This is a genomic window from Phenylobacterium glaciei (assembly GCF_016772415.1).
GTDB classification, from domain to species: Bacteria; Pseudomonadota; Alphaproteobacteria; order Caulobacterales; family Caulobacteraceae; genus Phenylobacterium; species Phenylobacterium glaciei.
This window is the reverse complement of the sequence record NZ_JAGSGD010000001.1, coordinates 2076933-2523266: the sequence shown is the minus strand read 5'-3', so window position 1 is coordinate 2523266 and position 446334 is coordinate 2076933. Positions and strand designations below refer to the sequence as shown.

Below are 446334 nucleotides of genomic sequence, written 5' to 3'. Positions count from 1 at the left end.
GGCCTGCTTGGCTGCGAGATCGAGGCCAAACACGGCAGCCCTGATTTCATGCCGGCCCGCCTGACGGTGGACATGTACCGCTTGCCCGGCTTCGACCCCATCGAGGTCAAGACCACGGTGATCCGCGACGGCAATCGCATCCGGGTCGTCGACGCCGAGTTCATCTCCGGCGGGGTCAGCATGGCGCGCGCCTCGGTGCAGTTCCTGAAGCGCACCGAGAATTCGCCCGGCGAATCTTGGCATCGCCCGAACTGGGAGGTCCCCAAGCCCGCCGATATCGAACTGCCGACCGACGGGCGGCAGGGTATGGGCGGCATGTGGGCCATGCGGCCGATCACCGGCGGCTTTGGCCAGCCGGGCCCGCGCAAGACCTGGATGAGCGAGGTCCGCGAGATGGTGGAGGGCGTTCCGCTCACACCCTTCCAGCGGGTCTCCCTGGCCGCCGACTTCTCCAGCCCCTTCGCCAATTCCAGCACCGAGGGGCTCGGCTACATCAACTCGGACGTGACGGTCTATCTGCACCGCCTGCCGGCCACAGAGTGGATCGGGTTCGAGGTCGCCGACCACCACGCCACCGACGGCGTGGCGATCGGCGAATGCTGGCTCTATGACGAGCAGGGTCCGATCGGTCAGGCCTCCTGCGCAGCCCTGGCCCAGCGCCGCCTTACCCCTGGGGCGCCACCGGCGGCGGCGAAGGCGTAGGTGCGATGGGCGCCGGCGTCACAGCCGGCGCTACGGGCGTGGCCGGAGACGGCGCGGCTTCGGCCGGCGGCGTCTCGACCTTCGGGGCGGGCGCTGTCGTCCGCCGCGCGCTGAGGATCTTGACCGGGGGCTTCAGCATCTCGCCCTTCATGACGCCGACCCCTGCGTTGGGGTCGCGCGGCTTGACGAGGATCTTGCGCACCACGTCCATCCCCTCGACCACGTAGCCGAAGGCCGCGAAGCCCAGGTTGTCGCCCTTGGCCTTGGGATTGGCGTCCAGATAGGTGTTGTCGCCGACGCAGATGAAGAAGTCCGAGGTGGCGCTGCCGGGCGCGAAACGGCCCATGGAGATGGCGCCGTCGGTGTGGGAGAGGCCGGTCTTCGTCGTCGGCTCGTGGCCGATGGGCTTCATGACCTTGGCGGGGTCGTTCTGCAGGCCGCCCTGGATCGAGCCATAATCGTCGCCCGTGTAGCCCTTGGGCCGCGAGGCCCGGTAGAAGGTGGCCCCGTCATAGCGCTTGGTGTCGGTGTAGCGCAGGAAGTTGGCCACGGTGACCGGGGCATTGGCCTGTTCCAGCGCCAGCACAATCGCGCCCACGGGCGTGGTCAGCTTCACATAGACGACGCCGGGCGCCGCGAGGGCCGGGGAGGCGACAAGCGCCGCGCCTGTGGCCAGGAAGGTTCTGCGCTGCATGATCATCCGATCCGGCTCCCCATGCCGCCGTCGACGGGCAGGATCGCCCCGGTGATGAAGCCCGCCTCGTCGGAGGCGAGGAAGAGGGCGGCATAGGCGGTGTCCCAGGCATTGCCCATTTTCCCGCCTAGCGGAACTCTTGCATTACGGGCGGCGCGGACCGCTTCCTGCTCCTGGCCGCTGGCCTGGGCGATGCCGGCCACGGCCATGGGGGTGTCCATCAATCCCGGCATGATGGCGTTGCAGCGGACGCCCTTGGCCGCGTTGGACTGGGCGACGCTGGTGGTCAGGCGGTTCACGGCCGCCTTGGAGACCTCGTAGGCCACCTGGTTTCCCCCCGCGATCCCGGCCAGGGACGAGATGTTGACGATGGCCCCGCCGCCCTGCTCGCGCATCGTTGGGATGGCGGCCTTGATGGTCAGCCACATGCCCTTGAGGTTGACGCTGAGGATGCGGTCGAAGGCGGCTTCCTCCACCCGATGGGCCGGACCGTCGCCGCCGCCGACGCCGACATTGTTGACCAGGATGTCGATGCGGCCCAGGCGGGCCTTGGCTTCCTCGATCATCACCGCGACATCATCGGCCTTGGTGACGTTGGCGGTGAAGGCGGTGGCCTGGCCGCCCTCGGCGACGATCATGGCGGCGGTCTCCTCGGCGCGCTCAGCAACGCGGTCGACGCACAGCACCTGCGCGCCTTCGCGGGCGAACAGGATCGACATGGCCCGGCCGTTGCCGATGGTCTCGCCCGGCGTCTGGCCGGCCCCGACGATGAGGGCGGTCTTGCCCTTCAGGCGGTCGGCCATGCTCAGAACCCCTTCAGGTCGGGGTCGAGGGTCTGGCCCTCGTCGAGCTGCACCCCGAAGGAGTTCAGGATCATGGAGACCTGAGTGTACTGGCCGGCGGTGAACACCACGTCCATGCACTGCTTGTCGCTGAAGTGGGCCTTCAGGTTGGCCCAGGTGGCGTTGGTGATGAATTGGTCGTGGTGCAGTTCGTCGGAGGCCTCCAGCAGGGCCTGGTCGGCGGCGCTCCAGCCGGGGGCCTCTGCGCCGCCCTTGATCGCCTCGCATTCCTCGGCGGTCAGGCCCTCGCGCTTTCCGATCGGGACGTGCTGGGTCCACTCGTAGCCCGCCTTGCAGAGGTAGCCGATGCGCAGGACGACGATCTCACGTTCGCGGCCCGGCAGGTCATTGCGGCGCGACAGCACGTAGTTGCCCCAGGCCAGGAAGCCCTTGGCCGCCTTGGGTGCATTGACCATGGTCCGGAAGATGTTGAGGACGCGACCCTGGGCCAACATGGGGGCCAGGACTTCGGTCTGGGCTTCATCGAGCTTGCCGAGGTCGACCGGAGCGATCCGGGGTTGGGTCAGGCGCATGCAGGTTCCTCCGCAACGCCTTACGCGGCGTCATTGCGGGCATCTTACCGGAGCGGCCGCGCGGCCTGTCAAACGAATGTTCGGTTGTTATCCGAAGTCGCCTGACCGGATGACGAAGGGGATCATCTGGGCCAGGAGCAGCAGGCCAAAGCCGATCAGCAGGATGCGGCCGAACCATTTGCGGCGGTTGGCGGCCTTCGGATCCTCGGGCGTGGGCTCGGGTTGGTCGGTCATGGGGTGCGGCCTATCACGCCCATGTCATCGGCCGCAACGAAGCTCTCAGCGGATTGTCTGGTCTATGTCTGGGGAAAGGCGCATGATGTGTGCGTCGATCTCTGCCGCGCAACGCTCTTAAGCCCTCTCGCTCAGCGCGCGGAACTTTCGAAGCCGACCCTCTCAGACCTCGATGGCCCGCCGGGCTCTTCCGGCGCGCCTACGCATCTCTCGGAGGCTGTCATGGCGACCGGTACTGTCAAATGGTTCAATTCCACCAAGGGCTTCGGCTTCATCCAGCCGGCTGATGGCGGCAAGGACGTCTTCGTCCACATCTCCGCCGTCGAGCGCTCGGACCTCAACGGTCTGAACGAAGGCGACACGGTGTCCTACGACATGGAGCGCGACCAGCGCTCCGGTAAGGAAAGCGCCGTCAATCTGAAGTCGGCCTAAGACGATAAGGGGCCGGCGCGATCCTCGCGCCGGCCCCGGTCTTTTTACGCGGCGTTCGCGCTGACGGGAGCTGCCCATGGCCATGGCCGATCTGATCCCCACGCTCGACGACGAAGGCCTCGCCAATCTGCGGGCCAACGCCCAGCGCCTTGAAAACTCCGACGTCGCCCGGCAGGCCGAGCAGGCCGCGGCCCTGTTGCCGCTGATCGACGCCGAGCTGGCCGAGCGCCTGTCGCGCGCGCCGCCGAAAGCCCCGCCAAAGGCTCGCGCCAAGAAGGTCGCCGCCGTCGCCGAAGAGGCCGACGAGGACGACGACTCCGCCGACGACTAGTCGCACGCCAGGGTAGGGCGCATCTGTCTGGCGCAACCTGACCGTTGAATTTGTTTCGAATTTCAGCGCCTAACCCGACATTGTAGCGCCCAACGCGACATAGTTAAGCGTTCATCAATCCGGATATCCCTAATTCGGGTGTATGAACGCCGACTCGTCCTCTGACCGCGTCCCGCGATCCAGCTTGGTCTTCGCGGGTCTGATCGCCACGGTCGGGGTCGCCGCGGCCACCCTGCTGGGTGCGCGCCCGCTGGACCTGCATGAGGCGGCTGGCGTGTTCCCACCTTGGTGGGGCCGCGAGGCCGTCCTGGCGGCGGCCTCTGGCGCCGGCGCCGTCCTTGCGGTCGGCACATTGCCCTTCATCGTCATCGTCCGCTCAGATCAGGGCGACGCGCCCTCGCGCCTGCGCAAGGCCGGGGCGCTCTTTTCCATCGACCCCGGGCGCGTCGCGCCCTGCAGCCCGTAGGAGAGCTCGATGTTTCAATCGATCGAGGAGCAGCGGCGGTTCGCCGACCGCATCATCATCGGCGCTCTGTGGGTGCTGGCCCCCGTCACCCTCATCGCGGCCCTGCTGATCAAGGCGCCATGGCTCGGCTTCGGCCTGGCCTCGGCGGGCTTGGCCGGCGCGGTCACGGTCTTCTGGAAGCTCAACCCCGAAGGCGTGCGCATCGCCGCCTCTGCCGCCCTGATGGGATCTGTGTCGCTGCTGGTGGCCGCCTTCGCCGGGCGCGCCTGGCAGATCGACATGCACATGGCCTATTTCGCCGCCCTGGCCGCCCTGATCGTCTATTGCGACTGGCGGGCCATCGCGGCCGGCGCCGTCGTGGTGGCGGTCCACCACCTGCTGCTGAGCTTTGTCCTGCCCGCCGCGGTCTTCCCCGGTGGCGGCGACCTGGGCCGGGTGGTGGTGCACGCCGTCATCCTGATCGCTGAGGCGGTGGTCCTGATGTGGGCCGCCTCCAACATCTCCTCGATGTTCGCCCGTTCGGGCGCTTCGCTGGCCGCGGCCGCCGAGGCGAAGGCCGAGGCTGAGGACGCCATGCGCACCGCCGAGGGCGCGCGCGCGTCGGAGAACGCGGCCGCCCACGACCGCGAAACCCTGCAGCGCACCGTGGAAAACGAGAGCGCCCAGGTGGTGGACGGTCTGGCCCGGGGGCTGAAGCAGCTGTCGGACGGTGATCTGACGGCCCGCCTGCAACAGGCCTTCCCCGCCAAGTACGAGACCCTGCGCACCGACTTCAACAGCGCTGCCGAGCAGTTGGAACAGACCCTGGCCGGGATCGTCACCTCGGCCGGCACGATCCGCAGCGGAGCGTCGGAGATCGCGTCGGCCGCCGACGACCTCTCGCGCCGCACAGAGCAGCAGGCCGCCGGCCTGGAAGAGACCGCCGCCGCCCTGGACGAGATCACCGCCACGGTGCGCAAGACCGCCACCGGGGCCAAGGCCGCCGCCGATGTCGTGCTGGCCGCCCGCGGCGACGCCCAGACCAGCGGCGATGTCGTCCAGCAGGCGGTCGCGGCCATGAGTCAGATCGAGAATTCCGCCCAGGAAATCAGCCAGATCATTGGGGTGATCGACGAGATCGCCTTCCAGACCAACCTGTTGGCCCTGAACGCCGGGGTCGAGGCGGCCCGCGCAGGTGAGGCCGGCCGCGGCTTCGCGGTGGTGGCGTCCGAGGTCCGGGCCCTCGCCCAACGCTCGGCTGAGGCCGCCCGTGAGATCAAGGCCCTGATCAGCGCGTCGAGCCAGCAGGTCGGCTCAGGCGTTCACCTGGTGGGCCAGACAGGCGAGGCCCTGCAGCGGATTGTCGGGCGGGTCTCGGAGATCGACACCCTGGTGCGCGAGATCGCCGCCAGCGCCCAGGAACAGGCCATCGGCCTGGCCCAGGTCAACACCGCCGTCAACGAGATGGATCAGGTCACCCAGCAGAACGCGGCCATGGTGGAACAGTCCACCGCCGCCAGCCACGGCCTGGCCGCCGAGGCAAAGACCCTGGCGGAGTCCGCCGCCAAGTTCCGCATCAACGCGTCACCGGTCGGAAGGCCCGCACGCCGCGCCGCGTAGAGCATGATCGTTTTGGACGGAACCGCGTCGCGGTCCCGGCTGAAGCGTGAATCATGCTCTCGCTTAAATCTGGAGCCTGATTCACCGCATCGGCGGAATCGCGAAGCGATTCCACCTCAACGGATCAGGCTCTAGGCGCGTCAGCCTGCGAAGATCCAGCCGCCGCTGAGGCTGCTGGTCTGCACGCCCACCAGGACCATCTGGGCGCCGCCGGTCATGGAGATGACCGTGTCGGCGCCGACCTGGGCGACGGTGTAGACCGTGCCGACGTCGACCTGCACGCGGTCACCCTCGGCCAGGCTGAAGTCGGTGACGCGGTCCAGGCCCGCCGCGCCCCAGGTGTGGAAAATGTCGGCGCCCGCGCCGCCGCTGATGGTGTCGGAACCGAGGTCGCCGGACATGTAGTCGTCGCCGGCCCCGCCCGCGATGCTGTCGTCACCCTGGCCGCCACGCACCCAGTCGCGGCCGTCGCCGCCGTCCAGGGTGTCATTGCCGAGGTTGCCGTAGACGATGTCGTCGCCGACGTCGCCGTAGAGCATGTCGTTGGCCTGACCGCCGACGACCCAATCGGGGCCGTCTCCACCTCGAAGGGTGTCGTCGCCCTGGTTGCCGTTGATGTCATCGAAGCCCGCCCCGCCGATGATGCTGTCGTCGCCGGCGTCGCCGCGCAGGTAGTCGTCGGCCCCGCCGCCGTCGACCGTGTCGTTGCCGAGGCCGGCGAAGATACGGTTGGCGGCGCCGTTGCCGTTGATCTGGTCGGAGCCTGCGCCGCCGATGGCGTTCTCGATCACCGCACCGACGGCGACGGCGACGTTGCCGGTCAGGCCGCCGATGTTGGAGAAATAACCCTCCCGCAGGTCAATGATCTGGTTCTGGGCGAACCCGGAAAAGTCGAAGGTGTCGTTGCCACCGGCGTCCCAGGCGGCGAAGACAAGCCGGCTGCCGCTCGAGGTGGCCTCGAACCAGGGTCGGCCGGCGTTGGAATTGAACCCGTAGGTGGTGTCGCCGGTGCGGGTGGAGGTGTTGACCCCGTACTCCAGCTGTACGGCGGCGATGTCGTCCAGCATGGGGGCGGCTGAGTAAACCCCGCCGAAATAGCCGCCGGTGTTGCTTTGGTTGAAGTAGCTCATCACCGTGTACTGCCGGCTGTCCTCGGCGTAGTCGGCGCTGGCGGCGTAGGTGGGGGCGGTCTTGTCACTGGCGTCATAGTTGCTCGGGTGGGAGAGGCCAATGGCGTGGCCCAGCTCATGCACCAGAACCTGGCCGCCGTAGTTTCCGATGGTCGGATTGAGGTTGTAACCCAGGGTGCTGTTCACCCAGACGTCGCCTGAGCGGTCACCAAAGCCTGTCCGTCCGGGGTAGAAGCTGAAGGCCGAGGCGCCCGCGACGCCGCTGGCGTAGTTGCTGAACAGGATGGTGGCGGAATTGCTGTAGGCGGCGTCGCCGCTGGCGCCCGACCCGACCCGGACAAAGACGATATTGGCGGCGTCCGACCATCCCTTAAGCACCAGTTCGGCGGTGGTGATCTGGGCGGTTTCGAACCGGCTGAAACCCGTCGCATCATCCGGCATCGTCAGCGGCGCGTCGGCGCGGAAGCCGTAGGTGACCGTGAAGCCGACCCCAAGAGCACTCGACCATCCGGGCTCCCCGCCCACCAGGCGGTTGGCGGCCTCCGCCACCGTGAAGCTCTGCTTGCCGTCCACCATGCCGCCGCGGAGGTCGGCGTTCAGGAAGGCCAGGGGCAAGGCGTCGGTGTCGAGCGCGAACGTCATGGGATCGCCGGACGAGGTCAGGGCCATGGAAGAGTCACCACACTACAAGCTCCCCAGCTTGAAACTTCCGTACGGGGCGGGCGGAGTCGTCGCAACGAAGAACGTCAAGATGCGACGTTTCCCCGCAGGTTTCAATGACTTAGCCGTGCAATGGTTTATCTGGCGTTCATCTTGGCGGCGCGGCTGGATCGAGTGTCGCTTCCATTCGTTTCGGGACTCTAACCGGGATCGGAGGCGGCCATGGCCACGGCGAAACTCGACCGCTACCAGCAGATGCGGGACTTCCAGCAGACGGCGGAACCTTCGGGACGCGACGCCAAGGTGGTGACGTCGGAGCGCCTTCGGTTCGTCATTCAGAAACATGCCGCCACCCGCCTGCATTTCGACCTGCGCCTGGAGCATGACGGGGTGTTCAAGTCCTGGGCTGTGACGCGCGGGCCGTCCCTGGACCCGGGCGACAAGCGCCTGGCCGTACAGGTGGAGGACCACCCGCTGGACTATGGCGACTTCGAGGGGACCATCCCCAAGGGCCAGTACGGTGGCGGCACGGTGCAGCTGTGGGATCGCGGCTACTGGGCGCCGGAACCCGGGATGGAGGATATCGACAAGGCCCTGAAGAAGGGCGAGCTGAAGTTCGTCATGGAGGGTGGGCGGATGCACGGCTCCTGGGTGCTGGTGCGCCTGCGCGACGAGGGCAAGCGCCACAACTGGCTGCTGATCAAGCACCGCGACGACGCCGCCGTGGAAGGCGAGGGCGGGGCCTTGGCCGCCGAGGATCGCTCCATCGCCTCGGAGCGCACGATGGCGCAGATCGCGGCGGGGGAGGGGAGGGCCGCACCGCCCTTCATGACCGCGTCCAAGACCGCCGCCGATGCGGTGTGGCGAACCCACCAGAACGCCAATTCCACCGCTGCGGCCTCGCCTAGGATGGGCAAGGCCAAAGACCTCAAGGCCAGGACCGTCGCCACCTTGCCGGCCTTCGTGGAGCCGCAGCTCTGCAAGTCCCTGGAAAAACCGCCGCAGGGGCCGGGCTGGGCGCACGAGATCAAGTTCGACGGTTACCGGATGCAGCTGCGCACGGTGGGCGGCAAGGCGACGCTGAAAACCCGCAAGGGTCTGGATTGGTCGGCCAAGTTCCAGGCCATCGTCCAGGCGGGCGCCGGCTTGGCCGACAGCATCATCGACGGAGAGGTGGTGGCCCTGGACCACACCGGCGCGCCGGACTTCGCGGCTCTGCAGGCGGCCATCTCCGAGGGTAAGACCGACGATCTAATCTTCTTCGTCTTCGACCTGCTGTTCGTGGACGGCGAAGACCTGCGCGGCCTGACGCTGTCGGCGCGCAAGGACCAGCTGAAGGCGATGCTGGCCAAGGCGCCCGCCAATGTCCGCTACGTCGATCACTTCATCACCGCCGGCGACGCGGTGCTGCAGTCGGCCTGCCGCATGGACCTGGAAGGCATCATCTCCAAGCGGATCGACGCGCCCTACCGCTCGGGCCGCAGCGACAGCTGGGCCAAGTCCAAGTGCCGTCAGGGCCACGAGGTGGTGATCGGCGGCTGGACCACCACCGGGGACGCCTTCCGCTCGCTGATCGCCGGGGTCTATCGCGACGGCCACCTGGCGCATGTGGGCCGGATCGGCACCGGCTTCGCCCGCGACAAGGTCGATAGACTACTTCCCAAGCTGAAGGCGCTGGAGACCGACAAGAGCCCGTTCGGCGGCAAGGGGGCGCCGAAGAAGGCGCTCGGCGTCCACTGGGTGAAGCCCGAACTGGTGGCCGAGATCGAATATGCCGGCTTCACCGGCGACGGCTCGATCCGCCAGGCCGCCTTCAAGGGCCTGCGCGCCGACAAGCCTGCCCAGGAGGTGGAGGCCGAAGTCCCCGCGCCCGCCGAAAGCGCCGATCTCGCCACCCCGACGCCCAGGCCGGCCAAAACCGTCACGCCGAAGGGCTCCGAGGTCGTCATGGGGGTCACCATCTCCAGCGCCGCCAAGGCGTTGTGGCCGGACGCCCACGACGGCAGTCCGGTCACCAAGCTGGACCTGGCCCGCTACTACGAGGCCGTGGCCGAGGCGATCCTGCCCCACATCAAAGGGCGGCCCTGTTCGATCATCCGGATGCCTGATGGTATCACCGGCGGCGAGACCTTCTTCCAGCGACACGCCTCGCGGGGCTCATCGTCCCTGTTCACCGAGGTCGAGGTGAGCGGCGACCACAAGCCCTACCTGCAGATCGACCGGCCGCAGGCCCTGATCGCCGCGGCGCAGATCGGGGCGCTGGAGCTGCACCCCTGGAACTGCGAGCCCTTCAAGCCCGAGGTCCCGGGGCGACTGGTGTTCGACCTCGACCCCGCACCGGACGTGGACTTTGACGCGGTGATCGAGGCGGCGCGCGAGGTGCGCGACCGGCTGGAGGATCTCGGGCTGGTGAGCTTCTGCAAGACCACCGGCGGCAAGGGGCTGCACGTGGTCACGCCCCTGAAGGCCGGCAAGATCGACTGGCCCACGGCCAAGGCCTTCGCCCGCGATGTCTGCAAGGCAATGGCCACCGACGCGCCTGACAGGTTCCTGATCACCATGGCCAAGAAGGATCGCGGCGGCCGGATTTTCCTGGACTATCTGCGCAACGACCGCATGTCGACGGCGGTGGCCCCCTTCTCGCCGCGGGGTCGTCCGGGGGCGCCGGTCTCCATGCCTCTGACCTGGAGCCAGGTTAAGAAGGGGCTCGATCCCGCGAAGTACACGATCCGCACCGTGCCGGGCCTGCTGAACAAGCTGACCGCCTGGGAGGACTACTGCGACAGCGAACGCCCGTTGGCGGTGGCGATCAAGCGGCTTGGGAAGGTGTAAAAACTATCCGTCATCCCGGCCGCAGCGAAGCGGAGAGCCGGGACCCAGGGGTGGCGCGCTGGGTTTCTGGGTCCCGGCGCGGCCTATCGGCCGTCCGGGATGACGTGGAGGTGTTAGGCCCGTTTCTTTGCCGGAGGCGCCTTGGCTCCAGCCTTCTTCCCGGGCGCCTTGGCCGCTTTCGCCGGCGCCTTCTTGTCGCCCGCCAGGCTGCGGCGCAGGGCGTCCATCAGGTCGATGACCTCCGCGCCCTTGGGTTCGTCGACGGTGACCTTGCGGCCGGCGCCCTTCTCCTTTTCCTTGATCAGGGCGCGCAGGGCTTCCTCGTAGTGATCCTTGAACTCGGAGGGATCAAAGTCGCCCTCCTGCTGCTCGATGATCTTGGCGGCGATCTCGATCATGTTCTTGTCGGCCCGCACCTCGGGGATGTCGTCGAAGAAGCTCTCGGGCGTCTTGACCTCGTCGAAGGTGCGCAGGGTGTAGGCCACCAGGCCCTTCCCGCGGGGTTCCATGGCCAGCATCCGCTCGCGCTGGTGCATGACCAGGCGGCCCAGGGCGATCTTGCCGGCCTTCTCCATGGCCTCGCGGATGACGGTGAAGGCCTCAACCGCCACCTTGCCGTCGGGCACCAGGAAATAGGGGTCGTTCCAGTAGAGGCGGTCGATCTCCTCGGCGTCGACGAACTTGTCGATGTCGATGGTCCGCGTGCTCTCCAGCCGGACGCTGTCGATCTCCTCAGGCGTGACCACGACATAGTGGTCCTTCTCGATCTCGTAGCCCTTGACGATGTCGGCGCGGTCCACCGGCCCGGTCTCCGGATCGGTGGGGATCATCCGGATGCGGTTGTGGGTGGTCTTGTGCAGCATGTTGAAGGACACGTCCCCTGTGCGGCTGGTGGCCGTATAGAGGGCTACCGGGCAGGAGACGAGCGAGAGGCGCAGGTGCCCCTGCCAGGTTGGACGCGCCGCCATGATACCCTCCACGAAGTTCAGACCCGTGAACGCGTCAGGCCCAGCTTGCGTTGCCTAGAGCGCGGCGCTGAAGAACTCCACGACCTCGGTGCGCGCCGCTTCCGCCGCGGCCTTGTTGAATTCCATCAGCACCGGCCCGCCGGCGCCGTTGTGGGCGAAGGGGTCGTTGATGGTCTGGGCCGGCAGGTCGCGGTCGAAGCCGTGGCCGGCGCCGGCATAGGTGATGTTGCGCACTTTCGCCGTGCCTTGGGCCGCAAGAGCGGCGGCCAGCTTCTCGCCCGCGTCGGGATGGTCGTAGGTGTCGAGATCGCCGGTCTGGATCAGGATCGGCGCGCCGGTGAGGTCGGTCAGCGCCATGCGCGGGTCGGCGGCATAGGCGTAGCAGACGGGGTAGTGGGCGGCGTGGGCCTTGAACCCGGCCAGATCGTCCAGCAGGGGGGCGGCCCGGCCTTTCGTGGCGCTGAGCAGGCTGACCACCCCGCCCCAGGAGAAACCCAGGATGCCGATGCGGGCCGGATCGACCTCCGGTTGCTCACCAAGGAATTTCAAGGCCGAGAAGGCGTCGGGCAGGGTCTCCATCGGCGAGCGCGGACGCCCGGCCGCGCCGCGCGCCGTCCCACGCGCCGCCCACATGTCGATCTCCAGGGTGGCGAGGCCCGCGGCGTTGAGCGCCCCGGCATAGTACTCGCCGCGCCCGTCGACCCCATCGGAGCCGTGACAGATCAGCACCGCGCCCACCGGGGCGGTCGCCTCCCGCGGCGTGCGCAACAGACCCGCGACCTGCACGCCGGCGGAGGTGAGATAGCTGACAAAAGAGGTACGCATGGACTGTTCCTAGAAGCGCCGCGCCAGGCCGGCATAAACTTCGATATCTGGGGTGTCGTGGTTCAGCCCGGCGTTCAGGCCTACGTCCAGCTGAACATTGTCGCTGGGCGTCCAGGCGGCGGTGAGGTCGAAGCTGGCTTGCGTCGTGGCGCCGGCCGGATCGTCATCGCGGCTGGCCCAGAGTTCGACGCCGAGTTGCACGGGGCCGAAGCCGTGGCTCACCCCCGCTGCGCTGGTCCAGGCAAGGTGGGTTCCGCGTCCCGCGCTATCGCGCACCACGTCCACCTCCGGCGAGAACGCCAGGGCCAGGTCCGCCGTAATGGGCAGGGACATCGGCGCGATCAGCCCGCCCTCCCAGCCGCCGGCTCCAAAGCCGTGGGTGGCGGTCGGAGCGCTGACAAAGGGCTGCAGGGCGATGGAGAGGCCTTGGCCATCGGGGTTCTTCAGCGAGGCGCGGAAAGCCAGGGTCAGGTCGCCCACGCCGTTATCGCGTGTGGTGACGCCCGATACCTTCTCGTGGCTCGTCAGGAAGGGCGACCAGGCGGCCTGGACCTCCAGCCGGTCGGTCAGGCCCGCGCGCAGCTCCAGGTCGCCATAGGCCGCGCTATCTGTGGTGACGCCGGACGACCGGTCACGCTGCACGTCGGCGAAGGCGACCTCGGCCTGGACATGGCCGGCGTTGAGGATGCAGGGCGGGCTGCCCTTGCCGGGCCGGTCGGGACAGAGGTCGCGCAGGGCGGTCTGCGCCGCCGCCGGGGTGGTGATTAGCAGAAGACCGACAACGGCCAGGCCCGCGAGACGCCTCAACGGCCGGGCTCCACCAGGATCTTCACGTGGGATTCGGGGTCGCCGAGGGTGACGAAGGCCTGGGCCACTTCGGACAGACCCACCTTGCCTGTGACCACCCGGCTGACGTCGATCACGCCCTCGGAGATCTGGTGCAGGGTGCGGGCGAACTCCTCCGGGGAATAGCCGAACACGAAGGTCAGCTCGATCTCCTTGGTGATGGCGATGGCCGGCTCGATCTTGTCGGTCTCCATGCAGACGCCGGCGACGACGATCTGGCTGCCGGCGGGGCTGGCCTCGATCAGGTGCTGCAGGATGCCCGGCGAGCCGACGCACTCGAAGACCACGGGTTGGCCGAAGGTCTTGCCCATCATGCGCGCCATGTTCTGGGCGGCGCGAGCCGTGGGGACGCCGAAGGCCTCCCACCGGGCGTGCGGGCTCTCGGCGGCCGGGTCGATCACCAGGTCGGCGCCCAGCATCTCGGCGGCGGCGCGGCGGCGCGGCGAGTAGTCGGCGGCGATGACTGGGCCGTGGCCCTTGGCCTTCAGCCCGGCGATCACCGCCAGGCCCACCGGGCCGCAGCCGATCACCAGGCTGACGCTGTCCTTGTCCAGGCGCGCCTTGGCCACGGCGTGGGCGCCGACCGCGAAGGGTTCGGTGAGCGCCGCCTGGTCGGTGGGCAGGCCGTTCTTGACCTCCAGCAGCATCATTTCCGACAGGATCATCCGCTCGGCGAAGCCGCCGGGCAGGTTGTTCGAATAGCCCAGAAGTTCGACCCCGGTCCCGGTGATGGTGGCAGGCACGCTGACCACCCGGGTCCCGGGCTTCAGCAGGCCGGTGGTGCCAGGGCCGTGCTCAAGGATCTCGGCGCAGAACTCGTGGCCGAACACGGTGTCGGCGGTCGGGTCGAAGCCGCCGCCCATGGGCCCGCCGTCCCCGCCGCCGCTGGCCCGGCGCGAGGTCTCGATCATGTGTTCCATGTGGTGCAGGGCGTGCAGGTCCGAGCCGCAGATGCCGCAGGCCAGGGTCTTGACCAGCACCTGGCCGGCGCCGGGGGTCAGTTCCGCGATCTCATCGCAGACCAATTGCTTGTTACGGCGGACGACGGCGCGCATGGCGTTCCCTCCCAGGCTTTGGGACAGCTTGCGGGCCCCGCGCGTTGATTTCCAGCCTGTCGTGGCGGAATGCGGGCCGCCTTGCCCGCCGGGGCGCAATCCCCTAACCCTCCGCCGTTGAATCAAGTGGCGCCAACGCGCGCCGAAGGGAGCCCCAGATGAGCCTCGCCTTTCTTTTCCCCGGCCAGGGCAGCCAGGCCGTGGGCATGGGCGCCGACCTCGCCGAAGCCTTCGCCAGCGCGCGCGAAGTGTTCCAGGAAGTCGACGACGCCCTTGGCCAGAAGCTGTTCAAGCTGATGAAGGAGGGGCCGGAGGACCAACTCACCCTCACCGAGAACGCCCAGCCGGCCCTGATGGCCGTCAGCCTGGCGGTCAGCCGGACTCTGGAGAAGGAGTTCAAGATCGGCATCGACCGGGCCGCCTTCGTGGCCGGTCACTCCCTGGGTGAGTATTCGGCGCTAGCCGCCGCCGGCGCCATCAGCCTGGCCGACACCGCCCGGCTGCTGAAGCTGCGCGGCCAGGCCATGCAGCGGGCCGTGCCGGTGGGCGAGGGGGCCATGGCCTCCCTGATCGGCCCCAAGAGCGACGTGGCGCTGGCGGAGGAAGCCGCCAAGGCGGGCTCGGCGTTCGGGGTCTGTGTCGTCGCCAACGACAACAACAACGGCAATGTGGTGATCTCCGGGGCCAAGGCCGCCGTGGACGCCGCCATCGAGAAGGCCAAGGAGCTGGGCGCCCGCGCCATTCCCCTGAACGTCTCGGCGCCCTTCCATTGCCCGCTGATGCAGCCCGCCGCCGACGAGATGGCGCGAGCCCTCACCGCCGCCACCATCCTGGCGCCCCGCGCGCCGCTGGTGGCCAATATCACCGCCCGGCCGACCCTCGACCCGGAAGAGATCCGCCGTCTGCTGGTGGAACAGGTGACCGGCCGTGTCCGTTGGCGCGAGAGCATGATCTGGCTGGTGGAGCAGGGCGGGGTGACCCGCTTCGCCGAGGCCGGCTCGGGCAAGGTCCTTTCGGGCATGGCCAAGCGCATCGCGCCCGACGCCGAGGCCACGCCGCTCAATACCCCTGCCGACCTCGAAGCCTTCGCGAGCAGCCTCTGATGTTCGACCTCACTGGAAAGACCGCCCTCGTCACCGGCGCCACCGGCGGCATCGGCGCCCACATCGCCCGCGCCCTCCACGCCCAGGGCGCCCACGTGGTGCTGTCGGGGACCCGCGAGCCGGTCCTGGCCGAACTGGCCAAGGAGCTCGGGGATCGCACCTCCATCGCCCCGGCCAACCTCTCCGACGCCGAATCAGTGGACGGCCTGATCGCCAAGGCTGAGGCGGCTGCAGGCAGTCCGCTGGACATCCTGGTGGCCAATGCCGGCATCACCAAGGACGGCCTGTTGATGCGCATGAAGGACGAGGACTGGGAGTCGGTCCTGAAGGTGAACCTGGAGAGCTACTTCCGACTCAGCCGCGCGGCCATGCGCGGGATGATGAAGCGCCGGGCCGGGCGGATCATCGGCATCACCTCGGTGGTGGGCGTGATGGGCAACCCCGGCCAGGCCAATTACGCGGCCTCAAAGGCCGGCATGATCGGCTTCTCCAAGGCCCTGGCGCAGGAGGTCGCGACCCGCGGGATCACGGTCAATTGCGTGGCGCCGGGCTTCATCGAGAGCCCCATGACCGACGCCCTGAACGAGGCCCAGAAGGCCCAGATCCTGGCGACAATTCCCGCCGGCCGCCTGGGTTTGGGGAGCGATGTGGCGGCGGCGTGCGTTTACCTGGCCAGCGATGAGGCGGCTTACATGACGGGGCAGACCCTGCATGTGAACGGCGGCATGGCGATGATCTAACCTGTTGGCCTCCGCCAACCGAACATGCTACGGCCACGCCCGAAGCGGTTGGGCCAAGGCCGAAATCGAAGCTCCGTAACGGTTGACAACATGTCGGCGGTCACGGATGGATCAAGTGACTAATTGAGGAACTAAACCTGATGTCCGACATCCTCGAGCGCGTGCGTAAGATCGTCATCGAACACCTCGACGCCGATCCGGAGAAGGTCACCGAGAAGGCGAGCTTCATCGACGATCTGGGCGCCGACAGCCTCGACAACGTCGAACTGGTGATGGCCTTCGAAGAAGAATTCGATATCGAGATCCCCGACGACGCGGCGGAGCACATCCAGACCGTTGGCGACGCGGTGAAGTTCATCGGAGAACGTCTGGGCGCCTAAGGCCCGGATATCGTTCAAGATTTGACCGCCGCGACGCTCACCCGAGCCGCGGCGGTCTGCGTTTTGGAGCTCCCCTATGCGTCGAGTCGTGGTCACCGGCATCGGTCTGCTGACCCCCTTGGGGCAGGGAACCGAACTTTCCTGGCAAGCGCTCCTGGCGGGCAAGTCGGGAGCCGGTCGGGTCACCACCTTCGATCCGACCGACTATGGCTGTCAGGTGGCCTTCGAGGTCCCGCGCGTTGACGGTCGTGGCGGCGGCGGCCCCGACGTGGCCGGCTCCTTTGACCCCGACCAGACCATGAGCCCCCGCGACCAGCGCCGGGTCGACGACTTCATCCTCTACGCCATGGCCGCGGCCGACGAGGCGGTGAAGGATTCGGGCTGGGTTCCGCAGACCGAGGAAGACAAGCAGCGCACCGGGGTGATCATCGGCTCGGGGATCGGCGGTCTCGCCACCATCGAGAAGAACGCCATCGAGCTGCACGAGAAGGGCCCGCGCCGCATCGGCCCGTTCTTCATCCCCTCGGCCCTGATCAACCTGGCCTCGGGCCAGGTCTCCATCCGCTACGGCTTCAAGGGTCCCAACCACTCGGTGGTGACGGCCTGCGCCACCGGCGCGCACGCCATCGGCGACGGCGCCCGGCTGATCAAGTACGGCGACGCCGACATCATGATCGCCGGCGGGGCGGAGGCGGCCATCTGCCCGGTGGGCATGGCCGGCTTCATCGCCGCGCGCGCCATGTCGACCAACTTCAACGACAACCCAACCAAGGCCAGCCGTCCCTACGACAAGGACCGCGACGGCTTCGTGATGGGCGAGGGCGCCGGCATCGTGGTGCTGGAGGAATACGAACACGCCAAGGCGCGCGGCGCGAAGATCTATGCCGAGGTCGTGGGCTACGGCCTGGCCGGCGACGCCTACCACATCACCTCGCCGGCCGAGGACGGCGACGGCGGCTTCCGCGCCATGACCATGGCCCTCAAGGACGCCGGCATCCCGCCGTCCAAGATCGACTATGTGAACGCCCATGGCACCTCGACCCCGATGGGCGACGAGATCGAACTGGGCGCCGTCACCCGGCTGATGGGCGACCACGCCAAGGACATCTCGATGTCGTCGACCAAGTCGGCCACCGGCCACCTGCTGGGGGCGGCGGGCGCCATCGAGGCGGCCTTCGCCTGCCTGGCGATCCGCGACCAGATCGCGCCGCCCACCCTGAATCTCGACAATCCCTCGGTGGAGACGGTCATCGACCTGATCCCGCACAAGGCGAAACCGATGGCGATTGAATACGCCCTGTCCAACAGCTTCGGCTTTGGCGGCACCAACGCCTCGGTCGTGTTCAAGAAGGTCACGTGAGCAAGAGGCCACGAGCGTCAAAGAAGGCCGGCGGCCTGTCCCCCATGCGCCGATTGATGATCATGCTGCTGAGCGCCGCGGCGACCCTGGCGGTCGCCGCCATGCTGGTGGCCGTCTGGGTGGCCTGGTCGTTCCAGGGCCCCGGTCCCGCCGCCAAGAGCGGCGAGATGACCACGGTGATGCTGCGCCACGGCTCCAGCCTGCCGGAGATCGCCGCGACCCTGTCGCATGAAGGCGTGATCCGCTCGGCCCCGATCTTCGTGGCCGCCGCCCAGGTCACCGGCGCGGCGCGCCGCCTGAAGGCCGGCGAGTACGAATTCGCCAGCCGCACCTCGATGGCCAGCGTCCTGGCCGATGTGCGCGACGGCAAGATCGTGCGCCACCAGATCACCATTCCCGAGGGCCGGACCAGCGACATGGTGGTCGAGGCCCTGGCCGCCAAGAGCGACCTGACCGGGGTGGCCGCCGCCCCGCCCGAGGGCTCGATCCTGCCCGAGACCTATCAGTACGAGCGCGGCGAGGACCGGTCGGCGGTGCTGCGCCGGATGATGGACGCCCGCGACGAACTGGTGGCGACCCTGTGGTCCAAGCGCCAGCCGGGCCTGCCCTTCTCGACCCCGGATGAGGCCGTGACCCTGGCCTCCATCGTGGAGAAGGAGACCGGCAAAGCCAGTGAGCGTCCCCGCGTGGCGGCGGTGTTCATCAACCGCCTTCGCCAGGGCATCCGCCTGCAGAGCGACCCCACCATCATCTACGGCATCACCCAGGGCCGGCCGCTGGGGCGCGGCATCCGCGCCTCGGAGTTGGCGGCGGAGACGCCCTACAACACCTACGCCATCAACGGCCTGCCGCCGACGCCGATCGCCAATCCGGGCCGGGCGGCCATCGCCGCCGTGCTGGATCCGCCCAAGACGACGGAGCTCTATTTCGTGGCCGACGGCACGGGGGGACACGTCTTTGCCTCGACCCTGGCCGAGCACAACGCCAACGTCGCCAAGTGGCGCGCCATCGAGCGCTCCAAGGGGGCGGCGACACCGAATGAGACCTCCGACCTGGCCGGAGCGCCCGTGGACGCGCCCGGCGTGACGGTGGAGCAGTGAGCCAGCTTCCTTCTCCCCTTGCGGGAGAAGGTGGCCCTGCGGAGCAGGGTCGGATGAGGGGTCGCGCTCCCTATCAGGAAAATCCACACCGTCATCCCGGCCGCAGCGAAGCGGAGAGCCGGGACCCAGGGGCCAGCGCACTGCAGTGGCCCCTGGGTCCCGGCTCTGCGGCCCTGGCGGGCCTTGGCCGGGATGACGTGATTGTCTTGTTTGAGAGGGCGGCGCGACCCCTCATCCGGCCGGTCGTCGACCGGCCACCGTCGAGAGCGAGCCGGGCTACTCAAGCCCGGCTATGCGTTTCGCCAACGATTTGGCGAAACGCCGCTCTCGACCCCGCAAGGGGAGAAGAACCCGCGTTGGGAATTTCTTGATGCCCCTCTCCGGCATGACGGGGTTCGGCCGCGCCGAGGGCGCGTACGGCGACTGGAGCTGGTCGGTGGAGGCGCGCTCGGTGAACGGGCGCAATCTGGAGATCCGCTATCGCGGGGTTCCCGGGTTCGACGCCCTGGACCGGGTGGCGCGGGACGCCGCCCAGGCGCGGTTCCAGCGGGGCAATGTGACCCTCGGGGTGACCGGTAAGCGCAGCGATAGCGGCGGCAAGGTCACCATCAATCTTGAGCAGATCGAACGCTACCTGGCGGCGGGCGCGCCGCTGGTGGCGGACGGGCGGGTGACGACGCCGAGCCTGGACGGGCTGCTGGGTTTGCGCGGCGTGATCGAGGCCGGCGAGGCCACCGATGAGCCCGAGACGCTCGCGGCGGTGGAAGCCGCCATGGCGGCGAGCCTGAATGCCGCCCTGGACGCCCTGCTGGCCAACCGGCGGGAGGAGGGCGCGGCCCTCGCCGTCGTCCTGGCCGGCCAGATCGACAAGGTCGCGGCCCTGGTGGTCCAGGCCGAGACCGAGGCGGCCGGACAGGCGCCCGCCATCAAGGAGCGCTTCGAGCGCCGGATGAACGAGCTGGCGCCCGACACCCCGGGCCTCGCTGAGCGCATCGTGGTGGAGGCCGCGGCGCTCGCCGTTAAGGCCGACGTCCGCGAGGAACTGGACCGGCTGGCCGGCCATGTGGATGCGGCCCGCGCGCTGATGGCCGGCGAGGGCCCGGCGGGGCGCCGCCTGGACTTCCTGACCCAGGAATTCATGCGCGAGGCCAACACCCTGTGCTCCAAGTCGGCCCTGCCGGGCTTGACGACCGTGGGCCTGGACCTGAAAGCCACCATCGAGCAGTTCCGCGAGCAGGTGCAGAATGTGGAATAGCCCGCGATGACCGACGACCACGCCAAACCCTGGGAAACCACCCGCCGCGGCCTGCTGCTGCTGGTGTCGAGCCCGGCCGGGGCGGGCAAGACCTCGCTGTCGCGCCGGCTGGTGGCCGACCATGGCGACATGACGCTGTCGATCTCGGCGACCACCCGCGATCCGCGGCCGGGCGAGGAGGAGGCGCGGGAGTACTTCTTCGTCAACCGCTCGCGGTTCGAGGCGATGATCGCCGAGGGCCACTTCCTGGAATGGGCCGAGGTGAACGGCAACCTCTACGGCACCCCCAAGGCGCCGGTGATGGCCGCCCTGGAAAAGGGCCAGGACGTGCTGTTCGACATCGACTGGCAGGGCGCCAAACAGATCGCCGAGGCCGCCCCCGACGACAGTGTGCGGGTGTTCATCCTGCCGCCGTCCTGGGAGGACCTGTCGCGCCGCCTGCACGCACGCGCCCAGGACTCCGAGGCGGTGATCCACCAGCGCCTGGACCTGGGCCGCGACGAGATCGCCCACTGGGGCGCCTACGACTACGTCATCGTGAACAAGAACTTCGACCGGGCCTATGCCGACCTGATCCACATCTACAGGGCGGAGCGGCTGAAGCCGGGGCGGAATATCTGGCTGCCGGGGTTTGTGGAGGGGTTGTTGAGCGAGGGGTAGGGGCGAGGTGCGTTGGGGACTGGGAACGGACCCGTTGGACGTCTGCTGAGGGTGGTGAGCAGCCACCTCGTGGGTCGCGAACTACATGTCGTCTGACCGCCGCCCGCCAACGAACTGGAGAACCACCAGCAGCAAGGCCAGAGGGATCGCGATCAGCAAGTCACGGCTAATCCGAGCATGAGCCAGGTGGCCCAGTGGAACGGATGTGCCAAGAGTCCCAGCGCCGTCCCCAAGCAGGATTATGGCAGCTGCGGCGAGGTAGCACCGGATGATCTCGAAGAGCAGTCTGTGCAGCAACCGTCTGTCCATCTTGCCAACCTGCACTGGGAACATTCGCCGCCACTTCCCCGCGCCCGGAAGCGGACCCCGCCGACCTCATAGATGGGTGGTTAGCTGCCCTTGTCGCGCAGCTTCAATCCGGCCTCCGGCGCGTCGACGGACGAACCATCCTCAAACTCGATAGTGTAAACATACCCTGCCGGATGCTCTGCCAAGTAAGACCCGGATCGCTCGCTCGGGGAGGAGATTCCAACGATCCAAGCCCGACTGCCCGGTCGGAGATGCGAAGGGGCATCTTCCACGGCTTCAACGATGTCGTTCCAAGTGAACGCGGGCGAAAGTTGGCTCATCCACAGAGGATGCCGGACAGGGGCAACTGCGGCAACTTCCGCAACGGGTCGTAAGCCGTCATCGCCTTCGCTCCTCAAAGCGGACATCGCAAGTCTGGCCCGGCGTCCCCCGGACCACGGCGAATCGCAATTGGGCGAACGCTTTTGACCATCCCCGCTCATCCCGGCGAAGGCCGGGACCCAGGTGAAACCCACTCCGATGTCAGGGCTGCCCCTATGGTGTCTGGGACTAGACCATGGCGCCGGGGATGAATCTGGGTCCCGGCCTTCGCCGGGATGAGCGGGGTTTAGATGCCCAGCAGATTGTTGAGGTCGTCGCCCAGGTCTCGCCAATCGGGGTTCATTTCCTCGATCAGCCTTAGCTTCCAGGCCCTTCGCCATTCCTTGATCCGGCGCTCTCGGCGGAAGGCGTTTTCGCGGAGTTCGAAGGCTTCGAACCAGACGAGTTTGTCGACGCCGTACTTGGCGGTGAAGCCACGGCGGATTTTCTCGCGATGCTCGAAAAGGCGTTTGGCGAGGTTGTCTGTGGAGCCGGTGTAGAGCGTGCCGTTCCGCTGGCTGGCGAGGATGTAGGTATAGAACATGCCTCTCCCTCCGCTCATCCCGGCGAAGGCCGGGACCCAGGTGAAACCCACTCCGCCTGCGCGCCTGCCCAGGGTGTTTTGGGAATCAGTCCCTAGCGCCGGGGGTGAATCTGGGTCCCGGCCTTCGCCGGGATGAGCGGATTTTGTTCTGCAAATGTTCTTGCATTTTCGCGCATTTCTGGCAAGATGTGGCCATTGGTCAGGACCGCGCGCGGCGCGTCCCTGGGCCGGTGATCCCTAAAATTTCAGGACATTCCCATGAGCCGGAAGCGTGTCTGGGGCGAGGTCGCCCTGGTGGTGGAAGAGGTGTGTCTGCGGCTGGAGGCCGGAGAGCCGCTAGCGGTGGTGTGCCGGGAGGCGGAGATGCCGCATGAGAGCACGCTGCGGGCGTGGCTGAAGCGGTTTCCGGATCTGAAGGTGCGAGTCGACGCGGCCCGCGCCGCGGGGCTGGCGGTGCAGGCGGCGCGGCCCTTGGTGATCCGGGTGCGGCCCGTCGTGTTCGACGAGGCGCTGGCCGAGGCGGTGTGCGCGCGGCTGGCGGCGGGGTCGCAGGGGCTGGAGGCGGTGTGTGCGGCGAGCGACCTGCCGTCGTCGGCCACGGTCTATCGGTGGCTTGCCGACTATCCGGACTTCGCGGCGCAGTATGGGGAGGCGCGGCGCATCCAGGCGCACCGGATGTTCGACGAGGCCCGCGCCATCGCCAGGGCGGCCACGACCAAGTCGGTGGCGGTGGCGAAGCTGCGGATCGACACCCTGAAATGGCAGGCGGCCAAGCTGGCGCCTCGGGTCTATGGCGTGCGGGTCGAGCGGGAACCGGAGGCGCCGGTGATCAATGTGCAGATCCGCGACTTCAGCCTGGAGGACGAGGTGGAGAAGCTGCGGGCAATGGTGACGGGGGCGGGGATGTGTCTGCCGGAGGTCTCGGCCCTGAACCCGATCCCCGCGCGGCGGCCGGGGATGGACCGGCACGAGGCGGCGAAGGCGGGGCGGGGGTAGGGGGGGGCGGGACAGCGCGCGCTCCGCTCTCAGAACACAACTCCCGTCATCCCGGGCGACCGTAGGGAGCCCCGGGACCCAGGGGGTGCGGCCCCTGGGTCCCGGCTCTCCGCTGTGCTACGGCCGGGATGACGGGGTGGGGCTGCCGACCGCCCCTCACCCGGTCCCATGCCCGTGCCGGTGGTGCAGGTCGGGGTAGTGGGCGTGGGTGTGGGTCAGGGGTGTGTGGCGGTGCGGGTGGCTGTGGGGCTCGCCGGGCGGGTCGCCCGCGGCGTGTTCGTGCTGATGGTGGGCGTCGTGGACGTGGCGGTGTTCGTGGGCCAGCGCCTCGTGGCTGTGGGGGTGCTCGTGGGCCTCCATCAGGTGCAGGGCGACGCCGACGATCATCAGGGCGCAGGCGGCGACGAGCTGCATGGTGACCGGCTCGCCGAACATGGCGATGGCCAGGCCCGCCCCGATGAAGGGGGCGGTGGAGAAATAGGCGCCGGTGCGGGCCGCGCCGAGGTGACGCAGGGCGAGCACGAACATGACCAGGCTGACGCCATAGCCCAGCAGGCCGATCAGGCCGGCGGCCAGGGTGGTGGTCAGGGGCGGCATATGGGCGCCGAGCGCCAGGGCCAGGCCAAGGTTCACGGCGCCGGCGGCCAGGCCCTTGATCAGGGCGATCTGGACAGGGTCGGCGGCGCTGAGCTTGCGGGTCAGGTTGTTGTCGATCCCCCAGGCCAGGCAGGCGCCGGCGATGGCCAGCGCCCCCAGGCCAAGGCCGGTGGGGCCGCCCTGCCAGGAGAGGATGACGGCGCCGGCCAGGATGGCGGCGGCGCCCAGCAGCAGGCGGCGGTCGACGTTCTCGCGGAACACCATCCAGGCGATGGCCATGGTGGCCAGGCCCTCCAGGTTCAGCAGCAGGGCGGAGGTCGACGCCGCCGTGGTGGTCAGGCCGACCATCAGCAGCAGCGGGCCGATGACGCCGCCGCTCAGGACGACAAGGGCCAGCCACGGCAGGTCGGCCCGGCGCAGGGGCGCCTCGGCGGCGGGGACGGCCAGCGCGCCTCGGGCCAGGTGGACCAGGGTCAGGCCCAGGCCCGAGCCCAGATAGAGCAGGCCGGCCAGCAGCCAGGGGCTGACCCCGCCCCCCAGCAGCAGCTTGGCGAAGGGGGTGCTGGCGCCGAACAGGGCGGCCGAGGCGATGGCGAGCAGGACGCCGGGACGGGGGGAGGTCATGGGGGGAGGATAGGGGCGGGGCAGGGTGTTGGCGAGAAACTCCTCTCCCCACGTCTTTTCGGGGGGAGAGGGTAGGGTGAGGGGGGCGGTTCGGCCGGGTGGTGAGTATCGGGTCGGTCCCCTCACCCTACCCTCTCCCCTTTAAAGGGGAGAGGAGGTGACTCGGAGATCCCTTGCCCAATCTGGGACTCGGTGACACTTCAGAGTTCAACAGGACAAGGAGCCCCGACATGGCCGAACCCAAGGGCAAGCGCGATTTCCGGGATTCGCCCAGGCTCGATCCCAAGGAGCGGCACCAGGTGGAATACTGGGCCAAGCGGTGGGGCGTGACCCATGACCAGATCATCAGCGCCTATCGCAAGGTGGGCATGATGGTGAAGGATATCGCCCTCGAGCTGGGCAAGAAGCGCTGAGCCCGTGCGCTACCTGTTGACGCCACAGGACCTGGCGGTGGGGCGGAAGATGGCGGCGCGCGATCCGTCTCGGCGGCTGTGGTTCTGGCCCGGGCTGACGAGCGCGGCGGTGATCGGGGTCGCCGGACTCGGGATGATCGGGCCGGGACCGGCGCTGGGGATCGCGGGCGCGGTCGCGGGCGGGACGGCGTTCTGGCTGGCCTGTCTGGCGGTCCAGGCCTGGTGGCTGGGGCGGCCCGGTCCGGCGGGGCGCGAGGTGACGCTGGAGGTGGGGCCGCTGGGCTTGCGGCTGGGCGACGACGATTTGCTGAGTTGGACCCGGGTGGCGATGATCCGTGAGGCGCCAGGCCAGGTGGTGCTGATCCTCGACCGTGGCGCGCCGGTGGTGGTTCCTAAGGCTGCGATCGGCGGCGCGCAGGCGGTGACGCGGTTCCTGGAGGCCTGTAATGGCTGGGGCCGCGAGGCGCACGGGCTGGGGAGGGCTTAGATGCATCGGATCAGGACCCAGGCGGTGATCGCGGCCTCGCCGGAGGCGGTGTGGGCGGTGCTGGCCGACTTCGCGCGGTATCGGCAGTGGAACCCGCTGAACCTGGAGGCCCACGGTGACGCCGTGCTGGGGGCCAAGATCCCCATGGTGTTCCGCAACCTGGCCTCGGCCAAGCCCGGGGCGACGATTTCGCAGACCGTGACCCTGGTGGCGTGTGAACCGGGCCGGGCGCTGGCCTGGGCGGGGTCTGTGCCGCTGCTGTTCCGGGGGCGGCATCACTTCACCCTCGACGCCGTGCCCGGCGGGACGCGGCTGCTGCACGGCGAGGACCTGGCGGGGCTGGTCCCGCTGACCTTCACCAAGGTTCAGATCGCCCGGGATTTCGTCCCGGCCTATGAGGCGGTGAACGTGGCGCTGGCCGCGCGGGTGGCGGCGCTGGGATGATGGGGATCAAGGACCTGGTGGACCTGGCCATCGACGAGGATCCGCGCAGCCCCTGCCTGTGGGTTCCCGGCGAGCATTGGGACGATTTCTGCGCGGCGCTTGGCCGGACGCCCAACCTGATCGGGGCGGTGATCTATCGCGACAAGACCATCCGCGACGGTGGGCCGGGGACCGACGTGGTGACCGGGTCCGACCAGGGGGGCCATCGGCGGCGATGATCCGGCTGGGGCTGGCCTGGGATGGCGCGGTTTGGCTCATCGGCTAGACTGCAACACCCGCGCCCTCAGCGCGCCGCAATCGCGGTTGAGCTTGGAGGAGAAGGAGCCGCATCATGACCCGCGCTAGATTCTGGATGGTTGGCGCGGCGGTCGCGGTGCTGGCGGGCGCGAACGGCGCCTGGGCCGACGAGGCGGTGGCGACGGCGTCGGCCACGCCCGCGCCGGCGGCCGACACCTCGACGGCGGCCCAGATCGACCAGTTCATCAAGTCGGCGCCGACGCCCACTCTTGAGCAGGACGGCGTGGACGGGATCACCCCGGGCGAGCGCAAGATGCACGGCGAGGTCAGTGTCAGCGTCGGTACGGGCGGCTATCGCAGCTTTTCGGCGCTGAGCGTCATTCCCATCGGCGAAACCGGGACCCTGGCCATCGCGGTCAGCCAGAGCCGCAACAGCCCCTATGCCAACTATGGCGAGTACGGCGGATACGGCGGCTATGGGCGCGGCTATGGCGAGGGCGAGCGGCAGTCCATCGGGCTGGCGTTCTCGTCACAGGGGGACGCGCCGCGCTGTTCGAAGCGGATGGATCGCGGGCCCGCCTGGCGCCGGCTGGACGACGGGCCGGGCGAGCGGGCCTGCAGCAACGACGCCATGGACCTGGCGCGTTAGCGCGCGCGGGCCAGGTTCAAGAACTCTTCCACATCGAGGGTCTCGGCCCGGCGTGACGGGTCGATGCCGGCCTTCTCGCAGATCGTGTCGCCCCCCAGCTGCTTGAGGCTGGAGCGGAGCATCTTGCGGCGCTGGCCGAAGGCGGCCGCGGTGAGGGTCTGCAGGCTGTCGAGCAGGGCCTGGTCCAGGCGCGTCGCGTGCGGGACCAGGTGGACGACGGCGGAGGTCACCTTGGGCGGCGGGGTGAAGGCGCGGGGCGAGACCTCCATCACCAGCCTGGCCTGCGCGGTGGCCTGGGCGATGACGGCCAGGCGGCCGTAGGCGTCGGAGCCCGGCGCGGCGACGATCCGCTCGGCGACTTCCTTTTGAAACATCAGGGTCAGCGACCGAGGCGTGAACGGCCCGGTGAGCCACTTGATCAGCAGGGGGGTGCCGACATTGTAGGGCAGGTTGGAGACGATGGCCGTGGGCCGGCCGGCGGCGAGCGCGGTTTCGTCGGCGGTCAGGGCGTCGTCGAGATGGACGGTCAGGGCGCCGCCGGCGGCTTGGCTAAGCTCCTCCAGCAGGCGCAGGAAGCGGGGGTCCTTCTCGACCGCGGTCACCTGGGCGCCGGTTTCCAGCAGGGCCCGCGTCAGGCCGCCGGGACCGGGGCCGACCTCGATGACGTGGTCACCCGCATGGACGTCGGCCAGGCGGGCGATCTTGCGCGTGATGTTGAGGTCAAACAGGAAGTGCTGGCCGAAGCTCTTCTTGGCCGCCAGGTCGTGGGCGTCGAGGACGTCGCGCAGGGGCGGAAGGTGGTCGAGGTCCATCTAGGCGGCGCGGCGGGTGGCGATCTCGTCGGCCATGCGGAGGGCGGCGATCAGGCTGTCGGCGCGGGCCAGGCCCCGTCCGGCGATGTCGAAGGCGGTGCCGTGGTCGGGCGAGGTGCGTACGATGGGCAGGCCCAATGTCACATTAACGCCGCCCCAGAAATCCAGCATCTTCACGGGGATAAGCGCCTGATCGTGATACATGCAGAGCGCGGCGTCGTAGCGGCTGCGCATCTCTTCCGGGAACAGGCTGTCGGCCGGGGCTGGCCCGGTGGCGTCGACGCCGAGGTCGCGCAGGGCGCGGACGGCGGGCGCGATGATGTCGTGTTCCTCTCGCCCGATGGTCCCGCTCTCGCCGGCATGGGGGTTGAGACCGGCCACGGCCAGACGCGGCGCCTCGATGCCGAAGTCGCGGCGCAGGGCCTGGGCGGTCACCAGGCCGGCATTGACCACCTTCTCGATGCTGAGCACCGAGGGCAGCTTGGCGATGGGCTCGTGGACGGTGACCAGGGTGGTGCGCAGGCCGGGCACCGCCAGCATCATGATCGGGCCGCGCGCGCCGTCAAAGCTGGTGGCCTGAGTCAGTTCGCCCAGGAACTCGGTATGGCCGGGGAAGGCGAAGCCGGCCTCGTAGAGTGGGGCCTTGGCGATGGGGGCGGTGACGACGCCGCAGACCTGGCCGGAAAGGGCGAGGCCGACGGCGGTCTCGATCCACTGGATCACGGACTTGGCGGCAGCCGAGGTAGGCTGGCCCGAGATCACGGGCGCACGCAGGGGGATGTCCAGCACCGGAATGGCGTCGGGGAACACCTTGGCGGCCTCGTCGGGCGAGATCACCCGGCGCACGATGGACGCTCCGGACCCGGAGGCCGAGGCCAGGGACTGGCTGTCGCCCACCACCAGGAAGGCGGGTCCGGTCTGACGGAGTTGGGCCCATGCCTTGACGATGATCTCCGGACCGATGCCGGCGGGGTCACCAAGCGTTAGCGCGAGTGGTCCGGTTTTCACTTGGTCTCGATTGTCGCCGAGTTCCTAAGGTCACGCATATAACGCCGGGCGATCATGGACAGTTGCTGTCCGAACAGGCGGTTCTCGATCTGCTCCTTGGACTGGCCGTCCTGGCCGCTGGCGCGCTTGCCGCAGACGGCCAGCAGGTGCAGGCCCGCTGAGGTGCGGATCGGCTGGGAGATCTCGCCGGCGTTCAGGGCCTCGGCGGCGTCGCGGAACGCGGGCGCCAGGTCCTTGATCTCGGCTTCGCCCAGGTCGCCGGCGATGACGCCGGGCACGGCGGCGGCCTTGGCCTCCAGGTCAGCGCAGCCGGTGATCGTGCCGCGCAGGGCGACGAGCTTGACGCTGGCGGCGTCCACGGCGGCCTGGTCGGCGGTCTGGGGCAGGCCGATGGCGGCCTGTTTGAGGTTGACCATCATGCCGCCGGCGCCGGCGCGCTTGTCGCGCAGATAGATGATGTAGACGCCGTCCTTGACCTGGATCGGCGCCGAGAGCTGGCCCGGGCGCATCTGGTCGAGGACCGCGTCGATCTCGGGGGCCATTTCACCGGCGGTGATCCAGCCGGCGTCGCCCCCGGCCGCGGCTGTGGCGGCGGCGGAGAACTGACGGGCGACGGCCGGGAAGGGCGCGCCTTGCTGCATCTGCGTGACCAGCTGGCCGGCGCCGGTCATGGCGGTGTCCATGCCGCCGACGCGGTTGGCGTCGATGAAGACTTCACTGATCTGGTATTGGGGCTTGGAGGCGGCGGCGGCGAGGCGCTGCTGCACGGCCTTAACCTGGTCGTCGCCGATGCGCAGGCGCGAGCCGTAGCGGCCGCGGATCCAGTGCTGCCAGCTGGTGTTGGCGCGGACTTCCTGGCGCAGGGTCTCCTCGCCGATGCCCTGGGCCTTCAGATTGCCCAGGAACTGCTCAAGGGACATGTTGTTGCCCTTGGCCATGTCGCGCAGTTCGTCGGTGACCTCCTCGTCCGAGGAGATGATCTCCATCTTCTGGTCCTTCTCGACCCGGCGGAGCTCCTGGAGCTGCAGGCGTTCGTCCACAAGGCCGACAAGGGCTTCGCGCTGGAACTGGGCCAGGTTCTGCTGGGTCGGCTGTACGCCCGAGGTGGCGATGAGCAGCCGCATGCGCTGGGCCAGATCGTAGGTCGAGATGATGTCGTCATTGACGACGGCGGCGACGGACTCGTTGATCCCGGCCGGTGCGACGGGCGCGGCAGGCGCAGGGGCGGCCACGGGGGCCGTGGCCCCCGGCGTGGCGTCCTGGGCCCAGAGAACCTGAGGCAAGGCGGTGGTGGCCAGGGCGATCGCCAGGGCGGCGCCGCGCGCCGAGAGGCCCGTGACATTACGCGCACGCATCATGTGGGGGGAGTTTCCTTGGAGGCGATGGCCATGGGCAGGTCTATGCGAAGGGCCAATTCGGTGGCGATTTTCAGTTCGCATACAACGGTCCGCCCAATGTGGCGAGGGTGAGGCGTATGGCGAGGGACTCGGTCGGGCCAAGTCGTCCAACGACCGTGTCTTCACGCCGATAGATGATGTCCACGCGGGTGCAGTCGTCGCGATAGGTGATGCCCATGTCGCGGATCACCCAGGCGTCCTGGACCAGGTCGCGGTTGCCGTAGGCGGTGACCCCCCAGTGCTCGGTCAGATAGAGGTCGCCGCCGAGGTCCAGGTTCTCGACCTTGGTCCCGTTGGCGTTGGCGCGGTCACGCAGGTAGCGGAAATAGCCGTTGGCGCGCTTCATCGACAGGTTGGCGCCGGCTTCCGCACGCTGGACCGTAAAGTCGTCTGAATCCAATCGCGTACGGGCGAAGAATGAGAGCCCCTTGATCGGCTGGGCGTCGGCGGCGACGATCCAGTCGGAGCTCTTTTGGCGCAGGCCGCTCTGGGTCGAGAAGACGTCGTTGCTCTCGTTGCGGAAGCTGCGGCCGATCAGCAGACTGGCGCGGCGGCCGTCGTCCCAGAACACCGAAGCCCGTCCGCCCGCGTTCACGCGCAGGCCGTCCTCATAGAGGTCGTAGCCCGGGAATTTGTTGGCCCGGAACAGGTTGGTCTCGTCGAACTCGAAGGCGACGGAGTCTTCGTTGAGATAGATCGGCGCGCCCGTCGTGGCGTTGGTTCCGACGACAACCTGCTTGGCGCTGGGCGAGGCGGCGACCTGGACGATGGGTTCCAGGATGGCCGTGGACTCCGAGAACCGGCGCACGAAGGGCCAGGTGATGTCAGCGCCGGCCACCAGCAGGCCGCGCGACAGGGTCTTGGAGGTTCCCTTGACCCCGTTCAAGTCGTCGATGCTGTAGGCGTCCCCTCGCACGTTCAGGAACGGCGAGACCCGGATGCCGACGGGGGCGGTGAAGGTGGCGCGCCAGTCGGCCTCGCCGGTGACGCGGCGGCTGTCGAGACCGGGCAGGTGCAGCGGCGGGGCGCCGGTGGGCGACTGGTCGCGGGTCAGGGCCACGGCCGATCCCAGCAGGCGCAGGCGGCCCCCCATGATGTTGGATTCCGGCTCCCAGCGGGCCTCGATCAGCGGGCCGACGATGGGGAAGGTGCGATCATTGTCGTCGGGGCGCAGACCCTGGATGGAGAAGGCCGCGGCGGAGAAATAGGACCGCTGGTCCTGGCGGGTCGCGTAGAGCTGGGAGATCAGGCGGCGGTCGTCGGCCAGGTAGGGTCCGCGGGCGGAGTAGACGTCGCCGACCTCGTACTTGTCGAACAACAGCTTGTCGGAGGTGCGTTCGGCGGTGAAGCCCCAGTCCCACTTGTCGTCGATGGCGAACTGGCCCGAGGCCAGGACATAGCTACGGCTGGTGGCGTCGCCGAAGCCGTTCCCCTTGCCGTCGAAGTCGTTGTCGTAGGTGTAGCCGAACCGCGCGTCGACCGCGCCGGAGTAGAACCGCTTGCGATAGCGTCCGTTGAAGAACGGATTAACTTTCGTGTTAATCTGGGGGCTTAGCGTGATATCCGAAGACGGTGACAGAACCTGAAGATAGGGCTGTTCATAGCTCAGGCCACGTCGGTTGGAGATGCCGATATTGGGTGTGAGGAAGCCGGACTTGCGGACGGCCTGCGGGTCGGGGTGCCAGAACAGCGGCAGGTAGAGCACCGGGGCGCCGAACACGCGGATCACGGCGTTGCGATAGTAGACCAGCTGACGGTCGCGATCCTGCACCACCTTGTCGGCCTTGATCGACCAGGTGGGGGTCTTGGGCGAGCCGTCCTTCGCGCAGATCTCGCAGGGGGTGTAGATGGCGCGGTTCAGTTCGTTGATGCGGTCGCTGCGTTTGACGGCGGTGGCCGCGGCCAGCTTGATGCTGGGCGCCATGCGCGCGGCGAAGCCGGTGGCGACCCCAGCCTTCATCTGATCGTCCAGGGTCAGCTCGTCGGCATATTCGACGCTGCCGTCCTCGTTGATGATCTGAACATTGCCCTTGGCGGTCACGACGCCCTTGGTTTCGTCATAGACCAGTTCATCGGCGCGAAGGGTGCGGCCCTCATAGCGGACCTCGGCCTCGCCACGGGCCGTGGTGATCTTGTTCTTGTCGTCACGGATGACGAGGTCGGCTTCCATGTAGAGCTGACCGGGCGCGAGCCCATCGGGGCCCGGCTTTGCCGGCGCCTGGGCATGGGCCTGCGCCGCCATCGCAACAACGATGACCGCCACGCTGGCCAACAGGCCGCGCTTAACGGAGACGGGACGGCGACCACGACTCATGAAGCTAGGAAACCCCCTCCGGGTGACGGTTGGCGGATGGATAGCGGGGATCGCCAACGATTCAACCGTCTTCGGTGTAGCAGAGCAAGGTCAGCCCGGACAGCAGGGCGACCAAGGGCGGCGCCCAGGCCGCCGCATAGAGCGGAATGATCTCCGCGTCGGCGAGCGCGCCGGAGAATTCATTGAAGAAAAAGAAGATGAAACCGATGGCCACACCGGCCCCGGCCAGGCCCGCGAGCCCGCCCAGACGGGCCAACCTGAGCGAAAAGGCCGCGGCCAGCACCGACATGGCGGCAAACAGCAGGGGCGTGGCCAGCAGCTGTTGGAAGCGCAGGCGGTAGCCGTCGGCGGAGAACCCGGCCTGTTCGGTCTGGTGGATGGCGGCGGGCAGGCGCCAGAAGGCGATGGCGTCCGGCGAGGCGAACCGCTCCATGGCCGATTCGGAATCCAGGGTGGAACGGATCGACAGCGAGTCGGAACGCACCGAACTTTCGCCCGCTGTGGCCTCACGCACGTCGGTGAGTTTCCAGAAGCCGGGCAGCAGCTCGGCCTGGGCGGCCTCCAGCCGGCGCTTGAACTCCGGCAGGCCATCCTTGTTCTTCTGGTAGACGAAGAGCGAGACGCCTTTCAGGCGCACCCGACCGGCGACGGTGTCGCGGGACCTGGCGTGGATAACGATCTGGTTGCGGTCGTCCCCCTGGCGCAGCCAGACCTCCTTGGGGGCGTCGGTGAGATAGTTCTCCATCAGGCCGGCGCGGTCGGCCTCGAAGCGGGCGCTGAGCATCGAGGCCAGCGGGTTGAAGGCGGTGACCGCCAGGACGCCGACCAGGAAGGCCGCAGCGCCGGAGGGCAGGATGAAGCGCCAGGCCGAGATGCCGGCCGCCCGCATCGCCACCAACTCACTGGAGCGGTTCAAGCCGACATAGGCGCTGATGCCGCCGGCCAGGAAGACGAAGGGCAGCAGCAGCAGGATCAGGGCCGGGGCCTTCAGCAGGGTCAGGCCGAAGAGCTGGGCCACGCCCACATCGGCGCGGACCCCCACCGAGCGCGACAGGTCGACGAACTGCACCAGCAGGATCACCGCCGAGATGACGGCGAGCGCCGCGCCGACGCCGGTGAAGGTGCGCAGCAGGACGTAGCGTTCGAGGCGGCCGGTCCCGATCATGCCGGCTGCACCCGGGCGATGCGGGCGGGCCGCTTGCGCACGTCGATGAAGCGGCTGACCCGCTGCTTGAAGATGCCGCGCAGGGCCAGCGCCATGGCGCCCAGGGGCACGACATACTGCAGGATGTTGAGCCAGGGCTCGGACTCGCTGCCGGCCTGGATGACGAAGCCCAGGATACGGACGGTCACGGCCAGGGCGCCGATGGAGGCGATGCGTCGGCCATAGCCCAGGCGCGAGAAGCCGCCGCCGATAATGGCCAGCAGGGCGAAGCTCATGAAGGTGAGGTTGTAGAGCGGCGTGGTCAGGCGCGCATGGCCCTCGGCCAGCATCTTGTCCCGGTTCTGTTTCTCCCAGATCTGTTGCAGGTCGGGGAAGAACAGCTCGTGGAGGTAACGGTCCGACGGCTTGTAGTGGACCATCTCCTCGCTCTCCAGGAACCGGGAGAGGTCGAAGACGTACTCGTCGAAGGACAGGAAGTTCAGCACCCCGGTGCGGCTGAACTCCTGGTTGGAGCCCTTGCGCATCAGCAGGACCGGCTTGTCGCCGCGCTTGACCACCCGGCCCTCGTCGGCGGTGTAGGTGGTGGCCCCGCCGTCGTCCTTGGTCTGGTGGATGAACAGGTTGTGAATCAGGCCGCCGTTGTCCACCGACTGGGCGTAGACGGTGAGGCCGGGGGCGGGCTCGGTGAACTCACCCTCGCGGACCAGGGTGGAGGCGAGATCCGTGCGCACCTGGAACAGGGTCTCGCGCATCTGCCGCGAGGCGGCCGGCTGGACCCAGAGGTTCATGAACAGGGCGATCAGGGTGACGACGCCGGCCAGCCGCAGGGCCGGCGCGATGACCCGCCAGCGGCTCATGCCGCCGGCGAAGCAGACCACGATCTCCTGCTCCACATGCAGGCGGTTCAGCGCCACCAGGGCGGCCACCAGCAGGGCGATGGGCATCACCATGTTGATCAGCTGCGGCATGGCCAGCAGGGTCACTTCAAGGAAGACCAGCGCGCTCTGCCGCTGGCTGACGATGATGTCGAGCTGCGACAGGCTGGTGGACAGCAAGGCGACCGCCGTCAACGCCGCCGTCGCAAGGACGGTCGGCCCCAAGAGCTGACGGAGCAGGTATCGATCGATCAGAAGCATCGGCAAGAAATATAGGGCGGGCCAAGATATTTGCCGCGCCCGGGACAGGAAGCTGCTCTAAACCATGCGTCGCCCCGCCACACAACCGCCGCACGAACGGTCAGGCTGGGATGGGTTCAGGGCGCGCGCCGCGCCAAGTCGATAAGTTGAGGCAATTCCATGGATATCCAGTTCGTCGCGGCCGACGCCGCGCTTGGTGAAAAGAGCGCCCTGGCGATCGTCGTGTTCGAAGGCGAGGCCGCCGCGGCCCACGGCGGATCGTTCGCCAAGGCCATCGCCGGCAGCCGGTTCACGGGCGCCAAGGGCCAGAGCCTGGACCTGCTGGCGCCCGCCGGTTCGGACGCCGCCCGTGTGGTGCTGATCGGGGCCGGCAAGGCCGAGGCCTTCGACGGCCTGGGCGCCGAGACCGCCGCGGCCAGCGCCTATCACGCCCTCAAGACGTCGGGCCTGACGACCTTGCGGGTGCAGATTTCAGGCGATGCGAGCCAGGCGGCCAAGGCCGCCTTCGGCGTGCGCCTGGCCGCCTACCGGTTCGACAAGTACCGCACCAAGGAAGCCGCCGAGAAGAAGCCCTCGATCACCAAGACCGAAATCGTCACCGCCGACGCGGACGGGGCCATCGGCGCCTTCGCCGACTTGGCGGCCCTGGCCGACGCCATCGCCTTTGCCCGCGACCTGGTCTCCGAGCCGCCGAACGTCCTGTATCCCGCCGAGTTCGCCAAGCGGGTGAAGCAGCTGGAGGAGCTGGGCCTGGAGGTCGAGATCCTCGGCGAGGCCGAGATGATGAAGCTGGGCATGGGCTCGCTGATCGGCGTGGGGCAGGGCAGCGTCCGCGAGAGCCAGCTGGCGATCCTCAAGTGGAACGGCGCGGCCGACAAGAAGGCCCAGCCCATCGCCTTCGTGGGCAAGGGCGTGACCTTCGACACCGGCGGCATCAGCATCAAGGGCGCCGACGGCATGGAGCACATGAAGACCGACATGGGCGGCGCCGCGGCCGTGTCGGGCCTGATGCACATCCTGGCCGCCCGCAAGGCCAAGGTGAACGCGGTCGGCATTCTGGGCCTCGTCGAAAACATGCCCGACGGCAATGCTCAGCGGCCGGGGGACGTGGTCACCTCCATGTCGGGCCAGACCATCGAGATCATCAATACCGACGCCGAGGGCCGCTTGGTCCTGGCCGACGCCATCTGGTACTGCCAGCAGCGGTTCAAGCCCAAGTTCATGGTCGACCTGGCCACCCTGACCGGCGCCATCATCGTGGCGCTCGGCGATGATGTCGGCGGGTTGTTCAGCAATAACGATGACCTTTCGAACAACTTGCTGGCGGCCTCCAAGGCCGAGGATGAGCCCCTGTGGCGGCTGCCGCTGCCCGCCCACTACGACAAGAAGATCGACTCGGTGATCGCCGACGTGAAGAATACCGGCGGCCGCGCTGGGGGATCGATCACCGCGGCCCTGTTCATCCAGCGCTTCGTCAACGACGTCCCCTGGGCCCACCTGGACATCGCCGGCGCCGCCTGGAAGGCGCCGTCGACGGTCCCCACCATCCCCGAGGGCGCCACCGGCTTCGGCGTGCGGCTGCTGAACCGCATGGTGGCGGACAAGTACGAAGGCTGAGCCTTGCGCTTCGCCCTGCTGCATAGCCCCCTGGTGGGCGCGAGCTGCTGGCGCGCGGTGATGGCTGACTTCGCCGAGCGGGGGATCTGGGCCGCGGCGCCGAGCCTGCCGGCCTGGGACGCCGTCGGGCCGCCCTACTATCGGGCCATGGCGGCCGGCGTGGCGGCGCAGATCGCCCTGATGCACCCCGTCGTGCTGGTGGCGCACTCGGGCGGGGGGGCGCTGGCGGCCTCCATCGTGGCGGCGGCGGGCGGGGGGGTGAGCCAGGTGATCTTCGTCGACGCCATCCTGCCCCATCCCGGCCGCACCTGGTTCGAGACCGCGTCGCCGGGCTTGGGCGAGTCTCTGCGGGCCAAGGCGGCGGACGGTCAGGTCCCGGCCTGGGACCAGTGGTTTCCGCCCGGCGCCCTGGCGGCCAGCCTGCCGGAGGGCGAGGCGCGCGAGACCTTTGTATCCGAACTGACCCCGACGCCGCTGGCCTATCTGGAGGAGCGCGCGCCGGAGATCGACCTGTCCGTCGGCTGGGCCTATCTGCGGCTGTCCAAGGCCTATGAGGACGAGACTGCGGTGGCCCGCGCGCAGGGCATTCCCACCCTGCGCCTGGACCGGCATCATCTGGCCATGATGACCCACGCCGACGAGGTGGCGAGCGCCCTGGTGAACCTGGTGCGGGGCGATCATGGCTGAGGCCTGCGAGGTCTGGTTCTATCACCTGGAGCGGACGGGCCTGGACCAGGCCCTGCCCGAATTGCTGGAAAAGACCCTGGCGCGAGGCTGGAGGGCCATCGTGCGGGCCACTGGTCCTGCGCGGGTGGAGCACCTGGACGGCTGGCTGTGGGCCTATCGCGACGAGAGCTTCCTGCCCCATGCGCCCGCCGACGAGCCGGGCGCGGCGCGCCAGCCGATCCTGCTCACCACCGGCGACGAGAACCCCAATGGGGCCGACGCCCTGTTCCTGGTGGATGGGGCCGAGCCCGGCGAGCTTGGCGACTACACCCGGTGCGTGGTCTTGTTCGACGGCGGCGACGAAGAGGCCCTGGCCACGGCGCGCCGCCAATGGAAGTCAGTGAAAGCCAAGGGCCTGCCGGCCTCCTATTGGAAGCAGCAGGGTCGCGGGTGGGAGAAGCAGGCATGAAGATCAAGACCCTGGCAGGCGCGGGCCTGCTCCTGCTGATGGCCTCGTGCGCCAGCGAGTCGCCGGCGCCTTCACCGCCCCCGCCGCCGGTCTATCGTCCGCCGCCGGCGCCCACGCCGTCGGCCGACCAGTGCGGGGCGGCCGAGGCGCAGAAATTTGTCGGGCGTTCGCGGACGGAGATTCCGATTCCCGTGCTGCCGGCCCTGCAGCGGGTGGCCTGCACGACATGTCCGGTGACCATGGACTACAGCCCGCGGCGGCTGAACTTCTTCTACGACGCCCAGACCGGGATCGTGAAAGAGGTGAAGTGCGGTTGACCTGACCGAGGGTCAATCTGGCCTGCTGCCCGAAACGGGGAGACGGGCATGAAGCGTGTCATCGGACTATTGGCGATCGTCGGCGCGGCGTTGACGCTGGCCGGCTGTGGGATCACCGCCAAGGACATTCCCTACACGACGCTCGAGGCCAAGTATGGCGGGCCGGCGTCGCATTACATGGACCTGCCGGGCGGACTGCACGTCCACTACCGCGACCAGGGCAAGGCCGATGGGCCGACCGTGGTGCTGGTGCATGGGTTCGCCGCGTCCTTGCACACCTGGGAGCCGTGGGTGGCGCGGCTCGCCCCCGACTACCGGGTCATCAGTCTCGATTTGCCCGGACACGGCCTGACCCGCGCGCCCGACGGCTATACGGCGGCCCAGGCCACCAATGTGGTGGTGGTCGACGAACTGACCCGCAACCTCAAGGCCGAGACGTTCGTCATCGCCGGCAACTCCATGGGCGGCGGCGTGGCCTGGGCCTATGCCCTGGCCCATCCCGAGCGGTTGCGCGGCCTGGTGCTGGTGGACGCCGCCGGCTGGCCCCGCGAGACCAAGGGCAATGAGAAGCCGCCGATTGTCTTCAAGCTGCTGGGCAACCCGGTGGGCCGCGCCTTCCTGCGCAACATCAATCCACGCCCCCTGGCGGCCAGGGGGCTGAAGTCGGCCTATGTGGATGAGACGATCGTCACGCCGGCCCTGGTGGACCGCTATGTGGAGCTGGCGCTCGCGCCTGGCCACCGCGCCATCCTGACCTCCGGCCGCGACGGGCCGCAGCGGCGGATCGACAAGTCTGTGTTCGGGACGATCAAGACCCCGACGCTGGTCATGCACGGCGAGGCCGACACGGTGATCGACGTCTCGGCCGGGCGCGGACTGGCCTCCGCCATCCCCGGCGCCAAGCTGATCACCTATCCTGGCGTCGGCCACGTGCCGATGGAGCAGATCCCCGACCGGTCCGTGGCCGATTTGAAGGCCTTCCTGGCTTCGCTCCCCGCTACTTGATGGCGAAGCAGTAGAAGAGGCCGGCGCCGCCGGTGGCCACCAGGTCGGGCTGGGAACAGCTACGGCTCTGGTGGGCGGCGTTCCAGGAGGTGGGGTTCTGGCCACCGCCGGTGCGATCGAAGTGGCCCAGCATGGTCCGGCTCTCGCTGGACGACGTCCAGTTGTTGCAGGTCAGGTTCGGCGGCGCGACGGGGGCGGGGGTTCCGGCCGGCGCATTGGCGGGCAGGGGCATGGCCACTGGAGGCGCCAGGCGGCCGTCGCTGAGCGAGCCGGTCATCATGTCGTGCTGGTTGGGGCTGTCGCCGCGGCCTTTGACGGGATTGCCCTTCTCGTCGAGGGAATTGGCCTTGCCCGTGAGCGCGGCCTCGCTGTGCAGGTCATCGAGGCTCGAGGCGATCTGCACGCCCTTGGCGTTGAACCAGGGGCCCTTGCCGATGCGGTCGCGGGCGTTGATGGCCTTGCCCTTGGCGTCGGTGGCCGAGAGGTAGGCGCGCCAGGTATGGTCGCCGGCGCCGGCTTGCGTCGCCAGCTTCTGGCACCAGGCGTCGGCGCCCTTCAAGCCCCCCAGGTCGCCGCCCCTGCCGGGCCCTATGCTGGTGATGAAGAAGGTGGTCTTGGACTTTTCCTTGGCCACGACCGCCGTGGTGGTCAGTGCGCCCATGGCGATGAGCGCCGCGGCGCCGCCGATGATCAGCGTCTTCATGCTTGCCTCCCTGAATTTGAGGCCGATGCTAGCAGCAATAGGGGAGAACACGATGACGCAGTTCGCAGCCGAGATCGCCGCCGCCCAGGGCGTGCTGGACGAGTTCATGGCGGGGTTCAATGGGCGGGACGTGGCGCGCTGGGACGCCACCTTCAACTTCCCCAGCGTGCGGCTGGCCTCGGGGACCCTGGTGATCCTGCAGGCCGGTGACCACAAGCCGGGCATGTTCGACAAGGGCGCGCTGGCGGAGTGGGACCATTCGGCCTGGGAACGGCGCGAGGTGATCCACGCCGGCGCCGACAAGGTGCACATCGACACCCGCTTCACACGCTACCGCAAGGACGGCGGCGTGATCGGCGGGTTCGATTCAATCTACGTGATTACGAAGGAAGACGGTCACTGGGGCGTGAAAGCCAGGTCCAGCTACGCTCCGTAGAGTCTGGTCGCCCTAGTAGCGGCGATAGACGTAATGGCAGTTCTTCTTGGCGTTCTTCTTGGCCAGCTGGTGGCCGGTGAGGCCGCCGAGGCCCGCGCCGATGACGGCGCCTTCGGTCTTGGCCCCGTGGCCGGCGACAGCGCTGCCGAGTACGGCGCCGCCGATGGCGCCGACCACCGTGCCGGTGTTGGCGGCGTGGCGGACATCACGTTCGCAAGTCCAGACCTTGTGGGTGCGGGTGCGCGCGTCGGCGGCGACGGGCATGGACGCCATGGCGATGGCGGTGGCGATCAGAGCGGTGGGCGCGAAGAGCTTACGCATGGGGTTACATCCTAACAGTGGTGTCGTTCAGGCGACATAACCCCCCGGGACGCTGAAGGTTGCCGCGCCTATTTGGTGACGCTGAAGGAGCCCGCTGCCCCTGGGAAGACCACGGGGCTCTCGTAGCCATCGGCGGAGATCGCCGAAACCCCGAAGAACCAGTCGTCGATGACGATGTTCTTCAGCACTTCGCTGGTGGCCGTCGTGGCCTTGGAATGCTGCCAGCGGGGCGCCGTGGTCTCGCGCCAGTGGACGCGGTAACCGGCCGCGCCGGGGACAGCGGTCCAGGAGACCTTGGTGTCGGCCGAGACCGCGCCCTCGATCTTGACGTCCTCGGGCGGGGCCGGGGCGCGGGCCAGCGCGGCCATCATCACGACGTTCAGCTGGGTGACTTTGGCCAGATACGGGAAGTCGACGCCCTCGATCGTGTCGCCATAGAGGCGGCCGTTCTCGGTGCGAAGGTCCTGGTGCTGGCGGTCGTAGTGCTCGACGGCCTCGGTGACGCGGATGGCGGGGTAGCCGGCGTTCAGCATCTCCACCTGGTCGCCGCCGCGGCCATAGCGGTCGGTGCGGTAGACCATCACCACGTCGAGGCCCTTCAGGTAGGTTTCCGCCAAACCGTCGGCGAAGCGTGCGAGGTTGCGCGAGGGGCTGTCGACCTCGCCGCCGTTGTAGCGGCGGCCATTGGCCTGGTCCGGCGTCTCGACGGCCTTGGTGCCCTCGGAGAAGACGCGGACCTGGGTGTCGTTGTGGACGCCGTTGGCCCCATGGGTGTTGCCGACGATGTCGTTGTTGAGGTCGGCCTCGACCTTCCAGCCATGCTCCTTGGCGTAGGCGGCCAGGACCTTGCCGCCGTAGAGGCCCTGTTCCTCCCCCTCCAGCACGGCGAAGACCAGGGTGGCCGGGAACCTGTGCTTGGACAGCACGCGGGCCGCCTCGATCACGGCGGCCGTGCCCGACCCATCGTCATTGGCGCCGGGGGCGTCAGCGGTGGCGTTCATGACGTCGGTGACGCGGCTGTCGATATGGCCGGAGATGACGATCACCCGGTCCGGATCGGTGGTCCCCTTCTGGATGGCGAGGATCGCGCCGATCTCGGTGGGATTGGGGACGCGGCGCCCGGTGAAGGTCTGCTTGGGCACGGCCACCGTCAGGCAGCCGCCGCAATCCTTGGAGATCGCCTCGAACTGCGCGGCCGTCCACCGCTCGGCGGCGCCGATGCCGCGGGTCGCCGAGGTGCGGTCCGACAGGGTGTGGCGGGTGCCAAAGCCTACGAGCCGGGTGATGGTCGCCTTCAACCGGTCCTGCTGCACCGCCTTGGCGATCTGCACCAGTTCGGCCTGCGGCTTGGCGGCGGCGGTGAGCAGGGGAAAGGCGAGGAGGGCGGTCAGCAGGATGGGGCGCATGGGGGACCTTACGAAAGCTGTGACGACTGTTACGCCAGCGTCGTTCGCTCTGCTAGGACACGGCCATGAAACTCCCCATAGATATCGACAGCGTCAAAGGCTTCATGGACCCCGCCGAGGGCGCCGCGCTCCATGACGCGGCCCTGGCCTGCGCGCCCCTCGGCCCTTGCCTGGAGATCGGCGCCTATTGCGGCAAGTCGGCTGTCTATCTGGGGACGGCGTGCCAGGCGGCGGGCGGGGTGCTGTTCTCGGTCGACCACCATCGCGGCTCGGAGGAGAACCAGCCGGGCTGGGAATATCACGACGCGCAGCTGTGGGACGAGGCGGCGAACGCCATGGACACCCTGCCGTTCCTGCGCACGACCCTGCGCCGGGCGGGGCTGGAGGACGTGGTGTTCCCGGTGGTGGGCCGCTCGGCCCTGATCGCCAAGGCCTGGGCGACGCCGCTGAGCTTCCTGTTCATCGACGGCGGCCACACCATGGAGCATGCCCTGGGCGACTGGCGACACTGGACGCCGCACCTGATGGCCGGCGGGACGCTCGCCATCCACGACGTGTTCCCCGATCCCGCGGACGGCGGCCGGCCGCCGTTCGAGATCTATCAGCGGGCGCTGGCGTCGGACCTCTATGAGGAGGTGGCGGCGGTGAAGAGTTTGCGGGTGCTGCGGCGGGTTTGAACTCGGCTCGCTGAGGCGGGCCTCTGTTCGCGCCGAAACCGGACATTCCCAACGACCGAGAAGGGTGGGGAGCGGACGTTAGTCATTACAGAAGCCTTCCGGACAGCAGCTCGTGAAGAATAAAGCCGGTAGCCCAAACGGCGAACGCCAGTCCGCTGACATTGGTCCATGCGCCAATCCGAAAGCGCCGCGGATCGTCAATTTCATAAACTCGGGAGCCTGAGCTGCCGCGCGAGTAACTCCACATCACGTAGCGGTATTTGAACGTCAGGTAGATAGCTCGTCCAAAGTGCCAGAGGCCGAACGCCGCGCAGCAGAGGACGAATAGGCTAGCGATCATGCAGCGGAGCCTACCAGCGTGATAGCTGTCCGCAAGCCGACCCTCCCGGTGTCCGAGAAGGGGAGCTTTCGAATGGCTGCTAGGGGTGGAAAACCGACACTAACGAGGTCATGCTCCGAGATCGCAGGCCGTCAATCGAGGACGTTGGTAGCGAACGCATGAGCCATTATGCCAATCAGGTGCTCAGCTTCCGTAGCTATGACGTTGAGTTTCACCCGCATACGCACGGCCATTTGCAAATCGTGCTTCCGGTCGCCGGCGCGATGGAAATCGACATCGAAAGACGCGGGAAGATACTGGATGCCTCCGTCGGGGCGGTTATCATGCCGAACTTTCGCCATGGCCAGGTTGCTCAAGGGGCAAACCGCTTCCTGGTTGTGGATCTTGCGGCGTCCGACACAACCACCAACGGTCTTGCGGATCGCTTCACCCTTGATCCCTACTTCAGAATCAGCACGGCGCTCCGGCGCTTAGTCGATTACATCGAACTGTCCGCCCAGCGCAGCAGCTGGATGGCGTCGAATGCTGCGATGTGCATGCCCTTGTTGCTCGACGCAATCGCCAACAGCGGTGGCCACCATTCACGGCTGGACGGGCTGGCCAAGCAGCTCGAAGATTCAATCCACCGGCGATGGACTGTCACTGACATGGCGATAGCCGCCGGAGTCAGCAGCAGCCGATTGCACAGCCTTTTCAAAACAGCGTTCGGACAATCGCCCAACCGTTACCTCGCCGCCTTGCGGCTTAGCCATGCGCTGCGCATGCTGTCGTCTACCAATGTCCCCGTCAGTCAAGTGGCGCAGGACACGGGCTATTCCGACCAAAGTGCGCTCACACGAGCCATGCGTACCGCGCTGGGAACCACACCGGCCAAATTCCGCCGCCATCTTCAGTAGGCCCAGTCAAAAACAGGAGTTCGGTTCAAGAAATAAGCTGAAATCCCGCTAATTGACGAGCATCGGCGGGAAAGGAAGCGGGATGTTTGTATCGAGGCGATCGACGCTCACGATAGGGATTGGCGCGTTCAGCGCACTCCAGATCAACACGAGGGCGCTGGCGCGAGGTTTGCGCAACCGCGGTCTCAACCTGTCCGAGGTCATTGCGCGGCACACTTTGGCGCGCGGCGGAATGCAGAGGCTTGATCAGGTCCGTTCGCTGCTCGTGATGCCAACAATCACCGAGAAGGGCTCGACCCTCGAAGCCCGATATCTGTGTAGCGATAGTCCGGCCTGGCGGATCGACATTTATGCCGGGACCAACCACGTATTTTGCGAAGGGCTCGACACTCGGGGGCCATGGCTGTGGCCGGGCGGTGACGCCACCGCTCATGACGCAGTTCCCGACGCTCGGAAAACCGGCATCCAGGGCATCGAATTCAATCTCTACGGGCTGCACCGCTTCTCCTCGCGGGGGCACAAGCTGCAACTTGATGGCCGAGAAGTCGTCGACGGGACCAATTATTACGTCGTCCGAGCGACGATGCGAGACAGCTATGAAACCTACCTCTACGTCAGCCCGGTCACCTGGATGATCGAGCGACGCCGGGACTATCGCGCATTCCACCCCGATGTCGACCAGACCAAGGTTTTCGCGGAGAAACAGTATTCCGATTTTCGCTGGGTCGCAGGGATCAAGACTCCATTCAAAGAGCAGCAGGTCAACTGGAAGACCGGTGCATTGGTCAATTCCACGATTGTGAACTCGCTATTCTATAATCCAACGACCGAGCCGGGCGAGTTGACCCGAACCTATATCCCTCCCGCCAAATGGGAGAAACTGAGTTAGGAGACGGCGTGCTACATCGGCTCCTCCTGACAAAAGCATTGCCAATGTAATTACTAATGTCTGCGATGGGTCGAAAAAGGAAACTGGGTCGGGTTTGGAGACCGGACTTCGATCCGCGACTTGTCAGGCACGGTGAACGTCCGTCCAGCATGACGAACCTGCTGGCTAGGCCCGCGAGATCAGCACATCCGACGCCACTGACGCCCCTAGCCGGGCGTCGAAGGCCAGGATGGCGGCGGCCTGGGTCCAGGTGGGCGTTCGCGGGGCCAGACGATCGCCCCCTCGAACTGCCAGCCCATCCAGAAGGCGCTGTCGCTGTCGCGGTGATTGGGCCGTGCGTCCAGCGGGGTGCCGGCGGCGGCAAGGAACGGGTGTCGGACAAGATCGCGGAAGGGTTAGGATGATGGGCCGGCTCGGAAGATCCGGACCGACGCCGGTGCGGTCTGAGAGACTCTAGGACCCCTCGCGCGCCTTCAGCATCAGGCCGGCGGCGAGGACGAAGTCGAAGATTTCCGCGTCGATCGGCACGTTGGGCGCCAGGGCCGGATCGGAGATCGCCTGGCGCCACACGGCCCGCAGACCGGCGGTGAGGGCTGGGTCGCCGCCGGTGAATCGGCCCTGGGCGCTTCGCCAGCGTCGGGCAAGGTCGAGGGCCGCGGGCGCGGAAGGGTCGCTGCCGATCAGGGCCCGGGCGTCGGCCACCAGGCCTTCCCACAGATGACCATTGGCCTCGTCGGCCGCGAAGGCGTTGCGGGCGGCCAGGTCTTCGATCTGCTCGGGGCGCAGATGCCGGCGCATCAAGGGCCCGAACGCCTCGCCCCAGTGAGCCGGGGTCGGCTGCGCGACCTGACGGGTGAGTTCGATGAGGACATCGACTGCCAGGGCCTCACCGTCGGCCAGTCGGTTGCGGGCTACGCGGATCGAGGCCAGGGCCGCGTCAAGCTGTCCCTGCTGGGCCTGGAGGACGCTCTCCTGGACCTCAAGGGCGGCGGCCAGATCCACGCCTCCGCGGGCCAGCAGTTCACCGATCTGGGACAGGGTCAGGCCCAACCGCTTCAAGGAGAGCACCTGATGCAGGCGGGCGATGGCCTCGGCGTCGTAGACGCGCCAGCCGTTGGCGTCCCGGCGCGGCTTGAGGAGGCCGTGTTGCTCGTAGAGGCGCAGGGCGCGGATCGAGACGCCGGTGCGCCGGGCGATCTCGATCGGCTTGAAGTCTCCTGGCGGGGTCACCGGCGGTCCTCACCGATGGCGGGCAAGCCGGTCGAGTAGCGACTTGGTCGCCGCCCAGCCGGCGTCGCGCGCGCGTTCGGTTCCCAGGGCGTTTCCACCGAAGTCGAAGCTGAATCCACCGCCGGGTATCTCCATCCTTGTGATTCCAGGGCCGGGGCCCATCAACAGGTGGCTGGCCGCGTCGAACTGCAGATTGACCACTGGATAGCGGAATTTGCGTGACTTGAGGCGGGCCTCGATCTCGTCGGCATAGACGGTGGCCGGCCAGATGGTGTCGGCCCTGGAGGAGACCAGCAGCACCGGGCCGCGGGTGCGCTCCACCGGGATCACTGCGACCTCCAGCGGGGTCGCCCGTTCAAACCACTGGCGCATCGAAGTTCCGGCCGCCGCGGCGGCGACCTGGAAGGCGACCGGTTTGCCCTTGAGAGTCCAGGCCGGTCTCGGCGCTGAGGGCGGGGCGCCCATCGGCGGCAGTCCGTTCCAGACGCGGCTGCTGGGGGAAAAGGCGATCACCGCAGATACATCGGGGCGCAGAGCGCCCAGGAGCAGGGCCAGCTCCCCGCCGCGCGACTGGCCCATCACCGCGACGGGCCCGACCTCGCGTCGCGCTCGCAGCCAGTCCAGCCCCCGGAGGAGGTATTCCAGCGGGATCTCGTTCAGGCTGCTGGGGAGGCCGGCGGGCCGGCCGCTCCAATCCTGGAAATAGGCCAGGGCCAGGGTCGGATAGCCGCTGGCGGCCAGGTCGCGGGCGTCCTTCTCGGCGGGGAGGCCGCCGTCGGATCCATTCAGCATCAGCACGCCGGGACGGCTTCGGGTCCCCGGCAGGGTGTAGAAGCGGCCCACGAGGCCACGATCACGAACCTCGATGGAGATGACCTCCTGCGCCGACGCGCGCGAGGCGCTGAGGCCCAGGCCCAGGCCGGCGGCGAGCCGAAGCAGGGTTCTGCGAACTGAATTCATGGGAGTCTCCGTCGTCCGATCCTTCGGTCGACGGTCAAGCTGCACCCGGACCTTAGGTTCGGGTCAATGGTCTATCGGCTGGTCAGCACATCCGACGCCGCAGACGCCCCCAGCCTCGCGTCGAACGCAAGGATGGCGGCGGCCTGGGTCCAGGTGGGGCGTTCGCGGGGCCAGACGATCGCCTCCTCGAACTGCCAGCCCATCCAGAAGGCGCCGTCGCCGTCGCGGTGGTTGAGTTGGGAATCCAGCAGCGCGCCGGCGGCGGCCCGGGCGCCGAGGCCGAGCAGGGCCATGGCCAGCTCGCAGGACTCCGCCACGGTCACCCAGGGCTGGCTGGCCACGCAGCGGCAGCCACGACCCAGGACGGCGAAGCGTGGGGCGCGGGCTTCCAGCCTGGCGAAGGAGGCGCCCGGCGACAGCACGCCGGCCAGGGCTGGATAGTACCAGTCCATGGCGAAGTCGGAGCGGTCCTGCAGGCGGTCAAAGCGGGCGGGCGCGCTGCGGATGGCGCAGCTCAGCCGGTCCTTGGCCAGGCGCCAGGCGGGCTGCGGTTCGCCCAGCAGGTCGGCCAGTTTCAGGGCGCAGTCGAGGCTCTTGAAGATCGAGGCGTTGCCGGCCAGGACCGCGTCGTCGGCGCCGGTGCCGAAGGCTTCCTGGCTCCAGGAGATGTCGCCCTCCGGATGCTGCAGGGTCAGCACGAAGTCGATGGCCGACCTCACCATCGGCCAGTAGCGGCGGGCGAAGGCCAGGTCGTTGTCGAGCCGGTAGCGGTGCCACAGGGCCACGGCGGGATAGGCGGCGAAGTTGGAGTCGCGGAAGGCCGCGGCCGGGGTGCGGGCCATGTGCAGGCGGTCGGCCATGGGCAGGGTGTTGCCGTATTCACCGAGCCAGGCGCCGGACGGTTCCTGCGACCAGGCCAGGTATTCGAAGCCCCGGTCGGCGGCCTCGAACTCGCCCATGGCGCCGAGCGCCATCAGGCATTCGGCGTGGTTCCAGGGGTCCCACGGGCCCTTGTCGAACCAGGGGATGGCGCCGTTGGCCTGTTGCTGGGCCAGGATGACGTCCAGGGCCCCGGTGAAGGGCGCGAGCGGGCCGCCGACGCGGTCGAAGGCCAGGCTCATGCGAGGCCTTTACGGAAATAGAGCGCCACGCTCTTGCCGGCGAAGGGGTTGGCCATGGCCTCCAGCACGCGGGTGAGGGCGGGCCGGTCCATCAGGTCCCAGACCAGGAAGCGGTGGTAGAGCTTCACCAGCGGGTGGTCGTCGCGCCGGTCCCAGAAGGCGCACTTCAGCCACCAGTAGGGGGCGTGCAGGGCGTGGGCGTAGTGCTTGCCGTTGTAGGAAAAGCCGAGGTCGCTGATGGACTTGCGCAGGTCGGGTTCGTGGAAGATGCGGACGTGGCCGCCGGGCTGGTCGGCATAGCCGTCCTTGCCAGGCGCCAGCGCCCAGCAGATGCGCTCGGGCCAGGCGCGGGGGACGGTGGGGACGAAGCGGCCGCCGGGCTTCAGCACGCGGCGGATCTCAGCCAGGGCGCGGTCATATTCGTGCAGATGCTCCAGCACCTCGGAGCAGATCACCACGTCGAAGGCGGCGTCGGCGAAGGGCAGACGATAGGCGTCGCCTGAGAGGAAGCTGGTGGCCGCTTCGCCGGTCGTCGGCGGCAGGTAGCCCAGGCCATCGCGGGCCTTCACCAGGCTGGGGATGTCGAGGTCCAGGCCCACGACATTGACGCCGGGTAGCATGTGGATGCCGTGAACATGGCGGCCCTCGCCGCAGCCCAGGTCCAGCACCCAGTCGCCGGCCGTGAGGCCCAGGGTCTCCAGGCGGACGGTCAGCATTTGCGGGCGATGGCGCGGCGCAGGACCGCCTCATAGGTCTCGGCGGCCCGGTCCCAGGAGAAGGCCTTCCGCGCCCGCTGGCGGGCGGCGGCGCCCAGGTCGGCGCGGCGGGCGGGATCGTCCAGCAGGGCGCCGATGGCGCGGGCCAGGGCGGCGCTATCGCCCTTTGGCACGACGACGCCGGCGTCGCCGACGACTTCGGGCAGGGAGCCGCCGTCGGTGACCACCACGGGGGCGCCGCAGCTCATGGCCTCTGCGGCGGGCAGGCCAAAGCCTTCATAGAGGGAGGGGGTCACACAGATGGTGGCCCGCGCATATTGCTCGGCCATCTCATCATTGCTGAGGTCGTGGATGAAGCTGACCCGGTCAAGCAGGTTGAGGTCGTCCAGCAGCTCGGCGGTGGGGCCCTCGCGCAGCTTGCCGATGACCACCAGCTCCAGGCGCGGATAACGCTCCAGCAGGGCGCAATAGGCCTCGATCAGGTGCTTCAAGCCTTTGAGTGGCACGTCGGCGCTGGCGGTGGTGAGGATGCGGTTATCGCGGCGGCGGATGTCGGGCTGGGGTTTGAAGGTGTCCTGGTCGATGCCCAGGTGGATGACGTTCATGGCGGCGGGGTCGACGTCCAGGCAGGCGGCCACGTCGTTGGCGGCGGCCTGGGAGGGCAGGATGATCTCGTGCAGGCGGGGCGCGACGCGCTCCTGCATCTTCAGGAACGAGTACCACTGGCGGGTCAGGGCGCGCATGCCCCACTCCGGCTGGGCGGCGAGCGCCAGTTCCAGGTCGCGGCGGATGGGGTGGTGGATGACGCCGACCACGGGCAGGCCCGCGCGCTCGATATCCAGCAGGCCCGAGCTCAGCGACTGGTTGTCCAGCACGACGTCATAGTCGCGGCGGTGAGCGCGCAGGTACTTGGCCGCGCGGCGGCCGAAGGTCCAGGGCTCCATGAACTTGCCCAGCCAGTGGCCGAAGTACTCCGCGGTGTCGGTCCAGCTCAGCAGATGGCGCCAGCGCAGGGCGCGGTGGCCGTTGTGCGGCTGGTTGTAGAGGTCCAGCGACGGCAGCTTGATGAGGGTCACGCCCTCGGGGACGTCGGGATAGGGCGGGCCCGACAGGATGTCGACGCTGTGGCCCCGGCGAGCCAGGGCCGCGGCGGCCTGGCTGAGGTAGACGCCCTGACCGCCCACGCGGGGATCTGACCGGTACGACAGGAAGGCGATGCGCAGCGGCGGAGCGCCCGCCAACCCGGACGGGGCGCGCGTCTCCGAGACGCCGACAGCTGGAGAGGGTGTTTTCAGCATCGCCGATGTCCTTAACGCGCCAGCGGCGGAAAGGACTAGGACCAAACCTTGAGAACGGCGGAGTTTGTTGTTTCAGGTTGGTTATGTGGCTGGGCCGGATACCCCCCATCGTCATCCCGGACGCCGATAGGCGAGCCGGGACCCAGGGGCCCAGGGCGCGGCCCCTGGGTCCCGGCTCTCCGCTTCGCTACGGCCGGGATGACGTTTGGAGGTGGCGCTACACCCGCTCCACGACCAAGGGCATGCCGCCCTTAGGCCGGATGGCGATGTCGCCGGTGGGCTCCACCGTGTGGCCGGCGACGGGGCGGAAGCGGAAGCGGGCCAGCCAGTGGGAGAGCACCAGCAGGCCCTCGGCCTGGGCGAAGGCCGCCCCGATGCAGACCCGCGGGCCGGCGCCGAAGGGGATGTATTGGAAGCGGTGGTGGGCGGCCTTGGCCTCCGGATCGAAGTTCTCCGGATTGAAGACGTCGGGCTCGTCCCACAGCAGCCGGTGGCGGTGGACGATCCAGGGCCAGATGGAGATCTGGTCGCCCTTGCGGATCGCGTGGCCGCAAAGGTCGTCGTCGGCCATGGCCTCGCGGTCGATACGCAGGGCCGGTGGATAGAGGCGCAGGGTCTCCTCCCAGACCATCTTCAGATAGGGCAGGCGGGCCAGAATTTCCTCAGGGGTCCCGCCGGCGTCCCAGGCGGCGCGGGCCTCCTCGCCCGCCCATTCCTGGGCCTGGCGGTCGCGGCTGAGCAGATACAACGCCCAGGTCAGGGCGTTGGCCGTGGTCTCGTGGCCGGCCCCCAGGAAGGTGACGGCGTTGTCGAGCGCCAGCTTGGCGGCTTCCTTCGGCGGATGGGTGGCGCTGAAGGCGTCGATGACCCGGGTCATGAAGTCCTGGGGCGGGGCAGGATCGGCCTGCCGCCGGGCGATGAAGTCAGCCAGCTTGCCGATGATGAAGCGGCGGCCCACGGCGCCTCGCCACTGGACCGGGTTCTGGTCCAGCCAGGGCATGCCGAAGATCGGGCCCAGGCGGTACTGGCTCATGGCCTTCATCACCGCGGCCATGTGGCCCGACGCCTCCTCCACCGTGAAACCGGCGGCCGAGGAGAACAGGGTGGCGTTGATGATATCGAAGGTGGTGCGTAGGCTCTCGGCGGCCACGTCGATGACGTCGCTGTCGCCGGTGGCCCAGCGGTCGGCGGTCTGCTCGGCGACGCGGGCGAAGGTCGGGGTGAACTCCGTCACCATGCCCGGCGTGAAGACCGGGGCCATCATCCGCCGCTGCTCGCGCCAGGCCTCGCCGTTGGTGGTGAGCAGGCCTTCGCCCAGGGCGACGCTGAGCATCTTATTGACCAGGGCGGGCTTCTGATACGTCCCGAGTTTGTCCATCAGCACATGCTGGATGGCGACCGGGTCGCTGATGAAGTGGTAGTTCAGGGTGAAGACCCTGCGGGTCTTGTGGTGGGTCTCGAAGGCCAGGGTCGGCCAGCCGTTCAGCGGGTTCTGCGCGGCCTTGTCGACGAAGATGCGCCAGACCGGCAGCCAATCGTCGGGGCGTTCCGGCGCGGCCGGTGTGAAGTGATGGGCGAAGGCGGTGGCGTCGGTCATGACCTATCCCCGGGTCGTGAAGCACGCCGCAGGATGGGGGAATTTGATGCAGCGCAACAAACGATATAACAGTGTTGTTCTTGTGAGCTGACATCACATGGAATGGCGATGACGCGACGTTCGCTTCCACCCCTGACCGCCCTGCGCGCCTTCGAGGCCTTCGCCCGGCTGGGCAAGATGACCACGGCGGCCGAGGAACTGTTCGTGACCCACGGGGCCGTCAGCCGGCAGATTCGCAGCCTGGAGGAGGCGGTGGGCCTGGCGCTGACCGAGGGGCCGCGTCATCGGCTGAAGCTGACCGATGCCGGCGAGCGTCTCGCGGCCTCGCTGTCGAGCGCCTTCGACCGGGTGGAGCGGACTCTGACCGATCTGAAGTCGGCGGCCGACACCGAGCTGCATCTCTCCTGCCTGGGCACCTTCGCCATGCGCTGGCTGATCCCAAGGCTGGGGTCCTTCCATGACCAGCATCCGGGCTTAAGGGTGCGGGTGACCGAGAGCTTCGCCCCGGCCGACTTCGCCCGCGAACACTATGACGCCGCCATCCGCCTGACCGAGCATGTGCCGTCCCATGGCGGGGAAGCCATCGCCTTCCTGGACAATTTCCACGGACCGGTGGCCGCGCCGCAGCTGACCGGGGCGACCCGCGGGGTGAAGTCGTTTGAGACCCTGCCGCGGCTGCACACCCGCCCGCACCTGCAGGCCTGGGCGGAATGGGAGAGCCACACCGGCCTCTCCCTGGCCGACGCCGCCCAGAACCGCGAGTTCGAGCACCTGTTCTACATGCTGGAGGCGGCGGTGGCGGGCCTGGGGGTGGGCTTAAGCCCCTTCGTCTATGTGGCGGCCGACATCGAGGCGGGGCGGCTGGCGGCGCCGGTGGGGTTCGTGCGCACGCCCGCCCAGTTCTACCTGATCCTGCCGCCGGGACCCGCGCGGCCCGCGGCCTCGGCGTTCCGCAACTGGCTGCTGGACGAGGCGGGCAAGGTGCCGACCCCGAGCTAGTGGAAGACCTGCATCAGGCGGAAGATCGCCGGCAGCATCAGGACCCCCAGCAGGCAGGGGAAGATGAACAGGATCAAGGGCACGGTGAGCTTCACCGGCAGGGCCAGCGCCTTTTCCTCGGCCCGCAGCATCCGCTTCTGGCGCATGTCCTGGGAGAAGACCGTGAGGGTCTCCCCCAGGCTGGTGCCCATGTCCTCGGCCTGGCGCAGCATGGTGGCGAAGGCGCGCGCGTCATCGATGCCCAGGCGGTCGGCGAAGGCGGTCCAGGCGTCCTTGCGCGACTTCCCGGCCCGCAGCTCCAGGGTCAGCATGCGCAGGTGGATGGTCAGGCGCGGATAACGGCGGACCAGTTCGTCGGTGACCCGGCCGACGGCGGCGTCCAGGGACAGTCCCGCCTCCACGGAGGCCACCAGCAGGTCCAGCAGGTCGGGGAAGCCGTCGGCATACTCCCGCTCGCGGTCCTTCTGGCGCATGGCGAGCACCCGGTCTGGTCCCATCAGGGCGACCAGGGCCAGGATCGCGGCCAGGGCTACCGGCGCCATGCCGTGGCCGGGCTTCAGGGCGAAGGGCAGCATGACAATGGTGCCGAGCGTGGCGAGGGCCAGGGCCGCGGCCCGGGCTCCGAGATAGTAGATCGCCGCCTCGCGATTGAAGAAGCCGGCGCGGATCAGCCGCATGCGGACGTCGGAGACCTTGGAGGGGTCGCTGATGGCGGCCTGCTGGCCCAGACGGCGCACGCTGGCGGTGACCTGGCCCAGGATGCGGACCTCGCCGCGCGGGGGTTCGATCCGGGGCGTGGCGGGGTCCTGGAAACGCGCCTTGCGCAGCGACCGCACGCGCAGCTCGCCGAAGGCCAGCACGCCGCCGCCGGTCACGCCGAGGCCCACCAGGGCCAGGCCGAGCCAGAGGAGGAGGGGTTGCAGGTCCATAGCCTAGATCCGCATGTCCACCATGCGGCGCATGATGAGGTTGCCGATGGCGACCCAGACGCCCATGGCGGCCAGGCCGGTCTGGATGAAGGGTTCGTGGATCACCTCGCCGTAGAAGTCCGGCGAGAGCAGGGCGATGGCGCCGCCGGCGGCGAAGGGGGCGGCGGTCAGGATGATGGCCGACATCCGGCCCTCGGCCGTGGCGGCCTTGATCTTCAGGCGCATACGGTGGCGGTCGCGCACGGTGGCGGCGTTGAGCTTCAAGAGGCCCGTCAGGTTGCCGCCGGCCCGCTCCTGCAGGCGCACCGTGGCCGCGAACAGGTCGACATCGGGGTGCTGGCAGCGCTGGGACATGCGGCCGATGGCCTGTTCCAGGGTGGCGCCATAGGCGATCTCGTCGGCGGCCATGCCGAACTCCGAGCCGATCGGGTCGACCATCTCGCGGCCCACCAGCTGGATGGCGGTGGGCACCGGGTGGCCGGCTTCCAGGCTGCGGACGATGATCTCCAGGCCCTGGGGCAGCTGGTGGCCAAGCGCCTTGGCGCGCCGGGCGGCCATGAACTTGAGGAAGAAGATTGGCCCCGCGCCGCCGAACAGGATCGCGCCGACTGGCGCCAGCAGCAGGCTGTGGCTGACGACGACGATCAGGATCGCGCCCCCGACCGCAGCGGCGATCACCGCCATCAGCCACTTCTTGGGATCATAGGGGACGCCGGAACGGACGATCAGTTCGGCCAGCCACTTCACGCCGGCCCGCAGGTCCCCGGCGGCGGTGAGGCCGCGCTGCTTGCGCAGTTCCACCACCAGCTCCTGGATGCCGCCGATGCGCTCGGAAACCTTGAGGCGCTGATTGACGCGGCGCTTGACCTTGGCGGTCCCCATCAGGCCGAAACAGGCCTGGCCGGCGGCGAAGACGGCCGCGAAGACCAGGACCAGATAGGCGCTCTTGGCGTCGAAGCCCATCAGCCCAGCACCCGCGAGGGGTCAAAGTTGGCGGTGTCGTAGGCGATGCCGCGGCGGGTCATCTCGTCCAGGCAGCGGGCGCGCAGGCCGCTGGCGCGGAACTCGCCGTGCACCACGCCATCGGCGGTGGTGTGCAGGCGGTTGAAGAAGAAGATCTCCTGCATCTGCACCACCTGGCCTTCCATGCCGGTGATCTCGGTGACGCTCATCAGCTTCCGCTTGCCGTCCGACAGCCGCATGATCTGGATGATCAGCCCCACCGCCGAGGCGATCTGCCCGCGCACCGCCTCAGGGCTCAACTTCATGCCCGACATCGCCACCATCTGCTCCAGGCGGGTGATGGCGTCGCGCGGCGTGTTGGCGTGGATGGTGGCCATGGAGCCTTCGTGGCCGGTGTTCATTGCCTGGAGCATGTCGAAGGCTTCCTCGCCCCGGACCTCGCCCAGGATCACCCGGTCGGGGCGCATGCGCAGGGCGTTCTTCACCAGCTCGCGCTGACGGATCTCGCCCTTGCCCTCGATGTTGGGGGGGCGGGTTTCGAGGCGGACGATATGGGGCTGCTGCATCTGTAGCTCGGCGGCGTCCTCGATGGTGATCAGCCGTTCCTTGTGGCTGATGGCGGCCGAGAGCGCGTTGAGCAGGGTGGTCTTGCCCGACCCCGTGCCGCCGGAGATCACAGTGGAGACGCGCGCCTTGATGGCCCCGTGCAGGAAGTCGGCGACGCATTGGGGCATGGCGCCCACGTCCACCAGCTTTTCCAGGGTGTAGGGCTTCTTGGAGAACTTGCGGATCGAGACGCAGGCCCCGTCGATGGCGATGGGGGCGATGGCGGCGTTGACCCGGCTGCCGTCGGGCAGGCGGGCGTCGACCATGGGCTGGCTTTCGTCAATCCGGCGGCCGACCCCGGCGACGATGCGGTTGACGATGCGCAGCAGGTGATCGTTGTCGCGGAAGCGGACGGCGGTGGGCTCCAGCTCGCCGCGTCGCTCGACATAGACCTGGAAGGGCCCGTTGATCAGGATGTCGTTGATGCTGTCGTCCTTGAGCAGGGGCTCAAGGGGGCCGAGGCCCATCATCTCGTCATAGACCGACGACCCGAGGTCCTCGAGTTCGGCGGTGTTGAGCACCAGGCGCTCGGCGCGCGCGAAGTCGCCCACCAACGCCATGACCTGGCGGCGCAGTTCCTTTTCGCCGACGCTCTCCAGCTTGGAGAGGTCAAGTTCTTCAATCAGTTGGGCGTGCAGCTTCAACTTAACGTCGAGCATCTGACGCTCGGCGAGATCGCTCGTGGCGGGCGAGGGCGCGCGTTCGGCAGGCGGAGTCGGAGCCTCGGTCTCGACGACTTCGAGGGCGACGGGCTTGGTGGGGCTGAAGCGTCCCATCAGGCGGCTCGCGACGAGGCGGCGACCGGGAAGGGCGCGGGACGCCGGCCGTGGTCGGCCAGCAGGCGGTCCACCAGAGCCCCCACATCTCGGACGATTTTCGACTTGGGCCGGTGCTGGCTGATGGCGCCGCCCAGATTGACCGAGGCGGCGGCCGCCTCCCAGTCCGAGGCGATGCCGCCGTCGGCCTTGCGCTGCAGGGCCTTCTCGGCTTCGGCGGTGGAGGGGGCGGGGCCGAACATGCGGTTGGCCAAGCGGTTCAACACGATGCGAGGCCGCAGGGCCGCGGCGGCCTCGATCTCTTCGGACAGGGCGCGGGCGGCCAGGAGGGCCGGCACGGTGAGTTCGGAGACCACCACCACCTCGTCGGAGCCGGTCAGCGCGTCCAGGCTCCACGAATGCCGGTGGCGCGGCATGTCGAGGACCACGTGGTCATAGGCCTCGCAGGCGATCTCCAGGATGCGCAGGACGGCCTCGCGGGAGATGGCGGTGAAAGCGGTGGGGTCGCGGGGACAGGCCAGCAAATCGAGGCCCTTGGCCACCGGGGTGGCGAAGGCGGCCAACAGGGCGGCGTCCATCCGCTCGGCGGCGGGGCCGAACTCGGCCAGGCCCATGGAGGGAGTCGCGCCGAGGTAGGGCGCGCAGGCGCCGTCGGCCAGGTGCAGGTCGATGAGGCAGACGCTGTTGGCGCGGCTGGAGCGGGCGGCCAGAGCGCTGGCGATCTCGATGGCCACCATGGTGGCGCCGGCGCCGCCGACGGCGCCCAGGACCGACCAGCAGCGGGAGGGGTGGCCCTGGACGCTTGGCGCCTGGGCGGCGGCCTGGTCCAGCAGGGCGTAGATGGCGTTCTGCAGCTGCTCGTGGGTGAAGGGCGCCTCAACCACGTCGGCATGGGGCAGGCGCATCAGGGCGCGCACCAGGCCGACCGGCAGGTGACCGCCCAGGAACAGGGTCGGCGGCAGATCGGCGACGCCGGCAAGGGTCGCCACGGCGGCGGCGAGCGCCGCGGGCTCGGCATGGTCGGCGTCAATCAGGATGAGGTCGGTCATCCCGGGCCGCAGGTCGGTCAGGCGGTCCAGGCCCGCGACCTCCATGGCTGCGCCGAACAGGGGGCCGCGCGCCAGGGGCGCCAGGCTGTCGCCGATGGCCAGGACCCGGCGGCCCAGCAGGCTCCAGTTGCTCATGAGGGCGCCCCGGTCTTGGCCGAGCCCTCGACCTTGGCCATGGGCTTGTCGAGGGCCAGGCCGTTGAGGATCAGGTCGATGGCGGTGGCCTCATTGCCGGCCAGGATGGTGGAGGTGGCGTGATAGTCGTCGCCGCCGGCCATGCGCGGGGTGACGATGATCACCAGCTCGGTCTCGGCCTTCTGCCAGCGCGAGGAGCGGAACAGCGAGCCCAGGACGGGAACCTGTCCGACGCCGGGCAGCTGGCGCACGGCGTTGGAATAGTTCTGCTGGAAGAGACCGGCGATGGCGAAGCTCTCGCCCGAGCGCAGCTCGACGGTGGTGTTGGCGCGGCGGACCACCAGGCTGGGGATCTCGATGCCGTTCAGCTTCAAGGGCGTGCGGGTGTCGAGCTGGCTGACCTCGGGGGCCACCTGCAGCCGGATCAGGCCGTTGTCCTGCACGGTGGGCTGGAAGTTCAGCGTCACGCCGAAGGGGCGGAACTCGATGGTGACGGTGTCGCGGCCGTTGGGCACCGGGAAAGGGAACTCGCCGCCGGCCAGGAAGCTGGCCTTCTCGCCGGACAGGGCCACCAGGTTGGGCCGGGCCAGGGTGCGGATGACGCCCTTTTCCTCAAGCGCCCGCAGGACCACGTCGATGGTGGCCGTCCCCAACGTCCCGCGCAGTTGCAGGCCGCCCTGAGGGGCGGTGTTGCCGATCAGGCCGGTCCCGGTCTGCAGGGCGAAGGTGGAGCCGTTGCTGGCGTTGATGTTGAAGCCGATGTCCTTGAGCGACGAGCGGCTGGCCTCCAGCACCCGCACCTCGAGGATCACCTGTTGGGAGGCCCGCACGGTGAGCGCCGAGGTGACGGAGCCGGGGGCGAACTTTTCGGCGAGCGCCTTTGCCTTGGCGGCGACGGCGGTGGTGGAGACGTCACCGGCCAGGAGCAGGCCTTCCCCCAGGTTGCGGACCTCGATCTGTTCGCCGGGCACCGCGGCGGCGAGGTCTTCCTGCAGGGCGTCGGCGTCGTAGCCGACCCGGACGTCCACCACTTCCTGCAGGGCCCCGCCGGCCCCGTAGATCAGCAGGTTGGTGGAGCCGAGCTGCTTGCCGCGCACATAGAAGCTGCGGTCGGTGGTGGCGACGATCTGCGCGGTCTCGGGCTGGGCCACCACGATCTTGCTGGCGGGGCTGTCGAGCCGGAAGGAGGCGGACTTGTTGCGCGGCACGGTGATGACCCGCGAGCGGGCGGCCTCGCTGGAAAACTGTTCGGCGGCGGCCGGCAGGCTCGAGCCGAGGACCAGGGCGGCGGCGATCGCGCCGAGGAGGGGGGTGCGGTGCATGGGGGTGTCCTTAGGCCGCGGGCTTGGCGCTGGCGGCCGGGGCGGAGTTCTCGCCTTCGACGATGGTGATGCGGCCGCCCGAGGGCGCGCCGGAGGACCGTGCGCGGCGGGCATGGCCGGCGGCGCGGGGCGCGGCCGACGCGACCTCGGCGACCGGCTCGACATCCGAGGCGCCGAGGGGGCGCAGGGCGAGCGAGAGGGAGCCCATCTCGGCGGCGATGGCCAGTTTCTGGGCGTCCTTGACGCTGACCTCCAGGGTGGTGGTCGACGGTTTCTCGGCCTTGGTGGAGGTGGGGTCGGCGTTGAGGTCCACGCCGAGGACGCGGACGTTCTGGACGACCAGCTGCGAGGTCAGCACCTTGCCCGGCCCATTGGGGGTCAGGTTGCGCATCATCACCACGTCCACCCGGTCGCCGGGCAGGGCGTGGCCGCCAACGCCGGAGATGTCGTTCACCCCGATGGCGTAGGCGCGCATGCCGGGTTCCAGCTCCGCGGCCACCGACGGGCGAGCGCCGGGGCCGGAAAGCTTGGCGGGCAGCAGGGGCTCGCGGGCGGCGATCAGGGTCAGGGCCACCGGCGCCCCGCCGTGATCCTGGGCCAGAACCTGGGCGACCGAGGTGAAGGCGTTAACCGGCGAGGCGTCGCGGGGTACGCGGATCAGCTTCAGGTGGCCGGCGTCGAGGCGTTCGCCATAGGCGATGTCGCGGGCGGCCACGACCACGGAGACCGCATTGGCCATGGGCGAGACCACGGCGGGCGCGGCGTGGACCTTTCCGGTCTCGGGCAAGGCGACCCGGGCCACCAGAATGGCGCCCAGGCCCAGCGCCACGGAGGCGCCGAGACTGCCGATTGTTAAGAGCCGCATGCCCCACCTCTGGTACTAATAGCGTTTAACTATCAGCCAGTTATGGGAGGGGGCCCTTGCGATAGGGCGAAGAAAGACGGTGTGCGGATATAAACCCTAACCGGGCAGCTTCCGTTGACCGTCAGGCGTCGGTCTTAAGGGCTTCATAGGCTTCCACGGCCGCCATCCACTCCTGCTCGGCGGCGTCGAGGGCGGCCTGGGCCTTGGCGCGGTCGGCGCCCAGGCGGGCGGCCTTGCCGGGATCCTTGGTGAAGATGTTGGGGTCGGTGAGCGCCTTGTCGAGCTCGGCGACGGCGGTGGTGGCGCGGGCCAGAGCGGCCTCGGCCTGTTCGGCGCGGCGGCGGGCGGTGCCGGTGGGGACCTTGGCCTTGGGGGCGGCCTTGGGTGGCGGGGCCGCGGCGGCTTGCGGAACCTGAGACGGACCCTTGGCGGCCTGGCGGGCGCGGTCGATCACCAGCTTGGCGTAGTCGTCCATGTCGCCGTTGAAGGGCGCGATGGTGCCGTCGGCGGCCAGCCACAGACGGTCGGCCACCAGCTCCATCAGGGAGCGGTCGTGGGTGATCAGGATGACGGCGCCGGCATATTCGTTCAGGGCGTCCAGCAGGGCGCGGCGGCTGTCGATATCCAGGTGGTTCGTCGGTTCGTCGAGGATCAGGAGGTGAGGAGCCTCCATGGCCACCATGTTCAGCAGCAGGCGGGCGCGCTCGCCGCCGGACAGGTTGGCGACCGTGGTCTCCACCTTCTGCACGCCCATGCCGAACTGGGCCAGGCGCGAGCGGCGGGCCGCGTCGCTGGCCTCGGGCATGGCCCGGCGGATGATCTCCAGCGGGGTGTCGGAAGGGTCCAGCGCCTCGATCTGGTGCTGGTGGAACCAGCCCACCTTCAGGCGGCGGTCGCGGCGCAGGTCGCCGTGCATGACCTGCAGGGCGCCGGCGATCAGCTTGGCGAAGGTGGACTTGCCGGCGCCGTTGACCCCCAGCAGGCCGATACGGTCGTCCAGGTCCAGGCGCAGGTCCATGTTGCGCAGGATCGGCGAGCCGTCATAGCCGGCCGAGGCGCCCTCCAGGCGGATCAGCGGCGGGGCCACGGGACGCTCGGGCGAGGGCAGGATGAAAGGGGCGGTGCGCTCGGCCGCGACGATGGAGACCGGCGGCAGCTTGGCCAGCTGCTTCAGGCGTGACTGGGCCTGGGTGGCCTTGGACGCCGTGGCCCGGAAGCGGTCAACAAAGGCCTGCAGGTGGGCGCGCTGGGCGTCGATCTTCGACTTGTTGGATTCCAACAGCCGGGCCCGTTCGGCGCGCTGGGTTTCGAAGTTGTCGTAGTTGCCGGGATAGAGGTCGAGCTTGCCCGAATGCAGGTGGAGGATGTGGTCCACCGAGTTGTTCAGGATCTCGCGATCGTGGCTGATGATGATGGCGCTGTTCGGGTACTTCTTCAGCCGGGCTTCCAGCCAGAGCGCGCCCTCCAGGTCGAGATAGTTGGTCGGTTCGTCCAGCAGCAGCAGGTCGGGCTCTGCGAACAGGGCCGCCGCCAGCGCCACGCGCATCCGCCAGCCGCCGGAGAACTCCGCCATCGGCCGCGCCAGGTCGGCGTGGGAGAAGCCCAGGCCGGAAAGGATTTCCGCAGCCCGGCTGGGGGCGCGGTCGGCGCCGATGTCGCTGAGCCGAGCGTAGATCTCCCCCAGATGCTCGGGCTCGGCGGTGTCCAGCGAGGCCATCAGGGTCTCGCGCTCGACGTCGGCGGCCAGCACGGTGTCCAGCAGGGTGACCGGGGTGGCCGGGTGCTCCTGGTCTACCGAGGCGATGCGGGCGGCCTTGGGATAGCCGATCTCGCCCGAGCCCTGGTGCAGTTGGCCCAGGATCAGCTTGAACAGGGTGGACTTGCCCACCCCGTTGCGGCCCACCAGGCCGACTTTGGAGCCCACGGGCAGGCTGATGGTGGCCTCGTCGAAGAAACGACGGCCCCAGGAGTCGAAGACGAGTTCGTGAATCTGCAGCATGGGATTGCGACTTACAAAACAGGTTGAGAGAACGGTCCGCCGTTCGGCGTCCGCTGGAGCCTTTTCGTTTCAGACGAGTCTGAAACGATCAAAAAAGGCTCCAATCCTTGGTGTTGGAGCGTGACGGGCGCCTGAACCGGTATCCACTTCAGGCTGTCACGCTCCGACGCGTCTTCGCTTGCGGCGTTGACTATGGTCTCATCAACCGTCTCTCCGATGACGGCCGCTGCATAACAGAGGTCGGCGCCTGCGTCGCGCGTAACCTGCCTTGGCGCTGTCACCCGGTGCGGCTATAAGCCCGCACCCTTCGGCGCGGACGGCCGCGCCACGATTGCAAAGAACAAGCCAAAGACCATGACTGAACGCACCTTCTCGATCATCAAGCCGGACGCCACCAAGCGGAACCTGACCGGCAAGATCAACGCGGTGATCGAAGACGCGGGCCTGCGCATAGTCGCCCAGCGCCGGATCAAGATGACCGAAGCCCAAGCCAAGAAGTTCTACGAAGTCCACGCCGAGCGTCCCTTCTACGGTGAACTGGTCGAGACCATGACCTCGGCCCCCGTGGTCGTGCAGGTTCTGGAAGGCGACAACGCCATGGCCCGCTATCGCGAAGTCATGGGCGCCACCAACCCCGAGCAGGCCGCCGAGGGCACCATCCGCAAGCTGTTCGCCCTGAACGTCGGCGAGAATTCGGTGCACGGTTCGGACTCCACCGACAACGCCAAGCTCGAGATCGCCCAGTTCTTCAAGGACGAAGACATCGTTGGCTAAGCGACGGCGGGTCTCTTAGCGGACCCTGCGTCACCGTTTCCAAGGAGCCCTCCATGCGCTAGCGAAGGCTGGTCGCAGGGAGGGCTTTTTCGTGGGCGTAGCAGCGGGTGAGAGCTTCCCCGAGATCCGCGAGGCGGTGCGCCGGCTCTGCGCGCAGTTTCCGGGGGCCTATTGGCGGGCGCTCGACCGCGACCGCATCTATCCCACCGAGTTCGTCACGGCTCTGACCGAGGCCGGCTTCCTGTCGGTGCTGATCCCCGAAGAGTATGACGGATCGGGCCTGGGCCTGGCGGCGGCCACGGCTGTGCTGGAGGAGATCCACCGGTCGGGCTGCAACGGCGGCGCCTGCCACGCCCAGATGTACACCATGGGCGCCCTGCTGCGGCACGGCAGCGAGGTGCAGAAGCAGGCCTATCTGCCCAAGGTCGCCAGTGGCGAACTGCGCCTGCAGGCCTTCGGGGTCACCGAGCCCACCGCCGGCACCGACACCACCCGCATCTCCACCTTCGCCCGGCGCGAGGGGGACACGTACATCGTCAACGGCCAGAAGCTGTGGATCAGCCGGGCCGAGCACTCCGACCTGATGATCCTGCTGTGCCGTACCACGGCCCGCGAAGACGCCGCCAAGCCGACCGCCGGGATGAGCGTGCTGCTGGTGGACATGCGCGAGGCGGTGGGAAATGGCCTGACCATCAAGCCGGTGCGCACCATGCTGAACCACGCCACCACCGAGCTGTTCTTCGACAACATGGAGGTCCCCGTCGCCAACCTGATCGGCGAGGAGGGCAAGGGCTTCGGCTATATCCTGGACGGCATGAACGCCGAGCGGATTCTGATCGCGGCCGAGTGCATTGGCGACGCCAAGTTCTTCATCGACCGGGCCAGCGCCTACGCCACGCAGCGCGAGGTGTTCGGCCGGCCGATCGGCCAGAACCAGGGGGTTCAGTTCCCCATCGCCCGGGCTCACGTCCAGATGACCGCCGCCTCGCTGATGGTGGACAAGGCCGCGGCGATGTTCGACGCCGACGAACCCTGCGGGACGGAGGCCAACATGGCCAAGATGGTCGCTTCAGAAGCGTCGTGGTTCGCCGCCGACACCTGCCTGCAGACCCACGGCGGTTTCGGCTTCGCCGAGGAATACGACATCGAGCGCAAGTTCCGCGAGACCCGCCTCTACCAGGTGGCGCCGATCTCCACGAACCTGATCCTCAGCCACGTGGGCACCCACGTGCTCGGCATGCCGAAGTCATTTTGATGCGAAACAAAAATCCGCTCATCCCGGCGAAGGCCGGGACCCAGATTCATCAGCCGAATTTAGGTTTCTTGGTCGCGACCGTGACCTATGACCTGGATCCCGGCCTTCGCCGGGACGAGCGGTAGAGCATGTACGATCTGCTGAAGGGCCTGCGGGTGGTGGAGGGCTCGGCCTTCGTGGCGGGGCCGACCTGCGGGCTGTACCTGGCCCAGATGGGCGCGCAGGTGATCCGCTTCGACAATATCGGCGGCGGGCCCGATTTCCGCCGTTGGCCGCTCTCCGAGGGGGGCGACAGCCTCTACTGGGAGGGGCTGAACAAGGGCAAGCTGTCGGTCGCCTTGGACCTGGCCCGACCCGAGGGCCGCGAACTGGCCCAGCGGCTGGCGGCCGCGCCGGGCGACGATGGCGGGCTGTTCGTCACCAACTTCCCGGTGGACGGTTTCCTGTCTTACGAAAAGCTGAGTGCGCTCCGCTCGGACCTGATCTGCGTGCGGGTGATGGGCTGGGCCGACGGGTCTCAGGGCATGGACTACACCATCAACTCGGCGCTGGGCCTGCCGCTGATGACCGGGCCGGTGGGGGACGAGCGGCCCGTGAACCACGTGCTGGCGGCCTGGGACCTGCTGACCGGGGCCTATTGCGCCTTCTCCCTGGTCTCAGCCCTGCTGGCCCGGATGCGCGGGCAGGGCGGCCGCGAGATTCGCGCGCCGTTGTCGGACATCGGGGCCGCCACCATGGCCAATCTTGGCTTCACCGCCGAGACAATGCTGGCCGGCCATCAGCGGCCGCGGATGGGCAACGACATCTATGGCGCGTTCGGCCGCGACTTCACGACGAAGGACGGCCAGAAGCTGATGCTGCTGGCCATCACGCCCAAGCAGTGGAGCAAGGCGCTGGAGACCCTGGGCATCGTGGCCGAGGCCGCCGCCGTCGAGGCCGAGCTGGGGGTGTCCTTCGCGACCGACGAGGGGCTGAGGTTCACCCACAGGGCCAAACTCTATCCGCTGTTCGAGCGGGCCTTCGCCGCGAAGACGGCCGCCGAGCTGACGCCCGCCTTCGATGCCGGCGGGGTGACCTGGGGCGCCTACCAGACCCTGGAGGCGGCGCTGGAGGACCCGCGCCTCTTTAAGGCCAATCCGGTGTTCCAGGATGTGGCTCACCCCAGCGGGCTGAGCTATCCGGCGCCAGGGGCCATGGCCACGATTCCACAGGACGCGCGCGGCGACGTGAAGCCGGCGCCGAAGCTCGGTCAGCATACCGACGAGGTGCTGGCCGAGGTTTTGCGCATGTCGAGCGGCGAGATCGCCCGGCTGCATGACGCGAAGATCGTCGCCGGACCGGAGGGCAAATGAACCAGACCATCGCCGTTGAGGAGACAGCCCCAGGCCTGCTGGTGGTCACCCTGTCGCGGCCCGAGGCGGCCAATTCGCTGAACACCGCCATGGGCCGCGAACTGCTGGCCCTGTGGATGCGGATCATAGGTGACGAGCAGGTGCGCGCCGTGGTGCTGACCGGGGCGGGACGGTTCTTCTGCGCCGGCGCGGACCTCAAGGAGCGCGACGGCATGACCGATGCGGCCTGGGGCGCGCAGCACAGGCTGTTTGAGGACATGATCCGCGCACAGCTGGCCTGTCCCTTCCCGGTGATCGCGGCGGTCAATGGCGCAGCCATGGGCGGCGGGGCGGAGATGGCGCTGGCCTGCGACTTCGCCTGGGCCTCGGAGACGGCGCGGATGGGGCTCCCGGAGGCCGGGCTGGGGATCATCCCGGGCCTGGGCGGCACCCAGCTGCTGACCCGGGCGGTGGGCGAACGGCGGGCGGCGGAATTGCTGATGAGCGGTGCGCCCGTCGATGCGGCCGAGGCTCTGGCGGTGGGGATCGTCAACCGGGTGTGCGCACCCGAGGAGCTTCTGCCCAAGGTGCTGGAGCGCGCGGCCCTGATCGCGTCGAAGGCGCCGTTGTCGGTGCGGGCCTTGAAACGGGTGGTGCGGGGCGGAGCCGTGCTGCCGCTGGACGAGGCCATGGCGCTGGAGTTGGAGGCCTACAACCATCTCTTCACCACCGAAGATCGGCGGGAGGGTGTGGCGTCTTTCAACCAGAAGCGGACGCCGAGCTTCCGGGGGGTCTAGCGGGCGCCCGGGCGATGGATCTGGCTGTCGCGCAAGAAGGGCGAGTGCAGGCGTTCGTAGCTGGCGAGGTCAGCCCCGCTGATCAGGGCGTCAATCAAAGCCGACCCGCGCAGACCGGCGGGCGGCAAGCCGCCCTTCAGGGCCTGCCAGAGGTCACGCGCCTCCTGGTCGATCTGTTGTTCGCGGGTCATCACATCCTCAATTCCTGGTAGGGGTAAGACCCAGGGACGAGGATGGGTTCCGAAAAAGATCCTTTATTTCCCGTAACTTGTCGTTAACCCGACAGTTGTGTGGCCAGATGGAGGCGCCTAGGCCGCGGCCAGCTCGCCACAGACGAAGGCGTCCTCGCCGGCCGCCAGCAGGCCCTCCAGCACGGCGGGCGCATCGCCGGGGCTCACGATCAGGATCAGGCCGACGCCGCAGTTGAAGGTGCGGCGCAGTTCGTGGTCCGACACCCCGCCGACCTGCTGCATCCAGGCGAAGACCGGGGGCAGGGGCCAGGCATTCCAGTCGAACTTTGCTTCCAGCCCCGGCGCCACGGCGCGGGGTGGGTTCTCGATCAGGCCGCCGCCGGTGATGTGGGCGCAGCCCTTGATGAGGCCGGCCTTGATCTGCGGCAGGACGCTCTTGATGTAGATGCGGGTGGGGGCCATCAGCGCCTCCGCCAAGGTCTGGCCCTGCGCGAAGGGGGCCGGGGCGTCCCAGGCCAGGCCGGACCGCTCGACGATGCGGCGGACCATTGAATAGCCGTTGGAGTGCGGGCCGCTGGAGGAGAGGCCGATCACCAGGTCGCCGGCCTGCTGGTCGTCCAGCCGCGGCAGCACCGCGCCACGCTCGACGGCGCCGACGGAGAAGCCGGCCAGGTCATAGTCGCCCTCGCCGTACATGCCGGGCATTTCGGCGGTCTCGCCGCCTACCAGAGCCGCGCCGGCCTGGCGGCAGCCCTCGGCGATGCCGCTTACCACGCGGGTGGCTTCGGCGACGTTCAGCTTGCCGGTAGCGAAATAGTCCAGGAACAGCAGGGGCTCGGCCCCCTGGGCCAGCAGGTCGTTGACGCACATGGCCACCAGGTCGATGCCGACGGTGTCGTGCATGCCGGTGTCGATGGCCACCTTGAGCTTGGTGCCCACGCCATCGGTGGTGGAGACCAGCAGGGGATCGGCATAACCGGCGGCCTTCAGGTCGAACAGGGCCCCGAATCCGCCCAGGGCGGCGTCCGCGCCGGGGCGGCGGGTGGCCTTGGCCAGGGGCTTGATGGCCTCGATCAGGGCGTTACCCGCGTCGATGTCAACGCCAGCTTGGGCATAGGTGAGGCCGTTCGGAAGATCGGTCATGAAGAAATAGGCCTCAAGAAATTCGCCACCGGGGTTGCAGACTCGGGCGTGCGCGGGGCTATAGCTAATTGATGACGCCGATTACAACCACCGCCGAACTGGCGGCGTACTGTGACAAAATCAAAGGCCAGCCTTTCGTCGCCGTGGACACCGAGTTCATGCGCGAGACGACCTACTGGCCCAAGCTCTGTCTGATCCAGGCCGCCGCCCCCAACGCCGAGTGCGTTATCGATCCCCTGGCCGAGGGCCTGGACCTGGAACCGTTCCTGGAGATCCTTCGCGATGAGAGCATCGAGAAGGTGTTCCACGCGGCCCGTCAGGATGTTGAAATTTTCAATAATCTCAAGGCGATGCCCAAGCCTCTTTTCGACACGCAAGTGGCTGGGATGGCGGCGGGCTATGGCGAGCAGATCGCATATGACGCCCTAGTCCGGCAGATGCTGAAGATCGAGTTGGACAAGTCCAGCCGCTTCACTGACTGGGCCCGGAGGCCGCTTTCCGAGGCCCAGCTGACCTATGCCCTGGCCGACGTGACCCACCTTGCGGCGCTGTATCCGATGCTCAAGGCGCGGCTGGAAAAAGAAGGCCGGCTGGCCTGGGTGCACGACGAGATGCAGAACCTCTGCGATCCCGCCATCTACGACGTGGAGCCGGAGAACGCCTGGAAGCGGCTGAAGCCGCGCCGGCATACCTCGAAATACCTCGCCGTCTACAAGGCCGTCGCCGCCTGGCGCGAGCGCACCGCCCAGCAGCGCGACCAGCCGCGTGGTCGCATCCTGAAGGACGAGGCCATCGACGAACTGGCGACCCAGGCGCCGACGGACGCCGGCGCCATCGACCGGATGAGGTCGGTGCCCAAGGGATTTTCCGGCTCACGCTTCGGCCCGGACCTGCTGGACGCCATCAAGGAAGCCTTGAAGGACCCGGACGCCTACGCCCCGGTGATCGAGCGCAGCAAGGTTTCCGCCTCGCCGGCCGCCGGCGCCGTGGTGGAGTTGCTGAAGGTGTTGCTGAAGGCGCGGGCCGAAGACTCCGGCGTGGCGTCGAAGCTGATCGCCACGGTCTCGGATCTGGAACAGATCGCCAATGACGACAACGCCAAGACCCCGGCCCTCGTCGGCTGGCGCCGCGAGGCGTTCGGCGAGGACGCCCTGAAGCTGAAGCGCGGCGAACTGGCCCTGGTGCTGGACGGAACCCGGGTGCGGGTGGTCGAGGTGCGACGCGCGCCCAAGGCCAACGCGGCGGAATAATGCTGCGCCTGATCCTCAACATCCTCTGGTTCGTGCTGGGCGGGTTCGTCTCGGCCCTGCTGTGGATGCTGTCGGGCGTGCTGCTGGCGATCACCATCGTGGGCCTGCCCTGGGCCTTCGCCGCCTTTCGGATCGCCGGGTTCAGCGCCTGGCCCTTCGGGCGGCAGGTGGTGGCGCGCGACCTGCACAGCGGACGCGAGGATCTGGGCACTGGGCCGCTTGGCTTTGTAATGAACGTGGTTTGGTTTGTTCTGGGCGGCTGGTACCTGGCCCTGCATCACCTGGTGCTGGCCTTCGGCCTTGCGATCACCATCATCGGCATCCCCTTCGCCCTGCAGCACGTCAAGCTGGCGGTGATCTCGCTGGCCCCGGTCGGCAAGCAGGTCGTCGAGGCCTGATCTTCAAGAAACGGTGGATTGTTCGTACGCCTTGCGGCGTCGCGGCTTGCTGATCGCGTTCCACAAATCCCCCACCGCTTATGCACCGACTGCCCACCGAGCCTGCGGAAACGACGCTTGCCGGATCTGCGGGATGGGCACACCGTCATGAGGCCGAGAGGGACTGCGGCGCGGGGGACCCGGGAAACCGGATCGCCAGGCGGGCAGGAGGTTCCAGGCAAGGGGCTGACGGGGCGACCCGACAGCGACCAGTCCGGACCGGTCGAAGGGAAGCGGCGCAGGGCGACCTGCAAAGCGACGCGACGACCGACCTTGGAGGCGCAGCTCCCGCAAGGGATCTGGATGAGAGGGCGGCATGTCGGGCAACCGACGTGTCGCCCTCTTGCTATGGGCGCTCCCCTAGAGTCCCACCTCGGCGGGGGAGGCCTCGTTGATCAGCGGCTCGCCGGACAAGAAGCGCTTCAGGTTGTCGACGAACAACTGATCGCCGCGCGCCGGGGTGCCCTGGCCCGAGTTGGAGGTGTGGGCGCTGATCCGCACCTTGGGGTGCTCCCACATCCAGTTGTCGGCGGGCAGGGGCTCCACCTGGAAGACGTCCAGCACGGCGTAGCCGGGCTTGCCGGCGTCCAGGCCGCGCTTGAGGGCCTCCTCGTCCACAAGACCGCCGCGGCCTATATTGATCAGGATCGAGCCGGGCTTCATGGCGGCGAAGAAGGCGTCATTGGCCATGTCGCGGGTGTCGTCATTGAGGGCGCAGGCCAGGACCACGACATCGCTCTCCGGCAGGACCTGGGGCAGGCCGGCCATGGTGATCGTGGCGTCGGCCATCTCGGCCGGCTTGTCGCTATGGCGCACGACAGTCAGGTGCACGCCGAAGGCCTTGGCGCGTCGCGCGATCTCCGTGCCGATGGCGCCGGCGCCCACCAGGGTCCAGCGGGTCTGGCTGACCTCGCGATATGGCGTCGACTTCCATTCCTTCTTCGCCTGCAGATCCCGCTGGGCGGCGATGGGGGCGATGAGGGCGAGCGCGTGGGACAGGACGTATTCGGCGATGGCCACGGCCTGGGCGTTGCTCTTGGACAGCCGCACGCCCTTGGCCATCACCGACTTGAAGATCGGCGCGTCGATGCCGGCGTTGAAGGTCTGCATCCACTGGGTCTTCGAGCCCTTGAGGATTCGCCCCATCAGGGTCGGCAGCAGGCCGCCGCCATAGGCGTCCAGCGTGGTCCAGACGATCTCGGGATCGACCTCGTCGGGACTGATGTCCTGACCGCCCCGCTGGAAGCTCTCGGGCCCCGCCAGGGTGATGATGTCCAGGTCGCCGACGAAGGGGGCGATGCGGGTCTTCACGCGCTCATAGGCGGCGGCGGAGAGCAGGAGCTGCATGGTCAGGCCATTTCGAGTTTGAGTTTCAGCGCCTGGGCGAGCGTGGCGGCGCGTTTGGCGGTCTGTTCGCCCAGCAGCATGTCGCGCCAGGCAGGCTCAGCGATGAGGCTCAGGCGACCTCCGTCGATCACCAGGCGGGCGTGGGACAGCAGGGTGGCGTTGCGGCCAGAGAGGTCGCAGCCCAGGCGCACCGCTGCGCCCAGGGCGCGGGCCCGCTGGCGGCGTTCGGGGGACAGCACCTTGGCGATGGTGTCGGGCTCCGGTGTCGTGGGGGCGCTGGAATGGCGGGCGAAGGCGACGCAGGCCAGGAAGGCCCGCTCGGCATGGGTCATGCCGGCGATGGGCGCGCGCAGCACCTGGTCGAAGGCGAGGTCCGCGCGGTGATCGGGGTGCAGGCGTGCGCCGAGGTCGGCCAGGCGGCAGGCCGCGGCGGCGAGGATGGGATCCCGCTCGCCGAACACCGGCGGCAGCTGGGCGAAAGCCCGGGTCAGCCAGGTCTCCAGGGCCAGGCCCAGGTCGTGGGACAGGCCACGGACGGCGGTCAGGGCCTCGCAGCCCTCGATCAAGGGGTCGCGAGCGCGTTCCTCGGGCGACATGGCCTCCAGTAGCAAGCCCTCGCGCAGGCCATAGGCCGAGATCACCACCTTCTCGACCCCCATGCGCTCGATCAGGGCGTCCAGCACCAGGGCCGAATAGGGCAGGGTGTCGAACCGCTTCTTCGACAGGCCCTGAATGCGTTCCAGGGAGCCGCGGGACTGGCGGCTGACAAAGCGGGCGACATCCTGGGCGTCGGCGCGGGTCATCTCATACTGGTGGGCCACCCGCAGGGGATAGTCGGCCATGATCATGTGCAGCAGGGCGAGGTTGCGCCAGGCGCCGCCTACCGCCTGAAACTGAGGGGTGGCGAAGCGCTGGCCCAGCAGGGCCAGGGCGGCGTCGACGCGCTTGCGGGTCTTGTCCACGTCCAAGGGCCGTGGCGCGCCCAGGGAAAAGGGCCCGAGCGGCAGGGTGATCCCGTCGCCGGACTGGCCATTCTCCAGGCGGATGAGCTCCAGGCTGGAGCCGCCGAGGTCGCCCACCACGCCGTGGGCGTCGGGCTGGCCGGCGATCACGCCAAGGGCGGCGTAGCGGGCCTCTTCCTCGCCGGAGAGGATGCGGACCCGCAGGCCCGTCTCCTCCTGGACGCGGTCCAGGAAGTGCCGGCCATCGACGGCGTCGCGGGCCGCGGCGGTGGCCACCACCATGATTTCCGACGCGTTCAGGCCATCCAGCACGGCGCGGAACCGGCGCATGGCCGCCATCGCGGTCTCTATGCCGTCGGGAGACAGGCGGCCCGTGGTGGGCAGGTCACGGCCAAGGCCGGCCAGGGCCTTTTCGTTGAAGACCGTCCAGATCGCCCGGCCTTCCAGCCGGTAGATCACCAGACGGACGGAGTTCGAACCCAGGTCGATGACGGCGGCCTGGCGACCGGGTGAACTATCCGTGCGTGGCCACATGATCGATCGCGCGCGGCATGTCCTTCACCTTCTGCCCTCGGCCTGACAGGCTGGGATTGGTCATGAAGTACTCGTGCGCGGAGAAGGCGCCCGGGTGGTCCCACGACGGATCGCGGGTATAGCGGCCCTCGGCGTCCAGCGTCCAGCTTTGCGCTTCGTCCTTCAGGTTGGCGACCATGATCTGCTGCAGCACCTGCTGGTGCACCGTGGGGTTTTCCACCGGCGTCAGGCATTCCACCCGGCGGTCCAGGTTGCGCGGCATCCAGTCAGCCGAGGAAATGAAGACCCGGGTCTCGGCCGAGGGCATGGCCGCCCCGTTGGCGAAGGCCACGATGCGGGAGTGTTCCAGGAAGCGGCCGACGATGGACTTGACCCGGATGTTCTCCGACAGGCCCGCCACGCCCGGCCGCAGGCAGCAGATGCCGCGCACCACCAGGTCGATGGAGACCCCGGCCTGGCTGGCCTCATAAAGAGCGTCGATCAGCACCGGATCGACGATGGAGTTGAGCTTGCACCATATGGCGGCGGGTTTGCCGGCCCGGGCGTTCGCGACCTCGCGGCCGATCAGGGTCAGCAGGTCGTGCTTCATGGTGATGGGCGAGAAGGAGAGCTTCTCCAGCCGGTCGGGGGTGGCGTAGCCGGTGATGTAGTTGAACAGCCGGGCGCTGTCGCGGCCGAGCGCCGGGTCGGTGGTGAACAGCGACAGGTCGGTATAGATGCGCGCCGTGACCGGGTGGTAGTTGCCGGTGCCGAAGTGGCAGTAGGTGCGCAGGTTGTCGCCTTCCTTGCGGACCACCATCGAGAGCTTGGCGTGGGTCTTGTATTCCACGAAGCCGAAGACGACGTGGACCCCGGCGCGCTCCAGGTCGCGCGCCCATTTCAGGTTGGCCTCTTCGTCGAAGCGGGCCTTGATCTCCACCAGGGCGGTGACGTTCTTGCCGTTCTCGGCGGCCTCGATGAGGGCGGCCACGATGGGGCTGTCCGACGAGGTCCGGTAGAGGGTCTGCTTGATGGCCAGGACGTTGGGGTCGCGGGCCGCCTGACGCAGGAACTGCACCACCACGTCGAAGCTCTCGAAGGGATGGTGGACCAGGATGTCCTTCTCGCGGATGGCGGCGAAGCAGTCGCCGGCGTGGTCGCGGATACGCTCGGGGAAACGCGGCTCAAAGGCCTTGAACTTCAGGTCGGGGCGGTCAGGCTGGATCAACTGGTTCAGTTCGTCGAGGCCGAGCAGGCCGTCGATCATCAGGATATCGTCCTGCTGGGCGTGCAGGTTGGTGACGATGAAGGCTCGCAGATCCTGGGGCATGGCCTGTTCGATCTCGACGCGCACGACTGAGCCCAGGCGGCGCTGCTTCAGGCGCGCCTCGAACTCGCGCATCAGGTCCTCGGCCTCTTCCTCGATCTCGATGTCGCTGTCGCGGATCAGGCGGAAGACGCCCTGGGCCTCGGTCTCGCAGTCTGGGAACAGGTGGTCGAGGAACAGGGAGACCATGTTCTCCAGCGAGATGAACCGCCGTTCGGGCTTGCGCCGACGCGACGGGACGGCGGGCAGTTGCCAGAACCGGGCGACTTGGGCGGGGATCGGGACCAGGGCGTAGAGCAGACGGCCATCCGACTGCCGGCGCAGCTTCAGCGCCAGGCAAAAGGCCAGGTTCGGGATGAACGGGAAGGGGTGGGCCGGGTCGATGGCCAGCGGGGTCAGCACCGGGAACAGGCGGCTGACGAAGGTCTCTTCCAGGGCGGCCTTCTCGGCGGCGGTGACCTGTTGCGGTCCGATGACGTGCAGGCCCTCGCCGGTGAGTTCCTCACAGAGCTCGCGCCAGCGGGTCTGCTGGCCCGCCATCAGGTCGGCGGCTTCGGAGTTGACCCGCTCCAGCTGCTCGGCCGGGGTCAATCCGTCCTGGCTGACGACGCGGACGCCTTCGCGGACCTGGGCCTTCAGGCCGGCCACGCGGACCATGTAGAATTCGTCGAGGTTGTTGGCCGAGATGGACAGGAAGCGCAGGCGTTCCAGCAATGGGTGGCGGGCGTTCTGGCTCTCCCCCAGCACCCGCTCGTTGAAGGCCAGCCAGGAGAGCTCGCGGTTGAAGAACCGGGCCGGGGAATTCAGCAGATCGGCGTCCAGGCTGAGGGGGTCGCGCCCGATTTCGACACCGTCGGATCGCAGGGGCGCGGCATAGGTCATGGATCGACACTCTTCAGGCTGGAGATCGGACCTGTTCTGATCCAACCGACTTGAGGCTTCAAGTCATCCATCAAAAAGGTCAAGATTGTCCGTATCATCTTCAATAATCTGTCGCGCGAGCGCGCGGGAAATGGGCCGCTGTTCCTCGTCGGCGGCCTCATCCAGCTTCCTCACGATTTCACGCGCCGCCGGGATCGACCTTTCCATTCGCCGCAGCAGATAGGGGAAAACCTCCTTCGGCGGGCGAATGCTCCGCTCACGGAAGAATTTTCTCAGCACGCCTTCCAGAACCTGGTCGTCGGGCTCTTCGATGACGGCGACGGGCAGGGCGTTGAGGCGCGAGCGCAGGTCCGGCAGTTCGGCAGGCCAGGCGGTGGGCGCCAGCCGGGCGGTGAGCAGCAGGCTGCCGCCGTCATGGCCGGCCATGTTGATCAGATGGAACAGGGTCTCGGCGTCGATCCCCTGGTCGACATCCTCCACCAGAACCGGACGGCCGTTGGCCGCGGCGATGTCATTGGCGCCACGATCCAGCACGAGGGCGCGGGCCTGGGCCGCCCAACCCTGGGCCAAGTGAGTCTTTCCTGATCCCTCGTCGCCCACCAGCACCAGGCAGCCGCCATGCCAGGCGGGCCAGGCGTCCAGGGCCGCTATGGCCTGAGCGTTCGAGGGGCCATGGCTGAACTCGCGGCGCGCATAGGAGACGGGTCGCCTGAGGCTCAGGCGTAGTTGTCGCACTATGCGGCTCTTCGGGAGGGCGCGGTCACGGGTCGGGGTTTACCAACCCCAGGCGCTGCGGTCGATGAAGGGCCGGGCCTCATCTGGGGATCAAAAGTCTGCGCCTGTTGACAGCGGGGCGCCGCGAGGCGGGCAAACCGGTGCTGGTCTGTGCGCCGATCCAGCTATTGCCCAGTGAAATACCCAGCTTGACCATTTGTCGCTATTTCGTCCGTGGACCCTGGGCCAGCCTCTCCCCACACCAAGAACGGTGAGCTGGGGATAGCTCGATGAACATTCTGAATTTGCGCCGCTCGGCGCTGTTGTCTGGCGCGGCCGTTGCGGCGGTCTTGAGCGCGCCGACCTGGGCCCTGGCCCAGGCCTCTGGAACGGTGGAGGAGCTGGTTGTGACCGGCAGCCGGGTGTCGGAGGCCTCTGTGGCCATCGGCACGGACCAGGCCACGGCCACGGTCTCCATCACCCGCGAGGCGCTGTTGTCGGCCCCCGCCGGGGTGACCGGCCTGAAGATGCTGGAGTCCCTGCCGGGCTTCAACGTCCAGGCCAATGACGCGCTGGGCATGTACGAGTTCGGCAACTCGGTCTCGGTGCGGGCCTTCAACTTCCAGCAGATCGGCTTCCTGTTGGACAACATTCCCATGGGCCGCAGCGACCAGTTCGGCGGCAGCCCGATCTATCGCTATGTCGACAACGAGAACCTGCTGCGCGTCACCGCCTCGGCCGGGTCGGGGGACGTCGGCCTGCCCAGCTACGCCTCGCTTGGCCCCATCGTCAGCTACCTGACCCAGGTTCCGGACAAGGAATTCGGCGGCTTGCTGAGCCAGAGCCTGGGCAGCGACAACCTGCGCCGAACCTTCGCCCGCATCGACCTGGGCGAGCATGCCGGCCTATCGGGCTATGTCAGCGGCTCCTGGATCCACGGCGACCTGTGGCGTGGCCCCGGCGACATCGACCGCAAGCACTACGAGGCCAAACTGCGCTACGAGATCGGCGACGGCGCGATCACCTTCCAGACCGTCCACAACGACTATTTTGACTATGACTCCCCGTCGATCACCAAGGCGCAGTACGCCGGGAAGGCGGGGGACCTGTTCGGCCGTTCGGGGCGCAGCTTCGCCTATCTGGGCTATGTGCCGGTTCTGCCGGTGACCACGCCGGGCATCACCTACTCCAACAGCGCCTACAACCAGTACTACAAGCAGGCCATCAACAGCCGGCAGGACCACCTCTATGGCCTGACCTACGACACCCCCATCGGCGAAGCCCTGAAGCTGACGGTCGGCGCCTATTACGAGTCCAAGGAGGGCTACGGCGTCTCGCCGGAGGCCTATGCCACCTCGCTCACCAACTACAACAATGAGCGGCTGATCATTCCGGGCCTGTTCGCACCGCTAGGCCTGCAATACGGGCTCTCGACCGTGGACGGCACCCGCAAGGGGGCGACGGGCAAGCTGACCTGGAGCCTCGCCAATCACGACATCTCAGGCGGGGTCTGGGTGGAGAACGACGAGTATCACCGCACCCAGCAGCGCTATAATCAGGTGGGCGGCAGCCCCGACGGCGCGGCCCTGCTGAACCAGCCGGTCCACCTGCAGCGCAACTACGTCTCCACCCGTGACACCGTGGAGTTCTTCCTGAAGGACACCATCGGCCTCTTCGACGACCACCTGAAGATCGACCTGGGCTTCAAGAGCCTGAGCGTCGACTACAATATCGCCGGCTACCGCAATATCGGCGACTTCATCGGCAGCCGCCGCCCCTCCATCTCCAAGACCTGGGAGGACAGCTTCCTGCCGCAGGTCGGCGCGGTGTACGACGTTAACGGCCGCGATCAGGTCTTCGCGTCCTACTCTGAGAACATGGCCCTGCCGCGCGGGGCCGACGACATCTTCTCGGCCGCCAGCCCGCTGGCGCCCGGACCGGAGGCGGAGACCTCGACCAACTGGGAGATCGGTTACCGTGCCAACCGGCCCAGCTTCAACGCCTCGATCGTGGCCTATGAGACCAGCTTCGAGAACCGCCTGCAGCCCTTCGCCGCCGTGGTGCCGGGCTCGACGACGACGGAGACCTTCTACCAGAACGTCGGGGCGGTGAAGGCGCACGGGGCCGAGTTCAGCGGCCAGTGGAAGCCGGAGTTCCTAGGCGGGAAGGTCTATTTCAACTCCAACCTCAGCTACAATATCGCCGAGTTCCAGGACAACTTCGCCACCTTCGCCATCGCCGGAAAGCGGGTGCCCGACTTCCCCGAATGGCTGTGGACCGGCGGCGTCACCTTCGAGCCGGTCGAGGGGGCGGTGTTCAACCTCTCGGCCCGCCATATCAGCTCGCGTTTCACCAACTTCGTGAACAGCGAGGAGACCGATGGCTACACCATCTACAACGCCTATCTGGACCTGGGCGACGGGTTTGGGGCCGGGCCGTTCGAGCAGATCAAGGCGCGGGTGAACGTCGACAACATCCTGGACGAGGATTACCTGGGCACGGTCACCACCACGACCAACACCCCAGCCAGCTTCCGACCCGGGCCGCGCCGGACCATCCAGTTCACGATCTCGGCGGAGTTCTAGCCGCGGGCCAGATTGTCCCGGGCTGTGGCTGCCGACGGCCCGGGATAATGCTTCGTGACCGTGGAACGCGACGGGGTCGGCGTTGCGCGGCGGCTAGGCCTTGTCGACGGTCCGATCTCGCGCCGACATCAGGGACCAGCCCTCGGGGCGCAGCAGTTCGATGGGGGAAAAGCGGACCTTGTAGTCCATCTTTTCCGAGCCGCGGACCCAGTAGCCCAGATAGACATACGGCATGTCGGTGAGGCCGGCCTGGACCACGTGGTCCAGGATCACGAAGGAGCCCAGGCTGCGGCGGGCCAGGGTCGGGTCGTAGAAGCTGTAGACTAGGGACAGGCCGTCGCTCATCAGGTCGACGAGGGCGCAGGCGATCAGGTCGCCGGGGCCGCCGTCCTTGGAGCGCATCCGGTATTCGATGATGTGGGTGCGGACCGCGGTGTCCTCGACCATGGCGACGTAGTCGGGCCAGGTCATCTCCGCCATGCCGCCGTCGGCGTGGCGGGTCAGCAGGTAGCGGCGAAGCAGGTCGAACTGCTCCATGGTGGCCTCGGCCTCCACCAGGTGACGTTCGATGTCGTCGTTGCGGGCCAGGGTCTTTCGCTCCGAGCGCGAGAAGACGTAATCGGCCGTCGGGATCCGGGCCGACACGCAGGCCGAGCAGGCCTCGCAGGCGGGGCGGTAGGCGATGTTCTGGGAGCGGCGGAAGCCGACCTGGGTCAGCGAGTCGTTGACCGTGGCGCCGTCCGATAGGGGCAGGTGGGCGAAGACCTTCCGCTCATGACGTTCCGGCAGATAGGGACAGGGGCTCGGCGCCGTCAGGAAGAACCTGAGTTGTCGGGTCGGAAAATGTTGCGTCACGGACTTGCGATCGCTCTCGAACCACTGCGCCTGACCCGATTAGGCGTCATGCCGGTGGGTTGCGCAAGTGTTCCGAGAGTCACAGCCTAGAGCCCGTGATCCGGCGGCAGCACCGGGGCTTCCCGCAGCAGCACGATGGCGATGCGCCGATTGCCGGGCAGGGTCGGATCGTCCGGATACAGCGGTTCGGAATTGGCCTTGCCCGAGACCTGGTAGATGCGGTCCGCATCGACGCCGGAGCTTTGCAGGATACGGCGCGAGGCGTCGGCGCGGTTGGAGGACAGCGACCAGTCGGTGTCGGCCTTGCGGCCGTTCATGCTGGCCGAGGTGTGGCCCGAGATGCTGATGCGGTTGGGCAGCTGGTTGACGATCTTGGCCACGGCCCGCAGCAGCAGCTTGGCGCGGTCGTTGGGTTGGACCTGACCCTCGTTGAACAGCGAGCGGCCCTCCTGGTCCACCAACTGGATGCGCATGCCCTCGGGCGTCTGGTCGATGATGATGTTCTTCGAAAGCTCGGCCAGTTCCGGCATGTCCTGCAGCGACTGGCGCAGGGACTGGGCGGCTGACTGGAAGGCGGCCTCCTCGCGCTTCTCCAGCGCCTCCTTCATAGCCTCGCTGGACGCCTCGGCGTCGATGGCCTTGGCCGCGTCGGTGGCCTTGCCGTCGTTTGGGTTCTTCGATTCCGGCGACATCTCCTCAATGATCGCCATGGAGCCCGCGCCCTTGGCGCCGTCCTCACCCAGCGCCGTGCCGGCCAGGATGCCGCCGGAGCCGGAGGTGGTCTCCGACACGCTGGCCGGGGCGAAGTAGTCGGCGATGCCGCGCTTCTGTTCCGGGCTTGTGGTGTTGATCAGCCACATCAGCAGGAAGAAGGCCATCATCGCGGTCACGAAGTCCGCGTAGGCCACCTTCCACGCGCCACCATGGTGCGCGTGACCGCCGCCCTTCTTGATTTTCTTGATCAGGATAGGGGCTTCGCCGACAGCCATGATTCCAATCCGGTTAACGCTGATTCCAGCGCAAGGTGCGGCGGGGCTCGTTAAGATGGTGTTGAGTTTGTTCAGAAGGATTTGGGCATGAAGGTCGCATTCGTGGGCTTGGGCGTCATGGGCTTCCCGATGGCGGGGCACCTGGCCAAGGCTGGCCACGAGGTGGCGGTGTTCAACCGTAGTCCGGAGAAGGCGCAGGCCTGGGTTCAGACCCATGGCGGCCGCGCGGAGGCGACCGTCGCCGCGGCCGCTCAGGACGCCGAGATCGTCTTCCTCTGTGTCGGCAATGATGACGACGTCCGCGGCGTCGTGTCCCAGGCCCTGCCGGCCATGACGGCGGGCGGGATCATCGTCGACCACACCACCACCTCCGCCAAGGTCGCCCGCGAGATGGCCGATCTGGCGGCGGGGGGCGGCCGCGCCTTCGTCGACGCCCCGGTGTCCGGTGGCCAAGCGGGCGCCGAGAACGGTCAGCTCACCGTCATGTGCGGCGGGGTTCCCGCAGCCTATGGGCGGGCCGAGCCGGTGATCATGGCCTTCGCCAAGGCGGTGCGGCTGATGGGTGGCCCCGGCGCGGGCCAGCTCACCAAGATGGTCAACCAGATCGCCATCGCCGGCCTGGTCCAGGGCCTGGCCGAGGGCATGCACTTCGCCAAGCGCGCGGGCCTCGATCCCCTGGAGGTCTATGAGGCCATCTCCAAGGGCGCGGCCCAGTCCTGGCAGATGGACAATCGCTGGAAGACGATGGCGGAGGGCAAGTTCGACTTCGGCTTCGCCGTCGACTGGATGCGCAAGGATCTGGGCCTGGTGCTGGATGAGGCCGGCTCCAACGGCGCGAAGCTGGACGCCACGGCGCTGATCGACGGCTTCTATGGCGAGGTTCAGGAGATGGGCGGACGGCGCTGGGACACCTCCAGCCTGGTGGCCCGGCTCGAAAAGCCGTGATCCAGATCCGCCCTGCGCTGCTGCCGGATGACGCGGCCGGGATCGCGGCGCTCGACACCTCGGTGCAGACCACCAACGTCTTGGCGGCCAGCGCCGGGCCGCATGGAATCGTTCTGCGTAGCATCCCTCAGACGGTGACCAAGCGCTTTCCCCTCGACGACGTGGACGATCCCGAGCGCCCCTGGACCACCGCCTGGGTGGCGGTGGATGACGCGCAGATCGTCGGGTTCGCCGCCGTGGGCTTCCAGGCCTGGAACCGGCGGCTGGTGCTCTGGCACTTCTATGTGGACGCGAGCCGGCGGGGGCAGGGCCTTGGCCGAGCCTTGATGGAGGCGGTGCTGGCGGCGGCGATGGCGCGGGACGCCCGCCATATCTGGCTGGAGACCAGCAACCGGAACCCGCCCGGCGTGGCGGCCTATCAGGCCCTGGGGTTCTCGCTGAGCGGGCTCGATCTCACCCTCTATGACGGCACGCCGGCGGAGGGCGAGTTCGCGCTGTTCTTCAGCCGCGCGGTCTAGATCAGATCGTAGGCGAAGGTCAGGGCGATACCGGCCAGGATCACCAGTCCGATGACGAACAACAGGTCGGCGACGGTGGCGAACAGACGGCGGGACCTGGACAGGCGCGGCGTGCGGATGGCCAGGTAGGCGAAGAGCGCGCTGAAGGCGAACAGCACCGCGTTGCAGCCGGCGTACTGGTCCACATGGCTCAGCGCCCGGGTGGTCTCCACCACCTTCACCAGGCCGATCAGGGTGGCGCAGACCCCCACCATGCCGCCGGAGGTCGATAGGATGCGTTCCTGGAACTGATCGTCGCTGGCGGGCTGGATGGCATCGTTGTCGTCGGTCATGCTGGTGAGGTCTTCAGGAGGCCGGTGAGATTCGGCGTGGGCCGACATTCGGGCATCCGTGAGGCGCAAACGCCAGGGTTCTGACATGAGGAGGCCGCGGTGTCGGTGATGGTGCTGGAGACCGAGCGGCTGTTCCTGCGGCATCTGACGCCCGACGACGACGCCTTCATCCTCGAACTTCTCAACGAGCCCGGCTTCCTGGAAAACATCGGCGACCGCAAGGTGCGGACCCTGGAGGACGCCCGGCGCTATGTCGCCGACGGCCCGGCCGCCAGTTACGTCCAGAACGGCTTCGGACTCTGGTGGGTGGGACTGAAGGCGACGGCCGAGCCGGTGGGGATCTGCGGCCTGATCAAGCGCGACGTGCTGGACCATCCCGACATCGGCTACGCCTTCCTGGCCCGGTTCTCAGGTCGGGGATTCGCCTCGGAGGCGGCGGCCGCCGTCCTGGCCTACGGCCGCAAGGCGCTCGGCCTAAGCCGCATCGTGGCCATCACCAAGCCGGACAATGACGGCTCGATCCGGGTGCTGGAGAAGATTGGGCTGCGCTACGAGGGCATGGTGACCTTGTCCGATCACGGCGGCGACAGCCGCTACTTCATCTCCGACGTCTAGCGGTTCACCCAGCCGCTGGGTTCGCCGCCGGCGACCTCGACCGCCTTGGTCTTCTTGTCCATGGCGCAGGCGTACTTCACCGCAACGCCGCCCTTGGTCTTGCCGGAGAGGATGGCCATGCCGAAGCTCTGGCTGCCGAAGGCCGAGACCGAAACCGTCCAGGTCTTCACGCCGGAATCCTTGGTCGCCGCAGCCTTGCACCGGGTCGCCACCTCCTTCTGCATCTCCGCCCAGGCGTCGTCGGAACTGGCGGAGGCCGAGGCGGCCATCGAGAGGGCGAGCACGCCGCCCACCAGGGCTGAGCGGAGGAGGGCGTTCGTCATGGTCGTCTCCATCTAGAGTCGAGGCAGAACCTGGGTTTCCAGCAGGGGCGCGAGGCGCACCGTAGCCTGGGCCCGCGGGTCGATCCACAGCAGTTCGGCGATCTCGGCCTGGGCCGCGACCTCGCCGCGGATCGTGGCGTGGTAGATCGCGCCCTCGACCTGGATGTCGGGCTCATTGGCGGCCGGTGCGGTGAAGACGCCGAGCGCACGGCTTTCCACCAGAACGCAGCCCAGCTCCTCGGCCAGTTCGCGGGCCAGGGCTGTGACGTCGTCCTCGCCCGGATCGCGCTTGCCGCCGGGCAGCATGAAAGCCGTCGTGCCGGCCTTGCGGACGGTGAGCAGCCGACCTTCGACGTCGCGGATGACTCCCGCGACGATGCTGATCAGCGGCCTGGTCACGCGCCCATCAGCCGCGCGGCGACGGGGGCGAAGTAGCTGATGACGCCCGCGGCGCCCGCGCGCTTGAAGGCGCCGAGGCTCTCCAGGATGGCGCGCTCCTCGTCCAGCCAACCGTTCTGGGTGGCGGCCTTGATCATCGCGTACTCACCGGAGACCTGGAAGGCGAAGGTGGGCATGGCGAAGGTCTCCACCACGCGCTGGACGATATCCAGATAGGGCATGCCCGGCTTGACCATGACCATGTCGGCGCCCTCGGCGATGTCGAGGGCCACTTCGCGCAGGGCCTCGTCGGAGTTGGCGAAGTCCATCTGGTAGGTCTTCTTGTCGCCGGGGTTGTCCACCGACCCGGTCCCGAGCTTGCCCGAGCCGATCGCCTCGCGGTATGGGCCATAGAAGGCCGAGGCGTACTTGGCGGCGTAGGACATGATCATAACATCCTGAAGTCCGGCGCTTTCCAAGGCTGTTCTTAAGGCGCCGCAGCGGCCGTCCATCATGTCCGAGGGCGCCAGGATGTCGGCGCCGGCTTGCGCCTGCATGATCCCCTGGCGCACCAGGGTCTCGATGGTGGGGTCGTTGAGGATGCGGCCGTTCTCGATCAGGCCGTCGTGGCCGTGGTCGGTGAAGGGATCGAGCGCCACATCGCACATGATCCCGACCTCGGGGGCGGCGTCCTTCATGGCCTTGACCGCCGTGGCCACCAGGCCGTTGGGGTCGTGGGCCAGGGTGCCGGTGGCGTCCTTCTTGGCGCCGTCGATGTGGGGGAAGACCGCGATGGCCGGGATGCCAAGCTTGCGGGCCTCGACCGCGGCCTGGGCGCAGCCCTTCACCGACAGGCGCGAAACGCCGGGCATGGAGCCCACCGGGATCTCGCCCTCGCCCTCGTGCACCACCATCGACCAGATCAGGTCGGCCGGGGTCAGGACGCTTTCACGGACCAGGCGGCGGACCCAGTCGGCTTGACGCAGGCGGCGCAGGCGCAGGGCGGGATAGGCGGCGAGATGGGCGTTTTTCATGAGCGGCTATCTAGGCCGGGTGGGAGGTCAGGCCAATCCCTCGCGCTGAAACCAGGCGGATAAAGCCGATGGCGGGCGCGGCGATCAGCCAGAGGCCGGCCAGCAGCGACAGCACGACGGCGGCCACCAGCAGGCTGACGATCCGCCCGTCTATGACCATGCGGGAGAGATCGATGTTGATGTTGGAAAACCCGTCCCAGCCGTTGACCCGGGTGAACTCCATCAGCTCGCCGACCCCGCTGATCAGCGCCCCCAGGCCGCAGGCTCCGGCGGCCATGGTCAGTGCGAAGGCCACCCAGAAAATCTTGATCTGGAAATCGTGGTGCGAGCGGAGGGCGGGCGGGGCTTCGTCGCGCTGCGAATAGGCGATGATCACCGCGATCAATGCCGGGACGCCGGCGAAGAAGATGGCCGCAAACAGCAGGCCGTAGTTCACCAGGGCGAGGTTTCGCGCCGCCTCGGGGCCGCGTCCCATCAACTGATCGGTCATGCCGCGACTCCCCCGGCGCACAGCGCGCGTCGTTGACAGGTTGCGCCAGCGGAGCGAACTCCTCAAGCCAACTGCTTCGAGGCCTGCCTGATCATGGATTTCAACCTCAACGAAGACCAGCGCGCCATCGAGGACGCCGCCCGCGTCTTCGCGGCCGAAGAACTGGCGCCGCACTCGGCCCGATGGGACGAAGACAAGCACTTCCCGGTGGATGTGATGCGCAAGGCCGCGGGCCTGGGCTTCGCCGGCCTCTATGTTCAGGAGGACGTCGGCGGCTCGGCCCTGACCCGGCTGGACGCCTCTATCGTCTTCGAACAGCTCAGCTATGGCGACGTGTCGACAGCGGCCTTCCTGTCGATCCACAACATGGTTTCGTGGATGATCGACCGGTTCGGCTCCGACGACCTGCGTCATCGCTACCTGCCGAAGCTCACCAGCATGGAGCTGATCGCGTCCTACTGTCTGACCGAGCCGGGCTCGGGGTCGGATGCCGCGGCCCTGGCCACCACGGCGAAGAAGGACGGCGACCACTACGTCCTGACCGGCTCCAAGGCCTTCATCTCCGGGGCGGGGACCTCCGACGTCTACCTGGTGATGGCGCGCACTGGGGTGGCCGGCGCAAAGGGGATCTCGGCCTTCGTGGTGGAGAAGGACCAGCCCGGCGTCTCCTTCGGCGCCCAGGAGCGCAAGATGGGCTGGAACGCCCAGCCGACGGCCCAGGTGAACCTGGACGGGGTGCGCGTGCCGGAGGCCAACCGGCTGGGCGGGGAGGGGGAGGGCTTCCGCTTCGCCATGGCCGGGCTCGACGGCGGGCGGATAAACATCGCCTCCTGCTCCCTGGGCGGGGCGCAGCTGGCCCTGGATACGGCGCGGGACCACCTGCTGACACGCAAGCAGTTCGGCCAGGCCCTGGCCGAGTTCCAGGCCCTGCAGTTCCGGCTGGCGGACATGGCCACCGAGCTGGACGCCGCCCGTCTGATGGTGCGCCGGGCCGCCGCGGCCCTGGATGCGCGTGATCCCAAGGCCACCCAGTACTGCGCCATGGCCAAGCGGTTCGCCACTGACGTGGGTTTCGAGGTCGCCAACCAGGCCCTGCAACTGCATGGTGGCTACGGCTACCTGAAAGACTATCCGCTGGAACGGATCGTGCGCGACCTGCGGGTCCACCAGATCCTGGAAGGCGCCAACGAAATCATGCGGGTGATCATCGCCCGGGAGCTGTTGCGGCAATGACTGACGACGAAGTCCTGGTCCGCATCGAAGGCCGTGTGGGGCGCCTGACGCTCAATCGGCCCCAGGCGCTCCACGCCCTGACCACTAGGATGTGTGAAATCCTCACGCAGGCGCTGCTCGCCTGGAAGGACGATCCGGCCGTGGACCTGGTGCTGCTGGACCATTCCGGCGAGCGCGGTTTCTGCGCCGGCGGCGACATCCGCATGCTGGCCGAGAGCGGGGCTGCGGACGGCAAGGCGGCGCGCGAGTTCTTCTTCAAGGAATACCGGCTGAACCACCTGCTGTTTGACTACGCCAAGCCGGTGGTCACCATCATGGACGGCGTGACCATGGGCGGCGGCGTGGGGCTCGCCGCGCCTTCGCAATATCGGGTGGCCACCGAGCGAACCACCTTCGCCATGCCCGAGACCGGCATCGGCCTGTTCCCGGATGTCGGCGGCGGCTGGTTCCTGTCCCGAATGCCTGGCCATATCGGCCTGTGGCTGGCGCTCACCGGGGCCCGGCTGAAGGCGGCCGACTGCGAGCTGGTAGGGATCGCCACCGACTTCATCCCGAGCGATCAGGTCGAGGCCTTCAAGGCGGCCGTGGTCGCCGGCCCCGCCGCGATCGAGACCTTGCTGACCCAGTTCGAGGGCGACGCCGGTCGGCCCCGCCTGGCCGAGCATCAGGATGAGATCGACCGCATCTTCGGCCTGGGCAGCGTCGAAGCCATCGTCGAGGCCCTGCAGCACTCCGACAGCGACTGGTCGGATGATCAGCTCAAGGCCCTGGCCGGCAAGTCGCCCCAGACCATGAAGGTCGCCTTCCGGCAACTGGCCCTGGGCGGCAAAGCGGCCAGCTTCGCCGACAACATGGAGATGGAGTACCGGATCGGCGCGCGCGTGGTTCAGCGCCACGATTTCATCGAGGGGGTTCGGGCTGTCATCATCGAGAAGGACAATGCGCCGAAGTGGGATCCCCCCACCCTGGAGGGTGTCACTGAGGCCATGCTCGACGATATCTTCGCGCCCCTGCCTTCCGATGACGCCTGGTCGCCCCTAACTCCACCGTAACGACACGCGTCGGGCCGCCGAATGGTATCCCGAGAAACAACGACATTTGGGAGAGAACCGATGACACGCAATCTGTTGCTGGCCGCCGTTGCGGTCCTGGCGCTTTCCACCGGCGCCGCCCAGGCCGCGCCCTCCAAGGAGGTCGTCGCGGCGGTCGCCGACGCCGGACGTCCCGAGGCCGACACCAAGCGCGACGCCGACCGCAAGCCCGCCGAGATGCTGGAATTCGCCGGTATCAAGCCCGGCCAGACCGTGGCCGACTTCCTGCCCGGCGGCGGCTACTTCACCCGCATCTTCTCCAAGGCCGTCGGTCCCAAGGGCGTGGTCTACGCGGTGATCAATGCGCCGCCGGCGACGCCGGCCCCCGACGCCAAGCCCAACCCGATCCTCGCCGTGGCCGCCGACGCCAACTATCCCAACATCAAGGTGGTGCAGGGCAGCTTCCAGACCCTGGCCCTGCCGACCCAGGCTGACGTGATCTGGACCTCGCAAAACTATCACGACCTGCACCTCGCCCGCTTCAACCTGGACGTGGCCGCGGTGAACAAGGCGGTCTACGCGGCCCTGAAGCCGGGCGGCGTCTATATCGTGCTGGACCACGCCGCCCTGCCGGGCGCGCCGCTGGACACCGCCGACAAGCTGCACCGCATCGACCCGGCCATCGTGAAGAGCGAGCTGGCCGCCGCCGGCTTCAAGTACGAGGGTGAGAGCACCCTGCTGCGCAACACCACCGACGACCACACCAAGGTGGTGTTCGACCCGACCCTGCGCGGCCACACCGACCAGTTCATCTACAAGTTCCGTAAGCCCAAATAAGGGAGCGTCGCCCATGACGCGGATCGCGTTCATCGGTCTGGGAAACATGGGCGGCGGCATGGCCGCCAACCAGGCGAAGGCGGGCCATGCGGTTTCCGCCTTCGACCTGTCGGCCCAGGCGCTGGAGAAGGCCGTGGCGGCGGGTTGCCGCGCGGCCGACTCGGCGGCCGAGGCCGTCTCCGACGCCGAGGTGGTGATCACCATGCTGCCCGCCGGACCCCACGTCCGGGCGGTCTATGCGAATGAGGTGCTGGCCAAGGCGCCGGGGAGCGCCCTGCTGATCGACTGCTCCACCATCGATGTGGAGAGCGCCCGGGCCGTGGCCGCCGACGCCAAGGCGCTGGGCTTCCGTTTCGCCGACGCACCCGTCTCGGGTGGCACGACGGCGGCGGAGGGCGGGACCCTGGCCTTCATGGTCGGCTGCGACGAGGCTGATTTCGCCGCGGTCGAGGCCACCCTCGATCCCATGGCCCGGGCCGTCATCCGGGCCGGCGACCACGGGGCGGGGCAGGCGGCCAAGATCTGCAACAACATGGTGCTGGGCATCTCGATGATCGGGGTGTGCGAGGCCTTCGCCCTTGCCGAGAAACTGGGCCTGGATCCCGACCGATTCTTCGAGATCGCCACCAAGTCCTCGGGCCAATGTTGGTCGCTCAGCAACTATAGCCCCTGGCCCGGCCAGGTGCCCGCCGCGCCATCGAATCGCGACTATGAGGGCGGGTTCGCCACGGCCATGATGCTGAAGGATCTGAAGCTCGCCCAGGAGGCCGCCGCCAAGTCCGGCGCGGCCACGCCAATGGGCGCACAGGCCGAGGGCATGTATGCGCTGTTCGACCGGCTGGGTGGCGGCGGCAAGGATTTCAGCGCCATACTGCAGCTGTTCCGGGGCAACCTGCCTTGAGAATGGTTATCACCGTTCACGAACTCTGACTGCGCGCTCACGAAATGTGCGGTCTTGCGACATGACGGATTGTAGACAACAGGGGCCCGGGGCGCGATAAGCCCCGGCGAAGCAAGGGGACCGGTCGCGGCGCGAGATCGTCGAACGCGTGACCGGAATTCAAGTCGATGGATTACAAGGCCGCGTTCAGCACCGCTCTCGAGCAGATCCATGCCGAGGGACGTTATCGGGTCTTCGCCGACCTGAAGCGTCACCGTGGACAGTTCCCGCGAGCGACCTGGACGCGTGAGGACGGTGTCTCTTCAGACGTCATCGTCTGGTGCTCCAACGACTATCTCGGCCAGGGCCAGAACCCGGTCGTGCTCGACGCCATGCATCAGGCCATCGATGAGGCCGGCGCAGGCTCGGGCGGCACGCGCAACATTTCCGGCACCACCCACTACCATGTCGAGCTGGAGGCCGAGCTGGCTGACCTGCACGGCAAGGAAGCCGCCCTGCTGTTCACCTCCGGCTATGTGTCCAACGAGGCGTCGCTCTCGACCCTCTACAAGATCCTGCCGGGTCTGATCATGTTCTCCGACGAGCTCAACCATAACTCGATGATCAGCGGCATCCGGGCCGGCAAGCGCGAGCAGCGCCGGGTGTTCCGCCACAACGACCTGGCCCATCTCGAAGAGCTGCTGATGCAGGTCCCGCTGGACGCGCCCAAGGTGATCGCTTTCGAGAGCGTCTACTCCATGGACGGCGACATCACCGACATGCGGGCGATGGTGGCCCTGGCCAAGACGTACAACGCCATGACCTACCTGGACGAAGTCCACGCGGTGGGCATGTACGGCCCCCGCGGCGCGGGCGTGGCCGAGCGTGACGGCGTCATGGACCAGATCGATATCATCGAAGGCACGCTCGCCAAGGGCTTCGGCGTCATGGGCGGCTATATCGCCGCCGACGCGGTGATCGTCGATGCGATCCGCTCCTATGCCGACGGCTTCATCTTCACCACCTCGATCCCGCCGGCCCTGGCGGCCGGCGCCGTGGCCTCGATCCGCTATCTCAAGGACCACAACGAGATCCGCATCGCCCATCAGGAGCGCGCCGCCGCCCTGAAGGCCAGGCTGACCAAGGCCGGCCTGCCGGTCATGCCCTCGGAGAGCCACATCGTTCCGGTGCTGGTGGGTGATCCTGTCCACTGCAAGATGATCAGCGACATCCTGCTGGAAGAGCATGGCGTCTACGTCCAGCCGATCAACTATCCCACCGTGCCCCGCGGGACCGAGCGCCTGCGCTTCACCCCCTCGCCCGCCCACACCGACGCCATGATGGACGACCTGGCCCAGACGCTGGAAATGCTGTGGGCCCACTGCAACATCAAGCGCGTCGGCGGCTACGCCGCCTAGATCACGCGTATTGCGAAACAGGAAAAAGCGTCGCCCACGGGTGACGCCTTTTCATTCCTGGCGCCAGCTGCCTCGCCGCCGGTTCGAGCAGGTGGTCACCGCCACCCGGATATGCTCCCCACCGGCCGTGCATATTGCCCAATCGGGCGTGGAGGCGCATAAGGCGCGTGTAACCACCGCTTCGGAGACGCCTCAACTTCGCTTTCCATCTCAACGATCTGGCGGCTCGTCCGCCCAAATCACGTCCGTCGCCGCACGCCCTTGCCCAGGCCGATCTGCTTGGCGAAGTCCGAGCGCCGCGCCGCATAGGCCGGCGCCACCATCGGATAATCCGGCGGCAATCCCCACCGACGACGATAGTCATCCGGGCTCATGTCGAAGCGCGAGCGCAGATAGCGCTTGAGCATCTTCAACCTCTTGCCGTCTTCAAGGCAGACGATGAAGTCGTGCTGGATCGACTTGTTGATCGGCACCGCGGGCTTGGGTCGCTCTTCCAGAGCAACCGGGGCGGCATGGCCAAGTCCCCGCAGAGCCTGGTGCACGGACCGGATCAGATCTGGCAGGTCGTTCTGCGACACCGAGTTACGGCTGACGAAGGCCGAGACGATCCCGGTGGTCAGCGACAGAACCTCTTCGCCGTCGGTCTCGTCGGCTTCCCTGTCGATACTCATCAAGCGCCCCCTGGGTACATGGCATTACCAACGCCAGAGGACCCCTTCGCCCAGGGTCGTCAGACTTGGCGTGAACGCTCCCCGCACAACTTGGTTCCCAACGTTTGGCCCCGGGCCCGCAAGGCGGTAAAGAGCCGCTCAGGCCCGTCCTCCCCAGATTCCCGAAAGGCCCTCTCATGACCGCCCAAGCCGCCAATTTCATCGACGCCTTCTTTACCGCGCCCGCTTCCGAGAGCGATCCGGCTGTCTCCAGCGTGCTGACCCGCGAACTCAAGCGCCAGCAGGACCAGATCGAACTGATCGCGTCGGAGAACATCGTCAGCCGCGCGGTGCTGGACGCCCAGGGCTCGGTCCTGACCAACAAGTATGCCGAGGGTTACCCGGGCAAACGCTACTATGGCGGCTGCGAAGTGGTGGACGAGGTGGAGGTGATCGCCATCGAGCGCGCCAAGCAGTTGTTCGGCTGCGAGTACGTCAATGTGCAGCCCAACTCGGGCAGCCAGGCGAACCAGGCGGTGTTCATGGCCACCATGAGCCCCGGCGACACCTTCATGGGCATGGACCTGGCGGCCGGCGGCCACCTGACCCATGGCAAGAGCGTCAACCAGTCGGGCAAGTGGTTCCGCCCCGTGGCCTATGGCGTGCGCCAGCAGGATCACATGATCGACTATGACCAGGCCGCCGAGGTGGCCCTGGCCGAGAAGCCCAAGGTGATCATCGCCGGCGGCTCGGCCTATTCGCGCGCCATCGACTTCGCGAAGTTCCGGGAGATCGCCGACAGCGTCGAGGCCCTGCTGATGGTGGACATCGCCCACTATGCGGGCCTGGTGGCCGGCGGCGCCTATCCCAACCCGTTCCCGCACGCCCACATCGTCACCACGACCACGCACAAGACCCTGCGCGGTCCGCGCGGCGGCATGATCATGACCAACTCCAAGAAGTGGGCCAAGAAGATCGACAGCGCGGTCTTCCCCGGCCTGCAGGGCGGTCCGCTGATGCATGTCATCGCCGGCAAGGCCGTGGCCTTTGGCGAGGCGCTGCGTCCCGAGTTTAAGCAGTACGCCCGTCAAGTCGTTGAAAATGCGCGCGCCCTGGCCGACAGCCTGCAGGTCGCCGGGTTCAAGATCGTCTCGGGCGGCACCGACAGCCATCTGATGCTGGTGGATTTGACGCCGAAGAGCGTCTCAGGCGCCGACGCCGAGATCGCCCTGGAACGAGCCGGGATCACCACCAACAAGAACGGCATCCCCTTCGATCCGCTGCCGCCCATGCAGACGTCCGGGCTGCGGGTTGGCACGCCCGCCGGCACGACGCGGGGCTTCGGTCCGGCGGAATTCCGCCAGGTCGGGACCTGGATCGGCGAAGTGCTCGATGGCGTGGCCGCCGGCGGCGACAACTCCGCGATCGAGGCCAGGGTGAAGGCCGAGGTCCTGACCTTGACGAAACGCTTCCCGATCTACAGCTAATCCCTCTAATAGGGGTTGGATTGGCCAGGAGGGGCTAGATCATGCGCTGCCCGTTCTGCGGCCATCTCGAAAGCCAGGTGAAGGACAGCCGCCCGTCGGAAGACGGCGCGGCCATCCGACGCCGTCGCCTGTGTCCCGAGTGCGGTGGCCGCTTCACCACCTTCGAGCGTGTGCAGCTTCGCGAGCTGACCATCCTGAAGCGCTCTGGGCGCCGTACGCCGTTTGAACGCGATAAACTCGCGCGCTCGATTTCGATCGCCACCCGCAAGCGCCCCATCGAGCCCGATCGCATCGAGAAGATGATCTCCACCATCGTCCGCCAGCTGGAAAGCATGGGCGAGACCGAGCTGCCGTCGTCGGCCGTCGGCGAGATGGTGATGAAGCAGCTCAAGGCCCTCGATGACGTCGCGTATGTCCGCTACGCCTCGGTCTATCGCGACTTCCGCGAGGCCGGCGAGTTCGCGACCTTCCTCGGCGAAGAGGGCCTCAGCGAAGGCTCCGAGGATGAGCGTTAGCCTCAAGCTCGCCACCTCCCTCGACGGCCGCATCGCCACGGCCACGGGAGAGAGCCGCTGGATCACCGGGGATCAGAGCCGCCAACAGGTGCACCGGCTGCGCGCAGAGCATGACGCCGTCGTCGTGGGTGTCGAGACGGCCTTGGCCGACGATCCCGAACTCACCGTCCGGATGCCCGACTTCAACGGCCCGCAGCCCGCCCGCGTGGTGCTGGACAGCCGCCAGCGGCTGGCCGACGGCTGCAAGCTGATCGCCACGGCCCGCGACATACCGACCTACCTGATCTCCACCACGACGCCGCAAGCGCGCCTCGTCGACGCAGGGGTCCGCGTCCTGCAGGTTCACGCCGTGGGCGACGAGCGGCCCGAACTGCACGACGTGGTCCGGGCGCTGGCGGCGGAGGGGCTGACGCGGTTGTTCATCGAGGGCGGCGGGCAGGTTGCGGCCAGCTTCCTGCGTTGTGGTCTGGTGGACCAGCTGGAGTGGTTTCGCGCGCCCATCATCATCGGCGGGGAGGGGCGGCCGGGCATCGGCGCCCTGGCCATCCAGGCGCTTTCCGACGCGCCGAAGCTTAAGCGGGTTGATCTTCAGCTGCTGGGTCCCGATGTGTGGGAACGCTACGAGAGGATCTGAATGTTCACCGGCATCGTCACCGATGTGGGCCGCGTCCGCGCCGTCCGCGACACCAACCGCGACCGCAGGTTCGAGATCGAGACCAGGTTCGATCTCGCCACCGTCGATATCGGCGCCTCCATCAGCCACGCGGGCTGCTGCCTGACCGTGGTGGAGAAGGCCGACGGCTGGTTCGCCGTGGAGGTCTCCGGCGAGACCCTGTCCCTGACCACCCTGTCGGACTGGGAGGAGGGCCGCCCGGTTAACCTGGAGCGCGCCGCGCGGGTGGGCGACGAGCTGGGCGGTCATATCGTCTCGGGCCACGTCGACGGCGTCGGCGAGGTGATCTCCATCGAGAGCGAGGGCGGATCGCACCGAGTCCAGGTGCGCGTGCCCCGGCCCCTGCACCGCTTCATCGCGCCGAAGGGCTCCATCACCATCGAAGGCGTGTCCCTGACGGTGAACGAGGTCGAGGACGACGTTTTCGGCGTCAACCTGATCCCCCACACCTGGGACGTGACCACGCTGGGAACGTTGAAAGTGGGCAGCCGCGTCAATCTGGAGATCGACATGCTGGCTCGGTATCTCGCCCGCTGGCGAGAAACAGCCTAAAGGACGCGCTCAAGTCAGGTCGCGTCCGGAAAGAATCCATGCTCGAAGACAAAATCCGCCTCCTCATCGTCGAGGCGCGCTTCTATTCCGACCTGGCCGACGCCCTGCTGCAGGGGGCGGCAGACGCCATCACCTCGCAGGGCGCGGAGTATGACGTCGTGACCGTGCCCGGCGCGCTGGAAATCCCTGGCGCCATCGCGCTCGCCGAAGAAGGCGGCGCCACCGGCGTGCGCTATGACGGCTATGTGGCGCTCGGCACGGTGATCCGCGGCGAGACCTATCACTTCGAGATCGTCTCCAACGAGTCGGCCCGCGGGATCATGGACCTGACGGTCGGCAAGCGCCTGGCCATCGGCAACGGCATCCTGACCGTCGAGGACGAAGAACAGGCCTGGGCGCGGGCCAAGGCCAGCGAAGGCGACAAGGGCGGCGGCGCGGCTCGCGCGGCCCTGACCATGATCTCTCTTAAGAGCCAGCTGATGGGCGCGCGATGAGCAAGCCCAAACAGGCCCGCTCGGTCGCGCGCCTGGCCGCCGTCCAGGCGCTGTATCAGATGGAAGTCTCCGGGGTCGGCGTCGAGGCCGTGATCCGCGAGTTCACCGACCACCGCTTCGACCGCGGCATTGAGGGGGACGGGGAGGGCGATCCCCTGGCTGCCGCCGACGAGGCCTTCTTCGCCGAGCTGGTCCGCGGCGTGGTGGGCAGCCAGCGCGAGATCGACGCCGCCGTGGTCAAACGCCTGGCTGTCGGCTGGAAGCTGGATCGTCTGGACGCCACCGTGCGCGCCATCCTGCGCGCCGGCGCCTACGAGCTGTCCCATCGCGAGGATGTGCCGGTCGAGGTGGTGATCGACGAGTATGTCGAACTGGCCAAGTCGTTCTTCGAAGGTCCGGAGCCGGGCTTCGTCAACGGCGCCCTCGACAAGGTGGCGCAGGATGTCCGCGCCGGATGAATTCGAACAGATCGCCCGGCTGTTCCGCCCGCTGACCCGCGGCGCGGCCGAGGCCTTCGATCTGCTCGACGACGCCGCGGCCATCCCTTCGCGACCTGGCTTCGACCTGGTGGTCACCAAGGACGCCCTGGTGGCCGGGGTTCATTTCCAGCCGGACGATCCGCCCGACATCGTGGCGCGCAAGCTGCTGCGCTCCAATCTCTCCGATCTCGCGGCCAAGGGCGCCGAGCCCTACGGCTACTTCCTGATGACCGCCTGGCCCGCGGGCTTCGGCTGGAAGCAGCGGCAGGAGTTCGCGCGCGGCCTGGATGAGGACGGCTTGGCCTTCGACGTCATCCTGCTGGGGGGCGACACGGTCTCCACGCCGGGTCCGCTGATGGTCTCCATGACCCTGCTGGGCTGGGTTCCGAGCGGGACGATGATCCGCCGGGGCGGAGCCAAGGCCGGCGATCTGTTGCTGGTCAGCGGGCCTATCGGCGACGGTTGGCTGGACTGGGGGCCGGGCTGGGGGCAACTGGACCGCCGCTGGCTGCCCGACGCCCACCGCCTGCCCAATCCCCGCCTGGACCTCCGCGAGGCTCTGCGCGCCCATGCCAGCGCCGCCGCCGACGTCTCCGACGGCCTGGTGGCCGACGCCGGCCATATCGCCCTTGCGAGCGGCCTGGGCCTGCGGCTCGATCTCGAGAGGATGCCACTCTCCAAGCCCGCCCGCGCCTGGCTGGCCACTCAGGACGACCAGGTCGCCGCCCTGCTGAGCCTGGCCACCGGGGGTGACGACTACGAGATCGTCTGCACGGCCCCGGCCGATCACCCCGAGCTCATCGGCCTGACCGTCATCGGCGAGATGGTGGAGGGCGAAGGTATCGAGGTTCGGGTGGGCGACCAGGTCATTGACCCGGGCCAAGGCGGCTGGACCCACAAATAGGCGACGCAAGCTTCCGGAAACCATATCCTGCCAGGGTAGCTCCATGGATCGCCGCGCTCTCCTCGCCCTCGCCCCCCTGGCGCTCCTCGCCGGGCCTGCCCTGGCGTCTGAAGAGAAGTCGGCCGGCAAGCCTGAAGTCGGCCAATATGTCGACCTCGCGCCGGTAGCCCTGCCCATCGTCGTGCGCGGCCTGCTGATCAACTATGTCTTCGTTTCGGTGCGCATCCAGCTTTCGGCGCTCGCCAACACCGCCAAGCTGCGCACTCGCGAGCCCTATTTCCGCGACGCCCTGGTGCGGGCCGGACATCGCGCGCCTTACTTCACCCTGGCCACCGACTACACCAAGGTCGACGAGGTCAAGCTGCGGTCCGTCATGCAGCGCGAGGCCATCGCCATCGCCGGCGCCAAGGATATCAAGACCGTGACGGTGATCTCCCAGTCGCCCAAAAAGCGCACGGGCCTGCCGGACCCCAAGGCCAACGCGGCGCGCGAAATCCGGCCCTGAGCCGCCTTTGGGCAATACCGTTGCTTCCGGGCGCCAGTTTTGGCACCCTCAAGCTCTCAAATAAAAGGCGCGTCGCCAAAGACGGGCCAACTGGGGAAACACCATGGGGCCGGGAACACACCGACGCGCGCGCCAAAGGCCGTCGTCGTCCCCCCTCCGCGCAATCGCAAAAGGGGCTTTCAGATTATGAGTTTAACGCTTGAGCTGGTGATCGCCGCCGGCTTCCTGGCGGTGCTTTACGGCATCTTCCAGGCAGTCGCGCTGCTCCGGGAATCTCCCGGGAACGCGAAGATGCAAGAGATCGCCGCCGCCATTCAGGAAGGCGCGCAGGCCTATCTGAAGCGCCAGTACACCGCCATCGCGATCGTCGGCTTCGTCGTCCTCGTCGCGCTCTACTTCCTGATCGGTTCGTATTCTGCCGCCGGGTTCCTGATCGGCGCGGTGCTCTCGGGCGCCGCCGGCTTCGCCGGCATGCTGATCTCGGTCCGCGCCAACGTGCGCACGGCGCAGGCCGCTTCGGAGAGCCTCGCCAAGGGTCTCAAGCTCGCTTTCACCTCGGGCGCCATCACCGGCCTCCTGGTCGCGGGCTTCGCCCTGATCGGCGTCGCGGGCTATTACGGCTTCCTGACCGGCGTGCAGGGCCTGGTCCCGACCGACCGCCACGTCATCGACGGCCTGGTCTCGCTGGGCTTCGGCGCCTCGCTGATCTCCATCTTCGCCCGTCTGGGCGGCGGTATCTTCACCAAGGGCGCCGACGTCGGCGGCGACATGGTGGGCAAGGTCGAGGCCGGCATCCCGGAAGATGACCCGCGTAACGCCGCGACCATCGCCGACAACGTGGGCGACAACGTCGGCGACTGCGCCGGCATGGCCGCCGACCTGTTCGAGACCTATGCGGTGACCACCGTCGCCACCATGGTCCTGGCCGCCATCTTCTTCGGCGGCTCGGCCCTGCTGCCCAACATCATGCTGCTGCCGCTGGCCATCTGCGGCGTCTGCATCATCACCTCGATCATCGGCACCTTCGCCGTTCGCCTGGGCAAGTCCGGCTCGATCATGGGCGCCCTCTATCAGGGCCTGATCGTCACCGGTGTGCTCTCGGCCATCGCGCTCTGGTTCCTGATCCCCGCGCTGGTGACCGAACCCCTGACCGTGAACGCCGGCACCCCGCTGGAGAAGACCTTCGACTCCCTGTCGCTGTTCTACTGCTCCATGGCGGGTCTGGTGATCACCGCGCTGATCGTGATGATCACCGAGTACTATACGGGCACCAACTTCCGTCCCGTGAAGTCGGTCGCCCAGGCTTCGGTCTCCGGCCACGGCACCAACGTGATCCAGGGCCTGGCCATGAGCCTGGAGGCCACCGCGGCGCCTGCCCTGGTGATCATCGTCGGCATCATCGTCACCTATAACCTGGCGGGCCTGTTCGGCATCGCCATCGCCACCACCGCCATGCTGTCCCTGGCGGGCTTTGTCGTCGCGCTGGACGCCTTTGGTCCGGTCACAGACAACGCCGGCGGCATCGCCGAAATGGCCGGTCTGCCCCCGGAAGTGCGTGTCACCACCGACGCCCTCGACGCGGTCGGCAACACCACCAAGGCGGTCACCAAGGGCTATGCGATCGGCTCCGCCGGCCTGGGCGCCCTGGTGCTGTTCGCGGCCTATACCGAGGACCTGAAGTACTTCGCGGCCAACGCTGAACCCGGGTCGTTCTTCGACGGCCTGGGCGCGGTGGCCTTCGATCTGTCCAATCCGTACGTCGTGGTCGGTCTGCTGTTCGGCGGCCTGCTGCCCTTCCTGTTCGGCGGCATGTCGATGACCGCAGTCGGGCGCGCCGCGCAATCGGTGGTGGTCGAGGTGCGTCGTCAGTTCCGCGAAAACCCGGGGATCATGACGGGTGAGGTGAAGCCGGAATACGGCCGCGCCGTGGACATCCTGACCAAGGCGGCGATTCGCGAGATGATCGTGCCGTCGCTGCTGCCGGTGGCCTCGCCGATCGTGCTGTTCTTCGTCATCAACGCCATCGCCGGCAAGGTCGACGCCTTCGCCTGCGTCGGCGCGATGCTGATGGGGGTCATCGTCACCGGCCTGTTCGTCGCCATCTCGATGACCTCGGGCGGCGGCGCGTGGGACAACGCCAAGAAGGTGATCGAAGAAGGCTTCACCGACTCCGACGGCGTCCTGCACGGCAAGGGTTCGGAGGCTCACAAGGCCGCCGTGACCGGCGACACCGTCGGCGACCCCTACAAGGACACCTCGGGCCCCGCGGTGAACCCGATGATCAAGATCACCAACATCGTAGCTCTGCTGCTGCTCGCGATTCTCGCGGCGCACTAACGGCCTCGCCGATCAGACATGAAGACGCCCCGGAGAGCGATCTCCGGGGCGTTTTTCTTTGGGTCGATGCTGTGGTGCAGGGCTTAGCGGCGGTCGCCCGGGCGGCTGCCGGGGACGCCCTCGTCCTCGTTGGGCAGCACGGTGCCGCGTCCGACCGTGCCGATCAGCTGTTCGAAGATGGTCAGCTCGCGGCCGCGGGTCGGGGTCTCACGGCCGTTGAAGGCGATGACCTTGCCGTCCTTCAGGCTGTACTGGCTGACGCTCTCCACCACCTCGGTGTCCTTGTTGAAGGCGATGGCGGTGACGTCGCGCCGCGTGGTCTTCGGCATGCGGAAGGCCACCGTCTCCTTGATCTGGTCGATATAGAACCAGACATTGGGGTCGAAGGTGGAGGTGGCCGACGGCGAACCCAGCCGGCCGCGGACGATCGACTTGGTGTCGGTCCCCACCTTCACGTCCTTGGGATTGGCGTCGATGGCCTGGAACCCCGAATAGGTGGTGATCGGCGCGCAGGCGGCCGTGGCCATGAGACCGGCGGCGATTGCGGCGAAGGCGACACTGCGAAACATGTGCGGATCAGACCCGTTCAATTTTCCTGGGCTTTGACCTATCGCTCGCGGCCCCTTACTGCAATGCCGCCCTTAAAGACCCCTCAGGGCGAAATCGAGGCCGATATGCTTCTGGACCGTTTGTTCCGCACAAAGCCCGCCCTGACCGCCGGCCGCGCGCTCTATGCCGCCGTGGTCGATCAGTCGCGCACGCCGGCCCTCTATGAGGTCTACGGCGCGCCCGACACCGTCGAGGGCCGCTTCGAGATCTATACCCTGCACGTCTTCCTGCTGCTGGATCGCCTCAAGCGCCAGGGACCGCAGGCCAGCGACACCGCCCAGGCCCTGTTCGACACCTATGTCTCGTCCCTGGATGACGCGCTGCGGGAGATGGGGGTCGGCGATCTTTCGGTGGGCAAGAAGATGCGCAAGCTGGGCGAGGCCTTCTACGGCCGGGTGAAATCCTACGAGACAGCCTTTGAGTCGCTGCCCGACACCGCCGCCCTGAACGCCCTGCTGCTGCGGACGGTCTATGCCGAGACCGAGTCGGCGGCCCTGCCGAAGCTGGCGGACTATGTGGTCGCCCAGCGCGTGGCTCTGGCTGAAGAGCCGCTAGAGCGTCTGTTGTCCGGTGACGCCGCCTGGAGCCCCGCATGAAGCGCGCCTGGAGCCAGACGATTCGGCTGCAGGAGCTCTCCAAGGGCCCGGTGAAGGTGCGCCTGGCGCCGGACGCCGAGACCCGCGCCCTGATCGCCAAGGAGATCGGTCTGGCGAGCCTGCCGGCCCTCACCGCCGACATAACCGTTCACGCCTGGCTGGATGGGGCGGAGATCCTGGGCCAGCTCGACGCCGTGGTGGAGCAGATCTGCGGCGTCAGCCTGGACGCCTTCGAACAGCCGCTCACCGCCGACATCGAGTTCCGGGTGGTGCCCGCCGGCAGTCCGAATGCGCCGGCTGAGTCGGACGCCGCCACGGTCGAGCTGGAATTCGATCCCGACGAACTCGATCCGCCCGACGTCCTGGCCGATGAGGAAATCGACCTCTCGGCCTACCTCATCGAGCAGCTGGCGCTGGAGGTCGATCCCTTTCCCCGCAAGCCTGGGGCGGTGTTCGACTATCAACCCGACACCGCCGATCTGTCGCCCTTCGCCGCGCTGAAGAAGCTGAAGGGGGAGGGCGAATGATCGCGCCGCCCTTGCGCGGTTTGCATCGCCTTGCCTGGGCTGTATCGTCCCGGCTCCGTCGCAACAGGGGGCTGGACGCAGCGTTTTGAACCGAACCCTCGTCATTTCCATCGATGCCATGGGCGGCGACCACGGACCTTCCGTGACCGTTCCCGCCCTGGCGCTCGCCGCCAAGGCCATGCCGGCCAGCACGCGCTTCCTGGTGCACGGCGACGCGGCGGCGCTCGACCCTGAGTTCGCCCGGCACCCGGCGTTGAAGGCCCAGGTCGAGGTCCGGCACACCGACAAGGTCATCGCCTCGGACGAAAAGCCTGCCGTCGCCCTGCGCCGCGGCAAGGGCAGCTCGATGTGGAACGCTGTCGAGGCGGTGAAGGCGGGCGAAGCCGTCGCCGCGGTCTCCTCCGGCAACACGGGCGGCCTGATGGCCATCTCCAAGCTGATCCTGCGGATGAGCGTCGATGTCGACCGCCCCTGCCTGGTGGCGAGCTGGCCCGGCGCCAAGGGCCTGACCACGGTGCTGGACGTGGGCGCCAATATCGACTGCGACGCCGAGCGCCTGGTGGAGTTCGCCATCATGGGCGAGGCCTTCCACCGCGCCTTCCACGGCGTGGCCAAGCCCACCGTCGGCCTGGTCAATGTCGGCTCCGAGGACGTGAAAGGCCACGAGGAGGTGCGCCTGGCGCACGCCATCCTGCGCTCGGGCAAGTTCGACCTGGACTATCGCGGCTTCATCGAGGGCGACGACCTGTCGAAGAACACCGTCGATGTCGCCGTCACCGACGGCTTCACGGGCAACATCATGCTGAAGGCCGCCGAAGGCACCGGACGCTACGTGGAGGCCGAGCTCCGCGCGGCGCTCACCAGCTCCCTGATCACCACCGCCGGGGCTCTGCTGGCGCGCTCAGGCCTGCGTAAATTCGGGCAGAAGCTGAACCCGCCCCGCGCCGCGCCGCTTCTTGGCCTCAATGGCGTGGTGGTGAAGTCCCATGGGGGCGCCAAGGCCCAGGACTTCGCCGACGCCATCCTCATGGCCGCCAGCCTTTCGCAAAGCGACTTCGCCACCGAGGTCGAAAAGAATATGACGCGGCTCACGGCCGCCGTGGCCGAGTCGAGTGCGCCGGCCGCCGATGGAGCTGCAACCGTTGACTAAAGTCCTGCGTAGCGTCGTGACCGGGGTCGGCGGTTATCTCCCCGACGAGATCGTCACCAATGCCGACCTCTCCAAACTCGTCGATACAACTGACGAGTGGATCATCGAACGCACCGGCATCCGCCAGCGCCACCGCGCCGCGCCGGACCAGCCGGTGTCCGATCTGGCGGTGGAAGCCGCCAGGAAGGCCCTGGCCGCCGCCGGCAGGACCCCGGCCGACGTCGACCTGATCATTGTCGGCACCACCACGCCCGACCTGACCTTCCCGGCCGTGGCCACCATCGTGCAGCGCAAGCTGGGCTGCCCGGTGGGCATCGCCTTCGATGTCCAGGCGGTCTGTTCGGGCTTCGTCTACGCGCTATCGACCGCCGACGGCTTCGTGGCCCGCAACCGCTCCAAGTGCGCCCTGGTGATCGGGGCCGAGACCATGACCCGGCTGATGGACTGGACCGACCGCGGCACCTGCGTGCTGTTCGGAGACGGGGCCGGCGCCGTGGTGCTGGAGCCGGGCGAGGGCGAGGGGACCACGCAGGACCGTGGCCTGCTGGGATTCGCCCTGCGCGCCGACGGGACCAAGCAGGACCTGCTCTATGTCGATGGCGGGGTCTCCACCAACGGCCAGATCGGCCACCTGCGCATGCAGGGCAATCAGGTCTTCCGCCACGCCGTGGTGAACATCTCCGAGGCCGTGGTGGCCGCCGCCGCCGACGCGGGCGTCAATGTCGCCGACGTCGACTGGTTCATTCCCCACCAGGCCAACCAGCGCATCCTGGAGGGCGTGGCCCGCCGGCTGGGCATCGACGAGAAGAAGGTCATCTCCACTGTGGCCAAGCACGCCAACACCTCGGCGGCCTCGATTCCCCTGGCGCTGTACGAGGGCATCACCGACGGCCGCATCAAGCCCGGCCAGCTGCTGCTGCTGGAAGCCATGGGCGGGGGCCTGACCTGGGGCGCCTGCGTCGTGCGCTTGTAGGCGAAAGCTTCAAGTCCGTCCCCGGTTACGCCTTGAAGTCTTTGACCTGATGCGACAATCAGGTCATGACGGTTATTCGACGTTCCCGCGTTTGCGGCCCGTCGACAGTGTTCAGTAGGGGCAGGGGCGAGGATGAAGGGCGCGACGGTAACGCGAGCCGACCTGTGTGAGTCGGTTCACGAGGAGGTGGGTCTGACCCGCCAGGATTGTTCCGAACTGGTCGAGCGCACGCTCGAACTGGCCGCCCAGGCCCTGGAGCGCGGTGAGCAGGTCAAGCTTTCGGGCTTCGGCGTGTTCCAGGTGCGCGCCAAGCGGGCCCGCATGGGCCGCAACCCCAAGACCGGCGAACCCGCCGCGATCGAACCTCGGCGCGTGATTGGTTTCCGCGCTTCGCAGGTCATGAAGGCGCGAGTAGACCGCGCCCTCGGAAAGTAGCGAGAGGCCCCCCGTGGCCAAGGGCCCGGACGCCTTTCGCACGATTTCGGAAGCGGCCGACGAGCTGGGCGTGCCCCAGCACGTGCTGAGGTTCTGGGAGACCAAGTTCTCCTTCATTCGCCCCATGAAGCGGGCGGGCGGGCGCCGGTTCTACCGCCCGCAGGACATCTCGATGCTGCGCGGGGTCAAGACCCTGCTCCACGAGGACGGCTACACCATCAAGGGCGTCCAGCGCCTGCACAAGGAACAGGGCCTCAAGCGCCTGCTCTCGGCCGCCAGCGGGGAGGGCGCGCCGCCCCCCGCGCCGGTGAGCGATGAGGTCCCCGTCCTGGGCCTCTCCAATCTCCGCCTGGGCGCCGACGACCGCGAACGTCTGGTCTTCGCCCTCGACGACCTTCAGGCCGCCAAGCGCCGCCTGGACGCGCTTCTCAAGCGCGGCTGATCAAGCTGGGCCCTGGGTCTGGCGCAGATATCGCTCATGCCGGAAATTCGCGCTTGCCCGTGCGCCGCAAGAGGTTAGAAGGGCCGCCTTGCCGATGTCGGAGCGTGGCGCAGCCTGGTAGCGCACTTGACTGGGGGTCAAGGGGTCGCAGGTTCGAATCCTGTCGCTCCGACCATCGACAAGCTTAAAGGGCGCTCTCGCAAGGGGGCGCCCTTTTGCTATTTGCCCCGGTTCATCCAGGACAGCAGCGGCAGGATGGGCACGCCCCAGCCGATGCCGGCCACGGCGTAGAACAGCGTCTTGATGAAGATCTGATCGGGGACGTACTCGGCGATCGCCGTCACCGCCCAGATATAGGCGGCGAGGAAAACCAGGATACCAATCCCGCCGACGAACTTCCGGACACGTGCGCTCATGGCGCCCGTATAGAGCCGAGTTAGCGTCGGCGGAAGATGGCGAAGGGCGCGAGGAACAGGATCGAGCCGACGGTGGCGGCGATCAGGCTGCCCCAGACCCCCACCAGTTGGATATCGAGGCCCGTCGCGATGGCGTGTCCCAACAGGGCGCCGACGAAGCCCACGGCCATGTAGACGAACAGGCTGTGGCGGCGGCCGAGCGCCAGGGCCGCGAACCAGCCGGCCAACATCACGATCAGGATCTCACCATAGAGGCCCACGCCGTCCATAAATCCGCCTCAACGCCCCCGTCTGGCTGTGTCCCGGACCATCCCTGGTTCACATGTCGCGTGCAAGTGGCGTGCAAGCGTGGACGCCGCTTGGCTTCTCAGGTAGCGGGTCGCCCAGGAACGCCCCCGAAAGGTTCTGAAGTCCACTCCCATGACGTCCTTCCTCCGCTCGGATCGGTCGAGACCGGTCGCTATCTGGCTCTTCGCCGTCGCCCTCCTGGTCCTGGCCATGGTGGTGGTGGGCGGGGCAACGCGCCTCACCGATTCCGGTCTCTCCATCACCCAGTGGAAACCGGTGTCGGGCGCTCTGCCGCCGATGTCGGCCGGCGACTGGAACGAGGAGTTCGCGCGCTACCGCGAGATCCCGCAGTACATCCAGCTGAACAAGGGCATGAGCCTGGGGGCCTTCAAGGCCATCTACTGGTGGGAGTGGGGCCACCGACTGCTGGGCCGGCTGGTGGGCGCGGCTTTCGCCGTGCCCTTCGCCTATTTCCTGATCCGGCGGCAGATCCCCAAGCGGCTGATCTGGCGCTGCGCGGTGCTGTTCGGCCTGGGTGGGCTACAGGGACTGGTGGGCTGGTGGATGGTGGCCAGCGGGCTCTCTGACCGCGTCTCCGTCGCGCCCGAGCGGCTGACGATGCACCTGGGCCTGGCCTTCGCCCTGCTGGCGGGCCTGGTCTGGACCGGCCTGGACGCCTGGACCGGCGCCCCGCGCCAGACCGTGCCCAGCGCCTGGAACTGGCGGGCGCTTGGCCTGGCGGCCCTGATCTATGTGCAGATCCTGCTGGGAGCGCTTGTGGCCGGCAACGACGCCGGGCTGGTCTACAACGACTGGCCGCTGATGAACGGCGCCCTGTTCCCCGCCGACTACGCCGGGGCGAGCCTCTGGGCGACCCTGGCCCACAGCCAGGCCGCCGTGCAGTTCCATCACCGCATCATGGCCTACCTGCTGCTGATCCTGACCCTGATCGTCGCCGTGGGCGCCCAGCGCTCGCGCTACCTGCCGGCCGGGGCCAAGGTCCTGGCCCTGGTGCTGGGGGGCACGGTCCTGGTCCAGGCGGGCCTGGGGATCGCCACCCTGATGGCGGGCGTGCCCCTTTGGCTGGGTCTGCTGCACCAGATCACCGCGGCCCTGCTGCTGGCCTTCGCCACCGCCTTCGCCTGGCGGGTGCGCCGTCCGTAGCGTCTTTAGCTTGGTCGCGTGACGGTCGCCGGAACCGGTATCCACTTCACGCTGTCACGCTCTAGGCTTTAAAGCTCGCCCACGGCCCGGTGATGGCGAGCGTCTTGCCCGGCCAGTAGATGTTGACGAACATCGTCGCGCCGTCCGGTGAGAAGCAGATGCCGGCCAGCTCCGAATTGGCGCCCACGTCGCCGCCGTCGATCGCGGCGTTGCGGCCCATCGTGTAGATCTTGCCCTGCGGTGTGATGGCGCGGAGGAAGTTGATCCCGCCGATCTTGTCCTCGCAGACCACCAGCTGGCCCCAGGGCGAGACGGCGATGTTGTCGCACATCTCCATGACCTTGATGTCGAGGGGCTGCGCGAACAGCTGCAGACGGCCCGGCTGATCGACCTCTCCAGCCTGGCCCTCGTGGGGGCTGGGGACGTAGCGCATGACCTGGCCGCCGCGGCCCGGGCCGCCGCTGGTGCAGGCGAAGTAGATTTCGCCCTGGCCGTAATAGATGCCCTCGCCGCGGGCGAACCAGGCCGCGCCCTTGGTGTGGCCGCGATAGCGGAGGTCCTCGTAGGGATTGTCGACGCCGTCCATGTCGACCCAGTGAACGGGGCGGCTGTCGCCCGGCTTCCAGTAGGCGGCTTCCCAGTTGCGCGGATCGCCGTCCGCGCCCTCGGGCAGGCACAGCGCCTGCAGCTTGCCGCCCGCCAGCAGCTTGGTGCGGTCATTGGGCAGGTAGCGGTAGAAGAGGCCAAAGCCGTCCCCCATGTCCTCGGTCATGTAGACCACGCTGGTGCGCGGATCGACGGCGGCGGCCTCGTGCCGGAAGCGGCCCATGGCCTTGATGGGGTTCGGGTCGGCCACGCCTTTGCCGCGTGACGGCACCTCGAAGACCCAGCCGTGATCCTTGCCGGCGTCCTGGCCGGCGTTCTGGGTGGTTTCCTCGCAGGACAGCCACGAGCCCCAGGGCGTGATTCCACCCGCGCAGTTGGTGGAGGTCCCGGTCAGGCTGAGGTGTGAGCGTTCCAGCGTGCGCTTGCGCAGGTCGTAGACCATCGTCGTGGTCCCGCCGCCGAAGGGCAGGCCGTCGTCGCCCCGGTCATAGATGCGGTCGGCGGCCATCTTGCCGGATAGCGCCCGGCCGGGGCCGTAGGCGGTGATCTCGGTGTCGGTCGGCTTGATCTCGTGGTTGCGCACCAGGGCGACGCGGTCGTTGTCGAGGGCGAAGCAGCCCATGCCGTCCATCTTCGAGGGCGTGATCAGCCCGTCGCTCATCGGGTCGCCGGCCTTGGAGACCACGGTATAGGAGAAGCCTTCCGGCAGGTCGAAGATCCCGGCCGGATCGCGCTTGAGCGGCCCATAGCCCGGCGCCTCGTTGCGATAGCTATCGGTCTCCACCAGCCCGTCCTGGGCGCTGGCGAAGCGGGAGAAGCCGGAGAAGGCGAGGGTGGCCGCGGTGGCGCGTATAAGCTGGCGTCGCGAAGTGAACATGGGGCATCCAGGGATCGGCGCCGGCGCGGCGCGCGCTGGGGAGCTTCGACCATAGTCGCGTGACGTTCTCTTAACGCGGTATTATGGTACCCTGCTCCGGAAACCCTTATTCCGTAAGGATTTCCGCCCAGTCTCTCTTTGAAGTTGTTGACAGGTCAGCCCAGCCGACGTATCAGCTCGCCTCTTTCGTCGGGATCGCCTGGTCCCAACCCAATTACGGACCCGTTCCCATGATGAAGACGACGGCTTCTCTGAAGCCCGCCGACGTCACGAAGAAGTGGATCGTGATCGATGCCGAGAACGCCGTCGTCGGCCGTCTCGCCTCGTTCATCGCCATGCGTCTTCGCGGCAAGCACCGCCCCGACTACACCCCGCACGTCGATTGCGGCGACTATGTCGTCGTGATCAACGCCCACAAGGTGAAGTTCACCGGCAAGAAGCTGACCGACAAAATCTATTACCGCCACACCGGCCACCCCGGCGGCATCAAGCAGCGCAGCGCCGGCCAGGTGCTGGACGGCAAGTTCCCGGAACGCGTCCTGGAAAAGGCTGTCGAGCGCATGCTGCCCAAGGAAAGTCCCCTGGCGCGCGCCCAGATGACCCATCTGCGCCTCTACAATTCCCCCGAGCATCCGCATGAAGCGCAGACGCCGGAAACCATCGCGTTCGCCCAAATGAACACCAAGAACGTGCGGAGCGCGTAAGCAGATGTCCGAACCCCAAGGCTTCGAGGCCCTGCAAAGCCTCTCCTCGCAACCGGCCGCCGAGCCGGCCGTGCAAAAGATCGACAAGTTCGGCCGCGCCTATGCCACCGGCAAGCGCAAGAACGCGATCGCCAAGGTCTGGATCAAGCCGGGCAAGGGCAAGATCACGATCAACGGCCGCGACCAGGAAATCTACTTCGCCCGCCCCGTGCTGCGCATGATGCTGGCCCAGCCCTTCCAGGTCACCGACCGTGAAGGCCAGTTCGACGTCGTCGTCTCGGTCGTCGGTTCGGGCCTGTCGGGTCAAGCCGGCGCCATCCGTCACGGCCTGTCCAAGGCCCTGACCTACTATGAGCCGGGCCTGCGCCCGGTGCTGAAGCCGCACGGCTTCCTGACCCGCGACAGCCGCGTGGTCGAGCGGAAGAAGTACGGCAAGGCGAAGGCGCGACGCAGCTTCCAGTTCTCGAAGCGCTAAACCCGCGCGCGTTCACCACGCGTTTTGCAAAGGGGCGCTTCGGGAAACCGGGGCGCCCCTTCTGCTATCTGGAATTCGGCTTTGTTTGGATCAGCGACATGACCCACACGGTATTCATCGACGGCGAGGCCGGCACCACGGGCCTGCAGATCCGCGAGCGGCTGGAAGGCCGCACGGACCTGCAACTGCTCTCCATCGATCCGGCCAAGCGCAAGGACGTCGGCGCCCGCGCCGAGCTGTTGAACGGCGCCGACGTGGTGATCCTGTGCCTGCCCGACGACGCGGCCCTTGAGGCCGTCAGTCTGATCACCAATCCGGCGGTGAAGATCGTCGATCCGTCCACCGCCCACCGGGTGGCCCCCGACTGGGCCTATGGCTTCCAGGAGGCCATCCTCGGCCAGCGCGAGGCTATCGCGGCCTCCAAGCGGGTGTCGAACCCCGGCTGCTATTCGACCGGGTCCATCGCCCTGATCCGGCCCCTGGTGGACGCGGGCCTCCTGCCGGCCGAGCAGCCGGTGAGCATCAACGCGGTCTCCGGCTATTCCGGCGGCGGACGGCAGATGATCGCCGAGTTCGAGGATGAGAGCGCGCCCGACTACACCACGGTCGCCTACCGCATCTACGCCACCGGCCTGTCCCATAAGCACGTGCCGGAGATCGCCGTTCATGGCGGCCTGACCCACAAGCCGATCTTCACCCCAGCCGTCGGCCGCTATCACCAGGGCATGATCGTCGAGATTCCGCTGCACCTGTGGGCGCTGCCGAAAAAGCCGACCTTGGCGGCGCTCCAGGCGGCATTGGCCGAGCGCTATGAGGGCGAGCAGTTCGTCGAGGTGGCCAGTCTCGCGGAAGCGCAAGGGACCAAGACCCTCGACCCCGAGGGCCTGAACGGAACCAACCGCATGAAGCTGTTCGTGTTCGGCAACGAAGCGCAGGGCCAGGCGCGGCTCGTGGCCCTGCTGGACAACCTCGGCAAGGGCGCCTCGGGCGCCTGCGTGCAGAACATGAACCTGATCCTGGGGCTGGACGAAGCCGCGGGACTCTAGGGATGGGCGAGGGCAGGGTGAAACCTTCGGGCTTCCTCTCACGTATGACCTGACATGACCCAGATGCTTGACCGCCGCCGCTTCCTCGCCACCTCCGCCGTTGCGATGGCGCTGGCGCCCATGGGCTCCGCGCTCGCCGCGACGCCGGCCGTGCCCGATCCGAAGTGGAAGAAGCTCACCGACGCCCAGTGGAAGGCGCGCCTGCCGGGCGACAGCTATCGCGTGCTGCGCCGCGAGGACACCGAGCGCCCGGGGACCAGCCCCCTGCTGGCCGAGCACCGCAAGGGGACCTTCGTCTGCGCCGGCTGCAACTGGCCGCTGTTCAAGAGCACGGCGAAATACGAGAGCGGCACCGGCTGGCCGTCGTTCTTCACCTCCATCGGCGGCGGCCTGATCAAGAAGCCCGACTTCGCCATCGGCATCCTGCGCACCGAATACCACTGCGCCCAATGCCTGGGTCACCAGGGCCACGTCTTCAATGACGGCCCGCAGCCCACCGGCCTGCGCTACTGCAACAACGGCGTGGCGCTGAAGTTCGTCCCAGCCTAGGAGATCGCGACCCTGGCGGGGATTTGCCCAGGCAGGGCCGAATAACCCTGGTATTTCACCGTCCGATCCGTAACTGATGACCCTGGGCTTTGAGGGGGGCACAGTCATGCTGGAGCGCGCGCCGGTTCGGGAATTCCGCAGTTGGTACTGCGACAGCCGACGTTGGGACGGCTATGCGCCGCGGCCTGGCGACGTGGTGATCGCCACCCCGCCCAAGGTCGGCACCACCTGGACCCAGCAGATCGTCAACCTGCTGATCTTTCAGTCGGCCGAGCCCCGTCCGGTGTCGATGCTGTCGCCTTGGATCGACAACCGGTTCAAGGGGCCGGTCGGGCCGGTGCTGGAAACCATCGAGGCCCAGACCCATCGACGGTTCCTGAAATCACACCTGCCGCTGGACGGTCTGCCGATCTATGACGAGGTCCGCTACATCCATGTGGCGCGCGGCGGGCGCGACGCCTGCATGTCCTATCTCAACCACATCAATGGCTACACGGCCTTGGCCTGGGCGGGTCTCGACGCCGCCGGTATGGACGAGCCACAGATTGGTCGCCCCCTGCCTCGGCCCCCGAAAACCGCGCGGGAGTTCTTTCATCACTGGATGGCGCGCGGGGAGGACAGCGACCTGTCCTTGATGTCGCAGTCGTTCTTTGACATCGAGCGGACCTATTGGGCCGGTCGCGGGCGGTCAAACCTGCTTCTGGTCCACTATAACGACCTGAAGGCCGACCTCCGGGGCGAGATGGGCAGGATCGCCGATTTTCTGGATATCGAGGTGGCCTACGACCTATGGCCAGAGTTGGTGGACGCCGCGACCTTCGAGACCATGAAGCGGGACGGGCCGGCCCTGCTGCCGGGCATGGAGTTCGGCTTCGAAGGCGGAACCGAGACCTTCCTCAACAAGGGGACCAACGATCGCTGGCAGTCGGTGCTGACTGACGACGACAACGCGCTCTATCTGCAGCGCCTTGAGGAGGAGTTGTCGCCAGGCTTGCGCGCGTGGCTGGAGAACGGCCGTCGGGTTGCGGGCGATCCACGAGACGCGGTTGACTGACAGGCGAGAGCCTGCCAGCGAGCAGGCCATGCCGCGAATTTACTTTCTGACCCATCCAGAGGTTGTCCTAGACCCCGCCGTGCCCGTAACCCGGTGGCCGCTCTCGGAGACTGGCCGTCGTCGAGCGGGCCTGTTCGCCGACAGCCTGGTGGGCGGGCAGGTGACCGCCGTCTGGTCCAGCGATGAGCGCAAGGCCCTGGACGGCGGCGCCATCGTCGCAGAGCGCCTGGGCGTGCCGCACCGCATCGACCCCGAACTCGGCGAGAACGACCGCTCGGCCACCGGCTACATTGCCCCGCCGGAGTTCTGGGAGGTGGTGGCGCAGTTCTTCGGCAAGCCCGACGAGAGCGTGCGCGGCTGGGAGACCGCTCGCCATGCGCAGGTCCGCATTGTCACCGCCATGCAGCGTCTGGCCCGCGACGAACCCACCCGCGGGGACATCGTCGTGGTGGCCCACGGCGGGGTCGGGGAACTGCTGATGGCCCACCTGCAGGGCGTCGCCATCGGCCGGCAGGACAAGCCCCAGCACTCGGGCGGCGGGTGCTGGATCGAGATCGACAAGGCGAGCCTCGGGCTTCTGGCGGGCTGGACGAACGTCCCGGACTGACTCAAATCCGCTCCTCCCGGCGAAGGCCGGGACTCAGATACATCCGCCGCTTTCAGCATTCCTGGCGCGGGTCGTGACCTACGACCTGGATCCCGGCCTTCGCCGGGAAGAGCGGCGGTGGGGCTAGCGCTTCCCACCGCGCGGCTTGTGGTTGCGGGTCATCAGGTCGGGCTTCGGGGGTGGCTTCCAGCCCTTCGGCGGCCGCACGGCTTGCGTGTCCGTGCCGACCCCCATCTGACCCGGCTGTTGGACGCGGATCATCGAGCCGGGCGTCAGAGCCGCGATCTGGTCGCGCAGCTTCGCGGCCAGTTCGTATTCCTCATGGTCCATCGCCTGGGCCATCTCACGCTGCAGCTCGGCGATGGTCTTGGTCATCCTAGGACTTCACCTTCACGTACGACCCCGGCGCGTCCTCCAGCGGCTTGAAGGGCCCCTTGGCGGGGTCGCGGGCCGGGACCTGGCCGCCGGATTTGGCCTTCAGCCATTCGGCCCAGTGGGGCCACCAGGAGCCGGGGGTTTCCTTGGCGGCTTCCATCCATTGCTCGACGGAGCCGGGCAGGTCGCTGTTGGTCCAGTGCTGGTACTTGTTGGCCACCGGCGCATTGATCACGCCGGCGATGTGGCCTGAGCCGGCAAGCGTGAAAGTCACCGGCCCGCCGAACAGCTTGGCGCCGCGATAGACCGAGCGGGCGGGCGCAATGTGGTCTTCCTTAGACGACTGGACGTAGACCGGGGTCTTCACCTTGGAGAGGTCGAGCTTGATGTTGTCCATCACCAGCTCACCCTTGGCCAAGGCGTTCTCGCCGTAGAACTTGCGCAGGTAGAACAGGTGCAGGGCCTTGGGCATGCGGGTCTGGTCGGAGTTCCAGAACAGCAGGTCGAAGGGCTTGGGCTCCTTGCCCATCAGGTAGTTGTTCACGAAGAACGACCAGATCAGGTCGTTGGCGCGCAGGGAGTTGAAGGTCTCGGCCATGGCCTGGCCCGACAGCACGCCGCCGGCGGCGTCCATCTGCTTCTCCAGGTCGCCTAGCCAGTCCTCGTTGGTGAACAGCAGCAGGTCGCCGGCCTCGGCGAAGTCCTGCTGGGCGGCGAAGAAGGTGGCCGAGGCGATCCGCTTGTCCCCCTTGGCCGCCATGTGGGCCAGGGTGGAGGAGAGCAGGGTGCCGCCGATGCAGTAGCCGACGGTGTTCACTTGGGTCACGCCGGCCTGCTTCATGGCCGCCGCGGTGCCCTCGTAGATGCCCTGCTGCATGTAGTCTTCGAAGGTCTTGGCGGCCATCTCCACATCGGGATTGACCCAGGAGGCGACGAAGACCGTGATCCCCTGGTCGGTGAGCCAGCGGATCATCGAGTTCTCGGGGCGCAGGTCCAGGATGTAGAACTTGTTGATCCAGGGCGGGAAGATCACCAGCGGGATATCGAACACCGTCTCCGTGGTGGGGTTGAACTGCAGCAGCTGCAGGACCTGATTCTGGAAGACCACCTTGCCCGGGGCGGTGGCGACGTTCTCGCCGATCTTGAACATGTCGTAGTCGGTCTGGCTGATGGCCAGGGTGCCGCCGCCGCGGGTCAGGTCGGCGGCGAAGTTCTCCATGCCCTGCAGCAGGCTTTGGCCTTGGGTCGACATCGCCTCGCGCAGGGCGGCCGGATTGGAGACCAGGAAGTTCGACGGCGAGAAGGCGTCGGTGAGCATTTTCATGAAGAACTCGACCCGGCGCTTGGCCATGGGATCGACGCCCTCGACCTCGGAGACGAGCGCATTCAGCCAATTGGAGGTGACCAGGTACGACTGCTTGATCACATCGAAGACCGGGTTGTCGCTCCATTCCGGGTCCAGGAATCGCTTGTCGCCCTTGGCCGGCGCCACGGTGGGCTCGACGGTCTCGCCGCTGGCGCGGCGGGCGGCCGATTGCCAGAGCTCCAGATAGCGCTGGAACAGGTCGGCCTGGGCGCGGACCAGGCGGTCGGGCTGGGAGGCGAGGCGACCCATCACGTCGGTCAGCGCCGGGGCCACATGGAAGGGGTCGGGTTGCAGGGCGGCGGGCCGCTCGGCCTGGCGCAGGGCGGCCTCGGCGATGGCGCCCTGGGCGGTCAAGGCGGCGCGGGCCAGGTTGGCCGACAGCTTCTCCATCATCTCCCGCTGCTCGGCGTTGAGCTGGGCGGGGGCGAAGTCGACGCTGCCGCCGAAGGCCGCGGCGGCGGCGGGATTCATCGTCATCCGGGGCGCTTCGGGACGCGGCGCCTCGGTGCGGGGGGATTTGGCCTTGGGCGCCTCGGCGCGGGGCGCTTGCGGCGCGGCCCTGGGCGCCTTCACCTTGGGTTCGGCGCTCTTGGCGGCCTTGGTCTTGGTCTTGCCGGAGCCGGTCTTGACCGTGTCCGACGCCTTGGCCTTGGCGGCCTTGGTCTTGGTCGGCTGCTTGCTCATGACCGTCTTCTCCCAGGTTTGTCTCGCGGGCTCGGCGCTCGCGCTCTTTCGCCCAACGCAATCATGGCATAAGACCAGCGCCAAGATGAACGCGTCGCCTAGACTTTTCGTGATGAGTCGCTTGAAACCCTTGCGGACGAGCCTGCTGGTCTGTGTCTGTGGCGCCGCGATGCTGAGCGGCTGCGCGATTTCCAACCCCTTCGTCACCGCTGCGGTGAACCCGGCTTCGCCGATCGCCGCCGAGGTCGCCGCCAAGGCCCGCGCGAGCCACGACTACCCGACCTTCGCCGACATTCCCCCCGTGCCTGCCGACGTCCGCCCCCTGCCGGCCTTCGGCCGCGCGGCGAGCGACCTCCAGGTGGCCGGCGCCGAGCTGGTGCGCGACACCGCGCCCAGCACCTGGACCCTGACCGGCACCGACGCCTTCGCCGGCCGGGCGCGTGATATTGCAGGTCCCGAGGCGACCGGTCCGGACTCCACCACCGCGGCCACCGAAGCCTTCGCCAAGGCGCAGCGGGCGCGAGCTACACCGCCTCCGTCGCCGAGATAGGCCCGCGGAGGCGAACGATCTTGAACCTGCTTGGCGAAGCCCCGCACCGGGACTCGCCATGTGCGACTTCAGCTCCCTACCGCCGCGAGGCATGCGGCCAGAGCTCCAAATGACCCCCGAATTCCACCGTATCCGACGCCTTCCTCCCTACGTCTTCGAGGAAGTGAACCGCATCAAGGCGCGCCTGCGCGCCCAGGGCGTGGACATCATCGACTTCGGCATGGGCAATCCCGACATGCCGACGCCCAAACACATCGTCGACAAACTGATCGAGACCGCCCGCGACCCCAAGGCCGGGCGCTATTCCGCCTCCAAGGGCATCGTCGGTCTGCGCCGCGCCATGGCCGGTTACTACAAGAAGCGCTTCGGCGTGACCCTGAACCCTGACACCGAGGTGATCGCCACCCTGGGGTCGAAGGAAGGCTTCGCCAACCTGGCCCAGGCGCTCACCGCGCCGGGCGACGTGATCCTGTGCCCCAACCCGGCCTATCCGATCCACGCCTACGGCTTCATCATGGCTGGCGGCGTCATCCGCCACGTGCCGGCCCCGTCTCCGGAAGAGTACCTGTCGGGCGTCAGCGCCGCCATGCGCCACTCCAGCCCCGCCCCCAGCGTGCTGATCCTGTCCTACCCGTCCAACCCGACGGCTCAGTGGGTGGATCTGGACTTCTACAAAGAGGCGGTGGCTCTGGCGAAGAAGCACGACCTGCTGGTGCTCTCCGACATCGCCTATTCCGAGATCTATTTCGACGACAACCCGCCGCCCTCGATCCTGCAGGTGGACGGCGCCAAGGACCTGGCGGTCGAGGTCAACTCGCTGTCCAAGACCTACGCCATGGCCGGCTGGCGGGTCGGCATGGTGGTGGGCAATGAGCGGATGTGCGCGGCGCTCGCCCGCGTGAAGTCCTATCTGGACTACGGCGCCTACACCCCGATCCAGGTTGCGGCGGCGACGGCGCTCAATGGCCCGCAGGACTGCGTCGACGAGATCCGCGCCATGTACAAGAGCCGCCGCGACACGCTGGTGACCTCGATGAAGCGCGCTGGCTGGGACATCCCGTCGCCACCGGCCTCGATGTTCGCCTGGGCCCCGCTGCCCGAGCAGTACAAGGAGGCCGGCTCCATGCTGTTCGCCAAGCTACTGATCGAGGAGGCCGGCATCGCCGTCGCCCCCGGCGTGGCCTTCGGCGAGTATGGCGAGGGCTATGTCCGCATCGGCCTGGTGGAGAACGAACACCGCATCCGCCAAGCCGCCCGCAACGTGAAGAAGTTCCTGGCCAATTCCGAAGAGATCCTCGGTCGGGCCCACAACACCCTGGCGGCCCAATGATCCTCCTTCGCCGAGGCTACGGAGGACATGGCCGTGTGGATGGAGGATCAATCCTCCGAAGCTCTGAAGGAGCGTAGGACGGATGAGTGGTAAAAACTGGCGTATCGGCGTCGCGGGCCTGGGAACGGTCGGCGGCGGGCTGCTGAACTTCCTGTCCGACCGGCCGGGCTTCGCGCCCGCCGGCGGCCAGGCCGTGGTGACCGGAGTCTCAGCGCGCTCACGCTCGCGGCCCCGGCCCTTCGACATCTCCAATCTGGCCTGGTTCGACGACCCGGTGGAACTGGCCAAGTCCCCCGACAACGACATCTTCGTCGAGCTGATCGGCGGCTCGGACGGTCCGGCCAAGGCCGCGGTGGAGGCGGCGCTCCACGCCGGCAAGCCCGTGGTCACCGCCAACAAGGCGCTGATCGCCGAGCACGGCGCGGAACTGGCGCTGCTGGCCGAGACCAAGGGCGTGCCCCTGCTGTACGAGGCCGCCGTCATGGGCGGCACCCCGGCGGTCAAGGTCGTGCGCGAGGCCATGGTCGGCGACGACATCCGGTCGATCTCCGGCATCCTCAACGGCACCTGCAACTACATCCTCACCGAGATGGAGGGCATGCTGGGCCAACAGGGGCCGGCCGACGCCTTCCGCGCGGTCCTGGCCGAGGCCCAGCGCCTGGGCTACGCCGAGGCCGACCCGACCATGGACGTCGGCGGCTTCGACGCGGCCCACAAGATCTCGATCCTGGCGGCCTTGGCCTTCGGCTGCGCGCCCAACTACGCCGCGGCCGAAATCGAGGGGATCGAGCAGGTCGCCCTGCTGGACATCCAGCTGGCCAAGGATCTTGGCTACCGCATCAAGCTCATCGCCTCGGCCAGCCGGTCGGACGAGGGCGTGCTGGTGCGCGTGCATCCGACCTTGGTGGCGCTGAACCATCCCCTGGCCCAGGCCGGCGGCGCGTTGAACGCCCTCTTCATCGAGGGGACCCGGATCGGCACCATCTATCTTCAGGGGCCTGGCGCGGGGGCTGGCCCCACCGCCGCCGCTGTGGCCGCCGACATCGCCGACCTGATGACCGGCGCGGTGCGTCCGGTCTTCCAGAAGCCGGCCGGACAGCTGAATCCCTTCACCCCCGTCGATCCCGCCAAGAGCATGGGGCGCGCCTTCCTGCGCTTCCTGGTCAAGGACGAGCCCGGTGTTATCGCCGCGGTGTCAGAGACCCTGGCCGAGGCCGGTGTCTCCATCGAAAGCTTCCTGCAGAAGCCCGTGGAGAATGCAGATGGCGTCCCGATCGTGCTGACGACGCACGCCGTGGCGGAATCGGTGCTCACGGCGGCTATAGACCGCATCGCGAATCTGCCCTCAGTGCTCGAAAGACCGCGGCTCTTGCGCATCGCGCGCATATGAGAATCTCACGATAGTCGCCGGCTATGCCGGATTCCGGCAGGAGACGAGTTCATGAGTTCCGAAATTCTGGATCGCGGTCTGGTCATGGACGCTGTCCGGGTGACCGAGATCGCCGCCATCGCCGCCTGGAAACTTGTGGGACGGGGCGACGAGATGGCGGCGGACCAGGCGGCGGTGGACGCCATGCGCACGGCTCTGAACGACCTGAACATCGACGGCGAGATCGTCATCGGCGAGGGCGAGCGCGACGAAGCGCCCATGCTCTACATCGGCGAGAAGGTCGGTAAGGGCAAAGGCCCGAAGATCGACATCGCCCTCGATCCCCTGGAGGGCACGACGCTGACCGCCAAGGCGATGGCCAACGCGCTGTCGGTCATGGCCTGGGCGCCCAAGGGCACCCTTCTGAACGCGCCCGACACCTACATGGACAAGATCGCCTGCGGGCCGGGCTATCCCCGGGGGATCATCGACCTGGACAAGACCCCCGCCCAGAACGTCGAGGCTCTGGCCGGGGCCAAGGGCGTCGACGCCAGCGAGATTACGGTCTGCATCCTGGACCGCCCCCGCCATGCCGAGATCATCGCTAGCGTCCGCTCGGTGGGCGCGCGAATCTATCTGATCACCGACGGCGATGTGGCGGGCGTGATGAACACCGCCGACCCCTCGACGGGCGTCGACCTCTATGTCGGTCAGGGTGGCGCGCCGGAGGGGGTGCTGGCCTGCGCGGCGCTGAAGTGCGTTGGCGGCCAGTTCCAGGGCCGCTTGGTGTTCCGCAACGCCGACGAGAAGGCCCGCGCCAAGCGCATCGGCATCACCGACTTCGACCGCAAGTACGATCTACACGAGATGGTCCGCGCCGACGCGATCTTCGCGGCCACCGGTGTCACCAACGGAGCCTTGCTGGACGGCGTCCACTATGAGGACGGCTTTGTGCACACCCACACCATCGTCATGAACTCCGCCACCCAGACGGTGCGTGAAGTGCGGATGAAGCGGCCGGTGTGATGGCCGAGGGCTCCACCCCGGCGGGCTATCTGGGCGTCACCAAGTCGCTCAGCGGCCGGCTGTGGCGCGAGCGGGCCGCCGATCCCGAGACCGTGCGCCGCCACGAAATGGCGCTGGGCCTACCCGAGCCCCTGGCCCGGGCGCTCGCGTCGCGCGGAGTCGAGGACGGCCAGGGCGAGCACTATCTGAACCCGACCCTCAGGGCGCTGTTCCCCGACCCGTCCAGCTTCATGGACATGGACAAGGCCGCCGAAATCCTGGTGGACGCCGTGGCCAAGGGCCGGCCCATGGCGGTGTTCGCAGACTATGACGTCGATGGGGCCTCCAGCGCCGCCCAGCTGGTCCGCTGGACCCGCGCCTTGGGCAGCAGTCTTCGCATCTACGTCCCCGACCGCATCACCGAGGGCTACGGCCCCTCGCCCGCCGCCTTCCGTCGCCTGAAGGACGAGGGCGTCGAGCTGGTGATCACCGTCGACTGCGGCGCAGCCGCGATGGAGGCGGTGACCTATGCCGTCGAGATCGGCCTGGAGGTGGTGGTGATCGACCACCACCTGATGCGCGGCGACGAGGTTCCGCCCGCCACCGCGCTCGTAAACCCCAATCGGCCCGGCTGCGAGTCGGGGCAGGGGGTGCTGGCCGCCGCCGGGGTCACCTTCGTCCTGCTGGCCGCCCTGAACCGCGAGGCGCGCAAGCAGGGCCTGTTCACGGCTGAACGTCCCGAGCCCGATATCCGCCAGTGGCTGGACCTGGCCTGCATGGGAGCCATCTGCGACGTGACCCAGCTGGTGGGCTTCAACCGGGCCCTGGCCTCCCAGGGGCTGAAGGTGATGTCCGGCTGGCGCAATCCCGGCCTGAAAGCCCTGCTGGACGTCGCCAAGAGCCAGGGGCCGGCGACGGCCTTCCACGTCGGCTTCGTCCTTGGCCCGCGCATCAACGCCGGGGGCCGCATCGGCCGCGCCGACCTGGGCGCGCGCCTGCTCTCCACCGACGATCCCCGCGAGGCCGCTGATCTCGCCGCCGAACTCGACGCGCTGAACGCGTCGCGCAAGGAGGTGGAGCGCGAGGTGCTGGAGCAGGCCGTTCAGATCATCGAGCGCGAGAGCAACCAGGCCGATCTTCCGGTACTGCTGGTCTCCGCCGATGATTGGCATCCCGGCGTCATCGGCATCGTCGCCGGCCGCCTGCGCGAACGCTACCGCAAGCCGGTGATGGTGATCGGCGTCGACCGGGCGGCCGATGTGGGCAAGGGCTCGGGCCGCTCCCAGCCGGGGGTGAACCTCGGGCGGGCCGTCCAGGCCGCCTATGAGGAGGGCCTGCTGATCGCCGGCGGCGGTCACGCCATGGCCGCGGGCCTCAGCGTCAAGCCCGACACCATTCCCGAACTGCGCGCCTTCCTTTGCGAGCGCCTGGCCGACGAGAGCGAGGTGGCCGCCGCCGAGGACGGCCTGGACATCGACGCCCTGATCACCACCCGCGGCGCCGATCGAGCGCTCTACGAGAGTTTCCAGCGGATGGCCCCCTTCGGGCCTGGCAATCCCGAGCCGGTCTTCGCCCTCTCCGACGTGCGCGTGGAGCGGGCCATGGCGCTCAAGGGCGGCCATGTGCGGGTCACCCTGACCGACCGCACCGGCGGCAAGCTGAAGGCCGTGGCGTGGCGCTCTGAGGGCACGGAGATCGGCGCCCGGCTGCTGGCCGAGGGCGGCGGATTGCATATAGTCGGTCGTCTGAAGCCGGACGATTGGCAGGGCCGCTCCAGCGTCGAGCTGGAGATCGAGGACGTCGCCGACCTCCGCCGGGTGGGGTGACGACCAAGCTTTGTGCGGAACCGGGAGAACTCGTGGTGAGTGCGCTTGCACACCCCCGGCAACGCAGCTATAGAGCCGCCCTTCGCGTCCTGCGGTCCCTTCGTCTATCGGTTAGGACGCCAGGTTTTCAACCTGGAGAGAGGGGTTCGACTCCCCTAGGGACTGCCACGCGAAACCGCCCTTGGGCGGGCAGCCGACATTAGGCTCGGCGCCAATCCATCGCGCAAAGCGCGAGAAACACACCAAATGCGTGCATTTGGGTGAAAAACCCCCATTGACGGCTCTCCTGTTACGAGAACAGTGTTATGACTGGCCAGTATCCGTAGGGATTTGGAGATCGGGCCAGAGGGGCAAATGTCTGGTTACGAATTTGAGGGTGTAGATTCGCACGAGGACGCCGTGCGGATTAGTGGTCGGATCAAGTGGTTCGACGCGGGTAAGGGCTATGGCTTCATCGTCCCCGACGATCCAGGCCAGACCGACCTGAAAGATGTTCTTCTGCATGTGACGTCGCTTCGCAACTCCGGGCGGGAAAACGCTCTGGAGGGGGCCATCATCGTCTGTGACGTCATCCGCCGGCCCAAGGGCTGGCAGGTGTCGGAGGTCGTGGATCTGGACGAGAGTTCGGCGCCGCCGCCGGCCGAGCGGCGCACCCGTGACGACGGCGGTTTCCGTCGCGACCGCGACAGCTTTGATCGCCCCGCCGGGGGCGGCTTCGACCGGCAGGCCGGCGGCTTCCCCGCCCGCAGCTCCCGCCCGGCGCCCCAGGCGCGCGGACCGCTGGAGCGGGCCAAGGTGAAATGGTTCAACCGCGCCAAGGGCTACGGCTTCGTGGTGCGCGACGGCGAACCCGGCGACATCTTCGTCCACATCGAGACCCTGCGCCGGTCCGGCATCGAGGACCTGCAGCCCGGCGACGACGTCATGGTCCGCTTCGCCGAGGGTCCCAAGGGCCTGGTGGTGGCGGAACTGGAGTCCATCGGGATGGCGTGACGGCCGAGCCGTACCGCCTTGCCTCCGCCGCAAGCCTCCCGCAAAGGATGGACGTCCGTCCTAGAGCGTGACAGCCTGAAGTGGATACCGGTTCAGGCGCCTGTCACGCTCTAAACTTTGAAGGGCGAGCCTGTTCATCCATTTCAGATGAAACATCTGAAATGGACAGGCTCTAGCCAGGGAGTCCGGCTTGTCGTCTCTGTCCCTCAAGCCCCTCTGGCTCGCTGTGATGGCCTTCGCCGCCGTCATGGTGGCAAGTCCCGCCGCGGCCCTCCTGCCCGTCCAGGGCTATGAGGTCCGCGCGACCTATCCCCATGACAGCCAGGCCTTCACCGAGGGCCTGTTCTTCCTGGACGGCGTCATGTTCGAGAGCACGGGCCTGGAGGGCGCCTCCTCGATCCGCAAGGTGCGGCTGAAGGACGGCGCGGTCCTGCAGTCGGTGGCCACTGACGATGACAAGTTCGGCGAGGGCATCGTCAACTGGGGATCGGAGATTCTCAGCCTGACCTGGCGAGACCAGATCGGCTATCGCTGGGACCTCAAGACCCTGACCCGCAAGGGCAGCTTCCGCTATCCCGGGGAGGGCTGGGCGCTCACCCAGGACGGCAAGAGCCTGATCATGAGCGACGGCACGCCCTTCCTGCGCTTCCTGGACCCGAAGACCTTGAAGGAGACCCGGCGGGTCAAGGTGACCGCCGAGGGCCGCCCGGTGCAGAACCTCAACGAGATCGAGTGGGTGAAGGGCGAAATCCTGGCCAATATCTGGATGACCAACCGTATCGCCCGCATCGACCCCAAGACCGGGGCGGTGAAGGGCTGGATCGACCTGAGCGGCCTGCCCGAGACCCTGTCCCAGCGCGACCCCGACGCGGTGCTCAACGGCATCGCCTATGACCGCCAGGGCGACCGCCTGTTCGTCACCGGCAAGCGATGGCCGCGCCTCTATGAAATCGGGCTGAAGCCCCTGAAGGACGCCCGATGACGCAGCCCGCGCAGATCATCCCGCCCGACGGCTTCATCCAGTCCAGCGGCCGCGGGGACTTCTCCACCATCAACGGCCCCTATTATCACCGGGCTCAGCAGCAGGACGGCCTGACCGAGCAGGCCTTCTTCGCCGAGCAGCGGCATGCCAATGGCCTGGGCCTGGTTCACGGCGGCATGCTGACCGCCTTCCTGGACGGCCTGCTGGCCGCCGCCGTGTGGCGCGAGACCCAAACGCGCTCGGTCACCATCCACCTGTCGGTGGACTTCCTGCACATGGCCCGGATCGGGGAATGGGTGATGGGGGATGCGCGGGTGACCCGCGCCACCCGCGATGTCGCCTTCGTGGAAGGTCGCGCCTATGTCGGCGGCCACGACGTGGTCCGCGCCTCAGGGGTGTTCAAGCTGATGCACCGGCGCGCGCCGGCGGGCTAGCTCAGCCCAAGGCCATCTTCGCCACGAGGCTGGCGCCGGTGATGGCGGCGGCCGCGATCAGGCTCACCCGGATGGGGTCGCCGTACTTGTCCCAGAACTTGGCCCGCTTGCGCATCTCCATGCGCCGGACCCGTTTGGACTTTTTCTTCACGCTGAGCATTGGACCCCTGTCTCGCTGAGGGAGACCTAGCGACTTGGCGTGCAAACGTCGAGCCAGCTGGGTGCGGCAGATTGTAAATCATCTATCTGCCGATCACGAGGTCGCCTGCGGCCTCCTATCGTTTGCGGGAAAGGCCAAAGCCTTATATCCCACGCCCGCCGGTGCTTTTCGGGGTGTAGCGCAGCCTGGTAGCGCATCTGGTTTGGGACCAGAGGGTCGGAGGTTCGAATCCTCTCGCCCCGACCAGCACCGGCCAAACGACTTATCGCCAGGGATCCTTCATGCTCGCGCGCATCTATCGTCCGGCCAAGAACGCCATGCAGTCCGGCAAGGCCAAGACCAAGGACTGGCTGCTCGAATTCGCGCCGCAGGACGCCAGAGCGTCGGACCCGCTGATGGGCTGGACCCAGACCCGCGACACCGACGGCCAGATCCGCCTGTCCTTCGACACCTCGGAAGACGCCGTGGCCTACGCCCAGGCCCACGCCATCCCGTTCCAGCTGTTCGACCCCAAGCCTGCCAAGCGCATCGTGAAAGCCTATGCCGACAACTTCGCTTTCAACCGCAAGCAGCCCTGGACCCACTAGAGCGGGATGCGAAAAAGTGGATACCGGCTTTTCGCACCAATCCCGCTCTAAACATAAGTAGGCGATCACGTCTTATGATTTTGGATCGCCTCGATCCAAAATCATCGTGATCTACGTCTCTGCAAGAGCGCCCTTAGCTCAATTGGATAGAGCACCTGCCTTCTAAGCAGGCGGTTGCAGGTTCGAGTCCTGCAGGGCGCGCCAGGGCTAGCCGCCCGTGGCGCTGAAGGCGTCCAAACCCTTCCGCAAGTCGGCGATCAGGTCGCCGGCGTTCTCCAGGCCGACATGCAGCCGCATCAGCGGGCCGCCGTAGTCGGGGCGGAACTTGCGGGTTCCGAGCTGGGGGTCGCAGGAGATGGCCAGGCTCTCGAACCCGCCCCACGAAAAGCCCAACCCGAACAGCTCCAGCGCGTCGAGGAAAGCGTTCACGGCTGTTTCGGAGGCGGGCCGGAACACGAAGCCGAACAGGCCGCAGGCGCCGGCATAGTCCCGCTTCCACAGCTCGTGGTCGGGGGCGCCGGGCAGGGCAGGGTGCAGGACGCCGGCGACCTCCGGCTGGTCGCGCAGCCAGGCGGCGATGGCCAGGCTGCTTTCGCCTTGCCGCGCCAGCCGAGTGGGCAGGGTGCGCAGGCCGCGCAGCATCTGGTAGGCGTCCTCGGGCGCCACGGCCCAGCCCAGGTGGATGACGCCGTTCTCCAGCTGGCCCACCAGGGCCGGGTCATTGGCCGCCGCCGAGCCCATGAAGACGTCGGAGTGGCCGCCGACATATTTGGTCAAGGCCTGGACGCTGATGTCCACGCCCTGGGCCAGCGGCTTGATGAGGTAGCCGGCGCCCCAGGTGTTGTCGGCGAGCGTCAGGATGCCGCGCGCGCGGGCCAGCCGGGCGATCGCCGCAAGGTCCTGCATCTCGAAGGACAGGGACCCCGGGCTTTCCATCACGATCATCCGGACGGCCTCGCTCGCGCCGCCCACCAGGTCTTCCGGCCTCTGGCGCGGATCGAAATAGCGCACCGCCACCCCGAACCGGCGCAGGACGTGGTCGCAGAACCGGCGGGTGGGCTTGTAGATATTGTCCACCACCAGCACCTCGTCGCCGGCCTTCAGCACCGCCAGCATGGCGCCGGTTAGGGCCGCGAGGCCCGAGGGATAGAGACAGACGCCCTTGGCGCCCTCCATCTCGGCCAGGGCGTCGCGCAGGGCGTCGTGGGCCGACAGGCCCTGACGGCCATAGGTGATGAAGTTGTCGTCGTCGTAGAGCGCCTGCGCGTTGGGCAGCAGGACGGTGGAGCCCTTCTGGATTGGCGGCCCCACGGTCTTGGCCAGCGACTTGGGCGTGGCGCCGGCGCGGATCAATCGGGTTTCTTCGGCCATGCGGCTTGACGGCTCGGAACGAACAGGGGCGACAATGCCCGCGACCCCTTAGAGCCCCCGTGAGGTTTGTGATCAAGGCGCTAGGCCGCACCGCCGCCATCGGATTTCTGCTCTGGCTGACCGCCTGCGGCGGCGGCGATCCCACGCCTGCGCCGCCGGCCAGCGCCACGACGGCGGCCGACCCGGCGACCCAGGTGCTGCGGGCCAAGGCCAGCCCCACCCTGGCCGCCGTCCGCGCGCGCGGCTACCTGGCCTGCGGCGTGCACCCGGGCCTGGCGGGTTTCGCCTTCCCCGATGACAAGGGCGCCTGGCATGGCTTCGACGTGGATATCTGCCGGGCGGTGGCCGCCGCCGTGCTGGGAGACGCCAAGGCGGTGCGGTTCACCCCGATCCAGGCCCAGGACCGTTTCGCCCAGCTGACGGCGGGCAAGATCGACATCCTGTCGCGCAACACCTCCTGGACTCTCGCCCGCGACGCCGGCGGCCTCGACTTCCCGGCGGTGACCTATTTCGACGGCCAGGGCTTTCTCGCCACCAAGGCCCTGGCGCTGGCCAGCGCCGACGAACTGAACGGCGCGCGGATCTGCGTCCAGGCGGGCACCGCCAGCGAAGAGAACCTGGCCGACTACTTCAAGACCCGCGGCCTGAAGTACCGCGCCGTCGTGGCGGCCTCCGAGGCCGAGGCCCGCGAGACCTATCAGGCCGAGGGCTGCGACGCCTTCACCGCCGACGTCTCGGCCCTGGCCTCGGCCCGCTCGCTGATGAACAATCCCAACGCCCACGTCATCCTGCCCACGGTGATCTCCAAGGAGCCCCTTGGCCCCGTTGTACGCCAGGACGATCCGGCCTGGACCGATATCGTCCGCTGGAGCGTCTACGCCCTCATGCTGGGGGAGGAGCTGAAGCTGACCTCGGCCAATGTCGCCAAGGCCCGCGACGCCTCCACCGACCCCCGCGTGCGCCGCCTGCTGGGGACGGAGGGAAACCTCGGCCCCTTGCTGGGCCTGAAGGCCGACTGGGGGTTCCAGGCGATCCGCCAGGTGGGCGCCTATGACGAGGTGTTCCGCCGCAATGTGGGGCAGGGCTCGCCGCTCAAGCTGGAACGCGGCCTCAACGCCCTGTGGAATGCGCCGCAGCCGGGCCTCCACTATCCGCCGCCGGTGCGATAGGCGCGCAGACCGTCGGCAGATGGTTCTTGCAATACAGCGTTCGGTTCGGCGTCATTGACCCAACGACAGGTAAGCGAGCCCCCAAGAGGCCCGCGTGTCAGGGAGAGACGACCATGAGCGACGGTTCCGTCGATATCCGCCAGGAGGCCCGTCAGCAGGCCGCCGCCCTCCCGCTGGACCAACTGAATCCGGCCCAACCTGAACTGTTCACCAGCGACACCATGTGGGCCCAGTTCGAGCGCCTGCGCCGGGAGAGCCCGGTGCATTACACCGAGAACAGCGACTACGGCCCCTACTGGTCGGTGACCCGGTACAACGACATCATGGCCATCGACACCAATCACCAGGTGTTTTCGTCGGCCGACGGCATCGTCCTCCAGAGCCTGGAATCAAAGGCCGAATCAGCCGGCCGTCCGACCCGGCCCAGCTTCATCGGCATGGACCCACCCAAGCACGACGTGCAGCGCAAGGCGGTCAGCCCGGCGGTGGCGCCCCACAACCTGGCGCAAATGGCGCCGGTGATCCGCGAGCGGGCGGGAAAAATCCTCGACGACCTGCCGATCGGCGAGACCTTCGACTGGGTGGACCTGGTCTCCAAGGAGCTGACGGCCATGACCCTGGCCACCCTCTTCGACTTCCCCTTCGAGCGGCGGCGCGACCTGACCTACTGGTCGGACATGATGACCAACCCGCCCGGCCACGGGGTCTGCGACAGCTGGGAGCAGAAGCGCGAGGTGCTCGGCCAGTGCTTCGAGGCCTTTGACGACATGTGGACCGCGCGGAAAGACGCCGTGGAGCCGCAGTTCGACATGATCTCCATGCTGGCCCACAACCCGGCCACCCGCGACATGGACGCCCACGAGTACCATGGGAACGTCACCCTGCTGATCATCGGCGGCAACGACACCACCCGGAACACCATCTCCGGCTCGATCTACGCCCTGAACCAGAACCCGGCCCAGTACCGCAAGCTGCGGGAGAACCCGTCGCTGATCCCGTCGATGGTGTCGGAGACCATCCGCTGGCAGACCCCGCTTGCCCACATGGCCCGCACGGCCACGCAGGACTACGAGATCGGCGGCAAAACCATCAAGAAGGGCGACCGGGTGGCCATGTGGTACGTCTCGGGTAACCGCGACGACGAGGTCATCGCCAACCCCGACAGCTACATCATCGACCGCGAGCGCCCCCGCCAGCACCTGTCCTTCGGCTTCGGCGTCCACCGCTGCGTCGGCAACCGCCTGGCCGAACTGCAGCTGCAGATCATCTGGGAAGAAATCCTGGCCCGCTTCCCCACCATCGAGGTGGTGGGCGAACCCCAGCGCACCCACTCGGTGTTCGTGAAGGGCTACGAGACCTTGCCGGTGATCATCCCGACCCGGAACTAGAGGATCAGCCACATCGCGCAGCGTTCCTCGAGATTGCGGGCTCGCTCGGCCTTGAGGGTGTCGGCGAGATGCCGGGGCATGTCGGCGTCCGGTATCTCAACGAACCCCATCTTGCCGTAGAAGGGGCCGTTCCAGGCGATGCTGCGGAACGTCGTCAAGGTGACCTCAGATAGGCCTTCGGCGCGGGCCCAGGCGATGACGTGGTTCAGGAGCAGGCGACCCAGGCCCTTGCCCTGATGACCCACCTCGACGTCGAATTCGAGGATATGCAATTCGCCCCGGTCCCGGTGCGCGCCCAGAAACCCGACCGGCGTCCCCTGTTGGCCGTCGATGACCCAGAGCGTGCCGTGCTCCAGGGCGTCGCGCCATCCCTCGGCGGGTGTCACGGTCGACAAGGGCCCGGGTGGGATCGAGGTGGTCAGAAAGGCGTCCACGGCCGAGAGTTCGATTTCCGGCAGCCGCGGCAAGTCCGCCTCGGTCGCCAGGCGGACGATCAAGGACCGGTCACCACGGCGGTGTCGCTGCGACCGCCCCACTCGGTCCAGGAGCCGTCATAGACCGCGACGTCCTGACGCCCCAGGCGGGCCAGGGCCAGGGCCACGACCGAGGCGGTGACGCCCGAGCCGCAGGTGGTGACGATGGGGGCGCCAAGATCGACCTTGGCGGCGGCGAACAGAGGCTTCAGCTCACCGGCCGACTTCATCGTGCCGTCGGCGTTCAGCAGGCCGTCGAAGGGCGTGTTGCGGGCGCCGGGCATGTGACCTGAGCGCAGACCGGCGCGGGGCTCGGGGACCTCGCCGCGGAAGCGGGCCGCGCCGCGGGCGTCCACCAGCTGGGCGGCCTTGGACTCCAGCAGGTTCCGCACCGCCCCGATGTCGCGCACCAGCTTGGCGTCCAGGCTCGGGGAGAGCGTGGTGGCGGGCAGGGCGGCTTGGCCGCTCTCGGTCGGGCGGCCCTCGGCGAGCCAGGCCTTGAAGCCCCCATCCAGGACGAAGACCTTGTCGAATCCCATAACCCGCAGAGTCCACCAGACCCGGGCCGCCGAGCGGATGCCGAAGCTGTCATAGGCCACGACGGTGGCGTCCCGCGACAGGCCAATCGCGCCCGCGGCCTCAGCGAAGGCGTCAGCGGTAGGAAGCATGTGCGGCAGGTCGACGGTCTTGTCGGCGATGGCGTCGATGTCGAAGAAGATGGCGCCGGGGATATGGCTCGCCAGGTAGTCGGCGTGGCCCTCGCGGCCCTCGTTCGGCATGAACCAGGTGGCGTCCACCACCTGCACCTCGCCCAGATGCGCGGCCAGCCAGTCGGTGGAAACCAGGGGATCGGTCATAGCCAGCCGGGGACGGGGAGGCCCCGCTCCTTGAGGAATTCCGGATTATAGATCTTGCTCTGATACCGCGAACCCTGGTCGCAGAGGATCGTGACGATCGTGTGCCCCGGACCCAGGTCCTTGGCCATGCGGATTGCGCCGGCGACGTTGATGCCGGTGGAACCGCCCATCACCAGGCCCTCATGCTCGACCATGTCGTAGATGGCCAGCAGCATCTCCTCGTCGCCGATGCGGTAGGCGTGATCGATCGCGAGACCTTCGAGATTGGCGGTGATCCGCCCCTGGCCGATGCCCTCGCTGATGGAGGTTCCCTCCGACTTCAGCTCGCCGGCAGTGAACCAGCTGTAGAGCGAGGCGCCGTGCGGATCGGCCAGGCCGATGGCCACCTTCGGGTTCTTCGCCCGGAGCGCCTCGGCGATGCCCGCCAGGGTGCCGCCCGAGCCCACGGCGCAGATGAAGCCGTCCACCTTGCCGTCGGTCTGAGCCCAGATTTCCGGGCCCGTGGTCTCGACGTGGGCCTGGCGGTTGGCGACATTGTCGAACTGGTTGGCCCAGACCGCGCCGTTGGGTTCTTTCGCCGCAAGTTCCTCGGCTAAGCGCCCGGAATAGCGGACATAGTTGTTGGGGTTGGAGTAGGGGACGGCGTCCACCTCGACCAGCTCGGCGCCCAGCAGGCGGATGGCGTCCTTCTTCTCCTGGCTCTGGGTGCGCGGGATGACGATGGTCGTCTTGTAGCCGCTGGCCCCGGCGACCATGGCCAGGCCGATGCCGGTATTGCCCGCCGTGCCCTCCACGATCCGCCCGCCCGGCTTCAGCAGGCCGCGTCGCTCGGCGTCGCGGATGATGTAGAGCGCCGCCCGGTCCTTCACGGACTGGCCGGGGTTCATGAACTCGGCCTTGCCGAGGATTTCGCAGCCCGTGGCCTCGCTGGCGCGGGCCAGGCGGATGAGCGGCGTGTTTCCGATGGCGTCCAGGACGCTGTGTGCGACGGTCATGTCCGCTACTTAAGGGGCGTCGGGGCGTCCGAACAGGGGGCGATCAGGCCTTTGAGAGCCCAAGCTGCACAACATCGGTGCGACCGGTGCGGAAGCCGGCGTCGCAGTAGCTGAGGTAGAACCGCCATATCTTGCGGAACTTCTCGTCGAAGCCGAAGCCCTTGATCTCGTCCCAGCGCGCGTCGAACCGTTCGGCCCATTGGGCCAGCGTGTCGGCATAGTCCTGGCCGAAGCGGGAAATCCCGGTCCAGGCCAGGCCCGCCCTGTCGGTCTCGGCCTTCAGCCTGCTCTCCGAGGGCAGCATACCACCCGGGAAGATGTACTTCTGGATGAAGTCGGCGTGGCGGCGGTAATCCTCGAACAGCTCCTCCTGGATGGTGATGATCTGCAGGCCGGCCCGGCCGCCGGGCGCCAGCACCTCGCTGATCTTGTTGAAATAGGTCGGCCAGTAGCGCTCACCCACCGCCTCGAACATCTCGATGGAGGCCACCCGGTCGAAGCGTCCCTCGACATCGCGATAGTCGATCAGCTTGATCTCCGCGCGATCGGACAGGCCCTGGTCGAATATCCGCTTGGCGGCGAAGTCGTACTGTTCCTTGGAGATGGTGATGCCGGTGACCTTGGCGCCGACCTCGCGGGCCGCGTACTCGGCGAAACCGCCCCAGCCGCAGCCGATCTCCAGCACGTTCATGCCGGCCTTCAGGTCCATCTGCTGGGCCAGCGCCCGGTACTTGTTGGCCTGGGCGGCCTCCAGGCTCTGGCCGGGATGGGCGAACCTGGCCGAGGAGTAGGTCATGCTGGGGTCCAGCCAGCGGGAATAGAAGTCGTTTCCCAGGTCGTAGTGCGCGTGGATGTTGCGCTTGGATCCCTGGCGGGAGTTGCTGTTCAGCGCGTGGCTGATGAAGTTGAACACCCCCACGACCGGGTTGCCCTGCGTGATGCGGCGCAGGTTGTCATAGTTGAGGGAAAACACGCTGAGCACCGCCGTCAGGTCCGGCGTGTCCCATTCTCCGGCCGCGTAGCCCTCGGCGAACCCGATGTCGCCGGCCGCCAGGGCGCGGCGGATGAACCGGAAGTCGCGGACGATGATGCGGGCCTTGGGGCCGGGCTCGCCCTCCAGCCGCAGCTCGTGGCCCTTGGGTGTGACGAAGGTCAGCTCCCCGGCCATCCAGTTGTGGGCCATCATCCGCAAGGCGTTGCGGAATATGATCGGCACGTCGGCCAATGCGGGCAGGCGCCGGAAGGCGCGAGGTGAAGCCGCGAGCGCGGTCAGGGACGATTCGTGCGCCAGGGTCATGGCCGCAACTCCCGATCTCTAACTGGATACTAACATTGGTTTGGCGTCGGGAAAATTCGAGAACCCTTGCTGAACCTACGGCCCTGTTCCGGCCCCGGATGCAGCCGAAGAATTCCCGCTTGTGAAGACAACGCACGCGCGCCACTTAAGCCGCAACCCCACAGCCTGACCGATCCGGAGCCCGTCCATGGCCGTTCTGACCCTGAACAAGTGGAACATGTCGATTGGCGACGGCCAGCCGCTGTTCGTCATCGCCGGTTTGAACGTGCTGGAGGACCTGGAGCTGGCGCGGGTCACCGCCCGGCGCTTGAAGGGCATCTGCCGTGACCTGGGCCTACCCTATGTTTTCAAGGCCAGCTTCGACAAGGCCAACCGCTCCTCGATCCATAGCTACCGCGGACCGGGCCTGGAGAAGGGCCTGGAGATCCTGAAGGAAATCAAGGCCGAGTTCGACGTCCCGATCTGCACCGACCTGCATGAGGCCAGCCAGGCCGAGCCCGTGGCCGAGATCGCCGACATCGTGCAGATTCCGGCCTTCCTGGGGCGGCAGACCGATCTGGTGGTCGCCACGGCGCGGGCGACCCACAGCCGAGGCGGGTTGCTGCACCAGAAGAAGTCCCAGAACATGGCGCCCTGGGACACCAAGCAGATGGTGGACAAGGTCCGCGAGGCCCTCGGCGGCGCACAGATCAGCATCCTTTGCGAGCGCGGCACCACCTTCGGCTACAATAACCTGGTGGTGGACATGCTGGGCATCGGCGAGATGCAGAAGCTGGGTGTCCCGGTGACCATCGATGCGACCCACGCGGTCCAGCTCCCCGGGGCTGACCCCCGCACCCAGGGCGCTTCGACGGGCGGCCGGCGCGAGGGCGTGCCCACCATCGCCATGGCCGCGGTCGCCGCGGGCGCCGACGGCGTGTTCCTGGAGTTCCACCCCAACCCAGACGAAGCCTTGTGCGACGGGCCGAGCACCTTGCCCCTCGACAGGGCCGAAGGCCTGCTGCGCAGCCTGAAAGCCATTCATACGGCCCGGTCCTAGTGTCATAACCGCGCCATGGACCTCTCGACTCTACAGCAACTGCTGACCCGACTCTCCGGCGCCCGCATCGTCTGCGTGGGCGACCTGATGGTGGACCGGTTCGTCTATGGCGACGTGACCCGCGTCTCGCCCGAGGCGCCCATCCCGGTCCTGGCCCGTGAGCGTGAGCTGGTGATGCTGGGCGGGGCCGGCAACGTGGCGCGCAATGTGGCGGCCCTGGGCGGCGATGTGGCCCTGGTGGGCCTGGTGGGCGGCGACGCCGAGGGTCACGAGGCCCTGCGGCTGATCGGAGATCAAACGGGCATCGAAGGGTTTCTGGTCACCGATCCCGGCCGCCCCACCACGCTGAAGACCCGCTTCGTGTCCGGCGGCCAACAACTGCTGCGCGTCGATCTCGAAGCCAGCACCCCGGCGGTCGGCGATGTCGAGCAGCGCCTGGTCCGCACCGTGCGCGACGTGGCCAAGGGCGCGGGCGCGGTGCTGATCTCCGACTACGGCAAGGGCGTGGTCACCGACGCGGTGATCGCCGCCTGCCGCGAGGCCGGCTGCATGGTGATCGTCGATTCCAAGGCCCGCAGCTTCCTGCGCTATGGCGAGGTCGATGTGATCAAGCCGAACGCCGCCGAGCTCGCCTACGCCACCGGCCTGCCCACCTCCACCAATGCCGAGATCGAGGCGGCGCTTATCCATGCCCTCTCGCTGTGCGAGGCCAAGGCCATATTGGTGACCCGGGCCTCCAAGGGCATCACGCTCGCCGTCCGCGGCCAGCCGGTGGTCCACTTCACCACGGCGGCGCGGGAGGTGTTCGACGCCTCCGGGGCCGGGGACACCGCCTTGGCGGCCCTGGGGCTGGCGCTGGCCGCCGGGACGCCCGTGGAACAGGCCATCGCCTTCGCCATGCTGGCCTCCGGGGTCGCGGTCGGCAAGGCCGGCACCGCCACCGTCCTGCCCGAGGAGCTGATCGAGGCCTCGCTCACCGCCCACATGGCGCCGGCCGAGGGCAAGATCGTCACGCCGCATCGGATGGCCGACGAGATCGCCCGCTGGCGGGCCAAGGGCCTCAGGGTCGGCTTCACCAACGGCTGCTTCGACATCCTGCACCGCGGCCATGTGACCTACCTCAACCAGGCGCGATCCTGGTGCGACCGGCTGGTGGTGGGGCTTAACTCCGACCGTTCGGTCAAGGCGCTTAAGGGCGAGGGCCGTCCGGTCAACGACCTGGAGGGCCGGGCCATGGTGCTGGCCGGTCTGGGCGCCGTCGACCTTGTGGTGCCCTTCGATGAGGACACCCCGATCAAGCTGATCGAGGCCGCGCGGCCCGAGGTGCTGATCAAGGGCGCCGACTACTCCGAAGACCAGGTGGTGGGCGGCGACCTGGTGAAATCCTGGGGCGGCGAGGTCCGTCTGGCCCAGATCGTCGACGGCTATTCCACCACCGCGGCCATCGCCCGCATGACCGCCAAGGAACCGACATGACCCGTCGTATCGCCTTCGTCACCGGCGGGGCCGGCTTCATCGGCTCCAACATCGTCGCCAAGCTTGCCGAAGACCCCTCCCTCGACGTGGTGGTCTGCGACTGGCTGGGGGAGGCCGAGCTCGGCAAGTGGCGCAATATCGCCAAGCATCCCATCGGCGACTTCGTGGCGCCCGAGGAGATGTTCGAGTGGCTGGAGAAGCGCTGGCGCGACATTGAGATCGTCGTCCACATGGGCGCCATCTCGTCCACCACCGAGCCCGACGCCGACAAGATCATCCACGCCAACTTCACGCTCAGCCGCGACCTGTTCCGCTGGTGCGCGGACCGCCAGCGCAGGTTCGTCTACGCCTCCTCGGCGGCCACCTATGGCGACACGACCGACTTCGATGACAAGGACGACCTGGCCTCGCTGGCCGCCCTGCGGCCGTTGAACACCTATGGCTGGTCCAAGGCGCTCTTCGACCTCTTCGCCGCAAGGCAAGCCGCCCGGGACTACGCCCCGCCGCAGTGGGTGGGGCTGAAGTTCTTCAACGTCTACGGCCCCAACGAGGAGCACAAACATTCCATGAAGTCGGTGGCCTCGCAGATCTGGCCCAAGGTCTCGGGCGGCCACGCCGTGCAACTGTTCAAGTCCTACCGCGAGGGTGTCGCCGACGGCGGTCAGACCCGGGACTTCGTCTATGTCCGCGACGTCGCCGACGTGGTGGCCTGGCTGGCCAGCTCCGAACAGGTCAACGGGGTCTATAACCTCGGCTCAGGCAAGGCGCGGACCTTCGAGGACATGGCCAAGGCCGTCTTCACCGCCGCCGGCAAAGCCCCGAAGATCGAATACACCCCCATGCCGCCCGCCATCCGCGACAAGTACCAGTACTTCACGCAGGCGAAGATGGACCGGCTGAAGGCCGCCGGCTTCAACCAGCCGATGACCGCCCTGGAGGACGGCATCAACGACTACGTCCAGTCCTACCTGTCCCAGCCAGATCCCTACAGGTAGGCGATGGCGCAGCGTCCCAAGGGCTTCAAGCGATTGGTGAGCGCCGCGGTCGTGCTCTTCCTTGGCCTGGTGGTCATGGCCGCCTTCGTCTGGCGCGACGACATCGCCAGCAACGCCCTGGACCCCAAGGAGCCGTTCCAGACCTATCGGCCGCCAGTCGCGCCCGACTACAGCCAGCGCGCCGCCTGGGCCCTGCTGCCGGCCAAGCCCGACATCTGGACCACGGGCGATCCGCCCGCCGACGTCTTCTTCGTGGGTCCAACCAGCTATGACGGCGGCCGCGACTGGAACAGCCCCATCGACGACGTCCAGTCCGACAAGTTCTTCCGCCGCGTGGTGGCGCCCAACTATGCCGGGCCCTTCCTGCGGGTCGGGCGACTGTTTGCGCCGCGCTATCGCCAGGCCAGCCTCTACACCCTGCTGACCCTGCGCGAGGACGCCCGCGACGCCCGGCGCTTCGCCTATGCCGACGTGGCCGCCGCCTTCCGCCAGTACATGGCCGCCGACAACAAGGGCCGGCCCTTCATTATCGTCGGTGTTGAGCAGGGCGGGACGCTCGCGTCACGCCTGATCGCCGACGAGATCGCTCGCGACCCGGCCATTCGCGCCCGGCTGGCGGCCGCCTATCTGATCGAGACCGTGGTCCCCGCCGCCGCGCCGCCGCTCGCGCCCTGCACGCGGCCGGCCCAAGCCGGCTGTCTCGCCGCCTGGGCCTCGGCCTTCGACCACGACATCGAGCGGGTCCAGGCTCTCAAGGACCGCTCCCTGGTCTGGGACGCCAACGGCGAGCTGGAGAACATCTCCGGCCGCACCTCGCTGTGCTTCAACCCGCTACTGGGCGCCGTCACCAACGCCGCGGCGCCCGCCAAGCTGAACCAGGGCGCGGCCAACGCCACGGGCCTGGAGTGGGGGGCGCGGCCGGCCTTCCTGACCCGCCAGGTCTCGGCCAAGTGCCAGGACGGGATCCTCAGGGTCTCGCGGCCCAAGCCCAAGATGCTGAAGAGCGCCGGCTCCTGGGCCGACAAGCGCAAGGTGCCCGGCTACAACCTCTTCTATGGCGACCTGGAGGCCGACGCGAAGGCCAGGGTGGTGACGCTGACGTCGAGCCCGGGCTTCCTGCGGCCCGCCCCGCCGATCACCGAGGTGAGGGCGGTGAAGGGGTCGACCGTCCACCGGATCGATCGGTAACAACCCCGCTCATCCCGGCGAAGGCCGGGACCCAGATTCAGCAAATGCAGTCAGGATTTCGGGCTCAGATCGTGACTTATGATCTGGATCCCGGCCTTCGCCGGGACGAGCGGAAAATCAGCCAGCATCCTTCAACGGCGAGCTGGCGCGCCAGTCGAACAGTTCCTGCAGCACCCGCAGGGCCTTGCCGCGTTCGCTGGTCAGCTCCGGGTCGCGGCCGATGATCAGGCGGGCGTCGTCGCCGGCCGCGGCGATCAAATCCCTATGGGCGAAGGGGTCGGCGAAGACGTAGTCCGGGAACCCACTCTGACGCAGGCCCAGCGCGTCACCGCCGCCGCGCAGCTCGAGGTCGGTCTCGGCGATCTGGAAGCCGTCATCGGTGCGCCGCAGGATATCCAGCCGCTTCTGGGCGGTCTCCGACAGCGGCGGGTCATAGAGCAGCACACACGAGCTTTCCCGCCGGCCCCGGCCGACCCGACCCCGCAGCTGGTGCAGTTGGGCCAGGCCGAAGCGCTCGGCCTGCTCGATCACCATGATGGTGGCGTTGGGCACGTTGACCCCCACCTCCACCACCGTTGTGGCCACCAGGACCTTGATCCTGTTGTCGGCGAAGTCGGCCATCACGGCGTCTTTCTCCGGACCGGTCATCTTGCCATGCACAAGGCCGACGCCATCGCCGATCGTCGCGCGCAGTTCGATGGCCCGCTGCTCGGCGGCCTTCAGGTCCACCAGTTCGGATTCCGACACCAGCGGGCAGATCCAGAAGGCCTGGGCCCCGCCGGCCACGGCCTCTCGCAGGCGGGCCTCCACCTCGTCGACCCGGGTCATGGGCGCGGCGCGGGTGGCGACGGGCGTTCGGCCGGGCGGCTTCTCGTCGATGCGGCTGACGTCGAGGTCGCCGTAGACGGTGAGCTCCAGGGTGCGGGGGATCGGCGTCGCCGACATGGCCAGCAGGTGGACTGAGCGCCCCTTGGCCTGCAGCAGCTGGCGCTGGGCCACGCCGAACCGGTGCTGCTCGTCGACCACGGCCAGTTGCAGGCTCTGGAAATGGACCTCGTTCTGGAAGAGCGCGTGGGTGCCGATGGCCACCTGCGCCGCGCCGCTGGCGAGGGCCCGCAGCTTTTCGGCCCGCGCCGCGCCCTTGTCGCGGCCGGTCAGCAGCACCGTCGTGATCCCGTGGGCGGCGAGGGGGGCGGCCAGGGTCTCGTAGTGTTGGCGGGCCAGGATCTCGGTGGGCGCCATCAGAGCGCTCTGGGCCCCGGCGGCGGCGACATCGGCGATGGCCAGCATGGCGACGACGGTCTTGCCTGAGCCCACATCCCCCTGCAGCAACCGGCTCATCCGCTCGCCCTGCGCGAAGTCGTGGCGCACATCGGCCAGGGCGCGGTCCTGGGCGCCGGTCAGCTTGAAGGGCAGGTCAGCGACAATGGCGGCGGCCTTGGGGCCCGGCGCGATCTTGTCGGCCGGTTCGGCGCGGCGGTCAGCCTTGCGCTGGGCCATGGCCAGCTGGTGGGCCAGCAGTTCGTCGTAGGCCAGGCGGCGGATGTGGGGCGCGATCGGCAGCAGGTCAGCCTCGTTGACCGGGGCGTGCAGCCGTTCGAGCGCTTCCTTCCACGTCGGAAAGCCCCCCTTGGCCAGCCAGGCGGGATCCTGCCATTCCGGCAGGTCGGCGGCCTGGGTCAGGGCCTGTAGGGCGAGTTTGCGCACGGTGCGGGCGGGCAGGCCGGCGGTGGCCGGATAGACGGTCTCCACCTCGGGAATCTCGTCGGCCTTGTCGGGCGCCACCAGATAGTCGGGGTGGCTGATCTGCCATTCCGAGCCGAACCGCTCGACCTTGCCCGAGACGATCCGCTTGGCGCCCACCGGGTTCTTCTCGGCGACGGCGTGGCCGAAGCTGCCGAAATAGACCAGGGTCAGGAAGCCCGAGCCGTCGAAGGTGCGGATCTTCCACGGCTGTTGCGGGCTGCGGGGCTTCTGATGCTCATCGATCTCGACGGTGAAGGTCTGCACCTCGCCCTCGATGGCGGTGTTCACCGTGGCGGGACGGCGCCGCACCAGGGAATGCGGCGCCAGGAACAGCACGTCGCGCACGATGGGACCGGCCAGCTTCTCCAGCAGGGGCGCCACCCGCGCGCCCACGCCCTTCAGGGTGGTCACCGGGGCATAGAGGGGAAACAGAATCTCGGGCCGCATGCCGCGATCATAGCGTGAAGCTGGACGCTCGCCGCCGCCCATGATGATCTCCCACCGACCTTTTGGGGGAGTTTCGATGCGTAACCTTTGGACCGCCGTCGCCCTGGCCGCCTTGCTGGCCGGCTGCAACCAGCCATCGGGGAAGGATGGCCAGACCGTCACCCCTGGGCCGGGAGGCTTCGTCCCGCCGGTCGAGCCCGCGGCCAAGGCCCCGGCGCCCGCCGCGGCCCCGGTCGTCATCGGTTTCAGCCATGTGAAGGGTGAGGATTTGTTCGGCTATTACATCCCGAACACGGAGGTGAAGATCGGCAACTATCGTCTGGAGAATGTCACCTTCGGCCAAGAGGACGACTTCAACAAGTGGGAGGCTGGCGAACAGAGCGGTCCCTGGGGACCTATCACCTTCGACTTCGTCGACGTCACCAGCCAGAAGGGCGAGACCGAACTCGGCGCGCCCAACTACACCCGGACGATCCGGGTCCTGCCCACCAGCTACAAGATCGGCGGCGGGAACGTCCAGTTCACCGGAACCGACGTCACGCTGGGCCAGGTCCAGTTTGATGGAACCATCGACACGGCCGCCCTCAAGCGCGCCCGCGCCGGCGGACCTGGCGGCGAAACCGAGACCGTGCTGCGCACCGGTCTCTCCATCGGCGGCAAACCCTTCAAGAACCTGTCCTTCAACTGGTTCGGCGGCGACTGACGGGTAGAGGCTGGCGTCGGCGGACGGGCCGCCCTATATCGGCCCATTCAAATGTCGATTGATGATACCCGCCTGCGAAAACTGAAGTTCCGTGCGTGGCACAGGGGCTTTCGGGAAGCGGACCTCATTCTGGGGCCGTTCGCGGACAGCCATGCCCAGGATCTGACGCCGCAGGAGCTCGACCTGTTCGAGGTGCTGCTGGAGCAACCCGACCACGATCTCTACGAATGGATCATGGAGCGGGCGGACGTTCCGCCGGAATTCGACGGGACCTTGCTGAACCAGATCAAGGCGTTCCGGTTCAAGGTCTATGATATCCGGGGCGACAAACATGGCGGCTGACGGTTCGCGCGCGCCCAGCGCGGCGGATCACCGTCGCATCGCTACCGACCCCGGCCGCCTCGACCTGATCGGCGCCCCCGAGGGCTTCGACGCCCTGGTGATGGCCGATATCGTGCGCGCCCGTGGCGGCCTGTCGGTGTTCGTGGCCCGCGACGGCTCGCGGCTCTCGGCCTTCATCGACGCCTTCAAGTTCTTCGCCCAGGGCATCGAGGTCCTGCAGTTCCCGTCCTGGGACTGCCTGCCCTATGACCGCACCGGCCCGTCGCCCGGCGTCGCCGCCCAGCGGATGACCACGCTCGCGCGCCTGGCCGAGGGGCTGGACGCCAAGAAGCCCTCCCTGCTGGTCACGACGACCCCGGCCCTGATGCAGCGGGTGCCGCCCAAGGCCGTGGTCCAGGCCGCCGCCTATTCGGCCCGCACCGGCAATGTGGTCGAGATCGCCGACCTGGAGCGCTACTTCGCCGTCAACGGCTATGCGCGGGCCTCCACCGTCTCGGAGCGCGGTGAGTTCGCCATCCGGGGCGGCGTCATCGACGTTTTCCCGCCCAACGCCGACGAGCCGGTGCGCCTGGACCTGTTCGGCGACACCCTTGAATCCATCCGCGGCTTCGACCCCGACACCCAGCGCTCCACCCGCCAGCTCAAGGAGATCAGTCTCCATCCGGTGAGCGAGGCCCTGCTGGACAAGGACTCCATCTCCCGCTTCCGCCGCGGCTACGTCGAGGCCTTCGGCGCCCCGGGCGGAGACCCGCTCTATGAGACGGTCAGCGGCGGCGGCCGACGGGCGGGCATGGAGCACTGGCTGCCGCTGTTCTACCCGGACATGGCGACCCTGTTCGACTACCTGCCGGACTCGGCCCTGATCGGCGTCGATCACCTGGCCGGCCAGGCCCGCGACGAGCGCCTGGCCATGATCGCCGACGCCTACGATGCGCGGGCCCAGGCCGACCGCAAGGTTCACTACCACCCGCTGGCGCCGGACGCCCTCTACCTCACCGCCGAGGAATGGCGCGCCCGCTTGGCCGAGCGCGCCACCCGCCAGTTCTCCGCCTTCCAGGAGGCCGAGGGCGAACTGGTGGTGGACATGGGCGCTCGCCAGGGCCGCACCTTCGTCGCCGAGCGCCAGCAGGACTCGGTCAACCTGTTCCAGGCCACCGCCGATCACGCCCGCAACCTGGCCGCGGCGGGAAAACGCGTGCTGTTCGCCTCCTGGTCAGAGGGCTCGTCAGAGCGGCTCGGCGTCATGCTGGCCGACCACGGCCTGACCCATGTCACCCAGGCGCCCTATTGGGACGCCGCCAAGGCCGCCAACCCCAAGCTCCCCCAGCGGGTCGTTCTGCCGCTGGAAAGCGGCTTCGAGACCGACACGCTCGCGGTCATCTCCGAGACCGACATCCTTGGCGACCGCCTCGCCCGGCCGCGCCGCAAGCGCCGGGCGTCCAACTTCCTGGCCGAGGCCTCGTCCCTGAGTCCCGGCGACCTGGTGGTCCACATCGACCACGGCATCGGCCGCTATGAGGGCCTGAAAACCCTCGAGGTCCAGGGCGCGCCCCACGACTGCCTGGAACTGCAGTACGGCGCCGAGGCCAAGCTCTACCTGCCTGTCGAGAACATCGACCTGCTGACCCGTTATGGCTCGGAGGGCGACGGCGTCCAGCTGGACCGCCTGGGCGGGGCGGCTTGGCAGGCGCGCAAGGCCAAGGCCAAGGAACGCCTGCGCGACATGGCCATCGGCCTGATCCAGATCGCCGCGGCCCGCGCCACTCGCCACACCGATCCCGTCGATCCGCCGCACGGGGTGTTCGACGAGTTCTGCGCCCGCTTCCCCTACGAGGAAACCGAGGACCAGCTGTCGGCCATCCACGACATCCTGGAAGACCTCTCGGCCGGCAAGCCGATGGACCGGCTGATCTGCGGCGACGTGGGCTTCGGCAAGACCGAGGTCGCCCTGCGCGCGGCCTTCGTGGTGGCCATGAGCGGCCAGCAAGTGGCCATCGTCGCCCCCACCACCCTGCTGGCGCGTCAGCACTACAAGACCTTCACCGAACGCTTCCAGGGCTGGCCCATCAAGGTCACCCGCCTATCGCGCCTGGTGCCCCCCAAGGAGGCCGCCGAGACCCGCGAGGCGCTGAAGAACGGCGAGGTCGAGATCATCGTCGGCACCCATGCGGTGCTGTCCAAGCAGGTGGGTTTCAAGAACCTCGGCCTGGTGATCGTCGACGAGGAGCAGCACTTCGGGGTCAAGCACAAGGAGAAGCTCAAGGAGCTTCGCGCCGACGTGCACATGCTGACCCTGACAGCCACGCCGATCCCGCGCACCCTGCAGATGTCGCTGTCGGGCATACGGGAGATGTCGATCATCGCCACCCCGCCGGTGGACCGCTTGGCGGTGCGCACCTACGTCACGCCCTTCGACTCCATCGTCATCCGCGAGGCTCTGCTGCGGGAGAAGTACCGTGGCGGCCAGGCCTATTACGTGGTGCCGCGCATCTCCGACCTGACCGAGCTGGAGCGCTTCCTGCGCGAGCAGGTGCCGGAGGTCCGCTATGTGGTCGGCCACGGCCAGATGGCGCCGACCCAGCTGGAAGACGTGATGAGCGCCTTCTACGAGGGCCAGTACGACGTGCTGCTGTCCACCACGATCGTGGAGAGCGGCCTGGATATTCCGACGGCCAACACCCTGATTATCCACCGCGCCGACATGTTCGGCCTGGCCCAGCTCTACCAGCTGCGCGGCCGGGTCGGCCGGGCCAAGGCGCGCGCCTATGCCTACATGACCACGCCGCCGGAAAAGCAGATCACCATCTCGGCCGAGCGCCGCCTGAAGGTGCTGCAATCCCTCGACAGCCTGGGCGCCGGCTTCCAACTGGCCAGCCACGACCTGGACCAGCGCGGCGGCGGCAACCTGCTGGGCGAGGAACAGTCGGGCCACATCCGCGAGATCGGGGTCGAGCTGTACCAGCAGATGCTGGAGGACGCGGTCAACGACCTGAAGGAACTGGCCGGCAAGGGCGAGGGCGCCACCGACCGGGGCTGGTCGCCGCAGATCAACACCGGCGCCGCCGTGCTGATCCCCGAGGACTATGTCCCCGACCTGCACGTGCGCCTGTCGCTCTATCGCCGCCTGTCCGACGCTGAGAAGTCCGGCGACCGCGAGGCCCTGGCCGCTGAGATGATCGACCGATTCGGTCCCCTGCCGCCGGAAGCCGGCCAGCTGCTCAAGGTCGTGGCCATCAAGGGCCTGTGCCGCGAGGCCAATGTCGCCAAGATCGACGTGGGGCCGAAGGGCGCCGTGGTCACCTTCCGCGGCGACGACTTCCCCAATCCCATGGGCCTCATGCAGTTCGTGACCAAGAACCAGGTCGCCTGGAAGGTCCGCCCCGACAACAAGGTCGTGGTCCGCGGCGAGTGGGAAACCCCGGAACAGCGGCTCAACGCCGCCGAGCGCGTGCTGAGCGAACTGGCCAAGCTGGCCGGGGCGGCGGTCGCGGCTTAGGTCTCCTTCTCCCCTTGCGGGAGAAGGTGGCCCTGCGAAGCAGGGTCGGATGAGGGGTCGATAGACTTATCGGGTTAGGGCGGTTGGAAGTTGAGCGGAGAGGTCAGTGCGACCCCTCATCCGACCGGTCTCCGACCGGCCACCTTCTCCCGCAAGGGGAGAAGGACTAGGACTACCCCGCCTTCTCCACGGCCCGTGCCGCCGCTTCCTCCAGCGCCTTGCCGACCCCGGCGGCCAGGCTGACCTCGGCGACGCCGATGTCGAACTCCACCACGAAGGGGGGCTTGCCGTCGCCGGCCTCGAAGGCCGTGCAGCCGATGACGGCGGCGATGCGTTCGCCGGCCGCCCGGGCCGAGGCCTGGGGCGTGGCGGGCAGGGCGAGCGCGAAGACCTCAGGGCCGAGGCGCGCGGCGGTGTCCTCCACCCGCACCAGCCGGCCGATCATCGAGCCGATCTGCGGGATGGCGCGGTCCAGCCAGCCGCCGTGGCGGGCGGCGCCCACATCGAAGCTCTCGGAGACCTTGAGCACGCAGACCGACAGCGGCCGGTTGCGCAGGCGTGAGGCCTGGGCCAGGCGACCCAGATGGGTGGCGAAGAGATCGCGGGTGAAGAGGCCGGTGGCCGGGTCCATCAGGCCGGAGGCCCGGGCCTTTTCCAGGGCCTTGCGGATCGCGGTCTGGCGGCGATAGGAGCGCGCCAGTTCGATGACCCGCTTGGCGGTCTCGGTCTCCGGCGTCTCGGGCGAGGCCACGTCGGAGATGCCCCGATGATAGGCCTCCGACATGGTCACATAGCTCTCCTGCTTCATGTAGAGCAGGGCCGGCGTGTGATAGAGCTGGGTGTTGCGGCGCATGCCCGCGGCGATGGACAGCGCCTCCTGGCTATTGTCGCCGGCCCACAGCACCACGGCGTCGAAGGGCCGTTCGTGCAGGTAGTCGAAGGCCGTATAGGCCGTAAACGCGCCCACCACCTCGGCGCCGGAACGGGTCAGGGCGTTGGATAGGGCCAGGAACTGCGGCGCGGGCTCGCCGATGGCCAGCACCTTGAAGGGGCTGGGATCGGGATCGGGCATTTCCAGCCGGCGGCCGCGCTCGCTGAAGGTTTCCAGCCGCAGCTCGAACTCCTCCTCGGCGATGGCCATGCGCACCAGGGTCTCCAGGCGCAGCACCACCTGGGCCGGATGCACCGGGGCCGTCAGGGTGAGGTCAAAGTTCAGGCCGTCCAGCTCAGGTCCCGGCGCGCCGATGGCGATGACGGGCAGGCGGCGCGGCGCGCAGGCGGCCTTCAGGCGCTTGGCCAGGGTCAGGGCCTCGTGGCCGCCGCTGGCGAGATCCACGATGGCGGCTTCCACCTGCAGGTCGCTCAGCGCGGCGATGGCGGCATAGGGGCCACGCGCCGTGACCGTGCGCCAGCCGAGCCGGTCCAGGCCCTCGGCGAGGGGACCCGCCAGGGCGTCATCGCGCGCGACGATCAGAACTCGCGCATGGACGCCCAGAGCCATTCCTCAAACCCTTGAAACAACAAGACAGCCGACCTCGCCGCTTATAGGCGGGAATCGGCTCACAGGCAGAATATACAGAGGCGCGCCACCGCGACAGGGACGCGCAGGTCATGGGTGTGGAGCATTACGATGGACAAGCCGCTTTCGGGCCAGACGGCCATCATCACCGGGGCTTCGGGCGGCCTGGGAACCCACTTCGCCAAGCTGCTGGCCGGGGCGGGCGCGGCGGTGGCCCTGACCGCGCGGCGACTCGACATGGTCGAGGCCCTGGCCGGCGAGATCGCGGCCTCCGGGGGACGGGCCATGGCCATGCGCCTGGACGTCGCCGACGCCGCCTCCATCGCGCCGGCCTTCGCTGAGATCGAGGCGGGACTGGGACCGGTGTCCATCCTGGTGAACAACGCCGGGGTCGGCGGGGAGGGGCTGGCGCTGGACCTCTCCATCGAGGACTGGGACCGCACCTTCGACGTCAATGTGCGCGGGGTGTTCTTCTCAGCCCAGGCGGCGGCCAGGCTGATGTTCGCCAACGGCGCGGCGGACGGGGGCAAAGCCCGCATCGTCAACATCGCCTCCATCGCCAGCCACACGGTGCTGCCGGGACTGGCGGCCTACAATGCGTCGAAGGCCTCGGTCGCCATGCTGACCAAGAGCCTGGCGCGGGAGTGGTCGCGGCGCGGCATCGCGGTCAACGCGCTCGCCCCCGGCTATATCGAGACCGACATCAACAGCTTCTGGTGGGGCACCGAGGGCGGCCAGAAGCAGCTCAAGGGCTTCCCGCGCCGCCGGCTGATGGACGCCACCGATCTCGACGCCGCCTTCATGATGCTCTGCGGCCCGGCTGCGCGGGCCATCGCCGGAACCCTGATCACCATCGACGACGGCCAGTCGCTCCCGGGTGGGGGATAGCGAGGCTTGGCTGACCGCACGTCATTGGCGCTAAGCTCCCGCAAAATCGAATGGGAGTTGAGACGATGCGCCAGGGACCGCTGACCGGACTGAAGATCATTGAGTTCGCCGGAATCGGGCCTGGCCCCTTCTGCGGCATGTTGTTGTCGGACCTGGGCGCCGACGTGGTGCGCATCGACCGCAAGGGGACCGGGGGCGCCTCGCCGGCCAATGTCAGCGCCCGGGGCCGCCGCTCCGTCGGCCTGGACCTGAAGAGCCCGCAGGCCATCGAGACCTGCCTGAAGCTGATGGAGGGCGCCGACGCGGTGTTCGAGGGCTTCCGGCCAGGCGTCATGGAGCGTCTGGGGCTGGGCCCCGACGTCGCCTTGGCGCGCAATCCCAAGCTGGTCTACGGCCGCATGACCGGCTGGGGCCAGACCGGGCCCTATGCCAGCGCCGCCGGCCACGACATGAATTACATCGCCATCAGCGGCGCCCTGCACGCCATCGGCACCAAGGACAAGCCCGTCCCGCCCCTGAACCTGGTGGGGGACTTTGGCGGCGGCGCCCTCTATCTCGCCTTCGGCCTGATGGCCGGGATCATCAGCGCGCGCGAGACCGGCAAGGGCCAGGTGATCGACTGCGCCATGAGCGACGGCGCGGCCTCGCTGATGGCCATGTTCTACGGGATGAAGGCCAGCGGCGTCTGGACCAATGACCGACGGGCCAACATGCTGGACGGCGGCGCCCACTTCTACGACACCTACCAATGTTCGGACGGGAAGTGGATTTCCATCGGCTCCATCGAGCCGCAATTCTACGCCTTACTGCTTGAAAAGACGGGGATTACCGACCCCGCCTTCGCAGCTCAGATGAACCGTGGCGAGTGGGACAATCTGCGCGCCAAGCTGGCGCAGGTGATCGCCGCAAAGACCCAGGACGAATGGTCGGCGATCATGGGCGGCACCGACGTCTGCTTTGCGCCCATCCTCGACCTGGATGAGGCGCCCAAGCACCCCCACAACGTCGCCCGCCAGACCTTCGTGGAGGTCGCCGGCGTCATCCAGCCGGCCCCCGCGCCGCGCTTCTCGGCGACGCCCGGCGCCATCCAGGGCCCGCCCCCCGCCATTGGCGCGCACGACACCGAGGCGCTGACCGACTGGGGCTTCTCCGGCGCCGAGATCGACGCGCTGAAGGCGGCTGGAGCGCTGAACGGGTAGCCAACCTCCAACGTCGTCCCGGACCGGCCTAGCGGCCGTCCGGGATGACGGATTGGTTTGCGCTTACGACGCCGGCGGCGCGACCGGGCTCAGGTCAGTGGCCATCTTCTTCTGCGCGGCGTGTTCGGCTTCCGGCAGCGGGATCAGGCCGCGCGACTGCAGGTAGCCGCCCTTGCCGGTGGCTGCGTCGGAGGTGAAGCCCTCGAGGAACTCTCGCAGGCCCGGCGTGACGCCGACATTGGCCTTCTTCACGTAGATGAACAGCGAGCGCGACAGCGGGTAGGTCCCGTTGGAGATCGTCTCAAAGGTCGGGGTCACGCCCTCGATCTTGGCGGCCTTCACCTTGTCCATGTTGTTCTCGAGGAACGAGTAGCCGAAGACGCCGAGCGAATGGGGCGTCTTCTCCAGGGTCTGGACGATGGCGTTGTCGTTTTCCCCGGAGTCGACCCAGGCGCCGTCGGAGCGGATGGTGTGGGTCTTGGCCTTGAAGCCGTCTTCGTCGGACTTTTTCAGGGCGGCCAGGGTCGCATCCTTCTCGCCGCCCTTTTCCATCGCCAGTTCAGTGAAGGCGTCGCGGGTGCCCGACGTGGGCGGCGGGCCATAGACCAGGATCGGGTCGGCGGGCAGGCCGGCGGCCACATCGGCCCAGGTCTTTGTGGTGTTGGGGGCAAAGGCTCCGCCCTTGGGCAGTTCCGCCGCCAGCGCCCTGTAGAGCTGCTCACGGTGCAGGTCGAAGGTCGGGCCCTTCTTGTCGTTGGCCACAACGATGCCGTCAAAGCCGATCTTGATCTCGACGATGTCGGTGACGCCCGCCGCGGCGCACTTCTCGAATTCCGATTTCTTGATCGGTCGCGAGGCCGTGGCGATGTCAGGATATTGCGAGCCCGTGCCGCCACAGAACAGCTTGAAGCCGCCGCCGGTGCCCAGCGATTCGACGCGGGCCGGCTTGCCGCCCGTGGTGCGGGCGACGTTCTCGGCCACGCGGGTGGCGAAGGGGAACACGGTGGAGGAGCCGGCGGCCCAGACCTGGGCGCGGTTCCCGCCGCCGCCGCTGACGGCATTGGTGTCGGTCTTCTGTCCGCAGGCGCTCAGCACCAGGGCCGAGGCTGCGGCGAGATAGATGGCGGTCTTCATGGGGAACTCCGGGGGAGGGCGCCGCGTCAGGCGGCGCGATCTGGGCTCAGGCGTCCAGCTAACACCCGTTCTTGAAGCTTATGCGACAGTGACGTGACGCTCGCCTCTGGTGAACGCGTTCCTTGAGCGCCGTTCAGCCTGGGTTCAGCCGCCGGTTCGTAATCTCTCCCCAGGTTGATCGCTGTCCATTCCCGTCCCTCGGGCGGCGATCTGACCCGATGGTACGACACGCCCATCGACGGCGCGCCACCCCTCCCGGTGGCGCGCCGCTTTGATGTGGGGATGCGTCGAGATCGCGGCTTGCCTAAACCGCCTGCCTTCATCACCTTCCGCCCGATGTCGATCCGGGCCCAGATTCAGCGTTTGCGAGACATCGACTGGGACCCGCTGCATTGGTTGCGGCGCACCCTGGCGGTCAATGGCAAGGCGCTAACCCGGCTCTGGGGCCGCGACGTCATGCTCTATGTGGGCGGGGTGTCGTTCTTCGTCCTGCTGGCGGTGTTCCCCGGCCTGGCCATCCTGGTGGGGATCTACTCCTTCTTCGCCGACGCCAGCCAGGCCGCCGCCCAGGCCGAGATGCTGGCCCACCTGATGCCGCCGGTGGCGCGGGGCCTGTTCGAGGGCGAGCTCACCCGCCTGGCCCATGCGCCCCTGGAGGCCGTGTCGGCCCAGAGCGGGGTGGCCCTGATCATCGGCTCCTACGCCTCGCACCGGGGGTTCAAGGCCCTGCTGGCGGGGCTCTCCTTCATCCATGATGATGATGCGCCGCGTGGCTTCGTCGGCTTCAACGTCATGGCCCTGCTGGTGCTGGTGGCCGCCTTCGTGCTGCTGGGCTTCCTCTCGGCGGTGTTCTTCTATCTCCGCTTCATCGCCGCGGCCTTCGACATCAAGCCCCTGGCCGGCGCGCCGTGGCTGTTCAGCGAGTGGACCTGGGCCAGCTTCGGCATCACGCTGGCCATGAGCCTGATCTACCGCTTCGCCATGTCCAGCCGCCCGGTGGCCTGGCGGGCTTCCATCACCGGCGGGGTGGCCGCGGCCCTGCTGTGCCTGTTCATGTCCTGGGCCAGCGCCTTCTATGTCGAGCAGATCGCCCAGCTGGGCGCGACCTATGGCTCGGTGGCCGCCGTGGTGGTGTTCCTCATCTGGCTGTCCTGGACTGTGAACGCCATCTTCTTCGGCGGGGCGCTCGCCACCGAGATCGAGCTGGAGATGGACGCGCAGCGTGCCGCGGGGGCTGCTCGACTGCTCGCCGACATGCGGGGCGATAAAGCCCGAGCGCTTCCAGGCGAAGTGGGAACCGGTTCGCCGTCCGGAAGCGCGACCAAGCAAAGAATCTAAGGCGCAACCAGCGCCTTAGACTGGCTTCCGGACCAGGAAGCTGAGGGTTCCGGCCTCTTGGGCCGTTTCCAGAACCTCAAAGCCCGCGCCCGCCGCGAAGTGGGGCACGTCGATCCGCGCCATGGGATCGTCAGCGTAGAGCCTGACCTCCGACCCCGGCGCGGCGTCCTCGAGAGCCCGGCGCAGGCGCAGGGTGGGGACCGGGCAGTGGTGTCCGCGCGCGTCGACGATGATCTCGCTGGCCATCACCGGTCCATAGCTCAGGCGCGCCCTGGAACCCAGCCCCCAACGCCTCAGGGCCAGGCGGGCTCATGGGTTCCCAGCGGAACCACGGGCCGGGCCCAGCGGGCCGGGGTCTCCGATAGGGTCACCGGCGGGCGCAGGTGGCGCATGGGGCCAAAGCCGCTCTGGCTGTCGACCTGCCAGCCGGCGATTTCCTCGGGGCTGTGGGGCTGGACCGCCGCCAAATGTTCCGGCCCGGCGATCCCCAGGCCGCGCAGCCACGTCAGGGTCTGCGACAGCGAGACCCGGACGCAATAGCTGCCTCCGAACCGCGCCCGGCGATCCAGGGCGATCAACGTCCCCAGCGCCGCCAGGAAGCCGGTCGTGTAGTCGGCCACCGCGCCGGGCTGCAGCATCGGGGCCTTGGCGCCCATGTGCTCGCCGTGCAGGTGGGCCACGCCGGTCACCGTCTGGGCCAGCTGTTCCCAGCCGGGACGCTGCGCCCACGGGCCTTCGTGTCCGTAGGCGTTGATCGAGGTGTAGATGATCCCGGGCCGCAGCCGCGCCAGGTCCAGCGGCCCCAGCCCCATCCGTTCCAGCGCCCCGCCGCGATAGCCCTGGCCGAAGACGTCCGTGGTCTTCACCAGGTCCTTCAGCTGCGCCAGACCCTCCGGGGTCTTCAGGTCAAGCCAGGCCGAGAGCTTGCCGTGATTGGTGTCGCTGATGAAGAAGGCGGTGGCGGGCAGGTTGGGGGAGGCGATGTAGAGGACGTCGGCCCCGTACTGCGCCAGGGTCCGCGCGCAGGTCGGCCCGGCCAGCACCCGGGTCAGGTCCAGCACCCGCACGCCGGACAGGGGCGCATCGCCGCCGGGCAGGGGCTCGGGTGGGCTGTCGGCGATCTTGGTCACCTCGATCAGCGGGCGGGTGGCCAGGATGCGGCCTTGCTCCGAGGCGTCCCATTCCTCCGGCGTCCGGCACATGGCCCCGCAGATCCCGGCCGCCGCGATGGCGTTTTCCAGGTCCATGGCGTTCCAGGTCAGCGTGGTCTTCGCGACAGCCTCGGCGTCCGCCGGTTCGCCCATCAGTTTGTGCAGCTTGGCGGCGCTGTCGGGGAAGCTGGGGTGCAGATAGATGTGCCGCCCGTCCTGGGTGGCGAAGAAGCCCATGGCCGGCGTGCCGCGCCCGCCGCCGTTCAGGTCAGCAGGCCGGCTCGGCGGCGCCCGCGTCGCGTCCTCGAAGCTCTGGTGGACGAAGCTCACCAGGGCCGCGGCGGCCTCCCGGGTGGAGGCCGAAACGCTCTGGCCGCGCCCGATAAACTGGCGCCGGAGGTCGGCGGCTATAGTTCCGGTTGCAGCCAGCACCGCGGCGGCCGCCGCCTCGGCCTGGAACCGGGTCTTCATCGCCGGCGCGCCTTCTTCGATCGTGACAAAGTCCGGCGCCTCGCGGCCCGCCAATTTCATGAGTTGACTGAAGGCGGTGCTGGCGACGGACATCGGCGTTCCTACCCGGGGACTGTTCTTGCACACACTATGGGCAGGGCTGCCTGGAGAGGACAACAGGCCTCCCGTCAGGGCATCCCAAAGGTTGAATCCAGGCGCAATCGTAAACCCTAGCGCAAGGACTCACCCCATAAAGTCGCGCTTTCCGTGGGGGCGGCTATCGGGGCGATGAACTCACTTTCGCGCAGGTTCCTGATCAGCGTCGGGCTGATGTCGTTGGTGGTCACCATCCTGGGATCCATCGGCGCTTTCGTCGTGTTCCAGCAGGAATTGACCAACCGCCAGATCAGCTACCTGTCGGACTATGTCCGCGAGCGCAGCTCCAACATCGACAAGCGCTTCACCAACCTCTCCAACCTGCACAAGGCCGCCGGCGTCGAGCTCGAACGCCGCATGAACCACCTGTCGGACGCCGACGTCGAGCGGCTGACCGACGACTATTTTCCCGCCAAGGGCGATGGCACGCGACGTAGCCGCGATGATCTGTTCGACGGCCATCTGACCGCCTCGGGCCGTTGGGTCTACGGCATAGGTGGCTTCCTGAGCCAGGCCGATACCGCCTCCATCGCCGACCGCCGAGCGCTCACCGCCGCCTTGTCCGTGGTGTCCGACTTCGGCCAGGCCGCCCGCAGCGAATACGACAACTTCTACTTCTTCCAGGCCAAGCCGACCCGGCTGGTGATGTTCGGCCCCGACCGGCCCGACCGCCTGATGTTCTACCGGCACGAGGCGCCGGCCAGCCTCGACGTCTCCAAGGAGGAGATGGCCCAGATCACCCTGCCGCGGAACGACCCCGCCCGCGTCACCCGCTGCACCAACCTGCAGCGCCTGATTCAGGACAATAAGGGCGAGCGCCTGGCGACGGGCTGCCTGACGCCGGCCTATGTCAACGGCCGCTATGTGGGCTCCTTCGGCTCGTCCATCGAACTCACCGGCTTCTTCCTCAACGCCATCAGGAACACCCTGCCCGGTGCGTCCAACCTGGTGGTGACGGGCAAGGGCGAACTTATCGCCTATCCCGGCTTCGGTACGCCGGGCCGCGCCTCGGAGGACACCGTCGCCGACTATGAGCGCAAGCTCAGTCTCAAGATCCTGGTGAAGGCGATCCGCAAGGACGGCCAGATGCACGGGGTGATCGACAGCCCCGACGGCCGCCAGGTGGTGGCCTATGGCCGCCTGGCGGGTCCCGACTGGTATCTGCTGCTGACCTATCCGAAGTCCGCCATCGCGCTCTCGGCGGCCAAGTCGGCGTCCTGGGTGCTGACGCTCGGCGCGATCGCCTCCCTGATCCAGACCCTACTGGTGGTGGCGCTGGCCCGGCGCACCATCGTCTGGCCGCTCCGCCAGCTGGCCGGGGATTGCGAGCCGGAGATCTACGGGGTCCGTGACCGCCGCCCGGACCGCAGCGACGTCAGCAAGATCGAACGCCGCACTGACGAGATTGGCGTCCTGGCCAACGCCCTGCGCGGCGAGCGCGAAAAGGTCGAGGAGGTCTTGGCCAATCTCGAAGACCGCGTTCGCGACCGCACCGCGGAACTCGAACGCGCCAACGCCGAGAAGTCCCGCTTCCTGGCCAATATGAGCCACGAGTTGCGCACGCCGCTGAACGGCGTCATCGCCATCTCCGAGACCCTGGCGGCCCAACAGAAGACCCAGAAGAGCCGCGAGCTGGCTGAGCTGATCGTCTCCTCCGGCCGCCTGCTGGAACAGGTGCTCACCGACATCCTCGACTTCTCCAAGATCGAGGCCGGCGAGATTCAGCTCTCCTACGAGACCTTCGACATGCAGGCCATCGTGCGCCGCATCGCCGAACTGCATCGCGCCTCGGCCGAGTCCAAGGGCCTGGAGATGTCCTGGACCGTCGCCGACGCCGCCCGCGGCGCCTTCGTCGGCGATCAGGTCCGCCTGACCCAGGTTTTGTCCAACCTGCTGTCCAACGCGGTGAAATTCACCCCCGCCGGCGCCGTTCGTCTCGCCGTGACGCAGGAGGGCGGGCAGGTCTGCTTCGCTGTCACCGACACCGGGATCGGCTTCGACGACGCGGTGAAGGCCCGCCTGTTCGGCCGCTTCCAGCAGGCCGATGGCTCCATCACCCGCCGCTTCGGCGGCACGGGCCTGGGCCTGGCCATCAGCCGCTCCCTCGTCGAACTGATGGGCGGAGCGATCAGCGTCGAGTCGACCCCCGGCGTCGGTTCGGCCTTCACCTTCCTCCTGCCGCTTGAGACCGCCCAGGCGGTAGACGCCACCGCCGCCATCGAGGCCGAGCAGGGCTTCGACCTCTCCGGCTGCCGCATCCTGCTGGCCGAGGATCACCCCACCAACCAGAAGGTGGTGCAGCTGATCCTGCAGTCGGTGAACGTCGAGCCGGAGATCGTGGAGAATGGCCAGCTGGCCCTGGATCGCCTGAAGGCCGAGCGCTTCGACGTTGTGCTGATGGATATGGAGATGCCGGAACTGGACGGTCTGTCGGCCACCCGGCTGCTGCGCGAATTCGAGACCGTCAACGCCCTGCCGCGCACCCCGGTGATCATGCTGACCGCCAACGCCATGGACGAACACGTCCGCGCCGGCCGTGAGGCGGGCGCCGACCAGCACCTCTCCAAGCCGATCCGCGCCCAAGCCCTGATCGAGACCATCGTCCACGCCATCCTGGCCGCCGAGCAGGCCCAGGGGGACCGGGAAGTGGCTTGAGACTGGGGCCGCAGCGCCTGACACGCGAATTCGCCCCCGGTTTTCGCCAGGTTCACGCTCAAGCTTGCCCGTGATCTACTCGGCCCGCACACGGGGAACCACGCCATGGCTCGCATTAACCGCCGCGCGGTCGTGGCTGGGGTCGGGGCCAGCGCTCTGGCGGGGCCCGCCGCCGCCCTTCCGCCCATCGCGCCTGGCCGCAACAAGGTCGTCTTCATCAGCGACGTCCACATCGGCGATAACTCGCCGACGGTCTGGTATCAGAAGGACTTCCACGAGCCCTTCCTGACCGCCCTGCTGGACCACGTGATTGGCCAGGCCGAGCAGGTCCGCGAGCTGATCATCCTGGGCGACTTCATCGACTTCTGGACCTATCCGCCGCGCCGCCGGCCGCCGGCCCTGCGCGAGATCGCCGCCGCCAATCCGGCCATCTTCGGACCCAAGGGCAAGCTGGCCCAGACGCTTTCAGCTTTGAAGGGCCGGGTGACCTGGATCCCCGGCAACCACGACATGGGGATCACCCAGCGCGACGTCGACTTCCTGGTCAGCCGCGAGGGCTGGCGCATCCAGGTCCGCGACGAGGAGGCCTATTTCCCGCTGGCCCCCGACCGCCGCCTGGCCTGCTCCCACGGCCACCGCTGGACCATGTTCAACGCACCCGACCTCTCGACCCCGCTCGCGCCCCTGCCGCTGGGCCACTTCGTCACCCGTTCGGTGGCCTATATGCTGGATCGCGACCTGCCGCCGGGGCGCAGCGTGGCCAACCTGCCCGACCAGGGCGCCCCCAACGGCATCGAGCTCTCCAAGCTGGCCGGCTCCATCAATGGCTCCCTGATCGAGTCGGCCGTGAACTACGCGGTCAAGGTCACCGGCATCAGCGAGGCCGAACCGATACTGCTTCCGGATGGCCGCACCACCAACCTCGGCGAGGTGAAGCTCAACTATCGGGGCCTCTGGGCGCGCTGGGCCACCGCCGTGGGGGGCGACCTCTCCGCGGCAAAGGCGGCGGCCGCCGACGTCAACGGCCGCTACCTGGCCTGGTTCGCCCAGCGCCTGGCCCTGCAGAACGGCGCCGAGCTCGTCGTCTTCGGCCACACCCACGAACCGAAGTCGGGCCTCAAGGACGGCTTCATCAACTATGTGAACACCGGCTTCGACTGCCCCAGCCGCGCCGACATCGGGACCAAGCACCCCACCTTCATCGAGGTGGACACCACGACCCTGACGCCCCGCCTGCGCCAGGTGACCGCCGCGTCTGACGGGACCTACGCCATCGAGGACGCCTCTGCGCCGGCCGACACCCTGGTCTATGCGCCCAATTTCGACTTCTCGACCTATGTCACCGTCGACAACACGCAAGGCGCCGGCGACCTGGTTCGCCGCACCAGCGCCGAGGTCCACGGCCGCTATGTCGTTGGCCCGCCGGTGGTGATCCCCAAGGGCCACGTCACCCGCTTCTGGATTCAGGACAACGCCGGGACCCGGGGGTCCGAGGGCGTGGTCACCTACGACCGGGCCGGCGCCCCGCCGGTGGATCTGCGGTTCGGCTGCCCCACCGGCACGGTCGCCAACTTCGCCTCAGGCGCAGCCTTCCAGGCCCGCGTCGGCGGCAAGGACTGGGCGGCGCCCAACACCGCGCCGAAGTTGGGGCATCCGCTGTTCGTGCGGTTCAGCGTCTAGCGGGTCAGGTCACCCGGCCACCTCAGCCGTTCCACGCCTACTTCCGCGCCGCCAGGATGTCGTCCAGCCGCGCCGGGGTCCCGGCGATGCGCTCCAGGCGCGGGTAGCGCAGGCCGTCATGGTAGTCGAGCTTCACGGTGCGATAGCGCTCGCCCGCCTTCACCAGCAGTTCGAGGGGCTGCTTGCCGCCCTTGGCCGCGGTGACCGCGTCCTTCAACCGTTCGGCGTCGTACACCAGGCCGTTCACCGCGATCAGCTTCATCCCATCGGTCAGCCCCGCCTTGAAGGCCGGTCCCTCCCACTGCACCGCCGTGAACTCGCCGTCCTTGTTGAGGCTCAGGCCCAGGGAATAGGTGAGGTCCGTCGACTTGCGGCGGGTCTCGTCGCTCTTGGCGTAGTCGGTGGGGGTGTCGGTATAGATCAGACGGTAGCCGCCGCGCTTGAGGCCGTCCAGCGGCGCGCCGGGCCCGTGGCCGTCCAGCCGCGTGCGCAGGAAGCCCGCCCAGTCATAGGGCTGCACGGCGTTCAGGGTCCTCACCACCTCGTCGAAATCGTAGGTGAGCTGGCTCCAGTCGCCGTCGTTCACGCCGAAGAAGGCCTTGGCGAAATCGTCCAGCGATTTCTTCCCCTTCGACTGCTCGCGGATCAGGGTGTCGGCGTCGAGCCAGATCAGCTGGCCCTCGGAATAGTAGTCCTCGCTGCGCTGCCAGCTGGTCCAGGCCTGGGGGCGGCGGGCGGCGATGATCGGATCGTTGGTGGTGTCCTGCATCGCCCGCCAGGCGCGGCCCACCCGGTTGTCATAGGCCGCCGCCGTGCCGGCGAGGGCGTCCAGCGTCTCCTGCTTGGTCACCAGGCCCGAGCGCGCGCCCAGCACATAGCCCCAGTACTGATCCTGGCCCTCATAGACCCAGAGCAGGCTGGTGCGCATCGGCACATTGAAGTTGGCGGTCCACAGGTCGGCGGGCCGGCGGTACTTGCCGTTCCAGCTGTGGCTGTATTCGTGGGGCAGCAGGTTGCGGGTCGAGGGCAGCTTGTCCCAGTCGAGGAAGTAACGCGGGACCGTGCCGTTTTCACTGGAGCGTTGATGCTCCACCCCGATTCCGCCCATCCGGTCGGAGAGCGCGAGCAGCAGGTCGTAGTGGTCATAGTGGCGCGCGCCGTACAGCTTGTCGGCCTGGGCCACCATCGCCCGGTGGGCGGCGAGCTGGGCGGGCTTGACCTCCAGCAGGCTCGGATCGTCGGCCACGATGTTCAGGCTGACCCGCGAGCGGCCGCCCGGATCAAGGTCGAGCTTCTTGTAATAACGTCCCGCGAACATTGGAGAATCCATCAACGTCTCGAAGCTGACGGGCTTGAATGTCGTCACCTCTCCCGACGCGGCGGTCTCCAGCGCCGTGCCGAATGACCAACCGGCGGGCAGTCGGATGCTGGGCTCAATCTGGATCTGACGGGTGAAGTGGCCGGCGGGATAGAGCGCCAGGGCGAACCACTGGACGTTCATCATCTCCTGGGTGATTACGATCCGCCCCTGGTCGGCGTCCGTGGGCGACAGGTACTGGAACTCCAGGTCCACCGCGCTCACGCCCGCCGGGACGTCGACGTGGAAGGCCGAGATGTCCACGACATCCCGCGTCCATTCCACCGGCTTGCCGCCGGCGGTGATGGTCAGGCCCGCAAGCTTGTCGATGGGGCCGCGCGGGGCGTGGTTGCCGGGGATCCAGCTGGGATAGAGCAGGGTCAGCGGCCCGGCCTTGGCCACCGGAATGGTCTCCCGGACCCGGAAGATGCGGCGGTCGAGATCGGTGGCGTCCACCGACAGCTTCAGGACCCCGGCATAGGGTGTGTCCTGCGGCGCGACGATGGCGGCCGGCATGGCCAGGGGCTGCGGCGGGACGGGTTGGGCCAGGGCCGCGCCGGGGCTGAGCGCCAGGGCGAAGGCGGCGAGGAACGCGTGGTTCAAGGGCGGGCGGCTTTCTGAATCAGAACGGGTTTCCACCCATCCTGCGGACCGCGCGGCGCGAGGCAACCCCTGGCTTCGATCAGCCGGCCTTTGCGGAGCTCAGATAGGCGCCGTAGCCCAGGGCCTCCAGGGCCTTGCGCAGGCCGTCCTGGTCCAGCGAACCCTTGGCTGTGTTGGCCGCCGAGCCCTGGTCCTGCAGGCGATAGACGGTCCAGTCGGCCCCCTTGGGCGGGCAGGCGCCGGGCGCCAGCAGCATGTGCTTCCAACCCACCAGGGCCGGCTCGCGGCCGGGCGAGATGTCGAAGTCGCTGTCATGGAAGGCGAGGTCCATGCCCGCCGCGCGCGCCTCGCCGACGCGGTCGCTCAGCCACACGTCGAAAGCGTCGAGAATGTCCCGGGCCGAGAGCGCCCCGGCATTGGCGATTTTGCTGATCTGTTCCACGGGAATAGGCCCACTTCTGTTCACCTTCAGATTGCTGTCGCCGCGTAAATCCACAGCCAAGAATTGCGGTGAATAGGGGTTAAGCACATCGCTTGACGGCGGCGCTGCGATGGGCCGAACTCCGTGGATGCAGACCACGTTGTCGTCGGCCCTCTATCGCGATCCCGCCGCCTTTGATCGCGAGCGCCAGGGCGTGTTCGCCGCCGCCTGGCAGTTCCTGGGTCACGAGAGCGAGCTGCCCAAGGCCGGCGACTACCTGGCGGGCGATATCGCCGGTTGGCCGGTCGTGGCGGTGCGCGGCGAAGACGGGGCCGTGCGCGCCTTCCACAATGTCTGCCGCCACCGCGCCGGGCCGCTGGTGAGCGAAGGGCAGGGGACCTGCGGCAAGGAGCTGACCTGCCGCTATCACGGCTGGCGCTACGCCCTGGACGGCCGCCTGCGCAACGCCGTCGACTTCGGCGCGACGCAGGGCTTCGATCCCCGCGACTGGGGCCTGCTGCCGGTGCGCGTCGAGACCTGGCGCGGCTTCCTATTCGTCAATGTCGACGGCAAGGCCGGGCCTCTCGCCGCGCTCACCGCGCCCCTGGACCGGCTGTTCGACGAGCGCGGCATCAAGCTCGGCCCCGCCACCCTGCGCCGCGGCCACGACCTGGCCTGCAACTGGAAGACCTATGTAGAGAACTATCTGGAGGGCTACCACATCCCCATCGTCCACCCGCAACTGGCCTCCGAGCTGGAGATGGACGACTACTGGGTGAAGATGGACGGCGCCGTGGCGGTCCACGAGGCGCCCACCAAGAGCGGCGTCAATGACGGCCTCTGGGCCTGGCTGTGGCCGAACCTCGCCTTCAACGTCTACCGCTATGGCCTGATGGTGGAGCACATGCGCCCCATCGGCCACGACCGCACGCGGCTGGACTATCTGTACTTCTACGATCCGCAGACCGCCGACATGGAGTCGGTCCTCTCCGCGTCCAACACCATCACCGCCGAGGACGTGGAGATCTGCGAGGCGGTGCAGAAGAACCTCAACGCCGGGGCCTATGAGGTGGGCGTGCTGTCGCCGCGCCATGAGGACGGCGTCGCCTGGTTCCAGACCCAGCTCGCGAAGGCCCACGCATGAGCCTCAAGCGTCTTGGCCCCGTCGCCGCCATGGTGCTGGTGGCCGGCAACATGATCGGCTCGGGCATCTTCATGCTGCCCGCCACGCTGGGGACCATCGGCAGTGTCAGCCTGATCGCCTGGGGCCTGGCCAGCCTCGGCGCCCTGCTGGTGGCCCTGGTGTTCTCATTCCTCGCCCAGATCCGCCCTGAGGCCGACGGCGTGGTGGCCTATGCCGCCGAGGGTCTGCACCCGGCGGCCGGCCATGTCAGCTGGTTCGCCTATTGGCTCAACTGCTGGGTCGGCACCGTGGCCGTGGCGGTCGCCGCCACCGGATACCTCGCCTATTTCTTCCCGGTCCTGAAGGCGCCCGGCGTCTCGACCTTCGCGACCCTGGGCGTCATCTGGGGCCTGACCTTCATCAACCTGATCGGGCCCCGGGTCATGGCCCGCTACGGCGCGGCGACCCTGATCCTGGGTCTGGCGCCCATCGCGCTCGCCACCATCGCAGGGGCGCTCGCCTTCAACCCCGAGATCTTCGCCGCCTCCTGGAACGTCAGCGGCAAGCCCGACGGCGTGGTGATCACCGCGTCGGTCGCCCCGATCTTCTGGGCCTTCCTGGGCCTGGAGAGCGCCGTGGTCGCCGCCGCGGTCATCGAGAACCCCAGGCGCAACCTGCCCATCGCCACGGTCGGCGGGGTGCTGCTGGCCGCGGTGATCTACATGGCCGCCTCGGCCGCCATCATGGGCCTGGCGCCCGCAAGCGTCATGGCCGCGTCGACCGCCCCCTTCGCCGACGCCATCAAGGGTTTCGCAGGCCCCATCGCCGCCAGCGTCGTGGCCTTCTGCGCGCTGGCCAAGGCCTCGGGCACGGTGGGCGGCTGGGTGCTGGTCACCGCCGAGACCTCGCGCTCGGGCGCGGCGGCCGGCTACCTGCCCAAGATGGCCTCGGAGGTGAACCCCGACCGCAAGCCGACCCGGGATATCCTGGTGGCGGCGGCCCTGATGAGCGTGGCCACCATCGCCAGCGCCTCGCCGACCCTGGGCGCCCAGTTCACGACCCTGATCAATGTGGCGGTGATCCTGTCGATGATCCTCTACCTGCTCTGCGCCGCGGCCCTGTTGAGGCTCTCGGGCGAGATCGAGGGCCCGCGCCGCTGGGCCGCCACCGCCGCCGCTGTCCTGGGCGGCGGCTTCTGCGCCTGGGTGATCGTCACCTCCGACCACGCCCTGCGCACGCCGACCCTGCTGATCGTCGCCCTCAGCCTGGCGCTGTGGGCCGCCACGCGGTTCAGGGGCCGGCTCAAGCCCGCCTGACGCAAGGTCACGCTTTCGCCGGCTCCGGCCAGGGTCCAAGCTCCCGAAAAATGGGAGAGACGCGATGAAGGACTTCACCGGCAAGATCGCCGTGATCACCGGCGGCGGCACCGGCATGGGCCGCGAGCTCGCCCGCCAGCTGGTGGCCCAGGGCTGTCACGTGGCCATGTGCGACGTCTCTGCCACCAACATGGCCCAGACCATCACCCTGTGTCAGGGCGACCGTATCCCCCAGGGCGTGCGCATCACCGCCCATGTGGCCGACGTCTCCGACGAGGCCGCCCTCCAGCGGTTCCGGGACGAGATCAAGGACCAGCACCAGACCGATCACATCCACCTCCTATTCAACAACGCCGGCATCGCCGGCGGCGGCAGCATGGTCACCGACAGCCGCGCGGCCTGGGAGCGCACCTTCAATGTCTGCTGGGGCGGGGTCTATCTGGGGGTCCGCACCTTCCTCGACATGCTGATCGCCGCGCCCGAGGCGCACATCGTCAACACCAGCAGCGTCAACGGCTTCTGGGCCACCATCGGCCCCAACACCTCCCACACCTCCTATGCGGCGGCGAAGTTCGCGGTGAAGGGCTTCACCGAGGCCCTGGTCACCGACCTGCGGCTGACGGCGCCCCACGTGAAGGCCAGCGTGGTCATGCCCGGCCACATCGGCACCGCCATCGTCGCCAACTCCCGCAAGGTCCAGGGCCATACCGAGTCCGACGAGCTCGGCCCCGAGGAACTGGCCGCCGCCCGGTCCCGCATGACCGCCGCCGGCATGGACGTAAGCCAGGTCCCTGACGCCGCCATCCAGGCCATGGTCGCCGAAGGCGCCCGCCGCTTCCTGGAAGACGCCCCCATGACCGCCGCGGCCGCCGCCACGGTGATCCTCGACGGCGTCAAGGCCGAAACCTGGCGCATCCTGGTGGGCGACGACGCCCACATGCTCGACGAATGGGTCCGCAAGGACCCCGAGCGGGCCTATGAGCCGGCCTTCTACGAGGAATTCGTCAAGGCGGTCGGGTGGAAATTAGGCGGCTAAGAACCCTTTCCCCTCGATGGGGGAAGGGAGTGCGCTCCTCAACGTCATCCCGGACGGCCGCCAGGCCGATCCGGGACCCAGGGGCCAAGCGCACCGCCCCTGGGTCCCGGCTCTCCGCTTCGCTGCGGCCGGGATGACGTGATTGGGGAGGGCAGGGGGCCTACTTCCTCACCACCCCCACCTCATCATCCAGATAGGTCACCACCTCATCCCCAGGCCGCCGAGACCCCACCGCCAGGAAGGTCGCCGGCGCCTCCGACCGGTTCACCAGGTGGTGCCCATTGGCCACGCCCGCCGGGAAGCCCGCCGACGACCCCGCCGTCAGGACATGCTCACCATGGTCGTCGATCAGCACCAGCTCGCCGCTCAGCACGTGGACGAACTCGTCCTCGGCCGCATGCCAGTGGCGCAGGGCAGAATAGGCGCCGGGCGCCAGCGTCACCAGGTTCACCCCGAACTGGGTGATCCCCAGCGGCTTGGCCAGCCGCCCCTCCGACTGCCCGGCGAACCACTCGGGCTTGACCGCGCCCGGCCACGCCCGGTCGGCCCAATCGATCATCGCCACCTGCGACAGGTGCAGAACCTGGGTTTCCATGTCAGAGACCTCTTCGCCTCCCAGAGCGTGACAGCCTGAAGTGGACACCGGTTCAGGCGCCCGTCACGCTCGAAGTCAAAGACACCATAGCCGAGATTCCATGAGCCGCCTCTGGAGCGACCTGACCCACACGCTCTCGCCCTATGTGCCGGGTGAGCAGCCGCGCATTCCGGGCCTGATCAAGCTCAACACCAATGAGAGCCCTCTCGGCCCGTCGCCCAAGGCCCTGGCCGCCATCGCCGCGGCGGCCGCCGAATCCTTACGCCTCTACCCGGACCCCGAGGCCACCGAACTCCGCAAAACCCTGGCCGCCTATCACGGCCTCACCCCCGACCAGGTCTTCGTCGGCAACGGCTCCGACGAGGTCCTGGCCCACGCCTTCGCCGCCCTGCTGAAGCACGACGCGCCCCTGCTGTTCCCCGACATCAGCTACAGCTTCTATCCGGTCTACTGCCGCCTCTACGGCATCGAGGCCCAGACCGTCCCCCTGGACGAGGCCTTCAACATCCGCGTCGCCGACTACCGCCGCAGGGCCGGGGCCATCATCCTGCCCAACCCCAACGCGCCCACCGGCGTCGCCCTGCCGCTGGCCGACATCGAGACCCTGCTGTCCGACCACCCGGACATTCCCGTGGTGATCGACGAGGCCTATGTGGACTTCGGCGCCGACACCGCCATCCCCCTGATCGCGAAGCACGACAACCTGCTGGTGGTCCGCACCTTCTCCAAGAGCCGGGCGCTGGCGGGCCTGCGCGTCGGCTACGCGCTCGCCCACCCCGACCTCATCGCGGCCCTGACCCGCGTGAAGGACAGCTTCAACTCCTACCCCCTGGGCCGCCCCGCCCAGGCCGGCGCCATCGCCTCGGTGCAGGACGAGGCCTATTTCCGCGAGACCCTGGCCACCATCACGGCGACCCGCACCCGCATGGTGGAAGGACTCACCGCCCTGGGCTTCGAGACCCTCCCGTCCAGCGCCAACTTCGTCTTCACGAAGCACCCCGAACACAGCGGCGCGGCCCTGGCCCCGGCCCTGCGCGAGCGCGCCATCCTGGTGCGAAGGTGGGATGCGCCGAGGATCGGGGACTGGCTGAGGATCACGGTGGGGACGGAGGCGCAGACCGACAGCCTGCTGGCGGCCCTGGCGCAGATCGCTGGCTAGAACTGGTTCCAGCTCGCCTGTTCCGAGGCCTTGAGCCACTGCCCGAACTCGCCCGCCCCGGAGAAGGTGGAGTCCATGCCCGAACTCTCCACATAGCGGAACAGCCGCCCGTCCGGCGTCCGGTAGAGCTGGGCGACGATATAGTCGTCCTCGCTCTCCTCGTTTCGATAGTCGAAGCTGTCGATCGAAGCGCCGCTCTTCAGGGCGGCCTCCAACTCTTCCGGCGTCATGTCCGTCGCCATCGCACCCTCCCCAGGCCATGCCTCCGGCAGAGGGTCATACGCCGCGCGGGATCTGTAAAGCGCGGGGTCGGGCCACGGGTCAGCCGTCAGTCCACCTCCTCGCCCGTCGGCGCAGGGGGAGAGGAGGGGTGAGGGGGCGCAGCAGGGCTGCGCATCACGGCGCGGAAACAACAACGGGGCCTCAGAAAGAGCCCTCACCCGACCTCTCCTGCAAGCGGGAGAGGAGGAATGCTCTCCAACACCCCGCACATCCCGGCGAAGGCCGGGACCCAGATTCACCCCGTGCTTCCGGATTCCTGTCCCAGGTCGTGACCTATGACCTGGGCCCCGGCCTTCGCCGGGGTGAGCGGGGAGGGGGGCGCCCGTTCGTGTTATTCGTGTCGTTCGTAGTTCCAAGTCTTGCGGCCGCGAAGGCCCATCAGATTGTCGATGAACCTCACGAACCTCACGAACGCCCGCTACCCCCGCGCCTCATCCAACCCCGCCCACATCGGCCCGCAGTCCAGCATGGTCCCAGCCTCCATCGCCTGGTCGATGGCCATCACCGTCAGCCCCGCCTCCATGGCGTCGAACGGCGTGACCGGGAACGCGGTCCCCAGTTCCAGCGTCGCCAACAGGTCCCGCGCCATCGCCTGGTCCGCGCCGTTGTGAGAGTCAGCGGTGAGACCGCCATAGTCGATCCGCTCCGGCTTCTGGCGGTTCAAGGTCGGCCGGATCATCAGCCTGTTGCGCACCAGGTCGGCGATCATCGTGGCGTCGGTGCCGGCGATGTACCAGCGCCGCTCGGGCAGGCTGACGTGGCTGTTGGCATGGAAGGACAGCCGCACGCCGTTGGCGTATTCCACCATGGCGGTCTGGTGGTCGGTGACGTCCATGTCGCTCTCGAAGGCGTCGTTGGCGCCCATCCAGCCGGGGTTGGTGGCGACATAGGCCGGTGCGCCGTCGTCATAGGTCCGGGCCGCGCCCGCCCGCTCTGAGGTGAACACGCGCCGCCCGCCGAAGCTCGCCACCTTGGCGGGCCTGGCGCCCGCGATCCGCCCGAAGATATCGAAGTCGTGGCACACCTTGTCCAGCAGGTAGCTCCCGCCCCACTCGACCTTGCGCCGCCAGTTGCGGGCCAGATAGGCGCCGTGCTCCACCGGCAGGTGCTCGGTGGCGTCGATGGAGATGATCTCCCCCAGGGCGCCGGAATCCACGCGCCTGATCACCTCGCGCACGATGGGCATGGAGCGCATCACCAGGCCGATGAACAGCGGCGGCCGGCCGGGCTCGGCCAGGGCGCGGGCGAGCGCATAGGTCTCCTCCACCGTCCTGACGATCGGCTTCTCGGCGAAGATCGGATAGCCGGCCGCCATGGCCAGGCCCAGGTGGCGCATGTGCAGGTGGTTGGGCGTGCCGATCATGACCAGGTCATAGGGCCCGTCGTGCAGCAGGGCGCCGGGGGAGGGGTAGCTGACCCCCAGAGGTATCCCCGCCTCGCTAAGGATCGGCGCCCCCACCGGCCCCGGATCGACATAGGCCGCCACGTCCAGGTTCCAGCCGACCTCCTTCATGGCGGCCAGCACGTGGGCGATGCGTTGGCCCAGGCCAATGACGCCGATGCGATAGGTCTTCATGGCCGCTTTTCCCCCTGCATTCCCGCTTGGCGCACGTCGCGGAATACCGACACTATGAAGCCACAAGCAAAAACCAAAAAACACCGGGACGAAACATGCACTACGCGGAACTCAAGCAGGCCTGGTCCGAGCTGACGGCGCCCGGACAGCCCTTCGAGATCGAGGAGATCGAGGTCCGCGGGAACACCATCCGCAACTTCAAGCACGCCCCGCCCAACATCCGCGCCGTCTGGCTGTCCACCGTCGCCTTCGCCGACCGCGACTACCTGGTCTATGACGACGAGCGCATCACCTATGGGCAGGCCCACACGCGGGTGAACGCCATCGCCGCCTGGCTCTGGGCCGAGGGCGTGCGGCCGGGCGACCGGGTGGCCATCGCCATGCGCAACTATCCCGAATGGATGCTGCTCTACTGGGCCTGCGTCTGCATCGGCGTTGCCGCCGTCGGCATGAACGCCTGGTGGGTCACCGAGGAGCTGGAATACGCCCTGAAGGACTCGAGCCCCAAGGTGGTGTTCTGTGACGAGGAACGCCTCGCCCGGATCCTGGAGCGCCCGGCCATGGCGGAGGGCGCCCGCCTGGTCGTCACCCGCATGGAGGGTCCCCCGGAAGGCGTCCTGCCGTTCTCCGAGGTGCTGGTGCGCGGCGGCGACATGCCCGACGTCCAGGTCGATCCCGACGCCGACGCCTGCATCTTCTACACCTCGGGCACCACGGGCTTCCCCAAGGGGGCCCAGCTTACCCATCGCGGCTGCGTCGCCAACCTGATGAACATGGGCTTCTCCGGCCAGGTCCAGGGCCTGGCCACCCTGCGCGCCAACGGTATCGACCCGGCCAGCGTGCCCGCGCCCAACCCGCCTGTGGCCCTGCTGACCACGCCGCTGTTCCACGTCACCGCCAACAACTGCGGCGCCTACGCGGTCACCGCGGGCGGCGGCAAGATGGTGCTGATGTACAAGTGGGACGCGGGCGAAGCCCTGCGCCTGATCGAGAAGGAAAAGGTCAGCGCCATGTCCGGCGTGCCGGTGATGAGCCGCGAAGTTTTGACCCACCCCGACTTCGCCACCACCGACACCTCCAGCCTGCTCAGCCTCGGCGGCGGCGGCGCCCAACTCCAGCCCGACCTGGTGGCCAAGATCGACAAGGAGGTCGCCACCGCGCGGCCCAACACCGGCTACGGCATGACCGAGACCTGCGGGATCATCACCTCCATCGCCGCCGACTTTTTCGTCGACAAGCCCGAGAGCTGCGGCCCGGCCATGCCCACCTTCGAGGCCCGCTGCGTGGACGACGACGGCCAGACCGTGCCGCCGGGCCATGTGGGCGAGCTCTGGGTCAAGGGGGCGCCGGTGATCAAGGGCTACCTCAACCGCCCCGACGCGACGGCCGAGAGCATCACCAACGGCTGGCTGCACACCGGCGACGTCGCCCGCATCGACGAGGACGGCTTCATCTTCATCGTCGACCGCAAGAAGGACATGGTCCTGCGCGGCGGCGAGAACGTCTACTGCGCCGAGGTCGAGGCCACCGCATACCGCCACCCCGCCGTCGCCGAGTGCTGCGTGTTCGGCGTCCCCGACGACCGGCTGGGGGAGGAGGTCGGCGCCGCGGTTCTGCTGCGTCCCGGCCACACCCTCACCGCCGACGAACTGCGCGCCCACTGCGCCGCCCTGGCCGCCCGCCACAAGGCCCCCCGCTACGTCTGGTTCCTCGACGAAGCCATCCCCCGCAACGCCTCCGGCAAGTTCCTCAAGCGCGCCCTGCGCGAGAGCCTGAAGGTCGAAGACGCGGGGTAGAGAGGAGCAGGGTCGGATGAGGGGGCGAACGGCCTGCTCAATTCCGCTCATCCCGGCGAAGGCCGGGACCCAGGTGAAACCCCCTCCGTCGTCAGCAAGAGACCGAGGTTCACCGCCATCGGTTCGGGATGCATCTGGGCCCCGGCCTTCGCCGGGGTGAGCGGATGGGTATTCAACTCCCTACCCGCCTCACATACCCGTGCTATCCTCCTCACAAACCCGGAGGAGCCCCCATGAAACCGACCTTCGCCATCCTCGCCGCCATCGCGACGCTGACCGCCGCGCCGGCCTTGGCCGCTGGCGTCCCCGCCAACATCACGGCCGCGCTGGCCGCGCCGTCGCGCCCCGCCGCCGACACCGCCCGCGACGCGGCCCGCAAGCCCGGCGACCTGCTGGCCTTCACCGGGGTGAAGACCGGCGACAAGGTGGTCGATCTGATCATGGGCGGCGGCTACTTCACCCGCATCCTGTCGGGCGCCGTCGGCCCCACCGGCCACGTCTACGCCTACCAGCCCGCCGAATTCGTCGGCTTCTCCGCCGACTACGGCAAGGCGCTGAAGGACGTGGCGGCGGCCTATCCCAATGTCACGCCGCTGGGCGCGGCCTTCTCCGCCCTGGACCTGCCCGACGGCCTGGACCTGGTGTTCACCGTCCAGAACTACCACGACATGCACCTCAAGCCCTTCGCGGCCGACACCGCCGCCAAGGTCAACGCCGAGATCTTCAAGTCCCTGAAAAAAGGCGGGGTCTATCTGGTGGTCGACCACGCCGCCCTGCCGGGGACCGGGATCGCGCCGGCCGACACCCTGCACCGCATCGACATCGCCGCGGTGAAGTCCGAGGTCGAGGCCGCCGGCTTCAAGCTGGAAGCGCAAAGCCCGATGCTGGCCGCGCCGGCCGATCCCCACACCGCCAACGTCTTCGACCCGTCGATCCGCGGCAAGACCGACCAGTTCATCCTGAAGTTCAGGAAGCCGAAATAGGGGAGCTCCGCCAGAGGCTCGCCCGGGGGTTCCCCATATCGGGTTGGGTCGCGCGCGCGCCGGCTTGTCCGGGCGGTCGGGCGAGTCCACAGTTTGCCGGAAAGCCTGGGGAGCAGACATGCAACGGAACCTTCGCGGCCTTGGCCTGGCGGCCCTTCTGACGGCGCCGCTCGCCACGGCCGCTCACGCGCAGCCCCCTGTGCCCGCCTCCTGTCTGGCGCTGAAGTCAGGCGCCGAGGCCGCGCTGGGGACCCATTCGACGGCGGCCCTGGCGGCGGTTTCCTATCCAGGCCAGGCCGATGCGCCGGGCTGCCTGATCACCTTCACCGGAACCGGCGCGGTGTTCGGCGCCAGCTTCCAGGCCGTCGCGGCCAAGCTCGACACCATGATGCAGGGCCGGGGCTGGACCTCGGACCCCAATGCCGAGGCCGATGGCCCCACGGGGACGGCGCTCGGCTACCACAAGACCGGCCAGGCCGTGGCGGTGAGCGTCGACTACGCCACGGCCAAGGGCGTCTGCCGTGAGGACGCGCCGGTGGCCAGCTGCCATCCGACCCCGACCCAGATGAAATACACGATCACCCTGGGCCTGACGCCCGCCTCCTGACGCGCGCCAGACCAACCGGAGCCCTGACCATGAAGCGCCTTCTGATCGCCGCCGCCTTCGCCCTGCTGACCACCTCCAGCGCCTCGGCCATGGGCGGGGCGGGGATCATCCTGGATCCCAAGTGCCTGTCGGACGCCGCCTGGGCCGTGGACCCCACCGCCGGACCCATCAAGTTCTTCGGCTGCCGGCCGGCCTCGGAAATCCCGGCCCCCGACGCCGACGGCTTCACCACCTACACCAAGCCGATGGTCAACGGGACCGACGGCGGCTTCACCCGAGTGAAGCTCATCACCCTGAAGCAGCCCAACATCGTGGTCTTCAACGTGCAGGACAACGGCGGCGGCAGCGGCACCATGTCGGTGACGGTCACCGGCGTGCCCGGCCCGAACGGGGTCATGGAAACCTCCGGCCTGACGGCGCAGTGATGGGGCCCCTGATCCTGGCCGCCGGCCTCGCCCTGACCCTGCAGGGCATCTCCGCGCCCGACTATGAGGGCATCGCCCGCGACAGCCTCGGGGCCTGGTCCTTCACCTCCGGCAAGATCGAGGGCAAGGGGTCGGTGAAGACCACCTCGGTGGGGACCCTGTTCGACACGCCCACCCCCTTCAACGGCAACCCGACCCCGGTGGCCTGGGCCACCCACACCGTGGTCTTCGACTGCCAGGCCAAGACCGCGACCTTCCTCAGCGGCGCCAACTACGCCGTCGGCGGCGCCCTGATCAACGCCGCGCAGCCTGCGCCGGCCGCGCCCTGGACCGACTACACCAGCGGCTTCCGGGCGGTGGCCGCCGAGGTCTGTGCGATGCCGCAGCCCTAAGCGGGCGGCGGCGGCGCGGACGCTGTTTCCTGGCCGCCCAGGATCGCGGTCGCCGCCAGGGTCGTCAGAAATAGCCCTGGCGCTTCTTCGATTCGAGAGAGGCTCCGTCGTCGGTGTCGATCAGCCGCCCCTGACGTTCGGAGTGGCGCGCCGCCAGGGTCTCGGCCAGCACCTCGCGCAGGGTCGTGGCCGCGGACTCGATGGCGCCCGTCACCGGCCAGCACCCCACGGTGCGGAATCGAACCTGGCGAGACTCCGAGGCCTCGCCCGGGGCGAAGGGGTAGCGGTCATCATCCACCACCAGCAGCGCGCCGTCGCGGATCACCGTGGCCCGGGCCGCAGCGAAGTACAGCGGCGCCAGGGGCAGCCGCCGCGCCCAGATGTAGGTCCAGATGTCGGATTCCGTCCAGTTGGAGAGCGGAAACACCCGTGCCGTCTGACCCTGGGAAAGCCGCGCATTGTAGAGGCTCCACAGTTCCGGCCGCTGGCTCCTGGGCTCCCAGCCGTGACCCGGCGAACGGATGGAGACCACCCGTTCCTTGGCGCGGGTCTTCTCCTCGTCCCTCCGGGCGCCGCCAAAGATGACGTCGCAGCCCAGCTCATCCAACGCCGCCTTCAGCGGAACGGTGCGCATGAGATCGGTGTAGAGGGCCGAGCCGTGCACGAAGGGGCTGATCCCCTTGGCCAGGCCGTCCTCATTGCGCCGGACCAGCAACTCGAACCCCCAGTCCCGCGCCAGCTTGTCGCGGAACACCAAGGTCTCGGCGAACTCAAAGGTCGAGTCGATGTGCAACAGCGGCATCGGCGGCGCTGAGGGGTGGAAGGCCGCCACCGCCAGTCGGGCCAGGACGGTCGAGTCCTTGCCGCCTGAGAACAGCAGCACCGGTCGGCGCGCATCCGCCGTCGCCTCCCGCAGGATATGGATCGCCTCGCTCTCCAAACGCTGGAGGTGGGGTGGCAGACGGTCAGGAGCCATGGTCGGCGTCCCGCACGACACAGAACCGCACCTGCGGATCTGCGGCGTAGATGTCATCCATCCTCCGCTGCATCGCCTCAGCTTCCGCGCGAGCGCAGAACGGACCAAAGACCTCCGACCACTGGCGCCGCTGTAAGGTGGCGTCGAGGTGCTTGCCCCCGATCACCCAGTAGCGGTCAGGTGACGCCTCAACCTGGGGCATATTCATCTTCGGCCTACTGACCCTGGCCAAGGCTGAAGCCCGGCTCGCCGTCGAAGGTGCAGAGGTGCTCGGTCTTGATGAAATCCACCCCAGCCTCCGCCGCCCGGTGGCTCAGGGCCACGATCTCGCTCAGCGCCACCGGGCCGCCGCCGTTCATGAACCGGCAGCGCCAATGGTCGGTGCAGAAGGTCTCCGGCATGCCGCCGGGCCAGACCTTCACCCCACGATTGGTGATCATCTTCAGCTCCAGAGGGCCTCCGGCGATCGCCTGGAGCTGCTGGGCCAGGTCCTGCGGCCCACCGCGCCACTGCACGAACAGGTCCACGCCGATCGTCTCCTTGCGGGCTGGCGGTCGCCGGGGCGGCGCGGCGATCGCCATGGGGGCATTGGCGCCATAGCGGACCACCGGCAGGGTCTTGGGCTCCTGACCCAGCCGGGCGATCACGGCCTCGGCGAAGGCCTTCGTCCCCACCAGGGCCTTGGAGCGCCCGGCCTTGTAGACATCGGCGGTGTGGATCCCGTCTTCCAGGGTCGCCAGCCAGGCATTGTGGATGCGCTCGGCCACCGGGGACTGGCCCAGATGGTTCAGCATCATCACCCCGGCCAGCAGCACGCCGGAGGGATTGGCCTTGTCCTGGCCCGCCAGATCCGGCGCCGAGCCATGGATCGCCTCGAACATCGAGACCTGGTCGCCGATATTGGCCGATCCCGCCAAGCCCACCGAGCCGGCCACCTGGGCGGCGATGTCCGACAGGATGTCGCCATAGAGGTTCAGCGTGACGATGACGTCGAAGTCCTCGGGGGTGTCGGCGAGCCGCGCGGCCCCGATGTCGATGATGGCGTGGTGCTTTTCGAGCTCGGGATAGTCCTGGCCGATTTCGTCAAACACCTTGTGAAACAGACCGTCGGTCAGCTTCATGATGTTGTCCTTGGTCAGGCAGGTGACCTTCCTGCGGCCGTTGGCCCGCGCATATTCAAAGGCATAGCGCACGATCCGCTCGCAGCCGGGCCGGCTCACCAGCTTCAGGCACTGGAACACCTCGTCGGTCTGCCGGTGCTCGATCCCGGCATAGAGGTCTTCCTCGTTCTCCCGGATGATCACCAGATCCATCTTCGGGTGCCGTGTCTCCACGAAAGGGGCGTAGGCCACACAGGGGCGGACGTTGGCGTAGAGTCCAAGGGTCTTGCGCACCGTGACGTTCAGCGACTTGAACCCTCCGCCCTGGGGGGTGCTGATCGGGGCCTTGTAGAAGACCCTGGTGCGCCTCAGGCTGTCCCAGGTCTCGGCGGTGATGCCTGAGCTGTGTCCCTGCAGATAGACCGCCTCGCCGATCTCGACGGTCTCGATCTCCAGCTGGGCGCCCGCCGCCTCCAGCACCCTCAGGCTGGCGGCCATGATCTCCGGGCCGATGCCGTCACCATGGGCCACGGTGATCGGGGACTTCAGGTTTATCGGGCTCATGGGTCAACTCCGCAGGGGTCTGGCTCCAGCCGACTTAGCGCCGGCGGCGACGCCTCGGTGGTTGATTGTGGTCATCCTCATCATATGGGTTGCTCATCATTGACCGGGAGACATACGATCATATCAATCGTGATGTCGCCGTCAGAGCGTGGGGACCGGCGTCCAGATCACCTGGTCGATCCTGAAGGTCAGGAAGCCGTAGAGCTCTTTCCTTCCCCGTAAACGGGGGCGGAAAGAGCTCACCGCCTGGCCGCTAAACCGGCGCCCTGTCACCCGCGGCCTTGCGACCATGCACCATGCGGTAGAGGGCGGGCAGCACCAGCAGGGTGAGGATCGTCGAGGAGATGATCCCGCCGATCACCACGCTGGCCAACGGTCGCTGCACTTCCGCGCCGGCCCCCACATTGAAGGCCATCGGCACGAACCCCAGGCTGGCCACCAGCGCGGTCATCAACACCGGCCGCAGGCGGGTGAGCGCACCCTCGGAGATGGCGTCGTCCAGTGGCTTGCCCTGCGCGATGAGGTTGCGGATGAAGCTGACCATCACCACCCCGTTCAGCACCGCCACCCCCGAAAGCGCGATGAACCCCACCGCCGCCGAGATCGACAGCGGCAGGCCGCGCAGCAGCAAGGCCGCCACACCGCCGGTCAGGGCCAACGGTACGCCCGAGAACACGATCGCTGCATCCCGGGCTGAGCGGAACAGGGCGTAGAGCAGGCCGAAGATCAGCAACAGCACGGCGGGCGCCACGATCTGCAGCCGCTTGGTGGCCGAGATCAGTTGCTCGAAGGTGCCGCCATAGGTCACCCAGTAGCCGCTCGGGATGTCCACCGCCGCGTCGACCTTGCGCTCCAGGTCCTCGACGAAGGAGCCGAGGTCGCGGCCGCGCACATTTGTGGTCACCACCACGCGGCGCTTGCCGTTCTCGCGGCTGATCTGGTTGGGGCCGATCTCCACCTCCACCCTGGCCACGTCGGCCAGGGGCACGAAGCCTCGCGACCCGTCCCGTGACGCCGCCAGCGGGATGCGCAGACGGCCCACCTCATCGACATTGTTGCGCAGGGCCTCGGGCAGGCGGACGACAATATCGAACCGCCGGTCGCCCTCGAACACCTGGCCGGCGACCGTGCCGCCGATCGAGGTGGCCACCACGTCCTGGATGTCCTGGACGTTCAGGCCTAGCCGGGCCAGCGCCGCCCGGTCCGGGGTGATCTGCAGCACCGGCAGGCCCGTGGTCTGCTCGACGCCGACGTCCTGCGCGCCGGGCGTGGCCTCAATCACGCCCTTCAGCTGCTCGCCGATCGTGGCCAGCTGCGCCAGGTCGTCGCCGAACACCTTCACCGCCACATCGGCCCGCACCCCCGACAGCAGTTCATTGAACCGCATCTGGATCGGCTGGGTGAATTCGTAGTTATTCCCTGGAATCTCGGCCACCGCCGCCTCCAGCTCGGCCAGCAGTTGGCTCCGGGGCTTGCGCGGGTCGGGCCAATCCTTGCGGTCCTTCAGCAGGATGAAGGTGTCGGCCACCGAGGGCGGCATCGGGTCGGTGGCCACCTCCGCCGTCCCCAGCTTGGCCACCACGCGCTCCACCTCCGGGAACCGCTTGATGCGGGCCTCCAGGGCGGTCTGCATGCTGACCGCCTGGCTCAGACTGGTGCCGGGGATGCGCAGGGCGTGCATGGCGATGTCGCCCTCGTCGAGGTTGGGGATGAATTCCGATCCCATGCGGCTGGCCGCGAACCCGGCCAGCAGCACCAGCACCACGGCCCCGCCCACGAAGACGGTCCGCAGCCGCAGGGCCAAGGCCAGGGCCGGCTCATAGAGCCTGCGCGCGCGCCGCATCACCGGGCTCTCGGTCTCCTCCACCTTGCCGGTGACGAACAGGGCCACGGCGGCGGGCACGAAGGTCAGCGACAGCACCATGGCGGCGGTCAGGGCCATGACCACGGTCATCGCCATCGGGTGGAACATCTTCCCCTCCACCCCGGTCAGGGCGAAGATCGGCACATAGACCAGCGTGATGATCAGCACCCCGAACAGCGACGGGCCGATCACCTCGTTGGTGGCGTCGGCCGCCAGGCCAAAGCGTTCGTCACCGGTCAGCACCCGGCCCAGGCGATGCTGCGCCTCGCCAAACCGCCGCAGGCAGTTCTCGACGATGATCACCGCCCCATCGACGATCAGGCCGAAGTCCAGGGCCCCCAGGCTCATCAGGTTGCCCGACACCTTGCCCTGGACCATTCCGGTGATCGTCAGCAACATGGAGAAGGGGATGATCGCCGCGGTGATCAGGGCGGCGCGGATGTTTCCCAGCAACAGGAACAGCACCACGATCACCAGCAAGGCGCCCTCCACCAGGCTGGTGGCGACGGTCTTGATGGTGCGGTCCACCAGGTCGGTGCGGTCATAAACCGGCACGGCCACCACGCCGGGAGGCAGGGCCTTGGCGGCCACCTCCAGGTGGGCGGCGGCGGCGCGGGCGACGGTGCGGCTGTTTTCCCCCACCAGCATCATGACGGTGCCCAGCACCACCTCGCGGCCGTTCTCGGTGGCCGCCCCGGTGCGCAGTTCCTCGCCCATCCCCACGTCGGCGACATCGGCCACGCGGATCGGCACGCCGTTGCGATGGCTGACGATGATCCCCTTCAGGTCCTCGATGCCCGTGGCCTGACCCGGAACCCGCACCAGGTACTGCTCGCCGAACCGCTCGACATAGCCGGCGCCGACGTTGGCGTTGTTGCGCTCCAGGGCGGAGATCACCTCGGCCAGGGTCAGGCCATAGGCCGACAGCCGTTCGGGGAGGGGGGCCACATGGTATTGACGCTCGAAGCCGCCGACGGTGTTGACTTCAACGACGCCTGGCGTGGTGCGAAGTTGCGGCCGGATCACCCAGTCCTGCAGCGTGCGCAGGTCCTCTGGCGTATAGGCCTGGCCGCCGGGCTTGCGTGCGCCTGGCTTGGCCTCCACCGTGTACATGAAGATCTCGCCCAGCCCGGTCGAGATCGGCCCCATCTCGGGGGTTACCCCGGCCGGAATCTGGCCGCGCGCGCCCTGCAGCCGCTCATTGATCAGTTGGCGGGCGAAGTAGATGTCGGTTCCGTCCTTGAAGACTGCGGTCACCTGGCTCAGGCCGTAGCGCGAGATGGAGCGGGTGTGCTGCAGTCCCGGCACGCCGGCGATGGCGGTTTCCACCGGGAAGGTGATGCGCTGTTCGGATTCCAGCGGCGAGAACCCGGGGGCCTCGGTGTTGATCTGCACCTGGACATTGGTGATGTCGGGGGTCGCGTCGATGGGCAGCCGCTGGAAACTCCAGACTCCGAGGGCGGCGGACAGCAGAACCAGGGCCAGCACAGCCCACCGGAACCGGATCGACAGGGTGATGACGCGCTTCAGCAGGCTGTCGCGCGGCGCGGCGGGGATCAGATCAGTGGTCATGGCTGGCCCCTGACTTCTCGATGTCGGCGCGGATCAGGAAGGCGCCGTCGACCACATACTCGGTTCCGGGGTCCAGGCCGCCCAGGACCTCGGTCCATTCCGGCGTCCGGCGACCCAGTTCCAGCATGCGCACCTCGTAGGTGTTCCCCACCTTGGCGAAGACCACGGTGAAGTCCCGGAAGCGCTGCAGGGCCTTGGTGCGCACCGCCAGCGGCGCCTGTTGGGCGCCGACCGAGAACGACCCCTCCACCCCCATGCCGGGCCTGAAGCTCTGCGCCGCCCCGGGGGGAAGATGGGCATGGGCCATCAGGGTCTGGCTCGCCATGTCGGCGGTCGGCAGGATGGCCTCCACCTTGGCGATCAGCCGCGCGTCGTCGGACAGGGAGCGCACCTCGACCGGCAGGCTGACGCGGATACGCTCGGCGTCCCGGGGGAAGACGAAGAACTCGGCATGTAGCTGGGTCGGGTCTGCGACGACGAACAGGGGCTGGTCGCCCGCGACGCCGCCGACATTGGCGTTCTTCTCGATGATCACCCCGCTGATGGGGGCCGGGATCGAATAGGCCTGCAGACTGTGGCTGGACTCCACGCGCGCCATCGTCTGACCCTTGCGCACCGACTGGCCCAGTTCGCCCCGCATCGACAGGATGCGGCCGGGATACCAGGCCCTGACCTCGGCCTTGCCCTCGGGCGTGATCTCCACCCGGCCCGACAGGTCGACGATCTCGCCGATCAGGGCGGGGCCGGCGATCTCCGTCCGCACGCCCCCGGCCTTGGCCGCGTCGGCCGATATGGTCGTACGCCCCTCGTGGGAGGCGTAGGCCCATTGGTGGGTGCGACCGTTCTCCACGGCCCGGACCTTGACGTCGAAGGAGTGAGGCTCGGCCACCACGCCTGCGCCGCGCAGGTAATCCTCGACGGGGGCGAAGGCGAACCGGTCCACCTTGCCGCCAAGCCGGGTCAGTTCGACAGTCACCTGCACCGTCTTCGGGTCCACCGGCCTGTCCTTGCGATAGGCGTAGACCCGGAACTCGGGGTCCACCCCGTCCTCGAAGATGGTGAGCTCGGCCGCGAAGTCGCCATCGCGGAGCATGCGGCCCCGGTGCGGGCCGCGTTCGTACTCGCCGGCCTTGGCGTGGGTCTCGCCCTCGGTGTGGGCGTCAGGCTTCTGCCCGCAGCCGGCCAGCAGGCCGAGGCTGAGGACAAGCGCGGCCAGGCCGCGGGACAGTTGGAAGGACATCAGCGGGTCTCTGCACTGGAGAGGAGGGCGGCGTGGCGACCGGTCAGCCGGTCGAGGCGCACGCCGTCGAGATGGAAGCGCTTCAGCAGCTCGATGCGCCGGGACCTGGCCTCGATCACCGCCCTCTGGGCCTCGGCCACTTCCAGATAGGTGAAGGCGCCGCCCCCGCGGTTGAAGCCGTCGCGGACCAGGGTCACCGCGCGAGCCGCGCTGGGCACGACCTCGGCGTCGCTTCGGGCAACCTCGGCCAGGGTCGCCTCGCGACGCGCGGCAATCCGGGCGATCTCCCGCTCCCGCTCGGTCCGGGCGGCGGCCAGGTCTGCGTCGGCCGCCGTACGTTCGGCCTGAGCGCGTTCGATGCCGCCTCGGTTGGTGTCGTTGCGGCCCAGCGGGATCGAGCCCCCGATGATCACCGCCACGTCATTGCTCTGGCCGAAATGGCGCAGGCCCGCCCGCCAGCGGGGGTCCTGCACCGCGCGGGCGCGCTCGACCGCGATCCGGGCCTGGCTCAGGTCGCGCTCTGTCGCCAGCAGTCTGAGGTCCGGCGTCTCGCCAAACTGGCCGTGCGTCCAGGCTGTGGCGGCTTCCAGCGCCGATGTGTTCAGCTCGAACCCAGGCTCGCCGCCCCAATAGGACGCCAGCAACCTGCGCGCCTGCTCGGCGGCCGCCAGGGCCTGGTCGCGGTCGATGCGGGCCTGGGCGGTGGCGGTGCGCGCCCGCTCGCCGGAGAACAGCGGATCGCGCGCCGCGCGCACCCGGCGCTCGACCTCGCCCTCCAGGCGCCGGGCCACCGCCAGCCGTTCCTCCGCCACAGCGACCTGCGCCTGCGCGGCCAGGGCCTCAACCCAGGCGCTCTGCACCTCGGCCATCAGGTCCAGGGCGCGGACCACGGCCCGACCGCGCGCGAGGGCCAGTTCCGCCCGGGCCACATCGACGCGGGCCTCCCGCTTGCCCCCCCGCTCCCAGGTCTGCTCGTAATAGAGCGTCGCCTCCGAGCGATCGGCCAACCCTATGTCGCCGCTCCCGGCGAAGTTCTCCAGATCGGCGCCCAGGATGGGATTGGGCCGCACCCCGGCTTGGCGGACGCCGGCCTCAGCCGCCTGCACCCGCGCGGCGCCAGCGGGAAGGGAAGGGTCGTAGGCCGCGGCCCGGGTCAGGGCCTCGGGCAGGGTCAGTGGCGCGGCGACGGCGTCGAAACTCACAGTCGCGAACAGGACGGCGCAAGCCATCAGCAGACGGCGGGACGGCGCCCAGGGGCGCGCGTCGAAGGGCTTTGGCATGAAGGTCTCACGAAACAGACGCGGATCGGCCCACGTCGTGCGACGCGGGGGCTCAGACGCTGAAGGTGAGGCCCTTGGGAGGGCGTTCGGGACCGGGCGAGCCGGGGCTGACGATCAGCTGGTCGGACAGGATGGCCCGGCGTTCGGTTGAACTCGCGCCGACGCTACGACCCGCATCCTCGCCGATAATGCCCTGCGGCCCATCGGCATGATGATGGTGGCCGCTATCGGGATCATGGCTCGCCTCGCTGTCACCGTCCTGATGATGGTCGTCGAAGGACAGGTCGCTGAAGGCGCCATGCTGATGGTGCTGCGCCGGCTGGCTCTGGTGCTGCACCTGATCCAGCACGCTGGCGGCCGAGGCTGTCGCATAGAGCAGCGACAGCGCGATGCAGAACATCGCGACGAGCGTCTTCAACGAGGGGGACAAAGACCGGCTCACGCCGCAGGACTACGGCGCCCGACGCCGAGTCTCAAGCTTGCTCCGGGACCGGCGTCCAGATCACCTGGTCGATCCGCGTGGCGCCGGTGGCCAGCATCACCAGCCGGTCGAACCCCAGGGCCGAGCCGCTGGCCTGCGGCATCACCGCCAGCGCCGCCAGGAAATCCTCATCGATCGGATAGCGCTCGCCATAGACCCGCTGCTTCTCGTCCATCTCTGCACTCAGACGGTCAAACTGTTGGTCAACGTCGGTCAGTTCGCCGAAGGCGTTGGCCAGCTCCACGCCGCAGGCATAGAGCTCGAAACGCTCGGCCACGTAAGGGTTTCCGGGCTTCGGTCGCGCCAGCGCCGCCTGCGCGATCGGGTACTCGGTGAGCAATGTCGGTCGGCCCATTCCGAGGTGCGGTTCAATCTTCTCCACCAGAATCCGGGACACGATATCGGACCAGGTGTCGTCGTCGGCCACCCGGACCGGCGCTTGCTCGGCCAGCCCCGAACGGTCGACTGTTCCATCCGCGGAGACCGACATAAGCAGGTCGACCCCCGCCCACCGCGCGAAGGCCTCGGCCACCGTGATCCGCTCGGGGTCGGCGAAGGGGTCGCAGGCATGGCCCCGGAACCGCAGCGCCTCGGCGCCCACCGTCTCCGCCGCCAGGGCCAGCAGGCTGCCGCAGTCCGTCATCAGGCTCTCGTAGGGTTCCTCGGCCCGATACCACTCCAGCATCGTGAACTCCGGATGGTGCAGGGCGCCGCGCTCGCGGTTTCGCCAAACCTTTGCGAAATCAAAGATCTTGGTCTCGCCGGCGGCCAGTAGCTTCTTGCAGGCGAACTCCGGCGAGGTGTGCAGATAGAGCGGCGATCGCTGCCCGTCCGTGGTGACCGCCTCGGTGGCGAAGGCGTGCAGGTGGGCCTCATTGCCCGGCGAAATCGCCAGGGCCGCGGCGTCAACCTCGGTGAACCCCTGGTCCTCGAACCAGCCCCGGAACGCCTTCTGGATGGCGTTTCGCCCCAGCAGGAAGGGCCTGCGATCCTGGTGGTTCTCGGGTCGCCACCAGGGCGAGGGCAGGGGGGAGGTCAAGCTCTGGGCTCCAAGACGCTGGCGATCCTGGCCCGGATCGCTATAGGAGCGCAGGAACCTAGCACAACGCGCCGGCCCAGACCCTGCGCGACCAAAGGACGAATGACTTGCCAAAAGTAGCCGCCAGCTCGCTCCGCAAGGGCGCCGTCGTCGACATGGACAACAAGCTCTACGTGGTCCTCAGCGCCGAGAACATCCATCCGGGCAAGGGCACCCCGGTGACCCAGCTCAACATGCGGCGCATCTCCGATGGGGTGAAGGTGTCGGAACGCTACCGCACCACGGAGTCGGTGGAGAAGGCCTTCGTCGACGAGCGCGACCACACCTTCCTGTACCAGGACGGCGACGGGTTCCACTTCATGAACCCCGAGAATTTCGACCAGCTCACCGCCCCTGAGGACGTGATCGGCGACGCCGCGCCCTACCTGCAGGAAGGCATGATCGTCCAGCTCTCGACCCACAACGACGTGCCGATCGCTCTGGCCCTGCCGCGGCTGGCCACCTTCGAGATCGTCGACACAGAGCCGTCGGTGAAGGGGCAGACCGCCTCGTCGTCCTACAAGCCCGCCGTGCTCTCCAACGGCCTGCGCACCATGGTGCCGCCCTATATCGCGCCCGGCACCCGCGTGGTGATCCTGACCGAGGACGGCTCCTACGTGGAACGCGCCAAGGACTAGGTTTCGAACCTGGACGGGTGGCCGAGTGGTTTAAGGCAGCGGTCTTGAAAACCGCCGTAGGTGAGAGCCTACCGTGGGTTCGAATCCCACCCCGTCCGCCAATACCCATTGAAATAAAAAAGAAAATTAGGAAGCGTCGTATCGGGCCCCACCCCTGGCCCCACCGAGCGCGTTGGCTAGTCGCGGCTTGCGGCGGACAGCTCTGGACGATTGAGCGATTTTCGGGTCTCAGCATGAGCCGGCAGGCCTATCTAAGGCCTGACGAACGAAAGTCCCATCCAGGCGCTGTCAAATTGCGGGGAGCCGCAGATACACGGACTTACCTCGGTCCTTTGGCGCGCCGCGGGTGGAACCAACCAGCGTAGGCCATCGCGATATCGACAACCGGCTTCACCCTGGGACCTTCCTCGGCAGCCGACTTGCCCTCCAGGCTGCATTGACAGCGCCGCCATGGTTGCCTTCCTTGCTTTTACACAGCGACTCTTCGTTGGGGACCGCTATTGGACGACGGGGGTGTACATGACTTACTCAGCTGAGATCAGCCGAGACAATCCGACTTGCATCATGTTTGTAATCGACCAGTCCGGGTCGATGGATGAGCGAATGTCTCATGGAAAATCAAAAGCTGACTTCGTCTCAGATGTTCTCAACAAGACCATCTATACGCTAGTGACAAACTGCACGAAGGCAGATGGTGTCAGGAATTACTTTGATATCGGAGTTGTAACCTACGGCGGTGCAGGAGTGGGAGCAGGCCTGAGGTCTGCTGGCAGCTCCGCTGTGAGTTCCATCATTGAACTGGCCAACTCTCCTCTCAGGGTTGAGGATCGCACCCGGATGGATGACGATGGTGCAGGCGGTGTTTTGGAGCGTCGCGTAAAATTCCCGGTCTGGTTCGATCCTACGAGCTCTGGCGGCACCCCAATGTGCGCCGGTCTTACGCGAGTGGCGGAGGCTCTTGCGGACTGGTGTGACGCCCACCCGAACTCCTACCCCCCGACGGTAATCCACGTCACGGATGGCGCATCATCAGACGGCGATCCAGAACATGTGGCCGCCGTCATTCGCCAGCTGTCCACCCAAGATGGCTCTTGCTTGCTTTTCAATATCCACGTGTCGACCGAGCAAGGCGACGCAATCCAGTTTCCCTCAACCGAGGCCCGACTGCCGGACAGCTATGCCCGGCTGCTCTTCAGCATGTCGAGCGAGCTTCCGAACCATGTGGCCAAGCTCGCTGCGGACAAGGGCTATCGGGTGGGAGAAGGAACCCGCGGCTTTATGTTCAATGCTGATCCAAAGGGTATCGCGAATTTCTTCGATATCGGCACTCGCCCGCGTCTCACCGTCGATCGCTGACGGCGACACGTTGAACAATCGATCTCCGCCACTGCGTGGGTTTACATTCCCCAAGCGTCCCGACGTGCCAAACGAGGATAGGTGGGCCGTCTCTGACGATAGTCTTAGCTGCGCCGTCAGCGATGGCGCCTCGGTCTCGTTCGACCCCGCGCCGTGGGCAGAGATGCTAGTCCGGGATTTCGTGGCGGGCGTGGACCTAAGTGAAGAATGGCTTCGCTCCGCAGTGACCAGATACCAGGCGCAGTATGATCCTGAGAGCATGGATTGGATGCGTGCTGGCGCCTTCGAGCGAGGTAGTTTTGCCAGTCTCCTTGGTCTCAGGTTTCAACCAACCTCGCCAATCGTTGAGGTGAGCGGCATTGGGGACTCGATCATTGCCGCTACTCGGGATGGCGAGGTGATCAGAAGCTGGCCTTACACCACAGCGGAGCAGTTCGATAACTCGCCGCAGCTTCTGGCGACCGTAGGTTTCGAAAACCGGTTCCTTTTCGAAGAGGCTACGCGTCTTCCAACCCTACAACTGGATCTCGCCGACCTAGGGGCGGACACCCTGCTGCTTATGACCGACGCACTAGGTCATTGGCTTCTGCGCAACCCCGAGAGCGCTGGGCAATTGATCGAATTCGGGGGCGACGCGCAGTTTGCGGGATGGGTTGAGGCACATCGCGCCGCCGGCGAACTTCGGCGTGATGACACGACCCTGATCGTGGTGCCCGTCTAATGTCGTACCCCAGCATGACGGATTATCAGGACGTCCTTCAGGAGCCGTCCAAAGCGTTCACAGACCCTGTCCTCAAAGGGGCGAGCGTCGCGACTTCGCCCCTAGGCCTCCCGGCCCCCATGTCCGGGGGCTTTGTGATCACCTATCGGCTCAACTCTGGTGGCGGGTCGTTTGCTGTCCGATGCTTCCACCGCGAAATACCTGGGATCACGCAGCGGTACGCGCTCATCTCGAAGGCCCTAAGCAGCCTCTCGTCCGACTACTTTGCGACATTCGACTACCAGCCTTCGGGAATCCTGGTGAACGGCGCTCGGTACCCCATCGTGAAGATGGATTGGGTCGAGGGTGAGACCTTGGATGTTCACCTTGAACGCCATGCATCAGATCGCGCGCGTATGTCTGAACTGCGCAGCCGCTTCACCAACTTAGAAGGCTCGCTCCGATCCCAGGGGATCGCACACGGCGACCTGCAGAACGGCAACATTGTTGTTGGGCCAAGTGAGTTCAAGCTCGTTGACTACGATGGGATGTTCGTACCCGAGATGGTGGCAGGGTCTGGCACCGAGGTCGGGCACAAGCATTTCCAACACCCTGGCAGGACAGTGAAGGACTTCGGTCCTCAGATGGACCGGTTTGCGTTCATCGTTCTTGATCTCAGTCTTGAGGGCCTTGCGGCCGATCCGAACCTCCATCGCCGGTTTCGCGAGGGCGGTGAGGCAATCATCTTCAAGGCCAATGACTTTGGCGATCCCGATGCATCAGAAGTCTTCAAGGCGCTGCGAGCGATACCAGCACTAAAGGATCGTGCTGATCGCTTCGCGGCGATTTGTTCGGCGCCTATCGATTTGGTGCCAACGCTAGCTGACTACCTAGCCGGCCGAAATGTCCCAACGCCGCGTATCGCCACCGCGACCAGGCCGGCGTCGGCACCAAAGGTGAAGCGCTATATAGGGGCGTACCCTGTTCTGGCCGGTAGTGACTACGAAGGCGTGCTACAAAGCGTGGGCGATCGGATCGAGATCGTCGGCGAAGTTCTATCGGTAAAGCATGGCGTCGGCCGGAGAGGCCGGGGTCGCGGCCTTCCCTATGTCTTCATCAATTTCGGGATCTGGAACCAGAAGAGCGTCAAGATCACAATCTGGTCTGACGGGCTGAGCGCGATGAGCGCCAGACCAGATCAAGCCTGGGTTGGGCGTTGGCTCAGCGTCACCGGGCTCGTAGAGCCGCCCTACGAAGGAGCCACCTATGGCAAGCCTTACTTCAGCGTCGGCGTGTCCTTGACCTCGGACAATCAACTCGTCCAGCTCTCTCCCTTGGAGGCGAGGTTCCGACTGGGTCAAGCCGGCAAAAGCGCTGGGGCCGCCAACGGAACGAAGACCTCCAACGCAGCCGCCATTCAATCGCTCGGGAAAGGCGCCAAAAGTAGTGGCCGGCGGCAGGCATCAAGCTCAGCTGGAGGGACTGCTAGTACTGCATCTCAGCCTGTCAGTTCCAACGCGGCGCTGCTCGCCACTCTGAAGCCCGCAGGAACTGCTGCATCTGGGACGGGACAACAAGCAACAACCTCAAGGACGTCAACCAAAGTCCCGGCCCGGCCCACGTCTGTGAACACTGGCGGCGGCTCAAACAACTGGCTTGGCTGGGTCGTCATCATCGGGATAGTTCTGTTCGCCCTGGCGAAGTGCGCGGGCTAAAGGTGGGCCCGATAAGGTCCGACAAAGCGAGTTCGGGTACCCAATCGCTGGCTGGGGTTTTCGAGATGGTTAGATTGGTTGCCGCTTTGGGTGCGATTTGTCTGCTCGCTGGCTGTGCAATCCAGCCTCCAACAATTGATGTCTCGGTAAGTGGCTTCGTCGCTGCAGAGTTCTCTCCAACTCTGCAGCACGCTGTGGTTCCGTTCGATGCGGAGCAAGCCAACGATCTCCAGTTCGCTGAGGCGTCTGAAGAGGTGCAGCGCGCCCTGGTCAAGGCGGGCTTGCAAGTCGCGACAAGCGCCGAGCGGCCAGATGTCGGGGTGTTTGTTGACTACGGCATCGGTTCGCCCAGGACTGAGACGTCCGTGGTGAGCTTGCCGATCTGGGGGCAGACTGGGGTCGCTAGTTCGACCACCACTGGCTATCTGAGCCCTACTGGGGCGATCAGCGCAGTGACAACGAACACACCCAGCTACGGGGTCGTCGGTGCGGACAGTGTCCCCGTGAGCACCACCGTTTATGACCGGTACGTCATGCTTAGCGGGTTTGACCTGAACCGCTATGCCAAGAGCAAAGAGGTCAAAAGATTTTGGCAAATCAAGATCACTAGTTCGGGTTCAAGCGGCGACCTGCGTCTCATCATCCCATACATGCTCAACGCCGCAGTACCTTACTTGGGTAAATCGACCGGGAAGGCTGTGACAGTGGTATTGTCCCAAGACGATGCCAACGCCGAGTACCTTCGGACGGGGGTAGCACTCCCTCCGAAGTAATGACTGCGACCGCCCCGGCGCCGGTGAGATGTGCGAGCAAATCCCGACCGTTGGACACCGCTACTGAGTTTCGCCAATGTCCGGTGGACGGATTTCGCTAGATTCTGGCTCGCCACACCCGCGACGTGGCTGCTTGGCGTTGTCCAAAGGATTGTTCAGGTAGTCGATTCGAGAAATTGACACTTAAGCTCTTTCCCATGTTGGCGACCGAGGGAGAACTATGTTCGGGAAGCTCTTTGGAAAAGCGCCAGCAAAGCCGGCGCATAGGCCTGCGCCGGTTGCGCCCACCGGCGATGCGCTCCGGGAGGAATTGAAGGCACTCAGTTATCCCAATGTGCTGGCCCTCCTTCAGCGCTACATGGATGGGGAGCTAGAATGGACAGACGCCCGCGACATCCTAGCTTTCATCGAGTGCCTGATTGATCGCCGCTACTATGATCGAAGCATCCCGGAAGACGGTCGGCTAGCGGCGGATACCCTTATTGACGTTCTGACCAACGCACTCGAACAGGTCAAAAGTCCGCAGTTTCTAGAGTTGGCTCGGGCGGCTTGGACGCGTCAGCGGGAGATGGGCGAGCAGCAGGGGTGTCACACTCTTTTCGGAGCGTTCCGCGAATTGCCTTACGAAGACGCGCTTGCTCTGGCGGTCAGTCCAGGGCGCGCATGGCAACTAGCCGACCTGTTAGCGGCGGCGCCGGACCTTGCCGCATCGCTGGTGCCGGACATCATTCGGACCCTTGTTAAGGATCGGGTCCCATCCCGATGGAAATCCGATATTCCAGGCAGCCTTCACAACACTTGGCGCGCCTCAAACGTCGTACTGGTCCTCGGCTGGCTTCTGCGGATGCGCGACCCCACCGCAGAGGCGCTGTTGACCGATGACGACCAAGACCATCTTTGGAACTGTCTAGGCGACTACGACAACGCGCGTCGGCCGCTCCTAGAACTTGGCCTTGTAAGGGGCCGGAGCCCCCGTCTGACGGCTGATCTGGAGCGTGATAAGGATCAGCTAGCCGGTTTTATGTCAGGCGTTATGGCGCAGCCCGACGCAGCCTTTACCGCAATCGCACTGGGGGACCGGGCAGCCGCATGGGACGCGCTGCCACGCGAGGTCCGGGAAGCTGCCGATACGTCCGTTCGCCTCCTTCGCCTCTACATCTTCCGGGAGGTTCTCAAGAATGTGTTGCCTGAGGCGGCCGTAGGCACCGTCGTCGAGGCGGCCTTCAACAGTGGGGCGCCGGAGTCGGTCGTCGCAGCGCTGGAACGGCTCGCTTTTACTGACAAGATGGTTCGCGAAAGGGCGATTCCTGCGGCCCCCGACATGCGGTTTCCGCCGGGTTTGGACATCCTCATTACAGCGGACATCAAAGACGACTTCGATGACGAGACACTGACCGAAACTACCCGCACCGAACGGATGAATCTGATCCGGGAAATCATACGCGATGAATGGTTGCTCGCCGCGTCGTCGTCTCGCTTCATGATGCAGGCGGCTCTCGCGGGGGGGGCAAAGGTTGAACCTTACGAGGATCGACTCTCGTAGGTTGCCAATGGCGGGCGACAAAACGACCAGATTGAGGAAGCCGGAGCGGAGTTCTCGTCCCAGATGGCGGGCTTTGCGCGTGACATGATGAGTCCCACGCCGGCCGACCGGTCCGAAGCAAAGCGCGCAGGCCACCGCGCAGGCTCTTTATGTTGGACGCCAACGCTCAGTGGCGAGCTGCCCCGTGTCGATCCGGACGGCGCAAGGTACCGATCGAGCCGTAACGCCGCGCCGGCTAGCCCGGGAGATATCTTAGCGCGTCGCCCGTTTCGGGGGGCGGGGGCTCACTGCGTTCAATGAATGTGCGTATCGCGGCCCCTTCTGCTCCTAAAGGTGATGAAACTCCGGGCTGCCACGCCGACGAGTGCTACTAGGCTGTATGAGCAAGAGTCGTACTCTGCGGCTGGCCAGGCAGGCCCGGATCGCAGCTAAGCGCCGCAGACGAGAGCAGGTGCGCAGTGCGAAGGTCGCGCGAGGGCCCCGGGCCGCGCCGCTTCGGATAATCAACCTGCGCGCGCCGAGGATCTTGTCTTTCAGGAACGGCGGCGACGAGACGGTGGAGTTCTTGAATAGGATTCATGAGGAGGCGGTAGTTCGGGGCCGACGCTGCGCAATCGATTTATCCGCCTTGAACGAAGTGTCCGTCGGAGCTGCGGTTGCATTGGTCGCGGAAATGCAGCGCGCCAAAGAGTTCAGGCGGGGCTCTATTCCTCGAGGTATTCTCCCAAAATCGCCCCATTTGAAGACTCTTCTCCACGAAGTCGGGTTCATTGATGCGACTTCGCGGACCAACTTCACGGAGGTCTCAGCCGTTACGGGGCCGTATCTCCGTGTGCGATCGGGCCTAGCGGAAGAAGCGCGAAACACCGCATTTCTTGATGAATTTCTGGTCTCTCTCTTTCCTCCAGAGGTTATGAACGACAAGGTGCGAGGGCGGCTCAAGGGGGCGGTAACTGAGGCCCTCCTTAACGTCGTCGACCACGCCTTCGCTTTTCCGTCTGACCGACCGTCGGCATCCCATCGATGGTGGATATTCGGGATGGCGGACGGCGATGAATGCAGCTTCGTCGTGTATGATGCCGGCGCGGGCATTCCCGCCACCGTGCCGCTCAGCACGGCTCAAGCCGTGGTCGAAGCCTATGCTGCGCTGCAGGCGGATGAACGCAAAGCGGACTATCGATTGATCAAAGTCGCCGTTGAACGTCCGATGTCCCGGACGGGCCTGGCTGGTCGTGGGCGGGGTTTACCCGAGATGCGGCGATTAATTGATCGGGTAGGCGACGGTATGCTCTGGATTACGAGTGGTAGGGGACACTATGTGTACGCTCGTGGCACCGAGGAGGTGGACCACGGGCTTGCCATGAACAATCCTCTTCACGGAACGTTGGTGGTTTGGCGCTTAAAGATTTCGGAAGCACTCGATGACGCTGGCGGCTCAGATGGCTAGAACAGTTACGATCGACATAGCGAAGGACTTTTCCGCCGAGCCGTTTGGTCGTTACGCGGCGCACGGTCCAGCGTCAGGCGAAGTCTTTCGCGCAAGGCTGGAGCGGTATATTCGTGACGGTTCCCATGTGTTGGTCGACATCGACGGTGTGACAGGTCTCAGTTCGTCATTTCTGGATGAGGCATTTGCTGGGCTCGTGAGGCACGGGGTGCTCTCGGCAGCTGACTTTTGGAATGTCATTTCGATCAAGTCCGAGCGGGACCCAAGCTATATTGACGACGTTGAAGTATATGTCAGCGAGGCGGCCCCGAATTGAGCAATGACCTGGGGGGGATTGCTCGATTTGCGAAGGAGCACGGTCTCAAATTTCTCGGGGGTTCAGGGGTCGCGGGCGTTGCGATCTTCTTAGTCAAACAGTTATTCAATCGGCTCCGCCCCGATCAAAAGGCCTATGTGGCCGTCGTCGCAGACTTGGACCAAGCTGCTGATGCACTTGACGGAATAGTCGGCAGACCCGCCAGCTTGGAGGCGGATTGCGAACGCTGTCGCGCGGTTTACAAGCACCGGCGCCGGGCAGGCGAAGGCATCCTTGAGATGTTTGCAGGTGAGAGTTTCCGGCCATTCAGGGGCAAGTTGACCGCGATCGACCGGGAACTTGGCGTGTTAGAGGATGCCCTTCATGGTCAACCCCAACCGCCCACCCCTGTTCTCAGGGCCTCGTGCGAACGCGCGAAGGACTCCATCGCGGAAGTGCGGAGGTATTTCAACCGATCCTGCGACAAGCGCCTGAGCATCCGCGTTCATGGCCGGCGGCCAAGCGGCTGACGAAAATTGAGTTAGCGAGATCTAAGCGGCCGCGGGACTCGTCCCGACTTTCTCAACCGCCTCCTGCACTTCGTCTCGCGCTGTCATTCGGTTGGCCTAATTGTTACCAGGCCGCATGATCCGGCCGCCGCCGACACCCAGGGTAGTCGGGGACGCGGCTGACAGGATCCGGGGCGAGATGCACGCGGCGAAGGGTCAAGAGCTCGAGGCACGCGCCCAGGCGCTGCAACTGCTCACGGACGGCCAGCGTCGGTTCGAGCAGCCGGCCATCGGGAGGTTCGTTCGCGGCGGAGATCGTACCTAGTCGCCCGCATTGAGCTCGCGCGGCCGCTCGGTCAGGACGAAGCCGCCGGCCGGCTCCGGATCGGCGAGCAACGCCTTGACGCCACCGTCCAGGCGCAACCAGTCCATGCCCTGGGCGAGGGGGAGGACGCGAGCTTGCCGGGTGTGCAGCGGCTTGCCCGTATCAGGCCGGGGCATCGAGAACACCGGGCCCGGTTCACCCGTCACGAAGGTGAAGCTGGTCAAGGGCTCGTCGTGGTCGGCGGGATGGGCAGTGTCCCAGAGACCCGCAAAGAACCGGACATGGTAGCGCTCGTGTTGCTGCGGCCAGGCGATTTCCCAGCGCCGCTTCTTTTCGCCCTTCTTCCAGCCGGGCGGGTCGTCGTACTCAATGAAGCTGGAAAAGGGGATTAGGGCTAGGCGCCTCTTATAGGGCTCGCGAAACGCCGCAGTGGTTTCGACGGTCTCAAGTCGCGCGTTGGTGCACATCGCCTTCCAGGCCGAGACCGGCCCCTTGTGGAAGAAGGGCACCATCCACCAACGGGCCTCCAGGCCCTCGAACCCGGCCATAGGATCGGCCGGATCGAAGGCGCGTATCATGGTCGCACGGTTGGTAGGTTTGAAGGGCCGATCCAGCGGCCTGTTAGGCTCGGCGTCGACCCAGTTGATCGAAACGTTCAGTTCCGAGAACTGCCAGTCATAGTCGCTGCGGCGAACAGGAGCTGATACTCATTGCACGTTGGGTGAGTAAGGCGCGGCGTGGCGGCTTAGGCAACCCTGCCGACTGCCAGGAGGCCAGCGTCATGGCCGAACCAATCCGAGCCGCTCAGTATCTCCGGATGTCGACGGAGGACCAGGTGTACTCAATCGAGAACCAGCGCTCGGCGATCGCCAGCTATGCCGTCGAGCGTGGCTTCGAGGTTGTTTGCTCCTATGTCGATGCTGGCAGAAGTGGCCTTACTCTGACCGGGCGGCCCGGGCTGAAAGCGTTGCTCTCCGACGCCCTAGGACCTGCGCCCGACTTCCGGGCAATCCTAGTTTTCGACGTCAGCCGCTGGGGCCGTTTCCAGGACGTCGACCAGGGGGCTCACTACGAGTTCCTATGTCGCAGGGCCGGGATGGCGGTCGAGTATTGCGTCGACCCCTTCGACAATGACGGCAGCATGGAAGCTGTGCTGATCAAGGAACTCAAGCGGGCCATGGCCGCCGAGCTTAGCCGGGACATGTCGGTGAAGCTGCGGATCGCCAAGCGCAACGTGGCAAGGAAGGGCTACCTCGCGAGCGGATCGGCGGTCTATGGCCTACGCCGTCACGTCGTGGATCAGTCCGGTCGGGTGCATGGCGTCCTGGAGGCCGGGGAGCGCAAGGTGTCCAGTCGGTACCGGGTGGTGCTGGCGCCTGGACCCAAGGCCGAGGTCGAGACCGTGACGAGGATCTTTCGGCTCTATGTACTGACCGGCCTACGTCCTGGCGGCATCGCAGCGCTGCTAAATGGGGAGGGGATGACAGCCGTGGCTGGTCGTGCATGGAGTGGGGACTGCGTCCGACGCGTGCTGCGTAACGACACCTATATGGGCGTCCTCACCTTCGGCCGGCGTTCAGGCCCGCTGGGCCAAAGGGTTGGACGTACGTCGCCTGAAACCTGGGTCCAGGCGGAGGCCCACTTCGAACCTCTGGTGGCCAGTCGCCTCTTTGCGGACGCGCAGCGACTGCTGGACCGGTACAGGCGATTGAGTGACGAGGAAGCCCTAGAGCGCCTCGCGGGCGCCGCCTCGCCGAATTTGCGTCTGACGGGCGCCCTGATCGACGCCAATCCGGGCCTGCCCTGCGCGGCGGTCTATCGGAAACGGTTCGGCGGCCTGAAGAAGGCCTACGCGCTGATCGGCTACTCCTGCGCCCGCAAGCCCGGCATGGGGCCGGGTCGATGGCCAGGACGGTCCACGACGATAGGGACGTGACAGGGCCAGCGATCAGGGCGGCACAGTACCTGCGAATGTCGCGGGACGCCCAGCAGTACTCGCTAGAGAACCAGAAGGCCCAGATCGCCGCCTATGCAGCCGAGCACCGCATCGAGGTCGTCGCGACCTATGCCGACGCCGGAAAGAGTGGGGTCAGACTTGAGGGCAGGGAGTCGCTCCAGCAGCTGCTGGCCGATGTGCTGACCGGGCAGGCGGATTTCAAGCTCATCCTGGTCCAGGACATCAGCCGCTGGGGACGGTTCCAGGATCCCGACGAGGCGGCGCACTATGAGTACATCTGCCGCACGGCCGGCGTGGACATCCAGTACTGCGCCGAGGCGTTCCGAAATTCTGCGACCCCGACGGGCTCGGTCCTCAAGGCGATGAAGCGATTGATGGCGGCGGAGTACAGCCGCGAGCTGTCGCGCAAGTGCTTCGCGGGTGCGGCGCGCCTTTCGGCGTTGGGGTTTCGGCAGGGTGGGGCTGCCGGGTACGGCCTCCGCCGACAACTCGTGGACGAGAATGGCAAGACGAAGATCTGGCTAGACGCTGGGGATCAGAAGTACCTCTCGACCGACCGTGTGGTGCTGACCCTTGGGCCAGCCCATGAGGTCGAGACGGTACGGCGAATCTATCGGCTGTTCACTTACGAGGGATGCGGCAAACAGCAGATTGCTGACCTCCTGAATGCCGAGGGGATTGCGGGCGAAGCCGGCCGGGCCTGGCGCGCCTGGACTGTCGCCCAGGTCCTCTCCAACGAGAAGTACATCGGTTCCATCGTTTACGGCCGGGAGGTTCGCTGGCTGGGCGGACGCAGGGTCATTCGCCCGCCTGCCGACCACATTCGGGCTGATGGGGCCTTCCAGGCTATCGTCTCACGGGATCTGTTCATGGCTGCGCGAAAAGTCGCCGCCGCCCAGTCGGTCCATGCATCCGACGCAGAACTCCTGGACCAGCTTTCAGCGCTGCGGGTGCGGATGGGCGTCCTGTCGCACCAGATCATCAACAGTGCTCCGGGTGTTGCAAGCACGAGAACCTACGGCCGCCGGTTTGGTGGCCTGCGAGTGGCCTATCGGCGGATTGGCTATGTTCCCACCCGGTCAGCCAACCAGGGGTGTCCCCACATTACAGACCCTGAGTTTATATCCGGGTATATTGACCCGCGCCGTGCGAACGCCGAAAACACCGGGGTCTCACCCCTTCAGGATCGAGTTTCCGTGTTCACTGCGTTTGCCGCCGAAAAGCTCATTTCTTCCGGCGATCTGCCAACGGTCGCCTTGGCCGTGAAGACCGCTGTCGACGCGGGCGTCGAGCGGATCGTCGTCTTCGAGGACGCGACCGGCAGACCTGTGGACCTGGATCTCCGGGGAACGCCGGAGGAGGTGAGGGCGCGATTTGCGCCGGCAACTCCAGGCGACACGCCGCCCGACGACGAGGCCGCCAAGCCCGGTCGTGGGCGACCCAAGCTAGGCGTAACGGCCCGCGAGGTCACGCTGCTGCCGCGGCACTGGGACTGGCTGGCCGGACAGCCTGGAGGCGCGTCAGCCGCCCTGAGGCGCTTGGTCGAGGCCGCGCGCCGGGAGAGCGCCGAAGCCGACGCCGCCAGACGGGCCCAGGAAGCGGCCTATCGGGTCATGTCGACCCTCGCGGGAAACCTCCCGGACTTCGAGGAAGCGACAAGGGCGTTCTTCGCGGGAGATCAGAAGCAGTTCCACAAGCTCTGCGAGGGTTGGCCGCGCGATCTGCGCGAGTATGTGGGCGGGTTGGTCGATGCGATCGGGCATCCCGGCTGACAGGGTCCGGTTCGTCGAATCTCTGATCGTCAGTGGTGGGCGACCCATCGGTCGCCCGAGGAAGCGATTTGATTGACACAATCAAGGGTCGATACCCTAGCTTGTCCCTGACAAACATGTAGGCTCAACCGTTGGCTTCATGGGTTCCATTCATCTCGCTAACGGCGAACGTGGGTATCCGGGCCTTCAAGTTTTGATTGACGCGCATGATGAGCGGCGTTTGCGGCTGGGGGGCTGCTCATGGGAATCACAGATACGAATGGGCTCCTTCACGCGATTCTCGTGATCCTGCTGTGGACCGGGCTTTGGCTGGTCCTGTCTGGGCCGGCCTACCTGATCGAGAGCACGCTCAGAGGACTTGGAGCCCTTGAGTTTCCTCGCAGAACAGCAGCTATTGCCGCACGTCTTGGTCCCGTCGGGGCGGCGATCTCCGGCTTCTTCCTGCGAGCCGGGACAGCGATTTCAACAAGCGGGGATGATCATGACGTCGCGGTGGTCGTCCTCGACAGCCACCGGCGTATGGGAAACGCCCTTCGATTGACTCATCTTGCGGTCGACCGGGCCGTTGGCGACATTAGGGGGCTCAGTGGAGTCTCGGGATCTGATACTGTTGTCACCAAGGTCAATGAACTCGAAGAGCGCACCAAACTCGTTGACGCCATTGCTGTGGAGCTGGAGGAAGGCCTCGAAGATACTTATGGAGCCCGGACTCGAACCAATCTAACCCTAGTTTTTATAAGTCTCTTTGCCATAGTATTCGCTATCGCCAACGGGACTTTGCTGAATTTATTTTTCAAGGGAATGACGAGCGTTCGGGTTATCGGATTGCCCGTTTCCCTGTTGCTATCCTTCATGGTTGTCGTGGCTGAAATGGCGCTTGGTTTTCTCCTGGCGCTATTCACCAACCGCCCTAAATCGGCTCCTGTTCGCTGGCTTCTGATTTCTATGGTTGTGATAGCCGCGCTGTTCGAAGCCGTGGTGCTTGGGATGGTGAGTTCGGAATTCGAACTCGAGTTGCCCCTGCTGGAGGCTTACCCAGTCCTAAAGCTCTGGATGGCGCCCTTCGGCCTAGTGCTGGTGACCGCCACCTCGATTACCGGGTTCATGTTCCACCAAACCTTGGATGAGCATGCCGAACATCGCGGCGCGACGCGACTAAGGCGAGAATTGAAGCAGGCTAGCGACTTCGTTCGTGACCTGCCTGGCATTTGGGAGAAGATCAGCCAGAAGGCCCGTGAGGCTGAACATGCCTTGAAGAGCTATCTGAGTTCCCTCGGCGGGCACGATGGAAGGATCGGCGGCTCTATCGAGCAGATTGTTCTGGAGCACGAAAAACTGGTCGAGACGATCCGCGATGCTCGGGTCGACGAATGGCGCCCATTAGTGGCCGGAGCCATTGGAGATAAGCGCAGAGCGATTGCTCAGAACATTGGGCTTTTCGTCTTCACTGTTGCCAGCCTCGCAGGCTTCTCAGCTGCGCTCTCATTTCTCGCTACGGCAGCGATCGGCACGCGCCTACCGCCTGGCGCGGGGGTCTCTATGAGCATTGTTGTTGCTTTAGGCTTCTACTCGACCGGGCTACTTGCGTTCGGACGTTTGCAGCTTGTCGAGGGGTCGATCGGACGGGCGCATCCCATCCGGGGGGGCGTAATTGAGTATGCCGTCTCCGCCATTATCGTCGTCGGCTGCGCCAGCGGCATCTTGTGGGCTGCGTCAGTTGTGCTTGGCGGCTGGGGCGTGCTTCTCGGAGCGCTACTGGTCGCCTGCGGAGGGCTGCTGGCTATTGCCGGTTATGCCTTGGAGCGGGCTGTTCGGGGCGCGACCTTGTCACTTACTGTGGCCGCCGCATTCGTGCTCGCTTTGGCGACAGCCGCGTTTTCGGTCGCTCGCTATCTTCTGCTCTGGCTAGCTGTCGCGATCGCCTGGCTGGTGAAAGCCATCTTGGCCATCCTCTCAGCGCCAGCCAGGGCACTAGTTGACGTGGTTAGTCGCGCGCGGAAGGCTCCCATGGCGACAACGCCCGTCATTGCGGAAGCCGCGCAGTGAAGTTCCTCACCGTATCCCGATGCACGGCCGGCGTGGCCCTGGCACTGGCTCTGACGGCCTGCAAAGGGGCTGAGCCGCTCGGCGGCGAACAACCAAAGACTGAAATATTCGTGCTCGTAGATCTCTCCGAGACCTGGCACGACAAAGAGAATGCCGAGGTTGAACGCAAAAATCAGAACCTCCTGAGAACCATCGGGCGCGGCATTTCTCTCTATGCAGACTCCGCCGAGCCTCCCCTACTTATTCAATATCGGGTGATTGGCTCCGCCAGTCTCAATCGAGAGCCGATCTGTCGAGCGACCTACATGCCCACGCTTGTAGGAGGCGGAAACAAGGACCCTTTCCGTATTCGAAGTCGGAAGAAGCTTGAGAAGTATCTTAGCATCGACTGCCCCCGGGTGATCATCGCGAGGCCACCCGAAGACAGGACGGAAATATCAGCGGCGATTGCATCCGTGGCTGAAAAGCCTCGAGGCAAAAAGGCCCTCCGATACATGATCATCGCGAGTGACTTCCTTGAGGAAACCAACGCGCCAGAGCCCCTTCCGGTGGGCGCCCTGGCAGGCACCAAGGTGCTTCTCCTCTATCGTCCGGTGAGCCCGGACCGCGAGGTGGGCGGGCAGATGACGGCCCGAATTGAATCGTGGCGTCAGTCGCTCGAGCAGTTCGGGGCCGTGGTGACCAAGGTCCCCGATAGTGGCTACGAGCAGTCCGACCTCGTCAGTTTTTTATCTCCCAAGTGATTTTAGTTCTGGAGGCTTCGTCGCGTGTCTGAAGAGGTGGTTGCTGCCCCAGCCCGCCGGCGCACAATTAAGCGCGCCGCCAAGGCTCCAGTGAGTGTTGAGAACGCGCCCGAGGTCGATTTGCCGACACAGGTCACAGCGCCTGAGACAAGCGGCGCCCCGCCAGTCACGACCATGTTCGTCGCGTGCCTGGCATTTGGCACCGCGCTGTGCCTACTGGGCGCCATAGATAGCCCCATTGCGAAGTTCGCAGGCGTGTTTGGCCCGATCGGCGCGACGCTCATTTATCCGATTTGGGGCGCGAGCCGGAGATTGCATCGGCGCGCGAGTTTGCGCGAACGATTTGCAGACAACTGCTACTATCTTGGCTTCATCTTTACCCAACTTGCCTTGGTCGTAGGGTTCCTCCCGGTAGCGCTCTTCAATCGGACAATGGGAAGCAACGACGTGTTGCGCTTCTTCAGTCTGGCGCTAGGCGCGTCGCTCGTTGGGTTGGTCGCCAGAACGTTCTTCGTTCAGGTGGGGCAGTCGGTCACCGAGAGTTCTGACCTCGTTGAGGGTGAGGTTGACGCTCTGGCCAGGATGGTTTCGGCGAAATCCAGGAAGGTTCTTGGCGAGTTCGAAGCACTCAGCGCCAAGCTTGGAGAAAGCTATCTCAAGCTCGGGACAAACCTGGAGGCCTCGGCTGAGACGCTTCAACGCACCATGCAGCGCTTTGACCAAGCTGTGCGGTCAGACATCGATATCCTAGAACGGGAGGGGGGCTCCGCCGGAGCAGCAACCGCCGTCGCCGCTACAGAAATCGTGGCGCAGCAAGAGCACTTCTCAAGCAAGATCGAAGCCGCGGCTCGCGCAATTGATGCTCTGAAGGATGGCCTCCTGGCCCAGAGCAGCGAAGCTGGTCGCGCAATCACCCAGGCTTCGGAATCTCTATCGAAAGGCCTGAACGCCCTGCAGGACGTCTCTGGTCTTGCTGACGGCGTTCGAGCGATAGACGAGCGACTAGGCGCTATCACCCAACAGATGTCGTCTGTCGGAACAGGCATCGAAGAGGCGACGCAATCTGTACGCGCCAGCGCGGAAGCGGCAGCTTCGGCGACCGCCACAGCGTCCGCCGAAGCGGTACGTTCGACCGAAGTCGCCGTGGAGCGCCTCAAGTCCCAAGCCTTGACCAAGGCTGAAGCGCTGGATGGCGATTTGCAGGCTACTGTTGCTGCCCTTGAAAACACGCTGAGCGCCTTCCGGGCTGAGTTGGAGCGCATCCGTGTCTAACGCAGCCTATGCGGCGGACTCGGCCTCCCGGATCCGCAAGGAACGCCTCCACAACACCATGCTCGTCGAAGTGTTGGCGCTCTTGGTGTTCATGGCCATGGCCTTCGCCTTCGTGATGAGGGAGGAGGGGGACCGCACCAATCCCTGGAAGGAAAAGGCGGATAAACTAGAACAACAGGTTCAAGCGCTCGAACGCGTCAACCGCACCCTCACGACCCAGATCGCAGCGCTAAAGCGCCAAATCTCCCAACTGGAAGATTCCATTCGACTGCTCGTGGCCGAACATGACGGGACCCTGCCACCGAACGGCTACGTCACTATCCCCCGGGCATCCGTTGCAGCGGCGGCCGGCGAAGCTGCGAACCTACAAGCCCTTCTCGACGAGGCGCGGAGCGACAATGCCCGGCTGCGGGCTGAATTGGCCGCCTTGAAGGGGGGCAAGGGCGGTGTCGGATTGCCCAACTGCGCGGTAAGCGCAGGGTTCCTGGTGACGATCGACGTCTTCGGCGACGGCACCTATCGTGCGCACTCAGCATGGAGTTCTGGCGCCGAGCCGATGGTGAGGACGGTGCCCGGAGCGGTCCAGCTTGGCTCGGGCCAGGCCCTCAGTCGAGCTCAGTTTGGCCGGCTGGCTGCCCAGGTATCCGGTTGGGGGCGGAGCCAGGCACCTCCCTGCGCCTTCCGCGCTTCGGTCAAGGAGCACCACGGCAATCTGGCGCTCTACAAGCAGCAAGTCGGGGCGATCGAACAGTATTTCTACGTTCGGCGGAATTAGCATGAGCCGTCAGAGCTTGGAGATAATCGAAGATATCAGGTTCGAAACGGCCAGGATCTCGAGGGAGTTCGAACTCGCAGTCTATCGGGCCAATGGCGGCGTCTTCGATGAGCAGGTCGATCACGAAAAACTAATTGCGGACCTGGGACCGCGCGTGGGCGGCGAAGTCGCCAGGCGGCTTTCCGAGCTGCGGACATCAATGCGTAGCCTCTATGGCCTCAACCCTGCGCGCCTCTTGGAGCACATGGAAATCCTGCAGAAAGGGATTAGGCGCGGCTGGTTCCGGACCGGTGGATCCGCCGGTGGGCGACGCTAGGAAATGCCGGACCCCGTCATGAAGTGGACGAAGGCAACCCTGCTGGGAGCACTTGCCCTTTTCCTGATGTTCCAGGGAGCGTCCGCCGGATCGCATAGGCGCAACCGGCCTGAAGAGGTTGTCGGTCGAGTTGTGGGCGTTACCGACGGAGACACAATCACCCTGCTGACGGACGACAAAGCCTCACTAAAGGTGCGGCTCGTTGAAATCGACGCGCCGGAAAAGGGACAGCCCTGGGGCGCCCGGTCGAAGCGCTTTCTCTCGTCCCTGATCTATTCGAAGCGGGTGCGGGTCGTGGAAGCCGGGAGAGATCGATATGGCCGCACGCTCGGCCGAATCTACTCGGGCGACCGGGACATCAACGCTGAGATGGTGCGCAGTGGTTCAGCCTGGGCGTACCGCGCCTACCTCACAGATTTGTCATTTATAAAACTGGAGGACGAGGCTCGCCGCGCGAGGCGGGGGCTTTGGTCGCTTCCCGCAGGAGAAACGATTGCGCCCTGGGACTGGAGGCACCCGAAGAGCGGCGGCCGAGAAAATCGTCCATCTTTCCGGTTTGGAGACTTCAGGTCTGGCGCACTTGTTTGCGGGTCAAAGCGCTACTGCAAGGAAATGAGCTCCTGCTTGGAGGCGCGCTTTTACCTGCGTCAGTGCGGGATCGTTTCCCTGGACGGGGATAGCGACGGCCGGCCCTGTGAGAAGCTCTGCTGATAGTTTTCTGGAAGCCCTGAAGGACGTGCAGGGGCTCGGGGGAGGATAGATGGCTGGAAAGAATGGCTCCAAGGGCAGTCCTTTGGGTGCTGCTATCCTTATGCTTATTGCCGCTCTTACGTTCCTTGGTCCGTTCGCGGTGTCGGGCTGGCTGATCTTCAACGAGCTCCGCGGTCGGAAATTTAAAGGTGCGGCTTCTGCAGCAGCTGTGCTTTCCCCTGCTGAAATCGGCGCACTGCAAGAGTTCGACGCGCGGGTCGCCGCTCTCGATGCCGAGATGCTGGACCTGCAAGCTCAGGGTGTGCGTGCGGGCTATGGACGCCGCAATGACGGGTGGTTCGACGGCCGTCGCGTGGAGGCGAGAGAGTTGAACCTCCAACTCGGGCACCTTGCGGAATCGCGTGCGCAAGTCAGCGCTGACGCGGAGGGGCTTCGCTCTGCTCTTGCTGTACGCATGGAGTCCTGGCTCGCCGCACGCTCTGGTTTGGTAGGCGCGCGGAGCGGGCTGATCGCCTTCATCGTGGTGTTCTTCTGGGTCTCGACCTCGTCAGGTGGTGTTCGGGGAGCGTCAGACCTGTTGTTCGGGCACCCTGGAGGTGGCGCCGACCGCATGGTCGCCAGCCTTCTGGCTACCCTTGCAGCGGCGCTTGTAGCTTGGGTCGCCGGTTCAAGGACGAGAGCTTCCCTTGCTGCGTAGAACCTTCTCCAGCAGCTTCTGCCCGGTCTGCAATGACTTGGGCTTTGCCCCTTGCTTGCCGATCCTTTGGCTTATCGACAGGCCCGTCCCAGGAAGGCCCGCCGTAAGCGTCGTGCCACGCTTGCCCATGGTCGCCTTGAGGCCTCGTTTGCCGGCCGTCACGGAAGGTCCCCCGCGGCTCAGATTGAGCCAGACGTGTGGGATGAGGCGAAGCCGCTTGAAGAAGTTCAGACGCACGCTGGCTCTCTTTCTGACGAGTACCTGGACCAACGAAACTGACGCGTCGATACACAGGGCGGGAGGGAGTACCAACGATGCCCAATTACTATGAGGTCCTTGGTGTTTCCGCGCGAGCCGAAGACATTGTTATTGACGGAGCGTTTCGCGCGCTCATGAAGCGCTACCACCCTGACGTAGCGGGTCAAGGCGGCGCTGACCTTGACGCAAGAGTGAAGGAGATCACTGAAGCCTACGGAACGCTCAAGGACCCGGTTTCCAGGGCGCGATACGATAGCGATCTAGAGTACCGGGCCCGTCGCAGCGAAGGATCCACGGCAAACACTCCCCCGGAGACCGCTGAGGACCGTTCGACTAGTGTTTCGCAGACTGAGGTCCGGAACCCCGGCAATGCCCTCTCCAATGGCTTTATGGGGCTGGCAGCAATCGTAATTCTCGGGGCCATTGGCTCCCTTGGAAACTTTGGTAGCGCGGAGCCTCCACAAAGGCCGGCGGCGACTGAGGTGGCGCGGACCGATCCGGCGCCAACTCCCGAGGTGTCCTCGCCTCCCGGTCAGCTCCCTTCGAATGAGCCCGTCGCCCAGGATACTAAGGCAGAGGAACCGTCAACCCAGGTGCCGCTCCAAGGTGAGCGGCCGTCATTTGATTGCGGTCGCGCGGACACTGAGGTGTTGAGGCTTATCTGCAGTAATTCCGATCTCGCCCAAGCCGACAGACATATGGCCGAGGCATTTGCAAAGGCGATGGAGCGTCCCGACACTCGGGCCGAGATTAGGGCGGCACAACGCGCATGGCTGCGAGAGCGGGATGCCAGCCCAGCGGACGCTGACGCCCTTATGACGCTGTATTCCAACCGAATGGTCTCGCTCAACCAGGTTCCGGTTCAGGAGCCGATTTATTGATTGTGTGGGGTGATCGAGCCTCAAACCTCACGGTCGAGTTTGCGGATCTAAGCCGCACGTTCATTCCCGATCATGTCGCCTCGTAAACGTTCGGCATTTTTTCAGTCCCGGCGCGGCCGTCCCATCCAGCCCGCGATGCCGAATGGGAAGGCCGACGCAAGGTTGATCAGCACCCAGGTCTCCCGCTCGAAGTGGACCTTGAAGACAGGGTTGTAGAGGATCGCCAGCGCCACGAAGGCCCACCCTAGCCACCTAGCTGCGCCCCTTTGGAGGATCGAGTAGGCCAAGTAGGCGGCCGCGCCGCAGACGACCAGCCGCATCAGCATATAGAAGCCGTACGGCCAGGGACCTGCCGCCACCAACAGTAACACAAGCGGAACTGCCCAGAGGGGCGCGGGTACCTCTGAGAGGCTAGGGGGCTGCGGGTCTGTCATGCCGCCCAGATTGGCACGGCGAGACGTATCGTTGCGAGGCCCGCCGTGTGTTGCGCGGGTCATCGCCTGCCCACCGCAAACGGAGACTGAGTGCAAGGGGTCGTCCGTCGCTTCTTATTTCAGGCTCACCCCTGCATGGGAGTGTCCGACGACTTAGTTTCCGTTGAGGTGCGGTCCGCGCCGCTTGTCACGGCCTACAACTCCTCTAGTGAGACGACCTCGCCGGACGAGGAGCAGGCCGCTCAGATGCTTGCGGCGAATGATCGACCGCTACTGCCCGCCCTTCATTAGCCGAAAGCGGCCGTTTATCCCGCCCTGCCATCGATGGTTTTGCGCGAGCGACTTTGGCAGCGCGAAATGAAGTGGTCGCGCTCTGAGCTCGTTCCCACTACGGCCACTCCACTGCGTCGGAGGAGCGCAAGGGCGCAAAGTCCGTACCTTCCCGGCGCAGAAGGGCAGTGAACGGTGCGACCACGCTGCGAAGTACTGCTGGCGGCCCTGATAGACGCGATAGAGGCACGGCAAACAGCCATGACCGCTTCGCCATGGGCAACTTCCCTTCTTCCTCGTCAAACCCCAGAAGTCGGCAACCGCTGCCCGAAACTTCCTTGAGATCGTTAGAGTAGGTCGGCCCACGTAGTTGCCCCCTCGTATCGAAGACGAGCTCATCGATGAGCCATGGGTCGGCGGCGCGCGGGGCATAGCCTACGACAAGAACGGCAGTTGAACCTGGAGCCCACTCGGAAAGCGGTCCACTGCGGTAGAAATCAAAGCCGAGAAGAAGGTGCGCGGGGTTCCGTTGGTTGCGATAGACCGCGCTTAGCTCGTAGTTATAGGCATAGCCACTAGACGAATACTCTGCCCGAGATTGCTCTTCAGCGAAGCTCGGCTTGAAGCCCTCGCGTTCAAGACCTGTGATGATCGCCTCACAGAGGTGCTCCGCCTCCCGATAGACGCTTTCCATGATGCCAGCGGCCGCGAAGATTGGACACTCAGCCATCGGTCGCGCTCCAGAAGGCAAATCTGTTGTGGCTCCCAAGACTTGGGCCCAACCTTTGCGGGAAGCCTCCAAACCCGGCGACGTCCGCCAACTCGAGGAATTGCCGCACCAGGCACGCCCATCGCCCCGGGCTAGTCTCCTCGCAGGCCTCAAGGCGGTTAGCAACGTCCACCCAAGTAAGGCATTCCACGCCTTGAATGCCGCCCGGGTACCGGTACTTGGAAAGAACGAACGGGAGCTGCTCGCCCGGCCACCGACTGCGAACAGCTGCAATCTCGCGGTCTATCTCTCGCTTCAACTGACCGGGCGCCATGGGCCAATCCCATTTCATCTCGCCGATGACGAGGAGGTCTGGCCCCGTCGTAAATTTGAAATGCGCGACAAGGTCGGGCTCACAGCGTGAGACCCCATCCCCCACCAATTTCACCGCCTGCAAGCCAGCCGGCCAGAGGTGAATCTCGTGCTGAGCAACGGTCCGGCCGGCAGCCCGTCGGCCCACGGCACCGTCGAGTAGTTGATCCAGCGCGGCCATCGCTTGGGGTGCCTCCATAAAAGCCAGAGGACTGAAGACCATTGAGGTGATGGCGTCCTCATTCTTGGCGTTGGTATGTTCTAGGCGATCACGCGCCAAAATTCGCCGCACTCTCTTTGTGATGAACGCATGCAGCATGATGGCCTTTCTATCGAACGTCGCGCGTTGTTCCTGCCGCGATGATTGGCGAGAACACTATGCCAGATCAGACTATGCCTTGGCTGAAGTTTTGGACGGGCACGAGCTCCTCCTTTCCCTGCGTAGAGACGAGCACACCTCCCCAGCCGACGCTGGTTACGTCCGCTCCTGAAACCTAGAGCGCGCCCTTCAGGAATAGGCACATCGACGGCTTCATGAACCGCTGCTGTCCGTAAGCCCACCGCCATGCAATAGATCGGAGTAACCCCGATCCCCAGAGGACACGCGCAGGCCGGCTCTGCATGCCGAGGCCCACTTGTGGTGTAAGGAAGTCACGCCGAGGTCACTCCTGGCCTGCTACGCTCTTACACGGGACAAACGGAAACGACGCATGGGCCCTGAGGAGAATGCGCCTTTCAAAAATGCCTTGCTCAGCCTGGCCCCATGACGTGCGCGCGAGCAGGCGCAAGTGTTAGGTTTTGTCACCCATCGAACGTTGGCTCGCGACCAAGGCTTGGTACCCCGTGCGACGCCTCGCCCAGTCCTCACTGCCTTTAGATACGGAAGATCGGATTATGATCGGGGCAATTGCTGGCGACATCATCGGGTCTCGATTTGAAGGCGAACGTTCCCCTCACGCTCGCTTCAAACTCTTCCATCCCGACTGCAGTTTCACAGACGACACGGTGTGTGTTCTCGCCATTGCGAAGGCCCTCATGACCGGGAGGAATTTCGCCAAGAGCTTGCGGAGCTTCGTCAGGCGTCATCCCGGCCGCGGGTATGGCAGCCTGTTCGAAGAGTGGGCTAAGGACGCGCGTGCCGGTCCGTATGGTGGCTGGGGCAATGGAGCGCCGATGCGCGTCGCGGCTGTGGGGTGGTTCGCGTCGGATGAGACTGAGGCCTTGGACTTAGCGGCAGCTCAGGCCTCGGTTAGTCATGATCATGAGGAAGCCATCACGGCAGCGCAGGCGGTCGCTGTGTCGATACTGCGTTTACGGCAAGGCCAGTCCGTGGAGGAGGTCAGGGCGCATATCACCACCGCCTTCAACTACGACCTCTCGCCGGAAGTCGTCTTCGAGGACGGTGGCTTCGACGTCTCTGCCGCCGGCACCGTTCCTCCTGCCCTCGCTGCTGCATTTGAGGCGAATGACTGGGAAGGAGCAGTGCGCAGGGCCGTGAGTCTGGGCGGCGATACCGACACCTTGGCCTGCATCGCCGGCGCCGTGGCGGAGGCGATATACGGCGTACCCGAAGCTATCGCCGCCAAGGCGCGCACGTATCTCACGCCAGACTTGGCAAAGGTGTTGAGCGCCTTCGAGCGAACTATGCGTAACGCCTACCGACCGGCCAATTCCAAAGGCTAGTGGATCGAATCTGACACTTGGTCCTGAAGCTGGCGCGCCCAAGGCGGGCGGAGCGCGGCGGCGCTTATGCCCGGAAGCGGACCTCGCCAGAGTCGCAGAAGGGTGGGAAGCGCACATTGCAGCGATTGCTTGATCAGGGCTTGCCGACCGGCGGATTTAGAGCACTGGGCGGCGATGATCCGCCGTCCGCGACGTGGCCGTCCCGCAGATGAATAGCTAATGCAAGTCCCGGAGGCTGACTTCCCAGAGAGTTTGCATTTGGCTTGGCGGGTTCAACAAACACCATATCTTCCGCACGATCGTATCGCGCAGCTTAGCCATGTCTGCGTAGTCGTAGACGCATATCATACCTTCGAACACGTCGCGAAGTTCTCGGTATTCACTTCCGATATTGGGATCAGCCAAAACCTCGTCTATTACGCGCTGATCCGTCATCCAATTGTTGATGAGCGTCTTCACTGAAGGAAAGTCAGACGGATTTTCAAATTTCTTCACGCTATCGACCTCGTTGACGAGGTGGTAGCCGAGAAGCTGGCCGTTACCTTTGAATATTGAGTCCGCAATTCGACCCGCTACGTAGTCGAACCCTTTGCTTCTAAGGTCCGCTATAAATAGTCTCTTTTTCCCATTGAATCGGTTTTCAGCGATCAGTTTACACTCACGCAACTCCTTCCCTAGCGGAACAGAAAATTGATCACCTTGCTGCTTGTCTAGTCTCATAGCGGTTTCGAGGTCTCTAATTGCCTCCTCGAACAATATGCGCCAGCGATAAATCTTGGCTCGGTTGATTAGCGGCGCAGGATTGGGGTTTGTCTCAAACGATTTTGTGTAGAGTGCAATCGCATCGGCGGTGCGATACTCGATTGCTGCCTCCATCCCCTGTTGGAAAAGTTGCTGACCGACTTCATACGCTCGCGATTGAGGCACCCCGCCCCCGAACATTTTTCGCAACACCGTAACTCCGTCTCGGAATACTTCCCCAGCCTCGAGCCTAAGTCATGATCCGTAGCGTGTCACCCCGGGTCTGCCGTCTAGGCGACGCATACCGGCGCGGACGCTCCCACAGGCTGATCACCCTTGGCTGGTCATAGCCTGGGATAATGACGAATGCGCCCAGGCTCGGCGTTTCAGACATCCTCTCGCTCCAGCTGCTTATGCTGCACGATTCGCCTACCTCCGAACGTCGGCTATGGGTCCAGGCTGTGTAAAAACTCGCGGCTGAGCTGACGGACGTCGGCCATGACCGTGAGCAGCTCGCCAACATGGGCGCGCAGGCCAAGGCGGAGATGGGCGTCGAAAGCCTCGATGTGCTGGCCGACCGCGGCTACTTCTCAGGCGAGGAAGTGCTGGCCTGCGAGACCGTGGGCGTCATCCCCTACGTGCCCAGGCCGCTGACCTCAGGCGCCAAGGCCGACGGACGCTTCGGCAAGCAGGACTTCGTCTACATCTCCGGCCAAGACGTTTGCCGCTGCCCGGCCGGCGAGTTGCTCGCGCGCCGCATGACGACCGTCGAGAAGGGCCAAACGCTGCATCGCTACTGGAACCCGTCGAGCTGCCGGACCTGCCCACTGAAGGCCCAGTGCACGCCAAGCAAAGAGCGGCGCGTCACCCGCTGGGAGCACGAGGCGGTGATCGAGGCCATGCAGGCCAGGCTCGATCGGAAGCCCGACGCCATGCGGTTCCGCCGGGCCACCGTCGAGCACCCCTTCGGAACGCTAAAATCCTGGATGGGAAGCACCCACTTCCTCACCCGAACCCTCGAAAAGGTCCGAACGGAGATGAGCCTTCACGTCCTGGCCTACAATCTGAAGAGAATGATCCAGATCTTCGGAGTGATCCCGCTAATGCAGGCGGTCCGGGCCGGAGGAAGCCCCTCTGCCTGACCCGTTCGACGCTGATCCAAGCCGTCGAACTCAACACCAACCCGCCGCCGAACGCCCATCTCAACACGGCAAACGCGTTTTTACTCAGCCTCGGTCGGTTCTCACCGTTGGGTTCGGGTCCGAAACCCGACCTTCAACGCTTCGCCTAACCCGTGGGACCACCTGCTAGGGGCGCGCAGAACCAGGCTGAAGACCAGATACCGGATAATTGCGCATATCGCCATCGCGTGGGCTGCGCCCGCCCCGATCCGTTGCACCCGCTTCCTGTTGAACACTTGGCCTTCCCGCCGCAACAGCACGTGCAGTCGCCGATAGCCGAAGCGCCGGCGTTCCTGGGCCAGCGCTTTCAGGCGTTCGCGCAAGGCCGCGTCATCCGGGCGCGTGGCCTGGTAGCGGACAGTGGTCCGGTCGGTGTCGATCACCCGGCACGCCCGACCTGGTCAAGACCTTCACCCGTCCCTGCGCCGGTTACAGCAAGACCGCCTGGGCCTGCGAAGTGCTCTGGCCCGGCCCGCCCAGCCTGGCGCCCCACGTCGAGAAGGGTGCCGCCGAGCTGCGGCGGGAGGGGCGGTACGGCGTCCACGATTGACCCTCGGCGGCTCGACGTTGCGTGCAAAAGCGGCGACGCCTGATTATTTTTTGATCACCCACCCTCGTCCAACCCGCCCCGGCTGCACTATCGTGCATCTGATCGGACCTTTGCTGGGTCCTGCGGGGTAGGGCAGATGGATCATTGCGAGTTCCCGTACGGCGTGGAGACTCCGCCGGCGTTTTCCGCCTTGGTCAGTCTCGGCTGGCTGCTGGCCCTCGTGGAGCTGCTGGTGATCCTGGCCTTGCTGGCGCGCCGCGCCGCGGCCCGCAAGGACCCCGACACTGAGGTCATCGCCTGGAAGTACGCCACGATCCTGGTCTTCGCCGAGGCCGCGGCCAAGGCTGAGCTCGCCAATATCTACAAGGCCCGCGACAACCTGCTGCGGACCATCGATCCGCTGCTGGGCGACGTGCTGCGGATCAGCGCGGGACTCGCGGCCGAGGTCAGCAAGCTCCGAGCGGTGGGGGCGCCGGCCAAGCCCGCCCCGGCTCACCCGCCCGCAGCAGCTCATCTCGCCGCCGGCCCGGCCGCCGCCCTGACCACCCTGACCGCCAACGGGCCGCAGGTGATCGTGAATCTTCAGAACGCGGGCCACGGCCCCCATGACGGCCACGCCGATCCCGGTCATGGCGACCACGGCGCCAAGCCAGAACCCTCCCTCGAAGACCGTCTGGCCGAGGTGCGCGCCGCCGCGGTGGTCTTCGCCGAGTACTGGAATGACCGGTCCGCCCGTCTGGCCAATCTGCAGTCCGCCCGCGACCTCCTCAACCGCCGCGGCGACCTGCCCGCCGACCTCGAGAAGCTGCGCGCCGCGGCGACCGGCGCCCCCAAAACCGGCGGCCGGGGCGGCGACGCGACGAGCCATCGGGGCGTCCACACCTCTTGAGAACCGGGCCGCGCCCGCCGGGGGACGCGGACGGGCGCGGACCTAGAGGCCATCCCAGTCACGATGGATCATCGGTCCGCGGACTTCATCGAGGCCAGCAGCTTCGACCGCTGCAGCAACAGGCCGAACACATGACTGCACTCGACCGAGCGCCGAACGTCCATTTCACCCTTGCGTCTTGGAGGTCGTCCACACATGACCCCACCGAGCTTCAAGGCCCTCGACCCCAGCCATCGGGTCGGCCGGATCGATCGCCCGGACCATGGTGGCGCGGTTGGTCGGCTTGAAGAGGCGGTCGCATGGCCGGTTCAGTTCTGCGTCAGTCCAGTTGATGGGCACGTGGATCTGGGAGAACTGCCAGTCGTATTCGCCGCGTCGGACCCTGAACTGGTATTCGTTGCACATGGCGAGGAGCTAAGCGCTCCGCAGCGTTGGCCGCAAGGGACCGGAGGAATCCGACGTGGCTCCGAAGAACCGAGCCTCGCGGGTGAAGTGGAAGGAGGCGGTGTCCAGCCCCTCCATGGCGATGGCCAGCGCCATATAGTCCGCGCCGAAGGGCCGGCACGGGGATTGAAGTTGGCGCAGATCGGCGGCGTAAGGGACCAGCGCGTCGAAGGCGCCGGCGGCGGCCACGGGATCGCGGAGCCACCCGTTGTTCGCGCGGTAGGCCGGCCGCTCCAGTTGGAAGTAGAAGTTGCGCCGACGGGTGAAGTGGAAGGCTGCAGTCTCCAGGCTGTCCAGGGCGATGCCCATGGCCATGTCGTCCGGGCTCATGGGAACGCAGTCGGCCTGGATCTCCAGCATCTTGAGGACGTGAGGCGCGAGGCCGTCGAAGCGTTTGACGGCGACTTCCCGCGGTCCCAAGCCAACGTAGGTGCGCGCGACCACTAGTGAACCCCCTTCAGGTTCGAGGTGTTTGACTTAGCCATTTGGGAGACCTCCTGCCCGAAGTCGTAGGTCGCCCTTGCTGCGTGAGTCGAGCGGAATGTTCTGTTTCTGTTCTATTTCAAGATAGGTGGTGTCTCAGTTTGAAATATAGGGGCTGGAGAGCTGTCGATTTGACTCCTTCGCGTTAAAGGAGGCGCGTTGGTCCTACGCAACCGGGGGGTATGGTAGTGGCCGACGAGATCGATATCGCGCGGGGCGTTGTGCAGATCGCAAACGCCAATGGCGGCCTTTGCACATACAAGCGCGCCTACCGCGAGGTTCCGAACCACGTTCAATTAAGCGCTGCAAACACGGCGCCCTCAATAAAGCGCCCTGGTGAGCCGATGTTGCATCAGCTCGTGCGAAACATCAAATCGCACCAAACGATGCTTGGAAACTTCGTTCATGACGGACGCCTCGTTCACGTCCCTCGTGTTGGTTTTCGCGTCCCGTAGCGGGCCGCCTAGCTGAACTTCGCTTTGTAGCCGGGCTTGAACCACTTCAATTCCGTCCCGCCCGCGGCGTCTTTATCCCATACGAACCACGCATAGGCCGTGGTCCCGCTGCCCTGCTGCACCGCGCCAGCCGGGTAGAACGTGATCCGCTCGCTGAAGACCCACACGCGGCTCGGCGGGGTCTCCGCGAAGATGGTGTTCGCCCGGTTTGCGCCTTCTAGAAAGGCCAGCCGCAGCAGGAGCGCGAACTTGCGCCGCGCCAGCTTCACACCCGACCGGACAAAGCCTTCAGCGGCGTTGTAGGGCGGGTTGGTGACGATGTTGTCCGCGCACCAATCGGCCTCAAGAAAATCAACGCCGCCCTCGCCGAACCCACGGTCATAGAGGTCGGTGCTTGTGACGGAGCGGGCTGCGAGTTCCAGCACGTTCGACATGGCGCCATTGCCGCAAGCGCTCTCCCAAATGTCGCCCTCGAAGCGTTCGTTTTCGATAAGCGCGTGGGTCGCCCAGGCGGGCGTCGGGAAGAAGTCAGCGCCGCTGAGATCGGCGAACCGCTTCATGGTCGGCTTGAAGCCGCCGTTCAGATTGTAGGTGGCGTCTGACATGCGGTTCTCCAGTGTCTTCAGGATACCGGATCGCTTCGCCTGACATATGGTCAACGGGTGAGTCATTTTGACTCACCCTTCGGCGCGGACCGTCTTCTTATGCGGCCCGCGCTTGCCGGGCTGCGGGCGGTTCGCCTCGATCTTCTCCGCGATCATTTCCATCGACCACAGCGTGTCCACGACCGCCGCCGCCATCGCGGGGCTGCTCTTGTTCAGCGACTTGTGCTGGCGGACGAAATTGTAGTGGCAGAAGAACAGTGCCAGGGCGCGGACGTGGTTGTCGATCTTCTTTGAGAAGGCAATCGTCAGGCGCGTGAAGCGCCGGTTTCCCGTGCGGATCAAGAGGTTGTGGCGCTCGACGTAGGACGTGGAGACGTGCGCCAGGTCGGGGGCACCGGTGCGGACGCGCTTCTTGGCGCCGATGCATTGCGCCGAGCTGTAGCGGCCAGCGGGAGCCGGTGCGGGGCCGTAGAGCTTCACGAGCTGGGCGAAGTCGACATCCTCACCAAACGCGCCTTCGATGGCTTCCACACCCGCCTTCGAGGACCTGGGCAAGGGTCCGATCGTGGCCCTCGCGAGCCTTGACGGTTTCCTGAAATTGTTCGGCGACGCTGCGGACAGGAATGGGGACGTTCATTAGTGACCTCGGGATCAGTCCTCGCCAAACAAGCGCGGCAGTCGAGGTTGGTGTTCTGAATTTGTTGGAAACGTCGACGTGAAGGCTCGGGGTTAGTTCGGATCTCCTGCCGAGCCCATCGCCATGCAAGAGATCGGTGTAACCCCGATCCCCAGAGGATACGCGGAGGCCGGCTCTGCATGCCGACGCCCACTTGGTGTAAGGAAGTCACGCTGAGGCCACTCCCGGCCTGCTACGGTCTCGCATGGGACAAACGGAAACGACGCATGGGCCCTGAGGAGAGTGCGCCTTTCAAAAATGCCTTGCTCAGCCTGGCCCCATGACGTGCGCGCGAGCAGGCGCAAGCCCGAATACACCAGATAGATCGCGAAAGTGCCGCCTAGGAAAACAAGGGTTGAGCCGATGGCGCTGAAGGCGTTCGAAGATCGTATTTTAACCGATCTACTCCCGACGTTTTGCGATGACCCTACACGAGCTTGGGGCTCGGACGGCTTTCGCCGGGATTGGGAACGAGTCAGCGAGGCTGACGCTGAGGATTTTCTGCTAGGCATCGACAATGGCCTAGTCAGGCACGTGGAGCGAGGCCTCTATCGCGCGCCTAGAAGCTGCGCGAGCGAGCAGTTCTTCTGGTCCGGCCCCAAAAACGTTTCGCCTCGCGCGATCACGCTTTGGATCGAGCCGATCATTACGGTGGCGGTCCTCGCCCGGCTGCACTTCGATCTCGGGTGGCCGAAGGATCTCCTAGGCACTCAATCCGCGGACTGGGCCTTCGATGTCACTGCCTTTCTGCGCCCCCACCTCACGAACGAGCATATCGCGTGCGAGGTGAAGAAGACCACTGCTGAGCTGGATCAGCTCCTCGCCTTGATGAAGTCGTTCGGCGCGACACCCGACGCAGAACAACCCGCAAGGCCAAAGGAGCTAAATGCATTCCGGAAGGTCCGGGCTTTGAGGAACCGGAAACCCCCTGTGTTTTGGGCCGTAGGTCCAAACCGTTCCAGCTACGTGTTCGACGTGCTCTATGGCTCCAACGAGCATGTCATCCTTTCTCCCGCCTCGCCGAACTCCCTCGTTTACACCGACCGCTGACGAGGTACCCGCTTATCCGCCTCCGGGTGGGACGAAGGTAGATGCGATCATAGACCGCCAAGGGTCGTACACGGTCCTAAACCCCAAGTCTGAAAGCCGTGGTTCGAGGTGCTGACCGCGCGAGCGGTTCACCGGCACGCCGGCCTCCTGCTCGCGCAAGATCGCGATGATCTGCTCTTCCGTGAACCTTGATCGCTTCATCCGTCCGTCCCTTTCCTGGGGCGGACTCTAGTTATTCCTGGAGGAGTTTCAGGGGGTCACGCCACGGTCCCCCACGAGAGGTTAGGCTGCGGCTCTCCCACTGCAAAGCAGACTGTCCCGACGTCGCTGAAGGGTGGATAGCTGCCATTGGCTCGACGACCGTCCAAAGGCCACTCCTGACTGAGGCTGTGTAAAAACTCGGGGCCGGCACAGGCTCGCGGCGCTGTCGCAGCGCGAGACGCGCCGATCCCTCAGGTCCGGATTGCGGCGATCAGCGGCCCCGTCCCGAGGATCTGCATAACGCGCTTCAGATTGTAGGCCAGGATGTGGAGGCTGATCTCGGTCTTCACGTTCTTCAGCTGCTTCATTTGGAAGTGTGTGTGGCCCATCCAGGCTTTGATCGTCCCGAAGGGGTGTTCGACGATGCGGCGCCTGAGTTTCATTGGGCTTTGAGGCGCCAGGTCCATCCGCCGCTGCATGGCCTCGATGGTCGCCTCGTGCTCCCAGCGGGTGACGCGGCGCTCGACGCTCGGTGTGCATTGAGGCTTTAGGGCGCAGGCTTGGCAGCTCGCCCGATCCCAGTAGCGATACAGCGTCATCCCGCGCTCGACGGTCGTCATGTGGTGGGGCAGCAGGGCGCCGGCCGGGCAGCGGTAGACGTCTTGGTCGGGCAGGTAGGTAAAGTCCTGCTTGCCGAAGCGGCCCTCAGCCTTGGCGTTGGAGGTCAGCGGCTTGGGCACATACGGCGTCACGCCCAGGGCCTCGCAGGCGACGATCTCCTCGCCCGAGAAGTAGCCGCGGTCGGCCAGCATCTCGAGGCCGTCCACGCCCATGGCGGCCTTGGCCTTCGCGCTCATGGCTGTGAGCTGCGCCCGGTCGTGGCCGGTCATGATCACGTCGTGGGCGACGATCAGGTGATGCTCGGCCTCAACGACGGACTGGACGTTGTAGCCGACGATCCCGCTGCCCCGGCCGCTCGTCGCCATGGACCGCGCGTCCGGGTCGGTCAGCGAGATCTGCCCGTCAGGCGACGCCGCCACCTGCGTCTCCATGGCCTTCAGCGCCTGCATCTGGGCGCGCAGGGTGGCGATCTTGTCCTTCAGCTTCCCAGCCCGCGCCTCCGCGGCCTCGCCCTCCAGGCGGTCGGCCGTATCGAGGTCCGCCAGGTAGCCGGCGATGTGCTCGGCCACCTGATCCATCCGCTTCTTCAGCTTCGTGACGGTGAAGTTCTTGTCGCGGGTGTTCACCGCCTTGAACTTGCTGCCGTCCACCGCCGCCAGCGCCTGGGTGAAGAGGCCGATCTGGCGGCACAGCACCACGAAGTGCGCGCACGCCGCCTGGATCGCCGCGCCGTGGTCCTTGCGGAAGTTGGCGATGGTCTTGTGGTCAGGCGCGAGCTTCCCCGTCAGCCACATCACCTCGACGTTGCGCCCAGCTTCCCGCTCCAGCCTGCGGCTCGATGGCACGCGGTTCAGGTAGCCGTAGACGTAGAGCTTCAGGAGCGTGGCGGGATGATAGGCCGGCCGTCCCGTCGAGGCCGCCACCACCTCGAAGCCCAGCGAGCCTAGGTCCAGCTCGTCCACGAACACGTCGACCACGCGGGCCGCGTTGTCCTCGGACACATAGTCGTCAAGGCAACTGGGAAGCAGCGTCGGCTGACGGCGGTCTTCACCCTCGACGAAGTGGGACATCTCATCACCCCCAACGCTGCTGCATCAGGAGTCTACGGTGCTTCGCGTTTTTACACAGCCTCGACTCTTAAGCGACCTTCGGAAGGTTTGCTTCCGGATCTCCGTCGTCGAGCCCGCTGCCCAAGCACGGCTGCTGACGCGCGCCCGGTACCCCAGTCTTCGGCTGCCTGGAACAGAGCGCTGGCTTCGACCCGCCCCCCGCCGCGCGCCCGCGGCCTGGCAGAGACCGCGGACGTCGCCGGACGCATTGAATGCAACCCTCAGCATAACCATTCGCAATGACACTGAAGGAGTGTAGCATCGTTCGGTGAACTCGGGGGAGCCATCATGTCGTTCAGAATCACGCGTCGTGCTCTGGTCGCAGTGGGGGCGCTCGCCGCGACCCCGGCTTGGCCGCAAGCTGGCAAGGTGCGGCCTGACATCCGAAGTGCGGCCGGCAAGACAAATCTTCAGAAATACGCTCGCGCGGTAAGATTGATGACGGATCTGCCGGGTTCGGACCCCCGCAGTTGGGTCTATCAGTGGTACATCCACGCCCTTCCGCGGACCCTGACGAAGGAGGGCGAGCTCAAACGCCTGTTCCCGATCCCTTCGCCCGCGCGGAGCCTCGCCGAAACCGTCTGGGAAACCTGCAAGGCTCACCATACGGGCGACCTGTCCGATGACTTCCTGCCCTGGCACAGACTCTATGTGATGCAGTTCGAGGAAACCGTCCGGACCGTGCTGAACGACCCGTCGTTCGTGCTGCCGTATTGGTCCTATACAGAAGCCGGCAACAGGATCCTGCCCCCGGAGTTCCGCCGCAAGGACGACCCGGTTTGGGGATCGCTTTACCGAGAGCACCGCAGTTCGGCGACCAACAGCGGCGTACCGATCGACGCCGGCCTGAATCCCAACCCGATCCAGGCGGACGCCCTGAACCAGCGCACCTATCGCCGGAAGGGCGCGCAGCTCGGCTTTTGCGCTCACCTCGATCGCAACCTACATGGGCGCGTACACGTGCAGGTCGGTGACGGCGTGGGGATGGGCGACGTGCCAACGGCTGCGAACGACCCGATCTTCTGGCTACACCACTGCGATATCGACCGCATGTGGATGAGCTGGAACGCCAATGGCGGGCGTAACCCAACGGATGCCTGGGCGGACCGGTCCTTCGTCCTGCCCGACGGCCGCGGCAACAAGATGGAGCGCATGATCTCGTCCGTCCTGGACGCCTCCAAACTGCAATATGCCTATGACGCCCTCCTGCCGGGGCCGACGATCACCGCCGCGACCGCGGGCGGGCCGGTGCGGCCGGTGGTGACCTTGGCGCGAAGCTCGACGGCGGTGGCGCTCTCCGACGATGTCGTCCAGATCACGTTGTCGCCGACCGGCATGAAGAGCCCGAAGATCATGGGGGCCGGCCTGCGCCGCCAGTATCTGGTTCTGGGGACGCTGAGCGCGAACGTGCAGCCCGGGGTTCTCTATGCTGTGGAGGTCCGAAGCTCCGCCGCCTGGTTCGTGGTCGGCTACATCCATTTCTTCGACGCCGTACCCCACGGCGATAGCGGCCATGACCACATGGCGATGGCTGGGGCGCCGGCTGCCATCGACCGTGAGTTCAGCTTCGATGTGACGTCGCTCACCGCCGGCAAGGCCAAACTTCCGCCCATCCGGCTTCGCGCCGTCCGCGCGCGCGCCTCTGCGGCTCAGCCGGTCGTAGGCCGGTTAGAGTTGGTGGAGAACTGATCTAGTTACCGCGAATGAATTCCACGAGCTCTGCCGCGTTGACGACGATGTTCTGGTCGGCCCCTTTGAGGGGGAGGATGTCGTCGCCCACCAGCTGGAACTCTGCGCGCACGTGGATCTGATTTATCGCGCCGTCACCGATGGTTGCCTTGAGTTGGGCGGGGCAGAGCGACAGCGCCTCGTTGGCGCTGGGGCTCGTGAACATGACGAACCGGTCGCCGTCCTTCTTCAGCGCCCGAAGCAGCCTGTAGCTCGACTCATCCTTGACCCCGACGCAGGACATGCCGGTGAACTCGTCGGCGACCCCGAGCACCACCTGTTCAGCGCCATTACGAACGAACCGCACGTAGTCCTTCGGCCAAAGCAGAGCCTTCTGGATGTTGAGCTGGGACATCGACGCGACGCCCTTGCGCGCTTGGGCGGTCGCCAGCAGGTCGCCGCTGTAGTCGATCCGGCTCTTCAACCAGCGGGGCCGGCGTTGGCCTGACACGGATTTGAGCAGCGCCGCAGCGAAGGAGACGATCGGGGCGGCTTGGGAGGTGCCTGAGAGCGGCACTTCCTCGCTGTCAGCATCGAGCCAGGAGGCGATGCGGCAGCCTGGCGCGGCGATGTCGACGGCGGCGTCGCCCCGGTTGCTGAATTTGGACAGCTGGCCGTCCGCGTCCACCGAGGCGACCGTTAGGACGTTGGCGAAATTGTTCGCGCCATTGACCGCTGGCAGCCAGCGTTTGCCGTTGAGATTAAGGTCGTCGCCCTTGTTGCCTGCGGCGACGACGAACAGAGTACTCGCGTGATGGGTGATGGCGTCGTTCAGCGCAACGCGTGGGGCCGCCGGGTCACTGCCGTCGATCACCAGGCTCATGTTCACCACGGTCGGATCCGCCACCTCCCCGAGATAGCCGGGAAAAATCGTGCCGACCGCCGGGTCTAGGGCTTCGGTGCCCGGGGCCACCGAAGCAATGGCGATCCGCAGCCTCGAACTGATCGCGTCGGAATATCGGTTGCGGAAGTCGAAGAACAGCGGGCCGCCCAGGACGAGTCCGGCTACATGGGTGCCATGGCCCGATATCTCATCGATCTGGAGGTCGGGGACGTTCTCATAGGTGAGCGGGCCTAGGGGGACGCCACTCAGTGCAGGACCGATTAAGTGGGGAGCGTCGAGGTAGAAATCGTCCTTCGCGAACATCCGCTTCGGAAACCGTGCGGTATAGACGTAGTCTTCGCCGTCCCGCTCGGGGCACCGGTCGGCCGTGCAGGGCACGCCAAAGAAACCATTGTCGACCACCAAGATATTGACGTCGTTCGGTAGGCTGATCTTCGACGCCCATTCCCAGGCCTTGGCGACAGCCTCAGGTGAGTAGGGGTAAGGTCGCGGTGGGGATCCGTCAGCCGGCTGCGGCGGGTCGGACACACAGTCGCCCTCTGTGACCTGGATCGCGCCGGCGGAGTACTCGCCGCGGAAGGGGATCACGATGCTGCCGACACTCTTCGGCGCTTGGGTGACGCTGACTTCCCGTTTGCCGATGCTAAGAAGCTTGTCTGTGAAGGATTGTGCGAGGCTTTTGTCGACCCGCAGGACCGTCGGGAGCGTTTGATAGGGTAAGGTGACCACCGTGCCCACTTGCAGACGCATACGGTCCGCGTACGGCGCGCCGCTTTGGGCGAAGTAGGCCAGTAACCCCGGCCCATTCGCGTGCTCGCCGGTGAAGCGCAGACGCAGCGAGGTGAAGTTGTCTCCCGACGCGATCTTATAGGAAATGGGGCCGCGCAGGTTCAGGCACGCCGGCCAGGTGAGGTCATAGGCCTCGGGTCCCAACACCTGTCCCGCTGCTATCGCCGCTTTCGCCCGGTTGGCCTCAATCACCGCCTCAACATACCCCGGCTGGACGGTGCCGCAGAGTTGGGCCGCGATCGCTTCGGGCGTTTTTCCCGAGAGGCCGGGGAACTGGGTTTGGGTTACCGAGAGGGGGTGTGCGGTGGCGACCTGGCGAACGAGCTCCGCGCTCGGGATTTCGCCGATCGCGCGCACGATGAGGGGTACGGTCTCGGCCCGGACCTCAAGGGGCGAGATCGCGAGACTGGCCGCCAAGACGACGATAGAACTCTGGTGCAGGCCGCGCAATTCCATGTCAACTCCGGCAACCCTGAATGCCCGCCGGCCGGTTGTAGCCGCAGATGATCCTTACCGCGGGGGCGGGGTGAAGCGGATCGGGTGTTGCGGGACCCGCCCATTCAAGCAGGAAGGCCTGGAAGTCAGCCGCGGCGAGCGGAGAAAGATAGGAGTAGAAGGCCGGCGCCTTCGGAGTGGCCGTATTGGTCGCGCCGACACCGGAATTCACCGCGACAACGCGGCGCCCGCCAGACGCGACATCCAGCGTCACCGGGCCGCCGGAGTCTCCGAAGCAAAGGACGGGTTCCTTGGAGCCAGACGAGAGCGTGCGAAGGTAGAGGCCCGGCTGCGTCGGCAGCAGGCTGATCCCCGTCGCCTCAACGGAATCATATCCCATCCGCAGGAGGCGTTTGCCGTCCTTCCAAATGTAGTCGCCCGTGTCGCTGATCCCAAGATCGATGCAACCCGATCCCATCAGGCGGATCTTGACGCCTACGGCAACGGATGCCGTGTAGCGGATGGACTCGGGCGCGACGCCGCTGACCTTGTGGTCGAGTTCGCATAGCGCATAGTCGGCGCTGGAGCGGGGCGCGCCGACCGGACTGGCCGTCCACTGCTTATAGGCCGCCGGCATCCCGCAGTGGCGAAGTTGGTAGGCACCTTGCGAGCCGAAGACCACCTTTCCACCGATCGTGCCTTCGCCAGACGTCCCGGGCGGATAGCCGGCGTCGACGCAGTGGGCCGCGAGCAGGACGACGGCTGGGCCAACAAGGGTGAGCGTACAGGATTCCTCGCTGTCGACATCGGTGACCGCGACGGCGGCCCAGTCGCGCAGGTCCACCACCTCCTCACCGTTGGAAAGCTGGATCGAGCTCGTGCCGAACCTCAGCGGCAAAGATCGAAAGGTCAACTTTCGGTTTGGATCAGGGGGCTTGCGCGGCACCCAGAGCGGGGCGTTGAGCCCAGCCTCCGGCAGGCTGATCGGCGGGCCGACCCGGGCCACGCCCGGCGCAGGCTGTGGTTGCGCCTGGGCGGGAGCCGCCAGGCCCAGGATAATCGCGAAGGTCAGCCCAACGAGGCCTCGAACCTTGGGGCGCAGCCCGCTACTTTGCGGCATGCTTCGCATCGGCCTTGTCGATCGCGTCTTTGATCGCCATCGCCTGCGCCACGGTTGCCGAGATGAGGGCGTCCGCCGTTGCGGTCGGATCCTTCTCGGCCGTGACCGAGGCTCCACACTGGCTGTGCATTGTGACGGAGCCTTTGCGGGGGAAGGCAATAAACTCCACGTAGTGCGGGTCGGCGACCTTGCCTTCCCAAACTAGGGCGGCCGTCGGCGTACCCGCAGCCTCGGACTTGCCCGCGGCTTTTGCGGCAGCCTCTGCTGCCGCGACCGTAGCTTCGGGGAAGTAGCTGATCTTCAAGTTGCGGCAGGCGGCGTAGTAAATCCCGTTCAGGCGACCCTTGGCAACGGATTCATAGGCGGTGGGCGTGTCGTCGAGCGCGATCGCGGTCTTGGATGGCGGCTCCATCTTGACCACCAGGTTGCGCGCCGGCCCGCTGGGAGCTCCCGGTTGCCAGACGCAGGGTGCCGTCGCGGGGTCCACACCGTCACACACCTTCGGTGTGCCCCCTGCAGCCGCCGCGAAGAGCGGCACCAAGGTCTTGATCACCGTAGCGCTATTGGTGATCAATTCGCTTCGTCGGTCGGTTACCTCGACGCCGATACTGCTGATCAGGTCGGTGTTGTCGGTCTTGACGATGTTGACGGTGGTCTTGGTCCAGATCGGATCGTCGTGCAGCATCATGATGCGCCGACCCTTGTCCTCGGTTTTCTTATTGGTCACGACAAGCTCGTCGCGAACCGGCTTATCTGCCGCGGCCACGTTCTTGTATTCGATGGTTAGTTGGTTGGACTGCAGGTAGAAGCTGTCAACGAGCTTGCCCCGGACCGCCGTGACATCCGCGCCGCTCTCCGCGGTCCGATAGCTCACTACGGGATCCGCGGCGCACGCGGTCAACTGAAGAGATATAGCACCAATCGCAAGCGCATGCTCAGGCTTCATGATTCCCCCCCACGACCTGAGGTATACACACCCTCCTGGTGCACCGGTCAAGATCACAGTGTTCTGTCGGACCGCCGGACCGCCGGCCCGCGGATGTGGAGCGGGCCTCGATCTCGATCAGGGTCGGCAAGTGGCTCAAAGCGAACGCGACGGGCTGGGGCGTCCGTCGTCGCCGTCACAGGCGCGATGATCTCGGCGCTTGCGATGGTTGTGGTGTTGTTCTTTCCGTGAAGATGGCGGATGGAGCTCTTAGAGCAGCCGCAATGCGTCCGCACGCCGAGCGTCTTCTTTCCGGCGTGATGCCAATGGCCGGTGATGGCCGATTTTGTTGAAAAAGGCGGGTTGAAGCCGTGATGCGGCGCTGATTCACTTCCATTGCGGGAAGGAGAGTCGGCCATGATGGGTGATCGTCGGATCGATCAGGCGGCGCTGTTCTACGAGTTTTCCCTCGAGCGCCACGTGCCTGCCGATCACATGCTGAGGTCGATAGATCGTTTCGTGGATCTGGAGGGCGTCAGGGCGCACCTGGCGCCGTTCTACAGCCTGATCGGGCGCCCTTCGATCGATCCCGAGCTGCTGATACGGATGCTGATCGTGGGCTACTGCTTCGGCATCCGGTCGGAGCGGCGGCTGTGCGATGAGGTTCATCTCAACCTCGCTTACCGTTGGTTCTGCCGGCTCGGCCTCGACGGCGACGTGCCCGATCACTCGACCTTCTCGAAGAACCGTCACGGCCGCTTCCGCGAGAGCGATCTGCTGCGCCACCTGTTCGAGACGGTCGTTGACCGTTGCATGCGCGAGGGGTTGGTCGGCGGCGAGGGCTTCGCCGCCGACGCCAGTCTGATCAAGGCTGACGCTAACCGTCAGCGGTGCGTCCCCGGTGCGGCAGGCCTGCCGCCGGAAGCGGCGAGCCGGGCGATCAACGAGTACCTGGCGGTGCTCGATGACGCTGCGTTTGGCGGGGCGACACCGGTCGTTCCGAAGTTCATCTCTCCGGCCGACCCGGCGTCGCGTTGGACCGGCGCCGACAAGGGGCCCGCCTACTTCGCCTACTCCACCAACTACCTGATCGACCTCGATCATGCGGTGATCGTCGATGTCGAAGCGACCACGGCGGTCCGCCAGGCCGAGGTGGGCGCAGTCAGGACGATGATTGAGCGGGTCGCTGAGCGCCACGATCTACAGCCTGCGCGGATCGCCGCCGACACCGCCTACGGCTCGGCCGAGATGCTCGACTGGCTGGTCAACAAGCAGCAGATCGCGCCGCACATCCCCGTCATCGACAAGTCCGGCCGCGACGACGGGACCTTCGCCCGCAGCGACTTCACCTACGACCCAGCCGCCGACACCTATCGCTGTCCAGCCGGCAAGACCCTGAAGCGCAATCGCCGCGCCTTCCGGACACCCAGGCCCAACGCGCCGCCCGACGACACCTATCGATACAGGGCTAGCAAGGCTGACTGTGACGCCTGCACGCTGAAGAGCCGCTGCTCGCCCAATACACCGGCGCGGAAGGTGACCCGCTCGATCTACGAAGGCGCCCGGGACATCGCTCGCGAGATCGCCAAGACCGACGCCTACGTCACTTCACGACGAGAGCGTAAGAAGGTGGAGATGCTGTTTGCGCACCTCAAACGTATCCTCAAGCTCGACCGGCTGCGTCTTCGTGGTCCCCAAGGCGCCCGAGATGAGTTCCACCTCGCCGCCACAGCCCAAAACCTGCGGAAACTCGCCAAGCTCATCCCGCCACCAGTCCCGGCAACCGCCTGAGGGGCCACCGCCGCCGCTCGCGCCAACCTCAGGCCCCATCCATCGACCGCCTTTTTCAACACAATCGGCGCATCTCGGACCTCGAAGTCTCGGCAGGCGAATTTCCGCTAAGGGTCGATTTTTACCGTTGGGGTCCGGCCCAAAACTGGACGTTCGGGTTTTTGTCGGCTGAGTATGACCTGCGGGACTGAAACGTCAGATTTTGACCACTAGAGACCGACGAGCAGCTCGCGACAGGCCTTCAGGATGGCCGCGACCCGTCGCCTGTGTGCAACCGCCTCCCGTGAATGTTCACCGCCGCACCACATTCCATTGCCGGGTCCTGACACACCGCCGGAACCCTTAGCGCCGCCGTGCATCCGGCAGCGCATGCGCCCCTTCACTGCTGGCGACAGGCAGGGCTTCCCACTCCGCTTCGACCGCGCCCCGCAGCGGGGTGCCCGCCGCAATCGGAAGACTGGGTGCAAGGGGTCGTCCGTCGCTTCCTGTTTCAGGCGCCCCCCCCGCATGGAGGTGTCCGACGACTGCGTTTCCGTTGATGTGGACATGCTTCACCTCCACCAATTGTTTTCCGCCGCCACGCAGCTTCGCTAGCGCTTCGACCTGTCCCGTGAAGGTCCGTGCCAACTTCACAGCAAGCCCGCCATAGAGCGCAATATGGTCCGGCCTATCCGTTTGTTTCGCGCGGCCGAGCATATCGGTGGCTAGGTTGTGCACGCAGGCCATCTGAACGGCGAGGGCTGCTTCGAGCTCATTATCCGGTCTGATCGCCTCGACCATCGCAAGGCCCGCGTTCACCCCGGCCGGGCTGTCCCACATCTTCGCCCCACGCGCCCGGCCACACATCTCCAGACCCGCAATCTGCTGCGCGGCGAAATCCAGCGAGGCCGTTCCAAACGCGTCTACCTGGCGGTCCAACGCCCCCTCCAAGTCGGAATGCGGCGCTTCTATGCGCATCTCCCCGCTTGCCGCTGTCTCAAAGGCAAACTGGACTGGATGGCGGCGCGTTCGCATGCGCCGCCGGGAAGCATTGATTTCCAGCTTCTCGCGATCGTCGGGCTCGACCTTCGCGTCGAGCGCCGGGGAGCCCCCACAATCATCCACCTTGCTCATGAGACGCCTCCACTCTCTGCTGGCGTTGGATCTGCCACTTTGTTCCCGGTTGGCGACGCCAGACCGACGATCCCATTTCTTCTTCCATCTTCTCTCTTCAGGTCGTGGGATGGGTTAGACGGCTTTCTCGCGGGCGTTCCTGATGGTGTCGCGCAGCCGCTTGATCTCAGCGTCGATCATCGCAGCTCGCGCCTGGGCGTCGTGCCACTTGGCGGGCATCTCGTCCGGCGTCAGGCGGCGGCCCCGGAACTCCCCCTCGTTGATCATCATCGGCCCGGCGTCCGTCATCAGCTCGGAAAGCTCGATCTGGAGGTGGCGGATCTTGTCGCGGATCGGAAGTTGCCGGTAGTCCTCACCGCTGATCGGCCGCCACCGCTCCACCTTCGGCCCGTCGCCCTTCGCCGGCAGCACGGCGCGCACCATGGGCAGCAGTTGGCCCGGCGTGGGGAAGCGGGTGTTCTCGCCCTGACGCCAGCGGGTGCAGGCCAGCTTGATCGCCTCAATGGGGAAGTTGGCGAGGTCGGAACACCAATCCACCATCCAGCGAGAGCGGTCTTCCACGCTCATCAGCGGCGGTCGGCAGTGGACGGCGAGGCTTTCGAGGGCGTCGGCGATGTCGAGGCGATCAGCCATTTTGGGCATCCATGCGTTCGAAGGCTAGGCGGCGCGCTTCGTCGTTGTTCGCGCCGATCTGTTCGGTGAGGGAGTTGGAGCGGGGTGTAGTCATCGGGACCACGTTGGGCGCCGGGTTGATGGCGTTCAGCCGCTTGTCGCGGAGGGCCAAGGCGTCGTCTCGGACCCACGACCACGCCCTGATCGGCTTTCCGCGTTGCCGTTGCCGCGCCGCCAGCAGGCCGATGGCGGTTAGAACCTCATCCCAGGTGCAGGGGGCGCCAGAGTTGGGTTCAACCAAGGCCCGCAAGTCGGCGGCGTGCTGCATCGGGATCGCGGTCAGGTCAGCCATGTCCCCGGCCGCCACGACGGCCTCGGCCAATCTGTCTTTCCATTCGGGCACGCCCGCCTTGGAGGAGGAGGGTTCTACTACTTCAGGGTCCGGTTCAGGTTCAGGAAACGCGCGCATGTCTCCTGGCAAAACGGAAGCATTGCTAGGATCATTTCCTTTGTTTTTCAGCGCCTTGGTGTCGCCGCCCTTTTTACCGGCGTTTTGCCTCAGCGATTTCTTACGCGAGATGTTCTCGTATTCGGCCTTGAGACGCTTCTGGATGAGACGCCCGCGCTGGACCTTAAAGAACTCCTCCAGCACCGGCTTGGCGATGGCGTCGAAGTCCTCTGCCGACAGCCGGATCTTGCGCGCGATCCACGCCGGGTCATTGGGCAGAGAACAGCCAGGGGTGCGCCAGGCCAGCCGAAGCAGGCGCCCATACACGCCATCTTCAGCCGCGGTCAGGTGAGAGGTGGCGGCGTCGTAGTCATCGATCCAAAGAGGCAAGCACGGGTGGGTCACGCCGCGCTCCTGGCCGTCGCGGTTTTGGCCGGCCAGATAGCAGGCAAGCTCACGGCGATCTTTCCCCCCGCCATCCTCCGCTCCGACAGAGCGCAGAACCCGCCCAGAGCCATGCACTTGGCGACAGGCTCTAGGACCACGACAAGAGAGCCGCGGTGTCCAAAGCGGAGTTCCCGCGCCGACGAGAGTTGCGGGTTCGACGCGCCGAAGAGCCGACGCGCAAGGTTTACCACGGCGTCGGGGGGAGGGGTGTAGGCGCTCATTGAGCTAGACCTTCAGCCCCTCGAAATACCGGTCCAGGTCCTCTCGCAGGATCAGCCGGCGTCCTGCAGCCTTGACGGCGCGGAGCCTGCCCTGGGAGATCAGATTGTAGATAGTGGAGCGAGAGAGGCCGGTCGTGGCGACCACCTCATTAATGCGAAACGCCATCTTATCTGCGTATGACATCAGAATATCCTTAGCTACTCCAGGTCGTTCCTGGGCTGCTTTGGACATTTTGATGTTCGAACCGGGGAAAAACCCCCGAACCTATTTTCCCCGCGATTTATTCCGCCGAGTTGGGTTCATGCCAAACGCCACAGTCTTTAAAACTCGCTCAAGTTCCTGCTCGCTATCGACGTTTCGCCTAGCTTGAGCCTTGACGGCGGTGCGGTAGGCACGTTCAAGCGAATCCTTAGATTTGTGCCCCCACTGTTCAGTCGTGGACAGGTAGGCAACGGCACTGGAAATCGTCATTGGCCGTTTTTCCCGCGCGATCAGAACTCGGACATCGTCGAGAAGCTTGATTGGATCGATGTCAAAAGTTCCACTGGGGCGGCCAGGCTTCGACGGCCGCTGGTCAATAACCTGAAACCCCGGAACGCAATGTTCGGCGAGCCGCAGCGCCAGGCCACGCCAGGTGTTCTCGTCTTCCGGGTCGAACCCAAAATCGACGGCAAGCAGGCTGAGGCGCCGTTCCTTCTCCGCCCCAATTCGTTGCTCCTCAGCAATCCTCGCCTCCGCCCAATCAGCTTCCGTAGCGGTTATCAAAGTTTTGCGTCCGGGTAGGGTCACGTTGCGCACTATCGGTAACGAAAGATCCCCGCTGAGCCCCCCGAGTTGCTGCTGAGACTTCCGACTTGGCGACCTGCGCTTCTTCGACGGCAGACTATCCATCACCGCACCCCGCGCTGAGGGAACGGCCTTATGTTGGAGGCCGAAGCCCTTGCCCCCACATATCCTGCCCATGCCTCCATGAGCTTCCTGCGCTTCTCCAACGCATCTCCGCGCCGGTAGGCTCGCTCGGTGGCGTCGCCAACATTGTGCGCGAGGGCAGCTTCGGCCACCTCACGCGGAAAGCTTGAGGCCTCGCCCGCCCAATCCCGGAACGATGACCGAAAACCATGCACGGTAGTCGTCACCTTCATGCGGCGCAGCAGCATGGCGAGCGACATGCCTGAGAGCGCGCCGCCTTTCTGGCCAGGAAACACCGGCATTTCGGCGTTTTCGGCGGCGCTCAATGCAAGAGGCATCACCGCCTCCAACACAGTCACGGCGCGGGCGCTTAGGGGAACGCGATGTTCCCGGCCGGCCTTCATCCTCTCTGCCGGGACTGTCCAGATTTTCGCCTTAAGGTCGATCTCGGCCCAGGTGGCGCCCAGAACTTCGCCGGACCGTGCGGCGGTCAGAATTAGAAACTCCAGAGCCTGGGCTGCTACGGCATCACGTTGCCGCAAGCTCGCGACGAGGTCAGACACTTCCCCATAGGGCATTGCGGCGTGGTGGCCGCGCGTCAGCTTCTGACGCTTGGGCAGGAGGTGGTCTAGGTGGCCACGCCACCGGGCGGGATTCTCACCAATCCGAAAGCCCTTGGCCTTAGCTGCGTCCAGCACCCGCTCGATCCGCCCGCGTAGGCGCGACGCGGTTTCAGGCTTGGCGAGCCAGATGGATTGCAGCACCTCCAGAACAGCCGGGGTGTCTACCCGATCCACCGGAAGCGGTCGAAGCGGCTTGGCGTAGGTTTTGAGCGTCATCGCCCACTGGGCTCGGTGCTTCTCATTGCGCCATTGCGGGGATAGCGACGCCAGGAATTCATCGGCGACCTCGCCGAAGGTTGGAACGGGCACTGGCTCGACAGGGACCGCATCGCGGGCCTCAATGGGGTCGCCCCCGGCCTTGGCGACCTCTCTCGCCGCCTCGGCGGCCACTCTGACCTTAGCGAGGCCAACCCCGCCCTTGCCCGCGGCACCCAGGCCCATCTCTCGGCGCTTGCCGTCCCGCTTCCACATGAAGATCCACCGCGACCGGCCGGAACTGTCCCGGTCCAGATACAGCCCGCCTCCATCAGCGTGCCGTCCTGGCCCTAGGCTCTCCAGCTGTTTCGACGTCAACCGATTGAGCGTTCGCGCCATCGCCAGTCTCCAGTCGGCCCCACCACGGGCCCCACCTTGCTACCTGGATTCTAGCGAACAACCTAGGACAAGGGAACACGAGCGTTCTGCTAATCCCTATTGCGTAAGCGGTCGTGTGGACGGCGCGGAACGTCCTTGGAAGCCAGTGCGTCGGACACCCCGTCCGCCAATCCCGGGGCCCTAGATGCCCGCACTGGCGCGCGCCGGCTCCAAGACCCGGGCGCCTGGGAAGATGCGCAGGAAGTTCTCGGCGTAGAAGGCGTCCCGCACGGCCTCGCTGCGGTCCCCCAGGAAGCCTTCGAAGCGCTTGATCGGATCGCGACCGCCCTCGACGTGGGGGTAGTCGCTGGAGAACAGGTAGAGCTCCGGGCTCGACTGGTCGATCAGCACCCCGACATCCTCGAAGACGAACGGGGTGAAGGCCATCTGCTGGCTCAGCATCTCCGAAGGCCTGCGGCTGAAGGGGGTCTGGTTCTTGTCGGCCCGGATCCAGTTCTTGGCCACCCAGTCCAGGCGGGTGAGCAGGGACGGCACCCAGCCGGCGCCGAGCTCGACGCTGGCGCCTCTCAGGCCGGGGAACCGCTCGAAGACGCCGTCGATCAACATCACCGAAAGGAAGGTCTCCGGCCCCTGATGGAGGATGGCGATGTCCTTGCTGCGCAGGTTCTCACCGCCCCCCATCCAGTCGGCCACAAGCCCGCGACCGTTGTTCATCCAAGCCTTGGCCTGCTGCAGGGGCGCGCCGCCAACATGCAGCAGGAAGGGGGTCCCGCTTTCCGCCAGACGCGCCCAGAAGGGGTCGAAGTCGATGTGGCCCGGCGAGCGCTCCCCAGGGGTGCGATGGGGAATCCAGACCGCCTTGAGCCCTGCGGCGAGGGCGGCGTCCAGTTCAGCGATAGCCAGGCTAGGCTCGTCGAGGGGAATGATCGCGACCCCCAGCAGACGGTCGTCGCCGCCGCAGAAGTCGGCCATGTGGCGGTTGTGGGCCCGGGTCGCGCCATAGCGTAGCTCCGGCGATACTCGGGAGGAGGCCGAGAAGGGCAGGGCGACGCTGTGTGTGGCGAAGACCAGCTGCTTCTTGAACCCCAGCAGGTCCAGGGCTCGACTGCGGTCTCCGGCGTCGAAGGCGCCCAGGGCCTGAATCTCCTTGGAGCTTTCGATCAGCCGGTCGCCCAGGGCGATCTGGGCGGCGATGTGTTCGGGACTATGGCGGCTGCCCTGGGCGACGATCACGGCGACCTCTTCGTCGGTTACCAGTGAGGCGCTGTAACTGACCTCGGGGATCTCATCTCGCAGCTTGGGGTCGGCGTACTTCTTGAGGAAGTCGGGGAGCTCCATGATGTGGCTGTCAGCGTCGTAGAACGCGCGGTGCGCGGGGGCGTAGGCCATCGGCTTCCTCCGTGAGCCCTCTGTTCATCGCGCGGAGACGCGATGATGGAGCCCTGAGTTAAGACATTATCGGTGGGTTCGCCGGCTTGCCACGGCTTTCGGTCGCCTCCCCACGAGTCTCGCCCACGCGACGCCGAAGGCGAGCAGCCTGTCTCAAAGCAGGATGAGGAGCCCTATGGCGGGCGACTCCGGCCTGGCGGCGCCCGCGCCACAACCTTAACGGATTAACCACCTTCCTTTACCGCAGTTCAAAACCTTGGTGCGCATTCTCCGCCGCAAGAACCGCGCGCTGGGGGGTGTGCGGGCAGAAGGATCCGCGGCCATGAACGCCCATCATCACAGCGCCACGGCGCGCAATCTCGCTCTGATCCTGGTGGCCTGCGCCGCGCTGGCGGCCTGCGCCACCCCGCATCCGAGACTGGCCGGCAAGCTATCGGACGGCGCCATGGGCGGGCCGCCGTCCGGCGCGGGCGGGCGCTACAAGGTCGGCGCGCCCTATCAGGTGGCCGGTATCTGGTACGTGCCGCACGAGGATCCCCGCTACGACGCCACGGGCACCGCCTCCTGGTACGGCGACGACTTCCACATGAAGCCGACCGCCAACGGCGAAACCTTCGACATGAACCTGGTGTCGGCGGCGCACCCGACCCTGCCGCTGCCGTCCATCGTCGAGGTGACCAATCTCGACAATGGCAAACGCATCCAGGTCCGCGTCAATGACCGCGGGCCCTTCGTCGGCGGCCGGGTCATCGACCTGAGCCATGAGGCGGCCCGTCAGCTCGGCTACGATCGCAAAGGGCTCGCCAATGTGCGGGTGAAGTATGTGGGCCCGGCCCCCCTGGGCGGTCCCAACGCCGGGATGCGCTACGCCAGCACCACCGCGCCGCCGCCGGCCTACGCCTCGCCCAACTATGTGCCGCCGGCTTATTCGGCGCCGCTGCCGGCCTATGCGCCGCCAGCGCCGGTGTCCGTCGCTGCCGCCAGCCTGCCGCCGATCACCGGATCGGCCATCGCCGCGACCCAGATCCCGCCGGTGTCCTCGGCCGCGCCGGTCTTTGCGAGCGCGCCTCGCGTCATCCCGGCCAGCAGCGCCTACCGCATCCAGGCCGGGGCCTTCAGCGACCGCGGCAACGCCCAGCGCGTCGCGGACCAGCTTGCCACCGCCGGCCAGGCCACCATCGAGCCGATGCAGCGGGCCGATGGGGTGACGCTCTATCGCGTCGTCCTGCAGAGCGGGGCCGACGAGGGGGAGGCCTGGGGCCTGCGCGACAAGGTGGCCTCCTACGGTTTCGCCGAAGCCCGTGTCCTGAGGCCCTTCTAGAGCCCTTGAGGGCTCGAGATTTAAACGCGTAGAGCGCGCCGGGCGGGTTAACCGGTTTCCACTTAACCCTGGCGCGCTCTAGCCCTCGACAAACCGCGCGAACCGGCCATGTTGCGCCGGTGTCGCGCGGCAAGTTCATCACCTTCGAAGGCGGAGAGGGCGCTGGGAAATCCACCCAGGTCCGGCGCCTTGTCACGCGCCTGCAAACCGCCGGCCTCGAGGTGGTCGCCACCCGCGAACCTGGGGGGTCGGCCGGCGCCGAGGCCATCCGCACCCTGGTGCTGACAGGTTCGACCGACCGATGGAGCCCGGTCACCGAGACCCTGCTGATGTACGGCGCCCGGCGCGACCATATTGAACGGACGATCATCCCGGCGCTCGATCGCGGCGCCTGGGTGGTCTGCGATCGTTTCGCCGATTCGACCCGCGCCTATCAGGGTGGGGCCGGCGGCGTGGCGCCGGAGCTCATCGCCGCCCTGGAGGATCATGTCCTGGCCGAAGTCCGTCCCGACCTGACCCTGGTGTTCGACCTGCCGGTCGAGGTCGGTCTGGCCCGAGCCGAGAGCCATGCGGCCGCGTCGGGTCACGCCGAAACCCGGTTTGAGTCCAAGGGCGTCGCCTTCCATGAACGCCTGCGCGAAGCCTTCCAGCAGATCGCGGCCATCGAGCCGGACCGCTGTGTTCTGGTGAACGCCGCCGATACGATGGACGGCGTTGAGAGCGCCATCTGGACCGCCGTTTCCGCCCGGCTGCGCGCCCATGGCTGACGATATTCCCCATCCCCGCGACGTCTTCCGGCTCCAAGGTCACGAAGCCGCCGAGGAGTCGTTTGAGGCCAGCCGAGCCCGGGGCCGCCTGCACCACGCCTGGCTGCTGACCGGGCCCGAAGGCGTCGGGAAGGCCACCTTCGCCTATCGCGCCGCGCGACGCCTGCTGGGCGCGCCGCCGGCGCCGGAGTACGGGCCGCTGGGCGCCGATCCCGCTCATCCGGTCAGCCGCCAGATCATGGCGCGGTCAAATCCCGACATCCTGGTGCTGGAACGGGTTGGCGAGGATGGCAAGCCGCGCAAGGTCATCCCGGTGGATGAGGCGCGCAAGCTGTCGGAGTTCTTTTCCAAATCCCCGGCCAGTGCTCCCCATCGGGTGGCGATCATCGACGCCGCCGACGATCTCAACACCAACAGCGCCAACGCCGTGCTCAAGACCCTGGAGGAGCCGCCGCCGAGCGGGATTCTGCTACTGGTCTCGCATTCTCCGGGCCGTCTGCTGCCCACGATCCGCTCGAGGTGTCGCAGGCTGGCCTTCCATGGCCTGCCGGAAGCGCAGACCGCCGCCTTCGTCCAGTCGCACACCAGCGCCAACGCCGAGGACGCCATCCGCCTGGCCCGCATGTCGGTAGGCGCCCCTGGCCGGGCCTGGGCGCTCGCAAACGCCGGCGCCGTGGCCATCGATGACGCCGCCAAGGAGCTGCTGCGCGACCTGCCCCAGCTGGACGAGGCCGCGGCCCTGTCCCTGGCCGACAAGTTCCGGGGCGGGGAGGGCGCCAACCAGTTCAACCTGCTGTTCGAACGCCTGGCCGAGCGGGTCCACGCCCGCGTCCTGGCCCAGGCCAACGAGGGCTATACCGGTCTTGATCGCTGGGCCTCGGCGTGGGAGACGCTGCAGCGCCTGCCGCGCGAGGTTGAAGCCGTGAACCTCGACCGCGCGGACGCCCTTTTCACGGCGCTTTCCGAACTGCGTGACGCCGCGCGCGCCTGAGCCCGTCATGCTGATCGACAGTCACGTCAACCTGCACGCCCCGCAATTCGACGAGGACCGCGACGCGGTGATCGCGCGCGCGCGCGCCGCCGGCGTGCGCCTGATGGTCAATATCTGCGACAAGATCCCCAACTATCCGGCCGTCCGGGCCCTGGCCGACCACCCGGATATCTGGTGCACGGTCGGCGCCCATCCGCACGAGGCCAAGGATCACACCGACCTCGCGGCCCAGATTCTGATCGACTTCGCCGCCGATCCGCGCGTCGTGGGGATCGGGGAGTGCGGCCTGGACTTTCACTACGACCTCAGCCCGCGCGAGATCCAGGCGGCCGTCTTCCGCCAGCACATCGTCGCCGCTCGCGAGACGGGTCTGCCGCTGGTGGTCCACACCCGCCAGGCCGATCAGGTCATGGGCGAAATCCTGGAGGCGGAACACGCCAAGGGCGCCTTCCCCCTGCTGATGCACTGCTACACGTCGGGCGCGGAACTGGCGGCGCGGTGCGCCGCGTTGGGGGCCTGGTTCTCGGTCTCCGGCATCGCCACCTTCAAGGCCGCGGAGGATGTCCGCGCCGTGGTCCGTGAGATGCCGGCCGACCGGATCATCGTGGAGACCGACTGTCCCTACCTGGCGCCCGTGCCGCACCGGGGCCGCCGCAACGAGCCTGCCTATCTGCCCGACGTGCTGGTCAAGCTTGCGGAGATCCGCGGCTGGTCCCGCGACGAGGCCGAGCAGCGCACCGAGGACGCCTTCTTCAAGCTGTTCCAGCGGATCTCCCGGCCATGAGCGGCGCCCTGGAGTTCACGATCCTGGGCTGCGGCTCGTCGGGCGGGGTGCCGCGGGCCGACGGCGACTGGGGCGCCTGCGATCCCGCCAATCCGAAGAACCGCCGCCGCCGGTGCTCCCTGCTGGTCCGACGCGCGGGCGAGACGCCGGAGACCTCCACGACCCTGATCGTCGACACCTCGCCCGACCTGGTCAGCCAGACCTCGGACGCGGGCGCCAGGCGCATGGACGCGGTGCTGCTGACCCACGACCATGCCGACCAGATCCATGGCATCGACGACATCCGGGCTTTCTTCATCCGTCAGCGGGCGCGCATTCCCTGCCATACCGACGAGGCGACGGCGATCTCGGCCAAACGCCGCTTCGGCTACATTTTCGAGGGGGAGGGGGGCTATCCGGGCATCGCTGACCTGAAGCTGATCCCCGTGCATGGCGAGACCTGGGAGGTCCCTGGACCTTCCGGCGTGATCCCCGTCGTCACCTTCGACCAGGACCATGGCGGCGTGCGCTCGGTGGGCTACCGGTTCGGCGGCGTGGCCTATTCCAGCGATGTGGTGAACCTGGACGAGGCGGCGTTCGCGGCCCTGGCCGACCTCGACGTCTGGATCGTCGACGCCCTGCGCTGGACGCCGCACCCGACCCACGCCCATGTCGCGCGAACCCTGGAGTGGGCGGCGCGCCTGAAGCCGCGGCGCACGATCCTGACCAACATGCATATCGATCTCGACTATGAAGATCTGAGATCGAAACTGCCGCCAGGCGTCGAGCCGGCCTATGACGGCCTAAAATTTTCACATCAACTCAGCCCTCAATTGGACTGAGGATATAATGCTTAAGCTGGGTTTTCTCTCATCTCGAAATGGCTCGTCGTTCCGCGCCATCCTAGAGGCGATCGACGCCGGCGTCCTGGAGGCCGAGGCGCGGCTGCTGGTGAGCAACAACCGCAAGAGCGGTGCGTTGGAATTCGCCCAGGCGCGCGGCGTGCCCCATCTGTGCATTCCCACCGAACGCGATCCGGCCGCCGCGGACCTGGCCTTGCGCGACGCGCTGGCGGGCGCAGGCGCCGAACTGGTCGTGCTGTCGGGCTACCTGCGCAAGCTGGGACCCGCGACCCTGGCGCGCTATCACAACCGGATCATCAACATCCATCCCGGCCTGCTGCCGGAGTTCGGCGGGGAGGGGATGTATGGTCGCCGCGTACACGAGGCGGTGATCGCGGCCGGCGCGCCCCTCAGCGGGGCGACCATCCATCTGGTGGACGAGGAGTATGACCGGGGCCCGGTCCTGGAGCGCCGCGAGTTGGCGCTGGAGCCTGGCGAGACCGTCGACAGCCTGGAGGCGCGGATCACGACCCTGGAGCCGCTGTTCTTTGTCGAGACGCTGACGGCGATCGCCGCGGGCGACCTGGTGCTGCCCTAGAACTCCATCCCCGCATGGCGGCGCAACTCGTGCGCGAACCGGCGGATCGAGATGGTGTTGCGGGCGATGTGATCGGTGAAGTTCGGGGCGGGGGCCTCGAAATTGGGTTTCAGGGACCCGTCTTTGCTGCTTTCGCGCACCAGGCCCCGGGCGATCAAATCCTCCACCTTGCGCCGCACGGTCTCCTTGGGAATGCCCGTGGTTCTTGACACGCCGGCGCGGGAGATGCCCTGCGCGTTCACCAAGCCCACGAGATCGGGATCGACCGACGGGTCGAAGCCGTCGGCGCGGAACACGCGGCCGACGCCGGTGGCCAGGATCGTCAGATAGACGATGAAGCCGTTATAGTCGGCGCCGAACTCCTTGTTCATGCTGCAGGCGATGCGCAGCAGGAGTTCGGCGGTGACGATCGCGGCGATTTTCTCGTTGGGCTCAAGGGCCTGGTCGCCGACGCTCATCCGATGTCCCCTAGTAAAGTGAAGCTTGGCGTCTTGTGGCACGCGAGCTGTCACTGTCAACGCTATACCCGTTTCGGGTATAATGGGTCGGATCGCCGATGTCAGGAAACCGTGGCGGGGGCGCGGCCGGGAACGGGCAGGGGGTTGCCCGCCGCCTTGGCGCGTTTTTCGCCGCGTGCGATCTCCCGGTGCAGATCGTCCACATAGATGCCGAAGTCCACCTGAATGGTGTGGCGCTTGGCCTGGTAGTATTGGCCGAGGTGGGTTTCCTCGTCCTTGACGATCAGGCGCTCCATCTCGGCGGCGGGCGGCGGCCTGTAATGGCCGGCCAGGTAGGCCGCCGCCAGCTTGCTTTGCTGCTCGGCGAAGTTGACCAGGGTCGGCAGGGGCTGGGCCAGCGCCATGTAGAACAGGTTCGGCACGCCGGGCTTCATCATCCGCTTGAACAGGGGCAAGCGCTGATCGGCGTCGGGAACCAGCTCGGCATCGTCGAAGAACGGGAAGCGCATGTCGTAGCCGGTGGCGAAGACGATGGCGTCCACATCCTCGACGGTGTCGTCGGCGAAGCGGACGCGTTTGCCTTCCAGCGCCTTGATGGCCGGCTTGAACTTGATGTCGCCGCAGCCGGCCCGGGTCAGAAACTCACCGCTGACCGAGGGGTGGGCTTCCAACGGCTCGTGATCGGGCTTTGGAAGACCATAATCTTCCATATTTCCAATGGTTTTCTTGATCATCTTGCGGGCCATGGAGAGGCCGAGCTTGCGGGGCATCCAGGGGGGCATTGCGGACTTGTCCGAGGGCTTGCCGTTCACGTACTTGGGCAGGACCCAGACGCCGCGGCGGGCCGAGACCCAGAGGTTCTTGGCGATGGGGCGCTGGGCGAGTTCCGAGGCGATATCCATCGCTGAATTACCCATCCCCACCACAACGACGTTCTTGCCGCGCATATCGACCGGATCGAAGGGATCGGAATAGGCGTGGCTGTGGAAGGCGGGGCCGTCGAACGTGCCCGGATAGTCCGGGATCCGTGGGCTCCAGTGGTGGCCGTTGCAGACGAACAGTACGTCGTAGGTTCTTGTTTCGCCCGAGGAAAGCGTCACATCCCACAGGCCGTCCGCCGTGCGGCGCGCCTTGGTGACGCCGGTGTTGAAGGTGATGGTGTCGCGAAGGCCAAAGTGGTCGACATAGTCTTTGAAGTACTGCAGCAGCTGGGCGTGGTGCGGGAAGTCGGGCCAGTCGGCCGGGACCGGGAAATCCTCGAAGGCCAGCCGCCATTTCGAGGTGTCGATGTGCAGGCTCTCGTAACAGGCCGACATGCCGTTGGGATTCTTGAAGTACCAGTTGCCGCCGATGTCGTCAGACAGCTCGAAACAATCGTAGGCGATCCCGAAATCCTTGAGCCGCTTGGCGGTCGTGAAGCCGGAACAGCCGGCGCCGATGATGCAGGCCTTGGGCAGCTGGCTCATGGCGGAACTCCTGGAGATCGGTGTTGCGCGAGCCTAGGCAGAGCCTGGAGTTAGCGTCAAAGGTCACGCCACGGCATTCCCCAGCGCCATCTTTCAATTTCCGATAATATTACTTAGGCGAGGATTGGATACGCCGAATCGGGCCGGTATTTCAAAGCCCTCCTAGCTCTGCGAAGCACAGACCGCCTCGTAGGCCGTCTGCAGCCGCTGCAGCACCGCCGAGTCGCTCGCCGCAGCGTGCAGGTGGCGGGCGCGCAATTCGTCCATCAGTTCGTCCCACATGGCTGGGCCGCCTTCCTCGAGCAACTGGGCGCGGATCGACAGCTCTGGCGACGCCGGCGCGTGCCGTCGGCCCCAGGCGCCCATCTGGGCCAGCAGCGGCACCAGCTGGATCGCGGGTTCGGTCAGGCTGTAGATCACACTCTGGCGATGGCGCGGATCATCGGCCCGACTCAGCAGGCCGGCGGCCACCAGCCGTTTCAACCTGTCGGCCAGCACGTTGGAGGCGATGCCCTCCTCCGACCGGGTGAGCAGTTCACGATAGCGACGGCGGTCGCCGAATATGACGTCGCGGATGACAATCAGGCTCCAACGATCCCCCAGCACCTCCAGGGTCAGGTTGATCGGGCAGCCCGAGCGATGTGCGTCCTGCAATGGCGCCTCCTACTGCTTGCACAATAGGATCAGTTGGTCTAGTTCGCAATGGCGCTGCCGTCGGCTGGAGACGCCCCGATGCCCTTGACCCTCTATTCCCACCCCTTCTCCTCCTACTGCCAGAAGGTGCTGACCGCGCTCTGGGAGAACGAGATAGCCTTCACCTACCGGAATCTGGAAGAGCCGGGCGCCAACGAGGAGCTTGCGGCGCTCTGGCCGCTGAGCCGTTTCCCCGTGCTGGTGGATGACGGGCGGACCGTCGTGGAATCCAGCATCATCATCGAACACCTGCAATTGAAGCATCCCGGCAAGGCGCGGCTGCTGCCCGACGATCCCGCGGCCGCGCTGGAAGTCCGGTTCATGGACCGCTTCTTCGACCAGTACATCATGACCGAGATGCAGAAGCCCGTGTTCAAGGCGGTGCGGACAGACGGCGCGCGCAAGGACGCTGCGATGGCGGAGGCTTCCAAGGCGCTGGGCACGGCCTATGCCTGGCTGGAAGCGCGCCTGGACGGCCGCGCCTGGGCGGCGGGCGACAGCTTCACCATGGCCGATTGCGCGGCCGCGCCGTCGTTGTTCTACGCCGATTGGGTTCACCAGATCGGCGCCGAATTCCCGCGCCTGCGCGAGTATCGGGCGAGACTGCTGGCGCGGCCCTCCTTCGCGCGCGCCGTTGAGGAAGCCCGCCCCTACCGGTCCTACTTCCCGCTCGGCGCGCCCGACCGCGACTGAGGCGGGCTTGTTTGAGGACGATGGCGGGCGGGGCGGCTTGCGCTAGGTTGGCGCCATGAGTCCCTCGGTGCTGTCCCTCTCCGCCCTGCGCAAATCTGTTCCCGGCGGACGGGTGCTGTTTACGGGGCTGAACCTGGAGGTCGCGCCGGGTGAAATCGTCGCCATCATGGGCGAGTCCGGGGTGGGCAAGTCCACCCTGCTGAACCTCATCGCCGGACTGGACCAGGCCGACAGCGGCGGCGTGGCCATCGACGGCGTGGCGCTGGAGACCCTGGACGACGATGGGCGCACGCGGATGCGTCGTGATCGGATCGGTTTCGTCTTCCAGGCCTTCCACATCCTGCCGCACCTGACCCTGGCCCAGAACGTCGCCCTGCCCCTGGTGCTGCAAAATCTCGACGGCGCGGAGGCCACGGCGAGGGCGACCACGATCCTGGACTCCATCGGCCTCCCGGGCCGCGCCGGTGACCGGCCCTCGCAGCTGTCTGGCGGCGAACTTCAGCGGGTCGCCTTGGCCCGCGCCCTGGTGCACCGCCCTGCCCTGGTCCTGGCCGACGAGCCCACCGGAAATCTCGATCCGGAGACGGCGGCGCGGATTCTTGACCTGTTCGTGGCCGAGGTGCGCAGTTCAGGCGCGGCGGCGATCCTGGTGACCCATTCCGAGCGCGCCGCCGCCGTGGCCGACCGCACCCTGAACCTGACCCGCGACGGCTTGGTCCATGTCGGCTAAACGCCGGCCCCTTAGCCGCACGGCGCTGACCTGGATGATGGTCGGGGAGTGGCGGGCCCATCCCGGCCGGGTGGTGACCGCGGCCCTGGCCATCGCCATCGGCGTGGCCCTGGGCTTCGCGGTCCACCTGATCAACGGCTCGGCCCAGAACGAACTGGCCCAGGCGGTGCGCACGGTGAACGCCGACGCCGACCTGCAGGTCCATTCCACCACGCCTCTAGGGTTCAACGAGACGCTCTATCCGGCGCTTGCACGGGCGCCCGGCATCGCGGCGGCGAGCCCGGTCGTGGAGCTGTCGGGGCGGTTCGGGACCGGACCTTCGCGATCGCTAGAAGGCGGCGGCCTGACCGTGTTGGGGATCGACCCCCTGCGGGCCGCGGCAGTGACCCCGACCCTGCTGGGCGGCGGCGCGGCGCCACCAACCGAGAGCGCGGGCGGCTTCGTCCCCGAAGGCCTGTTTGATCCCCGCGCCATCGTACTGTCCCCGGCGGCGCTCGCGGCCAGTGGTCGCAAGGTAGGCGAGGCTGTCACCATCACGGCGGCTGGGCGCAACGTGGACTTCGTGGTGGCCGGCGTGCTGTCGGGCGCGGCGTCGGAGCGGCAGGTGGCAGTGCTGGATATCGCCACCGCCCAATGGCTGTTCGGCAGCCTGGGCCGCCTGCAGCGGATCGACCTGAAGTTCGCCCCCGGGGTCAATCCGGCCACGGTCGAGGCGGCCCTGCGCGCGCGCCTGCCGGCCGACGCCCAGATCGTCACGGCCCAGTCGGAGGCCAGGCGCGGCGACAACCTCACCAAGGCCTACCGGGTCAATCTGGAGATGCTGGCCATGATGGCCCTGCTGACCGGCGGCTTCCTGGTCTATTCGGCCCAGTCGCTGTCGGTGGCCCGGCGGCGCCCGCAATTCGCCCTGCTCCGCGTTCTGGGCCTTGAGCGGCGCGGCCTGCTGGCCCAGGTCTTCGTAGAGGGCGCGCTGGTGGGCGGGATCGGCGCGGTGCTCGGCCTGGCGCTCGGCCTCGGCGTGGCCTTCGGGACCCTGCGCTTCCTGGGCGGCGACCTCGGCGGCGGCTATTTCCGCGGCACGACTCCTGACCTTGCCGTCACCCCCCTGCCCGTCCTGGTGTTCTTCGGTCTTGGCCTGGTGGCCGCCCTGGTTGGCAGCCTGCTTCCGGCTCTTGAGGCGGCCCGCGCCCAGCCCGGGATCGCGCTCAAGGACCTTGGCGACAAGAACGATCCCAACGCCCGACCCACGCCTTGGTGGGGGCTCGGCCTGCTGGGAGCCGGTGGTGCTGCGGCATTCCTGCCGGCGGTCTGGGGTCTGCCGCTGTTCGGCTATCTCTCCATCGGCCTGATGCTGGCCGGCGGCGTGGCGGCCATGCCGTGGCTGGCCCGTCTGCTGCTCTCACCGCTGCAGGGGATGGGCCGCAGGAACGTCTCCGTCGACTTGGCCATCAAGCGCCTGTGGGGCGCGCCCGCCCAGGCTGCGGTGGCGCTGTGCGGCATCGTGGCCAGCACCAGCCTGATGGTGGCCATGGCGGTGATGGTGGCCAGCCTGCGCGGGTCGGTGGACGACTGGCTGACCGAGATCCTGCCCTCGGACCTGCTGTTCCGGGTGGAGAGCGGGGGCTTTGACGCCCAGACCCGGGCCCGGATCGCCCAGGCGCCCGGAGTTGGCGCCATCCTGTTCCAGAAGACCCTGCCCTTGCGGCTCTCGGCCGACATGCCGCCCCTGGTGCTGCTGGTGCGGCCGGTGGATCGCGCCAGGCCGGAGGCCAACCTGCCGATGATCGGACGCAACGTGACCGCGCCGGCCGGCATGACGCCGGTCTGGCTGTCGGAGCCCGCCGCCCGGCTCTATGGCCACCAGGTCGGTGAGCGGATGGTGCTGCCGCTGGGCGGCGGCAATCCCCAGGTCTTCGTGGCCGGGATCTGGCGCGACTATGCCCGCCAGGCCGGGGCCATCGCCATCGACCAGGCCGACTACACGCGCCTGACCGGAGATGATCTGCGCTCCGAAGCGTCCCTGGATCTCAAGCCGGGCGCCACCCCCGCCAGCGCGGGCAAGGCCATCCGCGCCGCCCTGCCACCGGCCCAGGCGGCTCAGGTGCAGTTCTTCCAGACCAGCCAGATGCGGGCCATCGCGCTGCGGCTGTTCGATTCCAGCTTCGCCCTGACCTACGCCCTGGAGGCCATCGCCATCGTGGTGGGGCTGGCCGGGGTGGCCGCGACCTTCTCAGCCCAGACTCTGGCCCGGACCAAGGAGTTCGGGATGCTGCGCCACGTTGGCGTCCTGCGCCGTCAGATCATCCTGATGTTGGCCACCGAGGGCGCCTTGCTGGGCGCGGTAGGCGTGGTCGCGGGGCTCGGCCTTGGCCTGGCCATGAGCCAGGTGCTGATCCACGTCGTGAACCCGCAGTCCTTCCACTGGACCATGGAGACGCGACTGCCGCTCGGCCTGTTCGCCAGCCTGACAGTGGCCCTGGTGGCGGCCGGTGCGGGAACCGCGGTGCTGGCGGGGCGCCGTGCTCTGTCAGCCGACGCCGTCCGCGCCGTTCGGGAGGATTGGTGATGGGCCGCGCCCTCAAGCTCGCCAGTCTGGCCTTGCTGGCCTGGCTGCTCACCGCCGCCGCGCCCGACAAGCCGGTCCCGCCCGTCTTCCCCGAGGTCCGCGCGGGCACGCCGCTGAGCTTCCCCGCCGATCACGGCGCCCACCCCGATTACCGGACCGAGTGGTGGTACGTCACCGGCTGGCTGAAGGCTGAGGACGGTCGCGATCTGGGCTTCCAGCTCACCTTTTTCCGGAGCCGCCTGGCGGTCGACCAGCGCAATCCCAGCGCCTTCGCCCCCAAGCAGATCCTGTTCGCCCACGCCGGGTTGTCGGACCCCAAGGTCGGGCGTCTGCTCCACGACGGTCGGATCGCGCGACAAGGGTTGGGACTGGCGGAGGCCGCCACAGGCGACGCCGACCTCGTCATCGACGACTGGCGCCTCAAACGCGGGGCCGACGGTCGGTTCCTGGCCAAGGCCGCCGGCGCCGACTTCACCCTGGACCTCGCCTTCGCCCCCAGCCAGCCAGTGCTGTTGCAGGGGGATCGGGGCTTCAGCCGCAAGGGCCCCCTGCCCGTCCAGGCCAGCCACTATTACAGCGTCCCGCACCTGAAGGTTTCGGGGACGGTGCTGCAGGGCCGCAAGCGGGTGAAGGTGACCGGCGAGGCCTGGCTGGACCACGAATGGTCCTCGACCCTGCTGGATCCCAAGGCGGTCGGCTGGGACTGGGTGGGGCTGAACCTGGATGACGGCGGCGCGCTGACCGCCTTCCGAGTGAGGGACGCAGGCGGAAACGCGATCTGGTCCGGCGGCTCCCTGCGCGCGCCCGACGGGACAACCGCGCATCTGGGGCCAAACGATGTGCGCTTCACCACGGAGCGCATCTGGCGCTCGCCCCGCACCGGAGGACGCTATCCGGTACAGCGCGAACTGATCGTGCGCACGCCCGCCGGCGAGCGACGCTGGCGGCTGACCCCGCTGTTCGACGACCAGGAACTGGACAGCCGGCGAACGGGTGGGCCGGTCTATTGGGAGGGCGCGGTCCGCGCGCCTGGGGCCCGCGGCTACCTGGAGCTCACAGGCTACGTGTCGCCCCTGAAGATGTGAGAAGAACGCTGTTCCCCAACAGACTTTCGGCGCCTGGGTTTTAACCACAATCCAACAATAGCTTGCGTTTGCGAGATATTCGTGGGACATCCGCCTCATCGAATTTCGACTGGCGCGGCTCGCGATTTCGGCTCACCCCTGGTGAGGCCCCGAAGTTACCCTCCCTACCATCATGAACTTTGATTCTGCGGCGGCGCTTTGTCAGCCGAATACACTATTGCTAGGACTAAACGACTATGGCTACCGGTACTGTTAAGTGGTTCAACGCGACCAAGGGCTTCGGTTTCATCGAGCCTGAAAATGGCGGCGGCGACGTGTTCGTCCACATTTCGGCTGTTGAACGTTCGACCCTGGGCTCGATCCACGAAGGTCAAAAGCTCAACTACGAACTCGAGCGCGATCAGCGCAGCGGCAAGATGTCCGCTGGGCAACTGACTGCGGCTTAAGACGAACCGGACGTCCGCAAGCGCGGAGTCCTGAACGTCCAGACGGGCCGGCCTCGCGCCGGCCCGTTTTCGTTTTGTCTGTCTGTTTTACGACAGACCCATGAAAGACCCCCGGCGGGCCGGGTTCGTGCTATGGTTCAGGCCGCTCCCTAGAGCCCTGCCGGCGCGCCGCCCACCCCGCCGACCTGCCCGACGCGTCCCACCTCGCTGGGATCCCTTGGGGAAGAAAGGCGAATGATGCTCAAGTCCTACAAGGTCGCAGCCAACAGCACCCGCGGCCCCACCATCGAAGACCTCCGAGCCGCCGTGGCCAAGGCCGAAGCCGATGGCGTGTCGCGTGACACCATGCTGCTCCGCCTGACCTTCCGGGACGAATCGCTGATCAAGCGCAGTCCGGAAGTCGGCCTCGACGAGGTCAGCTTCATCGACGGCGAAATGCGTTTCGTCGGCGTTCGCGTGAAGGTGGGCAACATCCCCCTCAGCCTGTTGGACGTTGACCCGCAGCCCGATCCCGAGCCGGAACCCGCGCCCGTGAAGGTCAAGAAGACCCGCGCCAAGGCCAAGCCGAAGGTCGCCGCCGAAGCTCCCGCCGTTTAGGGCGCAAGCTTCGCCACAGTAAGGCCACGCTTGGGCGTCTCCATGGCGCCTGGGCGGCCGACTCCCCATATCCGCCTGACACCGCTTCACTCTCCGGAGCCTTCTCATGCGCCTGATCCTGCTCTCCTCCCTCGCCGCCCTGGCCGCGGGCTCGGCCACGGCCGCGCCGCTCTCAACCGTGGGCAGCGTGGAGGTCACCATCGCCCCCGAGCTTCAGAAGAAGGCCGAGAAGGACCTCGGCGTGAAGGATGTCGACCGTCTGGCAACCGAGCTGCGCAAGGACGTGACCCGCGAGCTGGAACGCACCGGCGTCATGGCGGGCGGCCGGCTGGAACTGGTGCTCACCGACGTGCGGCCCAACCGGCCCACCTTCCGCCAGCTGGGGAACAAGCCCGGCCTGTCCTATGAAAGCTTCGGCATCGGCGGCGCCACCATCGACGGCCAAGCCGTGTCGGTGACCGGCGAGATCACGCCGATCCACTTCCAGTGGTACGAGAGCGACATCGGCGAGGCCTGGACCAAGTCCACCTGGTCGGACGCCAGCTACGCCTTCAACCGCTTCGCCTACGGCTACGGCCGCGGCGAATCCTACGCCGCGCGCTGAGCCGCCATCGGACCTGCCCGCTGCGGTCAGGCCTGTGAGTTCGCCAGCTTGGGTCTCCGAACCCGCCGCCCCCGCCGCCCCCGCTGACGATCGCTGACCTGCGTGTCGCCGACCACCTGGCGGCATGGCTGGGGACGCGGAATCAGGCTTGTCTCCCCGCGCCGCCCAAGGTCAGATCGGCGCGCCGACGGCGGCGTATCCCCCGGCGGGTTCAAGGATTTTCTGTAGATGGCCCCGGCCGAACGACGCTCGAACTGGATCCTGGCGGCGCTGGCCGCGCCCTGCCTGCCGCTGGCCGGACTAGGTCTGCCCCTGGTGGTCTATCTGCCGGAATTCTACGCCAGCGATCTGGGCCTCAGTCTCTCCGTCGTCGGCGCGGCGTTTGGGGCCGTGCGCCTCATCGACATGGCCTTTGACCCGTTCATTGGCGGGGTCATGGACAAAACCCGCTCGCGGTTCGGGCGGTTCAAGCTGTGGTTCGCCATCAGCGCGCCGATCCTGATGCTGGCGGCCTATATGCTGTTCATGGCCAAGCCGGGAGTCAGCGGCCTCTATCTGTGGTTCTGGCTGTTGGTGGTCTATGGCGGTTTTTCAATCGCCTCCCTGTCGCAGCTGGCCTGGGGTGCGGTCCTCAGCCCGCACTATGATCAGAGATCCCGGATCTATGGCTGGTGGCAGGCCGGCAATGTGGTGGGCATCATCCTGGTCCTGACCCTGCCGGCCCTGCTGCCCTTGGTCGGGATCAAGGGGCATGGCGTCGGCGTGGCGGCCATGGGCTGGTTCGTCGTCCTGCTGATGCCGCTGGCTGTGAGCCTGGCGCTGTGGAAGGTGCCCGAGCCTACGATCACCACCCCGCCCAGGCGCGCGGGGATCAACGAGTATGTCGCCCTGTTGAAGCGTCCCTCGGTCGTGCGCCTGCTGGCCGCCGACTTCGTGATCGGTACGGGGCCGGCCATCACCGGGGCGCTGTTCTTCTTCTATTTCGAGCGCGTAAAGGACTTCGACAAGGGAGTCGCCAGCCTGTTGCTGCTGATCTATTTCGTCGGCGGCCTGGTGGGCGCGCCGGTCTGGACCTGGCTGGCCTACAGGATCGGCAAGCACAGGGCGCTGGCTTTCTCCAGCGTCGTCTACGCGGCTATGACCATGGCCATCCTGCTAGTGCCGCCGGGCAATTTCGCCATCGCCGCCCTGCTGATGTTCCTGATCGGCGTGCCCTATGCGGCCGGCGCCTTCCTGCTGCGGGCAATGATGGCCGACGTCGGCGACGAGGAGCGGCTGGAGAGCGGCGGCGACCGCATGGCCCTGCTCTACGCCCTGCTGTCGGGCACAGTGAAGATCGGCTCGGCGGCGGCGGTGTTCTTCACCTTCCCAGCCCTGGAGCTGATGGGCTTCGATCCCAAGGCCACCGGAGTCGCCACGGGTCTTGGCGGATTGTCGGTCATCTTCACTGTCGTGCCGGCGGGTCTGGCTCTCATCGGGGCCTGGATCATCATCACCTTCCCGCTCACCGCCGAGCTGCATGCGGCGATCCGCGACGCCTTGCACGCGCGCGACCAGGCCGAGGAAGCCCATGGCTGACGCCGAATCCCGCCCCATCGATCGGCTGTTGGCGATCATGGCCCGGCTGCGCGATCCCGAAGGCGGCTGCGAATGGGACCTTGAGCAGACCTTCGCCACCATCGCCCCCTATACGGTGGAGGAGGCCTATGAGGTAGCCGACGCCATCGAGCGCCATGATCTGACCGATCTGCGCGACGAGTTGGGGGACCTGCTGTTCCAGGTGGTCTTCCATTCGCGCATGGCGCAGGAGCAAGGCGCCTTTGCTTTCGACGACGTGGCTGACGCCATCTCCGAGAAGATGATCCGCCGCCATCCGCACGTCTTCGGCGCCGAGGCCCAGCGCACCAGCGCCGAGCAGACCCAGGCCTGGGAAGTGATCAAGGCGCAGGAGCGCGCTGGCAAGGGCCGCAACGAGAGCCTTCTCGACGACGTCCCCTCCGGCCTACCGGCCCTCACCCGCGCCGTGAAGCTGTCGCGCCGGGCGGCCACGGTCGGATTCGTCTGGCCCACCATCGGCGAGGTGGTGGCCAAGCTGGATGAAGAGGTCGCCGAACTGAAGGTCGAGATCGCCGCCGATGACCGGGCTAAGGCGCGGGCTGAACTGGGTGACGTGCTGTTCGTGGTGGCCAATATCGCCCGCACCCTGGACATCGATCCGGAGGACGCGCTGCGCGCCACCAACGCCAAGTTCGCCCGACGCTTCCGTCACATCGAGACCGTGCTGAAGGCGCGGGGCAAGACGCCCGATCAGTCGGACCTCGCGGAGATGGATGCGCTATGGGATGCGGCAAAGGCTGCTGAGAAATCCGCCGCCGAATGAGCACCGACCCCGACACCTGGGATGGCTTGGCCACCGCGCAAGCCAATCCGAACTTCCATCCGGCGATCGAACTTGAGGCGAGACTGGCGCGGGACGCCTATCATCGCCTGCCGGAGGGACACCGCTGGCTGCTTGGCGATCGCGGCCGGTTCAACATGGGACTGACCGCCCTGCTGCTGGCGGCAGGCGGCATGCTGACGGCGCATGGCCTCAGCCAGGTTTGCAAGGCTCGCGACATCGGCAGCCCGGGACGGGCGCTGAAATATGTCGAGCATCTGCTGCGCTACGGCCTGGTGAGCACCGAACCCGCTGAGGGTCGCTGGACGACCCACAGGCTGATCCTGGGGCCGCTCCTCATCAGCCACTACCGCGCCCGGTTCCGGGCCATGCTCGAAGGCATGCTGATCTTCGATCCCATCGCGCAGGCGGCGCTGGACCTGATCGACACCGACGAGTTCCTGCCGCTCTGCATCACCTTGGCCGGCGCCAATGGCGACAATTCGGCCTTGGCCCGCCGGGTCTATGCGCAAGGCGTCGGCCTGTTCCTGGAACGGGACTGCGGCATGCTGATGCTGCTGGACCTGATGCTGGCCCAGCCGGCCGATCGCTCGCGGTTGTTGGAACGGGCGCCGCTGTCCCGATACGGCCTGGCCCGCGACTACGGCGTCTCCCGCGCGCACATCAACAAGCTGCTGGCCGATGCGGCCGCCGCGGACTTGCTGAGCCTGGTGGACGACGGCGCCGCCGTGGTCTTCTCGCCCCATCTGTCCGAGGTGCTGGAACTTCACAACGCGGCGATCTTCCACGGTCTGCGGACCGGCATCGCGCAATATCTGGCGAGCCGGCCCGCATTGCGAAACTAACCCCCCCGGGTCAGCGCCGCAGACCACTCTGGAGCGAGTGATGCCGTGAACGGAGCAGAACCGAGACTAAGTCTCGGAACTCTCGGACTATTCTGCTCTCGCGCAGCTTGGTCAATTCTGTAGAAAAATGAGAGGTCAGGCGCCGAAGGCGCTTAGAGCGCGCCCGCCAGGATCAGCACGGCCCACAGGGCTGGGGTCCAGAGAAGCGGCCAGATCGCCCCGTCCGCCCGGCGCGCGAACGCCACCCAGGCCAGCAGCGGGCAGATCAGAAGGGCGAACGGCAGGGTGTTACCGGTCAGCGTCACGATCAGCTGACGATGATCCATGATCTCTTCGGGCGGAACCCGGGTGATCGACACCCAGGCCGCCGCCAGGGCGAGCACCACCTCAAGAACGCACATCAAGATCAGGTCGCCCGGCGTACGGCGGCGGCCGGGCTGGATGGGGATGTAGTCCACGCAAACGCTCCGGCGTCAGGCCCGCAGTCGAGCCTGCGGGAAGAGTTGTTCGAACTGGCCCAGGGCCTGGGCGCTCAACTTCACCGCAAGGCGCGTGCCACCGTCGTCCTGGGTTTCCCGTTCGAGCACCCGGCCGTGGCGGTAGAGCCAGGCGACGGCCGCGCCCTGGGCCGCCGTCGCGGTGATCTCGACGGCCGGCGCCTCGTCCACCATCTCGGCGACCATCGCCAGCAACTCGTCGCAGCCTTCGCCGGTGACGGCCGAGACGGTGATCGCCGGAGGGTTGGCGCGGCGGGCGTCACCGATCACCCGGTCGCGGGCCTCGGCGTCCACCATGTCGAGCTTGTTCCAGACCTCAATCAGCCGGCGCTCCTCGATCTCCACTCCCAGGCGCGACAGCACGGTGCGGACGTCCTGAGCCTGGGCGTCGGTCTCGTCACTGGAGATGTCGCGGACGTGCAGGATGACGTCAGCTTCCTTGACCTCTTCAAGCGTGGCGCGGAACGCCTCCACCAGCTCGTGCGGGAGCTCGGAGATAAAGCCGACGGTGTCCGACAGGATGGCTGGCCGACCGTCGGGCAGGTCCAGCATCCGGATGGTCGGGTCCAGGGTGGCGAACAGCATATCCTCGGCCACCACCTCGGCCTTGGTGAGGCGGTTGAACAGGGTCGACTTGCCGGCGTTGGTGTAGCCGACGAGGGCGACGGCCGGATACGGATGCCGTTGCCGCGCGCCGCGCTGCAGATCGCGCGTCCGGCGGACCTCCAGCAGGTCCTTCTTCAGCTTGACGATCTTGTCGGCGATCAGCCGGCGGTCGGTCTCGATCTGGGTTTCCCCCGGACCGCCCATGACGCCAGCCCCGCCGCGTTGCCGCTCCAGGTGGGTCCAGGTGCGGACCAGGCGCGACTTCTCGTAGGAAAGCCGCGCCAGTTCGACCTGCAGGCGGCCTTCCTTGGTCCGCGCCCGGCGGGCGAAGATCTCCAGGATCAGGCCGGTTCGGTCGATGACCTTGACCTTCCAGAGCTTCTCCAGATTGCGCTGCTGCACCGGACTCAGCTGATCATCGACGACCGCCACGTCAGCCTCGGCGGCCTCGATGATCTTGCCGATCTCCTCGACCTTGCCCTTGCCGAACAGGGTCGCGGGCACGCGTTTTCGCAACGGCGCGATGAAGGCGTCGTTGATCACGAGGTCGAGGGCCAGGGCAAGCCCGATAGCCTCCTCCAGCCGCCCTTCGGCGCTTCGGGACTGGCCCCGTTCGTCACGCACGGGGTGGATGACGATGGCCCCCTGAGGGGGGACTTCGCGATCTATGAGTTTAGAGCTCAATCGGCCTCATCTTCCGCCGGTTCGTACAGCTGCACGGGCTGGGCCGGCATGATGGTCGAGATGGCGTGCTTGTAGACCAGTTGCGACTGGCCATCACGGCGGAGAAGCACGCAGAAATTATCGAACCAGCTGACCACGCCCTGCAGCTTCACGCCGTTCACCAGGAAGATCGTCAGCGGCGTCTTCGACTTGCGCACGCTGTTCAGGAACGTGTCCTGCAGGTTTTGTTTCTTTTCGTTCGACATGGCTTTTCGCCCTTTTTTCTAAATCGGCGACCGCAAACCGGCCGCCACACACAAGTTGGACGCTAGACCGCTCTTCATGACCTGCGCAATCGCGCCGTTCTCTTCAGATCGCAGTTGCTCTCGCCCGCTCGATATAGAGGCTTCGCAGCTTCATCGCCACCGGTCCGACGGTTCCGTCCCCGACCGGATGCCCATCGACGGCCACCACGGGCAGGACCAGGGCCCCCGCACCCGTGATGAAGGCCTCCCTGGCCGCGCGGGCCTCGTCGGGGGTGAAGGGGCGCTCGTCCACCGTCATCCCCTGCTCCTTGAGGATCTCTAGCAGGCTGTAGCGGGTGACGCCGCGCAGAATGTTGGCGTTGGTGGCCCGGGTGCGCACCGTGCCATCGGCGTCGATGATCCAGGCGTTGGAGGAGGCGCCCTCGGTCACCAGGCCCATCTCGTCGACAAACCAGGCTTCGGCCGCGCCGCGCTCCTTGGCGGCCTGCTTGGCCATGGCGTTGGGCAGCAGGCCGACGGTCTTGATGTCGCAGCGGCCCCAGCGGTTCTCCGGAGTGGTGATCACCGAAACGCCCTTCGCGGCCTTGGCCTCGGTGGCGACGCGGTCGATGGCCTTGACCGTGATGACGATGCTGGGCGGGGTGTCGGGATGGGGAAAGGCATGGTCGCGGGGGGCGACGCCCCGGCCGACCTGCAGATAGACCAGCCCCTCGCGGACGCGGTTCTGACGCACCGTCTCCTTCAGCACCATGGTCAGGGCGGCCCGGCTCATGGGCATGGCGATTTTCAGCTCGGAGAGACTGCGCTCCAGCCGCGCGAAGTGCCCCTCCGGATCGGCCAGCTTGCCGTCGAACAGCGACCAGACCTCATAGATCGCGTCGGCCAGCTGATAGCCCCGGTCCTCGATGTGGACCACGGCCTGGTCGTGACGCGAGAAGCGTCGGTTCACATAGGCGATGCGGCCCATCAGGCGTCCTCTTCTTCCACGGGGCGGGCGCCCGACAAGCCCAGCGACTTCAGCTTACGGTGCAGGGCCGAGCGCTCCATGCCAATAAAGGCCGCCGTGCGGGAGATATTGCCCGAGAAGCGCAGCATCTGGGCGTTCAGGTACTCCCGCTCGAACACCTCGCGAGCTTCGCGCAGCGGCAGGGCGATGATCCGGTCTGCCCCCAGCGACGAGCCCTGGTCCGATGGCGAGGAATCGCCCGGCAACATGTCGGCGCTGATCGCCTCACTGGGATCACCCGAGGCCAGGATAAGCATGCGCTCGATGTTGTTGCGCAGCTGGCGCAGGTTCCCGGGCCAGGCCTTCACCTGCAGGGTCGCCAGGGCGTCGTCGGCCAGGCGCCGCCGGGCCATTCCGGTGGCGTCGCAGATGCGCTGGATGAAGTACTCCACGAGCTCGGGGATATCCTCACGATGCTCGGCCAGGCCCGGCACGATCACCGGCACCACGTTGAGGCGATGGAACAGGTCCTCGCGGAACCGCCCGCCGGCAATCTCCTCGCGCAGGTCCCGCGAGGTGGAAGACACCACGCGGACATCCACCTGGACGTCGCTGTCGCCGCCCACGCGGCGGAACCGCTGCTCCACCAGGACCCGCAGGATGCGGCTCTGAGTCTCGAAGGGCATGTCGGCCACTTCGTCCAGATAGAGGGTGCCGCCGTGGGCGCGTTCAAAGACGCCGATCTTGGCGGGGCGGCCGGTCTCGGCCTCTTCCCCGAACAGTTCGAGGTCCATGCGTTCCGGCGTCATGCCTGCCGCGCTGATCACCACGAACTCCGCCTTGGCCCGAGCGCTGGCGGAGTGGATCATCCGCGCCACGGTTTCCTTGCCCGCACCGGGCGGACCGGCGATCAGCACCCGGCTGTTGGCGCCGGCCAGCTTGGGGATGAGGCTGCGCAGCTGCTGGGTGGCCATGGACTTGCCCACCAGGCCGTCGGGCATGATGGCCTGGGTGCGTAGCCGGCGGTTTTCCCGCTTCAGGCTGGTGGCCTCCAGGGCGCGCTCGACGGTCAGCAGCAGCTTGTCGGACTTGAAGGGCTTTTCCAGGAACTCATAGGCCCCGCGCTTGATGGCGCTGACCGCGGTCTCGATGTTGCCGTGGCCGGAGATCATGATCACCGGAATATCGGCGTCGAGCGTGCGGAGCATGTCCAGCAGCTCCAGCCCGTCCATGCCGCCGCCCTGCATCCAGATGTCGAGGATCAGCAGGGCCGGCTTGCGGGCCCGAATGGCGGCGAGCGCCGTCTCGGAGTCGTTGGCTGTGCGCACGGCATAGCCCTCGTCCGACAGGATGCCGGCCACGAGTTCGCGGATATCCGCCTCGTCGTCCACAACCAGAACATCAGCCGCCATTGGTCACCTCTAGTCCGTGATCGTCGGTGACGCCGGGGGTAATCACCCGCGCCGCCGTCGGTAGTTTCAAGAGAACGCGAGCGCCCTTGCCGCGCGTCGCATCGGTCAGAATCAGTTCGCCGCCGTGGTCCTCCAGGATCCGTTTGACGATGGCCAGACCAAGGCCTGTCCCCTTCTCGCGGGTCGTCACATAGGGTTCGGTCAGCCGGTCTCGGTCCTTGTCTGGGAGCCCGACGCCGTTGTCCTCGATGCTTATGCAAACCCCGGACCGGTCTGAGGTCAGTTCGGCGATGATCTTCCCCTGGGGTTCCGGCGTGTCGGCGACCCGGGCGGCCACCGCCTCGGCGGCGTTCTTCAGGATGTTGGTCAGGCCCTGGGCCAGCATGCGGCCATCGGCCAGCAGCACCGTGGGCGGCAGGGGCTCCAGCAGTTCGATGTCGATGTCGGGGCTCGCCACCCTCTGCGCGAAGACCCCGGCGCGCAACAGCTCCACCAGGTCCTGCTCGGCGAACTTGGGCGCCGGCATGCGGGCGAAGGCGGAGAACTCGTCCACCATCCGGCCGATGTCCCCCACCTGCCGCACGATGGTGTCGGTGCAGCGATCGAAGATCTCCAGGTCTTCGGCTGGGACGCCCTTGCGGAACTTGCGTTGCAGGCGCTCGGCCGAGAGCTGGATCGGGGTCAGCGGGTTCTTGATCTCGTGGGCGATGCGGCGGGCGACGTCCCGCCAGGCGGCGTTCCGCTGCGCCGAGACCAGGCGGGTGATATCGTCGAAGGTCAGCACCAGACCGCTTTCGCTGCGGCTGGCGCGGACCCGCAGGCGGCGGGTCTCCCGGTCGCGGTCGACGTCCACCTCTTCCTCGGCCTCGCCGGCTTTGCGGGCGTTCTCGGCGATCAGCACGAACTCCGGCGCGACATCGGCCAGCCGCTGTCCTCGCACCGGCGCGGCGCCCAGGCCCAGCAGCTCGGTGGCCTGGCGGTTGGCGGCCGAGACGCGGCCCTCGGAATCAAGGCCGATGACCCCGGCCGACACCTCGGCCAACACCGTCTCGATGAACTGGCGGTCCTGGTCAGCCTCATCGCGTGCCCGTTGGAGAGCCGCCTGTTGCGCCTGAAGATCATGCGTCATGCTGTTGAATGCGCGGGATAAAACCGCGATCTCATCAGGATCATTCTCAGCATCGACCCGCGCGGTCAGGTCGCCGCCAGCCACCCGGCCCGCGGCCTGCACCAAGCGTCCCACCGGGCCGGAGATCGCGTTGGCCGCGGCCATGCCCAGCCACACCGCACCCACCAGCACCAGCAGGGCGGTCTCCACGTAGGAGAGCGCGAACACCGTCTGGATACGCTGCCGGCTCTGGGCGGCCTCGCGATAGGAGACCAGGGAGGCGTCGGCGTCGGTCAGGTGGTTGATGATCCCCTTCTCCACCGGCCGGGCCACGTAGAGATAGGCGTCGGGATAGGCCGACAGCTTGAACACCGCCCGCATCAGATCGGCGGAATCGAAGGCCGGCACCGAGATGTCGCCCTCGTCGGCGGCCTTGAAGCTGCTCTCCGGCGGCGTGACATAGGCCGGCGCGTCGCCGGCCTCGGCGCGGGCCAGCACCCGGCCCTCGCGGTCGATCAGATAGGCGGCGGGGAAGGCGTGGTAGGAGGCCTGATAGGCCAGGAAATGGCTGAAGGTGATAGGGCTGGACTGCAGGGCCGGGGCGGCGCGGTTCAGATCGACCGCCATCAGGGTCACGTGGTCGCCGATATAGCGCTTCTGGTCCTCGACATAGGACCGGGCCACCGTCGCGGAGTTCTCCACCACGGTCTGGACGCGCTCGGAGAACCAGTTCTCGACCCCGCGGTTGACCAGCACGCCGTAGAACAGGGCCACGACGACGGCCGGCGCCACGGCGGCCAGGGCGAACAGCGCCACGAACCTCAGGTGCAGACGGGCGCCGGCGTCCATGGATCGGGCGTCCAGCAGGGCCACCAGTCGCGCGCCCATGATCCCGGCCAGGCACAGGATCAGCACCAGGTTGAAGCCCAGGATCGCCAGGATGTTCTTGCTGGCTGGGGCCAGCGGGCCGGTCTCCGGCGGCGAGGCGGCCAGCAGGATGGCGACCCCCGTCAGCAGCAGGGCCAGGGCGTAGCCGCCGCCGAGCACATAGCGTGACTGTATAGCCCGCCACAGCCGCGCGGCCGGCGCTCGAGGATTCTCGCCGTCGTGGGTCAGGGACGCCATAACCCGGTGACCCTAGGCGGAACTGTGCCCAGGACTCAACAGGTTGTTGCGGGAATGCTTCACATCCGCGTCAGGAGCGGAGGGTCAGCGGCGTCCTCGCGCCATTTCCACGCCCAGATCCTGGATCTTCTTGCGCAGGGTGTTGCGGTTCAGACCAAGGATCTCGGCGGCGCGGACCTGGTTGCCCCGGGTGGCCGTCAGGGTGAGCTGGATCAAGGGGCGCTCGATCTCCTCCAGCACCCGGTCATAGAGCCCCGCGGGCGGCAGGCCGTCCGGCTGCTCGGCGAAATAGCCGCCGAGGTGACGCTCGACCAGGGTCGCCAGGGTCACCGGACCCTCCTGCCCCTGGACCTGCGGCTGCTGGTCGGCCAACTCGCGCTCCACGATGCGGGCGCTGATCAGCTCCTCGGCATAGAGGGCGCAGATGCGGCGGATCAGGTTCTCCAGCTCGCGGACATTGCCCGGCCAGAAGTGCAGTTTCAGGCGCTCAAGCGCCGCGGCGTCGATGGTCTTGGACGGCAGGCCCTCGCGGTTGGCGCGCAGCAGGAAGGCCCGCGCCAGGTCCGGGATGTCCTCCACCCGGTCACGCAGCGGCGGCAGGCGCAGGGGCGCGACGTTGAGGCGGAAGAACAGATCCTCGCGGAACAGACCCTGCTGGATCAGGCCGCGCAGGTCGCGGTTGGTGGCGGCGATGATCCGCACATTGGGCCGGCGCCCGGTCTTGGGGTTCAGCGCCGGCTCGGAGCCATCGATGACGCGCAGCAGACGGGTCTGGGCGTCCAGCGGCATGTCGCCGATCTCGTCCAGGAACAGGGTGCCACCGTCGGCCTCCACCAACTTGCCGTGGTCGCCGTCCTCACGGCCGAACAGTTCGGTCTCGACCCGCTCGCGCGGCACGGCGGCCAGGTTGATGACCACGAACTTGCCGTCCTTGCGGCGGCCCATCTCGTGCAGGGCGCGGGCGACCAGCTCCTTGCCGGTGCCGGACTCGCCGAGGATCAGGACGGTGAGGTCCGCGCCCACCAGGCGGGCGATGGTGCGGTACACGTCCTGCATCGGACCCGAGCGGCCGATCAGCGGCAGGCGCTCGTCCCGCACGGCGCGGGCCTGGGCCTTGGAGGCCTCGTTGTCGGCCGGCTTGGCGAGCGCGCGGCGCGCGGCCGAGGTCATGTCGTCCAGGTCGAAGGGTTTGGAGATGTAGTCGAAGGCCCCGACCTCGGCGGCGCTCACCGCCGTCAGCAGGGTGTTCTGGGCGCTCATCACGATGACCGGCAGCTTGGGGCGGTCCTTGCGGATGCGCGGCAGCACGTCGAAGACGTTCTCGTCGGGCATCATCACGTCGGTGACGACCAGGTCCCCTTCCCCGTCTGACACCCACTTGAGCAGAGTCGTGGCGTTGCCGGTGGCGCGGACCTGATAGCCGAGACGGGTGAAGGCCTGGCTCAGCACCAGACGGATCGAGGAATCGTCGTCGGCGATCAGGATTTTCTTGTTAGCGTTGGCGGCGATCGCGTTCATGCCGAGATGTCCTCTTCGGATGCGATGGGGAGCAGCACGCGGAATGTCGTGCGGCCAGGCTCGGATTCGAAATCGATCAAGCCGCCGTGGCCGGACACGAGCTTGGAGACCAGGGCCAGGCCGAGGCCCGCCCCGTTGACCTTGGTGGTGACGAAGGGTTGGAACAGGCTTTCCCGCAGATGCGCCGGAATGCCGGGGCCATTGTCCTGGATGCGGATCTCCAGGGGCGCGCCGCGCAGGGCCTGACCCTTGGCGGCCCGCACCCGCACACCATGACGATAGGCGGTGTGGATGGTCACCTCGCCGCGATTGTCGCCCCGGCTGTGGGCGGCCTCCGAGGCGTTCTTCACCAGGTTCAGGAATATCTGGATCAACTGGTCCTCGTCGCCATAGGTGAGCGGCAGCGAGGGGTCGTAGAGGTCCTTCATCAACAGGCCGTCGGCGAAGCCGTTGACGGCGAGCGCCCGGACGCGGTCCAGCACCTGGTGGATATTGATGGGCGTGCAGACCGGCAGGGCGTCGTCGGAGAAGGCCTCCATGCGATCCACCAGCCGGCGGACCCGGTCGGTCTCGTCGACGATCAACTGGGCGAGCGGGGTGTCCTCGGCCTTGGCGCCGGCTTTCAGCAGCTGGGCCGCGCCGCGGATGCCCATCAGCGGGTTCTTGATCTCATGGGCCAGCATGCGGCCCAGGCCCACGATGGTGCGCAGGCCCGCGGCCTCCGCCCCGGTGCGCTCGCCGCCCAGGGCGCCGCCCTTGACGTGCAGGGTCAGCAGGACCGAACCGTCGCCCAGGGGCGCGGCCGCGCCGTCGGCCTCGAAGGACGGGTGGCCGAACAGGCTGATCTCAACCCCGCGCTCGCGGACCGGAGCGTCTTCCTCCAGAGCCCGGTTGAGCAGGGAGACCAGGGCCGAGCCCTCCGGCAGGGCCGCGCCGAAACGGCCCCGGGTCAGCAGGCTGAGCCCCTGGCCAAACAGCGCCTCGGCCGCCTCGTTCACCGCCACAAGGGCGCCATCGGCGTTGACCACCAGGGCGGGTTCGGGGGAAAGGTCGAAGGCTGCGGCCTTCAGGACGTCCAGGTTTACGCCGCTGTTCGCGGCCCTTGTTCGACTGTTCATGCCGCCAATCTCGCTTGAGGATCGCGCCAGAGCGCGATCAGGCCTTCCTCGACCAGGGCGGGATCCTCCAGGCGGCAAAGCGCGGAACGTGCGCTTTGCCTGGCCTCGACCTGCATGGGCCAAGGCGCGTTATCGACATAGGACGCCAGGTGCTTGCGGAAGATCCGCAAACCCAGGCGGTCGCCGTAGAAATTCAGGCTGTCCCGGAAATGCTCCAGGGCGATGCCCAGCCGGGCCTCGACGTCGGGTTCGACGAAGGTCCCGCCGTTGAGTTCGGTCTCGATCTGAGTGGCGACCCACGGCCGGCCATAGACGCCGCGCCCCACCATGACGCCGTCGGCGCCGGACTGGCGCAGGGCCTCGCGGGCGCTGACGCCGTCGACGATGTCGCCATTGACGATGACCGGGATGGAGACCGCGTCCTTGACCGCGCGGACGGCGGTCCAATCGGCGACGCCCTTGTAGAACTGGCTGCGGGTCCGGCCGTGGATGGTGACTGCCTTGGCGCCGCGCCGTTCCGCCATCGCGGCGATCTCCGGCGCATTCTTTGACGTGTCGTCCCAGCCCAGGCGCATCTTGACGGTGACCGGCACGTCGACGGCGTCGACCGTCGCGGCTATCAGGGCTTCGGCCAGGGCCGGCTCGCGCATCAAGGCCGAGCCGGACTGAGCGCCACCGGTGACCTCCTTGGCGGGGCAGCCGAAGTTGAGGTCGATGATCTGAGCGCCCGCCTGCGCCGCGAGGACGGCGCCTCTTGCCATGTGGACGGGATCGCGGCCGACCAGCTGGACGACCATCAAGGGAAGGCCTTCGCCCACCGCGGCGCGGCGCACGACATCGGGACGGCCCCTGGAGAACTCGGCGCAGGCGACCATCTCGGTCGCCACGTAAGCGGCGCCGAGCTTGCTTGCGGCTTTGCGGAACGGCAGGTCGGAAACGCCGGTCATGGGCGCGATCCACGCCCGGCCCAACACTTCGATATCCCCGACTGCGAGCTTGTTGCTCATTTTGTAATCAACCCCATCGCCGTCTTTTTAGGCAATTGTTGCGGCGCCGTAAAGCCTAGACAGGACATGATCGCCCTCTAAACAACGTGGCCATGAACTTTTCTGCCGTCATCGTCGCCGCAGGCTCTAGCACCCGGGCCGGTCCAGGAGCACCCAAACCCTGGCGCAGCCTGGGGGGACGGCCGATCCTGCGCTGGTCGGCGGAGGCCCTGGCCTTGGCCGGAGCCCGAGAAATCATCGTGGTCACCGCCGCCGAGCGCGTCGCGGATGCAGATGAGGCGCTCGCTGGATTAACGGGCTGGAGAGCCGTCGCCGGCGGCGCCACCCGGGCTGAGTCGGTCCAGGCCGGCCTCGCCGCCCTGTCGTGCGCCGATGATGACGCGGTGTTGATCCATGATGCGGCGCGGCCCTTCGTGACGTCCGCCCACGTCCGGCGTCTGCTGGCGGCCCTGGCCGACGCGAACGGCGCGGTCCCCGCCCTCCCCGTCGCCGATACCCTGAAGCGCGGCGCGGAAACCGTGACCGACACCGTTTCCCGCGACGGCCTCTGGCGCGCCCAGACCCCGCAGGCCTTCCGCCTGCGCACCCTGCGCGACGCCTATGCCGCCTGGCCGGCCGACGCAGAGCCCACCGACGACGCCGCCGTGGTGGAGCAGGCTGGGGGCAAGGTCGCCCTGGTGGCCGGCGATCCCCTGCTGATGAAGCTGACCTATCCGGAGGACTTCGCCATGGCCGAGCAATTGGCGGGCGGCCGGCGGATCGTCCGCACCGGCTTTGGCGTCGACGCCCATCGCTGGGGCCCAGGCGAAGCCGTTTGGCTCTGCGGCGTGAAGATCGACCACGACCAGACCTTGATCGGTCACTCCGACGCCGACGCAGGCCTGCACGCGCTCACCGACGCCATCCTGGGCGCCATCGGCGAGGGCGACATCGGCCAGCACTTCCCGCCCACCGACCCGCAGTGGAAGGGGGCGTCCTCCGACCGCTTCCTGGCCCATGCCGCCGGCCTGGTGACCGCCAGGGGCGGCGCGATCCTCAATGTCGACGTCACCCTGATCTGCGAGCGCCCGAAGATCAGACCGCACCGCGACGCCATGCGGGCCCGGCTGGCCGAGCTGCTGGACTTGCCGTTTGACCGCGTCAGCGTGAAGGCCACCACGACCGAGGGCATGGGCTTCACCGGCCGTGGCGAGGGCCTGATGGCCCAGGCCGTCGCGACGGTCGAGACGCCGGCCTAGGGCAACCAGCTCCAGCGTTCCTTGAAGCGGCCATAGAGCGCGCCGACCAGATTGGTGTAGTCGTCGGTCCAGGGCCGCACGAGGACCGGCTCGGTCGGTTTCCAGCGCGGATCGGCGGCGAAGGCGGCCAGCGCCTTGTCGTTGCGCGCCACGATCAGGGCGTCCTCCGAGGACTCCCACAGCATGGGCGCGGTCTTGGCCGCGTCGTGCCGCTGCAGCAGGGCCTCGCCTCCCGCTGCATAGGCCACCGCCATCGCCGGACTGCGCAGATCCAGGTTCCGGTTGGAGAGGTGCAGGATCAGCACCCCGTCGGGCTTGAGGTGGGTCAGATAGCCTTCCATGGCCTCCACGGTCAGCAAGTGGGCCGGCACGCTGTCGGAGGAAAAGGCGTCGATCAGCAGGATGTCGAACTGGCCCTTGGCCTGCTTGGCCAGCGTCAGGCGGGCGTCGCCCAGCACATAGTCCACCTGCCCTTTGGCGCACTCCGTCGTGTAGCTGAAGTGGGCCGGATCGGTAGCGATGCGGATCACCAGGGGATCGATCTCGAAGAAGGTCAGGTGATCACCGGGCCTTGTATAGGCCGCGACCGCTCCGGTCCCCAGGCCCACCGCGCCGATGCGCAGGGCGGGCTTCTGGGCGCGCCGCTGCATGAAGACCTGACCGATCGGCGTCTCCGCCGCGTAGTAGACCATTGGCTTGCACCGCCAGCGCGGGTCCTGGGCCTGGGCGCCGTGCAGGGTGGTCCCGTGGGACAGCATGCGCACCTGGCCGCCCAGGGACGGCAGAGTCAGCTCCGACTGTCGGACCACGCCGAAGAAGCTGCGCCAGCTCTTCAGGACATCAATCTTGTCGCCAGACCCCTCCGCCCCCAGCGAGATGATGGCGATCAGGCCGAAGAACACCAGGCCCCGCGAGCGCACTAGGAAGGCGCAGACCACGGCGGTGGCCAGGAACACCTTCACCAACATCAGCATCAGGTCGTGCCCGGTCATGGTCAGGATCGTGGCCTTGGCGATCTCGGCGTTATAGGCGGCCATGGTGGCCAGCGGCGCTCCGGCCGCGGCCAAGCAACCCAGCGCGAAGAGCACCCAGTGGGCCGGCTCCACCTTGCGGTCGCCCCACGGTCGCACCAGGCAGGCCAGGGCCAGGACCAGGGGATATTCCCAGACATTGTTGAAGATCACCGGGGCCAGGAAGGCGTTGAACCCGCCGCCCAAGACACCCCCGAGCGACATCAGGAGATAGAACTCGGTGAGATGGCGGGGCGTGGGCCGACGCGCCACCAGGGCCTGGTGGCACATCAGCGCCGTCAGGAAGAAGGCCGAGAGGTGGACGAACAGCTGCAGCAGCAGGCCACTGGAGGCGAAGGGCAGGATCGAGGCGCAGGCGGCGACGGCCGCGGCCTGCAGGATCAAGGTCGTCTGCTCCGACATGGCCGGTTTGGCGGAGAAGGCGATAATGAAGGTGATCAGATAGAGGGCCAGCGGCACGACCCAGATGAAGGGCGCTGAGGCCACGTCGGTCGTCAGGTGGGTGGTCACCCCCATCATCAGGCTGGACGGGATCGCCGCCAGCACCACCCAGGTCAGCCGGTTGCGCCAGGTGGGGGCGGGGTCATCGGCCTTGGCCGTCTCTCTCGCGGGCGCGGTCTGGCCGGCCGTGCGGGTGACAAAGACCATTAGGCCGCCCATCAGCAGGATGAAAGCGCCGTAGCCCAGGCTCCACCCCACGGCCTGACCTCTGAGCGTAGAGAGCGGCTCCACCAGGATCGGATAGGCCAGCAGGGCGATCAGGCTGCCGAGGTTGCTGGCGGCGTAAAGGGCGTAGGGCTCCGACCCGGTGTCGGCATGCAGGGTGCGGGCGTGCCAGGCCTGGACCAGGGGGGCGGTGGCCGACAGCACTGCGAAGGGGGCGCCGATGGTGACGGTCAACACCCCCAGCAGCCAGAGGGCCGGATGGTCAGAACTCGGCGCGCCAAAGACACCGGTGACATGCAGAGGCAGGACCAGGGCTGCGAGGACCAGGGCTCCGAGATGGATAAGGGCCTGGCTGCGGATCGATCTCACCCGCTGCAGAAGGTGGGCGTACCCATAGCCCGCCAGCAAGGCGGTCTGGAAGAAGGCCAGGCTGGTGTTCCAGATCGACGGTCCGCCGCCCAGCAGGGGCAGGACCAGCTTGGCGATCATCGGCTCAACCAGGAAGACCAGGGTCGCGCTGGCGAAGATGGTCACAGCGAACAACACCGGCGAGCGGGCCGCGGCGGAGGTGGCGGCGTCGTCCTGGGTGCTCATGGTTCGAATCGTCTTGTGTCTGAGGTCGCGGCGATGTTGTGGTCTCGCTTCACCCTTGCCTAGCTGTGTCGGAGTCGCGCGCCCATGTTTTCCCTCGAGATCGAGACCCTCGCGCGCCTGCTCATCGACGAGGCGCGCGAGCGCAACCTGCGCATCGTCACCGCCGAAAGCTGTACCGGCGGCTTGGTGGCCGGCGCCATCTGCTCGATCTCCGGGGCGTCGGACGTCTTCGAGCGCGGCTTCGTCACCTACACCAACCGCGCCAAGCAGGAGCTGTTGGGCATCCCTGGCGACCTGCTGGCCGACCTGGGCGCCGTGTCCGAGCCCGTAGCCCGCATGATGGCGGAGGGCGCCCTCGAGGCGTCGAACGCCCATATCTCAGTGGCGATCACCGGGGTCGCGGGTCCGCACGGCGGCACCTCGTTCAAGCCGGTGGGCACGGTGCACATCGCCACGGCGCGCACCAACCACGGCCTGATGCACCGCCAGGAATTCTTCCAGTACGAGACCCGCTCGGAAATCCAGCTGGCCGCCGTGCAGGTCGCCTTGCAGGCCCTGCGCGGCCGGATGACCTGAGGCGTCGGCCTAGCCGTAGAGCGCCTTCGCTCGGGCCTCGAAGCACGCCATCAGCTTGTCGACGGCGGAACTGAAGTTGGAGGTCAGCAGGGCCGACAGCATCCGCGACTTGAACTCGAAGTCGATGTCGAACTCGACGCGGGTCCCCTCGCCTTCCGGCTCGAACCTCCACTGGTTGCGCAGGCTCTTGAACGGCCCTGAGATCAGACCAACGTCGATCTGGCGGCTCACGGGATCGCGCCGGACGCGGGTGGAAAACGTCTCCTTCAGGAAGGAGAACCCGACCTTGGCCTCGGCGTCGGTCCAGCTCAGGCCCTGGCTGTCGGTGCGGCTGTTCCAGGTGCGCATGCCCACGATCCACGGCACGAATTGCGGATAGGCGTCCACGTCCCCCACCAGGGCGAACAGCCGGTCGGGGCTATAGGGCAGCGTCCGGGTGACGTGGTGGCGCAAGACCTAAGCGGCGTCCTTGGCCCGGCGCGCCGCCTGCAGCTTGGCGAAATCCTCGCCCGCATGGTGGGACGAGCGGGTCAGCGGACTGGCCGAAACCATCAGGAAGCCTTTGGCCCGGGCGATTTCCTCATAGGCGTGGAACTCGTCAGGGGTCACGAACCGGTCGACGGCGGCGTGCTTGCGGGTCGGTTGCAGATACTGGCCGATGGTCAGGAAATCGATGTTGGCCGAACGCATGTCGTCCATCACCTGCATGACCTCTTCCTTGGTCTCACCCAGGCCGACCATCAGGCCCGACTTGGTGAACTGCTCAGGGTCGCGTTCCTTCACCCGCTCCAGCAGGCGCAGGGAATGGAAGTAGCGGGCGCCCGGCCGGATCGACAGATAGAGCCGCGGCACGGTCTCCAAATTGTGATTGAAGACATCGGGCTTGGCGTCGATCACCAGCTCGGCGGCCGAGGTTGGCTTGCGAAGGAAATCCGGCGTCAGGATCTCAATCGTGGTGCCGACAGCCTGGGCGCGGATCGCGCGGACAACTTCAGCAAAGTGCGCCGCACCGCCGTCGGCCAGGTCGTCGCGGTCCACTGAGGTAATGACCACATGCTTCAGGCCCATCTTCACCACAGCGTCGGCGACGCGGGCCGGTTCGGTGGGGTCCAGCGCCTGCGGCTTGCCGGTGATGACGTTGCAGAAGGCGCAGGCCCGGGTGCAGGTGTCGCCCATGATCATCATGGTGGCGTGGCTGATGGACCAGCACTCGCCGATGTTCGGGCAGGCGGCCTCCTCGCACACCGTGGTGAGCGCATGTTCCTTCACGATGGCCTTGGTGGCGGCGTAGCCGGGCGAACCGGGCGCGCGGACGCGCAGCCACTCGGGTTTGCGCAGCATCGGAGTATCCGGCCGCGACTGCTTTTCCGGGTGCCTCGGCCTTGCGCCGGTGAGGGTGTCGATGACGGTCGCCATGCCCCCTAGATCGGCGTTCGGGGCCTCTGGATCAAGCCACGATTGAGCGGCCTTGCGCCACAGCGGCGATCTGGGTTCAAAGACGGCATGGTCCGCGCGCTGGCAGTCGCCGCTTTGCTCCTGTTGCTCGCGGCGTGCGGCCGTGGCGACCTGATGGGCCCGTTCGCCGAAAGCCAGGCGCCGCCGGCCCTGAGCCCGCGCTTCTATCCGCCGGAGGGCTGGGCCTGGGGCTTCATCCAGACCGGCAACAAGCCGACCCAGCGCTACGGCGTCGCCGCCGGCTGGCGCGCGCCCAAGGCCACCGTCGTGATCCTGCCCGGCTACGGCGAGTCGGCCGAGGCCTGGTTCGAGACCGCCAGCGGCCTGATCCGCCGCGGCTACACCGTCTGGATCCTGGACCGCGCCGGCCAGGGCGGCTCGGCCCGCTACACCATGCCCCGCGACCTGGGCTTCGTTTCGAGCTTCGATCCGGACGTCGCCAACCTGCGCGCCCTGGTCCGGGTGGTGATCCGGCCGCCGGAGACTTCGCCGCTGATCCTGCTTGCCCACGCCGACGGCGCCGTGGTCGCGTTGCGGGCCGTGGAGACCGGTCTCGCGGTCGACGGTGTGATCGTCTCCTCGCCCGACGTCGCCGCGAAGGCGGTCAGCACTGATTCCGCCCAGGCCCTCGCCGGTCGCGCCGGGCTGGGTCGACTGCCTTCCACCGACTGGCGGCCTTGGAGCCGGTCGTCGCCGGACGCCAGGGGCCAGGGCCTGACCCACGACGTGTGGCGTGGGCGAGTGCAGCAGGCCTGGCAGACCGCCAATCCCGACCTGCGCATGTCGAGCGCCAGCCTGGGCTGGCGCGGCGCGCACCAGGCGGCCAGCCGCGCCGTGGAGGCGAATGCGAAGGCGGTGAAGGCAGATGTCCTGATGCTGCTGCCCGACAAGACTACCAAGGAGGCCCTGGCCCTGTGCAAGGGCCTGCCCCATTGCCGGTCGGTGGCAGTACCCGGCGCCTTCGCGGCGCTGCATCTCGAACAGGATCGTTTCCGGCGGCCCTGGCTGGACCAGATTACCGGCTATATCGCCGCCAAGGTGGACAGCGAGCGGGCCGCGGAGGTCGCCCCGCCGATCGGAGCAACCCCTGTCCCGGCCCCGGTTTCAGAGGAAAATGCTCCGCCTGCGCCGTGAAACCGCCTCACGGTTTGTAACGTATCCTTGCAATGGCGACCTCGGACGATAGGCTTGCGTTCCAAGAACCGGCGATCCGATCGGGGAGGTCTTCGCCTTTGTCGCGTACATTTGATCCGCTTGAGAGCCAGCAGACCCTGTTCGGCGCTCTGCTCGCCGCCCGTACTCAGTTCGGCGCGAAGAAACCGATCCTGGAGGACCAGGAACGCAATCCGCTGTCCTACACCGACCTGATCCGCGGAGCCTTCGCGCTCGGCCGGAAGATCGCGGCCATGACGGAAAAGGGCGAGCGGGTCGGCGTCATGCTGCCGGCCAGTTCCGCAGCCATCGTCACCTTCTTCGCCCTGCACGCCTTCGGGCGCATTCCCACCATGCTGAACTTCACGTCCGGCATCCGGAACCTGAAGGGCGCCTGCAAGCTGGCTGGGGTGAAACGGGTGCTGACCTCGCACCGGTTTATCGAACAGGGTCAGCTCCACGACCTGGTGGACGCCTTGGATGACGTCTCCACCGTCACCTACCTTGAGGACGTGCGGGAAAAAATAGGCCTGACCGACAAGCTGTTCGCCGCCACCGCCGGGGCCTTCCCCAAGGCCTTCCTGGCCGAGACCAAGCCAGACGATCCTGGCGTGATCCTGTTCACCTCCGGCAGCTTTGGCGTACCGAAGGGCGTTGTGCTGAGCCAGACGAACCTGGTGGCCAACGTCTACCAGATCGCCGCCCACATCCCGCTGGATCCGGACTGGGTGATGTTCAATCCGCTTCCGACCTTCCACTGCTTTGGCCTGACCGGCGGCGCCCTGCTGCCGATCCTGACCGGCATGAAGGCCTTCCAGTATCCCTCTCCGCTGCACACCAAGGTGATCCCGCCGCTGCTGAAGGACTCCAAGGCGTCCATCCTGCTGGCCACCGACACCTTCCTGAACCAGTACGCCCGGGTCGCCGAGTACGACGAACTGGCCAATCTGAAGTTTATCGTCTGCGGGGCGGAGAAGGTTCGCGAGGAAACCCACAACCTGATCCGCGACAAGTTCGGCGACGTGCCGGTGCTGGAGGGCTACGGCGCGACCGAAGCCGCCCCGGTGATCGCGGTGAACAAGCCCATCGACAACCGACGCGGCACGGTCGGCGGTCTGCTGCCGGGCATCCAGACGCGCCTTGAGCCGGTCCCCGGCATTCCAGGCGGCGGCCGCTTCTATGTGCGCGGCCCCAACGTGATGAGCGGCTACCTGCGCCCGGACGGCACGGTCGAGCCCCTGATCGACGGCTGGCATGACACCGGTGACGTCGTGGACATCACCGACGATGACTGGGTGACCATTCGCGGCCGCGTGAAGCGCTTCGCCAAGATCGGCGGGGAGATGGTGTCCCTGACCGCGGCCGAGGACCTGGCCGTCGCCGTCTGGCCCGACAACCGCCACGCGGTCATCTCCATGCCCGACGCCCGCAAAGGCGAGCGCCTGATTCTCGTCACCGACCGCATGGACGCCGACTCCACGGCGCTGGTGGCCCACGCCAAGACCATCGGCGCCTCGGAACTGAACGTGCCCAAGAAGATCATCAAGGTGCCGGAGGTGCCCGTCCTGGGCACCGGCAAGACCGACTACGTCGTCATCCAGCGCATGGTCGAGGCTGAGGGCCGGCGCGCCGCGTGACGCCTACCTAGGGACAAGCGCCAGCATTGGCGCGCGGGAGGACACCATGCCGAACCTCGACATCTGGGCGCCCCGTGTCCTCAGCCTGCTGCGGATCATCGCCGCCCTGCTGTTCCTCGAGCACGGCCTGATGAAGGTGTTCAATTTCCCCGCCGCCCAGGAGGGCGCGCCCAATCCCCTGCCCGTGATGCTGGTTGTGGCTGCCGGGCTGGAGATCGTGGGTGGGGGTCTGGTGGCGCTGGGGCTCTTCACCCGGCCGGTGGCCTTCCTTCTGTCGGGCCAGATGGCGATCGCCTATTTTCTGGCCCACGCGCCCGCCAGCTTCTACCCCGCCCTCAACGGCGGCGAGCCTGCGATCCTGTTCTCCTTCGTCTTCCTGTACCTGGCCGTGGCCGGCGGCGGGATCTGGAGCCTCGACGCCTTGGTTCGTAAGCGGCCCTAATCAGGGCTTGGCTGCCGTGGGGGAGCCGGGTTCATGCTGGTTTTCAGAATCGCAACTCGTCTTGAGAGGAATACGCCATGGCCGAGGCCTGGATCATCGACGTCGCCCGCACCCCGCGCGGCGTCGGCAAGCCTGAGAAGGGCGCCCTGTCCGGCGTCCACCCACAGCGCATCCTGTCCACGGTCCTGAAGGCCCTGGCCGAGCGCAATAACCTCAACACCGCCGACATCGACGACGTGATCGCCGGCTGCGGCACCCAGTTCGGCAAGCAGGGCTCCTGCATCGCCCGCATGGCGGCGCTGGACGCCGGCTACGCCAACGAGGCGGCGGGCATGTCGCTGGACCGCTTCTGCGGCTCTGGCCTGACGGCGGTGAACCTGGCGGCCATGGGCGTGATGTCCGGCGCCCAGGACCTGGTGGTCGCCGGCGGTGTGGAGTCCATGTCCTATGGCGCGACCCTGAAGCGCCCTGTCGGCCCGACCCTGGACTCCGGCAACGAGCACCTGCGCGGCATCCACCCGCAGCCGCACCAAGGCGTCTGCGGCGACGTGGTGGCGACCCTGGAAGGCTTCACCCGCGAGGACGTCGATGCGCTCGCCCTGGAAAGCCAGCGCCGAGCGGCTCACGCCATCGCCAACGGCTATTTCGACCGCAGCCTCATCACCGTCTACAACGACGACGGCAGCATCGCCCTGGACCGCGAGGAGTATCCCCGCGCCGGCACGACCGCTGAAGGCCTGGCCGCCCTGAAGGCCGCCTTCGCCAGCCTCTATGACTTGCCGCTGGACGAACAGGGCCTGTCGTTCCGCAAGCTGGTGGAAGCGACCTATCCCGACCTGAAGATCAACCACGTGCACCATGCGGGCAACTCGTCGGGCGTGGTGGACGGCGCCGGCGCCGTGGTCATCGCCTCACCGGAATATGCCCGCGCCCACGGCCTGAAGCCGCGCGCCAAGATCCGCTCGGTGTCGACCGCCGGCGATTCGCCGGAGCTGATGCTGAACGCGCCGGGCCCCGCGGCCCGCAAGGCGCTCGCCAAGGCCGGCATGACCATGAAGGACATCCAGCTGGTGGAGATCAACGAGGCCTTCGCCGTGGTGCCGTTGAAGTTCATGCGCGACCTGAACGTCGATCCGGCCATCGTCAACGTCAACGGCGGGGCCATCGCGCTGGGTCACCCCATCGGGGCGACGGGGGCCATGATCCTGGGCACCCTGCTGGACGAGATGGAGCGCCGCGACCTCTCGGTCGGCATGGCCACCCTCTGCGCCGCCGGCGGCATGGCGCCGGCCGCGATCATCGAACGCATCTAGAGCGCGCCACCAAGGGCTGGGCCGGAGAGGCGCATGATCGCGCCCCCGGCCCACAACCCCGCCAGCAGCAGCACGACACCCCAGACGACCCGCATCGCATAGGGCCGGCTTCCCGACATGAAGGCCGCCGGAACCTTCACGGCCATGTTGGTGGTGAGGCTCAGCAGCACGGCGGTCGCCGCCGGCCCTGCGGCCAGGCTGCCGTTGGCGTTCAAGGTCGCCATGGAGATCGCCGCCGCATGGGCGTCGGCGAGGCCCAGGACCGCGGCTCCCGCCAGCGCGCCCGGCGTTCCCAGCCAGACGACCAACTGCTCCGACAGCAGGCTGAAGCCGCTCACCAGCGCCACAAACAGCAGAACGGTCAGGCCGTTGAAGGCGCGGCCGGCTGGCGTCACGTCGTCCGCCTGCTTGGGCGCGCCGCGTAAGAGCCAGGCGGCGTAGAGCAGGATCAGCCCGGCAGCCAGCCCCAACGGCAGCGCCAGGACCGTCAGCAAGGCGGGGCTGACGGCGCCGATCAGGGCGGTGAGATAGCCGAGGCTCCCCACCAGGGAGGCGACGGCGCCCGCGGCGCTGGCAGAGGCCGCAGCCGGGGCTTCGCGTGACCTGCCGCCCATGGCCACCACGGCGGCGGTGCTGGACACCAGGCCTGAGGCGAGGCCGGCGACCAGGAGACCATATCGCGCGCCCACCAGCCTCTGGGCGACGTAGCCGACCGCGCTCAGCGCCATGGCGACCACAGCCAACCGACCCAGGGTGAAGGGATTGAGCAGGCCGTAGGGATCGACCGGTCGGTCGGGCAGCAGGGGGAGGATAACGACGGCGGCGATCGCGAAGGTCAGGCCGTCGCGCAGGTCCTGGTCGGATATCCGCTCGCGGACAAAGTGGTGCAATTGCATGCGAAAGGCCAGCAGGGCCGCCACCACGATCCCGACCTCCAGGGCCAAGACCGGCTTGGCCGGCGCCAGCACACCCAGGACATAGGTCGCGATCAGCGCGACCTCTCCGGTCAGGCCGGGATCGCCGCGCTCGCCCAGGGCATAGGCGATCAAGACGCCAAACCCGACCAGCGCTCCGACGAGCAGGATCAAGTGACGGTCGCCGAAGGTGGCGGTCAGCCCGCCCAGCAGGCCGACGAGGGCGAAGGTGCGCAAGCCGGCCGGCGACCGCGCAGGGCCATCGCCCTTACGCCGCTCCCGCTCCAGACCGATCAGCAGGCCGATGGCCAGGGCGATCAGCAGGGGCCATTCCGGCCTGTCGAGCATCGAATCCGCCCCCGGCCGCGCTATATATGCAGAACCCGCCCATAGGCGTCGAGGGTGGCCTCGTGCATGGCCTCGCTCATCGTCGGGTGCGGGAAGACGGTGGCGATCAGTTCGGCTTCCGTGGCTTCCAGGGTCATGGCGAGCGCGAAGCCCTGGATCATCTCGGTGACCTCGCCGCCGATCAGGTGAGCGCCGAGCAGGGCGCCGGTCTTCTCGTCGAAGATGGTCTTTACGAAGCCCTCGGTCTCGCCCGAGGCGATGGCCTTGCCGTTCACCCGGAACGGGAAGCGGCCGATCTTGACGGCGATCCCCTTCTCCTTGGCGCCGGCCTCCGTGATCCCCACCGAGGCGATCTGGGGCGTCGAATAGGTGCAGCCCGGGATCGGGGCGTTGAGGTTCGAGGGCGCGAGGCCTGCGATATGCTCGATGCAGTGGACGCCTTCGTGGCTGGCCTTATGGGCGAGCCAGGGCGGACCGGCGACATCGCCGATGGCGTAGAGGCCGGGCACGCCCGTGCCGCCGTGGTCGTCGGTGACGACGTGGGTGCGGTTGATCTTCACCCCCAGGGCTTCAAGGCCCATGTCCTCGACATTGCCGACGATGCCGACGGCGACGATGGCCACCTCGGCCTCCAGGGTTTCGGACTTTCCGCCGCTGCTGGTCGTCACGCGGACGCCGCCCGTTTTCGGCTTCTCGACCTTCTCCACCTGGGCGCCGACGCGGAACTTCATGCCGCGCTTTTCGAAAGCTTTCCGGGCGGTTGTGGAAACTTCCTCATCTTCCACCGGAAGGATCCGGGGCAAGGTCTCGATGACGGTCACCTCGCCCCCCAACGCCCGGTAAAAGCTGGCGAATTCGATGCCGATGGCGCCTGATCCGATGACGATCAGCGATTTGGGCGCCGACTTGGGCGCCATCGCCTCCCGGTAGGTCCAGATGCGGTCGCCGTCCGGCTCCAGGCCGACGGCGGGAATGGTGCGGGCCCGGGCCCCGGTGGCCAGAATCACGTGCTTGCCGGTGAGCGTCCGCGCACCGCCGGCCTTGAGGGCGACGACGACCTTGGGCGCAGGGCTTCCCTTCTCAAGCTTGGCGGTCCCCTCCACCACCTCGATCTTGTGCTTCTTCATCAGGAAGGCGACGCCGGCGTTCAGCTGGGCGGCCACCTTGCGGGAGCGCTTGATGATACCGGTGAAGTCGAAGGAGGCCTTCTCCACCTTGATGCCGTAGTCGGCCAGGTGGGAGAGCTGCTCATAGGCCTCGCCGGTCTTCAGCAAAGCCTTGGTGGGGATGCAGCCCCAGTTCAGGCACACCCCGCCCAGGGCTTCCTTCTCGATGATGGCGGTCTTCAGACCCAGCTGGCTGGCGCGGATGGCGGTGACATAGCCGCCGGGGCCCGAGCCGATGATGATGACGTCGAAGGAATCAGCCATCAGAGCAGGGCCTCGATCGCGCTTTCCAGCGACTTGGGTTCGACCGTGGGGGCGAAGCGGTCGACCACCTGGCCCTTACGGTCCACCAGGAACTTGGTGAAGTTCCACTTCACATTGGCGGTGCCCAGCACCCCCTTCTTCTCCTTCTTGAGATAGGCGAAGAGCGGGTGGGTCTTGGGTCCGTTGACGTCGATCTTGCTCATCATCGGGAAGTCGACGTCGTAGGTCAGCGAGCAGAAGCTGGCGATCTCCTCAGCGTTGCCCGGTTCCTGGGCCCCGAACTGGTTGCAGGGGAAGCCCAGCACCACCAGACCGCGGTCCTTGTACTTGCTGTAGAGCGCCTCCAGCCCCTCGTACTGGGGGGTGAACCCGCACTTGGACGCCGTGTTGACGATCAGGACCACCCTGTCGCGATAGGTGGAGAGCGGTGTCGCCTTGCCGTCCAGGGTCTCGGCGCTGAAGTCGTAGATGCTCATGGTCCGCCCCTAGACGATCATCGTAATGGGATCTTCGATCAGGACCTTGAAGGCCTGCAGCCAGCGGGCGCCGATGGCGCCGTCGACAACCCGGTGATCGCAGGTGAGCGTCACGGTCATCACCGTGGCGACGGCGAGCTGGCCGTTCTTGACGACCGGCCGCTGTTCACCGGCGCCCACCGAGAGGATGGCGCCCTGAGGTTCGTTGAGGATCGAGGAGAAGGCCTTGATCCCGAACATCCCCAGGTTGGAGACCGAGAAGGTGCCGCCCTGGAATTCCTCGGGCTTGAGCTTTCGGGTGCGGGCGCGAGCCGCCAGGTCCTTGGCCTCGGTGGCGATCTGGGCCAAGCCCTTGGTCTCGGCCGCCCGGATGATCGGTGTGATCAGCCCACCATCGATGGCCACGGCCATGGCGATGTCGGCGTGGTGGTGCATCGCGATGCCTTCGGGCGAGTAGGAGGCATTGGCCTCTGGCACCTGCTTGAGGGCGATGGCTGCCGCCTTGATCACCAGATCGTTGACGCTGACCTTCACCCCCTGCTTTTCCAGCATGGCGTTGATCTTGATCCGGCCGGCCAGCAGGGCGTCGATCTCCAGGTCGATGGTCAGCGGGAAGTGCGGCACGTCGCGGAAGCTCTCGGTGAGCCGGCGCGCGACGGTCTTGCGCATGCCGTCCAGCGGGACGAGGTCGTAGGACCGGTCCGGGATGCCCATCTGGGCCAGGCTCTGGACCTGACGCGGGGCTGAGGTGGCCACAGCGCCGCCGGCGCTGGTCGGGGCCCTGGCGGCGCCCGGGGTCGCACTTTCGACATCGCGCTTGATGATGCGTCCGTGAGGGCCGGAACCCGTGAGGGCCGACAGGTCGAGGTTCTTCTGGGCCGCGATCCGGCGGGCCAGCGGCGAGGCGAAGACGCGCGTTCCCTGCCCTTCTCCCCTTGCGGGAGAAGGTGGCCGGTCGGAGACCGGTCGGATGAGGGGTTGCGCTCCCGCCTCCGCCTTGGTGGCGACGGGCTTTCCTGAGGATTCTGAGAGACCCCTCATCCGACCCTGCTCCGCAGGGCCTCCTTCTCCCGCAAGGGGAGAAGGAGTCGGGAACGCCACCTCGCCCTCGCCGGAAAGCTTCGCGATTGGCGAGTTGACCTTCACGTTCTCCGTGCCCTCGGGGACCAGGATGTCCTCGATGGTCCCCTCGTCGACGGCCTCGACCTCCATGGTCGCCTTGTCGGTCTCGATCTCGGCGATTACGTCGCCGGACTTCACCACGTCGCCTTTCTTCACGTGCCACTTGGCAAGCGTCCCCTCCTCCATGGTGGGCGACAGCGCGGGCATCAGGATCTCGATCGACATGGGTCAGGCGCTCGGGCGGTTGTGGGGGGCGCAGGTGCGCGTCATGACGGCTCCAGCGACAGATGGGCGAGCTGGTCGGCGTTGGCCTCCCAGTTCTGACCGTCGAAGGCGGTCAGGTCGAGGGTCGCCGCCTCGTCCAGGCAGCGGGCGTTGACCGACCAGCCGTCCGGGTTGGACCGTGGGCGATAGAAACTCTTGATGCCGCATTCCGAGCAGAACAGGTGCTTGGCCACCCGACTGTTGAAGGTGTACTCGGCCAGCCGCTCCATGCCCTTGGTCACGCGGAAGCGGCTCTCGGGCACGATGATGTGGATGAAGCCGGTCTTGGCGCACATCGAGCAGTTGCAGCTCTGGGCCTCGACAACCTGCGGCAGGGCCACCTCGAACCGCACGCCGCCGCAGTGGCAGCCCCCCGCCCGCCAGGTGAACGGGTCGGGGCTCATTTGTAGGTGACCGCCTTCACCGCCTTCACGATCTTGTCGACCGAGGGCAGCGCCAGCGCCTCCAGGTTGGCCGCGTAGGGCATGGGGACGTCTTCCTGGTGCACGCGGCCCGGAGGGGCGTCCAGGTAGTCGAAGGCGTGCTCCAGCACCCGCGCGATCACCTCGGCGCCGACGCCCATGGGGCCCCAGCCTTCCTCGACGGTGACCAGGCGGTTGGTCTTCTTCACGCTCTCGACGATGGTCTCGTGGTCCAGGGGCCGCAGGGTGCGCAGGTCGATAACCTCGGCCTCGATGCCCATGCCTGCCAGCTTTTCGGCCGCTTCCAGGGCCAGGCCCACGGCGCGGGAGTGGGCGGTGATGGTGACGTCGGTCCCCTCGCGGCGGACCTTGGCCTTGCCGATGGGGACGACCCAGTCGACGTCAGCCGGCACATCGAACTCGACGCCGTACAGCATCTCGTGTTCGAGGAAGACCACGGGGTTGGGGTCGCGGATCGCGGCCTTCAGCAGGCCCTTGGCGTCGGCGGCGTCATAGGGCACCACCACCTTCAGGCCGGGAACCTGGGCGTACCAGGCCGAGTAGTCCTGGCTGTGCTGGGCGCCCACCCGGGCCGCGGCGCCGTTGGGACCACGGAACACGACCGAGCATTTGATCTGGCCGCCGGACATGTAGAGCGTCTTGGCGGCGGAGTTGATGATGTGGTCGATGGCCTGCATGGCGAAGTTGAAGGTCATGAACTCGATAATGGGCTTCAGGCCCGCCATCGCCGCGCCGACTCCAAGACCGGCGAAGCCGTATTCGGTGATCGGGGTGTCGATCACCCGGCGCTCGCCGAACTCCTCCAGCAGGCCGCGGGAGACCTTGTAGGCGCCCTGGTACTGGGCGACCTCCTCGCCCATCAGGAAGACGGTGTCGTCCTTGCGCATCTCCTCGGCCATGGCGTCGCGCAGGGCGTCGCGGATGGTGGTCTTCACCAGCTTCACGCCTTCGGGCAGCTCGGGATCGCGCAGGGCGGACTTCGGCGCCGGAGCGGCTTCAGGTTCAGGCTGCGCCTCGGCCGGCGCCTTTTCGGGCGCGCTGGCGGTGGGGGTTTCGGCCTTGGGAGCCTCGGCTTTCGGGGCCGGCGCGGCGGTCCCGCCCTCCCCCGACAGCCGGGCGATGGGGGTGTTGACCTTCACCTCCTCGGAGCCTTCAGCCACCAGGAGTTCCTCGATCACGCCTTCGTCGACCGCTTCGACTTCCATCGTCGCCTTGTCGGTCTCGATCTCGGCGATCACGTCACCGGACTTGACGGTGTCGCCCACCTTCACGTGCCACTTGGCCAGCGTGCCCTCTTCCATGGTGGGAGACAGGGCCGGCATCAGAATGTCGGTCACTGAGCAGCCTCCAGGTAGACGTCGGTATAGAGTTCGGAGGGGTCGGGCTCGGGCGAGGTACGGGCGAATTCGGCGGCGTCGGCGACGATCTTCTTCACCTCGGCGTCGATGGCCTTCAGCGCGGCCTCGTCGGCCCAGCCCTTCTTCTCCAGCAGTTCCTGCAGGTGGTCGATAGGATCACGGGTCTTGCGGACCTCGTCGACCTCCTCGCGGGTACGGTACTTGGCCGGGTCGCTCATGGAGTGGCCGCGGTAGCGATAGGTCTTCATCTCGAGGATGTAGGGACCGTTGCCCGAGCGGGCATGATCGGCGGCCTTCCGGGCGGCGGCCTGCACCGCCATCACATCCATGCCGTCAACCTCCTCGCCCGGAATCCGGAACGAGGCGCCGCGCTTGTAGAGGTGGGTTTCCGAGGACGACCGCTCGATGGAGGTGCCCATGGCGTACTGGTTGTTCTCGATCACATAGACGACCGGGAGCTTCCAGATCGTGGCCATGTTGAAGCTCTCATAGACCTGGCCCTGGTTGGCCGCGCCGTCGCCGAAATAGGTAAAGGCGACCTTCTTGTTGCCCTTGTAGTGGTTGGCCAGCGCCAGGCCGGTGCCCAGCGACACCTGGCCGCCGACGATGCCGTGGCCGCCGTAGAAGTCGGCCTGCGTCGAGAACATGTGCATCGACCCGCCCTTGCCCTTGGACGAGCCGGTGAAGCGGCCGGTGAGCTCGGCCATGACTTCCTTCGGGTCCATGCCGCAGGCCAGCATGTGGCCGTGGTCGCGGTAGCCGGTGATCACCTGGTCGCCGGCCTCCTTGATGGACTGCACGCCGACGGCGATGGCTTCCTGGCCGATATAGAGGTGGCAGAATCCGCCGATCAGACCCATGCCGTAGAGCTGCCCCGCCCGCTCCTCGAAACGGCGGATCAACAGCATGTCGCGATAGAACTTCAGCAGGGATTCCTGGGTCATGGGGTCGTTACTATCATCAATGACACCGGTGTCATTCTTCTTCCGCTTGGAAGTCGAGCTTGCCTGCCCGCGCGCCATTCGTTTCTCCGTGGAGTTCGCCACTTGGGCCTCGTTCCCGAGTCAGTCGTCCTGATGAGCGTCATCGCTTCAGGTCGAAGCGACAACGCTTCAGACCCTAGGTTAGAGCCCGACGGTCGCCAAAGCCGGTGTCAGGCTCTGGCGGTCGGCCTCTAGAACGAACGAATCCGCCCTACGGCTTCACCCGGATCACATAGTCTCTCGGGTCTGCGAAACCTAGCAGGGAACGGGCCCGTTCTTCCAGCAGATCAGCCGAAAGACTCGTGTCGCGCAAAAGCCGGGCGCGGGCTTCGAGGTCCTGCCTCTCGACGCGCACCTTGTGCAACTCGCTGATCTTGGCGGCCAGGGCGGCGTCACGAGCGTCCGAGGACAGAAGGCCCCGATCGCCCGTGAAGGCGTGGAACCCGAAATAGAAGATCAGGAAGGCCAGGGCGGCGGTCGGCAGATAGGGGCGAATACTTGCGAGCACGGGCCTGGAATCAAAAGCGTTTCTGACCGCGCCAATGTCGCGCTTCATGTTTAACATTGCGTTGCGGTCAAGCTTGAACGGCGCGAGCCAACCGTCGCATTGGACTGGGTTTATCCGGCTCCGCCCGAGACGGCTCAGGCTGCGACCCCAAAGATCGCCCCCACGCCCGCCGTCAGGGCCATGGCCATGGCGCCCCAGAAGGTCACCCGCGCCACCGCTTTCCAGATCGGCGCGCCGCCGGCCCGTGCGCCCACCCCGCCCAGCAGAGCCAGGAACGCGATGGAGGCGCCGGAGACCGCCGGCACAAGCACAGGCAAGGGGGTGACGATGGCCATGACCAGCGGCAGCGCCGCGCCCGCCGAGAAGGTCAAAGCCGAGGTGAACGCGGCCTGGACGGGACGGGCCGTGGTCATCTCGGAGATGCCGAGCTCGTCGCGGGCGTGGGCGCCCAGGGCGTCCTTCGCCATGAGTTGCCGCGCCACCTCCTTGGCCAGACCGGGCTCAACGCCGCGGCCGGCGTAGATGGCGGCGAGTTCGGCGAGTTCGAGGTCCGGCTGGGTGGCCAGTTCCCCCTGCTCCCGCGTCATGTCCGCCCGCTCGGTGTCGGCCTGCGAACTCACGGAGACATATTCCCCAGCGGCCATCGACATAGCCCCGGCCACCAGGCCCGCCACCCCGGCCACCAGGATCTCGCTGCGCCCCTGGGCCGCGGCGGCGACGCCGACGATCAAGCTGGCGGTGGAGACGATGCCGTCATTGGCGCCCAGGACGGCGGCGCGAAGCCAGCCGACCCGTTCGATGAGGTGCATTTCGCGGTGCGATTTCGACATGGCGGGCCCTCGATGCGACTGCAAGCTTAGGCTTGTCTTGGGTGTTTGACCCACAGCATCCGCTGCAGGGTCCCGTCGCGATCGATCACCAGATGCTTCAGGGCTCCGGCGACATGCAGGGCGATCAGGGGCCAGAACAGCTTGGTGGCCGCGCCGTGCACCTCCTCGGCGGCCTCGCGCAGCCAACCGATCCGCACCGGGAATGGGCTCGGGATGGCGAAGAGGTCGAAGACCTGGATCGGCCGGGCGGCTGACCACACCGCCAGCGGGCCGGTGACCAGGAGGACGGCGATCATCAGCAGGAACAGGCCCTGGACCGCCATGGCCGCCCGGTGAAGCCAGACGTTGGACTCCAGGGCGCGCGGATGAGGCTGCGACAGGCTCCACAACAGACGGGCGCCTAGAAAGCTGAAAAGCAGGACGGCCACCGAAACGTGGAGGTTCTGGGCCGCGATCTTGGCGGCCCGGTCGGGCGCGTCCTCCATCTGGTCGCCCAGGAAATAGAGCGCCGTGACGCCGACGGCGCTGATCCAGTGCAGGGCGATGGCCGCCCAGCCGTAGGCGGCGCGGGTGTTACGAAGCGACATGGCGGCGGACTCCGGGGTTCCGGAGCCCTCTTGCCTGGGGAATCCCTGCGCCGCCTTGACCAGGGTCAAAGTCGGCGCGGCGACCCTAACGGCCCTTCAGCGCGGCGCGGCCGAGATAGACGGCCTGGTCGCCGAGCTCTTCCTCGATGCGCAGCAGTTGGTTGTACTTGGCGGTGCGGTCGGAACGGGCGAGCGAGCCGGTCTTGATCTGCCCGCAGTTGGCGGCGACGGCCAGGTCGGCGATGGTGCTATCCTCCGTCTCGCCCGAGCGGTGGCTCATAACCGAGGTATAGCCGGCGCGGTGGGCCATCTCCACGGCGTCAAGAGTTTCCGACAAGGTCCCGATCTGGTTGACCTTTACCAGGATCGAGTTGGCCAGGCCCTTGTCGATGCCCATGGCCAGGCGCTTGGGGTTGGTGACGAAGAGGTCGTCGCCGACGATCTGCACCTTGGCGCCCAGCTTGTCGGTCAGCAGCTTCCAGCCGTCCAGGTCATCCTCGCTGCAGCCATCCTCGATGGTGACGATGGGGAACTGGGACACCAGGTTGGCCAGGTAGTCGACCATGCCGGAGGGGTCGAGGGTCTTGCCCTCCCCGGCCATCACGTACTTGCCGTCCTTGAAGAACTCGGTGGCGGCCACGTCGAGGCCGAGCACGAAGTCACGGCCGGCCTTGTAGCCGGCGGCTTCGCCAGACTTGACGATGAAGGCCAGGGCCTCCTCCGCCGTGGCGATGTTGGGGGCGAAGCCACCCTCGTCGCCGACATTGGTGTTGTGGCCGGCGGCCTTCAGAGCGCTCTTCAGGCCGTGGAAGATCTCCGCGCCCATGCGCAGGCCCTCGGCGAAGGTGACCGCCCCGGTGGGCAGGATCATGAATTCCTGGATGTCGATCGGGTTGTCGGCGTGGGCGCCGCCGTTGATGATGTTCATCATCGGCACCGGCAGGACGCGGGCCGAGACGCCGCCCACATACTTGTAGAGCGGCAGGTCGGCGGCCGTCGCCGCGGCCTTGGCCACCGCCAGGCTGACGCCGAGGATGGCGTTGGCGCCCAGGCGCGACTTGTTGGGGGTGCCGTCCAGTTCGATCAGCAGGGTGTCGAGGCGGCGCTGGTCCTCGGCCTCGAAACCCGACAGCGCGTCGTAAATCTCGCCGTTCACGGCGTCGACCGCCTGCAGGACGCCCTTGCCGCCGTAGCGGCTCTTATCGCCGTCCCGCTTCTCCACCGCCTCGTGGGCGCCCGTGGAGGCGCCCGAGGGAACGGCGGCCCGGCCGATGGAGCCGTCTTCCAGCACCACGTCGACTTCGACCGTCGGGTTGCCACGGCTGTCGAGGATTTCACGGGCGGTGATGTCGACGATCTCGGTCATTGCAGTCCCCGGGTGGGCATTGAGATAAGGCGCGCGACCCTTATCCAGCTTCGGCCTCGGGGGCAAATCCTGCGAGCGAGGCGCACGGTCGCGGCGGCCCCAAAATTCGCCAGTCCCCAATTTGGGGCGACCGGCGCACCTTGACCTTGGGGGCTACGTCCAGGGAGAACGCAGATGACACCAAGGCTCAAAGTTGGACTGAATATCGCAGGCTTCGCCAGCGCCTTGGCGCTGGGAGCCCTGATCGGCCACGCCACCGCGGCTCAGCCGCAGATGGAGGCGGCGCTCGACGCCCTGCAGGGGGCCCGCTCGCATCTGGTGGAGGCCAACAGCGACAAGGGCGGCCACCGTGGCGCGGCGATCCGGGCCACCGACACCGCCATCGCCGAGACCCGCGCCGGCATGCGTTACGCCGGCTACTAGGTCGGGCTAACCGCCCAAGGCAAAGCCACCCGCCGCGGATCCCGCAGCGGGTGGCTTTTTGATCTTCAAGCTGCAGACGCCGCAGGCCCCGAGGGGCCGGCGGGAAAGACGGCTAGTCTTCCTTCGGCGTGATGACCTGGCGGCCCTTGTACATGCCGGTCTTCAGATCGACGTGGTGCGGGCGCTTCAGTTCGCCGGTTTCCTTGTCTTCGACATAGGAATTGGCGCCCAGGGCGTCGTGACTGCGGCGCATGTTGCGACGCGAGGGGGAAACTTTGCGTTTCGGAACGGCCATGGGAGAATCTCTCAGGCGTGGAAATGGAAGCGGCGGCCCCGGGGCCGCCGACGTGAGCGCGGGTGTATGACGCAAACCCCGATTCGTTTCAAGCGCCCTGGACGAAAGCTTTCGCCAGCCGCTTGGGCGCCACATTGACCCAGGCCATCCTCATCAGTCCAGAGAGGGCCCCAGGGTCCAGGTTGGCGCACTGGACGACCGTCCAGCCGCTGCGGCCCCAATAGCCTTCCACGGGGCCCACGACGCCCGGATGGGCCTCTGAGAGGTTTTGCTGGTCCTCAGGATCGAGTTTCAGGGTGGCGCGTGGCTCGTCACCCATGGTGGCGAAGATCTTGCCCTTCACGCGGAACGAGGTGGAGTCGAAGTGCGGCTGCTCCTCCGCCTCGGGCAGGGCCAGCGCGATGGACCGGATATCGTCGCAGGTCAGCATGGGTCGAGCCTGACTCGGAAAACGCCGTTAGACCAGCCGGCTTCGATCCTTGGCCGCGCCGATGAAGCTGGCGAACAGCGGGTGCGGCTCGAAGGGGCGGCTCTTGAGTTCCGGGTGGAACTGAACGCCGATGAACCACGGATGGTCGCTGCGCTCGCAGATTTCTGGCAGCACGCCATCGGGCGAGAGGCCGGAGAAGGCCAGGCCGGTCTGCTCGATGCGGTCGCGGTAGTCGATATTCACTTCGTAGCGGTGCCTGTGGCGCTCGCTGATGGTCACGCCGCCATAGATCTCGCTGACCTTGGAGCCGGGCGTCAGGACGGCCTCATAGGCCCCCAGACGCATGGTGCCCCCCAGGTCATCGCCTTCCTTGCGGACCTGGCGCTCGTTGCCTTGGGTCCACTCGGTCATCAAGCCGACCACAGGCTCGGTCGTGGGGCCGAACTCGGTGGAGGAAGCCCCGTCGATGCCGGCCAGGTTCCGGGCCGCCTCGATCATGGCCATCTGCATGCCGAAGCAGACGCCGAAATAGGGAACCATGTGCTCACGGGCGAACTGGACGGCGCGGATCATGCCTTCAGAGCCACGCTCGCCGAAGGCGCCGGGCACCAGAACGCCGTGCACCTCGGTGAGGCGTTCGGCGATCAGGCCCTCTTCGCGTTCGAAGGCCTCGCCCTCGATCCAGTCGAACTTCACCCGCACGTTCTGGGCGACGCCGCCGTGGATCAGGGCCTCCACGAGGGACTTATAGGCGTCGGTGAGGCCGGTGTACTTGCCGACGATGGCGATGTTCACCTCGCCGTCCGGGTTGGTCAGGGTGTCGGAGATCGACTGCCAGCGCGACAGGTCGGGCGCCGGCGCCGTGTCGGCCATGCCGAACACGTCGAGCACTTCGCGGTCCAGACCCTGGGCGTGGTAGTCGAGCGGCACGTGATAGATGTTGGTCGAGTCCATCGCCTGGATGACGGCGCTCTCGCGAACGTTGCAGAACAGGCCGATCTTGCGGCGCTCACCCTCAGGAATCGGCATTTCGCAGCGGCACAGCAGGATATCGGGCTGGATGCCTATGGACCGCAGCTCCTTGACGGAGTGCTGGGTCGGCTTGGTCTTCATCTCCCCGGCCGTCTTGATGTAGGGCAGCAGGGTCAGGTGGATGTAGCAGGCGTGGCCGCGGGGCAGTTCCTGGCCCAGCTGGCGGATCGCCTCGAAGAACGGCAGGCCCTCGATGTCGCCGACCGTGCCGCCGATCTCAACCAGCACGAAGTCAACGCCCTCCCCCGGGTCCGACAGCACGAACTCGCGAATCTGATCGGTGACGTGCGGGATCACCTGGACGGTGGCGCCGTTGTAGTCGCCGCGCCGCTCTTTCTCGATGATGGTTTTGTAGATCTGGCCGGTGGTGATGTTGTCGGCCTTGGTGGCGTTCACCCCGGTGAAGCGCTCGTAGTGGCCGAGATCCAGGTCGGTCTCCGCGCCGTCGTCGGTCACGAAGACCTCGCCGTGCTGATAGGGGCTCATCGTCCCCGGATCGACGTTCAGATAGGGGTCGAGCTTACGAAGGCGGACCTTGTAGCCCCGCGCCTGCAGGAGCGCGCCAAGCGCGGCGGAAGCGAGACCTTTTCCCAAGGAGGAGACCACGCCGCCGGTGATGAAAATGTACCGGGTCATGGGCGTTCAGAGTAGCGGTGATTCGGGGCGTTGGCGCTCAGGTGATTCGCGAAAACCTGTTGAGGAGCGCAAAGGCCGCACCCTTCAAGCCATGGGAGATCTCGCCGCAGATGCGGCGATGAGGTCGGTTGGCCCATGAACACCTTGGATCAGGGGTTGGTCGGCGCGGGAGCGGCCGGCGACGTGGTCCCTTCGGCGTCCCCGGTGAAGGGGTTGCGGACCTGAGGGGTCGGCGCGGTCAGCGGCGCGGGGGCCGAGCTGGGGCTGACCGGCGCCGGTTGGGCCGGCTGGTTCAGCTTGTTGGGGTCGATGGCGTCGATCTTCAGCCGGTCGACGACAGAGTCGGACGCCCGCTCGCGGCCCGACAGCAGGGTGAGCGCGAGGCTGAGGACAAAGAAGGTCGAGCCCAGGATCCAGGTGATGCGTGTCAGCAGGTCGCCGGCGCCGCGGGCGCTCATGAAACCGGACGGGCCGCCGCCCATGCCGAGGGCGCCACCTTCGGACCGCTGCATCAGCACCACGGCGATGAGACAGACACAGACGATGATGTGGATGGTGAGCAGGATGCCAAGCAGCATGTGTACGTCCGGTAGCCTCGGCCGAAGGAACGGAGCCGAAATGAAGCGCGCGCTCTACCACTGAGACGGACGCAAGGCCATAGCTAGGGCGTCGTACGTTCCGGGCAAGCCCATGATTCTCGAAACCGAACGCCTGAACCTCCGCCCCCTCGAGGTTTCCGACGCCGACCTGCTGTTCCCGATGATGAGCGACGCCGAGGTCATGGCCCACTGGGACGTGCCCGAGATGGACGACATCGACCTGATCCGCGCCATCGTGGCGGGCCAGGTGGAGGACATGGCCGCCAGCCGCGCGATGTTCTGGGCCATGCGCACCCTGGAGGGCGACGACTTCCTCGGCGTCTGCGACCTGTCGGATATCGACCGCTGGCACAAGCGGGCCGAGGTGGGGTTCATGCTGGGGCGGGGGGCCTGGGGCCAGGGCTATGGCCTCGAAGCCATGCGGACGGTTATCGCGCATGCCGCCTCCACCGGCCTGCGGCGGCTGACGGCGCGGACCCATTTGGGCAATCGCCGCTCCGACGCCCTGCTGGAGAAGCTGGGGTTCACAGAGGAGGGCTTGCTGCGCGGCCACGTCCTGCGCGACGGCGACCGCCGCGACTGCCGGCTGTTCGGCTTGCTGCTGTAGCTTGGCGGACTATCTGAGAGCCATGAGCGACCATCCGATCCAACTCGCCGGCTTCGACCACATCGTCCTGCGCATCCGCGACAAGGCGGCGATGATCGGCTTCTACACCGAGGTGCTGGGTTGCTTGGTGGACTGGGACAGGCCGGAGCTGGGGCTCACCCACCTGCGGGCAGGGGTGAACCTGATCGACCTGGTGACCTTGGACGGGCCGCTGGGCGCCATCGGCGGCGCGGGGCCGGGTCTAGAGGGGCGCAACCTCGACCATTTCTGCCTGACGGTGTCCCCGTTCGACGCGGCGGCGATCCGGGCGCACCTGGCGGCCCACGGCGTGGCGATCCGCGACGAGGGCGACCGCTACGGCGCGCATGGCGACGGGCTGTCGCTGTATCTGCAGGACCCCGAGGGGAACACCGTGGAGCTGAAGGGGCCCTAGCCTGCGGCTTCCGGCGCCCCGACGGGCGCGGCAGGCCCCCGCGCCGCCAGAATCCGGGCCTGGGTGCCCTGGCTGAGGTAGAGGAAATTCGCCGGCAGGCCGAGGCGTAGGCTGGCCTCACAGGGCGCGGAACCCGGGACCGGGATGCGGTCGGCAAGCTTGCCGGCCGCTTTTAGGGCGAGGCTGTCGACGGTCGTGAGGTCGTACTCGGGACCCAGGGCCAGCTTCTGGCGCACGAGGGGTGGCAGCAGGGACACCGAGGCTCGCGCCAGCGCCCGATGCAGGAACTTGGGCGTCCCCGGCGCGGCATGGCCCGACTGGATGATGGCCAGAAACTCGGTGACGATGGGGTGCGGCTCGAAGCGGGGGCCAAGCTTTTCCATCATGCCCAGGAAGTCTGCGGTGGATTTCGGCGAATATTGCACCCCGTAGAGCCGGGCGATCGGCCCCGCCTCCTCATAGAACCTGGTCTTCTCCGCCTCGGTCAGGGGCGAGACGAAGCGATCATAGGCGTTGAGAAAGCCATAGCCGGCGGTGGCGCTGACCCAATCCAGCAGCTCGACGTCGAGGGCGTTGTAGGCTTCGCCGGACGGCGTGGTCCCGGCCACCCGGCTGTGCATGTTGGTGACCCCTTGGATCACACGGCGCGCCGCGCTCTGGGGTCCATAGACCCCGACCATGGCCGCCACGCCGGTTCGCCTGGAGCGGCCGATGGGATCGACTTTGAAGGTCGAATGATCCCAGACCCCAGCCCGGATGCGGGCGTCGGCGAACTCCATCAGCACGGCGGCCACGCCGCCGACCGCCAGTGCGATAGGGTTCTTGTTGACCCGCCAATGGACCGAACCGGGCGCGAGATAGGCGGGCTCGCCAACGGGCTGGCCGTAGTCGATCTTCCAGCCGAGATAGGAGGTCATTTCGGTCACGGACGGACTCCATTGTGGCGAGGCGCTTCGATCCGGAGGATCGTCGCGATGCGGGTCCTTCGTTCAAGCTATCGAATCCGACAGGCCCCAACAGAGGGATTTGCATGGCGCCGCCGCGTTTCACGGTTGAACGGCTGGACTGGCGGGATCGTTCGCTGGGCGAGGTGGCGCTGCCGGGGCGCGTGCTGCGCGCCACCCTGGGCCTGGGCTCGGGTTTGGCCCGCAGGCCGGGCGATCCGCCGGGACGGCTGTGGGCGCTCGGCGACCGTGGCCCCAATCTGAAGGTCAAACAGGCGCGCAAGGTCTATGGCGTGAAGGGTCTGGGTCACCTGAGCGATGTGTCGGGCGCCAAGATCCTGCCGATGCCGCAGATCGGGCCGAGCCTTTCGGAACTGCAGATCACCGGCGGCCGGGTCGAGTGGCTGCGCACCTTGCCCCTACGCGCCGCCTCGGGATCTCCCGTGACCGGCCTGCCCCTGCCCGGCGGCGATGCTGCGGCGATGGAGCCGGTCTTCGACCTGGCGGGTCTGCCCCTGGGCGCCGATCCCAACGGCGCCGATAGCGAGGCCGTCGTGGCCCTGTCCGACGGCTCGTTCTGGGTGGCGGAGGAATATGGGCCTTCGTTGATGAAGGTGGGCGCAGACGGAATGGTCGAACGGCGCTGGACGCCGAAGGGGTTAGCGCCGCCCGGCGCGGAGGACATCCTGCCGGCCCAGGCGGGACGCCGTCGACTCAATCGCGGCTTCGAAGGCCTGGCGGTGTCGGCCGACGAAACACGGCTCTATGCCGGGTTCCAGAGCGCCTTCGAGAACGACGACGCCGACGCGACCCGCATCTGGACCCTGGATGCGGCGACCGGCGCCCTGCTGGCCGAGCACAGCTATCCCTTCGATCCGCCCGAAAGCTTCCTGCGCGACGTCGCGGCGGGGCCGGTGGGGCCTGGAGCTCTGAAGATCGGCGAACTGCTGTGCGTCGGCGACAGCCGGTTGCTGGTGCTCGAGCGCATCTCCCACACCAGCAAGATTTACGCGGTCGACCTGGCGCGGAACGGGCCTCTGGCGAAACACCTCATCTTCACCAGCGACGACGCCCCCGAGATCGCGCCGGACCTGGAGGGCATGATCGCGCTGTCGGACCGCGACCTGCTGCTGGTGAACGACAACGACTTCGGCATCGAGGGCGTGGAGACGAGGTTCTTCCGGGTGCGGTTCGACCAGGCACTGTTCTAGACCGCCGCGATGATCCCCAGGAAATCGGCGGCCTTCAGGGACGCGCCGCCCACCAGGGCGCCGCCCACCTCGTCGGCGTGGAGGATCTCGGCGGCGTTGGCGGGCTTCACCGAGCCGCCGTAGAGGATGGCTACGGTGGCCCCGTGCGCGCCGAAGATTTCGTTCAGGGTGGCGCGGATGGCGCGGTGGACCTCGACGATCTCCTCGGTCGAGGGGGTCAGGCCGGTGCCGATGGCCCAGACCGGCTCATAGGCCACCGAGAAGGCCTGACCGGCCAGCTCGGCGGGCAGAGAGCCCCTCACCTGCCCCGTGACGATCTCCAGGGCTTTGCCGGCCTTGCGCTCGTCCAGGGTCTCGCCGACGCAGACGATGGGCTCGAGGCCCGCGCGCAGGGCCGCCTGGGTCTTGGCGGCCACCAGGGCGTTGGTCTCGCCGTAGCCGGCGCGGCGCTCGGAGTGGCCGAGGATCACCAGTTCCGCGCCGGCGTCGGCCAGCTGCTCGGCGGCGACGTCGCCGGTATAGGCGCCGGAGAGCTCGGCGCGGCAGTCCTGGCCGCCGACCTGGACATTGGTCGCCTTCAGGGCGTCGGACATGCGCGAGACCAGGGTCGCCGAGGGGCAGATCGCCACGCGGGCCTTGGTCGATCCCAGGCCCGCGGCGGTGGCAAGCGCCTCGCCCAGGGACGCGGAATCCCCGTTCATCTTCCAGTTTCCGGCGATCAGGGGGGTGGGGGCGGTCATCAAGGCCTCGCTTTTGTCGTGTTCCTTTGGCGACTAAGGCGCCTTGTGATTTCTGTCACGCGCTTGCGGGGGCCAAGCGGCCTCCACTATACCGCCCGTTCCGATGCTCGCCCCGCGGGGCCAGGAAGACCGATCATATGCTTGCCGCCGTCCGCACCTTCGCCAAATCCTGGGTCGCCGCCGTCCTGATCGGGCTGCTGATCGTCAGCTTCGCTGTCTTCGGGATCCACGACGTCTTCAAGGGCGGGGTTTCCAACGCCGTTGTCACGGCGGGATCGCGCAAGGTCACCGAGCCGGAGTTCAAGCGGGAGTTCGACAACTTCCGCAAAGGCGCCGAGCAGCAGGTCGGCCAGCCCATCACCAACGAGATGGCCGCGGCCAACGGCCTGGACACCCGAGTCCTGAACGAGGTCGCCACCCGCGAGGCCTTCGGCGAGATGCTGTCGAAGATCGGCATCAAGCCGTCCGACAGCCTGATCACCCGCGAACTGCAGAAGATTCCGGCCTTCTTCGATCAGGTCTCTGGCCGTTTCGACAAGGCCCTCTACGCCTCGCGCCTCAACGAAAACGGCCTGACGCCGGCTTCGTTCGAAAAGATCATGCGCGACCAGGTCGCCGAAAGCCATCTGGCCTCGGCCATGGCCAACGGTCTGCGGGTGCCGCGCGCCTATACCGCGCTGGGCGCCATCTACGGGCTGGAGAGCCGCGACGTCGGCTATTTCACCATCGATCCGCGCGCGGTCGCGCCGCCGGCCCTGCCCACCGACGCCCAGCTGCTGCAGCTGATGAAGGAGAACGCCGCGGCCCTGACCCGTCCGGAGTTCCGCATCCTGAGCGTGGTGCACTTCAGCCCCGCCATGATCAGCGCCAACCTGCCCATCGACCCCGCCGAACTGCAGAAGCGCTACGAATTCCGCAAGGACACGCTGTCCAAGCCCGAAACCCGCAGCCTGGTGCAGGTCCCGGTGAAGGACGCCGCCAGCGCCCAGGCCGTGGCCGCCCGCCTGGCCAAGGGCGAGGACCCCGCCGCCATCGCCAAGTCCCTGGGCGTCGACGCCATCAGCTATGCCGATAAGCCCCGCACCGCCATCGCCGACCCCAAGGTGGGCCAGGCCGCCTTCACCCTGCCCGCCGGCCAGATCGCGCCGGTGAAGGGGGACCTGGGCTTCGCGGTGATCCGGGTCAGCAAGATCACCCCTGGCCAATCGGTGACCCTGGAGCAGATCAGGCCCCAACTCGAAGCCGAGCTGCGCAAGGATGCTGCGGCCGAGAAAGTCTATGAGATGAGCCAGGCCTATGACGACGCCCACGGCGGCGGCGCCAACCTGCTGGAATCGGCGAAGAAGGCCAATGTGCCGGTCTTCCCCATCGGCCCTGTCTCCGAACAGGGCGCGGGTCCCCAGGGCCAGCCGGTGTCCGGCATCAATCCGAAGCTCCTCAAGACCGCCTTCAGCCTGCCGCAGGGCGGCGAGAGCGAGGTCGAGGAAGCCGGCAACGGCGAGTTCTACGCCGTCCGCGTTGAGAAGATCATTCCCAAGGCCATGCCGCCGCTCGCCGAGGTGAAGCCGCAGCTGGTCCGCGTCTGGATGATGCGCGAGATGGTCAAGCGCCTGCAGACCAAGGCCGATGAACTGGCCGCCCGCGTGAAGAAGGGCGAGAGCCTGGAAGCCGTGGCCGCCAGCGTTGGCGGACGTGTGGGCCACGCCACCGGCATCGACCGCCAGAACGCCGGCCAGAACAAGGTCCTGTCCCGCGACGCCCTGATCAAGGCCTTCGGGGTCAAGACCGGCGAGGTCTACACGGCAGAGGCCACCAGCTTCGGCCTGATCGTCGCCAAGCTGGAGGCCGTCCGCGCGCCCTCCGGCCCGACGCTCGCCCGCATCACCGAGGAGAGCCGCCCGCAGATGACCGAGGCGACGTTCCGCGAGATCCAGGCCGACGCCCAGAAGGCCGCCGCCACCCTGGTGAAGGTGAAGACCTATCCCAACAACGCGCGGACTGCGCTGGGCCTGGAGCCCCTCGAGCCCAAGAAGGACGCCAAGACGTCCAAGACGGAGAAGGCGAAATGACGATCGAACCTGCGTTTGCGGACTTTGAGCAGAAGTATGCCCAAGGCGCGGCGCAGGTCGTCTGGACGCGTCTGATCGACGACCTTGAGACCCCGGTCTCGGCCTATCTGAAGATCGCTCACGGCCGACCCTACGCCTTCCTGTTCGAAAGCGTCGAGGGCGGGGCCTGGAGGGGTCGCTACTCCGTCATCGCCATGAAGCCGGACCTGGTCTGGAAGTGCCGGGGCGATGTGGCCGAGATCGCGCAAGGCGCCGCCATCGAGTCCGGCCAGTTCACACCCCAGAGGGGTGGCGCGCTGGATTCGCTGCGCGACCTGGTGGCGGCCTCCCGGCTCGACCTGCCCGCGGGCCTGCCGCCGATGTCGGCCGGGGTGTTCGGAGCCATCGGCTACGACATGATCCGGCTGGTGGAAAAGCTGCCGGACATCAATCCCGACCCGCTGGACCTGCCCGACGGCCTGATGATCCGCCCGTCGATCGTGGCGATCTTCGACGCCATCGCCCAGGAGATTATCCTGGTGACGACCGTCCGGCCCGACGCCGACACCGCCGCGGGCGCCTTCGCCGCTGCCAGGGGGCGGCTGGAGGGCGTGATGGCCGACTTCCGCAAGCCCGCCCCGCCGCTGGCCGGGAACGGCGTGCCCGAGCCCGACGCCTTCACCACCCCGGTGAGCCGTGAGGACTACCGAGCCATCGTCGGCAAGGCCAAGGACTACATCCGCGCCGGCGACATCTTCCAGGTGGTGCCCAGCCACCGATTCCGCGCGCCCTTCAGCCGCGATCCCTTCGCCCTCTACCGCTCGCTGCGGCGGATGAACCCCTCGCCCTTCCTGTTCTATCTGAACTTCGGCGACTTCCAGCTGGCGGGTTCATCGCCGGAAATCCTGGTTCGCCTGCGCGACGGCAAGATCACCATCCGCCCCATCGCCGGCACTCGCCCCCGCGGCGCGACGCCGGAAGAAGACCAGCGCCTGGAGGCCGAACTGCGCGCCGACCCCAAGGAGAGGGCCGAGCACCTGATGCTCCTGGACCTGGGCCGCAACGATGTCGGCCGGGTGGCGATGCTGAAGGCCCACGGCGCCAACCAGGCCCAGCCGGTCAGCCGCGCCCCGCGCGTGCGGGTGACTGACAGCTTCTTTGTCGAACGCTACGCCCAGGTCATGCACCTGGTCTCCAATGTCGAGGGCGATGCGCCCGAGGGCCTGGATCCGGTGGACGTGCTGATGGCCGCTCTGCCCGCCGGCACCCTGTCCGGCGCGCCCAAGGTGCGGGCCATGCAGATCATCGACGAACTGGAGATCGAGAAGCGCGGCATCGCCTATGCGGGAGCGGTCGGGTATTTCGGCGCCGACGGCAGCGTCGACACCTGCATCGTCCTGCGCACCGCCTGCATCAAGGACGGCCAAGTCTATGTCCAGGCCGGCGGCGGGGTGGTGGTCGATAGCGATCCCGACGCCGAGTACGACGAGACCCTGCACAAGGCCCGCGCCGTGCGCCGGGCGGCCGAGGAAAGCTGGCGGTTCGTCTGAGCCTGAGGGCTAACGCTCGCTCTGCACCATGTGCTGGGTGATGACCGGCGGGGCAAGGATCATGGCGGTGGCCAGCGTGAGCGCGGTCGACGCCGCGAAGGCGGCGGCGCAAAGCACGGGCCACATGGATTCCTTCACCACGGGCGTCATCAGCAACAGCCGGGCGCGGGCGATCTGGTCGGCGTCGAGGACGGAATCAGCGGTCGTCATGACCACAGGGTCCGCCCAACGCGCACCGCATGCAATGCGTGCACTTGGCGCAGCAGCGCCTACAGCCTAGATGGAACGCCATGATCCTGGTCATCGATAACTACGACAGCTTCACCTACAACCTCGTCCACTATCTGAACGAGCTGGGGGCCGAAACGCTCGTCTATCGCAACGACGCCATCAGCGTCGAAGAGGCGCTCGGCCTGAAGCCCGACGGCGTGCTGCTGTCGCCTGGCCCCTGCACCCCCAACGAGGCGGGTATCTGCCTGGAGCTGATCGCCAAGGCCCCCGAGGGCCTTCCGATCCTCGGCGTCTGCCTGGGCCACCAGTCTATCGGCCAGGCCTTCGGCGGCGATGTGGTGCGCGCCAAGGCCACAATGCATGGCAAGACCAGCCTCATGCACCACACCGGAAAGGGTGTGTTCGCGGGCATGCCGCAGGACTTCACCGCCACCCGCTATCACAGCCTGTCGGTGGCCAAGGATACGATGCCGGACGTCCTGGAGGTCACCGCCTGGACGGAGGACGGCGAGGTCATGGGATTCCAGCACAAGACCCGGCCGATCCACGGCGTGCAGTTCCATCCGGAATCCATCGCCACCGAGGGTGGCCACCACCTGCTGGCCAATTTCCTTGAACTGGCCGGCGTGCCCCGAAACGTGCCGGTCTGATGTCGGACGCCTTCAAGCCGCTGCTGGGCCGGCTGGCCGACGGCCAGACCCTGTCGGACGAGGACGCCGGCGAGTTCTTCGCCGCCTGCCTGCGGGGCGAGCCCTCCCCCGCCCAGGTCGCCGCCGCAATCACCGCCATGCGCCTGCGCGGCGAGACGGTGGGCGAGATCACCGCCTGCGCCAGGGCCATGCGGCGCGCCGCGGTGACCCTGGACCCGCCCTATGAGGTGATGGACGTCTGCGGCACCGGCGGCGATGGCCTGCACACGCTCAACATCTCCACCGCCGTGGGATTCGTTGCGGCCGGCGGCGGGCTGAAGGTGGCCAAGCACGGCAACCGGGCGCTCTCGTCACGGTCGGGCACCGCCGACGTGCTCGCCGAGCTCGGTGTGGACATCAACGCCCCTGTGGACCGTCAGATGAAGGCGCTCGATGAGGCCGGCATCTGCTTCATGTTCGCCCAGGCCCACCACGGCGCCATGCGCCACGTGTCGCCGATCCGGGCCGAGCTCGGCTTCCGCACGGTGTTCAACCTGCTGGGGCCGCTGACCAACCCCGCCAACGCCAAGCGCCAGGTGATGGGGGTCTTCGCCGAGCGCTGGGTCGAGCCCCTGGCCCGCGTGCTGGGAGCCCTGGGTTCCGAACGCGCCTGGGTCGTGCACGGCGGCGGCTTGGACGAGATGACCACCACGGGCGAGACCGTCGTGGCCGAATGGCGCGAGGGCCAGGCGCGGATGTTCACCATCACCCCCGAGGCCGTGGGCCTGCCCCGCGCGGCCCTGGCCGACCTCACCGGCGGCACACCGGCCGAGAACGCCGTGGCTCTGCGCGCCCTGCTGGACGGGCAGGCCGGCGCCTATCGCGACATCGTGCTGCTGAACGCCGCCGCCGCCTTCCTGGTGGGGGAGCAGGTGGAGACCCTGCGCGACGGCATCGATCTCGCCCGCGCGGTGATCGACGACGGCCGGGCCAAGACCGCCCTGACGAAACTGGCCGCCATCACGAGCGCGCCGTGAGCGACATCCTCGACAAGATCGCCGCTTACAAGCGTGAGGAAGTGGCCGAGCGGAAGACGCTGCGCACCGTGGCGCAGGTCGAGGCGGCCGCTGCGCAGGCTTCCGCCCCGCGGGGCTTCCGCGCCGCCCTGGAAGGCGCCCATGCGCCAGGCCGCCTGGCCCTGATCGCCGAGATCAAGAAGGCCTCGCCGTCCAAGGGCATGATCCGCGAGGACTTCGATCCGCCCTCGCTGGCCAAGGCCTACGAAGCCGGCGGCGCGGTCTGCCTTTCGGTCCTGACCGACACCCCCAGCTTCCAGGGCGCCGACAGCTTCCTGACCGCCGCGCGCGACGCCTGCGATCTGCCGTGCCTGCGCAAGGAGTTCCTGGTGGACCCCTGGCAGGTGGCCGAATCCCGGGCGCTGGGAGCCGACGCCATCCTGGTGATCATGGCGATGGTCGATGATTCCGTGGCGCGGGCCCTGATGTCCGAGGCCGCCCGATTCGGCATGGACGCCCTGGTGGAGGTCCACGACGAGGCCGAGATGGCGCGTGCCGGCCACCTTGGCGCGACCTTGGTCGGCGTGAACAACCGCGACCTGCGCAGCTTCAGCATCGACCTGGCCATCACCGAACGGCTGGCGGCGCTCGCGCCCGCAAATGCCTTGCTGGTAACGGAAAGCGGCATATTCACCGCGGCCGACGCGGCGCGGCTGGAGCGGTCCGGCGCCTCGGCCATGCTGGTGGGCGAAAGCCTGATGCGGCAGGCCGACGTGACCGCCGCAGCGAGCGCTTTGCTGGCCTGACTGGCGTCAACTTGACATTAACGAAGAACGCCTAGAGAACATCGAGCAAGGTTTCTGCTTTGTTCTTCAAGGGCTCGTCGTCCAATGCTCACTCGTAAACAACACGAATTGCTTATGTTCATTCATGAGCGGATCAAGGAGAGCGGCGTCTCGCCCTCCTTCGACGAGATGAAGGAGGCGTTGGACCTGGCGTCCAAGTCCGGCATCCACCGCCTGATCACAGCGCTGGAGGAACGCGGCTTCCTGCGACGTCTGCCGCATCGGGCGCGCGCCCTGGAAGTGGTGAAGCTGCCGCAGCAGGCCACCACCTCGTCGCCGCCCAAGGGCCGCGCGCCGTTCAAGCCGCAGCTCGTCGAGGCCGGCGCCGGCCAGCAGCCCATGGCCGCCGCCAACGACACCCGGGAAATCTCGGTGCTCGGCAAGATCGCCGCCGGCACGCCCATCGAGGCGATCCAGCAGGAACGCGACCGCATGCATGTGCCCGAAAGCATGCTTGGCGCCGGCGAGCACTACGCCCTCGAGGTCCAGGGCGACTCCATGATCAACGCCGGCATCCTGGACGGCGATTACGTCGTCATCCGCAAGACCGACACCGCCACCTCCGGCGAGATCGTCGTCGCCCTGGTGATGGGCGAGGAAGCCACCCTCAAGCGCCTGCGCAAGAAGGGCGCCTCCATCGCCCTGGAAGCCGCCAACCCGGCTTACGAGACCCGCATCTTCGGCCCCGACCAGGTTCAGGTTCAGGGCCGCCTCGTCGGCCTGATCCGCAAATACCACTAACAACTCCGTCATCCCGGACGCCGATAGGCGATCCGGGACGACGTTGAAGGTGTTCGCTACCAGATGTGGACGCGCTGTTCCGGCGGCAGGTAGAGCTTGTCGCCGGGCTTGATGTTGAAGGCCGCGTACCAGGCGTCCACGTTGCGGACGATGCCGTTGACGCGATATTCGGCCGGGCTGTGCGGATCGGTGAGCAGTTGCTCCCGCATACGGCCTTCCCGGGTCTTGGTCTGCCAGGACTGGGCGAAGGCGACGAAGAACCGCTGATCCCCGGTCATGCCCTCGATCACCGGCGGCTCGCCGTGCTTGGCGACGTAGCGGCGATAGCCGACATAGGCGGCCTCCAGGCCTCCGAGGTCCCCCAGGTTCTCGCCCATGGTCAGTTCGCCGTTGATATGGACACCCGCCACCGGCTCATAGGCGTCGAACTGTTTGCCCAGCACCGCGGCGCGCTCGGCGAAGGCCTTGGCGGAGCCCGCGGTCCACCAGTCGCGAACCTTGCCGACGCTATCGAACTGCCGGCCCTGGTCATCGAAGCCGTGCCCCATCTCATGGCCGATGGTGGCGCCCTCCCCGCCATAGTTGGCGGCGGCGTCGGCCTTGGGATCGAAATAGGGCGGCTGCAGGATCGCCGCCGGGAAGGTGATCTGGTTGTTCTGCGGATCGTAATAGGCGTTCACCTCCTGGGGCGTCATGTACCAGAGGCTGCGATCGACGGGCTTGGGGAAGCGCGACAGGCTGAGCTGCCACTGGAAGTCTTCCGAGCGGATGGCGTCCCCCAGCAGGTCATTGCGATCGATCTTCAGGCTAGAATAGTCGATGTACTTGACCGGGTGGCCGAGGCGGGGATCGAAGGTCGACAGCTTGATCAGGGCCTGTTTGCGGGTCGGCTCATCCATCCAGGCGGCCGTCTTGATCCGCTCGCCATAGGCGGCGCGCAGATCGGCGATCAGTTCGTCGGCCTTGCGTTCAGCCTCCGGCGGATAGTGGCGGGCCACATAGATCTTGCCGATCTCCTCGCCCTGGAAGCGGTTGAGCAGCTGGACGCCACGCTTCCAGCGTTCCCGCTGCTGGGGCACGTCACGCAGGGTGTGGGAGAAGAATTCGAAATTGGCCTGGTCGAAGGCCTTGGGAAGGAACTGCGCGTGGGTGCGCACGAAGTGGTAGGCGAGATAGTCCTTCCAGGTCTGGAGCGGCACAGTGTCGAGCAGCACCCCCGCCGCCTGGAACATCGAGGGCTCCTGGGCGATCACCAGATCGGCCTTGGCAAGGCCCGCATGGTTCAGCATGGCCTGCCAGTCGAACTGAGGCGCCAGCGCCTGCAGCTTGGCCACCGACATCGGGTTGTTGATGGCGGCCACATCGCGGGTTTTTTCGGGCGCCCAGTGGGCGGTGGCGATCTTGGTCTCCAGCGCGATGATGGCGTCGGCCTTGGCGGCGGCGTCGGGGACGCCAGCCAGGGTCTGAATCTGGATCACATAATCCCGGTAAGCCTTCCGGAAAGCGTCATATTTCTCTCCCTCGCGGAGGTAGTAGTCGCGGTTGGGCAAGCCGAGGCCGGACTGGTCGGCGAACACCACATAGCGGGTGGGATCGGCGAGGTCGGGCCCGACATCGAGATCGACGGGCGAGGTGTAGCCGACCTCCGAAAACAGGTTCAGCAGGTCGGCGCGGGTCTTCACCGCGGCGATCTTGGCCAGATAGGGCTTCAGCGGCGCCGCGCCCCGCGCCTCGATGGCCGCCTCGTCCATCCAGGCGGCGTAGAAGTCGCCGATCCGCTGGCCTCCGGGGCCGGCCACCTTGGGATCCTTGGCCAGGTCATCGACAATCGCGTGGACCTGGACCTCCGCCTCGTCGGCGAGGGTGACGTCGACGCCGGCGGCGGTGCGGTCCGGCGCGATCTGGGTGCGCTTGAGCCAACTGCCATTCACATAACGGAAGAAGTCGTCCCCCGGCTTAACCGAGGCGTCCATGAAGCTGGGATCATAGCCCCAGGTCCCGAACTTCGGCTTGGCCTCCGCCGCGAAGCCCATCTGGGGCGCGCCCAGGACCATCACCGCGGCCACCGAGGCCAGCGCCATCTGCTTGAACGTCAAAGCCGTACTCCGAGACTGATTTGCGCTCGACACTACATCAGGCGCGACGGCTGTCACGTCGGGTCGGCGGTCGTTCCACCTGTCCAGGGCCGCTGGCCTCGCAAGCTCTGCGCCCAGACGATCCGCCAGCCAGAGGCCGTGCGATAGAGCTCCGCGGAGCCGCCCCGGGCAAAGTCGTCTTCGGTCAGCAGCAGGGCCTTCGGACAGTCGGCGGCGGTCGCCACGCCCCGCACCACCACGATGTCCGCCCACTGGCAGAACAGCGGCAGCTTCTTCTCGATGGTGGAGGTCCGGCGGGTGAAGACAGCGGCCACGCGGGGCGACGAGCCGAGGCGCGGCGCGCACGACCAGCGGTCGCAGTCGTAGAGGGCGTCTCGGGCCGCCAGGCCATCGGTGGCGGGCTCCAGGCCTCGCCGACGCGCCCAGAGCTCGGCCCCGAACAGCTTGACATCCGGGCGGAACAGGACGGCCTGCTTGCCCTCCCGCACCGCCAAGGTCGAGCCATCGGCGGCGATCCAGATGTTGGGGGTCGGCGGGCGCGGCGTCAGGGTGACCGCCAGGGCGAAGGGTAGACCCGCCCAGCGCAGCGGCCCTTTCCACAGGCACAGCCAAAGGATGCCCAAGAAGGCCGCCGCCAGGGTCCAGGAGGGCGCGCTGGCGACGATAAGCTGGGCGCCCGGCATACCCGCGGCCTTCGCGGCGATCAGGTTCATGGTGTCGATGGCCAAGCCCGCGGCCTCCAGCGGCCACTTCCCCAGGCCCAAGGGCGCCAGGATCGCGCCCAGCGCCAAGGCCGGCATCATCAGAAAGGAGGAGATCGGCGCCACCAGCAGGTTGGCCACCAGACCAAAGGTGGAGACCCGGTTGAAGTGCTGCATGGCGAAGGGGCCGGTCGCCATCCCCGCCACGAAGCTGGCCGCCAGACTGGCGCCCAGCCAGGTCCCGACGCCCTGGACGGCGCGGATCGGCCAGGGGGCGTTGATCTCGCGGATCGGGCGCGGCCAAAGCTCGGCCATGGCCACCAGGGCCGTGGTGGCGGCGAAGGACATCTGGAAGCCGGGCTCGGTCACCGCCTCGGGCTGGAAGGCCAGGATCACCAGGGCGGCGATGGCGAGCGTGTGGAGGCTGATGGCGCGGCGATCCACCAGGATGGCCCCGAAGGCGGCGCAGGCGGTGATCGCCGCCCGCTCGGCCGGGGCCGGGGCGCCCGAGAGCACGAGATAGGCCAGCACCGACCCCAGGCCGAACAGGGCGGCGGTCTTCTTGCTGGAAACCCGCAGGGCCAGCCAAGGCCAGGCGGCGATCAACAACCTGACGCCCGCGAAGGCGAAGCCGCCGACGATGGCCATGTGCAGGCCGGAGATCGAAATGATGTGGGACAGGCCTGCCGCGCGCAGGGCGTCCACCTGCTCGCGCGGGATATAGGCCTCGTGCCCGGTGACCATGGCCGCCGCCAAGCCTCCGCTCCTCACCCCCAACTGATCGACGATCTTGCGCGCCAGCGCCCAGCGGGTGGCGTTGATCCGCATCTCCAGGGCCAGCCGCCAGGGTGGCGGCTCGGCGAAGATCTCGCGCGGCGGTGTCAGGGTGAAGCCGACCCCGCCGATCCCCTCGAAGAAGGCGTCGCGGGCGAAGTCGTAGGAACCGGGACTGGCGGGCGGCGGCGGCGGGTTGAGCATGCCGCGCACGCGTATGGCGGTTCCGGGCGCCGGAAGGGGTGTGTCGGGCTGGAGGGTCATGCGGGCGCGGATCGGCGTGGTCTCGGGCGCCAGGCCGCTGACCCGAATCGGCGCCAGCAGCAGGCGCGGACCGCCCTGCCCTGGATTGGCGACGTCCACCACGAAGGCGTCCACCGTCTGCATGCCCTCGCCACTGGGGGCGATGGGCGCGCGGACATGTTCGGTGCGCAGCTTGCCGGCCGCGAACCCGGCCAGGGCGAAGGCCGCCAGGGTGAGCGCGATGGCCAGGATACGCCCGCCGTCCCAGCGGACGCGGACCAGCAGCAGGCCGCCGGCCAGGCCCAGGATGGCGATGGCCAGCACCGCCAGCGGCTCACGCGGCAGGGCGAAATAGACCGCCGCGCCGCAACCGAAGGCGACGGGAGTCCACAGGCTGAGGCGGTCGCCCTGTGACGCGGCCTGGTCGCGGAGCCACGCCATCGCGTCGGCGGCGCTAGGAAGCTTACGGACCGGCGTGTTAATAGGCGCCGCGATCGCGTCGGCCTCCGCCGGCGCCGCCTCACCCACAGTCTTGAGCTCGATGTCCGACCGACCCGTCGTCACCCGTATCGCCCCCTCGCCCACCGGCTACATGCATATTGGCACGGCCCGCACGGCCTTGTTCAACTGGCTTTACGCCAAGCGCATGGGCGGCAAGTTCTTGCTGCGCATCGAGGACACCGATCGCGAGCGCTCCACACTACCCGCCGTCCAGGCGATCTTCGACGGCATGGAATGGCTGGGGCTCATCCCCGACGAGGAACCGGTCTTCCAGGCCGCCCGCGCCGACCGTCATGTGCTGGCCGCCCAGGCGTTGCTGGCCAAGGGCCGCGCCTATCGCGACTACATGACCGCTGAGGAGCTGACCGCCGAGCGCGAGATCGCCCGGGCCGAGGGTCGCGCCGTGCGTTCGCCCTGGCGCGACCAGGACGCCAATTTCAACGACCGGCCGTTCGTCGTGCGGTTCAAGGGCCCGCACGAAGGCGAGACCGTGATCCACGACCTGGTGAAGGGCGATGTCACCTTCAAGAACAAGGACCTGGATGATCTGATTATCCTGCGGACAGACGGCACGCCAACCTACAATCTCGCCGTCATCGTCGACGACCACGAGATGGGGATCACCCACGTGATCCGCGGCGACGACCACCTGAACAACGCCGCCCGCCAGACCCTGATCTATGAGGCGCTGGGCTGGGACGTTCCGGTCTGGGCCCACCTGCCGATGATCCACGGCCCGGACGGCGCCAAGCTGTCCAAGCGCCACGGCGCCCAGGCGGTGAGCGAGTTCGACGACATGGGCTATCTGCCCGAGGCGATGCGCAACTATCTGGCGCGGCTGGGCTGGGGCCACGGTGACGACGAGATCTTCAGTGACCAACAGGCGCAGGCTTGGTTCGACGTGACCGACGTGGTGAGCGCGCCGGCCCGCCTGGACTGGGCCAAGCTGAACCACATCAACAATCACTACCTGCGGCAGGCCGAGATCGGCCGGCTGACGGACCTGACCGTCCGCGTGCTCACCAGCCGGGGCGAGACCCTGAACGACCGGTCCGCCGACATCCTGCACCGCACCATTCCGCTGGTCCGGGACGGGGCCAAGACCCTGCTGGAACTGGCCGACGCCGTGGTCTTCGCCCTGAAGCAGCGTCCTCTGGAACTGCCGGAGAAGACCCTGGCCCTGCTGACCGAAGAGACCCGCGCGCGCTTCGCGCGCCTGCGCCATAACCTCGCAGGCCAGACCGACTGGGACGTCGTGGCCCTTGAGGCGGCGCTGCGCAGCTTCGCCGAAAGCGAGGGCGTGGGCCTGGGAAAGATCGGCCCCGGCTTACGTGGCGTCCTGTCGGGCGGGTCGCCGGCGCCTGATCTCGCCGGCGCCTTGGTAAGCCTCGGAAAAGCGGAAAGTCTCGGTCGGCTTGACGATGCCCTTTCGCCCGCTGCGTAAGGCGGTATAAGGCTCGCCAAACAGACGTTTTGTTCCAGACATGCGAAGGGGATGGCATGGCCGACATGGCGAAAATGAGCATCGGCTCAAAGACCGTTGAACTCCCGATTCTGAAGGGCGTCGACGGCCCGGCTGTCGTTGATATCCGCAAGCTCTACGCCGAGGCCGACGTCTTCACCTACGACCCCGGCTTCACCTCCACGGCGTCCTGCGAGAGCAAGATCACCTTCATCGATGGCGACGCGGGCATTTTGCTGCACCGCGGTTATCCCATCGATCAGCTGGCCGAAAAGTCCAGCTTCCTCGAGGTCTGCTACCTGCTGCTGCACGGCGAACTGCCGAACGCCGCCGAGGCCGAGGAATTCGAGAAGACGATCACCTACCACACGATGCTGCACGAGCAGTTCGACCGGTTCTTCCAAGGCTTCCGCCGCGACGCCCACCCGATGGCGATCATGGTCGGCGCCGTCGGCGCGCTCTCGGCCTTCTACCATGACAGCACCAACGTCGAGGATCCCGAGCAGCGGATGATCTCGTCGCACCGGCTGATCGCCAAGATGCCGACGATCGCGGCGCGGGCCTTCAAGTACTTCCGCGGCCAGCCCTTCGTGCATCCGCGCAACGACCTGTCCTACGCCGAGAACTTCCTGCGCATGTGCTTCTCGGTGCCGGCCGAGGACTGGGTCCCGAACCCTGTCCTGACGCGCGCCATGGACCGCATCTTCATCCTGCACGCCGACCACGAACAGAACGCGTCGACCTCGACGGTGCGTCTGGCGGGCTCCTCGGGCGCCAACCCGTTCGCCTGCATCGCGGCCGGCATCGCCTGCCTCTGGGGTCCCAGCCACGGCGGCGCGAACGAAGAAGCGCTGAACATGCTCAAGGAGATCGGCACCGTCGATCGCATCCCCGAGTACGTCCAGGGCGTGAAGGACCGTCGCTATCGCCTGATGGGCTTCGGTCACCGCGTCTACAAGAACTACGACCCGCGGGCGACCGTGATGCAGAAGACCTGCCACGAAGTGCTGGCCGAGGTGGGCCACTCCGACGATCCGCTGCTGAAGGTGGCGATGGAGCTGGAAAAGATCGCGCTTTCCGATCCCTACTTCATCGAACGCAAGCTCTACCCGAACGTCGACTTCTACTCCGGCATCACCCTGCGCGCCCTCGGCTTCCCGGCCGAGATGTTCACGGTGCTGTTCGCCGTCGCCCGCACCGTGGGCTGGATCGCGCAGTGGAAGGAAATGATCGAGGATCCGTTGCAGAAGATCGGCCGTCCGCGCCAGATCTACACCGGCGCTCCGAAGCGGGACTATACGGCGATCAGCAAGCGCTAGGCGCTTCGAAAGCCAGACCCAAGATCATCCGCCGCGCCCTCGGGTTCGGCGGATTTTCTTTGCCCGCTAGGCGATGATCTTCAGGATGGCCTCGGCGGCGGCGTCGGAGGGATCAGGACCGCCACGGCCCATCTTCTCCAGCGCGCCGTACTGGGCGGCGACCTGGCGGCCGGCGATGTCGGCGTTGTCCAGGCGCAGCGCGGCTTCGCGAGCGAGGTTCTCAGGCGTGCAGTCGTCCTGGATCAGCTCAGGCGCGACAATCGCCCCGGCCGCGATGTTGAAGAGCGTGATCGGCCGTTTCACCAGCCGGTTGACCAGGGCGTAGGTCAGCTTGTCGATCCGATATCCGATGACCATGGGGCAGCCGGCGAGGGCCAGCTCGATGGTGACGGTGCCCGAGCAGGCCAGCGCGGCGGTGGCGGCCTTCATGGCGTCCAGTTTGGCCTGGTCGCCCTCCACAACGTGGGCCCGGCGGGGCCAGCCGGCGACCTGGGCCTTGACCGCGGCGGCCACGGTGGGGGCGGCCGGGATGACGATCTCCAGGTCAGGGTGACTGGCCTTCAGCAGCAGGGCCGCCTCGCCGAAGGACGGCAGGACGCGGGCGATCTCGCTGGGCCGGCTGCCAGGCAGAACCAGCAGGATCGGCGCCTGGGGCGAGATCCCGAGGCTCTTGCGCAGGCGGGCCGGGTCAGCCTTGGAGAAGTCCACCTTGAGGGCGGCGTTGCCGACGAAGGTGGTGGCCAGGCCCTCGGCCTCGAAGTAGGGGGCGTCGAAGGTGTGAATCGACAGCAGATGGTCCACGGCGCCGGCCAGGACCTTGGCGCGGCCTCGCCGCCAGGCCCAGACCTGGGGCGCGACGTACTTCACCAGCGGAATGGTGGGGGCGATCTTTCGAAGACGATGGGCGACGCGCAGGCTGAAGGCCCAGGAGTCGATTAAGACCACCACATCGGGCTTCTCGCGGGCGGCCACCTCGACGGTCTGGTTCACCAGCTTCATGGCGCGGGGATAGACGGCCAGGGCGTCCACCACGCCGAGTATGGAGAGTTGGGCGATATCGAACAGGCTCTCCACGCCCTGGGCTGCCATCTGGGCCCCGCCCGTCCCAATGAAGCGCACATTGTCGCCCAGGCGGGCGCGCAGGGCCTTGGCGAGGCCCGCGCCCCGGTCGTCGCCGGAGGCCTCGGTGGCCACCAGCATGACGGTCAGGAGCTTGCTCATGGTTCGACGCCGAAGATGAACAGGCCCAGTTCGTCGGCCAGCTCGATCACCGCCTCGCGGTCCAGCACCAGCAGGCGCCCCGCCTCACCCACGATGCCGGCCAGACCGGCGGCTGCGGCGCGCTGGACGGTGGCCAGGCCGATGGTGGGCAGATCGATGCGGGTCTCCTGGATCGGCTTGGGCGCCTTGGCAAGCACCCCGCGATAGGCGCCGGGAGTTCCGCGGATGGCGGTGGGGATTTCGTGGGCCACGCGACGGAGCATGGCGTCGGTGCCCTCCTGGGCTTCCACGGCCAGCACCAGGCCGTCGCAGACCACGGCCCCCTGCCCCACGTCCAGGCGGCCGATCTCGCGGGCCACCAGCAGAGCCCGGTCGATGTCGCCCTGGTGCTCGGACCCGGGCGACACGGCGCCCAGCGGCCCCTTGGCCAGGGTCAGATCGCTCTTGGCCTCGTGGGCGCCTTCGATGACGAAGCCCTCCTTGGCGAATTCGTTCAGCACCACCCGCAACAGGGCGTCGTCGCCGTGCCGCGCCGCCGCGATGATGGCCGGCAACAGAGCCAGGCCGCGCAGGTCGGGCTTCAGGGTCTTGAAGTCCGGCCGGCTGACATTGCCCACCAGGCAGACAGCCTGGCAACCGGCGCGCTTCAGCGCCTTGATGGTCTTGCCGATCTCCGCCAGGCCGACATCGACACCCGGAAAGCGGTTCAGCTCCGGGCGGGCGAAGCCCTTCAGCCGGGCGATGAAGACGGCGCGGCCGGCCTGCGCGCAGTGCTCGGCGATCTCCAGGGGCAGCGTACCGCCGCCGGCGATCAGACCGAGCTTGCGCATGGAGCTTCTAGACCTCGCGCTCGGGCAGGCAGAGCGGGCGGCTGCCGTCGGCGCGAATGAAGTCGATGATCTCGCGGACCTCGTCGGAGCTCGCATAGGTCTCGACGGTGTCGTCCAGGCGTTCCTGGAAGGTGCCCTCGTCGGCGAACAGCATGCGGTAGGCCGCCCGCATGGTGTTGATGGTCTCACGGCTGAAGCCACGACGCTTCAGGCCCACCAGATTCAGGCCCTCGAGGTGGGCATGGTTGCCCCAGACCGAACCGTAGGGAATGACGTCCTTCACCACGGCGGCCAGGCCGCCGATCATCGCGTGACGTCCGACCCGGGTGTATTGGTGCACGGCGGCCAGGCCGCCGACAATGACGAAGTCGCCGATCTGGCAGTGTCCGCCAAGCGTCGCCTGCTTGGTCAGGATGACGTGGTCGCCGACCCGGCAGTCGTGCCCGACGTGGCTTTCGATCATGTAGAAGCCGTCCGAGCCCACGCTGGTCAGGCCGCCGCCGTTGACGGTGCCGATGTTCATGGTGGCGTGTTCGCGGATGGTGTTGCGGTCGCCGATCACCAGTTTTGTGGGTTCGCCCTTGTAGGCGGTGTGCTGCGGCGGTCCGCCCAGCATGGCGAAGGGATAGACGGTGTTCTCTTCCCCCAGCTCCGTGTGGCCGTCGACGACGATGTGGGAGACCAGCCGGGTGCCCGCACCGAGCCGGACATTGGGACCGACCGTACAGAACGGGCCGACGACGACACCGTCGCCGAGCACCGCGCCGTCGGCGACGATGGCGTTGGGATGGATTTGCGCAGTCATTGGGTGGCCACCACCATGGCGGCGAACTCGCACTCGGCCGCCACCTTGTCGCCCACCATGGCCTGGCCCTGGAACTTGAAGAGGTCGCCGCGGGCGCGGATCACCTTGACATTGAGACGCAGCACATCGCCGGGCCGCACGGGCTGGCGGAAGCGGCCGTTGTCCACGGAGACAAAGAAGATGGTCTTTCCGGCCACGTCCACGTCCAGGGACTTGGACATCAGCACCGCGCCGGTCTGGGCCAGGGCTTCGATAATCAGCACGCCGGGCATGACGGGATAGTCGGGGAAGTGGCCCTGGAAGAAGGGCTCGTTGATCGTCACGCACTTGATGCCGACGATGGATTCGCTGGCCTTGTAGTCCTCGCAGCGGTCGACCAGCAGGAAGGGATAGCGATGCGGAATCCGCTTCACGATCTCGGTGATGTCGATCTCGGTGGGAGACTCGTTGACGGGGGCCTTACGGCTCATTGATCAGGTTCCTCCCGGCGGCGCACGGCCGCCGATTTGCTGAGCCAGGCGACTTCGCGCAGCCATTGTCGCATGGGCAGGGACGGAAAGCCCCCCATGACCGCCTTGGGCGGCACATCGCGGAAAACCCCGGCGCCCGCGCCGATCTGGGCGCCTTCACCGATGATCACATGGTCGGCCACCCCGGCCCGGCCGCCGAAGGCCGATCCGTCGCCGATGGTCACGCTGCCGGAAATCCCTGTATGGGCGGCCATCACGCAGTTGCGGCCGACGCGGACGTTGTGGGCGATCTGCACCAGGTTGTCGATCTTGGTGTTCTCCCCCAGCACGGTGTCCTCATAGGCCCCGCGGTCGATGCAGCTGTTGGCCCCGACGGTGACGCCGTCCTGCAGGATGACCCGGCCGAGTTGCGGGATATCGATCACCCCAGTGGGGCCGGCGGTGGCGCCGAATCCCGCCTCACCGACGACGGCGCCGGCCAGGATCTTCACCCGGTCGCCCAGCAAGGCGCAGTGGATGCTGACATTAGGGCCAATGACGCAATCGCGGCCGATGGTGACGCCAGGTCCGATGACGGTGTTAGGCCCGATGACAGTTCCTCGGCCGATCTGGGCGCCTTGGCCGACGGCCACACCGGGACTGATGACGGCGCCCGTCTCCACAGTCGCCTCGCGGGAGACGGCGGCGTGGCCCGCGTGCAGGCGCGGCCGGTGCAGGCGCTGGCCGGACATCGCGTAAGCGGCGGTGGGCTGACGGGTGACCAGGGCCACGCAGCCCTGCGGCACGAGGCCGGCGTCCCGCTCGCTGACGAAACAGGCCGCGGCGCGGGTCTCGGCCAGCTCGGCGGCCAATTTTCGGTCGGAGAAGTAGGTGATGCTGTCGGAGGTGGCCCGCGCCAGGATGGCGACGCGGGCGACCTGAACCGATCCGGCCCCGGGCGCCGACAATGCGGCCCCGGTCAGCGCGGCGAGCTCCGTCAATGAGACGGGCCCCAGATCTTCAAAAAAGCGCGGGTCAGGCATCAAGCACTCTCAGCTCGACCCGCGCATAGCCCGAGTCGTTCTACTTGCGGACGGGAGCCGCAGCTTGAGGGGCCGCAGCCGGTTGGTCCAGACGTTCGCGGTCGAAGGCGAACTGGGTGATCTTCGCGTTCAGCGCCGTGGTCAAGCCGGGGCTGATATCCATGGCCGGATTGGCGATGACCAAGGCGTCGCGCTGCAGCAGGATGCTGCACTGACGCTGCTGGTAGACCTGACGGATGATCGGGTCCAGTTCCTGGCCGACGCGGCCTAGGGCCTTTTGCTGGGTGGCCTGCAGCTCACGTTCGCGCAGCTGGCTCTTGCGCTGATAGGCGTTGGCGCGGACCTGCAGGTCGGCGGCGGCCTTTTCGAACGCGCCCTGATCCATGGTCGCCTTACGGGCGTCCAAGGCCTTGGCGTCGTTCTGGATGGAGGCCTCCTCGGCCTTCAGCTCGGCCCCGACTTGCGTCGCGATCTGCTGCAGACGGGTCTGAACGTACTTGCCCACGGTCGAACCGCCGATGACGCCCTCGATCGACATGACGCAGACGCCCGGAATAGCCGGTCCATGGGTGATGGCCGGCGCCGCAGCCTGTGCAAAGGCCTGCGAGCTTGCGGTGAGCGAAAGCGCGGCGACACAGGTCGCCGCGACTAGATTTTTGATCGTCATGGGGGCTCAGAACTTCGTTGAAGTGGAGAAACGGAAGGTTTCAGTCTTATCGTAGGCTTCTTTGGCCAAAACTTGGCTGAAGTCGAAGCGGATGGGTCCCATCGGTGACTTCCAGAACACCGACAGACCCGCCGTGGCGCGTAGAGAGAGATCATCGAAGATCATCGGATCAGGCGCGCCGACGGCACAACCTGGATCGGTAGCAGTCGGAGTTCGCGCGACCAGGCAAGCCTTCGCGGCGTCATCCAGCAGCCCGACGGTGCCGAAGTCGGTGAACACAGCGGCCTTGATGCCGTACTGCTCCGGGACGAAGGTCGGAATGCTCAGTTCCACTGAACCGATGGCGTAGGCTCGGCCGCCAAGGGCGTCGCTGCGGGCATTGTTGGTGTCGCGCGGCCCCAGGCCCGCGGTCTCGAAGCCGCGGAAGCTGTTGCCGCCCTTGTAGGAACGGTCGTTGATCCGGATGGTGTCGCCGTTCCAGCCTGCGATGTAGCCCGCCTGGCCGGTGACGCTGAGGATGAAGTTCTTGTTGAAGCCGTGATACCAGCCGCCGTCGACATCGGTCTTGATGTAGTTCACATCGCCGCCGACGCCCGCCAGATCCTGGCTGATGTCCGCATAGAAGCCGCGGGTCGGGTTAATCGGATTGTTCCGGCGATCCAGGCGCAGGCCGTAGCCCACCAGCGAGGTCAGGAACGACCCGCGCTGGGCGCAGAGCGACAGGGACACGATCGGCGAGGTCGGATCGCAATAGGTGTTATCGATCTGCACCTGATCCTGGCGGATCACGTAGCGAGTGCTCATCGACGAGTTCAGGGTCAGCGGGAAACCGGCGCGCAGGTTCATGCCCAGCGTGCTGGTCTGGTAGGCCGAGTAATCGGTGAGGTCGTAACGGTAGGAGTAGATATCCACCCCGGCCCGCAGGTTACGGCCCAGGAAGCGCGGCTCGGTGAAGGAGAAGTCCACCTGCTGGCGCAGGGAGCCCACGGAGATCCGGGCGCGGACGTCCTGGCCACGGCCGCGGAAGTTACGCTGGGTGATGCCCAGGTCCAGCACGAGCTGGTCCACCGAGGAATAGCCGGCGCTGAAGGAGAGTTCGCCGGTGGGCTGTTCCTCGACCTTCACCTGCAGATTGGTGCGGTCGGGGGCCGAACCCGGGATCTCGGTGATGTTGACGTCCTTGAAGAAGCCAAGGGCGCGGATGTTGTTCTTCGACCGGTCCACCAGGGCGCGGTTGTAGGCGTCGCCCTCCACCAGGTTCAGCTCGCGGCGGATCACATAGTCGAGGGTCTGGCTGTTGCCGACGATGTCGATGCGGTCGACATAGACGCGCGGGCCTTCACGGACCTGGAAGACCACATCGACGGTCTTGGTTTCCTTGTTGGCCACGTAGCGCGGCCGCACATCCACCGAGGCGAAGCCCGCGGCGCCGGCGGCGAAGGTCAGGGAGTCGGTGGCGCTCTCAATCTTTTCGTCTTCGTAGAGTTCGCCGCTATGGATCGGCACCAGTTGCAGCAGCAGGTTCTTGTCCAGCTTCTGCAGCTCGGTCTCCACGGAGATCTTGCCGAACTTGTATTCCGGGCCCTCGTCCAGGGTATAGGTGATGACGAAGCCGTTCTTGTCCGGGGACAGTTCGGCCACGGCCGAAATCACGCGGAAATCATAGAAGCCGCGGTTGCGGTAATGCTTGCGCAGCTGCTCCTTGTCGTACTCAAGGCGGTCAGGGTCGTAGTTTGCGTTGGACGAGAAGAATTTGTACCAGCTCGTCTGCTCGGTCACGACGACGTCGCGCAGGTCGTTGTCGGAGAATTCCTTGTTGCCCAGGAAGTTGACGCGCAGCACGCCGCTCTTGGGGCCTTCATCGATCTCGAAGATCAGGTCGACGCGCTTCTGGGGCAGCTCGACGATCTTCGGCGTCACGGTGGCCGAGATGCGGCCTGAGCGGCGATAGAGCTCAACGATCCGCTGGACGTCGGCCTGGACCTTGGCGCGGGTGAAGATGCCGCGCGGACGCACGGTGACCTCGTCGCGCAGCTTCTCTTCCTTCAGGCCGGAATTGCCCTCGAAGACCACCTTGTTGACGATCGGGTTCTCCACGACCGTGATGGTCAGGTCGCCGTTCACCAGGTTGATCTTCACGTCCGAGAACAGGTCGGTGCGGAAGAGCGCCTTCAAGGCCAGGTCGAGCTTGGCCGGATCGGCGCTCTCCCCGGGCTGGATGGGCAGGTAGGAGAGCACGGTCGATTGCTCGATCCGCTCATTGCCCTCGACAATGATCCTCTGCACCACGCCCGACTGTTCGGCGGCCTGGGCGAAGGCGAGACTCGGCAGGGTAATCGCGGTCGTGCCCAAAAGCAGGGCGAGACCGGAGGCGAGCGCGGCGCCGTGGGCGCGGGTTCTTTGCATCGTTTCTGCCGTCAACGGAAAGGGGGAGGTCAGGAAAGCAGACCGCCGAGGATTTTGAACACACGCAGTTGCTGCAGATCGTTCCACGTCGCGAACAACATCAATCCCAGCAACAGCGCAAGGCCCACGCGATAGCCCGCAGCTTGAACCTTGGCCGCAAGAGGCCTGCGGGCCACAGCTTCGTAGGCGTAGAACAGCAGGTGGCCCCCGTCCAGCACAGGCACCGGCAGCAGGTTCATGAAGCCGATCCCCACCGACAGCACGGCGGCGAGACCCAGCAGGGCGACGCCGGCGCCGAGAATCTGCGATCCAAAATCCGGCGCGCCCTGGGCGCCGCTCTGGGCGACCTGGCCCGAGACGCGGGCGATTCCCAATGGCCCGCTCAGCTGGCTGGCGGAGACCTGGCCGGTCACCATCCGGCCGAGATAATAGACCGTGGTGCTGAGCACCCGCCACGTCCGCTCCACGCCCATGCCGAGCGCTTCGATCGGGTTGTAGCGGACGTGAATATAGTCCTCGCGGGTCTGGGCGGGGGCGATCCCCAAGGTGCCCTGCAGCCGCTCGCCGCCAAGCCCGTCCGAGCGCATCTGCAGCTTGGAGGTCGCGGTCAGGGTCACGTTCTCCGGCCCGCGGCGCACCACGAAGGTCGTGGGCAGGTTCACCCGCAGCTGGGCCACCTCGGCCAGATCCATGAAGCTTTTTACCGGGCGGCCATTGGCCTCGGCAATGAAGTCGCCCGGCCGGAACCCTGCCACGGCGGCGGGGCTTCCTGGCGCGACGGAGGCCACCTTCGCCGGCAGGAGGTTTTCGCCCAGGGCGAAGATCAGGGTGGCGAACAGGACAATGGCGAGGGCGAAATTGGCCAACGGGCCGGCAGCGGCGATCACAGCCCGCTGCCAGATCGGCTTGAAGTGGAAATAGCGGGAGAGCGCCCCCTGCCCTTCGCGGGCTATGATGGACTGGCGCAGGGTCTCCAGGTCGTCCTGGTCGGGCACGCTGGCGGCGTTGTCGTCGCCGGCGAAGGCCACATATCCGCCCACCGGCGCCCAGCCGATCCGCCACTGCACGCCCGACTTGTCGGTCCACGAGGCGATGGCCTTTCCGAACCCGATGGAGAAGCGGTCGATGGCCACGCCAAAGCTCTTGGCGGCCCAGAAGTGGCCCAGCTCATGGACCGTGACCACCAGGGTCAGCACCAGGACAAAGGCGATTGCGGTTTGCAGCAATGAAAGCATGGCGACGGCTACTCCTTACGACGCCGGACGAAGTCCGGCGACGACATCGCACGCAACGCGACGCGCCATCGCATCTGTCGCCTTTGCACCCTCGAGAACATCGCTGTTGGGTTCCCCCGCGAGGCCCTGGACCTCAACACGTTCGAGTGTGTCGGCTACGATTGCGGCAATATCGAGAAAGCCTATGCGACGGTCAAGAAAAGCGGCCACGGCGACCTCATTGGCCGCATTCATCACCGCCGGAGCCGCCCCGCCGGCCGCAAGGGCGGCCTTGGCGATCTGCAGCGCGGGGAATCGGTCACCGTCCGGATTCTCGAATGTCAGCGGTCCCTTGGTGAGATCCAGCCGCGGGGCTGGCCAGGGCAACCGTTCGGGCCAGGCGAAAGCAAGCGCGATCGGGGGACGCATGTCAGGCGGGCCCAACTGCGCCAGGGTGGATCCGTCGACATACTCCACCAGGCTGTGGATGATCTGCTGGTGGTGGATCAGCACGTCGACGCGTTCGGGCGGCATGGAGAACAGATAGGCGGCTTCGATGATCTCCAGCCCCTTGTTCATCATGGTGGCTGAATCCACGGAAATCTTGGCCCCCATGCTGAAGTTCGGGTGGGCGACGGCCTGTTCAGGCGTGGCGTGGGCCATCTCCTCGCGGGTCCAGGCGCGGAAAGGACCACCCGACGAGGTCAGAATCAGGCGGGCAACAAACTGGGCGTTGAGCGGGTCCAGCACCTGGAAGATGGCCGAGTGCTCGGAGTCCACGGGAATGATGACGCCACCGGCCAGCTTTGCGATGCGCAGCAACTGAGGTCCGGCGCAGACCAGGCTCTCCTTGTTGGCGAGACCGATCACCGCGCCGGCCCGCGCGGCGGCAAGGGTCGGCCCCAGCCCCGCGAAACCGACGATGGCGGACATCACCCACTGGGCGTCCATGGCCGCGGCCTCGACCACGGCATGGGCGCCTGCGGCGGTGGCGATGCCCGTGCCGGCCAGTCGGTCGCGCAGTTCAGGAAGCTTGGTCTCGTCCTCGATCACCGCCAAGCGCGGCCGCCACTGACGGGCCTGCTGCGCCAGACGCTCGACGTTGCGGCCAGCGGTGAGGGCGATGATCTCAACCTCGGCGCCGGACTTCTCGATGAGGTCCAGGGTGGAGACCCCCACCGACCCCGTGCAGCCCAGGACGCTGAGACGACGCGGAAGACTCAATGGCCCCATCCCAAATGGTTCACCAGGCGGGCCAGGGCGATGATCACGACGGCGAACAGCAGACCGTCCACGCGGTCCAGCAGGCCGCCATGGCCTGGGATCAGGTCGCCTGAATCCTTCACGCCGAACCGGCGCTTCAGCGCCGACTCCCAGAGGTCGCCGGCCATGGTGGCCAGGCCGCCCAGCAGGCCCACCAGGGCACCGGCGGCCATGTTGAGCTCGAAGGCCGGGATGATGGTCATCACGGCGCCGACGGCCATGGAGAACACCAGACCGCCCAAGAAGCCCGACCAGGTCTTGTTGGGGGAAAAGCGCGGCCAGAGCTTTGGGCCCTTCAGGGCGCTGCCGACCGCGAAGGCGGCGATGTCTGCGGTCCAGGTGATGGCGAACAGCATCAGGGTCCACCACTGGCCCTGGGGCATGGCGCGCAGCCAGACAAGGCAGATGCAGGCGATGCCGATATAGAAGACCCCGAAGGCCGCGTCGGTCGGCCGCTCGGCCACGCCGCGGGCGACGAGCGCCGAGGCGATCCCCCCCAGTAGCAACCCGGCCCAGGCCAGCCACATATGGTCGCGGTGGGCCAGGAAGACCCCCGCCAGGATGGCCACGGTGACGGCGGTGGAGACCCGGACCGGCGCGTAGGGCGCACTCATCCCGCCCCACTCGATGGAGAGCAGGGCCACGGCGACGGCGATCATCACAAGGAAGGGCCAGCCTCCGGCGGCCAGGCCCGTGTCGAACCAGACGGCGGCCAGCGCGGTCGGCACGAGCACGGTGGCCGAAGCCACCCGCACGCCCAGATTGGTCCAGTTGAAACGCTTAGCCGGCGGCAAGGACATCGTCCGCGACGGCGCCGTACCTGCGCTCGCGCCGGTGGAACTCGTCGATCGCCGACTGCAGGTGATCGGGCGTGAAGTCGGGCCAGAGCACATCGGGGAAGACGAACTCCGAATAGGCCGACTCCCACAGCAGGAAATTGGAGAGGCGCTGTTCGCCGCTGGTGCGCACGACCAGGTCGGGTGACGGCAGGCCCCCGGTGGAAAGCCTGGCCTCGAACGCCGCGTCGGTGATGGCGTTGACGTCGATCTTCCCGGCCAGGGCCTCAGCCACCAGAGCGCGGGCGGCGTCGACGATGTCGGCGCGGCCGCCATAGTTGAAGGCCACCTGCAGGAAGAACTTGTCGTTATGGGCGGTGCGGGTCTCGGCCCGCTCGACGATCTCGGCCACGTCGGGGGGCAAGCCCTCGCGACGGCCCAGGATGCGCACCTTGACGCCCTCGCGGGTCAGCTTTTCCAGGTCGCTGTTCACATAGTGCTTCAGCAGCCGCATCACCTCGGCGACCTCGCCCGCCGGACGGCCCCAGTTCTCGGTGGAGAAGGCGTAGAGCGTGAGCCAGCGGACCCCCAGGTCCGGCGCGGCCTCCACCACCCTTCGAATCGCCTCGACGCCCTTGGGATGACCCAGCTTGCGCGGCAGGCCCCGGCGTTTGGCCCAGCGCCCATTGCCGTCCATGACGATCGCCACGTGCAGCGGCGCGTCCTTGGCGGGCGGCTCTGTGGGAGCGGAGGCCATGAGGTTTTCCGTTTCGTCCTTTAGGGCAGTGTGGACGCCTAAACCTGCATGATCTCTTGCTCTTTGGTTTTCAAGGCTTCGTCCACGCGCTTGATGGACTCGTCGGTCATCTTCTGAACCTCGGCCTCCATGCGCTTCTGGTCGTCTTGGTTGATCGCCCCGTTCTTTTCGGCCTTCTTGAGGTCGTCATTGGCGTCACGACGGACGTTGCGGACGGCGATCTTCTGCTGTTCGGCGTATTTTCCAGCGATCTTCGCCAGGTCCTTGCGGCGCTCCTCGGTGAGGGGCGGAATCGGAATGCGAAGGTTCGTGCCTTCGTTGACCGGATTGAAGCCGAGGCCCGACGAGCGGATGGCCTTTTCCACCGCCACCACCATGCCCTTGTCCCACACGCTGACGGTGATGGAGCGGGGCTCGGGCACGCTCACAGCGGCCACCTGGTTCAACGGCACGGTCGAGCCATAGGCGTCCACCATCACTTGATCGAGCAGGCCGGCCGAGGCTCGGCCCGTGCGCAGGCTGGCGAACTCGTCCTTCAAGGCGGAGATCGCCTTGTCCATGCGATCCCGATAGTTCGAAAGCACCGGCTTTTCTGCGTCGGCCATGGGTGCGTCTCCCTTAAGTCAAAGGTTGTCGGCGGATCAGGCGATGGTGGTGAAGACGCCTTCGCCCTTCAGCACCTTCATGAAGTTGCCCCGCTCACGGATGGAGAACACCACGATCGGGACGTTGTTGTCGCGCATCAGGGCGATGGCCGAGGCGTCCATGACCCGAAGGTCCTGCGCCAGCACGTCCTGGTAGCTGAGGGTCTCGTAGCGCCGGGCGCTCGGGTCCTTCTTGGGGTCGGCGGTGTAGACGCCGTCGACACTGGTGCCCTTGAACAGTGCGTCGCAACCCATCTCGGCGGTGCGCAGGGCCGCGGGCGTGTCGGTGGTGAAAAACGGCGCGCCGAGCCCGGCGGCGAAGATCACCACCCGGCCCTTCTCGATGTGGCGCTGGGCGCGACGGCGGATATAGGGCTCGCACACCGCGTCCATCGGGATAGCCGACTGTACGCGGGTGTCGACGCCGGCCTTTTCCAGGGCCCCCTGCAGGGCCAGCGCATTCATCACCGTGGCCAGCATGCCCATATAGTCGGCGCTGGCGCGGTCCATGCCCTTGCCGGCCAGGGAGACGCCGCGGAAGATATTGCCGCCGCCCACCACCAGACAAAGCTCGACGCCGGCGTCGACCACTTCCTTGATGTCGGCGGCCACCGCCTCGATGGTCTTGGTGTCGATGCCGAACAGGGCGTCGCCCATCAGGACCTCGCCCGACATCTTCAAGAGGATCTTCTTGTAGCGCGGCTTGGCGTCGGACATGGGGCGCTCTCGAGAATCTTAGGCGGTACTTACATAAACCAAGGGCGCCGTGCGCGTCGAACGCACGGCGCCCCAGGGCCGTCTTTTTATAAGCCTGGAGTTAGGCTTGGCCGGTCATCGAGGCGACTTCGGCGGCGAAGTCGTCGACCTTCTTCTCAACGCCTTCACCCAGGGCGAAGCGCACGAAGCCCTTCACGGTCACCGGCGAGCCGGTTTCCTTGCCGGTTTCGGCCAGCAGCTGCTCGATGGTCAGGTCCGGGTTCATGACGAAGGGTTGCTTCAGCAGCACCACTTCTTCCTGCCACTTGCGGATGCGGCCTTCGATCATCTTCTCGACAACGCCGATGGGCTTGCCCGATTCTAGCGCTTGGTCGGTGAGGAACTTCTTTTCCTTCTCGACGGCGGCGGGATCCAGGTCGGCCTCGGTGAGCGCCAGCGGCGGGGTCGGCGTGCCGGCCACGTGCAGGGCGATCTTGCGGCCCACGTCCTTCAGCACGGCCTGATCGCCGGCGCCTTCCAGCGCGACGAGCACGCCGAGGCGGCCGACGCCATCGCCCTGCGCATTGTGCAGGTAGAGGGCCACGGCGCCCTGAGCGACACTCAGGCGGGCCGAGCGGCGCAGGCGCATGTTTTCGCCGATGGTCGCGATCAGGTTGGTGATCACGTCGCTGACGACTTCGCCCTTGGCGGTCTTGGCCGAGGTGATGGCGTCCACGTCGCCTTCGACGTCCAGGGCCACGAGGGCGCAGTCGCGCGCCGCTTCCTGGAACTTGTCGTTCTTGGAGACGAAGTCGGTCTCGGCGTTCAGCTCGATGAGCACGCCGGTCTTGCCGTCGTCGCTCAGCTTGCCGGCCACCAGGCCTTCAGCCGCGGCGCGGTCGGACTTCTTGGCGGCCTTTGACAGGCCCTTGGTGCGCAGCCAGTCGATGGAGGCTTCGACGTCGCCGCCGTTTTCCTGCAAGGCCTTCTTGCAGTCCATCATGCCCGCGCCAGATTTCTCGCGCAGGTCCTTGACCAGCGCAGCGGTGATTTCCGCCATGGTGAGCTCCTTCAGATCAAAAGGGTCGGCGAGGTCCAGCTAGGGCCTCGCCGTGTCAGGTTCGTGTCGGCGACGCCGGAGGACGCCGCCTCCGACTTACTCTTGGGTCGCGGTCGGTTCAGCCGCCGGGGCTTCCGCCGCGGTGGTCTCCGGTTCAGCCGCGGCCGGGGCGGCCTCGACGGGAGCCGGTTCAGCGGCGACAGCGACGGGTTCAGCGGCGACGGGGGCCGGAGCGGCGGCGGCAGGCGCGGCCATCTCGGCTTCGGTCACGACCGGTTCCGGGGTCAGTTCACGGGCGAGCGTCGGCTCGATCGGGGCGATGGAGGCGCCCAGGTCCACACCGGCGGCCGACTGGCCGGCGGCCAGACCGTCGAGGATCGAGTCGGCCATCAGATCGCAATAGAGCTGGATGGCGCGCGCGGCGTCGTCGTTGCCCGGGATCGGATAGGTGATGCCGTCCGGATCGCAGTTGGTGTCCAGGATCGCGATGACCGGGATGTTCAGCTTGCGGGCTTCCAGGATCGCGATCGCTTCCTTGTTGGTGTCGATCACGAACATGATGTCGGGAATTCCGCCCATGTCCTTGATGCCGCCAAGGGACAGCTCGAGCTTGTCGCGTTCCCGCGTCAGCTTCAGCAGTTCCTTCTTGGCGCGGCCCACGGAGCCGTCGCCGTCCAGCAGGCCTTCCAGCTCGCGCAGGCGGGCGATGGAGCCCGACACGGTGCGCCAGTTGGTGAGCGTGCCGCCCAGCCAGCGGTGGTTCACATAGTATTGGGCGCTGCGCTTGGCGGCGGTTGCGACCGGATCGGAGGCCTGACGCTTGGTGCCGACGAACAGCACGCGGCCACCGCCGGCGGCGATTTCCCGCACCTTCACCAGGGCCTGGTGCAGGAGGGGGATCGACTGGCTGAGGTCGATGATGTGGATGTTGGAACGGCTACCAAAGATGTAGCGGTCCATCTTCGGGTTCCAGCGGTGGGTCTGGTGGCCGAAGTGGGCGCCAGCTTCCAGGAGCTGACGCATAGAGAAGTCGGGAAGCGCCATGTGTATGGTCCTCTTTTTCCGGTTAGCCTCCGCAGACAAACCCTCCCGAAGGAGGACCGGAATGGAAACCGACGGGATGTCTCCCCGCCAACCGCCAAACGCCTGCGTGTGGAATGGGCGCGGATGTAGGGCGTAACGGCCGAAAATGCAATAGCCAGGGGCGGTTGGCGGCGGGCCGCCCCTAGAGGTCCTCGACGAAGACCACGCCCGGGGCGGTCTTCAGGGCGCCGCGCACCGCATTGTCCAGGGTGAAGCGGCCTGGCAGCTTGACCTCCACCTCGCGGCCGCCCTCGACGGCGGCCACCAGGATGACCTCGCCGCCACGGGCGTTCACCGAGCCTTCGAGACGCTTCTTCAGGGCGTCGATCTCGGCGCTGCGGGGGGCGAGGTGGACGCGCAGGCCGGCCACCGCACTCTCGATGGCGCGATCGATGGGTTCACAGCCGTCGCCGAAGAACCGAACCTCCCCTTCCTTGGCCTTGGCGCGGACGCGCAGGCCGACGCACTTGCCGGGCTCCAGCAGTTCACGGGCGTTGCGCAGGGACTCCGGCGGGAACAGCACTTCGAACTCGCCCGTGGGGTCGGAGAAGGTGACGAAGGCGAACTTCTCGCCGCTGGAGGCCGAGGCGCGCTCCTGCTTGCGGCGCACGACGCCGGCCATGCGGAAGGCTTCGGCCCCGGCCATCGCCTTGGGCAGCACGTCGGCCAACAGATCGACGCGCTTGCGGCGCAGGGCCGGCACCATGTCGTCCATCGGGTGGCCGGAAAGGTAGAAACCGACGGCGGCCAACTCCTCGTCCAGGCGCTGGGTAGGGTTCCAGTTGTCGACGCGGGGCATCTTCTTCCGCAGCGCCTCGGAATCGTAGGTGGTGTCGGCGAAGAAGCTCATCTGGTCCGAGGCGCGACCTTGGGAGACCGTCTGGCCATAGCTCACCAGCAGCTCGGCGGCGGCCATCAACTGGGCGCGGTTCTGGTGGATGGAGTCAAAGGCCCCGGCGCGGACCAGGGTCTCGAAGGTCCGCTTGTTGACCTGCTTGGGATCAACCCGCTCCACGAAATCGAAGATGTCCTTGAACGGCCCGCCCTCGCGGCGCACCGCCACCACATGCTCCATGGCCTGGAGCCCGACGTTGCGAATGCCGCCCAGGGCATAAAGAACCTCGCCGTCGGCGACATCGAAGTCGGCGGAGGACAGGTTGACGTCCGGGGCGCGGATCTTGACCTCGAACTTCTTGGCGTCCTGGTAGAACGCCGCCAGCTTGTCGGTCGTGGAGATATCGAGGCTCATCGAGGCCGCAAAGAATTCCGCGGGCGCGTTGGCCTTCAACCAGGCGGTCTGATAGCCGATCAGAGCGTAGGGCGCGGCGTGGGACTTGTTGAATCCGTAGCCGGAGAACTTCGCCATCAACTCGAACAGAGTGTCGGCCAGATCGACGGGCACGCCGCGCTCGGCGGCCCCGCTGGCGAACCGCTCGCGCTGCTTGTCCATCTCCTCCTTCTTTTTCTTGCCCATGGCGCGGCGAAGAAGGTCGGCCTCCCCCAGGCTGTAGCCCGCCATGATGCGGGCGATGTTCATCACCTGCTCCTGGTAGACGATCACCCCGTAGGTATCGGTCAGCACTGGCTCGAGCAGCGGGTGATAGACGTTGAGCGGCTTGCGGCCCGCCTTGGTGTCCACATAGGCCGGAATGGATTCCATCGGGCCCGGCCGATAGAGCGAGATCAACGCGGTGACCTCTTCCAGGGAATTGGGCCGCAGCTGGCGCAGGATGTCGCGCATGCCCTGGCTTTCCAGCTGGAACACCCCAACCGTCTGGCCCGACGCCATCAGCTCGTAGGACTTGGCGTCGTCGAGCGGCAGCTTGTCCAGGGGGAAGTCGGCGCCGCGCTTGGCCAGGTGCTTCATCGCCCGGTCGACGACCGTCAGCGTCTTCAAACCGAGGAAGTCGAACTTCACCAGCCCGGCGCTTTCCACCCACTTCATGTTGAACTGGGTGGCCGGCAGCTCGGAGCGCGGATCGCGATACAGAGGCGTCAGTTCGGTGAGGGGCCGGTCGGAGATCACCACGCCGGCGGCGTGGGTCGAGGCGTTGCGGTAGAGGCCTTCCAGCTGCAGCGCGGTCTCCAGCAGCTGCGCCACGGCCTCGTCCTCATCCTTGGCCTGTCGCAGGCGCGGCTCGATCTCGATGGCGCGGGCCAGGGTCACCGGGTTGGCGGGGTTGGCCGGCACCATCTTTGCCAGGCGGTCCACCTGGCCCAGCGGGAGCTGTAAGACACGACCAACGTCCCGCAGGACCGCGCGGGCCTGCAGGGTGCCGAAGGTGATGATCTGGGCCACGCGGTCGCGGCCGTAATGCTGCTGGACGTAGGAGATCACCTCTTCCCGCCGCTCCTGGCAGAAGTCGATGTCGAAGTCGGGCATGGACACCCGCTCGGGGTTCAGGAACCGCTCGAAGATCAGGCCATAGCGCAGGGGATCGAGACCCGTGATCAGCAGCGACCAGGCCACCAGGGAGCCCGCGCCCGAACCCCGGCCTGGCCCCACCGGAATACCTTGAGCCACCGCCCACTTCATGAAGTCCGACACGATCAGGAAGTAACCGGGGAAGCCCATGGACTGGATGACGCCAATCTCGCGCTCCAGCCGGTCCCAGTAGTCCTGCTCGGTCCCCGTGAGGGTGTGCCCCTCCAGGCGCTTGCGCAGCCCCTCACGCGCCTGCTCGGCCAGTTCCTCGGACTCGGTGCGGCCGGCGACGGTGGGGAAACGCGGCAGGATCGGGTCGCGCTTCTTGACCATGAAGGCGCAGCGCCGGGCGATATCCAGGGTGTTGTCGCAGGCCTCCGGCAGGTCGGCGAACAGCTTGCGCATGTCGGCGGCCGGCTTGAACCAGTGCTCGGGCGTCACCCGGCGGCGATCCTCCTGGCTGATATAGGCGCCGTCGGCGATGCACAGCAGCGCCTCGTGGGCCGTGTAGAGCTCGGCCGGGCCGAAATAGACGTCGTTGGTCGCCACCAACGGAATGTCGAACTCGTAGGCGTAGGCCACCAGTTCCGGCTCGGCGGCGGCCTGGGCGGCCATGCCGTGGCGCTGCAGCTCGATATAGAATCGGTCGCCGAACACGCGGGACATTTCGGCCAGCGCCGCCCTGCCCTCGGCGGTCTTGCCGGCGGCCATCAGGGGATCGACGGGGCCGTCGACGCCGCCCGACAGCAGCAGCAGCCCCTCTGCCCGCTGCGCCACCGCGCTCCAGGCCACCTGAGGCTCGTCGGTGGGTTCGATATCCAGATAGGCCATCGAGGAGAGCTCGGAGAGGTGCAGATAGCCCTGCTCGCTCTGGGCCAGCAGGACGATGGTGGGGATCTTGGCCCAGCGTTCCGGCGGCCCCTCGCCGATGCCGCGCACCGGCAGGGCGAGGCCGACGATGGGCTGGACACCAGCCTCCTTGGTGACGACGGAGAACTCCAGCGCCCCGAACAGGTTGGCCCGGTCGGTCAGGGCCACGGCCGGCATGTGGGCCTTGGCCGCCAGAGACCCGACCTTGTCGGCCTTGATGGCGCCTTCCAGCAGCGAATAGGCCGAGCGGACCCGGAGATGGACGAAACCGTCTTGTTCCCCGCTCACGCCGTCCTCCGCATCACTGTTGGGTTCAGCCTCAGGCGGCCAGTTGCGCGACCTGACACATCATCCAGACAAACCCCGCCACCGACACAAAGGCCAGCGATTCCCGCGCCAAACGAACAACCATAACGTCACCCCTGTGAATGTTCTGCGTATGTTCCTATTCTGGTTTTGTTCTCATGACAAGAGCCCATCCACACGCCTGTGGATGAACGCCTCACCGCCGCCCAGATCGCCCTCCAGCTTGGCAGTGACGGCCAAGGAGATACGGATGGACATCGAGATCGGCGCAGAGGCCAAAGACGAGAGCTTCAACCGGCGCGTAGCCATCACCGTCGTGGTGCTGTCGATCTTCATGGGCCTCAGCCAGGTCAAGGACGGCAATATCGTCCAGGCCATGCAGCAAGCGCAGTCCGCCGCCGTCGATCGCTGGGGCGAGTACCAGGCCACAAAGACCAAGCTGCACATCGACGAGGTGGCGTTGGCCCAGACCCGGTTCATGGCCGGACTGGGCGGCGCGAGGGTGGCCTCGGCCACGACGGCGGAGCAGGCCCGGCTAACCGCCGAGATGGCCAAGTATCAGACCGAGATTCCCAAGCTCCGGAGCCAGGCCCAGGGCTTTGAGGCCCAGTACGACGCGCTCAACGTGCATGACGATCAGTTCGACGCCTCGGACGCCCTGATCTCCATCGCGGTCTCGATCGCTGCGGTCGCCGCGCTGGTGGAAGTGTCCGCCGCGCTGATGGCGTCCTGGGCGTTCGGCGCGCTGGGCCTGATCATGGGCCTCGCCGGCTTCCTGGGCTGGAGCCTGCATTCGGTGCTGTTGAGCCGACTGCTTAGCTAGACGGGCGGGCGCCTAGAACCCCGCCTGCGTTTCCAGCTTCCCGTCCTTGAGCCCCAGCACCCGGTCCATGTGGCGGGCAAGTTCGAGGTTGTGGGTGGCCACCAGGGCCGCGACGCCGGTGGCCCGCGCCAGGGCGTAGAGGTTCTCGAACACCGCCGCCGAGGTGTGGGGGTCGAGGTTGCCGGTGGGTTCGTCGGCCAGCAGCAGGCGGGGCGAGTTGGCGAGCGCCCGGGCGATGGCGACGCGCTGTTGTTCGCCGCCGGAGAGCTGGGCCGGCTGGTGTTTGACCCGTTCGGCGAGGCCGAGTTGTTCCAGCAGGAAGAAGGCGCGCTCGCGGGCGGGCTTGCGGGCCACCCCGGCGATCATCTGCGGCAGCACCACGTTATCCAGGGCCGAGAACTCCGGCAGCAGGTGGTGAGCCTGGTAGACGAAGCCGATGGTGTGCAGACGCACCCGGGTGCGGACCCTGTCGCTGAGGTTGGAGCAGTCGCGGCCCTCGATGAAGATCTGGCCGGCGCTGGGCTTTTCCAGAAGGCCCGCGGCATGCAGCAGCGAGGACTTGCCCGAGCCCGAGGGGCCGATGAGGCCCACCACTTCGCCGGGCATGATGTCGAGGTCGGCGCCGTCCAGGACGGTCAGGGTCTTGTCGCCGGTCTGGTAGGTGCGGGTCAGGCCACGGATGGCCAGGACCTGGTCGGGGCTGGAGGGATCACTCATAGCGAAGCGCCTCCACGGGATCGAGGCGCGAGGCGCGCCAGGCCGAGGGCAGGCTGGCCACGAAGGTCATGGCCAGCGCCCCGCCGGTGATGCCCGCGACCTCCATCCAGTCGATCTTGGCCGGCACGCGGGTGAGGAAATAGACGTCGGAATTGAACACCTGGGCGCCGGTGGCCCACTCCACGAACTGCTGGATCTCGCCGATGAAGGTGCAGAACAGCACCCCGATCCCCAGGCCCGTCAGGGTGCCGAGCAGGCCGATGGTGGCGCCGGTCATGAAGAAGATGCGCAGGATGCTCCCCTGCCCCGCCCCCATGGTGCGCAGGATGGCAATGTCGCGGCTCTTGTTCTTCACCAGCATGACCAGGCCCGAGATGATGTTCATCGCCGCGATGAACAGCAGCATCATCAGGATCAGGAACATGACGTTCCGCTCCACCTGCAGGGCGCCCCAGTAGGAGGCGTTCTTCTGGGTCCAGTCGGTGACGATGGAGGCGGGTCCGGCGATGGCGGCCACCTGGGGCTTCATGTCCATGGCCTTGTCGGGATCGGCGAGCTTCATCTCCACGAAGTCGACGCCGGTGTCGCGGCCGAAGAACAGCTGGGCCTGGGCCAGCGGCATGTAGATGAAGGCCTGGTCGTACTGGCTCATCCCAACCTTGAAAGTGCCGGCCACGGTGTAGGATTTGCGCTGCGGCGTGGCGCCGAAGGCCGTGGCCCCGCCGGTGGGGGAAATGAGGGTGAGCGCGTCACCTGCCTGGACGCCCAGGTTGCGGGCCAGCTCGTCGCCGACCAGGATCAGGTCACCGCCGTACTCGCCCTCGCCAAAGCCCTCTAGAGATCCAGAGACGATGTTCGAGGCGATAATCTTGGTGGCCCGCAGGTCGGCGGGGGACAGGCCGCGCACGATGGCGCCGCTGATCTGGCCCATGCCCAGCGCCATGGCCTGGGCCTCGATGACCGGGGCGGCCTGGGTGACGCCCGGCAGCCTGCGCAGGCGCTGGATCATCGGGTCGCGGCCCGGGGTCTGCAGCACGCCGCCGGCCACATAGACGTGGCCGTTGAAGCCGAGGATGCGGCTGAGCAGTTCGGAGCGGAAGCCGTTCATCACGCTCATCACGATGATCAGCACGGCGACGGCCAGGGTGATGCCGATGAAGGAGATCAGCGAGATCAGGGCGACGCCGCCCTGGCTCCGCTTGGCGCGCAGGTAGCGGCCCGCGACGGTGCGTTCCCACAGGCCGAAGGGCGCGGCGTGGGCTCCCAACGGCTGCGGGCTCACGCGGTGATCACCTTCAGGGCCTGCTCCAGCGGCAGGGTCTGCTTCTCGCCGGTGGCGCGGCGTTTGATCTCGACGGTGCCGTCGGCGACGCCCTTGGGGCCCACCACCAGCTGCCAGGGGATGCCCACCAGGTCGATGGCGGCGAACTTGGCGCCGGGGCGCTGATCGCTGTCGTCCAGCAGGGGGTCCTTGCCGGCCGCGATCAGGGCTTGATAGGCGTTTTCGGCCACCTCATCGACGGCCGCATCGCCGGGCCGCAGGTTGATCACCGCCGCGCCGAAGGGCGCCACGGCGTCGGGCCAGATGATGCCCGCCTCGTCATGGCTCGCCTCGATGATCGCCCCGGTCAGGCGCGAGACGCCGACGCCGTAGGAGCCGCCGTGGATCGGGCGGTCCTGGCCGTCGGGCCCGGCCACCGTGGCCTTCATGGGCTTGGAGTACTTCTCGCCGAAATAGAAGATGTGGCCGACCTCGATGCCGCGGGCCGAGAGGCGCTTGTCCTCGGGCACCAGGGCGAAGGCCGCCTCGTCGTGCATCTCCTCGGTGGCGGCGTAGAGGTTGGTGCGCTGCTCCACCAGGGGCTGGAGGTCGCTGTCCCAGTCGACGTCGCCCGGCGCGCCCATCTCCACCAGGTCCTTGTGGCAGAACACCTGGCTCTCGCCGGTGTCGGCCAGGATGATGAACTCGTGGCTGAGATCCCCGCCGATGGGGCCGGGATCGGCCTTCATGGGCACCACGTTCAGGCCCATGCGGGCATAGGTGTTCAGGTAGGCGATGAACATGCGGTTGTAGGACCTGCGCGCGGCGGCCTCGTCCACGTCGAAGGAATAGGCGTCCTTCATCAGGAACTCGCGGCCGCGCATCACGCCGAACCGGGGGCGGCGCTCGTCGCGGAACTTCCACTGGATGTTGTAGAGGTTCTTGGGCAGGTCCTTGTAGCTCTTCACATAGGCGCGGAAGATGTCGGTGATCACCTCTTCCGCCGTGGGGCCGTAGAGCAGGTCGCGCTTGTGGCGGTCAGTGATGCGCAGCATCTCGTCGCCATAGTCCTCATAGCGGCCGCTCTCGCGCCACAGGTCGGCGAGCTGCAGGGTGGGCATCAGCACCTCGATGGCGCCGGCCCGGTCCATTTCCTCACGCACGATATGCTCGATCTTCTTCAGGACCCGCAGGCCCAGCGGCAGCCAGGCATAGATGCCGGCGGCCTCCTGGCGGATCATGCCGGCGCGCAGCATGAGCTGGTGGCTGACCACCTGGGCGTCGGAGGGGGCTTCCCGAAGCGTCGGCATGAAGTAACGCGAAAGACGCATCTGGCGAAGATTCCCGGACGAGGTTCAGATCAACGGCCCTGATAGCCGTTGCGCTTGGACCTTGGCAACGAAGCTGGATGAAAAGAAGGCCGCCCAGGGAGGTGGGCGGCCTTCTCGTCGTCGGGGAAAACGCCACGAGCTGCTTTTGGCGGCCCGCGATGTGACTCTTGGTAACCCGGGTTACGCCGTCCCGCGATGGCGTTAAGCGTGGCCCGGGCGACTGCATAGGTTTCGCCCAATCTTTAAGCGCCTCCGCCGGGCGACGCCGCCGCCGTGAGCAATCAGCCCAGGCCGGAGGGCAGACGCGGCAGCGGAATTACCTGGAAGTGCAGCAGCAGCCACAGGACCACGAAGACGACCGCCGAGATCCAGGTGGTGGTGATGAACTTCTTCTTCAACTTGGGATCGACCGGCGCGCCGGGATCACCGCCGTCACCCTTGTCAATGCCGGCCTCGGCGTGGCTGACGACGCCCAGCGGCAGGACGGCGAACAGCACCGTCCACCAGATGGTCAGATAGATCGCAAAGCCCGTGAACCAGGTCATCAGTGCGCGTCCTTTGGGGTTTCCATGAGCTCGACCAGCACGCCGCCCATGTTCTTGGGATGGATGAAGATCACCGGCACGCCGTGCGCCCCGATGCGCGGCTCACCCGTGCCCAGCACCGTGGCGCCCTTGGCGCGCATGTCGTCGCGGGCCACCAGAATGTCGGGGACCTCGAAACAGATGTGGTGCTGGCCGCCCGAGGGGTTCTTGGCCAGGAAACCGTGGATCGGCGAGGCCTCGCCATAGGGCTCGATCAGTTCGATCTGGCTGTTGGGCGTGTCGACGAAGCAGACCCAGACGCCCTGTTCGGGCAGGGCGAACTTCTCGCCGATGGCGGTCGCGCCCAGCAGGTCGCGGTAGACCTTCACAGCCTCGTCGATGGAGGGGGTGGCGACCCCCACATGGTTCAGTCTACCGATCATGCCGTCCGCCTCGCGATTTGCGAGGGCGGTATAGACGACTTCCGCCGGGTTAGGGGAGCGACTTCCCGCCGCTACTGCGTGAACAGCGCCGTGCCGCCGTCGCGCAGGTGGGCCAGGTTGGCGGCGGGACCGAAGATGGCGCCTGCGGCCAGCAGCTCGGCGATCTTCACCGGCGAATAGCCCATCTCCTCCAGCAATTCGCCGCTGTGCTGGCCAAGATCCGGGGTGGGACGCTGGAAGCCGCTGGAACCACGGGCGAAGTCGGCAAAGGCGCGCACGCTGAGCATGTCGCCCAGGCGCGGGTGACGCCAGACCTCGAAGAAGTCGTTCTCCCACAGCCACTCGCTCTCGAAGGCCTCATAGCCGCGCAGCACCGGGGCGCAGGGCACCCCCTGGGCCAGCAGTTCCCCAAGGACGCCGTCGCGTATGCGGGTAGCGAAGGCCAGTTCCAGGGCGCGGGCCAGGTGGCCGTCGCGGGACGCGGTGAGCGCATTGTCCGGCAAGGGCACGCCAAGCACGCCGCAGACACCGTCGGACTCTTCCCTGGTCTCGCAGACCACGGCGACCCAGCCGTCGGCGCAGTTGTAGTAGCGGTGCAGGGCGCGGACCCCCAGGCAATCCTGGGCGCCGACATCATTCGCCGGGCGGCCCTCATAGGTGGTGACCTCGGCCTGCTGGAAGGTGAGGCTCTGGGCCATCAGGCTGGTGGAGATCTCCTGCCCCTCCCCGGTCCGCTCACGGGCGTTGAGGGCGGCGATGATGGAGAAGGCCACCACGCCGGCGGTGGCGACGTCGTTGACCGGGATGGTGTGCAGGATCGGCTCCCCCTCCCCGCCCTGGGCCGCCATCATGCCACCCTCGGCCTGCAGCAGCGGATCGAACCCCGGCAGGACGGCCCGCGCGCCCTTGTCGCCATAGGCGTTGATCGAGCAGGAGACGATGCGCGGGTTGATGGCCTTCAGGGCGGCGTAGTGGATGCCCAGGCGCTCGCGAACCCCGAAGCGGTAGTTGTCCAGGATCACGTCGGCGCCGCGCACCAGGTCGAAGAACATCTCGCGGGCCGCCGGCTGCTTCAGGTCGATCCCCAACCCGCGCTTGCCGCGGCTATAGGCCATGAACCCGCCGCCATTGCTGCGGAAGGGGTCGCCCTCGATGGGCTCGATCTTGATGACGTCGGCGCCGAGATTGGCCAGCACACCGCCCGCGTGGGCCCCGGCGATGACGGTGCCGAGGTCCAGCACCTTGATCCCCGACAGCGGTTGCGGTCCGTCATTGGCGCCGGTGGGCTGAGGGGTCGGGCGCTCGGGCCAGGCGTGGCCGTTGAGGGGCTTGGCCAGATGGCGCACAGAGCCGGGCGTCACCGACAGGCGCGAGGGCACATTGGGCATGTGAACCGGGCCAAGCTCGGGGTGCTCCAGGGTGACGCGCGCCTCGCCCGCCGCCACGGCGTCGCCGGCGAACCAGGGCTCGCGGGGGCCGACCGGGGCGCAAGGGACTCCGTTGGCCTGCAACAGTTCCAACCACTCGGCGCGGGGCCGGGTCTTGAACACCGCCTTCAGGGCCTCGCGGGCCAGCAGCGGGTCCGAGGCGAAGGTCTCCCAGTGGTCCCCCAGACCCAGGGCCTGGATGGCGCGGTGGTAGAAGGCCACGAACAGGGTGGCCAGGAAGAACCACTGGCCGTCACCGCACTCATAGAGCCGGTAGCTGGGCGAGGCCCCCAGCGGTGCGCCACGCGGCAGGGGCGGATCGGCCAGCACGCGGACCGGACCGGTCACCTCCGACACCCCATGCAGGCCGCTGACGGTCACCGCCTGGCCCTTGCCGCTGCGGTGGCGTTCCAGCAGCGCTGCGCTGATGGCGGCGGCGCCCATGACCGCCTGGCCATAGTGGCAAAGCGGCAGGATCAGGTGGATCGGCTGGTCACTGTAGCTGCCTTGCCGGAAGGCCACGCCACTGAGCGCCGTCAGCAGGCTGTGGTGCGGGGGAAGCTGGCTCCAGGACCCCGTGGTCCCATAAGGCGGCATCCAGGCATGGATCAGATGCGGATGGGCTTCCTTGATCGTCTGGGCGTCCAGACCCAGCGCCTCGAGCTTGCCCGGCGCGTGGTCGAAGATCGCGACGTCGGCCAGGGCGATCAGCTCAAGGGCCTTGGCGATCCCGGCCGGCGTGGCGAGGTCCAGGGTCAGCAGGCGCTTGTTGCGATTCCAGGTCAGGTAGCCGGGGTGGTCCTTCATCCGGTCGCCCTGCGGCGGCTCAACCTTGATGATGTCGGCCTCGAAGTCCCCCATCAGCATGGCGGCCATGGGCCCGGCCAGGCCTTGGGTGAAGTCGACGATGCGCACGCCGGCGAATGCGGACATTTAACAGGCCCTCCCTGGTGCGGGGCGCGTCGTGTCGCGCGCCCTCGCAGGGCCCGCGGGGCAGCGGGCCGGGAGACATCAAACCATAGCCGCGCCTCGAAACAAGTCCGAGCGGTCGGGAAGTTAGATCCGCAGCACGGTGGTTTCCACGACGGGGCGACGGCCCCAGACCCGCTGGCTGGCCTTCTTCACCGCCCGTGAAATGGCCTTCTCGATGGCCTCGTCGTCGTCGCGCTCCTCACCCTTCAGACGGTCCATGGCGCGCTCGGCCTCGTCGGCCAGGTCGTCCATCATGTCGTCCATGGGATAGTCGGGCTCAGCGGGCAGACCCAGGGCGCGAACTTGCGGGCCCGAGACGATCTTGCCACGGGGATCCAGCGCCACGGAGACCGCCAGCATGCCGTTGAAGGCGGCGTGGCGGCGTTCGCGCAGGGCGTCGCCGTTCTCAGGTGTCAGCATGCCGCCGTCCACATAGATGCGGCCGGCCTGGACCTCATCGATGATCTCGGCGCGGCCGGGGGCCAGACGGACCATGTCGCCGTTGCGGGGCGAGACCGTCTGCGGGACCTGCAGGTCCCTGGCGAAGGCGGCGTGTTCCAGCAGGTGGCGGCGCTCGCCGTGAGTGGGGACGGCGATCTCGGGCCGGGCCCAGGCGTACATCTGGGCCAGCTCGTCGCGGCACGGATGGCCGGAGACGTGGATGCCCGGATGGTCGCGCTCGGTGTAGAGGCGCACGCCACGGTCGGCGAGGCGGTTCTGCAGGGCGCGGATCGGCACCTCGTTGCCCGGAATGACCCGCGAGGAGAAGATGCAGGCGTCGCCCTGCCCCAGCTTCACGAAGGGGTGGGAGCCGTCGGCGATGCGGAACAGGGCCGCGCGGGCCTCGCCCTGGCTGCCGGTGCAGAGGTAGAGGATGCGGTCCTCAGCGAAGTCGCGGGCCTCGTTGTCGGCGATGAAGGGCTTGAGGTCGGCCATCATGCCGACGGATTTCGCCGCCGCCGACATGCGGTGCATGGAGCGGCCCACCAGGCAGACCCGGCGGCCGGCGGCCTCAGCAGCGCGGATCACAGAGTCCATGCGCGCCACATTGGAGGCGAAACAGGCCACGGCCACCTTGTGGTGCAGGCCCTTGATCAGGTCGCCAAGCGCGTCGCGGACGTCGGCTTCCGAGCCGGCGGAGCCGTCCACAAAGACGTTGGTCGAGTCGCAGACCATGGCCAGGACGCCCTCGTCGCCAAGACGCTCCAGGGCCGCGGAGTCGGTCACCCCGCCCAGCACCGGGTCCGGATCGATCTTCCAGTCGCCGGTGTGCAGGATGGTGCCCAGCGGCGTCCGGATCGCCAGGCCGTTGGGCTCGGGGATCGAGTGGGTGAGCGTGATCAGGTCGATCTCGAAGGGACCGAGCGTCACCTTGCCGCCCAGCGGCACCTCGGTAATCACCGCGTCAGCGGCGGCCGGGTTCTCCCGCAGCTTCTCGCGCAGCAGGAAGGCGGTGAAGGGGGTGGCGTAGAGCATCCCGCCCAGGCGCGGCCACAGGCGCGCCACGGCGCCGATGTGATCCTCGTGGGCGTGAGTCAGGACGATCCCGAGGATGTCCTTCTTGTGCGCCTCCAGGAAGGTCGGGTCGGGCAGGATAATCTCGACGCCCGGCGTCGTCTGGTCGCCGAAGGTGATGCCGAGGTCCACCACGATCCACTTGCGCGCATGGGGCGGGCCGTAGCCGTAGAGATTGAAGTTCATGCCGATCTCGTTCGAGCCGCCGAGCGGCAGGAAAACGAGTTCGTCGTCGGCTTTCGCCTTGATTTGGGCCATCAGGTCACCGCCGCGGGGCGCGGGTTGCGCCGTGAGATTTCCAGCATGCCGCGAATGGTCAGGTCCGGATCGAAGTGGTCGATAGAGAGGGTCGCGCCATGGAACAGGCTGGCGACGCCGCCGGTGGCGACGACCGTCATGGGTTCACCCCACTCGGCCTTGAGACGGGCGATGAGCCCCTCGATGAGGGCGACATAGCCCCAGAAAACGCCTGACTGCATGGCTCCGACCGTATCCTTGCCCAGAACTCGCTGGGGCTTCTGAATGGCGACGCGGGGCAGTTTCGCCGCCGCGGTGTGTAAGGCTTCCATCGACAGATTGATGCCTGGGGCGATCACCCCGCCCTCGAAACCGCCATCCGAGGCGATCACGTCGAAGGTGGTGGCGGTGCCGGAGTCGATGACGATCAACGTCCCCGGATAGACGATATGCGCCCCGATTGCGTTCACAAGGCGGTCAGCGCCCGCTTCCGACGGCTTGTCGATGCGGACTTCAATCCCGAGATCGGCATTCTCGCCGATCACGAGGGGCTCCACGTGCAGATAGCGGCGCGAGAGGTTGCGCAGGTTGAAGATCGACTGCGGCACCACGCTGGAGATGATGCAGGCGTCGAGCACCCCAAACTGCAGACCGGCCATGTTCAACAGCTGCGACAGCCAGACGGCGTACTCGTCGGCGGTGCGGCTGGAGTCGGTGGCGGCGCGCCATTGGGCGATCCAGCTGGAACCGTCATGCACGGCGAACAGCGTGTTGGTGTTGCCCTGTTCGATGGCTAGCAGCATGTCAGGACCCTCCGAAGAAAACGTCGCCGGCCGTTATGCGCAGAACCGCGCCGTCGTCCAGGCGCAGGCGCAGGGCCCCGTCCAGGTCCAGACCCTCGGCGACACCGCGATGGGTCTGGTTGGGCAGGCGGGCCTCACAAGGTTGTCCCAGGCCGTGGGCGCGCTCGGTCCAGCCCTCGGCGATGGGGGCGAAGCCGTCGCGCTCCCAGGCCGTACGCCATCGTTCGAAGGCCAGAGCCAGGACATCCAGGGCCGCGCGGGGCGACGGCGGCGGGCCTTGCATGAATTCGGCGAAGGCGGCGGCCGGGCGCTCGACGTCCTGCGGGGCGTGGGCGAGGTTGACGCCGATGCCCACCGCCAGCCAGATGCGGCCGTCCGGCAGCGGGCCGGACTCCACCAGGATGCCGACGGCCTTGCGGCCATGGATCAGCAGGTCGTTGGGCCACTTCACCGTGGCCGCGCCGGGCCCCAGGCAGGTCTCGGCCAGGTCGGCGGCGGCGAGCGCGGCCACGAAGGAAATCTGGGCCGCCTCCCCCGCCGGCTTGTCGGTGGAGAACAACAGGGTGGCGGCCAGGTTACCCACCTTGGTCTGCCAGTCACGGCCGCGGCGGCCACGACCAGCGGTCTGGGTCAGAGCTGTGATCCAGACCGGTCCGGTTTCGCCGCTCTCGGCACGGCGACGCGCCTCGGCGTTGGTGGAATCGATCTCGGCGTAGGACTCGATCGGCGGGACCGTCACCTAGACCAGGCCGAAGGCGGCCGCGGCGGCCTTGGCCAGCGGGTCGATGAAGACCAGGGCGCCAAGCACCAGCGGGAAAGAGAACAGGGCCGCGGCGATGGCGATGGTCTTGGCCTCAACGGGCGGCTTGTCCGTGCCGCCGACGCCGGCGTCGAACCACATCACCTTGATCAGGCGCAGGTAGTAGAAGGCCGCCACCACGCTGCCGATGAGGCCGATCACGGCGGCGACGCCGAGGCCGGAATTGATGGCCGCCTTGAAGACATAGAACTTGGCCCAGAAACCGGAGAACGGCGGCAGGCCCAGAGCCGAGAGCGAGAACGCGGTCATGGCGAGCGCGATACCCGGACGTTCCTTCATCAGGCCGGCCATGTCCTCGATGGTCTCCATCGGCTTGCCGGCCCGCGACAGGGCCGTCAGGCAGGCGAAGAAGCCGGTCACGTCGACCATGTAGAGGACCATGAAGACGAACATGGCCTGCACGCCCTCAGCGCTGCCGGAGGCAAGGCCCAGGACCGCGTAGCCGACATTTGCGATGGAGGAATAGGCCCACAGGCGCTTGAGGTTGTTCTGGGCCAGGCCCGCGAAGGCGCCGACGCCGATGGACAGCAAAGCGATGATCACCAGCACCTGGCTCCACTGGGCCGAGGCGCCGTGGAAGCCTTCGCTCAACGCGCGGGCGAACAGCACCATGGCGGCCAGCTTGGGGGCGCCGGCGAAGAAGGCCACGACGGGCGTGGGCGCGCCTTCGTAGACGTCGGGGGTCCACATGTGGAACGGGGCGGCGGAGACCTTGAAGGCCAGGCCGCAGATCAGGAAGACCAGACCGAAGAGCACGCCGGTATGGGCGCCCGCGTGAACCGCCACGGCGATGTCGTCGAACTTGGTGGAGCCGGCGAAGCCGTAGATCAGCGAGGCGCCGTAGAGCAGCAGGCCCGAGGACAGCGCGCCCAGCACGAAGTACTTGAGGCCGGCTTCCGAGGCCTTGGCGTCGTCGCGGTGCATGGCGGCCAGGACGTAGAGCGCCAGCGACTGCAGCTCGACGCCGATATAGAGCGCGATCAGGTCGCCGGCCGAGACCATCATGGCCATGCCCAAGGCGGCCAGCAGGATCAGCACCGGGAACTCGAAGTTGCGGATATTGCGCTGGGCGAACCACTTTTGGCCCAGAGGGATGGCGATGGCGCTGGCGATGAAGATCGCCACCTGGCTGAAGGCCGAGGCGTCGTCGGCCACCAGGCCGCCCGCGAAGCCGCGCCCCTGCGCCCCAAAGGCCGCCTCATAGGCCGCGATCGCCAGGGCGGCGATCGAGCCCAGGGTCATCACGGTGGTGGCGCGCGGCGCGAAGGCTCCGACCACCAGCAGCACCAGGGCTGAGACGGCCAGGACCAGCTCGGGTCCGGCAAGGGCGATATCGGCGGAGAAGGTCATACGAAGGCCCCTAGGCGCCGATGGCCGCGCGGTAGAGCGCGACGAGGTTGTCGACGGACGACTGGGTCACGTCGAAGACGGCGGCCGGATAGATACCGAGATAGAGGGTCGAGGCGATCAGCGGCGTGAAGATCGCCACCTCGCGCCAGTCGAGGTCGGCGATCTCGGCCAGGGCCGGATTGGTCAGCTCGCCGAAGATCACGCGGCGATAGAGGCTGAGCGCATAGATCGCCGAGAAGATGACACCGGTGGCGGCGAAGATGGCCGTCCAGGTGGAGACGCCATAGGCCCCGGTCATGGTCAGGATCTCGCCGACGAAACCCGAGGTGCCTGGCAGGCCCACATTGCCCATGGTGAAGAGCATGAAGACCGCCGCATACCAGGGCATGCGGTTCACCAGCCCGCCGTAGAAGGCGATCTCGCGGGTGTGCATGCGGTCATAGACCACGCCAACGCAGAGGAAGAGCGCGCCGGAGATCACCCCGTGGCTCAGCATCTGGAAGATCGCGCCCTGCACGCCGACGTCGTTGCCGGAGAAGATCCCCATGGTCACGAAGCCCATGTGGGCCACCGACGAATAGGCGATCAGCTTCTTGATGTCGGTCTGACGGAAGGCGACCAGCGAGGTGTAGATGATGGCGATGACGCTGAGGGCGAAGACCAGCGGTGTGAAGAACTCCGAGGCCTGCGGGAACATCGGCAGGCTGAAGCGCAGGAAGCCGTAACCGCCCATCTTCAGCAGGATGCCGGCCAGGATCACCGAGCCCGCCGTGGGCGCCTCGACGTGGGCGTCGGGCAGCCAGGTGTGGACCGGCCACATGGGCATCTTCACCGCAAAGGAGGCGAAGAAGGCCAGCCACAGCCAAGTCTGCAGGTGAGGATCGAACTTGTAGACCATCAGTTCGGGGATCGAGGAGGTATGGGCGATCCCGATCATGCCGAGGATGGCCGCCAGCATCAGGACGGACCCCAGCAGGGTGTAGAGGAAGAACTTGAAGGCGGCGTAGACCCGCCGCTTGCCGCCCCAGATGCCGATGATCAAGAACATCGGCACCAAGCCGAATTCGAAGAAGGCGTAGAACAACACCAGGTCCAGGGCGCAGAACACGCCGATCACCAGGGTCTCCAGGACCAGGAAGGCGATCATGTATTCCAGCACGCGGGTCTCGATCGACTTCCACGAGGCCGCGATACAGATCGGCATCAGGAAGGCGGTGAGCAAAACAAACAGGATCGAAATCCCGTCCACGCCCATGCGGTAGTGGATGCCGGCGAACCAGTTGGCGTCTTCCAGGAACTGGAAGCCCGGGTTGGCGATGTCGAATTCCGACAGCATGAGGACTGACAGCGCCAGGGTCGCGAGCGTGGTCACCAGGGCGATCCACTTGGCGGCGCTGACGGTCTTGTCATCGTCGGTCTTGGCGAAGAAGCGCAGGACCAGGATCGCCGCCACGCCGATCAGCGGGGCGAAGGTGGTCAGGGAAAGCAGGCCGGTCATGATCTCACTCCCCCTCAGGCCTGCCACTGGAAGACGGCGAAGGTCAGCAGACCCAGCACGCCCAACAGCATGACGAAGGCGTAGTGATAGACGTAGCCGCTCTGCAGCAAGCCGGCGCGGCGGCCGATGTCATAGGACACCGCCGAGACGCCGTCGGGGCCGAGGCCGTCGATGATCTTCTGGTCGCCGACCTTCCAGAACACGTCACCCAGGAACTTGGTGGCGCGCACGATGGTCGCCTCGTAGAGCTCGTCGAAATACCACTTGTTGTAGAGGAAGCTCCACAGCGGGCCCTTCTTGGCGGCGATCCGCGCGCCCATGCCCTCGTTGGCGATGTAGTAGTACCAGGCGGCCGCGAAGCCGATGGCCGACACCATCAGCGGCGCCCACAGCAGCCAGGTCGGCGAGTGGTGGGCGTGCTCCAGCACGTGGTTGGCCGGGCCGTTGAAGATGGCGCCGCGCCAGAAGGCGTCGCGTTCCTCACCGACAAAGACCTCGACGAAGGCGTAGCCGGCGGCCACGGCCCCCAAGGCCAGCAGCAGCAGCGGGACCAGCATGACCAGCGGGCTCTCGTGGGGCTTGTGGTCCCCGTGGCCGTGGGCGCCGTGATGGTCATCCGGCAGCGGCTCGCTGTGGGTCTCGATCTGGGCGTGGCTGGTGTGGTCGTCGGCGGCGTGGGCGTGGGCGTGATCGTCATGCGCCCATTTGGGCGTGCCGTGGAAGGTCATGAAGGCCAGGCGCCAGGAATAGAAGGCCGTCAGGCCCGCCGCGCTGAGGCTGACCAGGAAGGCGAAGAAGGCCACCGGGTTGTGCTGGCCGGCCGCATAGGCGGCCTCGATGATGGTGTCCTTGGAGTAGAAGCCCGCGAAGCCCAGCTCGACTCCGGGGATGCCGAAGCCGGTGATGGCCAGGGTGCCGATGGTCATGACGGCGTAGGTCACCGGCAGGTACTTCCACAGACCGCCCATCTTCCGCATGTCCTGCTCGTGGTGCATGCCGTGGATCACCGAGCCCGCGCCCAGGAACAGCAGCGCCTTGAAGAAGGCGTGGGTGAACAGGTGGAACATGGCGGCCTGATAGGCGCCCACGCCGGCGGCGAAGAACATGTAGCCGAGTTGCGAACAGGTCGAATAGGCGATGACCCGCTTGATGTCGTTCTGGGCGAGACCGACGGTGGCCGCGAACAGGGCGGTGACGGCGCCGATCAAGGTGACGATCTGCTTGGCGACCGGGGCGTATTCGAACATCGGCGACAGCAGGCAAACCATGTAGACGCCGGCGGTCACCATGGTGGCGGCGTGGATCAGGGCCGAGACCGGGGTCGGGCCTTCCATGGCGTCCGGCAGCCAGGTGTGGAGGAAGAACTGGGCCGACTTGCCCATGGCGCCCACGAACAACAGGGCGCAGGCCAGGTCCACGGCGTGGAACCAGTGACCGGCGAAGAACCAGCCCTTGTCGGCGAACTCGGCGACGCGGGGGAAGATTTCCGCGAACTGGATCGTGCCGAACATCCAGTAGACGGTCATGATGCCGAGCGCGAAACCGAAATCCCCAACCCGGTTGACCACGAAGGCCTTGATGGAGGCGGCGTTGGCGCTGGGCTTGTGGAACCAGAAGCCGATCAGCAGGTAGCTGGCCAGGCCCACCCCTTCCCAGCCGAAGAACAGCTGCATGAAGTCGGCGGCGGTGACCAGCGCCAGCATGGCGAAGGTGAACAGCGACAGATAGGCGAAGAACCGCGGCTTGGACGGGTCCTCGGCCATGTAGCCCCAGGAGTAGAGGTGGACGAGCGAGGAGACGCTGGTCACCACCACGAGCATCACGGCCGACAGGGTGTCGATGCGGATCGACCAGTTGGACTGGAAGTCGCCGATATTGATGAAGGGCAGCAGGTGGACGGTGAACTTGGCCGGCCAGTCGCCCCAGATCACCCCATGGAAGGTGGTCCAGGCGATGGCGCAGGACAGGAACAGGGCGCCCGTGGTGATCGCCTGCGAGGCCAGGTTGCCGATGCGGCGGCCGGACAGGCCCGCGATCATGGCGGCGACCAGGGGCGCGAAGACCGCGATAGTGACGAGAAGCTGAGGGGTCATGGTCGGGTCCTCAACCCTTCATCACGGAGACGTCGTCCACGGCGATGTCGCCGCGGTTACGGAAGAACGTCACCAGGATGGCCAGGCCGACAGCGGCCTCGGCCGCGGCGACGGTCAGCACGAACAGCGCGAAAATCTGCCCCGTGACGTTGTGCAGATAGACTGAGAAGGCCACCAGATTGATGTTCACGGCGAGCAGGATCAGCTCGATCGACATCAGGATGACGATGATGTTCTTGCGGTTCACGAAAATCCCGAACACCCCGATGGTGAACAGGATCGCGGCGACCGCCAGGTAGTGGGCGAGCCCGATGCTCATTCGTCGATCCCCGCGCCGGGTTTGATGGAAATGACCCGCATGCCGGTCGCAGGCCCGCGCGCCACCTGGTCGGCGATCACCTGCCGGCGCACGCCGGGCTTATGGCGCAGCGTCAGCACGATGGCGCCGATCATGGCCACCAGCAGCACCAGACCCGCCGCCTGGAAGAAGTAGATGTAGTCGGTGTAGAGCACGCGGCCGATGGTCTCGGCGTTGGAGATGTCCACGCCCGACGCCTGAGGCGTGTCATTGAGCCGGGCCGCGCCGCCGGTGGAGACCGCGGTGGAGACCAGGATCATCTCGAAGGCCAGGATGCCGGCGACGCCCGCGCCCAGTGGCATGTAGCGGGCGAAGCCCTGCCGCAGGGTGGAGAAGTCGACGTCCAGCATCATGACGACGAACAGGAACAGCACCGCGACGGCGCCGACATAGACGACCACCAGGAGCATGGCGAGGAACTCGGCCCCCAGCATCACGAACAGCCCTGCGGCGGAGAAGAAGGCCAGGATCAGGAACAGCACTGAGTGCACCGGGCTGCGGGCCGAAACCACGCAGACACCGGCGACCAGGGTCACCGTCGCCAGCAGATAGAATGCGATCGCCTGAACGGCCATGACGGCTCTTCTCAGCCCCTTAATTTCAGTGACCGGCGCCTGACGGCGACGCGGTGATTAGCTTTCGGAATCGCGCCCGGGTCTTACCGGTAGGGCGCGTCCAGTTCCAGATTCTTCGCGATCTGCCGCTCCCAACGGTCCCCGTTATCGAGCAGGCGTTCCTTGTCGTAGTAGAGCTCTTCGCGGGTCTCGACCGCGAACTCGGTGTTTGGACCCTCGACGATGGCGTCCACCGGGCAGGCCTCCTGGCACAGGCCGCAGTAGATGCACTTCACCATGTCGATGTCGTAGCGGGTGGTCCGGCGGCTGCCGTCCTCGCGGGGCTCGGCCTCGATGGTGATGGCCTGGGCCGGGCAGATGGCTTCGCAGAGCTTGCAGGCGATGCAGCGTTCTTCGCCATTGGGATAGCGGCGCAGGGCGTGCTCGCCCCGGAAACGCGGCGACTGCGGCCCACGCTCATAGGGATAGAGCACGGTGGCCTTGGGGCGGACCATGTACTTCATGGCCATCCCGAAGGCGCCCACGAAGTCCATCAGCGCCGCGCCTTTCACGGCCTGGGTAATACGCTGCATCATATCGCGGTCACTTTCGTTTGCAGACGTAGGCGGTGATCGACTGAGGATCACCTTCCTTCGCCAGCTGCAGGTCGCCGCCCTTGGCCAGGCACGCGTCGCGGGCCGTCTTCAGGGCGTCATAGCTCGCCACGCCGCCATCCGGCGTGACGCCGCTGGCGCAGGCGGCGCAGAGCATCAGGCTGGAGATGACGAGCAGGATCCTCATGCCGCGGCGGGCCCGAAGACGCGCCAGGCCGCCACCAGGACCACGGCGATGCCGGCGGTGGGCAGGAAGACCTTCCAGCCCAGGCGCATCAGCTGGTCATAGCGGTAGCGAGGCACGATGGCTTTCGCCATGGCGATCAGGAAGAAGAAGAAGCAGGTCTTCGCGAAGAACCACATCAGGCCGTAGAAGCCCTGCGCCATGTCGCCCCACTGGTGGACGAAGGCGAAGTCGATAGGCGCCTGCCAGCCACCGAAGAACAACAGCGAGATCAGCGAGCACATCAGCACGATGTTCACCAGCTCGCCGATCATGAAGAGCAGGAACGGGCTGGAGGAATACTCCACCTGATAGCCTGCCACGAGCTCGGACTCGGCCTCGGGAAGGTCGAAAGGCGGGCGATTGGTCTCGGCCAGCGCCGAGATGAAGAAGATCACCGACATGGCGAACATCACGATGGCGATGGGCCAGTTGTGCAGTCCGCCGCCGAGGAAGTTCCAGTTCCAGAACCCGCCGGCCTGCTTCTCGACGATGGTGCTCAGGTTCATGCTGCCCGAGAGCAGGATGACGGTGATGATCACCAGGCCGATGGAGACCTCGTAGGAGACCATCTGCGCGGCCGACCGAAGCGAGCCCAGGAAGGGGTACTTCGAGTTCGACGCCCAGCCTCCCATGATGATGCCGTAGACGCCCAGCGAGCTGATGGCGAACAGGTACAGCACGCCGACATTGATGTTGGAGATCACCCAGCCCGGGGCGAACGGGATCACCGCCCAGCCGACCAGCGACAGCAGGAAGGTCAGCACCGGGGCCAGCAGGAACACCGCCTTGTCGGCGCCATCGGGGATGATCAGCTCCTTCAGCACGAACTTGATCAGGTCGGCGAAGGACTGCAGCAGGCCGAACGGTCCCACGACGTTGGGGCCCTTGCGCATCTGGACGCCTGCCCAGATCTTGCGGTCGGCCAGCATGAAGAAGGCCATGCAGACCAACAGCGGCAGGATGATCAGCATGATCTTGCCGACCGTCAGCAGCGTCCAGCCCGGCGCCGTAGCCCAGAAATTGATGGAAGCGTCCATCCCCTACTCCGCCGCGATCTTGGAGGCGTCGGCCGCCACGGCCGCGCACTCGGCCATCGTCACGCTGGCGCGGGCGATGGGGTTGGTCAGGTGGAAGGCCCGCACGCCGCTGGCGAGCGGCGCATCAGTGGCCACGCCGGCCGCCGCGATCCCGGAGAGATCGATGGCCGAGGCCGCCGCGCCCGGAGCGTAGTCGATGCGCCCGAAGGACGGGTGGTCAGCGAACAGCTTGGCGCGCAGTTGGGCCAGGGTGTCGTAGGGCAGCGTCGCGCCCAGACGGTCCGACAGGGCCCGCAGGATGGACCAGTCTTCACGGCCCTCGCCCTTGGGAAACACCGCGCGCTGGCCCATCTGGACCCGGCCCTCGGTGTTCACATAGAGGCCGTCCTTCTCGGTATAGGCCGCGCCTGGCAGGATCACGTCGGCCTTGTGGGCCCCGGCGTCCCCGTGGGTGCCCATATAGACGGTGAAGGCGTCGCTGGCGGTGACGTCGATCTCATCGGCGCCCATCAGGAACAGGACGTCCAGCGCGCCCTTGGCGACCATCTGGGTGGCGGTCTTGCCGCCCTCGCCCGGAATGAAGCCCAGGTCCAGACCGCCGACGCGGCTGGCGGCGGTATGCAGGACGTTCCAGGTCATGCCGAAGGTCTTGGCGAGGTCCGCCGCAGCCTTGGCGATGGCGCCGCCATCGGCGCGGCCCAGAGCGCCGGCGCCGATGATGAGGGCCGGGTTCTTGGCGTCCTTCAGGCGCTTGACGAAGTCGGACTTGGACTTGGCGAGCCCTGAGAGGCTGGCGGCGCCCGCGCCGAGATACTCGTAACCGTAGGTCAGGTCGGCCTGTTCGCCGATGACGCCCACTTCCAGGGCGCCAGCGACCCAGCGCTTGCGGAACCGGGCGTTGAGGACCGGGGCCTCGGTGCGGGGATTGGTCCCGACCATGACGATCATGTCGGCGGCTTCGACGCCGGCGATGGTGGAGTTGAACAGCCAAGTCGCGCGCGCGCCGGCGCCCAGGGTCATGCCGTCCTGACGGCAGTCCAGGCTGGTGACGCCGAGCGACCCGAATAGGTCCTTGGCGGCCTTCATGGACTCCGCGTCCTGCAGGTCGCCAGCGATGACGCCGATACGGTCGGGACTGGCGGCCTTCAGCTTGGACGCGACGAGGCTGAGCGCCTCGGCCCAGGTGGCGGGACGCAGCTTACCGGCTTCACGGATATAGGGCTTGTCGAGGCGCTGGCGGGACAGACCGTCCACGGCGTAGCGGGTCTTGTCGCTGATCCACTCCTCGTTGATGTCTTCGTTCAGGCGCGGCAGCACGCGCAGGACCGCGGGGCCTCGGCTGTCGACGCGGATCGAGGAGCCCAGGGCGTCCATGACGTCGACGCTCTCGGTCTTCTTCAGCTCCCAAGGCCGGGCGTTGAAGGCGTAGGGCTTGGAGGTCAGGGCGCCGACCGGACAGAGGTCGATGACATTGGCCGACAGTTCGCTGGCCACGGCCTTGTCGAGATAGGTCGTGATTTCAACGTCTTCGCCGCGGGAGATGAGACCGATGTCCGGCACGCCGGCCACTTCGGTGATGAAGCGGACGCAGCGGGTGCACTGGATGCAGCGGGTCATGACCGTCTTGATCAACGGCCCCATGAACTTCTCTTCGACGGCGCGCTTGTTCTCGCCATAGCGGCTGTCGTCGCGGCCATAGCCCATGGCCTGGTCCTGCAGATCGCACTCACCGCCCTGGTCGCAGATCGGGCAATCCAGCGGATGGTTGATGAGCAGGAACTCCATCACCCCTTCGCGGGCCTTCTTGACCATCGGCGAATTGGTGATGATTTCCTGGCCGTCGGAGGCCGGCAGGGCGCAGGACGCCTGCGGCTTGGGCGGGCCGGGCTTCACCTCGACAAGGCACATGCGGCAGTTGCCGGCGATGCTGAGGCGCTCGTGATAGCAGAAGCGCGGAATCTCTTCCCCGGCCAGTTCCGCGACCTGCAGAACCGTCATGCCGGGTTCGAACTCGACCTCGACGCCGTTGACCTTGGCTTTAGGCATCCGACTACTCCGCCGCCACCAGGGCCGCGCCCTGAACATGCGGCTTGCCCGCGCGATAGCTGGTGATCCGGTCCTCAACTTCATGGCGGAAGTTGCGGAACAGGCCCTGGATGGGCCAGGCCGCGGCGTCGCCGAGGCCGCAGATGGTGTGGCCTTCGACCTGGGAGGCGACGTCGAGCAGCATGTCGATCTCACGCATCTCGGCCTCGCCGGTGACCATCCGTTCCATCACCCGCCACATCCAGCCGGTGCCTTCACGGCACGGCGTGCACTGGCCGCAGCTCTCATGCTTGAAGAAGCGGGAGACGCGGGCGATCACGCGGACCAGGTCAGTGTCCTCGTCGAACAGGATCATGGTCGCCGTGCCCAGGCGCGACTGCACGCGCGGCAGGTCGTCGAAGTCCATCAGGACGGTCTCGGCCTGTTCGCGGGTGATCATCGGCATGGAGACCCCGCCCGGGATCACCGCCTTGAGCTTGCCCCAGCCGCCACGCACGCCGCCGAAGTGATCCTCGATCAGCTGGCGCATGGGGATAGACATGGCCTCTTCGACCACGCTGGGCTTGTTCACGTGGCCCGAGGCCGCCATCAGCTTGGTGCCGGCGTTCTTCGGGCGTCCGAAACTGGAGAACCAGCCCGCGCCACGGCGCAGGATGGTGCCGACGACGGCGATGGACTCGACGTTGTTGATGGTGGTCGGGCAGCCATAGATGCCGGCGCCGGCCGGGAACGGCGGTTTGAGGCGCGGCTGGCCCTTCTTGCCCTCCAGGCTCTCCATCAGGGCGGTTTCGTCGCCGCAGATATAGGCCCCGCCCCCGTGGGTGACGTGGAGGTCGAAGTCCCAGCCGTTGACGTTGTCCTTGCCGATCAGCTTGGCCGCGTAGGCCTGCTTGATCGCCGCTTCCAGGCGCTCGCGCTCCATGACGTATTCGCCACGGATGTAGATGTAGGCGGTGTGGGCGCGGATCGCGTAGCTGGCGATCATGCAGCCTTCGATCAGCAGGTGCGGATCGTTGCGGATGATCTCGCGGTCCTTGCAGGCGCCGGGCTCGGACTCGTCGGCGTTGACCACCAGGTAATGGGGCCGCTCGCTGAGCTGCTGCGGCATCAGGGTCCACTTGAAGCCGGTGACAAAGCCCCCGCCTCCCCGGCCCCGCAGGCCGGACTCGCGGATCTGCTCGCAGACCCATTCGTGGCTTTGACCCAGCATCTCGCGGGTCGCGTTCCAGCAGCCGCGCGCCTTCGCACCTTCAAGGCCCCAGTCTTGGAGCCCGTAGATGTTGGTGAAGATGCGGTCCTTGTCTTCCAGGATGCCGACCAAGACCCCCTACACTCCCTTTTTCGCGGAGCGGAAGCCCGCGATGAACCAGATCTGCGCACCGAACCCGATCAAGAGCGCGACGGCGAAGACAATGAGCAGCCAGGACTGGCTGAGCCGAAAGGCGCAGACGATCGCCGTGATGGCCACGAAGACGCTGACCGCTGAGACCGCGACCATGATCGTGAACCGGCGCTTGGCGACCTCGACCTCTGTCATGCGACAGGCGCCTTGGCCTTACCCTTGGGGGCGGCGTTCGGCAGACCCTTGATCGGCTTGGCGGCCGACCCGTCGTACAGCTTGGGATCGTTCAGCGTGGTGTTGCCGCCCAGGACAGCGCTGCCCTGACGGCCGATCTCGGAGCCCGGCGGCGGCGTCTTGCCGGCGGCGAAGGCGTCCAGCAGCTTCTCGAAGCCCTCAACGGTGAGGTCCTCATAATAGCGGTCGTTGATGGCGGCCATGGGGGCGTTGGAGCAGGCTCCGAGGCACTCGACTTCCTGCCAATAGAACTTGCCGTCCGCAGAGCGGTGGCTGTCGGGGCCAAAGCGTTTGCGGCAGACCGCCAGCAGGTCCTCGGAGCCCCGCGACTGGCAGGCCGTGGTCCCGCAGACCTGGACCATGGCGATCGTGCCCACCGGCTCCAGCATGAACATCGTATAGAAGGTGGCGACCTCGTAGACCCGGATCGTGGCCATCTTCAGCAGCTCGGCGACGGCGCGGATGGAGGGTTCGGAAACCCAGCCCTCCTGCTTCTGCACCAGCCAAAGGATCGGGATCACCGCCGACTGCTGCCGGCCGTCCGGATATTTCGAGATCCACCACTGGGCCTGCTTCATCGTCTCCTTGGAGAAGGCGAAGCTGGCGGGTTGATCGGCGGAAAGGCGTCGAACGCTCACGGTCAGAGCCTCACTTCACGAAATCGACGCGGACGATCTTGGCGTCCGAGATGGTGTAGATGGCGGCGACCTCGAAGGTGTCGCCGCCGGGTGTGCGGGCGACCAGTTCGTGGTCGATGACGCGCGAGCCGATGATCACGCGCGCCTTCAGTTCGGCCTTGTTCTGCGGGAAGTCGGCGAACAGCTTCTCATGCCGGGCGCGGATGGCCTCGGCGCCATTGGCGGTGATGGCGCCGTTGAAGTCGGCAAGCACCGCGTCGTCGGCGTAGAAGGTCATGAAGGTCGACAGGTTCTGGCTGTTATAGGCCTCGAACTGGCCGTCCACGACGTCGAAGGGCGAGATGCAGGCTGGCGCGCTCATCGGTCGATCTCCCCGAACACGATGTCCAGCGAGCCCAGGATGGCCGACACGTCGGCCAGCATGTGGCCGCGGTTCATCCAGTCCATGGCCATCAGGTGCGGGAAGCCCGGTGCGCGGATCTTGCAGCGATAGGGCTTGTTTCCGCCGTCGCTCACCAGGAAGACGCCGAACTCGCCCTTGGGCGCCTCAACGGCCGCATAGACCTCGCCTTCCGGGGTGCGGAAGCCTTCTGTGTAGAGCTTGAAGTGATGGATCAGCGCTTCCATGGAGCGCTTCATCTCGCCCCGGCGCGGCGGCGACACCTTGTTGTCCTCGGTCATCACGGGGCCGGGCGTTTTGCGAAGCCGTTCAACGCACTGGCGGATGATCTTGGTGGACTCGCGCATTTCCTGCATGCGGCAGAGATAGCGGTCGTAGCAGTCGCCGTTGATCCCCAGCGGGATCTCGAAGTCCATCTCGTCGTAGCATTCGTAGGGCTGGCTGCGGCGCAGGTCCCAGGCGATGCCGGAACCGCGCACCATGACGCCGGAGAAGCCCCAGTCGATGGCCTCCTGGCGGGTCACCTTGCCGATGTCGACATTGCGCTGCTTGAAGATGCGGTTGCCGGTGATCAGCTTGTCGATGTCGTTGACCGGACGGGCGAAGGCCGCGGCCCAGTCGTCGATGTCGTTGATCAGGGCCTCTGGCAGGTCCTGGTGGACGCCGCCGGGGCGGAAATAGTTGGCGTGCAGGCGCGCGCCGCAGGCCCGCTCATAGAAGACCATCAGCTTCTCGCGCTCTTCGAAGCCCCAAAGAGGCGGGGTGAGCGCGCCGACGTCCATGGCCTGGGTCGTGACGTTGAGCAGGTGGTTCAGAACCCGGCCGATTTCCGAGAACATCACCCGGATCAGGCTGCCGCGGATCGGCACGTCCAGGTCCAGCAGCTTCTCGATGGCCAGGCAGAAGGCGTGTTCCTGGTTCATCGGCGCCACATAGTCGAGGCGGTCGAAGTACGGGATGTTCTGAAGGTAGGTGCGGTACTCCATCAGCTTCTCGGTGCCGCGATGCAGCAGGCCGATGTGCGGGTCGACCCGCTCCACGACCTCGCCGTCCAGCTCCAGGACCAGGCGCAGAACGCCGTGGGCCGCGGGGTGCTGCGGGCCGAAGTTGATGTTGAATTTGCGGACCGGGATCTCGTTTTCCGAGAGCGGGGTCATGGACGCGTCGTCAGCCATCACTTCGCCTCCACCTTCTCGTCGCCGGGCAGGATGTAGTCGGCCCCTTCCCACGGCGAGAGGAAGTCCCAGTTGCGGAACTCGACGGACTTCACGGGCTCGTAGACCACGCGCTTGAGTTCGTCGTCGTAGCGCAGCTCGACATAGCCGGTCATCGGGAAGTCCTTGCGCAGCGGATGCCCATGGAAGCCGTAGTCGGTGAGGATGCGGCGCAGGTCGGGATGCCCCTCGAAGAAGATCCCATACATGTCGAAGGCCTCGCGCTCATACCAGTCGGCGCAGGGGAAGACCCCCGTGACCGTGGGGACGGCGGTGTCCTCGTCGGTCTGCACCTTCAGACGCAGGCGCTGGTTCTTGGTGAGGGACAGCAGGTGGTAGACCACGTCGAAGCGTTGCGGGCGCTCGGGATAGTCGACGCCGCAGAGGTCGATCAGCTGGGCGAAGCCGAACTTGTCGCGCATCAGGGTCAACGCCTGGGCGACACGGCTGGCCGGGGCCGTCAGGGTCAGTTCCTTGAAGGCGATCGAATAGCCCGCCACGGCGCCGGCGCTGTCGGCGACCAGCTGCTGGCCCAGGCTCTCGAGCGTGGAGATCTCGACCGGCCAGCTCATCGTTCGATGGTCCCGGTGCGGCGGATCTTCTTCTGCAGCTGCAGCACGCCGTAGACTAGGGCCTCGGCGGTGGGCGGGCAGCCGGGGACATAGATGTCCACAGGCACGATCCGGTCGCAGCCTCGCACCACGGAATAGCTGAAGTAGTAGTAGCCGCCGCCGTTGGCGCAGGAGCCCATGGAGATGACGTACCTCGGCTCCGGCATCTGGTCGTAGACCTTGCGCAGGGCCGGGGCCATCTTGTTGCAGAGCGTGCCGGCGACGATCATCACATCGGACTGGCGCGGACTGGCGCGCGGCGCAAAGCCGTAGCGCTCCAGGTCATAGCGCGGCATCGAGGCGTGCATCATCTCGACGGCGCAACAGGCCAGGCCGAAGGTCATCCACATCAGCGAGCCGGTGCGCGCCCAGGTGATCAGGTCGTCGGCCGCGGCCGTGATGAATCCCTTGTCGGCGAGCTCGGTGGAGACGCCGTCGAAGAAGGGGTCGTGCAGCTTGGGGTTATAGCCCTCGACGGTCGAGCGACCGGCCGAGAGCGCGGGGGCGGAACCCGCGGGAACGATTACTCCCATTCCAGGGCGCCCTTCTTCCATTCGTAGATAAAGCCGACGGTCAGCACGCCCAGGAAGGACATCATCGACCAGAAGGAGAACTGGGCGACGTCCTGCGGCAGCTTCATGAGCGACACCGCCCACGGGAACAGGAAGGCCACCTCCAGGTCGAAGATGATGAAGAGGATCGAGACCAGGTAGAACCTGACGTCGAATTTCATTCGCGCATCGTCGAAGGCGTTGAAGCCGCACTCGTAGGACGAGAGCTTTTCGGGGTCCGGCGCCTTGGGGGCGAGAACCGCCGAGGCGAGGATGAAGACGACCCCCAGAACCGCCGCGATCCCTAGGAAGATCACGATGGGGAGGTACTGAAGAAGGAACGCGTTCATGGAATCCTCTAAGGAGTCGCGCCCTTCTAGACCACGAATGGAACCGTTTCAAACCGCACAATGACGCTGGCGCCGCGCCTGCGAAAAAGACCGATGTTCGCGCTGCGAATGCCTCTCAGGTGCGCGAGAAAACGCGCGCACTCATGGGTGAACTGGCGCGCAATTCAGCGTCCGGTCGCAGCATCATCGATGTCGGGGAGAAGTGGCGCGAATGACGGGACTCGAACCCGCGACCTCCGGCGTGACAGGCCGGCGCTCTAACCAACTGAGCTACATCCGCATGTGGGCCGTGTGGGCCCGCGAGGGGCGTCTGATAGGTCCCGACCGGAATCGTGTCAACGGGCGAGTTCGTTTCCGCGCCCTCGCCTGTGAATAAAATCCCGCGTTCTCGGCCGGCCGGGGCCCGGCGTCAGTCCGTCGTGTCGTCGGTTTCGGCGTCGGGACCGTTCTTCTTCATGGATTCGATGGCGTTCTTGGCCGAGGCCTTGGCGGAATAGCCCTCGGTGGAGAACATGACCTCGCCGTTGGGCGCCTTGAACTTCACGCGGAACTCGCCCGCCTTGTCCTTCGAGATCTCGAACTTGTAGGCCATGTCGACACTCCATCGTCTCTGAGTCAGCCACCCGACGCAGAAGGTTAGACCCGAGTCGTGACAGCCGCCACCCAGTCTCAGATCACGAACGAGCCGCGATCGGCCGACAGGGTGTTCTGGTTGACCGCGTCGGCGATCCGCTCAGCCCGCTTGATGGGATCGGTCATGTTAGTGGCCTTGCGGGCGAGGACATAGGCGGCGATGAGCCTGGCTTCGTCGGCGGTTTGCCAGCCCGCCGGGTCGTGGGCGCCGATCTTGGCCAGCGCGGCGGTGAGCGTGCCCGGCACATGGCCCGGCCGGTTGACGTGCTCGTCCAGCACCAGGGCCACGCCCTGCTCGGAGGTGAGCCACCTGCGGATCGGCACGCCGGCGGCCTTCAGGTCCAGGAAGCGGGCCATGCGGCCGGCGGCGAAGCTGAGCTGGCAGGCCCGCATGTCGTGGTGGTGCCCTGCCCGCCAGAACCGGTAGGCCCACACCGGCCCGCGCAGCTGCAGCTTTCGCGCCGCGGTGTTCAGCACCACGCCGTTCAGCACCAGGTAGCCGGTGGTCGCCGTGGCGGTCGCGGTCTGTACGTCCAGGCCGTAGCGGCCGAAGCAGTCCTGGAAGGCCACGGGCCAGGTTCGCTTCAAGGCGGCCAGCAGCGCCGGCAATTCCCCCGGGTCGGTGGCAGGACCGCAGGTCCACTGGAACAGCCCGATGGACATGTAGCTGTTGTCGTAGGAGTTCACCGCCTCCAGCAGCCCCTCATTGGCGGAGATGGCGCGCACCACCCGCACCGCCGAGGGCTTTAGGTCGGCCGGCGGCGGATTGCCCGCCAGCCATCCGGCCAGGGAGGTCCGGCCGGTGGTGTAGAAGCCACCCTTGTAGGCCGAGGCGAAAGCGCGGCCGTCCGGAGTGATCGCCTTCCCGCCGGCCACGGTCACCGGATGCCCGGGGGCGTCGGGCATGGGCGGGGCGGCGGGCGGAGGCGGGGCCGGGGTCGCGACCGCCACCGTCTGGCTGAGGAACTGGCTGGAGACCCAGCCGCCGCGGATCGGGGCCTTCAGGGTGGTGACGCGCGTCCAGCCGGCCTTGGACTCGAACATCTCGACGCCGACGCCGAGGTCCAGGCTGGGGGGTGTCGCTGCGCCACCGGGACCGTCGCGCAGGTTCAAGCCCTGCACCGTCACCACGCCCTGAGTCATGCCCTGCCCTCCGCTGCTCAACACATAGTTGAACAGGGCGGCGGGACGCCTGGCAATGGTCTAGCTTGGGGCGCGCAGCGTCTTCAGCGCCGTGGCCCAGCGGGCGAGCTCGGTGAGCATGACGCCAGCGGCCTTGTCCTGCAGTTCCGGCGGCTTGAAGGCGCCCTCAACCAGGTGCTGGCTGAACATCGGCAGGGCCACGCCCTCCGGGATCGGCATCACCTTCATGGTTGTGAGCAGCAGCTTCTCCATCTGCACCGCCCGCACCCCACCGGACGCTCCGCCATAGCTGACAAAGGCCGCGGGCTTATAGGCCCACTCGTGGACAAGGTAGTTCACCGCGTTGATGAAGGACGGCGGCGGTCCGTAATTGTACTCCGGCGTCACGAAGACGAAGGCGTCGGCGGCGTCCACGCTGGCGCTCCAGGCCTTGGTGTGGTCGTGGGCGTAGTCGCGCAGGCGCGGATGCTTGGGCTCGTCGAAGACCGGCAGCTCGAAACTGGCCAGATCCACCAGTTCGGCGTCAAAGCCGTCATGCCCCTGGGCGATGGCGTCAAACCATTCGGCGATCTTCGGACCCAGCCGGCTCGGGCGGGTGCTGCAGATTATGGTGTGGAGCTTGAGCGGCATGGGACCTCACGGGAAAACGCGTCGCTCCCGTATAGGCCCAGCCTCCCCTACCCCGCCATCTCGCGCGCCTTCGACAGCACGAAATCCTGCGGATCGGGCGCCAGGGTGGCGCGCCAATAGTCCACCAGGGCGAAGGGCCAGTTCTGGCTGACCCGGCCCTTCTCGTTCTTGTACCAGCTCGACACCTGCGGGGCGCCCCAGGCCATCAGCCTGTTGCCGGCGTCCACCTGGATGTTGAAAGCGTCGTGCACCTCGGCCTTCGGCTCCATGGCGTTTGCCCCGGTCTCGGCCAGCAGCTTCAGGCACCCCAGGATGTAACGGACGCTGCATTCGGAGAAGAAGATGATCGAGCCGTTGACGACGATGTTGGTATTGGGCCCGTAGATCATGAAAAGGTTGGGGAAACCCGGCGTGGTCATGCCGAGATAGGCGCGTGCGTCTCCGTCCCAGGTGTCGTGCAGGTCGGCCCCGCCGCGCCCCTTGATCTTCATCGGATAGAGGAAGCGGCTGGCGTGGAAGCCTGTGCCGTAGATGATCACGTCGAAGTCGCGCGCGGTCCCGTCGGCGGTGATGATGCCGCTCTCGGTGATCTCGGTGATGGCGTCGGTGACCAGCTCCACGTTCGGACGCTTCAGCGCCGCGATCCAGACGCCGTTGTCCAGCAGGGCCCGCTTGCCGCCGATCGGATAGGTGGGGATCACCTTGTCCACCAGGTCCGGCCGCCCCTCGGTCTGCATCCGCAGGGCCTCGGCGACCATGGCCCGGAACATCGCGTTGGCCGCGGACACGGCCGTCTCGTCGCCCGCCCAGGCAGGATCGGCCCGCACCCCGTCCAGCAGGCCGTCGGTGACCATCCAGAACAGGAAGAACCGATACCACTTGTCGTAGTTGGGAATGTGCTCCAGCAGCCAGTTCATCCCGGCCGGCACGTCCTCATGATAGTGCGCCGTGGGGAAGCCCCAGGGCGGGGTGCGCTGGAAGACCGTCAGGCTGGCCACCTTGCCGACGATCTCCGGCACGAACTGGAAGGCGCTGGCCCCGGTGCCGATCACCGCAACCCGCTTGCCCGTCAGGTCGACGTCGTGGGCCCACTGGGCGGAGTGGAAGGCCGCCCCCTTGAAGCGCTCACGGCCCTTCACGTCGGGCAGGCGCGGGCGGTTGAGCTGGCCCACGGCGGTGATCACCGAATTGGCGACGATCTTCTCGCTGCCCGCAGGCGTGTTGACGGTGACGTTCCAGACCGCACGCCCCTCATCCCAGACCATCTCCTCGACGCTGGTTTCGAAGCGGATCTTCTTGCGCAGGTCGTAGCGATTGGCCACGCCTCGGAAGTAATCCAGAAGCACCGGCTGGGTGGAGAAGTGCTGGGGCCAGTTGTGGTTCGGCTCGAAGGAATACGAATAGATGTGGTTGGAGCTGTCGACCCGGCAGCCGGGATAGGTGTTCTCCAGCCAGGTGCCGCCGACATCGGCGTTCTTGTCGACGATCTCGAAGTCGATCCCGGCCTGGGTCAGGCGGATACCGGTCAGCAGGCCCGACATGCCCGCCCCGATCACCAGCACATGCATGCGCCGCGCGGCGTCCTTGAGCCCCGGCGTGGTCCACTGCGGGTCCTTGCTGGACTGGCCACCGATGGCCAACTCGTCGTTCAGGAAGTCGGCATAGTTCTCCGGGATGTCGGCGCCAGCCACGAAGCTCATCATCCGGCGCAGGGCGGCGGGATCGGGGGTGGTCGTGGGCGGCGCCCCCTTGGCGAACCAGTCGAGGATCGCCGCCTTGGCTTCTGCACGGAACTTGGCCTGCTCGGCCTCGGGCACCCCGGTCTCGCCGCGCGACAGCGGGGTGTAGGTGGGCGTCCACTCCTTGCGCAGCCAGTGCAGGTCGCCGGTCATCTGCACAAGGGCGGCGGCCAGGGCGGGCTGATGCGCCGCCTCCAGCGCCTGGTCGAGCGCACCCAGATCGAGCTTGGCCATGGTTTCCTGCCCTGAGTTATCGTTGTTCTTGCAGGCAGACTACGCCTCTTGGCGTCCGGCGAAAGGGGCGCCCCGACGTCAGGTCCTGGCGCTTTGCGCCCGGGCGATCTCGGCCGCAAGTTCTGGCGGCAGGACACGACCCGAGGCGTCGAGATTGTCCAGCAGGTGGGCCATCCGCGTCGTGCCGGTCACCGCGCAGGCGACATTTGGGTTGGCCAGCACATAGGCCAAGGCCGCCTGGGCCCCGCTGATCTCGGCCCGCCGATGCAGGAAGCCGAACCGCCGCCCGGCCAGGACCTCCGCGCGATGGTTCTTCAGGGCGCGCAGGGCGTACCAGACGTCGCGCGCCGCCCGCAGCTTCAGAACCTGGCCGCCGGTGTGGCCCATGGCCAACGGCATCCCCGCCAGCACCCCCTTCCCCGCCGCCGCCGCCCGGGCGATCAGCGGCCCGCGCTCTGGCCGCAGGACGTTGTAATCTACCATCACGACGTCGAACTGCGGCAGACCCGCGACATGGTCGATGACGGCGGGATCGAAGCTGTTGACGCCCAGCGCCTCAACGAGCCCCCGCGCCTTCAGACCTTCCAGGGTCGCCAGAAGGTCGTCGGTGAGATCGAGGATCGCCGGGCCATGCAGTTGCAGCAGCGGTAGGCGCTCCAGCCCCAGGTTGGCGAGGCTGCGCAGGACGCTGGCCTTGATGGCCGCCGGCGACATGTCGCGCACGACGCGGCGGCTGTTGTGGGCGGTCCCGGCCTTGGTGGCGATCACCAGGCCTTCGAGGTTCCGCCCCCGCAGCGCCCGCCCCAACCGCGGCTCGGCCTCGCCGCTGGAATAGCTGGCCCCGGTGTCGAAGAAGGTCACCCCCCGATCGAGGGCCGCATGGACCAGGGCTATGGCTTGGCCCTCATCGAACGCCCTCTGCCCCCACCAACTGGCGCAGCCGAACCCGATCTCCGAAACGGTCAGACCGGTCTTGCCGAGGGGGCGGTAGAGCATAGGCTCACTTTGGTTCGGCGGCAGGACCCGTCCTGCGAAGCGCGCAGCGCGAAGCAGGATGGTGGGCGGCGAGGGGTTCGAACCCCCGACCCCCTGGGTGTAAACCAGGTGCTCTGACCAGCTGAGCTAGCCGCCCGTGACGGCGGTTCTTAGCGCCCTCCCCGGCGCGCAGAAACCCCCATATGAAAAGGGCGGCCGCCTCCCCGGCGACCGCCCCTTCCGAAAAGGTATGTGACTGAAGCCGCCTAGTTCAGCGAGCTCTTCAGGCCTTCGCCGACCCGGAAGCGCGCGGTCTTGGAGGCGGCGCGCTGCACGGTCTCACCAGTGCGCGGATTCCGCGCCGTACCCGCCGCGCGGTTAACCGGCACGAAGCTGCCGAAACCCACGAGCCGGACTTCTTCGCCGCTCTTCAGGGAGGCGGTGACAGAGTCGATAAAGGCTTCCAGCGCGTCTTTCGCCTGCGCCTTGTTGAGGCCCGCCTTTTCGGCGATCGCCGTGACGAGTTCGGCCTTGGTCATTTGGTGTTTCTCCCAGCCCGTTATAGGTCCGCGGACCCCCCGCAGTGTTCGCGAGGCTGCTTCGCGTGACGCGATTATGGCGGTCTCGCGGCAGGCGTCAAACGAAGGCGGCGCGGGAATACCCCGCGCCGCCCACTTATTTGCAGTTAATCCGCGATTCAGTGCGTCAAAACCGCCTCTGGATCGCTGTCATCGACCACGACGGGGATCGCGGGCGTCACCGGCTCCGTCCACTCGATCGGCGTGAGCGGCTGGGTCAGGGCGTGGCCCAGCACCTGGTCGATGTTGGAGACCGGGATGATCTCCAGCCCCGACTTCACGCTCTCGGGCACGTCGGCGAGGTCCTTCATGTTCTCCTCGGGGATCAGCACGGTCTTGACCCCGGACCGCAGGGCCGCGAGCAGCTTTTCCTTGAGGCCGCCGATGGCCGTCACCCGGCCGCGCAGGGTGACCTCGCCGGTCATGGCCAGATCCTTGCGGATCGGGATGCCGGTCAGCACCGAGACGATGGCCGTGGCCATGGCCGCGCCGGCGGAGGGACCGTCCTTGGGGGTCGCGCCATCCGGAACGTGGATGTGGACGTCGGTCTTCTCGAAGACCGGCGGCTCGATCCCGAAGTGCACCGCCCGGCTGCGGACATAGGAGTGCGCCGCCGAGATGGATTCCTTCATCACATCCTTCAGGTTGCCCGTGATGGACATGCGGCCCTTGCCCGGCATCTTGACCGCCTCGATGGTCAGGATGTCGCCGCCGAAGTCGGTATAGGCCAGGCCGGTGATGATCCCGACCTGATCTTCCGCGTCGGTCTCGCCGTAGCGGTACTTCTTGACCCCGGCGTACTTGGCCAGGCGCTCGTCATCGACGGTGATGGCCAGCAGCTTCTCGCGGCCCAGGTCCCGGACGGTCTTACGCGCCAGGTTGCCCAGCTCCCGCTCCAGCGACCGCACGCCGGCTTCCCGGGTGTAGTAGCGGATCAGGTCGCGGATGGTGTCGTCGGGAACGACGAATTCCACCGGCGTCAGGCCGTGGTCCTTGGTCAGCTTGGGCAGCAGGTGGCGCTTGGCGATCTCCAGCTTCTCTTCCTCGGTGTAGCCGGGGATGCGGATGATCTCCATGCGGTCCAGCAGCGGCTGGGGCATGTTGAGGCTGTTGGCCGTGGTGACGAACATCACCGGCGACAGGTCGTAGTCCACCTCCAGATAGTGGTCGGCGAAGGTGGAGTTCTGCGCCGGGTCCAGCACTTCCAGCAGGGCCGAGGACGGGTCGCCGCGATAGTCGGACCCCATCTTGTCGATCTCGTCCAACAGGAAGAAGGCGTTGGTGGACTTGGCCTTCTTCATCGACTGGATGACCTTGCCGGGCATCGAGCCGATGTAGGTGCGGCGGTGACCGCGGATCTCGGCCTCGTCGCGCACCCCGCCCAGGGACACGCGCACGAACTCGCGGCCCGTCGCCTCGGCGATGGACTTGCCCAGCGAGGTCTTGCCCACACCGGGGGGGCCCACCAGGCAGAGGATCGGACCCTTCAGGGAGCCGGTCCGGGCCTGAACGGCCAGGTACTCCAGGATGCGTTCCTTGACCTTCTCAAGCCCGTAGTGGTCGTGCTCGAGAACGGCTTCGGCCTTCACCAGGTCGATCGGCTTGGTCTTGGCCTTGCCCCACGGAATGGACAGCAGCCAGTCGAGATAGTTCCGCACGACGGTGGATTCCGCCGACATCGGGCTCATGTTGCGCAGCTTCTTCAGCTCGCTGTCGGCCTTGGTGCGGGCCTCCTTGGAGAGCTTGGTCTTCTTGATGCGCTTCTCGAGTTCGATCAGCTCGTCGCGGCTGTCGTCCTGCTCGCCCAGCTCGCGCTGGATCGCCTTCATCTGTTCGTTCAGGTAGTATTCGCGCTGGGTCTTCTCCATCTGGCGCTTCACGCGGTTACGGATCTTCTTTTCCGTCTGCATGACGCTGATCTCGCCCTCCATCAGGGCGTAGACCTTCTCCAGGCGCTTCACGACATTGAAGATCTCCAGCAAGTTCTGCTTCTCGGCGATCTTCACCGACAGGTGCGAGGCGATGCGGTCGGCCAGCTCGCCGGGCGAGTCGACCTGGGGCATGGAGGCCAGCGCCTCGGGCGGCACCTTCTTGTTGAGCTTCACATAGTTCTCAAACTGCTCGACCACGGCGCGCGACAGGGCCTCGGCTTCGGTCGAGGCCGCGCCGTCTTCGGTGATGAAGGCGACTTCGGCTTCGTAGAACTCGGCCTGATCGGTGAACTTCGAGATGCCGGCGCGGGCCTTGCCTTCCACCAGCACCTTCACGGTGCCGTCGGGAAGCTTCAGCAGCTGCAGCACCGACGCCACGACGCCGACGTCATAGATCGCGTCGGGGGACGGATCGTCGTCGTCCTTGTCCTTCTGGGTGGCCAGAAGGATCTGTTTGCCGGGGGCCTTCATGGCCTCCTCGAGCGCTCGGACGGATTTCTCGCGGCCCACGAACAGCGGCACGGGCTGGTGCGGGAAGACCACGATGTCCCGCAGCGGAAGAATGGGCAGAGTCTTGATCTCAGACATATGCATCTACTCCTGGTGGGCCCCCTTCCAAAGCAGGGCCCGTCCCATATTCCGACCGGTTTCCCCCAGACGATGTGCCTGAGTCGGTCGGCCCGTCCGCTCAGCGAGAGCGAATTGTCGGCCATTTATGTGGACGCTTTGGCCCCCTCTACAAGCTGAGCCAGATCGTCCGCGACAATGCGTCTGAAATTGGTGACGCCCAAGACACAGGAAATGGTGCGCCGCCGCAACAGGTGCAAGAGCCCCTGCGTCGGCTGAACGACCTCTCAGCAGGCTTTCCAAGCGACGAGGGGCGTCCCACTGTCTCCACAAGCAGCCGACGGGGAGGTTGGACATGCTGGAAGGTCTGAAGGTCGTGGAGTTCGCCACCTATGTGGCGGGTCCGGGCGCGGCGGCGGTGATGGCCGACTGGGGCGCCGAGGTGATCAAGGTGGAGAGCGCGACGGGCGATCCGATGCGCGCCTTCTATCCCGACACGGCCGAACAGCCGGGCAACCCGGTCTTCTCCAACGACAACCGCGGCAAGCGCGGCATCGTGCTGGACACCGGCACGCCGGAAGGCCGCGAGGCGCTGGTGCGGATCCTGGCCGACACCGACGTCTTCATCACCAATCTGCGACCCGGCGCGCTGAAGCGCGCGCGGCTGGACTATGACAGCCTGAAAGCCGAGCTGCCGCGCATGATCTATTGCAGCGTCTCGGGCTATGGCCTGGACGGCGAGGCCACCGACCTGCCGGCCTTCGACATCACCGCCTTCTGGGCCAAGGGCGGGGTGGCGGGCGCCACCATCCCCAGCGACGTGACGCCCTTCAACTGCCGACCAGGGTTCGGAGACCACGTGACGGCGCTGGCGGCGCTGTCGGCCGTGCTGGCGGCGCTGAGGGCGCGGGACGCGACCGGCCGGGGCCGGCTGGTGGAGACCTCGCTGATCCGGGCCGGGGTCTATGCGGTCGGCTGGGACCTGTCGGTGCAGCTACGCTACGGCGAGGTGAAGACCGCCCCGCCCCGTCGCGAGACGCTCAGCCCCCTCTCCGGCTATTTCCGCACCGCAGACCAGCGGTGGTTCGCCATGGTCCCCCGCGGCGCCAACCCCTGGCGGCCGGTGGCCATCGCCGCGGGCCGCCCCGACCTGGCGGAAGATCCGCAGTTTGGCGATCCTCTGTGGCGCTCGGCCAATGTCGGCCAGATCCTCGACATCCTCGACGCGGGCTTCGGCCAGCTGACCCTGGCGGAGGTCAGCGCGCGGCTGACGGCCGGCGACGTGATCTGGGCCCCTCTGCAACGGCCTGAGGATGTGGTGACCGATCCCCATGCCGAGGCGGCCGGCTGCTTCGTGGAGGTCCAGGACCGCCACGGCGGTACGTTCCGCGCGCCCAATACGCCGGTGCGGTTTCCAGGCTTCGACTACGGGGCAAGGCGCCCTGCCCCTGGCTTGGGCCAGCACACCGCCGAGGTGCTGGCGGAGGCCGGCTATTCGTCCGGCGAGATCGCGCGCTTGCGCGGGCTGGGCGCCGTCATCTGACGCGGCGGCCCGGTCACGAAGCCGATGCCCCCCGCCAGGGCCGCCAGCACGGCGGCGGCGATCATGGCGGTCCGGTAGCCCGAGGCGATAACAGCGTTGGCCTGAGTGGTCGACGCGCCGGATGGAGCCACCAGCACAAACCCCACCAGGGCGACGGCCAGCAGACCCGCGACCCGGGCCACGGCGTTGTTGATCCCCGCCGCCGCGCCCTCATAGGCGTCGTCGACAGCCCCCAGTACGGCGTCTGTCAGCGGCGCTACGGCCAACCCCATGCCGATCGCCAGGGTCGCGAGGCCCGGAAAGACGCCTCGCCAATAGTTCGGCTCGTCGGCCAACAGCGCCAGCAGGGCAAACCCGACCGCCACCAGCAGCGGGCCGCCGCCCAGCATCACCCTTGGCCCGACCCTCGCTGAGAAGCCGCCGGCCAGCGGCGACAGCACCGCCAACCCCACCGACAGCGGCAGCAGGGCCGCCCCGGCGCTGGCGGCGGGATAGCCGTGGACGCGGATCAGCTGGAACGGCAGCAGGAACAGGGCGCCGCTGAAGGCCGCGTAGAGCAGCAGGGTCAGGCCGTTGGCGCCGGAGAAGGTCTTGGATTTGAAGAGCTGCAGCGGGACCATCGGAAACGCCGCCGTCTGCTCGATGCGCAGGAAGGCGGCCAGCGCCAGCAGGCCCAGGACCAGGGCGGCCACCGGCAGCAGCGTCAGGCCACGCTCCGGCGCCTCGGTGAGGCTCCAGGTGACGGCGGCCAGGCCCAGGGTGACGGTCAGCGCGCCCAACGCGTCCAGGGGGCCGGTCTTGGCGACCTTGCTCTCCTTGGCGCCGATCAGGATGAAGCCGATGGCGAGCGCCGCCAGGGGCACATTGATCAGGAACACGGCGCGCCAGGAGACCGCGTCGGTGAGCCAGCCGCCGAGCACGGGACCGAGCGCGCTGGTGAGACCCCCGGCGCCCGCCCAGATGCCCACCGCGCGGCCCCTCGCCTGCTTGTCGAAACTGGCGCCGAGGATGGCGAGGCTGGCGGGCACCAGGAGGGCCGCGCCGATGCCTTGCACCGCGCGGGCGGTGATCAGCAGGGGCAGGTTCGGAGACAGACCGCAGCAGACCGAGGCGCCCGTGAAGAGGATGACACCCGTGACGAAGACCCGCTTGCGGCCATAGCGATCGCCGGCCGCGCCGCCCACCAGCACCAGGGCGCTGAGGAACAGCAGATAGGCGTTCATAATCCACTGAGCGGCAGCCGCGCCGCCGCCGAGCTGCTGCTGGATCACCGGGATGGTCAGGTTGACCGCCGAGCCGTCGATGAAGGCCAGGCTGGAGCCGAGCACCGTGCCGGCCAGCACCAGGCCGCCTCCATGGGCGCCCGGATAGGAAACGACCGCGGCGAGGACGCCGCGGTCGCAGGGGGTCTGTGTCATTTACGCGCCCTCCCCTCTGAGGGAGAAGGGCGCAAGGCGGCTAGGCCGCGCCGCCCTTGTCGCGGCGCTCGGCGTAGATGACCAGGGGCTGGGCCCGGCCTTCGACGACCTCGGCATTGACCACCACTTCCTCGACGCCCTCATAGGTGGGCAGCTCGTACATGGTTTCGAGCAGGATGCTTTCCAGGATGGAGCGCAGGCCGCGCGCGCCGGTCTTGCGGATGATCGCCTTGCGGGCCACCGCATTCAGGGCGTCGTCGGTGAAGGTCAGGCCGACATTCTCCATGTCGAACAGACGCTGGTACTGCTTGACGAAGGCGTTCTTCGGCTCGGTGAGGATTTTCACCAGGGCCGGCTCGTCCAGGTCGTCCAGGGTCGCGATGACCGGCAGACGGCCAACGAATTCCGGGATCAGGCCGAAGCGCAGCAGGTCGTCAGGCTCCACCTGACGGAAGATCTGACCGGTGCGGCGATCGTCCGGATCGGAGACCTTGGCGCCAAAGCCGATCGAGGTGCCTTGGCCGCGGGCCGAGATGATCTTCTCGAGCCCGGCGAAGGCGCCGCCGCAGATGAACAGGATGTTGGTGGTGTCGACCTGCAGGAACTCCTGCTGGGGATGCTTGCGCCCGCCCTGCGGCGGCACGGAGGCGACGGTGCCTTCCATGATCTTCAGCAGGGCCTGCTGCACGCCCTCGCCCGACACGTCGCGGGTGATGGACGGATTGTCCGACTTGCGGCTGATCTTGTCGACTTCGTCGATGTAGACGATGCCGCGCTGCGCCCGCTCGACATTGTAGTCGGCGGCCTGAAGGAGCTTCAGGATGATATTTTCGACATCCTCGCCGACATAACCCGCTTCGGTGAGCGTGGTGGCGTCGGCGACGGTGAAGGGCACGTCGATGATTCGGGCCAGCGTCTGGGCCAGCAGGGTCTTGCCGGTGCCGGTCGGACCGATGAGCAGGATGTTCGCCTTGCCCAGTTCGACGTCGTTATTCTTCGAGGCGTGGTTGAGGCGTTTATAGTGGTTGTGCACCGCCACAGCGAGCACCTTCTTGGCGTGATCTTGGCCGATCACGTAATCGTCGAGGACTTCGCGGATTTCCTTGGGGGTCGGCACACCGTCCTTGGACTTCACGAAGGAGATCTTGTGCTCCTCGCGAATGATATCCATGCACAGTTCTACGCACTCATCACAGATGAACACAGTAGGACCCGCGATAAGCTTGCGGACCTCATGCTGACTCTTGCCGCAGAATGAGCAGTAGAGCGTGCTCTTGGAGTCTCCGCTGGCGGCCTTGGTCATGGTCGTTTCTCACTCTTTCGACGATCGGCCGGTTGGCCGGGACGTCCGTCCCCGGAGGCGTTCCTGACGCCATCAGTGCAGGATACGCGCCGCAGGTTGTCTAATCCTTGACATTCCCCGATCCGTCCAAGGATCACAAGCCTTTGGGGGACATCGCGACAATTGGCTGGCGGGGCGCCCGATGGCGGGCAGGTCCGAATCCCTAGATGGGTGTGCGCCAGTTCGGGACAAGAGTTCGGCTCCGGGCGCCGCGAACGCCTCCCCCCCCAAGGTCCGCGCTGCGCCCGCCGATTGTTCTGGGTAGATACGCGCCCGTGAGGGTGCGAGGGGGTTGGCCATGGCGAAAAAATCTCTGCGCGGCGGCGGCGCCCCCTCCAACGAGATGCTCGACGACCAGATCGAGGACGCCGGCGTCGTCGCCTTCGATTTCGACGGCACCATCACCGTCCGCGACAGCTTCACAGAATTCCTCAAATGGCGCGTGGACCAGGGCCGCTATATGGCCGGCATGACGCGCCTGGTCCCGGCGGCCATCTCCTATCTGGGCCATCGCAACCGCGGACGCATCAAGGCCGCCGCCGTCCGCGAGTTCCTCAAGGGAATGACGCGCGACGAACTGGAGGCCCAGGCCCGCGCCTTCGCCGAGGTCGCCGCCCCCAGCCTGCTGCGCCCCGACGCCCTGCAGACCTGGCGGCGCTGGCGCCAGCGACACGCCAAGCTGGTGATCGTCAGCGCCTCCCCTGACATGATCGTCGCCCCCTTCGCCCGGGGCCTGGGGGCCGACGCCCTCATCGCCACGGAACTGGCCTTCGACGCCGACGACCGGGTGACCGGGGCCTTCCTCGGGTCAAATTGCCGCGGCCCGGAGAAGGTCCGTCGGCTGCGGGCGATGTTCGGCCCTGACTTCACGCTGAAGGCCGCCTATGGCGACACCAGCGGCGACCGCGAGATGTTGAAACTCGCCGATCACCGGGGCTACCGTGTCTTCAAGGAACGTCCCTAGAGGTTCAGCGCCGTGAAGCACGCCGGTGAGATCGCGCTGGACCAGCTCGAACCCTTGCTGGCCCGCGTCCGCGCCCTGCCCGGCCTGACCGAGAAGAAGCGCGGCGTCTTCTATCGCAGGGCTAGCGCCTTCCTGCACTTCCACGAAGACCCGAAAGGCCTGTTCGGCGACGTCCGCGCCGCCGACGACAAGGACTTTGACCGGTTCGACGTGACGCTGAGCGGCGACGCCCTGATCGCGGCGGCGCAAGCCCGGCTCAAGGCTTAGCCGACCAGGGCTCCGTCTGGCCGATGATGGTCAGGAGCCGGTCTGCGCGCGCGGCCTCCAGCACGCCGTCGGAAATCTCGTCATGGGTCAGCCAGCGCGACCCGGCCTCTTCCACCTTGAAGCCCAGCACCACTTGGCGGAGCTCGCAGCCGTGCACGCCCTCGGCCACCTGCCGAGCGGTTTCAAGGCGATCAGGATGGGAGGGGTCGGCCATAGCGCTGCCCAGCACCTGGAACAGGCGGCCTTCGACCCGCTGCGCCAACAGCCTCGGCGCCTCGATCTTCAGGGTGTGAAACCAGGCGACGGCGAGATTGATCGGCCCCGACCGCGCAACAGCGACATCCAGAGCCGCCGCGAACGAGATGGGATCGTAGTAATCGCAGTCAAAGCCGTCAGCCCCGGAGGCCCGCGACGCGTGGCGCGACAAGAGCGAAAGGCGCCCGCCGTCGCCGGCGAGCGCCTCGCATAGTCCTGAAAGCATCCCGGTCCCGCCCACCACGAGGGTGTGCGGAGTCACGGGACTAGTCGTCCGCGCGGTTGGCCTGGACGAGGTCGATCAGACCCCATTCCTTGGCTTCGTCGGCGGTCATGAAGGTGTCTCGGTCGAGCTTTTCCTCGACCTCTTCGTAGGTGCGGCCGGTGTGCTTGGCGTAGATCTCGTTCAAGCGGCGCTTGGTCTTGATGATGTCCTCGGCGTGACGCTCGATGTCCGAGGCCTTGCCGGAGTAGCCGCCCGAGGGCTGGTGAACCATGATGCGGGCGTTGGGCAGGGAGATCCGCGACCCAGCTTCCCCGGCCATCAGCAGGAACGAGCCCATGGAGGCGGCCATGCCCATGCAGAGCGTGACCACGGGGCTCTTGATGTATTGCATGGTGTCGTAGATCGCGAGCCCCGAGGTCACCACGCCACCGGGCGAGTTGATGTACATCTGGATCTCTTTCTTGGGGTTCTCGGCCTCAAGATAGAGCAGCTGGGCGCAGATCAGCGCCGACATCCCGTCCTCGACGGGACCGTTCAGGAAGATCACCCGCTCCTTCAGGAGACGGGAGAAGATATCGAATGCACGCTCGCCGCGGCTGGTCTGCTCGACCACCATCGGGACAAGGTTCAGGGCGGTCGTCGGCGGATCAAACATTTGGAGGCAGCCCTTCTCGATGTGAACGACTCTCGAACGCGAGCCGTGTACCCGGTGGATATCGCGTGCCGGTGTGGCCTGCGCAAGGTGACCAATAGCCCCGATAGCTCTTAAGAGTTGGCGAAGGGGCGCCCGACACCCCCTCCGCACCGCCGGATTATGGACGGTGTAACGAAAAAGGGCGCCCCGTGAGGCGCCCTGGACCGCAACCGGCTGGGCCGATTAGACGCCGTAACCCGCCGGCATGTCGTCTTCCTTCAGCAGGTCGTCCTTGGAAACCTTCTGATCCTTCACCTTGGCCTGTTCGATGATCAGGTCGACGACCTTATCCTCGAAGATCGGGGCCCGGAGCTGGGCCTGGGCGGCGGGGTTCTGGCGGAAGAAGTCGAAGATCTGCTGGGCCTGCGGGCCATAACGCATGGCTTCGGCGCGCATGGCCTCGGCCAGTTCCTGATCGGTGATCTGGACGTTGTTGACCCGGCCGATCTCGGCCAGGACCAGACCCAGGCGCACGCGGCGCTCGGCGATCTTGCGGTACTCGGTCTGCAGGACGTCGTCGGACTTTTCCAGATCCTCCGGCGGCAGCGTGCCGCGTTCCTTATCGGACTGCACCTGACCCCAGATCTGGGCGAACTCGGCCTCGACCATCTTGGGCGGCAGCGGGAAGTCGTGCTTCTCGTCCAACACGTCCAGCAGGGCGCGCTTCAGCTTGAATCGCGAGGCGCCGGAATACTGGCTCTCGAGGTTGGTCTTCAGCAGCTCGCGCAGCTTTTCCAGGCTCTCGACGCCCAGGCGTTCGGCCAGGCTGTCGTCGGCCTTGGACTCCACCGGAGCCTTCACTTCCTTCACCGTGGTCTCGAACTCGGCATCCTTGCCGGCGAGGTTCGGCGCCTGGTACTCGGCCGGGAAGGTCACCTTGACCATGACCTTGTCGTCCGGCTTGGCGCCGACCAGTTGTTCCTCGAAGCCCGGAATGAAGCTGCCCGAGCCCAGCACCAGCTCGGTGTCGACGCCCGTGCCGCCTTCGAAGGCGACGCCGTCGGCGCGGCCGATGAAGTCGATGACGACCATGTCGCCGTCCTTGGCCTTCAGGGACTTGCCCGTGCGGGTCTCATAGGTGCGGTTCTGCTTGGCCAGCTCGTCGACGGCTTCGTTCACCTCGGCCTCGGTAGGCTCGTAGACCGGGCGCTTCAGCGAGATCTTGGTGAGATCAGTGGGCTCGAACTCGGGCATCACCTCGATGGCGATGTCATAGGCGAGGTCCGCCTTGCCATCGATGACATCGTTCATGTCGCCGTTCGGCGTCAGGTCCGGATCGCCGGCGGGACGCAGCTTGTTGTCTTCGAGCACCTTTTGGGTGGTCTCGTTGAGGGTCTGCTCCACCACTTCACTCATGATGGACTTGCCATAGAGCTTGCGGACGTGGGCCTGCGGCACCTTGCCGGGGCGGAAGCCCTTGATGTTGAGGGTGGGGGTGATCTCGGCGATCTTGGCGTCCAGGCGCTCGACCAGGTCCGCCATCGGGACGGTGACGCCAAAGACCTTGCTCAGGCCTTCACCAGACTTCTCAACGATCTGCATCGACATTCTTGGATTTTCCGGACACGGCGCGGTGTCGTGCGCCTTTCAGGTCCGCCTCGGCTGAATAGGTAAGCGCCGCCAGGGCTGGCGGCGAGCGGGCGACCTTATGTCATTTCACGGCGCGCACTCCAAGCCCAAATGGGGGCCGAGCGCACCCTACCCTGCTCGGCGCAGAAAGACGTTGGTCCAGGCCTCTGTTTCCTTCCCTGGGCGCAGGTCGCCACTGGTATCGCTGGCCAGGACCTCGAGGCCGCCGACCTCCATCACCAGAGCCCTGGCTGCGGCCTCGTCGAGGTCGGTGAAGTGGCGTCCTTCGACCTGGCGTTCGCCGTGCCCCCCCTTGAAGGAAAGTTCCCAAACCCCGCCTGGAACCAGGGCGTCGCGCAATCGCGCCATGACGGCGGGGAGTTCGCGACGGGACACGTGGAGCAACGAGGCGCAGGACCAGATGCCGTCAAAGGCCGCCACCCAGGCGACCTGGGAAAAGTCCATATGCAGGACCTTCAGGCCGGTATGGGCCTGGGCCATCTCCACCATCCGCGATGAGCCGTCGAAGGCTGTGACCTGAAAACCGAGGCCCCGAAACGCCAGAGCATCGCGTCCGGAGCCACAACCAGCGTCCAGCACCCGACCACCCGGCGGCAAGGCCGCGACGAATCGCGCCCTGACGGCTGACATGTCGACAAAGGCGGTGTCGGCGAAGAACCGCTCGGCGTTGTCGTCGTAGTAGCTGGTGGACAAGACCGCCTCCCCGCGCATCGCCGACAAGCTCTGCGGCGCGGAGGACCTGGTCAAGGTCTCAGGACCCGACGCCCCCACGCGCCCGAGCCGCAGCTACCAGCGGCGACATTCCATGCAGCCTGACACGGGGGGACGGGAAGGCGTTCAGGACCAATTGGACGGGAACTGTTTCCCGGGAGGAAATCATCCTGCCGGCCACGACCAGCTTGCCCATGACCGTCGTCCAGCTATAGACGCACCTGTTCTGCGGCTATGGCGGAATTGGTAGACGCACCTGGTTTAGGTCCAGACGGGCAACCGTGGGGGTTCGAGTCCCTCTAGCCGCACCATCCTTCCAGCGCGGCGCCGAGGCCCGAACGTCGGTTCATCGTCCACCGTGAGCGCCGGCGGAAATTCGCTTGCGGACCCGCGCGCCATCGACAAGGTGAAGGCGATGAGCGACCAACCCTTCACGCCGCCGCCGAGCGCGCCGGGCGTAGAATTCGAGCGGGGCATACAACTTCTGCGCTCCGGCTCCCACGCCGCTGCGGCGGTCACGTTGCAACGTTTGGTCGACGCAGAGCCAAATCAGGTCGACGCGCGCGTCGCCCTTGGATCAGCGGAGATGGGACTGGGGCGATGGGCAGCCGCGGAGGCGACCTTCCGGCGCGCGCTGGACCTCGTGCCGCGCCACCCTCCCGCGCTACGGAACCTCGGCATCCTGCTCGCCACATGGGAGCGTCACGCCGACACGCTGCAGCTCGCCGAGTCCACGCTCGACATCGATCCCACCCACACCCAGGCCCTCCTGGCCCGCGGCAATGCGCTGACCGGCATGGAGCGATTTGAGGAGGCTCTGCAGAGCTATAGCCAAGCCGCGGGGTTCGAGGACGTCGCCTACGAGGCCCTCGTCAAGCTCGGCCAGACTTATGCGGCTCTGGGCCAGAACGAGGCGGCGTTGACCAGCTTCGACCAGGCGATCGCCCTGCAGCCCAACCTGGCCCTCGCCATTTTCCGACGCGGCCTCGTACGTCTGCCACTGCGTAATTTCGCCGGTGGGTGGGACGACTATGAGGCGCGCCTGAACCTTGGGACCTTCGTCGCCTCGTCCATGTCCTTCTACCGGCCGATCATGGGCCAGGTGGCTCGACGCATCGCCAGCGCCGATCTCGCCAACCGCCGCATCCTCTTGCTTGGAGAACAGGGACTTGGTGATCAGGTGATGTTCGCCAGCATGATCCCTGATCTCGCCGGCGAAGGGGCCACGGTCACCTGTGTCTGCGACCACCGGCTGACGCGGCTGTTTTCCGCGTCCTTCCAAGGGGTCGAGTTTCAGGGTCTGGCGACCCCTCCGGTCCTCGCCATCGGCGCGGATGACACGGTCCTGGCCATGGGGAGTCTCGGGCGGCTCTATCGTCGTAACGAAGGAGATTTCCCCGGAACGCCTTATCTTCGGGCGGGTCCCGGCGTGCGTAACGCCTGGGCCGCTCGGCTGGGGCCGCGTCCCAAGGGCCTCCGGATCGGTCTCTCGTGGCGAGGCGGCGTGCCCGGCACTGGAATGAGCAGGCGTTCGCTATCCTTGGACCAGCTGGCGCCGGTGCTCGACCTGCCGGACTGCGACTTCGTAAGCCTGCAATATGGCGATGTCACCGCCGAGTTGGAGGCGCTGAATGCCGGACGGGGAAACCCAGTTCGCGCCTTCGATCCTGCCGAGATCTACGATTTCGAGCCGCTTGCCGGCCTCATCGCCAACCTGGATGTGGTGGTGTCGGTGCAAACCTCGGTCGTGCACCTGGCCGGCGCGGTCGGCACAACCTGCCTGACCTTGGTTCCCCACCATCCCGAGTGGCGCTACACGGCGTCAGGCTCGACCATGCCCTGGTACGGGTCGGTGCAGCTTTTTCGCCAGCCGGCTCCTGACGCTTGGGCGCCTGTCGTTCACGAGGTGGCCGACGCCCTGCGGCTGCGGCTTTCCCGCCGTCAAGCCTGAACCAATCGGAGAATCCCGCTGCCGCCTTCCCCCGTGCTTGACGTGTTCATCGGCTACGATCCGCAAGAGGTCGTGGCCTATCACGTCCTTTGCCAGAGCATTCTCGAGCACGCCTCGCGGCCTGTGCGCTTCACGCCGATCGATCTGGCAAGCCTGACCGCAGTCTTCCGTCGGCCACCCGTCAGCGCCCAATCGACCGCGTTCTCGTTCTCCAGGTTCTTGACACCTTACCTCTCGCAGTACCGTGGCTGGTCTCTGTTCATCGACTGCGACATGCTCGCGCGCGCCGACATCGCCGAGTTGTTCGCCCTCGCGGACGACCGCTACGCCGTCATGGTCTGCCAGCATGACTATACGCCGAAAGACACGGTGAAATTCCTGAACCACCCCCAGGCGCGATACGCCAAGAAGAACTGGTCGAGCGTCATGCTCCTCAACAACGCGCGGTGCGGGGCGCTGACCCCTCAATATGTCGAACAGGCCACAGGACTGGATCTGCACCAGTTCAACTGGCTCACCGACCCAGCCGATATCGGACAACTGCCCCTGGAGTGGAACTGGCTGGTGGGGGAGTATCCCTACAGTCCGCACGCACGCTTGGCGCATTTCACCCGTGGCGGCCCCTATTTCGCCGGCTACGAGTCGTCAGACTATGCAGACGAATGGCGCGCGGCGCAGGCCCGCGCCATGGCCGCCGCCGGACGTGGCCAGCCGCTCTAGCGCCGTCACCCCGCCAACTCCATCGCCAGCGGGATCAGGGAGGCCAGCAGCAGCGCCGCCATGCCGATGTTGAAGGTCTTCAGCACAGCGGGGCGATCCAGGAAGCGGCGCAGGGCCACGCCGAAGCCGGTCCAGATGGCCACCGACGGCGCGTTGACGCTCAGAAACACCACCGCCACCAGCAGGACGTTGAGGTTGTATTGGTCGGCCGGGGCGTAGGTGGTGATGGCGCCAAGCGCCATGGCCCAGGCCTTGGGGTTCACCCACTGGAAGGCGGCGGCCTGCCAGAAGGTCTGGGGCTTGCCGCCGGCCTGGCCGCCCGCGACGCCCTTGGCGTTGGCGATCTTCCAGGCGAGCCAGATCATGTAGAGGCCGCCGACGATGGCCAGGATGTCGTGCAGCCTCGGGAAGGCGGCGAACAGGCCGCCGAGCCCCAGGCCTACCGCGGCCACCATCACCCCGAATCCGATCGCCACGCCGCAGAGATGCGGCACGGTTGCGCGGAAGCCGAAATTGGCCCCTGAGGCCATCAGCATGGTGTTGTTCGGACCCGGCGTGATGGAGCTCACGAAGGCGAACAGGGTCAGGGCGGCGAGCAGTTGCGGGGTAAGCGACGTCATCGGCTTTCCTTTGGAGTAGCCAGAAGACGGACGGTGGGTGATCGAACCTGAAATGAACCCCTCGCCGCGTAGGGAGGGGTTGGATCGATCGAACCTAGATCGCACACCCCTCGCGCACCGCTACGCGCCAGGCCACGAGGGCCTGACAGGGAATAGCGGAGGCTGCGCGAGCGAAGGTCACGGGTGCGAAGTTCCTAAAAAACAGGCGCCTCGTACCACGGCCGGCCAAGCTTGGCCACGAGCCAGGCGATTGCGTGCAGATTCGGCAATTGCCGGTCTCGACGGTTGAAGAAGGACACCCTAGGGTCGCGCCCAAATAAGGTGAAACTTTAAGTAGACACGACGTCGTTTGGTCTGGGGGGACATCGGGGATGATGAAACGCATAGCCATGGCGGTGCTGGCCGCCGTCCTTGCAGGCGCCGCGAACGCGCAACCGCCGGCGCCCTCCGACGGGCCGAGCCCAGAAATGAAAGCGCTGTTGGCGCAGCTCCACCCGAAGACCGGTAGAATCGGCTTGCCGACGGCCAAGGCGACGCTGACCCTTGGACCCAACTATGAGTTTTTGGACGCGACGCAGGCCCGTAAGGTTCTCACCGAAGGTTGGGGCAACCCGCCCGAAGCCTCGGAGGGCGTTCTGGGGATGATCTTCCCGGTGGGGAAGACCTTCCTTGATGACGACGTCTGGGGCGCGGTGGTGACCTACGAGGAGACATTTTACGTCTCCGATGACGAAGCCAAACCGTCTGACTACGACAAGCTGTTGACGGACATGCGCTCGGGCGAGGACGCGGAAAACGAAACCCGCAAGAAGAATGGCTTCACCTCGGTGCACCTAGTGGGGTGGGCCCAACCCCCGTCTTACGACCGCACCCGGCACGATTTGATCTGGGCGCGCGATATCCAGTTCGGCGGGGTCCAGCCGGACACGCTCAATTATGACACCCGGCACCTCGGACGTCGGGGCGTCCTCAGCCTGAATATCGTCTCGTCGATGCCGCAGCTGGCGGAAATCCGCGCAGAGGCCCCTAAGCTTGCCGCCACAGCCGAGTTCGATGCCGGGGCGCGCTACGCGGACCATGAGAAGGACGACAAGGTGGCCGGCTATGGGCTGGTCGGACTGGTAGCTGCGGGAGCTGGCCTCCTGGTCGCCAAGAAGGCCGGCCTCGTCGCGCTCATTCTACTCTTCGCCAAGAAAGGCATCGCGCTGATCGCCATCGGTGGCGTCGCTGTCGCCAACTGGGCGCGCCGGCTCATCGGCAAGAAGCCGGTGAAGTCTCCTGCATGGCTCGAGGGGCAGAGGGCTGATGACGAACTGCCTCCACCTGGACCGACGGTGACCTGATCCGACTAGATCTCCCGGGCGCCGTAGAGCCGGCGCAGGACGGCTGACGCAAGACCGGGCAGATCCTCGGAGATCAGCCCTGGCCCGTGCAGGTCGGCGGCGTCGGCGTGGATCCAGGCTGCGGCGCAGGCGGCCTCGAAGCTCTCCATGCCCTGGGCGATCAGGGCGCCGACAAAGCCCGCCAGCACGTCGCCGGAGCCGGCGGTGGCCAGCCAGGGCGAGCCGTTCGTGTTGACCGCCGTCCGGCCGTCCGGCGCGGCGATGACGGTGTCGGGGCCCTTCAGCAGGACGATGGCGTCTGCCTTCTTGGCGGCGCGGCGGGCGGCGGTGATGCGCTCGGGCGCGTCCTTGAGAAGGCCCGGGAACAGACGCTCGAACTCACCGGGATGGGGGGTGAGCACGTCGTCCACGTCGAGCACCGAGAACAGCTCTTCGGGGTCGTCGCGGAAGACGGTGATGGCGTCGGCGTCGATCACGAGGGCCGCGCCAGTGCGGGCGAGCGCGAGGACGTTGAGCAGGGTCGTCTCATTGACGCCCGCGGCGGGGCCGATGATGGCGGCGTCCACGTCGGCGGCGATCTGCTCCAGCTCCACCTCGGTGTCGAAGCCCCGCAACATGACCGCCTCCAGGTGGGCGGCGTTCACGGCCAGCGCGTCAGTGGGCGACAGCAGCGTCACCAGCCCAGCCCCCATCCGCAGACCGGCGCGGGCCGACAGCCGGGCGGCGCCGGTGTTCCAGACCTCGCCGCTCACCACCACCAGGCGGCCGCGGGAATGCTTGTGGGCGTCGGCGCCCGGCCAGGGAAAGCGCGACAGCCAAAGCTCCGGGGTGTTCTCCATCAGGGCGTGGCCGCTCGTCGAAAGCCCGATGTCCGCCACCACGATCTCGCCGCAACGGCTGGCGCCGGGCTCCAGCACATGGACCGGCTTCTTGGCATGGAAGGTGACGGTGAGCGCGGCGCAGAAGGCGGTGTCGCCAAGGATGCGGCCGGTGTCACCGGCCAGCCCGCTGGGGAGGTCGATGGCCACCACACGGTCGGGGACGCGCTCGCACATCCGGGCCAGGCGGGCCGCCTCCCCGTCCAGCGGCTTGGAGAGTCCCGCGCCGAAGAGGGCGTCGACGAAGAGTTCGCCCTGCCGCGCGGCGTCGCCGACCTCGAAGGTCTCGCCGGTCCAGAGCGCGGCGGCGGCCTTGGCGTCGTCGGTGGCCGGCAGGGCCAGGCGCTCGACCCAGACCTCCCAGCCGCGCTCGGCCAGGATGCGGGCCACGACATAGCCGTCGCCGCCGTTGTTGCCTGGTCCGCAGAGCACGGCGGTGGGGCGCGGCGCATGACGCTCACAGATGGCGTCAGCCACGGCGAGGCCGGCGCGGGCCATGAGCTCGACGCCGGGGGTCCCGGCCGCGATCGCCGCGGCGTCGGCGGCCGCCATCTCAGCTACGGTGAGGATCGGCCGCACGCTAAACTCCTGGAACTCTAGAGGACGCCGGTGGAGGCTTCTCGTCCCTGCTCCACCAGGCTCAGGCTCTTCCCGTCCGTCTCCAGCACGCTGATCGAAGCGTGATCGGGGCGGAAGACCAGAACGCGCTCGTCGCCGGCAAGCTGCGACATCACCGCGTTGATCGCCACATAGTGACTGAACACCGCAGTCCCGGCCCGCACGTTGAGCGAACCGGCGACGTCCTGACGCCAGGCGTCGTAGTCCAGGTCCCCCTTCACGTCCTTCCAGTTCCCCTGGAACACCTCGCGCAGCCACGGCGGCCGTTGCTCGGCGGTGAGGCCCTTGGGCGTGGGAATCTCGCCGACAAAGGGATCGATCTCGATCTCGACGCCCAGGGCTTCCGCCGTCGGCATGGCGGTCTCGCGGCAGCGCCGAAGGGGCGAGCTCACCACCTTGGTGGGGCGCTCAGCCTCAGGCAGAGCCATCAGCACGTCGCGGGCGGCCTCCGCCTGGGCCCTGCCGGCGTCATCCAGGCCCGGATCGTCATCGGCCTCCCCCCAGACGGCGGCGGGCTTGCCGTGGCGGATCAGGTAAAGTCGCGACATGGGTGATCTCAGTCTGGAATGAACAGGTTCTTTTGGCCGTCTTCAGACCGGCTGACCGTCCCCGTACGCCCCACTCCTTCGCGCGATTCGAGATCGCGCAGGGTGGCTTCGTCGTTGGGGGTGACGGCCACGAAGCGGCGGTCCTGGGAATCGCGGCCGACAATGATGCCCATCATGTAGCCCTCCCGCCCGTGAACCACCGTGTACGTCTCAATAGTGGCGGGTCCTTGCGGCTGTTCGATGACAGTCGGGTGCGGCAGGGCGTCGATCTGGTCCTGGATCACCTTCGGGTCCTGGCGCGCGAAGGGCTTGGCGGGCGGCTTGGTGGAATAGACGCCGGTGGACTGCTTGGTGAGGAACCAGCCATTGGCGGTGACCAGGCCCCAGTCGCCAGGGTTGTCCCGCAGGCGCTGCATCATCACCGCGATGGAGTGCATGGCGTAGTTGTTGCCGGGGCCGCCCATATAGGGGAGCCCGCCGGTGACGGTCAGGCCGCGCGGGTCGTCCAGCTTCAGACCCAGCTCCTCGGCCCCGATCTCCACGGCGACCGGGAAGCAGGAATAGAGGTCGATATGGCCGATGTCGTCGAGGCCGATCCCCGCCATCGACAGCGCCCGCTGGCCGGTCAGGCGCATGGCCGGGCTGGAGTGGTAGTTCTGGCGGTCGATGGGGAACCACAGGTCATAGGCGTCGGCGCAGCCGTGCAGGTAGACGAGCTTGTCTTCAGAAACACCGAGTTCCCGCGCCTTCTTCAGGCTGCAGACAAGCACGCCGGCCGACTGATCGACCTCCATGATGGCGTTCAGGTACTTGGTGTAGGGGAATCCCACCATGCGGTTGCGTTCGGTGACGGTGACCAGTTCCTCGGAGGAGCGCGCCACGGGGAACCAGGCCTCCGGGTTCTTGGCGGCGACCGCGCTGAAGGGGGCGAAGAGATCGCCCATCTGTTTCTGGTGGTCGGGGATGGAGCGGCCGTCGCGGCCGCGCAGGGCGTTCTCGAACAGCGGGTAGACATTGATGGGTCTGCCCAGGCCGTGCTTGTTCTCGTAGGGCGTCGAACCCGGACGCGGATCGCCGACGCGGTCCGGCTCGGGCAGGTCCTCGGCGTCGTCCCAGTCGTCGAAGCCCAGGCCCTTGGTCAGGCGCTTGGTGGCCGAACCCAGGAACTCGCAGCCCACCACCAGGGTCAGGTCGTTGTCGCCGCGGGCGATCCGCTCGCAGGCCAGGTTGATCATCTGCTGCGGGCTGTTGCCGCCCATGTGGGAATAGACCGCCCAGCGGGGGGTCGCGCCGATCCGCCTGGCGAGGGTCGCGGGGGGATTGGTGGAGTGTGGCACCAGCCGTCCGCCGCCCGGTGCGTCGATGGTGAAGCCCACCACGGCCAAGCCGTCGATGGCCGCCAAAGCTTCAGCGCCCAGGCCCGCGTCGGCTGCGGCGCGTTCCGCTGCAATCTTCAGCAACTGGGTCGGCGAAGGCGACGCCCCCGCGTCACCGCGATAGGTGAATTGGCCCGCTCCGATAAGAACTGGGGTCCTGTCGTCCATCTCATACGCCTCCGCCGGAACTTGTCCGGCGATCCTAGGCGCCGGAAGCCAGCCTACAAAGGCGATTCCGGCAGTGGTTATTTCTTGCGCAGCATCTGATGAGAAAATAGACATCTGCGGATTCCCATCCGCCACCGCGCAACCCTCGGCGGGCGCCCCCTTGTCGCCCCGCGCCGGAGCGTGCTCGTAGCCGGCAACCGCTGGGGCGGCGTTGTTTGAGTACCAAGTCGGGCCATGAAGAAAATCGAAGCGATCATCAAGCCGTTCAAGCTCGACGAGGTGAAGGAAGCCCTTCAGGAACTCGGCGTTCAGGGCATGACCGTGCTCGAAGCCAAGGGCTATGGCCGCCAGAAGGGCCAGACCGAACTCTACCGCGGCGCGGAGTACGTCGTGGACTTCCTGCCCAAGATCAAAATCGAGGTCGTCATCGCCGACGATCAGCTGGAGCGCGTGCTGGAATCCATCATCGGCGCGGCGCGTACGGGGCGTATCGGCGACGGCAAGATCTTCGTTTCGGAAATCACCGATGTGCTGCGGATTCGGACTGGGGAGACCGGCGCCGCGGCCGTCTAAGACTTTAGCCTATCGAGACATCTGCAAGGGGATTACGACTATGGCCACCGCCAAGGATATTCTGAACGAAATCAAAGAGAAGGACGTGAAATACGTCGACGTGCGCTTCACCGACATCCGCGGGAAGATGCAGCACGTCACCTTCGACATCGACCTGGTGGACGATGACTTCCTGAATGACGGCACGATGTTCGACGGCTCGTCGATCGCCGGCTGGAAGGCCATCAACGAAAGCGACATGAAGCTGCGTCCCGACCTGGACAGCGCTTATATCGACCCCTTCTACCAGCAGACGACGCTTTGCCTGTTCTGCGACGTTGTGAACCCCGACACCGGCACCCCCTACGACCGCGACCCGCGCTCCATCGCCAAGGCGGCGCTGAACTTCGTGAAGGCCTCGGGCATCGGCGACACGGTGTTCTTCGGCCCCGAAGCCGAGTTCTTCATCTTCGACGACGTGAAGTGGTCGGTGCAGCCGAACAACACCGGCTACTCCTATGACTCCATCGAACTGCCGGGCAATTCCGCCAAGGAATACGCCGAAGGCAACATGGGCCACCGTCCGGGTCCGAAGGGCGGCTACTTCCCCGTCAACCCGATCGACTCGGCTCAGGACCTGCGCGGCGAAATGCTGGCGGTGATGGGCGAGCTCGGCATGAAGCCGGAAAAGCACCACCACGAGGTGGCCCCGGCCCAGCACGAACTCGGCCTGAAGTTCGACACCATGATCGTCATGGCCGACCGGCTGCAGCTCTATAAGTACGTCATCCACAACGTGGCGGCGGCCTACGGTAAGACGGCCACCTTCATGGCCAAGCCGATGTTCGGCGACAACGGCTCGGGCATGCACGTGCACCAGTCGATCTGGGGCGACGGCAAGCCGCTGTTCGCGGGCGACAAGTACGCCGGCCTGAGCCAGATGTGCCTCTGGTACATCGGCGGCATCATCAAGCACGCCAAGGCCATCAACGCCTTCTCCAACTCCACCACCAACAGCTACAAGCGTCTGGTGCCCGGCTACGAAGCCCCGGTGAAACTGGCCTATTCGGCCCGCAACCGCTCGGCCTCGATCCGCATCCCGCACGTGGACAGCCCCAAGGGCAAGCGTCTGGAAGCCCGCTTCCCCGACCCCATGGGCAACCCCTACCTGACCTTCACCGCCCTGCTGATGGCCGGCATCGACGGCATCGTGAACCAGATCGATCCGGGCGCGCCGCAGGACAAGAACCTCTACGACCTGCCGCCGCGCGAGCAGAAGAAGGTCCCGGAAGTCTGCGGCTCCCTCAAGGAAGCCCTGGAAAACCTCGACAAGGACCGCGGCTTCCTGAAGGCTGGCGGCGTGATGAGCGACGAGTTCATCGACGCCTATATCGAGCTGAAGATGGAAGAGGTCATGCGCCTCGCCCTCCATCCGCACCCTGTCGAGTTCGAGATGTACTACAAGTGCTAGTCGGCGCTTAGCGCCACAAGCTGCGAAGGGCCGGAGAGCGATCTCCGGCCCTTTTGCTTTGCGCGGGTTGCGGCTATCACCCCGCCCAAGGGCTCAGGCCCAACCGTTCTTCAAGGCCCAGACATGTCCGACACGCCCCCCGACCGCCTCGCGATCAGCCCCAACAGCCCCTATTACGACGCCGCCTGCCTGGAGCGCGGCGTGGGCGTGCGCTTCAAGGGCGTCGAGAAGACCAATGTCGACGAGTACTGCGTCAGCGAGGGCTGGGTCCGGCTGTCGGTCGGCGCCACCGTCGACCGCAAGGGCAACGCCATGACCGTGAAGCTGCAGGGTCCGGTCGAGCCCTACTTCCGCGACACCCCGGAAGCGTGACCCCGCCGCCCCGCTTCGCGCGCCTCGTCCTCATCACGCCTGACGGCGCCGTCGTCGGCGCCCTCCCCGCCCTGCCCATCGCCACCCCCTGGTGGCAGGACATCGCCCCGGTGATTGACGCCGTGCGCGCGGCGCATGGGATCGAGGTCGTTGTCCTGCGGGCGCTGGAGATCGCGCCCAATCCGAAGTCGGTGAAGGTCACCTACCTCGCCGAAGTCGCCGGGCCGGTTGAAGGCGTCGAGCCCTGGGACGGCGAGCTGGACGAACACCCCCTGCGCAACGCCTACGCCAAGCTGGGCGGCCCCGCAGAGGACCTGGCCTGGGCCGGCGCCATCCTGGCGGAGCAGGGCCTGACGCCCGCCGGCCCGCCGCGCCAGGTGCGCACCTGGAACCTGTCGAGCCTCTGGGCCATCCCGGTGCAGGGCCAGACGGTCTGGCTCAAAGCCACCCCGCCCTTCTTCGCCCACGAGGCGCCGTTGATCGCCGCCTTGGCCGGCGAGGCCGTGCCCGTCCTTCTGGGCCACGGCGACGGCCGTCTCCTGATGGCCGAACTGCCAGGCCAAGACCTGCACGAAGCCGAGATCGACCAGTTGTTCCCCATGGTGGACCTTCTGGTTGGGATACAGGCCAAGTGGATCGGCCGCGAGGCGGAGCTCTTCGCCCTGGGCCTGCCCGACTGGCGCGGCCCGGCCCTGAGCGCCGCTATCGCCGAGGTGTTCGAGCGCACCGCGCCCGAGCTCTCCACCAAGAACCGCGGGGCGCTCACCGCCTTCATCGCCGACCTGCCGCGCCGGTTCGCCGAGCTGGCGGCGTGCGGCCTACCGGACACTCTGGTGCACGGCGACTTCCACCCCGGCAACCTGCGGGGCGATGGGGAGCGACTGGCCCTGATGGATTGGGGCGACAGCGGCGTGGGCCACCCGCTGCTGGATAGCTCCGCCTTCCTCGATCGCGTGCCCCCCGAGGCCCTCGACGCCGTCCGCGCCATCTGGCTGGCCCATTGGCGCGAGGCGGTCCCCGGCTCGGACCCGGCCCGGGCGCTGACCCTGCTGGCGCCCATCGCCGCGGCGCGGCAGGCGGTGGTCTATCGCGGCTTCCTCGACAACATCGAACCCGCCGAACACCCCTACCACGCCGCCGATCCGGCCGACTGGCTGAGCCGGACGGCGGCCCTGGTCAGAGCAGAACCTAGAGCCGGCTAGCGGCGCTGACGGCGTCCAGCAGCACCATCTGGGCGATGGAGTCCTTGCCGGACGTGAGGGGCGTAGGGCCGCCGCGACAGGCGTCGACGAAGGCGCGGAGCTGGAAGTCGTAGGTGGGGTCGCGGCTGAACGTCTCGCGGCGCGGTTCGGCGCCGGCGATCCTGACCTGCAGCAGGTGGCCCGCCTGCGGGGCCAGCGGGTTGATCGCCTTGAGGGAGCCTAGCGTCCCGGTGACCTCGAGCAGCGCCATCGGCGTCTCCTCCACCATCGAGCCGCTGATCTTCGCCACAGCCCCATCGGGGAACAGCAGTTCGGCCTCCGTGGAGTGGTCCACCCCGCCGCGCCCGAACACCCCGGACGCGCGCACCACGGTGGGCTCGGCCCATGCCGCCGTGCGCACCCAGTGCAGGGGGTAGGTCCCGATATCCATCAGCGAGCCGCCGCCCAGGTCGCGCTCGTAGCGGATCTCGGTTCCATCATCGACCAGATTGGTCTGGAAGACCGCCGACAGTTCGCGGATCTCTCCCAGCTCCTCCGATCCGATGATCTCGAGCACCCGGGCGAACAGCGGGTGGTAGCGGTAATGGAAGGCCTCCATCAGCACCTTCCCGCTGGCGTCTGCCGCCGCGACCATGGCCCGGGCCTCGCCCGCATTCATGGCGAAGGGCTTCTCACACAGCACGTGCTTGCCCGCCTGCAGCGCGGCGATGGAGAGATCGGCGTGCCGCGAGGGCGTCAGCGCATTATAGACCGCGTCGATATCGGGCCGGGCGATCAGGTCCTCATAAGTCTCGCAGACCTCCGGGATACCGTGCAGTTCGGCGAAGGCCCGGGCGCGCGCGGGATCGCGCGCCGCGACGGCCACCACGGTGGCGACATCGGTCGCCTTGGCCGGCAGGACCATGGCGGTGGGTGCGATCTTGGCCGCCCCCAGGATGCCGATGCGCAAAGGCGCCTGTTGGCTCGTCATCAGCTTGTCCCCAACCTTGGTGCGTCAACGCGGCGCGTGCATTGCTTTAGCCGGTGGGGCGATTCATACCGAGGCCCCATCGAATCGATCCAGTTTCCGAACCATGTCCGACAAGCCCGTTCCCCAGGCTTCCCTTTTCGACGACGCGCTCAATCCCGCCCCGGCCGCGCCGCTGGCTGAGAGCCATGAGCCACGTCCTGATCCGGCCATCACCGGCGGCTATTCGGCCAAGGACATCGAGGTCCTCGAAGGCCTGGAGCCGGTCCGCAAGCGCCCCGGCATGTATATCGGCGGCACCGACGAGCGCGCCCTGCACCACCTGTTCGCCGAGGTGCTGGACAACGCCATGGACGAGGCCGTCGCCGGCCACGCCAAGATCATCGAGGTGATCCTCGACGCCGACGGCATGCTGACGGTCAAGGACGACGGCCGCGGCATCCCCGTCGACCCGCACCCCAAGCATCCGGGCAAGTCGGCCCTGGAAGTGATCATGACCGTCCTGCACTCGGGCGGGAAGTTCTCCGGGAAGGCCTATGAGACCTCCGGCGGCCTGCACGGGGTCGGTATCTCGGTGGTCAACGCGCTCTCCGAACGGGTCGAGGTCACGGCTTTCAAGGACGGGTTCGAATGGCGCCAGGCCTTCACCCGCGGCAAGGCGATCGGCGGCATCGAGCGGCTGGGCGCCACCAAGAAGCACGGCACCAACATCGCCTTCTCGCCCGACCCCGTCATCTTCGGCGACGGCGTGGCCTTCAAGCCGGCCCGGCTGTACCGGATGGCGCGGTCCAAGGCCTATCTGTACGGCGGGGTCGAGATCCGCTGGAAATGCGATCCGTCGCGGATCCAGGACCAGACGCCCGCCGAGGCCACCTTCCGCTTCCCCAACGGCCTGGCAGATTTCCTGGCCGAGCGGGTCAAGGGCATCGAGACCGTCACGCCTGAACCCTTCGCCGGACGCTATGAGCGCAAGGGCGAAGCCGGCAAGGTGGAGTGGGCTGTCACCTGGACGCCGGCCGGCTTCGGTGAGGCCGACAGCTTCATGCAGTCCTACTGCAACACCGTGCCCACCCCGGAGGGCGGGACCCACGAGGCCGGCCTGCGCGCCGCCCTGACCCGAGGCCTTAAGGCCTATGCTGACCTGACCGGCGAAAAGCGCGGCGGCATCATCACCGCCGACGACGTGGTCTCCCAGGCGGGTTGCCTGGTCAGTGTGTTTGTCTCCAATCCCGAATTCCAGGGCCAGACCAAGGAGCGACTATCCTCCAGCGACGCCCAGCGCCTGGTGGAAAACGCCCTGCGCGACCCCTTCGACCACTGGCTGACCGCCCAGCCCAAGGCCGCCAGCGCGCTTCTTGAGTTTGTTGTTGAGCGGGCTGAAGAACGGCTGAAGCGCCGCCGTGACAAGGACGTGGCCCGCGCCTCGGCCACCCGCAAGCTGCGCCTGCCCGGCAAGCTGGCCGACTGCTCGGCCAACGCCATCGATGGGGCTGAGATCTTCCTGGTGGAGGGCGACTCCGCCGGCGGTTCTGCCAAGCAGGCCCGCGACCGCCGCACCCAGGCCATCCTGCCCCTGCGCGGCAAGATCCTGAACGTGGCCTCCGCCACCCTCGACAAGATGGGCGCCAACAAGGAGCTGTCGGACCTGATGCTGGCCCTGGGCGTCCAGGCCGGCTCGCGGTTCAAGGAAGAGGATCTGCGCTATGAGCGCGTGGTGATCATGACCGACGCCGACGTCGACGGCGCCCACATCGCCAGCCTGCTGATCACCTTCTTCTACCGGACCATGCCCGACATGATCCGGTCGGGACGGCTCTACCTCGCCCTGCCCCCGCTCTACCGGATGAGCCATGGCGGCAAGACCATCTATGCCCGCGACGACGCTCACCGCGAGGAGCTGCTGGCCACCGAGTTCAAGGGCAAGAAGCCGGAGATCGGCCGTTTCAAGGGCCTGGGCGAGATGATGCCGGCCCAGCTGAAAGAAACCACCATGGATCCCAAGAAGCGGATCCTGGCGCGCGTCACCCTGCCCCGCTCCGAGGAGGCCGTGGAGGACCTTGTGGAGGCCCTGATGGGCCGCAAGCCGGAGCTGCGCTTCCGCTTCATCCAGGAGAACGCCGAGTTCGCCGCCGCCGATCTGGACTGGACCTAAAGCACGTCTGCGCGACCCTAGCTGAACCACAAGGCGCGGAACGCGTTGACTTGGAGGCGGTAGCCCCTATCTTCCGCCGCGCGCAACGATCGCCGTCCGCGCCGCCCGGGTTTCGCATTGCCTCGTTTTAGGGCGCGTTCCCGCCCACATTGCAACTGATGACCGAATTTTCTGAACTGGGCCTATCGCCCGCTACGCTCCAGGCCGTGGCCGACACCGGCTACACCACCGCCACGCCGATCCAGGCCGAGGCCATCCCCGTCGCGCTCCAAGGCCGCGATGTGCTCGGGATCGCCCAGACCGGCACGGGCAAGACCGCCGCCTTCACACTGCCGATGATCGATCGACTGGCCGCCGGCCGGTCCAAGGCGCGCATGCCGCGCGCCCTCGTCATCGCGCCGACCCGCGAACTGGCCGACCAGGTTTCGCTGTCCTTCGAGAAATACGCCAAGGGCCAGAAGCAGAAGCTCTCCTGGGCCCTACTGATCGGCGGGGTCTCCTTCGGGGACCAGGAAGCCAAGCTGGACCGGGGCGTCGACGTCCTGATCGCCACGCCGGGCCGCCTGCTGGACCATTTCGAGCGCGGCAAGCTGCTGATGACCGGGGTGCAGATCCTGGTGGTCGACGAAGCTGACCGCATGCTCGACATGGGCTTCATTCCCGACATCGAGCGCATCTTCAAGCTGACGCCGGCCAAGAAGCAGACCCTGTTCTTCTCGGCCACCATGCCGCCGGAGATCACCCGGCTGACCAAGCAGTTCCTCAATGATCCGGTACGGATCGAGGCGACGCGTCCGGCCACCACCGCCGACACCATCACCCAGTATCTGGTCCGCCTGCCGACCTCCGACGCCAAGGCCAAGCGCACCGCCCTGCGCATGCTGATCGGCGCCGACGACGTGCGTAACGGCATCGTCTTCTGCAACCGTAAGTCCGAAGTCGATGTTGTCGCCAAGTCCCTGAAGACGCACGGCTTCGACGCCGCGCCAATCCATGGCGACCTGGACCAGGCGACCCGCATGCGCACCTTGGAAGCCTTCCGCAAGGGTGAGCTGAAACTGCTCTGCGCCTCTGACGTCGCCGCCCGCGGCCTGGACGTGCCGGACGTCAGCCATGTCTTTAACTACGACGTGCCCCACCACGCCGACGACTACGTGCACCGCATTGGTCGCACAGGCCGGGCGGGCAAGCTCGGCAAGACCTACATGATCGTCACGCCCGCCGATGCCAAGAACATCGACAAGGTGCTGAAGCTGATCGGCAAGGCTCCGGAAGAGATCGTGCTGGAGGGCGTCGATTTCGCCTCCATCAAGGACGATAAGCGCAGCGACAGCCGCAGCGGCGGCCGCGATCGCGGCCGTGGCGGCGAACGGTCGTCGGGCCGCGGCGATCGGGACCGTGACCGCGAGCGTCCGCGCGCGCCGCACGGCGAGGTCGCCTCCCTGGAGCCCTTCGTCGCCGACCCCGACGCCGTCCGCGCGCCCAAGCCGGAACCGTTAGCCGAAGACGCCAAGATCGAACGCGCGCCCCGCGCCCGTGGCCGCAACCGTGGCCGCGCCAACCCGGAAGCCGACTCAGGCCCCGTCGAGGCCGTGGCGCAGCCGGTGGAAGCCCGTACCGAACGCGAACCTCGTCCCGCACGCGAGGCGCGCCCGGAGCGCGAGGCTCGCCCTGAACGTGAAGCGCGTCCTGAACGTGAAGCCCGCCCCGAGCGTGAGCCGCGCGCCGAACGCAACGATCGTCCGGCCCGTACGGATCGTCCCGACCGCGCGCCCCGCGCCGAAGGGGCCGAACGCACAGAGCGTCCGCGCCGCGAGCGCGAGGAGCGCCCCCGCGCCGCCGCCTCGGAAGCCCGGCCCTCCCGCGAACGCGACCGCGATCGTCCGCGCCGTGAGGAGCGTGACGATGGTGACCGTGTGGTGGGCTTCGGCAACGACATGCCGGCCTTCCTGAAAGTGGCGCCCACCCGTCCTCCGAGTGACGACTAGTCGACACAACCTGCTGAATCGAGCGGCGCCTTAACGGCTCGTTTGGCTATGTCGGCTATCGTCCTCTTCGAAGATCGGATCGTCGGCGCCTGGGGGCGTGTGCGGGCCGAAGATCGGGGATGACCGCATGAGCGCTGGGATCGAAGTCAAGCTGCGTGGGCCGGACGCCTATATCCTGGCGCGCAAGGCCCTCTCGGCCATGGAACAGCATCAGATCTGGCCGACGGCTGTCAATTTCGAACTCTGGACCCACTGCGTCGGCGACCCCGACGGCGAGCTGGCCCGCGAGATCACCCGCATCATCTCCACGGGTGAGGCCTTCACCGACAATCTGAGCGACGAGCTGGCGGCGGCCTACCTGCCCAAGGCCCGCCTCAACGAACAGATCCGCGACGCCGGCGACGCCCTAACCAAGGAACTGGCCAGCGTCTCCCAGGCCATCGAGACCGCTCAGAAGTCCAGCGTCGCCTACGGCGAGACCCTGGCCTCGGCGTCCAAGACGCTGAGCGAGCGCGACGACGCCGCCGGGGTGAAGTCGATGATCGACAACCTCGCCACCGCCACCAAGCGTGTCCAGAAGGAAAACAAGTCGCTGGAGAAGCGCCTCAGCGACTCCACCGCCGAGGTCGCCCGCCTGCGCGAGCACCTGGAGCAGGTGCGCCGCGACGCCACCACCGACGGCCTGACCAACCTGGCCAACCGCAAGGCCTTCGACGAAGAGCTCGAGCGCGCCTGCGCCGAGGCCGACGCCAAGGGTGAGAGCCTGGCCCTGGCGGTCATCGACATCGACCACTTCAAGAACTTCAACGACACCTGGGGCCACCAGACCGGCGACCAGGTCATCCGCTATGTCGCCAGCGTCATCGGCGGCCGCGGGGCCCCGCCACGCTTCGCCGCACGCTACGGCGGCGAGGAGTTCGCCCTGATCTTCCCGCGCGAAGGCGGCGATATCGCCATCGCCACCCTGGAGGAGATACGCGAGGAAGTGTCGTCGCGGATGCTCAAGCGCCGGTCCACCGACGAGGATCTGGGCACCATCACCGTCTCCGCTGGCCTGGCCGAACGGCTCCCCGGCGAGAGCGCTCACAACTTCGTGGAACGCGCCGACGGGGCCCTCTACGCCTCCAAGCGCAGCGGCCGCAATCGGGTCAGCCGGGCCGAGAGGATCGCCGCCGCGGCATAAGCCGACGGACGGCGCTTTCCCCCTAGCCTGACGCCGGGGTATCCTCCCTTAGATCGTGCGTAACGACGCCCGGGAGGTAACCATGGCCTATACGAAGCTCAAGACGTCCGTGCAGGACGGCATCGGCCTGATCACCATGGCCGACCCCGGAACCCTCAACGCCGCCGGCCTCGACCTTATGGACGAGCTTCAGCAGGCCTTCGACGCCTTCGCCCGGAAAGACTCCGGCGTCCGCTGCGTGGTGCTTACCGGCGAGGGTCGCGGCTTCTGCTCCGGCGCCAACCTGTCAGGCCGCGGTGGCCCCCAGGCGCCCGCCCCCGATCCCGAGGGCCCCGACGCCGGCGCGGCGCTGGAAAGCGTCTACAACCCCTTCATGAAGAGCCTGCGGGACTATCCGGTCCCCATCGTCACCGCCATCAACGGCGTGGCCGCGGGCGTTGGCTGCTCGCTGGCCCTGATGGGCGACATCATCGTGGCCGCCGAGAGCGCCTACTTCCTGCAGGCCTTCCGCCGCATCGGCCTAGTGCCGGACGGCGGCTCGACCTACCTGCTGCCGCGCCTGATCGGCAAGGCCCGCGCCATGGAGATGGCCTTGCTGGGCGAACGCCTGCCGGCCAAGACCGCCCTCGACTGGGGCCTGATCAACCGCTGCGTCGCCGACGACGCCCTGCTGGCCACGGCCATGGAACTGGCCACGGCGCTCGCCACCGGCCCCTGGGCCCTCGGCTCGATCCGCAAGCTGATCTGGGATAGCCTGGACGCCGAGTGGTCCGACCAGCTCCATGCCGAGCGCATGGCTCAGAAGCACGCGGGCCGGACGGAAGATTCTCGGGAGGGCGTTCTCGCCTTCCTGCAAAAGCGGCCGGCGGCGTTCACGGGCAGGTAGGTCCGCGCAGCGTCCGCCCGCCAAACGGGGGACACGCATATGAAGCTCATCGCAACCATCTTCGGCGCCCTACTGGCGATCCTGGGAGGCGTCTGGGTGCTGCAGGGCCTCAACGTCCTGCCCGGCAGCTTCATGACCGGTGATATCAAGTGGGCTATCTACGGCGGGGTCGCCGTCGTGGTGGGCCTGGGCCTGGTGGTCTGGAGCCGCCGCAAGACCTAACCGCCTTGCGCTCCGGGGGCGGCCCCCTATGCCTGGAAGACCGTCTCCGGAGATCCGCATGCTCACCGTCCATCACCTGAACAACTCCCGCTCGCAGCGGGTGCTCTGGCTGCTGGAGGAATTGGGCGTGCCCTATGAAATCAAGTACTACCAGCGTGATCCTCAGACCCTGTCTGCGCCGCCAGAGCTGAAGACGATCCATCCGCTGGGCAAATCGCCGGTAATCACCGTGGACGGCGGCGTCCTGGCCGAGACCGGGGCGATCGTCGACTACATCGTCGCCCGCTACGGCAAGGGGCGACTGATCCCGCCGGCCAACACCCCCGAGCGCCTGGCCTGGAACTACTGGCTGCACTTCGCCGAGGGCTCGGCCATGCCGCCCCTGCTGCTGAAGCTGGTGTTCATCGCCCTGCCCGCCCGCGCGCCCGGGCTGTTGCGAGGTCTGGTGAAGTCCATCGCCGGCCGCGCCCAGGCCGGATACGTCGATCCGCAGCTCAAGACCCTGTTCGATTATCTCGAAGAGGTGCTCACCCGCACCGAATGGTTCGCCGGCCCCGAGTTCACCGCCGCCGACATCATGATGAGCTACCCCCTGGAAGCCGCCGCCGACCGCGCCGGCGCCTTGGTCGGCCGCCCGCACTTGGCCGCCTTCCTGGAGAAGATCCACGCGCGTCCGGCCTACAAGCGCGCCCTGGAAAAGGGCGGCCCCGACGCCTACGCTTGAACTCGGCCGATCAAGGCGACCGCTGTCATCGGCGGGGCCTGTTCGATGCGGCGGTAGGCGCGGCAGTCGGAGGTGCGGGAGAACATCCCCGACTCGATCAGCTCGCGGCGCAGCAAGGCGTGGTCGCCGAAGTCGTGCAGGGTCTTCAGCTGGTCGCTGATCTGGCGCTCAGTGGACTCCTCGCGAGGCGGCAGCTTGGACCACAGCACCCACAGCGCCAGGACCTGGTCGCCGCGCTTGGCGGGCCAGCGGGTGAGGCGGCCTTCCGGGCCGAAGCAGCGGGCGACGCGCTCCACGACGGCGAGGTCAGCGGTCTCCTGCGGCGCGGGCGCCGACGGGGAAGAGGTCTCGTCCATATTCGCCCTCAGGTCCTGAAAGTTGCGGCGGCCCACGGCGCGGGCCAGCATATTCAGCAGTTCGACGTGACTGGGCGCCGCGGCGCGGGCCACCAGTTGGGCGCGCAGGGCCTTGGCGAAGCTGGAGACGTCCCGCGTCGTCAACGGAATGACGGTTCTCGACATGATCTATCCCTCGCGTGCCGGGGATGAACGGTGATCGCCCTTCCGATCTGGCACGATGAGATGTGTCAGTCGATCAAAGTCTAAGCAGGTTTAGCGAACCCCTGCGGGCGGCGATGCCTCGGTGAACTGCGGACCGTGGGATTGCGAATAGGGACAGCCGCGAAGGCCGTCAAGCGGCGGCGTCCGGCTGGACGCCGCCGCGTGGGGCTTAGTTCAGGTCGACACGGTCGGCGTTCATCACCTTGGTCCAGGCCGCAACGAAGTCATGGACGAACTTGCCCTGCGCGTCGGCGCAGGCATAGACCTCCGCCTGGGCCCGCAGTTCGGCGTGGGAGCCGAAGATCAGGTCCACGCGGGTGGCGGTCCACTTCGGCGCCTTGGTGTGGCGGTCGACGCCGTTGAAGGCGTTGTCCGAGCCAGCCGCCTGCCACTCGGTGTTCATGTCCAGCAGGTTGACGAAGAAGTCGGTGGTGAGCTGGCCGGTGCGGTTGGTGAACACCCCGGCCTTGGAGCCGGCGGCATTGGCGCCCAGGACCCGCAGGCCGCCCACAAGCACCGTCATCTCCGGGACGCTCAGCCGCAGCAGTTGCGCCCGGTCCACCAGGGCTTCCTCCGGCGCCATGAATTGCTCGCCGCGCCGGTAGTTGCGGAAGCCGTCGGAGGTGGGCTCCAGCGGGGCGAAGGAGTCGGCGTCAGTCTGTTCCGCCGAGGCGTCCATGCGGCCCGGGGTGAACGGAACCTCGACAGAGGTCCCGGCGTCCTTGGCGGCATTCTCCAACGCCGCGGCCCCCGCCAGGACGATGAGGTCCGCCAAGGAGACCTTCTTGCCGCCGGCCTGGAATTCGCTGCGGATGGTTTCGAGGGCCGACAGCACCCTGGCGAGATCGGCCGGATCATTGACCTCCCAGTCCTTCTGCGGCGCCAGACGGACGCGGGCGCCGTTGGCGCCGCCCCGCTTGTCGGACCCCCGCCACGTCGAGGCCGAGGCCCAGGCGGCCGAGACCAACTGCGACACCGATAGGCCGGAGGCGAGGATCTTGGCCTTCAGCGCCGCGATGTCCGCCGCGCCGATCAGCGGGTGATCCACGGCCGGGATCGGGTCCTGCCAGATCAGCGTCTCCTTGGGGACCAGCGGGCCGAGATAGCGTCCGATCGGCCCCATGTCGCGGTGGGTCAGCTTGAACCAGGCCCGCGCGAAGGCGTCGGCGAACTGGTCGGGGTTCTCCAGGAACCGCCGCGAGATCTTCTCGTAGGCCGGATCGAACCTCAGGGCGAGATCCGAGGTCAGCATCTTCGGCAGATGCTTCCTGGTCCCGTCATAGGCGTCGGGAATATCGGGCGTCGCATTCTTGGCGCGCCACTGCTGGGCGCCCGCCGGGCTCTTTTCCAGTTCCCATTCGAACTTGAAGAGGTTTTCGAAGAAGTGGTTGCTCCACTGGGTCGGGGTCTGGCTCCAGGTGACCTCGGGCCCACCGGTGATGGCGTCGGCGCCGAAGCCGGTCCCGAGCTTGCTGCGCCAGCCCAGGCCCTGGTCCTCGATCACGCCGCCCTCGGGTTCGACGCCCACGAAGGACGGGTCGCCGGCGCCGTGGGTCTTGCCGAAGGTGTGGCCGCCGGCGATCAGGGCGACGGTCTCCTCGTCGTCCATGGCCATGCGCGCGAAGGTGTCGCGGATATCCCGCGCCGAGGCGACCGGATCGGGATTGCCGCCAGGACCTTCGGGATTGACGTAGATCAGGCCCATCTGGACCGCGCCCAGGGCGGTGTGCAACTGGCGCTCGCCGCTATAGCGTTCATCGCCCAGCCAGGAACCTTCAGGCCCCCAATAGAGCTCCTCTGGCTCCCAGGTGTCGGCCCGGCCGCCGCCGAAGCCGAAGGTCTTGAAGCCCATGGAGTCCAGGGCGACGTTGCCCACCAGGACGTAGAGGTCGGCCCAGGAAATCGCAGCGCCGTACTTCTGCTTGATCGGCCACAGCAGGCGGCGCGCCTTGTCCAGGTTGGCGTTGTCGGGCCAGCTGTTCAGGGGCGCGAAACGCTGCTGCCCGCCGCCCGCGCCGCCGCGACCGTCGGAGGTGCGGTAGGTGCCGGCGCTGTGCCAGGCCAGGCGGATGAACAGGCCGCCATAGTGGCCGAAGTCGGCGGGCCACCAGTCCTGGGAATCGGTCATCAGGGCGCGCAGGTCGGCGATCACCGCGTTCAGATCGAGGCTCTTAAACGCCTTGGCGTAGTCGAAGGTCTCGCCCATGGGATTGGACCGCGGCGAGTGCTGGTTCAGGCCTTCAAGGCGCAGGTTCCGGGGCCACCAGTCGCGATTGGTCCGGCGCGTGGCGCCGAAACCCATCGGGCATTGGCCCGGAGCGTTGTCATCAGCCATCTCTGTCTCCCTAGCGTTTGGATTTTCGCCGAGCCTGGAGACCCGGTCGCCAATTCAACTGACGCTAGAAAGACCCCTTTTGATGGATTGGGGAAATCGATTGTTCCGATCCACAACATAGAGCCACGCTATGGGACGGGACGACGCCTCAGGCGTCGAGAACCTTGCCCGGTTCGATGGTCACGCTCTCGCCACAGCCGCAGGCGTCGGTCTGGTTGGGGTTGCGGAAGGTGAACTTGGCCGAAAGCTTGGTCTTCTCGTAGTCGATCTCTGTGCCGATCAGGAACAGCACGGCCTTGGGGTCGATCAGGATGGTGACGCCCTTGTCCTCCACCACCTCGTCCAGGGGCGCTGCGGCCTCGGCATACTCGATGACGTATTCGGACCCGGCGCAGCCGCCGTTCTTCACGCCCACCCGCAGGCCGGCATAGGGGACCTCGGCGCGGCCCATGATCTCGCGCACGCGCTCGGCGGCGGCGTCGGTCAGGGAGACGACCTTGGGGCGGGGGCGACGGACGCGGGGGGCGGCGTTCAGATCGGTCATGTCATCTATATAGGTCAGAACATGTTCAATTGCAGTTTCGCCTCGTCGGACATCCGCGAGGGATCCCACGGCGGGTCGAAAACGAGGTCGACCTTCACCTGGCCGATGCCGGGAATCTGCTTGACCGCGTCCTCCACCCAGCCCGGCATTTCGCCGGCCACCGGGCAGCCCGGGGCGGTCAGGGTCATGTCGATGGCCACGTCCTTGGTGTCGGAGACGTCGACCTTGTAGATCAGGCCCAGCTCATAGATGTCGACCGGGATTTCCGGATCGAACACCGTCTTCAGCTGCTCGATCAGCTGGTCGGTGATCACATCCAGCTCATGCTGGCTGATCGGCGTGGTGGTGACGGGCGTGGCGTCGTCCATGGGTCAGGCTCTACGCGAAAAAGGCTTGGGTACGGTTGAGGGCGTCGACAAAGGCGTCGGCCTCCCCTTCCGTATTGTATAGGGCGAAGGAGGCGCGCGCGCTCGAGGTGACGCCAAAGCGCCGCATCAGAGGTTCCGCGCAATGGGTTCCGGCACGCACCGCGACGCCGTAGCGGTCGAGGATCTGGGCCACGTCGTGCGCATGGGCCCCGTCGACAGTGAAGGTCAGGATCGCGCCCTTGCCTGGGGCCTCGCCGATCACCTTCAGCCAGTTGGCGCCGGCCAGGCCCTCGCGCACGCGGGCATAGAGCCGGTGCTCATGGGCGGCGATGGCGGCGCGATCGAGCTTGGCGAACCAGTCGATGGCCGCCCCCAGGCCGATGGCCTCCAGGATCGGCGGCGTGCCGGCCTCGAAGCGGTGGGGCGGGTCGGCATATGTGATCTCATCCAGGGAGACCGAGCTGATCATTTCGCCGCCGCCCTGGTAGGGCGGCAGTTCGGCCAGACGCTCGGCCTTGCCGTAGAGGATGCCGATACCGGTAGGGCCATAGAGCTTGTGGCCGGAGAAGACGTAGAAATCGACGTCCAGGGCCTTCACGTCGATCGGCTGGTGGACGATGGCCTGGCAGCCGTCCAGCAGCACCAGGGCGCCGGCGGCGTGGGCCATCTCGATGATCTGCGCCACCGGGTTCACGGTGCCCAGGACATTGGACATGTGGGTCAGGGCGACCATCCTGGTCTTCGCGCTCAGCAGGTCGGGGATGGCGGCCATGTCGAGCTGGCCGTCGTCGAGCACCGGGATAAACTTCAGGACCACGCCCTGGCGTTCGCGCAGGAAGTGCCACGGCACGATATTGGCGTGGTGCTCCATCTCGGTGAGCAGGATTTCGTCGCCGGCCTTCAGCCGCGCGCCAAGGCCCGCGGCCACAAGGTTGATGGCTTCCGTCCCACCCTTGGTGAAGACGATTTCGGCCAGGTCTGCGTGGATGAAGTCGGCAACGCTTTGGCGGGCCTTTTCATAGGCTTCCGTCGTTTCATTGGCGAGGGTATGGAGCCCCCGGTGGACGTTCGAATAGGAGTGCTCCATGGCGTGGACCATGGCGTCGATCACCGCGCGCGGCTTCTGGGCCGATGCGGCGCTATCCAGGTAGACCAGCGGCTTGCCGTTCACCTGGCGGGCCAGGATCGGGAACTCCGCGCGGATGGCTTCGGCGTCAAAGGCCATACTCAGGCCCTCAGCCGTTCGGCCGCCCAGGACCGCGCGATGTCGCGGACGGGCTCAAAGCCGATGCGGTCAGCCACAGCGCCCACGAAGGCCTCGATCAACAGGGCGCGGGCCTCGGTCTCGGGCAGGCCGCGCTGGCGCATGTAGAACAGCGCCTCCTCGTCCAGGGCCCCGATGGTGTTGCCGTGCGCGCACTGCACGTCGTCGGCGAAAATCAGCAGCTCGGGCTTGGCGTCAATCTCAGCCTTGTCGGACAGGATCAGCGCATTGTGGCGCATGCGGGCGTCGGTACGGTCGGCGCCCTCCTCCACCACGATCCGGCCCTGGAAGATGCCGCGCGACTGGTCGCGCACCACGCCGCGGGTGAACTGGTCAGTGGCGCCGTCGACACCCTGGTGCAGGACCACGGTGGTCAGGTCGGCGTGGCGCTTGTCTTCCAGCAGGTAGAGGCCGTCGAGGCGCAGCTTGGCGTGCGCGCCCGGATGGGTGACCTGGGTCTCGATCCGCTGGCGGCGCGCCCCGTTGGTGATCACGGTCTGGCCGTACTCGGCGCCGGGTGACAGGATCACCTGGGCTTGGCTGACAGTGACGCCCTCGGCGCCGTCGGCGGCCAGGACGATGCGCTCGATGGCGGCTCCAGCCTCCAGGCGGATCGTCAGGGCGGTATCGGTGACGTAGGCGCTGGCGTCGCCCTCATAGCTCTCCAGCAAGCGCAGCTTGGCGTTCGCACCGACGCGGATGGTGACCTTGCCGGTGAGCGCGCCGCCGTCGCGCGACAGGACCCGCAGCGACACGGCCAGACTGCCGTCGGCCGGCACGTCGATGACGACATCGGGTTGGCCGCCGGCCACCACATGGCGCTCATCGGCCAGGGCGTCGAACGGTCCCTCGGCCAGGCCGACGAGGTCCAGAGCCGGCGCCGCGGCCGGCAGGACGCGCAACAGGCCGCGCAGGTCGGTCCACTTCCAGTCTTCGTCACGCTTGCCGGGCAGCAGGCTGACGTCGCCGGATTTCAGGGCGGTGCTAAGGCTCAAGCGGCCCTCGCATACTTGTCGTAGCCTTCGCGCTCGAGCTCGAGCGCCAGGTCCGGCCCGCCGGTGGCGGCGATGCGCCCCCCCGCCAGGACGTGGACCTTGTCGGGTTTGATGTAGTCCAGCAGGCGCTGGTAGTGGGTGATCACCAGCATGCCCCGGTCGGGCGACCGCATGGCGTTGACGCCTTCCGAGACGATCTTCAGGGCGTCGATATCCAGGCCGGAGTCGGTCTCGTCCAGGATCAGGAAGCGCGGGGCCAGCATGGCCATCTGGAAGATCTCCATCCGCTTCTTCTCGCCGCCCGAGAAGCCGACATTGAGCGCCCGCTTCAGCATATCGAAGTCGATCTTCAGGGCGGCCGCATGCTCCCGGGCCAGCTTCAGGAAGGCCTGGGCGGTGATCTCGGCCTCGCCGCGCGCCTTGCGCTGGGCGTTCATGGCGGTGCGGATGAAGGTCAGGGCCGGGACGCCCGGGATTTCCAGCGGATACTGGAAGGACAGGAAGACCCCCTTGGCGGCGCGCTCATTGGGATCTAGGGCCAGCAGGTCCTCGCCGTCCAGGGTGGCGGTCCCGCCGGTGACGTCGTAGCCCGACCGGCCGGTGAGCACGTAGGACAGGGTCGACTTGCCGGCCCCGTTCGGCCCCATGATGGCGTGGACCTCGCCCGCGGGCACATCCAGCGACAGGCCCTTGAGGATCTCCTTGCCGTCCACCTCGGCGCGCAGGTTCTCGATATGCAGCATCAGAGGGTCTCGTCGGCGAGGTAGCGGGCCAGCACATCCAGGGCCTGTTCGACGCTGTCGACGGACTCCTGCTTGGTGGGGGCGGCGGTGATGGTGGTGGCCGAGCGCTTGTCGGCGGCGGTGACGTTGATCTGAGCGTCCTCGAAGTAGGCGCGCAGCCGGTAGTCGGCGTGTTCCAGCATCACCGTGTAGCGGCTGTGCTCGAGGGTAAGCTTCTTCTCGTCCAGGAAGCCCGGATCGGCCGCCAGGAGTTCGAAGAGTTGGAGGGACCGGGCCTCGTCGGCCTCCTGGCGCGCGCGCTCGGCGTCGTCGCGGGCGCGGCGCTCGGCGTCGCGTTTCAGACGTTCGGCGTCAAAGGCTTGCCTGAAGGACATGGCGGAGATCCGTTCCGAAGTAGCAGGGGTCATCCGACGGACCCTTCGAGGGAGATGGCGACGAGCTTCTGGGCTTCCACGGCGAACTCCATGGGCAGCTCCTGCAGCACGTCCTTGACGAAGCCGTTGACCAGCAGCTGGACGGCCTCCTCCTGCGAAAGCCCCCGCTGCATGGAGTAGAACAGCTGGTCTTCCGAGAGCTTGGTGGTGGTGGCCTCGTGCTCGAAGACGCAGCTGCCGTTGCGGGCCTCGATATAGGGCACCGTGTGGGCCGCGCAGGTCTTGCCGATGAGCAAGGAGTCGCACTGGGTGAAATTGCGCGCGCCCTTGGCCTTGGGGTGGGCCGAGACCAGGCCGCGATAGGTATTGGAGGACTTGCCCGCCGAGATACCCTTGGAGATCACGCGCGATCGGGTGTTGGCGCCCAGGTGGATCATCTTGGTGCCGGTGTCGGCCTGCTGGCGGCCGTTGGTGATGGCGATGGAATAGAACTCGCCCACCGAGCCTTCGCCGCGCAGGACGCAGGAGGGGTACTTCCAGGTGATGGCCGAGCCGGTCTCCACCTGGGTCCAGGAAACCTTGGAGCGGTCGCCGCGGCAGTCAGCGCGCTTGGTGACGAAGTTGTAGATGCCGCCCTTACCGGTCACGGGGTCGCCCGGATACCAGTTCTGGACGGTGGAGTATTTGATCTCGGCATCGTCCAGCAGCACCAGCTCGACCACGGCGGCGTGCAGCTGGTTCTCGTCGCGCATGGGGGCCGTGCAGCCCTCCAGATAGGAGACGTAAGCGCCCTTGTCGGCGATGATCAGGGTGCGTTCGAACTGGCCGGAGTTCTCCGCATTGATGCGGAAATAGGTCGACAGCTCCATCGGGCAGCGCACGCCCGGCGGCACATAGACGAAGCTGCCGTCGGAGAACACCGCGGCGTTGAGGCAGGCATAGTAGTTGTCGGAAACCGGCACGACTGAGCCGAGATATTTCTTCACCAGCTCCGGGTGCTCGCGGATCGCTTCGCTCATGGAGCAGAAGATCACCCCGACCTGGGCCAGTTCCTTCTTGAAGGTGGTGACCACCGAGACAGAGTCGAACACCGCGTCCACGGCGTAGCGGGGAGAGCCCTCGACGCCGGCCAGGACGGCCTGTTCCTTCAGGGGGATGCCCAGCTTCGCGTAGACGGCCAGGATCTCGGGATCAACCTCGTCCAGGCTCTTGGGCCCCTTCTTCTCGGAAGGCGCGGCGTAATAGTAGCTGTCCTGGTAGTCGATACGCGGGAAGTGGACCTTGGCCCATTGCGGCTCGTCCATGGCCAGCCAGCGCTCGAAGGCGTCCAGGCGCCAGTCCAGCATCCATTGCGGCTCGTTCTTCTTGGCCGATATGAAGCGCACGATGTCGGCGTTCAGGCCCTTGGGGGCGAAGTCCTGGGCGATGTCGGTGACAAAGCCGTGTTGGTACTTCTCCAGGCTCTCGACGTGATCGATGGTCTGCTTGACGGCGGCCATGACGAAACTCCTAAGCCGCCGGCGCGCGGCGAGCCGCGTGTCGGGAATGAATGTCGCTCCAGGCCGCGACGAAGGCGGCCCAGTCGGTCTCGGCGGCGCCCCAGCCGCCGCTGACGCGGATCGCATAGGGGGCAAGTTCGGTCAGGCCCATGGCGGTCAGCACCGCACTGGCCTTCACCTTGCCCGACGAACAGGCCGAGCCGGCGCTGACCATGACGCCGGCCAGGTCGAGCCCCATCACCTGCAGGTCCGAAGCATGACCGGGACTGGCGATACAGAGGGTGTTGGCCAGGCGCGGCGAATCCTTGCCGATCACCACGGCGCCCTCAGCCTCCAGGCAGGCGGCCGCCAGGTCGCGCATCACGGCCTGAGCAGCGAAGGTTTCCAGGTCGCGCAGGGCGGCGGCGGCGGCGGCGCCCAGGCCCGCGATCCCGGCGACGTTCTCGGTGCCGGCCCGGCGTCCTCGCTCCTGCCCGCCGCCGTGCTGGCGGCGAACCAGGGTGGAGCGCGGTCCGAAGGTCAGCGCGCCCACGCCCTGCGGGCCGCCGAACTTGTGTCCGGAGATGGTGAGGGTGTCGGCGCCGAGCGCGCGGCTGTCGACGGCGATCTTGCCGGCCGCCTGTATGGCGTCGACGTGCAGCCATCCATCGGCGGCGCGAACGATCTCGGACACTTCGGCGATGGGCTGGATAACCCCGGTCTCGTTGTTGGCCAGCATCAGGGCGACGAAGGGTTTGCCGTCGGCGGGGTCCCAGGCGGCGAGCCTGGCCTTCAGCCAATCGAGATCGGCCAGGCCGTCCGCGCCCACGGGCAGGAGTTCGACCGCCGCACCCGTGGCCTTGGCGGTTTCAACGACGCTCTCATGTTCGACGGCGCTGACGATCAGCCGTCGTGATCCGGTGGCCACCGCGCTTTCGATGGCGAGGGCGTTGGCCTCGGTGCCGCAGCCGGTGAAGATCACGGTAGAGGCTGGCCCGCCCACCAAGGCGGCGATCTGCTCGCGGGCCTGCTCAACCAGCGCGCGGGCGGCGCGGCCGGCGGCGTGGATGGAAGATGGGTTGCCGACCTGCTCCATCACCGCTGTCATCGCGGCGATGGCCTCGGGCCGGACCGGGGCCGTGGCGTTGTAGTCCAGATAAACCCCGGTCATGCCGCCTCCCGCGCCGCGCCCAGGCGGCCGGTGACGACGTCGGCCAGGGTGACAGAGGCCAGGTAGCCTTCGATCTGACGGCCCATCTCTTCCCACAGGTCGTGGGTCAGGCAACGCTCGCCTTTCAGCATGCAGCCCTTGCTCTTGGTGGAGCAGCGGGTGGCGCGCAGGGGTTCGTCCACGGCCATGACGATATCGGCAATGCTCGTGGTCTCCGCCGTGCCGGCCAGCAGGTAGCCGCCGCCGGGACCGCGCAAGCTCTTCACCAGGCCACGGCGGCGCAGGCGGGCGAAGAGTTGTTCCAGATAGGACAGCGAAATCTGCTGACGGGCGGCGATCTCGGCCAGCGAGACGGCCCGTTCGCCGTCTTCGCCGCAGCCCTGACGGCGCGCGAGATCGGCCATGGCCATCACGGCATATCGGCCTTTGGTGCTGAGGCGCATGGGCGGGCGAAATCCGGTTGCGAATTTTCGAGCGTTTCGAGAGGCCCCTGTGCTAAAGCCGCCGCCTTGCGCAGGGCTATATCCCAGGAGCTCGTCTGAAGACGTGATCTAGGAAGACCAAGCGCATTAGTCAACTATTCGACGTGAGGATGGCATGCCTGAAGTGGTTCTGACCGGCGCAGCCGGCCGCATCGAAGGCCGTTATTCGGCGGGCAAGAGCGAAACGGCGCCGATCGCCCTGATCCTGCACCCGCACCCGCGCGCCGGCGGCCAGATGAACCATCCTGTGGCGGTTCAGCTCTTCCACCTGTTCATGAAGCGCGGCTTCTCGACCCTGCGCTTCAACTTCCGCGGCGTGGGCCGCAGCCAGGGCGAATTCGACTCAGGCATCGGCGAGTTGGCCGACGCGGCCACGGCGCTCGATTGGCTGCAAACCACCAATCCAGCGGCGTCGCAGTGCTGGGTGGCGGGCTATTCCTTTGGCGCCTGGGTCGGGATGCAACTGCTGATGCGCCGCCCGGAGACGGACGGCTTCATCTCCGTCTCGCCGCCGACCAACATGTACGACTTCAGCTTCCTGGCCCCCTGCCCGGCCTCGGGCCTGATCCTGCACGGCGGCGCCGACACCGTGGTGCCGCCGGTGGAAGTCGAGCGCGTGGTCTCCAAGCTGCGCACCCAGAAGGGCATCGTGATCGACCACGAGGTGATCGAGGGCGCGACCCACTTCTGGGCTGAGAACCTGCCCGACGTCGAACAGCGGGTCGGGACCTATCTCGACAAGCGGATCGCCGCCGACCCGATCTAGAGCTTCTTGTTTGACGCGTGACGGGCGCCTGAACCGGCGTCCACTTCAGGCTGTCACGCTTCCCCTAATAGAGCAGGTGCGGCTGGCGCTCGGTCAGCCAGGCCTGTTCGTCGGGAACCGTGATGGCGTCGAGGTCCGCGGCCGTGGACGCCGGGTTGTCCACCCATTCCCGCAGCAGCGGCCCGCCGTTGATCACGTCGATGGCCAGCTTGCCGATCTCGTACTCGTACGGAAAATCCCGCCACAGCGGATAGTCGGGATGCAGCCGGCGGATCGCTTTGAAGGCCAGGGCCTGGATTCGCCAAGGCTTGAAGGCCTGATGGCCATAGGCCGGCCCCTCAGTGTGAATCTGCACCCCGTTACAGAGCTTTCCTACATGCTTGTGGAAGGTGGGCTCGAACCAGCATTCCCGCAGGACGCAGCCCTCCAGCCATTGGGGCGCGAAGGCCCGCATCTCAGCCAGCACGTCGCGGGCGTCGATATCTGGCGCGCCGAACAGTTCCAGGGGCCGGGTGGTGCCGCGGCCCTCTGACAGGGTCGCGCCCTCCAGCATCACCGTCCCGGCATAGGCCCGAGCCATCCAGAGGTTGGGGGCGTTTGGGCTCGGATTGACCCAGGCGCGTTCGCCTAGCGGCCATCCGTAGCCGGGAGCGGCCTCCGGCTCCCAGCCCTCCATCTCAATCACCCGGTATTTCACGTCGAGGTCAAAGGTCTTGATGAACCAGTAGCCGAGCTCGCCCAGCGTCAGGCCGTGCCGCATGGGCATCGCGCCGGCGCCGACGAAGCTCTCCCAGCCGTCCCGCAGCGTCAGGCCCTCTACGGGGCGGCCGGCGGGATTGGGACGGTCCAGCACCCAGACCTCCTTGCCGTGGGCGGCGGCGGCCTCAAGCATGTACCGAAGCGTGGTGACGAAGGTGTAGATGCGGCAGCCCAGGTCCTGCAGGTCGATCAGCACCACGTCGAAGGTGCTCATCATCTGGCCGGTGGGGCGGCGCACCTCGCCATAGAGGCTGAACACCGGAATGCCGAGCACCGGGTCCGTGAAGTCCGGGCTCTCAACCATGTTGTCCTGCTTGTCGCCGCGCAGGCCGTGCTGGGGTCCGAAGGCGGCCGAAAGCTGGATGTCCTCGCAGGCGGCCAGCGCGTCCAGGGCGTGGGTCAGATCCTGGGTCACCGAGGCCGGGTGCGCCACCAGGCCGACGCGGCGGCCCTTCAGCGGCGCGCGCAGTTCCAGGTCAGCGAGGAGTCGATCGAGGCCAAATTTCATGCGCGCTCTGCTGGCGTGAGGACTTGGGAAAAACCGTCGGCGTGATGGAAGTCCGGCTTTCCGGCCGGATGGGCCAGGGCCCAGTAGGATTTCAGCCCGTCCCTCTGCTCGATCACCGCCGTCAGGGCAAGACGCCAGGCGACGTCCGGGCGCAGGTCCGGCAGATCGCTTAAGTCCAGGGTGGCGTGGAGGGCGAAGCGGTCATAGGTCGCCTCGGTGGAGATAGCTGGGTCTTCGAACGGCTCGACGGGGGCCATCCCGTCACGGTAGCCGCTAAACCCATAGGCCGCCCACTCCGCCGACGGAGCGAGGTTGAACTCATAGTAGCCCGCGCCCTCGCCGACGAAGGCTTCCAGGCAGGTGTGACGCCAGAGTTCGTCGGTTCGCCCGCCAGGCGCCGGAGACGGCAGTTTCAGGGCCGCGATGTCGCCGATTACGATATAGGTCAGGGCGAGCTTCCCGGGCGCGGGCCAGGCGAGTTCAACCTCAACGGCTTTCGCCGCGGTCCCCTGCGAGTCCCCGTGTCGCTGCATGATCAGACGCATGGCCCATGCTAACGGCGCCCGCGCGCGGCGCGGTAGGGCAATTCTCGCCGGCTTGACCGCGCGGCCGCCGAACGGCTACCTAGCGCCCATGATCATCCGCGCCACCCTTGCTGGACGTTATTACCGCCTGCCCTAGAGCAGGTGCGGACCCGATCTCGCGCCACCCGTAACCCGGTCGGCGCCCCTCCCACAAAATCGATGGTCTCCGGCCCCATGCCCTTGGAGACCTAGATGACCCTCGAAATCCTGGATCGCCGCGTGCTAGAGCCGCACGCGTCCCTAGAAGAGCCCCTGCCCATGTCCGCCGACCAGCCCGCCTTCAAGTCCGACCTGCTGCGCACCATGCAGGCCCGTGGCTACATCCATCAGATCACCCATCCGGTGGAGCTGGACGAGGCGGCGGGCAAGGGGATCGTCACCGGCTACATCGGTTTCGATGCCACCGCCGCCAGCCTGCACGTCGGCAGCCTGATCCAGATCATGATGCTGCGCCGGTTGCAGCAGGCGGGGCACAAACCCATCGTGCTGATGGGCGGCGGCACCACCAAGGTCGGCGATCCCACCGACAAGGACCAGTCGCGGCCCCTGCTCACCGAGGCGCAGATCCAGTCGAACATCGACAACATCAAGACGGTGTTCGCCAAGTTCCTGACCTTCGGCGACGGCCCCACCGACGCGGTGATGGTCGACAACGCCGACTGGCTGGACAAGCTGGGCTACGTCCAGTTCCTGCGGGAATTCGGCGTCCACTTCACGATCAACCGCATGCTCAGCTTCGAGAGCGTCAAGCTGCGGCTGGAGCGTGAGCAGCCGATGACCTTCCTCGAATTCAACTACATGCTGATGCAGGCCACCGACTTCCTGGAGCTGGAGCGCAAGTTCGGCTGCACCCTGCAGATGGGCGGCTCCGACCAGTGGGGCAACATCCTCAATGGCGTCGAGTTGATCCGCCGCGTCGATCAAAAGCCGTCCTTCGGCCTGACCACCCCCCTGCTCTCCACGGCGTCCGGCCAGAAGATGGGCAAGACGGTGGGCGGGGCCGTGTGGCTCAACGCCGACATGCGCAGCCCCTACGACTACTGGCAGTTCTGGCGCAACACCGAGGACGCCGACGTCGGCCGCTTCCTACGCCTGTTCACCGACATGCCGCTGGACGAGGTGGCGCGCTACGAGGCCATGCAGGGCGCCGACATCAACGAGGCCAAGAAGGTGCTGGCCAATGTCGCCACCACCATGCTGCACGGGGCGGAGGCGGCCAAGGCCGCCGCCGAGGCCGCGCGCAAGGCCTTTGAGGAAGGCGCACTCTCGGCCGACCTGCCCACCATCGAGATCTCGATGACGGACCTTGAGGTCGGCATCGTGCTGGCCGTGTTGGCCACCGATGCAGGGCTGGCTGCGTCCCGCGGCGAGGCGCGGCGCCTCGCCAAGGGCGGCGGCCTGCGGGTCAACGACAAGGCCGAGACCGACGGGGACCGGACGCTCACAGACGCCGACCTCGTCGAAGGCGTCATCAAGCTTGGCGCTGGCAAGAAGAAGATCGTGCTGATCAAGCCGGTCTAATGAACTGTGCGGGCGGCGGCTGCGCTGTCGCCCGCCTCTCAAGGAGCTGACCATGACCGACGTGACCGAAGGTTTCACCGCCCCCGACTTCGAACTGGCCGGGGCCGATGGCCCCGTGCGGCTGTCCGACTTCAAGGGCAAGGCCGTGGTGGTCTATTTCTACCCGAAGGACGACACCACGGGCTGCACCAAGGAGGCGCAGGAATTCTCAGGCCTGGCCGCCGACTTCGCCAAGGCGGGCGCCACCGTCATCGGGGTCTCCAAGGACTCCGTTAAAAGTCACGCGAAGTTTACGGCGAAATACGACTTGGCAGTGCCCCTGGGCTCCGACCCCGAGGGCGCCGTCATCGAGCGCTACGGCTCGTGGGTGGAGAAGAGCATGTACGGCCGCAACTATATGGGCATCGAGCGCTCCACCTTCCTGATCGATCAGGACGGCAAGCTTGCCCGAATCTGGCGCAAGGTGAAGGTCGCCGGCCACGCCGCCGAGGTGCTGAAGGCCGCGCAAAGCCTTTAAGGTCAAGCTTTCGCGCCTCTGCGGCGGGTCGCAGCAGGGCCGCCAGGATCGCGTGCGGCGGGAACCTTCGCGTCTCAGGGCTGTTGTAGAATTGTCGCGGGCCGCCGGTTTACAACCCCGACAGACCTTTGATTTGTCTGCCAAGCTAGCGTGGTCGTTCATGGCTCGTTAACCAGTCAGGTTAAGAATTGGGCCTATCCGGCTTGCGCTCTCCCGTGGCGCGAAGCCCCTTGCGCGTTCCCAAAATCTCATCGCATATCGCCGGAACTTAGTTCCTAGCCGACGCGGTGTGTATGTCACGCTTTTCGCGCCTTCGCCGATCGCTGGAAGAGCTTTTCCCTGAACGACATCTCTATGTCCGCTCCGGCGGGGAGATGCGTGCCTTTGTCCTGACGACGGGCAAACAGCTGACCTTCGCCTCGGTGCTAGCGGTCTGCGCGTTGTGGATGGGCATCTGCACCGCGGCCATGATGGTGAACGCCATGGCCCTGTCGGCGACCGATCAGGAGATCGCGCGGACCCAGGCCAAGTACGAACGCTGGATCGCCGACCGGCAGGCCCGGCTGAACAGCGCCGTGGCTCAGCTTAACGCTGCCAATGGCTCTGTCGACGACCTAGCCCTGACCATTGAGAAGCGCCACGCGGCGCTCGCCATGCTGCTCACCGACGTGAAGGGCGCACCTGGCCTGAGCCAGGCGCTCGCCCCCACCATCCAGCGCGCCAGCCACGTGCCGGCCGGCGCCAGCCCCATGCGCCGGATCGAACTGGTCCGCGCCAGCCAGGAACGGTTGATCGACGCGGCCGACAACTTCGCCAAGAGCCGGGCCGACCGCCTGCGCCTGGCCTTCCGCCTCGCCGGCCTGACGCCCACCTCCTACACGCCGCGCGGCGGCTCGCTGGGCGGCCCCCTGATCGAGGCAAAGGATCCCCGGGCGCTCGCCGCCGTGCTCGACGTCGACGAGGGCTTCGCGGTGCGCATCCAGCACGCGGCCACCAACATGTCCGAAGCCTCGGCCCTAGCCGACGCCGCTGGCAAGCTGCCCTTCGCCCGGCCCACGAACCACACCGGCACCTCCAGTGGGTTCGGTGTACGCTTTGATCCCTTCACCCGGCGACCGGCCTTCCACTCGGGCCTCGACTTCGTGGGCGGCTTTGGGGTCCCGATTTATACAACGGCGCCTGGCGTGGTGTCGTTCACCGGACAGCGTTCGGGATATGGCAACACCATTGAGATAGACCACGGGGGCGGCTTCAAGACCCGCTACGCCCACCTGCAGGCCATCGGCGTGACCATCGGTCAGCGGGTGGCGGTGGGCCAGAGGATTGGAGCCATGGGTTCGACCGGCCGCTCCACCGGTCCACATCTTCATTACGAGGTCTGGGTCAATGGACGCGCCCAGAACCCCGACCGTTTCGTGAAAGCCGGCGATTATGTTCTCCAAAACAGCTAAGACCCCCGCCAAGCCCCCCGTGAAGTTCGACGCCGCTCCGGCTCCGCTGGCGGCCGACCCCGCGGCCCAACGCAAGGCGCCGCGCGCGGCCTCGCTGATCAGCGAGAACATCACCATCGAGGGCAATGTCACCGGTGAAGGCGAAGTCCACATCGACGGGGTGGTGCGCGGCGACGTCCGGGTCGGCAAGCTGACTGTCGGCGAAACCGGCCACATCGAGGGCGGCGTCTATGCCGAGGCCATCGAGGCCCGCGGCCGCATCATCGGCGCCGTGACCGCCAAGCAGGTCCGTCTCTACGGCACGGCTTACGTTGACGGCGACATCACCCATGAGCAGCTGGCCATGGAAACCGGGGCCTTCTTCCAGGGCCGTAGCCTGAAGTTCCAGCGCCCGGCCACACCGCCGACCCCGGCTCCGAGCCCGCTGGCCCAAGCCGCCGCGCCCGCGCCGACCCCCGGACTGGCGCCCAAGCCGGTCTAGGCGGAATAGGCCCTGTCGCGGAGCATGGGCGCCGCGGCGCTAGCCTCGCTCTGCAGGGCCAGGTCCACATCGATCTCGAAGCCGCGCGCGATGAGCTCGCGGCCTGACAGACAGTCGCGGATCATGGCATCGAGGTCGGGCTGGGCGCTGCGCCAGGCGTCGCGCGCGACCCTAGCCTCCGAAGTCATCTCGCCCTCCAGAGCGTCGATGATGGCGCCCGCGCCGACCAGGTCCTCGACGGCCGGACGCAGGGTGTCGCCGGGCCAACGTTCGCCGGCCGGAATCACGCCGATGTCCCCCTGCCCCGCCAGCTCGCGGGCCTTGGCCGCCACAGCGCGGGCGTTTCGCAGGCAGCCCGCGAGGACCGGCATCTCACCGCAGGCCAGCGACAACCGCGACCCGTTCGGGGACGGCAGCAACAGGCGATCACCCGGATTCAAGGCACGCAGGCTAGCGGGCGACAGGCTGAACTGGCCGCCCGCGGCGCGCTTGGGCGCCGCGGCCACCGCGCCGACCTTCGCCGCCGCATCCTTGGCCGCCTCATGGTCGCCGAGCGGGAACGGATAGATCAAGGCGCCGCGGCCGACCGCTATGTCCACGGCCGTTGAGAAGGACAGCACGTCGACGATCACGAAGACGGAGACGTGCGGCCGCAGGGCCTCGATCCCTTCGCGCGCCCACTCACATCTGATCACAGCCTTACCCCTCGCGGGTGATGCCGACCCGCTGAGCGAGCGACGCGCCCATGAAGCCGTCCAGGTCGCCGTCCAACACCCCTTGGGTGTCGGAGGTTTCCACCTCGGTCCGCAGGTCCTTGACCATCTGATAGGGCTGCAAGACGTAGGAGCGGATCTGGTGCCCCCAGCCGATATCGGTCTTCTGGTCCTGCATCGCCTGGGCCTCGGCCTCGCGCTTCTGCAGCTCGATCTCATAGAGCCGGGCGCGCAGCATCTTCCAGGCTTCCTCGCGGTTCTGGTGCTGCGAGCGTCCGGCCTGGCAGGCCACGGCCACGCCGGTGGGGATGTGGGTCAGGCGCACGGCTGAGTCGGTCTTATTGATGTGCTGGCCGCCGGAGCCGGAGGCCCGGTAGGTGTCGGTGCGCACGTCAGACGGATTGATGTCGATGACGATGGTGTCGTCCACCACCGGATAGACCCAGACCGAGGCGAAGCTGGTGTGCCGCTTGGCCGCCGAATCAAAGGGCGAGATGCGCACCAGGCGGTGCACGCCGGCCTCGGTCTTCAGCCAGCCATAGGCGTTGTGACCCTTGACCTGGAGGGTCACCGACTTGATCCCGGCCTGTTCGCCCGAGGTCTCTTCCAGGAAGTCGACAGTCATGCCGTGGGCGGTGGCCCAGCGGGTGTACATGCGCAGCAGCATGCCGGCCCAGTCGTTGGACTCGGTGCCCCCGGCCCCGGAATTGATTTCCATGAAGGCGTCGTTGCTGTCGGCCTCGCCCGAAAGCAGAGCCTCCAGCTCGGCGCGGCCGGCGCGGTCCTTCAGGCCCTTGAGCTGGGCGCGGGCCTCGTCGAGGGAGGCTTCGTCACCCTCCTCGTCGGCCATTTCGGCATAGCCGACCGCGTCGACCAGGTCGCGCTCTATGGACTGCACCGCCTCCACGCTGGCGGCCAGCTTGGCGCGCTCGCGGGTGATGGCCTGGGCGGCCTCGGCGTTGTCCCAAAGGCTCGGGTCCTCGACCCGGGCGTTCAGCTCATGAAGTTTTCGAAGCGCTGGTTCCCAGTCAAAGACGCCTCCTGAGCAGTTCGATCGACTGCTCGATGTCGGCCTTGGCAGCCTCAACATCCGCTCTCATGGGGAATTCCTTCGAAAGGTGAGCGGCGGGCAGTAGCGGTTTGCCCGCCCTAGTACAACCCGCTCATGTCATCCTGCTTCTTCGGCGGGGCCGCCGGGGACGGGGCGCCCGTGGGCTGACCGTCGGGCCAGACCTGCTGATAGGGCTGTGGCCCATCGGCCGGGCGGAAGGCGCCGGCCGAGACCGCGACCTTGGGCTCAGTGCCGGGCTTGAAGGCCTCACGGATGCCGCGGACCATGACAAACTTGGCGTTCTTGGGCGCCTTGAACTCGGTCTTGGGCAGGCCCTTGGTGGCCTCCATCATGAACTCGGTGAAGATCGGCACGGCGGCGACGGTGCCGGTCTCGCCCTCGCCCAGGCTGCGGTTGTCGTCAAAGCCCACGAAGACGCCGGCCACGATCTGCGGGGTGAAGCCCACGAACCAGGCGCTGCGATACTCGTTGGTGGTGCCGGTCTTGCCGCCGACCGGCCGGCCCAGCACTCCGACCGAGGTCGCCGTGCCGCGCTGGACCACGCCCTGCAGCATGGAGGTGATCTGATAGGCGGTGATGGGATCCATCATCTGCGCGCCGCCCGGCGCGATGCGCGGGCTCTCGTCGCCGTTGAAGCCTGAGTCGCAGCGCGGGCAGTCGCGCTTGTCGGCGCGGAAGATGGTCTTGCCCTCGCGGTCTTGCACCAGCTCGATCAGGTGCGGCTCGACCTTGCGGCCGCCGTTGACGAAGGAGGCGTAGGCCGCCGTCAGCTTGAACGGCGTCGTCTCGCCGGCGCCCAGCGCCATGGCCAGCACCGGCTCCATGTCGCGCACCACGCCCAGCTTGATGGCCATGTCGCGGATCTTCGACATGCCGACACCCTGCGCCAGGCGCACGGTCATGGCGTTGCGCGACAGCTCCAGACCTTTCCGCAGGGCCAGGGCGCCATAGTATTTCTTGTTGTAGTTCTCCGGCGTCCAGTCGGCCCCGGCCGCGCCCTTCAGAGTAATGGCGCTGTCCATCACCACGCTGGCCGGCGTGTAGCCGTTCTCCAGCGCGGTGGCGTAGACCAGCGGCTTGAAGGCCGAACCGGGCTGGCGCATCGCCTGGGTGGAGCGGTTGAAGTTGGACAGCGAGAAAGAATAGCCGCCCACCATGGCCAGGACGCGCCCGGAGTTCGGCTCCATGGCCACCAGGGCGCCGTTGACCGCGGGCACCTGTTTCAGGCGATAGCCGCCGCTGTTCTCCACGGGCTCGACGAAGATCAGATCGCCGACCACGGGTACGCCCTTGCCGGCCCGGGCCCAGGCGACGTCCTCGCCCGCGATGGCCCCAGTCGCGCCGCTTGCGGCCACCTGGATGCGAACGTTGGTGTTGGAGGATTCGGTCACCACCGCCGGCTGCCAGTCGCGGCGCTCGGCAGGCAGGGTCTTCTTCTTGGCCAAGGCTTCCCAGCCCGGCGCAATGGTCACGTGACCCCAGGCCCCGCGCCAGCCGTGGCGGCGGTCATACTGTTCCAGGCCGTGCATCAGGGCCACGCGGGCGGCGGTCTGCATGTCGGGGTCGAGGGTGGTGCGCATGTAGTAGCCCCCCTCGTTCAGTCGTTGGCCGAGGGTGGCCAGGCCGCGGCGGCGGACCTCCTCCACGAAGAAGTCGGCGTCGCGGTACTTGGCGCGGCTTGGGGCGTTCTGGACCTTGAGGTCTTCCTTCATCGCCTTTTCGGCGTCGACCCGGCTGACCCAGCCCAGGTCGGCCATCTGGCCGATGATCCAGTTGCGCCGGGCGATCGCGTTCGCCTTGCGCCGGATTGGATGGTAGTTATCCGGTCCCTTGGGCAGGGCGGCAAGATAGGCGCACTCGGCCAGGCTGAGGTCGGAAATCGACTTGCCGAAGTAGTTGTAGGCCGCCGCGCCGACGCCGTACGAGCGATAGCCCAGCCAGATTTCGTTCAGATACAGCTCAAGGATCTGCTCCTTGTTCAGCGTCTGCTCCAGACGCCGGGCGAGGATCGCCTCCTTCAGCTTGCGCCCCACGGTGGCGTCGCTGGTCAGCAGGACGTTCTTGGCCACCTGCTGAGTGATGGTGGACCCGCCCTCCAGGCGCTTGCCGCGGGCGGCGTTCAGCACATTGCGCATCATCGCCCGGGTCAGGCCCATGGCGTCGACGCCCGAGTGCTGGAAGAAGTTGCGGTCTTCCGCCGCCAGGAAGGCCTGGGCCAGCTGCGGCGGGATGTTGTCGTAGGGAACGAAGATACGGCGTTCGCGGGAGAACTCGCCGATCAGGGTGCCGTCCCAGGCATAGGCTCGGGTGGCGGTGGGCGGGCGATAGTCCACCAGGTCCCCGGCGTCGGGCATGTCATGGAACAGCCACGCGGCGTAGATGGCGATGGCGAATCCCGCCACCGCGATTGCGCTCAGCACGGCGACGCCGGCGATCGCGACCCATCTTTCCGGGGGGTTCAAGACTGACAGACCTCCGCGGGCGCCCTCCTCCCGCATGGTCATCGTCTAGAGCGGGTTTCGGAAAAGGGAAAGCCGGTTTTACGACGCGCGCAGAGTTACCGTGACGCCAGCCGGGTCTCTTGCGCGAAGTAGGCGTCGATGGAGTCGCCGACGGCGTTCATCAGGCGGGCCCGGCCGGCGGGATCGCGCAGGAAAGCCTCGTCCTCGGGATTGTTTACAAAGCCCATTTCCAGCAGCACCGCGGGTACGTCGGGGGCCAGCAGGACGGCGAGACCAGCCTCGCGATGGCTGCGGCGCAGCAGGCGCATGTCGCCGTCGGAAATCCGATCCAGCACCATCTCGGCGAAGGTGGCCGAGCGATTCTTGGTGGAGCGCTGGGTCAAGTCGAACAGGATGCCGGAGACCCCCCGGTCGGCCTGGTTCACCTTCATGAACCAGTCGTCCTTGGAGACCAGCTTCTGCGAGCGGGCCACGGCGCGGTCGGCGAGCGTGTAGACGCTGGCGCCGCGGGCCTGGGTGTTGGGGCCCGAGTCGGCGTGCAGCGAGATGAACAGGTCGGCGCCGGACTTGCGCGCGATGGGCACGCGGGTTTCCAGCGGCACATAGACGTCCGAGGACCGGGTCATCACCACGCGGTAGCGGCCGGTGCGCTCCAGGCGTGACTTCAGAGCCAGGGCGGCGGCCAGAGTCACGTCCTTCTCATAGCCATTGGAGCCGATGGCGCCGGGATCCTTGCCGCCATGTCCGGCGTCGATGACCACAGTCTTCTTCAGATTGAGCGGCGGCGGCCGGATGGCCGGCGCGGTGTTGGAGATCAGCGTGACCCGTTCGCCCGGCGCGCGCGGCGCGGCGGCGGCGATGTCGATCACGTAGCGATAGTTGGCGGCGCCATCGGCCGGCGGCAGCAGGAAGCGGCGCTTGATCACTGCATCGCCGGCCAGATCGATACGCAGGCGCGCGCCGAGGGGGCCGCCGTCGAGCATCCAGGTCTTCACCAGCCCCTGTCCGCCCCCCTGCAGGGTGCGATCAACGTTGACGCCGGGCAGGTTCATGACGACTCGGCGGTCGTCCTGGCCGTCGGAAGCGATCTTGGCCGTGGCCGAGCGGTCGAGATCTATGACGATGCGGGTTTCGGTCTGGTCGCCGCCGAGTCGGACCTTCAGCACGCCGCCGCCGGAGGCGTTGGCCTGGCCCACGGCCGCGACCGCAAGGCAGCAGACACCCGCGGCCACAGCCGCGAGGGTACGCTTCCCGAACCTATCGAAGGCGACGCCTACTTTTGCGAGCACTATGCCCCACACCACACGCATTTTGGTTTGAAACCCCATATACCCCTTAGCAGCGTGGAGAAACGGTTAACCCGCCCAGGCTGAACCCAGGTTGAAGCCGATTGTCTTTCTTTTTTCAGCTTACTGTTGCAATGTCCCCCCGCGCTGGATGCGCCCTGCCTGTCAGGGCCAGTTTCCGCGCGAAGCCCGCGTCGGCTTCGGCCGAATCCTCGGCCATGACGCATCAATCCGATCCGTGCTCATCAAGAGTGCGCCTGGGAAACAACTATGGGCAGCGCCGCTCGAGCCCCTTTCCGGCCTTGCACCGCCCGCGTCTCTGACGCGGCCGGCGAAAGCGCGCGCGCCCTCATGACAAACCGGCAGCGCCCGAGCCTAGAGCTCCAGGCGCGCCTCGGAGATCGCCTATATGTCCAAGAAAATGCTTATCGACGCCGCTCACGCAGAAGAGACGCGTGTGGTGGTGATCGACGGAACCCGGGTTGAAGAATTTGATTTCGAAAGTCAGAACCGCAAACAGCTTCGAGGGAATATCTACCTCGCCAAGGTGACGCGGGTCGAACCGTCGCTGCAGGCCGCCTTCATCGAATACGGCGGCAACCGGCACGGCTTCCTGGCCTTCAACGAAATCCACCCGGACTACTATCAGATCCCGGTCGCCGACCGCGAAGCGCTGATGCGCGAAGAGGCTGACGACGAGGACGATCACCCCGAGCCCCGCGGTCGGGGCAATCCCACGTCCGAGAACGACGATGACGACGACGACGCGTCCGACGCCGACGAAGACGACGTCATGGACGAGGAAGTCGCGCGCCGCCGCCGGCGGCTGATGCGTCGATACAAGATCCAGGAAGTGATCCGCCGCAGGCAGATCATGCTGGTTCAGGTCGTCAAGGAAGAGCGCGGCAATAAGGGTGCGGCGCTCACCACCTATCTCTCCCTGGCCGGCCGCTATGGCGTGCTCATGCCCAATACCGCTCGAGGGGGCGGCATTTCGCGCAAGATCACCACCGTCACCGACCGCAAGCGCCTGAAGGGCGTGGTTCAGAGCCTGGACGTGCCGCAGGGCATGGGCTTGATCGTCCGCACGGCGGGCGCCAAGCGCACCAAGGCCGAGATCAAGCGCGACTACGAGTACCTGCTGCGCCTGTGGGAAAACATCCGCGACACCACCCTGCACTCCGTGGCCCCAGCCCTCATCTATGAGGAAGAGGACCTGGTGAAGCGCACCATCCGTGACCTCTATGACAAGGACATCGACGAGGTCTGGGTCGAGGGCGAGGCCGGCTTCAAGGAAGCCCGCGACTTCATGCGCATGCTGATGCCGTCGCAGGCCAAGAAGGTTCAGGCCTATCGCGAGGCGACCCCGCTGTTCGTGAAGCACAAGGTCGAGGACCACCTCGCCCAGATCTACACCCCCAACGTGCCCCTGCGCTCGGGCGGCTATCTGGTGATCAACCAGACCGAGGCCCTGGTGGCGGTCGACGTGAACTCCGGCCGCTCGACGCGTGAACGGAACATCGAGGCCACCGCGCTCAAGACCAACATGGAAGCGGCCGAAGAGACGGCCCGCCAGCTGCGTCTGCGCGACCTGGCCGGCCTCATCGTCATCGACTTCATCGACATGGATGAGTCGAAGAACAACCGGGCGGTCGAGAAGAAGCTGAAGGACGCGCTGAAGGACGACCGCGCCCGCGTCCAGATGGGCAAGATCAGCGGCTTTGGCCTGATGGAGATCAGCCGCCAGCGCCGCCGCTCCGGCGTGCTGGAAGGCACCACCCACGTCTGCGAACATTGCGCCGGCACCGGCCGCGTCCGCTCGGTGGAGTCCAGCGCCCTGTCGGCCCTGCGCACCGTCGAGGGCGAGGCCCTCAAGGGTGGCGGCGAGGCGACCCTGAAGGTTCCGCGCGCCGTCGGCCTCTACATCCTCAATGAAAAGCGCAATCACCTGGCGCGCATCAATGAGGGCCTGGGCCTGTTCGTGACCATCGTCCTCGACGACGCCATGAACCACGCCGATCACGAGATTGAGCGCACCGCCAGCGAGGCGCGGCCCGAGCACGCGGTGGTGCACCACACCCCGCTGCAGGCCTATGTGCCCGACGACGACGATTTCGATGACAGCGAGATCGAGGACGAGGAAGAAGACGACGAGGAAATCCTCGAAGCCGAGGACGACGAAGACGAAGAGGGTGGCCGCAACCCGATCGTCGCCCGTGAAGCCCGGGGCGAGAGCGAAGAGCGCGTCGAAGACGACGGCGAACGCGCCGGCCGCGGCCGCCGCCGCCGCCGCCGTGGCCGTCGTGACGGAGCCGAGCCCCGCCCCGACGGCGCCGCCGCCGCCGCGCCGAGCGAGCCGCGCGCGCCTGTGGACGCGAAGGGTGAGTACGAGGACGACGGCCAGGGTGGCCGCCGTCGCCGCCGAGGCCGCCGTGGCGGTCGCCGGATGCGCGACGATAGCCGCCCGCAGGACGTGTTCTCGTGGACCCGTCCCTGGGTGCCGTACGGCGATGATCCCTTCGTCTGGCACGATCCGGCGGAAGACTTCCGCACCCCGGTCGCGGCCAATGACGGCCCGGCCGCTCCGGTCGCCGCGTCATCGGTCTCCGAAGATGTGGACCAGGACAACTCGCCGATGATCGCGCCGGCCACTGAGGGCGGCGACGACATGTGGGTCGAGTTGCCCGCCCTGGACGACAAGCCCAAGAAGACCCGGGCCCGTCGTGGCCGTGGCCGTGGTCGCAGCGACGAGGCCGATGTGGCCGAAGCGCCGGCCTTCGCCGAGGAAACTCCGGACCCCGTCGCCGTGATCGAAGAGGCCGCCGCGCCGCTTCCCGAGCCGGACGTTGAAGCCGAGGCGCCCGCCGCCCCGGCCAAGCGCAGCCGCGCCCGCAAGCCGAAGGCCGAGGCTGTCGCCGAAGCTCCGGCGATTGAGGCCCCGACGTCCGAGCCGGAGCCGGTGGAAGCCGTCGCCGAACCGGTGGTCGAGGCGCCCGCCGCCAAGCCCGCCCGTGCGGTCAAGGCCAAGGCGCCGGCCGAGCCCGATCCGGCGGAAATCTCGACGCCTCCCGCCGCGCCGCGCAAAGGCTGGTGGCGTCGCGGTTGACGGGTTAGGCTGCACCTATGAAGGGCTGGGGAGCGCTTGGAGTTTCGACGATGGCGTCCCCAGCCCGTTCGCTTTCACGCCTGGCCCTGACGGGCAGCGTTGCGCTCAGCCTCATCGTCCATGCCGCGCCGGCACGGGCCCAGGACGGCATTTCTCTGATTCGGGACACCGAGATCGAGGAGACCCTGCGCAGGGACTCGGTGCCGCTGTTCGACGCGGCCGGGGTCGATTCCAAGTCGATCCATATCCTGCTGATCGGGTCGAAGGATCTGCAGGCCTCGGCGGGCCCCGGCCAGATGGCGGTCTATACCGGCCTGATCCTGGAGACCGAGAACCCCAACCAGCTGCAGGGGGTCATGGCCCACGAGATCGGCCACCTGGCCGGTGGCCACTCCGCCCGCTCGGGCGACATGAACGCCGCGGGCATGAAGCCCTTCCTGCTGACCATGGGTCTGGGCGTCCTCGCGGCCCTGGCGGGTTCCGCCGAGGGCGCGGCGGCCCTGGTGGGCAGCGCCAACTATTTCGGCGCCCTGGGCGCCATGGGCTACAGCCGCGAACAGGAATCACGCGCCGACCAGGCGGGCCTGACTTATCTGGAGAAGGCTGGCATCTCCGGCCGCGGCCTGGTCGAGTTCTTCGACAACTTCCGCTACCAGGAGGTGTTCGACGAGGCGCGGCGCTTCGCCTATTTCCGCAGCCACCCCATCTCGTCGGACCGGATCGAAGCGCTGCGCAGCCGGGCCGAGGTCCAGCCGCACTACGGCGAGAAGGACAGCGCCGCGGCGATGGCCGAACACGCCATCATGAAGATGAAGCTGGACGCCTTCATCAATCCACAGCTGGTCATGGGCCGGCTGGACGAGAAGGATCAGTCCTACACGACCCGCTATGGCCGGGCGATCGCCTACTACCAGCTCAAGGAGCCGGACAAGGCGCTGAAGATCATCGATGGCCTGCTGGCCGAGCAGCCGGCCAACCCGTACCTCTACGAACTGAAGGGTCAGATCCTGTTCGAGTTCGGACGTGCCGACCAGGCCGAGGCTCCGCAGCGCAAGTCCGTCGAGCTGAAGCCCCAGGCGCCTCTGCTGCGCATCAATCTGGGCCAGACCCTGATCGCCCTCTCCGACGAGAAGAAGGTCGACGAGGGGATCAGCGAATTGAAGCGCTCCCTGGCCCTGGACGAGGAGAACGCCGAGGCCTGGCGTCTGCTGGCCCAGGCCTATGACCACAAGGAACAGGACGGCCTGGCCCGCTACGCCACCGCCGAGTACAATTTCCAGGTCGGGGACAAGCGCCAGGCCCTGGTCTTCGCCATGCGCGCCCGGGAGAAGCTGGACAAGTCCACGCCCGAATGGCGCCGCGCCACGGACATCGTCCTGGCCTCATCCCCCAGCAAGGACGACCTGAAGGATCTGGCCAAGGAAGGCTCGATCCGCCGTGGCTCGCTCAACTGACCTTTCCGCCCCTAGCTCAGCAGACCGTATGAAAACCTCGCTTCGCGTCGCCCTGGCGTTCGCCGCTGTCCTCGCCCTCTCCGGCTGTCAGAAGACCGCCGACGCCGCCTTCGGCCAGAAGGTGCGCGCCTATCTGCTGGAGCACCCCGAGGTGATCGAGGAGGCGGTGCAGAAGCTGCAGGAAAAGAAGGTCGCCGACGCGGCCAATATCGCCAAGGCCGGCCTGGTCAAATACCGCAAGGCTCTGGAGCAGGACTCCCGCGACTTCGTGGTCAATCCGAACGGCAAGATCACCGTGGTGGAGTTCTTCGACTACCGCTGCGGCTACTGCAAATCCTCGGCCCCGGAGATCGTGAAGATCATCCAGGACAATCCTGACGTCCGCTTCGTCTTCAAGGAGTTCCCGATCTTCGGCGGTGAGTCCAACCTGGCGGCCAAGGTGGCGCTGACCTCAGCCGGCAAGGCCAAGGGCCTGGCGCTCTATCAGACCTTCATGGCCGAGAAGGCCCTAGACGAGGCGGCGATCGACCGCCACCTGGCCGCCGCCGGCATCGATCCCGCCCAGGCCAAGGCCGCCGGTGAGTCCGCCGCTGTCAGCAAGCAGATCTCCGACACCCACGAACTGGCCCAGGCCCTGGGCATCGAGGGCACGCCGGCCTTTATCGTCGGCGACCGCCTGGTCCCCGGCGCCGACATGCCCGCCCTGCACGCCGCCATCGCCGCGGCCAAGGCGGGCGACGTCAAGGCCGGCGACTAAACCGCTCGGGCCACCCACAGCTGCTCACCGCCATAGGCGGCGGGGCTGCGCTGGAAGTCCGAATACAGGCTGAGCGCCTCGAACCCGGTGAGCTCCAGCAGGTAGGCCATCTCCTGGCGTGTCGACCAGCGCAGGGTCCACGAGGTCTCATGGCTGCCCAGCACACCGCCCTCGGCGTCCAGTTCCTCGACCCGCATCCGCTCCCCCGTCGTCTGCTCGAAGGGATTGGTGTGGCGGGCCAGGCAGGTGCGGCGAAAGCGGCGGCCGTTGACGGGATCGGCTGCCTCGCGGGGCGGGAAGAGCGGCGGTTCGCCTACGCAGACCTCCAGCCGGGGGTCGAACATGTCGATGACCAGCATGCCGCCGGGGTTCAGGCAGCGCCAGACGCGTTCCAGGGTCTTCCTCTGGTCGGCGGGGTCGGTGAGGTGCTGGAAGGACCGCGCCGGGATCAGCACCAGGTCGAACCGGTCCTGGGTCTCGAAGTCCTGCATGGCTGCGCAGACCAGCCGCGCGCGGCCCCAGGCCGAGGGGCGCAACGCCTGCAGCTTGCGGTCGGCGAGGTCCAGCATGGCCCGCGAGATATCCACCCCGGTGACCTCGAAGCCCGCCTCCACCAGCGGGGTCAGGATGCGGCCGGTGCCGCAGGCCAGCTCCAGCACCTTGCCACCCCGGTCGCGGGCGAGGTTGAGGTAGAAGTCGATGTCGCCGGTCAGCTTGCCGTTCTGGGCGGCGAACAGGTCGTAGCTTTCAACGGCGAGACCGCCGCCGTAGAAGGCGTTTGGATTGAGATCGTCGTGGGGCATCGCGTGGTCCTGTCTCGGTGATCCGGAAGACAGGGCGATCCTCTCAAGGCCCCGTCCGTCTCCGGCGGGGCTGTTGAAGGAAGCGGCTAGTCGCGCGCATGCCCTCCAACGCCCCGCGAGGGAGCGATGGTGGAGATCATGATCATGGTGGCGCAACGCAGCATGGCAGGGCGATAGCCTTGACAACCCGACCTGTAAAGTCCTCCCTTTCCTTCCCCCCCGGCGCCTGTGTCAGTCTGAAAATGAAAGCGCCCGGGGAGGCGACATGACCGAACGCGTACTGGTGATCGGGGCTGGAATTGGCGGGCTGTGCACGGCCCTGGCCTTGGCCTCGCCTGAACGCAAGCTCACCCTCCTCGAACGAGATCCCTCGCCGCCGACCGGGAACGCCGATGCGGCCTTCGCCGACTGGGCCCGCCGCGGGGTGGGCCACCTGCGCCACAGCCACGCCTTCCTGGCCCGCCTGCGGCTTATCCTGCGCGATGAGCACCCTGCCCTGCTGGCCGACCTGCTGGAGGCCGGCGCCCGTGACCTGGGCTTCAACGAGATGCTCAGCGAGGAGCTGAAGAAGGGCTATCGCCCTCAGGCCGTGGACAAGGACTTCGTGGTCCTCACCAGCCGACGCACGACGCTCGAGCTGGTGATCCGCCGCTATGTCGAGCGGCTGGCCAATGTGGAGATTCGCTCCGAGGTGTTCGTCACCGGCCTGAAGATCGAGCCGGGCGCGCCGCTGCGAGTTACGGGGGTCACCCTCGAGAACGGCGACGACATCCTGAGCGACCTGGTGGTGGACGCGGCGGGCCGCACCACGGCCGCCATCGAACAGTTGCGGGAGGCCGGCGCCGACGTCCCCGAGGAGTCGGAGACCGCCGGCATCCTCTACTTCACCCGCCACTACCGCCTGAACCCCGGCATGGCCGAGCCGCCGCGCACCAAGGCGCCTGGCACCGGCGATCTGGGCTTCCTGAAGTACGGGGTCTTCCCCGCCGACAACGGCTGGTTCTCCATCACCATGTGCGTGCCGGAGATCGAGCTGGAGATGCGCAAGGCCATCGTCGCGCCTGAGACCTTCAACGGCATCTGCGAACAGATCCCGGGCCTGGTCCCCTGGATCGATCCGGCCCGCGCCGAGGGGGTCAGCCGGGTGTTCGGGATGGGCGACCTGCACAGCCGCTGGCGCGACATGACGCCGGGCGGGACGCCGAGCGTGCTGGGCTATTTCCCGCTGGGCGACAGCCTGGTGCGGACCAATCCGCTCTATGGGCGGGGCTGCTCCTTCGCCGCCGTCAGCGCCTACGCCCTGCGCGATTCGCTCGCCGAGAGCGCCGATCCCGCCGCCCGGGCGGTGGCCTATCAGCGACGGATCAATGAGGGCCTGAAGCCCTACTACCTCAACATGCTGGACCAGGACCGGCTCGCGATCCGTATGGCCCGCAACACCCTGACGCCGGGCTACACACCCAGCTTCCGCGCCAAGCTGGCCAAGAGCTTCCTGGAGGATGGAGTGGCCATCGCCGTCCGCTCCAACATCGACCTGCTGCGGGCCGCCCTGCGGGGCTTCCACATGCTGGAGCACCCGTCAGCCTGGCTGAAGCGGCCGGCCAACTTCCTGCGCGTGCTGGGCTACTGGGCGCGCGGCAAGACGGCCAACGCCGCGGCATACCCGCCCAAGCTGGGGCCCGAGCGCCACGAAATGCTGACAGCGCTTGGGCTTTCGCCGCAACTGGACATCGACCGGCTGGCCGCCGCCTAGTCCGCCTTGGGCTGCATCGAGAACATCGAGCCGGCGGCCATCTGATCGCGGGTGGCCTCCGGCGCCAGGGTGGCGGCCTTGTCCAGCTCCACCAGTTCCGGCGGCACGTACCAGTGCAGCTTGTCGGAGTGATAGGCCTCCCAGACCACCTTGGCGACATCCATGGGCGGGATGGCGCGGAACAGGCCTTCCTTCGGCGCATTGGCCGCCGCGCCCGGCGGCAGGATCGGGGTGTCGATCAGGCCGGGCAGGACGTCGGCGACGCGGACCCCATAGGCCTTGAACTCCACCGACAGCGCCTCGCTGAGGCCCTTCACCGCGTGCTTGGTGGCCGAATAGACCGCGATGCCCGCCATGCCAAAGGTGGCGGATGACGACGAGGTGGTGAAGCACATCGAGTTCGGCGTGACCTTCAGCAGCTTGATCCCCTCGTGGATGCCGATCAGCACGCCCACGAAATTGACCTGGACCACGGCCAGGACGTCCTCGAAGGGCTGGTCGGCGAAGGGGCCGCCCCGGCCGATCCCGGCATTGTTGTAGAGCAGGTCCAGCTTGCCGCCGGTGGCCGCCCCGAACTCGGCGAAGGCGGCCTGGTAGTCGGCGCGGTCGGTGACATCGAGCGTGCGGACGACACAGTTCTCAGGCCCCAGCTCAGCCTCCAGGGCCTTCAGCCCCTCGGCGTTGACGTCATAGCCGCCGACGAACCAGCCCTTCTCGCGGAACAGCCGCGCGGTCTCCCGCCCCATGCCCGACGCGGCCCCGGTGATGAAGATCGACTTGCGTCCCTTGGCCTGGCCCATGTCGGCTCCTCCTCGATTTTCAGCCAGCCTAGCGGGCCGCCCCAGGGGAAGCCTACCGAATCACCGCTGGCGCGCTCCGCCCTCAATTCATTGTTTGCCGACGTCGTCCCATCTGCTCACCCAGACCCGTCTCGAACAGAAGGAAGAGCGGTCCCAACCGTTCGACGGAGAGGCGGGCCTGGGCCACGACGACAAGGGGGCCGTGGTCGCCTGGCCACGGGGGCACGGACGGATCGGCATCGGCGAGCACCAGGGCCTGGTGGATTCCCATATAGATGGCGCAAAGGCAGGCGGCCTCCTCGGGATCGATCCCGATCCGCCGCATGACTTGGAGACTGTCCAACAGCAAGCTCTCAGGAAACACTCCCAGTGCCGCCGGCGTGGACAGCTCGGCCACGCCCATCACGCCCGACTCGCGAACGATGCCCGCCAAGGTCTCGCCAAAGACGAGGGCGTCAGGCGGCGTGGGCATGTGGGAGTCTCCTGGCATGTCGCCCGCGCTTCAGATCAGTCCCGACTGCGGCGAGGACGGATCCCCGTAGACTCGCCGCGGCATACGGCCCGCCAGGAAGGCCTGACGCCCCGCGATGACCGCATGCTTCATGGCCGTGGCCATCCGGACCGGATCGCGGGCGTCGGAGATGGCGGTGTTCATCAGGACGGCGTCGCAGCCCATCTCCATGGCGATGGCGGCGTCGGAGGCGGTGCCGAGCCCTGCGTCCACCAGCACCGGCACCTTGGCCTGCTCGATGATCAGGCCGATATTGACCTTGTTGAGGATGCCCATGCCCGAACCGATGGGCGCGGCGAGCGGCATGACGGCGCAGGCGCCGGCGTCCTCCAGCTTGCGGGCATAGACCGGGTCGTCGGTGCAATAGACCATCACCTGGAAGCCCTCGCTGATGAGCATCTTCAGGGCTCGCAGGGTCTCTTCCATGTCGGGGTAGAGCAGCTTGGGGTCCGACAGCACCTCCAGCTTCACCAGGTCCCAGCCGCCGGCCTCGCGGGCCAGGCGCAGGGTGCGCACCGCCTCCTCGCCGGTGAAGCAGCCGGCGGTGTTGGGCAGGTAGGTGAAACGGTCGGGCTTCACATAGTCCACCAGCATCTGCTGGCTGGGATCGGACAGGTTCACGCGGCGCAGAGCCACGGTGACGATCTGCGCGCCCGCGGCCTCGGCGGCGGCGGCGTTCTCCGCATAGTCCTTGTACTTGCCGGTGCCGACGATCAGCCGCGAGGTGAAGGTGCGGCCCGCGACGGTCCAGGTGTCGTCCTGAGTGTGAGTTGTTCCGTCCATGTCAGCCGCCTCCGATGAAGTGGACGATCTCGATCCGGTCGCCGTCGGAGAGCGCCGTGGCGCCATAGGCCGAGCGCGGCACGATCTCGAGATTGCGCTCCACGGCCACCTTGCGGGGGTCCAATCCCAGGCTGATCACCAGGGCGCCCAGGTCCGAAAGGCCCGAAAACGAGCGCTCCTCGCCATTGATGGTCAGGGTCATGACCGCCTCGTCCAACACGTCGTCCATTCCCAGTGCTTGTGACCCCCGCCGCCGACCGTTACAAGACGGCGGAATCGACGGCGGAGCCGAATGTCGAAACCGATCTATGTGCTGAGCGGGCCTAACCTCAACCTCCTGGGCGTCCGCGAGCCTGAGATTTACGGAAAAGCCACGCTGGACGATGTGCGCAAGCTCTGTGAGCAACGCGCCGCCGCCCTGGGTCGCACCGTCGTGTTCCATCAATCCAATCACGAAGGCCAGTTGATCGACTGGGTGCAGGAAGCCCGCACGGAGGCCTCCGCGCTGGTGATCAACCCGGCGGCCTATGGGCACACCTCCATCGCTCTGCTGGACGCCCTGAAGATGCTCGATATCCCGATCGTCGAGTGCCACCTTTCGAACCCGGCGGCGCGCGAGGCGTTCCGAAGGGAAACCTACGTGTCTCTAGCGGCCACCGGACTGGTGTCTGGCTTCGGCGCGCAAAGTTATGTCCTGGCTATCGAAGCCGCCGCGGGTCAGTCCGCGTAACTTCCTTACGTCAAAAGATAAGGGTCTTTTCCATGGCTAGCACTCCGAAGGCTCCCGCCGATCCGATCGACGCGCGTCTGGTGCGCAAACTGGCCGACATCCTCACCGATACCGGCCTGACCGAGATCGAGGTGGAGCATTCGGGCCTGAAGATCCGCGTCGCCCGCACCCTGACCGCCGCCCCCGCCCAGTACGTGCAGCAGGCCCCGATGGCCGCCGCGCCGGTTGCGGCCGCGCCCGCGCCCGCCGCGCCCGCCGCCGAGGCTCCGGCCGCCGCCGCTCGCAACGCCGGTGACGTGGTGAAGTCACCCATGGTCGGCACCGTCTACATGCAGTCCGCGCCTGACGCCCCGGCCTTCATCAAGGTCGGCGACACGGTCACCGCCGGCCAGACCCTGATGATCATCGAAGCCATGAAGACCATGAACCCGATCCCGGCCACCAAGGCGGGCAAGGTGTTGGAGATCCTGGTGGGGGATGGCGACCCCGTGGAGTTCGGCGAACCCCTCGTCGTCATCGAGTAAGCGCGATGTTCGAAAAAATCCTCATCGCCAATCGGGGCGAGATCGCCCTTCGGATTCACCGAGCCTGCAAGGAAATGGGCATCTCGACGGTGGCCGTCCACTCTGAGGCCGACGCCGGCGCCATGTGGGTGCGGCTGGCCGACGAAAGCGTCTGCATCGGCCCACGCTCGGCGGCCAAGTCCTACTTGAACATCCCGTCGATCATCGCGGCGGCCGAGATCACCGGCGCCCAGGCGATCCATCCGGGTTACGGCTTCCTGTCGGAGAACGCCCGCTTCGCCGAGATCGTCACGGCGCACGGCTTCACCTTCATCGGCCCCAAGGCCGAGCACATCCTGATGATGGGCGACAAGATCACCGCCAAGCAGGCGGTCAGGGACGCGGGCATCCCCGTGGTTCCCGGCTCCGACGGCGCCGTGACCACCGAGGAGGAGGCCTTCGCCGCGGCCAAGGAAATCGGCTTCCCCGTCCTGATCAAGGCCGCCGCCGGCGGTGGCGGGCGGGGCATGAAGGTGGCCGAGACCGTTGACGACCTGGCCGAGGCCGTCTCGACGGCCCGGGCCGAGGCGCGCGCCTCGTTCGGCGACGACGCGGTCTATATGGAGCGCTACCTCCAGACCCCGCGCCACATCGAGATCCAGGTCATCGCCGACAGCTTCGGCAATGTCTGCCACCTGGGGGAACGCGACTGCTCCCTGCAGCGGCGTCACCAGAAGGTGCTGGAAGAAGCCCCCTCCCCGGTCATCGACGCCGCGGGCCGCGCCAAGATCGGCAAGGTGGTGGTCGATGCGATCAAGGCCATCGGCTACCTCGGCGTCGGGACCATCGAGTTCCTGTACGAGAACGGCGAGTTCTTCTTCATCGAGATGAACACCCGCCTGCAGGTGGAGCACCCGATCACCGAGGCCATCACCGGCATCGACCTGGTGCGCGAACAGATCCGCATCGCCGCGGGCCTGCCGCTGTCCTTCAAGCAGGAAGACATCGTCTTCGAGGGCCACGCCATCGAGTGCCGGATCAACGCCGAGAACCCCAAGACCTTCGCGCCTTCGCCTGGCCTGGTCACCGACTTCCATGCGCCCGGCGGCCTGGGCGTTCGGCTCGATAGCGCCCTCTATGCCGGCTATACGATCCCCCCCGACTACGACAGCCTGGTGGGCAAGCTGATCGTCCACGGCCGCGACCGCGAGGAGTGCCTCGCACGCCTCAACCGTTGCCTGGGCGAGATGGTGGTGGGCGGCATCGAGACCTCGATCCCGCTGTTCCAGGAACTGATCCATCAGCCCGATATCATTTCCGGGACCTACGACATCCACTGGCTGGAACGCTGGATGAAGTCGCAGGCGGAGGCTTCGGCCTAGGCCGAACGGGGGATCGATGGCCTATCTGCGCTGGCGGCGATTCCTCGAACTGGCGGCCATCGACCGGCCCTGGGTCGGCGAGCTGTTCATGCGACGTGGCGACGGGCCCAAGGCGGCGCCCGCCAAGGTGTGGGACGGCTACTACGCCAAGGGCGCCTACGACGAGCTGCTGGAGAGCGACCAGCGCCACCATCACCGCCTCCTGGCCGCCCTGGTGGCCGAGGCCAAGCCGCATCCGCGCATCCTGGATATTGGCTGTGGCGAAGGCGCCTTCTACGATTCGATCCGCGCCCTGACGCCCGCGCGCTACCTCGGGGTTGATCTCTCGGACCTCGGCATCGAGCGGGCCAAGCAGCGGCTGGCCGGCGAGCTGAAACCCGGCGTCGTGGACTTTGTCACCGGCGACGGCGCGCGGTTCGAGACTGACGAGAAGTTTGACGTCATCGTCTTCCCCGAATGCCTTGAATATCTTGGTGATCCTGAGGCTTTGATCGCCCACTACGCCAAGCTGCTGAACCCCGGCGGCGTGCTGGGCTTCACCCAGTGGCTGGGGCTGAAGTCCCTGCGGCTGTGGCGCCAGATCAAGACCACGACCGATGTGCTGGACGAGGCGGTGGTCAGCGCGCCCTGGGGCGGCGCCTGGCAGGTGTGGACCTGTCGCCCGAGGTGACCCAACCGCCGCTCATCCCGGCGAAGGCTGGGACCCAGATCAAAGAACACCTGATCTCGCCGGAAAACCCTGCCGGCGCCCGTCCTGAAGCCCAGAGCTCCACGACCTGGATCCCGGCCTTCGCCGGGACAAGCGGTGGGGGGGATTGTATCCCCGCCAAGCCATGAAGACCTTCGGCCCCGCCGAACTGCTGAACTGCTACGCTCGCGGGGTCTTCCCCATGGCCGACGCCCGGGACGACGACGCGGTCTTCCTGATTGATCCGGAGCGGCGCGGGGTGATTCCCCTGGCCGACTTCCATCTCTCCAAGCGACTGGCCCGCACGGTGCGCGGCGATCCCTTCGAGGTGCGGATCGACACGGCGTTCTCGGAGGTGGTCGCAGCCTGCGCAGCCTCAAAGCCTGGGCGCGTCGAGACCTGGATCAACGGCCCCATCGAGAGCCTCTACGCCGAGCTGTTTGCGATCGGGCATGCCCACAGCGTCGAGTGCTGGCTGGGCGACGAGATGGTGGGCGGCCTCTACGGCGTGTCGCTGGAGGGCGCCTTCTTCGGCGAGAGCATGTTTTCCACCCGCACCGACGCCTCCAAGGTGGCGCTTGTGCATCTGGTGGCCCGCCTGATCGCCGGCGGCTTCGTGCTGCTGGACGCCCAGTTCATGACCGAGCACCTGGCGCAGTTCGGGACCGAGGAGATTTCGCGAGCCGCCTATCGGCGCCGGCTCGGCAAGGCGCTAGGCGCCGCAGGCGAATTTCAGCGGCTGCCGGCGGCCACGACGGGGGCCGCGGCCCTGCAGGTGATCAGCCAGGCGTCGTAGACCGGGTGCTGCAGCGGGTTCAGGCCCGGCGAGGACGCATACATCCAGCCCTTGAAGGCCTGGCGTGGCGGCGGGGTCGGCTTGCCCGGCGCGGCCTTGGGCTGGGAGTCCACAGTCATATAGGCGATGGCGTCTTCCTGCGGCTCGTCGGCGGCGGCGTGCTCGCAGGCCTTCACGGTGAAGACCAGGGTCTTGTAGCGGACCGGCTGGCCGACGGCGGCCTCGAACCGGACGGTCTCGGCGGTGACCTTGTCCAGGGCCTGGATGATGGCGACGTCGTAGCGAGCGCGCTTGATGGTGCTCTCGGCCGGCTTTTCGACGACTTGGGCCTTGGGCGGCGCGGCCGGCGCGACCTCGGAAGCCTGGACCGGCGGCGTGGCCACGGGCACGGGGACGGGCACGATGGCGGGCGGCGCTTCCTCGGCCGGCTGTGGCTGGTTGGCCGTCGGCAAGGGGGACGGGGCGACGGGCGCGGGTCCGGCGATCGGCGCGGCGGGGGCGACGGGCGCGGTCTGGGCGGCCACGAAGCCGGCCGCCGCGAGGACGCTCAAACCCACCGTCAGGCTGAGGAGAAGACGCCCGCCCACTATTCCGGCTTCCAGGCCTCGTAGTCGCCGGTCGCCTTCTGGCGCTCGCCGCCACGGCTGATGGAGCCCTTGGGCCGCCAGGCGTTGATGGTGCCGGTCATATTGGGAAGGTGGTCCTTCTCCCAGACCTGACGCTTCAGGGGCTCCTTGGTCGGCGGTTCCTCAAAGGTGTGGTGCAGCCAGCCGTGCCATTCCGGCGGAACCTTGGAGGCCTCGGCATAGCCCGAATAGGTCACCCAGCGGCGCAGACGACCCTTGTCGTAGGAATCGCTGTCGTCCTTAGCCTCATAGTACTTGTTGCCCATGTCGTCGGAGCCGACGAACACGCCACGGCGCCAGACGGTGAAGAGCGCGCCAATCGTGGCGCCGTTCCACCAGGTAAAGATCGACTTGAGCACGTTTTTGAAGATCCAACGGGGTTGGGAGGCGGGCGGACTATAGGCGGCGCCCTCCCGAGCGTCCAGCGGCGCAATCACCGCAAGATGTTGTTGAGAACTGGCCTGCGACCACAACATCTGTTGCGGCAGGCCGCCCAGGCGCCTAACCTCGCGCCGTGGGAGACAAACCGTTGCGAAGCGAACCGGGCCGGATCGAACGCAGGCCTCTTGAGCGCGCCGACCGCGTGGTCGAGGTGCTGGCGCCGGCCGCCTGGACCGATGCGCGGGTCGAGGCCTGGCTGGACTGGGCCGACGGCGAGACAGACCTGCCCGCCGCCATCTTCCGCAAAGCCGAGATCATCGCCGAACAGGCGGGCGGCCTGGCCCTCCTCCCCGACGCGCGGACCCGCGCCGCCTTCCGCCGCGACCTGGGCGCCGCCTTACTGGCCGGTCGCCTGGCCATCGCCGAGCCCCGCGCCCTCGACGCGCCCGCTGTCATCGCCGCCCACGACGCCGACTATGTGAAGACGCTCGCCACCCTGCGCGCGCGCCGCCGGGGCCGCGTCTCGGCCCGCGCCGCCGCCTCGGCCCTGGCCCAGCGGCTGCAGGGGGTAATGGACGCCATTGCGCGCTGCGAGGGCGATCCCGCCGCCTGCGCCGACCCGCACTCCAATCTGAGTCTCGCCCGCGCCGCCGAAGCGGCCCGGGGCGCCGGCGCCACCGACGTGATGATCCTGGACGCCATGACCCTGTCCCGCGCCGGGGAAGACCTGTGGTCGGCCCAGGCGCAGTTCGAGAGCGGTGACGGGCCCGGCCTGATCGCCGCCATTCCCGCCGGCCTGGCCGAAAGTGACCGCGCCCTGGCGGCGGCGGCCTGGGAAACCGGTGTCGTGGTGGTGGCCTTCGCGGATGGGGCCGCACCGAAGATCGCCCACACCTGGACTGCGACGCGCGGCGTCGTGGACCTGCTGGCCTTCGGGACCGGGACGACGTTCGATGGTGAGGGATTCGACGACGCCGTGGGCCTGGCGGCCATCGCGTTGGCCGCCTTTGGGGGTCCCGTGGCGCTCGGCCTGGGTGGGGTCGCCGACTGGCTGGCCGCGCAAGGTCTGGCCTATGATTCGAACGCCGGCCGGCTGGCCGTCCGCGAGGTCTATCAGCGGGCCCGGGCCGCCATGGCCGATATCCCGCTGACCGGCGGTCTGGCCATCTTCGACGACCCCGACCTGGCCCTGCGACTGGGCGGGGCCTCCAGTTCCTGCGCGCCGTGGCTGGGGCCTGTCACCGTGGCCGAGACCGAAGACGGCGCCCTGACCCGAGTGCTGTCGGAAGCCGCCCTTCAGGGGCTGACCGCTCTGGGCGCCGACATCGCCACGGCCCGCGCCCACCTGATCGGCCGGCTGGACCTTTCCGAAGCGCCGGGTGTGGATCATGCGGCGCTGAAGGCGCGCGGCTTCACCGAGCATGAGATCGCCTCGGCCGAGGCCGCCCTGCCCTTCGCCGCTCACCTGCGCGACGCCTTCTCCCCCCAGGTGGTGGACGCGGGGTTTCTGTCAGACGTGTTGGGGGCGACCGACGCGGATTTGGCCGACCCGCAGTTCGACACCCTGAAACTGGCCGGTTTCAGCGAGGACGAGATCGCGGCGGCCGAGGCTCATGTGCTGGGCGGCGGCGCCCTGGCCGACGCGGCCTTCCTGACCCAGGACCAGCGCCAGGTGTTCCTCACCGCCGAGGATCTGGGACCGACCCCCTATTTCGCCATGCTGGCGGCCGTGCAGCCGGCCCTGGACCTGCCCGCCATCGCCGAGATCGAGCTGGAGTGGGACACCGCGCCGGCTGACGCCCTGGGCCTGCTGGCCGAGGCGGCCAAGGCCCGTGTCGCCGCCGTGCGCATCCGCCGGTCCGATCCGCCCCTGAGCTTCTTCCTGGACCTGCCCAAGGTGGCCGAGGCCCCGGCGCGCGCCACCCGCGAAGCCGAGCGCCCCACACCGCCGCCCGCGGAACGGATCGTCGAACGCATCGTCGAGCGCGACCGCACGCGGCGCAAACTGCCCGACCGCCGCAAGGGTTACATCCAGAAGGCGGCCGTAGGCGGCCACAAGGTCTATCTGCACACCGGCGAGTACGATGACGGCGAGCTGGGCGAGATCTTCATCGACATGCACAAGGAGGGCGCGGCCTTCCGATCGCTGATGAACAACTTCGCCATCGGCATCTCAATCGGCCTGCAGTACGGGGTGCCGCTGGAGGAATTCGTCGACGCCTTCGTTTTCACCCGGTTCGAGCCGGCGGGGCCGGTCACCGGCAACGACTCGGTGCGCTCGGCGACCTCGATTCTCGACTATCTGTTCCGCGAACTGGGCATCTCCTATCTGGGCCGCGACGAACTGGGCAATGCCGACGGCGAGTTGAACGCCGACGGCCTGGGGCGCGGCCAGGCCGACGGCGAGCCCGAGCCGGAGAATATCCCGGCCTCGCACTTCATCTCCCGTGGCTTCGCCCGGGGCGCGACGCCAGACAACCTGGTCTTCCTCCCCAGCGCCAACGCCCGGGCCGCCCGCCTGGAGGCCGATGTCTGCGCCGCCTGCGGGGACCTGGCCGTGGTGCGCAAGGGCGCCAGCCTGATCTGCGAATCCTGCGGCGTCCGCGCCGGCCCCCAGGACAACGACCGCACCGGCTGATCATGGTCATCGGACCTTAAGCTTGCTCCACTAGGCGTAGAGCGTCTTTCGCCGGAGCCGCGCCGCAGATGAAACCCCTCGCCCTGCTCGCCGTGGCCGCCGCCCTGACGGTGGCCCTGCCCGCCAGCGCTCAGAACGCCGGCCAGATCGCCGCGTCGCGCAAGGGCGCCAACTGCCCCAAGTGCAACCTGTTCCAGGCCGACTTCTCGGGACTGGAGATCAAGGGCCGTAACTTCGCCGGCGCCCGGCTGCGGCAGTCCGACCTCAGCCTGTCGGTGATGAACCGCGCCAACTTCGGCGGCGCCGACCTGCGCGACGTCAACGCCTATGGCGGGGTGTTCTCCAGCGCCAATTTCGCCGGGGCCGACCTGACCCACGCCAGCTTCGTCGGGACCTATCTGGAGGGCGCCAATTTCAGCGGCGCGCACCTGGACGGGACCAACTTCTCGGGCGCCGAAATGGCCCGGGCGCGGGGGCTTTCGCAAGGTCAGCTGAGCCGCGCCTGCGGCGATGGCGCCACCCAGCTGCCACCCGGCCTGCGTGTGCCCGGTTGCTAATCCGTCAAGAATTACCGCGATTTAAGTAGCTTGAGCCCCCGTCCATAGGCACATGGTGTCGTCATGTTCGGCTCTTACCGCACCCCCCTGACCCGCATCGCGCCCCTGGCCCTGGCGCTCGCCACGGCCATCGCGGCCCTGCCCAACGCCGCCAGCGCCATGGCCGGCGACAAGGAGGTGGCCAAGCTGGTCTCCTTCGGCGGCGCCTGCGCCAAGTGCGAGCTGTCGGGCCGCAAGCTCACCGGCGCCCAGTTCAACGGCGCGAACTTCGCCGGCGCGGCCTTGGTGGGCTCGGACCTGCGCGAAGCCCGCTTCTTCGGCGCCAACTTCGCCGGCGCCGACCTGTCGCGGGCCGATCTGTCGAACTCCCAGATGATCGGCGCCAATTTCGGCTCGGCCAACCTGTCGGACGCCAAGCTGCGCGACGTCGAGGCCAAGGGCGTCAGCTTCTCCTCAGCCAACCTTTCCAACGCCGACCTGCGCGATCTGCAGGGCCAGGGCGCCAATTTCGGCAAGGCCTCGATGAGTGGCGCCCAGCTCAATGACGGCGAGCTGACCGGCGCCAATTTCAGCAAGTCCGACGCCCGCGGCGTCAGCTTCCGCGACGCCTCGATGCAGGGCGCGGTGCTGGCCGGCGGCCGCTTCGAGCGCGCCTCGTTCCGCGACACGAATCTCGACTCCGCGGTGCTGTCGGGCGCGGCCTTCGCCGGCGCCGATTTCCGCGACGCCAGCCTGCGCCGCACGATGCTGTACGGGGTGGACCTCTCCAAGGCCCGCAACCTGGAGCAGGACCAGCTGGACGAGGCCTGCGCCGACAGTTCGACCAAGTTGCCCACCGGCCTCGTGGCCCGGGGCTGTCATGGCGGCTCGGTGCGCTGGACGGGCTGGCGGCCACCGACCCCGCCGGTCGCGCCGGTCGCGCCCCGCGCGCCGGCCCGGCCGCCCGCGGCGCCGGCGCCGCCCGCTGAGCCGCGCTACCTGACCAGCGCCGACTGAGCCCTATGTCCCGGCGGACCGCGATCCGGATCGTCACCGCGACCCTGCTGACCGCCGCCGCCCTGATCTTCCGCCCCGACCGCGCCATTCAGGGCGCCACGGGCAATGTCGCCCAGACCCTGTGCTCCGAGGTCTTCGTCTCCGGCCTGCCGGAGGCGCGGGTCTATGCCCAGAGCCTCGCCCCCAATCCCGGCCTGCGGCTGCTGGGACCGCTGTTGCGCCACAAGGTCGACCGGACGGACCGGGCGGTGGAGGCGAGCTGGGCAGGCCTGTTCGCCAGCCGCTCCACCTATCGCGGCGCGGCGGGTTGCCGTCTGGCCTATGGAAGGCCGCCAGAGCCCGCGCCCCTGCTGGCGCCGCCGACCCTGCGGACGGATAGCCTGGCCGGACCCGCGCCGGTGGAGACGGAAAATCCCGTCCTGAAGGCCGCCCTCGACCACATCTTCGCCGAACCGGCCAAGCCGCCGCACCGCTGGGTCCGCGCCGTGGTCATCGTCCATCACGGCAGGATCGTCGCCGAGCGCTACGCTCCGGGCATCGGGGTCGATACGCCGCTGCTGGGCTATTCGGCCAGCAAGACCGCCATCAACGCCCTGGTAGGGGTGCTGGTGCGCCAGGGGCGGCTGGAGGTGGACGCGCCCGCGCCGGTGGCGGCCTGGAAGCCGGGTGATCCGCGCCGGGCCATCACCCTGGACAACCTGCTGCGCATGACCAGCGGCCTGGCGGTGGAGGAGACCGACACCGGGTTCGATCCCACCTCACAGATGCTGTTCGTCGAGCCGGACATGGCGGCCTTCGCCGCCAGCCGCCGGCTGAAGACCAAGCCTGGCGAACGGTTCGACTATGCCAGCCCCAACACCCTGCTCGTCGCCTCCATCATCCGCCAGAAGGTTGGCGGCTCGGAGACCGACGTGCTGAACTTCGCGCGCCGGGAGCTGTTCGATCCCGTGGGCATGCGCGGGGTGGTGTTCGAGACCGACGCGGCGGGCACGCCCATCGGCTCCACCCGCATGCTCGCGCCGGCCCGCGACTGGGCGCGTCTGGGCCTGCTTTATCTGCACGACGGGGTGGTGGACGGCCGCCGCATCCTGCCGGAAGGCTGGGTGGCCTGGTCGACCCGCCCGACCCTGGGATCGGACTACGGGGCCGGTCTCTGGACCAACGCCGGGGACGCGCCAAACGCCAAGGGCCGCGTGCGCGCGGGCATGCCGCGCGACGCCTATTTCGCCTCGGGCCGACTGGGGCAGCGGATCTACGTCCTGCCGAGCCAGGACCTGGTCATCGTCCGCATGGGCGCGACCTGGAGCCCGGACTTCGACATCGCCGGCGACCTGCGGCTGATCCGCGAGACGATCGCCGCCCTGGAGCCTGTCCCTAGACCTTGATCGGTGGGGCCAGGCGGATGTGCAGTTCCTTGAGCTGCTTCTCGTCGACTTCCGACGGCGCGTTCATCAGCAGGTCCTGGCCCTGCTGGTTCAGCGGGAAGGCGATGACCTCGCGGATGGCGGTCTGGCCGGCCAGCAGCATGACGATGCGGTCAATGCCGGGAGCCAGGCCGCCGTGCGGCGGGGCGCCATGCCGGAAGGCGTTGAGCATGCCGCCGAACTGCTCCTCGACCACGTTGGGGCCGTAGCCGGCGATCTCGAAGGCCTTCAGCATGAGTTCCGGCAGGTGGTTCCGCACCGCGCCGGAGCAAAGCTCGTAGCCGTTGCAGACGATGTCGTACTGGTAGGCCAGGATGTCCAAGGGGTCCTTGGTCTCCAGCGCCTCCATCTCGCCCTGCGGCATGGAGAAGGGGTTGTGCGAGAAGTCCACGTGGTTCGTCTCCTCGTTCATCTCGAACATCGGGAAGTCGACGATCCAGACGAACTCGAAGCGATCCTCGTCGATGAGCTTCAGATCGGTCCCGACCTTGGTGCGGGCCGAGCCGGCGAACTTGTAGAAGGTCTTCGGATCCCCGGCGACGAAGAAGGCCGCGTCGCCCTGCCCCAGCCCGATCTCCTTCATCAGGACGTCGGTGGCCTCGGCGCCGAGGTTCTTGGCGATCGGGCCGCCCCAGGCGCCCTGGTCCTCGCTCCAGAAGATGTAGCCCAGGCCAGGCTGGCCCTCGCCCTGCGCCCAGGAGTTCATGCGGTCGCAGAAGGCGCGACTGCCGCCCTTCGGCGCCGGGATCGCCCAGACGGCGTTCTTGGCGTCTTCCAGGATGCGGGCGAACAGGCCGAAACCACCGCCGCGGAAGCGCTCGGAGACGTCGGCCATCTTGATGGGGTTGCGCAGGTCGGGCTTGTCGGAGCCGTACCAGGCGATACTGTCACGGTAGGGGATGCGCGGGAACGGATAGGGCGTGACGCTCTTGCCGTCGGCGAACTCCTCGAAGACCCCGTGCATCACCGGCTCGATGGCGGCGAAGACGTCGTCCTGGGTGACGAAGCTCATCTCCACGTCGAGCTGATAGAATTCCAGGCTGCGGTCGGCGCGCAGGTCCTCGTCACGGAAACAGGGCGCGATCTGGAAGTAACGATCGAAGCCGGCCACCATCAGCAGCTGCTTGAACTGCTGGGGCGCCTGGGGAAGCGCGTAGAACTTGGACGGGTGCAGGCGGGAGGGGACCAGGAAGTCCCGCGCGCCTTCCGGCGACGAGGCCGTCAGGATCGGGGTCTGGTACTCCAGAAAACCCTGGCCGATCATGCGGTTGCGGATCGAGTGGATGACCTTCGAACGCAGGACGATGTTCTTGTGCAGGGTCTCGCGGCGCAGGTCGAGATAGCGGTGCTTCAGCCGGATCTCTTCGGGATAGTCGGGCTCGCCGAACACCGGCAGCGGCAGTTCGGCGGCCTCGGAGATCACGTCGATGGACGCCACGCGGATCTCGACCTCGCCGGTGGGCAGGTTGGCGTTGATGGTGTCGCCCGAGCGGGCCAGGACCTGGCCGTCCACCCGGATAACGCTCTCGGCGCGCAGGCGCTCGACGCGGTCGAAGCCGGGGGTCTCGGGGCTGATCACCAGCTGGGTCAGGCCGTAGTGATCGCGCAGGTCGATGAACATCAGCCCGCCGTGGTCGCGCTTGCGATGGATCCAGCCGGACAGGCGCACATTCTGGCCGGTGTCCGTCGACCGGAGGGCGCCGCAGGTATGGGAACGGTGGGGATGCATGGTCGCCAAAGCTCTAGAAAATCAAGGCGCGGAAGAGCGCATCCGAGGGCCCGAAAGTCAAGGTGACGACCGACCTTGCCTGCCCGCGTCCCCGGGGGGTTGTCTGGCCCGCCAAGGACGATCCAGCGCCCCAGCCCTGACCGCGGACGGGGTGACCCGCCTGCGGTCAGGAACCGCCGCCTAGCCGCCCAGGCTGGCCTTGATGGCGGTCAGGCCGGACTCATAGATGCCGGCCAGCGCGTCATTGGCGTCCATTGCCTTGCCGGGGTTCGGCGTATAGGCGCCGCTCCAGACGATGGTCGAGGCGCCCTGGCCTTTGGACACCACCTGGAAGGTCGAGGTGTAACCGGTCACCGGCAGTGGGCTCGAGATGAAGGTGTAGGCATAGCGATGCTCGGCGTCGCTGCGGGCGGTCCGCAGCTCCACGAAGGTTGCGCCGTCTTTGGTCTTCAGGGTGCGGGTCGGCGGGCTCTTACCGTCGAGGACGCAGGAGCCGATGGCCGGGTGCCAGTCTTGAATCGCGCAGAACGAGCCGATTTTGGCCCAGACGGCCGAAGGCGCGCCCGTCACGTCGACGCTGCGGGACAGCGAGGCGGCGCCGGCCGGCGCGGCTGCGAGGCCCAGCATAGCGGTCGCCGCCAGGAGGTTGAGAACGCGCAATGTCAGCCCTCCCTCAGCGTCTTGACGGCTTCGGTGGTCAGGGCCTGCCCGCCGATCGCCCATTGGCCGCTGGCGGTTTCCTGGACTCGCACCCAGGTCACCCCGCGCAGGGCTTCGCCCTCCACCGAGACCATGGCCTCGGTGACCTTGGAGATCATCTCCGCCTTCTGTTCGGGCGTGAACACGCCCTGGATGAGTTGGATATCAATGAGCGGCATCACCGCCTCCTTCACCGGTGGACAAGCCACATGCCCGTCCTCGTCGCCGGATGTGCCGGGCTAGGAAGCGCGCCGACAGTTCAGGAACTGAATCTGGCCGATACAGTAACTGAACTAGTCCCCGCCCCGCTCCGGCCTTAGGTTTGCCTGGAATGGAGGGGCGCATGACCCAAGGCAGCTATCGCCAGTTCTGTCCCGTCGCCATGGCGGCGGAGATTCTCAGCACGCGATGGACCGTGGTGCTGTTGCGGGAGCTGATCGCCGGCTCGACCCGGTTCAACGAACTGCGGCGCGGCCTGCGCAGGATGTCGCCGGCCCTGCTCTCTCAGCGGCTCAAGGAGCTGGAGGCCGCCGGCGTGCTGACCCGCACCGCGTCTGACGCCGACCCCAATATCATCGAGTACCAGCTGACGCCGTCAGGGCGCGACCTGCGACCGCTGGTGGAGGCCTATGGAATCTGGGGCCAGCGCTGGATCGAAGCGGACCTGTCGCTGCAGCAGCTCGATGCACAGCTGCTGATGTGGGACATGCGACGCGGCCTCGATCCCGCGCCGCTGCCGAACCGGCGCAGCGTGATCCAGTTCCTCTATCCGGAGCTGCCCTCGGTCGAGCGTTCCTGGTGGCTGATCGTCGATCCCGATGGAGAGGTCGACCTCTGCTCCATCGATCCCGGCTTCGATGTCGACCTCTACGCGGCCGTGGACCTGCGGACCATGACCGCGATCTGGATGGGGGTCGAAACGGTTCGCGCCGCAGTCGCCAGCGGACGACTGATGCTGACCGGCGATCCGCGGCTCGCCTCGGCCATGCAGACCTGGCTCGGCCTCAGCCCCTTTGCCAAGGTGCAGAAGCTGGCTAGCTGAGACCTACTTCGGCTTGAACCGCTTGCTGGTGGGGAAGCCCTTGGGGGCCAGCTTGCCGGCGGCGGCGCGGCGGGCGAGCCAGTCTTTCCACTCGGCCCAGACCCGGGTGCGGCCGGCGGTGTCGATCCAGGTGGCGCCGTCGGCCTCGTTGAAGATGATGGCGTCGCGCAGGCCCCCCTCGCGGTAGGTCTGCAGCTTCACGCCCTTGCCGCGCGGCATCTCCGGCAGTTCGGCCAGAGGGAAGATCAGGATCTTGCCGTTGTCTCCGATGACGCCCAGGTGGTCGCCGGTGGCCGGCATGGCGAAGGCCGCGCCCTTGGCGCCGACGTTCAGCACCTGCTTGCCGGCGCGGCGGGCTGAGATGGCCTCCTCCTCCGGCATGACGAAGCCATAACCCTCCTTCGAGGCGATCACCCTTTTGGAGCCGGCCTTGAAGGGGAACAGATCGATGATGTCGGTCTTGTCGTCGAGGTCGAGCATCAGCCGCAGGGGCTCGCCGTGGCCGCGGGCCGAGGGGAGCTTGTCGCAGCCGACGGTGAAGAAGCGGCCGTCGGAGGCGAAGATCAGCAGCTTGTCGGTGGTCTCGGCGGACACCAGGAAACCGAGCTTGTCACCTTCCTTGAACTTCAGCTCCGAGGGGTCCTCCACCCGGCCCTTGGCCGCGCGGATCCAGCCGCGGTCCGACAGGATCACGGTGATCGGCTCGCGCACGATCATGGCCTCCATGGCCGCCTCGGCGTCCCAGACCGGAGCGACGTCGAAGGTCGAGCGGCGGCGGCCGAGCGTGGTGTCGGGGCCGAGGATCGCGCGGACGTCCTTCAGGCCCACGCCCACGAGTCTCCACTGCTGCTTGTCGTCGCCCAGCATCTTCACCAGGCCGTCGCGTTCCTCGGCCAGTTCGGCATGCTCGCGGCGCAGCTCCATCTCCTCCAGCCGGGCCAACTGGCGCAGCCGGGTATTGAGGATGGCGTCGGCCTGGATGTCGGACAGTTCGAAGGCCGCGATCAGCTTGGCCTTGGGCTCGTCCTCGTAGCGGACGATGCGGATCACCTCATCGAGATTGAGGAAGGCGATGACCATCCCGTCGAGGATGTGCAGCCGGGCCTCGATCTTGGCCAAACGGAAGCGGGCGCGGCGGACCAGCACCTCGCGGCGGTGGTCGAGGAAGGACTGTAGGCAGCGCTTCAGGCTCATGACGCCGGGGGTGCCGCGGGCGTCCAGGACGTTCATGTTGACCGGGAAGCGGGTCTCCAGGTCGGAGAGCTTGAACAGGCTCTCCATCAGCACCTCGGGCTCGACGTTGCGGCTCTTGGGCTCAAGGATCAGGCGCACGTCCTCGGCGCTCTCATCGCGCACGTCCCCCAGCAGCGGGGCTTTCTTGAGCTCGATCAGACCGGCGAGCTGTTCCACCAGGTCGGCCTTTTTCACCTGATACGGAATCTCGGTGATGACGATCTGGTAGGTCCCGCGCCCGTTGTCCTCCTTGGACCAGCGCGCGCGGACCCGGACGCCACCCCGGCCCGTCTCGTAGGTCTCGGCCATCGAGGCCTTGGGCTCGACGATGATGCCGCCCGTCGGAAAATCGGGGCCCTGGACGAGTTCCAGCAGGTCCAAGGTGGTGGCTTCGCGGTTGCTCAGCAGCAGCAGGCAGGCGTCGATCAGCTCGGCGGCGTTGTGTGGCGGGATGGAGGTGGCCATGCCCACGGCGATGCCGGAAGAACCATTGGCCAGCAGGTTGGGGAAGCCGGCCGGCAGGACGACGGGCTCCTCGTCCTCGCCGTCATAGGTGGAGCGGAAGTCCACCGCGTCCTCGTCGATCCCGTCCAGCAGCAGCTGGGCGGCGACTGTGAGCTTGCACTCAGTGTAGCGCATGGCCGCGGCGTTATCGCCGTCGATATTGCCGAAGTTGCCCTGGCCATCCACCAGCGGGTAGCGCTGGGCGAAGTCCTGGGCCAGGCGGACCAGAGCCTCATAGACCGCCACGTCGCCGTGCGGGTGGTACTTACCGATGACGTCGCCGACGACGCGCGCGCACTTCTTGGCGGTGGTGGTGGGGTCCAGCCGAAGCATGCGCATGGCATACATCAGCCGCCGGTGCACGGGCTTCAGGCCGTCGCGCACATCGGGCAGGGCCCGGCCGGTGATGGTGGAGAGCGCATAGGCGAGATACCGCCGGGACAGGGCCTCGGACAGCGGCTCGTCGATGATGCGGTCGCCGTCGCCGTCGAACGGCGGTGGGGTGTGTTTGGACATGGGAGAATCGCGAACTCGGTTGCGCGGTGATTCTAGCGGGCCGGGGCGCCCGCGTCTCTAGAGCCGGTCTGCGTCAGATAGACGGTCCACAAGCCAGAGCCTGGCCTGGGGCAGCGGCCGGTTTAAGGGGTTAAACACGAAGGCCTGCAGGAAGTGGGCGGTGAGGTCGAGGCCTGCGCGGACGTCACCGGGCGCGATGCCGCCCTGGGCCGAGAGCAGGAAGGGCGGCAGGTGCAGTAGCTTGTCCTTGTAGGGCTCGCCGGCCTCGGCGCTGACCGCTCGACCGGTGCGCGGGCTGACATAGATCAGGTTGTCCAGCACGCCGGTGGCGGCGCATTTGGAAAGGTCGAGGCCAAAGCCCAGGTCCTGCAGCAGGCCCGCCTCGAAGCGCACGAATATGGCCGGCCAGATGTCGGGATGTATCAGCGAGTCCGTCAGGGCCTCGAAGGCGTAGAAGGCGCCCGGATGCGGCTCGCGCTCGGGCAGGGCCGCGGCGGCCACGGCGGCGGCGGCCGACAGGCCGGCCAGAGCCAGGGCGTCGTCGAACAGGGCCGATGGCCCCTCCCCCACCGGCTCCACGGACGCTGAGCCCAACTGATCGGAAACCCGCGCACGATATGACATCACCGCCCGCGCGCCGGGCTGCAGGAACGGCTTGATCCGCCGCGACGTCCCGCCGGGCACATGGGCGGCGTAGCGGCCGTGGGCGGCGGTGAGGAACTCGACAATGGCCCCGGACTCCCCATGGGGCCGGGCCGAGAGCACAAAGGCGTCGTCTTCGAATTCCATCAGCTAGACGTCGAAGTCGAGGCCCACGTCGCCGTAGAACTCGCGCTTGTCGGCCCAGCGCTCGTCCACCTTCACCGTCAGGAACAGGTGGACGGTCTTGTCCAGCAGGGTGGTGAGCTCCTCGCGGGATTTCTGGCCGATCCACTTCAGGGTCTGGCCGTTGGCTCCCAGCACGATGGGGCGCTGGCTGTCGCGCTCGACATAGATGGTCTGCTCGATGCGCAGGGAACCGTCCTTGCGCTCCTCGAAGGAGGTGGTCTCCACGGCCGCCGCATAGGGCAGCTCCTCGTGGACGCGGAGGTAGATCTTCTCGCGGGTGATCTCAGCGGCCAGCAGGCGGACCGGCAGGTCGGCGGTCTGGTCGGCGGGATAGAGCCAGGGGCCCTCGGGCATCATCTCAACCAGGCGCTTGGTGAGATCCTCGACCCCGGCGCCGGTAGCCGCCGAGATCATGAAGACCTCGGTATAGACCCCGGTTTCGAAAAGCCTTTGCGAGATGGCCAGCAGGTTCTCGCGCTTGACGCCGTCGATCTTGTTGAGCGCCAGGATCACCTGCTTGCCGGCGGCCTTCAGGCCCTCGACGATGGTGTCGACGTCGGCCATGCCACGGCGGTCGGCGGCCTTGCCCTTGCCGTCGTTGACTGCGATCTCGGCGGCGGCGTCCGCCAAGTGGACGATGGCGTCGGCGTCCTCGGTTCCGCCCCAGGCCGAACGGACCATGGCGCGGTCCAGGCGGCGGCGGGGGGTGAAGATGCCCGGCGTGTCCACCAGGATGAGCTGGGTCTCGCCCTCCATGGCCACACCGCGCACGGGGAAGCGGGTGGTCTGCACCTTCTGGGTCACGATCGAAACCTTGGCGCCCACCATGCGGTTGGTCAGGGTGGACTTGCCGGCGTTGGGCGCGCCGATCACGGCGACAAAACCTGCGCGGGTCATTGGGCGGTCTCGTGTTTCAACAACATCACCTGAGCTGCGGCCTTTTCGGCCTCTTGTTTCGAACGGCCCTGGGCCGCCTGGGGTTCGTAGCCCTCGATCGCCACCTGGACGGTGAAGACGGGGGCGTGGTCGGCGCCGGTCCGGGAGACCAGACTGTAGGCCGGAAGCGCCAGGCCCTGGGCCTGGGCCCATTCCTGCAACCGGGTCTTTGAATCCTTGTTGCGCGGCTCGTCGAGGGTCTCGAACTGCGGCGCCCAGAAGGTCTGGAAGAAGGTCCGCGCCGCGTCCATTCCGCCGTCTATGTATAGCGCAGCGATGAGGGCTTCGCACGCATCGCCCAGAACCGTGTCGTTTTCACGGGCGCCGATCTTGGTGGCGCTGGCCGCCAGCCGCAGGGCGTCGGGCAGGCCGACCTCGCGCGCGACGATGGCGCAGGCGTGGTAGTTGACGAGCGTGGCCATCAGCCGGCTCATCTCGCCCTCGCGGGCCTCGGCGTTGCGATCCATCAGGGCCTCGGCCGCCAGCAGGTTCAGCACCCGGTCGCCCAGGAACTCCAGCCGCTCGTTGTGGCGCACCTTGGTGGCCCCGTCGCCGACGCTGGCGTGGGTCAGGGCCCGCTCGAGAAGCTCGCGGTCGCCGAACACGTGGCCTATGCGGGCCTCGAGTTCGGAGACCGCGACTTCGCGCTTGTTCATTTCAGGACGTTGAAGAACCGGCTTGGCCGCGCGTCCAGGACCCAGGTCCAGGGCTTGAAGAGCGAAGCGCCCTTGTTCCAGGACAGCATGATGATCCGGGCCTTGCCCACCAGGTTTTCGGCCGGGACGTAGCCGACCCCGATCTCCGAGGGGACACGGCTGTCGAGCGAGTTGTCGCGGTTGTCGCCCATGAAGAAGTAGTTGCCCTCGGGCACCACGTAGACATCGGTGTTGTCGACGTCGCCATCGGGGCCGAAGTCGTAGGTGATGAAGGTCTTCCCATTGGGGAAGGTCTCTTCATAGCGTTCGACGTTGCGGGTGAAGCCGTAGCCGGAATCCACCATCACCGGCGGCAGCGGCTTGCGCGGGATGGCCTTGCCGTTGATCCAAAGCACGCCGCCCTTCACCTGAATCCGGTCGCCGGGCAGGCCCACGAGGCGCTTGATGTAGTCGATGTGGCCGTCGCGGGGCAGCTTGAAGACGATGATGTCGCCGCGGTCCGGGGGCTTTTCGAAGATGCGGCCCTTGAAGATCGGCGGGCTGAAGGGGATCGAGTTCTTCGAGTAGCCGTAGGAATACTTCGAGACGATGATGTAGTCGCCCTCGAGCAGGGTCGGCTCCATCGAGGCCGAGGGGATCGTGAATGGCTGGAAGAAGATCACCCGCAGGAACAGCGCGATCATCAGGGCGTAGACGACCGTTTTCACGATCTCCACGACCTCATTCATTGCTCCGGACTTGTCGGAGCTGTCGGCGCTGTGCACGTCGTCAGTCATAGGTGGGTTCCGGACTTCCGGCGCGCCGGAGCATTGAGAGGCTGTAGCTAACCGCTGCGTAGCCCAGCGGCAAGAGTCGCACCCGTGAACTCTTTATCCAGGCGAATGGGTCGCAGAGCCCGTCGCGCCTATTCCAGACGCAGGGATCGTCCCCGAACCGCTCGGCCGGCGACCAGGTGACCGAAGGCTGGATCCCAGCGATAGGGGGTCTCCATACAGCCTTGCTGGTCGTAGCCGCCGCAGTCCTCAGCCGGCGTGATGCTGATGAAGGTGGCCGGCGTGGTAGCGACGTCGACGGCGTAGAGCGGGCTGACCAGGGCCAGAATCGCGGCGTCCTCGGCGACCACCCGCAGGCCGGGACCTGGGAGTTGCGTGGCCTCCCCGCCCGGCTCGGCGGCGGGCATGACGCAGCCGCCGTATTCGGAGCCGACGATCCAGTCGGGCCGGCCGTCGCCGTCCAGGTCCGGCGATCGCGATACCACCCCGCCCACATAGTCGCCGCCGAGCCCCGTGCAGGCGGCGGTGAGTTCGCCCAGAGCCACCTCCACAATGGTCGGCAGGCCGGTGTCTGCGACGGGAATGGTCTGGAACAGCGGTCCGGCCAGGCGCCCCTCGCCTTGGCGGTTCGACTGTTCGATGAAACGGCCCTGGGCCTCGTCCCATCGAAAGCTGCGGCGGCACTCATTGACGCCGGAGAGGCCGCAGTTGGTCCCGTGGATCTCGATATCCAGCACCGCGCCCTTGCGGCCCCGACGAAGCCTGAACTCGCGGGTCTGTTCCTCGAAGGCCAGGACGTAGGCGCCGCCGGGGCGACTGACGAAGAGCTTCTGGGTGCAGCCACCGGTGCCGCACCAGCCCATGCCGGAGCGCTCGTAGTCGACACGCCAGTCGGCCACGCCGTCGTGGGAGATGTCGACCCGTGAGAACAGGCGCCCGGCAGGCGGCACGGGGGGCATGTCATCCTTGATGTCCTGCGCCACCTTCGCCCGCAAATCCGGCGGCGCGCTCGCGCAGGCGGCCAACATCAGCAGGGCCGCAAGCCAGAGCGACTTCATCGGACGGCTTCCTTGTCGTGGTGCGCCACCACCGCCCGGGCCACGGCGACCATCAGGTCCTGACGCTCGGGCACCGGGCGGCGGGTCTGGGCGATCATCACGGCGACGGCGTAGCTGTGGCCGTCGGGGGCGGTCATGACGCCCACGTCGTTGAAACCGGTGGCCACCGCCCCCCAGACCTGGCCGGTGCCGGTCTTGTGGGCGAGCGTCCAGCCGGGCGCGAGGCCGGCGGGCAGACGGCTGGGACCGGTCTCGGTCTCGCCCATGATCTTCAGCAACAGGTTGGTGGACGCCGGAGACAACAGCTCGCCGCGCTTCAGCCGCGCCAGGGCTGTGGCGATCCCGACCGGGGTGGCGGCGTCATAGGGGTCCTGCAGATACTCATCGAGGTTCACCGAGCGGGCCTCTGGGGACAGCGTGTCGCGCTCGGTCCAGAAGGTGTGCTCGAAGGAGTATTCCGGCTTCCAGTCCAGGCCGGCGATCTGGGTCTGCATGACCTTTTCCGGCGGGCTGGCCCAGACGCCCTTGAGCCTATGATGATCAAGGTTCGCCTGCACCGCTGACTGACCGCCGACATGACCCACCAGCACGTCATTGGCGGCGTTGTCGCTCTGGGCGATGGCCCCGCGGATCAGCTCGACGACGGTGACCGGATAGCCGTTCTCGCCGACATATTTGCGCAGCGGCTGGTGGAAGATGCTGAGGTCGTCCTTGTGGATCACCACGGTGTCGGTGAGCGCCATCTTCCCCTGGTCCACGGCCTGAAGGGCGGCGAGCGCGACCCAGAGCTTGGACACGCTCTGCTGCGGGTATTTGTTGTCGCCGTCGAAGGCGACGGTCCAGCCCTCGTCGATGTCGCGGATGGCGATGCCGACGCGGCCGTCGAACCCGCGCCCCAGGGCCTTGATGCGCGCCGCGAGGTCAGGTGCGGCCTGGGCCGCCATGGCCTGCTGCACCGAGCGCCCCTCGGGCGGCCGTTCGGCCGGCGCGGGCGTCAGGGTGAGGACCAGGCCGAGCAACAGGGTGACCAGGCCAAACCACCAGTGCTGGCCGTGGGCGACCCGGCGTCGCGATGCTCTGGAGGGGTCCGTCATGCCCAATAGCCTAGCACAAACGCGAGCCCCCTCACCTGCCCTCGCCCACGGATTGCGAGGCGGACGCCCAGGCGACATGATCCGCCCACAGTTTCGTCGGGGGAGTTCGTATGCGTGCCATCTGGATCGGCGGGGCCTTGGCCCTGACCGCGGCGACCACCTCGTGGGCCGCGCCGCGCGCCCTGGCCGTGGCCGACATGTTCAAGGAGCAGACGGTCTCCGCCCCGGCCCTATCGCCGGACGGCGCGTGGGTGGCCTATCAGGTCAAACACCTGGACAAGGCCGCCGACAAGGGCGTCACCCATCTGTGGATGACCTCCTGGGACGGCGGGCGCACCGTGCAGCTGACCTCGACGCCGAAGGAGAGCGAGACCAAGCCGCGCTGGAGCCCGGACGGCCGCTACCTGGCCTTCGTCTCCAGTCGGGGCGACGAGGACGAGGCCGACCAGCTCTGGCTGCTGGACCGCACCGGCGGCGAGGCGATGAAGCTGACGCAGGGCAAGCTGTCGGTGGAGGACTATGCCTGGAGCCCAGACGGTCAGCACATCGCGCTGATCCTGCGCGACCCTGAGCCGGAGCCGGCGAAGGAGGAAGGGGTCGAGGAGGACAAGAAGCGGCCCCTGCCCATCGTCATCGACCGCTTCCAGTTCAAGCAGGACATCGACGGCTATCTCGGCGCCCGCCGGGGCCGTCTCTACGTCATGGACCTGACCGACAAGAAGCCGGTGCGGGTCACCGCCGACGGCTATGAGGAGGCCCTGCCGTCCTGGTCGCCGGACGGCAAGCGCCTGGCCTTCGTCAGCAAGGGCGCCAAGGACTACGACCGCGACGACAACTGGGACGTCTATGTCGCCGAGGCCACGGGCAAGGGGGCGGTGAAGGCGCTCACCACCTTCGAGGGCGCCGACAACATGCCCGACTGGGAGAGCAATCCGGCCTGGAGCCCCGACGGGAAGTCCATCGCCTACCTGCAGGGCGGGCCACCCAAGCTGATCGGCTATGGCGTACGCCACCTGGCGGTGGTCTCCGCCGACGGCGGGGCGCCACGTGTGGTCACCGGCGGCCTGGACCGCAATGTCTCAAGCCCGCAGTGGACCGCCGATGGCCGTCGCATCCGCATGCTGATCGAGGACGACGGGGTCGAGCGGCTGGCCGAGGTTCCGGCGGGGGGCGGCGCGCCAACGCCGCTGCTGAGCGGCCGCCAGGTGGTGCTGGACTATGACGGCGACGGCCGCGACCGGCAGGCGGTGCTGGTGAGCGACCCGACCCATCCGCCCGAAGTCTTCGCGCTGTCGGGCGGCAAGCTGCGGCCGCTCTCCCACCAGAACGACTGGCTCAAGGACGTCGCCCTGGCCAGCGTCGAGGAGACGCGCTTCAAGAGCCGCGACGGGACGGAGGTGCACGGCTTCATCACCCGGCCGGCGGGCTTCAAGGCGGGCCGCAAGTACCCCACCATCCTGCGCCTGCACGGCGGGCCGCAGTCGCAGTACAATCTGCGCTGGAGCCAGGAGTGGCAGATGCTGGCCGCCCAGGGCTATGTGGTGGTCGCCTCCAACCCGCGCGGCAGCAACGGCCGCGGCCAGGACTTCGGCGCGGCGCTCTATGCTGACTGGGGCGGCAAGGCTGTCGAGGACGTGCTGGCCAGCGTCGATGACGCCGTGGCCAAGGGGATCGCTGATCCGGACCGGCTGGGGGTCGGCGGCTGGAGCTATGGCGGTATCCTGACCAATTTCGTGATCGCCCAGGACACCCGCTTCAAGGTGGCCGCCAGCGGCGCCAGCATCTCCAACGTACTGGCGGGCTACGGCACCGACCAGTACATCCGCGACTATGAGGTGGAGCTGGGCAAGCCCTGGGAGACGCTCGACACCTGGATGAAGGTCTCCTACCCCTTCTACCACGCCGACAGGATCAAGACCCCGACCCTGTTCCTGGTGGGTGAGAAGGACTTCAATGTCCCGGCCCTGAACTCCGAGCAGATGTATCAGACCCTGAAAAGCCAGGGGCTCGATACCCAGCTGATCATCTATCCCGGCCAGTTCCACGGCCTGACGCGGCCGAGCTTCCTGAAGGACCGCATGGACCGATACGTGGCCTGGTACGGGAAGTACCTGAAGCCATAGGCCAACCAACAATCGTCACCCCCGGGCTTGTCCCGGGGATCCATGATCTCCGCTTGGCTGCAGGTCGCGCGGCGAACGCCATGGGTGCTTGCTGAACCACGGAGATCATGGATGGCCGGAACAAGCCCGGCCATGACGATCAAACGGGCACGGCCTCGATGATCACGAAGGCCTGGGCGTAGGGGTGGTCGTCGGTCAGCGAAAGGTGGATCACCGGCTTGTGGCCGGCGGGCACCATCGTCTCCAGGCGGGCGAGCGCGCCGTTGGTCAGCGCCATGGTGGGCTGGCCCGAGCGCATGTTGACCACCCCCATGTCGCGCCAGAAGACGCCGGCCCGCATGCCGGTGCCGAGCGCCTTGGCGCAGGCCTCCTTGGCGGCGAAGCGTTTGGCGTAGCTCGACGCTTTGTCGGGTTTGCGCTCCGAGCGGGTGCGCTCGATCTCGGTGAAGATGCGGTGAGTGAACCGCTCGCCGAACCGGTCGAGGCTGCCCTGGATGCGGCGGATGTCCGACAGATCCGAGCCGATGCCGAGGATCATGCGGCGCGCTCGGCGCGGGCTTCGTCCATCAGGGCGCGCATCCGCTGGATGGCGGGCGTCAGTCCCACGAAGATCGCCTCGCCGATGAGGAAGTGGCCAATGTTCAGCTCCATCAGCTCGGGGATCGAGGCGATGGGCTTGGCGGTCTCATAGTCCACCCCGTGGCCGGCGTGGACTTCGAGCCCGATCCGGTGCGCCTCGGCCGCCGTGGCGCGCAGCTTCTCCAGCAAGCGGGGCGCGTCGGGCGAGCGGTCGCGGACGGCGTCGCAATAGGGGCCGGTGGTGAGCTCCACCACCTGAGCCCCCACCGACTTGGAGGCGTTGACCTGGTCCAGGTCGGCGTCGACGAAGCAGGAGACGCGGATGCCGGCCTCCACGAAGCGGCGCACGGTAGGCGCGATGGCGTTGTGGCCCTTCACGACGTCGAGCCCGCCCTCAGTGGTCACCTCTTCCCGGCGCTCGGGCACCAGGCAGGCGGCGTGCGGGACGTGGGCCAGGCAGATGGATTCCATCTCGGCGGTGACGGCCATCTCGAAGTTCAGCGGAATGCCGCGCTTGCGGGTGATGACGGCCAGCGCGTCCATGTCGGCGTCGGAGATGTGCCGGCGATCCTCGCGCAGGTGGGCGGTGATGCCGTCGGCGCCGGCGGCCATGGCCATCTCGGCGGCCCGCACGGGATCGGGATAGGTGGCCCCCCGGGCGTTGCGGATGGTGGCCACGTGGTCGATGTTCACGCCCAGGCGCAGAAGGTTCATCCGTGCAGTCTCCGGCTGCCCGGGTCTTCCACCGGGATCGCCGCCAGTTCGGGCGGCAGTTGGTCGGCGGGGTAGGCCGGGACGTCCAGGCGGGCCAGGGCCACGAAGGGCGCGCCCGGATCGGCGCGGCCGCCGGAGCGGTCGACGAGGGCGGCGGCCACCACGACATTGCCGCCGGCCGCCTTGATGGCCTCGACGCATTCGCGCGACGACAGGCCGGTGGAGACGATGTCCTCCACCATGGCGATCCGCGCGCCCGGTGGAATCGAGAAGGCGCGGCGCAGCTTGAAGCTGCCCCCTTCCCGCTCGACGTACATGGAGGGAACGCCCAGGGCGCGGGCGGTCTCGTAGCCCGGAATGATGCCACCCACCGCCGGGGAAATGCACAGATCGACGGGACCGACCTCCTCGATGATCTTGGCCGCCAGCGCCTTGCACAGGCGCTCAGTGCGGTCGGGATACTGGAAGACCAGGTTCTTCTGCAGGAAGACGCCGGAATGCAGGCCGCTGGAGAGCACGAAGTGTCCCTCACGCAGGGCGCCCGATGCGCGGAATTCTTCCAGGACCTGTTCGGTGTTCATGATGGCGTCTCCTTGACGCGGCATAGCGAAGCCGGATCAGGCTGTCATCTGGGATGGTGGAGATCGAGACGCAATCCATGCTGAGCCGCGACATCCGTTTGACGACAAACCGGTTGGTGATGCGCCCGACCGAAGCCGGCGACGCGCAGCGCATGGCGCAGATCCAGTCCAACTGGAAGGTCACCCGCATGCTGCGCCTGGCGCCTTGGCCGGCGACCCAGGCGGCCATGGTCGAGTGGGCGGACCTTCACGGACAGGAATGGGCGGCGGGGACCGCCTACCGCTTCGCGGTCCTGCTGGACGGGGTGATGATCGGCGCCGCCGACATCGACGACATAGACGGGACCTATGGCGAGATCGGCTATTGGTTTGATGAGCCCTACTGGGGCCAAGGCTTCGCCCGCGAGGCCGCCACGGCGCTGATGGATTTCGCGATTCAGACGGTGGGCCTGAAGCGGATTGTCGCCGGGCACAATGCAGAGAACCCGGCGTCGGGCGCGATCCTCAAGCGTCTGGGCTTCCACTTCGTGGAGGACACCATGAAGTTCTCCAAGCCGCAGGGCGCAGAGGTCCCCTACCGGATGTACGCCTACGAGGCCTGAGTGGCCGGACGACGCAGCATCGGCCAGAACATGTTGAGCGCCAGGCCGCCCAGCACCAGGCCCGCCGCCGCCAGCTTCCAGGTCTGCATCGGCTCCCCCAGCAGGGCCGCCGAAGCCGCCATGCCGAACACCGGCACGAAGAAGGCCAGGGGCGAGATGGTGGCCGCCGGATAGCGCGCCAGCAGCCAGCCCCAGGCGGCGTAGCCGAACAGGGTGTTGCCGACCGACTGCCACAACACCGCGCCCCAGGTACCCAGATCGGCGTGCTGGACCCCCAGCAGCATGCGCTGCGGCCCCTCGAACACCAGGGCCAGGATCAGCAGCGGCGGGATGGAGAACAGGCTCGCCCAGACCACATAGGCCAGGGAGTTCACGCCGGGGGTGGAGCGCTGCACCATGTTGCCGCCGGCCCAGCTTGCCGCGGCGATCAGGACAAGGCCGAGGCCCAGGGGGGTGGTGGAGCCGTCGGTGTGCAGCAGGATCACCGCCAGGCCGCCGGTGGCCAGCACCAGGGCGGCGATCTGGAAGCGCTTCACCCGCTCGCCGGTCAGCCACATGGAAAGCCCGATGGTGAAGAACACCTGGACCTGCACCACCAGGGAGGCCAGGCCCGGCGAGATATCGTGCTGCATGGCGATGTAGAGCATGCCGAACTGGCCCAGGCCGATCAGCACCCCATAGGCCGCCAGGTTGCGCCACGGCACGTCTGGCCGCTTGATGAAGAAGGCGGCCGGAAGCAGGGCGAAGGTGAAGCGCAGAGCCGCGAAGGTCAGCGGCGGCAGGTGGGTCAGGGCCACCTTGATCACCACGAAATTGGTCCCCCACACCGCCACCACGGCCAGCGCCAGCAGGGCCGAGCGCCAGGTGAGCGTGTTGGAGGTCATGGCGATATCCTTGGAAGCGGGGCCGTGAGGCGGACTTAGGCCCGGGGGCGGCGGAAAGCTAGGCGCGCTCAGCCTTGCGCCAGCCCATCACGCAGAGCGCCAGCATGATCGCGTTGCCCACCGCGTCGGCGAGGCCCAACGGGGTCAGCATGGGGACCACGGCGTAGAACCAGTAGTCGAAGCCGAAGAACGGCAGCAGGCCGATCCCGTAGGCCAGGAAGGTCGCCTTGGTGAACTTCGAGAAGGCCGCGAACAGGCCCGCGATCAGGGCCTGGGCTCCGAAGGCGCCCATCAGGATCGGCACGATGGGGGCGTCCGACTGGAAGGCCGGGGTTATGGTGAGGGCCATGACGCTGGTGGGCGAGATCAAACACCAGCCCCCTAGAACCAGAAAAACTGAGGCCAGCAGGTATTGAATGGCGCGTACGGACATGACGAAATCCCCCGGTGGGGCCGTTTAGACCTCCGGGAGGACGAGAGCCATGTCGAATCTGCACATCCGCCGCACCGCTGGCGCCCTGGGGGCCGAGATTTCCGGGGTCGATCTCTCGCAGAACCTGGAGGACGTGACCGTCGCCGAAATTCGCGCGGCCTTCGTCGAGCACCAGGTGATCTTCTTCCGCGACCAGACCCTGACGCCGGACCAGCAGCTGGCGTTCGGCCGCCGGTTCGGGCCGCTAAACATCCATCCCTATGTCGCCGGCATGGCCGACCACCCGGAGGTGATGGAGGTGATCAAGGAGCCGGCCGACCGGGTGAACTTCGGCGGTGGCTGGCATTCGGACATGAGCTTCCTGGAGCATCCCTCCATCGCCTCGATCCTCTACGCCGTGCAACTGCCCGACTATGGCGGCGACACCCTGTTCGCCAGTCAGGCCGCCGCCTATGAGGCCCTGACGCCCGGCCTTCGCGCGACGCTCGAGACGCTGAACGCGGTCCACTCGGCGGGGCGGGAATATTCATCCAGCGGCCACTCGGCACAGAAGCGCTCATCGATGAACGTCGCCGAGGCCGAGGGCGCGACCGGTGAGTTCATCCACCCCGTGGTGCTCACCCACCCGGAGACCGGCCGTAAAGCGCTGTATGTCAATCCGGCCTTCACGATGAAGATCGAAGGCTGGAGCACGCGGGAGTCCAAGCCGCTGCTCGACTTCCTGTTCGAGCACTGCCGGAGCGAGCGGTTCACGACGCGGTTCGTCTGGGCGCCGGGCTCGGTGGCCTTTTGGGACAACCGCTCGGTCTGGCACTATGCCCTCAACGACTATCCCGGGCAGCGCCGCCACATGCGCCGGGTGACCGTCGACGCCGATCCAGAGCGCTACGTGGGCGCGATGCGTCTGGCGCGCGCCTCGTAAGGCTGATCCGGACCTCACCTCGCACTTCCCTACCCGGGTGCAACTGCCACTCAGAGCGGAGAGCAACATGAACGACGGGCGTGGCGGCGGCGTAGATCGTCGTCGGTTGCTATCCCTGGGAGGGACGGTCCTGGCCGCCTCCTCCCTCCCCGTGGCCGCCTCGGCCGCCAAGCCTGTCGAAGCGCCGGTCGAGGCCGGGCCGCAGTACGTCACCATCGTGGAGGGGACCAATATCGCGGTCACCGCTGCGCCGGATGGCAAGGCCGTGGCGTTCGACCTGTTCGGGGTGATGTGGTCCGTGTCGATCGAGGGCGGCGCGGCCACCCGTCTCACCGACGACCTGACGGACGGCGCTCAGCCCGACTGGTCGCCCGATTGCAAGACACTGGCCTTCCAATCCTACCGGGACGGCAATTTCCACATCTGGACGGTGGGGGCCGACGGCGCGGGCCTGAAGCAACTCACCAAGGGGCCTTACGACTGCCGCGAGCCGCGCTGGTCCCCGGACGGCAAGACCATCGCCTTCTCCTCCGACACCACCGGTCCCTATGCGATCCATGTGCTGGACGTGGCCACCGGCGCCATCAGGCTGTGGGCGCAGTCCAAGGGCCAGGCCTGCGAACCCTGCTGGTCGCCGGACGGGAGCAAGATCGCCTTCGCCGTCGACCGCGCCCGCATCGAGATGGTGGACGCCTTGGGGAAATCCGTAACCGCCGCGACCCTGTCGGTCTCCGCCGATCGCATGAACCCCACCGAGCTGCACAGCCCCAGCTTCACGCCGGACGGCGCCGACATCGTCTATCACGTGTTGGCCAACGGGGTTTCCGAGCTGCGCGGCTCCAAGGGCGCCCTGGTGAGGGGCGAGGACATCTTCCCCTTCCGCCCGACCTGGCTGCCCGGCGGCGACCTGGTCTATGCCGCCGACGGCAAGATCAAACGCCGCGGCGCGGGTGGGGTGAAAACCATCGAATTCTCCCTGGCCGTGCCGGTGCGTAAGCCTAGCTACGCCAAGAAGCAGCGCGACTACGACACCACCAAGGCCAAGCCCGTGGTGGGCATCGGCAGCCCGGCCCTGTCGCCGGACGGCAAACAGGTGGCCTTCCGGGCGCTGAACGACCTGTGGATCATGCCCTTGGGCGGCAAGCCCACAGCCCTGGTCAAGGACAGCTTCTGGAAGTGCGACCCCGCCTGGTCGCCGGACGGCAAGCTTCTGGCCTTCTCCACCGACCGCGCGGGTAGCCTGGATATCTGGGTCCGCGACCTCGCCACCGGCGCCGACCGCCAAGTGACGAGGCATGCCGGGGCTGCGGTGTCGGCCGCCTGGTCCAAGGATGGCAAGCAAATCGCCTTCCTCGACCAGACCGGCTCCCTACACACGGTCGATGTGGCGACGGGCGCCATCAAGCAGCGGTTCGGCGCCATCTGGGAGCCCGGCAAGCCGACCTGGAGCCTGGACGGCCAGACCATCGCTCTGGCCGCCTTCAAGCCCTACAACGCCCGCTTCCGCGAGGGGCTCTCAGAGATCATGACCGTGGACGTCGCCACCGGCGCGGCCACCTACCAACCCCACGCCCCCAACAAGTCCCTGGGCACCCGGGGCGACGACGGCCCGGTCTGGTCGCCGGACGGCAAGTCCATCGCCTATGTCTTCGCCAGCCGGCTGTGGACCGTCGAGGTCGACGCCAAGGGCAAATTCACCTCGGCGCCCCGGGCCCTGACCGACGAGGTCACCGACGCCCCGACCTGGAGTGGGGACTCCAGCCAGCTGCTCTACCTGTCGGGCGGCAAGCTGAATCTGATCGCGGCGGCCGGGGGTTCGGCCAAGACCATTCCCGTGCCCCTGACCTGGGCCAACGCCAAGCCCAAGGGCAAGACGGTGATCCGGGCCGGCAAGCTGTGGGACGGGCTCGGCCCCGACCTGAAGCGCGACGTGGACATCGTGGTGGACGGCAACCGCATCGCCGCCATCCTGCCGGCCGGCCAGGGCCCGACCGACGCGAAACTGATCGACGCCAAGGACGCCACGGTGATCCCGGGCCTGGTGGAAATCCACGCCCACCGGCAGATGCAGGGCTACGGCTATGGCGACCGCGAGGGCCGCCTGTGGCTGGCGCTGGGCATCACCACCACCCGCTCGCCGGGGTCGCCGGCCTACCACATGGTGGAGGATCGGGAGTCGCTGGACGCCGGCGCCCGCGTGGGGCCGCGCTACTTCTCCACCGGCGAGGCCATCGACGGGTCGCGCATCTACTACAACTTCATGCGGCCGGTGACCGAGCCCGACCAGATGCAGCTGGAGCTGGATCGGGCCGAGGCGCTCTCCTACGACCTGCTGAAGTCCTATGTGCGCCTGCCCCTGGCCGCCAGCCGCGAGATCACCGAGTGGGCCCACGCACGCGGGATGCACGTCACTTCGCACTATCACTATCCGGCGGTCAGCTTCGGCCTGGACGGCATGGAGCATATCGGGGCCACCAGCCGGTTCGGCTATTCGCGCACCACCAGCCCGATGGGGACCAGCTATCAGGACGTCACCGCCCTGTTCGTCCACAGCGGGGCGCGGCGGACGCCCACCCTGTTCTCGTCCTCGGCCATGTACGGAACCGACCGGTCGCTGGTGGACGACCCGCGCATCAAGGCCCTCTATCCGCCGTGGGAATATGCCCGGCTGCTGGAGCGGGCCGAGCAGGCCGCGGCGGGCGATCCGTCGGTGGCGCTCTCGTCCCTGGCCCAGAACGTCGAACACCTGCGCGACATCCTGCGCAGCGGCGGGCGGGTGGTGACGGGGACGGATTCCCCCATCGATTTCAACGGTATCAGCCTGCACATGAACCTGCGGGCCATGGTGAAGTATGGCCTGACCCCCTACGAGGCCCTGACCACGGCGACCCGGTTCTCCGGCGAGTTCCTGGACCAGCCGTTCGGGACGCTCACCGTCGGCGCCCTGGCAGACCTCGTGGTGACCGAGGGCAACCCCTTGGTCCGCATCGAGGACGCCGCGGCGGTGCGCCACGTAATGAAGGGCGGCGAGGTGTTCGACATCGCCACGCTGATCGCGCCCTTCAAGGACGTGGCCCATGCCGAGGTGACCCCGGTGAAGGCGCTCGCGGCCCGCAAGGGCGGCCAATGGTGGCACGAGGCGGCCTATGTGGAATCCGGCCGCGCCGCCTGCTGCGTCGATCCGTTCTGCGCGGTGCAGCAAAACGGGCGGCGGCGGTTCGTGGCGGTGGAGGTTTAGGTCCTAGCCCTTCGACCGCTCTACCGTCTCAACCGCCGGGTTGGCGCGCAGGGCGGCGGCGATGTGGGTGAGGTGGCGGGCGTCCTTGACCTCGACATCGAAGTCGACGTCGAAGAAGTCGGCGTGTCGGCGGTGCATGCGAAGGTTGACGATATTGCCGCCGGCCTCGCCGATCACCGTGCAGGCTTGGCCCAGCACGCCCGGCGCATTGCGGATTGTGGCGGTGAGCCGCGACAGGGTGACAGTGTTGCGCTCGGCCTCCGGCGTCCACTGCAGGTCGCGCCAGAGGTCTTCCTTGTCCTCGAATTCCGCCAGCTTGGCGCAGTCGATGGTGTGGACCGTCAGGCCGCCCCCATCCGGTTCGATGATGCCGACGATGCGATCGCCGGGCACTGGGGTGCAGCATTGGCCAAAGTGCAGGGACATGCCGGGCGTCAGGCCGCCACCGCGCACGTAGAGGCGGGCCGCCTTGCCACCCTCGATCCGGCGCACGGCCGTGGCCGCCTCGCGGTCCGAAGCCTTGAGGCCTGGGAAGATCACGTCCAACACCTGGGTCGGCGAGATGCGGCCGCGGCCGACGATCTCGAACAGGTCATCCTCTGTGGCGACGGCGAAGCGTTCCAGGGCGGGCTTCAGGGCCACGTCCTTGCGGGCCTTGCCGGCGCGCTCGAAGGTCTGGTCCACCGTGGCGCGGCCCAGGCGGATGAACTCCTCCTTCTCCGTCTGGCGGATATGGCGGCGGATGGCGGAGCGGGCGCGGCCCGTAACGGTGAGCGAGCGCCAGTCCGGCGGCACCACGGGCTTGGCCCCGCGGATGACCTCGACCACATCCCCATTCTGAAGAGTCGTCCGTAAGGGCTTGAGTTCGCCGTTGATCTTCACGCCGATGCAGGTGTCGCCCACGTCGGTGTGGACGGCATAGGCGAAGTCGAGCGGCATGGCCCCGCGCGGCAGGCTGACCAACTTGCCCTTGGGTGTGAAGACGAAGGCCTGGTCGAGATACATCTCGAGCTTGGCGTGCTCCACCAGCTCCTCAACGTCCCCGCCATGCTCCAGCACCTGAACCAGATGGCGCAAGTTGAGCAGGGGGTCACGGCCCCCGGCGTCGGCCTGGGCCTCGGCGTCGAAGCCGTAGGACTTGTCCTTGTAGCGCCAGTGGGCGGCCACGCCGTCCTCCGCCACCCGGTCCATGGCCTCGGTGCGGATCTGCATCTCGATGCGCATCCCACGCGGTCCCACCACGGTGGAGTGGATTGAGCGGTAGTTGTTGCGCTTGGGCGTGGAGATGAAGTCCTTGAATCGCTCGGGCACGCTGGGCCAGGCGCGATGGATGACCCCAAGCGCGCGGTAGCAGTCATCCTCGGTGTCGACGATGACCCGGAAGGCGTAGATGTCGGAAAGCTGGGAGAAGCCGATCGACTTGCGCTGCAGCTTGCGCCAAATCGAATAGGGGTTCTTTTCCCGACCGAAGACCCGGGCCGAGAGGCCGCCGGCCTCAAGCCGCGAGGCGATTTCGCCGGAGACCACCGCCACGGCGCCGCCTTGCTCGATGCGCAGGGTTTCCAGCCGGCGGCCGATGGCGTTGCGGGCCACCGGGTTCAGGTGCTCGAAGGCCAGCTCCTCCAGCTCCGAACAGATGCGGTGACAGCCGATGGAGCGTGCCAGCGGGGCGTAGATGTCCAGGGTCTCGCGGGCGATCCGCTCGCGCTTGGCCGGGCTTTTGATGTAGTGCAGCGTCCGCATGTTGTGCAGGCGGTCCGCCAGCTTGACCATCAGGACGCGGACGTCCTTGGAGATGGCCAGGATGAACTTGCGCAGGTTCTCGGCCTGCTTGGTGTGCTCGCTGTTGAGTTCCAGCTTGGTGAGCTTGGTGACGCCCTCCACCAGCTCGCTGATCTCGGCGCCGAACAGGTCGGTGATGTCCTGGGCGCTGACCGGGGTGTCCTCGATCACGTCGTGCAGCAGAGCCGTGACGATGGTCGCAGTGTCCAGCCGGTAGTCGGTCAGGATGCCCGCCACCTCGATGGGGTGGGCGAAATAGGGGTCGCCCGAGGCGCGCTTCTGCGATCCATGCATGCGCATGGCATAGACATAGGCGCGGTTCAGGATCGCCTCGTCGGCGGTCGGATCGTAGGAGCGGACCTTCTCGATCAGCTCATACTGGCGGAGCATGCGCGGGGGTCGAGCTGGAGCCGGCGGCGCAATCGTCTGGTCGGCGGCGGGTTCAGGCGCCGCCGTAAGTGTGAGAGGTTCTGCGCCTTCCGGGCTCAGTACCGCTCCTCCTGACCGCCGTCGCGGTCGCTCTGCAGGGCGCGGACCAGTTCCAGCTCGCTCATCTGCATGTGGGTCGGATCGGCCAGCAGGGCGAGGGTTTCAGCCTCTTCCTCGGCTTCCGAGCGCTCGTCGACGCGCTGCAGGGTCCCGATCAGGGTCTCGCGCAGTTCCTCGGCGTCCACCACGTCATCGGCGATCTCCCGCAGGGAGACGACAGGGTTCTTGTCGTTGTCGCGATCGACCAGGATGGCAGAGCCGGCCGAAATGGCGCGGGCCCGGTGGGCCGCCAGCAGCACGAGGCTGAAGCGGTTCGGAACTCGTTCGATGCAATCTTCGACGGTGACGCGGGCCATGGAATCCTCAAGTCGGGGGTAGAACCGAACAAAATAGAGGGTTTGACGGCGTTGTGCAACGCCGCATGGCGCGTCAGATCGGCCCGGCCTGCGCCTTTTTCGAGGCGGGACGCGCATCGAGCCCCACCGAGGCGCCCGCGGCAAGCTCGCGGGCGGTTTTTCCCAGGGTCGGATGACGCCATTCCGGGGCGATCTCTGCGAGCGGTCCCATGACGAACAGCCGCTCATGGGCCCGAGGATGCGGCAGGATCAGATCTGCCTTGGCCACAATCGCTTGGCCGTAAGCGATCAGGTCGAGATCGAGGGTCCGGGGTGCGTTTTGCTCGCTCCGGACGCGACCAAAATGGGCCTCGATTGAAAAAAGGGTATGCAGAGCTTGCAGCGGCGCCAGCTTCGTCTCGACAAGCGCGACGCCGTTGCGATACTCGTTGGCGGTCGGGTCCGGCCAGGCGGCAGAGCTCCACCAGGACGACCGGGCAACCACAGGCAATCCCGCCTGGGCGAAACGAGCGAGCGCCGCCTCAAGAAGAGCTTCGGACGAACCATAGTCGCCGGCCATATTACCGCCCAGCGCGACGATGACGGCCTCGTCCAGGTCCATGCGCCCCCCGCCCCCTTTATGGATTTCCGATCCCAATGACATTTTACCCCACGGACAGGCTGGCGCTCTTCATTGACGGCGCGAACCTGTATTCGGCCGCCAAGGGGCTCGGCTTCGATATCGACTATCGCAAGCTGCTGGAAGAGTTCCGCACGCGCGGGGTCCTAGTGCGCGCCTACTACTACACCGCGCTCGTCGAGGATCAGGAGTATTCGCCGATCCGCCCGCTGGTGGACTGGCTGGACTATAACGGCTTCCGCCTGGTGACGAAGCCGGCCCGGGAATACACCGACGCCCAGGGCCGCAAGCGCTGGCGCGGCGACATGGATGTCGAGATCGCCGTCGACATGCTGGAAATGGCCGCCCACGCCGACCACCTGGTGCTGTTCTCCGGCGACGGCGACTTCCGCTGCCTGGTGGAGGCCGTCCAGCGCAAGGGCGCGCGGGTGACGGTGGTCTCCACCGTTAAGTCGCAGCCGCCGATGGCCAGCGACGACCTGCGCCGCCAGGCCGACCATTTCATCGACCTCTCCGACCTGGCCGACATCATTGGCCGGCCCTCGCGCCTGCCGCGCTTCATCCAGGAGAGCCGCACCGGGGCCGACCGCGAGGCGGACGCCGAGGCCTGATGTTCAACGCGACCGCCGTGGCCGAGCCGCCACGGGACTGCCCGCTTTGCCCGCGCCTGGTGGCCTATCGGGAGATCAACCGCGCCGAGCACCCCGACTGGTGGAATGGCCCCGCCCCGTCCTTCGGCGACCAGAACGCGCGCCTGCTGGTGGCAGGCCTGGCGCCCGGCCGCACTGGCGCCAACCGCACCGGGCGGCCCTTCACCGGCGATGGCGCCGGGGTGATGCTCTACGAGACCCTCCTGAAGACCGGGTTCGCCCGTGGGGTTTATCAGGCGCGGCCCGACGACGGGCTGGAGCTGGAGGACTGCATGATCACCAATGCGGTGCGCTGCGCCCCGCCGCTGAACAAGCCCGAGACCCGCGAAGAGAACACCTGCCGTCCGTTCCTGACGGCGCGGCTGGCCGCCCTGCCCCGCCTGAAGGTGATCATCACCCTGGGCGATGTGTCGCGGCGAAATGTGCTGAAGGCGGTGGGCCTGAAGGCCTCGGCCGGGCCGCCGGGCCATGGGACCGAGTTCCAGGCCGGACCCTACGTGATCCTCAACAGCTATCATTGCTCACGTCTCAATACGAACACGGGCCGGCTGACAGCGGAGATGTTCGAGGCGGTGTTCCGCCGGGCCCGTGCGCTGATCGACGGCTAGCTGGGCTTGCTCCAGTAGAAATAGCGCCAAGCCTGGGTGAAGCCGGCGCGGCGGTAGAGTGACCGGGCCGGGGCGTTCTTCTCTTCCACCTGCAGGAAGGCCCGGTCGATGCCGCGCGACATCGCCTCGCCGACAAGCCCCGCCAGCACGCGGCCGGCCAGGCCCTCGCCCCGGCGGCTGAGGTCGGTGCGCATGCCGTGAAAGCTGGTCCAACCGTGGCCAAAGGATCCGCAGCCGACGGCGATGGTCTTGTCGCCATCGCGCACCATGCCGAACCGGGCGCCGGGCGAGCGGCTCAGCGCCTTGACCCGATAGGCGCCGTCGACGGGATCGAACCCCTCCCCCAGGAAGACGGCGGCCCAGGCGTCGTCCGGGCGCTCGGCGATCTCGGCGGGCGGAAGGTCGGTGACGGCGGTGACCGCACGGGCGACGGCGGTCTTGACCAGGGTCGGCTGCTCGAAGCCATAGCCTCGGCGGGCCAGCTCACCGCGCACGCTCTCCAGGCCGGGACCATCGGCGATGCGGAAGGCCGGCTTCAGGCCGCGCTCGGCGTAGGCGGCCTCAATGTGGTCCAGAACGGCGGCGTCAACAGGCAGATCATGGCGCAGGGGCACGGCGCTGGCGGCGCGGCGGATCGAGCCCGGATCGAGGCCGATCAGCCAGCCGTCGATCTCCAGGACTTCCTCAGGCGCGACGGCGGCCAGGGTCGCGCGCTCGATGGCTTCGATCTGCGTCGAGCCGACCATCAGCCCTTGTCGCGCATCAGGCGGGCCTTGTCGCGCTGCCAGTCGCGGTCGGCGGTGGCCTGGCGCTTGTCGTGGTTCTGCTTGCCCTTGGCGAGCGCGATCTCGAGCTTGGCGATGCCCTTCTCGTTCCAATAGAGCTTCATCGGAATGAGGGTGCGGCCCTCGCGCTGTACGGCGCCGATCAGCTTTTCGATCTGCTTCTTGTGCAGCAGCAGCTTCCGGTGCCGGCGCGGCTCGTGGTTGAAGCGGTTGGCCTGCCCGTAGGGCGGGATGTCGGCGTTGATCAGCACGATCTCGCGGCCTTCGACCGAGGCGTAGGACTCCGCGATATTGGCCCGTCCGACCCGCAGCGACTTCACCTCGGTGCCGGTCAGCATGAGGCCCGCCTCGAAGGTCTCCTCGAGGAAATAGTCGTACCGCGCGCGGCGGTTCTCGGCGATCAGCTTGCCGGCCATCAGATCAGGCCGGTTTCCCGCAGCGCGGCGAGAACCTCGTGCCGGGCTGTTTCCGAACACGCCGTGATCGGCAGGCGCACATCTTCCTGGCAAAGACCCAGATGGGCCAGGGCGAACTTGGTGGGCGCCGGCGAAGCATCGGAAAACAGCGACTTGTGCAGCAGCAGCAGGCGGTCCTGCCAATAGAGGGCGGTCTTCCAGTCCTCGCCCATCGCGGCATTGTAGAACGCCGCGCAGAGATCTGGCGCGACGTTGGAGGTCACCGAGATGCAGCCATGGCCGCCGTGGGCCATGTAGCCCAGCGCCGTGGGGTCGTCCCCCGACAGCATCACCCAGTCGGGACCGCACAGCAGGCGCTGCATGGTGGCCCGCGTCATGTCGCCGGTGGCGTCCTTGACGCCGATGATGTTGGGCAGCTTGGAGAGCCGGCCGAGGGTGGCGTCGGCGATGTCGATGCTGGTGCGGCCCGGCACGTTGTAGACCAGGACCGGCAGCTGCACGGCGTCGTTGATGGCCGCGTAGTGAGCGTAGAGGCCCTCCTGGCTCGGACGATTGTAATAGGGGGTCACCACCAGGGCCGCATCGGCGCCGACGGTCTTGGCGTGGTGAACCAGTTCGATGGCCTCGGCCGTCGAATTGGAGCCCGCGCCGGCGATAATCGGCACACGTCCCGCGGCGGTGGCGACGCACAGCTCCACAACCCGACGGTGTTCGTCGTGGCTGAGCGTCGCGGTTTCGCCTGTGGTGCCAACAGGCACCAGGCCGTGGACACCGCCCGCGATCTGGCGTTCGACAAGGGCGACAAACGCCTGCTCATCGATCGCGCCGTCGCGAAACGGCGTCACGAGGGCCGGCATGACGCCCTTGAACAAAGGTTCGGACATGGTCTGCAAAAAGCCGTGAAAGCGAGGCCAGTTGTTGCGGCCTCAAGATTTGGCCGGACAATATGGCGGGCAGGCCCTAAGCCGCAACCAGACTCGTTCCGTTATTCGATCGATCCGGAGATATTCGTTTTGGCGTCCAAGGCCCGCAAGGCAATCTTCACCGCAGTCGCGGCCGTTCTGCTGACCGGCGTGGCCGAGGCGCAACAGCCGACCCAGGGCCGCGCGCCCTATGAAGGGCCGCCCCCACCCATCGAGCTGACCCAGACCCAGCCGGTCGCCTATCGCCGGGGGCTATCGGACGCTGACGGCGCTGCGCTGCGCAGCGCGCTGGACAGCGCCAAGCGGGCCGA

General features: G+C 67.2%; 442 protein-coding genes, 8 tRNA genes and 3 pseudogenes (2 of these 453 running past the window's edge). 208 read left to right on the top strand and 245 right to left on the bottom strand.

Annotation, left to right across the window (positions count from 1 at the left end):
• Positions 1-702, top strand: partial view of a thioesterase family protein gene (locus tag JKL49_RS12360; RefSeq protein ID WP_215340904.1) — the 3' portion only. Its footprint begins 105 nt before the window's first position; 702 of the gene's 807 nt are visible here — the last part of the coding sequence; its start codon lies off the left edge, out of view; its stop codon occupies positions 700-702.
• On the opposite strand, the gene JKL49_RS12355 is transcribed toward JKL49_RS12360, so the two are convergent.
• The 4 genes from JKL49_RS12355 to JKL49_RS12340 form a co-directional block, all read right to left on the bottom strand.
• The gene (locus JKL49_RS12355) at positions 665-1396 is read right to left on the bottom strand and encodes a peptidylprolyl isomerase (RefSeq protein ID WP_215340903.1); all 732 of its coding nucleotides are present in this window, start codon (positions 1394-1396) and stop codon (positions 665-667) included. The genes JKL49_RS12360 and JKL49_RS12355 overlap by 38 nt on opposite strands.
• Positions 1397-1398: 2 nt before the next feature.
• Positions 1399-2199, bottom strand: a complete 801-nt coding sequence (locus JKL49_RS12350; protein ID WP_215340902.1) for an SDR family NAD(P)-dependent oxidoreductase — start codon at positions 2197-2199, stop codon at positions 1399-1401.
• A gap of 2 nt (positions 2200-2201) precedes the next feature.
• Positions 2202-2771 carry a carboxymuconolactone decarboxylase family protein gene (locus tag JKL49_RS12345; protein WP_215340901.1) on the bottom strand — a complete coding sequence of 190 codons (570 nt, stop codon included), beginning with the start codon at positions 2769-2771 and terminating at the stop codon, positions 2202-2204.
• Positions 2772-2858: 87 nt separating this feature from the next.
• Entirely contained in the window at positions 2859-3005 is a 147-nt protein-coding gene (locus JKL49_RS12340; protein WP_215340900.1) for a hypothetical protein, read from the bottom strand.
• Between the two features lie 222 nt (positions 3006-3227).
• On the opposite strand from JKL49_RS12340, the gene JKL49_RS12335 reads away from it, so the two are divergent.
• The 4 genes from JKL49_RS12335 (at position 3228) to JKL49_RS12320 (ending at position 5833) form a co-directional block, all read left to right on the top strand.
• Positions 3228-3437: a cold-shock protein gene (locus JKL49_RS12335; RefSeq protein WP_215340899.1), complete on the top strand. Its 210-nt coding sequence runs from the start codon at positions 3228-3230 to the stop codon at positions 3435-3437.
• Between the two features lie 76 nt (positions 3438-3513).
• Entirely contained in the window at positions 3514-3768 is a 255-nt protein-coding gene (locus tag JKL49_RS12330; protein ID WP_215340898.1) for a hypothetical protein, read from the top strand.
• A gap of 184 nt (positions 3769-3952) precedes the next feature.
• The gene (locus tag JKL49_RS12325; protein ID WP_215340897.1) at positions 3953-4234 is read left to right on the top strand and encodes a hypothetical protein; all 282 of its coding nucleotides are present in this window, start codon (positions 3953-3955) and stop codon (positions 4232-4234) included.
• Between the two features lie 9 nt (positions 4235-4243).
• Complete coding sequence (locus JKL49_RS12320) at positions 4244-5833, top strand: methyl-accepting chemotaxis protein (RefSeq protein ID WP_215340896.1); 1590 nt, start codon at positions 4244-4246, stop codon at positions 5831-5833.
• 140 nt (positions 5834-5973) lie between these two features.
• Here JKL49_RS12320 and JKL49_RS12315 read toward each other — a convergent pair whose 3' ends face one another.
• Positions 5974-7632 carry a M10 family metallopeptidase C-terminal domain-containing protein gene (locus tag JKL49_RS12315; RefSeq protein WP_215340895.1) on the bottom strand — a complete coding sequence of 553 codons (1659 nt, stop codon included), beginning with the start codon at positions 7630-7632 and terminating at the stop codon, positions 5974-5976.
• 213 nt (positions 7633-7845) lie between these two features.
• On the opposite strand from JKL49_RS12315, the gene ligD reads away from it, so the two are divergent.
• Positions 7846-10455, top strand: coding sequence for a DNA ligase D (ligD, locus tag JKL49_RS12310; RefSeq protein ID WP_215340894.1), 2610 nt, complete (start codon positions 7846-7848; stop codon positions 10453-10455).
• A 113-nt stretch (positions 10456-10568) separates the two neighbouring features.
• Here the strand turns inward: ligD and ku are convergent, their stop codons facing one another.
• Genes ku through JKL49_RS12290 form a run of 4 tightly spaced genes read right to left on the bottom strand, consistent with a single transcriptional unit; the run spans position 10569 to position 14149 of the window.
• Positions 10569-11423 (bottom strand): non-homologous end joining protein Ku, encoded by an 855-nt coding sequence (ku, locus tag JKL49_RS12305; RefSeq protein ID WP_215340893.1) that lies wholly within the window; start codon positions 11421-11423, stop codon positions 10569-10571.
• A 54-nt stretch (positions 11424-11477) separates the two neighbouring features.
• Positions 11478-12248: a dienelactone hydrolase family protein gene (locus JKL49_RS12300; RefSeq protein WP_215340892.1), complete on the bottom strand. Its 771-nt coding sequence runs from the start codon at positions 12246-12248 to the stop codon at positions 11478-11480.
• Positions 12249-12257: 9 nt separating this feature from the next.
• Positions 12258-13055: a transporter gene (locus JKL49_RS12295; protein ID WP_215340891.1), complete on the bottom strand. Its 798-nt coding sequence runs from the start codon at positions 13053-13055 to the stop codon at positions 12258-12260.
• A complete protein-coding gene (locus JKL49_RS12290) occupies positions 13052-14149 on the bottom strand; it encodes a zinc-binding dehydrogenase (RefSeq protein WP_215340890.1) in 1098 nt (365 codons plus the stop codon). The genes JKL49_RS12295 and JKL49_RS12290 overlap by 4 nt, the downstream gene beginning before the upstream one ends.
• Before the next feature lie 158 nt (positions 14150-14307).
• On the opposite strand from JKL49_RS12290, the gene fabD reads away from it, so the two are divergent.
• From fabD to gmk, 7 genes are all read left to right on the top strand, one after another.
• Positions 14308-15252 carry an ACP S-malonyltransferase gene (gene fabD / locus JKL49_RS12285; protein ID WP_215340889.1) on the top strand — a complete coding sequence of 315 codons (945 nt, stop codon included), beginning with the start codon at positions 14308-14310 and terminating at the stop codon, positions 15250-15252.
• Positions 15252-15992 (top strand): 3-oxoacyl-[acyl-carrier-protein] reductase, encoded by a 741-nt coding sequence (gene fabG, locus JKL49_RS12280; protein WP_215340888.1) that lies wholly within the window; start codon positions 15252-15254, stop codon positions 15990-15992. The genes fabD and fabG overlap by 1 nt, the downstream gene beginning before the upstream one ends.
• Before the next feature lie 140 nt (positions 15993-16132).
• The gene (locus tag JKL49_RS12275; protein ID WP_056019455.1) at positions 16133-16372 is read left to right on the top strand and encodes an acyl carrier protein; all 240 of its coding nucleotides are present in this window, start codon (positions 16133-16135) and stop codon (positions 16370-16372) included.
• A gap of 76 nt (positions 16373-16448) precedes the next feature.
• Positions 16449-17732, top strand: coding sequence for a beta-ketoacyl-ACP synthase II (gene fabF, locus JKL49_RS12270; RefSeq protein ID WP_215340887.1), 1284 nt, complete (start codon positions 16449-16451; stop codon positions 17730-17732).
• 44 nt (positions 17733-17776) lie between these two features.
• Positions 17777-18832 carry an endolytic transglycosylase MltG gene (gene mltG / locus JKL49_RS12265; protein ID WP_215342805.1) on the top strand — a complete coding sequence of 352 codons (1056 nt, stop codon included), beginning with the start codon at positions 17777-17779 and terminating at the stop codon, positions 18830-18832.
• A gap of 370 nt (positions 18833-19202) precedes the next feature.
• A complete protein-coding gene (locus JKL49_RS12260) occupies positions 19203-20087 on the top strand; it encodes a YicC/YloC family endoribonuclease (RefSeq protein WP_215340886.1) in 885 nt (294 codons plus the stop codon).
• A gap of 6 nt (positions 20088-20093) precedes the next feature.
• A complete protein-coding gene (gene gmk / locus JKL49_RS12255) occupies positions 20094-20747 on the top strand; it encodes a guanylate kinase (RefSeq protein WP_215340885.1) in 654 nt (217 codons plus the stop codon).
• Between the two features lie 916 nt (positions 20748-21663).
• Here the strand turns inward: gmk and JKL49_RS12250 are convergent.
• Positions 21664-21960, bottom strand: a complete 297-nt coding sequence (locus JKL49_RS12250) for a GIY-YIG nuclease family protein (RefSeq protein ID WP_215340884.1) — start codon at positions 21958-21960, stop codon at positions 21664-21666.
• Between the two features lie 258 nt (positions 21961-22218).
• Between JKL49_RS12250 and JKL49_RS12245 the strand changes: the two genes are divergently transcribed.
• On the top strand, positions 22219-22956 hold the full coding sequence (locus JKL49_RS12245; protein WP_215340883.1) for a terminase small subunit-like protein: 738 nt from the start codon (positions 22219-22221) through the stop codon (positions 22954-22956).
• A 156-nt stretch (positions 22957-23112) separates the two neighbouring features.
• Here JKL49_RS12245 and JKL49_RS12240 read toward each other — a convergent pair whose 3' ends face one another.
• The gene (locus JKL49_RS12240; RefSeq protein ID WP_215340882.1) at positions 23113-24177 is read right to left on the bottom strand and encodes a DMT family transporter; all 1065 of its coding nucleotides are present in this window, start codon (positions 24175-24177) and stop codon (positions 23113-23115) included.
• A gap of 230 nt (positions 24178-24407) precedes the next feature.
• Between JKL49_RS12240 and JKL49_RS12235 the strand changes: the two genes are divergently transcribed.
• The 5 genes from JKL49_RS12235 (at position 24408) to JKL49_RS12215 (ending at position 26407) form a co-directional block, all read left to right on the top strand.
• On the top strand, positions 24408-24590 hold the full coding sequence (locus JKL49_RS12235) for a DUF3606 domain-containing protein (RefSeq protein ID WP_215340881.1): 183 nt from the start codon (positions 24408-24410) through the stop codon (positions 24588-24590).
• A 4-nt stretch (positions 24591-24594) separates the two neighbouring features.
• Positions 24595-25077: a hypothetical protein gene (locus JKL49_RS12230; RefSeq protein WP_215340880.1), complete on the top strand. Its 483-nt coding sequence runs from the start codon at positions 24595-24597 to the stop codon at positions 25075-25077.
• A complete protein-coding gene (locus JKL49_RS12225) occupies positions 25078-25521 on the top strand; it encodes an SRPBCC domain-containing protein (RefSeq protein ID WP_215340879.1) in 444 nt (147 codons plus the stop codon).
• Positions 25518-25739 (top strand): hypothetical protein, encoded by a 222-nt coding sequence (locus JKL49_RS12220; protein WP_215340878.1) that lies wholly within the window; start codon positions 25518-25520, stop codon positions 25737-25739. Before JKL49_RS12225 ends, JKL49_RS12220 begins: the two co-directional genes overlap by 4 nt.
• Positions 25740-25852: 113 nt before the next feature.
• On the top strand, positions 25853-26407 hold the full coding sequence (locus JKL49_RS12215; RefSeq protein WP_215340877.1) for a hypothetical protein: 555 nt from the start codon (positions 25853-25855) through the stop codon (positions 26405-26407).
• Here JKL49_RS12215 and rsmA read toward each other — a convergent pair.
• From rsmA to lptF, 6 genes are all read right to left on the bottom strand, one after another.
• Entirely contained in the window at positions 26404-27219 is an 816-nt protein-coding gene (gene rsmA / locus JKL49_RS12210) for a 16S rRNA (adenine(1518)-N(6)/adenine(1519)-N(6))-dimethyltransferase RsmA (protein WP_215340876.1), read from the bottom strand. The genes JKL49_RS12215 and rsmA overlap by 4 nt on opposite strands.
• Positions 27220-28227 (bottom strand): 4-hydroxythreonine-4-phosphate dehydrogenase PdxA, encoded by a 1008-nt coding sequence (gene pdxA, locus JKL49_RS12205; protein ID WP_215340875.1) that lies wholly within the window; start codon positions 28225-28227, stop codon positions 27220-27222.
• On the bottom strand, positions 28224-29585 hold the full coding sequence (locus JKL49_RS12200) for a peptidylprolyl isomerase (protein WP_215340874.1): 1362 nt from the start codon (positions 29583-29585) through the stop codon (positions 28224-28226). Before JKL49_RS12200 ends, pdxA begins: the two co-directional genes overlap by 4 nt.
• 70 nt (positions 29586-29655) lie before the next feature.
• Positions 29656-31938 (bottom strand): LPS-assembly protein LptD, encoded by a 2283-nt coding sequence (locus JKL49_RS12195; RefSeq protein ID WP_215340873.1) that lies wholly within the window; start codon positions 31936-31938, stop codon positions 29656-29658.
• 61 nt (positions 31939-31999) lie between these two features.
• On the bottom strand, positions 32000-33103 hold the full coding sequence (locus JKL49_RS12190) for an LptF/LptG family permease (RefSeq protein ID WP_215340872.1): 1104 nt from the start codon (positions 33101-33103) through the stop codon (positions 32000-32002).
• Entirely contained in the window at positions 33100-34239 is a 1140-nt protein-coding gene (lptF, locus tag JKL49_RS12185; RefSeq protein ID WP_215340871.1) for an LPS export ABC transporter permease LptF, read from the bottom strand. Before lptF ends, JKL49_RS12190 begins: the two co-directional genes overlap by 4 nt.
• 159 nt (positions 34240-34398) lie before the next feature.
• Here lptF and JKL49_RS12180 point away from each other — a divergent pair, with 159 nt between their 5' ends.
• Genes JKL49_RS12180 through JKL49_RS12160 form a run of 5 tightly spaced genes read left to right on the top strand, consistent with a single transcriptional unit; the run spans position 34399 to position 38313 of the window.
• Positions 34399-35856, top strand: coding sequence for a leucyl aminopeptidase (locus tag JKL49_RS12180; RefSeq protein ID WP_215340870.1), 1458 nt, complete (start codon positions 34399-34401; stop codon positions 35854-35856).
• 3 nt (positions 35857-35859) lie between these two features.
• On the top strand, positions 35860-36543 hold the full coding sequence (locus JKL49_RS12175; protein WP_215340869.1) for an alpha/beta fold hydrolase: 684 nt from the start codon (positions 35860-35862) through the stop codon (positions 36541-36543).
• On the top strand, positions 36536-36991 hold the full coding sequence (locus JKL49_RS12170) for a DNA polymerase III subunit chi (RefSeq protein WP_215906467.1): 456 nt from the start codon (positions 36536-36538) through the stop codon (positions 36989-36991). The genes JKL49_RS12175 and JKL49_RS12170 overlap by 8 nt, the downstream gene beginning before the upstream one ends.
• A complete protein-coding gene (locus JKL49_RS12165) occupies positions 36988-37308 on the top strand; it encodes a peptidase inhibitor I78 (protein ID WP_215340868.1) in 321 nt (106 codons plus the stop codon). The genes JKL49_RS12170 and JKL49_RS12165 overlap by 4 nt, the downstream gene beginning before the upstream one ends.
• Before the next feature lie 48 nt (positions 37309-37356).
• The gene (locus JKL49_RS12160; RefSeq protein WP_215340867.1) at positions 37357-38313 is read left to right on the top strand and encodes an alpha/beta fold hydrolase; all 957 of its coding nucleotides are present in this window, start codon (positions 37357-37359) and stop codon (positions 38311-38313) included.
• On the opposite strand, the gene JKL49_RS12155 is transcribed toward JKL49_RS12160, so the two are convergent.
• Positions 38306-39016: a hypothetical protein gene (locus JKL49_RS12155; protein ID WP_215340866.1), complete on the bottom strand. Its 711-nt coding sequence runs from the start codon at positions 39014-39016 to the stop codon at positions 38306-38308. The two genes, JKL49_RS12160 and JKL49_RS12155, sit on opposite strands and share 8 nt — an antisense overlap.
• Positions 39017-39068: 52 nt before the next feature.
• On the opposite strand from JKL49_RS12155, the gene JKL49_RS12150 reads away from it, so the two are divergent.
• Entirely contained in the window at positions 39069-39452 is a 384-nt protein-coding gene (locus JKL49_RS12150) for a DUF6841 family protein (protein WP_215340865.1), read from the top strand.
• 12 nt (positions 39453-39464) lie between these two features.
• Here JKL49_RS12150 and JKL49_RS12145 read toward each other — a convergent pair whose 3' ends face one another.
• Entirely contained in the window at positions 39465-39773 is a 309-nt protein-coding gene (locus JKL49_RS12145) for a glycine zipper 2TM domain-containing protein (RefSeq protein ID WP_215340864.1), read from the bottom strand.
• A gap of 68 nt (positions 39774-39841) precedes the next feature.
• Positions 39842-41179: a M20/M25/M40 family metallo-hydrolase gene (locus JKL49_RS12140; RefSeq protein WP_215340863.1), complete on the bottom strand. Its 1338-nt coding sequence runs from the start codon at positions 41177-41179 to the stop codon at positions 39842-39844.
• Positions 41180-41244: 65 nt separating this feature from the next.
• Between JKL49_RS12140 and JKL49_RS12135 the strand changes: the two genes are divergently transcribed.
• Positions 41245-41856, top strand: a complete 612-nt coding sequence (locus JKL49_RS12135; protein WP_215340862.1) for a class I SAM-dependent methyltransferase — start codon at positions 41245-41247, stop codon at positions 41854-41856.
• A gap of 85 nt (positions 41857-41941) precedes the next feature.
• Here JKL49_RS12135 and JKL49_RS12130 read toward each other — a convergent pair whose 3' ends face one another.
• Positions 41942-42196 (bottom strand): hypothetical protein, encoded by a 255-nt coding sequence (locus JKL49_RS12130; protein WP_215340861.1) that lies wholly within the window; start codon positions 42194-42196, stop codon positions 41942-41944.
• Positions 42197-42354: 158 nt separating this feature from the next.
• On the opposite strand from JKL49_RS12130, the gene JKL49_RS12125 reads away from it, so the two are divergent.
• Positions 42355-43092: a helix-turn-helix transcriptional regulator gene (locus JKL49_RS12125; RefSeq protein ID WP_215340860.1), complete on the top strand. Its 738-nt coding sequence runs from the start codon at positions 42355-42357 to the stop codon at positions 43090-43092.
• A 52-nt stretch (positions 43093-43144) separates the two neighbouring features.
• Positions 43145-43981 (top strand): hypothetical protein, encoded by an 837-nt coding sequence (locus tag JKL49_RS12120; RefSeq protein ID WP_215340859.1) that lies wholly within the window; start codon positions 43145-43147, stop codon positions 43979-43981.
• 453 nt (positions 43982-44434) lie between these two features.
• Here the strand turns inward: JKL49_RS12120 and JKL49_RS12115 are convergent, their stop codons facing one another.
• The 6 genes from JKL49_RS12115 to JKL49_RS12090 all read right to left on the bottom strand — a co-directional run bounded on the left by JKL49_RS12115 (position 44435) and on the right by JKL49_RS12090 (position 50903).
• Positions 44435-45211, bottom strand: coding sequence for a MerR family transcriptional regulator (locus JKL49_RS12115; protein WP_215340858.1), 777 nt, complete (start codon positions 45209-45211; stop codon positions 44435-44437).
• A 9-nt stretch (positions 45212-45220) separates the two neighbouring features.
• Positions 45221-46171 (bottom strand): acyl-CoA thioester hydrolase/BAAT C-terminal domain-containing protein, encoded by a 951-nt coding sequence (locus tag JKL49_RS12110; RefSeq protein WP_215340857.1) that lies wholly within the window; start codon positions 46169-46171, stop codon positions 45221-45223.
• Between the two features lie 71 nt (positions 46172-46242).
• Complete coding sequence (locus tag JKL49_RS12105) at positions 46243-47292, bottom strand: hypothetical protein (RefSeq protein WP_215340856.1); 1050 nt, start codon at positions 47290-47292, stop codon at positions 46243-46245.
• Positions 47289-48008 (bottom strand): class I SAM-dependent methyltransferase, encoded by a 720-nt coding sequence (locus JKL49_RS12100; RefSeq protein WP_215340855.1) that lies wholly within the window; start codon positions 48006-48008, stop codon positions 47289-47291. The genes JKL49_RS12105 and JKL49_RS12100 overlap by 4 nt, the downstream gene beginning before the upstream one ends.
• Positions 48002-49306, bottom strand: coding sequence for a glycosyltransferase family 4 protein (locus JKL49_RS12095; protein WP_215340854.1), 1305 nt, complete (start codon positions 49304-49306; stop codon positions 48002-48004). Before JKL49_RS12095 ends, JKL49_RS12100 begins: the two co-directional genes overlap by 7 nt.
• Positions 49307-49523: 217 nt before the next feature.
• Positions 49524-50903 (bottom strand): cytochrome P450, encoded by a 1380-nt coding sequence (locus JKL49_RS12090; RefSeq protein WP_215340853.1) that lies wholly within the window; start codon positions 50901-50903, stop codon positions 49524-49526.
• Positions 50904-51011: 108 nt separating this feature from the next.
• On the opposite strand from JKL49_RS12090, the gene JKL49_RS12085 reads away from it, so the two are divergent.
• Positions 51012-51902, top strand: a complete 891-nt coding sequence (locus JKL49_RS12085) for a LysR substrate-binding domain-containing protein (protein ID WP_215340852.1) — start codon at positions 51012-51014, stop codon at positions 51900-51902.
• On the opposite strand, the gene JKL49_RS12080 is transcribed toward JKL49_RS12085, so the two are convergent.
• From JKL49_RS12080 to JKL49_RS12050, 7 genes are all read right to left on the bottom strand, one after another.
• Positions 51899-52831, bottom strand: coding sequence for a type II secretion system F family protein (locus tag JKL49_RS12080; protein WP_215340851.1), 933 nt, complete (start codon positions 52829-52831; stop codon positions 51899-51901). The two genes, JKL49_RS12085 and JKL49_RS12080, sit on opposite strands and share 4 nt — an antisense overlap.
• A gap of 3 nt (positions 52832-52834) precedes the next feature.
• A complete protein-coding gene (locus JKL49_RS12075) occupies positions 52835-53794 on the bottom strand; it encodes a type II secretion system F family protein (RefSeq protein WP_215340850.1) in 960 nt (319 codons plus the stop codon).
• Complete coding sequence (locus JKL49_RS12070; RefSeq protein WP_215340849.1) at positions 53794-55176, bottom strand: TadA family conjugal transfer-associated ATPase; 1383 nt, start codon at positions 55174-55176, stop codon at positions 53794-53796. Before JKL49_RS12070 ends, JKL49_RS12075 begins: the two co-directional genes overlap by 1 nt.
• Positions 55176-56360 carry a CpaE/TadZ family protein gene (locus JKL49_RS12065; protein ID WP_215340848.1) on the bottom strand — a complete coding sequence of 395 codons (1185 nt, stop codon included), beginning with the start codon at positions 56358-56360 and terminating at the stop codon, positions 55176-55178. Before JKL49_RS12065 ends, JKL49_RS12070 begins: the two co-directional genes overlap by 1 nt.
• A complete protein-coding gene (locus tag JKL49_RS12060) occupies positions 56357-57682 on the bottom strand; it encodes a type II and III secretion system protein family protein (RefSeq protein WP_215340847.1) in 1326 nt (441 codons plus the stop codon). Before JKL49_RS12060 ends, JKL49_RS12065 begins: the two co-directional genes overlap by 4 nt.
• Before the next feature lie 10 nt (positions 57683-57692).
• The gene (gene cpaB / locus JKL49_RS12055; protein WP_215340846.1) at positions 57693-58547 is read right to left on the bottom strand and encodes a Flp pilus assembly protein CpaB; all 855 of its coding nucleotides are present in this window, start codon (positions 58545-58547) and stop codon (positions 57693-57695) included.
• 121 nt (positions 58548-58668) lie between these two features.
• Positions 58669-60546, bottom strand: a complete 1878-nt coding sequence (locus tag JKL49_RS12050; RefSeq protein WP_215340845.1) for an ABC-F family ATP-binding cassette domain-containing protein — start codon at positions 60544-60546, stop codon at positions 58669-58671.
• A gap of 354 nt (positions 60547-60900) precedes the next feature.
• On the opposite strand from JKL49_RS12050, the gene ndk reads away from it, so the two are divergent.
• The 4 genes from ndk to JKL49_RS12030 all read left to right on the top strand — a co-directional run bounded on the left by ndk (position 60901) and on the right by JKL49_RS12030 (position 64703).
• A complete protein-coding gene (gene ndk / locus JKL49_RS12045; RefSeq protein WP_215340844.1) occupies positions 60901-61320 on the top strand; it encodes a nucleoside-diphosphate kinase in 420 nt (139 codons plus the stop codon).
• 91 nt (positions 61321-61411) lie between these two features.
• The gene (locus JKL49_RS12040; RefSeq protein WP_215340843.1) at positions 61412-62575 is read left to right on the top strand and encodes an acyl-CoA dehydrogenase family protein; all 1164 of its coding nucleotides are present in this window, start codon (positions 61412-61414) and stop codon (positions 62573-62575) included.
• A gap of 128 nt (positions 62576-62703) precedes the next feature.
• Positions 62704-63927 (top strand): CoA transferase, encoded by a 1224-nt coding sequence (locus JKL49_RS12035; protein ID WP_215340842.1) that lies wholly within the window; start codon positions 62704-62706, stop codon positions 63925-63927.
• Positions 63924-64703, top strand: a complete 780-nt coding sequence (locus JKL49_RS12030) for an enoyl-CoA hydratase/isomerase family protein (protein WP_215340841.1) — start codon at positions 63924-63926, stop codon at positions 64701-64703. Before JKL49_RS12035 ends, JKL49_RS12030 begins: the two co-directional genes overlap by 4 nt.
• On the opposite strand, the gene JKL49_RS12025 is transcribed toward JKL49_RS12030, so the two are convergent.
• Positions 64700-64894: a hypothetical protein gene (locus JKL49_RS12025; protein ID WP_215340840.1), complete on the bottom strand. Its 195-nt coding sequence runs from the start codon at positions 64892-64894 to the stop codon at positions 64700-64702. The two genes, JKL49_RS12030 and JKL49_RS12025, sit on opposite strands and share 4 nt — an antisense overlap.
• Positions 64895-65011: 117 nt before the next feature.
• Positions 65012-66037: a phosphoribosylformylglycinamidine cyclo-ligase gene (gene purM, locus JKL49_RS12020; protein ID WP_215340839.1), complete on the bottom strand. Its 1026-nt coding sequence runs from the start codon at positions 66035-66037 to the stop codon at positions 65012-65014.
• Positions 66038-66108: 71 nt separating this feature from the next.
• On the opposite strand from purM, the gene rnd reads away from it, so the two are divergent.
• Positions 66109-67287 carry a ribonuclease D gene (gene rnd / locus JKL49_RS12015; RefSeq protein ID WP_215340838.1) on the top strand — a complete coding sequence of 393 codons (1179 nt, stop codon included), beginning with the start codon at positions 66109-66111 and terminating at the stop codon, positions 67285-67287.
• Positions 67287-67685: a YccF domain-containing protein gene (locus tag JKL49_RS12010; protein WP_215340837.1), complete on the top strand. Its 399-nt coding sequence runs from the start codon at positions 67287-67289 to the stop codon at positions 67683-67685. The genes rnd and JKL49_RS12010 overlap by 1 nt, the downstream gene beginning before the upstream one ends.
• A 399-nt stretch (positions 67686-68084) precedes the next feature.
• On the opposite strand, the gene JKL49_RS12005 is transcribed toward JKL49_RS12010, so the two are convergent.
• From JKL49_RS12005 to JKL49_RS11990, 4 genes are all read right to left on the bottom strand, one after another.
• A complete protein-coding gene (locus JKL49_RS12005; RefSeq protein ID WP_215340836.1) occupies positions 68085-69071 on the bottom strand; it encodes an NAD(P)-dependent oxidoreductase in 987 nt (328 codons plus the stop codon).
• A gap of 2 nt (positions 69072-69073) precedes the next feature.
• Positions 69074-70567: a Ppx/GppA phosphatase family protein gene (locus JKL49_RS12000; RefSeq protein ID WP_215340835.1), complete on the bottom strand. Its 1494-nt coding sequence runs from the start codon at positions 70565-70567 to the stop codon at positions 69074-69076.
• Complete coding sequence (locus JKL49_RS11995; protein WP_215340834.1) at positions 70548-72755, bottom strand: RNA degradosome polyphosphate kinase; 2208 nt, start codon at positions 72753-72755, stop codon at positions 70548-70550. The genes JKL49_RS12000 and JKL49_RS11995 overlap by 20 nt, the downstream gene beginning before the upstream one ends.
• Before the next feature lie 63 nt (positions 72756-72818).
• Positions 72819-73490: a P-loop NTPase family protein gene (locus JKL49_RS11990; RefSeq protein ID WP_347340377.1), complete on the bottom strand. Its 672-nt coding sequence runs from the start codon at positions 73488-73490 to the stop codon at positions 72819-72821.
• A gap of 269 nt (positions 73491-73759) precedes the next feature.
• On the opposite strand from JKL49_RS11990, the gene JKL49_RS11985 reads away from it, so the two are divergent.
• Entirely contained in the window at positions 73760-76054 is a 2295-nt protein-coding gene (locus tag JKL49_RS11985; RefSeq protein ID WP_215340833.1) for a TonB-dependent receptor, read from the top strand.
• Positions 76055-76147: 93 nt separating this feature from the next.
• Here the strand turns inward: JKL49_RS11985 and JKL49_RS11980 are convergent, their stop codons facing one another.
• Both JKL49_RS11980 and JKL49_RS11975 read right to left on the bottom strand, forming a co-directional pair.
• A complete protein-coding gene (locus JKL49_RS11980; protein WP_215340832.1) occupies positions 76148-76909 on the bottom strand; it encodes an arginyltransferase in 762 nt (253 codons plus the stop codon).
• A gap of 86 nt (positions 76910-76995) precedes the next feature.
• On the bottom strand, positions 76996-77898 hold the full coding sequence (locus JKL49_RS11975) for a flagellar motor protein MotB (RefSeq protein ID WP_215340831.1): 903 nt from the start codon (positions 77896-77898) through the stop codon (positions 76996-76998).
• 87 nt (positions 77899-77985) lie between these two features.
• Here JKL49_RS11975 and JKL49_RS11970 point away from each other — a divergent pair, with 87 nt between their 5' ends.
• Both JKL49_RS11970 and JKL49_RS11965 read left to right on the top strand, forming a co-directional pair.
• Positions 77986-78843 carry an NAD(P)-dependent oxidoreductase gene (locus JKL49_RS11970; RefSeq protein ID WP_215340830.1) on the top strand — a complete coding sequence of 286 codons (858 nt, stop codon included), beginning with the start codon at positions 77986-77988 and terminating at the stop codon, positions 78841-78843.
• Positions 78840-79361 carry a GNAT family N-acetyltransferase gene (locus JKL49_RS11965; protein ID WP_215340829.1) on the top strand — a complete coding sequence of 174 codons (522 nt, stop codon included), beginning with the start codon at positions 78840-78842 and terminating at the stop codon, positions 79359-79361. Before JKL49_RS11970 ends, JKL49_RS11965 begins: the two co-directional genes overlap by 4 nt.
• On the opposite strand, the gene JKL49_RS11960 is transcribed toward JKL49_RS11965, so the two are convergent.
• Positions 79358-79693, bottom strand: coding sequence for a hypothetical protein (locus JKL49_RS11960; protein WP_215340828.1), 336 nt, complete (start codon positions 79691-79693; stop codon positions 79358-79360). The two genes, JKL49_RS11965 and JKL49_RS11960, sit on opposite strands and share 4 nt — an antisense overlap.
• Positions 79694-79801: 108 nt before the next feature.
• On the opposite strand from JKL49_RS11960, the gene JKL49_RS11955 reads away from it, so the two are divergent.
• Positions 79802-80308 carry a GNAT family N-acetyltransferase gene (locus tag JKL49_RS11955; protein ID WP_249778253.1) on the top strand — a complete coding sequence of 169 codons (507 nt, stop codon included), beginning with the start codon at positions 79802-79804 and terminating at the stop codon, positions 80306-80308.
• Here JKL49_RS11955 and JKL49_RS11950 read toward each other — a convergent pair.
• From JKL49_RS11950 to JKL49_RS11935, 4 genes are read right to left on the bottom strand one after another with little or no spacing between them, the layout of a single operon-like run.
• Positions 80305-80631, bottom strand: a complete 327-nt coding sequence (locus JKL49_RS11950) for a hypothetical protein (RefSeq protein WP_215340826.1) — start codon at positions 80629-80631, stop codon at positions 80305-80307. The two genes, JKL49_RS11955 and JKL49_RS11950, sit on opposite strands and share 4 nt — an antisense overlap.
• Before the next feature lie 12 nt (positions 80632-80643).
• Positions 80644-81030: an NUDIX hydrolase gene (locus JKL49_RS11945; protein ID WP_215340825.1), complete on the bottom strand. Its 387-nt coding sequence runs from the start codon at positions 81028-81030 to the stop codon at positions 80644-80646.
• On the bottom strand, positions 81027-82043 hold the full coding sequence (gene hemB / locus JKL49_RS11940) for a porphobilinogen synthase (protein WP_215340824.1): 1017 nt from the start codon (positions 82041-82043) through the stop codon (positions 81027-81029). The genes JKL49_RS11945 and hemB overlap by 4 nt, the downstream gene beginning before the upstream one ends.
• A gap of 10 nt (positions 82044-82053) precedes the next feature.
• Positions 82054-82533 carry a hypothetical protein gene (locus tag JKL49_RS11935; RefSeq protein WP_215340823.1) on the bottom strand — a complete coding sequence of 160 codons (480 nt, stop codon included), beginning with the start codon at positions 82531-82533 and terminating at the stop codon, positions 82054-82056.
• Positions 82534-82620: 87 nt separating this feature from the next.
• Between JKL49_RS11935 and JKL49_RS11930 the strand changes: the two genes are divergently transcribed.
• The 5 genes from JKL49_RS11930 to hemA all read left to right on the top strand — a co-directional run bounded on the left by JKL49_RS11930 (position 82621) and on the right by hemA (position 87932).
• Positions 82621-83766 (top strand): acyl-CoA dehydrogenase family protein, encoded by a 1146-nt coding sequence (locus tag JKL49_RS11930; protein ID WP_215342799.1) that lies wholly within the window; start codon positions 82621-82623, stop codon positions 83764-83766.
• Complete coding sequence (locus tag JKL49_RS11925) at positions 83763-84818, top strand: enoyl-CoA hydratase/isomerase family protein (RefSeq protein ID WP_215340822.1); 1056 nt, start codon at positions 83763-83765, stop codon at positions 84816-84818. The genes JKL49_RS11930 and JKL49_RS11925 overlap by 4 nt, the downstream gene beginning before the upstream one ends.
• Before the next feature lie 60 nt (positions 84819-84878).
• The gene (locus tag JKL49_RS11920; RefSeq protein ID WP_215340821.1) at positions 84879-85634 is read left to right on the top strand and encodes a class I SAM-dependent methyltransferase; all 756 of its coding nucleotides are present in this window, start codon (positions 84879-84881) and stop codon (positions 85632-85634) included.
• 13 nt (positions 85635-85647) lie between these two features.
• Positions 85648-86535 (top strand): 3-hydroxyisobutyrate dehydrogenase, encoded by an 888-nt coding sequence (gene mmsB, locus JKL49_RS11915; protein ID WP_215340820.1) that lies wholly within the window; start codon positions 85648-85650, stop codon positions 86533-86535.
• A gap of 167 nt (positions 86536-86702) precedes the next feature.
• Complete coding sequence (gene hemA / locus JKL49_RS11910) at positions 86703-87932, top strand: 5-aminolevulinate synthase (RefSeq protein ID WP_215340819.1); 1230 nt, start codon at positions 86703-86705, stop codon at positions 87930-87932.
• Between the two features lie 239 nt (positions 87933-88171).
• On the opposite strand, the gene JKL49_RS11905 is transcribed toward hemA, so the two are convergent.
• Positions 88172-88603, bottom strand: coding sequence for a Ros/MucR family transcriptional regulator (locus JKL49_RS11905; protein WP_215340818.1), 432 nt, complete (start codon positions 88601-88603; stop codon positions 88172-88174).
• A 176-nt stretch (positions 88604-88779) separates the two neighbouring features.
• Between JKL49_RS11905 and glyA the strand changes: the two genes are divergently transcribed.
• From glyA to JKL49_RS11860, 9 genes are all read left to right on the top strand, one after another.
• Positions 88780-90069 carry a serine hydroxymethyltransferase gene (gene glyA / locus JKL49_RS11900; RefSeq protein WP_215340817.1) on the top strand — a complete coding sequence of 430 codons (1290 nt, stop codon included), beginning with the start codon at positions 88780-88782 and terminating at the stop codon, positions 90067-90069.
• A 41-nt stretch (positions 90070-90110) separates the two neighbouring features.
• Positions 90111-90584, top strand: coding sequence for a transcriptional regulator NrdR (nrdR, locus tag JKL49_RS11895; RefSeq protein WP_215340816.1), 474 nt, complete (start codon positions 90111-90113; stop codon positions 90582-90584).
• The gene (locus JKL49_RS11890) at positions 90574-91218 is read left to right on the top strand and encodes a RibD family protein (RefSeq protein ID WP_215340815.1); all 645 of its coding nucleotides are present in this window, start codon (positions 90574-90576) and stop codon (positions 91216-91218) included. The genes nrdR and JKL49_RS11890 overlap by 11 nt, the downstream gene beginning before the upstream one ends.
• Complete coding sequence (locus JKL49_RS11885; protein ID WP_215340814.1) at positions 91219-91809, top strand: riboflavin synthase; 591 nt, start codon at positions 91219-91221, stop codon at positions 91807-91809.
• Between the two features lie 38 nt (positions 91810-91847).
• Positions 91848-92303 (top strand): 6,7-dimethyl-8-ribityllumazine synthase, encoded by a 456-nt coding sequence (gene ribH, locus JKL49_RS11880; RefSeq protein WP_215340813.1) that lies wholly within the window; start codon positions 91848-91850, stop codon positions 92301-92303.
• Positions 92300-92761, top strand: coding sequence for a transcription antitermination factor NusB (gene nusB / locus JKL49_RS11875; protein ID WP_215340812.1), 462 nt, complete (start codon positions 92300-92302; stop codon positions 92759-92761). The genes ribH and nusB overlap by 4 nt, the downstream gene beginning before the upstream one ends.
• The gene (gene thiL / locus JKL49_RS11870) at positions 92745-93686 is read left to right on the top strand and encodes a thiamine-phosphate kinase (RefSeq protein ID WP_215340811.1); all 942 of its coding nucleotides are present in this window, start codon (positions 92745-92747) and stop codon (positions 93684-93686) included. Before nusB ends, thiL begins: the two co-directional genes overlap by 17 nt.
• 43 nt (positions 93687-93729) lie before the next feature.
• Entirely contained in the window at positions 93730-94191 is a 462-nt protein-coding gene (locus JKL49_RS11865) for a hypothetical protein (RefSeq protein WP_215340810.1), read from the top strand.
• Between the two features lie 186 nt (positions 94192-94377).
• Positions 94378-96528 carry a sodium-translocating pyrophosphatase gene (locus JKL49_RS11860; RefSeq protein ID WP_215340809.1) on the top strand — a complete coding sequence of 717 codons (2151 nt, stop codon included), beginning with the start codon at positions 94378-94380 and terminating at the stop codon, positions 96526-96528.
• An 83-nt stretch (positions 96529-96611) separates the two neighbouring features.
• Here the strand turns inward: JKL49_RS11860 and JKL49_RS11855 are convergent, their stop codons facing one another.
• On the bottom strand, positions 96612-97097 hold the full coding sequence (locus JKL49_RS11855; RefSeq protein ID WP_215340808.1) for an outer membrane protein assembly factor BamE: 486 nt from the start codon (positions 97095-97097) through the stop codon (positions 96612-96614).
• Between the two features lie 105 nt (positions 97098-97202).
• On the opposite strand from JKL49_RS11855, the gene JKL49_RS11850 reads away from it, so the two are divergent.
• The 7 genes from JKL49_RS11850 (at position 97203) to JKL49_RS11820 (ending at position 101435) form a co-directional block, all read left to right on the top strand.
• Complete coding sequence (locus JKL49_RS11850; protein WP_215340807.1) at positions 97203-97733, top strand: ubiquinol-cytochrome C chaperone family protein; 531 nt, start codon at positions 97203-97205, stop codon at positions 97731-97733.
• Entirely contained in the window at positions 97730-98260 is a 531-nt protein-coding gene (locus tag JKL49_RS11845; RefSeq protein WP_215340806.1) for a YceD family protein, read from the top strand. Before JKL49_RS11850 ends, JKL49_RS11845 begins: the two co-directional genes overlap by 4 nt.
• Before the next feature lie 85 nt (positions 98261-98345).
• Complete coding sequence (plsX, locus tag JKL49_RS11840) at positions 98346-99410, top strand: phosphate acyltransferase PlsX (RefSeq protein ID WP_215340805.1); 1065 nt, start codon at positions 98346-98348, stop codon at positions 99408-99410.
• Positions 99403-100383 carry a beta-ketoacyl-ACP synthase III gene (locus JKL49_RS11835; RefSeq protein WP_249778080.1) on the top strand — a complete coding sequence of 327 codons (981 nt, stop codon included), beginning with the start codon at positions 99403-99405 and terminating at the stop codon, positions 100381-100383. The genes plsX and JKL49_RS11835 overlap by 8 nt, the downstream gene beginning before the upstream one ends.
• 132 nt (positions 100384-100515) lie before the next feature.
• The gene (locus tag JKL49_RS11830) at positions 100516-100818 is read left to right on the top strand and encodes an integration host factor subunit alpha (RefSeq protein ID WP_215340803.1); all 303 of its coding nucleotides are present in this window, start codon (positions 100516-100518) and stop codon (positions 100816-100818) included.
• A gap of 13 nt (positions 100819-100831) precedes the next feature.
• Positions 100832-101260, top strand: coding sequence for a MerR family transcriptional regulator (locus tag JKL49_RS11825; RefSeq protein ID WP_215340802.1), 429 nt, complete (start codon positions 100832-100834; stop codon positions 101258-101260).
• A gap of 98 nt (positions 101261-101358) precedes the next feature.
• Positions 101359-101435 (top strand) — tRNA-Pro (locus JKL49_RS11820).
• 43 nt (positions 101436-101478) lie between these two features.
• Here JKL49_RS11820 and JKL49_RS11815 read toward each other — a convergent pair.
• Both JKL49_RS11815 and JKL49_RS11810 read right to left on the bottom strand, forming a co-directional pair.
• Complete coding sequence (locus JKL49_RS11815) at positions 101479-101676, bottom strand: DUF2842 domain-containing protein (RefSeq protein ID WP_215340801.1); 198 nt, start codon at positions 101674-101676, stop codon at positions 101479-101481.
• A gap of 20 nt (positions 101677-101696) precedes the next feature.
• A complete protein-coding gene (locus JKL49_RS11810) occupies positions 101697-101945 on the bottom strand; it encodes a GlsB/YeaQ/YmgE family stress response membrane protein (RefSeq protein WP_215340800.1) in 249 nt (82 codons plus the stop codon).
• A gap of 151 nt (positions 101946-102096) precedes the next feature.
• On the opposite strand from JKL49_RS11810, the gene JKL49_RS11805 reads away from it, so the two are divergent.
• Entirely contained in the window at positions 102097-103128 is a 1032-nt protein-coding gene (locus tag JKL49_RS11805) for a COX15/CtaA family protein (RefSeq protein WP_215340799.1), read from the top strand.
• A gap of 61 nt (positions 103129-103189) precedes the next feature.
• On the opposite strand, the gene JKL49_RS11800 is transcribed toward JKL49_RS11805, so the two are convergent.
• Complete coding sequence (locus JKL49_RS11800; protein ID WP_215340798.1) at positions 103190-104611, bottom strand: alkaline phosphatase PhoX; 1422 nt, start codon at positions 104609-104611, stop codon at positions 103190-103192.
• A gap of 230 nt (positions 104612-104841) precedes the next feature.
• Between JKL49_RS11800 and rplM the strand changes: the two genes are divergently transcribed.
• The 6 genes from rplM (at position 104842) to JKL49_RS11770 (ending at position 109046) form a co-directional block, all read left to right on the top strand.
• Complete coding sequence (gene rplM, locus JKL49_RS11795) at positions 104842-105315, top strand: 50S ribosomal protein L13 (RefSeq protein WP_215340797.1); 474 nt, start codon at positions 104842-104844, stop codon at positions 105313-105315.
• Between the two features lie 4 nt (positions 105316-105319).
• Positions 105320-105790, top strand: coding sequence for a 30S ribosomal protein S9 (rpsI, locus tag JKL49_RS11790; RefSeq protein ID WP_215340796.1), 471 nt, complete (start codon positions 105320-105322; stop codon positions 105788-105790).
• 98 nt (positions 105791-105888) lie between these two features.
• Positions 105889-106836, top strand: coding sequence for an N-acetyl-gamma-glutamyl-phosphate reductase (gene argC / locus JKL49_RS11785; protein ID WP_215340795.1), 948 nt, complete (start codon positions 105889-105891; stop codon positions 106834-106836).
• A gap of 54 nt (positions 106837-106890) precedes the next feature.
• A complete protein-coding gene (gene msrB, locus JKL49_RS11780) occupies positions 106891-107385 on the top strand; it encodes a peptide-methionine (R)-S-oxide reductase MsrB (protein WP_215340794.1) in 495 nt (164 codons plus the stop codon).
• Between the two features lie 76 nt (positions 107386-107461).
• Entirely contained in the window at positions 107462-108439 is a 978-nt protein-coding gene (locus JKL49_RS11775; RefSeq protein ID WP_215340793.1) for a sulfotransferase domain-containing protein, read from the top strand.
• Between the two features lie 79 nt (positions 108440-108518).
• Positions 108519-109046 carry a histidine phosphatase family protein gene (locus JKL49_RS11770; protein ID WP_215340792.1) on the top strand — a complete coding sequence of 176 codons (528 nt, stop codon included), beginning with the start codon at positions 108519-108521 and terminating at the stop codon, positions 109044-109046.
• 123 nt (positions 109047-109169) lie between these two features.
• Here JKL49_RS11770 and JKL49_RS11765 read toward each other — a convergent pair whose 3' ends face one another.
• Together JKL49_RS11765 and phaC are read right to left on the bottom strand one after the other, a co-directional pair.
• Positions 109170-109421, bottom strand: a complete 252-nt coding sequence (locus tag JKL49_RS11765; protein WP_215340791.1) for a UvrB/UvrC motif-containing protein — start codon at positions 109419-109421, stop codon at positions 109170-109172.
• A gap of 1 nt (position 109422) precedes the next feature.
• Positions 109423-111471, bottom strand: coding sequence for a class I poly(R)-hydroxyalkanoic acid synthase (gene phaC, locus JKL49_RS11760; protein WP_215340790.1), 2049 nt, complete (start codon positions 111469-111471; stop codon positions 109423-109425).
• 112 nt (positions 111472-111583) lie between these two features.
• Between phaC and JKL49_RS11755 the strand changes: the two genes are divergently transcribed.
• The 9 genes from JKL49_RS11755 to JKL49_RS11715 all read left to right on the top strand — a co-directional run bounded on the left by JKL49_RS11755 (position 111584) and on the right by JKL49_RS11715 (position 119960).
• On the top strand, positions 111584-112021 hold the full coding sequence (locus JKL49_RS11755; RefSeq protein WP_215340789.1) for a hypothetical protein: 438 nt from the start codon (positions 111584-111586) through the stop codon (positions 112019-112021).
• A gap of 109 nt (positions 112022-112130) precedes the next feature.
• Positions 112131-113351, top strand: coding sequence for an LL-diaminopimelate aminotransferase (locus tag JKL49_RS11750; protein WP_215340788.1), 1221 nt, complete (start codon positions 112131-112133; stop codon positions 113349-113351).
• 82 nt (positions 113352-113433) lie between these two features.
• A complete protein-coding gene (locus JKL49_RS11745; protein ID WP_215340787.1) occupies positions 113434-114741 on the top strand; it encodes a homoserine dehydrogenase in 1308 nt (435 codons plus the stop codon).
• Positions 114742-114792: 51 nt separating this feature from the next.
• Complete coding sequence (gene glpX / locus JKL49_RS11740; protein WP_215340786.1) at positions 114793-115746, top strand: class II fructose-bisphosphatase; 954 nt, start codon at positions 114793-114795, stop codon at positions 115744-115746.
• Entirely contained in the window at positions 115746-117551 is a 1806-nt protein-coding gene (gene recJ / locus JKL49_RS11735; protein ID WP_215340785.1) for a single-stranded-DNA-specific exonuclease RecJ, read from the top strand. The genes glpX and recJ overlap by 1 nt, the downstream gene beginning before the upstream one ends.
• A gap of 93 nt (positions 117552-117644) precedes the next feature.
• Positions 117645-117719: transfer RNA gene (locus JKL49_RS11730), tRNA-Glu, on the top strand.
• Between the two features lie 186 nt (positions 117720-117905).
• Complete coding sequence (locus tag JKL49_RS11725) at positions 117906-118544, top strand: cold-shock protein (RefSeq protein ID WP_215340784.1); 639 nt, start codon at positions 117906-117908, stop codon at positions 118542-118544.
• A gap of 190 nt (positions 118545-118734) precedes the next feature.
• Entirely contained in the window at positions 118735-119526 is a 792-nt protein-coding gene (locus JKL49_RS11720) for a glutaminyl-peptide cyclotransferase (protein ID WP_347340376.1), read from the top strand.
• Positions 119523-119960 carry a PaaI family thioesterase gene (locus JKL49_RS11715; protein WP_215340783.1) on the top strand — a complete coding sequence of 146 codons (438 nt, stop codon included), beginning with the start codon at positions 119523-119525 and terminating at the stop codon, positions 119958-119960. Before JKL49_RS11720 ends, JKL49_RS11715 begins: the two co-directional genes overlap by 4 nt.
• Before the next feature lies 1 nt (position 119961).
• Here the strand turns inward: JKL49_RS11715 and JKL49_RS11710 are convergent, their stop codons facing one another.
• The gene (locus JKL49_RS11710) at positions 119962-120111 is read right to left on the bottom strand and encodes a hypothetical protein (protein WP_215340782.1); all 150 of its coding nucleotides are present in this window, start codon (positions 120109-120111) and stop codon (positions 119962-119964) included.
• A 178-nt stretch (positions 120112-120289) separates the two neighbouring features.
• Between JKL49_RS11710 and JKL49_RS11705 the strand changes: the two genes are divergently transcribed.
• From JKL49_RS11705 to JKL49_RS11695, 3 genes are all read left to right on the top strand, one after another.
• Positions 120290-120366, top strand: a tRNA-Pro gene (locus JKL49_RS11705).
• Positions 120367-120401: 35 nt separating this feature from the next.
• Positions 120402-120707 (top strand): ETC complex I subunit, encoded by a 306-nt coding sequence (locus tag JKL49_RS11700; protein ID WP_215340781.1) that lies wholly within the window; start codon positions 120402-120404, stop codon positions 120705-120707.
• A gap of 127 nt (positions 120708-120834) precedes the next feature.
• Positions 120835-120911, top strand: a tRNA-Arg gene (locus tag JKL49_RS11695).
• 3 nt (positions 120912-120914) lie between these two features.
• On the opposite strand, the gene metC is transcribed toward JKL49_RS11695, so the two are convergent.
• Entirely contained in the window at positions 120915-122078 is a 1164-nt protein-coding gene (gene metC, locus JKL49_RS11690; protein WP_215340780.1) for a cystathionine beta-lyase, read from the bottom strand.
• Between the two features lie 59 nt (positions 122079-122137).
• Between metC and JKL49_RS11685 the strand changes: the two genes are divergently transcribed.
• Both JKL49_RS11685 and JKL49_RS11680 read left to right on the top strand, forming a co-directional pair.
• Positions 122138-123247: an amino acid ABC transporter substrate-binding protein gene (locus JKL49_RS11685; protein ID WP_347340375.1), complete on the top strand. Its 1110-nt coding sequence runs from the start codon at positions 122138-122140 to the stop codon at positions 123245-123247.
• A 113-nt stretch (positions 123248-123360) separates the two neighbouring features.
• Positions 123361-124635 (top strand): cytochrome P450, encoded by a 1275-nt coding sequence (locus JKL49_RS11680; RefSeq protein WP_215340779.1) that lies wholly within the window; start codon positions 123361-123363, stop codon positions 124633-124635.
• Here JKL49_RS11680 and JKL49_RS11675 read toward each other — a convergent pair.
• From JKL49_RS11675 to JKL49_RS11660, 4 genes are read right to left on the bottom strand one after another with little or no spacing between them, the layout of a single operon-like run.
• Complete coding sequence (locus tag JKL49_RS11675) at positions 124632-125132, bottom strand: GNAT family N-acetyltransferase (RefSeq protein ID WP_215340778.1); 501 nt, start codon at positions 125130-125132, stop codon at positions 124632-124634. The genes JKL49_RS11680 and JKL49_RS11675 overlap by 4 nt on opposite strands.
• Positions 125129-125965 carry a 3-mercaptopyruvate sulfurtransferase gene (sseA, locus tag JKL49_RS11670; RefSeq protein WP_215340777.1) on the bottom strand — a complete coding sequence of 279 codons (837 nt, stop codon included), beginning with the start codon at positions 125963-125965 and terminating at the stop codon, positions 125129-125131. Before sseA ends, JKL49_RS11675 begins: the two co-directional genes overlap by 4 nt.
• Complete coding sequence (locus JKL49_RS11665) at positions 125962-126960, bottom strand: cysteine synthase A (protein WP_215340776.1); 999 nt, start codon at positions 126958-126960, stop codon at positions 125962-125964. Before JKL49_RS11665 ends, sseA begins: the two co-directional genes overlap by 4 nt.
• Before the next feature lie 43 nt (positions 126961-127003).
• Complete coding sequence (locus JKL49_RS11660) at positions 127004-128257, bottom strand: SAM-dependent methyltransferase (protein WP_215340775.1); 1254 nt, start codon at positions 128255-128257, stop codon at positions 127004-127006.
• 187 nt (positions 128258-128444) lie between these two features.
• Between JKL49_RS11660 and kdsA the strand changes: the two genes are divergently transcribed.
• From kdsA to JKL49_RS11640, 4 genes are read left to right on the top strand one after another with little or no spacing between them, the layout of a single operon-like run.
• Positions 128445-129296, top strand: a complete 852-nt coding sequence (gene kdsA / locus JKL49_RS11655; RefSeq protein WP_215340774.1) for a 3-deoxy-8-phosphooctulonate synthase — start codon at positions 128445-128447, stop codon at positions 129294-129296.
• A gap of 15 nt (positions 129297-129311) precedes the next feature.
• The gene (gene rfaE2 / locus JKL49_RS11650) at positions 129312-130772 is read left to right on the top strand and encodes a D-glycero-beta-D-manno-heptose 1-phosphate adenylyltransferase (protein ID WP_215340773.1); all 1461 of its coding nucleotides are present in this window, start codon (positions 129312-129314) and stop codon (positions 130770-130772) included.
• Positions 130769-131767: an ADP-glyceromanno-heptose 6-epimerase gene (rfaD, locus tag JKL49_RS11645; protein ID WP_215340772.1), complete on the top strand. Its 999-nt coding sequence runs from the start codon at positions 130769-130771 to the stop codon at positions 131765-131767. The genes rfaE2 and rfaD overlap by 4 nt, the downstream gene beginning before the upstream one ends.
• A gap of 3 nt (positions 131768-131770) precedes the next feature.
• Positions 131771-132955: a DUF3089 domain-containing protein gene (locus tag JKL49_RS11640; RefSeq protein ID WP_215340771.1), complete on the top strand. Its 1185-nt coding sequence runs from the start codon at positions 131771-131773 to the stop codon at positions 132953-132955.
• A 117-nt stretch (positions 132956-133072) separates the two neighbouring features.
• Here JKL49_RS11640 and recG read toward each other — a convergent pair whose 3' ends face one another.
• Entirely contained in the window at positions 133073-135148 is a 2076-nt protein-coding gene (gene recG, locus JKL49_RS11635; RefSeq protein WP_215340770.1) for an ATP-dependent DNA helicase RecG, read from the bottom strand.
• Positions 135149-135224: 76 nt separating this feature from the next.
• Here recG and JKL49_RS11630 point away from each other — a divergent pair, with 76 nt between their 5' ends.
• From JKL49_RS11630 to mfd, 3 genes are read left to right on the top strand one after another with little or no spacing between them, the layout of a single operon-like run.
• Positions 135225-135851 (top strand): hypothetical protein, encoded by a 627-nt coding sequence (locus JKL49_RS11630; protein ID WP_215340769.1) that lies wholly within the window; start codon positions 135225-135227, stop codon positions 135849-135851.
• A 51-nt stretch (positions 135852-135902) separates the two neighbouring features.
• On the top strand, positions 135903-136193 hold the full coding sequence (locus JKL49_RS11625) for an FAD assembly factor SdhE (protein WP_215340768.1): 291 nt from the start codon (positions 135903-135905) through the stop codon (positions 136191-136193).
• Positions 136183-139689 carry a transcription-repair coupling factor gene (mfd, locus tag JKL49_RS11620; RefSeq protein WP_215340767.1) on the top strand — a complete coding sequence of 1169 codons (3507 nt, stop codon included), beginning with the start codon at positions 136183-136185 and terminating at the stop codon, positions 139687-139689. The genes JKL49_RS11625 and mfd overlap by 11 nt, the downstream gene beginning before the upstream one ends.
• 172 nt (positions 139690-139861) lie before the next feature.
• Here the strand turns inward: mfd and JKL49_RS11615 are convergent, their stop codons facing one another.
• Positions 139862-141184 (bottom strand): diguanylate cyclase domain-containing protein, encoded by a 1323-nt coding sequence (locus JKL49_RS11615; RefSeq protein WP_215342793.1) that lies wholly within the window; start codon positions 141182-141184, stop codon positions 139862-139864.
• Between the two features lie 135 nt (positions 141185-141319).
• Here JKL49_RS11615 and JKL49_RS11610 point away from each other — a divergent pair, with 135 nt between their 5' ends.
• Positions 141320-142096, top strand: a complete 777-nt coding sequence (locus JKL49_RS11610) for an SDR family NAD(P)-dependent oxidoreductase (RefSeq protein ID WP_215340766.1) — start codon at positions 141320-141322, stop codon at positions 142094-142096.
• Positions 142097-142161: 65 nt separating this feature from the next.
• Positions 142162-143295 (top strand): CaiB/BaiF CoA transferase family protein, encoded by a 1134-nt coding sequence (locus tag JKL49_RS11605; RefSeq protein WP_215340758.1) that lies wholly within the window; start codon positions 142162-142164, stop codon positions 143293-143295.
• A gap of 63 nt (positions 143296-143358) precedes the next feature.
• Here JKL49_RS11605 and JKL49_RS11600 read toward each other — a convergent pair whose 3' ends face one another.
• Entirely contained in the window at positions 143359-144429 is a 1071-nt protein-coding gene (locus tag JKL49_RS11600; RefSeq protein ID WP_215340757.1) for a substrate-binding domain-containing protein, read from the bottom strand.
• A gap of 336 nt (positions 144430-144765) precedes the next feature.
• Here JKL49_RS11600 and JKL49_RS11595 point away from each other — a divergent pair, with 336 nt between their 5' ends.
• The gene (locus JKL49_RS11595) at positions 144766-145767 is read left to right on the top strand and encodes a YihY/virulence factor BrkB family protein (RefSeq protein ID WP_215342791.1); all 1002 of its coding nucleotides are present in this window, start codon (positions 144766-144768) and stop codon (positions 145765-145767) included.
• 15 nt (positions 145768-145782) lie between these two features.
• Here JKL49_RS11595 and JKL49_RS11590 read toward each other — a convergent pair whose 3' ends face one another.
• Entirely contained in the window at positions 145783-146013 is a 231-nt protein-coding gene (locus JKL49_RS11590) for a sulfurtransferase TusA family protein (protein WP_215340756.1), read from the bottom strand.
• A gap of 47 nt (positions 146014-146060) precedes the next feature.
• Positions 146061-147482, bottom strand: coding sequence for a CoA transferase (locus JKL49_RS11585; RefSeq protein ID WP_215340754.1), 1422 nt, complete (start codon positions 147480-147482; stop codon positions 146061-146063).
• A 174-nt stretch (positions 147483-147656) separates the two neighbouring features.
• Between JKL49_RS11585 and JKL49_RS11580 the strand changes: the two genes are divergently transcribed.
• Positions 147657-150179, top strand: a complete 2523-nt coding sequence (locus tag JKL49_RS11580; protein WP_215340752.1) for an ATP-binding protein — start codon at positions 147657-147659, stop codon at positions 150177-150179.
• 105 nt (positions 150180-150284) lie between these two features.
• The gene (locus tag JKL49_RS11575; RefSeq protein WP_215340742.1) at positions 150285-151859 is read left to right on the top strand and encodes a metallophosphoesterase; all 1575 of its coding nucleotides are present in this window, start codon (positions 150285-150287) and stop codon (positions 151857-151859) included.
• A 37-nt stretch (positions 151860-151896) separates the two neighbouring features.
• Here the strand turns inward: JKL49_RS11575 and JKL49_RS11570 are convergent, their stop codons facing one another.
• Both JKL49_RS11570 and JKL49_RS11565 read right to left on the bottom strand, forming a co-directional pair.
• Complete coding sequence (locus JKL49_RS11570) at positions 151897-153819, bottom strand: M61 family metallopeptidase (protein WP_249778077.1); 1923 nt, start codon at positions 153817-153819, stop codon at positions 151897-151899.
• A gap of 79 nt (positions 153820-153898) precedes the next feature.
• Entirely contained in the window at positions 153899-154261 is a 363-nt protein-coding gene (locus tag JKL49_RS11565) for a hypothetical protein (RefSeq protein ID WP_215340732.1), read from the bottom strand.
• Between the two features lie 127 nt (positions 154262-154388).
• On the opposite strand from JKL49_RS11565, the gene JKL49_RS11560 reads away from it, so the two are divergent.
• The 4 genes and pseudogenes from JKL49_RS11560 to JKL49_RS21405 form a co-directional block, all read left to right on the top strand.
• Positions 154389-155384 carry an aromatic ring-hydroxylating oxygenase subunit alpha gene (locus JKL49_RS11560; RefSeq protein WP_249778076.1) on the top strand — a complete coding sequence of 332 codons (996 nt, stop codon included), beginning with the start codon at positions 154389-154391 and terminating at the stop codon, positions 155382-155384.
• Complete coding sequence (locus JKL49_RS11555) at positions 155381-156679, top strand: amino acid permease (RefSeq protein ID WP_215340722.1); 1299 nt, start codon at positions 155381-155383, stop codon at positions 156677-156679. Before JKL49_RS11560 ends, JKL49_RS11555 begins: the two co-directional genes overlap by 4 nt.
• Positions 156680-156743: 64 nt before the next feature.
• Positions 156744-157715, top strand: a complete 972-nt coding sequence (locus JKL49_RS11550) for an SDR family NAD(P)-dependent oxidoreductase (protein ID WP_215340720.1) — start codon at positions 156744-156746, stop codon at positions 157713-157715.
• A gap of 16 nt (positions 157716-157731) precedes the next feature.
• Positions 157732-157854, top strand: a pseudogene (locus JKL49_RS21405) (hypothetical protein); the annotation flags it as partial.
• 21 nt (positions 157855-157875) lie between these two features.
• On the opposite strand, the gene JKL49_RS11545 reads toward JKL49_RS21405, so the two are convergent.
• Positions 157876-158310 carry a cupin domain-containing protein gene (locus JKL49_RS11545; protein WP_249778075.1) on the bottom strand — a complete coding sequence of 145 codons (435 nt, stop codon included), beginning with the start codon at positions 158308-158310 and terminating at the stop codon, positions 157876-157878.
• A 100-nt stretch (positions 158311-158410) separates the two neighbouring features.
• Here JKL49_RS11545 and hisC point away from each other — a divergent pair, with 100 nt between their 5' ends.
• The gene (gene hisC / locus JKL49_RS11540; RefSeq protein WP_215340713.1) at positions 158411-159469 is read left to right on the top strand and encodes a histidinol-phosphate transaminase; all 1059 of its coding nucleotides are present in this window, start codon (positions 158411-158413) and stop codon (positions 159467-159469) included.
• On the opposite strand, the gene JKL49_RS11535 is transcribed toward hisC, so the two are convergent.
• Positions 159466-159711 carry an MDR/zinc-dependent alcohol dehydrogenase-like family protein gene (locus JKL49_RS11535; protein WP_215340711.1) on the bottom strand — a complete coding sequence of 82 codons (246 nt, stop codon included), beginning with the start codon at positions 159709-159711 and terminating at the stop codon, positions 159466-159468. The genes hisC and JKL49_RS11535 overlap by 4 nt on opposite strands.
• Positions 159712-160169: 458 nt before the next feature.
• Complete coding sequence (locus JKL49_RS11530; RefSeq protein ID WP_215340710.1) at positions 160170-161327, bottom strand: Gfo/Idh/MocA family protein; 1158 nt, start codon at positions 161325-161327, stop codon at positions 160170-160172.
• A 95-nt stretch (positions 161328-161422) separates the two neighbouring features.
• Between JKL49_RS11530 and JKL49_RS11525 the strand changes: the two genes are divergently transcribed.
• The 5 genes from JKL49_RS11525 to JKL49_RS11505 all read left to right on the top strand — a co-directional run bounded on the left by JKL49_RS11525 (position 161423) and on the right by JKL49_RS11505 (position 165530).
• Positions 161423-163123 carry a class I adenylate-forming enzyme family protein gene (locus tag JKL49_RS11525; protein ID WP_215340708.1) on the top strand — a complete coding sequence of 567 codons (1701 nt, stop codon included), beginning with the start codon at positions 161423-161425 and terminating at the stop codon, positions 163121-163123.
• Positions 163124-163356: 233 nt separating this feature from the next.
• The gene (locus tag JKL49_RS11520) at positions 163357-164106 is read left to right on the top strand and encodes a class I SAM-dependent methyltransferase (protein ID WP_215340706.1); all 750 of its coding nucleotides are present in this window, start codon (positions 163357-163359) and stop codon (positions 164104-164106) included.
• Between the two features lie 118 nt (positions 164107-164224).
• Positions 164225-164713 carry a hypothetical protein gene (locus JKL49_RS11515; RefSeq protein ID WP_215340704.1) on the top strand — a complete coding sequence of 163 codons (489 nt, stop codon included), beginning with the start codon at positions 164225-164227 and terminating at the stop codon, positions 164711-164713.
• A gap of 29 nt (positions 164714-164742) precedes the next feature.
• Positions 164743-165138: a hypothetical protein gene (locus JKL49_RS21200; protein ID WP_215340702.1), complete on the top strand. Its 396-nt coding sequence runs from the start codon at positions 164743-164745 to the stop codon at positions 165136-165138.
• Complete coding sequence (locus JKL49_RS11505) at positions 165138-165530, top strand: hypothetical protein (RefSeq protein WP_215340700.1); 393 nt, start codon at positions 165138-165140, stop codon at positions 165528-165530. Before JKL49_RS21200 ends, JKL49_RS11505 begins: the two co-directional genes overlap by 1 nt.
• A 64-nt stretch (positions 165531-165594) precedes the next feature.
• Here JKL49_RS11505 and cysD read toward each other — a convergent pair whose 3' ends face one another.
• The 8 genes from cysD to epmA form a co-directional block, all read right to left on the bottom strand.
• The gene (gene cysD, locus JKL49_RS11500) at positions 165595-166506 is read right to left on the bottom strand and encodes a sulfate adenylyltransferase subunit CysD (protein ID WP_215340698.1); all 912 of its coding nucleotides are present in this window, start codon (positions 166504-166506) and stop codon (positions 165595-165597) included.
• The gene (locus JKL49_RS11495; protein WP_215340689.1) at positions 166496-166708 is read right to left on the bottom strand and encodes a hypothetical protein; all 213 of its coding nucleotides are present in this window, start codon (positions 166706-166708) and stop codon (positions 166496-166498) included. The genes cysD and JKL49_RS11495 overlap by 11 nt, the downstream gene beginning before the upstream one ends.
• Before the next feature lie 13 nt (positions 166709-166721).
• Complete coding sequence (locus JKL49_RS11490) at positions 166722-168170, bottom strand: NADP-dependent isocitrate dehydrogenase (protein WP_215340687.1); 1449 nt, start codon at positions 168168-168170, stop codon at positions 166722-166724.
• Between the two features lie 253 nt (positions 168171-168423).
• Positions 168424-171606, bottom strand: a complete 3183-nt coding sequence (locus JKL49_RS11485; RefSeq protein ID WP_430700811.1) for an efflux RND transporter permease subunit — start codon at positions 171604-171606, stop codon at positions 168424-168426.
• Positions 171596-172846 (bottom strand): efflux RND transporter periplasmic adaptor subunit, encoded by a 1251-nt coding sequence (locus JKL49_RS11480; RefSeq protein ID WP_215340685.1) that lies wholly within the window; start codon positions 172844-172846, stop codon positions 171596-171598. Before JKL49_RS11480 ends, JKL49_RS11485 begins: the two co-directional genes overlap by 11 nt.
• Complete coding sequence (locus tag JKL49_RS11475) at positions 172846-174126, bottom strand: TolC family protein (protein ID WP_215340683.1); 1281 nt, start codon at positions 174124-174126, stop codon at positions 172846-172848. The genes JKL49_RS11480 and JKL49_RS11475 overlap by 1 nt, the downstream gene beginning before the upstream one ends.
• Before the next feature lie 52 nt (positions 174127-174178).
• The gene (locus JKL49_RS11470; RefSeq protein ID WP_215340682.1) at positions 174179-174544 is read right to left on the bottom strand and encodes a hypothetical protein; all 366 of its coding nucleotides are present in this window, start codon (positions 174542-174544) and stop codon (positions 174179-174181) included.
• 55 nt (positions 174545-174599) lie between these two features.
• A complete protein-coding gene (epmA, locus tag JKL49_RS11465) occupies positions 174600-175646 on the bottom strand; it encodes an EF-P lysine aminoacylase EpmA (RefSeq protein WP_215340681.1) in 1047 nt (348 codons plus the stop codon).
• A 107-nt stretch (positions 175647-175753) separates the two neighbouring features.
• Here epmA and efp point away from each other — a divergent pair, with 107 nt between their 5' ends.
• From efp to JKL49_RS11415, 10 genes are all read left to right on the top strand, one after another.
• Complete coding sequence (efp, locus tag JKL49_RS11460; protein ID WP_215340680.1) at positions 175754-176323, top strand: elongation factor P; 570 nt, start codon at positions 175754-175756, stop codon at positions 176321-176323.
• Between the two features lie 11 nt (positions 176324-176334).
• Positions 176335-176424 (top strand) — tRNA-Ser (locus JKL49_RS11455).
• Between the two features lie 349 nt (positions 176425-176773).
• On the top strand, positions 176774-177679 hold the full coding sequence (locus tag JKL49_RS11450; protein ID WP_215340678.1) for a vWA domain-containing protein: 906 nt from the start codon (positions 176774-176776) through the stop codon (positions 177677-177679).
• Between the two features lie 259 nt (positions 177680-177938).
• Positions 177939-178400, top strand: a complete 462-nt coding sequence (locus JKL49_RS11445; protein WP_215340676.1) for a hypothetical protein — start codon at positions 177939-177941, stop codon at positions 178398-178400.
• A gap of 134 nt (positions 178401-178534) precedes the next feature.
• The gene (locus JKL49_RS11440; protein WP_215340674.1) at positions 178535-180094 is read left to right on the top strand and encodes a BUD32 family EKC/KEOPS complex subunit; all 1560 of its coding nucleotides are present in this window, start codon (positions 178535-178537) and stop codon (positions 180092-180094) included.
• Between the two features lie 74 nt (positions 180095-180168).
• The gene (locus tag JKL49_RS11435; RefSeq protein ID WP_215340672.1) at positions 180169-180867 is read left to right on the top strand and encodes a hypothetical protein; all 699 of its coding nucleotides are present in this window, start codon (positions 180169-180171) and stop codon (positions 180865-180867) included.
• A gap of 220 nt (positions 180868-181087) precedes the next feature.
• Entirely contained in the window at positions 181088-182410 is a 1323-nt protein-coding gene (locus tag JKL49_RS11430; protein ID WP_215340670.1) for a hypothetical protein, read from the top strand.
• Positions 182411-183047: 637 nt separating this feature from the next.
• A complete protein-coding gene (locus JKL49_RS11425; RefSeq protein ID WP_347340419.1) occupies positions 183048-183857 on the top strand; it encodes an ATP-binding protein in 810 nt (269 codons plus the stop codon).
• Positions 183832-184173, top strand: coding sequence for an STAS-like domain-containing protein (locus JKL49_RS11420; RefSeq protein WP_215340668.1), 342 nt, complete (start codon positions 183832-183834; stop codon positions 184171-184173). Before JKL49_RS11425 ends, JKL49_RS11420 begins: the two co-directional genes overlap by 26 nt.
• A complete protein-coding gene (locus JKL49_RS11415; protein WP_215340667.1) occupies positions 184170-184682 on the top strand; it encodes a hypothetical protein in 513 nt (170 codons plus the stop codon). Before JKL49_RS11420 ends, JKL49_RS11415 begins: the two co-directional genes overlap by 4 nt.
• Before the next feature lie 300 nt (positions 184683-184982).
• On the opposite strand, the gene JKL49_RS11410 is transcribed toward JKL49_RS11415, so the two are convergent.
• A complete protein-coding gene (locus JKL49_RS11410) occupies positions 184983-185600 on the bottom strand; it encodes an SOS response-associated peptidase family protein (RefSeq protein ID WP_283816683.1) in 618 nt (205 codons plus the stop codon).
• Positions 185601-185767: 167 nt separating this feature from the next.
• Between JKL49_RS11410 and JKL49_RS11405 the strand changes: the two genes are divergently transcribed.
• From JKL49_RS11405 to JKL49_RS11365, 9 genes are all read left to right on the top strand, one after another.
• Positions 185768-186922 carry a recombinase family protein gene (locus tag JKL49_RS11405; RefSeq protein ID WP_215340665.1) on the top strand — a complete coding sequence of 385 codons (1155 nt, stop codon included), beginning with the start codon at positions 185768-185770 and terminating at the stop codon, positions 186920-186922.
• A complete protein-coding gene (locus JKL49_RS21315; protein WP_347340374.1) occupies positions 186889-188715 on the top strand; it encodes a DUF2239 family protein in 1827 nt (608 codons plus the stop codon). Before JKL49_RS11405 ends, JKL49_RS21315 begins: the two co-directional genes overlap by 34 nt.
• Positions 188716-188955: 240 nt before the next feature.
• Complete coding sequence (locus JKL49_RS11395; RefSeq protein ID WP_215340661.1) at positions 188956-190761, top strand: hypothetical protein; 1806 nt, start codon at positions 188956-188958, stop codon at positions 190759-190761.
• Positions 190758-191504: a hypothetical protein gene (locus JKL49_RS11390; RefSeq protein WP_215340659.1), complete on the top strand. Its 747-nt coding sequence runs from the start codon at positions 190758-190760 to the stop codon at positions 191502-191504. The genes JKL49_RS11395 and JKL49_RS11390 overlap by 4 nt, the downstream gene beginning before the upstream one ends.
• A gap of 24 nt (positions 191505-191528) precedes the next feature.
• The gene (locus tag JKL49_RS11385; RefSeq protein ID WP_215340657.1) at positions 191529-192776 is read left to right on the top strand and encodes a coiled-coil domain-containing protein; all 1248 of its coding nucleotides are present in this window, start codon (positions 191529-191531) and stop codon (positions 192774-192776) included.
• Positions 192769-193551, top strand: a complete 783-nt coding sequence (locus JKL49_RS11380) for a bZIP transcription factor (protein ID WP_215340655.1) — start codon at positions 192769-192771, stop codon at positions 193549-193551. Before JKL49_RS11385 ends, JKL49_RS11380 begins: the two co-directional genes overlap by 8 nt.
• Position 193552: 1 nt before the next feature.
• Complete coding sequence (locus tag JKL49_RS11375) at positions 193553-193867, top strand: hypothetical protein (protein ID WP_215340653.1); 315 nt, start codon at positions 193553-193555, stop codon at positions 193865-193867.
• A gap of 18 nt (positions 193868-193885) precedes the next feature.
• Positions 193886-194578 carry a thermonuclease family protein gene (locus JKL49_RS11370; RefSeq protein ID WP_215340651.1) on the top strand — a complete coding sequence of 231 codons (693 nt, stop codon included), beginning with the start codon at positions 193886-193888 and terminating at the stop codon, positions 194576-194578.
• 49 nt (positions 194579-194627) lie between these two features.
• Complete coding sequence (locus tag JKL49_RS11365) at positions 194628-195275, top strand: hypothetical protein (protein ID WP_215340643.1); 648 nt, start codon at positions 194628-194630, stop codon at positions 195273-195275.
• Here JKL49_RS11365 and JKL49_RS11360 read toward each other — a convergent pair.
• The gene (locus JKL49_RS11360; RefSeq protein ID WP_215340642.1) at positions 195246-195512 is read right to left on the bottom strand and encodes a DUF4236 domain-containing protein; all 267 of its coding nucleotides are present in this window, start codon (positions 195510-195512) and stop codon (positions 195246-195248) included. The genes JKL49_RS11365 and JKL49_RS11360 overlap by 30 nt on opposite strands.
• 77 nt (positions 195513-195589) lie before the next feature.
• Here JKL49_RS11360 and JKL49_RS21400 point away from each other — a divergent pair, with 77 nt between their 5' ends.
• On the top strand, positions 195590-196414 hold the full coding sequence (locus JKL49_RS21400; protein ID WP_215340640.1) for a DnaJ domain-containing protein: 825 nt from the start codon (positions 195590-195592) through the stop codon (positions 196412-196414).
• A 101-nt stretch (positions 196415-196515) separates the two neighbouring features.
• On the opposite strand, the gene JKL49_RS11350 is transcribed toward JKL49_RS21400, so the two are convergent.
• The 3 genes from JKL49_RS11350 to JKL49_RS11340 form a co-directional block, all read right to left on the bottom strand.
• On the bottom strand, positions 196516-196848 hold the full coding sequence (locus tag JKL49_RS11350; protein WP_347340373.1) for a DUF6804 family protein: 333 nt from the start codon (positions 196846-196848) through the stop codon (positions 196516-196518).
• Between the two features lie 388 nt (positions 196849-197236).
• Positions 197237-197848 (bottom strand): hypothetical protein, encoded by a 612-nt coding sequence (locus tag JKL49_RS11345; RefSeq protein ID WP_215340630.1) that lies wholly within the window; start codon positions 197846-197848, stop codon positions 197237-197239.
• A complete protein-coding gene (locus JKL49_RS11340; protein ID WP_215340628.1) occupies positions 197841-198518 on the bottom strand; it encodes a hypothetical protein in 678 nt (225 codons plus the stop codon). Before JKL49_RS11340 ends, JKL49_RS11345 begins: the two co-directional genes overlap by 8 nt.
• A gap of 575 nt (positions 198519-199093) precedes the next feature.
• Here JKL49_RS11340 and JKL49_RS11335 point away from each other — a divergent pair.
• Entirely contained in the window at positions 199094-199882 is a 789-nt protein-coding gene (locus JKL49_RS11335; RefSeq protein ID WP_215340626.1) for an ADP-ribosylglycohydrolase family protein, read from the top strand.
• 216 nt (positions 199883-200098) lie between these two features.
• On the opposite strand, the gene JKL49_RS11330 is transcribed toward JKL49_RS11335, so the two are convergent.
• Positions 200099-200836: a tetratricopeptide repeat protein gene (locus JKL49_RS11330; RefSeq protein ID WP_215340615.1), complete on the bottom strand. Its 738-nt coding sequence runs from the start codon at positions 200834-200836 to the stop codon at positions 200099-200101.
• 266 nt (positions 200837-201102) lie between these two features.
• Between JKL49_RS11330 and JKL49_RS11325 the strand changes: the two are divergent.
• Positions 201103-201765 (top strand): annotated as a pseudogene (locus JKL49_RS11325) (transposase); the annotation flags it as partial.
• A gap of 245 nt (positions 201766-202010) precedes the next feature.
• Here JKL49_RS11325 and JKL49_RS11320 read toward each other — a convergent pair.
• A pseudogene (locus JKL49_RS11320) lies at positions 202011-202199 on the bottom strand (IS3 family transposase); the annotation flags it as partial.
• 291 nt (positions 202200-202490) lie between these two features.
• Between JKL49_RS11320 and JKL49_RS11315 the strand changes: the two are divergent.
• Positions 202491-203243, top strand: a complete 753-nt coding sequence (locus JKL49_RS11315) for a hypothetical protein (RefSeq protein WP_215340613.1) — start codon at positions 202491-202493, stop codon at positions 203241-203243.
• A 165-nt stretch (positions 203244-203408) separates the two neighbouring features.
• On the opposite strand, the gene JKL49_RS11310 is transcribed toward JKL49_RS11315, so the two are convergent.
• Positions 203409-203648 (bottom strand): hypothetical protein, encoded by a 240-nt coding sequence (locus JKL49_RS11310; protein WP_215340611.1) that lies wholly within the window; start codon positions 203646-203648, stop codon positions 203409-203411.
• Between the two features lie 9 nt (positions 203649-203657).
• Positions 203658-204131, bottom strand: coding sequence for a hypothetical protein (locus JKL49_RS11305; RefSeq protein WP_215340610.1), 474 nt, complete (start codon positions 204129-204131; stop codon positions 203658-203660).
• A 227-nt stretch (positions 204132-204358) separates the two neighbouring features.
• Here JKL49_RS11305 and JKL49_RS11300 point away from each other — a divergent pair, with 227 nt between their 5' ends.
• On the top strand, positions 204359-204625 hold the full coding sequence (locus JKL49_RS11300) for a hypothetical protein (protein ID WP_215340608.1): 267 nt from the start codon (positions 204359-204361) through the stop codon (positions 204623-204625).
• A gap of 8 nt (positions 204626-204633) precedes the next feature.
• Here JKL49_RS11300 and JKL49_RS11295 read toward each other — a convergent pair whose 3' ends face one another.
• Both JKL49_RS11295 and JKL49_RS11290 read right to left on the bottom strand, forming a co-directional pair.
• On the bottom strand, positions 204634-205230 hold the full coding sequence (locus JKL49_RS11295; protein WP_215340607.1) for a hypothetical protein: 597 nt from the start codon (positions 205228-205230) through the stop codon (positions 204634-204636).
• 72 nt (positions 205231-205302) lie between these two features.
• Positions 205303-205761 (bottom strand): IS1 family transposase, encoded by a 459-nt coding sequence (locus JKL49_RS11290; RefSeq protein WP_215340606.1) that lies wholly within the window; start codon positions 205759-205761, stop codon positions 205303-205305.
• Between the two features lie 508 nt (positions 205762-206269).
• Here JKL49_RS11290 and JKL49_RS11285 point away from each other — a divergent pair.
• Positions 206270-206956, top strand: coding sequence for a hypothetical protein (locus tag JKL49_RS11285; protein WP_215340605.1), 687 nt, complete (start codon positions 206270-206272; stop codon positions 206954-206956).
• 452 nt (positions 206957-207408) lie between these two features.
• Here JKL49_RS11285 and JKL49_RS11280 read toward each other — a convergent pair whose 3' ends face one another.
• Positions 207409-208848, bottom strand: a complete 1440-nt coding sequence (locus JKL49_RS11280; RefSeq protein ID WP_215340604.1) for an IS1182 family transposase — start codon at positions 208846-208848, stop codon at positions 207409-207411.
• A gap of 327 nt (positions 208849-209175) precedes the next feature.
• Between JKL49_RS11280 and JKL49_RS11275 the strand changes: the two genes are divergently transcribed.
• On the top strand, positions 209176-210576 hold the full coding sequence (locus JKL49_RS11275) for a tyrosinase family protein (protein ID WP_215340603.1): 1401 nt from the start codon (positions 209176-209178) through the stop codon (positions 210574-210576).
• Position 210577: 1 nt separating this feature from the next.
• Here JKL49_RS11275 and JKL49_RS11270 read toward each other — a convergent pair whose 3' ends face one another.
• The 4 genes from JKL49_RS11270 to JKL49_RS11255 all read right to left on the bottom strand — a co-directional run bounded on the left by JKL49_RS11270 (position 210578) and on the right by JKL49_RS11255 (position 215147).
• On the bottom strand, positions 210578-212704 hold the full coding sequence (locus tag JKL49_RS11270) for a S8 family serine peptidase (RefSeq protein WP_215340602.1): 2127 nt from the start codon (positions 212702-212704) through the stop codon (positions 210578-210580).
• A gap of 1 nt (position 212705) precedes the next feature.
• Positions 212706-213803, bottom strand: a complete 1098-nt coding sequence (locus tag JKL49_RS11265) for a trypsin-like serine peptidase (RefSeq protein ID WP_215340601.1) — start codon at positions 213801-213803, stop codon at positions 212706-212708.
• On the bottom strand, positions 213790-214677 hold the full coding sequence (locus JKL49_RS11260) for a hypothetical protein (RefSeq protein ID WP_215340600.1): 888 nt from the start codon (positions 214675-214677) through the stop codon (positions 213790-213792). Before JKL49_RS11260 ends, JKL49_RS11265 begins: the two co-directional genes overlap by 14 nt.
• A gap of 125 nt (positions 214678-214802) precedes the next feature.
• Positions 214803-215147, bottom strand: a complete 345-nt coding sequence (locus JKL49_RS11255) for a hypothetical protein (protein WP_215340598.1) — start codon at positions 215145-215147, stop codon at positions 214803-214805.
• Between JKL49_RS11255 and JKL49_RS11250 the strand changes: the two genes are divergently transcribed.
• Positions 215146-216519: a transposase gene (locus tag JKL49_RS11250; protein WP_215340596.1), complete on the top strand. Its 1374-nt coding sequence runs from the start codon at positions 215146-215148 to the stop codon at positions 216517-216519. The genes JKL49_RS11255 and JKL49_RS11250 overlap by 2 nt on opposite strands.
• Before the next feature lie 209 nt (positions 216520-216728).
• Here the strand turns inward: JKL49_RS11250 and JKL49_RS21395 are convergent, their stop codons facing one another.
• The 8 genes from JKL49_RS21395 to JKL49_RS11215 all read right to left on the bottom strand — a co-directional run bounded on the left by JKL49_RS21395 (position 216729) and on the right by JKL49_RS11215 (position 222876).
• A complete protein-coding gene (locus JKL49_RS21395) occupies positions 216729-216968 on the bottom strand; it encodes an HGGxSTG domain-containing protein (RefSeq protein WP_430700833.1) in 240 nt (79 codons plus the stop codon).
• Positions 216862-217632: a hypothetical protein gene (locus tag JKL49_RS11245; protein ID WP_215340594.1), complete on the bottom strand. Its 771-nt coding sequence runs from the start codon at positions 217630-217632 to the stop codon at positions 216862-216864. The genes JKL49_RS21395 and JKL49_RS11245 overlap by 107 nt, the downstream gene beginning before the upstream one ends.
• Before the next feature lie 114 nt (positions 217633-217746).
• Positions 217747-218265, bottom strand: a complete 519-nt coding sequence (locus JKL49_RS11240) for a hypothetical protein (protein WP_215340592.1) — start codon at positions 218263-218265, stop codon at positions 217747-217749.
• Positions 218258-219097 carry a DUF1376 domain-containing protein gene (locus tag JKL49_RS11235; protein WP_215340590.1) on the bottom strand — a complete coding sequence of 280 codons (840 nt, stop codon included), beginning with the start codon at positions 219095-219097 and terminating at the stop codon, positions 218258-218260. Before JKL49_RS11235 ends, JKL49_RS11240 begins: the two co-directional genes overlap by 8 nt.
• A 267-nt stretch (positions 219098-219364) precedes the next feature.
• On the bottom strand, positions 219365-219544 hold the full coding sequence (locus JKL49_RS11230; RefSeq protein ID WP_215340588.1) for a helix-turn-helix domain-containing protein: 180 nt from the start codon (positions 219542-219544) through the stop codon (positions 219365-219367).
• An 81-nt stretch (positions 219545-219625) separates the two neighbouring features.
• On the bottom strand, positions 219626-220159 hold the full coding sequence (locus tag JKL49_RS11225; RefSeq protein WP_215340586.1) for a hypothetical protein: 534 nt from the start codon (positions 220157-220159) through the stop codon (positions 219626-219628).
• A 92-nt stretch (positions 220160-220251) separates the two neighbouring features.
• Complete coding sequence (locus tag JKL49_RS11220) at positions 220252-221487, bottom strand: tyrosine-type recombinase/integrase (protein WP_215340584.1); 1236 nt, start codon at positions 221485-221487, stop codon at positions 220252-220254.
• Positions 221488-221667: 180 nt separating this feature from the next.
• Positions 221668-222876: an amidohydrolase family protein gene (locus JKL49_RS11215; RefSeq protein WP_215340580.1), complete on the bottom strand. Its 1209-nt coding sequence runs from the start codon at positions 222874-222876 to the stop codon at positions 221668-221670.
• A 322-nt stretch (positions 222877-223198) separates the two neighbouring features.
• Here JKL49_RS11215 and JKL49_RS11210 point away from each other — a divergent pair, with 322 nt between their 5' ends.
• From JKL49_RS11210 to purN, 6 genes are all read left to right on the top strand, one after another.
• Positions 223199-224197 carry a septal ring lytic transglycosylase RlpA family protein gene (locus JKL49_RS11210; RefSeq protein WP_215340579.1) on the top strand — a complete coding sequence of 333 codons (999 nt, stop codon included), beginning with the start codon at positions 223199-223201 and terminating at the stop codon, positions 224195-224197.
• 119 nt (positions 224198-224316) lie between these two features.
• On the top strand, positions 224317-224964 hold the full coding sequence (gene tmk / locus JKL49_RS11205; RefSeq protein WP_215340578.1) for a dTMP kinase: 648 nt from the start codon (positions 224317-224319) through the stop codon (positions 224962-224964).
• Complete coding sequence (locus JKL49_RS11200; RefSeq protein WP_215340572.1) at positions 224957-225955, top strand: DNA polymerase III subunit delta'; 999 nt, start codon at positions 224957-224959, stop codon at positions 225953-225955. The genes tmk and JKL49_RS11200 overlap by 8 nt, the downstream gene beginning before the upstream one ends.
• 7 nt (positions 225956-225962) lie before the next feature.
• Complete coding sequence (locus tag JKL49_RS11195) at positions 225963-226739, top strand: TatD family hydrolase (RefSeq protein WP_215340570.1); 777 nt, start codon at positions 225963-225965, stop codon at positions 226737-226739.
• Positions 226736-227560 carry an MBL fold metallo-hydrolase gene (locus JKL49_RS11190; protein WP_215340568.1) on the top strand — a complete coding sequence of 275 codons (825 nt, stop codon included), beginning with the start codon at positions 226736-226738 and terminating at the stop codon, positions 227558-227560. Before JKL49_RS11195 ends, JKL49_RS11190 begins: the two co-directional genes overlap by 4 nt.
• A 7-nt stretch (positions 227561-227567) precedes the next feature.
• Positions 227568-228158 (top strand): phosphoribosylglycinamide formyltransferase, encoded by a 591-nt coding sequence (gene purN, locus JKL49_RS11185; protein ID WP_215340566.1) that lies wholly within the window; start codon positions 227568-227570, stop codon positions 228156-228158.
• Here the strand turns inward: purN and JKL49_RS11180 are convergent.
• From JKL49_RS11180 to JKL49_RS11170, 3 genes are all read right to left on the bottom strand, one after another.
• Positions 228155-228616 (bottom strand): hypothetical protein, encoded by a 462-nt coding sequence (locus tag JKL49_RS11180; RefSeq protein WP_215340564.1) that lies wholly within the window; start codon positions 228614-228616, stop codon positions 228155-228157. The genes purN and JKL49_RS11180 overlap by 4 nt on opposite strands.
• Positions 228617-228717: 101 nt before the next feature.
• Positions 228718-230082: a flavin-containing monooxygenase gene (locus JKL49_RS11175; RefSeq protein WP_215340562.1), complete on the bottom strand. Its 1365-nt coding sequence runs from the start codon at positions 230080-230082 to the stop codon at positions 228718-228720.
• Positions 230083-230244: 162 nt separating this feature from the next.
• Positions 230245-230736, bottom strand: a complete 492-nt coding sequence (locus tag JKL49_RS11170) for a winged helix-turn-helix transcriptional regulator (RefSeq protein WP_215340560.1) — start codon at positions 230734-230736, stop codon at positions 230245-230247.
• A gap of 78 nt (positions 230737-230814) precedes the next feature.
• Between JKL49_RS11170 and JKL49_RS11165 the strand changes: the two genes are divergently transcribed.
• The 10 genes from JKL49_RS11165 to JKL49_RS11120 all read left to right on the top strand — a co-directional run bounded on the left by JKL49_RS11165 (position 230815) and on the right by JKL49_RS11120 (position 240739).
• On the top strand, positions 230815-231468 hold the full coding sequence (locus tag JKL49_RS11165) for a glutathione S-transferase family protein (protein ID WP_215340558.1): 654 nt from the start codon (positions 230815-230817) through the stop codon (positions 231466-231468).
• A gap of 55 nt (positions 231469-231523) precedes the next feature.
• Complete coding sequence (locus JKL49_RS11160; protein ID WP_215340556.1) at positions 231524-232198, top strand: ABC transporter ATP-binding protein; 675 nt, start codon at positions 231524-231526, stop codon at positions 232196-232198.
• Entirely contained in the window at positions 232188-234764 is a 2577-nt protein-coding gene (locus tag JKL49_RS11155; protein ID WP_215340554.1) for an FtsX-like permease family protein, read from the top strand. The genes JKL49_RS11160 and JKL49_RS11155 overlap by 11 nt, the downstream gene beginning before the upstream one ends.
• Positions 234764-235849, top strand: coding sequence for a lipocalin-like domain-containing protein (locus tag JKL49_RS11150; protein ID WP_215340552.1), 1086 nt, complete (start codon positions 234764-234766; stop codon positions 235847-235849). The genes JKL49_RS11155 and JKL49_RS11150 overlap by 1 nt, the downstream gene beginning before the upstream one ends.
• A gap of 236 nt (positions 235850-236085) precedes the next feature.
• Entirely contained in the window at positions 236086-236295 is a 210-nt protein-coding gene (locus JKL49_RS11145; RefSeq protein ID WP_215340550.1) for a cold-shock protein, read from the top strand.
• A gap of 234 nt (positions 236296-236529) precedes the next feature.
• Positions 236530-236892 (top strand): hypothetical protein, encoded by a 363-nt coding sequence (locus tag JKL49_RS11140; RefSeq protein ID WP_215340549.1) that lies wholly within the window; start codon positions 236530-236532, stop codon positions 236890-236892.
• 106 nt (positions 236893-236998) lie between these two features.
• A complete protein-coding gene (locus JKL49_RS11135) occupies positions 236999-237496 on the top strand; it encodes a hypothetical protein (RefSeq protein ID WP_215340547.1) in 498 nt (165 codons plus the stop codon).
• A 228-nt stretch (positions 237497-237724) separates the two neighbouring features.
• On the top strand, positions 237725-239074 hold the full coding sequence (locus JKL49_RS11130; protein ID WP_215340545.1) for an MFS transporter: 1350 nt from the start codon (positions 237725-237727) through the stop codon (positions 239072-239074).
• The gene (gene mazG / locus JKL49_RS11125) at positions 239067-239876 is read left to right on the top strand and encodes a nucleoside triphosphate pyrophosphohydrolase (protein WP_215340543.1); all 810 of its coding nucleotides are present in this window, start codon (positions 239067-239069) and stop codon (positions 239874-239876) included. The genes JKL49_RS11130 and mazG overlap by 8 nt, the downstream gene beginning before the upstream one ends.
• Entirely contained in the window at positions 239873-240739 is an 867-nt protein-coding gene (locus JKL49_RS11120) for a hypothetical protein (RefSeq protein WP_215340535.1), read from the top strand. Before mazG ends, JKL49_RS11120 begins: the two co-directional genes overlap by 4 nt.
• A gap of 152 nt (positions 240740-240891) precedes the next feature.
• Here JKL49_RS11120 and JKL49_RS11115 read toward each other — a convergent pair whose 3' ends face one another.
• The 9 genes from JKL49_RS11115 to dusB all read right to left on the bottom strand — a co-directional run bounded on the left by JKL49_RS11115 (position 240892) and on the right by dusB (position 251005).
• Positions 240892-241197: a hypothetical protein gene (locus tag JKL49_RS11115; protein ID WP_215340533.1), complete on the bottom strand. Its 306-nt coding sequence runs from the start codon at positions 241195-241197 to the stop codon at positions 240892-240894.
• A 15-nt stretch (positions 241198-241212) separates the two neighbouring features.
• Positions 241213-242466 (bottom strand): GTPase HflX, encoded by a 1254-nt coding sequence (hflX, locus tag JKL49_RS11110; RefSeq protein WP_430700810.1) that lies wholly within the window; start codon positions 242464-242466, stop codon positions 241213-241215.
• A gap of 56 nt (positions 242467-242522) precedes the next feature.
• Positions 242523-242771: an RNA chaperone Hfq gene (gene hfq / locus JKL49_RS11105; protein WP_215340521.1), complete on the bottom strand. Its 249-nt coding sequence runs from the start codon at positions 242769-242771 to the stop codon at positions 242523-242525.
• 103 nt (positions 242772-242874) lie between these two features.
• Positions 242875-243738, bottom strand: a complete 864-nt coding sequence (locus JKL49_RS11100; RefSeq protein ID WP_215340513.1) for a D-amino-acid transaminase — start codon at positions 243736-243738, stop codon at positions 242875-242877.
• Positions 243738-245129, bottom strand: a complete 1392-nt coding sequence (ntrX, locus tag JKL49_RS11095) for a nitrogen assimilation response regulator NtrX (RefSeq protein ID WP_215340512.1) — start codon at positions 245127-245129, stop codon at positions 243738-243740. Before ntrX ends, JKL49_RS11100 begins: the two co-directional genes overlap by 1 nt.
• Positions 245119-247362: a sensor histidine kinase NtrY-like gene (locus JKL49_RS11090; RefSeq protein ID WP_215340511.1), complete on the bottom strand. Its 2244-nt coding sequence runs from the start codon at positions 247360-247362 to the stop codon at positions 245119-245121. Before JKL49_RS11090 ends, ntrX begins: the two co-directional genes overlap by 11 nt.
• A gap of 84 nt (positions 247363-247446) precedes the next feature.
• Entirely contained in the window at positions 247447-248880 is a 1434-nt protein-coding gene (locus JKL49_RS11085) for a sigma 54-interacting transcriptional regulator (protein ID WP_215340510.1), read from the bottom strand.
• Positions 248877-249998, bottom strand: a complete 1122-nt coding sequence (locus JKL49_RS11080; RefSeq protein WP_215340509.1) for a two-component system sensor histidine kinase NtrB — start codon at positions 249996-249998, stop codon at positions 248877-248879. The genes JKL49_RS11085 and JKL49_RS11080 overlap by 4 nt, the downstream gene beginning before the upstream one ends.
• On the bottom strand, positions 249995-251005 hold the full coding sequence (gene dusB, locus JKL49_RS11075) for a tRNA dihydrouridine synthase DusB (protein WP_215340508.1): 1011 nt from the start codon (positions 251003-251005) through the stop codon (positions 249995-249997). Before dusB ends, JKL49_RS11080 begins: the two co-directional genes overlap by 4 nt.
• 92 nt (positions 251006-251097) lie before the next feature.
• On the opposite strand from dusB, the gene JKL49_RS11070 reads away from it, so the two are divergent.
• Complete coding sequence (locus tag JKL49_RS11070) at positions 251098-252243, top strand: bifunctional 2-C-methyl-D-erythritol 4-phosphate cytidylyltransferase/2-C-methyl-D-erythritol 2,4-cyclodiphosphate synthase (protein WP_215340507.1); 1146 nt, start codon at positions 251098-251100, stop codon at positions 252241-252243.
• On the opposite strand, the gene JKL49_RS11065 is transcribed toward JKL49_RS11070, so the two are convergent.
• Complete coding sequence (locus JKL49_RS11065; protein WP_215340505.1) at positions 252240-254534, bottom strand: fused MFS/spermidine synthase; 2295 nt, start codon at positions 254532-254534, stop codon at positions 252240-252242. The two genes, JKL49_RS11070 and JKL49_RS11065, sit on opposite strands and share 4 nt — an antisense overlap.
• 84 nt (positions 254535-254618) lie before the next feature.
• On the opposite strand from JKL49_RS11065, the gene JKL49_RS11060 reads away from it, so the two are divergent.
• The gene (locus tag JKL49_RS11060; protein ID WP_215340498.1) at positions 254619-255110 is read left to right on the top strand and encodes a CinA family protein; all 492 of its coding nucleotides are present in this window, start codon (positions 254619-254621) and stop codon (positions 255108-255110) included.
• Between the two features lie 9 nt (positions 255111-255119).
• Here the strand turns inward: JKL49_RS11060 and JKL49_RS11055 are convergent, their stop codons facing one another.
• Together JKL49_RS11055 and lipA are read right to left on the bottom strand one after the other, a co-directional pair.
• Positions 255120-255563 (bottom strand): type II toxin-antitoxin system RatA family toxin, encoded by a 444-nt coding sequence (locus tag JKL49_RS11055; RefSeq protein ID WP_215340496.1) that lies wholly within the window; start codon positions 255561-255563, stop codon positions 255120-255122.
• Positions 255564-255566: 3 nt separating this feature from the next.
• Entirely contained in the window at positions 255567-256526 is a 960-nt protein-coding gene (gene lipA / locus JKL49_RS11050; RefSeq protein ID WP_215340494.1) for a lipoyl synthase, read from the bottom strand.
• A gap of 87 nt (positions 256527-256613) precedes the next feature.
• On the opposite strand from lipA, the gene JKL49_RS11045 reads away from it, so the two are divergent.
• The 4 genes from JKL49_RS11045 (at position 256614) to JKL49_RS11030 (ending at position 261109) form a co-directional block, all read left to right on the top strand.
• Positions 256614-257699: an alpha/beta fold hydrolase gene (locus tag JKL49_RS11045; RefSeq protein ID WP_215340486.1), complete on the top strand. Its 1086-nt coding sequence runs from the start codon at positions 256614-256616 to the stop codon at positions 257697-257699.
• A 98-nt stretch (positions 257700-257797) separates the two neighbouring features.
• Entirely contained in the window at positions 257798-259354 is a 1557-nt protein-coding gene (locus tag JKL49_RS11040) for an AMP-binding protein (RefSeq protein WP_249778074.1), read from the top strand.
• Positions 259355-259400: 46 nt separating this feature from the next.
• The gene (locus JKL49_RS11035) at positions 259401-259796 is read left to right on the top strand and encodes a DoxX family protein (protein ID WP_215340484.1); all 396 of its coding nucleotides are present in this window, start codon (positions 259401-259403) and stop codon (positions 259794-259796) included.
• Positions 259797-259873: 77 nt separating this feature from the next.
• The gene (locus JKL49_RS11030) at positions 259874-261109 is read left to right on the top strand and encodes an acetyl-CoA C-acetyltransferase (protein WP_215340483.1); all 1236 of its coding nucleotides are present in this window, start codon (positions 259874-259876) and stop codon (positions 261107-261109) included.
• On the opposite strand, the gene JKL49_RS11025 is transcribed toward JKL49_RS11030, so the two are convergent.
• From JKL49_RS11025 to eno, 11 genes are all read right to left on the bottom strand, one after another.
• On the bottom strand, positions 261106-262371 hold the full coding sequence (locus tag JKL49_RS11025; protein ID WP_215340482.1) for an MgtC/SapB family protein: 1266 nt from the start codon (positions 262369-262371) through the stop codon (positions 261106-261108). The genes JKL49_RS11030 and JKL49_RS11025 overlap by 4 nt on opposite strands.
• Before the next feature lie 20 nt (positions 262372-262391).
• Positions 262392-263801: a dihydrolipoyl dehydrogenase gene (gene lpdA / locus JKL49_RS11020; RefSeq protein WP_215340481.1), complete on the bottom strand. Its 1410-nt coding sequence runs from the start codon at positions 263799-263801 to the stop codon at positions 262392-262394.
• Positions 263801-264277 carry a glutathione peroxidase gene (locus tag JKL49_RS11015; protein WP_215340474.1) on the bottom strand — a complete coding sequence of 159 codons (477 nt, stop codon included), beginning with the start codon at positions 264275-264277 and terminating at the stop codon, positions 263801-263803. The genes lpdA and JKL49_RS11015 overlap by 1 nt, the downstream gene beginning before the upstream one ends.
• Positions 264278-264286: 9 nt before the next feature.
• Positions 264287-265624 (bottom strand): pyruvate dehydrogenase complex dihydrolipoamide acetyltransferase, encoded by a 1338-nt coding sequence (locus JKL49_RS11010; RefSeq protein WP_215340472.1) that lies wholly within the window; start codon positions 265622-265624, stop codon positions 264287-264289.
• Between the two features lie 41 nt (positions 265625-265665).
• Positions 265666-266067, bottom strand: coding sequence for a GFA family protein (locus JKL49_RS11005; protein WP_215340470.1), 402 nt, complete (start codon positions 266065-266067; stop codon positions 265666-265668).
• A complete protein-coding gene (locus JKL49_RS11000) occupies positions 266064-267443 on the bottom strand; it encodes a pyruvate dehydrogenase complex E1 component subunit beta (RefSeq protein WP_215340469.1) in 1380 nt (459 codons plus the stop codon). Before JKL49_RS11000 ends, JKL49_RS11005 begins: the two co-directional genes overlap by 4 nt.
• The gene (gene pdhA, locus JKL49_RS10995; protein ID WP_215340468.1) at positions 267440-268486 is read right to left on the bottom strand and encodes a pyruvate dehydrogenase (acetyl-transferring) E1 component subunit alpha; all 1047 of its coding nucleotides are present in this window, start codon (positions 268484-268486) and stop codon (positions 267440-267442) included. Before pdhA ends, JKL49_RS11000 begins: the two co-directional genes overlap by 4 nt.
• Positions 268487-268658: 172 nt before the next feature.
• Positions 268659-269003, bottom strand: coding sequence for an FtsB family cell division protein (locus JKL49_RS10990; RefSeq protein ID WP_215906466.1), 345 nt, complete (start codon positions 269001-269003; stop codon positions 268659-268661).
• Between the two features lie 86 nt (positions 269004-269089).
• The gene (locus JKL49_RS10985; protein ID WP_215340467.1) at positions 269090-269785 is read right to left on the bottom strand and encodes a VIT1/CCC1 transporter family protein; all 696 of its coding nucleotides are present in this window, start codon (positions 269783-269785) and stop codon (positions 269090-269092) included.
• Between the two features lie 26 nt (positions 269786-269811).
• The gene (locus tag JKL49_RS10980) at positions 269812-270372 is read right to left on the bottom strand and encodes a cytochrome b (protein WP_215340466.1); all 561 of its coding nucleotides are present in this window, start codon (positions 270370-270372) and stop codon (positions 269812-269814) included.
• A gap of 85 nt (positions 270373-270457) precedes the next feature.
• Positions 270458-271738: a phosphopyruvate hydratase gene (gene eno / locus JKL49_RS10975; RefSeq protein WP_215340465.1), complete on the bottom strand. Its 1281-nt coding sequence runs from the start codon at positions 271736-271738 to the stop codon at positions 270458-270460.
• A gap of 174 nt (positions 271739-271912) precedes the next feature.
• Here eno and JKL49_RS10970 point away from each other — a divergent pair, with 174 nt between their 5' ends.
• The gene (locus JKL49_RS10970; protein ID WP_215340464.1) at positions 271913-272161 is read left to right on the top strand and encodes a hypothetical protein; all 249 of its coding nucleotides are present in this window, start codon (positions 271913-271915) and stop codon (positions 272159-272161) included.
• Between the two features lie 112 nt (positions 272162-272273).
• Here JKL49_RS10970 and rpmF read toward each other — a convergent pair whose 3' ends face one another.
• The 4 genes from rpmF to secG form a co-directional block, all read right to left on the bottom strand.
• Positions 272274-272456, bottom strand: coding sequence for a 50S ribosomal protein L32 (gene rpmF, locus JKL49_RS10965; protein WP_215340463.1), 183 nt, complete (start codon positions 272454-272456; stop codon positions 272274-272276).
• An 88-nt stretch (positions 272457-272544) separates the two neighbouring features.
• On the bottom strand, positions 272545-272886 hold the full coding sequence (locus JKL49_RS10960; RefSeq protein WP_215340461.1) for an MmcQ/YjbR family DNA-binding protein: 342 nt from the start codon (positions 272884-272886) through the stop codon (positions 272545-272547).
• 27 nt (positions 272887-272913) lie between these two features.
• Positions 272914-274554, bottom strand: a complete 1641-nt coding sequence (gene pyrG / locus JKL49_RS10955; protein ID WP_215340459.1) for a CTP synthase — start codon at positions 274552-274554, stop codon at positions 272914-272916.
• Positions 274555-274703: 149 nt separating this feature from the next.
• Positions 274704-275132: a preprotein translocase subunit SecG gene (secG, locus tag JKL49_RS10950; protein WP_215340457.1), complete on the bottom strand. Its 429-nt coding sequence runs from the start codon at positions 275130-275132 to the stop codon at positions 274704-274706.
• Positions 275133-275244: 112 nt separating this feature from the next.
• On the opposite strand from secG, the gene JKL49_RS10945 reads away from it, so the two are divergent.
• Both JKL49_RS10945 and JKL49_RS10940 read left to right on the top strand, forming a co-directional pair.
• A complete protein-coding gene (locus JKL49_RS10945; protein WP_215340452.1) occupies positions 275245-275760 on the top strand; it encodes a GNAT family N-acetyltransferase in 516 nt (171 codons plus the stop codon).
• A gap of 22 nt (positions 275761-275782) precedes the next feature.
• Entirely contained in the window at positions 275783-276193 is a 411-nt protein-coding gene (locus JKL49_RS10940) for a VOC family protein (protein ID WP_215340451.1), read from the top strand.
• On the opposite strand, the gene JKL49_RS10935 is transcribed toward JKL49_RS10940, so the two are convergent.
• The gene (locus JKL49_RS10935; protein ID WP_215906558.1) at positions 276190-277110 is read right to left on the bottom strand and encodes an oxygenase MpaB family protein; all 921 of its coding nucleotides are present in this window, start codon (positions 277108-277110) and stop codon (positions 276190-276192) included. The genes JKL49_RS10940 and JKL49_RS10935 overlap by 4 nt on opposite strands.
• Positions 277111-277223: 113 nt before the next feature.
• Here JKL49_RS10935 and JKL49_RS10930 point away from each other — a divergent pair, with 113 nt between their 5' ends.
• On the top strand, positions 277224-278348 hold the full coding sequence (locus JKL49_RS10930) for an esterase-like activity of phytase family protein (protein WP_215340436.1): 1125 nt from the start codon (positions 277224-277226) through the stop codon (positions 278346-278348).
• Here the strand turns inward: JKL49_RS10930 and tpiA are convergent.
• Positions 278345-279088 (bottom strand): triose-phosphate isomerase, encoded by a 744-nt coding sequence (gene tpiA / locus JKL49_RS10925; RefSeq protein WP_215340435.1) that lies wholly within the window; start codon positions 279086-279088, stop codon positions 278345-278347. The genes JKL49_RS10930 and tpiA overlap by 4 nt on opposite strands.
• A 137-nt stretch (positions 279089-279225) precedes the next feature.
• Between tpiA and JKL49_RS10920 the strand changes: the two genes are divergently transcribed.
• Positions 279226-281157, top strand: coding sequence for a peptidylprolyl isomerase (locus tag JKL49_RS10920; protein WP_215340434.1), 1932 nt, complete (start codon positions 279226-279228; stop codon positions 281155-281157).
• The gene (gene trpE / locus JKL49_RS10915; RefSeq protein WP_215340433.1) at positions 281154-282686 is read left to right on the top strand and encodes an anthranilate synthase component I; all 1533 of its coding nucleotides are present in this window, start codon (positions 281154-281156) and stop codon (positions 282684-282686) included. Before JKL49_RS10920 ends, trpE begins: the two co-directional genes overlap by 4 nt.
• 9 nt (positions 282687-282695) lie before the next feature.
• Here trpE and JKL49_RS10910 read toward each other — a convergent pair whose 3' ends face one another.
• On the bottom strand, positions 282696-282896 hold the full coding sequence (locus tag JKL49_RS10910; protein ID WP_215340432.1) for a hypothetical protein: 201 nt from the start codon (positions 282894-282896) through the stop codon (positions 282696-282698).
• Positions 282897-282976: 80 nt separating this feature from the next.
• Between JKL49_RS10910 and JKL49_RS10905 the strand changes: the two genes are divergently transcribed.
• The 4 genes from JKL49_RS10905 to lexA all read left to right on the top strand — a co-directional run bounded on the left by JKL49_RS10905 (position 282977) and on the right by lexA (position 286148).
• Positions 282977-283567 (top strand): anthranilate synthase component II, encoded by a 591-nt coding sequence (locus tag JKL49_RS10905; RefSeq protein ID WP_215340431.1) that lies wholly within the window; start codon positions 282977-282979, stop codon positions 283565-283567.
• Positions 283567-284583 (top strand): anthranilate phosphoribosyltransferase, encoded by a 1017-nt coding sequence (gene trpD / locus JKL49_RS10900; protein WP_215340430.1) that lies wholly within the window; start codon positions 283567-283569, stop codon positions 284581-284583. The genes JKL49_RS10905 and trpD overlap by 1 nt, the downstream gene beginning before the upstream one ends.
• Complete coding sequence (gene trpC / locus JKL49_RS10895) at positions 284580-285368, top strand: indole-3-glycerol phosphate synthase TrpC (RefSeq protein WP_215340429.1); 789 nt, start codon at positions 284580-284582, stop codon at positions 285366-285368. The genes trpD and trpC overlap by 4 nt, the downstream gene beginning before the upstream one ends.
• 84 nt (positions 285369-285452) lie before the next feature.
• Complete coding sequence (lexA, locus tag JKL49_RS10890) at positions 285453-286148, top strand: transcriptional repressor LexA (RefSeq protein WP_215340428.1); 696 nt, start codon at positions 285453-285455, stop codon at positions 286146-286148.
• A 56-nt stretch (positions 286149-286204) separates the two neighbouring features.
• Here lexA and JKL49_RS10885 read toward each other — a convergent pair whose 3' ends face one another.
• Both JKL49_RS10885 and JKL49_RS10880 read right to left on the bottom strand, forming a co-directional pair.
• Positions 286205-288244: a M13 family metallopeptidase gene (locus tag JKL49_RS10885; protein WP_215340427.1), complete on the bottom strand. Its 2040-nt coding sequence runs from the start codon at positions 288242-288244 to the stop codon at positions 286205-286207.
• Between the two features lie 53 nt (positions 288245-288297).
• Positions 288298-290403: a ComEC/Rec2 family competence protein gene (locus JKL49_RS10880; protein ID WP_215340426.1), complete on the bottom strand. Its 2106-nt coding sequence runs from the start codon at positions 290401-290403 to the stop codon at positions 288298-288300.
• A 91-nt stretch (positions 290404-290494) separates the two neighbouring features.
• On the opposite strand from JKL49_RS10880, the gene gltX reads away from it, so the two are divergent.
• A complete protein-coding gene (gltX, locus tag JKL49_RS10875; RefSeq protein ID WP_249778073.1) occupies positions 290495-291907 on the top strand; it encodes a glutamate--tRNA ligase in 1413 nt (470 codons plus the stop codon).
• A gap of 56 nt (positions 291908-291963) precedes the next feature.
• The gene (gltA, locus tag JKL49_RS10870) at positions 291964-293244 is read left to right on the top strand and encodes a citrate synthase (protein WP_215340422.1); all 1281 of its coding nucleotides are present in this window, start codon (positions 291964-291966) and stop codon (positions 293242-293244) included.
• A 66-nt stretch (positions 293245-293310) separates the two neighbouring features.
• On the opposite strand, the gene lpxB is transcribed toward gltA, so the two are convergent.
• From lpxB to sidA, 17 genes are all read right to left on the bottom strand, one after another.
• Positions 293311-294465, bottom strand: coding sequence for a lipid-A-disaccharide synthase (gene lpxB, locus JKL49_RS10865; protein WP_215340420.1), 1155 nt, complete (start codon positions 294463-294465; stop codon positions 293311-293313).
• Positions 294462-295295 (bottom strand): UDP-2,3-diacylglucosamine diphosphatase, encoded by an 834-nt coding sequence (lpxI, locus tag JKL49_RS10860; RefSeq protein WP_215340418.1) that lies wholly within the window; start codon positions 295293-295295, stop codon positions 294462-294464. Before lpxI ends, lpxB begins: the two co-directional genes overlap by 4 nt.
• Positions 295296-295302: 7 nt before the next feature.
• Positions 295303-296100 carry an acyl-ACP--UDP-N-acetylglucosamine O-acyltransferase gene (gene lpxA, locus JKL49_RS10855; RefSeq protein ID WP_215340410.1) on the bottom strand — a complete coding sequence of 266 codons (798 nt, stop codon included), beginning with the start codon at positions 296098-296100 and terminating at the stop codon, positions 295303-295305.
• Positions 296097-296570 carry a 3-hydroxyacyl-ACP dehydratase FabZ gene (gene fabZ / locus JKL49_RS10850; RefSeq protein ID WP_215340409.1) on the bottom strand — a complete coding sequence of 158 codons (474 nt, stop codon included), beginning with the start codon at positions 296568-296570 and terminating at the stop codon, positions 296097-296099. The genes lpxA and fabZ overlap by 4 nt, the downstream gene beginning before the upstream one ends.
• The gene (gene lpxD, locus JKL49_RS10845) at positions 296567-297592 is read right to left on the bottom strand and encodes a UDP-3-O-(3-hydroxymyristoyl)glucosamine N-acyltransferase (protein WP_215340408.1); all 1026 of its coding nucleotides are present in this window, start codon (positions 297590-297592) and stop codon (positions 296567-296569) included. The genes fabZ and lpxD overlap by 4 nt, the downstream gene beginning before the upstream one ends.
• A gap of 40 nt (positions 297593-297632) precedes the next feature.
• Positions 297633-298259, bottom strand: a complete 627-nt coding sequence (locus JKL49_RS10840) for an OmpH family outer membrane protein (protein WP_215340406.1) — start codon at positions 298257-298259, stop codon at positions 297633-297635.
• Between the two features lie 6 nt (positions 298260-298265).
• On the bottom strand, positions 298266-300665 hold the full coding sequence (gene bamA, locus JKL49_RS10835; protein WP_215340404.1) for an outer membrane protein assembly factor BamA: 2400 nt from the start codon (positions 300663-300665) through the stop codon (positions 298266-298268).
• A gap of 29 nt (positions 300666-300694) precedes the next feature.
• The gene (locus JKL49_RS10830; RefSeq protein WP_215340402.1) at positions 300695-301900 is read right to left on the bottom strand and encodes a M50 family metallopeptidase; all 1206 of its coding nucleotides are present in this window, start codon (positions 301898-301900) and stop codon (positions 300695-300697) included.
• Between the two features lie 15 nt (positions 301901-301915).
• Entirely contained in the window at positions 301916-303112 is a 1197-nt protein-coding gene (dxr, locus tag JKL49_RS10825) for a 1-deoxy-D-xylulose-5-phosphate reductoisomerase (protein WP_215340400.1), read from the bottom strand.
• Positions 303100-303942, bottom strand: coding sequence for a phosphatidate cytidylyltransferase (locus JKL49_RS10820; protein WP_215340398.1), 843 nt, complete (start codon positions 303940-303942; stop codon positions 303100-303102). Before JKL49_RS10820 ends, dxr begins: the two co-directional genes overlap by 13 nt.
• A complete protein-coding gene (gene uppS, locus JKL49_RS10815; RefSeq protein WP_215340395.1) occupies positions 303923-304675 on the bottom strand; it encodes an undecaprenyl pyrophosphate synthase in 753 nt (250 codons plus the stop codon). The genes JKL49_RS10820 and uppS overlap by 20 nt, the downstream gene beginning before the upstream one ends.
• Before the next feature lie 38 nt (positions 304676-304713).
• Positions 304714-305280, bottom strand: coding sequence for a ribosome recycling factor (gene frr / locus JKL49_RS10810; RefSeq protein WP_215340391.1), 567 nt, complete (start codon positions 305278-305280; stop codon positions 304714-304716).
• 36 nt (positions 305281-305316) lie between these two features.
• Positions 305317-306036: a UMP kinase gene (gene pyrH, locus JKL49_RS10805; RefSeq protein ID WP_215340389.1), complete on the bottom strand. Its 720-nt coding sequence runs from the start codon at positions 306034-306036 to the stop codon at positions 305317-305319.
• A 100-nt stretch (positions 306037-306136) separates the two neighbouring features.
• The gene (gene tsf / locus JKL49_RS10800) at positions 306137-307075 is read right to left on the bottom strand and encodes a translation elongation factor Ts (protein WP_215340383.1); all 939 of its coding nucleotides are present in this window, start codon (positions 307073-307075) and stop codon (positions 306137-306139) included.
• 96 nt (positions 307076-307171) lie between these two features.
• Positions 307172-308119, bottom strand: coding sequence for a 30S ribosomal protein S2 (rpsB, locus tag JKL49_RS10795; RefSeq protein ID WP_215340381.1), 948 nt, complete (start codon positions 308117-308119; stop codon positions 307172-307174).
• A 181-nt stretch (positions 308120-308300) separates the two neighbouring features.
• Entirely contained in the window at positions 308301-311741 is a 3441-nt protein-coding gene (gene dnaE, locus JKL49_RS10790; protein WP_215340379.1) for a DNA polymerase III subunit alpha, read from the bottom strand.
• 31 nt (positions 311742-311772) lie between these two features.
• Complete coding sequence (gene sidA, locus JKL49_RS21390) at positions 311773-311865, bottom strand: cell division inhibitor SidA (RefSeq protein WP_215340377.1); 93 nt, start codon at positions 311863-311865, stop codon at positions 311773-311775.
• A gap of 144 nt (positions 311866-312009) precedes the next feature.
• Here sidA and JKL49_RS10780 point away from each other — a divergent pair, with 144 nt between their 5' ends.
• On the top strand, positions 312010-312582 hold the full coding sequence (locus JKL49_RS10780; protein ID WP_215340375.1) for a DUF4337 family protein: 573 nt from the start codon (positions 312010-312012) through the stop codon (positions 312580-312582).
• Between the two features lie 12 nt (positions 312583-312594).
• Here JKL49_RS10780 and JKL49_RS10775 read toward each other — a convergent pair whose 3' ends face one another.
• The 35 genes from JKL49_RS10775 to lon form a co-directional block, all read right to left on the bottom strand.
• Entirely contained in the window at positions 312595-313299 is a 705-nt protein-coding gene (locus tag JKL49_RS10775) for an ABC transporter ATP-binding protein (RefSeq protein WP_215340374.1), read from the bottom strand.
• A complete protein-coding gene (locus JKL49_RS10770) occupies positions 313292-314581 on the bottom strand; it encodes a lipoprotein-releasing ABC transporter permease subunit (RefSeq protein WP_347340372.1) in 1290 nt (429 codons plus the stop codon). Before JKL49_RS10770 ends, JKL49_RS10775 begins: the two co-directional genes overlap by 8 nt.
• Positions 314578-315891, bottom strand: a complete 1314-nt coding sequence (proS, locus tag JKL49_RS10765) for a proline--tRNA ligase (protein ID WP_215340373.1) — start codon at positions 315889-315891, stop codon at positions 314578-314580. The genes JKL49_RS10770 and proS overlap by 4 nt, the downstream gene beginning before the upstream one ends.
• 281 nt (positions 315892-316172) lie before the next feature.
• Positions 316173-316436, bottom strand: coding sequence for a DUF1467 family protein (locus JKL49_RS10760; RefSeq protein WP_215340372.1), 264 nt, complete (start codon positions 316434-316436; stop codon positions 316173-316175).
• Positions 316436-316858, bottom strand: a complete 423-nt coding sequence (gene mce / locus JKL49_RS10755; RefSeq protein WP_215340371.1) for a methylmalonyl-CoA epimerase — start codon at positions 316856-316858, stop codon at positions 316436-316438. Before mce ends, JKL49_RS10760 begins: the two co-directional genes overlap by 1 nt.
• Positions 316859-316929: 71 nt before the next feature.
• A complete protein-coding gene (locus JKL49_RS10750; RefSeq protein ID WP_215340369.1) occupies positions 316930-319218 on the bottom strand; it encodes a CaiB/BaiF CoA transferase family protein in 2289 nt (762 codons plus the stop codon).
• A 123-nt stretch (positions 319219-319341) separates the two neighbouring features.
• The gene (locus tag JKL49_RS10745) at positions 319342-321030 is read right to left on the bottom strand and encodes a ribonuclease J (protein WP_215906465.1); all 1689 of its coding nucleotides are present in this window, start codon (positions 321028-321030) and stop codon (positions 319342-319344) included.
• On the bottom strand, positions 321030-321812 hold the full coding sequence (locus JKL49_RS10740; RefSeq protein ID WP_215340367.1) for a type III pantothenate kinase: 783 nt from the start codon (positions 321810-321812) through the stop codon (positions 321030-321032). Before JKL49_RS10740 ends, JKL49_RS10745 begins: the two co-directional genes overlap by 1 nt.
• Before the next feature lies 1 nt (position 321813).
• The gene (locus JKL49_RS10735) at positions 321814-322551 is read right to left on the bottom strand and encodes a biotin--[acetyl-CoA-carboxylase] ligase (protein WP_215340365.1); all 738 of its coding nucleotides are present in this window, start codon (positions 322549-322551) and stop codon (positions 321814-321816) included.
• Positions 322552-323982: an NADH-quinone oxidoreductase subunit NuoN gene (gene nuoN, locus JKL49_RS10730; RefSeq protein WP_215340363.1), complete on the bottom strand. Its 1431-nt coding sequence runs from the start codon at positions 323980-323982 to the stop codon at positions 322552-322554.
• A gap of 10 nt (positions 323983-323992) precedes the next feature.
• On the bottom strand, positions 323993-325498 hold the full coding sequence (locus JKL49_RS10725; protein ID WP_215342778.1) for an NADH-quinone oxidoreductase subunit M: 1506 nt from the start codon (positions 325496-325498) through the stop codon (positions 323993-323995).
• The gene (gene nuoL, locus JKL49_RS10720) at positions 325495-327573 is read right to left on the bottom strand and encodes an NADH-quinone oxidoreductase subunit L (protein WP_215340361.1); all 2079 of its coding nucleotides are present in this window, start codon (positions 327571-327573) and stop codon (positions 325495-325497) included. The genes JKL49_RS10725 and nuoL overlap by 4 nt, the downstream gene beginning before the upstream one ends.
• 10 nt (positions 327574-327583) lie before the next feature.
• Positions 327584-327892, bottom strand: coding sequence for an NADH-quinone oxidoreductase subunit NuoK (gene nuoK, locus JKL49_RS10715; RefSeq protein WP_215340359.1), 309 nt, complete (start codon positions 327890-327892; stop codon positions 327584-327586).
• The gene (locus JKL49_RS10710; protein ID WP_215340357.1) at positions 327889-328506 is read right to left on the bottom strand and encodes an NADH-quinone oxidoreductase subunit J; all 618 of its coding nucleotides are present in this window, start codon (positions 328504-328506) and stop codon (positions 327889-327891) included. The genes nuoK and JKL49_RS10710 overlap by 4 nt, the downstream gene beginning before the upstream one ends.
• 83 nt (positions 328507-328589) lie before the next feature.
• On the bottom strand, positions 328590-329081 hold the full coding sequence (gene nuoI, locus JKL49_RS10705) for an NADH-quinone oxidoreductase subunit NuoI (RefSeq protein ID WP_215340355.1): 492 nt from the start codon (positions 329079-329081) through the stop codon (positions 328590-328592).
• A 7-nt stretch (positions 329082-329088) separates the two neighbouring features.
• A complete protein-coding gene (locus JKL49_RS10700) occupies positions 329089-329286 on the bottom strand; it encodes a hypothetical protein (RefSeq protein ID WP_215340353.1) in 198 nt (65 codons plus the stop codon).
• Positions 329283-330362: an NADH-quinone oxidoreductase subunit NuoH gene (gene nuoH, locus JKL49_RS10695; RefSeq protein WP_215340351.1), complete on the bottom strand. Its 1080-nt coding sequence runs from the start codon at positions 330360-330362 to the stop codon at positions 329283-329285. Before nuoH ends, JKL49_RS10700 begins: the two co-directional genes overlap by 4 nt.
• Positions 330363-330365: 3 nt before the next feature.
• Positions 330366-332408 (bottom strand): NADH-quinone oxidoreductase subunit NuoG, encoded by a 2043-nt coding sequence (nuoG, locus tag JKL49_RS10690; RefSeq protein ID WP_215340349.1) that lies wholly within the window; start codon positions 332406-332408, stop codon positions 330366-330368.
• Between the two features lie 4 nt (positions 332409-332412).
• The gene (gene nuoF, locus JKL49_RS10685; RefSeq protein ID WP_215340347.1) at positions 332413-333729 is read right to left on the bottom strand and encodes an NADH-quinone oxidoreductase subunit NuoF; all 1317 of its coding nucleotides are present in this window, start codon (positions 333727-333729) and stop codon (positions 332413-332415) included.
• Positions 333730-333735: 6 nt separating this feature from the next.
• Positions 333736-333945: a hypothetical protein gene (locus JKL49_RS10680; protein WP_215340345.1), complete on the bottom strand. Its 210-nt coding sequence runs from the start codon at positions 333943-333945 to the stop codon at positions 333736-333738.
• Positions 333942-334622: an NADH-quinone oxidoreductase subunit NuoE gene (gene nuoE / locus JKL49_RS10675; protein WP_215340343.1), complete on the bottom strand. Its 681-nt coding sequence runs from the start codon at positions 334620-334622 to the stop codon at positions 333942-333944. Before nuoE ends, JKL49_RS10680 begins: the two co-directional genes overlap by 4 nt.
• A 10-nt stretch (positions 334623-334632) precedes the next feature.
• Positions 334633-334983, bottom strand: a complete 351-nt coding sequence (locus JKL49_RS10670; RefSeq protein ID WP_215340341.1) for a nuclear transport factor 2 family protein — start codon at positions 334981-334983, stop codon at positions 334633-334635.
• Positions 334980-336197, bottom strand: coding sequence for an NADH-quinone oxidoreductase subunit D (locus JKL49_RS10665; RefSeq protein ID WP_215340338.1), 1218 nt, complete (start codon positions 336195-336197; stop codon positions 334980-334982). Before JKL49_RS10665 ends, JKL49_RS10670 begins: the two co-directional genes overlap by 4 nt.
• The gene (locus JKL49_RS10660; protein ID WP_215340336.1) at positions 336197-336808 is read right to left on the bottom strand and encodes an NADH-quinone oxidoreductase subunit C; all 612 of its coding nucleotides are present in this window, start codon (positions 336806-336808) and stop codon (positions 336197-336199) included. The genes JKL49_RS10665 and JKL49_RS10660 overlap by 1 nt, the downstream gene beginning before the upstream one ends.
• A complete protein-coding gene (locus JKL49_RS10655) occupies positions 336805-337401 on the bottom strand; it encodes a NuoB/complex I 20 kDa subunit family protein (RefSeq protein WP_215340334.1) in 597 nt (198 codons plus the stop codon). The genes JKL49_RS10660 and JKL49_RS10655 overlap by 4 nt, the downstream gene beginning before the upstream one ends.
• Positions 337371-337748, bottom strand: coding sequence for an NADH-quinone oxidoreductase subunit A (locus JKL49_RS10650; RefSeq protein ID WP_215340332.1), 378 nt, complete (start codon positions 337746-337748; stop codon positions 337371-337373). The genes JKL49_RS10655 and JKL49_RS10650 overlap by 31 nt, the downstream gene beginning before the upstream one ends.
• A 203-nt stretch (positions 337749-337951) precedes the next feature.
• Positions 337952-338028 (bottom strand) — tRNA-Asp (locus tag JKL49_RS10645).
• A 129-nt stretch (positions 338029-338157) separates the two neighbouring features.
• Positions 338158-338340, bottom strand: coding sequence for a YegP family protein (locus tag JKL49_RS10640; RefSeq protein ID WP_215340330.1), 183 nt, complete (start codon positions 338338-338340; stop codon positions 338158-338160).
• Positions 338341-338417: 77 nt separating this feature from the next.
• A complete protein-coding gene (locus JKL49_RS10635) occupies positions 338418-339524 on the bottom strand; it encodes an SH3 domain-containing protein (protein ID WP_215340328.1) in 1107 nt (368 codons plus the stop codon).
• A gap of 60 nt (positions 339525-339584) precedes the next feature.
• Complete coding sequence (locus JKL49_RS10630; protein WP_215340326.1) at positions 339585-340154, bottom strand: NADPH-dependent FMN reductase; 570 nt, start codon at positions 340152-340154, stop codon at positions 339585-339587.
• Positions 340155-340201: 47 nt separating this feature from the next.
• A complete protein-coding gene (locus JKL49_RS10625) occupies positions 340202-342127 on the bottom strand; it encodes a flavin-containing monooxygenase (RefSeq protein WP_215340324.1) in 1926 nt (641 codons plus the stop codon).
• A gap of 78 nt (positions 342128-342205) precedes the next feature.
• Positions 342206-343123, bottom strand: coding sequence for an aldo/keto reductase (locus JKL49_RS10620; RefSeq protein ID WP_215340322.1), 918 nt, complete (start codon positions 343121-343123; stop codon positions 342206-342208).
• A 59-nt stretch (positions 343124-343182) separates the two neighbouring features.
• A tRNA-Val gene (locus JKL49_RS10615) sits at positions 343183-343259 on the bottom strand.
• A gap of 109 nt (positions 343260-343368) precedes the next feature.
• Positions 343369-343641, bottom strand: coding sequence for an HU family DNA-binding protein (locus JKL49_RS10610; RefSeq protein ID WP_215340321.1), 273 nt, complete (start codon positions 343639-343641; stop codon positions 343369-343371).
• A 158-nt stretch (positions 343642-343799) separates the two neighbouring features.
• Complete coding sequence (gene lon, locus JKL49_RS10605) at positions 343800-346199, bottom strand: endopeptidase La (RefSeq protein ID WP_215340320.1); 2400 nt, start codon at positions 346197-346199, stop codon at positions 343800-343802.
• Between the two features lie 334 nt (positions 346200-346533).
• Here lon and JKL49_RS10600 point away from each other — a divergent pair, with 334 nt between their 5' ends.
• Positions 346534-347721 (top strand): CaiB/BaiF CoA transferase family protein, encoded by a 1188-nt coding sequence (locus JKL49_RS10600; protein ID WP_215340319.1) that lies wholly within the window; start codon positions 346534-346536, stop codon positions 347719-347721.
• On the opposite strand, the gene JKL49_RS10595 is transcribed toward JKL49_RS10600, so the two are convergent.
• Entirely contained in the window at positions 347670-349139 is a 1470-nt protein-coding gene (locus JKL49_RS10595) for an MFS transporter (protein WP_215340318.1), read from the bottom strand. The two genes, JKL49_RS10600 and JKL49_RS10595, sit on opposite strands and share 52 nt — an antisense overlap.
• Positions 349140-349179: 40 nt before the next feature.
• Positions 349180-350442: an ATP-dependent Clp protease ATP-binding subunit ClpX gene (gene clpX, locus JKL49_RS10590; protein ID WP_215340316.1), complete on the bottom strand. Its 1263-nt coding sequence runs from the start codon at positions 350440-350442 to the stop codon at positions 349180-349182.
• Positions 350443-350779: 337 nt separating this feature from the next.
• Here clpX and JKL49_RS10585 point away from each other — a divergent pair, with 337 nt between their 5' ends.
• Together JKL49_RS10585 and JKL49_RS10580 are read left to right on the top strand one after the other, a co-directional pair.
• A complete protein-coding gene (locus JKL49_RS10585; protein ID WP_215340314.1) occupies positions 350780-351445 on the top strand; it encodes an HAD-IB family hydrolase in 666 nt (221 codons plus the stop codon).
• 12 nt (positions 351446-351457) lie between these two features.
• Complete coding sequence (locus JKL49_RS10580) at positions 351458-351712, top strand: hypothetical protein (RefSeq protein WP_215340312.1); 255 nt, start codon at positions 351458-351460, stop codon at positions 351710-351712.
• On the opposite strand, the gene JKL49_RS10575 is transcribed toward JKL49_RS10580, so the two are convergent.
• The 4 genes from JKL49_RS10575 to JKL49_RS10560 form a co-directional block, all read right to left on the bottom strand.
• On the bottom strand, positions 351702-352229 hold the full coding sequence (locus JKL49_RS10575; RefSeq protein ID WP_215340311.1) for a Rossmann-fold NAD(P)-binding domain-containing protein: 528 nt from the start codon (positions 352227-352229) through the stop codon (positions 351702-351704). The two genes, JKL49_RS10580 and JKL49_RS10575, sit on opposite strands and share 11 nt — an antisense overlap.
• 4 nt (positions 352230-352233) lie before the next feature.
• Entirely contained in the window at positions 352234-352848 is a 615-nt protein-coding gene (locus JKL49_RS10570; RefSeq protein ID WP_215340309.1) for an ATP-dependent Clp protease proteolytic subunit, read from the bottom strand.
• A gap of 222 nt (positions 352849-353070) precedes the next feature.
• Positions 353071-354429, bottom strand: a complete 1359-nt coding sequence (tig, locus tag JKL49_RS10565) for a trigger factor (RefSeq protein WP_283816682.1) — start codon at positions 354427-354429, stop codon at positions 353071-353073.
• A 156-nt stretch (positions 354430-354585) separates the two neighbouring features.
• Complete coding sequence (locus tag JKL49_RS10560; RefSeq protein ID WP_215340298.1) at positions 354586-355170, bottom strand: class I SAM-dependent DNA methyltransferase; 585 nt, start codon at positions 355168-355170, stop codon at positions 354586-354588.
• 246 nt (positions 355171-355416) lie between these two features.
• Between JKL49_RS10560 and JKL49_RS10555 the strand changes: the two genes are divergently transcribed.
• From JKL49_RS10555 to JKL49_RS10545, 3 genes are all read left to right on the top strand, one after another.
• Positions 355417-355499, top strand: a tRNA-Leu gene (locus JKL49_RS10555).
• 104 nt (positions 355500-355603) lie between these two features.
• A complete protein-coding gene (locus JKL49_RS10550) occupies positions 355604-357139 on the top strand; it encodes a tetratricopeptide repeat protein (protein ID WP_215340296.1) in 1536 nt (511 codons plus the stop codon).
• 33 nt (positions 357140-357172) lie between these two features.
• Complete coding sequence (locus JKL49_RS10545) at positions 357173-357859, top strand: glycosyltransferase family protein (protein WP_215340294.1); 687 nt, start codon at positions 357173-357175, stop codon at positions 357857-357859.
• Positions 357860-357864: 5 nt separating this feature from the next.
• Here the strand turns inward: JKL49_RS10545 and JKL49_RS10540 are convergent, their stop codons facing one another.
• Positions 357865-358479, bottom strand: a complete 615-nt coding sequence (locus JKL49_RS10540) for a LysE family translocator (protein ID WP_215340292.1) — start codon at positions 358477-358479, stop codon at positions 357865-357867.
• 389 nt (positions 358480-358868) lie between these two features.
• Here JKL49_RS10540 and JKL49_RS10535 point away from each other — a divergent pair, with 389 nt between their 5' ends.
• The gene (locus JKL49_RS10535; protein ID WP_215340290.1) at positions 358869-359822 is read left to right on the top strand and encodes a DUF2167 domain-containing protein; all 954 of its coding nucleotides are present in this window, start codon (positions 358869-358871) and stop codon (positions 359820-359822) included.
• A gap of 5 nt (positions 359823-359827) precedes the next feature.
• Here the strand turns inward: JKL49_RS10535 and JKL49_RS10530 are convergent, their stop codons facing one another.
• The 3 genes from JKL49_RS10530 to JKL49_RS10520 are packed head-to-tail and all read right to left on the bottom strand — an operon-like array spanning position 359828 to position 363410.
• Positions 359828-361252 carry an NAD(P)H-hydrate dehydratase gene (locus JKL49_RS10530; RefSeq protein WP_215342776.1) on the bottom strand — a complete coding sequence of 475 codons (1425 nt, stop codon included), beginning with the start codon at positions 361250-361252 and terminating at the stop codon, positions 359828-359830.
• 44 nt (positions 361253-361296) lie between these two features.
• The gene (locus JKL49_RS10525; protein WP_215340288.1) at positions 361297-361866 is read right to left on the bottom strand and encodes a histidine phosphatase family protein; all 570 of its coding nucleotides are present in this window, start codon (positions 361864-361866) and stop codon (positions 361297-361299) included.
• 8 nt (positions 361867-361874) lie between these two features.
• Entirely contained in the window at positions 361875-363410 is a 1536-nt protein-coding gene (locus tag JKL49_RS10520) for an acetyl-CoA acetyltransferase (protein WP_215340286.1), read from the bottom strand.
• 234 nt (positions 363411-363644) lie between these two features.
• Here JKL49_RS10520 and JKL49_RS10515 point away from each other — a divergent pair, with 234 nt between their 5' ends.
• The 4 genes from JKL49_RS10515 (at position 363645) to JKL49_RS21195 (ending at position 367007) form a co-directional block, all read left to right on the top strand.
• Positions 363645-363983, top strand: coding sequence for a P-II family nitrogen regulator (locus JKL49_RS10515; RefSeq protein WP_215340284.1), 339 nt, complete (start codon positions 363645-363647; stop codon positions 363981-363983).
• 40 nt (positions 363984-364023) lie between these two features.
• On the top strand, positions 364024-365433 hold the full coding sequence (gene glnA, locus JKL49_RS10510; RefSeq protein ID WP_215340282.1) for a type I glutamate--ammonia ligase: 1410 nt from the start codon (positions 364024-364026) through the stop codon (positions 365431-365433).
• A 123-nt stretch (positions 365434-365556) separates the two neighbouring features.
• Positions 365557-365805: a DUF3297 family protein gene (locus JKL49_RS10505; protein ID WP_215340273.1), complete on the top strand. Its 249-nt coding sequence runs from the start codon at positions 365557-365559 to the stop codon at positions 365803-365805.
• Entirely contained in the window at positions 365802-367007 is a 1206-nt protein-coding gene (locus tag JKL49_RS21195) for a phosphotransferase family protein (protein WP_215340271.1), read from the top strand. Before JKL49_RS10505 ends, JKL49_RS21195 begins: the two co-directional genes overlap by 4 nt.
• On the opposite strand, the gene JKL49_RS10495 is transcribed toward JKL49_RS21195, so the two are convergent.
• Positions 366994-367977 (bottom strand): Gfo/Idh/MocA family protein, encoded by a 984-nt coding sequence (locus JKL49_RS10495; protein WP_215340269.1) that lies wholly within the window; start codon positions 367975-367977, stop codon positions 366994-366996. The two genes, JKL49_RS21195 and JKL49_RS10495, sit on opposite strands and share 14 nt — an antisense overlap.
• A 103-nt stretch (positions 367978-368080) precedes the next feature.
• Here JKL49_RS10495 and parE point away from each other — a divergent pair, with 103 nt between their 5' ends.
• The 6 genes from parE (at position 368081) to JKL49_RS10465 (ending at position 375129) form a co-directional block, all read left to right on the top strand.
• Entirely contained in the window at positions 368081-370126 is a 2046-nt protein-coding gene (gene parE, locus JKL49_RS10490; RefSeq protein WP_215340267.1) for a DNA topoisomerase IV subunit B, read from the top strand.
• 158 nt (positions 370127-370284) lie between these two features.
• A complete protein-coding gene (locus JKL49_RS10485; RefSeq protein WP_215340265.1) occupies positions 370285-372114 on the top strand; it encodes a DEAD/DEAH box helicase in 1830 nt (609 codons plus the stop codon).
• A 127-nt stretch (positions 372115-372241) separates the two neighbouring features.
• On the top strand, positions 372242-373297 hold the full coding sequence (locus JKL49_RS10480) for a GGDEF domain-containing protein (RefSeq protein WP_215340256.1): 1056 nt from the start codon (positions 372242-372244) through the stop codon (positions 373295-373297).
• 82 nt (positions 373298-373379) lie between these two features.
• Positions 373380-374183, top strand: a complete 804-nt coding sequence (locus tag JKL49_RS10475) for an enoyl-CoA hydratase/isomerase (RefSeq protein WP_215340254.1) — start codon at positions 373380-373382, stop codon at positions 374181-374183.
• A gap of 39 nt (positions 374184-374222) precedes the next feature.
• A complete protein-coding gene (locus JKL49_RS10470; protein ID WP_215340252.1) occupies positions 374223-374405 on the top strand; it encodes a hypothetical protein in 183 nt (60 codons plus the stop codon).
• A 58-nt stretch (positions 374406-374463) separates the two neighbouring features.
• On the top strand, positions 374464-375129 hold the full coding sequence (locus tag JKL49_RS10465) for a glutathione S-transferase family protein (protein WP_215340250.1): 666 nt from the start codon (positions 374464-374466) through the stop codon (positions 375127-375129).
• On the opposite strand, the gene JKL49_RS10460 is transcribed toward JKL49_RS10465, so the two are convergent.
• The 11 genes from JKL49_RS10460 to JKL49_RS10410 form a co-directional block, all read right to left on the bottom strand.
• Positions 375120-375650 carry a DUF2087 domain-containing protein gene (locus JKL49_RS10460; RefSeq protein WP_215340248.1) on the bottom strand — a complete coding sequence of 177 codons (531 nt, stop codon included), beginning with the start codon at positions 375648-375650 and terminating at the stop codon, positions 375120-375122. The genes JKL49_RS10465 and JKL49_RS10460 overlap by 10 nt on opposite strands.
• A gap of 208 nt (positions 375651-375858) precedes the next feature.
• Positions 375859-378024: a catalase/peroxidase HPI gene (katG, locus tag JKL49_RS10455; RefSeq protein ID WP_215340246.1), complete on the bottom strand. Its 2166-nt coding sequence runs from the start codon at positions 378022-378024 to the stop codon at positions 375859-375861.
• 148 nt (positions 378025-378172) lie between these two features.
• Positions 378173-378568, bottom strand: a complete 396-nt coding sequence (locus JKL49_RS10450; protein ID WP_215340238.1) for a HesB/IscA family protein — start codon at positions 378566-378568, stop codon at positions 378173-378175.
• Between the two features lie 14 nt (positions 378569-378582).
• On the bottom strand, positions 378583-378936 hold the full coding sequence (locus JKL49_RS10445) for an SUF system Fe-S cluster assembly protein (RefSeq protein WP_215340236.1): 354 nt from the start codon (positions 378934-378936) through the stop codon (positions 378583-378585).
• Between the two features lie 10 nt (positions 378937-378946).
• Positions 378947-380161, bottom strand: a complete 1215-nt coding sequence (locus JKL49_RS10440; RefSeq protein ID WP_215340234.1) for an aminotransferase class V-fold PLP-dependent enzyme — start codon at positions 380159-380161, stop codon at positions 378947-378949.
• Between the two features lie 2 nt (positions 380162-380163).
• Positions 380164-381195, bottom strand: coding sequence for a Fe-S cluster assembly protein SufD (sufD, locus tag JKL49_RS10435; RefSeq protein ID WP_215340232.1), 1032 nt, complete (start codon positions 381193-381195; stop codon positions 380164-380166).
• Positions 381192-381938, bottom strand: coding sequence for a Fe-S cluster assembly ATPase SufC (sufC, locus tag JKL49_RS10430; RefSeq protein WP_215340231.1), 747 nt, complete (start codon positions 381936-381938; stop codon positions 381192-381194). The genes sufD and sufC overlap by 4 nt, the downstream gene beginning before the upstream one ends.
• The gene (locus JKL49_RS10425) at positions 381938-382312 is read right to left on the bottom strand and encodes a hypothetical protein (protein WP_215340229.1); all 375 of its coding nucleotides are present in this window, start codon (positions 382310-382312) and stop codon (positions 381938-381940) included. The genes sufC and JKL49_RS10425 overlap by 1 nt, the downstream gene beginning before the upstream one ends.
• Positions 382313-382341: 29 nt before the next feature.
• Complete coding sequence (gene sufB / locus JKL49_RS10420; protein WP_215340227.1) at positions 382342-383811, bottom strand: Fe-S cluster assembly protein SufB; 1470 nt, start codon at positions 383809-383811, stop codon at positions 382342-382344.
• A 10-nt stretch (positions 383812-383821) separates the two neighbouring features.
• Positions 383822-384961, bottom strand: coding sequence for a cysteine desulfurase family protein (locus JKL49_RS10415; protein WP_215340225.1), 1140 nt, complete (start codon positions 384959-384961; stop codon positions 383822-383824).
• The gene (locus JKL49_RS10410) at positions 384958-385404 is read right to left on the bottom strand and encodes an Rrf2 family transcriptional regulator (RefSeq protein WP_215340223.1); all 447 of its coding nucleotides are present in this window, start codon (positions 385402-385404) and stop codon (positions 384958-384960) included. Before JKL49_RS10410 ends, JKL49_RS10415 begins: the two co-directional genes overlap by 4 nt.
• Positions 385405-385558: 154 nt before the next feature.
• On the opposite strand from JKL49_RS10410, the gene JKL49_RS10405 reads away from it, so the two are divergent.
• Positions 385559-386209 (top strand): alpha/beta hydrolase, encoded by a 651-nt coding sequence (locus JKL49_RS10405; protein WP_215340221.1) that lies wholly within the window; start codon positions 385559-385561, stop codon positions 386207-386209.
• Between the two features lie 64 nt (positions 386210-386273).
• Here the strand turns inward: JKL49_RS10405 and JKL49_RS10400 are convergent, their stop codons facing one another.
• Positions 386274-387476, bottom strand: a complete 1203-nt coding sequence (locus JKL49_RS10400; RefSeq protein WP_215340219.1) for an exo-beta-N-acetylmuramidase NamZ family protein — start codon at positions 387474-387476, stop codon at positions 386274-386276.
• On the bottom strand, positions 387473-388021 hold the full coding sequence (locus JKL49_RS10395) for a DOMON-like domain-containing protein (RefSeq protein WP_249778072.1): 549 nt from the start codon (positions 388019-388021) through the stop codon (positions 387473-387475). Before JKL49_RS10395 ends, JKL49_RS10400 begins: the two co-directional genes overlap by 4 nt.
• Before the next feature lie 231 nt (positions 388022-388252).
• On the opposite strand from JKL49_RS10395, the gene tyrS reads away from it, so the two are divergent.
• From tyrS to JKL49_RS10375, 4 genes are all read left to right on the top strand, one after another.
• The gene (gene tyrS / locus JKL49_RS10390; RefSeq protein WP_430700800.1) at positions 388253-389581 is read left to right on the top strand and encodes a tyrosine--tRNA ligase; all 1329 of its coding nucleotides are present in this window, start codon (positions 388253-388255) and stop codon (positions 389579-389581) included.
• A 52-nt stretch (positions 389582-389633) separates the two neighbouring features.
• Positions 389634-390098 carry a peroxiredoxin gene (locus JKL49_RS10385; protein ID WP_215340217.1) on the top strand — a complete coding sequence of 155 codons (465 nt, stop codon included), beginning with the start codon at positions 389634-389636 and terminating at the stop codon, positions 390096-390098.
• Positions 390099-390385: 287 nt separating this feature from the next.
• Positions 390386-391549 (top strand): M23 family metallopeptidase, encoded by a 1164-nt coding sequence (locus JKL49_RS10380; RefSeq protein ID WP_215340215.1) that lies wholly within the window; start codon positions 390386-390388, stop codon positions 391547-391549.
• On the top strand, positions 391530-392030 hold the full coding sequence (locus tag JKL49_RS10375; RefSeq protein WP_215340213.1) for a bactofilin family protein: 501 nt from the start codon (positions 391530-391532) through the stop codon (positions 392028-392030). Before JKL49_RS10380 ends, JKL49_RS10375 begins: the two co-directional genes overlap by 20 nt.
• Here the strand turns inward: JKL49_RS10375 and JKL49_RS10370 are convergent.
• The 4 genes from JKL49_RS10370 to JKL49_RS10355 all read right to left on the bottom strand — a co-directional run bounded on the left by JKL49_RS10370 (position 392027) and on the right by JKL49_RS10355 (position 397566).
• On the bottom strand, positions 392027-392725 hold the full coding sequence (locus tag JKL49_RS10370; protein WP_215340211.1) for a 2-phosphosulfolactate phosphatase: 699 nt from the start codon (positions 392723-392725) through the stop codon (positions 392027-392029). The two genes, JKL49_RS10375 and JKL49_RS10370, sit on opposite strands and share 4 nt — an antisense overlap.
• Before the next feature lie 4 nt (positions 392726-392729).
• Positions 392730-393843 (bottom strand): peptide chain release factor 2 gene (prfB, locus tag JKL49_RS10365; protein ID WP_215340209.1). Its coding sequence is split into 2 segments (ribosomal slippage): positions 392730-393773 and positions 393775-393843, totalling 1113 coding nucleotides; the frame shifts between segments, so codons are not numbered across the junction.
• Positions 393844-393892: 49 nt separating this feature from the next.
• Positions 393893-396313 (bottom strand): penicillin-binding protein 1A, encoded by a 2421-nt coding sequence (locus JKL49_RS10360; RefSeq protein ID WP_215340207.1) that lies wholly within the window; start codon positions 396311-396313, stop codon positions 393893-393895.
• A 59-nt stretch (positions 396314-396372) separates the two neighbouring features.
• Positions 396373-397566: an N-acetylmuramoyl-L-alanine amidase family protein gene (locus JKL49_RS10355; RefSeq protein ID WP_430700795.1), complete on the bottom strand. Its 1194-nt coding sequence runs from the start codon at positions 397564-397566 to the stop codon at positions 396373-396375.
• Positions 397567-397972: 406 nt separating this feature from the next.
• Here JKL49_RS10355 and JKL49_RS10350 point away from each other — a divergent pair, with 406 nt between their 5' ends.
• The 3 genes from JKL49_RS10350 to JKL49_RS10340 are packed head-to-tail and all read left to right on the top strand — an operon-like array spanning position 397973 to position 402880.
• Positions 397973-400669, top strand: a complete 2697-nt coding sequence (locus tag JKL49_RS10350) for an Rne/Rng family ribonuclease (RefSeq protein ID WP_215340203.1) — start codon at positions 397973-397975, stop codon at positions 400667-400669.
• Positions 400670-400719: 50 nt separating this feature from the next.
• A complete protein-coding gene (locus JKL49_RS10345) occupies positions 400720-402123 on the top strand; it encodes a M48 family metalloprotease (protein WP_215340201.1) in 1404 nt (467 codons plus the stop codon).
• Between the two features lie 28 nt (positions 402124-402151).
• Positions 402152-402880 carry a DsbA family protein gene (locus tag JKL49_RS10340; protein ID WP_215340198.1) on the top strand — a complete coding sequence of 243 codons (729 nt, stop codon included), beginning with the start codon at positions 402152-402154 and terminating at the stop codon, positions 402878-402880.
• Here JKL49_RS10340 and JKL49_RS10335 read toward each other — a convergent pair.
• Positions 402877-403683, bottom strand: coding sequence for a class I SAM-dependent methyltransferase (locus tag JKL49_RS10335; RefSeq protein WP_215340196.1), 807 nt, complete (start codon positions 403681-403683; stop codon positions 402877-402879). The two genes, JKL49_RS10340 and JKL49_RS10335, sit on opposite strands and share 4 nt — an antisense overlap.
• Positions 403684-403948: 265 nt before the next feature.
• Here JKL49_RS10335 and JKL49_RS10330 point away from each other — a divergent pair, with 265 nt between their 5' ends.
• A complete protein-coding gene (locus JKL49_RS10330; protein WP_215340193.1) occupies positions 403949-405436 on the top strand; it encodes an NAD(P)/FAD-dependent oxidoreductase in 1488 nt (495 codons plus the stop codon).
• Here the strand turns inward: JKL49_RS10330 and JKL49_RS10325 are convergent.
• The 4 genes from JKL49_RS10325 to thiS form a co-directional block, all read right to left on the bottom strand.
• Positions 405433-406236, bottom strand: coding sequence for an SDR family oxidoreductase (locus JKL49_RS10325; RefSeq protein ID WP_215340191.1), 804 nt, complete (start codon positions 406234-406236; stop codon positions 405433-405435). The genes JKL49_RS10330 and JKL49_RS10325 overlap by 4 nt on opposite strands.
• Positions 406237-406318: 82 nt before the next feature.
• Positions 406319-406708 (bottom strand): hypothetical protein, encoded by a 390-nt coding sequence (locus JKL49_RS10320; RefSeq protein WP_215340190.1) that lies wholly within the window; start codon positions 406706-406708, stop codon positions 406319-406321.
• A gap of 30 nt (positions 406709-406738) precedes the next feature.
• A complete protein-coding gene (locus JKL49_RS10315) occupies positions 406739-407530 on the bottom strand; it encodes a thiazole synthase (protein WP_215340188.1) in 792 nt (263 codons plus the stop codon).
• A 1-nt stretch (position 407531) separates the two neighbouring features.
• Complete coding sequence (thiS, locus tag JKL49_RS10310) at positions 407532-407732, bottom strand: sulfur carrier protein ThiS (RefSeq protein ID WP_215342770.1); 201 nt, start codon at positions 407730-407732, stop codon at positions 407532-407534.
• A 90-nt stretch (positions 407733-407822) separates the two neighbouring features.
• Here thiS and JKL49_RS10305 point away from each other — a divergent pair, with 90 nt between their 5' ends.
• The 5 genes from JKL49_RS10305 to aat all read left to right on the top strand — a co-directional run bounded on the left by JKL49_RS10305 (position 407823) and on the right by aat (position 411629).
• Positions 407823-408260 (top strand): type II 3-dehydroquinate dehydratase, encoded by a 438-nt coding sequence (locus tag JKL49_RS10305; RefSeq protein WP_215340186.1) that lies wholly within the window; start codon positions 407823-407825, stop codon positions 408258-408260.
• 32 nt (positions 408261-408292) lie between these two features.
• Positions 408293-408784: an acetyl-CoA carboxylase biotin carboxyl carrier protein gene (accB, locus tag JKL49_RS10300; RefSeq protein WP_215340184.1), complete on the top strand. Its 492-nt coding sequence runs from the start codon at positions 408293-408295 to the stop codon at positions 408782-408784.
• Positions 408785-408789: 5 nt separating this feature from the next.
• Entirely contained in the window at positions 408790-410145 is a 1356-nt protein-coding gene (gene accC, locus JKL49_RS10295) for an acetyl-CoA carboxylase biotin carboxylase subunit (protein ID WP_215340182.1), read from the top strand.
• A gap of 16 nt (positions 410146-410161) precedes the next feature.
• A complete protein-coding gene (locus tag JKL49_RS10290; protein ID WP_215340180.1) occupies positions 410162-410815 on the top strand; it encodes a class I SAM-dependent methyltransferase in 654 nt (217 codons plus the stop codon).
• A gap of 163 nt (positions 410816-410978) precedes the next feature.
• The gene (gene aat, locus JKL49_RS10285; RefSeq protein ID WP_215340178.1) at positions 410979-411629 is read left to right on the top strand and encodes a leucyl/phenylalanyl-tRNA--protein transferase; all 651 of its coding nucleotides are present in this window, start codon (positions 410979-410981) and stop codon (positions 411627-411629) included.
• Here the strand turns inward: aat and JKL49_RS10280 are convergent.
• Entirely contained in the window at positions 411566-412186 is a 621-nt protein-coding gene (locus tag JKL49_RS10280; protein ID WP_347340416.1) for a DUF2155 domain-containing protein, read from the bottom strand. The genes aat and JKL49_RS10280 overlap by 64 nt on opposite strands.
• Positions 412187-412215: 29 nt before the next feature.
• Positions 412216-412614 (bottom strand): NADH:ubiquinone oxidoreductase subunit NDUFA12, encoded by a 399-nt coding sequence (locus JKL49_RS10275; protein ID WP_215340169.1) that lies wholly within the window; start codon positions 412612-412614, stop codon positions 412216-412218.
• Positions 412615-412784: 170 nt separating this feature from the next.
• Between JKL49_RS10275 and JKL49_RS10270 the strand changes: the two genes are divergently transcribed.
• From JKL49_RS10270 to JKL49_RS10255, 4 genes are all read left to right on the top strand, one after another.
• Positions 412785-415274 (top strand): TSCPD domain-containing protein, encoded by a 2490-nt coding sequence (locus JKL49_RS10270; RefSeq protein WP_215906462.1) that lies wholly within the window; start codon positions 412785-412787, stop codon positions 415272-415274.
• A gap of 68 nt (positions 415275-415342) precedes the next feature.
• On the top strand, positions 415343-415831 hold the full coding sequence (locus tag JKL49_RS10265) for a pentapeptide repeat-containing protein (protein WP_215340165.1): 489 nt from the start codon (positions 415343-415345) through the stop codon (positions 415829-415831).
• A 63-nt stretch (positions 415832-415894) separates the two neighbouring features.
• Positions 415895-416827 carry a pentapeptide repeat-containing protein gene (locus JKL49_RS10260; protein WP_215340163.1) on the top strand — a complete coding sequence of 311 codons (933 nt, stop codon included), beginning with the start codon at positions 415895-415897 and terminating at the stop codon, positions 416825-416827.
• 5 nt (positions 416828-416832) lie between these two features.
• The gene (locus tag JKL49_RS10255; protein ID WP_215340161.1) at positions 416833-418212 is read left to right on the top strand and encodes a serine hydrolase domain-containing protein; all 1380 of its coding nucleotides are present in this window, start codon (positions 416833-416835) and stop codon (positions 418210-418212) included.
• Here the strand turns inward: JKL49_RS10255 and aspS are convergent.
• From aspS to JKL49_RS10240, 3 genes are all read right to left on the bottom strand, one after another.
• Positions 418202-419989, bottom strand: coding sequence for an aspartate--tRNA ligase (gene aspS / locus JKL49_RS10250; protein ID WP_215340159.1), 1788 nt, complete (start codon positions 419987-419989; stop codon positions 418202-418204). The two genes, JKL49_RS10255 and aspS, sit on opposite strands and share 11 nt — an antisense overlap.
• A 171-nt stretch (positions 419990-420160) precedes the next feature.
• Positions 420161-420640 (bottom strand): SRPBCC family protein, encoded by a 480-nt coding sequence (locus JKL49_RS10245; RefSeq protein ID WP_215340157.1) that lies wholly within the window; start codon positions 420638-420640, stop codon positions 420161-420163.
• Between the two features lie 2 nt (positions 420641-420642).
• On the bottom strand, positions 420643-420858 hold the full coding sequence (locus JKL49_RS10240) for a tautomerase family protein (RefSeq protein WP_215340155.1): 216 nt from the start codon (positions 420856-420858) through the stop codon (positions 420643-420645).
• Between the two features lie 164 nt (positions 420859-421022).
• Between JKL49_RS10240 and JKL49_RS10235 the strand changes: the two genes are divergently transcribed.
• Complete coding sequence (locus JKL49_RS10235; protein ID WP_215340153.1) at positions 421023-421721, top strand: winged helix-turn-helix transcriptional regulator; 699 nt, start codon at positions 421023-421025, stop codon at positions 421719-421721.
• Positions 421722-421724: 3 nt separating this feature from the next.
• Here the strand turns inward: JKL49_RS10235 and parC are convergent, their stop codons facing one another.
• The 7 genes from parC to bla all read right to left on the bottom strand — a co-directional run bounded on the left by parC (position 421725) and on the right by bla (position 429319).
• Positions 421725-423974 carry a DNA topoisomerase IV subunit A gene (gene parC, locus JKL49_RS10230; RefSeq protein WP_215340151.1) on the bottom strand — a complete coding sequence of 750 codons (2250 nt, stop codon included), beginning with the start codon at positions 423972-423974 and terminating at the stop codon, positions 421725-421727.
• Positions 423975-424031: 57 nt separating this feature from the next.
• Positions 424032-424763 (bottom strand): DNA repair protein RecO, encoded by a 732-nt coding sequence (gene recO / locus JKL49_RS10225; protein ID WP_215340149.1) that lies wholly within the window; start codon positions 424761-424763, stop codon positions 424032-424034.
• 3 nt (positions 424764-424766) lie between these two features.
• Positions 424767-425699 carry a GTPase Era gene (gene era / locus JKL49_RS10220; protein WP_215340147.1) on the bottom strand — a complete coding sequence of 311 codons (933 nt, stop codon included), beginning with the start codon at positions 425697-425699 and terminating at the stop codon, positions 424767-424769.
• Positions 425696-426394 (bottom strand): ribonuclease III, encoded by a 699-nt coding sequence (gene rnc, locus JKL49_RS10215; RefSeq protein WP_215340145.1) that lies wholly within the window; start codon positions 426392-426394, stop codon positions 425696-425698. The genes era and rnc overlap by 4 nt, the downstream gene beginning before the upstream one ends.
• The gene (gene lepB, locus JKL49_RS10210) at positions 426391-427170 is read right to left on the bottom strand and encodes a signal peptidase I (protein WP_215340137.1); all 780 of its coding nucleotides are present in this window, start codon (positions 427168-427170) and stop codon (positions 426391-426393) included. The genes rnc and lepB overlap by 4 nt, the downstream gene beginning before the upstream one ends.
• A gap of 128 nt (positions 427171-427298) precedes the next feature.
• Positions 427299-428225: a hypothetical protein gene (locus JKL49_RS10205; protein WP_215340136.1), complete on the bottom strand. Its 927-nt coding sequence runs from the start codon at positions 428223-428225 to the stop codon at positions 427299-427301.
• A complete protein-coding gene (bla, locus tag JKL49_RS10200; RefSeq protein WP_215340134.1) occupies positions 428222-429319 on the bottom strand; it encodes a class A beta-lactamase in 1098 nt (365 codons plus the stop codon). The genes JKL49_RS10205 and bla overlap by 4 nt, the downstream gene beginning before the upstream one ends.
• A gap of 110 nt (positions 429320-429429) precedes the next feature.
• Between bla and JKL49_RS10195 the strand changes: the two genes are divergently transcribed.
• A complete protein-coding gene (locus JKL49_RS10195) occupies positions 429430-431442 on the top strand; it encodes an alpha/beta hydrolase family protein (RefSeq protein WP_215340132.1) in 2013 nt (670 codons plus the stop codon).
• 139 nt (positions 431443-431581) lie between these two features.
• Here JKL49_RS10195 and acpS read toward each other — a convergent pair whose 3' ends face one another.
• The 3 genes from acpS to pyrE are packed head-to-tail and all read right to left on the bottom strand — an operon-like array spanning position 431582 to position 433316.
• A complete protein-coding gene (gene acpS / locus JKL49_RS10190) occupies positions 431582-431980 on the bottom strand; it encodes a holo-ACP synthase (RefSeq protein WP_215340130.1) in 399 nt (132 codons plus the stop codon).
• Positions 431977-432735 (bottom strand): pyridoxine 5'-phosphate synthase, encoded by a 759-nt coding sequence (locus JKL49_RS10185; RefSeq protein ID WP_215340128.1) that lies wholly within the window; start codon positions 432733-432735, stop codon positions 431977-431979. The genes acpS and JKL49_RS10185 overlap by 4 nt, the downstream gene beginning before the upstream one ends.
• On the bottom strand, positions 432732-433316 hold the full coding sequence (gene pyrE / locus JKL49_RS10180; protein ID WP_215340126.1) for an orotate phosphoribosyltransferase: 585 nt from the start codon (positions 433314-433316) through the stop codon (positions 432732-432734). The genes JKL49_RS10185 and pyrE overlap by 4 nt, the downstream gene beginning before the upstream one ends.
• A 119-nt stretch (positions 433317-433435) precedes the next feature.
• Between pyrE and JKL49_RS10175 the strand changes: the two genes are divergently transcribed.
• On the top strand, positions 433436-433918 hold the full coding sequence (locus tag JKL49_RS10175; protein WP_215340124.1) for a GNAT family N-acetyltransferase: 483 nt from the start codon (positions 433436-433438) through the stop codon (positions 433916-433918).
• Here the strand turns inward: JKL49_RS10175 and JKL49_RS10170 are convergent.
• Both JKL49_RS10170 and JKL49_RS10165 read right to left on the bottom strand, forming a co-directional pair.
• Positions 433906-434802: an EamA family transporter gene (locus JKL49_RS10170; RefSeq protein ID WP_215340122.1), complete on the bottom strand. Its 897-nt coding sequence runs from the start codon at positions 434800-434802 to the stop codon at positions 433906-433908. The two genes, JKL49_RS10175 and JKL49_RS10170, sit on opposite strands and share 13 nt — an antisense overlap.
• A 58-nt stretch (positions 434803-434860) precedes the next feature.
• A complete protein-coding gene (locus JKL49_RS10165; RefSeq protein ID WP_215340120.1) occupies positions 434861-435172 on the bottom strand; it encodes a hypothetical protein in 312 nt (103 codons plus the stop codon).
• A gap of 112 nt (positions 435173-435284) precedes the next feature.
• Here JKL49_RS10165 and JKL49_RS10160 point away from each other — a divergent pair, with 112 nt between their 5' ends.
• Both JKL49_RS10160 and JKL49_RS10155 read left to right on the top strand, forming a co-directional pair.
• Entirely contained in the window at positions 435285-436157 is an 873-nt protein-coding gene (locus JKL49_RS10160; RefSeq protein ID WP_215340118.1) for a TauD/TfdA dioxygenase family protein, read from the top strand.
• A 67-nt stretch (positions 436158-436224) separates the two neighbouring features.
• Positions 436225-439395, top strand: a complete 3171-nt coding sequence (locus JKL49_RS10155; protein WP_215340116.1) for an amidohydrolase family protein — start codon at positions 436225-436227, stop codon at positions 439393-439395.
• Positions 439396-439398: 3 nt separating this feature from the next.
• Here the strand turns inward: JKL49_RS10155 and JKL49_RS10150 are convergent, their stop codons facing one another.
• From JKL49_RS10150 to folK, 3 genes are all read right to left on the bottom strand, one after another.
• Positions 439399-441567, bottom strand: a complete 2169-nt coding sequence (locus JKL49_RS10150) for a RelA/SpoT family protein (RefSeq protein WP_215340107.1) — start codon at positions 441565-441567, stop codon at positions 439399-439401.
• A gap of 95 nt (positions 441568-441662) precedes the next feature.
• Positions 441663-442022 (bottom strand): DNA-directed RNA polymerase subunit omega, encoded by a 360-nt coding sequence (gene rpoZ / locus JKL49_RS10145; RefSeq protein WP_215340105.1) that lies wholly within the window; start codon positions 442020-442022, stop codon positions 441663-441665.
• Positions 442023-442095: 73 nt separating this feature from the next.
• Positions 442096-442623, bottom strand: a complete 528-nt coding sequence (gene folK, locus JKL49_RS10140) for a 2-amino-4-hydroxy-6-hydroxymethyldihydropteridine diphosphokinase (protein WP_215340095.1) — start codon at positions 442621-442623, stop codon at positions 442096-442098.
• 35 nt (positions 442624-442658) lie between these two features.
• Here folK and JKL49_RS10135 point away from each other — a divergent pair, with 35 nt between their 5' ends.
• Positions 442659-443252: a LabA-like NYN domain-containing protein gene (locus JKL49_RS10135; RefSeq protein WP_215340093.1), complete on the top strand. Its 594-nt coding sequence runs from the start codon at positions 442659-442661 to the stop codon at positions 443250-443252.
• Complete coding sequence (locus JKL49_RS10130; protein WP_215340091.1) at positions 443252-443899, top strand: uracil-DNA glycosylase; 648 nt, start codon at positions 443252-443254, stop codon at positions 443897-443899. Before JKL49_RS10135 ends, JKL49_RS10130 begins: the two co-directional genes overlap by 1 nt.
• On the opposite strand, the gene JKL49_RS10125 is transcribed toward JKL49_RS10130, so the two are convergent.
• Genes JKL49_RS10125 through dapA form a run of 3 tightly spaced genes read right to left on the bottom strand, consistent with a single transcriptional unit; the run spans position 443896 to position 445984 of the window.
• Positions 443896-444645 (bottom strand): GNAT family N-acetyltransferase, encoded by a 750-nt coding sequence (locus tag JKL49_RS10125; RefSeq protein ID WP_215340089.1) that lies wholly within the window; start codon positions 444643-444645, stop codon positions 443896-443898. The genes JKL49_RS10130 and JKL49_RS10125 overlap by 4 nt on opposite strands.
• On the bottom strand, positions 444645-445100 hold the full coding sequence (gene smpB / locus JKL49_RS10120) for an SsrA-binding protein SmpB (RefSeq protein WP_215340087.1): 456 nt from the start codon (positions 445098-445100) through the stop codon (positions 444645-444647). Before smpB ends, JKL49_RS10125 begins: the two co-directional genes overlap by 1 nt.
• Entirely contained in the window at positions 445100-445984 is an 885-nt protein-coding gene (gene dapA / locus JKL49_RS10115; RefSeq protein WP_215340080.1) for a 4-hydroxy-tetrahydrodipicolinate synthase, read from the bottom strand. Before dapA ends, smpB begins: the two co-directional genes overlap by 1 nt.
• 129 nt (positions 445985-446113) lie before the next feature.
• On the opposite strand from dapA, the gene JKL49_RS10110 reads away from it, so the two are divergent.
• Positions 446114-446334 carry the start of a lytic transglycosylase domain-containing protein gene (locus JKL49_RS10110; RefSeq protein WP_249778070.1) on the top strand. It continues 1930 nt past the right edge of the window, so 221 of the gene's 2151 nt are visible here — the first part of the coding sequence; the start codon lies at positions 446114-446116; its stop codon lies beyond the right edge, outside the window.

Bases quoted from the DNA above. Each gene is read 5' to 3' on its own strand.
- recO (WP_215340149.1), bottom strand. From the start codon at position 424,763: ATGGAATTCGAAGACGACGCCTTTGTGCTCTCGGCCCGGCCCCATGGG.
- JKL49_RS10535 (WP_215340290.1), top strand. From the start codon at position 358,869: ATGGCGGTGCTGGCCGCCGTCCTTGCAGGCGCCGCGAACGCGCAACCG.
- JKL49_RS10425 (WP_215340229.1), bottom strand. From the start codon at position 382,312: ATGTCCTTCAGGCAAGCCTTTGACGCCGAACGTCTGAAACGCGACGCC.
- JKL49_RS11950 (WP_215340826.1), bottom strand. From the start codon at position 80,631: ATGACGAACGCCCTCCTCCGCTCAGCCCTGGTGGGCGGCGTGCTCGCC.
- mltG (WP_215342805.1), top strand. From the start codon at position 17,777: ATGCGCCGATTGATGATCATGCTGCTGAGCGCCGCGGCGACCCTGGCG.
- sufC (WP_215340231.1), bottom strand. From the start codon at position 381,938: ATGCTGCATATCGAGAACCTGCGCGCCGAGGTGGACGGCAAGGAGATC.
- JKL49_RS10405 (WP_215340221.1), top strand. From the start codon at position 385,559: ATGCCTGAAGTGGTTCTGACCGGCGCAGCCGGCCGCATCGAAGGCCGT.
- JKL49_RS10880 (WP_215340426.1), bottom strand. From the start codon at position 290,403: ATGGCGTGGCTCCGCGACCAGGCCGCGTCACAGGGCGACCGCCTCAGC.
- JKL49_RS10910 (WP_215340432.1), bottom strand. From the start codon at position 282,896: ATGACGACCGCTGATTCCGTCCTCGACGCCGACCAGATCGCCCGCGCC.
- JKL49_RS11810 (WP_215340800.1), bottom strand. From the start codon at position 101,945: ATGGACGGCGTGGGCCTCTATGGTGAGATCCTGATCGTGATGTTGGCC.
- JKL49_RS10505 (WP_215340273.1), top strand. From the start codon at position 365,557: ATGTCCGACACGCCCCCCGACCGCCTCGCGATCAGCCCCAACAGCCCC.
- JKL49_RS12050 (WP_215340845.1), bottom strand. From the start codon at position 60,546: ATGCTGCAGATTCACGAACTCGTCTTCGACTCCTGGGGCCGTCGTTTC.
- JKL49_RS10710 (WP_215340357.1), bottom strand. From the start codon at position 328,506: ATGGCCGTTCAGGCGATCGCATTCTATCTGCTGGCGACGGTGACCCTG.
- JKL49_RS10255 (WP_215340161.1), top strand. From the start codon at position 416,833: ATGTCCCGGCGGACCGCGATCCGGATCGTCACCGCGACCCTGCTGACC.
- lpxI (WP_215340418.1), bottom strand. From the start codon at position 295,295: ATGCGCAAGCTCGGTCTGATCGCCGGCGGCGGTACGCTGCCCCTGGAG.
- JKL49_RS12195 (WP_215340873.1), bottom strand. From the start codon at position 31,938: ATGAGTCGTGGTCGCCGTCCCGTCTCCGTTAAGCGCGGCCTGTTGGCC.
- JKL49_RS11830 (WP_215340803.1), top strand. From the start codon at position 100,516: ATGAAGGGCGCGACGGTAACGCGAGCCGACCTGTGTGAGTCGGTTCAC.
- JKL49_RS11515 (WP_215340704.1), top strand. From the start codon at position 164,225: ATGCAACGGAACCTTCGCGGCCTTGGCCTGGCGGCCCTTCTGACGGCG.
- dxr (WP_215340400.1), bottom strand. From the start codon at position 303,112: ATGGGGCCATTGAGTCTTCCGCGTCGTCTCAGCGTCCTGGGCTGCACG.
- JKL49_RS12085 (WP_215340852.1), top strand. From the start codon at position 51,012: ATGACGCGACGTTCGCTTCCACCCCTGACCGCCCTGCGCGCCTTCGAG.
- JKL49_RS11560 (WP_249778076.1), top strand. From the start codon at position 154,389: ATGCAGACCACGTTGTCGTCGGCCCTCTATCGCGATCCCGCCGCCTTT.
- nuoK (WP_215340359.1), bottom strand. From the start codon at position 327,892: ATGAGCATCGGGCTCGCCCACTACCTGGCGGTCGCCGCGATCCTGTTC.
- folK (WP_215340095.1), bottom strand. From the start codon at position 442,623: ATGGACCTGGACGAGGCCGTCATCGTCGCGCTGGGCGGTAATATGGCC.
- JKL49_RS12345 (WP_215340901.1), bottom strand. From the start codon at position 2,771: ATGCGCCTGACCCAACCCCGGATCGCTCCGGTCGACCTCGGCAAGCTC.
- JKL49_RS12080 (WP_215340851.1), bottom strand. From the start codon at position 52,831: ATGGACCTGCAACCCCTCCTCCTCTGGCTCGGCCTGGCCCTGGTGGGC.
- JKL49_RS11175 (WP_215340562.1), bottom strand. From the start codon at position 230,082: ATGAGCCAGCTGCCCAAGGCCTGCATCATCGGCGCCGGCTGTTCCGGC.
- JKL49_RS11975 (WP_215340831.1), bottom strand. From the start codon at position 77,898: ATGGCTGTCGGCGAAGCCCCTATCCTGATCAAGAAAATCAAGAAGGGC.
- JKL49_RS12105 (WP_215340856.1), bottom strand. From the start codon at position 47,292: ATGAGCCTGGCCTTCGACCGCGTCGGCGGCCCGCTCGCGCCCTTCACC.
- JKL49_RS10760 (WP_215340372.1), bottom strand. From the start codon at position 316,436: ATGACCTGGTTCACGGGCTTTGCGATCTATCTGACCATCTGGTGGACG.
- pdhA (WP_215340468.1), bottom strand. From the start codon at position 268,486: ATGGCGCGCGGGCAGGCAAGCTCGACTTCCAAGCGGAAGAAGAATGAC.
- JKL49_RS10330 (WP_215340193.1), top strand. From the start codon at position 403,949: ATGACCGAACGCGTACTGGTGATCGGGGCTGGAATTGGCGGGCTGTGC.
- argC (WP_215340795.1), top strand. From the start codon at position 105,889: ATGACCCACACGGTATTCATCGACGGCGAGGCCGGCACCACGGGCCTG.
- JKL49_RS11715 (WP_215340783.1), top strand. From the start codon at position 119,523: ATGACGCAGCCCGCGCAGATCATCCCGCCCGACGGCTTCATCCAGTCC.
- uppS (WP_215340395.1), bottom strand. From the start codon at position 304,675: ATGGCCTCCGCTCCCACAGAGCCGCCCGCCAAGGACGCGCCGCTGCAC.
- mce (WP_215340371.1), bottom strand. From the start codon at position 316,858: ATGATCGGTAGACTGAACCATGTGGGGGTCGCCACCCCCTCCATCGAC.
- thiS (WP_215342770.1), bottom strand. From the start codon at position 407,732: ATGACCCTGACCATCAATGGCGAGGAGCGCTCGTTTTCGGGCCTTTCG.
- JKL49_RS11970 (WP_215340830.1), top strand. From the start codon at position 77,986: ATGAAGGTCGCATTCGTGGGCTTGGGCGTCATGGGCTTCCCGATGGCG.
- lptF (WP_215340871.1), bottom strand. From the start codon at position 34,239: ATGCTTCTGATCGATCGATACCTGCTCCGTCAGCTCTTGGGGCCGACC.
- rfaE2 (WP_215340773.1), top strand. From the start codon at position 129,312: ATGGACCTCTCGACTCTACAGCAACTGCTGACCCGACTCTCCGGCGCC.
- JKL49_RS11230 (WP_215340588.1), bottom strand. From the start codon at position 219,544: ATGTCATACGCAGATAAGATGGCGTTTCGCATTAATGAGGTGGTCGCC.
- JKL49_RS11630 (WP_215340769.1), top strand. From the start codon at position 135,225: ATGCGTAACCTTTGGACCGCCGTCGCCCTGGCCGCCTTGCTGGCCGGC.
- JKL49_RS11475 (WP_215340683.1), bottom strand. From the start codon at position 174,126: ATGCCAAAGCCCTTCGACGCGCGCCCCTGGGCGCCGTCCCGCCGTCTG.
- JKL49_RS11595 (WP_215342791.1), top strand. From the start codon at position 144,766: ATGTCGATCCGGGCCCAGATTCAGCGTTTGCGAGACATCGACTGGGAC.
- JKL49_RS10445 (WP_215340236.1), bottom strand. From the start codon at position 378,936: ATGGACGACGCCACGCCCGTCACCACCACGCCGATCAGCCAGCATGAG.
- JKL49_RS11165 (WP_215340558.1), top strand. From the start codon at position 230,815: ATGCCCTTGACCCTCTATTCCCACCCCTTCTCCTCCTACTGCCAGAAG.
- JKL49_RS11035 (WP_215340484.1), top strand. From the start codon at position 259,401: ATGCCGAACCTCGACATCTGGGCGCCCCGTGTCCTCAGCCTGCTGCGG.
- JKL49_RS11340 (WP_215340628.1), bottom strand. From the start codon at position 198,518: ATGCTGCATGCGTTCATCACAAAGAGAGTGCGGCGAATTTTGGCGCGT.
- JKL49_RS11155 (WP_215340554.1), top strand. From the start codon at position 232,188: ATGTCGGCTAAACGCCGGCCCCTTAGCCGCACGGCGCTGACCTGGATG.
- JKL49_RS10155 (WP_215340116.1), top strand. From the start codon at position 436,225: ATGAACGACGGGCGTGGCGGCGGCGTAGATCGTCGTCGGTTGCTATCC.
- recJ (WP_215340785.1), top strand. From the start codon at position 115,746: ATGGCCGAGGGCTCCACCCCGGCGGGCTATCTGGGCGTCACCAAGTCG.
- accB (WP_215340184.1), top strand. From the start codon at position 408,293: ATGGCTAGCACTCCGAAGGCTCCCGCCGATCCGATCGACGCGCGTCTG.
- JKL49_RS11030 (WP_215340483.1), top strand. From the start codon at position 259,874: ATGGCCGAGGCCTGGATCATCGACGTCGCCCGCACCCCGCGCGGCGTC.
- JKL49_RS10635 (WP_215340328.1), bottom strand. From the start codon at position 339,524: ATGACTCAGGGCGTGGTGACGGTGCAGGGCTTGAACCTGCGCGACGGT.
- mfd (WP_215340767.1), top strand. From the start codon at position 136,183: ATGGCGGCTGACGGTTCGCGCGCGCCCAGCGCGGCGGATCACCGTCGC.
- JKL49_RS10525 (WP_215340288.1), bottom strand. From the start codon at position 361,866: ATGTCGCGACTTTACCTGATCCGCCACGGCAAGCCCGCCGCCGTCTGG.
- pyrH (WP_215340389.1), bottom strand. From the start codon at position 306,036: ATGTCCGACGCCAAGCCGCGCTACAAGAAGATCCTCTTGAAGATGTCG.
- JKL49_RS11310 (WP_215340611.1), bottom strand. From the start codon at position 203,648: ATGTGCAACGAATACCAGTTCAGGGTCCGACGCGGCGAATACGACTGG.
- JKL49_RS10530 (WP_215342776.1), bottom strand. From the start codon at position 361,252: ATGGCGGCCGCCGACGCCGCGGCGATCGCGGCCGGGACCCCCGGCGTC.
- JKL49_RS11420 (WP_215340668.1), top strand. From the start codon at position 183,832: ATGACGCTGGCGGCTCAGATGGCTAGAACAGTTACGATCGACATAGCG.
- JKL49_RS10820 (WP_215340398.1), bottom strand. From the start codon at position 303,942: ATGTCCTTGCCGCCGGCTAAGCGTTTCAACTGGACCAATCTGGGCGTG.
- fabD (WP_215340889.1), top strand. From the start codon at position 14,308: ATGAGCCTCGCCTTTCTTTTCCCCGGCCAGGGCAGCCAGGCCGTGGGC.
- rsmA (WP_215340876.1), bottom strand. From the start codon at position 27,219: ATGGACCTCGACCACCTTCCGCCCCTGCGCGACGTCCTCGACGCCCAC.
- parC (WP_215340151.1), bottom strand. From the start codon at position 423,974: ATGTCCAAACACACCCCACCGCCGTTCGACGGCGACGGCGACCGCATC.
- glyA (WP_215340817.1), top strand. From the start codon at position 88,780: ATGACCGCCCAAGCCGCCAATTTCATCGACGCCTTCTTTACCGCGCCC.
- JKL49_RS10630 (WP_215340326.1), bottom strand. From the start codon at position 340,154: ATGCCGCTCAAGCTCCACACCATAATCTGCAGCACCCGCCCGAGCCGG.
- nusB (WP_215340812.1), top strand. From the start codon at position 92,300: ATGAGCAAGCCCAAACAGGCCCGCTCGGTCGCGCGCCTGGCCGCCGTC.
- pyrG (WP_215340459.1), bottom strand. From the start codon at position 274,554: ATGACCCGGTACATTTTCATCACCGGCGGCGTGGTCTCCTCCTTGGGA.
- JKL49_RS12035 (WP_215340842.1), top strand. From the start codon at position 62,704: ATGTACGATCTGCTGAAGGGCCTGCGGGTGGTGGAGGGCTCGGCCTTC.
- JKL49_RS12060 (WP_215340847.1), bottom strand. From the start codon at position 57,682: ATGCACCGCACCCCCCTCCTCGGCGCGATCGCCGCCGCCCTGGTCCTC.
- JKL49_RS10235 (WP_215340153.1), top strand. From the start codon at position 421,023: ATGACCCAAGGCAGCTATCGCCAGTTCTGTCCCGTCGCCATGGCGGCG.
- era (WP_215340147.1), bottom strand. From the start codon at position 425,699: ATGACCCGCGCAGGTTTTGTCGCCGTGATCGGCGCGCCCAACGCCGGC.
- JKL49_RS10125 (WP_215340089.1), bottom strand. From the start codon at position 444,645: ATGGTCGGCTCGACGCAGATCGAAGCCATCGAGCGCGCGACCCTGGCC.
- JKL49_RS10940 (WP_215340451.1), top strand. From the start codon at position 275,783: ATGAGCGACCATCCGATCCAACTCGCCGGCTTCGACCACATCGTCCTG.
- JKL49_RS12090 (WP_215340853.1), bottom strand. From the start codon at position 50,903: ATGACCGACGCCACCGCCTTCGCCCATCACTTCACACCGGCCGCGCCG.
- JKL49_RS11680 (WP_215340779.1), top strand. From the start codon at position 123,361: ATGAGCGACGGTTCCGTCGATATCCGCCAGGAGGCCCGTCAGCAGGCC.
- JKL49_RS11135 (WP_215340547.1), top strand. From the start codon at position 236,999: ATGCGCCTGATCCTGCTCTCCTCCCTCGCCGCCCTGGCCGCGGGCTCG.
- JKL49_RS10345 (WP_215340201.1), top strand. From the start codon at position 400,720: ATGGCGTCCCCAGCCCGTTCGCTTTCACGCCTGGCCCTGACGGGCAGC.
- JKL49_RS10680 (WP_215340345.1), bottom strand. From the start codon at position 333,945: ATGACAGAGGTCGAGGTCGCCAAGCGCCGGTTCACGATCATGGTCGCG.
- JKL49_RS10610 (WP_215340321.1), bottom strand. From the start codon at position 343,641: ATGACCAAGGCCGAACTCGTCACGGCGATCGCCGAAAAGGCGGGCCTC.
- JKL49_RS11905 (WP_215340818.1), bottom strand. From the start codon at position 88,603: ATGAGTATCGACAGGGAAGCCGACGAGACCGACGGCGAAGAGGTTCTG.
- trpE (WP_215340433.1), top strand. From the start codon at position 281,154: ATGACGATCGAACCTGCGTTTGCGGACTTTGAGCAGAAGTATGCCCAA.
- thiL (WP_215340811.1), top strand. From the start codon at position 92,745: ATGTCCGCGCCGGATGAATTCGAACAGATCGCCCGGCTGTTCCGCCCG.
- JKL49_RS11535 (WP_215340711.1), bottom strand. From the start codon at position 159,711: ATGGCGACGGACATGACGCCGGAAGAGTTGGAGGCCGCCCTGAAGAGC.
- JKL49_RS10240 (WP_215340155.1), bottom strand. From the start codon at position 420,858: ATGCCGCTCATTGATATCCAACTCATCCAGGGCGTGTTCACGCCCGAA.
- JKL49_RS10375 (WP_215340213.1), top strand. From the start codon at position 391,530: ATGTTCTCCAAAACAGCTAAGACCCCCGCCAAGCCCCCCGTGAAGTTC.
- JKL49_RS11250 (WP_215340596.1), top strand. From the start codon at position 215,146: ATGATGGGTGATCGTCGGATCGATCAGGCGGCGCTGTTCTACGAGTTT.
- JKL49_RS11480 (WP_215340685.1), bottom strand. From the start codon at position 172,846: ATGTCCTTCCAACTGTCCCGCGGCCTGGCCGCGCTTGTCCTCAGCCTC.
- JKL49_RS10475 (WP_215340254.1), top strand. From the start codon at position 373,380: ATGGCCTATACGAAGCTCAAGACGTCCGTGCAGGACGGCATCGGCCTG.
- ndk (WP_215340844.1), top strand. From the start codon at position 60,901: ATGACTGAACGCACCTTCTCGATCATCAAGCCGGACGCCACCAAGCGG.
- JKL49_RS12225 (WP_215340879.1), top strand. From the start codon at position 25,078: ATGCATCGGATCAGGACCCAGGCGGTGATCGCGGCCTCGCCGGAGGCG.
- rplM (WP_215340797.1), top strand. From the start codon at position 104,842: ATGATGAAGACGACGGCTTCTCTGAAGCCCGCCGACGTCACGAAGAAG.
- JKL49_RS11485 (WP_430700811.1), bottom strand. From the start codon at position 171,606: ATGACCACTGATCTGATCCCCGCCGCGCCGCGCGACAGCCTGCTGAAG.
- JKL49_RS11885 (WP_215340814.1), top strand. From the start codon at position 91,219: ATGTTCACCGGCATCGTCACCGATGTGGGCCGCGTCCGCGCCGTCCGC.
- JKL49_RS12245 (WP_215340883.1), top strand. From the start codon at position 22,219: ATGAGCCGGAAGCGTGTCTGGGGCGAGGTCGCCCTGGTGGTGGAAGAG.
- ku (WP_215340893.1), bottom strand. From the start codon at position 11,423: ATGGCGGCGCGTCCAACCTGGCAGGGGCACCTGCGCCTCTCGCTCGTC.
- nuoL (WP_215340361.1), bottom strand. From the start codon at position 327,573: ATGACCCCTCAGCTTCTCGTCACTATCGCGGTCTTCGCGCCCCTGGTC.
- JKL49_RS11640 (WP_215340771.1), top strand. From the start codon at position 131,771: ATGGCGCAGCGTCCCAAGGGCTTCAAGCGATTGGTGAGCGCCGCGGTC.
- JKL49_RS11850 (WP_215340807.1), top strand. From the start codon at position 97,203: ATGCTTCTGGACCGTTTGTTCCGCACAAAGCCCGCCCTGACCGCCGGC.
- JKL49_RS11120 (WP_215340535.1), top strand. From the start codon at position 239,873: ATGAGCACCGACCCCGACACCTGGGATGGCTTGGCCACCGCGCAAGCC.
- JKL49_RS12215 (WP_215340877.1), top strand. From the start codon at position 25,853: ATGACCCGCGCTAGATTCTGGATGGTTGGCGCGGCGGTCGCGGTGCTG.
- JKL49_RS10625 (WP_215340324.1), bottom strand. From the start codon at position 342,127: ATGGCCAAGCTCGATCTGGGTGCGCTCGACCAGGCGCTGGAGGCGGCG.
- tsf (WP_215340383.1), bottom strand. From the start codon at position 307,075: ATGGCGGAAATCACCGCTGCGCTGGTCAAGGACCTGCGCGAGAAATCT.
- JKL49_RS10745 (WP_215906465.1), bottom strand. From the start codon at position 321,030: ATGGCCCAAATCAAGGCGAAAGCCGACGACGAACTCGTTTTCCTGCCG.
- hemA (WP_215340819.1), top strand. From the start codon at position 86,703: ATGGATTACAAGGCCGCGTTCAGCACCGCTCTCGAGCAGATCCATGCC.
- JKL49_RS12100 (WP_215340855.1), bottom strand. From the start codon at position 48,008: ATGCTGACCGTCCGCCTGGAGACCCTGGGCCTCACGGCCGGCGACTGG.
- JKL49_RS12075 (WP_215340850.1), bottom strand. From the start codon at position 53,794: ATGGGCTTCGACGCCAAGAGCGCCTATCTGGTCCTGGTCTTCGCGGCC.
- tyrS (WP_430700800.1), top strand. From the start codon at position 388,253: ATGACCCTCGAAATCCTGGATCGCCGCGTGCTAGAGCCGCACGCGTCC.
- JKL49_RS10830 (WP_215340402.1), bottom strand. From the start codon at position 301,900: ATGCTTTCATTGCTGCAAACCGCAATCGCCTTTGTCCTGGTGCTGACC.
- JKL49_RS11605 (WP_215340758.1), top strand. From the start codon at position 142,162: ATGCGCCAGGGACCGCTGACCGGACTGAAGATCATTGAGTTCGCCGGA.
- JKL49_RS12070 (WP_215340849.1), bottom strand. From the start codon at position 55,176: ATGGGACGCTTCAGCCCCACCAAGCCCGTCGCCCTCGAAGTCGTCGAG.
- JKL49_RS10175 (WP_215340124.1), top strand. From the start codon at position 433,436: ATGCGCCCGACCGAAGCCGGCGACGCGCAGCGCATGGCGCAGATCCAG.
- fabF (WP_215340887.1), top strand. From the start codon at position 16,449: ATGCGTCGAGTCGTGGTCACCGGCATCGGTCTGCTGACCCCCTTGGGG.
- tpiA (WP_215340435.1), bottom strand. From the start codon at position 279,088: ATGACCGCCCCCACCCCCCTGATCGCCGGAAACTGGAAGATGAACGGG.
- JKL49_RS10485 (WP_215340265.1), top strand. From the start codon at position 370,285: ATGACCGAATTTTCTGAACTGGGCCTATCGCCCGCTACGCTCCAGGCC.
- JKL49_RS12170 (WP_215906467.1), top strand. From the start codon at position 36,536: ATGGCTGAGGCCTGCGAGGTCTGGTTCTATCACCTGGAGCGGACGGGC.
- JKL49_RS12300 (WP_215340892.1), bottom strand. From the start codon at position 12,248: ATGCGTACCTCTTTTGTCAGCTATCTCACCTCCGCCGGCGTGCAGGTC.
- JKL49_RS12340 (WP_215340900.1), bottom strand. From the start codon at position 3,005: ATGACCGACCAACCCGAGCCCACGCCCGAGGATCCGAAGGCCGCCAAC.
- JKL49_RS10780 (WP_215340375.1), top strand. From the start codon at position 312,010: ATGGACATCGAGATCGGCGCAGAGGCCAAAGACGAGAGCTTCAACCGG.
- ntrX (WP_215340512.1), bottom strand. From the start codon at position 245,129: ATGGCGGCTGATGTTCTGGTTGTGGACGACGAGGCGGATATCCGCGAA.
- JKL49_RS11700 (WP_215340781.1), top strand. From the start codon at position 120,402: ATGCTCGCGCGCATCTATCGTCCGGCCAAGAACGCCATGCAGTCCGGC.
- JKL49_RS11815 (WP_215340801.1), bottom strand. From the start codon at position 101,676: ATGAGCGCACGTGTCCGGAAGTTCGTCGGCGGGATTGGTATCCTGGTT.
- JKL49_RS11195 (WP_215340570.1), top strand. From the start codon at position 225,963: ATGCTGATCGACAGTCACGTCAACCTGCACGCCCCGCAATTCGACGAG.
- JKL49_RS11855 (WP_215340808.1), bottom strand. From the start codon at position 97,097: ATGTTTCGCAGTGTCGCCTTCGCCGCAATCGCCGCCGGTCTCATGGCC.
- JKL49_RS11550 (WP_215340720.1), top strand. From the start codon at position 156,744: ATGAAGGACTTCACCGGCAAGATCGCCGTGATCACCGGCGGCGGCACC.
- JKL49_RS11755 (WP_215340789.1), top strand. From the start codon at position 111,584: ATGAGTCGCTTGAAACCCTTGCGGACGAGCCTGCTGGTCTGTGTCTGT.
- JKL49_RS12220 (WP_215340878.1), top strand. From the start codon at position 25,518: ATGATGGGGATCAAGGACCTGGTGGACCTGGCCATCGACGAGGATCCG.
- JKL49_RS11220 (WP_215340584.1), bottom strand. From the start codon at position 221,487: ATGGCGCGAACGCTCAATCGGTTGACGTCGAAACAGCTGGAGAGCCTA.
- JKL49_RS12160 (WP_215340867.1), top strand. From the start codon at position 37,357: ATGAAGCGTGTCATCGGACTATTGGCGATCGTCGGCGCGGCGTTGACG.
- JKL49_RS11140 (WP_215340549.1), top strand. From the start codon at position 236,530: ATGATGCTCAAGTCCTACAAGGTCGCAGCCAACAGCACCCGCGGCCCC.
- JKL49_RS10935 (WP_215906558.1), bottom strand. From the start codon at position 277,110: ATGACCTCCTATCTCGGCTGGAAGATCGACTACGGCCAGCCCGTTGGC.
- lpdA (WP_215340481.1), bottom strand. From the start codon at position 263,801: ATGGCTGATTCCTTCGACGTCATCATCATCGGCTCGGGCCCCGGCGGC.
- cpaB (WP_215340846.1), bottom strand. From the start codon at position 58,547: ATGCGGCTCTTAACAATCGGCAGTCTCGGCGCCTCCGTGGCGCTGGGC.
- JKL49_RS10385 (WP_215340217.1), top strand. From the start codon at position 389,634: ATGACCGACGTGACCGAAGGTTTCACCGCCCCCGACTTCGAACTGGCC.
- JKL49_RS10520 (WP_215340286.1), bottom strand. From the start codon at position 363,410: ATGGACGACAGGACCCCAGTTCTTATCGGAGCGGGCCAATTCACCTAT.
- JKL49_RS12250 (WP_215340884.1), bottom strand. From the start codon at position 21,960: ATGTTCTATACCTACATCCTCGCCAGCCAGCGGAACGGCACGCTCTAC.
- JKL49_RS11350 (WP_347340373.1), bottom strand. From the start codon at position 196,848: ATGACAGACCCGCAGCCCCCTAGCCTCTCAGAGGTACCCGCGCCCCTC.
- nrdR (WP_215340816.1), top strand. From the start codon at position 90,111: ATGCGCTGCCCGTTCTGCGGCCATCTCGAAAGCCAGGTGAAGGACAGC.
- JKL49_RS10130 (WP_215340091.1), top strand. From the start codon at position 443,252: ATGTTCAACGCGACCGCCGTGGCCGAGCCGCCACGGGACTGCCCGCTT.
- fabG (WP_215340888.1), top strand. From the start codon at position 15,252: ATGTTCGACCTCACTGGAAAGACCGCCCTCGTCACCGGCGCCACCGGC.
- proS (WP_215340373.1), bottom strand. From the start codon at position 315,891: ATGCGTCTTTCGCGTTACTTCATGCCGACGCTTCGGGAAGCCCCCTCC.
- JKL49_RS10920 (WP_215340434.1), top strand. From the start codon at position 279,226: ATGCTTGCCGCCGTCCGCACCTTCGCCAAATCCTGGGTCGCCGCCGTC.
- lexA (WP_215340428.1), top strand. From the start codon at position 285,453: ATGCTCACTCGTAAACAACACGAATTGCTTATGTTCATTCATGAGCGG.
- JKL49_RS10150 (WP_215340107.1), bottom strand. From the start codon at position 441,567: ATGCTCCGCCAGTATGAGCTGATCGAGAAGGTCCGCTCCTACGATCCG.
- JKL49_RS11280 (WP_215340604.1), bottom strand. From the start codon at position 208,848: ATGTCCCACTTCGTCGAGGGTGAAGACCGCCGTCAGCCGACGCTGCTT.
- JKL49_RS10205 (WP_215340136.1), bottom strand. From the start codon at position 428,225: ATGAAGTCGCTCTGGCTTGCGGCCCTGCTGATGTTGGCCGCCTGCGCG.
- JKL49_RS11010 (WP_215340472.1), bottom strand. From the start codon at position 265,624: ATGTCGATCGAGATCCTGATGCCCGCGCTGTCGCCCACCATGGAGGAG.
- JKL49_RS12140 (WP_215340863.1), bottom strand. From the start codon at position 41,179: ATGCGCCCCATCCTGCTGACCGCCCTCCTCGCCTTTCCCCTGCTCACC.
- JKL49_RS12150 (WP_215340865.1), top strand. From the start codon at position 39,069: ATGACGCAGTTCGCAGCCGAGATCGCCGCCGCCCAGGGCGTGCTGGAC.
- JKL49_RS10740 (WP_215340367.1), bottom strand. From the start codon at position 321,812: ATGCTGCTAGCCATCGAACAGGGCAACACCAACACGCTGTTCGCCGTG.
- nuoN (WP_215340363.1), bottom strand. From the start codon at position 323,982: ATGACCTTCTCCGCCGATATCGCCCTTGCCGGACCCGAGCTGGTCCTG.
- JKL49_RS11045 (WP_215340486.1), top strand. From the start codon at position 256,614: ATGGTCCGCGCGCTGGCAGTCGCCGCTTTGCTCCTGTTGCTCGCGGCG.
- sseA (WP_215340777.1), bottom strand. From the start codon at position 125,965: ATGACCGATCCCCTGGTTTCCACCGACTGGCTGGCCGCGCATCTGGGC.
- JKL49_RS11085 (WP_215340510.1), bottom strand. From the start codon at position 248,880: ATGAACGCGATCGCCGCCAACGCTAACAAGAAAATCCTGATCGCCGAC.
- JKL49_RS10595 (WP_215340318.1), bottom strand. From the start codon at position 349,139: ATGACACAGACCCCCTGCGACCGCGGCGTCCTCGCCGCGGTCGTTTCC.
- JKL49_RS10980 (WP_215340466.1), bottom strand. From the start codon at position 270,372: ATGTCGCTTCGTAACACCCGCGCCGCCTACGGCTGGGCGGCCATCGCC.
- hemB (WP_215340824.1), bottom strand. From the start codon at position 82,043: ATGAAAAACGCCCATCTCGCCGCCTATCCCGCCCTGCGCCTGCGCCGC.
- JKL49_RS10450 (WP_215340238.1), bottom strand. From the start codon at position 378,568: ATGACCGATCTGAACGCCGCCCCCCGCGTCCGTCGCCCCCGCCCCAAG.
- trpD (WP_215340430.1), top strand. From the start codon at position 283,567: ATGTCGGACGCCTTCAAGCCGCTGCTGGGCCGGCTGGCCGACGGCCAG.
- fabZ (WP_215340409.1), bottom strand. From the start codon at position 296,570: ATGAGCCGTAAGGCCCCCGTCAACGAGTCTCCCACCGAGATCGACATC.
- JKL49_RS11275 (WP_215340603.1), top strand. From the start codon at position 209,176: ATGTCGTTCAGAATCACGCGTCGTGCTCTGGTCGCAGTGGGGGCGCTC.
- JKL49_RS11160 (WP_215340556.1), top strand. From the start codon at position 231,524: ATGAGTCCCTCGGTGCTGTCCCTCTCCGCCCTGCGCAAATCTGTTCCC.
- rfaD (WP_215340772.1), top strand. From the start codon at position 130,769: ATGACCCGTCGTATCGCCTTCGTCACCGGCGGGGCCGGCTTCATCGGC.
- JKL49_RS10480 (WP_215340256.1), top strand. From the start codon at position 372,242: ATGAGCGCTGGGATCGAAGTCAAGCTGCGTGGGCCGGACGCCTATATC.
- dapA (WP_215340080.1), bottom strand. From the start codon at position 445,984: ATGTCCGAACCTTTGTTCAAGGGCGTCATGCCGGCCCTCGTGACGCCG.
- JKL49_RS12235 (WP_215340881.1), top strand. From the start codon at position 24,408: ATGGCCGAACCCAAGGGCAAGCGCGATTTCCGGGATTCGCCCAGGCTC.
- JKL49_RS11060 (WP_215340498.1), top strand. From the start codon at position 254,619: ATGTTTTCCCTCGAGATCGAGACCCTCGCGCGCCTGCTCATCGACGAG.
- JKL49_RS11995 (WP_215340834.1), bottom strand. From the start codon at position 72,755: ATGACCTATGCCGCGCCCCTGCGATCCGACGGTGTCGAAATCGGGCGC.
- rpsB (WP_215340381.1), bottom strand. From the start codon at position 308,119: ATGGCGCTTCCCGACTTCTCTATGCGTCAGCTCCTGGAAGCTGGCGCC.
- JKL49_RS10440 (WP_215340234.1), bottom strand. From the start codon at position 380,161: ATGGCCTTTGACGCCGAAGCCATCCGCGCGGAGTTCCCGATCCTGGCC.
- nuoG (WP_215340349.1), bottom strand. From the start codon at position 332,408: ATGCCTAAAGCCAAGGTCAACGGCGTCGAGGTCGAGTTCGAACCCGGC.
- JKL49_RS11925 (WP_215340822.1), top strand. From the start codon at position 83,763: ATGACTGACGACGAAGTCCTGGTCCGCATCGAAGGCCGTGTGGGGCGC.
- JKL49_RS10465 (WP_215340250.1), top strand. From the start codon at position 374,464: ATGCTCACCGTCCATCACCTGAACAACTCCCGCTCGCAGCGGGTGCTC.
- JKL49_RS12355 (WP_215340903.1), bottom strand. From the start codon at position 1,396: ATGCAGCGCAGAACCTTCCTGGCCACAGGCGCGGCGCTTGTCGCCTCC.
- JKL49_RS11865 (WP_215340810.1), top strand. From the start codon at position 93,730: ATGGATCGCCGCGCTCTCCTCGCCCTCGCCCCCCTGGCGCTCCTCGCC.
- JKL49_RS12200 (WP_215340874.1), bottom strand. From the start codon at position 29,585: ATGATGCGTGCGCGTAATGTCACGGGCCTCTCGGCGCGCGGCGCCGCC.
- lpxA (WP_215340410.1), bottom strand. From the start codon at position 296,100: ATGACTGCGCAAATCCATCCCAACGCCATCGTCGCCGACGGCGCGGTG.
- JKL49_RS10515 (WP_215340284.1), top strand. From the start codon at position 363,645: ATGAAGAAAATCGAAGCGATCATCAAGCCGTTCAAGCTCGACGAGGTG.
- lon (WP_215340320.1), bottom strand. From the start codon at position 346,199: ATGTCTGAGATCAAGACTCTGCCCATTCTTCCGCTGCGGGACATCGTG.
- JKL49_RS11660 (WP_215340775.1), bottom strand. From the start codon at position 128,257: ATGACCCTGGCGCACGAATCGTCCCTGACCGCGCTCGCGGCTTCACCT.
- rpsI (WP_215340796.1), top strand. From the start codon at position 105,320: ATGTCCGAACCCCAAGGCTTCGAGGCCCTGCAAAGCCTCTCCTCGCAA.
- JKL49_RS11610 (WP_215340766.1), top strand. From the start codon at position 141,320: ATGGACAAGCCGCTTTCGGGCCAGACGGCCATCATCACCGGGGCTTCG.
- kdsA (WP_215340774.1), top strand. From the start codon at position 128,445: ATGGCCGTTCTGACCCTGAACAAGTGGAACATGTCGATTGGCGACGGC.
- lepB (WP_215340137.1), bottom strand. From the start codon at position 427,170: ATGACTGACGACGTGCACAGCGCCGACAGCTCCGACAAGTCCGGAGCA.
- JKL49_RS12240 (WP_215340882.1), bottom strand. From the start codon at position 24,177: ATGACCTCCCCCCGTCCCGGCGTCCTGCTCGCCATCGCCTCGGCCGCC.
- JKL49_RS11130 (WP_215340545.1), top strand. From the start codon at position 237,725: ATGGCCCCGGCCGAACGACGCTCGAACTGGATCCTGGCGGCGCTGGCC.
- JKL49_RS10600 (WP_215340319.1), top strand. From the start codon at position 346,534: ATGCTGGAAGGTCTGAAGGTCGTGGAGTTCGCCACCTATGTGGCGGGT.
- JKL49_RS12315 (WP_215340895.1), bottom strand. From the start codon at position 7,632: ATGGCCCTGACCTCGTCCGGCGATCCCATGACGTTCGCGCTCGACACC.
- sidA (WP_215340377.1), bottom strand. From the start codon at position 311,865: ATGGTTGTTCGTTTGGCGCGGGAATCGCTGGCCTTTGTGTCGGTGGCG.
- JKL49_RS11015 (WP_215340474.1), bottom strand. From the start codon at position 264,277: ATGAGCATCTACGACTTCAGCGCCGAGACCCTGGACGGCAAGGCGACA.
- JKL49_RS12065 (WP_215340848.1), bottom strand. From the start codon at position 56,360: ATGAGCAACTGGAGCCTGCTGGGCCGCCGGGTCCTGGCCATCGGCGAC.
- JKL49_RS11145 (WP_215340550.1), top strand. From the start codon at position 236,086: ATGGCTACCGGTACTGTTAAGTGGTTCAACGCGACCAAGGGCTTCGGT.
- JKL49_RS10160 (WP_215340118.1), top strand. From the start codon at position 435,285: ATGTCGAATCTGCACATCCGCCGCACCGCTGGCGCCCTGGGGGCCGAG.
- JKL49_RS11625 (WP_215340768.1), top strand. From the start codon at position 135,903: ATGTCGATTGATGATACCCGCCTGCGAAAACTGAAGTTCCGTGCGTGG.
- eno (WP_215340465.1), bottom strand. From the start codon at position 271,738: ATGACCGAGATCGTCGACATCACCGCCCGTGAAATCCTCGACAGCCGT.
- bla (WP_215340134.1), bottom strand. From the start codon at position 429,319: ATGACGGACCCCTCCAGAGCATCGCGACGCCGGGTCGCCCACGGCCAG.
- JKL49_RS10350 (WP_215340203.1), top strand. From the start codon at position 397,973: ATGTCCAAGAAAATGCTTATCGACGCCGCTCACGCAGAAGAGACGCGT.
- JKL49_RS11370 (WP_215340651.1), top strand. From the start codon at position 193,886: ATGAAGTGGACGAAGGCAACCCTGCTGGGAGCACTTGCCCTTTTCCTG.
- JKL49_RS12165 (WP_215340868.1), top strand. From the start codon at position 36,988: ATGAAGATCAAGACCCTGGCAGGCGCGGGCCTGCTCCTGCTGATGGCC.
- acpS (WP_215340130.1), bottom strand. From the start codon at position 431,980: ATGATCCTCGGCATCGGCTCGGATCTGTCGGACATCCGCCGCATCCAG.
- JKL49_RS10195 (WP_215340132.1), top strand. From the start codon at position 429,430: ATGCGTGCCATCTGGATCGGCGGGGCCTTGGCCCTGACCGCGGCGACC.
- JKL49_RS11575 (WP_215340742.1), top strand. From the start codon at position 150,285: ATGGCTCGCATTAACCGCCGCGCGGTCGTGGCTGGGGTCGGGGCCAGC.
- JKL49_RS11585 (WP_215340754.1), bottom strand. From the start codon at position 147,482: ATGTCCGTCGCCAGCACCGCCTTCAGTCAACTCATGAAATTGGCGGGC.
- clpX (WP_215340316.1), bottom strand. From the start codon at position 350,442: ATGACCAAGGCCGCCAGCGGAGACTCCAAGAGCACGCTCTACTGCTCA.
- katG (WP_215340246.1), bottom strand. From the start codon at position 378,024: ATGGCTGATGACAACGCTCCGGGCCAATGCCCGATGGGTTTCGGCGCC.
- JKL49_RS10660 (WP_215340336.1), bottom strand. From the start codon at position 336,808: ATGAGCTGGCCGGTCGAGATCTCCACGCTCGAGAGCCTGGGCCAGCAG.
- JKL49_RS11490 (WP_215340687.1), bottom strand. From the start codon at position 168,170: ATGAGCCCGATAAACCTGAAGTCCCCGATCACCGTGGCCCATGGTGAC.
- JKL49_RS10335 (WP_215340196.1), bottom strand. From the start codon at position 403,683: ATGCCCCACGACGATCTCAATCCAAACGCCTTCTACGGCGGCGGTCTC.
- JKL49_RS11580 (WP_215340752.1), top strand. From the start codon at position 147,657: ATGAACTCACTTTCGCGCAGGTTCCTGATCAGCGTCGGGCTGATGTCG.
- JKL49_RS11395 (WP_215340661.1), top strand. From the start codon at position 188,956: ATGGGAATCACAGATACGAATGGGCTCCTTCACGCGATTCTCGTGATC.
- JKL49_RS11960 (WP_215340828.1), bottom strand. From the start codon at position 79,693: ATGACCGACGACAACGATGCCATCCAGCCCGCCAGCGACGATCAGTTC.
- rnc (WP_215340145.1), bottom strand. From the start codon at position 426,394: ATGAACAAGCGCGAAGTCGCGGTCTCCGAACTCGAGGCCCGCATAGGC.
- JKL49_RS10340 (WP_215340198.1), top strand. From the start codon at position 402,152: ATGAAAACCTCGCTTCGCGTCGCCCTGGCGTTCGCCGCTGTCCTCGCC.
- JKL49_RS11955 (WP_249778253.1), top strand. From the start codon at position 79,802: ATGGTGCTGGAGACCGAGCGGCTGTTCCTGCGGCATCTGACGCCCGAC.
- JKL49_RS11100 (WP_215340513.1), bottom strand. From the start codon at position 243,738: ATGGGCCGCATCGCCTATGTGAACCGACGCTTCTCGCGTCACGACCAG.
- JKL49_RS12000 (WP_215340835.1), bottom strand. From the start codon at position 70,567: ATGTGGCCACGCACGGATAGTTCACCCGGTCGCCAGGCCGCCGTCATC.
- JKL49_RS11555 (WP_215340722.1), top strand. From the start codon at position 155,381: ATGAGCCTCAAGCGTCTTGGCCCCGTCGCCGCCATGGTGCTGGTGGCC.
- JKL49_RS10305 (WP_215340186.1), top strand. From the start codon at position 407,823: ATGTCGAAACCGATCTATGTGCTGAGCGGGCCTAACCTCAACCTCCTG.
- JKL49_RS12350 (WP_215340902.1), bottom strand. From the start codon at position 2,199: ATGGCCGACCGCCTGAAGGGCAAGACCGCCCTCATCGTCGGGGCCGGC.
- JKL49_RS10775 (WP_215340374.1), bottom strand. From the start codon at position 313,299: ATGAGTGATCCCTCCAGCCCCGACCAGGTCCTGGCCATCCGTGGCCTG.
- JKL49_RS11285 (WP_215340605.1), top strand. From the start codon at position 206,270: ATGGCGCTGAAGGCGTTCGAAGATCGTATTTTAACCGATCTACTCCCG.
- rpoZ (WP_215340105.1), bottom strand. From the start codon at position 442,022: ATGGCCCGCGTCACCGTCGAAGATTGCATCGAACGAGTTCCGAACCGC.
- JKL49_RS11745 (WP_215340787.1), top strand. From the start codon at position 113,434: ATGAGTGGTAAAAACTGGCGTATCGGCGTCGCGGGCCTGGGAACGGTC.
- JKL49_RS21400 (WP_215340640.1), top strand. From the start codon at position 195,590: ATGCCCAATTACTATGAGGTCCTTGGTGTTTCCGCGCGAGCCGAAGAC.
- rnd (WP_215340838.1), top strand. From the start codon at position 66,109: ATGACGCCGATTACAACCACCGCCGAACTGGCGGCGTACTGTGACAAA.
- ribH (WP_215340813.1), top strand. From the start codon at position 91,848: ATGCTCGAAGACAAAATCCGCCTCCTCATCGTCGAGGCGCGCTTCTAT.
- JKL49_RS12010 (WP_215340837.1), top strand. From the start codon at position 67,287: ATGCTGCGCCTGATCCTCAACATCCTCTGGTTCGTGCTGGGCGGGTTC.
- JKL49_RS11775 (WP_215340793.1), top strand. From the start codon at position 107,462: ATGACCCTGGGCTTTGAGGGGGGCACAGTCATGCTGGAGCGCGCGCCG.
- JKL49_RS10470 (WP_215340252.1), top strand. From the start codon at position 374,223: ATGAAGCTCATCGCAACCATCTTCGGCGCCCTACTGGCGATCCTGGGA.
- JKL49_RS10395 (WP_249778072.1), bottom strand. From the start codon at position 388,021: ATGCGTCTGATCATGCAGCGACACGGGGACTCGCAGGGGACCGCGGCG.
- JKL49_RS10265 (WP_215340165.1), top strand. From the start codon at position 415,343: ATGAAACCCCTCGCCCTGCTCGCCGTGGCCGCCGCCCTGACGGTGGCC.
- lpxB (WP_215340420.1), bottom strand. From the start codon at position 294,465: ATGAGCAAGCTCCTGACCGTCATGCTGGTGGCCACCGAGGCCTCCGGC.
- smpB (WP_215340087.1), bottom strand. From the start codon at position 445,100: ATGGCCGGCAAGCTGATCGCCGAGAACCGCCGCGCGCGGTACGACTAT.
- JKL49_RS10620 (WP_215340322.1), bottom strand. From the start codon at position 343,123: ATGCTCTACCGCCCCCTCGGCAAGACCGGTCTGACCGTTTCGGAGATC.
- JKL49_RS11985 (WP_215340833.1), top strand. From the start codon at position 73,760: ATGAACATTCTGAATTTGCGCCGCTCGGCGCTGTTGTCTGGCGCGGCC.
- JKL49_RS11210 (WP_215340579.1), top strand. From the start codon at position 223,199: ATGAACGCCCATCATCACAGCGCCACGGCGCGCAATCTCGCTCTGATC.
- hisC (WP_215340713.1), top strand. From the start codon at position 158,411: ATGAGCCGCCTCTGGAGCGACCTGACCCACACGCTCTCGCCCTATGTG.
- JKL49_RS11530 (WP_215340710.1), bottom strand. From the start codon at position 161,327: ATGAAGACCTATCGCATCGGCGTCATTGGCCTGGGCCAACGCATCGCC.
- JKL49_RS11065 (WP_215340505.1), bottom strand. From the start codon at position 254,534: ATGAGCACCCAGGACGACGCCGCCACCTCCGCCGCGGCCCGCTCGCCG.
- JKL49_RS11345 (WP_215340630.1), bottom strand. From the start codon at position 197,848: ATGGCTGAGTGTCCAATCTTCGCGGCCGCTGGCATCATGGAAAGCGTC.
- JKL49_RS11545 (WP_249778075.1), bottom strand. From the start codon at position 158,310: ATGGAAACCCAGGTTCTGCACCTGTCGCAGGTGGCGATGATCGATTGG.
- JKL49_RS11765 (WP_215340791.1), bottom strand. From the start codon at position 109,421: ATGACCAAGACCATCGCCGAGCTGCAGCGTGAGATGGCCCAGGCGATG.
- JKL49_RS11180 (WP_215340564.1), bottom strand. From the start codon at position 228,616: ATGAGCGTCGGCGACCAGGCCCTTGAGCCCAACGAGAAAATCGCCGCG.
- glnA (WP_215340282.1), top strand. From the start codon at position 364,024: ATGGCCACCGCCAAGGATATTCTGAACGAAATCAAAGAGAAGGACGTG.
- tig (WP_283816682.1), bottom strand. From the start codon at position 354,429: ATGCAGATCGTTGAGAAGTCTGGTGAAGGCCTGAGCAAGGTCTTTGGC.
- JKL49_RS11725 (WP_215340784.1), top strand. From the start codon at position 117,906: ATGTCTGGTTACGAATTTGAGGGTGTAGATTCGCACGAGGACGCCGTG.
- JKL49_RS11190 (WP_215340568.1), top strand. From the start codon at position 226,736: ATGAGCGGCGCCCTGGAGTTCACGATCCTGGGCTGCGGCTCGTCGGGC.
- mmsB (WP_215340820.1), top strand. From the start codon at position 85,648: ATGACGCGGATCGCGTTCATCGGTCTGGGAAACATGGGCGGCGGCATG.
- JKL49_RS11150 (WP_215340552.1), top strand. From the start codon at position 234,764: ATGGGCCGCGCCCTCAAGCTCGCCAGTCTGGCCTTGCTGGCCTGGCTG.
- JKL49_RS10970 (WP_215340464.1), top strand. From the start codon at position 271,913: ATGACACCAAGGCTCAAAGTTGGACTGAATATCGCAGGCTTCGCCAGC.
- JKL49_RS10750 (WP_215340369.1), bottom strand. From the start codon at position 319,218: ATGTCCGCATTCGCCGGCGTGCGCATCGTCGACTTCACCCAAGGCCTG.
- JKL49_RS10325 (WP_215340191.1), bottom strand. From the start codon at position 406,236: ATGGGCCAGGCCAAGGGACGCAAGTCGATCTTCATCACCGGGGCCGCG.
- JKL49_RS12190 (WP_215340872.1), bottom strand. From the start codon at position 33,103: ATGATCGGGACCGGCCGCCTCGAACGCTACGTCCTGCTGCGCACCTTC.
- JKL49_RS11255 (WP_215340598.1), bottom strand. From the start codon at position 215,147: ATGGCCGACTCTCCTTCCCGCAATGGAAGTGAATCAGCGCCGCATCAC.
- JKL49_RS12125 (WP_215340860.1), top strand. From the start codon at position 42,355: ATGAGCCATTATGCCAATCAGGTGCTCAGCTTCCGTAGCTATGACGTT.
- JKL49_RS10540 (WP_215340292.1), bottom strand. From the start codon at position 358,479: ATGACGTCGCTTACCCCGCAACTGCTCGCCGCCCTGACCCTGTTCGCC.
- JKL49_RS11750 (WP_215340788.1), top strand. From the start codon at position 112,131: ATGACCCCCGAATTCCACCGTATCCGACGCCTTCCTCCCTACGTCTTC.
- parE (WP_215340267.1), top strand. From the start codon at position 368,081: ATGTCCGACAAGCCCGTTCCCCAGGCTTCCCTTTTCGACGACGCGCTC.
- JKL49_RS12155 (WP_215340866.1), bottom strand. From the start codon at position 39,016: ATGAAGACGCTGATCATCGGCGGCGCCGCGGCGCTCATCGCCATGGGC.
- pyrE (WP_215340126.1), bottom strand. From the start codon at position 433,316: ATGAACACCGAACAGGTCCTGGAAGAATTCCGCGCATCGGGCGCCCTG.
- cysD (WP_215340698.1), bottom strand. From the start codon at position 166,506: ATGGCTCCTGACCGTCTGCCACCCCACCTCCAGCGTTTGGAGAGCGAG.
- JKL49_RS10640 (WP_215340330.1), bottom strand. From the start codon at position 338,340: ATGGCCTACAAGTTCGAGATCTCGAAGGACAAGGCGGGCGAGTTCCGC.
- JKL49_RS11070 (WP_215340507.1), top strand. From the start codon at position 251,098: ATGAACTTTTCTGCCGTCATCGTCGCCGCAGGCTCTAGCACCCGGGCC.
- JKL49_RS12005 (WP_215340836.1), bottom strand. From the start codon at position 69,071: ATGCAGCTCCTGCTCTCCGCCGCCGCCTATGAGCGCGTGAAGACCCGC.
- JKL49_RS11245 (WP_215340594.1), bottom strand. From the start codon at position 217,632: ATGAGCAAGGTGGATGATTGTGGGGGCTCCCCGGCGCTCGACGCGAAG.
- JKL49_RS12095 (WP_215340854.1), bottom strand. From the start codon at position 49,306: ATGCTGAAAACACCCTCTCCAGCTGTCGGCGTCTCGGAGACGCGCGCC.
- JKL49_RS10415 (WP_215340225.1), bottom strand. From the start codon at position 384,961: ATGACCGGGGTTTATCTGGACTACAACGCCACGGCCCCGGTCCGGCCC.
- JKL49_RS11240 (WP_215340592.1), bottom strand. From the start codon at position 218,265: ATGGCTGATCGCCTCGACATCGCCGACGCCCTCGAAAGCCTCGCCGTC.
- JKL49_RS11405 (WP_215340665.1), top strand. From the start codon at position 185,768: ATGGCCGAACCAATCCGAGCCGCTCAGTATCTCCGGATGTCGACGGAG.
- JKL49_RS10670 (WP_215340341.1), bottom strand. From the start codon at position 334,983: ATGAGCGCGCCAGCCTGCATCTCGCCCTTCGACGTCGTGGACGGCCAG.
- gltA (WP_215340422.1), top strand. From the start codon at position 291,964: ATGGCCGACATGGCGAAAATGAGCATCGGCTCAAAGACCGTTGAACTC.
- JKL49_RS11005 (WP_215340470.1), bottom strand. From the start codon at position 266,067: ATGAGCCCCGACCCGTTCACCTGGCGGGCGGGGGGCTGCCACTGCGGC.
- JKL49_RS11800 (WP_215340798.1), bottom strand. From the start codon at position 104,611: ATGTTCACTTCGCGACGCCAGCTTATACGCGCCACCGCGGCCACCCTC.
- JKL49_RS12180 (WP_215340870.1), top strand. From the start codon at position 34,399: ATGGATATCCAGTTCGTCGCGGCCGACGCCGCGCTTGGTGAAAAGAGC.
- JKL49_RS10550 (WP_215340296.1), top strand. From the start codon at position 355,604: ATGAGCGACCAACCCTTCACGCCGCCGCCGAGCGCGCCGGGCGTAGAA.
- JKL49_RS12145 (WP_215340864.1), bottom strand. From the start codon at position 39,773: ATGCGTAAGCTCTTCGCGCCCACCGCTCTGATCGCCACCGCCATCGCC.
- JKL49_RS11505 (WP_215340700.1), top strand. From the start codon at position 165,138: ATGGGGCCCCTGATCCTGGCCGCCGGCCTCGCCCTGACCCTGCAGGGC.
- JKL49_RS10655 (WP_215340334.1), bottom strand. From the start codon at position 337,401: ATGGAAGAAGGGCGCCCTGGAATGGGAGTAATCGTTCCCGCGGGTTCC.
- JKL49_RS12030 (WP_215340841.1), top strand. From the start codon at position 63,924: ATGAACCAGACCATCGCCGTTGAGGAGACAGCCCCAGGCCTGCTGGTG.
- rpmF (WP_215340463.1), bottom strand. From the start codon at position 272,456: ATGGCCGTTCCGAAACGCAAAGTTTCCCCCTCGCGTCGCAACATGCGC.
- JKL49_RS10570 (WP_215340309.1), bottom strand. From the start codon at position 352,848: ATGTTTGATCCGCCGACGACCGCCCTGAACCTTGTCCCGATGGTGGTC.
- phaC (WP_215340790.1), bottom strand. From the start codon at position 111,471: ATGAGCAAGCAGCCGACCAAGACCAAGGCCGCCAAGGCCAAGGCGTCG.
- JKL49_RS10360 (WP_215340207.1), bottom strand. From the start codon at position 396,313: ATGCGGGAGGAGGGCGCCCGCGGAGGTCTGTCAGTCTTGAACCCCCCG.
- JKL49_RS11375 (WP_215340653.1), top strand. From the start codon at position 193,553: ATGAGCCGTCAGAGCTTGGAGATAATCGAAGATATCAGGTTCGAAACG.
- JKL49_RS11450 (WP_215340678.1), top strand. From the start codon at position 176,774: ATGGTTGCCTTCCTTGCTTTTACACAGCGACTCTTCGTTGGGGACCGC.
- purN (WP_215340566.1), top strand. From the start codon at position 227,568: ATGCTTAAGCTGGGTTTTCTCTCATCTCGAAATGGCTCGTCGTTCCGC.
- aat (WP_215340178.1), top strand. From the start codon at position 410,979: ATGAAGACCTTCGGCCCCGCCGAACTGCTGAACTGCTACGCTCGCGGG.
- ligD (WP_215340894.1), top strand. From the start codon at position 7,846: ATGGCCACGGCGAAACTCGACCGCTACCAGCAGATGCGGGACTTCCAG.
- lpxD (WP_215340408.1), bottom strand. From the start codon at position 297,592: ATGCCTGACCCGCGCTTTTTTGAAGATCTGGGGCCCGTCTCATTGACG.
- JKL49_RS11445 (WP_215340676.1), top strand. From the start codon at position 177,939: ATGGATTGGATGCGTGCTGGCGCCTTCGAGCGAGGTAGTTTTGCCAGT.
- JKL49_RS10495 (WP_215340269.1), bottom strand. From the start codon at position 367,977: ATGACGAGCCAACAGGCGCCTTTGCGCATCGGCATCCTGGGGGCGGCC.
- JKL49_RS10960 (WP_215340461.1), bottom strand. From the start codon at position 272,886: ATGCTGACCTGCGACGATATCCGGTCCATCGCGCTGGCCCTGCCCGAG.
- JKL49_RS10400 (WP_215340219.1), bottom strand. From the start codon at position 387,476: ATGAAATTTGGCCTCGATCGACTCCTCGCTGACCTGGAACTGCGCGCG.
- JKL49_RS11430 (WP_215340670.1), top strand. From the start codon at position 181,088: ATGTTCGGGAAGCTCTTTGGAAAAGCGCCAGCAAAGCCGGCGCATAGG.
- JKL49_RS12290 (WP_215340890.1), bottom strand. From the start codon at position 14,149: ATGCGCGCCGTCGTCCGCCGTAACAAGCAATTGGTCTGCGATGAGATC.
- metC (WP_215340780.1), bottom strand. From the start codon at position 122,078: ATGGCCGAAGAAACCCGATTGATCCGCGCCGGCGCCACGCCCAAGTCG.
- sufB (WP_215340227.1), bottom strand. From the start codon at position 383,811: ATGGCCGCCGTCAAGCAGACCATCGATCACGTCGAGAGCCTGGAGAAG.
- JKL49_RS11265 (WP_215340601.1), bottom strand. From the start codon at position 213,803: ATGCCGCAAAGTAGCGGGCTGCGCCCCAAGGTTCGAGGCCTCGTTGGG.
- dusB (WP_215340508.1), bottom strand. From the start codon at position 251,005: ATGAGCAACAAGCTCGCAGTCGGGGATATCGAAGTGTTGGGCCGGGCG.
- JKL49_RS12335 (WP_215340899.1), top strand. From the start codon at position 3,228: ATGGCGACCGGTACTGTCAAATGGTTCAATTCCACCAAGGGCTTCGGC.
- bamA (WP_215340404.1), bottom strand. From the start codon at position 300,665: ATGCAAAGAACCCGCGCCCACGGCGCCGCGCTCGCCTCCGGTCTCGCC.
- JKL49_RS10650 (WP_215340332.1), bottom strand. From the start codon at position 337,748: ATGAACGCGTTCCTTCTTCAGTACCTCCCCATCGTGATCTTCCTAGGG.
- JKL49_RS11935 (WP_215340823.1), bottom strand. From the start codon at position 82,533: ATGACCGATCAGTTGATGGGACGCGGCCCCGAGGCGGCGCGAAACCTC.
- secG (WP_215340457.1), bottom strand. From the start codon at position 275,132: ATGCTGCTTGGCATCCTGCTCACCATCCACATCATCGTCTGTGTCTGT.
- JKL49_RS12025 (WP_215340840.1), bottom strand. From the start codon at position 64,894: ATGACCCGCGAACAACAGATCGACCAGGAGGCGCGTGACCTCTGGCAG.
- JKL49_RS10585 (WP_215340314.1), top strand. From the start codon at position 350,780: ATGGCGAAAAAATCTCTGCGCGGCGGCGGCGCCCCCTCCAACGAGATG.
- JKL49_RS12135 (WP_215340862.1), top strand. From the start codon at position 41,245: ATGAAACTCCCCATAGATATCGACAGCGTCAAAGGCTTCATGGACCCC.
- gmk (WP_215340885.1), top strand. From the start codon at position 20,094: ATGACCGACGACCACGCCAAACCCTGGGAAACCACCCGCCGCGGCCTG.
- glpX (WP_215340786.1), top strand. From the start codon at position 114,793: ATGAGTTCCGAAATTCTGGATCGCGGTCTGGTCATGGACGCTGTCCGG.
- JKL49_RS10460 (WP_215340248.1), bottom strand. From the start codon at position 375,650: ATGTCGAGAACCGTCATTCCGTTGACGACGCGGGACGTCTCCAGCTTC.
- JKL49_RS10990 (WP_215906466.1), bottom strand. From the start codon at position 269,003: ATGAAGCGCGACATTGGCGCGGTCAGAAACGCTTTTGATTCCAGGCCC.
- JKL49_RS11845 (WP_215340806.1), top strand. From the start codon at position 97,730: ATGAAGCGCGCCTGGAGCCAGACGATTCGGCTGCAGGAGCTCTCCAAG.
- JKL49_RS10185 (WP_215340128.1), bottom strand. From the start codon at position 432,735: ATGAACCTTCTGCGCCTGGGCGTGAACATCGACCACGTGGCCACCATC.
- JKL49_RS12275 (WP_056019455.1), top strand. From the start codon at position 16,133: ATGTCCGACATCCTCGAGCGCGTGCGTAAGATCGTCATCGAACACCTC.
- JKL49_RS11600 (WP_215340757.1), bottom strand. From the start codon at position 144,429: ATGAAGACCGCCATCTATCTCGCCGCAGCCTCGGCCCTGGTGCTGAGC.
- JKL49_RS11200 (WP_215340572.1), top strand. From the start codon at position 224,957: ATGGCTGACGATATTCCCCATCCCCGCGACGTCTTCCGGCTCCAAGGT.
- JKL49_RS11365 (WP_215340643.1), top strand. From the start codon at position 194,628: ATGGCTGGAAAGAATGGCTCCAAGGGCAGTCCTTTGGGTGCTGCTATC.
- JKL49_RS11520 (WP_215340706.1), top strand. From the start codon at position 163,357: ATGAAACCGACCTTCGCCATCCTCGCCGCCATCGCGACGCTGACCGCC.
- JKL49_RS10170 (WP_215340122.1), bottom strand. From the start codon at position 434,802: ATGACCTCCAACACGCTCACCTGGCGCTCGGCCCTGCTGGCGCTGGCC.
- JKL49_RS12260 (WP_215340886.1), top strand. From the start codon at position 19,203: ATGCCCCTCTCCGGCATGACGGGGTTCGGCCGCGCCGAGGGCGCGTAC.
- JKL49_RS11270 (WP_215340602.1), bottom strand. From the start codon at position 212,704: ATGGAATTGCGCGGCCTGCACCAGAGTTCTATCGTCGTCTTGGCGGCC.
- JKL49_RS10930 (WP_215340436.1), top strand. From the start codon at position 277,224: ATGGCGCCGCCGCGTTTCACGGTTGAACGGCTGGACTGGCGGGATCGT.
- JKL49_RS10290 (WP_215340180.1), top strand. From the start codon at position 410,162: ATGGCCTATCTGCGCTGGCGGCGATTCCTCGAACTGGCGGCCATCGAC.
- JKL49_RS11495 (WP_215340689.1), bottom strand. From the start codon at position 166,708: ATGCCCCAGGTTGAGGCGTCACCTGACCGCTACTGGGTGATCGGGGGC.
- JKL49_RS11315 (WP_215340613.1), top strand. From the start codon at position 202,491: ATGGATCATTGCGAGTTCCCGTACGGCGTGGAGACTCCGCCGGCGTTT.
- JKL49_RS10840 (WP_215340406.1), bottom strand. From the start codon at position 298,259: ATGACGATCAAAAATCTAGTCGCGGCGACCTGTGTCGCCGCGCTTTCG.
- JKL49_RS21315 (WP_347340374.1), top strand. From the start codon at position 186,889: ATGGCCAGGACGGTCCACGACGATAGGGACGTGACAGGGCCAGCGATC.
- JKL49_RS12330 (WP_215340898.1), top strand. From the start codon at position 3,514: ATGGCCATGGCCGATCTGATCCCCACGCTCGACGACGAAGGCCTCGCC.
- JKL49_RS11860 (WP_215340809.1), top strand. From the start codon at position 94,378: ATGAGTTTAACGCTTGAGCTGGTGATCGCCGCCGGCTTCCTGGCGGTG.
- JKL49_RS21200 (WP_215340702.1), top strand. From the start codon at position 164,743: ATGAAGCGCCTTCTGATCGCCGCCGCCTTCGCCCTGCTGACCACCTCC.
- JKL49_RS11920 (WP_215340821.1), top strand. From the start codon at position 84,879: ATGACACGCAATCTGTTGCTGGCCGCCGTTGCGGTCCTGGCGCTTTCC.
- JKL49_RS10315 (WP_215340188.1), bottom strand. From the start codon at position 407,530: ATGGACGGAACAACTCACACTCAGGACGACACCTGGACCGTCGCGGGC.
- JKL49_RS10260 (WP_215340163.1), top strand. From the start codon at position 415,895: ATGTTCGGCTCTTACCGCACCCCCCTGACCCGCATCGCGCCCCTGGCC.
- JKL49_RS10135 (WP_215340093.1), top strand. From the start codon at position 442,659: ATGACATTTTACCCCACGGACAGGCTGGCGCTCTTCATTGACGGCGCG.
- JKL49_RS11805 (WP_215340799.1), top strand. From the start codon at position 102,097: ATGACGTCCTTCCTCCGCTCGGATCGGTCGAGACCGGTCGCTATCTGG.
- JKL49_RS11295 (WP_215340607.1), bottom strand. From the start codon at position 205,230: ATGTCAGACGCCACCTACAATCTGAACGGCGGCTTCAAGCCGACCATG.
- JKL49_RS11665 (WP_215340776.1), bottom strand. From the start codon at position 126,960: ATGACCGTCGCACACAGCGTCCTGGACGCCATCGGAAACACGCCGCTC.
- JKL49_RS11090 (WP_215340511.1), bottom strand. From the start codon at position 247,362: ATGGCGTCCCTGACCCACGACGGCGAGAATCCTCGAGCGCCGGCCGCG.
- nuoH (WP_215340351.1), bottom strand. From the start codon at position 330,362: ATGGACGCTTCCATCAATTTCTGGGCTACGGCGCCGGGCTGGACGCTG.
- accC (WP_215340182.1), top strand. From the start codon at position 408,790: ATGTTCGAAAAAATCCTCATCGCCAATCGGGGCGAGATCGCCCTTCGG.
- hfq (WP_215340521.1), bottom strand. From the start codon at position 242,771: ATGTCGAACGAAAAGAAACAAAACCTGCAGGACACGTTCCTGAACAGC.
- JKL49_RS11890 (WP_215340815.1), top strand. From the start codon at position 90,574: ATGAGCGTTAGCCTCAAGCTCGCCACCTCCCTCGACGGCCGCATCGCC.
- JKL49_RS11590 (WP_215340756.1), bottom strand. From the start codon at position 146,013: ATGGCCAGCGAGATCATCGTCGACGCGCGCGGACACCACTGCCCGGTC.
- purM (WP_215340839.1), bottom strand. From the start codon at position 66,037: ATGACCGATCTTCCGAACGGCCTCACCTATGCCCAAGCTGGCGTTGAC.
- lipA (WP_215340494.1), bottom strand. From the start codon at position 256,526: ATGGCGACCGTCATCGACACCCTCACCGGCGCAAGGCCGAGGCACCCG.
- JKL49_RS10945 (WP_215340452.1), top strand. From the start codon at position 275,245: ATGATTCTCGAAACCGAACGCCTGAACCTCCGCCCCCTCGAGGTTTCC.
- JKL49_RS11335 (WP_215340626.1), top strand. From the start codon at position 199,094: ATGATCGGGGCAATTGCTGGCGACATCATCGGGTCTCGATTTGAAGGC.
- JKL49_RS10410 (WP_215340223.1), bottom strand. From the start codon at position 385,404: ATGCGCCTCAGCACCAAAGGCCGATATGCCGTGATGGCCATGGCCGAT.
- JKL49_RS10905 (WP_215340431.1), top strand. From the start codon at position 282,977: ATGATCCTGGTCATCGATAACTACGACAGCTTCACCTACAACCTCGTC.
- JKL49_RS11215 (WP_215340580.1), bottom strand. From the start codon at position 222,876: ATGGCCTACGCCCCCGCGCACCGCGCGTTCTACGACGCTGACAGCCAC.
- JKL49_RS10665 (WP_215340338.1), bottom strand. From the start codon at position 336,197: ATGGCTGACGACGCGTCCATGACCCCGCTCTCGGAAAACGAGATCCCG.
- frr (WP_215340391.1), bottom strand. From the start codon at position 305,280: ATGGCCGACGCAGAAAAGCCGGTGCTTTCGAACTATCGGGATCGCATG.
- msrB (WP_215340794.1), top strand. From the start codon at position 106,891: ATGACCCAGATGCTTGACCGCCGCCGCTTCCTCGCCACCTCCGCCGTT.
- JKL49_RS12110 (WP_215340857.1), bottom strand. From the start codon at position 46,171: ATGAATTCAGTTCGCAGAACCCTGCTTCGGCTCGCCGCCGGCCTGGGC.
- JKL49_RS12320 (WP_215340896.1), top strand. From the start codon at position 4,244: ATGTTTCAATCGATCGAGGAGCAGCGGCGGTTCGCCGACCGCATCATC.
- JKL49_RS11025 (WP_215340482.1), bottom strand. From the start codon at position 262,371: ATGCTCGACAGGCCGGAATGGCCCCTGCTGATCGCCCTGGCCATCGGC.
- JKL49_RS10700 (WP_215340353.1), bottom strand. From the start codon at position 329,286: ATGAGGATCCTGCTCGTCATCTCCAGCCTGATGCTCTGCGCCGCCTGC.
- mazG (WP_215340543.1), top strand. From the start codon at position 239,067: ATGGCTGACGCCGAATCCCGCCCCATCGATCGGCTGTTGGCGATCATG.
- nuoI (WP_215340355.1), bottom strand. From the start codon at position 329,081: ATGATGCAGCGTATTACCCAGGCCGTGAAAGGCGCGGCGCTGATGGAC.
- JKL49_RS10985 (WP_215340467.1), bottom strand. From the start codon at position 269,785: ATGTCGAAATCGCACCGCGAAATGCACCTCATCGAACGGGTCGGCTGG.
- JKL49_RS11080 (WP_215340509.1), bottom strand. From the start codon at position 249,998: ATGAACAGTCGAACAAGGGCCGCGAACAGCGGCGTAAACCTGGACGTC.
- recG (WP_215340770.1), bottom strand. From the start codon at position 135,148: ATGCGGCCCGAGATTCTGTTTCCCCTCTATGCCCCGGTGACCACCCTG.
- JKL49_RS12130 (WP_215340861.1), bottom strand. From the start codon at position 42,196: ATGATCGCTAGCCTATTCGTCCTCTGCTGCGCGGCGTTCGGCCTCTGG.
- JKL49_RS11525 (WP_215340708.1), top strand. From the start codon at position 161,423: ATGCACTACGCGGAACTCAAGCAGGCCTGGTCCGAGCTGACGGCGCCC.
- JKL49_RS10320 (WP_215340190.1), bottom strand. From the start codon at position 406,708: ATGCCCACGCCGCCTGACGCCCTCGTCTTTGGCGAGACCTTGGCGGGC.